The organism is Aquipseudomonas guryensis (assembly GCF_014164785.1).
Taxonomy (GTDB): Bacteria; Pseudomonadota; Gammaproteobacteria; order Pseudomonadales; family Pseudomonadaceae; genus Aquipseudomonas; species Aquipseudomonas guryensis.
In genome coordinates this window covers 1-451,916 of record NZ_JACJFN010000001.1, presented here as the reverse complement: position 1 = coordinate 451,916, position 451,916 = coordinate 1, and the positions used below count along the sequence as shown (strand labels likewise).

The 451,916-nt window shown below is 63.4% G+C and carries 413 protein-coding genes, 3 tRNA genes, 2 other RNA genes, 1 pseudogene and 1 riboswitch (1 of these 420 running past the window's edge); of the genes and pseudogenes, 233 read left to right on the top strand and 186 right to left on the bottom strand.

Annotation, left to right across the window (positions count from 1 at the left end):
• Positions 1–860, bottom strand: the 5' portion of a protein-coding gene (gene lipA / locus H3H45_RS02090) for a lipoyl synthase (RefSeq protein ID WP_182832096.1). It extends 193 nt beyond the left edge of the window; the window shows 860 of its 1,053 coding nt (coding positions 1–860); it begins with the start codon at positions 858–860; the stop codon falls past the left edge of the window.
• A gap of 185 nt (positions 861–1,045) precedes the next feature.
• Positions 1,046–2,362, bottom strand: a complete 1,317-nt coding sequence (locus tag H3H45_RS20255) for a methyl-accepting chemotaxis protein (protein ID WP_182832095.1) — start codon at positions 2,360–2,362, stop codon at positions 1,046–1,048.
• Positions 2,363–2,539: 177 nt separating this feature from the next.
• Between H3H45_RS20255 and H3H45_RS02080 the strand changes: the two genes are divergently transcribed.
• Positions 2,540–3,430: a DNA-3-methyladenine glycosylase family protein gene (locus H3H45_RS02080; RefSeq protein WP_182832094.1), complete on the top strand. Its 891-nt coding sequence runs from the start codon at positions 2,540–2,542 to the stop codon at positions 3,428–3,430.
• A 51-nt stretch (positions 3,431–3,481) separates the two neighbouring features.
• Here H3H45_RS02080 and H3H45_RS02075 read toward each other — a convergent pair whose 3' ends face one another.
• The 5 genes from H3H45_RS02075 to leuS all read right to left on the bottom strand — a co-directional run bounded on the left by H3H45_RS02075 (position 3,482) and on the right by leuS (position 9,514).
• Complete coding sequence (locus H3H45_RS02075) at positions 3,482–4,774, bottom strand: lytic murein transglycosylase (protein ID WP_182832093.1); 1,293 nt, start codon at positions 4,772–4,774, stop codon at positions 3,482–3,484.
• A 45-nt stretch (positions 4,775–4,819) separates the two neighbouring features.
• Positions 4,820–4,975, bottom strand: coding sequence for an alternative ribosome rescue factor ArfA (gene arfA, locus H3H45_RS02070; RefSeq protein WP_160078460.1), 156 nt, complete (start codon positions 4,973–4,975; stop codon positions 4,820–4,822).
• 151 nt (positions 4,976–5,126) lie between these two features.
• A complete protein-coding gene (gene holA, locus H3H45_RS02065) occupies positions 5,127–6,161 on the bottom strand; it encodes a DNA polymerase III subunit delta (RefSeq protein WP_182832092.1) in 1,035 nt (344 codons plus the stop codon).
• A gap of 55 nt (positions 6,162–6,216) precedes the next feature.
• On the bottom strand, positions 6,217–6,828 hold the full coding sequence (locus H3H45_RS02060) for an LPS-assembly lipoprotein LptE (RefSeq protein ID WP_182832091.1): 612 nt from the start codon (positions 6,826–6,828) through the stop codon (positions 6,217–6,219).
• A 73-nt stretch (positions 6,829–6,901) separates the two neighbouring features.
• Positions 6,902–9,514 carry a leucine--tRNA ligase gene (gene leuS, locus H3H45_RS02055; RefSeq protein ID WP_182832090.1) on the bottom strand — a complete coding sequence of 871 codons (2,613 nt, stop codon included), beginning with the start codon at positions 9,512–9,514 and terminating at the stop codon, positions 6,902–6,904.
• Between the two features lie 191 nt (positions 9,515–9,705).
• Here leuS and H3H45_RS02050 point away from each other — a divergent pair, with 191 nt between their 5' ends.
• Both H3H45_RS02050 and H3H45_RS02045 read left to right on the top strand, forming a co-directional pair.
• Positions 9,706–10,161 carry a hypothetical protein gene (locus tag H3H45_RS02050; protein ID WP_182832089.1) on the top strand — a complete coding sequence of 152 codons (456 nt, stop codon included), beginning with the start codon at positions 9,706–9,708 and terminating at the stop codon, positions 10,159–10,161.
• Positions 10,162–10,200: 39 nt separating this feature from the next.
• Complete coding sequence (locus H3H45_RS02045) at positions 10,201–10,962, top strand: YdcF family protein (RefSeq protein ID WP_182832088.1); 762 nt, start codon at positions 10,201–10,203, stop codon at positions 10,960–10,962.
• Between the two features lie 69 nt (positions 10,963–11,031).
• Here the strand turns inward: H3H45_RS02045 and lnt are convergent, their stop codons facing one another.
• The 5 genes from lnt to miaB form a co-directional block, all read right to left on the bottom strand.
• Positions 11,032–12,573, bottom strand: a complete 1,542-nt coding sequence (gene lnt, locus H3H45_RS02040; RefSeq protein WP_182832087.1) for an apolipoprotein N-acyltransferase — start codon at positions 12,571–12,573, stop codon at positions 11,032–11,034.
• Positions 12,574–12,848: 275 nt separating this feature from the next.
• Positions 12,849–13,688 (bottom strand): HlyC/CorC family transporter, encoded by an 840-nt coding sequence (locus H3H45_RS02035; protein ID WP_182832086.1) that lies wholly within the window; start codon positions 13,686–13,688, stop codon positions 12,849–12,851.
• 52 nt (positions 13,689–13,740) lie between these two features.
• Positions 13,741–14,199 (bottom strand): rRNA maturation RNase YbeY, encoded by a 459-nt coding sequence (gene ybeY, locus H3H45_RS02030; RefSeq protein WP_182832085.1) that lies wholly within the window; start codon positions 14,197–14,199, stop codon positions 13,741–13,743.
• Positions 14,192–15,199, bottom strand: a complete 1,008-nt coding sequence (locus H3H45_RS02025) for a PhoH family protein (RefSeq protein ID WP_182832084.1) — start codon at positions 15,197–15,199, stop codon at positions 14,192–14,194. The genes ybeY and H3H45_RS02025 overlap by 8 nt, the downstream gene beginning before the upstream one ends.
• 97 nt (positions 15,200–15,296) lie before the next feature.
• Complete coding sequence (gene miaB / locus H3H45_RS02020) at positions 15,297–16,625, bottom strand: tRNA (N6-isopentenyl adenosine(37)-C2)-methylthiotransferase MiaB (protein WP_182832083.1); 1,329 nt, start codon at positions 16,623–16,625, stop codon at positions 15,297–15,299.
• Positions 16,626–16,756: 131 nt separating this feature from the next.
• On the opposite strand from miaB, the gene H3H45_RS02015 reads away from it, so the two are divergent.
• Positions 16,757–17,080 (top strand): DUF1820 family protein, encoded by a 324-nt coding sequence (locus tag H3H45_RS02015; RefSeq protein ID WP_182832082.1) that lies wholly within the window; start codon positions 16,757–16,759, stop codon positions 17,078–17,080.
• 188 nt (positions 17,081–17,268) lie between these two features.
• Here the strand turns inward: H3H45_RS02015 and H3H45_RS02010 are convergent, their stop codons facing one another.
• The 6 genes from H3H45_RS02010 to H3H45_RS01985 all read right to left on the bottom strand — a co-directional run bounded on the left by H3H45_RS02010 (position 17,269) and on the right by H3H45_RS01985 (position 22,112).
• A complete protein-coding gene (locus H3H45_RS02010; protein ID WP_182832081.1) occupies positions 17,269–17,829 on the bottom strand; it encodes a tetratricopeptide repeat protein in 561 nt (186 codons plus the stop codon).
• 91 nt (positions 17,830–17,920) lie between these two features.
• Entirely contained in the window at positions 17,921–18,565 is a 645-nt protein-coding gene (locus tag H3H45_RS02005) for a hypothetical protein (RefSeq protein WP_182832080.1), read from the bottom strand.
• Entirely contained in the window at positions 18,565–19,848 is a 1,284-nt protein-coding gene (gene hemL, locus H3H45_RS02000) for a glutamate-1-semialdehyde 2,1-aminomutase (RefSeq protein WP_182832079.1), read from the bottom strand. Before hemL ends, H3H45_RS02005 begins: the two co-directional genes overlap by 1 nt.
• Before the next feature lie 17 nt (positions 19,849–19,865).
• Complete coding sequence (thiE, locus tag H3H45_RS01995; RefSeq protein ID WP_182832078.1) at positions 19,866–20,501, bottom strand: thiamine phosphate synthase; 636 nt, start codon at positions 20,499–20,501, stop codon at positions 19,866–19,868.
• Between the two features lie 22 nt (positions 20,502–20,523).
• The gene (locus H3H45_RS01990) at positions 20,524–21,321 is read right to left on the bottom strand and encodes a hydroxymethylpyrimidine/phosphomethylpyrimidine kinase (RefSeq protein WP_182832077.1); all 798 of its coding nucleotides are present in this window, start codon (positions 21,319–21,321) and stop codon (positions 20,524–20,526) included.
• A gap of 29 nt (positions 21,322–21,350) precedes the next feature.
• Positions 21,351–22,112, bottom strand: a complete 762-nt coding sequence (locus H3H45_RS01985; protein WP_182832076.1) for a substrate-binding periplasmic protein — start codon at positions 22,110–22,112, stop codon at positions 21,351–21,353.
• A 179-nt stretch (positions 22,113–22,291) separates the two neighbouring features.
• Between H3H45_RS01985 and H3H45_RS01980 the strand changes: the two genes are divergently transcribed.
• The 4 genes from H3H45_RS01980 to H3H45_RS01965 all read left to right on the top strand — a co-directional run bounded on the left by H3H45_RS01980 (position 22,292) and on the right by H3H45_RS01965 (position 28,294).
• Positions 22,292–24,700, top strand: a complete 2,409-nt coding sequence (locus tag H3H45_RS01980; RefSeq protein WP_182832075.1) for a hybrid sensor histidine kinase/response regulator — start codon at positions 22,292–22,294, stop codon at positions 24,698–24,700.
• Between the two features lie 109 nt (positions 24,701–24,809).
• Positions 24,810–25,445 (top strand): TetR/AcrR family transcriptional regulator, encoded by a 636-nt coding sequence (locus H3H45_RS01975; RefSeq protein WP_182832074.1) that lies wholly within the window; start codon positions 24,810–24,812, stop codon positions 25,443–25,445.
• A gap of 1 nt (position 25,446) precedes the next feature.
• Positions 25,447–27,096 (top strand): acyl-CoA dehydrogenase family protein, encoded by a 1,650-nt coding sequence (locus tag H3H45_RS01970; protein ID WP_182832073.1) that lies wholly within the window; start codon positions 25,447–25,449, stop codon positions 27,094–27,096.
• 257 nt (positions 27,097–27,353) lie between these two features.
• A riboswitch (cobalamin riboswitch) is annotated at positions 27,354–27,558 on the top strand.
• A 55-nt stretch (positions 27,559–27,613) separates the two neighbouring features.
• Positions 27,614–28,294, top strand: a complete 681-nt coding sequence (locus H3H45_RS01965; protein WP_182832072.1) for an energy-coupling factor ABC transporter permease — start codon at positions 27,614–27,616, stop codon at positions 28,292–28,294.
• Positions 28,295–28,408: 114 nt separating this feature from the next.
• On the opposite strand, the gene H3H45_RS01960 is transcribed toward H3H45_RS01965, so the two are convergent.
• The gene (locus tag H3H45_RS01960; RefSeq protein WP_182832071.1) at positions 28,409–29,131 is read right to left on the bottom strand and encodes a hypothetical protein; all 723 of its coding nucleotides are present in this window, start codon (positions 29,129–29,131) and stop codon (positions 28,409–28,411) included.
• A 128-nt stretch (positions 29,132–29,259) separates the two neighbouring features.
• Here H3H45_RS01960 and amn point away from each other — a divergent pair, with 128 nt between their 5' ends.
• Positions 29,260–30,735 carry an AMP nucleosidase gene (amn, locus tag H3H45_RS01955; protein WP_328822223.1) on the top strand — a complete coding sequence of 492 codons (1,476 nt, stop codon included), beginning with the start codon at positions 29,260–29,262 and terminating at the stop codon, positions 30,733–30,735.
• Positions 30,736–30,896: 161 nt separating this feature from the next.
• On the opposite strand, the gene H3H45_RS01950 is transcribed toward amn, so the two are convergent.
• Together H3H45_RS01950 and ahr are read right to left on the bottom strand one after the other, a co-directional pair.
• Entirely contained in the window at positions 30,897–31,340 is a 444-nt protein-coding gene (locus H3H45_RS01950) for a GNAT family N-acetyltransferase (protein ID WP_182832069.1), read from the bottom strand.
• A gap of 56 nt (positions 31,341–31,396) precedes the next feature.
• On the bottom strand, positions 31,397–32,422 hold the full coding sequence (ahr, locus tag H3H45_RS01945) for an NADPH-dependent aldehyde reductase Ahr (protein ID WP_182832068.1): 1,026 nt from the start codon (positions 32,420–32,422) through the stop codon (positions 31,397–31,399).
• Between the two features lie 139 nt (positions 32,423–32,561).
• On the opposite strand from ahr, the gene H3H45_RS01940 reads away from it, so the two are divergent.
• A complete protein-coding gene (locus H3H45_RS01940; protein ID WP_407926667.1) occupies positions 32,562–33,191 on the top strand; it encodes a pseudouridine synthase in 630 nt (209 codons plus the stop codon).
• Positions 33,192–33,275: 84 nt separating this feature from the next.
• Here H3H45_RS01940 and H3H45_RS19985 read toward each other — a convergent pair whose 3' ends face one another.
• The 6 genes from H3H45_RS19985 to H3H45_RS01915 form a co-directional block, all read right to left on the bottom strand.
• Positions 33,276–33,398: a DUF2474 domain-containing protein gene (locus H3H45_RS19985; RefSeq protein WP_220494108.1), complete on the bottom strand. Its 123-nt coding sequence runs from the start codon at positions 33,396–33,398 to the stop codon at positions 33,276–33,278.
• Complete coding sequence (gene cydB, locus H3H45_RS01935; protein ID WP_182832067.1) at positions 33,398–34,402, bottom strand: cytochrome d ubiquinol oxidase subunit II; 1,005 nt, start codon at positions 34,400–34,402, stop codon at positions 33,398–33,400. The genes H3H45_RS19985 and cydB overlap by 1 nt, the downstream gene beginning before the upstream one ends.
• Positions 34,399–35,844 (bottom strand): cytochrome ubiquinol oxidase subunit I, encoded by a 1,446-nt coding sequence (locus H3H45_RS01930; protein ID WP_182832066.1) that lies wholly within the window; start codon positions 35,842–35,844, stop codon positions 34,399–34,401. Before H3H45_RS01930 ends, cydB begins: the two co-directional genes overlap by 4 nt.
• A gap of 309 nt (positions 35,845–36,153) precedes the next feature.
• Positions 36,154–37,314 carry an iron-containing alcohol dehydrogenase gene (locus H3H45_RS01925; protein ID WP_182832065.1) on the bottom strand — a complete coding sequence of 387 codons (1,161 nt, stop codon included), beginning with the start codon at positions 37,312–37,314 and terminating at the stop codon, positions 36,154–36,156.
• A gap of 137 nt (positions 37,315–37,451) precedes the next feature.
• Positions 37,452–38,840 carry an aldehyde dehydrogenase family protein gene (locus tag H3H45_RS01920; RefSeq protein WP_182832064.1) on the bottom strand — a complete coding sequence of 463 codons (1,389 nt, stop codon included), beginning with the start codon at positions 38,838–38,840 and terminating at the stop codon, positions 37,452–37,454.
• 98 nt (positions 38,841–38,938) lie between these two features.
• Complete coding sequence (locus H3H45_RS01915) at positions 38,939–40,306, bottom strand: glutamine synthetase family protein (RefSeq protein ID WP_182832063.1); 1,368 nt, start codon at positions 40,304–40,306, stop codon at positions 38,939–38,941.
• 185 nt (positions 40,307–40,491) lie between these two features.
• Here H3H45_RS01915 and H3H45_RS01910 point away from each other — a divergent pair, with 185 nt between their 5' ends.
• From H3H45_RS01910 to dctP, 3 genes are all read left to right on the top strand, one after another.
• Positions 40,492–41,001 (top strand): TRAP transporter small permease subunit, encoded by a 510-nt coding sequence (locus H3H45_RS01910; RefSeq protein ID WP_182832062.1) that lies wholly within the window; start codon positions 40,492–40,494, stop codon positions 40,999–41,001.
• The gene (locus H3H45_RS01905) at positions 40,998–42,323 is read left to right on the top strand and encodes a TRAP transporter large permease (RefSeq protein ID WP_182832061.1); all 1,326 of its coding nucleotides are present in this window, start codon (positions 40,998–41,000) and stop codon (positions 42,321–42,323) included. The genes H3H45_RS01910 and H3H45_RS01905 overlap by 4 nt, the downstream gene beginning before the upstream one ends.
• Positions 42,324–42,464: 141 nt before the next feature.
• The gene (gene dctP, locus H3H45_RS01900; protein ID WP_182832060.1) at positions 42,465–43,517 is read left to right on the top strand and encodes a TRAP transporter substrate-binding protein DctP; all 1,053 of its coding nucleotides are present in this window, start codon (positions 42,465–42,467) and stop codon (positions 43,515–43,517) included.
• A 79-nt stretch (positions 43,518–43,596) separates the two neighbouring features.
• On the opposite strand, the gene H3H45_RS01895 is transcribed toward dctP, so the two are convergent.
• Positions 43,597–44,721 carry a methyltransferase gene (locus H3H45_RS01895; RefSeq protein ID WP_182832059.1) on the bottom strand — a complete coding sequence of 375 codons (1,125 nt, stop codon included), beginning with the start codon at positions 44,719–44,721 and terminating at the stop codon, positions 43,597–43,599.
• A 72-nt stretch (positions 44,722–44,793) separates the two neighbouring features.
• Between H3H45_RS01895 and H3H45_RS01890 the strand changes: the two genes are divergently transcribed.
• On the top strand, positions 44,794–45,570 hold the full coding sequence (locus H3H45_RS01890) for a ferredoxin--NADP reductase (RefSeq protein WP_182832058.1): 777 nt from the start codon (positions 44,794–44,796) through the stop codon (positions 45,568–45,570).
• A gap of 133 nt (positions 45,571–45,703) precedes the next feature.
• Here H3H45_RS01890 and mscL read toward each other — a convergent pair whose 3' ends face one another.
• The 3 genes from mscL to H3H45_RS01875 form a co-directional block, all read right to left on the bottom strand.
• Positions 45,704–46,114: a large-conductance mechanosensitive channel protein MscL gene (mscL, locus tag H3H45_RS01885; protein WP_182832057.1), complete on the bottom strand. Its 411-nt coding sequence runs from the start codon at positions 46,112–46,114 to the stop codon at positions 45,704–45,706.
• 59 nt (positions 46,115–46,173) lie between these two features.
• On the bottom strand, positions 46,174–46,920 hold the full coding sequence (locus tag H3H45_RS01880) for an EAL domain-containing protein (RefSeq protein WP_182832056.1): 747 nt from the start codon (positions 46,918–46,920) through the stop codon (positions 46,174–46,176).
• 116 nt (positions 46,921–47,036) lie between these two features.
• On the bottom strand, positions 47,037–47,288 hold the full coding sequence (locus H3H45_RS01875; protein ID WP_182832055.1) for a YdcH family protein: 252 nt from the start codon (positions 47,286–47,288) through the stop codon (positions 47,037–47,039).
• Positions 47,289–47,447: 159 nt separating this feature from the next.
• Here H3H45_RS01875 and H3H45_RS01870 point away from each other — a divergent pair, with 159 nt between their 5' ends.
• Positions 47,448–47,726 (top strand): YdcH family protein, encoded by a 279-nt coding sequence (locus H3H45_RS01870; protein WP_182832054.1) that lies wholly within the window; start codon positions 47,448–47,450, stop codon positions 47,724–47,726.
• Positions 47,727–47,744: 18 nt separating this feature from the next.
• Here the strand turns inward: H3H45_RS01870 and H3H45_RS01865 are convergent, their stop codons facing one another.
• Together H3H45_RS01865 and H3H45_RS01860 are read right to left on the bottom strand one after the other, a co-directional pair.
• The gene (locus H3H45_RS01865) at positions 47,745–48,242 is read right to left on the bottom strand and encodes a GNAT family N-acetyltransferase (RefSeq protein WP_182832053.1); all 498 of its coding nucleotides are present in this window, start codon (positions 48,240–48,242) and stop codon (positions 47,745–47,747) included.
• A 1-nt stretch (position 48,243) separates the two neighbouring features.
• Positions 48,244–48,663 carry a GNAT family N-acetyltransferase gene (locus tag H3H45_RS01860; protein ID WP_182832052.1) on the bottom strand — a complete coding sequence of 140 codons (420 nt, stop codon included), beginning with the start codon at positions 48,661–48,663 and terminating at the stop codon, positions 48,244–48,246.
• Between the two features lie 61 nt (positions 48,664–48,724).
• Here H3H45_RS01860 and radA point away from each other — a divergent pair, with 61 nt between their 5' ends.
• Together radA and H3H45_RS01850 are read left to right on the top strand one after the other, a co-directional pair.
• Entirely contained in the window at positions 48,725–50,089 is a 1,365-nt protein-coding gene (radA, locus tag H3H45_RS01855) for a DNA repair protein RadA (RefSeq protein ID WP_182832051.1), read from the top strand.
• Between the two features lie 113 nt (positions 50,090–50,202).
• Positions 50,203–50,361 (top strand): hypothetical protein, encoded by a 159-nt coding sequence (locus H3H45_RS01850; protein ID WP_182832050.1) that lies wholly within the window; start codon positions 50,203–50,205, stop codon positions 50,359–50,361.
• 71 nt (positions 50,362–50,432) lie between these two features.
• On the opposite strand, the gene H3H45_RS01845 is transcribed toward H3H45_RS01850, so the two are convergent.
• Positions 50,433–50,804 carry a PilZ domain-containing protein gene (locus H3H45_RS01845; RefSeq protein ID WP_182832049.1) on the bottom strand — a complete coding sequence of 124 codons (372 nt, stop codon included), beginning with the start codon at positions 50,802–50,804 and terminating at the stop codon, positions 50,433–50,435.
• A gap of 301 nt (positions 50,805–51,105) precedes the next feature.
• Here H3H45_RS01845 and H3H45_RS01840 point away from each other — a divergent pair, with 301 nt between their 5' ends.
• The 3 genes from H3H45_RS01840 (at position 51,106) to yjiA (ending at position 54,538) form a co-directional block, all read left to right on the top strand.
• Positions 51,106–53,172: a carbon starvation CstA family protein gene (locus tag H3H45_RS01840; RefSeq protein WP_182832048.1), complete on the top strand. Its 2,067-nt coding sequence runs from the start codon at positions 51,106–51,108 to the stop codon at positions 53,170–53,172.
• A 54-nt stretch (positions 53,173–53,226) separates the two neighbouring features.
• Positions 53,227–53,430: a YbdD/YjiX family protein gene (locus H3H45_RS01835; RefSeq protein ID WP_160488895.1), complete on the top strand. Its 204-nt coding sequence runs from the start codon at positions 53,227–53,229 to the stop codon at positions 53,428–53,430.
• Positions 53,431–53,566: 136 nt separating this feature from the next.
• Entirely contained in the window at positions 53,567–54,538 is a 972-nt protein-coding gene (gene yjiA / locus H3H45_RS01830; protein ID WP_182832047.1) for a GTPase, read from the top strand.
• On the opposite strand, the gene H3H45_RS01825 is transcribed toward yjiA, so the two are convergent.
• The 3 genes from H3H45_RS01825 to H3H45_RS01815 form a co-directional block, all read right to left on the bottom strand.
• The gene (locus tag H3H45_RS01825) at positions 54,535–55,173 is read right to left on the bottom strand and encodes a 3'-5' exonuclease (RefSeq protein ID WP_182832046.1); all 639 of its coding nucleotides are present in this window, start codon (positions 55,171–55,173) and stop codon (positions 54,535–54,537) included. The two genes, yjiA and H3H45_RS01825, sit on opposite strands and share 4 nt — an antisense overlap.
• A gap of 99 nt (positions 55,174–55,272) precedes the next feature.
• Positions 55,273–56,526, bottom strand: a complete 1,254-nt coding sequence (gene glyA, locus H3H45_RS01820) for a serine hydroxymethyltransferase (RefSeq protein ID WP_182832045.1) — start codon at positions 56,524–56,526, stop codon at positions 55,273–55,275.
• Between the two features lie 113 nt (positions 56,527–56,639).
• Positions 56,640–60,743, bottom strand: a complete 4,104-nt coding sequence (locus H3H45_RS01815) for a sensor domain-containing protein (RefSeq protein ID WP_182833109.1) — start codon at positions 60,741–60,743, stop codon at positions 56,640–56,642.
• A gap of 420 nt (positions 60,744–61,163) precedes the next feature.
• Between H3H45_RS01815 and ettA the strand changes: the two genes are divergently transcribed.
• Together ettA and H3H45_RS01805 are read left to right on the top strand one after the other, a co-directional pair.
• The gene (gene ettA / locus H3H45_RS01810) at positions 61,164–62,831 is read left to right on the top strand and encodes an energy-dependent translational throttle protein EttA (protein WP_182832044.1); all 1,668 of its coding nucleotides are present in this window, start codon (positions 61,164–61,166) and stop codon (positions 62,829–62,831) included.
• 141 nt (positions 62,832–62,972) lie between these two features.
• On the top strand, positions 62,973–63,587 hold the full coding sequence (locus H3H45_RS01805; RefSeq protein WP_182832043.1) for a YiiX family permuted papain-like enzyme: 615 nt from the start codon (positions 62,973–62,975) through the stop codon (positions 63,585–63,587).
• A gap of 69 nt (positions 63,588–63,656) precedes the next feature.
• On the opposite strand, the gene arcC is transcribed toward H3H45_RS01805, so the two are convergent.
• The 5 genes from arcC to H3H45_RS01780 form a co-directional block, all read right to left on the bottom strand.
• A complete protein-coding gene (arcC, locus tag H3H45_RS01800; protein ID WP_182832042.1) occupies positions 63,657–64,583 on the bottom strand; it encodes a carbamate kinase in 927 nt (308 codons plus the stop codon).
• A 173-nt stretch (positions 64,584–64,756) separates the two neighbouring features.
• On the bottom strand, positions 64,757–65,767 hold the full coding sequence (locus H3H45_RS01795; protein ID WP_182832041.1) for an ornithine carbamoyltransferase: 1,011 nt from the start codon (positions 65,765–65,767) through the stop codon (positions 64,757–64,759).
• 94 nt (positions 65,768–65,861) lie between these two features.
• The gene (arcA, locus tag H3H45_RS01790) at positions 65,862–67,112 is read right to left on the bottom strand and encodes an arginine deiminase (protein ID WP_182832040.1); all 1,251 of its coding nucleotides are present in this window, start codon (positions 67,110–67,112) and stop codon (positions 65,862–65,864) included.
• Positions 67,113–67,128: 16 nt separating this feature from the next.
• Positions 67,129–68,556: an arginine-ornithine antiporter gene (gene arcD, locus H3H45_RS01785; protein WP_182832039.1), complete on the bottom strand. Its 1,428-nt coding sequence runs from the start codon at positions 68,554–68,556 to the stop codon at positions 67,129–67,131.
• Positions 68,557–68,763: 207 nt separating this feature from the next.
• Positions 68,764–69,132, bottom strand: coding sequence for a DUF5064 family protein (locus tag H3H45_RS01780; protein WP_182832038.1), 369 nt, complete (start codon positions 69,130–69,132; stop codon positions 68,764–68,766).
• A gap of 265 nt (positions 69,133–69,397) precedes the next feature.
• On the opposite strand from H3H45_RS01780, the gene H3H45_RS01775 reads away from it, so the two are divergent.
• The gene (locus H3H45_RS01775; RefSeq protein WP_182832037.1) at positions 69,398–69,784 is read left to right on the top strand and encodes a DUF3302 domain-containing protein; all 387 of its coding nucleotides are present in this window, start codon (positions 69,398–69,400) and stop codon (positions 69,782–69,784) included.
• A 3-nt stretch (positions 69,785–69,787) separates the two neighbouring features.
• Positions 69,788–70,747: an HlyD family secretion protein gene (locus H3H45_RS01770; RefSeq protein ID WP_182832036.1), complete on the top strand. Its 960-nt coding sequence runs from the start codon at positions 69,788–69,790 to the stop codon at positions 70,745–70,747.
• A 79-nt stretch (positions 70,748–70,826) separates the two neighbouring features.
• Here the strand turns inward: H3H45_RS01770 and H3H45_RS01765 are convergent, their stop codons facing one another.
• Together H3H45_RS01765 and H3H45_RS01760 are read right to left on the bottom strand one after the other, a co-directional pair.
• Positions 70,827–71,138 carry a DUF2388 domain-containing protein gene (locus H3H45_RS01765; RefSeq protein WP_182832035.1) on the bottom strand — a complete coding sequence of 104 codons (312 nt, stop codon included), beginning with the start codon at positions 71,136–71,138 and terminating at the stop codon, positions 70,827–70,829.
• Positions 71,139–71,201: 63 nt separating this feature from the next.
• Entirely contained in the window at positions 71,202–71,873 is a 672-nt protein-coding gene (locus H3H45_RS01760) for a DUF3313 domain-containing protein (RefSeq protein WP_182832034.1), read from the bottom strand.
• Between the two features lie 263 nt (positions 71,874–72,136).
• Here H3H45_RS01760 and H3H45_RS01755 point away from each other — a divergent pair, with 263 nt between their 5' ends.
• The 9 genes from H3H45_RS01755 (at position 72,137) to H3H45_RS01715 (ending at position 80,444) form a co-directional block, all read left to right on the top strand.
• Positions 72,137–72,463 carry a TraR/DksA family transcriptional regulator gene (locus tag H3H45_RS01755; protein ID WP_182832033.1) on the top strand — a complete coding sequence of 109 codons (327 nt, stop codon included), beginning with the start codon at positions 72,137–72,139 and terminating at the stop codon, positions 72,461–72,463.
• A 79-nt stretch (positions 72,464–72,542) separates the two neighbouring features.
• Positions 72,543–74,996, top strand: a complete 2,454-nt coding sequence (locus H3H45_RS01750; RefSeq protein ID WP_182832032.1) for a Lon protease family protein — start codon at positions 72,543–72,545, stop codon at positions 74,994–74,996.
• Between the two features lie 220 nt (positions 74,997–75,216).
• Positions 75,217–75,558, top strand: a complete 342-nt coding sequence (locus H3H45_RS01745; protein WP_182832031.1) for a PA4575 family protein — start codon at positions 75,217–75,219, stop codon at positions 75,556–75,558.
• 192 nt (positions 75,559–75,750) lie between these two features.
• Positions 75,751–76,245 carry a TIGR00645 family protein gene (locus H3H45_RS01740; RefSeq protein WP_182832030.1) on the top strand — a complete coding sequence of 165 codons (495 nt, stop codon included), beginning with the start codon at positions 75,751–75,753 and terminating at the stop codon, positions 76,243–76,245.
• Positions 76,246–76,385: 140 nt separating this feature from the next.
• A complete protein-coding gene (locus tag H3H45_RS01735; protein ID WP_182832029.1) occupies positions 76,386–76,691 on the top strand; it encodes a DUF6482 family protein in 306 nt (101 codons plus the stop codon).
• 4 nt (positions 76,692–76,695) lie between these two features.
• On the top strand, positions 76,696–78,084 hold the full coding sequence (locus H3H45_RS01730) for a 3'-5' exonuclease family protein (protein ID WP_182832028.1): 1,389 nt from the start codon (positions 76,696–76,698) through the stop codon (positions 78,082–78,084).
• Positions 78,081–79,616 carry a cryptochrome/photolyase family protein gene (locus H3H45_RS01725; RefSeq protein WP_182832027.1) on the top strand — a complete coding sequence of 512 codons (1,536 nt, stop codon included), beginning with the start codon at positions 78,081–78,083 and terminating at the stop codon, positions 79,614–79,616. Before H3H45_RS01730 ends, H3H45_RS01725 begins: the two co-directional genes overlap by 4 nt.
• Positions 79,613–79,759 (top strand): DUF2256 domain-containing protein, encoded by a 147-nt coding sequence (locus H3H45_RS01720; protein ID WP_182832026.1) that lies wholly within the window; start codon positions 79,613–79,615, stop codon positions 79,757–79,759. Before H3H45_RS01725 ends, H3H45_RS01720 begins: the two co-directional genes overlap by 4 nt.
• Before the next feature lie 55 nt (positions 79,760–79,814).
• Positions 79,815–80,444, top strand: a complete 630-nt coding sequence (locus tag H3H45_RS01715; RefSeq protein ID WP_182832025.1) for an FKBP-type peptidyl-prolyl cis-trans isomerase — start codon at positions 79,815–79,817, stop codon at positions 80,442–80,444.
• Positions 80,445–80,728: 284 nt separating this feature from the next.
• Here H3H45_RS01715 and H3H45_RS01710 read toward each other — a convergent pair whose 3' ends face one another.
• Together H3H45_RS01710 and H3H45_RS01705 are read right to left on the bottom strand one after the other, a co-directional pair.
• Entirely contained in the window at positions 80,729–80,971 is a 243-nt protein-coding gene (locus H3H45_RS01710; RefSeq protein WP_173209485.1) for a PA4570 family protein, read from the bottom strand.
• Between the two features lie 131 nt (positions 80,972–81,102).
• Positions 81,103–82,071 carry a polyprenyl synthetase family protein gene (locus H3H45_RS01705; protein WP_182832024.1) on the bottom strand — a complete coding sequence of 323 codons (969 nt, stop codon included), beginning with the start codon at positions 82,069–82,071 and terminating at the stop codon, positions 81,103–81,105.
• Positions 82,072–82,376: 305 nt separating this feature from the next.
• On the opposite strand from H3H45_RS01705, the gene rplU reads away from it, so the two are divergent.
• The 5 genes from rplU to H3H45_RS01680 all read left to right on the top strand — a co-directional run bounded on the left by rplU (position 82,377) and on the right by H3H45_RS01680 (position 85,955).
• On the top strand, positions 82,377–82,688 hold the full coding sequence (gene rplU, locus H3H45_RS01700; protein WP_182832023.1) for a 50S ribosomal protein L21: 312 nt from the start codon (positions 82,377–82,379) through the stop codon (positions 82,686–82,688).
• A 23-nt stretch (positions 82,689–82,711) separates the two neighbouring features.
• Complete coding sequence (gene rpmA / locus H3H45_RS01695; RefSeq protein ID WP_160488875.1) at positions 82,712–82,969, top strand: 50S ribosomal protein L27; 258 nt, start codon at positions 82,712–82,714, stop codon at positions 82,967–82,969.
• Between the two features lie 106 nt (positions 82,970–83,075).
• On the top strand, positions 83,076–84,302 hold the full coding sequence (cgtA, locus tag H3H45_RS01690) for an Obg family GTPase CgtA (RefSeq protein WP_182832022.1): 1,227 nt from the start codon (positions 83,076–83,078) through the stop codon (positions 84,300–84,302).
• A 61-nt stretch (positions 84,303–84,363) separates the two neighbouring features.
• Positions 84,364–85,482 carry a glutamate 5-kinase gene (proB, locus tag H3H45_RS01685; RefSeq protein ID WP_182832021.1) on the top strand — a complete coding sequence of 373 codons (1,119 nt, stop codon included), beginning with the start codon at positions 84,364–84,366 and terminating at the stop codon, positions 85,480–85,482.
• 11 nt (positions 85,483–85,493) lie between these two features.
• Positions 85,494–85,955 carry a CreA family protein gene (locus tag H3H45_RS01680; protein ID WP_182832020.1) on the top strand — a complete coding sequence of 154 codons (462 nt, stop codon included), beginning with the start codon at positions 85,494–85,496 and terminating at the stop codon, positions 85,953–85,955.
• A gap of 101 nt (positions 85,956–86,056) precedes the next feature.
• On the opposite strand, the gene rpsT is transcribed toward H3H45_RS01680, so the two are convergent.
• The gene (gene rpsT / locus H3H45_RS01675; protein WP_173209473.1) at positions 86,057–86,329 is read right to left on the bottom strand and encodes a 30S ribosomal protein S20; all 273 of its coding nucleotides are present in this window, start codon (positions 86,327–86,329) and stop codon (positions 86,057–86,059) included.
• 195 nt (positions 86,330–86,524) lie between these two features.
• On the opposite strand from rpsT, the gene murJ reads away from it, so the two are divergent.
• The 6 genes from murJ to ispH all read left to right on the top strand — a co-directional run bounded on the left by murJ (position 86,525) and on the right by ispH (position 93,889).
• Positions 86,525–88,069, top strand: a complete 1,545-nt coding sequence (gene murJ, locus H3H45_RS01670) for a murein biosynthesis integral membrane protein MurJ (RefSeq protein ID WP_182832019.1) — start codon at positions 86,525–86,527, stop codon at positions 88,067–88,069.
• 82 nt (positions 88,070–88,151) lie between these two features.
• Positions 88,152–89,090, top strand: a complete 939-nt coding sequence (gene ribF, locus H3H45_RS01665; protein ID WP_182832018.1) for a bifunctional riboflavin kinase/FAD synthetase — start codon at positions 88,152–88,154, stop codon at positions 89,088–89,090.
• A gap of 14 nt (positions 89,091–89,104) precedes the next feature.
• Positions 89,105–91,936, top strand: a complete 2,832-nt coding sequence (gene ileS / locus H3H45_RS01660; RefSeq protein ID WP_182832017.1) for an isoleucine--tRNA ligase — start codon at positions 89,105–89,107, stop codon at positions 91,934–91,936.
• Entirely contained in the window at positions 91,929–92,438 is a 510-nt protein-coding gene (gene lspA, locus H3H45_RS01655) for a signal peptidase II (protein WP_182832016.1), read from the top strand. Before ileS ends, lspA begins: the two co-directional genes overlap by 8 nt.
• Positions 92,431–92,868 carry an FKBP-type peptidyl-prolyl cis-trans isomerase gene (gene fkpB / locus H3H45_RS01650; protein ID WP_173209464.1) on the top strand — a complete coding sequence of 146 codons (438 nt, stop codon included), beginning with the start codon at positions 92,431–92,433 and terminating at the stop codon, positions 92,866–92,868. Before lspA ends, fkpB begins: the two co-directional genes overlap by 8 nt.
• A 76-nt stretch (positions 92,869–92,944) precedes the next feature.
• The gene (gene ispH, locus H3H45_RS01645; protein ID WP_182832015.1) at positions 92,945–93,889 is read left to right on the top strand and encodes a 4-hydroxy-3-methylbut-2-enyl diphosphate reductase; all 945 of its coding nucleotides are present in this window, start codon (positions 92,945–92,947) and stop codon (positions 93,887–93,889) included.
• A gap of 80 nt (positions 93,890–93,969) precedes the next feature.
• Here ispH and H3H45_RS01640 read toward each other — a convergent pair whose 3' ends face one another.
• The 7 genes from H3H45_RS01640 to H3H45_RS01610 all read right to left on the bottom strand — a co-directional run bounded on the left by H3H45_RS01640 (position 93,970) and on the right by H3H45_RS01610 (position 102,279).
• Positions 93,970–94,440 carry a type IV pilin protein gene (locus H3H45_RS01640; protein ID WP_182832014.1) on the bottom strand — a complete coding sequence of 157 codons (471 nt, stop codon included), beginning with the start codon at positions 94,438–94,440 and terminating at the stop codon, positions 93,970–93,972.
• A 2-nt stretch (positions 94,441–94,442) separates the two neighbouring features.
• Positions 94,443–99,179 carry a pilus assembly protein gene (locus tag H3H45_RS01635; protein ID WP_182832013.1) on the bottom strand — a complete coding sequence of 1,579 codons (4,737 nt, stop codon included), beginning with the start codon at positions 99,177–99,179 and terminating at the stop codon, positions 94,443–94,445.
• Positions 99,180–99,198: 19 nt separating this feature from the next.
• The gene (locus H3H45_RS01630) at positions 99,199–99,666 is read right to left on the bottom strand and encodes a pilus assembly PilX family protein (protein WP_182832012.1); all 468 of its coding nucleotides are present in this window, start codon (positions 99,664–99,666) and stop codon (positions 99,199–99,201) included.
• Entirely contained in the window at positions 99,663–100,682 is a 1,020-nt protein-coding gene (locus tag H3H45_RS01625; RefSeq protein ID WP_182832011.1) for a PilW family protein, read from the bottom strand. The genes H3H45_RS01630 and H3H45_RS01625 overlap by 4 nt, the downstream gene beginning before the upstream one ends.
• A 17-nt stretch (positions 100,683–100,699) precedes the next feature.
• Positions 100,700–101,161 carry a type IV pilus modification protein PilV gene (gene pilV / locus H3H45_RS01620; RefSeq protein WP_182832010.1) on the bottom strand — a complete coding sequence of 154 codons (462 nt, stop codon included), beginning with the start codon at positions 101,159–101,161 and terminating at the stop codon, positions 100,700–100,702.
• Entirely contained in the window at positions 101,152–101,664 is a 513-nt protein-coding gene (locus H3H45_RS01615; protein ID WP_182832009.1) for a GspH/FimT family protein, read from the bottom strand. Before H3H45_RS01615 ends, pilV begins: the two co-directional genes overlap by 10 nt.
• Positions 101,665–101,763: 99 nt before the next feature.
• A complete protein-coding gene (locus H3H45_RS01610) occupies positions 101,764–102,279 on the bottom strand; it encodes a GspH/FimT family pseudopilin (protein WP_182832008.1) in 516 nt (171 codons plus the stop codon).
• A gap of 32 nt (positions 102,280–102,311) precedes the next feature.
• Between H3H45_RS01610 and thiO the strand changes: the two genes are divergently transcribed.
• Positions 102,312–103,445, top strand: a complete 1,134-nt coding sequence (gene thiO, locus H3H45_RS01605; protein ID WP_328822219.1) for a glycine oxidase ThiO — start codon at positions 102,312–102,314, stop codon at positions 103,443–103,445.
• Positions 103,446–103,448: 3 nt separating this feature from the next.
• On the opposite strand, the gene H3H45_RS01600 is transcribed toward thiO, so the two are convergent.
• Genes H3H45_RS01600 through H3H45_RS01590 form a run of 3 tightly spaced genes read right to left on the bottom strand, consistent with a single transcriptional unit; the run spans position 103,449 to position 106,613 of the window.
• A complete protein-coding gene (locus tag H3H45_RS01600) occupies positions 103,449–104,789 on the bottom strand; it encodes a sigma-54-dependent transcriptional regulator (protein WP_182832007.1) in 1,341 nt (446 codons plus the stop codon).
• A 2-nt stretch (positions 104,790–104,791) separates the two neighbouring features.
• Positions 104,792–106,369, bottom strand: a complete 1,578-nt coding sequence (locus H3H45_RS01595; protein ID WP_182833107.1) for a sensor histidine kinase — start codon at positions 106,367–106,369, stop codon at positions 104,792–104,794.
• Between the two features lie 4 nt (positions 106,370–106,373).
• The gene (locus H3H45_RS01590) at positions 106,374–106,613 is read right to left on the bottom strand and encodes a PP0621 family protein (RefSeq protein WP_182832006.1); all 240 of its coding nucleotides are present in this window, start codon (positions 106,611–106,613) and stop codon (positions 106,374–106,376) included.
• Here H3H45_RS01590 and H3H45_RS01585 point away from each other — a divergent pair.
• Together H3H45_RS01585 and H3H45_RS01580 are read left to right on the top strand one after the other, a co-directional pair.
• On the top strand, positions 106,612–106,902 hold the full coding sequence (locus H3H45_RS01585) for a hypothetical protein (RefSeq protein ID WP_182833153.1): 291 nt from the start codon (positions 106,612–106,614) through the stop codon (positions 106,900–106,902). The two genes, H3H45_RS01590 and H3H45_RS01585, sit on opposite strands and share 2 nt — an antisense overlap.
• 188 nt (positions 106,903–107,090) lie before the next feature.
• The gene (locus H3H45_RS01580) at positions 107,091–109,451 is read left to right on the top strand and encodes a DNA polymerase II (protein ID WP_182833106.1); all 2,361 of its coding nucleotides are present in this window, start codon (positions 107,091–107,093) and stop codon (positions 109,449–109,451) included.
• 15 nt (positions 109,452–109,466) lie between these two features.
• On the opposite strand, the gene H3H45_RS01575 is transcribed toward H3H45_RS01580, so the two are convergent.
• Together H3H45_RS01575 and H3H45_RS01570 are read right to left on the bottom strand one after the other, a co-directional pair.
• Entirely contained in the window at positions 109,467–110,192 is a 726-nt protein-coding gene (locus H3H45_RS01575) for a TrmH family RNA methyltransferase (protein ID WP_182832005.1), read from the bottom strand.
• Positions 110,192–111,811 (bottom strand): NAD(P)/FAD-dependent oxidoreductase, encoded by a 1,620-nt coding sequence (locus tag H3H45_RS01570; RefSeq protein WP_182832004.1) that lies wholly within the window; start codon positions 111,809–111,811, stop codon positions 110,192–110,194. The genes H3H45_RS01575 and H3H45_RS01570 overlap by 1 nt, the downstream gene beginning before the upstream one ends.
• 223 nt (positions 111,812–112,034) lie before the next feature.
• Here H3H45_RS01570 and rlmE point away from each other — a divergent pair, with 223 nt between their 5' ends.
• Positions 112,035–112,655 (top strand): 23S rRNA (uridine(2552)-2'-O)-methyltransferase RlmE, encoded by a 621-nt coding sequence (gene rlmE, locus H3H45_RS01565; RefSeq protein ID WP_182832003.1) that lies wholly within the window; start codon positions 112,035–112,037, stop codon positions 112,653–112,655.
• A gap of 93 nt (positions 112,656–112,748) precedes the next feature.
• On the opposite strand, the gene ssrA is transcribed toward rlmE, so the two are convergent.
• Positions 112,749–113,107, bottom strand: a transfer-messenger RNA (tmRNA) gene (gene ssrA, locus H3H45_RS01560).
• 161 nt (positions 113,108–113,268) lie between these two features.
• Here ssrA and H3H45_RS01555 point away from each other — a divergent pair.
• Complete coding sequence (locus tag H3H45_RS01555) at positions 113,269–116,187, top strand: hybrid sensor histidine kinase/response regulator (RefSeq protein ID WP_182832002.1); 2,919 nt, start codon at positions 113,269–113,271, stop codon at positions 116,185–116,187.
• Positions 116,188–116,240: 53 nt separating this feature from the next.
• On the opposite strand, the gene H3H45_RS01550 is transcribed toward H3H45_RS01555, so the two are convergent.
• The 4 genes from H3H45_RS01550 to H3H45_RS01535 form a co-directional block, all read right to left on the bottom strand.
• Complete coding sequence (locus H3H45_RS01550; RefSeq protein ID WP_182832001.1) at positions 116,241–116,486, bottom strand: hypothetical protein; 246 nt, start codon at positions 116,484–116,486, stop codon at positions 116,241–116,243.
• Between the two features lie 122 nt (positions 116,487–116,608).
• On the bottom strand, positions 116,609–119,410 hold the full coding sequence (locus H3H45_RS01545) for an FAD-binding and (Fe-S)-binding domain-containing protein (protein ID WP_182832000.1): 2,802 nt from the start codon (positions 119,408–119,410) through the stop codon (positions 116,609–116,611).
• Between the two features lie 13 nt (positions 119,411–119,423).
• Positions 119,424–120,578: an FMN-dependent L-lactate dehydrogenase LldD gene (gene lldD, locus H3H45_RS01540; protein WP_182831999.1), complete on the bottom strand. Its 1,155-nt coding sequence runs from the start codon at positions 120,576–120,578 to the stop codon at positions 119,424–119,426.
• A gap of 54 nt (positions 120,579–120,632) precedes the next feature.
• Positions 120,633–122,321 (bottom strand): lactate permease LctP family transporter, encoded by a 1,689-nt coding sequence (locus H3H45_RS01535; protein ID WP_182831998.1) that lies wholly within the window; start codon positions 122,319–122,321, stop codon positions 120,633–120,635.
• 259 nt (positions 122,322–122,580) lie between these two features.
• On the opposite strand from H3H45_RS01535, the gene H3H45_RS01530 reads away from it, so the two are divergent.
• Entirely contained in the window at positions 122,581–123,354 is a 774-nt protein-coding gene (locus H3H45_RS01530; protein ID WP_182831997.1) for an FCD domain-containing protein, read from the top strand.
• 69 nt (positions 123,355–123,423) lie between these two features.
• Here H3H45_RS01530 and smpB read toward each other — a convergent pair whose 3' ends face one another.
• A complete protein-coding gene (smpB, locus tag H3H45_RS01525; RefSeq protein ID WP_182831996.1) occupies positions 123,424–123,906 on the bottom strand; it encodes an SsrA-binding protein SmpB in 483 nt (160 codons plus the stop codon).
• A 148-nt stretch (positions 123,907–124,054) separates the two neighbouring features.
• Here smpB and H3H45_RS01520 point away from each other — a divergent pair, with 148 nt between their 5' ends.
• Positions 124,055–124,489, top strand: coding sequence for a type II toxin-antitoxin system RatA family toxin (locus tag H3H45_RS01520; protein WP_182831995.1), 435 nt, complete (start codon positions 124,055–124,057; stop codon positions 124,487–124,489).
• Positions 124,482–124,802, top strand: coding sequence for an RnfH family protein (locus H3H45_RS01515; protein WP_182831994.1), 321 nt, complete (start codon positions 124,482–124,484; stop codon positions 124,800–124,802). The genes H3H45_RS01520 and H3H45_RS01515 overlap by 8 nt, the downstream gene beginning before the upstream one ends.
• A gap of 54 nt (positions 124,803–124,856) precedes the next feature.
• On the opposite strand, the gene H3H45_RS01510 is transcribed toward H3H45_RS01515, so the two are convergent.
• Positions 124,857–125,372 (bottom strand): outer membrane protein assembly factor BamE, encoded by a 516-nt coding sequence (locus H3H45_RS01510; protein WP_182831993.1) that lies wholly within the window; start codon positions 125,370–125,372, stop codon positions 124,857–124,859.
• 97 nt (positions 125,373–125,469) lie between these two features.
• Here H3H45_RS01510 and fur point away from each other — a divergent pair, with 97 nt between their 5' ends.
• Positions 125,470–125,880 (top strand): ferric iron uptake transcriptional regulator, encoded by a 411-nt coding sequence (gene fur / locus H3H45_RS01505; RefSeq protein ID WP_173209422.1) that lies wholly within the window; start codon positions 125,470–125,472, stop codon positions 125,878–125,880.
• A gap of 60 nt (positions 125,881–125,940) precedes the next feature.
• Here the strand turns inward: fur and recN are convergent, their stop codons facing one another.
• Positions 125,941–127,614 carry a DNA repair protein RecN gene (gene recN / locus H3H45_RS01500; protein ID WP_182831992.1) on the bottom strand — a complete coding sequence of 558 codons (1,674 nt, stop codon included), beginning with the start codon at positions 127,612–127,614 and terminating at the stop codon, positions 125,941–125,943.
• Between the two features lie 146 nt (positions 127,615–127,760).
• Here recN and grpE point away from each other — a divergent pair, with 146 nt between their 5' ends.
• From grpE to H3H45_RS01460, 8 genes are all read left to right on the top strand, one after another.
• On the top strand, positions 127,761–128,330 hold the full coding sequence (grpE, locus tag H3H45_RS01495; protein WP_182831991.1) for a nucleotide exchange factor GrpE: 570 nt from the start codon (positions 127,761–127,763) through the stop codon (positions 128,328–128,330).
• Between the two features lie 112 nt (positions 128,331–128,442).
• Positions 128,443–130,359, top strand: a complete 1,917-nt coding sequence (dnaK, locus tag H3H45_RS01490; protein WP_182831990.1) for a molecular chaperone DnaK — start codon at positions 128,443–128,445, stop codon at positions 130,357–130,359.
• A 120-nt stretch (positions 130,360–130,479) separates the two neighbouring features.
• The gene (gene dnaJ / locus H3H45_RS01485) at positions 130,480–131,607 is read left to right on the top strand and encodes a molecular chaperone DnaJ (RefSeq protein ID WP_182831989.1); all 1,128 of its coding nucleotides are present in this window, start codon (positions 130,480–130,482) and stop codon (positions 131,605–131,607) included.
• A 10-nt stretch (positions 131,608–131,617) separates the two neighbouring features.
• Positions 131,618–132,421 carry a 4-hydroxy-tetrahydrodipicolinate reductase gene (gene dapB, locus H3H45_RS01480; protein ID WP_182831988.1) on the top strand — a complete coding sequence of 268 codons (804 nt, stop codon included), beginning with the start codon at positions 131,618–131,620 and terminating at the stop codon, positions 132,419–132,421.
• A 328-nt stretch (positions 132,422–132,749) separates the two neighbouring features.
• Positions 132,750–133,886 (top strand): glutamine-hydrolyzing carbamoyl-phosphate synthase small subunit, encoded by a 1,137-nt coding sequence (gene carA / locus H3H45_RS01475; protein WP_182831987.1) that lies wholly within the window; start codon positions 132,750–132,752, stop codon positions 133,884–133,886.
• A gap of 35 nt (positions 133,887–133,921) precedes the next feature.
• The gene (gene carB, locus H3H45_RS01470) at positions 133,922–137,143 is read left to right on the top strand and encodes a carbamoyl-phosphate synthase large subunit (RefSeq protein WP_182831986.1); all 3,222 of its coding nucleotides are present in this window, start codon (positions 133,922–133,924) and stop codon (positions 137,141–137,143) included.
• Positions 137,140–137,616 carry a transcription elongation factor GreA gene (gene greA / locus H3H45_RS01465; RefSeq protein WP_182831985.1) on the top strand — a complete coding sequence of 159 codons (477 nt, stop codon included), beginning with the start codon at positions 137,140–137,142 and terminating at the stop codon, positions 137,614–137,616. Before carB ends, greA begins: the two co-directional genes overlap by 4 nt.
• Positions 137,594–138,031, top strand: coding sequence for a DUF4149 domain-containing protein (locus tag H3H45_RS01460; protein ID WP_220494106.1), 438 nt, complete (start codon positions 137,594–137,596; stop codon positions 138,029–138,031). The genes greA and H3H45_RS01460 overlap by 23 nt, the downstream gene beginning before the upstream one ends.
• Positions 138,032–138,040: 9 nt before the next feature.
• On the opposite strand, the gene yhbY is transcribed toward H3H45_RS01460, so the two are convergent.
• Positions 138,041–138,352 (bottom strand): ribosome assembly RNA-binding protein YhbY, encoded by a 312-nt coding sequence (gene yhbY, locus H3H45_RS01455; RefSeq protein ID WP_182831984.1) that lies wholly within the window; start codon positions 138,350–138,352, stop codon positions 138,041–138,043.
• Between the two features lie 735 nt (positions 138,353–139,087).
• Here yhbY and ftsH point away from each other — a divergent pair.
• The 15 genes from ftsH (at position 139,088) to H3H45_RS01380 (ending at position 155,008) form a co-directional block, all read left to right on the top strand.
• Complete coding sequence (ftsH, locus tag H3H45_RS01450; protein ID WP_182833104.1) at positions 139,088–141,004, top strand: ATP-dependent zinc metalloprotease FtsH; 1,917 nt, start codon at positions 139,088–139,090, stop codon at positions 141,002–141,004.
• A gap of 8 nt (positions 141,005–141,012) precedes the next feature.
• The gene (gene folP / locus H3H45_RS01445; protein WP_182831983.1) at positions 141,013–141,864 is read left to right on the top strand and encodes a dihydropteroate synthase; all 852 of its coding nucleotides are present in this window, start codon (positions 141,013–141,015) and stop codon (positions 141,862–141,864) included.
• 17 nt (positions 141,865–141,881) lie between these two features.
• Positions 141,882–143,219, top strand: a complete 1,338-nt coding sequence (gene glmM / locus H3H45_RS01440; RefSeq protein WP_182831982.1) for a phosphoglucosamine mutase — start codon at positions 141,882–141,884, stop codon at positions 143,217–143,219.
• 64 nt (positions 143,220–143,283) lie between these two features.
• Positions 143,284–144,039, top strand: coding sequence for a triose-phosphate isomerase (gene tpiA, locus H3H45_RS01435; RefSeq protein ID WP_182831981.1), 756 nt, complete (start codon positions 143,284–143,286; stop codon positions 144,037–144,039).
• Positions 144,040–144,042: 3 nt separating this feature from the next.
• Positions 144,043–144,426: a preprotein translocase subunit SecG gene (secG, locus tag H3H45_RS01430; protein WP_182831980.1), complete on the top strand. Its 384-nt coding sequence runs from the start codon at positions 144,043–144,045 to the stop codon at positions 144,424–144,426.
• A gap of 11 nt (positions 144,427–144,437) precedes the next feature.
• A tRNA-Leu gene (locus H3H45_RS01425) sits at positions 144,438–144,523 on the top strand.
• 95 nt (positions 144,524–144,618) lie between these two features.
• Positions 144,619–144,695: transfer RNA gene (locus H3H45_RS01420), tRNA-Met, on the top strand.
• A gap of 127 nt (positions 144,696–144,822) precedes the next feature.
• Positions 144,823–145,281, top strand: a complete 459-nt coding sequence (gene rimP / locus H3H45_RS01415; RefSeq protein WP_182833103.1) for a ribosome maturation factor RimP — start codon at positions 144,823–144,825, stop codon at positions 145,279–145,281.
• An 83-nt stretch (positions 145,282–145,364) separates the two neighbouring features.
• Positions 145,365–146,846: a transcription termination factor NusA gene (gene nusA, locus H3H45_RS01410; protein ID WP_182831979.1), complete on the top strand. Its 1,482-nt coding sequence runs from the start codon at positions 145,365–145,367 to the stop codon at positions 146,844–146,846.
• Positions 146,847–146,872: 26 nt separating this feature from the next.
• A complete protein-coding gene (gene infB / locus H3H45_RS01405; protein ID WP_182831978.1) occupies positions 146,873–149,377 on the top strand; it encodes a translation initiation factor IF-2 in 2,505 nt (834 codons plus the stop codon).
• A 99-nt stretch (positions 149,378–149,476) separates the two neighbouring features.
• The gene (gene rbfA / locus H3H45_RS01400; protein ID WP_182831977.1) at positions 149,477–149,854 is read left to right on the top strand and encodes a 30S ribosome-binding factor RbfA; all 378 of its coding nucleotides are present in this window, start codon (positions 149,477–149,479) and stop codon (positions 149,852–149,854) included.
• A 1-nt stretch (position 149,855) separates the two neighbouring features.
• Positions 149,856–150,773 (top strand): tRNA pseudouridine(55) synthase TruB, encoded by a 918-nt coding sequence (truB, locus tag H3H45_RS01395; RefSeq protein ID WP_182831976.1) that lies wholly within the window; start codon positions 149,856–149,858, stop codon positions 150,771–150,773.
• Positions 150,774–150,894: 121 nt separating this feature from the next.
• Positions 150,895–151,164: a 30S ribosomal protein S15 gene (gene rpsO, locus H3H45_RS01390; protein WP_182831975.1), complete on the top strand. Its 270-nt coding sequence runs from the start codon at positions 150,895–150,897 to the stop codon at positions 151,162–151,164.
• A 212-nt stretch (positions 151,165–151,376) separates the two neighbouring features.
• Positions 151,377–153,482: a polyribonucleotide nucleotidyltransferase gene (gene pnp / locus H3H45_RS01385; protein ID WP_182831974.1), complete on the top strand. Its 2,106-nt coding sequence runs from the start codon at positions 151,377–151,379 to the stop codon at positions 153,480–153,482.
• A 110-nt stretch (positions 153,483–153,592) separates the two neighbouring features.
• Entirely contained in the window at positions 153,593–155,008 is a 1,416-nt protein-coding gene (locus H3H45_RS01380) for a DUF4013 domain-containing protein (RefSeq protein WP_182831973.1), read from the top strand.
• A 46-nt stretch (positions 155,009–155,054) separates the two neighbouring features.
• Here the strand turns inward: H3H45_RS01380 and H3H45_RS01375 are convergent, their stop codons facing one another.
• The 18 genes from H3H45_RS01375 to dksA form a co-directional block, all read right to left on the bottom strand.
• Positions 155,055–156,509 (bottom strand): rhomboid family intramembrane serine protease, encoded by a 1,455-nt coding sequence (locus H3H45_RS01375; protein ID WP_182831972.1) that lies wholly within the window; start codon positions 156,507–156,509, stop codon positions 155,055–155,057.
• Between the two features lie 24 nt (positions 156,510–156,533).
• Positions 156,534–156,821, bottom strand: a complete 288-nt coding sequence (locus tag H3H45_RS01370) for a DUF2845 domain-containing protein (RefSeq protein ID WP_182831971.1) — start codon at positions 156,819–156,821, stop codon at positions 156,534–156,536.
• A gap of 47 nt (positions 156,822–156,868) precedes the next feature.
• Positions 156,869–157,171 (bottom strand): DUF2845 domain-containing protein, encoded by a 303-nt coding sequence (locus H3H45_RS01365; protein ID WP_182831970.1) that lies wholly within the window; start codon positions 157,169–157,171, stop codon positions 156,869–156,871.
• A 59-nt stretch (positions 157,172–157,230) separates the two neighbouring features.
• Positions 157,231–157,524, bottom strand: coding sequence for a DUF2845 domain-containing protein (locus H3H45_RS01360; protein ID WP_182831969.1), 294 nt, complete (start codon positions 157,522–157,524; stop codon positions 157,231–157,233).
• Positions 157,525–157,528: 4 nt separating this feature from the next.
• Positions 157,529–160,558 (bottom strand): DUF748 domain-containing protein, encoded by a 3,030-nt coding sequence (locus H3H45_RS01355; protein ID WP_182831968.1) that lies wholly within the window; start codon positions 160,556–160,558, stop codon positions 157,529–157,531.
• An 87-nt stretch (positions 160,559–160,645) separates the two neighbouring features.
• A complete protein-coding gene (locus H3H45_RS01350) occupies positions 160,646–161,662 on the bottom strand; it encodes a class I SAM-dependent rRNA methyltransferase (protein ID WP_182831967.1) in 1,017 nt (338 codons plus the stop codon).
• A 72-nt stretch (positions 161,663–161,734) separates the two neighbouring features.
• Positions 161,735–163,672 carry an acetate--CoA ligase gene (gene acs, locus H3H45_RS01345; RefSeq protein WP_182831966.1) on the bottom strand — a complete coding sequence of 646 codons (1,938 nt, stop codon included), beginning with the start codon at positions 163,670–163,672 and terminating at the stop codon, positions 161,735–161,737.
• Positions 163,673–163,870: 198 nt separating this feature from the next.
• On the bottom strand, positions 163,871–165,535 hold the full coding sequence (gene pgi, locus H3H45_RS01340) for a glucose-6-phosphate isomerase (RefSeq protein ID WP_182831965.1): 1,665 nt from the start codon (positions 165,533–165,535) through the stop codon (positions 163,871–163,873).
• 94 nt (positions 165,536–165,629) lie between these two features.
• On the bottom strand, positions 165,630–166,010 hold the full coding sequence (gene panD, locus H3H45_RS01335) for an aspartate 1-decarboxylase (RefSeq protein ID WP_160082471.1): 381 nt from the start codon (positions 166,008–166,010) through the stop codon (positions 165,630–165,632).
• Positions 166,011–166,093: 83 nt separating this feature from the next.
• A complete protein-coding gene (gene panC / locus H3H45_RS01330) occupies positions 166,094–166,942 on the bottom strand; it encodes a pantoate--beta-alanine ligase (RefSeq protein WP_182831964.1) in 849 nt (282 codons plus the stop codon).
• Positions 166,939–167,739: a 3-methyl-2-oxobutanoate hydroxymethyltransferase gene (gene panB, locus H3H45_RS01325; protein ID WP_182831963.1), complete on the bottom strand. Its 801-nt coding sequence runs from the start codon at positions 167,737–167,739 to the stop codon at positions 166,939–166,941. Before panB ends, panC begins: the two co-directional genes overlap by 4 nt.
• 153 nt (positions 167,740–167,892) lie before the next feature.
• On the bottom strand, positions 167,893–168,393 hold the full coding sequence (folK, locus tag H3H45_RS01320; RefSeq protein ID WP_328822214.1) for a 2-amino-4-hydroxy-6-hydroxymethyldihydropteridine diphosphokinase: 501 nt from the start codon (positions 168,391–168,393) through the stop codon (positions 167,893–167,895).
• A 1-nt stretch (position 168,394) separates the two neighbouring features.
• Complete coding sequence (locus tag H3H45_RS01315) at positions 168,395–169,798, bottom strand: polynucleotide adenylyltransferase PcnB (RefSeq protein WP_182831961.1); 1,404 nt, start codon at positions 169,796–169,798, stop codon at positions 168,395–168,397.
• A gap of 722 nt (positions 169,799–170,520) precedes the next feature.
• Positions 170,521–171,936 carry a sigma-54-dependent transcriptional regulator gene (locus tag H3H45_RS01310; RefSeq protein ID WP_182831960.1) on the bottom strand — a complete coding sequence of 472 codons (1,416 nt, stop codon included), beginning with the start codon at positions 171,934–171,936 and terminating at the stop codon, positions 170,521–170,523.
• A 92-nt stretch (positions 171,937–172,028) separates the two neighbouring features.
• A complete protein-coding gene (locus tag H3H45_RS01305; RefSeq protein ID WP_182831959.1) occupies positions 172,029–174,983 on the bottom strand; it encodes a sensor histidine kinase in 2,955 nt (984 codons plus the stop codon).
• Between the two features lie 56 nt (positions 174,984–175,039).
• A complete protein-coding gene (locus tag H3H45_RS01300; RefSeq protein WP_182831958.1) occupies positions 175,040–175,216 on the bottom strand; it encodes a hypothetical protein in 177 nt (58 codons plus the stop codon).
• A 337-nt stretch (positions 175,217–175,553) separates the two neighbouring features.
• Positions 175,554–176,441, bottom strand: coding sequence for a tRNA glutamyl-Q(34) synthetase GluQRS (gene gluQRS / locus H3H45_RS01295; RefSeq protein ID WP_182831957.1), 888 nt, complete (start codon positions 176,439–176,441; stop codon positions 175,554–175,556).
• Between the two features lie 107 nt (positions 176,442–176,548).
• On the bottom strand, positions 176,549–176,992 hold the full coding sequence (dksA, locus tag H3H45_RS01290) for an RNA polymerase-binding protein DksA (RefSeq protein WP_182831956.1): 444 nt from the start codon (positions 176,990–176,992) through the stop codon (positions 176,549–176,551).
• 194 nt (positions 176,993–177,186) lie between these two features.
• Between dksA and H3H45_RS01285 the strand changes: the two genes are divergently transcribed.
• Together H3H45_RS01285 and sfsA are read left to right on the top strand one after the other, a co-directional pair.
• Positions 177,187–178,368 (top strand): pyridoxal phosphate-dependent aminotransferase, encoded by a 1,182-nt coding sequence (locus tag H3H45_RS01285; RefSeq protein WP_182831955.1) that lies wholly within the window; start codon positions 177,187–177,189, stop codon positions 178,366–178,368.
• Complete coding sequence (sfsA, locus tag H3H45_RS01280) at positions 178,358–179,065, top strand: DNA/RNA nuclease SfsA (RefSeq protein WP_182831954.1); 708 nt, start codon at positions 178,358–178,360, stop codon at positions 179,063–179,065. The genes H3H45_RS01285 and sfsA overlap by 11 nt, the downstream gene beginning before the upstream one ends.
• A gap of 54 nt (positions 179,066–179,119) precedes the next feature.
• Here the strand turns inward: sfsA and H3H45_RS01275 are convergent, their stop codons facing one another.
• Together H3H45_RS01275 and H3H45_RS01270 are read right to left on the bottom strand one after the other, a co-directional pair.
• Positions 179,120–179,437 carry a Rieske (2Fe-2S) protein gene (locus H3H45_RS01275; protein ID WP_182831953.1) on the bottom strand — a complete coding sequence of 106 codons (318 nt, stop codon included), beginning with the start codon at positions 179,435–179,437 and terminating at the stop codon, positions 179,120–179,122.
• 172 nt (positions 179,438–179,609) lie between these two features.
• A complete protein-coding gene (locus H3H45_RS01270; protein WP_182831952.1) occupies positions 179,610–181,922 on the bottom strand; it encodes a TonB-dependent hemoglobin/transferrin/lactoferrin family receptor in 2,313 nt (770 codons plus the stop codon).
• Positions 181,923–182,146: 224 nt separating this feature from the next.
• Between H3H45_RS01270 and H3H45_RS01265 the strand changes: the two genes are divergently transcribed.
• The 5 genes from H3H45_RS01265 to H3H45_RS01245 all read left to right on the top strand — a co-directional run bounded on the left by H3H45_RS01265 (position 182,147) and on the right by H3H45_RS01245 (position 186,910).
• Positions 182,147–183,220 (top strand): hemin-degrading factor, encoded by a 1,074-nt coding sequence (locus H3H45_RS01265; RefSeq protein ID WP_182831951.1) that lies wholly within the window; start codon positions 182,147–182,149, stop codon positions 183,218–183,220.
• 11 nt (positions 183,221–183,231) lie between these two features.
• Positions 183,232–184,125 (top strand): heme/hemin ABC transporter substrate-binding protein, encoded by an 894-nt coding sequence (locus H3H45_RS01260; protein ID WP_182831950.1) that lies wholly within the window; start codon positions 183,232–183,234, stop codon positions 184,123–184,125.
• Entirely contained in the window at positions 184,122–185,159 is a 1,038-nt protein-coding gene (locus tag H3H45_RS01255) for a FecCD family ABC transporter permease (RefSeq protein ID WP_407926666.1), read from the top strand. Before H3H45_RS01260 ends, H3H45_RS01255 begins: the two co-directional genes overlap by 4 nt.
• Entirely contained in the window at positions 185,159–185,926 is a 768-nt protein-coding gene (locus tag H3H45_RS01250; RefSeq protein ID WP_182831949.1) for a heme ABC transporter ATP-binding protein, read from the top strand. Before H3H45_RS01255 ends, H3H45_RS01250 begins: the two co-directional genes overlap by 1 nt.
• A 99-nt stretch (positions 185,927–186,025) precedes the next feature.
• A complete protein-coding gene (locus tag H3H45_RS01245; RefSeq protein WP_182833101.1) occupies positions 186,026–186,910 on the top strand; it encodes a ChaN family lipoprotein in 885 nt (294 codons plus the stop codon).
• A 64-nt stretch (positions 186,911–186,974) separates the two neighbouring features.
• Here the strand turns inward: H3H45_RS01245 and algW are convergent, their stop codons facing one another.
• Positions 186,975–188,117, bottom strand: coding sequence for a Do family serine endopeptidase AlgW (gene algW, locus H3H45_RS01240; RefSeq protein ID WP_182831948.1), 1,143 nt, complete (start codon positions 188,115–188,117; stop codon positions 186,975–186,977).
• Positions 188,118–188,229: 112 nt separating this feature from the next.
• Here algW and H3H45_RS01235 point away from each other — a divergent pair, with 112 nt between their 5' ends.
• The 3 genes from H3H45_RS01235 (at position 188,230) to cysN (ending at position 192,148) form a co-directional block, all read left to right on the top strand.
• A complete protein-coding gene (locus H3H45_RS01235; protein ID WP_182831947.1) occupies positions 188,230–188,988 on the top strand; it encodes a Nif3-like dinuclear metal center hexameric protein in 759 nt (252 codons plus the stop codon).
• 331 nt (positions 188,989–189,319) lie between these two features.
• On the top strand, positions 189,320–190,237 hold the full coding sequence (gene cysD, locus H3H45_RS01230; protein ID WP_182831946.1) for a sulfate adenylyltransferase subunit CysD: 918 nt from the start codon (positions 189,320–189,322) through the stop codon (positions 190,235–190,237).
• Positions 190,238–190,249: 12 nt separating this feature from the next.
• On the top strand, positions 190,250–192,148 hold the full coding sequence (gene cysN / locus H3H45_RS01225) for a sulfate adenylyltransferase subunit CysN (RefSeq protein WP_182831945.1): 1,899 nt from the start codon (positions 190,250–190,252) through the stop codon (positions 192,146–192,148).
• A gap of 219 nt (positions 192,149–192,367) precedes the next feature.
• Here cysN and H3H45_RS01220 read toward each other — a convergent pair whose 3' ends face one another.
• On the bottom strand, positions 192,368–192,802 hold the full coding sequence (locus H3H45_RS01220) for a YhcB family protein (RefSeq protein WP_182831944.1): 435 nt from the start codon (positions 192,800–192,802) through the stop codon (positions 192,368–192,370).
• Positions 192,803–192,940: 138 nt separating this feature from the next.
• On the opposite strand from H3H45_RS01220, the gene H3H45_RS01215 reads away from it, so the two are divergent.
• The 3 genes from H3H45_RS01215 to zapE all read left to right on the top strand — a co-directional run bounded on the left by H3H45_RS01215 (position 192,941) and on the right by zapE (position 196,110).
• Positions 192,941–193,564 carry an alpha/beta hydrolase gene (locus tag H3H45_RS01215; RefSeq protein ID WP_182833100.1) on the top strand — a complete coding sequence of 208 codons (624 nt, stop codon included), beginning with the start codon at positions 192,941–192,943 and terminating at the stop codon, positions 193,562–193,564.
• 18 nt (positions 193,565–193,582) lie between these two features.
• Positions 193,583–194,929 carry a tryptophan--tRNA ligase gene (locus H3H45_RS01210; RefSeq protein ID WP_182831943.1) on the top strand — a complete coding sequence of 449 codons (1,347 nt, stop codon included), beginning with the start codon at positions 193,583–193,585 and terminating at the stop codon, positions 194,927–194,929.
• A gap of 86 nt (positions 194,930–195,015) precedes the next feature.
• Complete coding sequence (zapE, locus tag H3H45_RS01205) at positions 195,016–196,110, top strand: cell division protein ZapE (protein ID WP_182831942.1); 1,095 nt, start codon at positions 195,016–195,018, stop codon at positions 196,108–196,110.
• A gap of 111 nt (positions 196,111–196,221) precedes the next feature.
• Here the strand turns inward: zapE and H3H45_RS01200 are convergent, their stop codons facing one another.
• On the bottom strand, positions 196,222–197,217 hold the full coding sequence (locus tag H3H45_RS01200) for a GlxA family transcriptional regulator (protein ID WP_407926665.1): 996 nt from the start codon (positions 197,215–197,217) through the stop codon (positions 196,222–196,224).
• Between the two features lie 141 nt (positions 197,218–197,358).
• On the opposite strand from H3H45_RS01200, the gene H3H45_RS01195 reads away from it, so the two are divergent.
• A complete protein-coding gene (locus tag H3H45_RS01195) occupies positions 197,359–198,495 on the top strand; it encodes an acyl-CoA dehydrogenase family protein (protein WP_182831941.1) in 1,137 nt (378 codons plus the stop codon).
• 57 nt (positions 198,496–198,552) lie between these two features.
• Here the strand turns inward: H3H45_RS01195 and H3H45_RS01190 are convergent, their stop codons facing one another.
• Complete coding sequence (locus H3H45_RS01190; protein WP_182831940.1) at positions 198,553–199,590, bottom strand: NADP(H)-dependent aldo-keto reductase; 1,038 nt, start codon at positions 199,588–199,590, stop codon at positions 198,553–198,555.
• Between the two features lie 277 nt (positions 199,591–199,867).
• On the opposite strand from H3H45_RS01190, the gene rplM reads away from it, so the two are divergent.
• The 7 genes from rplM (at position 199,868) to H3H45_RS01155 (ending at position 204,676) form a co-directional block, all read left to right on the top strand.
• Entirely contained in the window at positions 199,868–200,296 is a 429-nt protein-coding gene (gene rplM / locus H3H45_RS01185; RefSeq protein ID WP_016490991.1) for a 50S ribosomal protein L13, read from the top strand.
• A gap of 14 nt (positions 200,297–200,310) precedes the next feature.
• On the top strand, positions 200,311–200,703 hold the full coding sequence (gene rpsI / locus H3H45_RS01180) for a 30S ribosomal protein S9 (protein WP_173209306.1): 393 nt from the start codon (positions 200,311–200,313) through the stop codon (positions 200,701–200,703).
• Positions 200,704–200,952: 249 nt separating this feature from the next.
• The gene (gene petA, locus H3H45_RS01175; protein ID WP_182831939.1) at positions 200,953–201,546 is read left to right on the top strand and encodes a ubiquinol-cytochrome c reductase iron-sulfur subunit; all 594 of its coding nucleotides are present in this window, start codon (positions 200,953–200,955) and stop codon (positions 201,544–201,546) included.
• Positions 201,546–202,757, top strand: coding sequence for a cytochrome b (locus H3H45_RS01170; RefSeq protein ID WP_182833098.1), 1,212 nt, complete (start codon positions 201,546–201,548; stop codon positions 202,755–202,757). Before petA ends, H3H45_RS01170 begins: the two co-directional genes overlap by 1 nt.
• Positions 202,757–203,536, top strand: a complete 780-nt coding sequence (locus tag H3H45_RS01165) for a cytochrome c1 (RefSeq protein ID WP_182831938.1) — start codon at positions 202,757–202,759, stop codon at positions 203,534–203,536. The genes H3H45_RS01170 and H3H45_RS01165 overlap by 1 nt, the downstream gene beginning before the upstream one ends.
• Before the next feature lie 90 nt (positions 203,537–203,626).
• Positions 203,627–204,244, top strand: coding sequence for a glutathione S-transferase N-terminal domain-containing protein (locus tag H3H45_RS01160; protein ID WP_173209300.1), 618 nt, complete (start codon positions 203,627–203,629; stop codon positions 204,242–204,244).
• Between the two features lie 18 nt (positions 204,245–204,262).
• A complete protein-coding gene (locus tag H3H45_RS01155; protein WP_182833097.1) occupies positions 204,263–204,676 on the top strand; it encodes a ClpXP protease specificity-enhancing factor in 414 nt (137 codons plus the stop codon).
• Between the two features lie 82 nt (positions 204,677–204,758).
• On the opposite strand, the gene H3H45_RS01150 is transcribed toward H3H45_RS01155, so the two are convergent.
• The 4 genes from H3H45_RS01150 to H3H45_RS01135 form a co-directional block, all read right to left on the bottom strand.
• Positions 204,759–205,292 carry a BON domain-containing protein gene (locus H3H45_RS01150; RefSeq protein ID WP_182831937.1) on the bottom strand — a complete coding sequence of 178 codons (534 nt, stop codon included), beginning with the start codon at positions 205,290–205,292 and terminating at the stop codon, positions 204,759–204,761.
• A complete protein-coding gene (locus tag H3H45_RS01145; protein ID WP_160082403.1) occupies positions 205,289–205,882 on the bottom strand; it encodes a phosphoheptose isomerase in 594 nt (197 codons plus the stop codon). Before H3H45_RS01145 ends, H3H45_RS01150 begins: the two co-directional genes overlap by 4 nt.
• 155 nt (positions 205,883–206,037) lie before the next feature.
• Positions 206,038–206,388 (bottom strand): YraN family protein, encoded by a 351-nt coding sequence (locus H3H45_RS01140; protein ID WP_182833096.1) that lies wholly within the window; start codon positions 206,386–206,388, stop codon positions 206,038–206,040.
• Positions 206,384–208,198, bottom strand: coding sequence for a penicillin-binding protein activator (locus H3H45_RS01135; protein ID WP_182831936.1), 1,815 nt, complete (start codon positions 208,196–208,198; stop codon positions 206,384–206,386). The genes H3H45_RS01140 and H3H45_RS01135 overlap by 5 nt, the downstream gene beginning before the upstream one ends.
• Positions 208,199–208,288: 90 nt before the next feature.
• Here H3H45_RS01135 and rsmI point away from each other — a divergent pair, with 90 nt between their 5' ends.
• From rsmI to lpxC, 18 genes are all read left to right on the top strand, one after another.
• Entirely contained in the window at positions 208,289–209,194 is a 906-nt protein-coding gene (rsmI, locus tag H3H45_RS01130; protein WP_182831935.1) for a 16S rRNA (cytidine(1402)-2'-O)-methyltransferase, read from the top strand.
• A 40-nt stretch (positions 209,195–209,234) separates the two neighbouring features.
• Positions 209,235–209,582, top strand: an RNA gene (gene rnpB, locus H3H45_RS01125) — RNase P RNA component class A.
• Positions 209,583–209,893: 311 nt separating this feature from the next.
• The gene (mraZ, locus tag H3H45_RS01120) at positions 209,894–210,349 is read left to right on the top strand and encodes a division/cell wall cluster transcriptional repressor MraZ (protein WP_182831934.1); all 456 of its coding nucleotides are present in this window, start codon (positions 209,894–209,896) and stop codon (positions 210,347–210,349) included.
• A gap of 2 nt (positions 210,350–210,351) precedes the next feature.
• Positions 210,352–211,293, top strand: coding sequence for a 16S rRNA (cytosine(1402)-N(4))-methyltransferase RsmH (gene rsmH, locus H3H45_RS01115; protein WP_182831933.1), 942 nt, complete (start codon positions 210,352–210,354; stop codon positions 211,291–211,293).
• Positions 211,290–211,583, top strand: a complete 294-nt coding sequence (gene ftsL, locus H3H45_RS01110; protein ID WP_182831932.1) for a cell division protein FtsL — start codon at positions 211,290–211,292, stop codon at positions 211,581–211,583. The genes rsmH and ftsL overlap by 4 nt, the downstream gene beginning before the upstream one ends.
• Complete coding sequence (locus H3H45_RS01105) at positions 211,580–213,331, top strand: peptidoglycan D,D-transpeptidase FtsI family protein (protein ID WP_182831931.1); 1,752 nt, start codon at positions 211,580–211,582, stop codon at positions 213,329–213,331. Before ftsL ends, H3H45_RS01105 begins: the two co-directional genes overlap by 4 nt.
• A complete protein-coding gene (locus H3H45_RS01100; protein WP_182831930.1) occupies positions 213,331–214,794 on the top strand; it encodes a UDP-N-acetylmuramoyl-L-alanyl-D-glutamate--2,6-diaminopimelate ligase in 1,464 nt (487 codons plus the stop codon). The genes H3H45_RS01105 and H3H45_RS01100 overlap by 1 nt, the downstream gene beginning before the upstream one ends.
• Complete coding sequence (locus H3H45_RS01095; RefSeq protein ID WP_182831929.1) at positions 214,787–216,154, top strand: UDP-N-acetylmuramoyl-tripeptide--D-alanyl-D-alanine ligase; 1,368 nt, start codon at positions 214,787–214,789, stop codon at positions 216,152–216,154. The genes H3H45_RS01100 and H3H45_RS01095 overlap by 8 nt, the downstream gene beginning before the upstream one ends.
• Positions 216,155–217,237 (top strand): phospho-N-acetylmuramoyl-pentapeptide-transferase, encoded by a 1,083-nt coding sequence (mraY, locus tag H3H45_RS01090; RefSeq protein WP_182831928.1) that lies wholly within the window; start codon positions 216,155–216,157, stop codon positions 217,235–217,237.
• Positions 217,238–217,243: 6 nt separating this feature from the next.
• Positions 217,244–218,590 (top strand): UDP-N-acetylmuramoyl-L-alanine--D-glutamate ligase, encoded by a 1,347-nt coding sequence (gene murD, locus H3H45_RS01085; protein ID WP_182831927.1) that lies wholly within the window; start codon positions 217,244–217,246, stop codon positions 218,588–218,590.
• 14 nt (positions 218,591–218,604) lie between these two features.
• Positions 218,605–219,819 carry a putative lipid II flippase FtsW gene (gene ftsW / locus H3H45_RS01080; RefSeq protein ID WP_182833095.1) on the top strand — a complete coding sequence of 405 codons (1,215 nt, stop codon included), beginning with the start codon at positions 218,605–218,607 and terminating at the stop codon, positions 219,817–219,819.
• Positions 219,809–220,879, top strand: a complete 1,071-nt coding sequence (murG, locus tag H3H45_RS01075; RefSeq protein WP_182831926.1) for an undecaprenyldiphospho-muramoylpentapeptide beta-N-acetylglucosaminyltransferase — start codon at positions 219,809–219,811, stop codon at positions 220,877–220,879. Before ftsW ends, murG begins: the two co-directional genes overlap by 11 nt.
• Complete coding sequence (murC, locus tag H3H45_RS01070; protein ID WP_182831925.1) at positions 220,872–222,320, top strand: UDP-N-acetylmuramate--L-alanine ligase; 1,449 nt, start codon at positions 220,872–220,874, stop codon at positions 222,318–222,320. The genes murG and murC overlap by 8 nt, the downstream gene beginning before the upstream one ends.
• Complete coding sequence (locus H3H45_RS01065; RefSeq protein WP_182831924.1) at positions 222,317–223,258, top strand: D-alanine--D-alanine ligase; 942 nt, start codon at positions 222,317–222,319, stop codon at positions 223,256–223,258. Before murC ends, H3H45_RS01065 begins: the two co-directional genes overlap by 4 nt.
• 3 nt (positions 223,259–223,261) lie before the next feature.
• On the top strand, positions 223,262–224,122 hold the full coding sequence (locus tag H3H45_RS01060; RefSeq protein WP_182831923.1) for a cell division protein FtsQ/DivIB: 861 nt from the start codon (positions 223,262–223,264) through the stop codon (positions 224,120–224,122).
• Positions 224,123–224,142: 20 nt separating this feature from the next.
• Complete coding sequence (gene ftsA / locus H3H45_RS01055) at positions 224,143–225,390, top strand: cell division protein FtsA (RefSeq protein ID WP_182831922.1); 1,248 nt, start codon at positions 224,143–224,145, stop codon at positions 225,388–225,390.
• A gap of 56 nt (positions 225,391–225,446) precedes the next feature.
• The gene (ftsZ, locus tag H3H45_RS01050; protein ID WP_182831921.1) at positions 225,447–226,643 is read left to right on the top strand and encodes a cell division protein FtsZ; all 1,197 of its coding nucleotides are present in this window, start codon (positions 225,447–225,449) and stop codon (positions 226,641–226,643) included.
• 112 nt (positions 226,644–226,755) lie between these two features.
• Positions 226,756–227,667 (top strand): UDP-3-O-acyl-N-acetylglucosamine deacetylase, encoded by a 912-nt coding sequence (gene lpxC, locus H3H45_RS01045; protein WP_173209256.1) that lies wholly within the window; start codon positions 226,756–226,758, stop codon positions 227,665–227,667.
• Positions 227,668–227,731: 64 nt separating this feature from the next.
• On the opposite strand, the gene H3H45_RS01040 is transcribed toward lpxC, so the two are convergent.
• On the bottom strand, positions 227,732–228,187 hold the full coding sequence (locus H3H45_RS01040; protein ID WP_182831920.1) for a DUF721 domain-containing protein: 456 nt from the start codon (positions 228,185–228,187) through the stop codon (positions 227,732–227,734).
• A 238-nt stretch (positions 228,188–228,425) separates the two neighbouring features.
• Here H3H45_RS01040 and secA point away from each other — a divergent pair, with 238 nt between their 5' ends.
• The 4 genes from secA (at position 228,426) to H3H45_RS01020 (ending at position 234,217) form a co-directional block, all read left to right on the top strand.
• The gene (gene secA / locus H3H45_RS01035; RefSeq protein WP_182831919.1) at positions 228,426–231,164 is read left to right on the top strand and encodes a preprotein translocase subunit SecA; all 2,739 of its coding nucleotides are present in this window, start codon (positions 228,426–228,428) and stop codon (positions 231,162–231,164) included.
• Positions 231,165–231,285: 121 nt separating this feature from the next.
• A complete protein-coding gene (gene argJ, locus H3H45_RS01030; RefSeq protein ID WP_182831918.1) occupies positions 231,286–232,503 on the top strand; it encodes a bifunctional glutamate N-acetyltransferase/amino-acid acetyltransferase ArgJ in 1,218 nt (405 codons plus the stop codon).
• A 134-nt stretch (positions 232,504–232,637) separates the two neighbouring features.
• Complete coding sequence (locus H3H45_RS01025) at positions 232,638–233,276, top strand: glutathione S-transferase family protein (RefSeq protein ID WP_182831917.1); 639 nt, start codon at positions 232,638–232,640, stop codon at positions 233,274–233,276.
• Positions 233,273–234,217 (top strand): Nudix family hydrolase, encoded by a 945-nt coding sequence (locus tag H3H45_RS01020; protein WP_182831916.1) that lies wholly within the window; start codon positions 233,273–233,275, stop codon positions 234,215–234,217. The genes H3H45_RS01025 and H3H45_RS01020 overlap by 4 nt, the downstream gene beginning before the upstream one ends.
• Positions 234,218–234,298: 81 nt before the next feature.
• On the opposite strand, the gene H3H45_RS01015 is transcribed toward H3H45_RS01020, so the two are convergent.
• The 4 genes from H3H45_RS01015 to H3H45_RS01000 are packed head-to-tail and all read right to left on the bottom strand — an operon-like array spanning position 234,299 to position 238,838.
• A complete protein-coding gene (locus tag H3H45_RS01015) occupies positions 234,299–234,880 on the bottom strand; it encodes a cob(I)yrinic acid a,c-diamide adenosyltransferase (RefSeq protein WP_182831915.1) in 582 nt (193 codons plus the stop codon).
• Positions 234,881–234,882: 2 nt separating this feature from the next.
• Positions 234,883–236,904, bottom strand: coding sequence for a sensor histidine kinase (locus tag H3H45_RS01010; RefSeq protein WP_182831914.1), 2,022 nt, complete (start codon positions 236,902–236,904; stop codon positions 234,883–234,885).
• Positions 236,905–236,950: 46 nt separating this feature from the next.
• Entirely contained in the window at positions 236,951–237,862 is a 912-nt protein-coding gene (locus H3H45_RS01005) for a putative 2-dehydropantoate 2-reductase (protein ID WP_182831913.1), read from the bottom strand.
• A gap of 10 nt (positions 237,863–237,872) precedes the next feature.
• A complete protein-coding gene (locus H3H45_RS01000; RefSeq protein WP_182831912.1) occupies positions 237,873–238,838 on the bottom strand; it encodes a GGDEF domain-containing response regulator in 966 nt (321 codons plus the stop codon).
• Between the two features lie 151 nt (positions 238,839–238,989).
• Here H3H45_RS01000 and H3H45_RS00995 point away from each other — a divergent pair, with 151 nt between their 5' ends.
• Positions 238,990–239,469: a YajQ family cyclic di-GMP-binding protein gene (locus tag H3H45_RS00995; protein WP_173209236.1), complete on the top strand. Its 480-nt coding sequence runs from the start codon at positions 238,990–238,992 to the stop codon at positions 239,467–239,469.
• A gap of 42 nt (positions 239,470–239,511) precedes the next feature.
• Here the strand turns inward: H3H45_RS00995 and H3H45_RS00990 are convergent, their stop codons facing one another.
• Entirely contained in the window at positions 239,512–241,125 is a 1,614-nt protein-coding gene (locus H3H45_RS00990) for an AmpG family muropeptide MFS transporter (protein WP_182831911.1), read from the bottom strand.
• Positions 241,126–241,163: 38 nt separating this feature from the next.
• Positions 241,164–241,556 carry an MGMT family protein gene (locus H3H45_RS00985; RefSeq protein WP_182831910.1) on the bottom strand — a complete coding sequence of 131 codons (393 nt, stop codon included), beginning with the start codon at positions 241,554–241,556 and terminating at the stop codon, positions 241,164–241,166.
• Between H3H45_RS00985 and H3H45_RS00980 the strand changes: the two genes are divergently transcribed.
• Positions 241,555–242,550, top strand: coding sequence for a DUF481 domain-containing protein (locus tag H3H45_RS00980; protein ID WP_182831909.1), 996 nt, complete (start codon positions 241,555–241,557; stop codon positions 242,548–242,550). The two genes, H3H45_RS00985 and H3H45_RS00980, sit on opposite strands and share 2 nt — an antisense overlap.
• 304 nt (positions 242,551–242,854) lie before the next feature.
• A complete protein-coding gene (locus H3H45_RS00975; protein WP_182831908.1) occupies positions 242,855–243,862 on the top strand; it encodes a DUF481 domain-containing protein in 1,008 nt (335 codons plus the stop codon).
• A 191-nt stretch (positions 243,863–244,053) separates the two neighbouring features.
• On the opposite strand, the gene H3H45_RS00970 is transcribed toward H3H45_RS00975, so the two are convergent.
• Positions 244,054–244,812, bottom strand: a complete 759-nt coding sequence (locus tag H3H45_RS00970; protein ID WP_182831907.1) for an SDR family oxidoreductase — start codon at positions 244,810–244,812, stop codon at positions 244,054–244,056.
• Between the two features lie 108 nt (positions 244,813–244,920).
• Here H3H45_RS00970 and H3H45_RS00965 point away from each other — a divergent pair, with 108 nt between their 5' ends.
• The 8 genes from H3H45_RS00965 to H3H45_RS00930 all read left to right on the top strand — a co-directional run bounded on the left by H3H45_RS00965 (position 244,921) and on the right by H3H45_RS00930 (position 252,023).
• Positions 244,921–245,652, top strand: a complete 732-nt coding sequence (locus H3H45_RS00965; RefSeq protein WP_182831906.1) for a HugZ family pyridoxamine 5'-phosphate oxidase — start codon at positions 244,921–244,923, stop codon at positions 245,650–245,652.
• A gap of 64 nt (positions 245,653–245,716) precedes the next feature.
• Entirely contained in the window at positions 245,717–246,166 is a 450-nt protein-coding gene (locus H3H45_RS00960; RefSeq protein WP_173209221.1) for an FxsA family protein, read from the top strand.
• A 221-nt stretch (positions 246,167–246,387) separates the two neighbouring features.
• Positions 246,388–246,681 carry a co-chaperone GroES gene (locus H3H45_RS00955; protein WP_173209219.1) on the top strand — a complete coding sequence of 98 codons (294 nt, stop codon included), beginning with the start codon at positions 246,388–246,390 and terminating at the stop codon, positions 246,679–246,681.
• A gap of 46 nt (positions 246,682–246,727) precedes the next feature.
• Positions 246,728–248,368, top strand: a complete 1,641-nt coding sequence (gene groL / locus H3H45_RS00950) for a chaperonin GroEL (protein ID WP_182831905.1) — start codon at positions 246,728–246,730, stop codon at positions 248,366–248,368.
• Positions 248,369–248,676: 308 nt separating this feature from the next.
• Positions 248,677–249,360, top strand: a complete 684-nt coding sequence (locus H3H45_RS00945; RefSeq protein WP_173209215.1) for a response regulator transcription factor — start codon at positions 248,677–248,679, stop codon at positions 249,358–249,360.
• Entirely contained in the window at positions 249,350–250,630 is a 1,281-nt protein-coding gene (locus tag H3H45_RS00940; protein ID WP_182831904.1) for a sensor histidine kinase, read from the top strand. The genes H3H45_RS00945 and H3H45_RS00940 overlap by 11 nt, the downstream gene beginning before the upstream one ends.
• Positions 250,631–250,865: 235 nt before the next feature.
• Complete coding sequence (locus H3H45_RS00935) at positions 250,866–251,561, top strand: lipopolysaccharide kinase InaA family protein (RefSeq protein WP_182831903.1); 696 nt, start codon at positions 250,866–250,868, stop codon at positions 251,559–251,561.
• 222 nt (positions 251,562–251,783) lie between these two features.
• Entirely contained in the window at positions 251,784–252,023 is a 240-nt protein-coding gene (locus H3H45_RS00930; protein WP_182831902.1) for a hypothetical protein, read from the top strand.
• Positions 252,024–252,079: 56 nt separating this feature from the next.
• On the opposite strand, the gene H3H45_RS00925 is transcribed toward H3H45_RS00930, so the two are convergent.
• The 7 genes from H3H45_RS00925 to H3H45_RS00895 all read right to left on the bottom strand — a co-directional run bounded on the left by H3H45_RS00925 (position 252,080) and on the right by H3H45_RS00895 (position 263,458).
• Complete coding sequence (locus H3H45_RS00925) at positions 252,080–255,133, bottom strand: multidrug efflux RND transporter permease subunit (RefSeq protein ID WP_182831901.1); 3,054 nt, start codon at positions 255,131–255,133, stop codon at positions 252,080–252,082.
• A 23-nt stretch (positions 255,134–255,156) separates the two neighbouring features.
• Positions 255,157–256,311: an efflux RND transporter periplasmic adaptor subunit gene (locus H3H45_RS00920; protein ID WP_182831900.1), complete on the bottom strand. Its 1,155-nt coding sequence runs from the start codon at positions 256,309–256,311 to the stop codon at positions 255,157–255,159.
• Positions 256,312–256,501: 190 nt separating this feature from the next.
• Entirely contained in the window at positions 256,502–258,127 is a 1,626-nt protein-coding gene (locus tag H3H45_RS00915; RefSeq protein ID WP_182831899.1) for a methyl-accepting chemotaxis protein, read from the bottom strand.
• Between the two features lie 178 nt (positions 258,128–258,305).
• Positions 258,306–259,400, bottom strand: coding sequence for a DUF1513 domain-containing protein (locus H3H45_RS00910; protein ID WP_182831898.1), 1,095 nt, complete (start codon positions 259,398–259,400; stop codon positions 258,306–258,308).
• Between the two features lie 4 nt (positions 259,401–259,404).
• Positions 259,405–260,466, bottom strand: coding sequence for an imelysin family protein (locus H3H45_RS00905; RefSeq protein WP_182831897.1), 1,062 nt, complete (start codon positions 260,464–260,466; stop codon positions 259,405–259,407).
• Between the two features lie 11 nt (positions 260,467–260,477).
• Positions 260,478–261,887 carry a di-heme oxidoreductase family protein gene (locus tag H3H45_RS00900; protein ID WP_182831896.1) on the bottom strand — a complete coding sequence of 470 codons (1,410 nt, stop codon included), beginning with the start codon at positions 261,885–261,887 and terminating at the stop codon, positions 260,478–260,480.
• A 245-nt stretch (positions 261,888–262,132) separates the two neighbouring features.
• Positions 262,133–263,458, bottom strand: a complete 1,326-nt coding sequence (locus H3H45_RS00895; RefSeq protein WP_182831895.1) for an imelysin family protein — start codon at positions 263,456–263,458, stop codon at positions 262,133–262,135.
• Positions 263,459–263,639: 181 nt separating this feature from the next.
• On the opposite strand from H3H45_RS00895, the gene H3H45_RS00890 reads away from it, so the two are divergent.
• Together H3H45_RS00890 and H3H45_RS00885 are read left to right on the top strand one after the other, a co-directional pair.
• Positions 263,640–264,212: a LemA family protein gene (locus tag H3H45_RS00890; protein ID WP_182831894.1), complete on the top strand. Its 573-nt coding sequence runs from the start codon at positions 263,640–263,642 to the stop codon at positions 264,210–264,212.
• A gap of 2 nt (positions 264,213–264,214) precedes the next feature.
• The gene (locus H3H45_RS00885; RefSeq protein WP_182831893.1) at positions 264,215–265,129 is read left to right on the top strand and encodes a GIDE domain-containing protein; all 915 of its coding nucleotides are present in this window, start codon (positions 264,215–264,217) and stop codon (positions 265,127–265,129) included.
• A gap of 26 nt (positions 265,130–265,155) precedes the next feature.
• Here H3H45_RS00885 and H3H45_RS00880 read toward each other — a convergent pair whose 3' ends face one another.
• The 3 genes from H3H45_RS00880 to H3H45_RS00870 form a co-directional block, all read right to left on the bottom strand.
• Positions 265,156–265,662, bottom strand: coding sequence for an RDD family protein (locus H3H45_RS00880; RefSeq protein ID WP_182831892.1), 507 nt, complete (start codon positions 265,660–265,662; stop codon positions 265,156–265,158).
• A 104-nt stretch (positions 265,663–265,766) separates the two neighbouring features.
• A complete protein-coding gene (locus H3H45_RS00875) occupies positions 265,767–265,979 on the bottom strand; it encodes a cold-shock protein (RefSeq protein WP_160082300.1) in 213 nt (70 codons plus the stop codon).
• 290 nt (positions 265,980–266,269) lie between these two features.
• Positions 266,270–266,353 (bottom strand) — tRNA-Leu (locus H3H45_RS00870).
• 109 nt (positions 266,354–266,462) lie between these two features.
• Between H3H45_RS00870 and queA the strand changes: the two genes are divergently transcribed.
• From queA to H3H45_RS00840, 6 genes are all read left to right on the top strand, one after another.
• Complete coding sequence (queA, locus tag H3H45_RS00865) at positions 266,463–267,512, top strand: tRNA preQ1(34) S-adenosylmethionine ribosyltransferase-isomerase QueA (RefSeq protein ID WP_182831891.1); 1,050 nt, start codon at positions 266,463–266,465, stop codon at positions 267,510–267,512.
• Positions 267,513–267,517: 5 nt separating this feature from the next.
• A complete protein-coding gene (gene tgt, locus H3H45_RS00860) occupies positions 267,518–268,636 on the top strand; it encodes a tRNA guanosine(34) transglycosylase Tgt (protein ID WP_182833094.1) in 1,119 nt (372 codons plus the stop codon).
• Positions 268,637–268,804: 168 nt separating this feature from the next.
• Positions 268,805–269,146: a preprotein translocase subunit YajC gene (yajC, locus tag H3H45_RS00855; protein WP_173209185.1), complete on the top strand. Its 342-nt coding sequence runs from the start codon at positions 268,805–268,807 to the stop codon at positions 269,144–269,146.
• Positions 269,147–269,208: 62 nt separating this feature from the next.
• On the top strand, positions 269,209–271,077 hold the full coding sequence (secD, locus tag H3H45_RS00850; protein ID WP_182831890.1) for a protein translocase subunit SecD: 1,869 nt from the start codon (positions 269,209–269,211) through the stop codon (positions 271,075–271,077).
• A gap of 9 nt (positions 271,078–271,086) precedes the next feature.
• The gene (gene secF, locus H3H45_RS00845) at positions 271,087–271,995 is read left to right on the top strand and encodes a protein translocase subunit SecF (RefSeq protein WP_182831889.1); all 909 of its coding nucleotides are present in this window, start codon (positions 271,087–271,089) and stop codon (positions 271,993–271,995) included.
• A 177-nt stretch (positions 271,996–272,172) separates the two neighbouring features.
• Positions 272,173–272,721 carry a glycine zipper 2TM domain-containing protein gene (locus H3H45_RS00840; protein WP_182831888.1) on the top strand — a complete coding sequence of 183 codons (549 nt, stop codon included), beginning with the start codon at positions 272,173–272,175 and terminating at the stop codon, positions 272,719–272,721.
• A 63-nt stretch (positions 272,722–272,784) separates the two neighbouring features.
• Here the strand turns inward: H3H45_RS00840 and suhB are convergent, their stop codons facing one another.
• Entirely contained in the window at positions 272,785–273,600 is an 816-nt protein-coding gene (suhB, locus tag H3H45_RS00835) for a type III secretion system regulator SuhB (RefSeq protein ID WP_182831887.1), read from the bottom strand.
• A 147-nt stretch (positions 273,601–273,747) separates the two neighbouring features.
• On the opposite strand from suhB, the gene trmJ reads away from it, so the two are divergent.
• The 21 genes from trmJ (at position 273,748) to H3H45_RS00730 (ending at position 292,466) form a co-directional block, all read left to right on the top strand.
• Entirely contained in the window at positions 273,748–274,527 is a 780-nt protein-coding gene (gene trmJ / locus H3H45_RS00830; protein WP_182831886.1) for a tRNA (cytosine(32)/uridine(32)-2'-O)-methyltransferase TrmJ, read from the top strand.
• On the top strand, positions 274,520–275,302 hold the full coding sequence (gene cysE, locus H3H45_RS00825; RefSeq protein ID WP_182831885.1) for a serine O-acetyltransferase: 783 nt from the start codon (positions 274,520–274,522) through the stop codon (positions 275,300–275,302). Before trmJ ends, cysE begins: the two co-directional genes overlap by 8 nt.
• Positions 275,303–275,441: 139 nt before the next feature.
• Positions 275,442–275,933: a Fe-S cluster assembly transcriptional regulator IscR gene (iscR, locus tag H3H45_RS00820; RefSeq protein ID WP_173209178.1), complete on the top strand. Its 492-nt coding sequence runs from the start codon at positions 275,442–275,444 to the stop codon at positions 275,931–275,933.
• A 32-nt stretch (positions 275,934–275,965) separates the two neighbouring features.
• On the top strand, positions 275,966–277,180 hold the full coding sequence (locus H3H45_RS00815) for an IscS subfamily cysteine desulfurase (RefSeq protein WP_182831884.1): 1,215 nt from the start codon (positions 275,966–275,968) through the stop codon (positions 277,178–277,180).
• 48 nt (positions 277,181–277,228) lie between these two features.
• On the top strand, positions 277,229–277,615 hold the full coding sequence (gene iscU / locus H3H45_RS00810) for a Fe-S cluster assembly scaffold IscU (protein ID WP_069517686.1): 387 nt from the start codon (positions 277,229–277,231) through the stop codon (positions 277,613–277,615).
• Positions 277,616–277,642: 27 nt separating this feature from the next.
• Positions 277,643–277,966, top strand: coding sequence for an iron-sulfur cluster assembly protein IscA (iscA, locus tag H3H45_RS00805; protein WP_173209176.1), 324 nt, complete (start codon positions 277,643–277,645; stop codon positions 277,964–277,966).
• A gap of 7 nt (positions 277,967–277,973) precedes the next feature.
• On the top strand, positions 277,974–278,495 hold the full coding sequence (hscB, locus tag H3H45_RS00800) for a co-chaperone HscB (protein ID WP_182831883.1): 522 nt from the start codon (positions 277,974–277,976) through the stop codon (positions 278,493–278,495).
• Positions 278,496–278,537: 42 nt separating this feature from the next.
• The gene (gene hscA, locus H3H45_RS00795) at positions 278,538–280,406 is read left to right on the top strand and encodes a Fe-S protein assembly chaperone HscA (RefSeq protein WP_182831882.1); all 1,869 of its coding nucleotides are present in this window, start codon (positions 278,538–278,540) and stop codon (positions 280,404–280,406) included.
• Positions 280,406–280,747: an ISC system 2Fe-2S type ferredoxin gene (gene fdx / locus H3H45_RS00790; protein ID WP_182831881.1), complete on the top strand. Its 342-nt coding sequence runs from the start codon at positions 280,406–280,408 to the stop codon at positions 280,745–280,747. Before hscA ends, fdx begins: the two co-directional genes overlap by 1 nt.
• 14 nt (positions 280,748–280,761) lie before the next feature.
• Positions 280,762–280,962 (top strand): Fe-S cluster assembly protein IscX, encoded by a 201-nt coding sequence (iscX, locus tag H3H45_RS00785; RefSeq protein WP_173209172.1) that lies wholly within the window; start codon positions 280,762–280,764, stop codon positions 280,960–280,962.
• A 114-nt stretch (positions 280,963–281,076) separates the two neighbouring features.
• Complete coding sequence (gene ndk / locus H3H45_RS00780; RefSeq protein WP_182831880.1) at positions 281,077–281,508, top strand: nucleoside-diphosphate kinase; 432 nt, start codon at positions 281,077–281,079, stop codon at positions 281,506–281,508.
• A gap of 24 nt (positions 281,509–281,532) precedes the next feature.
• A complete protein-coding gene (gene rlmN / locus H3H45_RS00775) occupies positions 281,533–282,681 on the top strand; it encodes a 23S rRNA (adenine(2503)-C(2))-methyltransferase RlmN (RefSeq protein WP_182831879.1) in 1,149 nt (382 codons plus the stop codon).
• 11 nt (positions 282,682–282,692) lie between these two features.
• Positions 282,693–283,454 (top strand): type IV pilus biogenesis/stability protein PilW, encoded by a 762-nt coding sequence (gene pilW, locus H3H45_RS00770; RefSeq protein ID WP_182831878.1) that lies wholly within the window; start codon positions 282,693–282,695, stop codon positions 283,452–283,454.
• Complete coding sequence (locus H3H45_RS00765; protein ID WP_182831877.1) at positions 283,454–284,512, top strand: helix-turn-helix domain-containing protein; 1,059 nt, start codon at positions 283,454–283,456, stop codon at positions 284,510–284,512. Before pilW ends, H3H45_RS00765 begins: the two co-directional genes overlap by 1 nt.
• A gap of 2 nt (positions 284,513–284,514) precedes the next feature.
• Complete coding sequence (gene ispG, locus H3H45_RS00760; protein ID WP_182831876.1) at positions 284,515–285,627, top strand: flavodoxin-dependent (E)-4-hydroxy-3-methylbut-2-enyl-diphosphate synthase; 1,113 nt, start codon at positions 284,515–284,517, stop codon at positions 285,625–285,627.
• Positions 285,628–285,645: 18 nt separating this feature from the next.
• Positions 285,646–286,935 (top strand): histidine--tRNA ligase, encoded by a 1,290-nt coding sequence (hisS, locus tag H3H45_RS00755; RefSeq protein ID WP_182831875.1) that lies wholly within the window; start codon positions 285,646–285,648, stop codon positions 286,933–286,935.
• Positions 286,936–286,964: 29 nt separating this feature from the next.
• The gene (locus tag H3H45_RS00750) at positions 286,965–287,606 is read left to right on the top strand and encodes a tetratricopeptide repeat protein (RefSeq protein WP_328822209.1); all 642 of its coding nucleotides are present in this window, start codon (positions 286,965–286,967) and stop codon (positions 287,604–287,606) included.
• Positions 287,599–288,750, top strand: coding sequence for an outer membrane protein assembly factor BamB (gene bamB / locus H3H45_RS00745; RefSeq protein ID WP_182831873.1), 1,152 nt, complete (start codon positions 287,599–287,601; stop codon positions 288,748–288,750). Before H3H45_RS00750 ends, bamB begins: the two co-directional genes overlap by 8 nt.
• Positions 288,751–288,829: 79 nt before the next feature.
• On the top strand, positions 288,830–290,293 hold the full coding sequence (der, locus tag H3H45_RS00740) for a ribosome biogenesis GTPase Der (protein WP_182831872.1): 1,464 nt from the start codon (positions 288,830–288,832) through the stop codon (positions 290,291–290,293).
• A gap of 145 nt (positions 290,294–290,438) precedes the next feature.
• Positions 290,439–291,587: a pyridoxal phosphate-dependent aminotransferase gene (locus tag H3H45_RS00735; RefSeq protein ID WP_182831871.1), complete on the top strand. Its 1,149-nt coding sequence runs from the start codon at positions 290,439–290,441 to the stop codon at positions 291,585–291,587.
• 90 nt (positions 291,588–291,677) lie between these two features.
• A complete protein-coding gene (locus tag H3H45_RS00730; RefSeq protein WP_182831870.1) occupies positions 291,678–292,466 on the top strand; it encodes an amidohydrolase in 789 nt (262 codons plus the stop codon).
• A gap of 169 nt (positions 292,467–292,635) precedes the next feature.
• On the opposite strand, the gene H3H45_RS00725 is transcribed toward H3H45_RS00730, so the two are convergent.
• The 4 genes from H3H45_RS00725 to xseA all read right to left on the bottom strand — a co-directional run bounded on the left by H3H45_RS00725 (position 292,636) and on the right by xseA (position 297,698).
• Positions 292,636–293,391: a substrate-binding periplasmic protein gene (locus tag H3H45_RS00725; RefSeq protein WP_220494104.1), complete on the bottom strand. Its 756-nt coding sequence runs from the start codon at positions 293,389–293,391 to the stop codon at positions 292,636–292,638.
• A 105-nt stretch (positions 293,392–293,496) separates the two neighbouring features.
• Positions 293,497–295,167, bottom strand: a complete 1,671-nt coding sequence (gene leuA / locus H3H45_RS00720) for a 2-isopropylmalate synthase (RefSeq protein WP_182831869.1) — start codon at positions 295,165–295,167, stop codon at positions 293,497–293,499.
• 281 nt (positions 295,168–295,448) lie between these two features.
• On the bottom strand, positions 295,449–296,267 hold the full coding sequence (locus H3H45_RS00715) for a peptidoglycan DD-metalloendopeptidase family protein (protein WP_182831868.1): 819 nt from the start codon (positions 296,265–296,267) through the stop codon (positions 295,449–295,451).
• Positions 296,268–296,318: 51 nt separating this feature from the next.
• The gene (gene xseA / locus H3H45_RS00710) at positions 296,319–297,698 is read right to left on the bottom strand and encodes an exodeoxyribonuclease VII large subunit (protein WP_182831867.1); all 1,380 of its coding nucleotides are present in this window, start codon (positions 297,696–297,698) and stop codon (positions 296,319–296,321) included.
• Between the two features lie 105 nt (positions 297,699–297,803).
• On the opposite strand from xseA, the gene H3H45_RS00705 reads away from it, so the two are divergent.
• From H3H45_RS00705 to tadA, 7 genes are all read left to right on the top strand, one after another.
• Positions 297,804–298,355 carry a sugar ABC transporter ATPase gene (locus H3H45_RS00705; RefSeq protein ID WP_182831866.1) on the top strand — a complete coding sequence of 184 codons (552 nt, stop codon included), beginning with the start codon at positions 297,804–297,806 and terminating at the stop codon, positions 298,353–298,355.
• Between the two features lie 331 nt (positions 298,356–298,686).
• Positions 298,687–300,156, top strand: coding sequence for an IMP dehydrogenase (guaB, locus tag H3H45_RS00700; RefSeq protein WP_182831865.1), 1,470 nt, complete (start codon positions 298,687–298,689; stop codon positions 300,154–300,156).
• A gap of 75 nt (positions 300,157–300,231) precedes the next feature.
• The gene (gene guaA / locus H3H45_RS00695) at positions 300,232–301,812 is read left to right on the top strand and encodes a glutamine-hydrolyzing GMP synthase (RefSeq protein WP_182831864.1); all 1,581 of its coding nucleotides are present in this window, start codon (positions 300,232–300,234) and stop codon (positions 301,810–301,812) included.
• Between the two features lie 161 nt (positions 301,813–301,973).
• Complete coding sequence (locus tag H3H45_RS00690; RefSeq protein WP_182831863.1) at positions 301,974–302,612, top strand: DUF1326 domain-containing protein; 639 nt, start codon at positions 301,974–301,976, stop codon at positions 302,610–302,612.
• A complete protein-coding gene (locus tag H3H45_RS00685; protein WP_328822205.1) occupies positions 302,593–303,345 on the top strand; it encodes a DUF2182 domain-containing protein in 753 nt (250 codons plus the stop codon). Before H3H45_RS00690 ends, H3H45_RS00685 begins: the two co-directional genes overlap by 20 nt.
• Before the next feature lie 126 nt (positions 303,346–303,471).
• The gene (locus tag H3H45_RS00680) at positions 303,472–304,839 is read left to right on the top strand and encodes a multicopper oxidase family protein (RefSeq protein ID WP_182831861.1); all 1,368 of its coding nucleotides are present in this window, start codon (positions 303,472–303,474) and stop codon (positions 304,837–304,839) included.
• A 9-nt stretch (positions 304,840–304,848) separates the two neighbouring features.
• Positions 304,849–305,325 (top strand): tRNA adenosine(34) deaminase TadA, encoded by a 477-nt coding sequence (gene tadA, locus H3H45_RS00675; RefSeq protein WP_182831860.1) that lies wholly within the window; start codon positions 304,849–304,851, stop codon positions 305,323–305,325.
• A 66-nt stretch (positions 305,326–305,391) separates the two neighbouring features.
• Here tadA and mltF read toward each other — a convergent pair whose 3' ends face one another.
• Positions 305,392–306,870, bottom strand: coding sequence for a membrane-bound lytic murein transglycosylase MltF (gene mltF / locus H3H45_RS00670; RefSeq protein ID WP_182831859.1), 1,479 nt, complete (start codon positions 306,868–306,870; stop codon positions 305,392–305,394).
• A 211-nt stretch (positions 306,871–307,081) separates the two neighbouring features.
• Between mltF and purL the strand changes: the two genes are divergently transcribed.
• The 3 genes from purL to H3H45_RS00655 all read left to right on the top strand — a co-directional run bounded on the left by purL (position 307,082) and on the right by H3H45_RS00655 (position 311,851).
• The gene (purL, locus tag H3H45_RS00665) at positions 307,082–310,978 is read left to right on the top strand and encodes a phosphoribosylformylglycinamidine synthase (RefSeq protein WP_182831858.1); all 3,897 of its coding nucleotides are present in this window, start codon (positions 307,082–307,084) and stop codon (positions 310,976–310,978) included.
• A 66-nt stretch (positions 310,979–311,044) separates the two neighbouring features.
• A complete protein-coding gene (locus H3H45_RS00660) occupies positions 311,045–311,344 on the top strand; it encodes a CDGSH iron-sulfur domain-containing protein (protein WP_328822203.1) in 300 nt (99 codons plus the stop codon).
• Between the two features lie 189 nt (positions 311,345–311,533).
• Positions 311,534–311,851, top strand: a complete 318-nt coding sequence (locus tag H3H45_RS00655) for a Nif3-like dinuclear metal center hexameric protein (RefSeq protein WP_182831857.1) — start codon at positions 311,534–311,536, stop codon at positions 311,849–311,851.
• 261 nt (positions 311,852–312,112) lie between these two features.
• Here the strand turns inward: H3H45_RS00655 and H3H45_RS00650 are convergent, their stop codons facing one another.
• The gene (locus tag H3H45_RS00650; protein ID WP_182831856.1) at positions 312,113–312,616 is read right to left on the bottom strand and encodes a L,D-transpeptidase family protein; all 504 of its coding nucleotides are present in this window, start codon (positions 312,614–312,616) and stop codon (positions 312,113–312,115) included.
• Positions 312,617–312,831: 215 nt separating this feature from the next.
• Between H3H45_RS00650 and H3H45_RS00645 the strand changes: the two genes are divergently transcribed.
• Positions 312,832–313,755, top strand: coding sequence for a DUF6929 family protein (locus H3H45_RS00645; RefSeq protein WP_182831855.1), 924 nt, complete (start codon positions 312,832–312,834; stop codon positions 313,753–313,755).
• 6 nt (positions 313,756–313,761) lie between these two features.
• Here the strand turns inward: H3H45_RS00645 and H3H45_RS00640 are convergent, their stop codons facing one another.
• Positions 313,762–313,992 (bottom strand): DUF2789 domain-containing protein, encoded by a 231-nt coding sequence (locus tag H3H45_RS00640; protein ID WP_182831854.1) that lies wholly within the window; start codon positions 313,990–313,992, stop codon positions 313,762–313,764.
• Between the two features lie 68 nt (positions 313,993–314,060).
• The gene (locus H3H45_RS00635; RefSeq protein ID WP_182831853.1) at positions 314,061–314,606 is read right to left on the bottom strand and encodes an NUDIX hydrolase; all 546 of its coding nucleotides are present in this window, start codon (positions 314,604–314,606) and stop codon (positions 314,061–314,063) included.
• A 137-nt stretch (positions 314,607–314,743) separates the two neighbouring features.
• Here H3H45_RS00635 and H3H45_RS00630 point away from each other — a divergent pair, with 137 nt between their 5' ends.
• Genes H3H45_RS00630 through H3H45_RS00610 form a run of 5 tightly spaced genes read left to right on the top strand, consistent with a single transcriptional unit; the run spans position 314,744 to position 318,063 of the window.
• Complete coding sequence (locus H3H45_RS00630; protein ID WP_182831852.1) at positions 314,744–315,352, top strand: CoA pyrophosphatase; 609 nt, start codon at positions 314,744–314,746, stop codon at positions 315,350–315,352.
• 10 nt (positions 315,353–315,362) lie between these two features.
• Positions 315,363–315,887 (top strand): gamma carbonic anhydrase family protein, encoded by a 525-nt coding sequence (locus tag H3H45_RS00625; RefSeq protein ID WP_173209121.1) that lies wholly within the window; start codon positions 315,363–315,365, stop codon positions 315,885–315,887.
• On the top strand, positions 315,887–316,093 hold the full coding sequence (locus H3H45_RS00620) for a DUF1289 domain-containing protein (protein ID WP_173209119.1): 207 nt from the start codon (positions 315,887–315,889) through the stop codon (positions 316,091–316,093). The genes H3H45_RS00625 and H3H45_RS00620 overlap by 1 nt, the downstream gene beginning before the upstream one ends.
• Positions 316,094–316,126: 33 nt before the next feature.
• On the top strand, positions 316,127–317,308 hold the full coding sequence (gene purT, locus H3H45_RS00615; RefSeq protein ID WP_182831851.1) for a formate-dependent phosphoribosylglycinamide formyltransferase: 1,182 nt from the start codon (positions 316,127–316,129) through the stop codon (positions 317,306–317,308).
• A complete protein-coding gene (locus tag H3H45_RS00610) occupies positions 317,308–318,063 on the top strand; it encodes an SGNH/GDSL hydrolase family protein (protein WP_182831850.1) in 756 nt (251 codons plus the stop codon). The genes purT and H3H45_RS00610 overlap by 1 nt, the downstream gene beginning before the upstream one ends.
• On the opposite strand, the pseudogene H3H45_RS00605 reads toward H3H45_RS00610, so the two are convergent.
• Both H3H45_RS00605 and H3H45_RS00600 read right to left on the bottom strand, forming a co-directional pair.
• Positions 318,014–318,724: pseudogene (locus H3H45_RS00605) on the bottom strand (transporter associated domain-containing protein); the annotation flags it as partial. The gene H3H45_RS00610 and the pseudogene H3H45_RS00605 sit on opposite strands and share 50 nt — an antisense overlap.
• A 199-nt stretch (positions 318,725–318,923) precedes the next feature.
• On the bottom strand, positions 318,924–319,724 hold the full coding sequence (locus H3H45_RS00600; RefSeq protein WP_182831848.1) for a cytochrome C assembly family protein: 801 nt from the start codon (positions 319,722–319,724) through the stop codon (positions 318,924–318,926).
• 141 nt (positions 319,725–319,865) lie between these two features.
• Between H3H45_RS00600 and ffh the strand changes: the two genes are divergently transcribed.
• From ffh to H3H45_RS00535, 13 genes are all read left to right on the top strand, one after another.
• Positions 319,866–321,242, top strand: a complete 1,377-nt coding sequence (ffh, locus tag H3H45_RS00595; protein ID WP_182831847.1) for a signal recognition particle protein — start codon at positions 319,866–319,868, stop codon at positions 321,240–321,242.
• A 183-nt stretch (positions 321,243–321,425) separates the two neighbouring features.
• A complete protein-coding gene (gene rpsP, locus H3H45_RS00590) occupies positions 321,426–321,677 on the top strand; it encodes a 30S ribosomal protein S16 (RefSeq protein WP_160082185.1) in 252 nt (83 codons plus the stop codon).
• Positions 321,678–321,682: 5 nt separating this feature from the next.
• Positions 321,683–322,216 carry a ribosome maturation factor RimM gene (rimM, locus tag H3H45_RS00585; RefSeq protein ID WP_182831846.1) on the top strand — a complete coding sequence of 178 codons (534 nt, stop codon included), beginning with the start codon at positions 321,683–321,685 and terminating at the stop codon, positions 322,214–322,216.
• Positions 322,217–322,245: 29 nt separating this feature from the next.
• Positions 322,246–322,989: a tRNA (guanosine(37)-N1)-methyltransferase TrmD gene (gene trmD, locus H3H45_RS00580; protein WP_182831845.1), complete on the top strand. Its 744-nt coding sequence runs from the start codon at positions 322,246–322,248 to the stop codon at positions 322,987–322,989.
• Positions 322,990–323,029: 40 nt separating this feature from the next.
• Positions 323,030–323,380, top strand: coding sequence for a 50S ribosomal protein L19 (gene rplS / locus H3H45_RS00575; RefSeq protein ID WP_160488659.1), 351 nt, complete (start codon positions 323,030–323,032; stop codon positions 323,378–323,380).
• A gap of 170 nt (positions 323,381–323,550) precedes the next feature.
• Positions 323,551–323,991: an acyl-CoA thioesterase gene (locus tag H3H45_RS00570; RefSeq protein WP_182831844.1), complete on the top strand. Its 441-nt coding sequence runs from the start codon at positions 323,551–323,553 to the stop codon at positions 323,989–323,991.
• An 85-nt stretch (positions 323,992–324,076) separates the two neighbouring features.
• Positions 324,077–324,973, top strand: coding sequence for a site-specific tyrosine recombinase XerD (gene xerD / locus H3H45_RS00565; protein ID WP_182831843.1), 897 nt, complete (start codon positions 324,077–324,079; stop codon positions 324,971–324,973).
• Between the two features lie 240 nt (positions 324,974–325,213).
• The gene (locus H3H45_RS00560) at positions 325,214–325,939 is read left to right on the top strand and encodes a DsbC family protein (protein WP_182831842.1); all 726 of its coding nucleotides are present in this window, start codon (positions 325,214–325,216) and stop codon (positions 325,937–325,939) included.
• 112 nt (positions 325,940–326,051) lie between these two features.
• Positions 326,052–327,356, top strand: coding sequence for a homoserine dehydrogenase (locus H3H45_RS00555; protein WP_182831841.1), 1,305 nt, complete (start codon positions 326,052–326,054; stop codon positions 327,354–327,356).
• A 10-nt stretch (positions 327,357–327,366) separates the two neighbouring features.
• The gene (thrC, locus tag H3H45_RS00550) at positions 327,367–328,776 is read left to right on the top strand and encodes a threonine synthase (protein ID WP_182831840.1); all 1,410 of its coding nucleotides are present in this window, start codon (positions 327,367–327,369) and stop codon (positions 328,774–328,776) included.
• 209 nt (positions 328,777–328,985) lie between these two features.
• Positions 328,986–329,702, top strand: coding sequence for a substrate-binding periplasmic protein (locus tag H3H45_RS00545; RefSeq protein WP_182831839.1), 717 nt, complete (start codon positions 328,986–328,988; stop codon positions 329,700–329,702).
• Positions 329,703–329,907: 205 nt separating this feature from the next.
• Complete coding sequence (locus H3H45_RS00540; RefSeq protein WP_182831838.1) at positions 329,908–330,474, top strand: DJ-1/PfpI family protein; 567 nt, start codon at positions 329,908–329,910, stop codon at positions 330,472–330,474.
• Between the two features lie 13 nt (positions 330,475–330,487).
• Positions 330,488–330,790, top strand: coding sequence for a ribbon-helix-helix domain-containing protein (locus H3H45_RS00535; RefSeq protein ID WP_182831837.1), 303 nt, complete (start codon positions 330,488–330,490; stop codon positions 330,788–330,790).
• Between the two features lie 76 nt (positions 330,791–330,866).
• Here H3H45_RS00535 and rhlB read toward each other — a convergent pair whose 3' ends face one another.
• The 5 genes from rhlB to H3H45_RS00510 all read right to left on the bottom strand — a co-directional run bounded on the left by rhlB (position 330,867) and on the right by H3H45_RS00510 (position 337,628).
• Positions 330,867–332,309, bottom strand: a complete 1,443-nt coding sequence (gene rhlB / locus H3H45_RS00530; protein WP_328822194.1) for an ATP-dependent RNA helicase RhlB — start codon at positions 332,307–332,309, stop codon at positions 330,867–330,869.
• Positions 332,310–332,401: 92 nt separating this feature from the next.
• Positions 332,402–333,562 carry a dipeptidase gene (locus H3H45_RS00525; protein ID WP_182831835.1) on the bottom strand — a complete coding sequence of 387 codons (1,161 nt, stop codon included), beginning with the start codon at positions 333,560–333,562 and terminating at the stop codon, positions 332,402–332,404.
• A gap of 348 nt (positions 333,563–333,910) precedes the next feature.
• Entirely contained in the window at positions 333,911–334,849 is a 939-nt protein-coding gene (locus H3H45_RS00520) for a GGDEF domain-containing protein (RefSeq protein WP_182831834.1), read from the bottom strand.
• Between the two features lie 201 nt (positions 334,850–335,050).
• Complete coding sequence (locus H3H45_RS00515) at positions 335,051–336,952, bottom strand: acyl-CoA synthetase (protein ID WP_182831833.1); 1,902 nt, start codon at positions 336,950–336,952, stop codon at positions 335,051–335,053.
• 16 nt (positions 336,953–336,968) lie between these two features.
• Positions 336,969–337,628: an alpha/beta hydrolase gene (locus H3H45_RS00510; RefSeq protein WP_182831832.1), complete on the bottom strand. Its 660-nt coding sequence runs from the start codon at positions 337,626–337,628 to the stop codon at positions 336,969–336,971.
• A 390-nt stretch (positions 337,629–338,018) separates the two neighbouring features.
• Between H3H45_RS00510 and H3H45_RS00505 the strand changes: the two genes are divergently transcribed.
• The 4 genes from H3H45_RS00505 to H3H45_RS00490 all read left to right on the top strand — a co-directional run bounded on the left by H3H45_RS00505 (position 338,019) and on the right by H3H45_RS00490 (position 342,352).
• On the top strand, positions 338,019–339,047 hold the full coding sequence (locus H3H45_RS00505; protein ID WP_182831831.1) for an amino acid ABC transporter substrate-binding protein: 1,029 nt from the start codon (positions 338,019–338,021) through the stop codon (positions 339,045–339,047).
• Between the two features lie 97 nt (positions 339,048–339,144).
• Positions 339,145–340,329: an amino acid ABC transporter permease gene (locus H3H45_RS00500; protein WP_182831830.1), complete on the top strand. Its 1,185-nt coding sequence runs from the start codon at positions 339,145–339,147 to the stop codon at positions 340,327–340,329.
• 9 nt (positions 340,330–340,338) lie between these two features.
• On the top strand, positions 340,339–341,436 hold the full coding sequence (locus tag H3H45_RS00495) for an amino acid ABC transporter permease (protein WP_182831829.1): 1,098 nt from the start codon (positions 340,339–340,341) through the stop codon (positions 341,434–341,436).
• A gap of 154 nt (positions 341,437–341,590) precedes the next feature.
• The gene (locus H3H45_RS00490; protein ID WP_182831828.1) at positions 341,591–342,352 is read left to right on the top strand and encodes an amino acid ABC transporter ATP-binding protein; all 762 of its coding nucleotides are present in this window, start codon (positions 341,591–341,593) and stop codon (positions 342,350–342,352) included.
• 149 nt (positions 342,353–342,501) lie between these two features.
• On the opposite strand, the gene H3H45_RS00485 is transcribed toward H3H45_RS00490, so the two are convergent.
• Positions 342,502–343,467 carry a GlxA family transcriptional regulator gene (locus tag H3H45_RS00485; RefSeq protein ID WP_182831827.1) on the bottom strand — a complete coding sequence of 322 codons (966 nt, stop codon included), beginning with the start codon at positions 343,465–343,467 and terminating at the stop codon, positions 342,502–342,504.
• A 120-nt stretch (positions 343,468–343,587) separates the two neighbouring features.
• Here H3H45_RS00485 and H3H45_RS00480 point away from each other — a divergent pair, with 120 nt between their 5' ends.
• The 3 genes from H3H45_RS00480 to H3H45_RS00470 all read left to right on the top strand — a co-directional run bounded on the left by H3H45_RS00480 (position 343,588) and on the right by H3H45_RS00470 (position 345,406).
• Positions 343,588–344,067: a nuclear transport factor 2 family protein gene (locus tag H3H45_RS00480; protein ID WP_182831826.1), complete on the top strand. Its 480-nt coding sequence runs from the start codon at positions 343,588–343,590 to the stop codon at positions 344,065–344,067.
• A 31-nt stretch (positions 344,068–344,098) separates the two neighbouring features.
• Positions 344,099–344,392 (top strand): GIY-YIG nuclease family protein, encoded by a 294-nt coding sequence (locus H3H45_RS00475; protein ID WP_182831825.1) that lies wholly within the window; start codon positions 344,099–344,101, stop codon positions 344,390–344,392.
• 78 nt (positions 344,393–344,470) lie between these two features.
• Positions 344,471–345,406, top strand: coding sequence for a glutathione S-transferase family protein (locus tag H3H45_RS00470; protein WP_182831824.1), 936 nt, complete (start codon positions 344,471–344,473; stop codon positions 345,404–345,406).
• 165 nt (positions 345,407–345,571) lie between these two features.
• Here the strand turns inward: H3H45_RS00470 and H3H45_RS00465 are convergent, their stop codons facing one another.
• Positions 345,572–346,390 carry a polyphosphate kinase 2 family protein gene (locus tag H3H45_RS00465; protein ID WP_182831823.1) on the bottom strand — a complete coding sequence of 273 codons (819 nt, stop codon included), beginning with the start codon at positions 346,388–346,390 and terminating at the stop codon, positions 345,572–345,574.
• Positions 346,391–346,394: 4 nt separating this feature from the next.
• On the bottom strand, positions 346,395–347,402 hold the full coding sequence (gene yejK, locus H3H45_RS00460; protein ID WP_182831822.1) for a nucleoid-associated protein YejK: 1,008 nt from the start codon (positions 347,400–347,402) through the stop codon (positions 346,395–346,397).
• A gap of 342 nt (positions 347,403–347,744) precedes the next feature.
• Here yejK and H3H45_RS00455 point away from each other — a divergent pair, with 342 nt between their 5' ends.
• Positions 347,745–349,355, top strand: coding sequence for a M28 family metallopeptidase (locus H3H45_RS00455; RefSeq protein ID WP_182831821.1), 1,611 nt, complete (start codon positions 347,745–347,747; stop codon positions 349,353–349,355).
• Between the two features lie 51 nt (positions 349,356–349,406).
• Here H3H45_RS00455 and H3H45_RS00450 read toward each other — a convergent pair whose 3' ends face one another.
• Both H3H45_RS00450 and yjeH read right to left on the bottom strand, forming a co-directional pair.
• A complete protein-coding gene (locus H3H45_RS00450) occupies positions 349,407–350,732 on the bottom strand; it encodes a TAXI family TRAP transporter solute-binding subunit (RefSeq protein ID WP_182831820.1) in 1,326 nt (441 codons plus the stop codon).
• 92 nt (positions 350,733–350,824) lie between these two features.
• Entirely contained in the window at positions 350,825–352,087 is a 1,263-nt protein-coding gene (yjeH, locus tag H3H45_RS00445; protein WP_182831819.1) for an L-methionine/branched-chain amino acid transporter, read from the bottom strand.
• A 121-nt stretch (positions 352,088–352,208) separates the two neighbouring features.
• Between yjeH and H3H45_RS00440 the strand changes: the two genes are divergently transcribed.
• Complete coding sequence (locus H3H45_RS00440) at positions 352,209–352,628, top strand: Lrp/AsnC family transcriptional regulator (protein ID WP_182833091.1); 420 nt, start codon at positions 352,209–352,211, stop codon at positions 352,626–352,628.
• 31 nt (positions 352,629–352,659) lie between these two features.
• Here H3H45_RS00440 and H3H45_RS00435 read toward each other — a convergent pair whose 3' ends face one another.
• The 5 genes from H3H45_RS00435 to H3H45_RS00415 form a co-directional block, all read right to left on the bottom strand.
• Positions 352,660–353,466, bottom strand: coding sequence for a substrate-binding periplasmic protein (locus H3H45_RS00435; protein ID WP_182831818.1), 807 nt, complete (start codon positions 353,464–353,466; stop codon positions 352,660–352,662).
• A 69-nt stretch (positions 353,467–353,535) separates the two neighbouring features.
• Positions 353,536–354,144: an IMPACT family protein gene (locus H3H45_RS00430; RefSeq protein ID WP_182831817.1), complete on the bottom strand. Its 609-nt coding sequence runs from the start codon at positions 354,142–354,144 to the stop codon at positions 353,536–353,538.
• Between the two features lie 3 nt (positions 354,145–354,147).
• Complete coding sequence (gene rlmF / locus H3H45_RS00425; protein ID WP_182831816.1) at positions 354,148–355,119, bottom strand: 23S rRNA (adenine(1618)-N(6))-methyltransferase RlmF; 972 nt, start codon at positions 355,117–355,119, stop codon at positions 354,148–354,150.
• A gap of 167 nt (positions 355,120–355,286) precedes the next feature.
• Positions 355,287–355,511: a TIGR02450 family Trp-rich protein gene (locus H3H45_RS00420; RefSeq protein WP_182831815.1), complete on the bottom strand. Its 225-nt coding sequence runs from the start codon at positions 355,509–355,511 to the stop codon at positions 355,287–355,289.
• Positions 355,508–356,494 (bottom strand): NAD(P)/FAD-dependent oxidoreductase, encoded by a 987-nt coding sequence (locus tag H3H45_RS00415; RefSeq protein WP_182831814.1) that lies wholly within the window; start codon positions 356,492–356,494, stop codon positions 355,508–355,510. The genes H3H45_RS00420 and H3H45_RS00415 overlap by 4 nt, the downstream gene beginning before the upstream one ends.
• 198 nt (positions 356,495–356,692) lie before the next feature.
• Between H3H45_RS00415 and H3H45_RS00410 the strand changes: the two genes are divergently transcribed.
• Positions 356,693–357,598 carry a TIGR01777 family oxidoreductase gene (locus H3H45_RS00410; protein WP_182831813.1) on the top strand — a complete coding sequence of 302 codons (906 nt, stop codon included), beginning with the start codon at positions 356,693–356,695 and terminating at the stop codon, positions 357,596–357,598.
• Entirely contained in the window at positions 357,595–358,617 is a 1,023-nt protein-coding gene (locus tag H3H45_RS00405; RefSeq protein ID WP_182831812.1) for a ferrochelatase, read from the top strand. The genes H3H45_RS00410 and H3H45_RS00405 overlap by 4 nt, the downstream gene beginning before the upstream one ends.
• A 57-nt stretch (positions 358,618–358,674) precedes the next feature.
• Here H3H45_RS00405 and H3H45_RS00400 read toward each other — a convergent pair whose 3' ends face one another.
• Positions 358,675–360,036, bottom strand: a complete 1,362-nt coding sequence (locus H3H45_RS00400) for a heavy metal sensor histidine kinase (protein WP_182831811.1) — start codon at positions 360,034–360,036, stop codon at positions 358,675–358,677.
• Entirely contained in the window at positions 360,033–360,704 is a 672-nt protein-coding gene (locus tag H3H45_RS00395) for a heavy metal response regulator transcription factor (RefSeq protein WP_182831810.1), read from the bottom strand. Before H3H45_RS00395 ends, H3H45_RS00400 begins: the two co-directional genes overlap by 4 nt.
• A gap of 153 nt (positions 360,705–360,857) precedes the next feature.
• Between H3H45_RS00395 and H3H45_RS00390 the strand changes: the two genes are divergently transcribed.
• On the top strand, positions 360,858–361,355 hold the full coding sequence (locus H3H45_RS00390) for a GlcG/HbpS family heme-binding protein (protein WP_407926678.1): 498 nt from the start codon (positions 360,858–360,860) through the stop codon (positions 361,353–361,355).
• A 13-nt stretch (positions 361,356–361,368) separates the two neighbouring features.
• On the top strand, positions 361,369–361,779 hold the full coding sequence (gene uraH, locus H3H45_RS00385) for a hydroxyisourate hydrolase (protein WP_182831808.1): 411 nt from the start codon (positions 361,369–361,371) through the stop codon (positions 361,777–361,779).
• A 139-nt stretch (positions 361,780–361,918) separates the two neighbouring features.
• Here the strand turns inward: uraH and H3H45_RS00380 are convergent, their stop codons facing one another.
• Positions 361,919–363,295, bottom strand: coding sequence for a hypothetical protein (locus H3H45_RS00380; protein ID WP_182831807.1), 1,377 nt, complete (start codon positions 363,293–363,295; stop codon positions 361,919–361,921).
• Positions 363,296–363,548: 253 nt separating this feature from the next.
• On the bottom strand, positions 363,549–364,304 hold the full coding sequence (locus H3H45_RS00375) for a bestrophin-like domain (protein ID WP_182831806.1): 756 nt from the start codon (positions 364,302–364,304) through the stop codon (positions 363,549–363,551).
• Between the two features lie 381 nt (positions 364,305–364,685).
• Between H3H45_RS00375 and H3H45_RS00370 the strand changes: the two genes are divergently transcribed.
• Genes H3H45_RS00370 through H3H45_RS00360 form a run of 3 tightly spaced genes read left to right on the top strand, consistent with a single transcriptional unit; the run spans position 364,686 to position 370,281 of the window.
• A complete protein-coding gene (locus H3H45_RS00370) occupies positions 364,686–368,354 on the top strand; it encodes an autotransporter domain-containing protein (protein ID WP_182831805.1) in 3,669 nt (1,222 codons plus the stop codon).
• A gap of 42 nt (positions 368,355–368,396) precedes the next feature.
• A complete protein-coding gene (locus tag H3H45_RS00365; protein ID WP_182831804.1) occupies positions 368,397–369,410 on the top strand; it encodes a hypothetical protein in 1,014 nt (337 codons plus the stop codon).
• Complete coding sequence (locus H3H45_RS00360) at positions 369,391–370,281, top strand: alpha/beta fold hydrolase (RefSeq protein ID WP_220494102.1); 891 nt, start codon at positions 369,391–369,393, stop codon at positions 370,279–370,281. The genes H3H45_RS00365 and H3H45_RS00360 overlap by 20 nt, the downstream gene beginning before the upstream one ends.
• Before the next feature lie 97 nt (positions 370,282–370,378).
• On the opposite strand, the gene H3H45_RS00355 is transcribed toward H3H45_RS00360, so the two are convergent.
• From H3H45_RS00355 to H3H45_RS00330, 6 genes are all read right to left on the bottom strand, one after another.
• Positions 370,379–371,563, bottom strand: a complete 1,185-nt coding sequence (locus H3H45_RS00355; protein WP_182831803.1) for an acetyl-CoA C-acyltransferase — start codon at positions 371,561–371,563, stop codon at positions 370,379–370,381.
• 34 nt (positions 371,564–371,597) lie between these two features.
• Positions 371,598–372,032 carry an acyl-CoA thioesterase gene (locus H3H45_RS00350; protein ID WP_182831802.1) on the bottom strand — a complete coding sequence of 145 codons (435 nt, stop codon included), beginning with the start codon at positions 372,030–372,032 and terminating at the stop codon, positions 371,598–371,600.
• A 314-nt stretch (positions 372,033–372,346) separates the two neighbouring features.
• Positions 372,347–373,510, bottom strand: a complete 1,164-nt coding sequence (locus tag H3H45_RS00345) for an iron-containing alcohol dehydrogenase (RefSeq protein ID WP_182831801.1) — start codon at positions 373,508–373,510, stop codon at positions 372,347–372,349.
• 18 nt (positions 373,511–373,528) lie between these two features.
• Entirely contained in the window at positions 373,529–374,521 is a 993-nt protein-coding gene (locus H3H45_RS00340) for an alpha/beta hydrolase family esterase (RefSeq protein ID WP_182831800.1), read from the bottom strand.
• 104 nt (positions 374,522–374,625) lie between these two features.
• Positions 374,626–376,416 carry an acyl-CoA dehydrogenase C-terminal domain-containing protein gene (locus tag H3H45_RS00335; RefSeq protein WP_182831799.1) on the bottom strand — a complete coding sequence of 597 codons (1,791 nt, stop codon included), beginning with the start codon at positions 376,414–376,416 and terminating at the stop codon, positions 374,626–374,628.
• A complete protein-coding gene (locus H3H45_RS00330; RefSeq protein WP_182831798.1) occupies positions 376,413–377,651 on the bottom strand; it encodes a 3-hydroxyacyl-CoA dehydrogenase in 1,239 nt (412 codons plus the stop codon). The genes H3H45_RS00335 and H3H45_RS00330 overlap by 4 nt, the downstream gene beginning before the upstream one ends.
• A 107-nt stretch (positions 377,652–377,758) precedes the next feature.
• Between H3H45_RS00330 and H3H45_RS00325 the strand changes: the two genes are divergently transcribed.
• Positions 377,759–378,658, top strand: coding sequence for a LysR family transcriptional regulator (locus H3H45_RS00325; protein ID WP_182831797.1), 900 nt, complete (start codon positions 377,759–377,761; stop codon positions 378,656–378,658).
• Positions 378,659–378,856: 198 nt separating this feature from the next.
• A complete protein-coding gene (locus H3H45_RS00320) occupies positions 378,857–380,479 on the top strand; it encodes a methyl-accepting chemotaxis protein (RefSeq protein ID WP_182831796.1) in 1,623 nt (540 codons plus the stop codon).
• A 152-nt stretch (positions 380,480–380,631) separates the two neighbouring features.
• Here H3H45_RS00320 and H3H45_RS00315 read toward each other — a convergent pair whose 3' ends face one another.
• The 8 genes from H3H45_RS00315 to ada all read right to left on the bottom strand — a co-directional run bounded on the left by H3H45_RS00315 (position 380,632) and on the right by ada (position 386,482).
• A complete protein-coding gene (locus tag H3H45_RS00315; RefSeq protein WP_182831795.1) occupies positions 380,632–381,762 on the bottom strand; it encodes a GGDEF domain-containing protein in 1,131 nt (376 codons plus the stop codon).
• Positions 381,763–381,912: 150 nt separating this feature from the next.
• Positions 381,913–382,356 carry a DMT family transporter gene (locus H3H45_RS00310; protein ID WP_220494101.1) on the bottom strand — a complete coding sequence of 148 codons (444 nt, stop codon included), beginning with the start codon at positions 382,354–382,356 and terminating at the stop codon, positions 381,913–381,915.
• Between the two features lie 239 nt (positions 382,357–382,595).
• Positions 382,596–383,087: a GNAT family N-acetyltransferase gene (locus tag H3H45_RS00305; RefSeq protein ID WP_182831794.1), complete on the bottom strand. Its 492-nt coding sequence runs from the start codon at positions 383,085–383,087 to the stop codon at positions 382,596–382,598.
• Positions 383,084–383,647 (bottom strand): DUF4136 domain-containing protein, encoded by a 564-nt coding sequence (locus H3H45_RS00300; protein ID WP_182831793.1) that lies wholly within the window; start codon positions 383,645–383,647, stop codon positions 383,084–383,086. The genes H3H45_RS00305 and H3H45_RS00300 overlap by 4 nt, the downstream gene beginning before the upstream one ends.
• 63 nt (positions 383,648–383,710) lie before the next feature.
• Positions 383,711–384,304, bottom strand: coding sequence for a DUF4136 domain-containing protein (locus tag H3H45_RS00295; RefSeq protein WP_182831792.1), 594 nt, complete (start codon positions 384,302–384,304; stop codon positions 383,711–383,713).
• A 25-nt stretch (positions 384,305–384,329) separates the two neighbouring features.
• On the bottom strand, positions 384,330–385,079 hold the full coding sequence (locus H3H45_RS00290) for a methyltransferase domain-containing protein (RefSeq protein WP_182831791.1): 750 nt from the start codon (positions 385,077–385,079) through the stop codon (positions 384,330–384,332).
• Complete coding sequence (locus H3H45_RS00285; protein ID WP_182831790.1) at positions 385,076–385,381, bottom strand: nucleotide pyrophosphohydrolase; 306 nt, start codon at positions 385,379–385,381, stop codon at positions 385,076–385,078. Before H3H45_RS00285 ends, H3H45_RS00290 begins: the two co-directional genes overlap by 4 nt.
• Before the next feature lie 63 nt (positions 385,382–385,444).
• Positions 385,445–386,482 (bottom strand): bifunctional DNA-binding transcriptional regulator/O6-methylguanine-DNA methyltransferase Ada, encoded by a 1,038-nt coding sequence (gene ada / locus H3H45_RS00280; RefSeq protein ID WP_182831789.1) that lies wholly within the window; start codon positions 386,480–386,482, stop codon positions 385,445–385,447.
• A gap of 155 nt (positions 386,483–386,637) precedes the next feature.
• Between ada and H3H45_RS00275 the strand changes: the two genes are divergently transcribed.
• Complete coding sequence (locus H3H45_RS00275) at positions 386,638–390,150, top strand: response regulator (protein WP_182831788.1); 3,513 nt, start codon at positions 386,638–386,640, stop codon at positions 390,148–390,150.
• Positions 390,151–390,162: 12 nt separating this feature from the next.
• Positions 390,163–391,347 (top strand): response regulator, encoded by a 1,185-nt coding sequence (locus H3H45_RS00270; RefSeq protein WP_182831787.1) that lies wholly within the window; start codon positions 390,163–390,165, stop codon positions 391,345–391,347.
• A 247-nt stretch (positions 391,348–391,594) separates the two neighbouring features.
• Here the strand turns inward: H3H45_RS00270 and H3H45_RS00265 are convergent, their stop codons facing one another.
• The gene (locus tag H3H45_RS00265; protein WP_182831786.1) at positions 391,595–394,261 is read right to left on the bottom strand and encodes a bifunctional diguanylate cyclase/phosphodiesterase; all 2,667 of its coding nucleotides are present in this window, start codon (positions 394,259–394,261) and stop codon (positions 391,595–391,597) included.
• A gap of 225 nt (positions 394,262–394,486) precedes the next feature.
• On the opposite strand from H3H45_RS00265, the gene H3H45_RS00260 reads away from it, so the two are divergent.
• The 3 genes from H3H45_RS00260 (at position 394,487) to bfr (ending at position 397,395) form a co-directional block, all read left to right on the top strand.
• A complete protein-coding gene (locus H3H45_RS00260; RefSeq protein ID WP_182831785.1) occupies positions 394,487–395,374 on the top strand; it encodes a PA4780 family RIO1-like protein kinase in 888 nt (295 codons plus the stop codon).
• Positions 395,375–395,923: 549 nt separating this feature from the next.
• Complete coding sequence (locus H3H45_RS00255) at positions 395,924–396,808, top strand: EamA family transporter (RefSeq protein ID WP_182831784.1); 885 nt, start codon at positions 395,924–395,926, stop codon at positions 396,806–396,808.
• A gap of 122 nt (positions 396,809–396,930) precedes the next feature.
• Complete coding sequence (gene bfr / locus H3H45_RS00250; protein ID WP_182831783.1) at positions 396,931–397,395, top strand: bacterioferritin; 465 nt, start codon at positions 396,931–396,933, stop codon at positions 397,393–397,395.
• A gap of 91 nt (positions 397,396–397,486) precedes the next feature.
• Here bfr and H3H45_RS00245 read toward each other — a convergent pair whose 3' ends face one another.
• The 4 genes from H3H45_RS00245 to H3H45_RS00230 all read right to left on the bottom strand — a co-directional run bounded on the left by H3H45_RS00245 (position 397,487) and on the right by H3H45_RS00230 (position 403,199).
• Positions 397,487–399,676 carry a TonB-dependent siderophore receptor gene (locus H3H45_RS00245; protein ID WP_182831782.1) on the bottom strand — a complete coding sequence of 730 codons (2,190 nt, stop codon included), beginning with the start codon at positions 399,674–399,676 and terminating at the stop codon, positions 397,487–397,489.
• Positions 399,677–399,886: 210 nt separating this feature from the next.
• Positions 399,887–400,297 (bottom strand): Cu(I)-responsive transcriptional regulator, encoded by a 411-nt coding sequence (gene cueR, locus H3H45_RS00240; RefSeq protein WP_182831781.1) that lies wholly within the window; start codon positions 400,295–400,297, stop codon positions 399,887–399,889.
• A gap of 71 nt (positions 400,298–400,368) precedes the next feature.
• On the bottom strand, positions 400,369–402,756 hold the full coding sequence (locus H3H45_RS00235) for a heavy metal translocating P-type ATPase (protein WP_182831780.1): 2,388 nt from the start codon (positions 402,754–402,756) through the stop codon (positions 400,369–400,371).
• Positions 402,757–402,842: 86 nt separating this feature from the next.
• Positions 402,843–403,199 carry a hypothetical protein gene (locus tag H3H45_RS00230; RefSeq protein ID WP_407926677.1) on the bottom strand — a complete coding sequence of 119 codons (357 nt, stop codon included), beginning with the start codon at positions 403,197–403,199 and terminating at the stop codon, positions 402,843–402,845.
• 127 nt (positions 403,200–403,326) lie between these two features.
• Between H3H45_RS00230 and H3H45_RS00225 the strand changes: the two genes are divergently transcribed.
• A complete protein-coding gene (locus H3H45_RS00225) occupies positions 403,327–403,524 on the top strand; it encodes a heavy-metal-associated domain-containing protein (protein WP_182831778.1) in 198 nt (65 codons plus the stop codon).
• A gap of 177 nt (positions 403,525–403,701) precedes the next feature.
• Here H3H45_RS00225 and H3H45_RS00220 read toward each other — a convergent pair whose 3' ends face one another.
• The gene (locus tag H3H45_RS00220) at positions 403,702–404,367 is read right to left on the bottom strand and encodes a TetR family transcriptional regulator (RefSeq protein WP_182831777.1); all 666 of its coding nucleotides are present in this window, start codon (positions 404,365–404,367) and stop codon (positions 403,702–403,704) included.
• Between the two features lie 153 nt (positions 404,368–404,520).
• On the opposite strand from H3H45_RS00220, the gene H3H45_RS00215 reads away from it, so the two are divergent.
• From H3H45_RS00215 to H3H45_RS00205, 3 genes are all read left to right on the top strand, one after another.
• Positions 404,521–405,675, top strand: coding sequence for an efflux RND transporter periplasmic adaptor subunit (locus H3H45_RS00215; RefSeq protein ID WP_182831776.1), 1,155 nt, complete (start codon positions 404,521–404,523; stop codon positions 405,673–405,675).
• A gap of 12 nt (positions 405,676–405,687) precedes the next feature.
• Positions 405,688–408,822, top strand: a complete 3,135-nt coding sequence (locus tag H3H45_RS00210; protein ID WP_328822188.1) for an efflux RND transporter permease subunit — start codon at positions 405,688–405,690, stop codon at positions 408,820–408,822.
• Between the two features lie 221 nt (positions 408,823–409,043).
• Positions 409,044–410,231, top strand: a complete 1,188-nt coding sequence (locus tag H3H45_RS00205; protein WP_182831775.1) for a Bcr/CflA family multidrug efflux MFS transporter — start codon at positions 409,044–409,046, stop codon at positions 410,229–410,231.
• A 173-nt stretch (positions 410,232–410,404) separates the two neighbouring features.
• Here H3H45_RS00205 and H3H45_RS00200 read toward each other — a convergent pair whose 3' ends face one another.
• From H3H45_RS00200 to H3H45_RS00180, 5 genes are all read right to left on the bottom strand, one after another.
• Positions 410,405–410,596, bottom strand: a complete 192-nt coding sequence (locus H3H45_RS00200) for a hypothetical protein (protein WP_182831774.1) — start codon at positions 410,594–410,596, stop codon at positions 410,405–410,407.
• A 67-nt stretch (positions 410,597–410,663) separates the two neighbouring features.
• On the bottom strand, positions 410,664–414,557 hold the full coding sequence (locus H3H45_RS00195; protein WP_182831773.1) for a bifunctional diguanylate cyclase/phosphodiesterase: 3,894 nt from the start codon (positions 414,555–414,557) through the stop codon (positions 410,664–410,666).
• Positions 414,558–414,780: 223 nt separating this feature from the next.
• Complete coding sequence (locus H3H45_RS00190; protein WP_182831772.1) at positions 414,781–416,268, bottom strand: TAXI family TRAP transporter solute-binding subunit; 1,488 nt, start codon at positions 416,266–416,268, stop codon at positions 414,781–414,783.
• Positions 416,269–416,270: 2 nt separating this feature from the next.
• Complete coding sequence (gene gltS / locus H3H45_RS00185) at positions 416,271–417,464, bottom strand: sodium/glutamate symporter (protein WP_182831771.1); 1,194 nt, start codon at positions 417,462–417,464, stop codon at positions 416,271–416,273.
• Positions 417,465–417,563: 99 nt separating this feature from the next.
• On the bottom strand, positions 417,564–418,577 hold the full coding sequence (locus H3H45_RS00180) for a zinc-binding alcohol dehydrogenase family protein (protein ID WP_182831770.1): 1,014 nt from the start codon (positions 418,575–418,577) through the stop codon (positions 417,564–417,566).
• A 164-nt stretch (positions 418,578–418,741) separates the two neighbouring features.
• Between H3H45_RS00180 and H3H45_RS00175 the strand changes: the two genes are divergently transcribed.
• From H3H45_RS00175 to H3H45_RS00165, 3 genes are all read left to right on the top strand, one after another.
• The gene (locus H3H45_RS00175) at positions 418,742–419,659 is read left to right on the top strand and encodes a LysR family transcriptional regulator (RefSeq protein ID WP_182831769.1); all 918 of its coding nucleotides are present in this window, start codon (positions 418,742–418,744) and stop codon (positions 419,657–419,659) included.
• A gap of 94 nt (positions 419,660–419,753) precedes the next feature.
• A complete protein-coding gene (locus H3H45_RS00170) occupies positions 419,754–420,017 on the top strand; it encodes a PepSY domain-containing protein (protein ID WP_182831768.1) in 264 nt (87 codons plus the stop codon).
• A 1-nt stretch (position 420,018) separates the two neighbouring features.
• Positions 420,019–420,546, top strand: coding sequence for a cytochrome b/b6 domain-containing protein (locus tag H3H45_RS00165; RefSeq protein WP_182831767.1), 528 nt, complete (start codon positions 420,019–420,021; stop codon positions 420,544–420,546).
• A gap of 39 nt (positions 420,547–420,585) precedes the next feature.
• Here H3H45_RS00165 and H3H45_RS00160 read toward each other — a convergent pair whose 3' ends face one another.
• Both H3H45_RS00160 and H3H45_RS00155 read right to left on the bottom strand, forming a co-directional pair.
• On the bottom strand, positions 420,586–421,245 hold the full coding sequence (locus tag H3H45_RS00160; protein WP_182831766.1) for a TetR/AcrR family transcriptional regulator: 660 nt from the start codon (positions 421,243–421,245) through the stop codon (positions 420,586–420,588).
• Positions 421,246–421,587: 342 nt separating this feature from the next.
• Positions 421,588–422,511, bottom strand: coding sequence for a LysR family transcriptional regulator (locus H3H45_RS00155; protein ID WP_173203833.1), 924 nt, complete (start codon positions 422,509–422,511; stop codon positions 421,588–421,590).
• Between the two features lie 114 nt (positions 422,512–422,625).
• Between H3H45_RS00155 and H3H45_RS00150 the strand changes: the two genes are divergently transcribed.
• The 3 genes from H3H45_RS00150 to H3H45_RS00140 all read left to right on the top strand — a co-directional run bounded on the left by H3H45_RS00150 (position 422,626) and on the right by H3H45_RS00140 (position 426,667).
• Entirely contained in the window at positions 422,626–423,972 is a 1,347-nt protein-coding gene (locus H3H45_RS00150; protein WP_182831765.1) for an aspartate aminotransferase family protein, read from the top strand.
• A 111-nt stretch (positions 423,973–424,083) separates the two neighbouring features.
• Positions 424,084–425,580 carry a CoA-acylating methylmalonate-semialdehyde dehydrogenase gene (locus H3H45_RS00145; protein WP_182831764.1) on the top strand — a complete coding sequence of 499 codons (1,497 nt, stop codon included), beginning with the start codon at positions 424,084–424,086 and terminating at the stop codon, positions 425,578–425,580.
• Between the two features lie 316 nt (positions 425,581–425,896).
• A complete protein-coding gene (locus H3H45_RS00140) occupies positions 425,897–426,667 on the top strand; it encodes a gamma-glutamyl-gamma-aminobutyrate hydrolase family protein (protein ID WP_220494100.1) in 771 nt (256 codons plus the stop codon).
• A gap of 112 nt (positions 426,668–426,779) precedes the next feature.
• Here the strand turns inward: H3H45_RS00140 and H3H45_RS00135 are convergent, their stop codons facing one another.
• The 3 genes from H3H45_RS00135 to H3H45_RS19980 all read right to left on the bottom strand — a co-directional run bounded on the left by H3H45_RS00135 (position 426,780) and on the right by H3H45_RS19980 (position 430,056).
• On the bottom strand, positions 426,780–427,637 hold the full coding sequence (locus H3H45_RS00135) for a serine protease family protein (RefSeq protein ID WP_182831762.1): 858 nt from the start codon (positions 427,635–427,637) through the stop codon (positions 426,780–426,782).
• Positions 427,638–428,021: 384 nt separating this feature from the next.
• Positions 428,022–428,552: a DUF2059 domain-containing protein gene (locus H3H45_RS00130; RefSeq protein WP_182831761.1), complete on the bottom strand. Its 531-nt coding sequence runs from the start codon at positions 428,550–428,552 to the stop codon at positions 428,022–428,024.
• Between the two features lie 769 nt (positions 428,553–429,321).
• Positions 429,322–430,056, bottom strand: coding sequence for a DUF6882 domain-containing protein (locus tag H3H45_RS19980; protein WP_220494099.1), 735 nt, complete (start codon positions 430,054–430,056; stop codon positions 429,322–429,324).
• Between the two features lie 211 nt (positions 430,057–430,267).
• Between H3H45_RS19980 and H3H45_RS00120 the strand changes: the two genes are divergently transcribed.
• A complete protein-coding gene (locus tag H3H45_RS00120) occupies positions 430,268–430,483 on the top strand; it encodes a glycine zipper 2TM domain-containing protein (protein WP_182831760.1) in 216 nt (71 codons plus the stop codon).
• Positions 430,484–430,596: 113 nt separating this feature from the next.
• Here the strand turns inward: H3H45_RS00120 and H3H45_RS00115 are convergent, their stop codons facing one another.
• From H3H45_RS00115 to H3H45_RS00105, 3 genes are all read right to left on the bottom strand, one after another.
• Positions 430,597–430,974 carry a DUF3592 domain-containing protein gene (locus H3H45_RS00115; RefSeq protein ID WP_182831759.1) on the bottom strand — a complete coding sequence of 126 codons (378 nt, stop codon included), beginning with the start codon at positions 430,972–430,974 and terminating at the stop codon, positions 430,597–430,599.
• Between the two features lie 378 nt (positions 430,975–431,352).
• Positions 431,353–431,694 (bottom strand): hypothetical protein, encoded by a 342-nt coding sequence (locus tag H3H45_RS00110; RefSeq protein WP_182831758.1) that lies wholly within the window; start codon positions 431,692–431,694, stop codon positions 431,353–431,355.
• Between the two features lie 237 nt (positions 431,695–431,931).
• Positions 431,932–432,798 (bottom strand): OmpA family protein, encoded by an 867-nt coding sequence (locus tag H3H45_RS00105; protein ID WP_182831757.1) that lies wholly within the window; start codon positions 432,796–432,798, stop codon positions 431,932–431,934.
• A gap of 313 nt (positions 432,799–433,111) precedes the next feature.
• On the opposite strand from H3H45_RS00105, the gene H3H45_RS00100 reads away from it, so the two are divergent.
• Positions 433,112–433,852: a hypothetical protein gene (locus H3H45_RS00100; RefSeq protein ID WP_182831756.1), complete on the top strand. Its 741-nt coding sequence runs from the start codon at positions 433,112–433,114 to the stop codon at positions 433,850–433,852.
• 413 nt (positions 433,853–434,265) lie between these two features.
• A complete protein-coding gene (locus tag H3H45_RS00095; protein WP_182831755.1) occupies positions 434,266–435,057 on the top strand; it encodes a gamma-glutamyl-gamma-aminobutyrate hydrolase family protein in 792 nt (263 codons plus the stop codon).
• 55 nt (positions 435,058–435,112) lie between these two features.
• Here H3H45_RS00095 and H3H45_RS00090 read toward each other — a convergent pair whose 3' ends face one another.
• From H3H45_RS00090 to H3H45_RS00055, 8 genes are all read right to left on the bottom strand, one after another.
• Positions 435,113–435,835 carry a substrate-binding periplasmic protein gene (locus tag H3H45_RS00090; protein ID WP_182831754.1) on the bottom strand — a complete coding sequence of 241 codons (723 nt, stop codon included), beginning with the start codon at positions 435,833–435,835 and terminating at the stop codon, positions 435,113–435,115.
• A gap of 266 nt (positions 435,836–436,101) precedes the next feature.
• A complete protein-coding gene (locus H3H45_RS00085) occupies positions 436,102–436,446 on the bottom strand; it encodes a zinc ribbon domain-containing protein YjdM (protein ID WP_182831753.1) in 345 nt (114 codons plus the stop codon).
• 126 nt (positions 436,447–436,572) lie between these two features.
• Positions 436,573–437,055, bottom strand: coding sequence for an LEA type 2 family protein (locus H3H45_RS00080; protein ID WP_182831752.1), 483 nt, complete (start codon positions 437,053–437,055; stop codon positions 436,573–436,575).
• A gap of 332 nt (positions 437,056–437,387) precedes the next feature.
• Complete coding sequence (locus tag H3H45_RS00075) at positions 437,388–438,188, bottom strand: cyclic nucleotide-binding domain-containing protein (protein ID WP_173203866.1); 801 nt, start codon at positions 438,186–438,188, stop codon at positions 437,388–437,390.
• Positions 438,189–438,294: 106 nt separating this feature from the next.
• Positions 438,295–438,567 carry a TfoX/Sxy family protein gene (locus H3H45_RS00070; RefSeq protein WP_182831751.1) on the bottom strand — a complete coding sequence of 91 codons (273 nt, stop codon included), beginning with the start codon at positions 438,565–438,567 and terminating at the stop codon, positions 438,295–438,297.
• A 25-nt stretch (positions 438,568–438,592) separates the two neighbouring features.
• Complete coding sequence (locus tag H3H45_RS00065; protein ID WP_182831750.1) at positions 438,593–439,354, bottom strand: class I SAM-dependent methyltransferase; 762 nt, start codon at positions 439,352–439,354, stop codon at positions 438,593–438,595.
• A gap of 13 nt (positions 439,355–439,367) precedes the next feature.
• Positions 439,368–439,712, bottom strand: a complete 345-nt coding sequence (locus H3H45_RS00060) for a pentapeptide repeat-containing protein (RefSeq protein ID WP_182831749.1) — start codon at positions 439,710–439,712, stop codon at positions 439,368–439,370.
• 65 nt (positions 439,713–439,777) lie between these two features.
• The gene (locus H3H45_RS00055) at positions 439,778–441,340 is read right to left on the bottom strand and encodes a bifunctional aminoglycoside phosphotransferase/ATP-binding protein (protein ID WP_182831748.1); all 1,563 of its coding nucleotides are present in this window, start codon (positions 441,338–441,340) and stop codon (positions 439,778–439,780) included.
• A gap of 116 nt (positions 441,341–441,456) precedes the next feature.
• Between H3H45_RS00055 and mrcB the strand changes: the two genes are divergently transcribed.
• Genes mrcB through H3H45_RS00040 form a run of 3 tightly spaced genes read left to right on the top strand, consistent with a single transcriptional unit; the run spans position 441,457 to position 444,835 of the window.
• Positions 441,457–443,772, top strand: a complete 2,316-nt coding sequence (mrcB, locus tag H3H45_RS00050; RefSeq protein WP_182831747.1) for a penicillin-binding protein 1B — start codon at positions 441,457–441,459, stop codon at positions 443,770–443,772.
• Positions 443,773–443,795: 23 nt separating this feature from the next.
• Positions 443,796–444,506 (top strand): tetratricopeptide repeat protein, encoded by a 711-nt coding sequence (locus H3H45_RS00045; protein ID WP_182831746.1) that lies wholly within the window; start codon positions 443,796–443,798, stop codon positions 444,504–444,506.
• Positions 444,506–444,835, top strand: a complete 330-nt coding sequence (locus tag H3H45_RS00040) for a YqcC family protein (protein ID WP_182831745.1) — start codon at positions 444,506–444,508, stop codon at positions 444,833–444,835. The genes H3H45_RS00045 and H3H45_RS00040 overlap by 1 nt, the downstream gene beginning before the upstream one ends.
• Before the next feature lie 17 nt (positions 444,836–444,852).
• Here H3H45_RS00040 and H3H45_RS00035 read toward each other — a convergent pair whose 3' ends face one another.
• Positions 444,853–445,296, bottom strand: coding sequence for a DUF4124 domain-containing protein (locus H3H45_RS00035; protein ID WP_182831744.1), 444 nt, complete (start codon positions 445,294–445,296; stop codon positions 444,853–444,855).
• 549 nt (positions 445,297–445,845) lie between these two features.
• Here H3H45_RS00035 and H3H45_RS00030 point away from each other — a divergent pair.
• From H3H45_RS00030 to msrQ, 6 genes are all read left to right on the top strand, one after another.
• Positions 445,846–447,576 (top strand): acetolactate synthase 3 large subunit, encoded by a 1,731-nt coding sequence (locus H3H45_RS00030; protein WP_182831743.1) that lies wholly within the window; start codon positions 445,846–445,848, stop codon positions 447,574–447,576.
• Between the two features lie 2 nt (positions 447,577–447,578).
• Positions 447,579–448,070 (top strand): acetolactate synthase small subunit, encoded by a 492-nt coding sequence (gene ilvN / locus H3H45_RS00025; protein ID WP_173203892.1) that lies wholly within the window; start codon positions 447,579–447,581, stop codon positions 448,068–448,070.
• 45 nt (positions 448,071–448,115) lie between these two features.
• Positions 448,116–449,132, top strand: coding sequence for a ketol-acid reductoisomerase (gene ilvC / locus H3H45_RS00020; RefSeq protein ID WP_173203894.1), 1,017 nt, complete (start codon positions 448,116–448,118; stop codon positions 449,130–449,132).
• A 154-nt stretch (positions 449,133–449,286) separates the two neighbouring features.
• Positions 449,287–450,114: a CDP-diacylglycerol--serine O-phosphatidyltransferase gene (gene pssA / locus H3H45_RS00015; protein ID WP_182831742.1), complete on the top strand. Its 828-nt coding sequence runs from the start codon at positions 449,287–449,289 to the stop codon at positions 450,112–450,114.
• A gap of 63 nt (positions 450,115–450,177) precedes the next feature.
• Entirely contained in the window at positions 450,178–451,179 is a 1,002-nt protein-coding gene (msrP, locus tag H3H45_RS00010; RefSeq protein ID WP_182831741.1) for a protein-methionine-sulfoxide reductase catalytic subunit MsrP, read from the top strand.
• Positions 451,179–451,820 (top strand): protein-methionine-sulfoxide reductase heme-binding subunit MsrQ, encoded by a 642-nt coding sequence (gene msrQ / locus H3H45_RS00005; protein ID WP_182831740.1) that lies wholly within the window; start codon positions 451,179–451,181, stop codon positions 451,818–451,820. Before msrP ends, msrQ begins: the two co-directional genes overlap by 1 nt.
• The last annotated feature ends 96 nt before the right edge of the window (positions 451,821–451,916 follow it).

The following is a 451,916-nucleotide window of genomic DNA, read 5'->3' as shown; positions in this document are numbered from 1 at the left end:
GGGCTGACCCAGCGCTGCACCTTCAAGTGGTTGCGGGTGGGCTGCAGGTATTGACCGAGGGTGAGGATGTCGACGCCTATGGCGCGCAGGTCATCCATGGTCTGCAGGATTTCCTCGTCGGTCTCGCCGAGGCCCAGCATCAGGCTGGTCTTGGTGATGACGCTGGGGCGATGGCGCTTGGCGTGCTCCAGTACCTTCAGGGTCTTCTCGTAACCGGCGCGGGGATCTCGTACCTCATAGGTCAGGCGTTTGACCGTCTCGACGTTCTGCGCGAAGACCTCCAGGCCGGAGTCCACCACGCGGGCGATGGCCGCGTGATCGCCATCGAAGTCCGGAGTCAGGGCCTCCACCACCACCTGCGGCGTATTGGCCTTGATCGCCTGCACGCAGGCCGCGTAGTGGGCGGCGCCGCCATCGGCCAGGTCATCGCGGTCTACCGAGGTCAGGACGATGTAGCGCAGGCCCATCAGTTCCACCGACTTGGCGGTGTTCTGCGGTTCTTCCTGGTCCAGCCAGCCATTCGGGTTACCGGTGTCGACCGCACAGAAGCGGCAGGCACGGGTGCAGACCGAGCCCATCAACATGATGGTGGCGGTGCCGTTGGACCAGCATTCACCCATGTTCGGGCAGTGGGATTCCTGGCAGACGGTGCTCAGGCGATGCTCGTTGACGTTGCGTTTGACCGCCTCGAAGCGGCTGCCACTCGGCACCTTGACCCGCAACCAGCTCGGCTTGGGTTCGACGATATGGGGTTCGGCCGAAGCGCGACGCTTCTGGCCATCCTTGATCGCGGTGATTCCCTGGGGGGTGCGAAATTTTTCGCCGCTGGATACGGGCTTGGGCGGGGCTGTGTCGGACATCGAGATCTCGGCTCCGGTAGGAGGCTGCGGTAGCGGGGCTTTTGGCCGTTTTGCAGTCTACCATATGACGCCTTGGGGCGACTGCCAGCGCCTGTCGGCGCCTGTCGGCGCATGGCTGGGTGCCGAGGATATGGGCCCGGCGACAGGTTCACGAGCCGCCAGTGGTTGTTCGCTGGCGTAGGCTGTCAGGTCTTGAGCTGGCTGGCGAACTGTTCCACGGCCTGCACCACCTGCTTGGCGCCGTCCTGAATCTCCACGATCACTGCGCCGGCCTCGCTGGCCAGATTCAGGCCCTGCTCGGCCTGCTGGCTGCTGCTGGCCATGCTGGCCACCGCGCTCTGGGCCAGGCTCTGGTTCTTCTGCACCACTTCGACGATTTCTTCGGTGGCCTGACTGGTGCGCCCAGCCAGCTGGCGCACCTCGTCGGCCACCACGGCGAAGCCACGGCCTTGCTCGCCGGCGCGCGCCGCCTCGATAGCGGCATTGAGTGCCAGCAGATTGGTCTGGTCGGCGATGCCGCGAATGGTCTGCATGATGGTGCTGATCAGTTGCGACTGCTTGTCCAGCGCCTCGATGCCGTCGCTCGCCTCCTGCACCTGACGGGCGATGCGCTGCATCACTTCGACCGTCTGGCGAACCACGGCGGCACCCTTGTTGGCGCTGCCGTCGGTCTGTTGAGAGATGCTGTAGGCGATGTTCGCCGCTTCCGCCACGGCCTGTTCCTGGTTGACCTGATCGGTAATCACGGTGGCGAACTTGACCACCTTGTACAGGCGTTCGTGGTGGTCGCGCACCGGGTTGTAGGAAGCCTCCAGCCAGACTGTGCGGCCATGGCTGTCGACGCGCTTGAATCGTCCGGCGACGAACTCGCCGCGATTCAGGCGGGCCCAGAAGTCGCGGTAAGCCTGCGAGTTGTACTCATCTGCGTCGCAGAACATGCGGTGGTGTTTGCCCAGAATCTGCTCCAGGCGATAGCCCATGCCACCGAGGAAGCGCTCGTTGGCGGTCAACACTTCGCCGGCCAGGTTGAACTCGATCACCGCAGTTGAGCGCAGCAGGGCGCCGATCAGTCCCTCGTGTTCCTTGGACGTACTGATGGTGCGGGTCAGGTCGTTGGCGCAGAGGGTGAAATAGGACAGCTCTACCCGGCTGTTCATTACCGGCTGCCAGATCGCGCGCAGCCAGGCTTCTTCACCATTGCCGCGTAGCAGGCGGAAGGCACCACTGAGGTGCTCGCGTGCGCGCAGGGCCTGCTGCAGTCTCGGGTAGTTGGCTTCGTGGCGGAAGGAGTCGGGAATCAGTGAGTCCAGCTGGCGCCCGAGCAGGGCGTCCCCGTGGTAGAGCATCTCGCTGAGAAAGTTGTCGTTGGCATAGCGGATGCGGCCATCGGGATCTATCTCCAGTACCAGCAGCTCGCTGTAGAACGAGTCCTTGATCTGGCGCATGCTGGCCAGCTCGTTACGCAAGCGGGCCAGCTCCTCTTTCAGTTTGTTATTGAACATCGGCAAAGGCTCCTTAGGGATTGAATGCAGGGCAATCCATGACGGCTTTCAGGTGGCGTTTCTTCGCTCGTCTATGCGCCGTATTGACCACTGTCGCCAGGGCCACAGTCCATCCAGTGTAGTCTTCGTCTACCGACCGCCCAGGCGGAGTTTCAGCACTTGTGTGTAGGGATATCCATGAGCCGTCTTGACTGTTCCCTTGAGCTGCCCACGGATTATCGGGTGGCCGATTTGCTGGCGTTCCACCGCCGCGATGGGCAGGCCCTGGCTGAGCGGGTAAGGGTTGATGGCCTGGATAAGGGCGTGCTCTGGCAGGGGCTGCCGGCATGCCTGAGCATCCGTTTCGACGCGGCCCGCGTCACTGCTCATCTCGTGGTGGACGGCCCGGTAGTGGAGGATGCCGACCCGCTGCGGTCGCTGGTCGTTCACATGCTGGGCCTGACCCAGCCGGTGCGGGATTTCGAGACGGCATACGCTGGGCATCCGCAGCTGGGGCCTTTGCTCGCCCGTCACGCCGGCCTGCGCGTGCCGCAGGCAGCCACGCCGTTCGAGGCGCTGAGTTGGGCCATCAGTGGCCAGCAGATCAGCCTGCCGGTGGCGATTAGTCTACGCCGCAAGCTGATTCAGCTGGCCGGACGAGCACACTCCAGTGGCCTGTTCTGCTATCCGGATGCTCAGGCGGTCGCCGCCCTTCAGGAGTCGCAGCTGCGTGCGGCCGGTTTCTCCCAGGCCAAGGCGCAGACACTGCTCTTGCTCAGTCGCGAAATTGTGGCCGGCCATCTGCCGCTGGATACCTGGCTGGCCGATGCACCGGCCGAGACCATCGCCGAGCGCCTGCTGGCACTGCGTGGTATCGGTCCGTGGACGGTGGATTACGCCTTGCTGCGTGGTTTCGCCCGTCTGGATGGCTCGCTGCATGGCGATGCCGCGGTACGCCGTCAGTTACAGCGCCTGCTGGGGAGTGCGGAAAAGCTCAGTCAGCCCTTCACCCGCGACTGGCTGGCGCCATTATCGCCCTGGCGCGCCCTAGTCGCTGCCCATCTATGGGCCATGCCGAGCACGGACTAGCCTTGCACCCTCTCCCGATTACGGGAGAGGGGGAGAGGGGCTCTTGAGGTATTAGCGCAAGCGTTGCAGCAGCGCCGGGGTCGGGTAGCCGTCAGCGGGCAGGCCCAGGCTCTGCTGGTAAGCGCGAATCGCCTTGCGCGTATTGGCGCCGATGATGCCGTCGGCCGGTCCGGGGTTGTAACCCTGAGTCGCCAGGCCTTCCTGCAGCTCGATACGCTCGCTGCGACTCAATGGGCGGTCACTGCGCGGCCAGTCGGCGAGGATCTGTCCGCCACCGCCGAAGCGCTGGCCGAGCAGGCCCACAGCCAGGGCGTAGGATGAGGAATTGTTGTACTTGAGGATGGCGTTGAAGTTGCGGAATACCAGGAAGGCCGGGCCGCGGTAGCCGGCCGGCAGCAACAGGTAACCGGTTTGCTGCGGGTCGAGGTTGCCGGGCTGGCCTTTGACGCCGTACTCGTACCACTGTGCGTAGGTCTTACGGATTTCGCTATCGGCCAGGGCGTAATCGAAGCCGCTGGGCAGGGCGACTTCCATGCCCCAGGGCTGGCCGAACTGCCAACCGGAGGCCTGCAGGTAGTGCGCGGCCGAGGCCAGGGCATCGGCGCTGGAGTTCCAGATATCACGGCGGCCGTCGCCGTCGAAATCCACGGCGTGGGTCAGGTAGGTGGTCGGGATGAACTGGGTCTGGCCCATGGCTCCGGCCCAGGAACCGCGCATGCTGCCAGGCTGGATATCACCGCTATGCAGGATCTGCAGGGCAGCCAGCAGCTGATCTTCGGCCCATTGCGGGCGGCGACCTTCGTAAGCGAGGGTGGCCAGCGAGCGGATCACCGACTGTTCGCCCATGAACTGGCCGAAACTGCTTTCCATGCCCCAGATCGCCACCAGGGTCTCCCGGTCGACGCCGTAGCGCTGTTCGATGGCGGCCAGGGTCCCCGCGTGTTCGGCGAGCAGGGCCTGGCCCTTGCGCAAGCGAATCGGCGAGGTGGCGCCTTCGATGTATTCCCACACCGGGCGGGTGAATTCGGGTTGGCTGTAGTCGGCGCGGACTACGCTCATGTCCGGGGCGATGCCGTTGAAGGCGCGGTCGAACAGCTCAGCAGGGATGCCGGCACGCAGGGCCTTGATGCGGAACTGCCCGCGCCAGGCGCTGAAGCTGATGGCTGGAGCAGGCGCAACCTGCGCCTTTACCTGGGGCGCTGCGGCGGGTGCTGCGGGTGTGCTGGCAGCGGGGGCGGCTACGGCGGGTTGGGCGTCGCGGGTGGGCGACTCGACGCAGGCGCTGAGCAGCAGCGTGGTGCCGGCGAGCAGGCAGCACAGGCGGCCGGTGGCGAGGTGGGGCATTGCACAAATCTCGGGTCTGAGCGAACGAAGCGCGACCTTAACATTTCATGCCGCCATAAAGCACGAAGCCTCCCAGTTTTGCTGGGAGGCTTCGCGGCGGTAGCTGCCTTTGCCTTTCTTCGCCTGTTCCTGGCGGCAGCGGAACAGGGGTTGGGCGACTAGGGATTTGGCCTTGTTCGGCCGCTTGGCATTCTTCGCCATGGCATGTCCTCGGTTATAGCTCGCGGGGTGCAAGCGCGCGGAGGATGCGCTGTTGTACAGAAATTGTCCAGATGGGTGCGGTAGGGCCTGTCCCCGGATTGCATCCGGGCTACGGATGCGGTGTGTAGTCCGGATGCAATTCGGGAGGGCGTTACTCGCTGAGCGGCAGGCGCTGGCCGGCCATCAGCAGCACAAGGCGGCCGAGGCTGCTCCAGGCATCGCCAGGGGCTTGGCCCTTGACCTGCGCGTCGATGCGCTGGGCGTCGATCAGCAGCTGGTTCCAGCGCGCGGCGGAGTGGCGTTGCAGGGCTTTGCTGACCAGCGGGCGGCGCTTGTCCCAGATCGGCGGGCGGGCAGATGCGAAGGCTTTGTCCTGGGGTACGCCCTGGCTGATCTGCTGGGCCAGGCCGGCCAGCTGGCGCAGTTCGCGGGCCAGCATGACCAGGATGAACAGCGCCTCCTGGCCTTCGCCACGCAGCCCTTCGAGCATGCGCAGGGCGTGCGTGGCGTCGCCGCCGAGCACCGCTTCGATCAGGCCGAACACGTCGTAGCGGGCGCTGTCGGCCACCGCAGCCTGCACGGTGCTGGCGTCGATCTGGTTGCCGTCGGCGAGCAGCTTGAGCTTCTCGATTTCCTGGGCGGCGGCCAGCAGGTTGCCTTCCACGCGGGCGGCGATCAGCTCCAGAGCTTCCTGGCTGGCGCTCATGCCGCTCTGCGCCAGGCGCTGGCGAATCCACTGCGGCAACTGGCTGGCTTCCACCGGCCAGATCTGCAGGAACTGGCTGTTCGGCCCCTCGATCAGCGCCTTGGCCCACTTGGTCTTCTGCGTGCTGCCGTCGAGCTTGGGCAGGCTGATCAGCAGCAGGGTGTCTTCCGGCGGTCGGCCGAGGTATTCGAGGATCGCCGCGGTGCCCTTGTCGCCAGGCTTGCCGTTGGCGATGCGCAGCTCGATCACGCGCTTTTCGGCGAACAGCGACAGGCTGGCGCCGGCTTCATAGAGCAGGCCCCAGTCGAAGTTGGCTTCGGCGTGGAACACCTCGCGCTCGCTGAAACCCTGGGCGCGGGTGGCGGCGCGAATGGCGTCGGCGGCTTCCTGGCACAGCAGCGGTTCGTCACCGCTGATCACGTAGACCGGGGCGAGGCTGCCTTGCAGGTGTTTGCCGAGTTGCGCGGGGTTGAGTTTCATTGCGGGACGAGCTTCGTCAGGAGTGAAAAGGGCCGGTTACCCGGCCCTTGTCTGCTTACTGGCTGATCGGCAGCTGGATCGGCGACTGCAGCGGTGCCGACTCCTGCTCGGCGCGGCGCGCTGCGGCGGCTGCTTCAGCTTCGGCCTGGGCCTTGGCCTCGGCTTCCTGCTGCAGTTGCTCGAGTCGGGCCGGGGTGACCAGCTGCAGGCGCAGGACCATCTGCTGCACCAGCTCGCGGCGCATTTCCTGACGCAGCTGGGCGGATTCCTGGTCGGAACCGATCAGGTTGTTCTCGTCATGCACGAAGGTGCTCTGCACTTCCAACTGGTCGCTGAGCAACAGCAGGTTCTTCTGGCCACGGATCTCGTAGTCGAGGGTGGTGGTCAGCTCGTACTCAGCGCTGCGGGCGTTGCCGGTGTAGCTGGCGGTGCGCTGGGTTTCTTTTTCGTTGGCCAGATTCAGCTTGTAGGGCGCGCCGGTGTGCACCTTGACGCCGCTGTTGTCGAGCACCTGACGGACTTGCTTGACCGTTTCGCCATAGGCGTTGCGTGCCTGCAGGTCGATTTCCTTGAGGGCGAAGTCGGCGCTACCGGTGCCACGCAGCTGGAAGCCGCAGGCGCTGAGCAGAACAGCCAGGCCGATTACCATCAGATTCCGTTTCATCATTCTCTTCTATCCCCTTGGAGAGTCACGGCGCCATGCAGGCATGGCGCCGAGCTTAATCAGTTCGCAACCGTTTTCAATTAGCCACGATGTTGACCAGTTTGCCCGGTACCACGATGACCTTGCGGATCGTTACGCCTTCGGTGAAGCGCAGCACGTTCTCGTTGGCGCGGGCGGCGGCTTCGACTTCCTCGCGGCTGGCGCTGGCCGGCACTTCGATCTGCCCGCGCAGCTTGCCGTTGACCTGGATCACCAGGGTCAGGCTGTCCTGCACCAGGGCCGATTCGTCGACCTGCGGCCACTGGGCGTCGATGATCGCATCGTTGTGGCCCAGGCTGCGCCAGATCTCGTGGCTGATATGCGGCGTGATCGGTGCCAGCAGCAGGGCCACAGTCTGCAGGCCTTCGTGCATCAGGCTGCGATCCAGTGCGGTTTCGCTCGGGGCTTTTTCCAGCACGTTCATCAGGGTCATCACCTGGGCGATGGCGGTGTTGAACTTGTGGTGCAGGCCGATATCGTTGCTGGCCTGCTTGATGGCCAGGTGAATGGCGCGACGCACGGCTTTCTGCTCGTCGCTCAGGGCATGCTTGCCGAGGGCGCTCGGCAGGCCGCCGCTGACATGGCTGTGGGCCAGGCGCCAGACGCGCCGCAGGAAACGGTTGGCCCCTTCGACGCCGGAGTCGGACCATTCCAGGCTCATGTCGGGCGGCGAGGCGAACATCATGAACAGGCGGCAGGTGTCGGCGCCGTAGGCATCGATCATCGACTGCGGGTCGACGCCGTTGTTCTTCGACTTGGACATCTTCTCGGTGCCGCCGATTTCCACCGGCAAACCATCGCTTTTAAGCTTGGCACTGATGACTTTGGCCTTGGCATCACGCTCCAGCTCGACATCGGCCGGGTTGAACCAGTCCTTGCCGCCGTTATCCAGGGTGCGGTAGTAGGTCTCGGCGACCACCATGCCCTGGGTCAGCAGGTTTTTGAACGGCTCATTCGAGCTGACCAGGCCTTCGTCGCGCATCAGCTTGTGGAAGAAGCGCGCGTAGAGCAGGTGCAGGATGGCGTGTTCGATACCGCCGATGTACTGATCGACCGGCAGCCAGTGGTTGGCCGCGGCCGGGTCGACCATGCCGCCGGTGTACTGCGGCGAGGCGTAGCGGGCGTAGTACCAGGACGACTCAACGAAGGTGTCCATGGTGTCGGTTTCGCGCTTGGCTGCAGCGCCGCATTTCGGGCAGGTGCAGCTGTAGAACTCCGGCATGCGCGCCAGCGGGCTGCCGGCGCCGTCCGGCACCACGTCTTCCGGCAGCACGACCGGCAGCTGGTCTGCTGGCACCGGTACGTCGCCACAGGCGTCGCAGTGGATGATCGGGATCGGGCAGCCCCAGTAACGCTGGCGGCTGATGCCCCAGTCGCGCAGGCGGAACTGGGTCTTGCGTGCGCCGTGGGCGCAGGCTTCGAGGTCGGCGACTATGGCGTCGAAGGTCGCGGTGAAGTCCTTGCCATCGTATTTACCGGAGTTGACCGTGACCAGGCCGCTCTTGTCGCCGTACCAGTCCTGCCACTCGGTGGTGCTGTAGGTTTTGCCTTCGGCGGCATACACCTGAATGATCGGCAGGCCGTACTTGTTGGCAAAGGCGAAGTCGCGCTCGTCATGGGACGGCACGCCCATCACCGCGCCTTCGCCGTAACCCCACAGCACGTAGTTGGCGACGAACACCGGCAGCTTGTCGCCAGTCAGCGGGTGGATGACGAACTGGCCGGTGGCCAGGCCCTTCTTCTCCATGGTGGCCATGTCGGCCTCGGCCACGGAGCCGGCCTTGCATTCGGCGATGAACGCGGCGATGGCCGGATTGCTCTCGGCGGCGCGCTGCGACAGTGGATGCTCGGCGGCGACGGCGACGTAGGTGGCGCCCATCAGGGTGTCCGGGCGGGTGGTGTAGACCTTGAGCTGGCCGTCGATGCCGACGCTGGCCTGGTCATAGTCGAACACCACGTCGGCGCCGAAGCTCTTGCCGATCCAGTTGCGCTGCATGGTCTTGACCTGTTCCGGCCAGCCATCCAGTTCGTCCAGGCTACTCAGCAGCTCTTCCGCGTAGGCGGTGATCTTGAAGTAGTACATGGGGATTTCGCGCTTCTCGATCAGCGCGCCGGAACGCCAGCCGCGGCCATCGATGACCTGCTCGTTGGCCAGCACGGTCTGGTCTACCGGGTCCCAGTTGACGGTACCGTTCTTGCGGTAGATCACGCCCTTCTCGAACAGCTTGGTGAACAGCCACTGCTCCCAGCGGTAGTAGTCCGGCTTGCAGGTAGTGACTTCGCGGGTCCAGTCGATGGCCAGGCCCAGTGATTTCAGCTGGGTCTTCATGTAATCGATGTTTTCGTAAGTCCACTTGGCCGGCGCGACCTTGTTCTTCATCGCGGCGTTTTCTGCCGGCATGCCGAAGGCGTCCCAGCCCATCGGCTGCAGCACGTTCTTGCCCTGCATGCGCTGGTAGCGGGCGATCACGTCACCGATGGTGTAATTGCGCACGTGCCCCATGTGCAGCTTGCCGCTGGGGTAGGGGAACATCGACAGGCAATAGAAGGTGTCCTTGCCCGGCTGCTCACTCACGACAAAGGATTTCTGCGCGTCCCAGTGGGACTGCGCGGCGGCTTCGATATCACGGGGCGAATACTGTTCGTGCATGGCTACTTGGCTGGCAAAAAGGGGGCTTACAGGAAACGCGGTAGCATACATGACCCCCCGCGACCTAGGGAAACCCAGATTGTGCGCGGCGGCCAGGCCGTTCCGCCGTTTGTCGCAGCGTACGGCCTGGGCCGGGGGTGGCGCTAAGCTTGCCTTAGGGGCGAGACGCTAGCGCCCGGCAGAGGTGATGGATGGCAGAGTTGCGGCGGGCTGAGGCGGGAGGAGGGCTTTACGAGCGCTTGCTGCAACGGCTTGCGCTGGCTCTGGATGAGGCCGACACCGCGGGTCGCCTGCGTGATGCGCCGCCTTCCGAACTGGAATTACGCGGCCTGACGCCCGCCGAGCTGGAGTTGATCCGCGCCTATCTGGATCGTGACCTCAATTGGCTGCGTGGCTGGCATGCCGCGGCCGAAGAACTGGCCCTGATCGAACAGATGCCGCCGGCGAAAGCCACCAAGGCGGTGCGCCCGCCGGGGGCCAGCAAGACGGTCTTGAAAGCCCAGGCCAAGGTCAAGCCATTGCTCAAGCGCCGCCAGCAGCTGTGCTGCGCGCTGTGCGGCAATGTGGCCGAATGGCAGCGCGGCGAGGGCGTGTTGCCCTGCGTTTCCTGCGGCTCCAAGCTGTTCCGCACGGCAGCGCCGCGCTGACGGCTGTCTGCTAGTCTGCGCGGGCACTCGGAGGTGCCCATGGAACTGCGCTTTCTTCTCAAACAACTGATTCTGCCGCCTGGCGGGCTGCTCCTGCTGATCATGCTGGCGTGGCTGTGCTGGTCGTCGCGGCCGCGTCTGGCGCTGCTGTTGCTCCTGCTCGGGCTCGGTGGCCTGTGGCTGATGAGTTTGCCGGTGGTGGTTGAGCAGGCGGCGCGCGTGCTGGAGCGCGAGCCGGCGTTGGCCGAGGCGCAGTGGGCGAGCCTGGCACAGCGTGGTGAAGTGATCGTCGTGCTCGGCTCCGGGCGCGAGGAAGCCGATCCCGCCTGGGGCAGCGACCAGCCCAGTGTCACGGCCATCGAGCGCTTGCGCTATGCGGCACGCCTGCAGCGCGCCTCCGGCTTGCCGGTGCTGATCAGTGGTGGCCTGCATTATGGTGAGCCGCCCAGCGAAGCCGGGTTGATGGCCGACGTGTTGCAGCGTGATTTCGCTGTGCCGACCCGCTGGCGTGAGGAGCGTAGCCGCAGCACTTGGGAAAATGCGCAGTTCAGCGCCGAATTACTGCGCGAGCAGGGTATTCGTCGGGTCGTGCTGGTGACGCAGGCGGCGCATATGCCGCGTGCACGCTGGTGTTTCGAGCGTGCCGGGCTGGAAGTGGTGGCCGCGCCGCTGGGTTTCCTCGGCGTAGCCAATGCGCGCCCGTTGGGCGGCTGGCTGCCGGAAGGCAAGGCGCTGTGGCAGAGCACGCGCCTGCTCAACGAGGCATTGGGGCAGGTGATTTACCCGTTGCTCTATCGCTGATCAGTAGGGCTTGCCGGTGATATCGCCGGCAAGCCCTAGGGATTTGCTCAGTCTGGTCGCTCGTATTCGTCAGGCGGCTTGCATGCGGGCTTGGCTTGCTGTCTCGCGTCGGCGTGCCCACAGCGCCCAGCCGAGCAGGATCAGGCACAGTCCGGCCAGTGGCCAGCCGCGCCAGATCAGGTAGGGCGTCAGCCCCTGCATGGCCTGTACTTCGCCATACAGCACGGCCTGCTGGAACTGCGGGATCTGCGAGGTGATGCGCCCCTGCGGGTCGATCAGCGCGGTGACGCCGTTGTTGGTGGCGCGGATCATCCAGCGTCCGGCTTCGAGGGCACGCATCTGCGCCATCTGTAGGTGTTGCAGCGGGCCGAGCGAGGTGCCGAACCAGGTGTCGTTGCTGATGGTCAGCAGCAGGTCGCTCTGTGCGGCCAGGCCGGCGGCGAATTCCGGATAGACCACCTCGTAGCAGATGAACGGCGCGATCTGCAGGCCCTTGGCTTGCAGCAGTTGCTGGTCGGCCGGGCCGCGGGCGAAGTCGGACATCGGCAGGTCGAAGAAGGCGATCAGCCCGCGCAGTACTTCCTGCAGCGGCACGTACTCGCCGAACGGCACCAGCTTCTGCTTGAGGTAGGTGCCCTCGCCCTCGCCGACCACGGTGATGCCGTTGTAGTAGCGCTTTTCGCCCAGCTCGTTGGGCTGGCGGATCGGTACGCCAGTGATCAGTGCGGCCTGGCGCTCCTGGGCAACGCGGCCCATGAACTGCAGATAGCCTTCGGCGAACTCCTTGAGCACCGGTACCGCGGTTTCCGGCCAGACGATCAGGTCGGCGGGCTGGCTGTTGAGGGTCAGGTCGCGGTACAGCTCCAGCTGGCTCTGCAGCTGGGCCGGGTCCCACTTGAGGTTCTGTTCGACATTGCCCTGCATGACGGCAACCTTGAGCGGCTCGCCCTTGGCTTGGGTCCAGCTGTGACCGTGCAGGGCCATGGCGGCGAGCCACGGCGCCAGCAGCAGAGCCTGGGCGCTGAGCCACTGCCACTTGTGCGGGCGCAGGCGCGGCAGGTTGAGCGCCAGCGTGGCGGTCAGGGCCAGGCTCAGGGAGATCAGCCACATGCCACCAACCGGCGCCAGAGTTGCCAGCGGGCCATGCAGCTGGCTGTAGCCGGCGTACAGCCAGGGAAAGCCGGTAAGGAACCAGCTGCGGAAGGCTTCCTGGGCCAGCCACAGGGCGGCGAAGGCCAGGGCGTCGGCCAGCGGGGCATCACTGCGACGTAACCAGCGCGCCCACAGCCAGCTGCTCAGGGCGAACAGCAGGCCGAGGCCGCCGACGAAACCGAGGGTCAGCGCGGCGGCCAGGGGCGGCGATGCGGCGCCGTAGTCGTGGATGCTGACGTAGACCCAACTGGTGCCGCTGAGGAACAGGCCGAAACCGTAGCTCCAGCCGCGCAGCAGGGCCTGGCGTGGGCTGAGCTCGCGCAGGCCGAGGTAGAACAGGGCGATGGAGATGATCGCCAGCGGCCACAGGTCGTAGGGGGCCAGCGCCAGGGTGGTGAGGGCGCCGGCAGCCATGGCCAGCAGATTGCCCGGCCAGCCGGGTTGGGTGATCCAGCGCATCATGCGTCCTTGATCGAGAAATCAGGCGGGCAAGGGTACTGGAAGGCGCGGGAGGCAGGAAGCGCTGCGGGTGCGCCCTCTCCCGTTTGCGTGGTGTGGGTGGAGCGGCTGGCGATAGGGGCGGCGTAGCCCGGATGTAGTCAGGGAGGGGCAGATTTCCCCGGATTGCATCCGGGCTACAGGCTGGAGAAGCACTCCCTCTCCCCCAGCCCCTCTCCCACAAGTGGGGGAGGGGAGGAAAAGCAGGCACTTCAGTGGGGCTGGGGGTAATGCGATCAGCGATCCACTGGCGTCAGACGCAGCAGGTGCAGGCGGCGGCTGTCGGCGTTGAGGACGCGGAAACGGTATTCGCCGATCTCGGTGACTTCGTTGCGTTTGGGCAGGTGGCCGAAGGCGTTCATCACCAGGCCGCCGACGGTGTCGAACTCGTCGTCGGGGAACTCGGTGTCGAAGGCTTCGTTGAAGTTGTCGATCGGCGTCAGCGCCTTGATCAGGAAGTCGCCGCTGGGCAGCGGTTTGATGTAGCTGTCTTCCTCGACGTCATGCTCGTCCTCGATCTCGCCGACGATCTGCTCGAGCACGTCCTCGATGGTCACCAGGCCGGCCACGCCACCGTATTCGTCGATGACCACGGCCATATGGTTGTGGTTGGCGCGGAATTCGCGCAGCAGCACGTTGAGGCGCTTGGACTCGGGCACGAAGGTGGCGGGGCGCAGCAGGTCCTTGATGTTGAACGGCTTGCTGCCGTTCTCCAGGATCAGCGGCAGCAGATCCTTGGCCAGCAGGATGCCGATCACGTCGTCGATGCTTTCGCCGATCACCGGGTAGCGCGAGTGGGCGGAATCGACGATGGCTGGGAGGAATTCCTGCGGCGTTTGGGCGGCCTTGATGCTGATCATCTGTGAACGCGGCACCATGATGTCGCGTACCTGCAGGTCGGCGACCTGAATGGCACCCTCGACGATGGCCAGGGCTTCGCTGTCGAGCAGCTTGTTCTGGTGGGCTTCACGCAGCACTTCCAGCAGTTCCTGGCGGTTTCTCGGCTCATGAGCAAAAGCCTGGGTCAGCTTGTTCAGCCAGGACTTTTGCTCGTTGCTCGATCGGTCTTCGCTCATGGTGTGTTTCTCAGGGCCTTCTTCGTTGTGGGCGGTTAGCGGGTGTTGGCAGTTATTCGTCGGCGGCGTACGGGTCCGGGTGGCCCAGTTCAGCCAGCAATTCTCGTTCCAGGGCTTCCATTTCCTCGGCTTCTTCATCGTCGATGTGGTCGTAGCCGAGCAGGTGCAGGCAGCCGTGGATGACCAGGTGCGCCCAGTGCGCCTCGCTGGCTTTGTGCTGTTCGCCGGCTTCGCGCTCGACCACCGGCACGCAGATCACCAGGTCGCCGAGCAGCGGAATATCCAGCAGACCGTCGGGAATGTCGGCGGGGAAGGACAGCACGTTGGTGGCGTAGTCCTTGTGTCGCCAGGTGTGGTTCAGTTCGCGGCCTTCGGCCTCATCGACCAGGCGGATGGTCAGCTCGGAGTCGGCCGTGCGCTGGCGCAGGGCCAGTTCACACCAGCGGCGAAATTGTTCCTCACTCGGCAGCGCCGTGGCGGCCGAGGCGTTCTGCAGGTCGAGTTCAAGCATCGTCGCGTGCGTCCCGGCCTTCCGGCTTGCCCTGCTGGCGGTCTTCGAAGCGCTCATAGGCTTCGACGATGCGCTGCACCAAGGGGTGGCGCACCACGTCCTTGGGCTTGAAGTGGGTGAAGGTGATGCCGGGCACGTCGCGCAGCACTTCGATGACGTGGGCCAGGCCGGACTTGGTGCCGCGGGGCAGGTCGACCTGGGTGATGTCGCCGGTGATCACTGCGGTCGAGCCGAAACCGATACGGGTGAGGAACATCTTCATCTGCTCGAGGGTGGTGTTCTGACTCTCGTCGAGAATGATGAAGCTGTTGTTAAGGGTGCGTCCGCGCATGTAGGCCAGCGGGGCGATCTCGATCACCTGTTTCTCGATCAGCTTGGCCACCTGCTCGAAGCCGAGCATCTCGTAGAGGGCGTCGTACAGCGGGCGCAGGTAGGGGTCGATCTTCTGCGCCAGGTCGCCAGGCAGGAAGCCGAGCTTCTCGCCGGCCTCGACCGCCGGGCGCACCAGGAGGATGCGCCGCACCTGTTCGCGCTCCAGCGCGTCCACCGCGCAGGCCACGGCCAGGTAGGTCTTGCCGGTACCGGCCGGGCCGACGCCGAAGTTGATGTCGTTGTCGAGGATCGACTTCACGTAGCGCTGCTGGTTGGCGCCGCGCGGCTTGATCACGCCCTTCTTGGTGCGCAGGCTAACGCCGCTGGTGTTGCGCGGGTCGCTGTTGAGTTCCTCGATGCCCGATTCCTGCAGGTACAGGTGCACCAGATCCGGCGACAGCTCGGCAGCCTTGGTTTCGCGGTACAGGCGACGCAGCAGGTTTTCTGCGGAGTGGGTGTGCTGGGGCTCACCGACCAGTTCGAACTGGTTGCCGCGGTTGCGGATTTCAATGGCCAGGCGTTGTTCGATCAAGCGCAGATGCTCGTCGAATTGCCCGCAGAGGTTGGCGAAGCGGCGTGCTTCGAAGGGTTCGAGGGTGAAACGATGCGGTTCTATGGGCGCGTTCAATGTGGTTTTTTGGCCGCCAGTCGGCTGGGATGATGATCGAAGAATAACCCCGCACGCCTCAGGGGGAAAGCCTGGGCGCGCGGAGACAGGTTAGCCATTAGTCGAGCAGGCTGCCGCGCAGGGAGTGGGGCAGGGCGTCGTCGATATGCACGTCGACGAACTGGCCGATCAGGCCTGGGTTGGCGCAGCGGAAGTTGACCACGCGGTTGCTCTCGGTGCGGCCCTGGAGCATCCCTGGGTCCTTCTTCGAGTAGTCGCTGACCAGGATGCGCTGTACGGTGCCGACCATCCGTCGGCTGTTCTCGAAGCCTTGCTGGCTCAGGCGGTGCTGGAGCAGGGCCAGGCGTTGCTTCTTGACCTCTTCCGGGGTGTCGTCCGGCAGGTCGGCGGCGGGGGTGCCGGGGCGCGAGCTGTAGACGAAGGAGTAGGAGAAGTCGAAGCCGACCTCCTCGATCAGCTTCATGGTCTGCTCGAAGTCCTTCTCGGTCTCGCCGGGGAAGCCGACGATGAAGTCCGAGCTGATCAGAATGTCCGGCACCGCCGCCTTCAGCTTGCGGATGCGCGACTTGTATTCCAGGGCGGTGTGGTTGCGCTTCATCGCCGCGAGGATGCGGTCGGAGCCAGACTGCACCGGCAGGTGCAGGTGTTTGACCAGCTCCGGGATCTCGGCATGGGCCTGGATCAGGGCGTCGGAGAACTCCAGTGGGTGGCTGGTGGTGTAGCGGATGCGGTCGATGCCGTCGATGGCGGCGACCAGGTAGAGCAGTTCGGCGAAGTCGGCGATGCTGCCGTCGCGGGTCGCGCCGCGGTAGCCGTTGACGTTCTGCCCGAGCAAGGTGACTTCCTTCACGCCGTGTTCGGCGAGGTGGATGATCTCGGCCAGCACGTCATCCAGCGGGCGGCTGACTTCCTCGCCGCGGGTGTAGGGCACCACGCAGAAGGTGCAGTACTTGCTGCAGCCTTCCATGATCGAGACGAAGGCGCTAGGGCCGTCGATGCGCGGCTCGGGCAGGCGGTCGAACTTCTCAATCTCGGGGAAGCTGATGTCGACCTGGGCGGTCTTGGTACTGCGCGCTGCGTCGATCATTTCCGGCAGGCGGTGCAGGGTCTGCGGGCCGAAGACCACGTCGACATAGGGCGCGCGGTCGCGGATGGCGGCGCCTTCCTGGCTGGCCACGCAGCCGCCGACACCGATCACCAGGTTGGGGTTTTCCAGTTTCAGTTCGCGCCAGCGGCCCAGCTGGGAAAATACCCGGTCCTGGGCTTTTTCGCGGATCGAGCAGGTATTGAGGAGTATCACGTCGGCTTCTGCCGGGTTCTCCGTGACTTCCAGGGCCTGATGTTCGCCCAGCAGATCAACCATGCGCGAGCTGTCGTACTCGTTCATCTGGCAACCGTGGGTTTCGATATAGAGCTTCTTGGCCATGGGTCTTCGTCGCGGGTGGTTCGAATGAACCGCGCATTATAGGGTGCGCGCGGCGCGCTTCCTAGGCTTGCCTGTCCGGTGGCTATGCTATGATTCGCGCCCCCTTAATTCCCGGTGTCTTTCTGTCGTCCATGAGCAAGCGTGAACCGATCTACAAGGTGATTTTCCTCAACCAGGGCCAGGTGTACGAGATGTACGCCAAGCAGATCTATCAAAGTGATCTGTGGGGCTTCCTGGAGGTCGAGGAATTCGTCTTCGGTGAGCGCACCCAGGTGGTGGTCGATCCCAGCGAGGAAAAGCTCAAGGCGCAGTTCGACGGTGTGGTGCGCAGCTTCGTGCCGATGCACGCGATCATCCGCATCGATGAGGTCGAGCGCCTGGGTACGCCGAAGATCAGTGAGGCCAAGGGTGGCGGCAATGTCATGCCCTTCCCCATGCCAATGCCGGACAAGTAAGAACCTATCTAGGATCTCTTGATCGTCGGCCATGCTGCGTTGAGATTGGGCTCGGGCTGCTCATTTACAGCGCGTAAACTCCGCGCCCTCGCCCAATCTCGCCTTGCCTGGCTCTAGCTCAAAAGATCCTAAACAGGTTCTACGCGGTAGACGCACACAGCTATGCGGCGGGCCTGCTGGTGGTGTGCTTACTGTGCGGGTGCGGGTGCCAATGCGGGTGCCGGGCTGCTGCCGATGTTCTGCAGTTCCAGCAGGTAGCTGCGGAAGATCTGCCCCAGCACCTGGCTGGCGATCTGCAGTTCTTCGCGGCCCATCTGTGCGGCAACCTGATCCGCGCTGTCCATCGCCTCGTCCGAGCCGTTGATCGCGGCCATCTTCAGCACGATATAGGCCTGCACATTGTTGGCTTGCACGCCTTCACCGCGGAAGAACATGCTGCCCAGGCGTAGCTGGGCCTGGGCGTTGCCTTGCAGTGAGGCCTGTTCGAACCAGTGCAGGGCTTGCGGCAGATCGCGCGGGGTGCGCTGGCCGTCGTAATAGTATTCGCCGAGTTCGTACTGCGCCGCCGCGTCGCCTCGCTGGGCGTTTTCCTGGCAGGTAGTCAGGGCTTGCGGCAGGTCTTCCGGTGCGGTGTTCAGCGAGCAGCGGCCGGTTGCAGGAACCAGCAGGGAATTGCCGCCCGCATGCGCCAGCATGGGGGGGAGGAGCAACAGGCAGCCCAGGAACAGGGTGCGGCCGGTGCATTTCATGAAAATCACAGTGCCTCGCGAAACCGACGGGCTCCTAGCCCGGCCGACAGAACGTGTCGGCTAGCACATTATGGGATAAGCGGTGGCTTTCTTACAAAGTCTTTACCGGTATTTCTGCCCGGGCGTAGCCCTGCAGGCGCAGCAGCAGCCAGGCCAGCAGCGGGTAGGCCAGGCTCAGCAAGCCGTGAAACAGGTCGACGCGGCGTAACGAACCGATAAAGCCTTCGGTGCCGACAACCAGCCCCGCCAGCAAGAACAGCGTGACTACGCCCGAGGCAATTGCAAATAGCAGTGGGCGCCACCAGCGCAGGGCTGCGGAGGAAACAATCAGTGCTAACGCCATCATGTTCAGCGTCAGCTGCCAGCTTTCCCTGAGGTACAGCAAGTTGGTGATCTGGTAAGACAGCAGCAAGATCAGCGGTACTGTAAACCAGGTGTTCATCCCCCAGTTCCGGACCAGGGCAAGGCTGAATGCAGCCAGCCCCAAGATGGGGAGGCTGGTAAAGCTGCTGATTTGGCTCAGAGTGCTGTGTAGCGGTTGCCAATCCGGAGCGAAGCCGTAGCGGATAGCTCCGCATATCGCGGTGATTCCGGGAACGACGAAGCCTAGGCAGATATACAAGCGGGTATGGCGCAGCCCATCTGCAGCCAGACCTTTGCCCAGCAAGCACCAAATAGCGCTGGCCAAGCAGGCCAGCGCCAACAGTCCATCGCTGAGCGCGGTGCTGTATTGCATCACTTGAGCTTGGCGAAGGCGCGCTCGGCGGCGTCCAGGGTCAGCTGCAGCTCGGTCTCGCCATGGGCGATCGAGGTGAAGCCGGCCTCGAAGGCGCTCGGTGCCAGGTACACGCCGCCTTCCAGCATCAGGTGGAAGAACTGCTTGAAGCGCTCGGCATCGCTGGCCATCACGTCGTCGAAGGTGACGATGTCGTCGGCACCGCTGAAATACAGGCCGAACATGCCGCCTGCCTGGGTGGTGACGAACGGGATGCCCGCCGCATCGGCACGCTCCTGCAGGCCGGCCAGCAGGCGGCTGGTGAAGTCGCTCAATTCGGCGTGAAAGCCCGGACGGCTGATCAGCTTGAGGGTAGTCAGGCCGGCGGCCATGGCCAACGGGTTACCGGACAGGGTGCCGGCCTGGTAGACCGGGCCGAGCGGGGCGATGCAGCCCATGATCGCGCGCTTGCCGCCGAAGCAGCCGACCGGCATGCCGCCGCCGACGATCTTGCCGAAGGTCGACAGGTCCGGCGTTACGCCGTAGTGCGCCTGGGCGCCGCCGAGGGCGACGCGGAAGCCGGTCATCACTTCGTCGAAGATCAGTACCACGCCGTGCTGGTCGCACAGCGCGCGCAGCCCCTGGAGGAAGCCTGGTGCCGGCGGCACGCAGTTCATGTTGCCGGCCACCGGCTCGACGATGATGCAGGCCACGGTTGAACCGACTTCGCCGAGCATTTGCTCGACCGCCTTGATGTCGTTGAACGGCAGAGTCAGGGTGTGTTTGGCGAAGTCCGCCGGCACGCCCGCCGAGCTCGGTACACCTTGGGTCAGCAGGCCGGAACCGGCTTTCACCAGCAGGCTGTCGGAATGCCCGTGGTAGCAGCCCTCGAATTTGATGATCGCATCGCGGCCGGTATAGCCACGGGCCAGGCGGATGGCGCTCATGGTCGCCTCGGTACCGGAGCTGACCATGCGCACCATCTCCATGGACGGCACGATGCTGCACACCAAGTCGGCCATCTCGGTTTCCATGGCGGTCGGTGCGCCGTAGGACAGGCCGTGCTGCAGCTGGTTACGCACCGCGTCGAGCACATCCGGGTGGCCGTGGCCGAGGATCATCGGGCCCCAGGAACCGACGTAATCGACATAGCGCTTGTTGTCTTCATCGGTGACGTAGGCGCCTTCGGCATGCTTGAAGAACAGCGGGGTGCCGCCGACGCTCTTGAATGCGCGCACCGGCGAGTTGACGCCGCCAGGGATGTGTTTCTGCGCGTTGGCAAACAGGGTTTCGGAACGGGACATGACAGCTCTCTCTCGAATCAGGATGACGGGAACAGCACGCTGAACGCGCGTGCGCGCCTCTCCACCTCGGCGGCGGAAGGGGCGGAAAACAGGCTGTGGACCACGGCCAGCAGGTCGGCGCCGGCGCTGATCAGCTGACCGGCGTTGTCCAGGTCGATGCCGCCGATGGCTGCCAGTGGCAGGTTGAAGTGCGCGCGGGCCTGGGTCAGTAAGTCAGCAGTAGCGGCCGGCGCGCCGGGCTTGGTATTGGAGTTGAAGAAGCGGCCGAAGGCCAGGTAGCTGGCGCCTTCGCGGTTGGCGGTGGCGGCTAGCTCCAGCTGGGCATGGCAGGTAGCACCGATGATCGCCTTGCGCCCGAGCAGGGCACGGGCTGCGGCCAGTGAGCCGTCGCCCTGGCCCAGGTGCAGGCCGACGCCGAGGCGCGCGGCCAGCTCGGCGTCATCGTTGATGATCAGCTCGGCGCCATAGCGTATGCACAGCTCGCGCAGGGCCTCGGCTTCGCGCAGGCGGCGGGCGCTGTCGGCGGACTTGTCGCGGTATTGCAGCAGTCGCGCGCCACCTTTCAGAGCGGCTTCCACATAGGGCAGCAGCTTGCCATCGGCGAGCAGCTGGCTATCGGTGATGGCATACAGGCCGCGTAGCTTGGGCTTCACGGGCGGCTCTTCATCAGGTTGTTCATAAAGAGAAGTCCAGCGGCAGGCGGCGCGGCACGAACTGGCCGCGGCCCGGCTTCTCGGCGTCACGCAGGGTGCGCCAGGTGTAGTCGAGGGCCGAGCGCACCGCGCTGCTCAGCTCTTCGCCCAGGGCCAGGCGGCCGGCCAGGGTGCTGGCCAGGGTGCAGCCGGAGCCGTGGTAGCTGCCGGGCAGGCGCTGGCAGGTAAAGGTATGGCGGCTGCCGTCACGCGAGTACAGGCGGTTGTGCACTTCACTTTCGTCGCCATGGCCGCCGGTGATCAGCAGGTGCTGGATCTTCGGCAGCAGCTTCTCGGCGCACTCATCGGCCGTGCCCTCGGGCAGTTCGGCGAGGATGCGTGCTTCCGGCAGGTTCGGCGTGGCGATGGCGGCGATTGGCAGCAGGCGTTCGCGCATGGCGTAGCCGACGTCGTCTTTGCCCAGCGAACCGCCACCACCGGCGCGCAGCACCGGATCGCAGACCAGCGGGATGCCGGGCAGCAGTTGCATGATCTCGACTACGGTATCGACCATCTCGACCGAGCCGAGCATGCCCAGCTTGACCGCGGCCACCGGCAGGTCGGCGATCACCGCCCGGGCCTGGGCCAGCACCCATTCGCGGTCGAGCACGCGGAAGTCGGAGACGTTCACCGTGTCCTGCACGGTCAGCGCGGTGACGGCAGGAGCGGCGTGGCAACCCTGGGCGAGCAGGGCTTCGATGTCCGCCTGCAAGCCGGCGCCACCACTCGGGTCGTGGCCGGACAAGCAAAGGACAACGGGGCGGGAAGTATGTCTGTTCATGGCCGGCGAGCTTACCACCAAACCAGGCTTCAGAGCCCGTAGGCCTGACGCAGGCGCTGCAGTTCACCGCTCTGGGTGATCTTCTCCAGACCCTGGTTGAAGCTCTGCAGGATGGCTTCTGCGTTAGCTGTGGCACGCGAAACGGCAAGGTGTAGGGTGGGCTGCAGCAGGGGTGGTTGCAAGGCTTCGAAACGCTGCTGCTGGTCGGGGAAGTGTTCGCGAATCAGTGCTTCGGCGACCTTGATGTCGATGAAGATCAGGTCGACGCGCCCGGCCAGCAACTTGCTCAGGTTCTGCAGGTCATCGCGGGCGTATTCGCGGCGCAGGCCCGGTTCGGCGTCCAGGCGCGGGTGATTGAGATAGCCGCGAACCAGACCAATCTTGAGCCCGGACAGTTGGCTGAAACCGTCTGCCGGGGCAGCGCCCGGCGGTGCGTTGAGGCTGATGGCGCGATGGCTGAGCTTGAGCAGACCCGCGGGGCCACCAGGGAAGGGGGCGGACAGCAGGAGGGCAGGACGCTGCTGCGGGTCGTAGTATTCGGGGAACACGCCGTCTATCCGGCCGGTTTCTGCCAGGCTGAGGGCGCGGGCCCAGGGGTAGAAACGTATCTCCACTGTGCGGCCTTCGGCGGCGAAGGCGGCGCGCACCACTGCCGTGGCATAGCCGCCGTCGGGCAGGGTCGCCCCGGTATAGGGTGGCCACTCCAGGGTGCTCAGGCGAATATCGCTAGTGTCCGCCGCCAGCAGGCGACAAAAACCGAGCAGACAAAGGACGGCTAGCGACTTGATCATCATGCTCTCTTGGCCTTGGGCAGTATGGCAGCCAGGTGTGAGCACCTGGGACTTCAGTACTAGCGCCTTTTCAGGCGAGTCTACAGACTGCTAGAGTGCGGCAAATCAATCAATGAGTGCCTGGATGGCGCCTGCGGGCGGGGTCGCCCGGGCGTGGTCGTGGGCTTTGGCGGGGCGGCATGCGCTGCATATTTATCTGGCTGCTATGCCTGTTGCCGGCTCTGGCCGGCGCTGTCGAGTTCGACGAGACCACCACGCGCCTGCCGCTGGGTGCCACCATGCACGTGTTCGAAGACATGCGCGGCGACTCCAGTATCGTCGATGTGGCTTCGCCGGCCCTGCAGGGCAGCTTCCGCCAGCATCACCAGGCCGTGCTCAATGCCGGCTATTCGCGCTCGGTGTTCTGGCTGCGCCTGGATCTGCAGTACAGCCCGCGCAACCAGTCCGGCAGTGCACACCCCTGGTATCTGGAGCTGGCCTATCCGCCGCTCGATCACCTGGAGCTTTATCTGCCTGACGACGCAGGCGGTTACCGCCTGGCCCAGCGCACCGGCGATGCACTGCCGTTCAGCAGTCGACAGATCAAACAGAACAACTACCTGTTCGAACTCGACCTGCCGCCGGGGCAGAGCCAGCGCATTTACCTGCGCCTGGAAAGTCAGGGCTCGATGCAGGCACCGCTGACCCTGTGGTCGCCCCAGGCCTATCTGGAATACCAGCCCAAGCGCATCTATGTGCTCGGCATCATCTACGGCGTGCTGCTGGTGATGCTGATCTACAACCTGTTCATCTACCTCAGCGTGCGCGACACCAGTTACCTCTACTACATCCTCTACATCGCCTCGTTCGGTCTCTACCAGGTCTCGGTGAATGGGGCCGGCATCGAGTACTTCTGGCCGGACAACCCCTGGTGGGCCAACGCGGCCACGCCATTTTTGATCGGTTCGGCGGCGTTCTTCGGCTGCCAGTTTGCCCGCAGCTTCCTGCACACTGCCGAGCACAGTCCCTGGGTCGATCGGCTGTTGTTGGTGATGATGGCCTGTGGTGCGCTGGTGATGGCCCTGGCGCTGACTGCCAGCTATGGCGTGGCGTTGCGCATGGCGACCTACCTGGCGCTGCTGTTCACCGTGGTGATCTTCAGTGCCGGCATGCTCGCCTGGATGCGCGGCATGCGTGTGGCGCGCTACTTCATCTTTGCCTGGAGCGCCTTCCTGGTTGGCGGCATCACCAACACCCTGATGGTGCTGGGCTACCTGCCCAACCTGTTCCTCACCATGTACGCCAGCCAGATCGGCTCGGCGCTGGAGGTGGGCCTGCTGTCCCTGGCCCTGGCTGACCGCATCAATGCGATGAAGGAGGAGCGCACGCGCATCCTGCAGCAGGCCAGCAGCGAGTTGGAGGCCCTCAACCGCGAGCTGGCCGACAACAATCGGCTGAAAGACGAGTTCCTTGCCACAGTGACCCATGAGCTGCGTACGCCGATGAACGGGGTCATTGGTTCGCTGGAGCTGATGCAGACCCTCAAGCTGGATGTCGAGCTGGAGCAGTACCAGAAGACCGCCGCCGGCTCGGCGCGCGACATGATGCGCATGGTCAACGACATCCTCGCCCTGACCGAACTGCAGGCCGGCAAGCTGTACCCGCGCCGTGAACCGTTCAGCCTGCGCGGCCTGTTCGACGGCCTGCGCGCGCAGTACTCGCCGCGGGCCACGGAGAAAGGCCTGGAGTTCATCGTCGAACTCGATGACAGCCTGCCGGACACCCTGGAGGGCGATGCCGGCAAGCTGGCGCAGAGCATCGGTTACCTGCTCGATAACGCGATCAAGTTCACCCACCAGGGTCATGTAACCCTGCGGGTTAGCGCGGGTGGCCCGCTCACGGCGAACATGCCGCTGCGCATCGAGGTGCTCGACAGTGGCATTGGCTTCAGCGTGCCGGCCGGCGGCAGTCTCTACCAGCGCTTCCGGCAGCTGGACGGCTCGATGACCCGCCAGTACGGCGGTCTGGGCATCGGCCTGGCGATCTGCCGGCAACTGGTCGACCTGTTGGGTGGCACCTTGCGCCATCAGTCGACGCCGGGGCAGGGCAGCAGCTTCGAGCTCGACGTGCAGCTCAACCTGCCGGTGCAGACGCGTGAGCCGGGTGGCATGCGCCGGCGTGTCGGCGGGCTGCCGCGGCGGCGTCCGGAGCAGTGCACCGTGCTGATCGTCGAGGACAACGCGATCAACCAGCTGGTCACCCGCGGCATGCTGCTCAAGCTCGGCTATCGCGTACGCACCGCCGACAATGGCGTCGAGGCCTTGGAAATGCTGCGCAGCGAACCCATCGATGCCGTGTTGCTCGATTGCCAGATGCCGGTGATGGATGGCTTTGCCACCTGCCGCGCGCTGCGTGCGCTGCCGGGCTGCGCCGAGCTGCCGGTGCTGGCAATCACCGCCCACAGCCACAGTGGCGATCGCGAGCGCTGCCTGGCGGCCGGCATGAGCGACTACCTGGCCAAGCCGGTGAAGTTCGTCGAACTGCAGACCCTGTTGCATGACTGGGTGCTGTGCCAGGTGCCGGCCGATTCAGCCACCCAAGAGCACTGAGTGATTTTTGCGCCGGACATTTTCGGCGCATGTTTGGCCAGGATCCCATCTTCTGCAAAATACTGAATCGTGATTCACTGTTTGCAATTGATGAATCTGGATTCAGTTTATGGCCTATCGTGCCTCTGCCCAGCGCCGCGACCGTGACCAGGACATGCGCCAGCGTATTCTGGCCTGCGCCCAGGCGAGGGTCAGTAAAGGTGGTTTCGCCGCGCTGACCATGCAGGCCTTGGCCGATGATGTCGGCATTGCCACCGGCAGCCTCTATCGGCACTTCAGTGGCAAGGGCGAGTTGGCGGCGCAGGTGTTCAGCACGGCCAGCCGTATCGAGGTCGATGCCCTTGGCGTCATCTTGCGCGGCCCTGGCAGCCCCGCCAAGCGTCTGGCCGCCGGCCTCGAACAGTTTGCCGCGCGCGCCTGGCACAGCCGGCGCCTGGCCTTCGCCCTGATTGCCGAGCCGGTCGATCCGGAGGTCGACGAACAGCGTCTGCTGTTTCGCCAAGCCTATGCCGAGCTGTTCGTCGAGCTGCTGGAAGAGGGTGTGCGCAGTGGCGAGTTTCACCTCAGCCAGCTCAACCTGGTGGCCGCCTGCCTGGTCGGCGCCATTGCCGAGGCGCTGGTCGGTCCGCTGTCGCCAACCGCCTGTGCGGCCCGCGCCGCTGGCGCTGCGGCGCTGGACCTGGCCACCGTCAGCCAATCCCTGATCACTTTCTGTCTGCGCGCCGTCGGCGCCCCGGAGTCCTGAGATGTCCCTGCACGAATTCGCCGAAACCCACGAGGTGTTCAACCAGGTGCCGTCGCTGGATGGCGCCAACCTGTATCGCGTCGACCTGCCGTTGCAGGAGTGGACCCGCCGTTTCGGCGGCGGCTGGGCCGAGGACAAGCTGGATGCCTATGGCGCCCTGGCCGGCGGCCCGCTGATGCAGGCCGGTTTCCTGGCCAACGAGAACAAGCCGGTGTTCAAGAGCCATGACCGCTACGGCAACCGGGTCGACCTGGTGGAGTTCCACCCGGCCTACCACGAGCTGATGCGCACGGCGGTCGAGCATGGCATCCCCTCGCTGCCCTGGACCGACCCGCGCGCCGGCGCCCAGGTCGCTCGCGCCGCGCTGAACTACCTGCATAACCAGCCGGAGGCCGGCAACGCCTGCCCGCTGACCATGACCTACGCCGCCGTGCCGGCACTCAAACTGCAGCCGGAGCTGGCCGCGATCTGGCTGCCGAAGATCCTCGCCACCGAGTACGACCCGCGCAATGTCGGCATCGAGCAGAAAGCCGGTGTCACCATTGGCATGGCCATGACCGAGAAGCAAGGCGGCACCGACGTGCGTGCCAACACCACCAAGGCTCATCCGGTCGGAATGGGCGGCCCGGGCCAGGCCTACGAGCTGGTCGGCCACAAGTGGTTCTGCTCGGCGCCGATGTGCGACGCCTTCCTCACCCTGGCCTACACCGACAAGGGCCTGTCTTGCTTCCTGCTGCCGCGCCACCGTCCGGACGGCACGCGCAACCAGTTCTATATCCAGCGCCTGAAGAACAAGCTGGGCAACTGGGCCAACGCCTCCAGCGAAGTGGAGTTCCGTGGCGCCCTGGCCTGGATGGTCGGCGAAGAAGGCCGCGGCGTGCCGACCATCATCGAGATGGTCTCATTGACTCGCTCCGACTGCATGATCGGCTCCAGCAGCCTGATGCGTCAGGCGCTGACCCAGGCCGCGCACCACTGCGCGCACCGCAAGGTCGGCGGACGGGTGCTGGCCGAGCAGCCGCTGATGCAGAACGTGCTGGCCGACCTGGCCCTGGAAAGCGAGGCGGCACTGGCCCTGACCCTGCGCATGGGCAAGGCGCTGGACAACCCGCACGACGAGCAGGAGGACAAGTTCGCCCGCCTGGTCACCGCCATCGGCAAGTACTGGATCTGTAAGCGTGCCCCCGCGATGATCAACGAGGCCCAGGAGTGCATGGGCGGCGCCGGCTACGTCGAGGAAACCATCCTCCCAAGGCTGTACCGCGAGGCACCGGTCAACTCGATCTGGGAAGGCTCGGGCAACGTGCAGTGCCTGGATGTATTGCGCGCCCTGTCCAAGGAAGCCGGCGTGCTCGACGCGCTGTTCGCCGAACTGGGCGATGGCCATGGCGATGCGCGCCTAAAAGCGCATATCCAGCGCTTGCAGGCGGACTTCCGCGACACCGCCGACATCCAGTACCGCGCCCGCCAGCTCACCGAGGACGTGGCCGTGGCCCTGCAGGCCAAACTGCTGCTGGAAGCTGGCAACGCGACTGTCTCCGATGCCTTTATCGCCAGTCGGCTCGGCGATGGCGGGCGCGTCTACGGCACCCTGCCGCGTGGCGTGGATGCCGAGGCGCTGGTGGCGCGTAGCACACCGCACCTGATCTGAGGCCGAACAGCGTCCGTCGTGCGAGCGACAGGGCGCCCCGCGCAGGCGGCTGCCCATAATCTGTGGCCGGCGAGAGGCCACCGGGACTCCATCGAAATAGGTCAGCCCAGCGTGGCCTGGCTCTGTCGGTACAGAGCGGGCAATCGAACCCCAGTGAGCACGCCGGGGCCATGACGCAAGTGTGGTCAGCCGCGTCTGGCACGCGGCTGTCGAGGGGCAGGCGCGGCCGTGGGCACTGTCTTTTCGCGGGCGAGGCGGGTAAGGTGGCCGCCGATGGTTCCGGTCCGCCTCGCGTGGCCGGATGAAAAGGGAACAGGGTGCGGCGCTCGTCGCCAATGCCCTGGCTGCCCCCGCAACTGTAAGCGGCGAACGACGCCCACACGCCACTGGCCATATCGGCTGGGAAGGCGGGCGAAGTAGCAAGCCGTGAGCCAGGAGACCTGCCATCGACGTTGGGCATTCTGCCCCTTTCCCTCAATCCGGATCGTCGCGCGGTGGGCGCGGCAAAGGAACCCTTATGCACATCGAACCTGACGTCGTAGCCGGCGCCAAGATTTTCCTCAGCTATGCAACCGCCGCTGGCGCCTTCGCGCTCACGGTCAAACTCGCCCGCGACAGCCTGCGCGACAACGGCGGCCTACTCGCCCTGGCCCTGCGCAGCCTGCTGACCACCGCCCTGGTGTTCTGCTTCTTCGAGGTTCTGCCGCACCATCCGGTGGGCGTCTCGGAAGTTCACCTGATTCTCGGCTCGACCCTGCTGCTGCTGTTCGGCGCGGGTGCTGCGGCCATCGGCCTGGCCGCCGGCCTGCTGCTGCAGGGGTTGTTCTTTGCCCAGTTCGACCTGCCGCAGTACGGCATGAACGTCACCACCCTGCTGCTGCCGCTGTGGGCCATTCACCTGCTGGCCAAGCGCCTCATCCCGGCGCGCACGGCCTACGTGGATACCTCCTACAAGCAGGCCCTGGCCCTGTCGACCGCCTACCAGGGTGGCATCGTCGCCTGGGTGGCCTTCTGGGCCGTCTACGGTAACGGCTTCTCCAGCGAAAACCTGGCCTCCGTCGGCAGCTTCGGCCTGGCCTACATGAGCGTGATTCTGCTTGAGCCGTTGATCGACCTGGGCGTACTGGCCGCCGCCAAGGCGCTGTCGCGCTACAGCCAGGGCCCGCTGTTCAACGTGCGTCTGCACCAGCCGGCTTGACCCCGCCCCACGCCAGACCGGCAAAACGGTCTGGCGCTTTCACTGGAGTGAGCGCCGTCTGATCATCCTCTCGCCTGAGTGGGGATATGGCGCTTGGCGCGTGAGTCAATGGTCTCAGCGGCGCTGCCAGATCATCTTGCCGGTATTGCTCTCGGTCACCAGGTACGGCTCGCTGAAGTGATAACGCGCTGCAGGCTGATAGTCGCGCGCGCCCTCCAGCTGTACCAGCAACAGGCCGTTGTCGCTGCGCCAGTTGCCGCTGTACTGCAGTTCGCCAGGGCGGTCGTAGCTCCAGTCGCTGCCGCCGGCCACCGTACGCCGCCATTGCCCGATGCTGCCGTCGGCGCGGATGCGCAGGGTGGTGACCAGATTCAGTGAGGCGAACTCGACTCCGCTGCTGTTGGTGATCTGTTCATGCACCCAGGTGCCGATCAGGGCCGGGTCCTGGGCCGGGTTGACGGGCGAGGTTGCCGGCGCGGCAGCCACCCGCTGGAACAACGCCTCGCGCATCAGAGTTGCGCCGTTGTTCGGATCACGGGCGGCCAGGCTGGCGTTGAGCATGTCGTTGGCATAGCTGGCGTTCATGTTGGCCAGCACCTGGCCGCTGGCCGGGTCGCTGATCTGGGCCTGCAGCAACTGGCCGTCGAAGCTGCCACTGAGCTTGAGGCGCAGTTGCCCGCCTTCCACGTATTCCCCCTCCACCTGAGTGCCCTGGCTGCGCAGGATCAGCTCGGTCGGCTGGTTGTCGAGGGTGGTCTGGTAATGGCCATCCAGTTCGGCGGCCAGGCTGGTCCCCGAGAGCAGCACCAGCAGGCAGATGATCGGCAGGTTGGGCAAGGCAGGCTCCTTCTCCGTGGAGGTGACAGTATTAAGCCTAGATCGCCGTATGCGGTCTTGCCGAACGCTGGCGGGCGAGGCTGGCGAAGGCGCAAGATAGGGCGGTGTTCCCAGCCAGGAAGCTGCCCGTGTCTGCCATTTCTTCCAGTGAATTCGTCGTCGCCGCCACCGCCGAGGAGGCCGTCGAGCGCCTCGCCGTCCTGCATCGCCAGGCGGTCAATGCGCTGAGCCAGGCGCTCAAGCAGTACCTCAAGGAGCGCGCCCTGCCCGGCGAGGCCGAGCGTGCGCTGTTCCGCTACCCCGAGCTGCGCCTGACTTACCTGTGCCAGGGCGAAGTGCCGAGCACCGTGCGCGCCTACGCCAAGGTGCAGGTGCCGGGTACCTACCGGGTCACCGTGACCCAGCCGGATGCGTTTCGCGGCTACCTGCTCGATCAGCTGCGGCCGCTGATGGAAGACTTCACCGTCACCGTCGAGGTCGGTTTCAGTCAGCAGAACATTCCCTATCCCTACGTGGTCGAGCAGGGCGACGAGCTGGCCGGCTCCGGGGTGACTGCCGCCGAGCTGGCGCGGGTATTCCCCAGCACCGACCTGTCCGCCGCCACTGACTCGGTGGCCGACGGCCTGTATGGCTGGGGCGACAGCAGCGACCTGCCGCTGGCGCTGTTCGATGCGGCGCGCACCGACTTCTCGCTCAAACGCATCCAGCACTACACCGGCAGCGACTGGCGCCATGTGCAGCCGTGGATTCTGCTGACCAACTACCACCGCTATGTCGACCAGTTCATTCGCCACGGCCTGGAACGCCTGCGTGAAGACCCGCGTTTCGTGCGCATGGTGCTGCCGGGCAACGTGATCATCGAACGCGGCACGTCCGAGGAGGACGCCCAGGCGGTGGCCGATGCGATGGTCTGGCACCGTTACCAGATGCCGGCCTATCACCTGATTGCCAACGACGGCCATGGCATCACCCTGGTCAATATCGGCGTCGGCCCGTCCAACGCGAAGAACATCACCGACCACCTGGCCGTGCTGCGTCCGCATTGCTGGCTGATGATCGGCCACTGCGGCGGCCTGCGCCAATCGCAGACCATCGGCGACTATGTACTGGCTCACGCCTACATGCGCCGCGACGGTATCCTCGACCGGGTGCTGCCACCGCATATCCCCATCCCGGCCCTGGCCGAGGTGCAGCAGGCCTTGCAGGAAGCAGCGGCCGCGGTGACCGGCGAGCGGGGCGAAACCCTGAAGAAGCGCCTGCGCACCGGTACCGTGTTGACCTACGACGACCGCAACTGGGAGCTGCACTGGGCTCACGAGCGGCCGCTGATCAACCTGGCCCGTGCGGTAGCGGTAGACATGGAAAGCGGCACCATCGCCGCCCAGGGTTACCGCCTGCGCGTGCCCTACGGCACCCTACTGTGTGTGTCGGACAAGCCGTTGCACAGCGAGATCAAACTGCCCGGCTCGGCCAGTGGCTTCTACCAGCGCGCGGTCAACCAGCACCTGTCGATCGGCATCGCCGCCCTCGACCTGCTGCGCTGCCAGCTCGACTCGCTGCATTCGCGCAAGCTGCGTAGTTTCGACGAGCCGCCGTTCCGCTGAGAACCTGCCTAGGAGCTCTTGATCGTCGGCCATGCTGCGTTGAAATTGGGCTCGGGCTGCTCATTTACAGCTCGTAAACTCCGCGCCCTCGCTCAATTTCGCCTTGCCTGGCTCTAGCTCAAGAGCTCCTAGACAGGTTCTAGGGCTCATATTTACGGGCCTCAACCGCCCAGGCGCAGATGCAACAGCGGGAAAGGTTTGTTGGCGCCATCCAGTGGCGAACGGCCGATGGGGTGGAAGCCTTGGCTAAGGTAGAAGGCCACGGCCTTGGGGTTCTGCTCGTTGACGTCGACCAGTCGCGCGCCTTCGCGCTCGATGGCGTAGTGCAGCAGGGTCTTGCCGATGCCTTGGCCATGCCTCTGCGGGTCGACGAAGAGCATTTCCAGACGATCCTCGGCGGTGCCGGCAAAGCCCATCAGGCGGCCCTGCAGGTCGCGCAGGCAGGCCAGTTTGACCAGGCGCAGATACTCCTCGCGCAGCATGCGCCGATAGAACTGGATGTCCGCTTCGTCGAGGAAGTGGTGGGTCGCGCGCACCGCCGCCTCCCACACCTCGAGCAGGCGGGGGATATCGGCGGCGAGCGGTTGGTCGATGCGGTATTGCATGGTGAACGAGGCGTGTGGGGTGATGGGCCGATCATGCCGCCGATCGGCCCGGGCTGTCACTTACTGGCGTCGAGTACCACCCGGTAACGCGCCTTGCCGGCGCGCAAGTGGTCGATGGCAGCGTTGACCTGGCTCATCGGGAAGTGCTCGACCTGGGGCAGGATCTGATGGCGGGCGCAGAACTCGAGCATGGTCGCCATGTTTTTGGGCGAACCAACCGGCGAGCCGGACAGGCTCTTCTGCTGCGGAATCAGGCTGAACACATGCACCGGGATGGCGCTCGGCGCGATGCCGACGAAGTGCAGGCGGCCCTTGCCGCGCAGGGTGCCGAGCAGGGCGTTCCAGTCCAGGTCGGCGCTGGCGGTGATCAGCAGAAAGTCCAGGCTGCCGGCCATCGCCTTCAGCGCGGCGCTGTCGGTGGACGCCACCACCTTGTGCGCGCCCAGGCGCTGGGCCTCTTCCTGCTTGCTCAGCGAGGAGGTGAAGGCGGTGACTTCGCAGCCCCAGGCATTCAGAAAGCGCAGGGCCAGGTGGCCGAGGCCGCCAATGCCGACCACGCCAACGCGGTCGGTGGGTTTCACGTCGAACTCCAGCAGCGGCGCGAACACCGTGGAACCGGCGCAGAACAGCGGGCCGACCAGGCTCGGCTCGAGCCCGGCCGGCAGCGGGATGGCCCAGGCCCAGTGTGCGCGCAGGCGGTCGGCGAAACCGCCGTTACTGCCGACTATGGTCGGTTTCACTGTACGGCACAGCTGGTGCGAGCCCTCCATGCACGAGCCGCAGTGCATGCAGCTGCCCTTGTACCAGCCGATGCCGACCCGCTGGCCGAGCTTGAGGCCGCGCACCTGCTCGCCCACGCGCACGATGGTGCCGACCACTTCATGGCCGGGAATGAACGGGTAGCGCGCATTGCCCCACTCGTTGTCGATCATCGACTGATCGGAGTGGCAGATGCCGCAGTATTCCACGGCCACTTCGACCTCTTCGGCACCCAGCGGGCCCGGATCGTACTGGTGACGTTCGAGGGGCGCGCCGGCAGCCATGGCGGCCCAGCCGGTGAAGGTGGTGAGTTCGGTGCTCATGCGGAAATCCTTCGGGCAGATAAATCGACTCGACCAGCTTAGCCGTTGTCGTCGGTGTGCGGGTACACCATCACCCTGGGTGATGATGCGGGCTGCGCCTCGGGTAAACTGACGGCTTTCTCCTGAGCCTGGAATCCGCATGCCGCGTCCTCCTCGTCCCAACGCTGCGCATCGCCCCGCCGGCAAACCGGCTCCACGCCGGGTGGCCAAGGCACCGCCGGCCGAGCCACGGCTGCTGATGCTGAACAAGCCATTCGACGTGCTGACCCAGTTCAACGACGAGCAGGGCCGCGCCACCCTCAAGGACTTCGTCGCCGTGCCTGGTGTCTACCCGGCCGGGCGCCTGGATCGTGACAGCGAGGGCCTGCTGCTGCTGACCAACGACGGCCGCCTGCAGGCGCAGATCGCCGACCCCAAGCACAAGCTGGCCAAGACCTACTGGGTGCAGGTGGAGGGCGAGCCGAATGCGGAGCAGTTGCGTCAGTTGCGTGAGGGCGTGCAGCTGAATGACGGGCCGACCCTGCCGGCCGAGGCGCGCCTGCTGGAGGAGCCGCAGCTGTGGGAGCGCAACCCGCCGGTGCGCTTTCGCAAGAGCGTGCCGACCGCCTGGCTGGAGCTGGTGATCCGCGAGGGGCGCAACCGCCAGGTGCGCCGCATGACCGCCGCCGTGGGCCTGCCGACCCTGCGCCTGGTGCGCGTGCGTATCGGCCCCTGGACTCTGGATGGCTTGCAACCGGGGCAGTGGAAGGATCTGCCGCCGCGGTTGTAACAGGCTCGGGACAGGCATTAGCGTGCACGGCACCCCCGGCGACAGCTGCCAGGCCGTAGCCCGGATGCAATCCAGGAGCGATGCTTAGGTCAGGCCCATGCCCCACTTGATCGCATAGGCCAGCAGGCTGACCGCCGCCACGCCGCCCAGCCACAGGATGGCGAACCAAGCCAGGCGCTGGGCCAGGGGTTTCTTCGGCGCGTCCATCAGTGATATCCCTCGCCGACTTTCACTTTGCCGCGGAACACCCAGTAGCTGTAGGCGGTGTAGATGAGGATGATCGGCACCATGATGGTCACCCCGACCAGGGCGAAGGCCTGGCTGCTGGCCGGCGCCGAGGCGTCCCAGATGCTCAGCGACGGCGGCACGATGTTCGGCCACATGCTGATGGCCAGGCCCGCGTAGGCCAGGGCGATCAGCGCCAGAGTCAGCACGAAGGGCTGCTTGTCCTTCTTCAACTGGATGGCGCGCACGATGCCGAGCACGGTCACTGCTACCAGGGTCGGCACCGGGATGAAGTAGAACAGGTTGGGCAGGGTGAACCAGCGCTGGGCAATCGCCGGCTGGGTCAGCGGCGTCCAGATGCTCACCGCGCTGATGAACAGCAGCAGCAGGCAGGTCAGCGGCAGCATCAGCTTGTACATTTTGCGTTGCAGGCGGCCCTCGGTCTTCATCAGCAGCCAGGCACAGCCGAGCATGGCGTAACCGGCCACCAGACCGGCGCCGCAGAACAGCGGGAAGGGCGCCAGCCAGTCGAAGGCGCCACCGACGAACTGGCGGTCGGCGACCTTGATCCCTTCGACAAAGGCGCCGAGCACCACGCCCTGGGCGAAGGTCGCCACCAGCGAGCCGCCGATAAAGGCCGCATCCCACACGTAGCGCGTGCGCTTGGCTTTGAAGCGGAACTCGAAGGCGACGCCGCGGAAGATCAGGGCGATCAGCATGATGATCAGCGGCAGGTATAGAGCCGTCAGCACCACCGAGTAGGCCAGCGGGAAGGCGGCGAACAGGCCGGCGCCACCCAGCACCAGCCAGGTTTCGTTACCATCCCAGATCGGCGCCACGGTGTTCATCATGGCGTCGCGCTCTTCCTTGTCGCGGATAAACGGGAAGAGGATGCCGATACCGAGGTCGAAACCGTCCATCACCACGTACATGAAGATGCCGAAGGCGATCACCCCGGCCCAGATCAGCGGCAGGTCTATAGTCATGGGCGTGGCTCCTGTTGGTTGTCGGCACTGTCGTCGTCGACGCTTTCATCGGCGGCGGACAGCGGCCGCGACGGCGTGCGCTGGTGGCCGGGGCCGGCTTGTTCTTCCACGGCGTGGCTGTGCAGCAGACCGAGCACCGGGCCTTTGCGCATCATGCGCAGCAGGTAGGTGATGCCGACGCCGAACACCGCGAGGTAGACCACCACGAAGATGCTCAGGGTCAGGCCCATCTGCCCGGCGCTGTGGTTGGACACCGCATCCGAGGTGCGCAGCAGACCGTAGATCACCCAGGGCTGACGGCCGACTTCGGTGGTGACCCAGCCGGCGAGCAGGGCGACCAGCCCCGCCGGCCCCATCAGCAGCATGAAGCGCTGCAGCCCAGGCGACTCGTACAGCCGCCCGCGCAGGCGCAGCCACAGGCCGAGCACGCCGGCGAGGATCATCAGCAGGCCGAGGCCGATCATCACGCGGAAGCTCCAGAACACGATGGGCACGTTGGGCCGATCCTCTGGCGCCCATTCCTTGAGACCCTTGATCTCGCCATCGAGGTCGTGGGTGAGGATCAGGCTGGCCAGGCGCGGGATGCCGATGGCGTACTTGGTGGTCTCCGCCTCCATGTCGGGGATGCCGAACAGCAGCAGCGGCACGCCTTTGTCGGTGTCCCAGTGGCCTTCCATGGCGGCTACCTTGGCTGGCTGGTACTTGAGGGTATTGAGGCCGTGCAGGTCACCGATAAAGGCCTGGATCGGCGCTACCAGCAAGGCCATCCACAGCGCCATGGAGAACATCATGCGGGTGGCCGGGTCGCGCTTGCCCTTGAGCAGGTGCCAGGCCGCAGTGCCGCCGACGATGAAGGCGGTGCTGAGGAACGCCGCCACCGCCATGTGTGCCAGGCGGTAGGGGAAGGACGGGTTGAACACGATGTCCCACCAGCTCTCTGGGTAGAAGATCCCGTCGACGATGCTGTAGCCCTGCGGCGTCTGCATCCAGCTGTTGGAAGAGAGAATCCAGAAAGTCGAGATCAGCGTACCGATCGCCACCATCAGGGTGGCGAAGAAGTGCAGGCCCTTGCCCACCTTGTTCAGGCCAAACAGCATGATGCCGAGGAAGCCCGCCTCGAGGAAGAAGGCGGTGAGCACCTCGTAGGTCAGCAGCGGCCCCATGATGCTGCCGGCCGCCGTGGATAGCTGGCTCCAGTTGGTGCCGAACTGGTAGCTCATCACCACGCCGGAGACCACGCCCATGCCGAAGGCCACGGCGAAGATCTGCAGCCAGAAGCGGAACAGGTCGTAGTAGACCTCGTTCTTGGTCTTCAGCCACAGCCCTTCGAGCACGGCCAGGTAGCTGGCCAGCCCGATACTGATGGCGGGGAAGACGATGTGGAAGGAAATGGTGAAGGCGAACTGGATTCGAGCCAGTTCCAACGCGTCCAGGCCGAACATAGAGGGCCCCTCGATAAATTGATCTGGATCAATCATCCGCCTTTTTCGCTGGGCGCGAACTCGACCGATTGTCGCACTGGGCAATTTGTCGCAGGGCTAGGGGCGGCAGGTGGCTAGGGCAGAAGCTCCCCTCTCCCACTTGTGGGAGACGACTGCATGGATGCAGGAGGTAGGGTGATGCAGGAAGCCAAAACCGAGGGGCCGGTGGAGAGGGTGTTGGCCAGCTCGGCCTCTCCTTGTGCGTAGCCCGGATGTAATCCGGGATCGGAGTCGCCTGCCTCCCGGATTGCATCCGGGCTACGCGTGCTCTTACAGCTGTCCTTTGAGTGCGGCGGTAAACAGCGTGGCACAGTCCGCCTCGCTCAGTGGACGCGGGTTGCCGCCGGCGGAGGGGTCGACCACCGCCATCTGCGCGATCAGCGCGGTTTGCCGGTCATCGACGCCGAGTTCGGCCAGGCTGTGCGGCACGCCGGTGTCGCTGCGCAGGCGCATAACCAGTTCGAGGAAGCTGTCGAAACCGGGATTGGCCAGGCCCAGGTAGGCGGCCAGGCGGGTGATGCGTTCCTCGATGACGCCGCGGTTGAACTTCAGCACGTAGGGCATCAGCACCGCGTTGGTCATGCCGTGGTGGCTGTCGTACAGCGCGCCGATCGGATGGGCCAGGGCATGCATGCCGCCGAGGCCTTTCTGGAAGGCGGTGGCGCCCATGGCCGCGGCGGCGAGCATGTCGGCGCGGGCGTCGAGGTCGTCCGGCGTCTTCACCGCGCGCACCAGGGCGCCGGCCACCAGGCGCATGCCCTCCACCGCGATGCCGTCGGCCAGCGGGTGGAAGCCCGGTGCGCAGTAGGCTTCCAGGCAGTGGGAGAAGGCGTCCATGCCGGTGCCGGCGGTGATGAAGGCCGGCATGCCGACGGACAGCGCCGGGTCGCTGATGACGATCTTCGGCATCATCTGCGGGTGGAAGATGATGCGCTTGGTGTGGGTGCGCTCGTCGGTAAGGATGCCGGCGCGGCCAACTTCCGAGCCGGTGCCGGCGGTGGTCGGTACGGCGATGATCGGTGCGATGCCCTTGGGGTCGGCACGGGTCCACCAGTCGCCGATATCCTCGAAGTCCCACACTGGTCGTGCTTGTCCGCTCATAAAGGCGATCAGCTTGCCCATGTCCAGGCCGCTGCCGCCGCCGAAGGCGACCACGCCATCGTGCTTGCCGGCGTGGTAGGCGGTGAGTCCTGCGGCCAGGTTGCTTTCCACCGGATTCGGCTTGAGCTCGCAGAACAGCGCAGCGCCGAGGCCGGCGGCCTTGAGTGAGTCGAGGGCGGCGAGGGTGATGGGTGCATTACCCAGGCCACGGTCGGTGACCAGCAGCGGGCGCAGCATGCCGATGCTCTGGCACAGCTCGGGCAGCTCCTTGATCCGGCCGGCGCCAAAGCGCACCGAGGTCGGGTAGTTCCAGTTGGCGGTCTTGCTCATGGCGAGCCTCCTTGTTCGGTTTGGGTAGCCCGGATGCAATCCGGGGCAGGGCCATCCCGGATTGCATCCGGGCTACAGGGTTGTCACGTAGCAGCGAGCTCTGTTCCTACAAAAAATGGCCGGTGCTCAGCATGGCGTCAGAGTTGATGGCGTAGATGGAAGGACTTGGGCCGGGTCAGGTGTTCGTAGCCGAGGCTGGACAGCGTGGCGCCGCGGCCGCTGTGCTTGACCCCGGTCCAGGCCAGTGCCGGATCCAGGTAGTCGCAGCGGTTCATGAACACCGTGCCGGTGTCGAGTTGCTGGCCGATATGTTCGGCGGCGTCCAGGTCGCTGCTCCAGATCGCCGCGCTGAGGCCGTAGGGGCTGTCGTTCATCAGGGTGATGGCCTCGGCGTCGCTGCTCACCGGCATGATGCCGACCACCGGGCCGAAGCTTTCCTGGCGCATTACCGCCATGTCGTGATTGACCTGCACCAGCACCTGCGGGGCCAGGTAGGCACTGCCGGGCGCATCGGCGGCAAAGGCTTTGGCATCGATCAGCGCCTTGGCGCCCTTGGCCTTGGCCTCGGCGATCTGCCCACGGACGAATTCGGCGGCCTCGCTGCGCACCAGCGGGCCGAGGGTGGTGGCCTCCTGCAGCGGGTTGCCCAGGACATATTGTTTGGTCAGCTCGACAAAGCCGTCGACGAAGGCTGGGTACAGCGCCTGGTCCACGTAGATGCGCTCGATGCCGCAGCAGCTCTGCCCGGAGTTGAAGAAGCTGCCGTCGACCAGGTTTTCTATCGCATGGGCCAGGTTGGCGTCGCCGCGCACATAGGCTGGGTCCTTGCCGCCCAGCTCCAGGCCGACGCCGATGAAGTGCCCGGCGGCGGCGCTTTCCATCAGCCGGCCGCCTTCCACCGAACCAGTGAAATTGACCTGCTGCACATGCCCGGAGGCGATCAGGGTGGCGGTCTGGCCGTGGTCCAGCACCAGGTTGCGGAACAGCCCGTGCGGCAGGCCGGCGCGCTCGAAGGCCAGGGCGAAGCGTTCGCCGACCAGCAGGGTCTGGCTGGCATGCTTCAGCAGCACAGCGTTGCCGGCCATCAGTGCCGGGATGATGGCGTTCACCGCGGTCAGGTAGGGGTAGTTCCACGGCGCGATGACCAGCACCGTGCCCAGCGGCTCGCGGCGGACATAGCGGCGAAAACCGTCCTTTGGCGGCGGCACCACATCGGCCAGGGCGCGGGCGGCGATGCCGACCATGTAGCGCGCACGCTCCTCGAAGCCGCGCAGCTCGCCGGCGCCGTAGCGCACCGGACGGCCCATCTGCCAGGCCAGTTCGGGGACGATCTGGTCGGCCATCGCCAGCATGGCCTCCACGGCTTTCAGGCAGTAGCCGGCGCGCTGCTCGATGCTCAGTTCGCGCCAGGCGCGCTGGGCTTCACGGGCGCTGCTCAGGGCCTGTTCCAGCTGGCTGGAGCTGGCGTAGGGACGTTCGGCATACAGGCTGCCGTCGACCGGGGAAATCAGGCGAATCGAGTTCATCGGACCTCCTTTCATGGGGCGGGCGGCAAACAGCGGAGGCTTGCCCACCCGGGCTGTCGGTGGAAAACGCTGCGCGGTTTTCCACCCTACGGGTGTCGCTAGTAGCGCTCGAAGCCGCGGTGCAGCTCCCAGTCGGTTACCCGGCGGTCGTACTCGGACTGCTCCCAGCGCGCGGTGTGCAGGTAGTGTTCGACCACCTCGTCGCCGAGGGCTGCGCGCAACATGCTCGAGCGGGCCAGGGCATCGGTGGCGCCACGCAGGGTCTTGGCCACCTCGGGCAGTTCCTCGTGTTCATAGGCGTCGCCGGAGAAGGGCGCTGGCAGTTCCAGCTGCTCGTCGATGCCGGCCAGGCCGGCAGCGATCAGCGCGGCGAAGGCCAGGTAGGGGTTGAGGTCGGCGCCACCGATGCGGCACTCGATGCGGATGCCCTTGCCGCCCTCGCCACACAGGCGAAAGCCGGCGGTGCGATTGTCATTGCTCCACACCGCGCGGGTGGGGGCGAAGGTGCCGGCCTGGAAGCGCTTGTAGGAGTTGATATAGGGGGCGAGGAAGTAGGTGATGTCGCTGGCGTACTTGAGCTGGCCGGCCACCCACTGGCGCATCAGCTTGGACATGCCGAACTCGGCCTTGGCATCGAAGAACAGCGGCTTATTGCCCTTCAGGCTCCACAGCGAGTTGTGCACGTGGCTGCTGGAACCGGCCAGGTTGTAGTTCCACTTGGCCATGAAGGTGATGGCCTTGCCCTGCTGCATGGCGATTTCCTTGCAGGCGTGTTTGATCAGGCTGTGGTTGTCGGCCATGGTCAGCGCATCGGCGTAGCGCACGTTGATTTCTTCCTGACCGGGCCCCCATTCGCCCTTGGAATTCTCCACGGCGATGCCGGACGCCTGCAGGTGCTTGCGGATGGCGCGCAGCACCGGCTCGTCGCGGATGGTCTGCAGGATGCCGTAGTCCTCGATGTGGTAGTTAGCCGTGCGTGGCTCGCGGTAGTGCTGGGCGTGGATGCTCTCGTAGCTCTGGTCGAACAGGTAGAACTCCAGCTCGGAGGCGAACATGCCCTTGTAGCCGCGCTCGGTGAGGCGGGCGATCTGCCGCTTGAGGATGCCGCGCGGGCTGTGCGGCAGGTCCTGGTGGTGATGGTCCTGGACGTCGCACAGTACCAGGGCCGCACCCTCCAGCCAGGGCACCAGGCGCAGGGTGGAGAGGTCGGGCTTGAACACGAAGTCGCCGTAGCCACGTTTCCAGCTGGCGGCGGCGTAGCCGGGCACCGGCTCCATGTCGATGTCGTCGGCCAGCAGATAATCGCAGCCGTGGGTTTCTTCATGGGCGCTGTCGAGGAAGAACTCGACCTGGAAGCGCTTGCCGATCAGGCGGCCCTGCATGTCGACCATGCAGGCAAGGACGGTATCAACGGTGCCGGCTTCGGCGTGCTGGCGCAGCTGGGCCAGGGTGAGAGGGGCAGTCATCGCAGATCTCCGCATGCGTGGCCGCTGCAGCGGCCTGTTGTTTTTGTGCTGTGCGTGAGCGAGTCCCGCGGGGCGGGATGCCTCTGACTCTAGTCGATTTTTTGCGGCTGTCCGGACGGTCAGGTTGGCAAGTGACGAAGCTGGTCTAGGCTGTGCGAGGTAGGGATAACTCGGCAGACAGGCTCATGCACAAGGCAATCCGCGGGTATGTGCGCGTGGTAGAGCGGATCAACCGTTGGGTCGGTCGCTGCGCCATGTATCTGATCTTCGCCATCCTCGGCGTGCTGTTTTATTCCTCGCTGAGCAAGGTGGCGTTCGAGCCGGCGATCTGGACCCTGGAGGTCGCGCAGTTCCTCATGGTCGCCTACTTCCTGCTGGGCGGCGCCTACTCCATGCAGCTCGACGGCCATGTGCGCATGGACCTGCTGTACAGCCGCTGGACCCTGCGCACCCGTGCCTGGGTCGATCTGCTGACCGTGGGCTTTCTGCTGTTCTACCTGGTGTTGCTGCTGTACGGCGGCATCTCATCGACCTGGTACGCCTTCGAGTACGACGAGACCAGCTACTCGGCCTGGTCGCCGCGCATGGCGCCGATCAAGGTGCTGATGTGCATCGGCGTAGCGCTGATGCTGCTGCAGGCGATTGCCATGCTGTTCAGGGATCTGGCGCTGATCCGCGGGGAGCCTATCGAATGAGCGAGTCGCCCATCGCCCTGCTGATGTTCTCTTCGATGATGCTGTTGCTGCTCACCGGCAAGCGGGTGTTCGGCGCCATCGGTTTCGTCGCCGCGGCGGCGGCCCTGCTGCTGTGGGGCGATGGCGGGGTGGAGCTGCCGTTCAGTGCGGCGATGAAGCTGATGAAGTGGTACCCGCTGCTGACCCTGCCGCTGTTCGTGTTCATGGGCTACATGCTCTCCGAGTCAGGCATCGCCGAAGACCTCTATCGCATGTTCCATGTGTGGATGGGACCGCTGCATGGCGGGCTGGCCATCGGCACCATCCTGCTGATGGTGGTGATCTCTGCGATGAACGGCCTCAGTGTGGCCGGCATGGCCATCGGCGCGAGCATCGCTCTGCCCGAGTTGCTGCGGCGCGGCTACGACAAGATCATGGTCACCGGGGTGATCCAGGCCGGCAGCACGCTGGGTATCCTGATTCCGCCCAGCGTGGTGCTGGTGCTGTACGGCATGATCGCGCGCCAGCCGGTCGGCCAGCTGTGGCTGGCCGGGGTGTTTCCCGGCCTGCTGATGGCCAGCCTGTTCATCCTCTACATCGTCATTCGCTGCTGGATCAAACCGAGCATGGGCCCGGCGCTGCCGGCCGAGGAGCGCGCGCAGATCAGCCTGGGCGAGAAGGTGCGCCTGCTGCGTGCCGGACTGATTCCGTTGTTGATCTTCTTCGCCATGACCGGCCTGTTCATGCTCGGCTACACCAGCCTGGTGGAAAGCTCGGCGGTGGGCGCGGTTTCGGCCTTGCTGGCGGCGCTGGTCAAGGGCCGGCTGAACCGCCAGGTAATGGAAGACACCCTGCGCAAGACCCTGGTCATCAGCTGCATGTTCATGTGGATCATCCTCGCCGCCCTGTGTTTCGGCGCGGTGTTCGACGGCCTCGGCGCGGTCAAGGCGATCGAGGACCTGTTCGTCGGCAGCCTAGGCCTGGGGCCCTGGGAAATCCTTATTCTCATGCAGCTGTCGTTCATCATCATGGGCATGTTCCTCGACGACACCGCCATGCTGGTGATCGTCGCGCCGCTGTATATCCCCCTGGTGGGCAGCCTGGGCTTCGACCTGGTGTGGTACGGCGTGCTTTACACCATCACTTGCCAGATGGCCTACATGACCCCGCCATTCGGCTACAACCTGTTTCTCATGCGCGCCATGGCGCCGCCGGAAATCAGCCTGCGTGACATCTATGCCTCGGTGACCCCCTTCGTCCTGGTCATGGTGCTGACCCTGGCGCTGGTGATGATTTTCCCGCAGATCGCCCTGTGGTTGCCGCAGCTGCACTACGGGCGGTGAATGCTTTCTAGCTTTCGGGGCGGCGCCTCCGGTTGTCTCTTCTTTGCGCGCGCTGACCTGGAAAACGGGACGGGCCCTGCCGGCCGGCCCGCAACGATGCGCAGGCTTGGCATCTGAGTCGACAGCCTTGGAGATGACAGCATGACTACGAGACGTAACTTCCTGAAAACCGCCGCCGTCACCGGGGGCGCGGTCGGTACCGCCGCCCTGGGCGCCGCGCATATCTATGCCGCTGAACCGAAGAAGATCACCTGGCGCCTGCAGACCTATGCCGGTGCGGCGCTGGCCGAGCATGTGATCAAACCCTCGATCGAGGCCTTCAACAAAGTCGCCGAGGGGCAGATGGAGATCCAGCTGTACTTCGCCGACCAGCTGGTGCCCACCGGTGAGCTGTTCCGCGCCATGCAGAAGGGCACCATCGATGCGGTACAGAGCGACGATGACTCGATCGCCGCGCCGGTGGATATCGCCGTATTCGGTGGCTACTTCCCCTTCGCCAGCCGCTACAGCCTGGATGTGCCGGTGCTGTTCGAACAGTACGGCCTGCGCAAGATCTGGGAGGAGGCCTATGCCGAGGTCAAGGGCGTGACCTGGCTCGGCGCCGGTGCCTGGGACCCGTGCAACTTCGCCACCGTGGAACCGGTCAAGTCGTTGGCCGACCTCAAGGGCAAGCGCATTTTCACCTTCCCCACCGCCGGCAAGTTCCTCACCCGTTTCGGCATCATTCCGGTGACCTTGCCCTGGGAGGATGTCGAAGTGGCGATCCAGACCGGCGAGCTGGACGGCATCGCCTGGTCCGGCATCACCGAGGACTACACGGTGGGTTGGGCCAACGTCACCAAGTACTTCCTCACCAACAACATCTCCGGCGCCTGGATCGGCTCCTACTTTGCCAACTCCGAACGCTGGGCCGAAGTGCCCGACCCGCTCAAGACCCTGTTCAAGCTGTGCATGGACAGCTCGCACTACTACCGCCAGCACTGGTACTGGGGCGGCGAGGCCAAGCTGCGGGTGGAAGGCGACAAGCTCAAGCTGACCACCATCCCCGCCGAGGAATGGAAGACGGTGGAAGACGAGGCGCACAAGTTCTGGGAAGAAATTGCCAAGACCAGCCCGCGCTGCGCCAAGGTGGTGGAGATATTCAAGCAGTACAACGCGCTGATGGAGAAGGCCGGGCCGCCCTATCGCTACTGAGTGGCGTTTTAGCTCCCCTCTCCCACTTGTGGGAGAGGGGCGGGGGGAGAGGGGCGTAGTTGAGGTCTACGGCAGGTTCTCAGCGCGTCGCCTTGAGAATGACAAACTTCGGCGTAGCCGCCACCTGCTCCACGCCGCGGAACAGGCGCTTGAGCTTGGTGTGGTAGCCCAGGTGGCGGTTGCCGACTATCCACAGCTCGCCGCCGGTCACCAGTGCCGCGCGGGCCTGCTGGAACATGCGCCAGGCGAGGAAGTCGCCGACCACCTGCTGCTGGTGGAAGGGCGGGTTGCACAGCACCAGATCCAGGGATTGCTCCGGCTGCTCGGCCAGGCCATCGTCGGCGCGAATGCTCACCGCGCGCTCACCCAGCGCCACGCGCCAGTTGTCGGCCGCCGACTGCACGGCCATGTACGACTCGTCGACCAGGGTCAGCTGCGCCTCGGGGTTGCCCAGGGCGTAGACGATGCCGAGCACGCCGTTGCCGCAGCCAAGGTCGGCCACGCGCAGTGGCAGCAGGCTCTTGGGCAGGTGCGGGAGAAAGGCGCGGGTGCCGATATCCAGCCCTTCGCGGCAGAACAGGTTGGCCTGGTTGCTCAGTTCCAACCTGGGCTTTTCCAGCAGATAGCGGGTCGGGTAGGGCGAGGTTGGCGTGGGTTTGTCCTGCACGCTGGCGCTTAGCAAGCGCGCCTTTTTCACCGCCAGCGAGGCCTGCACCGGGCCGATATACTGCTCCAGCAGATCGCCGGCGCTGCGCGGCAGGTGCTTGAGCATGGCCCCGGCGATGACCCGCGCGCCGGGAGCGAGCTGGCCGTGCAGGCGGATCAGCTGCTCTTCCAGCAGGGCCAGGGTCTTCGGCACGCGGATCAGTACCATATCGAACTGCCCTGTGGCCACCGCGCTGGCCGGTACGAAGTGCACGGCGTCGGCGGCCAGGTTGTTGCGCGCCAGGTTCTTCTGCAGGGCCAGAAGACCCAGGTGTGAGTCGCCGCTACTGGTGACTTGGCAGTGCGGCGCCAGGCTGGCGGCCAGCGCGCCGAAGCCGTCGTTGAGCAGCAGTACGCGGGTATCGGCGCTCAAACCCTGCTCGTGCAGGTGGTTGAGCAGGTACTCGTCGGCCGCATCGAAGGCCTGCAAGGGCTCGTTGGGCATCTCGGGCTGGCGGAGCAGATCGAGCTGGGCGAAGGGGGTAGCGAGAATAGGCATGGAAACCGTCGGTGTTTGTCCGCCGCGCTTTGCGCGAGACTGGCGGCAGGTGTGCGAATCGAGGCCGCAAGTATGACCGCCAGTGCAGACAAGTTCACCCGCCAGGTGCTCAGCGAGGTACGCGTCTGGTCGCCGACCCTGTTCAGCCTGCGCTGCTCGCGCGACCCCGGCTTGCGCTTTCGCGCCGGGCAGTTCGCTCGTCTGGGAGTGCGCAAGGCCGATGGCACGGTGGTCTGGCGCGCCTATTCGATGGTTTCGGCGCCCCATGACGAGTTTCTCGAATTCTTCTCCATCGTCGTTCCGGGCGGCGAGTTCACCAGCGAGCTGAGCCGGCTCAAGGTCGGCGACGAGCTGCTGGTGGAGCGCCAGGCCGTCGGCTACCTGACCCTCGACCGCTTCCCCGACGGCCGCGACCTGTGGCTGCTCGGCACCGGCACCGGGCTGGCGCCATTCCTCTCGATCCTGCAGGACTTCGAGGCCTGGCAGCGTTTCGAGCGCATCGTCCTGGTCTACAGTGCGCGCACCCAGGGTGAGCTGGCCTACCAGCAGCTGATCACGGAACTGCCACGGCGCGACTACCTGGCCGAGCATGGCCACAAACTGACCTACCTGCCGATCGTCACCCGCGAGCAGCTGCCGGGCGCCCTGCATGGCCGGGTCACCACGCTGATCGAGAATGGTGAGCTGGAGCGCGCCGCCGGCCTGGCGCTGGACCCGCTGCACTCGCGCCTCATGCTCTGCGGCAACCCGCAGATGATCGAAGACACCCGTGCCGTGCTGAAGACCCGTGGCCTGCAACTGAGCCTGAGCCGGCGCCCCGGGCAGGTGGCAGTAGAGAACTACTGGTGAGCCGCGCGAAGCGTCTGCCGGATGCAGAGCGTCCCTGGATGGGCTCCCACGCAGGCGCGTGGGAGCCATCGGTAAGGGTGACTGGTAAATGAAAACGGCGCCGAAGGGCGCCGTTGTGCTGTGCAGGCCGGTATTACTTGTCCTGCTGGGCCTTGAGCAGGTCGCGGATCTCGCTGAGCAGTTCCTGCTCCTTGGTCGGTGCCGGCGGCACTTCCGGCGCTGCGGCTTCCTCGCGCTTGAGGCGGTTGATGGCCTTGACGCCCATGAAGATGGCGAAGGCGACGATGATGAAGTCGAGAATGGTCTGGATGAACTTGCCGTAGCTCAATACCACTGCGGGCAGGTCACCTTCGGCCGCCTTGAGAGTCACGGCCAGGTCGGTGAAGTCGACCCCGCCAATCAGCAGGCCGATCGGCGGCATGATCACGTCGCCGACGAACGAGCTGACAATCTTGCCGAAGGCGGCACCGATGATGATGCCCACGGCCATGTCGACCACGTTGCCTTTCATGGCGAAGGCTTTGAATTCGCTGACGATGCTCATGTGTCACTCCCTGAGGTTTGGTTTGCGCCGAGTTTACTGCACTCGTCCGGCGCTGCCAGCTACTGCGGGTAGTTAACCGCAGGCAGGTTTTCGAAGCCGGGCTTGGCCAGCAGATAACCCTGAAACAGCTCGACGCCCATGTGCTGCAGGGTTTGCAGTTCGGCCTGGGTTTCGATGCCTTCGGCAATCACCCGCACCTTGAGCTTGCGGCACATGTCCAGGGTCGACTCGACGAGGATCTGCCGCACGCTGTCACTATCGATGTTGCGGATCAGCTCCATGTCCAGCTTGATCAGGTCGGGCTGGAAGTCGGCGAGCAGGTTGAGCCCGGCATAGCCGGCGCCAAAGTCGTCGATAGCGGTCATGAAACCTTGTTTGCGATAGGCCTTGAGGATGCCGCTGAGGTGGTCGATATCCAGCACCTGCTCCTGCTCGGTGACCTCGAAGATGATCTTGTCCAGAGGCAGATTGAAGCGCTGTGCGGCTTCCAGGGTGGCGCGGATGCAGGTTTCCGCCTGGTAAACCGCATTGGGCATGAAATTGATCGAGACCATGGCCGGCACCTGCAGGCGTGCGGCCAGCTCTACCGCCTTGATCCGACAGCTCTGATCAAAGGCGTAGAGGTTTTCCGACGTAACCTTGGCCAGCAGGCTGCCGGCTGACTCGCCGTTGACCCCGCGCACCAGGGCCTCATGGGCGAAGACCTGGCGCCGCGCGACGTCGACGATGGGCTGGAAGGCCATGCTGATAGGGAAATCCAGTCCCTTGCCATCACGGCAAGCAGAACAGCCTGGAGAGTTCTTCATGGGTGGTTCTCATGGTGGAGTCCAACCAAGATAAGCAAAAAATCTACCGTCTGTCTTGCTCGGCAAGGCCTTGGCCAGTGTCTGGTGGAACGACACGGCGTTTCTGCATCAGCGGCCTAGACCGCACCATTGGCCTTGCGCAGGCGCTCGGCAATCTGATCCTTGAGGGTGACCCGCTCGTTTTTCAGCGCCTGCAGGGCCAGATCGTCCAGCGCCTGGCGGCCGTCCTCTACTTCATAGATGCGCTTGTCCAGGGCCTCGTAGTTCTGCGTCATCTGAGCAAAATGCGGGTCGCTGGCGTGCAGGGTCTGGAGCTTCTGGCGGTATTCAGGAAATTCGCGGGTCAGCGGATGGTGTTCGAGGGGCATTACGGTTACTCCCGGCTGAGGACTGGTCTGTTCAGACTAGCTCAGTGACCGGGCTGCGGCAGGCCGGTTGGCGAACGGTTGGCCTGGCGTTGATCGGCGTCAATGGTGGCGTGGGCTTGGCCCGTTAGGGTGGACGTACTTTCCCAGAGGAGCTTCCCCATGCATGTCGACCACCATCCGCTGATCCAGGACTTTCCCGAACTGCGCAGCGAACTGCAGCGCCTGCGTCAGGAAGATCAGCACTTTTCCAAGCAAAGCGATGAGTACGAGGCGCTGGACAAGCGGATCTGCCGCATCGAAGACGGTATCGAGCTGCTCGACGATGCCGCGCTGGCACAGCTCAAGCAGAACCGGGTCAGCCTCAAGGATGACCTGGCCCGCCAGCTGAAGATCGCCGCCGGGCAGTGCTGCGGTTGCGGCAGTAGCTGCGGCGCCTGAGGCGGGCCGCATGGCAGGTCAATGTGCCTGCCGGCTGAGCAGATAGGTCACTAGACCTGGCTGCTCGGGGTCTGCCGGCCGCACTACCGCATGCAGCGGCAGCTGGCCCAACACCTTGTGCCAGAACTGCTGGGCCAGAACATCCTGCTCGTAAAAACTGACCACCCAGCTCCCGCAGCCTGCTACCAGTACCTGCTCCGCCAGGGCGCTGCCGATGCCCAAGCGGCGGTATTTCTTGAGGATGAACAGGTCGGCGAACTCCAGGGCCTCGACGCCCGGCAGCTCACTGCGCTCGATCAGCAGGAAGCCGGCGATGAAGCCGTCCACCAGCACCAGGCTGGCGCTCCAGTCCGGCTCTTGCCAGCAGCGCTGCAGGTGTGGCGCATGGATATAGAAGCGCCCATCGACCTCTACGTCCTCCTGTTCCCAGTCCGACGACTCATAGGCATAGAACTGGTAGAGGTTGGCGATCAGCGGTAGCTGATCGACGGTGGTGGGGAGCAATTCGATGTGCATGTCAGTCCAGGCGCTTCTTCATGTGGTACAGGTGGGTGCCGCGCGGGCGGTCTTCCAGCACGCCGAACAGCTGGTAACCCTGCTTCTCGTAGAAAGCCCTGGCCTCCACTGTCTTCAGGTAGGCCACCAGAGCTCCATGGCGACGCCCGTGTTCCTCGGCACGGCGCAGCAGGTCGGTCGCCAGGCCTTGGCCGCGCTGCGTTTCAGTTACCCACAGCGTGTCGATCTCCAGGCCATCCCAGTAGGCGTTGGCCAGTATGCCGGCAATCAGCTGGCCGTCGTCGTCGCGCAGGTTGATCAGTAGCGGCTTGTCGGCTGATTCATCCGGCAGATCCAGGCGCTGGGCTACGAATTCCTGGAATCGCTGCAGCAACTCGGCACTCTGTGCGGTGCTTGGAGACTCGATGATTTCTTGCTGCATGGTGGGCTCCTCGTTGCGGTAAGGGCGTTATTATCGCCATTTTTCCAGCGGGGAGATTTCCATGGCCAAAGCCAAGCGCATGTATGGCTGCACCGAGTGCGGCGCCACCTTTCCCAAGTGGGCCGGACAGTGCGGCGAGTGCGGGGCCTGGAATACCCTCACCGAAACCATGCTCGAAGCCGGCGCCGCTACCCCCAGCGGGCGTGGCGGCTGGGCCGGGCAGCAGGCACAGATCAAGACCCTGGCCGAGGTCAGCGTCGAGGAAGTGCCACGTTTTTCCACGGTTTCCGGCGAGCTCGATCGGGTGCTCGGTGGCGGCCTGGTGGATGGTTCGGTTGTGCTGATCGGCGGCGATCCCGGCATCGGCAAGTCGACCATCCTGCTGCAGACCCTGTGCAACATCGCCCAGCGCCTGCCGGCGCTGTACGTCACCGGCGAGGAATCGCAGCAGCAGGTGGCCATGCGTGCGCGGCGTCTGGAGCTGCCGCAGGACAAGCTCAAGGTGATGACCGAGACCTGCATCGAGTCGATCATCGAGGTGGCGCGGCGCGAGCAGCCCAAGGTGATGGTGATCGACTCGATCCAGACCATCTTCACCGAGCAGCTGCAGTCCGCCCCCGGCGGCGTGGCCCAGGTGCGCGAGAGCGCGGCGCTGCTGGTGCGCTACGCCAAGCAGAGCGGCACGGCGATCTTCCTGGTCGGCCACGTGACTAAGGAAGGCGCACTGGCCGGGCCGCGCGTGCTGGAGCACATGGTCGACACCGTGCTGTATTTCGAGGGCGAGTCGGATGGCCGCCTGCGCCTGCTGCGTGCGGTGAAGAACCGTTTCGGCGCGGTCAACGAACTGGGCGTGTTTGGCATGACCGACAAGGGGCTCAAGGAGGTCACCAACCCCTCGGCGATCTTTCTCACCCGGGCCCAGGAGGAAGTGCCGGGTAGTGTGGTGATGGCCACCTGGGAAGGCACCCGGCCGATGCTGGTGGAAGTGCAGGCGCTGGTCGACACCAGCCATATGGCCAACCCGCGCCGGGTTACCCTCGGTCTGGACCAGAACCGCCTGGCCATGTTGCTGGCCGTGTTGCACCGCCATGGCGGCATCCCGACCTACGACCAGGACGTGTTCCTCAATGTGGTCGGCGGGGTCAAGGTGCTGGAGACCGCCTCCGACCTGGCGTTGATGGCGGCGGTGATTTCCAGTCTGCGCAACAAGCCGCTGCCGCATGACCTGCTGGTGTTCGGCGAGATTGGCCTGAGCGGCGAGATCCGCCCGGTGCCGAGCGGCCAGGAGCGCCTGAAAGAGGCGGCCAAACACGGCTTCAAGCGCGCCATCGTGCCCAAGGGTAATGCGCCCAAGGAAGCGCCGCCGGGCCTGCAGGTGATTGCAGTGACGCGCCTGGAGCAGGCGCTGGATGCACTGTTCGAGTGACCGGCCTGCGGCGCTCTGCCGCTACTGCAAACGGCTGGCGCTTGCCGCAGATCAATTTTTGCGGCGCAGGCCGGGAGGAGCATGAGGCCATGTTCTTAGCAAGGAGATGGCCCATGTTCCTGTTCTTCGATTTTTTTGCCAAAGCCCTCAATAGCGATGCGGCGCGGCCGCGCGATCTTGCCGAAGAGCGGCGTGAAGCGAGCATCGTGTCGCGGCGGGTATTGCAGCAGCGTGCGCACCAGCCGGCGCAGCCGCTCAATCGGCAACACTGAGAGCCAGGCGGCTACGCCAGGCTAGACAAGCAAAGGGCGCCGATTGGCGCCCTTTGTATTCGTGCTTTGGCCTAGTCTTCCTCGCCCAGCGCGGCCAGCTCGCGCTCCAGCAGGCTCTCGTCACCGAGGTTGAGCTCTACCAGACGGCGCAGGTGACTGATCGACTCCAGATCGATATGCCGGCAGACGAAGCCGAGCAGATCATCACGGGTGCGGGTCAGCACCACTTCCAGATGCAGGCGGGTGTCGCTGTCGAGGGTGATGGTGGCGTTGAACGGCTGGTCCGGGTCACCGTTCCAGTCGCGCGGGCGCTTGACCAGCAGGCCCTTGAGCGACAGGTCATGCAGCTCCACCGACCAGCGGCGCTCGCCTTGGGCAAGCTCGGTGGCGGCGTCGAAGGCGATGCGCTGGAAGCGCCGACGCTCGGAGGTCATGTCACTCATTGCAAGATTCCTCTGCGGTTTTGTCCACTATAGCCAAGCGCGCGGCATAACGCTGCCTGTAGATGCGTCAGGCAGTGGCGCCCGTGCATGGTGGCTCAGCTGAGTAGGTAGGCCAGTGCGCTGCCATTGACAGCATGCGGCAAGTGCGGCCGCTGCTCGCGATGCGCTGTGGCGGGTATTCAGCGGCGGTTGCGGCCGTGAAGCAAAGGGCAAAAGCCCCTAGACCAAGGTCGCATAGAGCTTTGCCGTGGACGGACTAAGCTTGTGCGGCAGCTTGTCTGTCCATGAATTGGGAGAGTTTATGAACAATAATAATAGCCTGCTGCGCCACCTGCCCTGGGCAGTGCTGGCAGTGGTGGGCGCCTGTGCCTTGGGTGTCGTGGCCTTGCGCCGCGGCGAAGCCATCAACGCCTTGTGGATAGTGGTGGCCGCGGTGGCCCTCTATCTGGTCGCTTACCGTTACTACAGCCTGTTCATCGCCACCCGGGTGATGCAGCTGGACCCGCGCCGGGCCACGCCGGCGGTGCTCAACAACGACGGTCTGGACTTCGTGCCGACCAACAAGCACGTGCTGTTCGGCCACCACTTCGCCGCCATCGCCGGCGCCGGTCCACTGGTCGGCCCGGTGCTCGCCGCGCAGATGGGCTATCTGCCCGGCACCCTATGGCTGATCGCCGGGGTGGTGCTGGCTGGTGCGGTGCAGGACTTCATGGTCCTGTTTATCTCCACCCGGCGCAACGCCCGTTCGCTGGGCGACATGGTGCGCGAGGAGATGGGCCGGGTGCCCGGCACCATTGCCCTGTTCGGCTGCTTCCTGATCATGATCATCATCCTCGCGGTGCTTTCGCTGATCGTGGTCAAGGCCCTGGCGCACAGTCCCTGGGGCATGTTCACGGTGATCGCGACCATCCCGATCGCCATGTTCATGGGCATCTATATGCGCTACCTGCGCCCCGGCCGGATCGGCGAGATTTCCGTGATCGGCGTGGCGCTGCTGCTCGGCTCGATCTGGCTGGGCGGGGTGATTTCCCAGGATCCGTACTGGGCGGCGGCGTTCACCTTCACCGGTGAGCAGATCACTCTGATGCTGGTGGGCTACGGCTTCGTCGCCGCGGTGCTGCCGGTGTGGCTGATCCTCGCCCCGCGCGACTACCTGTCGACCTTCCTCAAGATCGGCACCATCGTCGCCCTGGCCATTGGCATCCTGATCCTCGCTCCTGACCTGAAAATGCCGGCGCTGACCCAGTTCACCGACGGCACCGGGCCGGTGTGGAAAGGTGCGCTGTTCCCCTTCCTGTTTATCACCATCGCCTGTGGCGCCGTTTCCGGCTTCCATGCCCTGATCAGCTCCGGCACCACGCCCAAGCTGCTGGCCAATGAGTCCCACGCGCGCTACATCGGCTACGGCGGCATGCTGATGGAGTCGATGGTGGCGATCATGGCCATGGTCGCCGCCTCGATCATCGAGCCGGGTGTGTACTTCGCCATGAACAGCCCGCCAGCTATCGTCGGTAGCGATGTCGTCAGCGTGGCTGCTGCGGTCAGCAGCTGGGGCTTCGCCATCACCCCGGACGCGCTGGAAGCCGTGGCCCGTGATATCGGCGAAAGCTCGATCCTCAACCGCGCCGGCGGTGCGCCAACGCTGGCGGTGGGCATCGCGCAGATCCTCCACCAGGTGCTGCCGGGCGAGAACACCATGGCCTTCTGGTACCACTTCGCCATCCTGTTCGAGGCGCTGTTCATCCTCACTGCGGTGGACGCCGGTACCCGTGCAGGGCGCTTCATGCTGCAGGACTTGCTCGGCACCTTCGTGCCGGCACTCAAGCGCACCGAGTCGTGGGGCGCCAACGTGCTGGCCACGGCCGGCTGCGTGGCGTTGTGGGGGTATCTGCTGTACCAGGGCGTGATCGACCCGCTGGGCGGCATCAACACCCTGTGGCCGCTGTTCGGTATCTCCAATCAGATGCTGGCTGGCATCGCCCTGATGCTGTGCAGCGTGGTGCTGATCAAGATGAAGCGCCAGCAGTACGTCTGGGTCACCCTGCTGCCAGCGGTGTGGCTGCTGATCTGCACCACCACGGCGAGCCTGATCAAGCTGTTCGATGCCAACCCGGCAGTCGGCTTCCTCGCGCTGGCCAACAAGTACGAGGCGGCCCTGGCGACTGGGCAGATCCTGGCGCCGGCCAAGGACCTGGCGCAGATGCAGAACGTGATCATGAACGCCTACACCAATGCCACGCTTAGCGTGCTGTTCCTGGTGGTGGTGTTCAGCGTGCTGTTCTACGCGTTGAAGGTTGGCCGCGCGGCCTGGATTCGTCCGGACCGCAGCGACAAGGAAACCGCGTTCCAGGCCATGCCGGACGTCTGAGTGACTAGCGGCGGGCCGGCCTGTCCGGTCCGCTGCCGGCGGGAGGAATGCACGGTGTTCAATGATCTCAGCCGCATGGGCAAGTACCTAGGGCAGGCCGCGCGCATGTTGGTGGGCATGCCCGACTACGACACCTATGTCGAGCATATGCAGACCCAGCATCCGGACCAGCCGGTGATGAGCTACGAGGCGTTCTTCCGCGAACGCCAGGAAGCGCGTTATGGTGGGGGCAAGGGCCGTCCCGTACGCTGCTGTTGATACCTTTCTGCGCACTACCTGCACGCCACGCTAGCCGTGGCGTGTCTCTTTGTGGGGTGGATGATGCTTTGTTCATCCACCATCAATCCGCTTGGTGGATCGATCAAGCGCGATCCACCCTATGCAGGACGACCTGATGACACATGAACCCATCCCCGTCACCGTGCTCAGCGGCTTTCTCGGTGCCGGCAAGACCACCCTGCTCAAACATATGCTGCAGGCCGAACACGGCCTGAAACTGGCGGTGATCGAGAACGAGTACAGCGATACGCCGATCGATGGCCAACTGCTCGGCAGCGCGCCGGTCGAGGTCATGACCCTGGCCAATGGCTGCGTCTGCTGCTCGATCCATGTCGAACTGGAAAAGGCCCTTTACCTGCTGCTGGATAAGCTCGACAGCGGTGAGCTGGCCTTCGACCGTCTGGTGATCGAGTGCACCGGCCTGGCCGACCCGGCACCGGTGGCGCAGACCTTCTTCGCTGACGCCGAGCTGTGCGAGCGCTATGTGCTGGACGGCATCATTACCCTGGTGGATGCCGTCAATGCCGAATGCCATCTGGCCGAGACCATCGCTCAGGCCCAGGTCGGTTTCGCCGACCGCATCCTGCTGAGCAAGACCGACCTGGTCGATGCTGCGCATGTCGAGGCGCTGAGCCTGCGCCTGCAACGGATCAACCGGCGCGCGCCGATCCGCGTGGTCGAGCACGGGCGTATCGATCTGGCTGAGTTGTTGGATATCCGCGGTTTCAACCTGAATGCCGATCTCAGTCCGGCTTTGCGCCTGACGCCGCTGGCGCCGGCCAACGCCCTCGACCGCATTACCACACTGGTATTGAAGACCGAGCAGCCGCTGGATCTCGACAAACTCAGCGTCTTCATGGAGCAACTGCTGGAGACCCATGGCAACTCGCTGCTGCGCTACAAAGGCGTACTCAATGTTGCCGGGGAAGAGCGGCGCATGGTGTTCCAGGGTGTACTGCGCTTGTACGGCTTCGACTTCGACAGCGAGTGGGGCGTGGACGAGAAGCGCGAGAGCGTGTTGGTGCTGATCGGTGACAACCTGCCGGAGGCGCAGATTCGCGCCGGCTTTGCCGAGGTCGCCGGCTAGGTGGGCGGGGCGGTGTCCAGGCCGAGCGCATAAAACACCGCCAGCGCGGCAAAGGCATCCTCCCCTGCGTACTGCACCTGGTTTTCCGACAGGTGCGTGGCGGCCCAGTTGGAGGTGGTGACCGCTTTCGATTTGCGCAGCTGCCTGCCCAAGGCAATGGCCACCGCCGTACGTACACCGACCGCCTGTTTGTAGCCGAGCCGGCGCATGCCGCTGGCCAGGTCGATGGCGGTGCCAAGCTTCAGCCCCAGCTTGCGCTGCAGCGAACCGCGGTCGGACTTGAGGCCGAAGCCGACCTTGACCATGCGTTGCGACTCGATCACCTCGCGCAGGAAATCGAGTGGTGGCTCGGCGTTTAGCTGCACGATGAACGCCTGGTCGCGGGTGGCGAACTGCAGCACATGCGGGCCGGTACGCGGCGCATCGCTGGTGAAGCAGGGCTTGGATTCGGTATCGAAGCCGATGAACGGTTCGTTGCGCAGCTGCGCCAGGGCCAGGGCAAAGTCCTCCGGCGTGCACAGCACATGAATGCGCTGCAGCGGCAAGGCATCGAACGGCGGCAGCTGGCGGATCTCTTCCTTGCTCGGTCGTTCGACATAGCGGCGCTTGGGTTTGGCTGGCTGATCCGTGCTCATTGCATTCTTCCTCATGCGCGGTACGCCGCACCCTACGGTAAAGATCAGGCATAAAAAAGCCCGGCTTCTGCCGGGCTTTTCGTGCCGCTAGGGTCGGGCTTAGTTGCCGTACACCGGCAGCTTGGCGCAGACGGCCTTGACCTTCTCGCGTACCGCGTCGACCACGGACTCGTCGCCCATGTTCTGCAGGATGTCGCAGATCCAGCCGGCCAGTTCCTGGCACTCGGCTTCCTTGAAACCGCGGGTGGTGACGGCCGGGGTACCGATGCGCAGACCGGAAGTGACGAACGGCGAACGCGGATCGTTCGGTACGCTGTTCTTGTTCACGGTAATGAAGGCGCGGCCCAGGGCGGCGTCGGCGTCCTTACCGGTGATGTCCTGCTTGATCAGCGACAGCAGGAACAGGTGGTTCTTGGTGCCGCCGGAAACCACGTCGAAACCGCGTGCGATGAACACTTCGGCCATGGCCTGGGCGTTCTTTACCACCTGCTGCTGGTAGGCCTTGAACTCAGGCTGCAGGGCTTCCTTGAAGCACACGGCCTTGGCCGCGATGACGTGCTCCAGCGGGCCACCCTGGGCACCCGGGAAGACGGCGGAGTTGAGCTTCTTCTCGATTTCCTCGTTCTTGCGCGCGAGGATCAGGCCGCCACGCGGGCCGCGCAGGGTCTTGTGGGTGGTGGTGGTGACGACGTCGGCGAACGGCACCGGGTTCGGGTACACGCCAGCGGCAACCAGGCCAGCTACGTGAGCCATGTCGACGAACAGGTAGGCACCCACTTTGTCGGCGATGGCGCGGAAGCGCGGGAAGTCGAGGATCTGCGAGTAGGCGGAGAAGCCGGCGATGATCATCTTCGGCTTGTGCTCGACGGCCAGGCGCTCGACTTCGTCGTAGTCGATCAGGCCGGCATCGGTGATGCCGTACTGCACGGCGTTGTACAGCTTGCCGGAGGAGGAAACGCTGGCACCGTGGGTCAGGTGACCGCCGTGGGCCAGGCTCATGCCGAGGATGGTGTCGCCGGCTTGCAGCAGGGCCAGGAACACCGCGCTGTTGGCTTGCGAACCGGCGTGCGGCTGGACGTTGGCGTAGTCGGCGCCGAACAGCTCTTTGGCGCGGTCGATGGCCAGCTGCTCGACGATGTCGACGTACTCGCAACCGCCGTAGTAGCGCTTGCCTGGGTAGCCTTCGGCGTACTTGTTGGTCAGTACCGAACCCTGGGCTTCCATCACCGCCGGGCTGGTGTAGTTCTCCGAGGCGATCAGCTCGATGTGATGTTCCTGGCGCTGGGCTTCTTGCTCCATGGCGGCAAACAGGTCGGCGTCGAAACGGGCGAGGGTCAAATCACGGCTGAACATGGCAGTCCTCTACGGAGCAGTGCGGGAAAAAGGCGCGCATTCTAACCCATACGCCGGGTACTGGCATATGAAAGGCAGTCATGTGGCGGACAAGTGGTGCTCACGCATGCTTTCTAGCTGAGCATGAACAGCGCAGCACCGCTGAATTGAGCCTCGAACTGCGTGGCGGGCATCGGCTTGCCGAGCAGGTAGCCCTGCACCTCGTCGCAGCCATGTTCGCGCAGGAAGTCGAGCTGGGGCTGGGTTTCCACGCCTTCGGCGATCACCGCCAGGCCCAGGCTGTGGGCCATGGCGATGATGGCGCGGGCGATCTGACCGTCCTGCTCGCCCTCGGGCAGGCCATCGACGAAGCTGCGGTCGATCTTCAGCACGTCGATGGGGAACTGCTTGAGGTAGTTCAGCGAAGAGTAGCCGGTGCCGAAGTCGTCCACCGCGATGCACAGGCCGAGTTTCTTCAGGCTGGCGAGAATCTGCAGGGTCTCGTCGACGTCGCGCATCAGGATGCTCTCGGTCAGCTCCAGCTCCAGGCAGGCCGAGGGCACGCCGCTGCTTTCGAGCATGCGCGAGATACGCATGGCCAACTGGCCATCGGCGAACTGGCGGGCGGACAGGTTGACCGAGATTTTCGGCACCCGCACCTTGCTGACATGCCAGCTCTTGAGCTGGCGACAGGCTTCCTCTATGACCCAGTCGCCGACCTGTACCACCAGGCCGAGTTCTTCCAGCACCGGAATGAATTCACCGGGCGCCACTAGACCGCGCACTGGATGCTGCCAGCGCAGCAGGGCCTCGGCCCCGGTCAGGCGTTTGCCGTCGCCGCTGAACTGCGGCTGGTAGTAGAGGCGGAACTGATCCTGCTCGAGGGCGTGGCGCAGGTCGCTTTCCAGTTCCAGGCGCTGCAGCGCCGTGGCATTCATGTCTGCCTGGTAGAACTGGAAGTTGTTTTTGCCGCGTTCCTTGGCGTGGTACATGGCGGTGTCGGCGTTCTTCATCAGCTGGCTCAGCTCGTCGCCATCCTGCGGCGCCAGGGCGATGCCGATACTGGCGGTGACGAAGAACTCGCGGCCCTGCAGAACGAACGGCTGGGCCAGACTGGCGAGAATCTGCTCGGCCACGTGGATGGCGCGGTTCAACGCGGCCTCACGGGTTTCACGCGGCAACAACAACAGGGTGAACTCATCGCCGCCCATGCGCGCCACGGTGTCGTCTTCGTCGACGCAGGCGGCCAGGCGCACGGCCACGTCCTTGAGCATGCGGTCGCCGGCGGCGTGGCCGAGGGAGTCGTTGATCGGTTTGAAACGGTCGAGGTCGAGGAACATCAGTACCACCCATTCCGCATGCCGCTCGGCATGTTGTAGGGCGGTGTGCAGGCGGTCCTGGAACAGCGTGCGGTTGGGCAGCAGGGTCAGGGCGTCGTAGTAGGCGAGGCGGTGGATGCGCTGTTCGCTGGCCTTGCGCTCGCTGATGTCGTTGAAGAAGCACACGTAGCTGACCAGATCGCCTTCGTCATCCTGCACCGCGGTGATGCCGACCCAGGCCGGGTACTGCTCACCACCCTTGCGCTTGAGCCACAGCTCGCCTTCCCAGCTGCCGTGCTGGTTGAGCTGGGCGAGGATGTAGTTGAGCTGGCCGGCCTGCTGGCGGTCGGCGGTGAGCATGCTGGGCAACTGGTCGAGCACTTCCCGGGTGGCGAAACCGCTGATGCGCTGGAAGGTCTCGTTGGTGCGCACGATGTAGCCGGCCGGGTCGGTGACCATGATCGCCGCGGTGGAGTGTTCGAAGACCGTGGCGGCCATGCGCAGGTCGCGCTCGGCGCGGCGCTGCTGGCTGATGTCGCGGCCAATGCCGAGCACGCCCTCGAAGCGGTTCTGCTCGTCCCACATCAGCATCACGCGCATTTCCACGCTGATCTTGCGCCCGTCGGCGCGCAGGCAGTCGAAGACGAACGGCTTGCTGCTCAACTGGGCCTGCAGCTGGCTCAGCTGCGCCGCATCCCCCAGTGCCTGCTTGACCTGTTCCAGCAAGGCTTGCAGCTCGGCCAGCTGGCGCGGGTTGGTGACGGTGCTGAGCAGGCCATTCTGCAGGATCCACTCCGGGCTGTAGCCGAAGAAGTTCTGCGCCGAGGGGCTGACATAGCTCAGCTGCAGCTTGCTGTTGGAGGAAATGATCACGTCGCTGATGCTTTCCGCCAGCAGGCGGTAGCGCCGCTCGCTGTCACGCAGGCTGAGCTGGGCATTGATCTCGTGGGTGATGTCCTTGGCCACGCCGATCAGGCGACTGACCCGCCCGTGGGCGTCGCGGCTGAGGGCGTGTTCGCGGATGTCGAACCAGTGCCAGCTGCCATCGCGGTGGCGCCAACGCAGCTGGCAGTTGAGCAGCACGCCGTTGCCGACCACTTTCTGCAGGTTGCGCACGCGCTGGTACAGCTCGACATCGTCGGGGTGGAGGATCTTTTCCCACAGCTTGTCGCCCAGCTTGAGCATTTCTTCCTTGCTGTAGCCCAGATCCGGACCAAGGCGGTTGTTGCTGAACAGCACACGCTGGTTGCTCATGTCGTGCACATAGAGCGTATCCGGCACGGCGCGCAGCACATCCGACCAGAAGCGCTCGCGCTCGACCAGCGACAACTCGACGCGTTTGCGGCTGGTAATGTCGTGGATGCTCAGGGTAACGGCCTTGAACTCGTTGGCCCGACGCGGCAGCTGCAGGGTTAGCCACAGGTAGCGCTCATGGCCATGGGGCGTGCGCATACGCCCCTCGACCATCATGTCCTGCTCGCCATCGATCAGCGCGGTAATCAGTGCATGGCGTGAGCCGCCCGGGCGCAGTGGGCGATTACCGATCAGGTGGTCCCAGGCCTGTTGCGGCGAGTCGACGCCGAGTAGCTGCATGGCCACGCGGTTCAACTCGGTGATGCGGATCTGATTCAGCAGCAGTTGGTTGTGTTCCGGCGCCTGTTGCAGCCAGCCAGTCAGTTGGCTGCTGTGGCGCAGGCCCTGCTTGTCGAGGAAGTCCTTCAGGCTGCTGAGGTCGAACACACAGAGGGCGATACCGCTACCCTCGAAGATGCCCTGGTAACGCCGGCGGGTGTCCTGCAGGACTTCCACGGCTTTCTGCTGCTCGGTCACGTCGCGCAGCACCCAGACGGTGCCTTCCTGGCGCGCTCCGTCGGCCAGCTTGTGGCTGGTCACGGTATACAGCCGGGGGTGGCCGTCCTGGAGGATTTCGATGGGTTGCGCCGGTGGCGTATCGGCTTCCAGCCAGGGGCCGAGGGCCGGTAGCAAGCTGAGCAAATGACGGCTGCTGGCGTCGGCACTGCTCAGGCCGAACATCTGCTCGGCGCGTGGATTGAGGTAGCTGATCTGACCATCGGCCTGGGTCACCAGTACGCGTTCTTCGATGGCGCCCAGGGCGGCGATGGCGTCATTGAGCGAACGTCGCGACAGCGCATGGGATTCGCGCAGGCTGCGCTGCTCGCGCAGCAGGCCGAACAGGGCGAGCAAGGCCAGGCTGGCGCAGAGGATGAACAGCAGCAACTTGCCGGCCTGCACAGGCAGCAGTGCGGCACGCACCTGCTCGGCATCGAACAGTGCGTGCACGAGCCAGTCGCTATGAGCCAAGGGCAGTTGCAGGGTGCTCAGTCGGTGTTCGTCTGCGCTCAGCTGCGTGTTTAGCGATGCTTGTGGGTCGTGCGGCTGGCGCAGCATGACCAGGCCGCTGCGTTGGTCCTGTAGCAGCCAGGGTTGCATATCGCGGGTCTGTGGCAGCCAGTTGTACAGGGCCGCCGGGCGCAGGCGTACCACCCAGCCGCCGGCCGACGGTTTGCTCAGGGCTAGATAGAGCAGGCCCTGTTCGCGCGGGCCGTAGGCGAAGTGGTAGGGCTGGCCGCTGGTGCGGCTCAGCTGTTCGAGCAGCTTGGCGTCTGCGGTCGCCGGTGCGCTGTCGGCCTGCACCTGGCCCTTGCCGTCGAACCAGGCCAGGCTGTGCAGCGCCGGGTAGATGCCGCGCAGGCTGTCGAGCAGTGCGCGCAGGTCGTTACCGGTTAACGGGGCAGGGGCGTTGTGTTGCAGGAAGGTCTGGCCGGCTTCGGCCTTGAGCTTCATCGCCAGGGCCAGGTGTTCGCTCAGCTGGGTGCTGTAGGCGAGGTTGCGTTGCCGCTGGTTATCTTCCAGTTGCTGGAATTCCTGCTGCAATTGCCACAGCAACAGGCCCAGCATCAATGCCACCAGCAGCGCCAGAGCCCCTTTCAGCGAACCACGCGAGGGGCTGGCGAACGGGTCGCGCAGGGAGCGGTGGGAGCGGTGGCGGGGGAGTTTAGGCACGCAACGGAATCCTGCTGATACAACTGCCTGTCTTATGGACTGTAAGCCAGGCAATCACAGCCGGCTAGCATGCCTTGAAGTGCGGCAAAGTGCCATCACTGTCCGTCGTTAGAGCCTGCGTGCGCTTCGTCGCTTCGGCTTGCGCGGCGAAGCGGGGGCGGCCCTATGGTTTGCCCGCCCCGGCGCATTCCGGTAGTTTTGCCGCACGCGCGCGGGCCTAGCGGCTATCATGCACATTCGCTGGAAAGTTTTGCTGCGGTCGATCGGCCGGCGGCGCTGTTTCTCCTCTTCTTATATACAGAACCAAGGTCATCCATGGCTCAATACGTCTACACCATGCATCGGCTCGGCAAGGTCGTGCCGCCGAAGCGGGAAATCCTCAAGAACATCTCCCTGTCGTTCTTCCCAGGCGCCAAGATCGGCGTACTCGGCCTCAACGGCGCCGGTAAGTCGACCCTGCTGCGCATCATGGCCGGCGTCGATACCGAGTTCGACGGCGAAGCCCGCGCCATGCCCGGCATCAACGTCGGCTACCTGCCGCAGGAGCCGCAGCTCGACCCGAGCAAGAGCGTGCGCGAGATCGTCGAGGAGGCCGTAGGCCAGATCAAGCAGGCCCAGGCCCGCCTCGACGAGGTGTACGCCGCCTACGCCGAGCCGGACGCCGACTTCGACGCCCTGGCCGCCGAGCAGGCCAAGCTGGAAGCCATCCTGCAAGCCAGCGACGGCCACAACCTCGATCGCCAGCTGGAAGTCGCCGCCGACGCCCTGCGCCTGCCGGCCTGGGACGCGCGCATCGAGCACCTCTCCGGTGGCGAGAAGCGCCGTGTGGCGCTGTGCCGCCTGCTGCTGTCGGCCCCCGACATGCTGCTGCTGGACGAACCGACCAACCACCTGGACGCCGATTCGGTGGCCTGGCTGGAGCATTTCCTCCACGACTTCCCGGGCACCGTGGTAGCGATCACCCACGATCGCTACTTCCTCGACAACGTCGCCGGCTGGATTCTCGAACTCGACCGCGGCGCCGGCATTCCGTACGAAGGCAACTATTCCGGCTGGCTGGAGGCGAAATCCAACCGCCTGGCCCAGGAGTCCAAGCAGCAGTCGGCCCATGAAAAGGCCATGAAGGAAGAGCTGGAGTGGGTGCGCAAGGGCGCCAAGGCCCGTCAGGCCAAGTCCAAGGCGCGCCTGCAGCGTTTCGAGGAAATGCAGTCGCAGGAATTCCAGAAACGTGCCGAGACCAACGAGATCTACATCCCGGCCGGTCAGCGCCTTGGCGACAAGGTCATCGAGTTCAAGAACGTCAGCAAGGGTTACGGCGATCGCGTGTTGATCGACGACCTCAGCTTCAGCGTGCCCAAGGGCGCCATCGTCGGCGTGATCGGCGGTAACGGTGCTGGTAAGTCGACCCTGTTCCGCATGCTGATGGGCAAGGAGCAGCCGGACTCGGGCAGCATCGAGATCGGTGACACCGTGCAGCTGGCCTGCGTCGACCAGAGCCGCGAAGACCTCGACGGCAGCAAGACCGTGTGGGAAGCCGTGTCCGGCGGCTCCGACATGATCAAGATCGGCAACTACGAGGTGCCGTCGCGCGGCTACGTCGGTCGCTTCAACTTCAAGGGCGGTGACCAGCAGAAGTTCGTCAAGGACCTCTCCGGTGGTGAGCGCGGCCGTCTGCACCTGGCCCTGACCCTGAAAGAGGGCGCCAACGTCCTGCTGCTCGACGAACCGTCCAACGACCTCGACGTGGAAACCCTGCGTTCGCTGGAAGAAGCGTTGCTCGACTTCCCCGGTGCGGCGATCGTGATCTCTCACGATCGCTGGTTCCTAGACCGCGTGGCCACCCACATCCTGGCGTACGAGGACGACTCGCACATCGAGTTCTTCGAAGGCAACTACACCGAGTACGAAGCCGATCGCAAGAAACGCCTGGGCGATGCCGCTGCGCAGCCGCACCGCGTGCGTTACAAGAAGCTGGCGCAGTAACTCGCGCTGCAATGAAAACGGAGCCGCAAGGCTCCGTTTTTGTTTGAGCTGCGGCAAAGCGCCAGGCAGTCGGCAGCATCTGGACTGTGGCGTCGCGATAATCCGTTCTGTCGTGAACGTGCAGGTTCTAAGGAGAAGGACATGCTCAGAAAGCAAGGGATGCGCGCCGCTCTGCTGGCCGCGTTCTGTAGCGTCGGTCAGGCTGCGGCGCTGGAGGTGCGTGAAGGCGACATCATTTTCCACCCATCGCGCTCGACGCAGAGCCTGGCGATTCAGCAGGCCACTCATTCGCGCTACAGCCACATGGGCCTGGTGCTCTACCGCGATGGCCAGCCGCAGGTTTATGAGGCCAGTGCGTGGGTCAAGTACACGCCGCTGGCCGAGTGGATTGCCCGCGGCGAAGGTGGCCACTATGTGCTTAAACGGTTGCGCGAGGCAGATCGCCTGCTCGATGAGTCGGCTTTGCGCCGACTGCGGGCCGAGGCGGCGCCATTTGCCGGGCGCCGCTACGACCTGACGTTCGAGTGGTCAGATCAGCGCCTGTACTGCTCTGAGCTGGTGTGGAAGATCTACCAGCGCGCCCTGGGGCTGGAAATCGGCGGCTTGCAGCAGATCCGCGACTTCGATCTGAATTCGGCGGCGGTGCGCAGCAAGATGCGCGAACGTTACGGTGATCAGGTGCCGCTGGATGAACAGGTGATCTCGCCGGCGGCGATGTTCGATTCGCCCTTGCTGGTGCAGGTCTACGCGCAGTAAGCACGGCGCCCGGCTATGTGCCGAGAGATCACGGCCCCGTCACGGGGGTAACGGCGCCGTGATTAAGCCTCAGCGGTAGCTCAGGCCGGGTTGCGCGGTGCTGATGCGGGTACCGGCCTTACCCTGAACGATGGCTTCGATATCCGGCAGCGAGCCGATTACCGCCACCTTGCCAGTGTCGCGGGCGAACTCGCAGGCCGCCTGGACTTTCGGGCCCATGGAACCCGCGGCAAAGCCGAGGCGTTCCAGTTCATCCGGGTGGGCCTGGGCGATGGCCTTCTGTGTCGGCTTGCCCCAGTCGATATAGGCAGCATCCACGTCGGTGGCGATCACCAGCAGGTCGGCTTGCAGTTCGGTGGCCAGGAATGCCGAGCAGAGATCCTTGTCGATCACCGCTTCCACCCCGACCAGCTTGCCATCCTTGTACATGGTCGGGATGCCGCCACCGCCGGCAGCAATCACGATGGTGCCTTTTTCCAGCAGCCACTTGAGTGGACGGATCTCGAAGATGCGCTTGGGCCTTGGGCTGGCGACCACGCGGCGGAACTTGTCGCCATCCGGGGCAATGGTCCAGCCCTTCTCGGCGGCCAGCTGCTCGGCTTCCGCTTTGGCATAGACCGGGCCGATGGGCTTGGTCATGTGCTGGAAAGCCGGGTCGTTGGGATCGACTTCAACTTGGGTGAGCAGGGTGGCGAAGGGCACTTCGACCGGCAGCAGGTTGCCCAGCTCCTGTTCGATCATGTAACCGATCATGCCTTCGGTTTCCGCGCCGAGCACATCCAGCGGGTAGGGGTTCTTGGCATCGTAGGCATTGCCTTGCAGAGCCAGCAGGCCGACTTGTGGGCCATTGCCGTGGGCCACCACCAGCTCGTTGCCGGTGGCGATCTTGGCAATCTGCTCGCAGGCGATGCGCACGTTCTCGCGTTGGTTCTCGGCGGTCATGGCTTCGCCGCGCCGCAACAGGGCATTGCCGCCCAGGGCGATGACTAGTCGCATGGTGTTCTCCTTGTTCGTAGCCGGGTTGATGCACGATCGGAGCCCTCTCCCATTCATGGGAGAGGGCTGGGGAGAGGGTGATCAGGCGACTCGGTATTGTCGGATAGACCCTCTCCCCCAGCCCCTCTCCCGCAAGCGGGAGAGGGGAGGCAGGCGCGCAGCTTTTTTGGCGGTCAGATATCGGCCAGGGTCGAAACCAGAATCGCCTTGATGGTGTGCATGCGGTTTTCCGCCTGCTCGAAGGCGATGCACCACGGCGACTCGAACACATCCTCGGTCACTTCGATGCCGTTCTTCAGGTGCGGGTACTTCTCGGCGATCTGCTTACCGACCTTGGTGTCGCTGTTGTGGAAGGCAGGCAGGCAGTGCATGAACTTGACCCGTGGGTTACCGGCAGCCTGCATCAGCGCGCTGTTGACCTGGTAGGGCAGCAGCTGCTCGATGCGTTCGGCCCAGGCCTCGACGGGCTCGCCCATGGACACCCAGACATCGGTGTGGACGAAGTCGACGCCCTTGACCGCAGCCTTGGGGTCTTCGGTGAGGGTGATGCGCGCGCCGCTTTCCTCGGCGAACTTCTTGCACGCGGCGACATGCTCGTCAGTCGGCCACAGGGCCTTGGGTGCGGCGATACGCACATCCATGCCGAGCTTGGCGCCGATCAGCAGCAGCGAGTTGCCCATGTTGTTGCGTGCGTCGCCCAGGTAGGCGTAGCTGATCTCGTGCAGTGGCTTGTCGCTGAACTCGCGCATGGTCAGCACGTCGGCGAGCATCTGGGTCGGGTGATATTCGTCGGTCAGACCGTTGAACACGGGCACGCCAGCGTACTTGGCCAGGTCTTCGACGATCTCCTGTTTGAAGCCGCGGTACTCGATGGCGTCGTACATGCGCCCGAGCACGCGGGCGGTGTCCTTCATGCTCTCCTTGTGGCCGATCTGCGAGGAGCCCGGATCGATATAGGTGACATTGGCGCCCTGGTCATAGGCGGCGACTTCGAAGGCGCAGCGGGTGCGGGTCGAGGTTTTCTCGAAGATCAGCGCGATGTTCTTGCGCAGCAGGTGCGGTTGCTCGGTGCCGGTGTACTTGGCGCGCTTGAGGTCGCGGGACAGATCTAGCAGATAGCGCAGCTCGCGAGTGCTGTGGTGCATCAGGCTGAGCAGGTTGCGGTTGTGCATGTTAAAAGCCATGGTTCTTTCTCCTTGTGGGCAGTCAAAGTTGTCCGCGTCAGAACAGCTTGTGGCTGGCGCGGGACAGGCGGCCGTGGTGCGGTCGCCTGGGCTTTCAGTAGTCGATCGGGTCGCGAATGATCGGACAGGTCATGCAGTGACCACCGCCACGGCCGCGGCCGAGTTCGCTGGCGCTGATGGTCACGACTTCAACGCCGGCCTTGCGCAGCAGGGTGTTGGTGTAGGTGTTGCGGTCGTAGCCGACCACCACGCCCGGCTCCAGGCAGACGACGTTGTTGCCATCGTCCCACTGCTCGCGCTCCGCCTCGAAGCTGTCCCCGCCGGTTTCCACCACGCGCAATTTCTTCAGGTTGAGGGATTCGGCGACCACGTTGATGAAGGACTTCTCTTCGCGGCGTACGTCGATACCGCCGGGTTTGCTTTCATCCGGTCGCAGCACGAAGGGCACGATGCCGTAGGCGACTTCCGGGAAGACGGTGACCAGATCGCGGTCGCAAAAGCTGAACACGGTGTCCAGGTGCATGGCGGCGCGTGATTTGCCGAGACCGGCGACTACCACCTTATCGGCCGCACCCTTGTCGAACAGCGCCTTGGCCACTTGGCCGATGGCCTGGTGCGAGCTGCGCTCGCCCATGCCGATCAGTACGGTGCCATTGCCGATCGGCATCACGTCGCCGCCTTCTAGGGTGGCCGCGCCGTGATCCTTGTCCGGATCGCCGTACCAGATTTCATAGTCTTCGTTGATGAAGTCCGGGTGGAACTTGTAGATGGCACTGGTCAGCAGGGTTTCCTGGCGGCGGGCCGGCCAGTACATCGGATTGAGGGTCACGCCGCCGTAGATCCAGCAGGTGGTGTCGCGGGTGAACTGGGTATTGGGCAGCGGTGGAAAGAGGAAGCTCGACTCGCCCTGGTAGGCAGCAAACATCTTTGCCACCTCCGAATTCTTGTACTTCACCAGATCGGAACCGGCCACGCCGCCGATAAGGAATTCGGCGATGCGCCGCGACTCCAGGCTCTCGATGAAATCACGCACCTCGCTCTGCAGGCCGAGCCCGACGCTGTTGGCGGTGATCTTGCGGTCGAGAATCCACTTCAGGGCCTCGGGGTTCTTGATCGTTTCTTCGAGCAGGTTGTGCATCTCCACCACGTCGATGCCGCGCTCGCGCATCTTGGTCATGAAGTCGAAGTGGTCGCGCTTGGCCTGGGATACCCAGATCACGTCATCGAACAGCAGCTCATCGCAGTTGTTCGGAGTCAGACGCAGGTGCGCCAGGCCCGGCGAGCAGACCATCACCTTGTGCAGTTTGCCGGCTTCGGAATGCACGCCGAGTTTCTTCTTGCTCATGTTCGAACTCCTTCTCTTAAAGGCTGAGGAAGCCGTCGTAGAGACCGTAGGCGGCAATGCCCGCGCCGATCAGGACGACAACGAAGATCACTTTCTCGATGTTGGTGAAAACCGGCTGGCCCAGTTCGCGCTTGGCCTTGGCGAACAGGATGGCCCCCGGGGCGTAGAGCAGTGCGGAGAGCAGCAGGTACTGCACGCCCGCGGCGTACACCAGCCACACTGCGTAGATAGTCGAGATCAGGGCGATCAGCAGGTCTTTGTTGCGTTCACCGCCGGCGTTCTCGTAAGTCTCGCCGCGCACCGCCAGCAGTACCGCGTAGGCGCTGGACCAGAAGTACGGCACCAGGATCATCGAGGTGGCCAGGTACAACAGCTTCAGGTAGGTGGCGTCGTTGAACAGGGTGACCACCAGGAACAGCTGGATCAGGCCGTTGGTCAGCCACAGCGCATTGACCGGGACGTGGTTGCCGTTCTCCTTGCGCAGGAACTCCGGCATGGTGTGGTCCTTGGCCGAGGAGAAGATGATCTCGGCACACAGCAGGGTCCACGACAGCAGCGCCCCGGCCAGCGAGACGATCAGGCCGATGCTGATCAGCATGGCGCCCCATGGGCCAACCACATGCTCCAGCACGCCGGCCATCGACGGGTTCTTCAGCCCGGACAGCTGGGCCTGGGCCAGGATGCCCTGGCTCAATACGTTGACCATTATCAGCAGCAACAGCACGCCGATGAAACCGATCACGGTGGCCTTGCCCACGTCCGAGCGTTTCTCGGCGCGGGCGGAGAAAATGCTCGCGCCTTCGATGCCGATGAACACCCAGACGGTGACCAGCATCATGTTGCGCACCTGGTCCATCACACTGCCGAGCTCGGTGTTGCTCTTGCCCCAGAAGTCGCTGGTGAACACGTCCATCTTGAAGGCGATGGCGGCGATCACGATGAACAGCGCCAACGGCACCATCTTGGCGATGGTGGTGACGGTGTTGATGAACGCCGCTTCCTTGATCCCGCGCAGTACCAGGAAGTGCAGCAGCCACAGCAGCACCGAAGCGCAGATGATCGCCGTCAGGGTATTGCCCTCGCCGAATACCGGGAAGAAGTAGCCGAGGGTGGAGAACAGCAGCACCATGTAGCTGACGTTGCCGATCCAGGCGCTGATCCAGTAGCCCCAGGCCGAAGAGAAGCCCATGTAGTCGCCGAAACCGGCTTTGGCGTAGACATACACGCCGCCGTCCAGCTGTGGCTTGCGGTTGGCCAGGGTCTGGAACACGAAGGCCAGGGTCAGCATGCCGACGCCGGTGATCAGCCAGCCGATCAGGGTGGCGCCGGCGCTGGCGCTGGCAGCGATATTCTGCGGCAGCGAGAAGATCCCGCCACCCACCATGGAGCCAACGACCAGGGCTACCAGCGCCCCCAGCTTCAATTTGTTGCTTGCGTCCGTCATGTTGCCTCCTGTGCCGTATGGCAACGTTTCTATTAAGCAGTGCTACGTATGACCAATGAGTGACCGTGCGTTCGGGCTATGGCGTACCGGCTGCCGAGAGCTGGGCGATGAGAAATGCCATCCATCCTCCCGGTGGGCTGAGCTGCTACTCAGGTGGCCTGGATGGCTGCTCTCGGGGCTGGCGAGCGGTATGGAGTCAGTGTTGGCTCACAGACCATCTTTCTCGAGGTGGTCAAAGTCGACCGGCTCGCCTGGCTTCGCCCCGAGCTGCTCGCGGATGTCTTTGAACATGGCGTCGTATTCGGCATGCCCGCGCATGATCGGGCTGGAGTTGGCTGGCAGCCCATGCTTGACCACTGCCTTGCTGATCAGGCTGGCAAAGTTGAAGGCGGTATCGCGGTGCATGTCGAATTCTTCGCAGAACTCGCGCCCCTCGATGGTGCCTGCCACCTTGAAGTGCATCAGCATGCCTTCACTCGGGTCGCGGCGGACCTCATAGAACACGTCGATATCGAACTTCGGCATGTGCGGCATATCGAGTGGCGTAGTGCGGTGAAGATGACCTGGTTTAAACATGTTAGCCCCCATGGCCTTGCGGAACAGTCTGGCTTGGTGATTCGCGGGGGCGCCGTTTGCTGCATGCCATGTATTGGTACGGGCGTCCCTTGCCTTATGGAATGTAGTGCGTAATTCCCAGCAGGCAAGCGCGCAGAAATCTATTAAAGGCTGGCTTGACCTGGGTCATTCTGGCGCTGCGGTGAATGCGGGTATCCCTCGCCTTGCACGGGCTTGGCTGCTAGCCTCAGGCGCATGTATGCGTGTGATAACTGGGGGCAGGGAAATGCTGGACTACGTGGCACTGGGGATTCTGATTTTCGTAGGCATCGTGTTGTTCTATGGGGTGATCGTCATTCATGACATCCCTTACGAGATAGCCGTACACCGCAAGCATCCGCAGCAGGATGCGATTCTGGTGGCGGGCTGGGTCAGCCTGTTCACCCTGCATGTGATCTGGCCGTTTCTGTGGATCTGGGCAACCTTGTACCGGGAGGATCGCGGCTGGGGCTTTTCCACCGGCGAGTCTGCGCAGAGTCCGCGCTTGCAGGCGCTGGAACAGCAGGTCGGCGAGCTGCAGCAGCGCCTCGATGCACTCGCCAGCAGCGCCGTGCCGAGCGCGGTCGACGTTCCCGCAGCACCTGTCGCACCCACGCCGCAGCAGGAGGGTTGAACCATGGATTTCTTACTGATCCTGACCTACACCGCCATCTGCGTAGTTATCTTCAAGGTCTTCAGGATTCCACTGACCAAGTGGACCGTGCCGACGGCGGTGCTCGGTGGCATCGTGCTGATCGGCACGCTGATCTTCCTGATGAACTACAACCATCCTTATTCCGAGGTGTCGCGCAGCTACTTCGTCAGCACGCCTATCGTGCCGGCAGTCAGCGGGATGGTGGTTGAGGTGCCGGTGCAGGGCAACCGCATCATGGAAAAGGGCGAGGTGCTGTTTCGCATCGATCCGATTCCTTTTGAAAACCGAGTGAAGTCGCTCAAGGCGCAACTGGTTTCAGCCAGGGCCGATCTGTATCGTGCCAGTGAGCTGGCCAGGCGTAACTTGGGCAACCGGCGCGATGTCGATGTGGCAACAGCGCGGGTCGATGATCTGCAGGCGCAACTCAATATTGCCCAGTTCGACCTGGACAATACGGTGGTGCGAGCGCCGTCGCGTGGCTACGTGACCCAGGTGATGCTGCGTCCCGGTATCTATGCGGTGAAAATGCCGCTGCGTCCGGCAATGATCTTCGTGCCCCAGGAAGATTACTTCCATGTGGCCTGGATGCGGCAGAACAGCCAGTTGCGCCTGAGTCTCGGGGATAAGGCGGAGATCGCGTTCGATGGCCTGCCGGGCCAGGTGTTCCAGGCGCGGGTGAAAATGGTGCTGCCGGTGATTGCCGAGGGCCAGATGCAGCCCTCGGGCAACCTGATGGGTTTCACCGGCTCACTGCCTGCCGGGCGGGTGCCGGTGGTGCTGGAGGTGACCGATCCGGCCTTCGCGGCCTACCGTGATCAGATGCCGGGTGGTGCTTATGGCCAGGCTGCGCTCTATACCGAGCACTTCCACCATGTGGCGGTGATGCGCAAGATTTTGCTGCGCATGTCATCCTGGATGAATTACCTCTTCCCGTTCCACTAAGTGCAAAGGCCTCATGGCCGGGTATGCCGTTTATGGCCTATCCGGCCATGAGGCCTTTTGCGTTTCCGGGGTTTCGCTTTCAGCGCGCCAGCATGGCTTGCGCCAGTTGCATGTCGCTGGCTTCTCCCGTGGGGTAGTGCGCGCGGGCGTGGCGGAGGGCGATTTCGAGGAAAGCGCCGCGTATTTCGCCTTGGCTGGCGACGAAGCTGGCGGCGTCGTCCTGTGCCTGCAGGATGACCTTGTCATCCTTGAACGAGGAGGAGGTGGCGTCGCTGGTGCCGCCAATCGACTCGATCGTGCTGTCGGTCGTGACCACGAAGCTGGTGGCCATGGCCAGCGGGCTGCAGAGCAGACCCAGGATGGTCAGATAATGTGCGGGGTTAAGGCGCATGGTGGTTCTCCTTGCTGCTGTTTAGGCTCCGCCCATTTTCAGAATGGGCGGAGTCCGTGAGTTTCAGCGCTTGGCGCGCAGCTGTTCGAGAGACAGGCGCATATCGCTGGCCCAGCCATCAATGACCGGTTTCACATCGCTGGCGTTGAGCACCTGTTTGCTGTTTTCCAGGTTGGTGCCTGCGCCCTTGCGTACTACTTCGGCAACCACCTTGCTGCTGCCACCGTCAACGAAGGAGGCTTCGGTGGCGATTTCCACTGCCTGGTCGCGCTGGCCGGCGGCGGTGGTTGCGGCAGCCAATACCAGGGCAATCGGGATCACTTCATAGGGTTGTAGGCCTTCGGTTTGCGCCGATACGGCGGTGATGGCCGGGCGAATGATCAAGGCAGAGCTGGTTGGCGAGTCAGCGATGCTGATGACCTTGCTCAGTTCGCGCCTCAGGGCCTGGTCGTAGTAGCGGGTGACATCGTTCAGGGTGGTTTGCGGGATGCGTGAGTTGGGCTGCGGGCGCGGATGGAACTGGCTTGGCTCGATATAAACCTGGGTATAGCGGCTGATGTCCAGATTCGGATCGACCCAGCGCGCCACCTTGACCCCACTTGGGCTGGTCTGCTCGCTCAGGCGGCTGTAGTCCTGCAGAAAGCCTGAGTACTGGGCGGGCTCTACCAACGTGCTGGCGCAGCCGGAAAGCAGCAGGCTGGCGGTCAGCAGGGATATAGCAAGGCGCTTGGTCATGTAGAGCTCCTGATGGTGGTTTTTCTTAGTGATTGTTGATGGCCTGGCTTGTCCCCTGGTCTGAAAAGCTGGGGACTATATTGTTGCAAGCATAGTGAGCTGGCCGCACAGCGCCAGGCTCCATCTCTAGCCTGACGTATTGAGATGACACTGCAATTGATCGGTATCAATCGCAAGTCGGGGCTTGCCGGCGACAGTTGACGGGTGTCAGTACAAACACGGCAGAAATGGCCACACTGGAAAAAATCACCACGGAGTTCGTCATGAGCACTTTCGACCCGCGCGCCGCCCTGGATCAACTGTTTGTTGAGTACAGCAAGCGGGCCAACTCGATTCGTCGGGATCTCGGCCTGCCGCATCAGGCGGATTTTGCCGAACAGGCCCAGGAGCGGCAGAACGATGAGGTGCTGGAAGCCCTGCTGGCTGAGGCCGAGGCCGGTTTGCGCCAAGTTGGTCTGGCGCGCCAACGCCTCGACGAGGGGCGCTATGGTGACTGCCAGCGCTGCGGCGAACCGATCAACCCGGCGCGCCTGGCTGCGTTACCGACTGCCGAGTGCTGCCTGGCTTGTGCGGAAAAACCGCCCATTTGATGCCTTGCCAGCAGCGTCAGGGCGGCGCCAGAATGAGTCCAACTCTCCGCGGTGTTGCACCGCCCGATAAGGACTTCCGATGCCCGAATCCTTCGCTGCTGGCCTGCACCTGGCGCCTGATGACCTGACCCGCCCCTTCGCTCCCGAACAGTTCAACTTCACCACCACCGACGATCTGGAGTTCTTCCGCGGCGTGCTCGGCCAGGAGCGCGCGGTCGAGGCCCTGCAGTTCGGCGTAGCGATGCCGCGCCCCGGTTACAACGTGTTCGTCATGGGCGAGCCGGGCACCGGGCGCTTTTCTTTCGTTAAGCGCTACCTCAAGGCCGAGGGCAAGCGCCTGGCCACTCCGGTCGACCGGGTCTACGTCAACCACTTCGACGAACCGCGCGAGCCGCGTGCCCTGGAACTGCCGCCGGGCACGGCGGGCACCTTCATCAGCGACATCGGTCAGTTGATCGACAACCTGCTGTCGACCTTCCCGGCGGTGTTTGAAACACCGACTTACCAGCAGAAGAAAAGCGCCATCGACCGGGTGTTCAACCAGCGCTATGACAAGGCTCTGGACGTGATCGAGCGCCTGGCCCTGGAGAAGGAAGTTGCGCTGTACCGTGACAGCAGCAACATCGCTTTCACCCCGATGAAAGATGGCAAGGCCCTCGACGAAGCCGAGTTCGCGCAACTGCCGGAAGCCGAGCGCGAACGCTTCCATACCGATATCGCGGCCCTGGAAGAACGCCTGAATGAGGAGCTGACCGGCCTGCCGCAGTGGAAGCGCGAGTTGAGTAACCAGCTGCGCCAGCTCAACGAGGAAACCATCACCCTGGCCCTGCAGCCGCTGCTGGCACCGCTGTCGGAGCAGTACGCGGAAAACGCCGGGGTCTGCGCCTACCTGCAGGCGATGCAGGTCAACCTGCTGAAGACCGTGGTCGATCAGCTGGTCGATGAGAAGCCCGATGGCCAGCGTCGTGAAATGCTCGAAGAGCAGTATTCCCCAAGCCTGGTGGTCGACCATCACGCCGACGGCGGCGCGCCGGTGGTGTTCGAGTCGCATCCGACTTACGACAACCTGTTCGGCCGCATCGAATACAGCACCGACCAGGGCGCGCTCTACACCAGCTACCGGCAGCTGCGTCCGGGTGCCTTGCACCGCGCCAACGGCGGCTTCCTGATTCTCGAAGCGGAGAAGATGCTCGGCGAGCCGTTCGTCTGGGATGCGCTCAAGCGCGCCCTGCAATCGCGCCAGCTGAAGATGGAGTCGCCACTCGGCGACCTCGGCCGCATCGCCACCGTGACCCTGACGCCGCAGGTGATCCCGCTGCACCTCAAGGTGGTGATCATTGGCTCACGCCAGCTGTATTACACCCTGCAGGACCTCGATCCGGACTTCCAGGAGATGTTCCGCGTGCTGGTCGACTTCGACGAGGACATCCCGCTCGCCGATGACAGCCTGGAGCAGTTCGCCCAGCTGATGAAGACCCGCACCTCGGAAGAGGGTATGGCGCCGCTCACCGCCGCCGCCGTGGCGCGCCTGGCGACCTACAGTGCGCGCCTGGCCGAACACCAGGGGCGCCTGTCGGCGCGCATCGGCGATCTGTTCCAGCTGGTCAGCGAGGCGGACTTCATCCGCAACCTGGCCGGAGATGCAGTGACCGACGCTGGCCATATCGAGCGCGCGCTGAAGGCCAAGGCCACCCGCACCGGGCGAGTCTCGGCACGGATCATCGACGACATGCTGGCCGGCATCATCCTGATCGATACCGCCGGCGCCGCCGTGGGCAAGTGCAACGGCCTGACCGTTCTGGAGGTCGGCGATTCGGCCTTCGGCGTGCCGGCACGCATCTCCGCCACGGTCTATCCGGGTGGTTCGGGCATCGTCGACATCGAGCGTGAGGTCAACCTCGGCCAGCCGATCCACTCCAAAGGGGTGATGATTCTCACCGGCTACCTGGGCAGTCGCTACGCCCAGGAGTTTCCCCTGGAAATCTCGGCGAGTATTGCCCTGGAGCAGTCCTACGGTTATGTCGACGGCGACAGTGCCTCGCTCGGCGAGGTCTGCACGCTGATCTCGGCCCTGTCGCGCACACCGCTCAAGCAGTGCTTCGCCATCACCGGCTCGATCAACCAGTTCGGCGAGGTGCAGGCGGTCGGTGGGGTCAACGAGAAGATCGAAGGCTTCTTCCGCCTGTGCGAGGCCCGCGGCCTGACCGGCGAGCAGGGGGTGATCATCCCGCACTCCAACGTCACCACCCTGATGCTCGACGAGCGCGTGCTGCAGGCGGTGCGCGGCGGCATGTTCCACGTCTATGCCGTGCGCCAGGTCGACGAGGCGCTCAGCCTGCTGGTTGGTGAGGCGGCTGGCAGCCCGGACGAGCAGGGTCGGTTCCCGGAGGGCAGCGTCAATGCCCGGGTGGTCGAGCGCCTGCGCAGCATTGCCGAGATGGGCATGGAGGAAGAGGAGAAGCCGGCGGAAGAGGCCAAGCCTAAGGAAACCAAGACCAGGGCCAAACCAACGGCGAAAAAGCCCAAGGAATGACCTGGCGGGCTGCGCTGGAAACGGTAACAGTTCCCAGCGACCTGCCGACAACTGGTCAGTCACTGACCAGTCTGGCGGCGGCCACGGGGCACGCTGTTCGGGGCTGCTTGCCCCCGCTCCATCCACAGAGTTATCCACAGTGCGCGGGGATAACTTTTACCTTTCCCGCGCGTGGGGCACGGGTGTAGGCTGAAAGCCAGATATTGCGAGGATCGCCGCCATGCCGCGCAGCCTCTGCCTCACCCGTCAGTGCCTGGGCCTGACCACCCGTATCGAGTGTGTGATTCGTCCGCTGGCCGGTGAGCGTGGCCTGTGGACGCTGCTTTGTGCCGCCGGAATGTCGGGCGCTCAACCTTCCGCGATCAAGGCGCAGGGCCCATTCCACGGGCCTTTCGTGGCCGAAGCAGTGCTCGATTCGATTGCCCAGTGCCTGGCTGTGCAAGGTTATGTCGAGTGCACGGAGCCGCCTATCTGGCGCCTGCACCTACAAGCCGAGCTGCGCCGTTTGAATGGCGAGCATTGCCCTCATGTTGGCGATTACCAGTTCCGTCCGGAAAGCTGAGCACCCAGCTGCACGCTTTTTGCGCAATGTACGCTAGGCGGCACATGGGCTGGCCTGCAGCCATTCACCCCAACCTTGCGCACAAGGTTATCCACAGCAACCGGGGATAAACCCTGCAAAGCTTTAGCGCCTTTGTCCGGCAGGGCTGGCTGGGTATACTCGCGGCCGGATTTTCTGACTTGGTGAGAGCTCATGGAACGCTTTATCGAGAACGCGATGTACGCGTCGCGCTGGCTGTTGGCCCCCATCTATTTTGGCCTGTCGCTGGGGCTGCTGGTCTTGGCGCTGAAGTTCTTTCAGGAAGTTTTCCACATCATCCCCAATGTGTTTTCCATGGCTGAGGCCGATCTGATCCTGGTGATCCTGTCACTGATCGACATGGCCCTGGTTGGCGGCCTGCTGGTCATGGTGATGATTTCCGGCTACGAGAACTTCGTCTCCCAGCTGGATATCGATGACGGTAAGGAGAAGCTCAGCTGGCTGGGCAAGATGGACTCCGGCTCGCTGAAAATGAAGGTGGCTGCCTCCATCGTGGCGATTTCCTCGATCCACCTGCTCAAGGTGTTCATGAATGCCGAGAACATCGAGCCGGTCTATTTGAAGTGGTACGTCATCATCCACATGGCCTTCGTGGTGTCGGCCTTCGCCATGGGCTACCTGGACAAGCTGACCAAGCACGACCACTGATCCGCTGCTTGCACGTCAATCACCGCCCGGCCGTTGCATAACGGACGGGCGGTTGCGTTTCTGCCTTGCGTTAGCGTCTTGTTGTACAAGAATTGTATTTGTACATATTTTTGTATAGCTTTGCCGGCGAGGTGAACCCGATGAATCTGCACGACCTGCTAGCCCATGCCCATGCCGGGCATATCGACGAGCTCAATCTGATTTCCCTGGAAGGCGGTATCTATGTGCTGGAAGTGCGCATGGATGGTCAGTCGCTGCCAGTCAAGAACGAACAGGGCAAGACGCTGCACCTGCGTTCGGTCGAGCATGCCCGTGATGTGCTGCAAGACATGCCTCGCCTGCCTTTCCATCTGGTGCATGCGGAGGTGCATGACGAGATGTGCGGCATGCCGCCTGCTGCCAGCGAGCCGCTGCGCGTGCCAATCTCGATGAACAACGCCTGGTGAACATGTGACGGGCGTTAGTCGCGAGCTGTTGCAGCGCCCGTTGGCGGTACTCGCGGTGCAGACCACTGGTCTGCATCCGGGCAAAGACCAGATCTGGGAGCTGGCTCTGTTGCTGGTTGAGCAAGGACAGGTCGTAGCTCGCCACCACTGGTTGCTGGATCCGGGCTTCACCTTGCCCGCCACAGTGGCTCGGCTCAGCGCGGTGGTACCCGCCGAACTGGATGGGCAGCCGCGGTTTGCCGCGCTTGCCAGCGAGCTGGCTGCACGCCTGCAAGGGCGTGTAGTGGTGGGGCATAACCTGCGTTTTGCCCTGGCTTTTTTGCGTCGCGCCTTCGCCCTGACGGCGCTGCGCCCCTCCTTCAGCCAGCTGTGCAGCGAGCAGCTGGCGCGTCGGCTGCTGCCCGAGCTGCCTCGGCATGATCTGGATGCGCTGTGCGAGGCCTTGGGTATCTTCCGCTTCATGCGTCACCGGGCGCTGGCTGATGCTGAGTCGACCTGGCAGGTGCTGCAACAGCTTCAGGAGCGTGTCGACGATGCAGACGTGCGTCAGCAGCTGCGTCGTGCGGCACTACCCGTGCACCTGCAGGCTGCCGATGTGCAGGCTGTGCCGGAACGTCCTGGGGTGTATTACTTCGATGGCGCCGATGCGCTGCTGTATGTGGGCAAGAGCATCAACCTGCGGCGCCGGGTGCAGTCGCACTTCCAAAACGATCACCTCAGCAGGCGCAGCCTGCAGATGGCCCAGCAGGTACGTGCCATCCGCTATCGCGCCACTGCCGGCGAGTTGGGCGCGCTGCTGCTGGAGTCGGCCGAGGTCAAGCGCCTGCAGCCGCTTTACAACCGCCAGCTGCGCCGTCAGCGCGGTGGTTTCACCTGGGCTTTGCGCGACGAGGGGAGTGGTATCAGTCCGCAGCTGCTGGCGCCGGAGCAGCTGGTTGGCGCGGAGCCGCATGCCGGGTTGTTTCGTTCCAGACGCCAGGCGCTGGACTGGCTGCGCCAAGAGGCCCGTGAACAGCAGTTGTGCCTGCGTTTGCTCGGGCTGGAGGCGGGCGCGGGCGCCTGTTTTGCTGCGCAGTTGGGCCAGTGTCGTGGTGCCTGTTGTGGCCGAGAACCGCGCGCAGAGCATGACGCGCGCCTGCTCGCCGGTTGTAATCGCCTGCGGCTGGTCGCCTGGCCCTGGCCGGGCGCCGTGGCGCTGGTCGAGCACGATGCCCGGCATGACTTTCGCCAGTGGCACGTACTCGACCAGTGGCGGCATATCGCTACGCTGGACGATCTGGCCGAGTTGCCCGCTGTCATGCAGCGGCCCCGGCCGGCCTTCAGTCTGGACGCCTATCAGATTCTGCTCGGCCATCTGCGCCGTTATCCCGCTACCGAGGTTGTGGCCTTATGAGTGTGCATCGACTGGCCTTGGTACTGGGCGATCAGCTGTCTTTCGATCTGGCGGCGCTACAGGCCCTGGACCCTGCCAGCGACGTGGTGCTGCTGGCCGAAGTGGCGGAAGAGGCGGCTTATGTGCCGCATCATCCGCAGAAAATCGCGCTGATCTTCAGTGCCATGCGCCATTTCGCCGAAGCACTGCGCGCACGCGGCTGGCGGGTGATTTACACGCGCTTGGACGATGCCGACAACAGCGGTTCGCTGGTTGGTGAGTTGCAGCGCTGGGCCGCCAAGCTGGAAGCCACTGAGGTGCATGTCACCGAATGTGGCGAGTGGCGTCTGGAGCAGGTCCTGCATGACAGCGGCTTGCCCCTGACCTGGCATGCGGATCGGCGTTTCCTCTGCGGGCGTGCGGAGTTCGCGGCTTGGGCCAAGGGCAAGAAGCAGCTGCGCATGGAGTATTTCTACCGGGAGATGCGGCGCAAGAGCGGCTTGCTGCTCAATGGTGACGGCACCCCGGTTGGCGGGGCCTGGAACTTCGATGCGGAAAACCGCAAAGCCTTGCCCAAGTCGGTCAAGGCGCCACTGACGGCGCGCTTCCCCCATGACGTCATCACCCGTGAGGTGCTCGACCTGGTGGCGGCGCGTTTTCCTCATCACTACGGCAGCCTGGCCGGTTTCGACTACCCGGTGACCCATGCCGAGGCCGAGGCGCTGTGGCAGCACTTCCTCGACTTCGCCCTGCCGGCCTTCGGCGACTTTCAGGACGCCATGGCCACGGGCGAACCCTACCTGTTCCATGCGCGCATCAGTGCGGCGCTTAACATCGGCTTGCTTGATCTGCGCCAGCTGTGCGCGGATGTCGAAGCCGCTTACTGGAGCGGGCGGGTCGCCTTGAATGCGGCCGAGGGCTTCATCCGCCAGCTGATCGGCTGGCGTGAATATGTGCGCGGCATCTACTGGCTGCACATGCCGGAATATGCCCAGCGCAATGCCTTCGGCAACACCCGTGCATTGCCGGAGTTCTACTGGACCGGCCAGACCCGAATGAAGTGCATGAGCCAGGCCATCGGCCAGACCCTGGAGTATGCCTATGCCCACCATATCCAGCGGCTGATGGTGACCGGCAACTTTGCCCTGCTCGCCGGCATCGCTCCGCAGCAGGTCTGCGACTGGTACCTGGCGGTCTACATGGATGCCTTCGACTGGGTCGAATTGCCCAATACCCTCGGCATGGTCATGCATGCCGACGGTGGCTATCTGGGTTCCAAACCCTATTGCGCCAGTGGCCAGTACATCAAACGAATGTCCGATTACTGCGGCAGCTGCGCCTACAAGGTGACGGAAAGTACCGGCGAGCAGGCCTGTCCGTTCAATGCGCTGTATTGGCACTTCCTGATGCGCCACCGCGAGCAGTTGGGACGCAACCAGCGCCTGGGCATGGTCTACAAGAACCTCGAGCGCATGCCCGAGGCCAAGCAGCAAGCGTTGTGGCAGCGCGGTGAGGATCTGCTGGCGCGTCTGGATGCCAGGCAGGTGCTGTGAAAAAGTCCGAGTTACCGGCCAAGAGCTGTGTGGTATGCGGTTTGCCCTTCAACTGGCGCAAGAAGTGGGCGCGCTGCTGGGATGAAGTGCGCTACTGCTCCGAGCGTTGCCGACGAAATCGAGCCAGCGCAGGCGGGTCATGAGTGGTGGCCTGTGCTAGTCTGGCCGCCCTTTTTTGTCCGCTAGTGGAGCTCGGCCATGTCCGAAGTCAATCTGTCCAACGATCTGTCCACCGACGAAGGCCGCGTCAGCTACGGCATTGGCCGTCAGCTGGGTGACCAGCTGCGCGACAACCCGCCGCCGGGCGTGAGCCTGAATGCGGTAATCGCCGGCCTGCGTGACGCCTTCAATGGCCAGCCAAGCCAGGTGTCTTCGGAAGAACTGAATGCCAGCTTCCGGGTGATCCGCGAAATCATGCAGGCTGAAGCCGCCGCCAAGGCCGAAGCGGCTGCCGGCGCCGGGCGTGCCTATCTGGTCGAGAACGCCAAGCGTGATGGCGTGACCGTACTGGAATCCGGCCTGCAGTACGAAGTACTGGTCGCCGGCGAGGGCGCCAAGCCGTCCCGCGAAGACCACGTGCGCACCCACTATCATGGCACCTTGATCGACGGCACCGTGTTTGACAGCTCCTACGAGCGCGGTCAGCCGGCCGAGTTTCCGGTGGGTGGCGTGATCGCCGGCTGGGTCGAGGCCCTGCAGCTCATGAACACCGGCAGCAAGTGGCGCCTGCACGTGCCGAGCGAGCTGGCCTATGGTGGCCAGGACGTTGGCAGCATTCCGCCGCACAGCGTGCTGGTGTTTGACGTCGAACTGCTCGAGATCCTGTAAGAACCTATCTCGGATCTCTTGATCGTCGGCCATGCTGCGTTGCAATTGGGCTCGGACCTGCTCATTTACACCTCGTAAACTCCGCGTCCTCGCCCAATTGCGTCTTGCCTGGCTCTAGCTCAAAAGATCCGAAACAGGTTCAGGGTCAATCGTAGGTAAAAACGATGCCCGGCTGGTCGTCCTGACCGGTCGGGCATTAGCAGGGGCGCCGTTGCTCCTGCGGCATGACTAACCTGCGCGGTGGTCAGCCATCTGCCTGGCGCGTCCTTGCGCCAATCTGTTGCTCAATGCAGCTCCTCATGCGGGCGCAGCGCCCTGGCGTAGCAGAATAGGAATAGGCTGCGGACCAGCTCCTTGAGCACCAATGGTTCGTTGGAGTTGAGGCTGCTCAGGTCCAGGTCGCCCTGATCGCGCAGTTCGCCGATGGCTTCCTCTTCCAGTACCGCACAGACCGCCCCAGTCTCCCGATTGAGAATGCGCAGGTAAGGATGCGGGCGATCCAGCCAGGCATCGATCAAATAGGTCATGGCTCATCTCCTTGTCGCGAAACATAGAGTGAGAATAATTCCTATTCAAATAATAGCAAGTCTCAATTGCAGCTTTTGTCGCCCAATAAAAAACCCGTCACAAGGACGGGCTTTTTTACTGCGCTTGCCCGTTAGTGGGTGCGGGCTACGGCGAAGCGGCACAGCTCGATCAGGGCGGCCCGGTATTCGTTGTCTGGTAGCGCGTCGAGGCAGGCAATGGCCTGGTCGGCATGCTCGCGGGCAAGCTTGGCGGTGTAGGCCAGGGCGCCGGAGGCTTCGACGGCGGCGCGGATGCTTTCCAGGTCGTCGAGGCCGCCTTTCTGGATCGCCGTACGCACTAGGCTGGCCTGTTCGGCCGTGCCTTCGCGCATGGTGTAGATCAGCGGCAGGGTTGGCTTGCCTTCGGCCAGGTCGTCACCGACGTTCTTGCCCAAGGTGGCGGCGTCGCCCTGATAGTCGAGCAGGTCATCGACCAGCTGGAAGGCAATGCCTAGGTGGTCGCCGAAGCGGCTCAGGGCTTCGCTCTGTGCCTGGCTGGCGCCGGCCAGGGCGGCGGCGCTGTGGGTCGAGGCCTCGAAGAGCATGGCGGTCTTGCCGCGGATGACTTCCATGTAGGTCTCTTCCGTAGTGCTGGCATCACGGATCTTCGACAGTTGCAGCACTTCGCCTTCAGCGATCACCCGGGTGGCGCGCGAGAGAATCTTCATCACCGGCATGCAGCCGAGCTCGACCATCATTTCGAACGAGCGCGAATAAAGGAAGTCGCCGACCAGCACGCTCGGTGCGTTGCCCCACTGCGCGTTGGCGGTGGCGCGGCCACGGCGCATGCCGGACATGTCGACCACGTCGTCATGCAGCAGGGTGGCGGTGTGCAGGAATTCGATGGTGGCGGCCAGCAGGCGCAGATCGTCGGCCTGATAACCCAGAGCCTTGCCGCTGAGCAGCACCAGCAGCGGGCGCAGGCGCTTGCCGCCGGCGGAGATGATGTAGTCGCCGATCTTTTCCACCAGAGGCACGCGTGATACCAGCTGGCGGCGGATGATCCCGTCGACGGCGGCGAAATCGTCCGCCACCACGCTGTAGAAGGCCTGGGGTTGCATCGTTGACGGGGGCTCCTGGGAATTGTGCCGGTAGTAAGTCACAACAGGGTGACGGGCAAAAGTTATGCCGAACCGGGCGCTATCGGGCTGCGCGGCATGCTAGGGGGCGGGGTAGGGGCTGTCAAGGCAAGTGCTGGCGGGGCTTGCCTCGCCATCGGGCTTTCCGTACAATCGCGGCCCCTAACTTCTTTGGGCACTCCCTGCCTTACGCAATTGCTAGGGTTTGACACTGACCCAAGCAGCCATGCCGGCCAATAACTCTTCCTATAAAGAGTCGGGTGAGCAGGTTTAACGGAGAGATATCCATGTACGCAGTAATTGTTACCGGTGGCAAGCAGTACAAAGTCGCCGAAGGTGAATTCCTCAAGATCGAAAAGCTGGAAGTCGCCACTGGCGAATCCGTGACTTTCGATCGCGTTCTGCTGATCGGCAACGGCGACGACGTCAAAATCGGTGCTCCGGTCGTTGAAGGTGCGAAGGTTGTTGCTGAAGTGACCGCCCAGGGCCGTCATGACAAAGTGACCATCATCAAGTTCCGCCGTCGTAAGCACCACATGAAGCGTCAGGGCCACCGTCAGTGGTTCACCGAAATCAAGATCACTGGCATCCAAGCCTGATCCCAGTCTGGAGTATTTGACTCATGGCACACAAAAAAGCTGGCGGTAGTACTCGTAACGGCCGCGACTCAGAAAGCAAACGCCTTGGCGTGAAGATGTATGGCAGCCAGGCTATCAAGGCCGGCAACATCATCGTGCGTCAGCGCGGCACCCAATTCCACGCTGGCTACGGCGTTGGCATGGGTAAAGATCACACCCTGTTCGCTAAAGTCGACGGCGTGGTCAAGTTCGAAGTTAAAGGCGCCTTCGGTCGTCGTTACGTGAGTGTCGTGGCTGCCTAAGCCCGCGCTTGCTGAAAAAGCCCTGTCTCGCGACGGGGCTTTTTTGTTTCTGTATATCCTGTATCCAGTGTTCCATTAGCCCGTCGCCGAGACGGGAGGCGTACCCATGAAATTCGTCGATGAAGTTTCGATTTTTGTAAAAGCCGGCGACGGCGGTAACGGCATGATGAGCTTTCGTCGTGAGAAGTTCATCGAGAAGGGTGGCCCTAACGGCGGCGATGGCGGTGATGGCGGCTCCATCTTCATGGAGGCCGATCCGAACCTGAATACCCTGGTCGACTACCGTTACACGCGCCGTTTCAATGCGCGCAATGGCGAGAAGGGTGGTAGCACCGAATGTACCGGGGCCAAGGGTGAGGATCTGATCCTGCCGGTGCCGGTCGGCACCACGGTGATCGATGCCAGTACCCAGGAAATCATTGGCGACCTGACCAAGCCGGGTCAGCGCCTGATGGTGGCGCAGGGCGGTTGGCACGGGCTGGGCAATACCCGTTTCAAGTCCAGCACCAACCGCGCGCCGCGCCAGACCACGCCGGGCAAGCCGGGCGAGTCGCGTGACCTCAAGCTGGAGCTGAAAGTGCTGGCCGATGTCGGTCTGCTCGGTCTGCCGAACGCCGGTAAGAGCACCTTCATTCGTTCCGTGTCGGCAGCCAAGCCGAAGGTGGCGGATTATCCCTTCACCACCCTGGTGCCGAACCTGGGGGTGGTCAGTGTCGGGCGCTACAAGAGCTTCGTGGTTGCCGACATTCCGGGGCTGATCGAGGGGGCTTCCGAGGGCGCTGGCCTGGGCATTCGCTTCCTCAAGCACCTGGCGCGTACCCGGCTGCTGCTGCATCTGGTCGACATGGCGCCGCTGGATCAGAGCGATCCGGCCGAGGCGGCCGAGGTCATCATCCGTGAGCTTGAGAAATTCAGCCCGGCCCTGGCCGATCGTGATCGCTGGCTGGTGCTGAACAAGGCCGACCAGTTGCTCGACGACGAGCGCGAAGAGCGCATGCGTGCGGTGATCGATCACCTGGGTTGGGAAGGCCCGGTGTTTGTCATCTCCGCCCTGGAGAGCGAGGGCACCGAGGCGCTGAGTCAGGCGATCATGCGCTATCTCGACGAGCGCGAGCTGCGCAAGGTCGAGGATCCGGCCTATGCCGAAGAGCTGGCTGAGCTGGATCGACGCATCGAGGGCGAGGCGCGTGCCCGTCTGCAGGCGCTGGATGACAAGCGGGCGCTGCGCAAGGCGGGGCTGAAAAGTGTCGATGACATCGGCGATGACGATGTCTGGGATGATGACTTTGAAGATGACGAAGATGGTCCGGAGATCATCTACGTTCGCGATTGAGGTATCGTACAGCGCCGCTTGATAGCGGCGTTGTGCTGACTGGCCAGTAGGATTTGACGACATGCGGGACAAGGTGACTGGCGCCCAGCGCTGGGTAGTGAAGATCGGTAGTGCGCTGCTGACGGCGGACGGGCGTGGTCTGGATCGCGCGGCGATGGCGGTGTGGGTCGAGCAGATGGTGGCGCTGCGCGAGGCGGGCGTCGAGCTGGTGCTGGTGTCCTCCGGGGCTGTCGCTGCGGGCATGAGTCGCCTGGGCTGGACGTCCCGACCGAGTGCCATCCATGAGCTGCAGGCTGCTGCGGCGGTGGGGCAGATGGGTTTGGTGCAGGCCTGGGAATCCAGCTTTGCCGAGCATGGCAAGCACACCGCGCAGGTGCTGCTGACCCATGACGATCTGTCCGATCGCAAGCGTTACCTGAATGCGCGCAGTACCCTGCGTACCCTGGTTGAGCTCGGCACCATTCCGGTGATCAACGAGAACGACACGGTAGTCACCGACGAGATCCGTTTCGGTGACAACGACACCCTGGCGGCGCTGGTGGCCAATCTGGTCGAGGCGGATCTGCTGGTGATCCTCACCGATCGCGATGGCATGTTCGATGCCGACCCGCGGCACAATCCCGATGCCCAGTTGATTTTCGAGGCGCGTGCCGACGATCCGTCGCTGGATGCGGTGGCGGGCGGTACCGGTGGTGCGCTGGGTCGTGGTGGCATGCAGACCAAGCTGCGCGCGGCTCGTCTGGCGGCGCGTTCCGGTGCCTACACGGTGATCGTTGGTGGGCGCATCGAGCGCGTGCTCGATCGGCTCAAGGCGGGCGAGCGTCTTGGCACTCTGCTGGCGCCCGAGCGCGGTTTGCTGGCGGCACGCAAACAGTGGCTGGCCGGGCATCTGCAGACCCGTGGCACCCTGGTGCTGGATGCGGGGGCGGTCAAGGCACTGCTGCAAGATCGCAAGAGTCTGCTGCCGGTCGGGGTGCGCGAAGTGCAGGGTAGTTTCCGCCGTGGCGAGATGGTGGTTTGCGTCGGTCCGGATGGTCGCGAAATTGCCCGTGGCCTGGCCAACTACAGTGCGCTCGAGGCGCAGAAGATTGTCGGGCAGCCGTCGGATGCCATCGAGAAATTGCTGGGCTATATCGATGAGCCCGAGCTGGTGCATCGGGACAACCTGATTCTGGTTTGAGGAGATTGCCAATGCGTACCGTTAAAGGATTGCTAGGGTGCCTGTTGGCGCTGCCGTTGTTGGTGAGTGCGGAAGAGATAGGTGAGGTCTCCACGGTATTCAAGTGGCTGGGGCCGAATGACAAGATCGTGGTCGAGGCGTTTGATGATCCCAAGGTAGAAGGCGTGACCTGCTACCTGTCGCGCGCCAAGACCGGTGGGGTGAAAGGTGGCTTTGGCCTGGCCGAAGATCGTGCCGAGGCTTCCATTGCCTGCCGCCAGGTCGGAGCGATCCGCTTCACGGGCAAGCTCAAGGATGGTGAAGAGGTGTTCAAGGAGCGTACCTCGCTGGTGTTCAAGACCATGCAGGTGGTGCGTTTCTTCGACGAGAAGCGCAATACCTTGGTCTACCTGGTGTACAGCGATCGCATCATCGAAGGCAGTCCGCAGAATGCGGTGACCGCCATTCCGATCCTGCCCTGGGCGGGGCAGTAAGCGGATAAAAAAACCGGAGCTGGGCTCCGGTTTTTTTTGGTCTGGAAAATCGCAGGCAATAAAAAAACCGGCCGAAGCCGGTTTTTTAGGAGCGGTACATCTTAGGCGGCGGTAGCCATTGCCTTGATGTGACCGTTCAGGCGGCTCTTGTGACGAGCTGCTTTGTTCTTGTGGATGATGCCTTTGTCGGCCATACGGTCGATTACAGGCACAGCCAGAACGTAAGCGGTTTGCGCTTTTTCCAGGTCTTTGGCGTCGATAGCCTTAACCACGTTCTTGATGTAGGTACGAACCATGGAGCGCAGGCTGGCGTTATGGCTACGACGCTTCTCAGCCTGTTTGGCGCGTTTTTTGGCAGAAGGTGTATTGGCCACCGTCAAGCTCCTCGAAAAAATCTGGGGGGATAGCAACAAATAAGGCCGCGAATCATGCCGAGGCGGACGGCATCTGTCAAGTGCATTAGCACTCTGCTCTGCTGGCCTGACCAGTGGCTGGCCGTTACACTCGTTGCCTTTATAGGCCAGCGGGCAAACCCTGGCTATGCCCGTTAGCGGAAGTCGAAGTATCCCATGAATCTGCTCAAGTCGCTGGCTGCTGTCAGCTCACTGACCATGCTGTCCCGTGTGCTGGGCTTCGTGCGCGATACCCTGATCGCGCGGATATTCGGTGCCGGGGTGGCGTCCGATGCCTGGGTTGTGGCGTTCAAGCTGCCCAACCTGCTGCGCCGGATATTTGCCGAAGGGGCATTCTCCCAGGCTTTCGTGCCGATTCTGGCGGAGTACAAGACCCAGCAAGGCGATGAGGCTGCGCGAACCTTTGTCGCTTATGTCTCGGGCCTGCTGACCCTGGTGCTGGCACTGGTCACTTTGCTCGGCATATTGGCGGCGCCCTGGATCGTGTGGCTTTCGGCGCCGGGCTTTGCCGATGAGGCTGATCGCTTCGGGCTGACGGTCGATCTGTTGCAGGTGACCTTTCCTTACATCCTGCTGATCTCGTTGTCATCGCTGGCCGGGGCAGTACTCAATACCTGGAACCGCTTCTCGGTGCCGGCCTTCGTGCCGACCCTGCTGAATGTCAGCATGATCCTCTTCATGCTGTTTCTCGCTCCCTATTTCGATCCGCCGATCATGGCGCTGGCCTGGGCGGTGCTGGTGGGCGGCCTGCTGCAACTGCTTTATCAGCTGCCGCACCTGAAGAAGATCGGCATGCTCGTGCTGCCGCGCCTGAGTTTCAGGGATACCGGCGTGTGGCGTGTGCTCAAGCAGATGGGGCCGGCGATCTTCGGCGTGTCGGTCAGCCAGATTTCGCTGATCATCAACACGATCTTCGCCTCCTTCCTGGTTGCCGGCTCGGTGTCCTGGATGTATTACGCCGACCGCCTGATGGAGTTGCCCTCCGGAGTGCTGGGGGTGGCCCTGGGCACCATCCTGCTGCCGGCCCTGTCGAAAACCTACGCCAGTGACAATCGTGAGGATTACTCGCGCTTGCTCGACTGGGGCTTGCGCCTGTGTTTCCTGCTGGTGCTGCCGTGTGCGCTGGCGCTGGCCGTGCTGGCCGAGCCGCTGACCGTTTCGCTGTTTCAGTACGGCAAGTTCACGGCCAGCGATGCCGATATGACCCAGCAGGCGCTGGTCGCCTATTCGGTCGGCCTGCTCGGCATCATTCTGGTGAAGATTCTGGCGCCGGGCTTCTATGCCCAGCAGAACATCAAGACGCCGGTGAGGATTGCCGTCACCAGTCTGGCCGCCACGCAGTTGATGAACGTGCTGTTCGTCTTCGTGATTCCCCTGGCGCATGCCGGCCTGGCGCTGTCGATCAGCCTGGCGGCCTGCCTGAATGCCGCGCTGCTGTTTTGGCAGTTGCGCAAAGGCGGGCTGTATCAGCCGCAGGCCGGTTGGTGGGTGTTCCTGGGCAAGCTGTCGCTGGCGGTGGTGGTGATGGTCGCCGCGCTGCTGCTGGCCATGCATTTCATGCCGCCCTGGGCCGCCGATGGCATGCTCTGGCGTCTGCTGCGTCTTGCGGCGCTGGTGCTGGTTGGGGTGTTGGCCTATTTCGGCGTACTGCTGCTGCTGGGTTTCCGTTTGCGCGACTTTGCCCGGCGAGCGGCGCACTAACAGGCTCGGTGGTGGACATGCTGCCTGTTGTCCGCTGTCGCCTGTGCGTATAATCGACCACTTTGTAAGCAAGAAGCGCGCTATGCAGCTGGTCCGAGGTCTCCACAATCTGCTACCCCTGACCCAGGGATGCGTTGCCACCATCGGCAATTTCGATGGCGTGCACCGTGGCCACCAGGCCATCCTGGCGCGCCTGCGCGAACGTGCCATCGAGCTGGGCGTGCCCAGTTGCGTGGTGATCTTCGAGCCGCAGCCGCGTGAGTACTTCGGCCCGGATACCGCGCCGGCACGCCTGACCCGTTTGCGTGAAAAGCTCGAATTGCTGGCTGCCGAGGGCGTCGACCGGGTCTTGTGCCTGGCCTTCAATCGCCGCTTGCGTGAGTTGTCGGCCGCCGAGTTTGTCCGTCAGGTACTGGTGGAAGGACTGCGCATCAAACATCTGGAAGTAGGTGATGACTTCCGCTTCGGCTGCGACCGTTCCGGTGATTTCGCCTTTCTGGTGCAGGCGGGCGAGCAGCAGGGCTTCACGGTCGAGGCGGCGCTCACCGTTGAACTGGATGGCGACCGGGTCAGCAGCACTCGGGTGCGTCAGGCGCTGCAGGCGGGCGAGCTGGAGCTGGTCGAACGACTGCTGGGGCGCCCCTATGCACTCGCCGGGCGCGTCCTGCATGGGCAGAAGCTGGCGCGTCAGCTGGGTAGTCCGACCGCCAATGTGCAGCTGAAAAGGCGTAAAGCACCCCTCACCGGCGTGTTCCTGGTGCGCGCGCAGTGTCAGGGCAAGAGTTTTCAGGGCGTGGCCAATATTGGCCAGCGGCCTACGGTAGCGGGCGATGGCAGCCCGCACCTGGAAGTGCACCTACTGCAGTTCGCTGGCGATCTCTACGGCCAGCGCCTGACGGTGCAGTTCCATCACAAGCTGCGCGATGAGCAGCGATTTGCCTCCCTAGAGGCGCTGAAGACGGCGATAGACGCGGATGTCGCCGCCGCCCGGGCCTACTGGCTTGGCCAACCGCTTGACTGATCGAAGAGCCTGAGATGACCGACTACAAAGCCACGCTGAACCTCCCGGATACTGCCTTCCCGATGAAAGCCGGCCTGCCCCAGCGCGAGCCGCAAACCCTGGCGCACTGGGACAGCATTGGCCTGTACCAGAAGCTGCGCCAGCTCGGCGAAGGCCGGCCGAAGTTCGTCCTGCATGATGGCCCGCCCTATGCCAACGGCAGCATCCACATCGGTCACGCGGTCAACAAGATCCTCAAGGACATGATCATCCGCTCCAAGACCCTGGCCGGCTTCGATGCCCCCTACGTGCCGGGCTGGGACTGTCATGGCCTGCCGATCGAGCACAAGGTCGAGACCACCTTCGGCAAGAATCAGCCCTCCGACCTGACCCGCGAGCGCTGCCGCACCTATGCCGGCGAGCAGATCGAAGGGCAGAAGGCCGACTTCATCCGCCTGGGCGTGCTTGGCGAATGGGACAACCCCTACAAGACCATGGCGTTTGCCAACGAGGCCGGGGAAATCCGCGCCCTGGCCGAGATGGTCAAGCAAGGCTTCGTGTTCAAGGGCCTCAAGCCGGTGAACTGGTGCTTCGATTGCGGCTCGGCCCTGGCCGAAGCGGAGGTCGAATACCAAGACAAGAAATCCGATGCCATCGACGTGGCCTTTGCCGTCGAAGATACCGCAAAACTGGCTGCCGCCTTCAGCCTGACCGACTTGAGCAAGCCGGCCAGCATCGTCATCTGGACCACCACGCCGTGGACCATCCCGGCCAACCAGGCGCTCAATGTCCACCCCGAATTCACCTACGCCCTGGTCGACACCGGTGAGCGTCTGCTGCTGCTGGCCGAAGAACTGGTCGAAAGCTGCCTGGCCCGTTACGGCCTGCAAGGCGAAGTGATCGCCACCGCGGCCGGTTCCGCGCTTGAAAACATCCGCTTCCGTCATCCGTTCTACGAGCGCTTCGCGCCGGTCTACCTGGCCGAGTACGTCGAACTGGGCGCTGGTACCGGCATCGTCCACTCGGCGCCGGCCTACGGCGAAGACGACTTCCGCTCCTGCAAGCAGTACGGCATGAGCAACGACGACATCCTCAGCCCGGTGCAAAGCAACGGCGTGTATGTCAGCGACCTGCCGTTCTTCGGCGGCCAGTTCATCTGGAAGGCCAACCCGGCCATCGTCGCCAAGCTCGACGAAGTCGGCGCCCTGCTCAAGCACGAAGCCATCCAGCACAGCTACATGCACTGCTGGCGGCACAAGACTCCGCTGATCTACCGCGCCACGGCGCAGTGGTTCGTCGGCATGGACAAGCAGCCGGAGCAGGGCGCCACTCTGCGTGAGCGTGCCCTGTCGGCCATCGAACAGACCGAATTCGTTCCGGCCTGGGGTCAGGCGCGCCTGCACAGCATGATCGCCGGGCGCCCGGACTGGTGCATCTCGCGCCAGCGCAACTGGGGCGTGCCGATCCCGTTCTTCCTGCACAAGGAAAGCGGCGAGCTGCACCCGCGCACCGTCGAGCTGATGGAGCAGGTGGCCGCGCGCGTCGAGGAGCAGGGCATCGAAGCCTGGTTCAAGCTCGACGCCAGCGAGCTGCTCGGCGCCGAGGCGGCGCAGTACGACAAGATCAGCGACACCCTGGACGTCTGGTTCGACTCCGGCACCACCCACTGGCACGTGCTGCGCGGCTCGCACCCGCTGGGCCACAGCAGCGGCCCGCGCGCCGATCTTTACCTGGAAGGCTCCGACCAGCACCGAGGCTGGTTCCACTCGTCCCTGCTGACCGGCTGCGCCATCGACGGCCACGCGCCGTACAAGGCGCTGTTGACCCACGGATTCGTGGTCGACGAGAACGGCCGCAAGATGTCCAAGTCCCTTGGTAACGTGGTCGCCCCGCAGGAAGTCAACGACAGCCTGGGCGCCGACATCATGCGCCTGTGGGTTGCCTCGACCGACTATTCGGGCGAGATGGCTGTGTCCAAGGTCATCCTGCAGCGCAGCGCCGACGCCTACCGGCGTATCCGTAACACCACGCGCTTCCTGCTTTCCAACCTGAATGGCTTCGATCCGGCCAAGGACCTGCTGCCGGTCGAGCAGATGCTCGATCTGGATCGCTGGGCCCTAGACGCTGCGGCGCGCCTGCAGGAAGAGATCATCGAGGCCTACGGCGAGTACCGCTTCTGGAACGTCTACTCCAAGGTGCACAACTTCTGCGTGCAGGAGCTGGGCGGCTTCTACCTCGACATCATCAAGGACCGCCAGTACACCACCCAGGCCGACAGCATCGCCCGGCGTTCCTGCCAGACCGCGCTTTTCCACATTGCCGAGGCGCTGGTGCGTTGGATCGCGCCGATCCTGGCGTTCACCGCTGACGAGATCTGGCAGTTCCTGCCGGGCGAGCGTAATGAGTCAGTGCTGCTGAACACCTGGTACGACGGCCTGAATCGTCTGCCGGAAGGCTTCGAACTGGACCGCGCTTACTGGGATCAGGTCATGGCGGTGAAGGCGGCAGTGAACAAGGAGCTGGAGAACCTGCGCGCGGCCAAGGCCATTGGCGGCAGTCTGCAGGCGGAAGTCACCCTGTTCGGCGACGAGTCGCTGCAATCTGCGCTGGCCAAGCTCGGCGACGAACTGCGTTTCGCCCTGATCACCTCGACCGCCGCCGTCGCACCTTTGGTCGATGCGCCAGCCGATGCGGTGGTCAGCGAAGTGGCCGGCCTGAAGCTGAAGATCGTCAAATCGGCTCATGCCAAGTGTGGCCGTTGCTGGCACTTCCGCGCCGATGTCGGCAGCAATGCCGCTCATCCCGAGCTGTGCGAGCGCTGCGTAGACAACATCGAAGGTGCTGGTGAGGTGCGCAAGCATGCCTGATGTCAGTCGTTTCGGTCGTCTGGCCTGGTTGTGGTTGGCGCTACTGGTGTTCGTGCTGGATCAGGGCAGCAAGCAGATTGTGCTGCAGGTCTTGGAGTACGCTCAGCGGGTGACGGTGATCGACGGTTACTTCGATTGGGTTCACGTCTATAACCGTGGCGCCGCGTTCAGCTTCCTGGCCGGCGAGTCGGGCTGGCAGCGCTGGTTCTTTGCCGCCATCGCCCTGGGCGTCAGCGCCGTGCTGGTGGTCTGGCTCAAGCGCCTGAAGGCCGACGAGACCTGGTTGGCCATCGCCCTGGCGATGGTGCTGGGTGGCGCGCTGGGCAACCTGTACGACCGCGTGGTGCTCGGTCACGTGGTCGACTTTATTCTGGTCCACTGGCAGAACCAATATTATTTCCCCGCCTTCAACCTGGCGGACAGCGCCATTACCGTGGGTGCGGTGATGCTGGCGCTGGATATGTTCAAGAGCAAGAAGTCCGGAGAACCTGCCCATGACTGAGCAACGTATTGGCCCGGACAAGGAAGTCACCCTGCATTTCGCCCTCAAGCTAGCCAACGGCGATGTGGTCGACAGCACGTTCGACAAGAGCCCTGCCACCTTCAAGGTCGGTGACGGCAACCTGCTGCCGGGTTTCGAAGCGGCGCTGTTCGGCTTCAAGGCTGGTGACAAGCGCAGCCTGCAGATCGAGCCGGAAAATGCCTTTGGCCAGCCCAATCCGCAGAACGTGCAGGTCATGCCGCGCTCGCAGTTCGCTGACATGGAATTGTCCGAAGGTTTGCTGGTGATCTTCAACGATGCCGCCAATGCCGAGTTGCCGGGGGTGGTCAAGGCCTTCGACGACAGCCAGGTGACCATCGATTTCAATCATCCGCTGTCGGGCAAGACGCTGAGTTTCGATGTGGAAATCATCGAGGTTCGCTCGGCCTGATCCTTTAGTGGGGGAGAGCGCTCAGTCAGACGGCGTACACTCCCTGATCTGCTTACCGCGCGCCGAGACTCCCAGCATGCAAATCAAACTCGCCAATCCCCGCGGCTTCTGCGCCGGCGTTGATCGCGCCATCGAGATCGTCAACCGTGCCCTGGAAGTGTTCGGCGCACCGATCTATGTGCGGCACGAAGTGGTGCACAACAAGTTTGTGGTCGAAGACCTGCGCGCGCGCGGCGCGGTGTTCGTCGAAGAGCTGGATCAGGTGCCGGATAACGTCATCGTCATTTTCAGCGCCCACGGCGTATCCCAGGCCGTGCGTCAGGAGGCCGAAGCGCGTGGTCTCAAAGTGTTCGACGCGACCTGCCCGCTGGTAACCAAGGTGCATATGGAAGTGGCGCGATACAGTCGTGACGGCCGTGAATGCATCCTCATCGGCCATGAGGGACATCCGGAAGTCGAAGGCACCATGGGCCAGTACGACGAACGCAACGGCGGAACCATCTACCTGGTCGAGGATGAGGCCGATGTCGCCGCGTTGCAGGTACGCAATCCGCAAGCCCTGGCTTTCGTCACCCAGACCACCCTGTCCATGGATGACACCAGCAAGGTGATCGACGCCTTGCGCGCGAAGTACCCGAGCATCGGTGGCCCGCGCAAGGACGATATCTGCTACGCCACGCAGAACCGCCAGGATGCGGTCAAACAGCTGGCCAGCGAGTGTGATGTGGTGCTGGTGGTAGGTAGTCCGAACAGCTCCAACTCCAACCGCCTGCGCGAGCTGGCAGAGCGCCTGGATACCCCGGCTTATCTGATCGATGGTGCCGAGGATCTCCGGCAGGAGTGGTTTGCCGGTGTTCAACGTATTGGCATCACGGCCGGTGCTTCGGCACCTGAGGTGCTGGTGCTGGGAGTGGTGGAGCGCCTGCGCAGCTGGGGTGCTGTCGGTGCGGAAGAGCTGGATGGCAGACCGGAGAATGTGACGTTCTCGATGCCCAAGGAGCTGCGATTAAAGGCTCTGTAGGTCACAAAGGGGAAGGTTTGATATGAATAAAAAAGGCCGAATTCATTACTGAAGTCGGCCTTTTTATCTTCCGCTATGGTTTACAGGCCTGCGCAGCCATTCTGCCAAACGTCCACTGCGGCGGCAGCATCATTGGGCGGGTTTGCTAGATCACCAGTGGCGGCACGAACTCCTGCTGAAGTAAGTGTCAGGGTTCCAAAGCCGTTGAGCCTGCTTGTTGCCGTCGGTGTGGCGACCAAGCAGTAGCTTGCTACCTGATTGTGTGCTGCTGCGCAGTCCGCGTTAGCTAACGCAATAGTGAATTGCTTGTTGGCACCATCTACGGGACTGGCAGAGTAGGCCCCCAGCGCAGCGTTAACATAAGTATTGTTCTGGGCCCTAAAACGCTCCATCACATTGGCCGCGCCAACCAGAGTCGCCTTAGCGTCCTCACAGGTAGCTCGGCGCAGATAACTCTGATAGTTAGGGATCGCAATGGCCGCGAGGATGGCGATGATAATGATCACCACCATCAGCTCTATCAAAGTAAAGCCTGAATACTTTCTATTCATTATCAAAGCTCATCAATCCAGTAGGTAGGGCCGACAGTAATATCGACGTCCAGTTCTTCACATTCGGTACCAATACACAGCGGTGGATTGTCGCTGCCTTCGGGGAACAGGGTAATGCCTTTAGGTGGAATTCCCGCTGTCAGGAGCTCTCTGCTCCTGTCGGCACGATCCGCTGTGCCGGAAACCATCTGGGTAATGGGAGTCGCGTCGAAGAGGTTGACGGCGTAGGCGCGGCCCACACCTTGTACCGCCTTGCATGAGTTGTTGGCTGCGCTGGCGTTGGGTTCGTAAGTGTTGAAGAACACCTTGCCTGCAAAGGTTGTGGACTCTGCCAGAACCTTCTCTCCTTCATTCTCCAGGCGGATATACCAGCCCCCGCTGTTCTTGGCGAACTGTGTTGCGGCCGCCGCCTGTTGAGCGGCAGAGCCTTCCTGAACCAGATTCAGCGTTGCATCGTACATTTCATCTTCGGTTATGACTGTATGAGCAGCATTGCTGTCGATGATTGGGGTTCTGAATGAATAGAAACGGTCATCCGCGCCTGTATCCAAGGGGTGCCCGCGATAGCCCGAGCCGATGCTCACAACGAGTGATTTGCCAGCATTGACAGTCAGCAGGGCAATGTCAGGCTCGTTGTAGAAACGGCGCAGCTTGCCTTTCAATTCAGCCGTTGTTTCGCCACCAGCGTTAGCCGGAATCACATTGGCGAAAACACCGTCGCCCGTTGTACCTGCGCCACTGTCGAGCGGGCTGATCAGGCTGCTGGCGCTGTTGCCGTTGTTGATGAAAAAGCGCCAGATTTGCCCACCCATGTCACCTACGAAGAACTGATCGGCGTAGCCATCGCGGTTGATATCGATTGCTCGCAGGCTGCTGGGCATGCTGTAAAGCATCTTGCTCAGCTGTTGGTGGGCTTGGGCGGAGACGTTGGTCGCTTCATTGCTGCCTGACCAGATCAGGGCGCCTGTCAGGGCGTTAACGATATAGATGGCATTGCCCTGGCTATCTTGAGTACGGGCAGAGCCATCCTTGTTCTGGTTGAGAATACTGATGTCGTCCTGTGTCTCGTCATAACCACCTGCAAACATGAGGACTGGTGTGCTGGTGCCGTTTATGTCGATCTTGGTCACGACCGGCGTTGACCAGGTCTGACCAAGTTTGGCGAACCCCGGAGTGCTGGGGGTGATGAACCAGCGCATTTTGGGATTGTCGATATCTGTTACGTCCAGCGAGTACAGGTTACGTCCACCGCGGCCCATGGTGGCGTAGGCGTAGACAAACTCGCCACTATTGAGTCCTGATGGCAGCAAGGTCGGCACAGGGTTGGATGGATCGCGTCCGCCATAGATGACGCCGTTGCCGTTGACATCATTGACCCAGGTGACGACGGTATTGTCCATGCCGTACTTGCGCGGAGCCAGGGTAGTGGATTCCTCGTTGGCCTTGAGAGCCTTGATGTTTCCCAGCAGGGCTTCCGGCATGAATGCCATCTGCTCAACACCGGTATTGGTGTTGAATGCATGAATAAAGCCTTCGTTGGTGCCAACGAACACGCTTTGCTTCTCGCTGGCACAAGCGGTCAGAGTGCTGTCAGTGAAGCTGCTGCATTCGTAGGTCACCAGGCGCGGAACCGAGTGCAGCGGATCACCGATGGCATTGCGCTGGCTGCCGTCATCGTTGCGGCCCCGAATCCAGTTGATTAGTGAAGTCCGCTCGGTCGTGCTGCTGGCGCCGAGCATCGCCTGGGTGACATTACTGTTGGCGTCATTCAGCAGATAGGCGCCGGCATTCAGTGCCACAGCAGCAGCTGGGGAGTTGCCGGTATAGGTGTAGACCTTACGAGTAGCATAAGCCGGTAGTTTATTGGCCACGCCACCTAGGGCGGTATTGTTACCATCGCTACCCGAGGTCCAGAAGCTGCGAGCAGTGGATTTGAAGAAGCCGGTATTGGCATCGATGGCACCAACGTTATCGGCATCGATGATGATATCGCCGGAGCTGCTGCTCAAACCGTAACGCTTGAGGTTGCCGACCCAGCTATTGGTTTCCGACGGTTTGAACAGAGCGAAGTACACCTCGTTCTTGTTGCTCTGACGGTTGAACTGGTTAACCGTGGCGCCAGGGCTAACGAAGGTGGTGTCGGTACTCAAAACATCCTGGAGAATCTTGCTGAATGCCGCGCTCAGCTCTGAAGCATTCTCGGCAGTGTAAGCTTTGCCCTTGCCATTGTTAGCCATGTCGGTCAGGAAGGTTTGCGGGCCGGTGTTGGGGGCCAGGGCGCCCAAGGCGAAACCAATGGTATGGGTAGTAATGAAGTTGTCATCAGCAATGCTGGACTGATCAGTCGTCGCCATCCAGGTTGCCAGTCTGCGTCCGCATTGTTCGTCAGAGAGGCTCGCGTCGCCCGTGCAGCTGCTACCCGTGAGGGTGCCAATCGAGCTTTGTGCGCCGTTACCGTTGGCCTGACCATCAGTCAGGACAACTAGATGGGTCGATTGGCAGGCGCTGGTGATCGGGCTGCTATAGCCAGCGCGTTCCCCGCGCAAGTAACGGGCCGCTTCATTCATTGTGGGAACTATCGGTGTGCCATCGCTGGCATTCATGGCCTGCACTAGGGCGTTCAGATGATTGCGCACGGTATAGGTGGATGATGCCAAACCACCATTGGCAACCTTGATCCTGAGCTTGATGGCTTCTGCTGGGTTGCTTTCATAGGCCTGAACTTCGAGTGCGGAGTTGCTGCCTTGTACTGACATCACCGTGAGCGCATTGCCTGGTGACCAGCCGCCGCGGTTTACGACACTTTGCAGGCCGGAGCGTAGAGTTGCGTTGCTGCAGGTGACTGGTGTGCTGGCGACCCAGCTGTTAAACGTGCAGCTACTGTCGGTCGTGTCGTTACGGTCCGTAATATCGTCGTCGGTGGCTGTAAAGGGCGCCGAGTTGTCAGCATTCTCAAAGCGCACAGTGGTGGTGACGTTTGCTGTTGGGACAGTGTTAGCTGGCGTAAAAATTACCTGGGTGTCCAGGATTGTTGCGCCATTAACCAGTGGTACGCCTTCAAAGCGAGCTGCGAAGCGACTCTGGTCAACCGGTAGGGTATCTCCACCCAGAACCATATCGTCATCGGACTCTTCGTAGGCGTCATTCTTTGGGTTATTGACTGTTGCCTCGAGAATCGGGTTGATGCATCCGGTCTCACCTCCGGTGTAGGTAACCGTAAGGGTGGGTTGTAACCCAGGAGCTCCGTCAATGCTGTGGGCAGTGCGAGTGCCGACTCCGCTGGTCGGGTTCAGGTAGAAGGCCATTGAGTTGTTGCCACACCACGTGGGCAGGCTCACGACTTCCTGAACCAGTGCCCTGACATCTGGCCCTTGAACCTCTACAGGTGGCGAGCTGGTAGACCAGGCTGGCGCATCCCAGGTGGTCATGGCGGTGGTAGTCAGCCTTGTGTTCAGGTTGGTGGTGCCAGTGAAGATGGCGGCGTCAGCAACCTTTTCGGCTTTCACTTCAAAGCGTACGGCGTCGCTGTTGCTAGAGGCCGGAGTGAAGGAAAGGTAGGCCTCGGTAATGGTCGCTCCCTGGGGAATGCCGACATCCTGGAAGCGCAAGCCACCTTTGCGCGCCTCAATCTGGGTACTGGGATTGTCATAGTTGATCACGATGCGCGGCATTACCGTTGCAGTTCCGCCCTGTGCGGCGAAGGTGTAGTCACGGTTCTGCTGCGCGCGGAAGTGCATTACCAAATCGCCGATCGGATCAGCATCGTTATCCAGCAGGTCGCGAAGCTCACTGGTGATATCGAACTGTGCCGTGCCTCCATTTTGCCAACTGCTGGCAGTTTCTTGGCTGGAGATAAAATTTCGTACGTTGCCGGCAGGACTGAGCAACCCGCTATCGTCGAGGGCGGCCGGTGATTTGGCATTTTCTATATAAAGATTGAGTGTAGGGCGATTGTTATTGTTCTGGCTGTTGGTTGGAGTTAGCTCCAGATAGGCGCTGGTAATGGTTCTATCCGCAGGCTGGCTGATGCCGCGGAAATGAAACAGTGCCGTGCGCCCGGTATTGTTGCTGCGCAAGTTGACTTCGGAGATGGCGGAGTTGTTTGGGCAGTTGGTGCTTGGACGCCCTGCAACTGGACTCAGAGCGCTGGGGTTTAGAGCGCAGGCATAGCCAGTCGAGGTCAGGTAGTAGGCACCATTGTTTTTCAGAGTGTTGGTGTTGGTGGTTCCCACCATAATCGGCGTGGAAATATTCCCCATGACCAGGGAAGTGGCGTTGATGACGGCGTTGCTACTCAGCGAACTCTGCGTGGCATCGTCACCACTGGCGCGAATCACTGGCGTACTGGCTACCAGCTGAACGGATGAGGGCAGGGGGTCATCGATGTTGCTGACCGGATAGACCATCCGGGTGTTGTTGTAGGCGCTACGACTGTTGAGCACCATGATGCCCGCATTGATAGCGCCGGCATTGTTGATGATGGTCGAGAACGAATCCTTGAGGATCTGCATGCGCGACTGCTGCGAGCCCGACGGGTTGCTGTTGCTGTCGGTACGCCAAGCCATAGAGCCTGAGTTGTCGAGCACGAACAGCACGTTCGGGCGCACGCTGTCATCAATAGCTGCACCGCCGAAGAAAATTTCGGTGTCGTCGGCATAACTGACAGCACTATGCAGCACCAGGATGCTGGACACCGTGCAGAGAGCCAGGCGATGAAGTGAGGAGAGGCGCTTATTCATTATTTAGTCCTCGGATGCATCACTGGATGATGCGGTCGCGATAGCCCTGCAGATGGCGGGCATTGGTGTTGTCGTCGGTGATCGCTGCGGCCGTTGTGGCGGAGGCATCAAGCGTCGCGCTGCTGGTGAAGTCGTAGATGAGGATCAGGGGGGTGCCGCTGTTTTCTTCGGCATCCAGGCTGGAGCCTTCTGCGTAGCGTGAGGCGGACTGCATGCGCGCGCGAACGGTTCGGGTCGGGTAGGTTAATGCCAGAACGTCGTCGCCTGCGGGAACTCCGCCGCCTTCGACTTGGCTGCTGAGGTTGGCCAGTGCACTTTCAGCTGCCTGGAAGGCCACGTTGTTTTCCTGGGCGTTGCCGGCCATGCGCTCTTGCAGCGAGGAACTGGTCGAAGCCGTGATGGCCAGGATGGTCAACAGCAGCAGCAGGATCAGGCTGACGGCAAGCACCATACCGCGTTGCTGGGATTGGCTAGGTGGCGTTTTCATGGCCGGTTCCTCACGTCTATTACGGTATTCAGTACACGACGTAGACGCCGATCAGCAATGGCGTCGAGCTGCGTGTCGGTGCCGATGTTGGCAATGGCAAAAGACTGTGTGTTGGCGGCGTCACTGACTTCGTCAGGGCTGGAGATCACCAGACTGATCTGCAGGCGACTAACGTCCTCGCGCTGAGCATCAGTGAGATCTTCGCCATTTACCCAGCTGGTTTGAGTGCCGCTGGTGACGCCATAGAGCACCTGGAAGTTGTCGACATTGGCAATCATTGGCTCGCCGTTTTTGTAGAGGGTCGGAGTGCCATCGTCCTCATTGGGACAGGTGATGCTGTTCTCATGTGCGTATGGATTTGTTTCGTCACAGTCAACGGCATAGGTATTTTCAACTACTTGGAGAAACTGCGAGCCTTCACCTAGGGGGATGCCATATAGGCTTGGCGGCGTGCCACTGTTGGCGCCTTGCAAGCTGGTGAGGGTGTATTGGTTAGGCATCGAGCTTGCGAGGTCCGGATTATCGCTGCGGGCTGAAGCGACTCCGGTAAAGATGGCGACATCCTCGCAGTTGGTCAGGATGAATTCGTAGCGCTCACCTTCCGTGAAGTTGATGTTGTTGCCACTGACAAAGGTGACCTGGGTATTACTGATATTGGTTGCGCGCATCATCATCGGCCTGGCATGACGCATGATCAGGCTATCGCTGGCGGTTGCAGCCCCTTCGATGAGTTCCGTGCCTTGCTCGCCCATCGCATCCAGCGGGAAGGTGCGGCTGGAATTTGGACGACTGGTTAGAGTGGGCGATGCGCAGCCCTGGTAGCCAGTTCTACGCAAATCCTGCTTGAGCATGTCCAAGGCAATGCGGCCGTTTTCTTGTAGTCTGGCAAGAGATGCGTTGGCTCTGTCCGTGCTGTTGGTGCTGATGAATAGTTGCAAAATGCCGAGTAGCAGGAATGAGCTCAGCAGCAGGGTCACCATCAGTTCGATAAGGGTCAGGCCTTGCTGCTTGGTCATTGCTTGTGGACAAGCACTCATAGGTCAGCCCTCAAAACAAAGGAGCATTGGTTGGCAGGGCAGGCAGTGGAGCTGTCTTCTTGCCAGAAGATCGATACGGTGTAGGCGTTGCCAGTCCGCGCCACGGAGCCAGTAAGCCCCGATTGCACCAATTGGGTTTTCCACTCGAACAAATCCTGTAAGGCGACATTGGTTGCTGAGCAACCACTGGATTTGCAGTTGGGGCTTGACGGGGCTGCGGTACTGGCAGCGGTGACATAGCTGTTGGAGGTGGTGGCAACTCTGTTGTTCAAGCGCATGCGTTCGAACATGTCATAGGCGAGCCAGCTAGCTTGGCTGCGCATCGAGGCACTTTGGTTGGATTTCATGCTGGTCATCATCAGGCTAGCCATGCCGAACAGACCGATGGCCAGAATCAGCAAAGCAATGAGTACCTCAATCAAACTGAAGCCGTTCTGTTTTTTCGCAGTCATGGGCATACGACGTCTCCCGGATTACCTTTGCTGATACGGCTTTGCCCGGCGGTGTTGAGTCGAACCTGGCGAGAGCTATCTGCACCACGGGTATCGCAAATACGTAACATGGCTGCCGAGGCCAGTGTGCCGTCAGCCAGGAAGCTGATGGCGCCAGTGACGCCACGAATGGTGTTGCCATTAGTGACTGCCGGCATTACCCGCACCAGTTCTGCCGCCGATGCACTGCCGTTGTTATCACTGTCGCGAAACAAAATAGCTCCACCTTCCCAATTGTTGGTGTTACAGGTGGCTTGATCGGTGCTGCCACAGATACGAGTGACTACTCGATTGGTTGCTGCTTCGCTGCGGGCCAGCTGCATTAGCCCCTGCAATTCATTGACCTGCGTGGAGAGGCGGCCATTCTGCATCAGGCTGTTGAACTGAGGTATGCCAACGCTGGCGATCACTGCAACGATAGCGACCACCACAAGCACTTCTAGCAAGGTGAATCCACAACTTTTACGCATGGCACAGGCTTCCCTTTTTTCATTGCCTAAACCTACATGAGGTGGCTGAGAAGAACAGCTTTGTGGGATGGGCGTGCCGGATGTCGCGACGAGTAGCACTTAACTGCAGCGGGCCTGGGGCGTGGGTGGTTGGACGCGGGGCCGGCCTGTGACGCTCACCACAATTTGCCGGGTAGGGATGGTTTTGTGGCAGAGGGTGAATGTGCCATTGAGCGCCAGCGTGGTGCCGTCGTTGGCAAAGCTGATGCGGGTGCGGCTGCGAAAGCTGGACCAGCGCCAGGAGTAGTCTTCTGGAATGGCCAGCTTCTGTAGTAAGACATCTCCGGCATCCAGTTGGCCGTTAGCGTTTGGGTCGGAGAAAACCAGGATGCCATTTTGCCAGGTCGTGCTGCTTGAACAGCTCAGTTCTCCGTTGCACAGGCTAGTGCTGATCCGCGAGAAAACTGCCTGGCCACGAGCATAATGCAGTGCGCCGAGCATGTTGTTGGTTGTTGCGCGCTCAGCCATTTGCTGACGCAAATGGGCAAGGTGAGGGATGCCAATGCTGGCGAGGCAAATAAAGACTGCTATGCAAATGAGCAGCTCTAGCAGGGTATGTCCATGGCTAGTTTTCATTACAGCGTCCTTGCTGTAAGTGGGGTAAGCGAGTGAGTGTAGTTCAATCGTCTGGATTGCAAGGCCGTGTCGACGTCGACGTATTAATCGTCGGTGGTGGCATTATCGGTGCTCTGAGTGCGCTGTTTTTGGCGCAGTCTGGGCTGCAGGTGAGTCTGCTTGATCGGCGCTCTATAGGACAGGAGTCTTCCTGGGCTGGCGGCGGCATCATTTCCCCCCTTTATCCCTGGCGTTACAGCTCAGCTGTGACGGCACTGGCGGGTTGGTCGCAGGGTTTTTATCCTGACCTGGGTGCCAATCTGGAAAGCGAGACGGGGATTGATCCACAGGTTCATACCACCGGGCTTTACTGGCTGGATCTGGAAGATGAAGCACTGGCTTTGGCCTGGGCAGAGCGTGAGGGGCGAGTGTTGCGGCAACCCGGCATGGCAGAGGTTAACAAGGTGTTGCCGGTGCTGGGTGGTGGTTTCGACAAGGCGTTGTATATGCCTGGGGTAGCTAATGTGCGTAATCCGCGGCTGCTCAAGGCTCTACGCTGCGCTCTGGCGCAACGAGCCAATGTCACGGTGCATGAAGGATCGGAAGTCACCGGTTTTATTCAGCAGCAGGGACGAGTGTGCGGAGTGCGCACAGGTCAGGGGGAGTTGCGCGCTGAGCGTGTTGTTCTCGCTTCCGGCGCCTGGAGTGGTGAGTTGCTAACTACGCTTGGGCTGAGCCTTCCCGTGGTGCCGGTTAAAGGTCAGATGATCCTCTACAAGTGCGCCGAGGGCTTTCTCCCGGCCATGGTGCTTGCCAAGGGCCGCTATGCCATCCCGCGCAAGGATGGCCATATCTTGATTGGCAGCACGCTGGAACATATCGGATTCGACAAGACGCCGACCGAGGTCGCGTTGGCCAGCCTGAAAACCTCTGCCCAGGAGCTTTTGCCGGCACTGGCTGATGCCGAAGTCGTCGGGCACTGGGCCGGGCTGCGTCCCGGGTCGCCTGAAGGGATCCCGTTTATCGGTGAGGTTCCCGAGTTTCCGGGGTTGTGGTTGAACTGCGGGCACTACCGCAATGGTCTGGTGCTTGCGCCAGCTTCCTGCGAGCTGCTGAAAAATCTGATGCTGGGCGAAAGGCCCATTGTCGATCCGGCGCCCTATGCGCCGGCTGGGCGCCTGGGCTGAGGATCAATCAATCCCCAGCTTCTTCAGGCGGTAGCGCATCGAGCGGAAGCTCAGGCCCAGGCGCTGGGCTGCCGCCGTGCGGTTCCAGCGGGTTTCTTCGAGGGCCTGCATGATCAGCTTGCGCTCGATGTCTTCCAGGTAGTCTTCCAGGTTATCGATTTGCGCCAGTGATGCCTCGCCGACTTCGGCCGAGCAGGGCGTGTCGGCCAAACGCAGGTCGCTGGCCTTGATCTGTTCGTCTTCGCATAGCGTGTGCGCGCGCTCCAACATGTTTTCCAGCTCGCGGACGTTGCCGGGGAAGCGGTAGCTTTTCAGCTTGTCCAGGGCGTCATCGGTCAGGCGGGTTGGGGCAATGCCGGTTCCATCGCTGAGGCGGCGCAGCATGGTTTCGGCCAGTAGCGGGATGTCTTCGCGGCGCTCGCGCAGCGGCGGGACGCGCAGCTCGATGACGTTGAGGCGATAGAACAGATCCTGACGGAAGCGTCCGGCGGCCACTTCGGCGGCCAGGTCCTTGTGGGTGGCGCAGAGAATCCGCACGTCGACGACCAGCTCCTGCTGACCGCCTACGGCCCGCACGGCTTTCTCCTGGATGGCGCGGAGCAGTTTGACCTGCATAGTCAGCGGCAGGTCGGCCACTTCGTCGAGGAACAGGGTGCCGCCGTTGGCCGCCTGGAACAGGCCCTGTTTGTCCTCGATAGCGCCGGTGAAGCTGCCTTTCTTGTGACCGAAGAACTCGCTTTCCATCAGCTCGGACGGAATGGCGCCGCAGTTGACCGGAATGAACGGCTGCTCGCCACGCGGGCCCTGTTCGTGGATCAGGCGGGCGACCAGTTCCTTGCCGCTGCCGGACTCGCCGCTGATGTAGACCGGCGCCTGGCTGCGCGCCAGTTTCTGGATCTGATTGCGCAGTGCGCGCATGGGCGGCGAGTCACCAAGTAGGCGCGTATCGACCGGGCCTTCCGCATCATTGGCACTGCGTATACGCAGTGCGGTGGCGACCAGTTCACGCAGGCGGCCGAGGTCGACCGGCTTGGTGAGGAAATCGAAGGCGCCGGCCTTGAGGGCATTGATCGCGGTATCCAGACTGCCATAGGCAGTGATCATCGCCACCGGTACCTGCGGATGGCGCTGCTGGATGTGCTGCACCAATTCCAGTCCGGTGCCGTCGGGCAGGCGCATATCGGTCAGGCACAGGTCGAACGGCTCGCGCGCCAGCCATTCGCGTGCTTCCTTGACGTTGCGGGCGCTGCGGGTGTCGAGCTTCATTCGCCCCAGGGTGATTTCCAGGAGTTCGCGGATATCGGGCTCGTCGTCGACGATCAGGGCTCTTTGCCGGGTGCTCATGGTCAGCTCAGTTTGCGTGAGTGGGCGAAGGTGATGCGGAAGCAGCTGCCGCCACCTTCACGCGGTTTGTAGTCGAGGCGTGCCTGGTTGCTTTCGCACAGCTCGCGGGAAATATACAGGCCCAGACCGGTGCCCTTGTTATCGGTGGTGTAGAAGGGCTCGAAGATATGTTGTAGCTGCTCGGGAGGGATGCCGGGGCCGTCGTCGAGCACTTCGAGGACGGGCAGGTCGCTGTCCGGGTCGCGGAACAGCTTGAGCCAGACCTGGCCGAGTTGGTGTACCTGGGCGCTGTAGCGCATGCCGTTCTGTACCAGGTTGGTCAGGACCTGGGTCAGCTGGTGCGGGTCCATTCGGGTCTGCAGGCCGCTGCCGGACGTCTCCAGATGCAGGGTCTGGTCCAGTGCCGCCGAACTGCGGAATTCGCTGGCGAAACGGTGCAGCCAGTATTTCAGGTCCAGCAGCTGGGGTTCGGCCTGGCGCCTGCGCGACAGCTGCAGAACGTTCTCAATAACCAGATTCATCCGCCGCGAGTGGTCCTGGATGATCTGCGCCAGACGCCGATCCGGGCCTTCGAGGATCTCCGACTCCTGCAGCAGTTGCGCGGCGTGGCTGATGGCGCCGAGCGGGTTGCGGATTTCATGGGCGATGCCGGCAGTCAGGCGGCCCAGCGAGGCCAGCTTGAGTTGCTGGGCCTGCTGGGTGATCTGCGAGATATCTTCAAGAAACACCAGGGTGTGCGTTTCCTCGCCTCGATGCAGGGGAATGAAGCTGGGTTGCAGCAGCGCGCCATCGGGCACGGCCTGCAGGCTCTGCGGACGCAAGGTGGGGTTGTGCAGCCATTGCTGCAGGCGCCGAACCAGCTCCGGACAGTGTGGGTCGAGGACTTTACCTGTTAGCTCGTTGCGCCCGAGCAAGGTCAGCGCGCCCTGATTGGCCAGGACCACGCGGTGTTGTTTATCCAATACCAGAATGCCGGTGCGCATGCGTTGCAGGATCAGGGCGTTGAGGGCTTCCAGGCTGGCGACATCGACCGCTCGTTGTTCGGCGAGTTGCTCGCTTTGCTGCAAACGTCGACTCAAACCCTGCAGGAATATGGCGGCGGCGAAGCACAAGGCGCCTAGTGCGCCCGCCTGTACATACTGGCCAGCTGCGGCCGGGCGGCTGAAACTCAGGTAAAAGGTCAGGTAGATCATGCCGATGGCCGCGACAGCCGCAATCAGCAGGCCGACCCGGCCGCGTAGCAAGATGTTGGCAATGGCCACCGACACGATCAGCAGGTTGCCGATACCGCTGGGCGTGCCTCCCGCCGCGTAGAACAGCGCCACCAGCAGGATGACGTCGGCCAGGGCCAGGCTGAACACCTGCAGCAGGTGGCGTGGCCGCTGTATCAGCACGGCGATCAGGATGTTGATGATCAGGTAGGCCCAGCTGCCATTGCGGAACAGTTCCGCATGGGCCAGGTTGAGCAGGTTCTCGTCCAGGTCACTGGAGATCAACAACACCAGGGCCAGGCCAACAGTTACCCTATAAAGGTGATACAGGCGCAGGACTCGGCGGCCATGGACACCTTCGAGGGTCATGGCATCAGCGTTCACCTGGGTGGGCGTCCTGCTCTAGGTGGGCTTGGCTGCAATACCAGCGCTGCGCGTCCGCCAGTGCGGTATCGCGCGGGACATGCACGCCACAGTGGGCGCAGCGCACCATGGGCGGCGCGCTGGGCTCTGCCGTGTCAGCCTGGGGCTTGGCGCTGGCGGGGCGATTGAAACGCCGCCACAGCCAGACGGCAGCGGCAATCAGGGCAATCCAGAACAACAGACGAAACATGGCGCACTCTTCTTGTTGGCAGGCGGCCAGTGTAGCCAAGGTCAATACCCGGGCGCAGCAGATAAAGCGTGCCTGTGGCGAGCAAGAAAGTGCTGCCTGTTTCGTTTCGCAGGGAAATAGCCGGCAATGGCGTCGCGCGGCAACAGACCCAAGGGGGCAGGACTTTTTCGCCAGCAACAAAAAACCCGCCGAAGCGGGTTTTTCTCAGACCATTCCAACATCCTGTCAGCTGCCTTCTTGGCGATGGTCGATCATCCTTGATCCTGCTGCGCGTCCTGCGCAGCAGTGATGAGGCTAGATTAGTGACTGCCGGAAACTTACAACAGGGCGGATCGCAGCTTGCCCGTGTAAGCCTTTGGCTATTCGTGGCTCGGCAGAGACGTGTTGCTGCTGCATGCCGTAGTGCGACTAAGCACAGCGAATACTCAGCTGTGCCAGTAGAATTGCGCCGTGAAACAGACTTCCGAGGTTGCAGGGGTGGAACTACAGCAGGGCTTTGTCCTGACCCGGCACTGGCGCGATACGCCGGCCGGTACGCAGGTCGAGTTCTGGCTGGCGACCGACACCGGCCCGCGTCTGGTGCGTCTGCCCTATCAGCCCTCGGTGGCCTTCATTCCGGCCGAGCAACGCGCGCGCGCCGAGACGTTGCTGCAAGGCGCGCGCGGTGCGGAGCTGCGTGAGCTGGGCCTGTGCGATTTTTACCATCGACCCGTGCTCGGCCTGTACTGCCAGCAGCACCGCCAGTTGATCAACCTCGACAAACAGTTGCGCAAGGCCGGCGTCGACGTCTACGAGGCCGATGTACGCCCGCCGGAGCGCTACCTGATGGAGCGCTTCATCACTGCGCCGCTGCTGTTCGGCGGTACGCCCGGGGAGAGCGGCATTCTGCTCGAAGCTCAGCTCAAGCCCGTGGCGGATTACCGCCCGCCATTGCGCCTGGCCTCCCTCGATATCGAAACCACCGAGCATGGCGAGCTTTACTCCATCGCCTTGGAAGGCTGCGGCCAGCGCCAGGTGTACATGCTCGGCCCGGCCAATGGCGACGACAGCTGCGTGGACTTCCAGCTCGACTACTGCGACAGCCGTGCGCAGTTGCTGGAGCGGTTGAACGAATGGCTGGCCCGGCATGACCCCGATGCGATCATCGGCTGGAACCTGGTGCAGTTCGACCTGCGCGTGCTGCACGAACATGCCCAGCGCCTCAAGGTCCCGCTGCGCCTGGGGCGTGGCGGCGGCGAGATGGGTTGGCGCGAGCATGGCAGCGGCAAGCACTACTTCGCCGCAGCCTCCGGCCGCTGGATCATCGACGGTATCGAGGCGCTGCGCTCGGCGACCTGGAGCTTTCCCTCGTTCAGCCTGGAATACGTCGCGCAGACCCTGCTCGGCGAGGGCAAGTCGATCGATACGCCCTACCAGCGCATGGACGAGATCAACCGCATGTTCGCCGAGGACAAGCCCGCCCTGGCGCGCTACAACCTCAAGGACTGCGAGCTGGTCACACGAATCTTCGCCAAGACCGAGCTGCTTACCTTCCTTCTCGAGCGCGCGGCGGTCACCGGTCTACCGGTCGATCGCAGCGGTGGCTCGGTGGCGGCCTTCACCCACCTGTACATGCCGCTGATGCACCGCCAGGGCTTTGTCGCCCCCAACCTCGGCGAAAAATTGCCGCAGGCCAGCCCCGGCGGCTTCGTCATGGAGTCGCGTCCTGGCCTGTACGAGTCGGTCCTGGTACTCGACTACAAGAGTCTGTACCCGTCGATCATCCGCACTTTCCTGATCGACCCGGTAGGGCTGGTGGAAGGTCTGCGCCATCCCGACGACAGTCAGTCGGTGCCTGGTTTTCGCGGCGCGCGCTTCTCGCGCAACAAGCATTGCCTGCCGGCCATCGTCGAGCGCGTCTGGCAGGGTCGCGAAGCGGCCAAGCGCGACGGTAACGCGCCGCTGTCGCAGGCGCTGAAGATCATCATGAACGCCTTCTACGGCGTGCTCGGCTCCAGCGGTTGCCGCTTCTTCGATACCCGCCTGGCCTCGTCGATCACCCTGCGCGGCCACGAGATCATGCGCCGCACCCGCGAACTGATCGAAGCCGAAGGCCATGGGGTGATCTATGGCGACACCGACTCCACCTTCGTCTGGCTCGGCCATGAACATGCCGAGGAAGACGCGGCACGTATCGGCCGGGCGCTGGTGCAGCGGGTCAACCAGTGGTGGCGCGAGCACTTGCAGCAGGAATATGGCCTGCACAGCGCGCTGGAGCTGCAGTTCGAGACGCACTACCGGCGCTTCCTGATGCCGACCATTCGCGGTGCGGAAGAGGGTAGCAAGAAGCGCTATGCCGGCCTGGTCAAACGGGCCGACGGCCACGAGGAGATGGTCTACAAGGGCCTGGAAACGGTGCGCACCGACTGGTCGCCGCTGGCCCAGCAGTTCCAGCAGGAACTCTATCGGCGCATCTTCAACCGGCAGCCCTATCAGGACTACGTGCGCGATTACGTGCGGCGCACCCTGGCTGGCGAGCTGGATGATTTGCTGATCTACCGCAAACGCTTGCGCCGCCAGCTCGGCGACTACCAGCGCAACGTGCCGCCGCATGTGCGCGCGGCGCGCCTGGCCGACGATTACAACGAGCGCCAGGGTCGGCCGCGGCAGTACCAGAACGGTGGCTGGATCAGCTACGTGATGACCCTGGCCGGGCCCGAGCCGCTGGAAACCCGCAGTTCCCTGATCGACTACGAACACTACCTGTCACGTCAGCTGCAGCCGGTGGCCGATGCGATCCTGCCGTTCGTGGATGACGACTTCAGTCGCTTGGTCGACCGGCAGCTGGGGTTGTTCTGAGTCGGCGCTGAGCCGTTATCTATTGAGCTCGTACGCACACATATTGACCGTCGTCGCCAGGTTCAGCGACTCGATGGCGCCACAGCCGGCAATGGTGAACGGCTGGGCATTGAGCGCGATCAGCTGCTCGCGGGGCACGCCGCGGGCCTCGTTGCCGAACAGATAGCAGTCGAAGGCTTTGAAGCTGACCGATTGCACTGGCTCGCCCTGCATATCCAGACAGGCGATGCGCGTGAAACGGCTGCGCAGGGATTCCAGCTGTACATCCAGTTCCAGTGGTGCATGGAAGATGGCGCCCATGCTGGAGCGCACGACCTTGGGGTTGTAAGGGTCGACGCTGCCGGGGCTGAGCAGGCAGCGAAAACCGCCGAACCAGGCCAGGGTGCGCAGGATGGTGCCGAGATTGCCCGGGTCCTGGATTTCATGCAGATAGATGGCCCGCTCGTTGGCTGCAGCAACCGGCGGCGTCAGCGCCGTCATCGGCACTACAGCAAGAATGCCCTGCGGGGTCTGGGTGTCAGCGATCTGCGCCATCTGCCGGTCGCTGATCACCTGGGTCTTGAACGGGCTCTGCCAGTGTTCGTAGGCGGCTGTCACATACAGCTGGCTGCGCTGCAGCTGCGGGTTGTGCAGGGCCGCCTTTTGCAGCTCCAGCAGCAGATGCTCGCCTTCCACCAGAAAATGCCCAAGTTCGGCGCGGTACTTTTTCTGCTGCAGCTTCTTGATGTCGTCGAGTTTCATCAGTGGCTCTGCTCGGCCAGGATCGACTTGGCCACCGCCTCGGCGACCTTGATGCCGTCCACGCCTGCCGAGAGGATGCCGCCGGCATAACCGGCGCCTTCACCGGCCGGGTACAGGCCGCGCAGGTTGAGGCTCTGCAAGGATTCGTGGTCGCGGGTGATGCGCACCGGCGAGCTGGTGCGGGTTTCGATGCCGGTGAGCACCGCGTCATCACGGTCAAAGCCGCGAATCTGCTTGCCGAAGACCGGCAGCGCCTCGCGGATGGCCTCGATCGCATAGGCCGGTAGCGAGAGCGCCAGATCGCCCAGGCGCACGCCGGGCTTGTAGGAGGGTTCCACCTCGCCCAGTTCGCTCGACGGCACACCGCGAATGAAGTCGCCGACCAATTGCGCCGGTGCGCAGTAGTCGCTGCCGCCCAGTGTGTATGCCACAGACTCCAGGTGCTCCTGGAACTCCACGCCGGCCAGCGGGCCACCGGGAAAGTCCTGCTCCGGGTTGATGCCGACGACGATGCCGGCATTCGCGTTGCGTTCGTTGCGCGAGTACTGGCTCATACCGTTGGTCACCACGCGCTCCGGCTCGGAGGTGGCCGCCACCACGGTGCCGCCGGGGCACATGCAGAAACTGTAGACGGCGCGGCCATTCTTGGCGTGATGCACCAGCTTGTAGTCGGCGGCGCCGAGCTCCGGGTGACCCGCGTATTTGCCCAGCCGGGCCTGGTCGATCAGGCCTTGCGGGTGTTCGATGCGGAAACCCACGGCAAAGGGCTTGGCCTCGATGAACACGCCCTGGCGGTGCAACATGCGGAAGGTATCGCGCGAGCTGTGCCCCAGTGCCAGCACCACATGGCGGCTGCGCAGGGTTTCACCGCTGGCCAGCACCAAGCCCTCGAGCTGGCCGTCGTCGATCAGCAGGTCAGTCACCTTGCTCTCGAAGCGCACCTCGCCGCCCAAGGCGATGATCTCCTCGCGCATGGCGGCGACTACGCCGGTGAGGCGAAAGGTGCCGATGTGCGGCTTGCTCACGTACATGATCTCGTCCGGCGCGCCGGCGCGGACGAACTCGTGCATCACCTTGCGCGCGTAGAACTTGGGGTCCTTGATCTGGCTGTAAAGCTTGCCGTCGGAGAACAGGCCGGCACCGCCCTCGCCGAACTGCACATTGGATTCCGGGGTCAGGACCTTCTTGCGCCACAGCGCCCAGGTGTCCTTGGTGCGGCTGCGCACATCCTTGCCGCGCTCCAGAACAATCGGCTTGAAGCCCATCTGCGCGAGCAGCAGCGCGGCGAACAGGCCGCAGGGACCAAAACCCACCACCAGCGGCCGTTCACTCAGACCGGCCGGCGCCTGGCCGACAGGGTAGTAGGTGGTGTCCGGAGCAGGGCGTACGTGCTGATCATCGGCGAAACGCGCCAGGATGGCTGCCTCGTCGCGCGCCTCAAGATCGATGATGTAGATGAACAGGATGACGCTGTTCTTCTTGCGCGCATCGTAGCTGCGCTTGAATACGCTGAAGCTCAGCAGGTCGGTGTCGTTGATGTTCAGGCGGTTGACGATGGCCTGGCGCAATTCATCGGCGGAGTGATCGAGGGGCAGAGACAGTTCGTTGATGCGAATCATGACGGTAATCCTGGCCGGTGACTCCGGCAAAGGAAGCAATAAAGGAGGGGGTAGGGGGCGAATTGTAGCCGCCGTCGCCACATCCTGTCAGGACGCCTGTAAGGGCTGCGGCCTGTGGATTTAACCTGTAGGGCACTATCGGCTTATACTTGGCGCCACTTTGCGCTCTCTGTCCATGGCATTGGCGCGCTCCTTTCCTTGATTTTTCGTGCTTGGCTCCCTTATGAAACGCTCCAAAAGCAGCGCCCGCTGGCTGAACGAACACGTCAACGACCCCTACGTCAAACAGGCCCAGAAGGACGGCTTGCGCTCGCGCTCCAGCTACAAGCTGATCGAGCTGAACGAGAAGGACAAGCTGATCCGCCCCGGCATGCTGCTCATGGACCTGGGCTCCGCGCCCGGTGGCTGGTCGCAGGTGGCCGGCAAGTTAGTGGGTGAGAAGGGCCGGGTTATAGCCACCGACATTCTGCCGATGGACCCGCTGGACAATGTCGACTTTATTCAGGGCGACTTCACCGAGGACGCGGTGTTCCAGCAGCTTCTCGCCAAGCTCGATGGCCGACAGCCCGACCTGATCGTTTCCGACATCGCCCCCAACCTCAGTGGCGTCGCTGTTGCCGACCAGGCGTCTTCGATGTATCTGGTTGAACTCACCCTCGATATGGTCCGCAAAGTGCTCAAGCCTGGTGGCAACTATGTGGTCAAGGTCTTTCAGGGTGAGGGCTCCGACGAGTTTCTGCGGGACGTGCGCACCTCATTCGAGAAGGTGGTCGTACGCAAACCAGCAGCCTCGCGGCCGCGCTCGAATGAGGTTTATCTGATGGCCAAGGGCTTCAAGGGATAAGGCGTCCGCTGCTGGCGATGGCGCTGAAGGTCCGGTATTTACTGGGTTTCAGGCACAAAAAAAGACGTCCTCGGACGTCTTTTTTTGTGTTTTTGGTGGAGCCGGGGGGATTTGAACCCCCGTCCGCCAGTTCGCCGCTATCGGTTCTACATGCGTAGCCATCTCTATTGAGTTAACTCCGCGCGGCCCGAGTGGCAGGGCGCTTGGAGCGAGCTGCATAAGTTTTAGCCGTTACACCTGCAGCGAGCTTGGCGGCGATCCTGTTCTATCTGACTGTCCAGAATCTTCGGGTTTACAGGCATCCCCTATGGACAGCTAGCGGCACTTAGGCGGCTAGAGCGTAGTTGTCGTCGTTGGCAACTATAAATTTGCAACAGTGGATTTACGAGTTCTGTTACCAACTCGGCATGCCCCTCAAGTTTTGTTACCGGCGTCGAATCCTAATCGGCCCCAAAACTCTCCTACCTGAGTAGGACGCGCAGTTTACGGTAAAGGTTCCCCAGCGTCGACCTGCGATCTGGCTTTAGAATGCAGGCCGGATTTCTGTAGCGGTCGGCTAGCTCTGGCGCTGCCATGTGCCATCATTCCCCTGTCCTGATTTTGGAGCGTCGGCATGCCGTCCGCACAGCACAAACCTCTGCGCCGCTGGATCTGGCAGGCTTTCCTGCAGAGCGCGTTGATTCCCCTGGTGTTGGTGGAGTCGGTGCTGATTGGCGTGTACCTGTATACCAACGAGTCGATCCGTGATTCCCAGGTGGGCTATCTGCAGAGCAGTGCCCTGCAGGATTTGGCCAGTGCGGTGCAGCGCGAAGGGCAGGTGATCGACAGCCGCCTGCGAGCCATCGAGGCGCAGGTCAGCATTTTCCGTGATGCGGTAGGCGATGCTTTACAGGATCGCCGCTATCAGCCGGATGAGCTGGAGCGGGCGCGCCATGTGCAGGCGCCCAATGGCGTATTCCACAGCCGCACTGATGATGGCCGTGCTGCTTCCTTTTATGCCAACAGCACGCCGCCGGAGCGTCAGGACCGCGACAAGGCGTTACGCCTGTCGCGTGTTGATCCCTTGATGCGTTCGATCAAGCAGGCCGATCCGTTGGTGGCCGCGGTGTATTTCAATGCGTGGGACAGCTACAACCGCATCTACCCGTATTTCGACGTGCTGCAGCAGTACCCCCATGACATGGTCATCCCGGAATACAACTTCTATTACCTGGCCAACGCCGAGCACAACCCGCAGCGCAAGACGGCCTGGACCGATGTCTACCTCGATCCGGCTGGCCAGGGCTGGATGATGTCGGCGGTGGCGCCGGTCTATCGCGGTGATTTTCTCGAAGGTGTGGTGGGCCTGGATGTCACGGTCGGGCAGATGCTTGCCGAGATCGGCAACCTGCAGGTGCCCTGGCAGGGTTATGCCCTGCTGGTTAGTCGCGACAACGGCATCATGGCGCTGCCGGCAGCTGGCGAGAGCGACTTCGCCCTGCGTGAGCTGACCCAGTACTCCTATGCCGAAGCGGTCAAGCGCGAGGTGCTCAAACCGGCTGATTTCAAGCTCGACCGTCAGGCGGGATTGCAGCCGTTGCTGACCGCCATGGCCACGGCTAAACACGGGATAGAGGAGGTGCAGCTGGGTGGCCGTAACCAGCTGATGGCCTGGAGCGAGATCCCACAGACCGGTTGGCGCCTGCTGCTGGTGGTGGATGAGGCGAATATCTTCCGCGAGACCAACCGCCTGGCCGAGCAATACCTGCAGATCGGCTACCTGCTGATCGCCGGCCTGGTGTTCTTCTATTTATTGTTCGGCAGCTGGATGTGGCTGCGTTCGCGGCATCTGAGCAACGAGTTGGCCGAGCCCATTGCCGGGATTGTCGGGATGATGCGCAGTCTGGCGAAGGGTGAGCGCAAACCGGCGGTACCGGAGACCGCGATTCTGGAAATGGCCGAGATGGCCGAGGAAGTGCAGCATGCCGGCCAGCAGTTGCAGGCCAGTGAGGCGCAGCGCCTGCAGGTGCAGCGTACCCTCGAACTGGTGCTGGAAAGCACCACGGAAAGCCTCTGGGAAGTGGAGGCGGCGAGCCTCAGCATCTGTGTCAGCGAGCGCTTCGTCAAACGCTTCGGGCTGCGCGAAAGCTGCCTTCCGTTTGCCGAGTTCAACCAGCGGGTGCATCCGGATGACCTGCAGCGTATTCGTCATCTGCGTCTGAGCCTGGCTGATGCCGTCGAGGATTTTTTCGAAGCGGAATATCGCTATGCCGATGCCATGGGTAACTACGTCTGGCTGCTCAGCCGCGGCAAGGTCATCGAGCGCGACGAACAAGGCAGTGCCGTGCGCGCGGCCGGTACGCATGTGGATATCACCGGCCTCAAGCTGGTGCAGGAGGAGTTGCGCCATGCCAGCCTGGAAGCACAAGCCGCCAGCCAGGCCAAGAGCCGCTTCCTGTCCAGCATGAGCCACGAGCTGCGCACGCCACTCAATGCCATCCATGGTTTCGCTCAGCTGATCGAGCTGGAAGCCCAGGAGCGTCCCGAGGCTCGCCAGGAGCTGGAGTACGCCCGCGAGATCGTCCTGGCTAGCCGCCATCTGACATCCCTGGTCGACGATATTCTCGATCTCTCCAGCATCGAGAGTCGTCGCCAGCATCTGCAGCTCAAACCGGTGGAAGTCAGCGCGCTGCTCACCAGTTGCGCCGAACTGGTCCAGCCGGAAGTGCAGCAGCGCGGCCAGCAGCTGCGGGTGACGCCCGGTATCGTCGGCGAGCTGTATGTGCTGGCGGATATGCGCCGGGTGCGTCAGGTACTGCTCAACCTGCTGTCCAACGCGCTCAAATACAACAGCCCGCAGGGCCTGGTCTGCCTGGGCTATGAGCTGCGTCCGGCGGGTGTGCGCCTGTGGGTCGAGGACAGCGGGCCGGGGCTCAGCGAGCCGCAGCAGGCGCAGCTGTTCCAGCCATTCCAGCGCCTCGGCCGGGAGAGTTCGAATATTCCGGGTACCGGTATTGGCCTGGTGTTGTGCAAGGAACTGGCGGCGCTGATGGATGGCGAGATCGGTTTCAGCAGCGAGCCCGGCGCCGGTAGCCGCTTCTGGATCGACCTGCCGAGCGCGGCCTGCCCGCAAGACTTGCTGAGCCATGCCGGCCAGGCCGGTGCTGGCGAAGTCGCGCTGCCGTTGGCCCGGGTGCTGTGTGTCGAGGACCATCCGGCGTGCCTGCGCGTGCTGCAGGAAGGCTTGCGCGATATGGCTGAGGTGCAGGGCGTTGGCTCGCTGCGGCGTGCGCAACTGCTGTTGGCCGAACAGGTTCCAGCGCTGGTGCTGCTGGATCTCGATCTGCCCGACGGCAATGGCCTGGAGCTGCTGGAGTGGATGCGCAACCAGCCGCGCCTGGTCGATGTGCCGGTGCTGGTGGTCAGCGCGGCAGTCGACGAGGTGCAGAAGGCCGAAGCACGCCGGCAGGGTGCCCAGGCCTGCCTGCTGAAGCCGGTGGATCTGCAGCAGTTGCGGCAGATGGCGCTATCGCTGCTGGGTGAAGTGGTTTAGCCGGCTGTCGCAGAACTCCCGGCATTGCTACTGCGCTGCTGAGTGTCTGCAGGTTACTCGCTGGCCTGCAACAGGCTCAGGGCCTCTTCCAGTACCTTGACCGATTCGGCGTGGTCGCCTGCCTTGTGCAGGGCTTCGCCCTCGGCACGCAGGCGCTGTACTTCGGCTAGCGCTTCGGTATCGGCCGGCGGATCGCTTTGCAGCAGCTTATCGATCTTGGCCATCTCGGCCGGGCAGTGCATGGCCATCAGCGGGGTGCAGAGCAGGGCGGTAGCGAGAAACAGGGCGGTGCGGCGCATGACAGGGCTCCTTCGGTGGGCGGTGTCAGCAGTATAGGAGTCGCACGGCGATCTGCCTGGCTGGCGAATGCCATGGCGCGCCGTGCTCTCTTCTACTCTAGGCCGGGTCGCGCACCTTGAGCTCAGGCTTTGCGCCGGGTCACCCGGTCGACCAGGTAGACCAGACCGTGATAGTCGATGCCGGCGTGATGGCTGAGGCCGATCTCGCAGGTGCGGCTGGTGGAGATGCCTTCGTCGCAAATCTGTACCGCGTCCTTCAGCGAACGCAACGCATGGGCGTTCAGCTCTGGGGTGGTGAAGCCCTTGTCGCCAGCGAAGCCACAGCAGTGGATGCCTTCGGGGATCACCACCTTTTTGGCACAGCGCTTGGCGATATCGATCAGCCCCTGGGCCTCGCCCAGGTGCTGGGTGCTGCAGGTGACATGCACGGCCACCGGCTGTTCCTGCGGGGTGAACTCCAGTCGGTCGATCAGCTGCTCGCGGATGAACTTCACCGGGTCGTGCAGTTGCAGGCGCGGGTCGAGGCCGTCCTGCAGCAGGCGCAGGGTGCACGGGCTGGTGTCGCAGTAGATCGGGTCGAGGCCGCCACGGCTGGCCTTGAGCAGGGCGTCGATCAGCTCCTGTTTCTTGCGCTCGGCCTGCTCGGGGTAGCCCTTGGAGGCGAACGGCTGACCGCAGCACAGGCTGTCCTGCTCGTCAGGGAACACCACCTGGAAGCCGGCTTTCTCCAGCAACTGGCGGGTCTTGTCGAGCAGCGGCATCTGCTCGGCGTCGGCGAATGCCGGGCCCATGGCTCGCGACACGCAGGCTGCCAGGTAGACCACCCGTGGCCGTGCGTCGCTGACTGCCGGATTGATACGAACTGGTTGCGCCGCCTGTGGCATGGCTGGCGTCCATAGCGGCAGGCCGGCGCTTTCATGCAGCGTGCGGGCGACCTTGGCCAGGCGTGGCGCACCGAGCAGCCGGCGCGCGCCATCGGCCAGGCGCAGGCTCAGGCGCGTGCCCTGCAGCACCGTAGCGAAGTGCCCGGCCAGCCAGCTGGCGGTGCCGGGGTGACGGGCGTTGCCGGCGCGTAGTTGGCGCACCAGGTTACCGGTGTTGATGCCCACCGGGCAGCGCTGCGCGCACAGGCCGGTGGCGGCGCAGGTGTCGAGGCCCTGGTGCTGGTAGGCGCGCTCCAGCTCGGTGGTGTCGATGCCGGCACGTTTGCGCGCCTGGATGTCGCGCCAGATGACGATGCGCTGGCGCGGCGTCAGGGTCAGACCGTTGGACGGGCACACCGGCTCGCAGAAGCCGCACTCGATGCACTTGTCGACAATGGCGTCGGCGGCCGGCAGCGGCTTGAGGTGTTTCAGGTGGATCTGCGGATCGTCCGAGAGGATCACGTCCGGGTTGAGGATGCCCTGCGGGTCGAGCAGGCGCTTGAGCGTCCACATCAGCTGGTAGGCCTCGCTGCCCCATTCCAGCTCGACAAAAGGCGCCATGTTGCGTCCGGTGCCGTGCTCGGCCTTCAGCGCGCCGCCGAATTCAACCGCCACCAACTGGGTGACGTCCTGCATGAAGGCTTCATAGCGGGCGACCTGGGCCGGGTCGTCGAAGCCCTGGGTGAAGACGAAGTGCAGGTTGCCCTCCAGGGCATGGCCGAACAGGATCGCTTCGTCGTAATGATGCTTCTCCAGCAGCGCGATCAGGCGGTTGACTCCCTCGGCCAGGCGCTCGACCGGGAAGGTCACGTCCTCGATGATCACCGTGGTGCCGGTTTGGCGCACGGCACCGACGGCGGGGAAGGTGTCCTTGCGGATCTTCCACAGCTGGTTGTATACGGCAGGGTCTTCGCTGAAATCGACCTGCTTCTCCACCGGGAAGTGCGCGATGGACGCCATGATCTGCGCCAGCTGCTCGTGCAGCAGGCTCTGGCTGGCGGCGCGCGACTCGATCAGCAGGGCGCAGGCTGTAGCCGACAGGCTTTTCACCCAGGCCGGCATGCCCGGCATGTTTTCCACCGAGCGCATGCTGCGCCGGTCCAGCAGCTCCACCGCCGACACCGGCTGCAGCTTGAGCAGCGGCACGGCCTGACAGCAGGTCTCCACCGTGGGGAAGACGATCAGCGCGCTGGCCTTGTGCGGATGATCCGGCACGGTGTCGTAGGTCACCGCGCTGATAAAGCCGAGGGTGCCTTCGGAGCCGACCATCAGGTGGTTGAGGATCTCCAGCGGTTCGTCGTAGTCGATCAGGGCGTTCAGCGAGAAGCCGGTGGTGTTCTTCAGCCGGTACTTGTGGCGGATCTTGGTCGCCAGGGCGCTGTTGGCGCGGGTCTGCCGGCCCAGTTCGGCCAGGCGCTCCAGCAGCTCACCGTGGCTGGCGCGGAAGGCGGCCACGCTGGCGGCGTCCTCGCTGTCCACCACCGTGCCGTCGGCCAGCACCAGACGCAGGCCGGCCAGGGTCTGGTAGGTGTTCTGCGCGGTGCCGCAGCACATGCCGCTGGAGTTGTTGGCGACTATGCCGCCGATCTTCGCCGCATTGATCGAGGCCGGGTCGGGGCCGATCTTGCGCAGGAAGGGCGCCAGCGCGGCGTTGGCGTTGGCACCGATAACGCCCGGTTGCAGGCGGATCTGCGCGCCGTTGTCACGCACCTCGCGGCCGTTCCAGTGCTCGCCGAGCACGATCAGCACCGAGTCGGAAATCGCCTGGCCGGACAGGCTGGTACCGGCGGCGCGGAAGGTCACCGGCACGCGTTCGGCTCCGGCCAGTTTGAGCAGCTCGACCACTTCCTGCTCGCTCTCGACGCGGATCACCAGCTTGGGGATCAGCCGGTAGAAGCTGGCGTCGGTGCCGAAGGCCAGGGTCGACAGCGGGTCGTCGAAGCGTCGCTCTTTCGGGATCAGGCGGGCGACGGCGTTGAGAAAGGCGGCGGGCAGGCTCATGGGGGCTCCGGGGTCAGGAGGCGGCGTGGCGCAGTTCGCGCACCAGCGAATCGGCGCTGATCTCGGCGATGGACTTGGCCCCGGTCAGGGTCATGGCCACGCGCATCTCCTTGTCGAACAGCTCCAGCAGGTTGCTCACCCCGGCACCGCCGGCGGCGGCCAGGGCGTAGACGAAGGCGCGGCCGAGCATCACGGTGTCGGCGCCGAGGGCGAGCATGCGCACCACGTCCAGGCCGGTGCGGATACCCGAATCGGCGAGGATCTTGATCTCGCCCTTCACCGCATCGGCAATCGCCGGCAGGGCGCGGGCACTGGACAGCACGCCGTCGAGCTGGCGGCCGCCGTGGTTGGAGACGACGATACCGTCGGCACCGAACTTCACCGCGTCGCGGGCGTCGTCGGGGTCGAGGATGCCCTTGATTACCATCGGGCCGTCCCAGAAGTCGCGGATCCACTCCAGGTCTTTCCAGGAGATCGACGGGTCGAAGTTGGCGCCCAGCCAGCCGATGTAGTCGGCGAGGCCCGTGGGGTTGCCACGGTAGGCGGAGATATTGCCCAGGTCGTGGGGCTTGCCCAGCATGCCGACATCCCAGGCCCAGCTCGGGTGGGTCATGGCCTGCAGCATGCGTCGCAGCGGCGCGTTCGGCCCGCTCATGCCGGAGTGGGCGTCGCGGTAGCGTGCGCCGGGTACCGGCATGTCGACGGTGAACACCAGGGTGTTGACGCCGGACGCCTTGGCTCGCTCCAGGGCGTTGCGCATGAAGCCGCGGTCCTTCAGCACATAGAGTTGGAACCACATGGGCCGGCTGATCGCCGGGGCCACTTCCTCGATCGGGCACACCGAGACTGTCGACAGGGTGAAGGGAATGCCCTTGTCTGCCGCCGCCTTGGCCGCCTGCACTTCGCCGCGGCGGGCGTACATGCCGGTCAGGCCGACCGGGGCCAGGGCCACCGGCATGGCTAAGGGTTCGTTGAACAGGCGGGTTTCCAGGCTCAGTTCGGCCATGTTGCGCAGCACGCGCTGGCGCAGGGCTATATCGGCCAGGTCGGCGACGTTGCGCTTCAGCGTGTGCTCGGCATAGGCGCCGCCGTCGATGTAGTGGAACAGGAATGGCGGCAGCCGGCGCCGGGCGGCTTCGCGGTAGTCGGTGGAGGCGGAGATGATCATGGGGCAGTTTCCCGAAGTGAAGATGCCGGGCCTTGCGGCCCGGCGGGCCACTCATCAGTGTACGAGCATACCGGTCAGCCAGTAGGCCTGAGCCAGGGTGATCAGGCCGACGAAGGCGGCGAAGATCAGGCTGTGCTTGAGGGTGAAGCGGAACAGGTCGGATTCCTTGCCGACCATGCCGGTGGCGGCGCAGGCCACGGCGATGGATTGCGGCGAGATCATCTTGCCGGTCACGCCGCCGCTGGTGTTGGCCGCTACCAGCAAGGTCTGATCGACCCCGATCTGCTGCGCGGTGGTGGCCTGCAGCGAACTGAACAGGGCGTTGGACGAGGTGTCCGAGCCGGTGAGGAATACGCCCAGCCAGCCGAGAAACGGCGAGAAGAACGGGAACAGCGCGCCGGTGCCGGCCAGGACCAGAGCCAGGGTGCTGGACATGCCCGAGTAGTTGGTGACGAAGGCGAAGGCCAGCACCATGCCGATCGACAGGATCGGCCATTTCAGCTCGACCAGGGTTTCCTTGAAGGTGCTCAGGCCGGTTTTCGCGCTGATTTTCAGCACCAGCATGGAAATCAGGGCAGAGAAGAAGATCGCCGTGCCGGTGGCCGAGATCGGGTCGAGTTTGAACACGGCTGGCATGGCGGTGGTAGCGGTGACGATCGGTGCGGTCTTGACCACCAGTTGATCCAGGTGCGGGATGGCGAAGTTGAACACTGTGCTGTACATCGCGCCGCCGGCTGCAAATAGCGCCTTGAACGGCTTCAGCGTCCAGATGGTCACCAGCACGGTGAGGATCAGGAACGGCGACCAGGCCTTGAGGATCTGCGCGAAGCTGTAGGGCGATGGCGTGGTGCTGCGCGGGCCACCGAAACCGCCGACGATGGCCGCGCCACCGGCCGACACGCCGACCACTTCAGCTTCGGCTGCGCGGCTCGGGCTCCAGACTTTGAGGAACAGGGTCAGGCACACCAGGCTGACCAGCGCCGAGGTGATGTCCGGAAGTTCCGGGCCGATGTAGTTGGAGGTGAAGTACTGGGTGATGGCGAAGCTGACGCCGGCTACCAGTGCCGCTGGCCAGGTTTCCTTGATGCCGCGCCAGCCATCCATCATCGCCACCAGCCAGAACGGCACGATGATCGACAGCAGTGGCAGTTGGCGGCCGGCCATGGCGCCGATCTTGAACGCGTCGATGCCGGTAACCTGACCAGCGACGATGATCGGGATGCCCAGGGCGCCGAAGGCCACCGGTGCGGTGTTGGCGATCAGGCACAGACCTGCTGCATACAGCGGGTTAAAGCCAAGGCCGACCAGCAAGGCGGCGGTGATCGCCACCGGCGCGCCGAAACCGGCAGCACCTTCGAGGAAGGCGCCGAAGGAGAAGCCGATCAGCAGCACCTGCAGGCGCTGGTCGTCGGTGATTGACAGCACCGAGCTGCGGATCACCTCGAACTGGCCGCTCTTCACCGTCAGTTTGTAGAGGAACACGGCAGCAACGATGATCCAGGCAATCGGCCACAGGCCGTAGGCGAAGCCATAGCCGGCGGCGGCGAAGGCCATGTCGACCGGCATCTGGAAAGCGAAAATGGCGACGATGATCGACAGCGCCAGGGTAATGCTGCCGGCGACGTGGCCTTTCAGGCGAAACACCGCCAAGGCCAGGAAGAAGAACACGATTGGAATCAGCGCGACCAGCGCGGACAGGCCGAGGCTGCCGAGCGGTGTGTAGAGTTGTTGCCAGGTCTGCATGGGGTGGCTCCCTAATTGTTTTTGGAGGTGCCGGGGTGGTTGGCGGGTCAGCCCGTTTATTGAGCATTTGTAAATTGGTAATACCAATTTACAAATGCGCGTCGCCAGAGTAAAAGTCATGCTTCCTGCCTGTCAAACTTGGCGCCTCAGACTTTGGTCGAAGAGTCATCGGTTGCTGGGCTCGGATGGCCTCGCTAGGCTAGTCGGCAAGCGCCGTAGCAGAGCGGGGCAAGTGGTCAAACCAGTGGGGAGCGGCTTTATGGCAGTGGGTCAGGTGCAGCAGCGCCGTCTGTCGGATGACATCGTCAGTCAGCTGGAGGCGATGATTCTCGAAGGCACCCTGAAGATCGGTGAGCGCCTGCCGGCCGAGCGGGTGCTGGCCGAGCAGTTCGGCGTGTCGCGGCCGTCACTGCGCGAGGCGATTCAGAAGCTGGTGGCCAAGGGCTTGCTGGTCAGTCGTCAGGGCGGCGGCAACTATGTCGCCGAAACGCTGGGCAGCACCTTCAGCGATCCGTTGCTGAAACTGCTGGAGGAGAACCCAGGAGCCCAGCGCGACCTGCTCGAATTCCGTCACACTCTGGAAGGTTCCTGCGCCTTCTATGCGGCGCAGCGCGCCACCGAGCCGGATCGCCAGCGCCTGAGCGAAGCCTTCGCCGCCCTACAGGATTGCTACGAGCGCGGTGGCACGGTGACTCGCGCCGAGGAGGGCGCAGCCGATGCGCGCTTCCACCTGGCGATTGCCGAGGCCAGCCATAACGCGGTGCTGCTGCACACCATTCGCGGCCTGTTCGACCTGCTCAAACGCAACGTGGTGACCAACATCGGCGGTATGTACGCCCAGCGCGAGGAAACCCGCAGCATGCTGATCAGTCAGCACCGGGCGCTGTATGAGGCGATCATGGCCGGACAGGCGGAAGAGGCGCGCAGCCTGTCCAACCGGCATATCGATTATGTGCAGGAGGTGCTGGCGGATGTGCAGCTGGAAGCGCAGCGCCTGGCGCGGGCGCAGCGGCGGGTGGCGGTCAAGCCCTAGGCGTGCTGTCTGGAGGCATGCGTAACGTGACCAGATGGGGGCGGGGCGCGCGGCGCACCCGCGGACGGCTTATTCGTCCTTGCCCTTGGTGCGCATGGCTCGCTGCACTTCGCGGTCGGCGTCGCGTTCTTTCTCGGTATGACGCTTGTCGAAGTCCTTCTTGCCCTTGGCCAGGGCGATCTCGCACTTGATCAGGTGCGCCTTCCAGTAGATCGACAGGGCCACGCAGGTGTAGCCCTTCTGCTGCACCGAGCCGAACAACTTGTCCAGCTCGCGCTTGTTCAGCAGCAGCTTGCGCGTGCGAATAGGGTCGGCGATGACGTGGGTACTAGCGGTCTTCAATGGGGTGATGTGGCAACCCATGAGCCAGGCTTCGTCATCCTTGAGCAGCACGTAACTATCGACCAGCTGCGCCTTGCCGGCGCGCAGGCTCTTCACCTCCCAGCCGGACAGGACCAGGCCGGCCTCGAACTTGTGTTCGACGAAATAGTCATGCAGCGCTTTTTTATTCTGCGCGATGGTCCCCGTAGGGTGTTTCTTTTGCTTAGCCATAGGCGCGGCATTATAGGGAGTCGGCGCGGTGCTGGCGACAGCCTGTGCTTGAGGGGGCAGGGTGAATTCCGCACAATGCGCGCTTTCCGGCGGTTGGCCAGGCATTTTGTCGTGACCCGCCGCGATGCAGTACTCGAAGTGAGAGTCGATGAGCACGCGAATCCAACGCTCGGCGCTGCTGCCTTACCCGGCGCAGGCGCTTTACGATCTGGTCAATGATGTGGCCAGTTATCCGCAGTTCCTGCCCTGGTGCTCGGCCTCCGAAGTGCTGCTGGCCAGCGACAGCGAGATGCGGGCAAGCCTGACGGTGGCCAAGGGTTCGCTGAGTCAGCGCTTCATGACCCGCAACAGTCTGGTGCCGGGCAAGTCGATCGAGATGCAGCTGGAAGAAGGGCCGTTTACCCAGCTGCAGGGCGTGTGGGAGTTCAAGTCGCTGGGCGACAAGGCCTGCAAAATCAGCCTGGACATGACCTTCGATTACGCCGGGCCGCTGGTGCGGGCTACGCTTGGGCCATTGTTCAATCAGGCGGCCAATACCCTGGTCGATGCTTTCTGCCAGCGAGCCAAGCAATTGTATGGATAAGCCGAACATTTTCGTTGAAGTGGTGTATGCCCTGGCGGACAAGCAGAAGCTGCTGCGCCTGAGCGTGCCGGCCGGCACTACGGTGCGTGAGGTGGCCTTGCGTTCGGGGCTGGATGCGCACTTTGCCGATCTGGACCTGGCTACCAGTCCGCTGGGTATCTTCGGCAAGGCCGTGGCCAAGCCGGAAGAGCGCCTGATCGAGGAGGGCGAGCGGGTGGAAATCTATCGTCCCCTGATTGCCGACCCGAAAGAGGTGCGCAAGCAGCGTGCGGCCAAGGCGGCACAGGCCAAGGCGGCCGAGCCGGGCGAATAGTTTTGCGCACATATGAAAAAGCCCGGTCAGACCGGGCTTTTTTGTGCCTGCAGATTACTGCGGCGTGGCTTCCAGCGGTTCCGGGATTGGCACCGGTACCGGTTCGGCGGCATCCACTTCACGCTGGATCTGTTCCAGCAGCGAGCCTGGCTTGGCCGGTTCTTCGTTCTGGGTTTGCGGTGTGGCGGTAGTGGTCGGTGCGCCGTCTTCACCGAGGATCGCCTGATCACGGCTGACGCCTGGCATGAAGTCACCGGCCAGACCGATCAGTTGATCATCGCTGCCGAACACCAGGCTGACACGCTCCTGATAACGCTGACGACCACCCGGCTGGATGCTGTACAGATAATCCCAGCGATTGGCGTGGAAGGTGTCGGTGATCAGCGGGTTGCCCATGATAAACCGCACTTGTCGGCGGGTCATTCCGGGCTTCAACTGGTCTATCATGTCCTGCGTTACGACATTGCCCTGCTGGATGTCGATTTTATAAACCCCGGGAAATGAACAACCGGCGAGTGCGAGCAGACTCACGAGGGTGAGGCTGGACAGCAAGAGCTTGGTGTTTTGCATCGGTGGGTGACTTCCACTATCTTGGCTGGGCAAAGTAAACCCCGATCATACCCGCATAAACGGAAGCTGCGAAGCAGCAACCTAGAGAAAGCTGACCATGGTTGAAAATAGCGAACTGCGCAAAGCCGGCCTCAAAGTAACCCTGCCGCGCGTGAAGATCCTGCAAATGCTCGACTCGGCCACTTCCGGCCAGCGTCACATGAGTGCGGAGGATGTCTACAAGGCCCTGATGGAGGCTGGCGAGGACGTTGGCCTGGCGACCGTGTACCGGGTGCTGACCCAGTTCGAGGCTGCGGGCCTGGTCGAGCGTCACAACTTCGACGGCGGTCATGCCGTGTTCGAGCTGGCCGATGGCGGTCATCACGACCACATGGTCTGCGTCGACAGTGGCGAGGTCATCGAGTTCTTCGATCCGGAGATCGAGAAGCTGCAGAAAGAGATCGTCAAGCAGCATGGCTTCGAGCTGGTCGATCACAACCTGGTGCTGTACGTACGCAAGAAGAAGTAAGTCCGCCAGAGTCGACAAAAAAGGCGCCCCGCGGGGCGCCTTTTTTCATGTGCGCGATATTCAGCTCTGTGCGCTGGCGACCATCTTGCGCGCGTGCTGCAGGGATTCCTCGGTCAGGTCGAGACCGCCGAGCATGCGCGCCACTTCCTCGACCCGCTGGGCGGTATCCAGGGTGGTCACGGCGGTGCGGGTTTCCTCGCTGCCACGCTGCTTGTGCACGAACAGGTGCTGGTGGCCCTGTGCCGCGACCTGCGGCAGGTGGGTGACGGTCAGCACTTGGCCGCGCTCGCCGAGGCGCCGTAGCAGTTGGCCGACCACTTCGGCAGTGGGGCCGCCGATGCCAACGTCGACTTCGTCGAACACCAGGGTCGGCACCCGTGAAGTCTGTGCAGTGATCACCTGGATGGCCAGGCTGATGCGCGACAGTTCACCACCGGAGGCGACCTTGGCTAGCGACTTCAGCGGCTGGCCGGGGTTGGCGCTGACCAGGAATTCGACCTGCTCCAAGCCATAAGGCTGCGGTTCTTCGGCGCTGCTGCCCTGCAACTGAATGCTGAAACGTCCGCCGGGCATGCCCAAGCTCTGCATCTCGATTTGCACGGCATCGGCCAGGTGCTTGGCGGCCTGCTGGCGCAGTTCGCTCAGCTCACTGGCCTTTTCCTGGTAATGGCGGGCGTAGGCCGCCAGTTCTTCGGTCAGGCGTTCGCTGGCCTGGTCGTCGGCATTCAGGCCTTCCAGTTCTTCCAGTAGACGCTGCTGCAGCTCGCCGAGCTCGGTGGGCTGGATGCGGTGCTTGCGTGCCAGGGTGTAGATGGCGTCGAGGCGCTCTTCGAGGATCTGCTGGCGCTGCGGGTCTGCGTCGAAGTGGTCGATGAAGCGATTCAGTTCACCGACCGCTTCCTCGACCTGGATCTGCGCGCTGGCCAGCAGGTTGCTGGCCTCGCCCAGCGCGCCTGGCTGGCTGCTGAACGCGCCGAGGCGGTTGAGACTGGCGGTCAGGGCCGACAGCACGTTGCCGGCATCGCTCTCGCTGCACAGGTCTAGCACCTGACGGCAGGCTCCGAGCAGCTGTTCGGCGTTGCTCAGGGTCTTGTGTTCCTGTTCCAGCTGTTCCAGTTCGTTGTCGCCGAGGGTCAGATTCTCCAGCTCTTCAAGCTGGTAGCTGAGCAGCTGGTGGCGGGCACGCTGCTCGTCGCTGGTCGAGGTCAGGCGCTGCAATTCCTGGCGTGTCTGGCGCCAGCGCTGGGCGGCCAGTTGTACCTGGCGGGCCAGTTCCTGGCTGCCGGCGTACTCGTCGAGCAGGCGACGGTGGGTGTCCGGTTTGAGCAGTGATTGATGTTCGTGCTGGCTGTGGATGTCGATCAGCAGCTCGCCGAGGGCCTTGAGGTCACCCAGTGGGCAGGGTGCGCCATTGATATAGCCACGCGAGCGGCCTTCGCTGGTGATCACCCGGCGGAGGATGCACGGCCCGTCGTTATCCAGGTCGCGCTCGCTGAGCCAGGTGCGGGCTTCTGGAATGTCGTCCAGATCGAAGCTGGCGAGGATGTCCGCCTTGTCCGCACCGGGGCGCACCACGCCGCTGTCTGCACGATCGCCAAGGGCCAGGCCGAGGGCGTCGAGCATGATCGACTTGCCGGCGCCGGTCTCGCCGGTGATCACCGACATGCCGCGGGCCAGTTCCAGATCCAGGTGTTCGACGATGGCGTAGTTGTGTACGGACAGGTGCGCCAGCATGGAGATCACTCCCAAAAAAATGTGCTGGCTATTTATACAGTGTTTTGTTTTGTCCTGACAATAACCCTTGAAAGCTTGTGTTTGGGCCCCATATAGGCGGAAGAAGCGCGGGCCATGACCCGCTGGCGTATTGATAGGAGGACCCAATGGCTGACGAACAGACTCTCGATCCACAGAATCCGCAGGACAATCCGGCGCCCGAGGCGGCGTTCGGCGAGGATCTGGTTGCGCGCGTGCAATCGCTCGAAGAGCAGCTGGCCGCTGCGCAGGATCAGTCCCTGCGCGTGGCTGCCGATCTGCAGAACGTGCGCCGCCGTGCCGAGCAGGATGTCGAGAAGGCGCACAAGTTCGCCCTGGAAAAGTTCGCCAATGACCTACTGCCGGTAGTCGACAGCCTGGAGCGCGGCCTGGAGCTGTCCAACCCCAACGACGAGTCGATCAAGGCCGTGCGTGAAGGCATGGAACTGACGCTCAAGCTGTTCCACGACACCCTCAAGCGTTATCAGTTGGAAGCGGTCGACCCGCACGGTGTGCCGTTCAATCCGGAGCACCACCAGGCGATGGCCATGGAAGAAAGTACCCATGTCGAGCCGAACTCCGTGCTCAAGGTGTTCCAGAAGGGCTATCTGCTCAATGGTCGCCTGCTGCGCCCGGCCATGGTCGTGGTCAGCAAGGCGCCAAGCGCGCTACTGCCGTCGATTGACGAGCACGCTTGAAATCGGCGCTACAGCCCCCATCTATTAGTACAAGCGATTTAGTGCTGGCGCGGCCAATCCAATCTACGGGCCGCGCAACCAAGGTTAAAGACACAGTTTCGGGAGAGTGAATATGGGCAAGATCATCGGTATCGACCTGGGGACTACCAACTCCTGCGTCGCCATTCTGGAAAACGGTAGCGTCAAGGTCATCGAGAACGCCGAAGGCGCGCGTACCACGCCTTCCATCATCGCCTACGCCAACGACGGCGAGATCCTGGTCGGTCAGGCTGCCAAGCGCCAGGCCGTGACCAACCCGCACAATACTCTGTACGCGGTGAAGCGCCTGATCGGTCGTCGCTTCGAAGAAGACGTGGTACAGAAAGACATCAAGATGGTTCCTTACAAGATCGCCAAGGCCGACAACGGTGACGCCTGGGTCGAAGTGAAGGGCCAGAAAATGGCACCGCCGCAGATCTCCGCGGAAGTGCTGAAGAAGATGAAGAAGACCGCCGAAGACTACCTCGGCGAGCCTGTGACCGAGGCGGTGATCACCGTTCCGGCCTACTTCAACGATAGCCAGCGCCAGGCCACAAAAGACGCCGGCCGCATCGCCGGTCTCGAGGTCAAGCGCATCATCAACGAGCCGACCGCGGCTGCGTTGGCCTACGGCATGGACAAGGGCAAGGGCGACCACACCGTGATCGTCTATGACCTGGGTGGCGGTACGTTCGACGTGTCGGTGATCGAGATCGCCGAAGTCGACGGTGAACACCAGTTCGAAGTGCTGGCCACCAACGGTGACACCTTCCTCGGTGGTGAGGACTTTGACATTCGTCTGATCGACTACCTCGTCGACGAGTTCAAGAAAGAGTCCGGCATCGACCTGAAAGGCGATCCGCTGGCCATGCAGCGCCTGAAAGAGTCCGCTGAAAAGGCCAAGATCGAGCTGTCGTCCGCGCAGCAGACCGACGTCAACCTGCCGTACATCACCGCAGACGCCACTGGTCCTAAGCACCTCAACGTGAAGATTTCCCGCGCCAAGCTGGAGGCCCTGGTTGAAGAGCTGGTCACCCGTACCATCGAGCCGTGCCGCATTGCTCTGAAAGACTCCGGTCTGGACGTTAGCAGCATCGACGAAGTGATCCTGGTCGGCGGTCAGACTCGCATGCCGCTGGTGCAGCAGAAGGTCGCTGAGTTCTTCGGCAAGGAAGCGCGCAAGGACGTCAACCCGGACGAAGCCGTAGCCATCGGTGCTGCGATTCAGGGCGCTGTTCTTGCTGGCGACGTCAAAGACGTGCTGCTGCTCGACGTATCGCCGCTGACCCTGGGTATCGAAACCATGGGTGGCGTGATGACTGCGCTGATCGAGAAGAACACCACCATCCCGACCAAGAAGTCGCAGGTGTTCTCGACTGCCGACGACAACCAGGGCGCGGTGACCATCCACGTGCTGCAGGGCGAGCGCAAGCAAGCTGCGCAGAACAAGTCGCTGGGCAAGTTCGACCTGGCCGAGATTCCGCCGGCTCCGCGTGGCGTGCCGCAAATCGAAGTGACCTTCGACATCGACGCCAACGGCATCCTGCACGTCGGCGCCAAAGACAAGGCCACCGGCAAGCAGCAGTCCATCGTGATCAAGGCCAACTCCGGTCTGTCCGAGGAAGAAATCGAGCAGATGGTGCGTGACGCCGAGGCCAACGCCGAGGAAGACCGCAAGTTCGAGGAGCTGGTCACTGCCCGCAACCAGGGCGACGGCCTGGTGCATGCCACCCGCAAGATGATCACCGAGGCCGGCGACAAGGCCACGGCTGACGAGAAAGCGGCCATCGAGAAGGCGCTGGGCGAGCTGGAAGTTGCCGTCAAGGGCGACGACAAGGCAGTCATCGAAGCGAAGATGAATGCGCTGTCTGAAGTCACTGCCCCGCTGGCCCAGAAGATGTACGCCGAGCAGCCGCAGCCGGGCGCTGCCGCTCAGGGTGCAGATCAGGCTCAGGACGCGGCCGACGATGTCGTCGATGCCGAGTTCGAAGAGGTCAAGGACAACAAGTAAGCCACGGCTTGCTTCCGTTCCAGCCCGCCGAAGCCTGGCTTCGGCAGGTGCGATTCGCCGCGCGGGAGCTTGCTCCCGCGTTGGCGTGTCTGGAGCAGACGAATTTAAAGGTGTTGATGTATGGCCAAACGTGACTATTACGAAGTGCTCGGTGTGGAGCGCGGCGCCAGCGAAGCGGAGCTGAAAAAAGCTTACCGGCGCCTGGCGATGAAGCACCACCCGGACCGCAATCCGGATGACAAGGCCGCAGAAGAGAAATTCAAGGAGGCCAACGAGGCCTACGAAGTGCTCTCCGATGCGAGCAAGCGCTCGGCCTATGACCAGTACGGCCATGCCGGCGTCGACCCACAGATGGGTGGCGGTGGCGGCTTCGGTGGTGGCGGGGCGAACTTCTCCGACATCTTCGGCGATGTGTTCAGTGATTTCTTTGGTGGCGGTCGCGGCGGTTCCCGTGGCGGCGCCCAGCGTGGCAGCGACCTGCGCTACACCCTGGAGCTGGACCTGGAAGAGGCGGTGCGCGGCACCACCGTGACTATTCGCGTGCCGACCCTGGTCAACTGCAAACCGTGCGATGGCTCAGGGGCGAAGAAGGGCACCAGTCCGGTGACCTGTACCACCTGCGGCGGCATCGGCCAGGTGCGCATGCAGCAGGGCTTCTTCTCGGTGCAGCAGACCTGCCCGCGTTGCCATGGCACCGGCAAGATGATCACCGATCCCTGTGGTTCGTGCCACGGCCAGGGTCGCGTGGAAGAGAGCAAGACTCTGTCGGTCAAGGTGCCGGCTGGCGTCGATACCGGTGACCGCATCCGCCTGTCCGGTGAAGGCGAAGCCGGCAGCATGGGCGGCCCGGCGGGCGACCTGTACGTGGTGGTCAACGTGCGCGAGCACGCGATCTTTCAGCGCGACGGCAAGCATCTGTATTGCGAGGTGCCGATCAGCTTCGCCGACGCAGCGCTGGGCGGCGAGCTGGAAGTGCCGACCCTGGATGGCCGGGTCAAGCTGAAGATTCCGGAAGGCACCCAGACCGGCAAACTGTTCCGCCTGCGCGGCAAGGGTGTGGCCCCAGTGCGTGGCGGCGGTGCCGGTGACCTGCTGTGCAAGGTGGCGGTGGAAACCCCGGTCAACCTGGGCAAGCGCCAGCGCGAGCTGTTGGAAGAGTTCCGCAAGTCGCTGGAAGGCGACAGCTCCCACTCGCCCAAGGCCAGCGGCTGGTTCGACGGCGTGAAGCGCTTCTTCGGCGATATTTAAGGAATCGGCTATGCGACGTATTGCAGTGATGGGCGCCGCCGGGCGCATGGGCAAGATCCTCATCGAGGCGGTCGACCAGGCGGATGGCGCCCAGCTGACCGCGGCGGTGGATCGTCCGGACAGCAGCCTGATCGGTGCCGATGCCGGCGAGCTGGCGGCGCTGGGCAAGATCGGCGTGGTGCTGGCGGGTGACCTGAATGCGGTGCTCGATCAGTTCGATGTGCTGATCGACTTTACGCATCCGTCGGTGACCCTGAAGAACCTGGAAGTCTGCCGCCAGGCGGGCAAGGCTATGGTCATCGGTACCACCGGCTTCAGCGTGGAAGAGAAGCAGCAGCTGGCGGAGGCGGCCAAGCAGATCCCGATCGTCTTCGCCGCCAACTACAGCGTCGGCGTCAACCTGTGCCTGAAGCTGCTGGATACTGCGGCGCGTGTGTTGGGTGATGATGTGGATATCGAAATCATCGAAGCCCACCACCGGCACAAGGTCGATGCGCCGTCCGGTACCGCGCTGCGCATGGGTGAAGTGGTGGCTAATGCCCTGGGGCGTGATCTGCAGAAGGTCGCGGTCTATGGGCGCGAAGGTCAGACCGGCGCCCGCGAGCGCGAAACCATAGGTTTTGCCACCGTGCGCGCGGGCGATGTGGTCGGCGATCACACTGTGCTGTTCGCGGCTGATGGCGAGCGGGTGGAAATCACCCACAAGGCCTCCAGTCGGATGACCTTCGCCAAGGGTGCGGTGCGCGCGGCGCTTTGGCTGCAAAGCCAACCGGCCGGGCTGTATGACATGCAGGATGTGCTTGGGCTGAGCTGAGAACCCGCCCAAAATCTGCTGCGCGTCGGTCATGCTGCGTTGAAATCGGGCTCAGAATGCTCATTTACAGCTCGTAAACTGCGCTTCTTCGCCCGATTTCGCCTTGCCTGGCCTTAGCTCGCGAGATTTTGAGCAGGTTCTGCGATAGCGTTTCGGTCCATCCTGGCGGTGGACCGAAAAGGCGTTTTCCTGTAAGCTTCCTGCTTTAGTGTGTCCACTAAAAGTAACGCAGAATGAATCAGATAAAGAAGCGGGGTGACGGTCAATACGTCATCCCGCTTTTTTACAACCTGCGTTTGTGCAAGTTTCAGATCTAAGGGAGGTCTTCTTGACTAAGCCAGCCATACTCGCCCTTGCCGACGGCAGCATTTTCCGCGGTGAAGCAATCGGGGCCGACGGCCATACCATCGGTGAAGTGGTGTTCAACACCGCCATGACCGGCTATCAGGAAATCCTGACCGATCCCTCCTATGCCCAGCAAATCGTCACGCTGACCTACCCGCACATCGGCAATACCGGCACCACGCCGGAAGATGCCGAGTCCAACCGCGTGTGGGCTGCCGGCCTGATCATTCGCGATCTGCCGCTGACCTCCAGCAACTGGCGCAACAAGCAGCCGCTGGACGAGTACCTGAAAGAAAACGGTACGGTCGCCATTGCCGGCATCGACACCCGCCGCCTGACCCGCATCCTGCGTGAGAAAGGCTCGCAGAATGGTTGCATCCTGGCTGGCGCCGACGCCACCGAGGAAAAGGCCCTGGAACTGGCGCGCAGCTTTCCCGGCCTGAAAGGCATGGACCTGGCCAAAGTGGTCAGCTGCACTGAGCGCTACGAGTGGCGCTCCAGTGTGTGGGAACTGAAGAGCGACAGTCATCCGGAAATTGCCGCCAGCGAGCTGCCCTACCACGTGGTCGCCTATGACTACGGGGTCAAGGTCAACATCTTGCGCATGCTGGTCGAGCGCGGCTGTCGCCTGACCGTGGTGCCGGCGCAGACCCAGGCCAGCGACGTATTGGCGCTGAACCCGGACGGCGTATTCCTTTCCAACGGCCCTGGCGACCCCGAGCCGTGCGACTACGCCATCCAGGCGATCAAGGAAGTGCTCAACACCGAGATTCCGGTGTTCGGCATCTGCCTCGGCCACCAACTGCTGGCCCTGGCCTCCGGCGCCAAGACCGTGAAAATGGGCACCGGCCACCACGGTGCCAACCACCCGGTGCAGGACCTCGACAGTGGCGTGGTGATGATCACCAGCCAGAACCACGGTTTCGCCGTGGACGAGCCGAGCCTGCCTGCCAACCTGCGCGCCACCCACAAGTCGCTGTTCGACGGCACCCTGCAGGGTATCGAGCGCACCGACAAGGACGCGTTCAGCTTCCAGGGTCACCCCGAGGCGAGCCCCGGCCCGCACGATGTGGCTCCGCTGTTCGACCGCTTCATCGAAGCCATGGCCAAGCGCCGTTAAGCCTGCCGACTGACCCAAGGATTCGAGTAAGAAACATGCCAAAACGTACAGACATCAAAAGCATCCTGATCCTCGGCGCCGGCCCCATCGTCATCGGCCAGGCCTGCGAGTTCGACTATTCCGGTGCCCAGGCCTGCAAAGCCCTGAAGGAAGAGGGCTACCGCGTCATCCTGGTGAACTCCAACCCGGCCACCATCATGACTGACCCGGCCATGGCGGATGCCACCTATATCGAGCCGATCAAGTGGTCCACCGTGGCCAAGATCATCGAGAAGGAGCGTCCGGATGCGCTGCTGCCAACCATGGGTGGCCAGACCGCGCTGAACTGCGCCCTGGACCTGGAAAAGCACGGCATCCTGGAAAAGTTCGGTGTGGAAATGATCGGTGCCAATGCCGACACCATCGACAAGGCCGAAGACCGTTCGCGTTTCGACAAGGCGATGAAAGACATCGGCCTGGCCTGCCCGGTTTCCGGCATCGCGCACAATATGGAAGAGGCCTACGGCGTACTGGAGAAGGTTGGCTTCCCGTGCATCATCCGTCCGTCCTTCACCATGGGCGGCACCGGTGGTGGCATCGCCTACAACCGCGAAGAGTTCGAAGAAATCTGCGCTCGCGGCCTCGATCTGTCGCCGACCAGCGAACTGCTGATCGACGAATCGCTGATCGGCTGGAAGGAATACGAGATGGAGGTGGTCCGCGACAAGAAGGACAACTGCATCATCGTCTGCGCCATCGAGAACTTCGACCCGATGGGCGTGCACACCGGCGACTCGATCACCGTGGCCCCGGCCCAGACCCTGACCGACAAGGAATACCAGATCCTGCGTAACGCCTCCCTGGCGGTGCTGCGTGAGATCGGCGTGGAAACTGGCGGTTCCAACGTGCAGTTCGGCATCTGCCCGAACACCGGGCGCATGGTCGTGATCGAGATGAACCCACGCGTGTCGCGTTCCTCGGCGCTGGCCTCCAAGGCCACCGGCTTCCCGATCGCCAAGATCGCCGCCAAGCTGGCCGTCGGTTACACCCTCGACGAGCTGAGCAACGACATCACCGGCGGCCGCACTCCAGCCTCGTTCGAGCCTGCCATCGACTACGTCGTCACCAAGATCCCGCGTTTCGCCTTCGAGAAGTTCCCCAAGGCCGACGCTCGCCTGACCACCCAGATGAAGTCTGTTGGTGAAGTCATGGCCATCGGCCGCACCTTCCAGGAATCCCTGCAGAAAGCCCTGCGTGGTCTGGAAGTGGGCGTCTCTGGCTTCGACCCGAAACTCGACCTGAACGACCCGGAAGCCGAGAGCACCCTGCGCCGCGAGCTGACCGTGCCGAGTGCCGATCGCATCTGGTACGTCGCCGATGCCTTCCGCGCCGGCAAGAGCGTCGCGGAAATCTTCGAGCTGACCAACATTGACGAATGGTTCCTGGTGCAGATCGAGGACCTGATCAAGGACGAGGAGCGCGTCAAGACCCTCGGCCTGTCCAGCATCGATCGCGACGCCATGTACAAGCTCAAGCGCAAGGGCTTCTCCGATGCGCGCCTGGCCAAGCTGCTTGGCGTCACCGAGAAAAACCTGCGCAGCCACCGCCACAAGCTGAAAGTGCTGCCGGTGTACAAGCGCGTCGACACCTGCGCCGCCGAGTTCGCTACCGACACCGCCTACATGTATTCGACCTACGAGGAAGAGTGCGAGGCCAACCCGTCGAGCCGCGACAAGATCATGATCCTCGGTGGCGGCCCCAATCGTATCGGTCAGGGCATCGAGTTCGACTATTGCTGCGTACATGCGGCGCTGGCCATGCGTGAAGACGGTTACGAGACCATCATGGTCAACTGCAACCCGGAAACCGTGTCCACCGACTACGACACCTCCGACCGCCTGTACTTCGAGCCGGTAACCCTGGAAGACGTGCTGGAAATCGTCCGCGTCGAGCAGCCCAAAGGCGTGATCGTACAGTACGGCGGCCAGACCCCGCTGAAAATCTGCCGCGCCCTGGAAGAGGCCGGCGTACCGATCATCGGTACTTCGCCTGACGCCATCGACCGCGCCGAAGACCGCGAGCGCTTCCAGCAGATGGTTCAGCGTCTCGGTCTGCGTCAGCCGGCCAACGCTACCGCGCGTAGTGAAGACGAGGCTTTGGCTCACTCCAAGGTTATCGGCTACCCGCTGGTGGTGCGTCCGTCCTATGTGCTGGGCGGTCGTGCCATGGAGATCGTCTACCAGGAAGACGAGCTCAAGCGTTACATGCGTGAAGCGGTGAAAGTCTCCAACGACAGCCCGGTGCTGCTCGACCACTTCCTCAACTGCGCCATCGAAGTCGATATCGACGCGGTGTGCGACGGCGAGACCGTGGTGATCGGCGCGATCATGCAGCACATCGAACAGGCGGGCGTGCACTCCGGCGACTCGGCCTGTTCGCTGCCGCCGTACTCGCTGCCGATGCACATCCAGGACGAGATCCGCGAGCAGGTCAAGAAAATGGCCCTGGAGCTCGGTGTAATCGGTCTGATGAACGTGCAGATGGCTGTGCAGGGCGAGGATATCTTCGTCATCGAAGTGAACCCGCGCGCCTCGCGTACCGTGCCGTTCGTCTCCAAGTGCGTCGGTGTTTCGCTGGCCAAGGTGGCTGCCCGCGTCATGGCTGGCAAGTCGCTGGCCGATGCCGGCTACACCAAGGAAATCATCCCGCCGTACTTCAGCGTCAAGGAAGCGGTGTTCCCGTTCGCCAAGTTCCCTGGCGTCGACCCGATCCTCGGCCCAGAGATGAAGTCCACCGGTGAAGTGATGGGCGTTGGCGATACCTTTGGTGAGGCCTTCGCCAAGGCCCAGCTAGGTGCTAGCGAGATTCTGCCGAACTCCGGTTGCGCCTTCATCAGTGTGCGCGAAGACGACAAGCCGTTCGTCGAGCAGGTCGCTCGCGATCTTATCGCCCTCGGTTTCGAAGTGGTCGCCACCGCTGGTACCGCACGCGTGATTGAGGCCGCCGGCCTGCCGGTACGCCGGGTGAACAAGGTGACCGAAGGTCGCCCGCACGTGGTCGACATGATCAAGAACGACGAAGTCACCTTGATCATCAACACCACTGAAGGCCGTCAGTCGATTGCTGACTCCTACTCCATTCGTCGTAACGCTCTGCAGCACAAGATCTACTGCACCACCACTATCGCGGCGGGGCAGGCGATCTGCGAGGCGCTCAAATTCGGTCCCGAGAAGACCGTGCGCCGGCTGCAGGATCTGCATGCAGGAATTAAGGCATGACCAAATACCCCATGACCGTCCAGGGCGCTCGCGCCCTGGAAGAAGAACTGGCGCATCTGACCAAGGTGGTGCGGCCCAAGCTCAGCCAGGATATTGGTACTGCGCGCGAGCTGGGTGACCTCAAGGAAAACGCCGAATACCACGCCGCGCGCGAGCAGCAAGGTATGGTCGAGGCGCGCATCCGCGATATCGAAGGTCGCCTGCAGAATGCGGTGATCATCGATGTCACCACCATCGCCCACACCGGCAAGGTGATCTTCGGTACCACCGTCGAGATCGCAAACTGCGAGACCGACGAGAGCGTCACCTACCAGATCGTTGGCGAGGATGAGGCCGATATCAAGCTGAGCAAGATTTCCGTTGGCTCACCCATCGCTCGTGCCCTGATTGGTAAGGAGGAGGGGGATGTGGTCACGGTGAAGACGCCGAGCGGTGTGGTCGAGTACGAGATTGTCGAAGTCCGCCATATTTAAGCGTCAGCCACCGCGTGCGGGGGCGATCAGCTGGCAGCTGGCCCAGACCTTCTGGGTCGGTGGCCTGTGGCTGTTGCATTTCGTCATGCTGCCGGCGCTGGAGAAGATCGGTCTGGCGCCGCTGCTGATCGAGACGATCGGCGCGACCCTCAACCCCCTGCTGGTCGGTTTCGCTGCGTTCTGTGCGCTGTTGCAGGTGGCGGTGCTAATGCAGGCCGAAGGCGTGCGCAGTCTCTGGCGCGACATGCGCGGGCAGTTGCTGTTGGCGGTGCTGGGGATGGCGCTGGCGTATTTTGCTGTGCGCGAGTGGCAGCCTGATGCAGCGCGCTGGCTGCTGTTCAACTACCTGGTGCTGGCGTTGTGCGGCGTGCTGCTGGTGTTGCAGCCGCTGCCGGGGCAGCGGGCGGGGCGCTGACTGCCGCTATCAGGCCTGATAGCGGTGGATGTTGGACAGATTCTTGTTGGCCTTGGGGTTCTTGCGGTAGACCAGGGCCATCTTGCCGATGATCTGCACCACTTCGCAGCGGCTGACCTTGCTCAGTTCCTCAATCAGCGCGCGGCGATCGTCACGTTCGGTGATGCGGAACTGCACCTTGATCAATTCGTGATCATTCAGTGCGCGCTCCAGCTCGGCCTGCACGCCTTCGGTCAGGCCGTTCTCGGCGACGATCAATACCGGCTTCAAATGGTGGCCGATAGATTTGAAATGTTTCTTCTGCTCGTTGGTAAGCGCCATGCTCTGATCCTGCGACGGGGAAACTGCCGAAAACGGAATGCGTTTGCGCTGCTTGGGCAAAAGCTGGAAGGTGCGCATGGCGCAGTTTCTCCAACCTGTTTTGCCTGGTCAGGCCTCGCATGCCGAGGTTTTGGGCGGCTTCTGAACTGTAAAAACGGTGTAGTTTACCCGAGCGTGCCGAGGTACGCCCAGCTAATCGCTGGCCGTCGCAGATGAACTGCGCTGTGGTCGGCTCTTGGGCTGGTGGGTATGGGTCGAAAAGAGTACTTCGCTGATCCGCACGCCAAAATCCCATAGGTAGACGGTTATCGCTCGGGTGCTGTGCCGCTGGGCGCTTGATTGCGCTGGGCTTCCTGGGGTGGTATTGCGGGTGTCGCCTTATTCAGTGCGGGCTTTGCCGGTCAGGCGGGCTTTATGCGGACAGTCGAGATTGTTGGCGTTTGTGCGCTAGGCCTTGTGAATTCCGAGATGGCCCCAATATGTGTGGAATAGCGCTGTTGGTGCACGGCCGCCTCCGCGAGCAATACCTGCTCGCGTGGGTTTTTCGCTGGGGCTAGACTGGTCGGCAGCTGTGGGCATGGCGCGGGGGTGTTGCGCCACAGTGCTCATAAAGGGTTACAGACGGCACCTGCCAGGGGCAGGGTTGTGTAGTAAGTTAGACGTGTATATCTCAAGCCGTTTTGCGAAGCGCGTTTCAGGACGGGGCTCGCTTCAGAGGGTAGCTAATTGAACGACATGGCAAAGAACCTGATCCTGTGGCTGATCATCGCGGCCGTCCTGGTCACGGTGATGAACAACTTCTCCACGCCCAGCGAGTCCGGCAAGCTGAACTATTCCGAGTTCATCCAGCAGGTGCAGGAAGGCCGGGTCAAGCAGGTTACGGTGGATGGCTACATCATCAGCGGCAAGAACGCCGATGGCACCACCTTCGAGACCGTACGTCCGGCCATCGAAGACCGCGGGTTGATCAAGGATCTGATCGACAACAACGTCGAGATCGTCGGTAAGCAGCCCGAGCGTCAGAGCATCTGGACCCAGTTGCTGGTGGCCAGTTTCCCGATCTTGGTGATCATCGCCGTGTTCATGTTCTTCATGCGCCAGATGCAGGGTGGTGGCGGTGGCAAGGGCGGGCCGATGAGCTTCGGCAAGTCCAAGGCGCGTCTGCTCTCGGAAGATCAGGTCAAGACCACCTTTGCTGATGTCGCGGGTTGCGACGAGGCCAAGGAAGAAGTCGGTGAGCTGGTCGAGTTCCTCCGTGATCCAGGCAAGTTTCAGCGCCTGGGTGGTCGGATCCCGCGTGGCGTGCTGATGGTTGGTTCGCCCGGTACCGGTAAGACTTTGCTGGCCAAGGCGGTTGCTGGTGAGGCCAAGGTGCCGTTCTTCACCATTTCTGGTTCGGACTTCGTCGAGATGTTTGTCGGTGTGGGTGCATCCCGTGTGCGCGACATGTTCGAGCAGGCCAAGAAGCACGCCCCCTGCATCATCTTCATTGATGAGATCGACGCCGTTGGACGTCACCGTGGTGCCGGCATGGGCGGCGGTCACGACGAGCGCGAGCAGACGCTCAACCAGTTGCTGGTGGAGATGGATGGCTTCGAAATGAACGATGGCATCATCGTCATTGCCGCGACTAACCGTCCCGACGTGCTGGATCCGGCGCTGCTGCGCCCAGGTCGCTTCGATCGCCAGGTTGTGGTCGGCTTGCCGGACATTCGTGGTCGCGAGCAGATCCTCAAGGTGCATATGCGCAAAGTGCCGATGGGCGAGGACGTTGTGCCTGCGGTCATCGCGCGCGGCACCCCAGGTTTCTCCGGTGCCGACCTGGCCAACCTGGTTAACGAGGCGTCGTTGTTTGCGGCCCGCGCCGGTAAGCGTCTGGTCGAGATGAAAGAGTTCGAACTGGCCAAAGACAAGATCATGATGGGTGCCGAGCGCAAGACCATGGTCATGTCGGACAAGGAGAAGCTCAATACTGCCTTCCACGAGGCTGGCCATGCCATTGTCGGGCGTCTGGTGCCTGAGCATGATCCGGTCTACAAGGTGTCGATCATTCCGCGCGGTCGCGCCCTGGGTGTGACCATGTTCCTTCCCGAGGAGGACCGTTACAGCCTGAGCAAGCGCGCCCTGACCAGTCAGATCTGCTCGCTGTTCGGTGGTCGTATTGCTGAGGAGATGACCCTGGGCTTCGATGGAGTCACTACCGGGGCTTCCAACGACATCATGCGTGCCACCCAGTTGGCCAAGAACATGGTCACCAAGTGGGGCTTGTCGGAAAAGCTCGGCCCGCTGATGTATGCCGAAGAGGAGGGTGAAGTGTTCCTCGGGCGCAGCATGGGCAGTCAGCACAGTAATGTCTCTGCCGACACCGCCAAACTGATCGATCAGGAGGTGCGCAGCATCATCGATCAGTGTTACGCCACCGCTAAACGTCTGTTGCAGGACAATCGCGACAAGCTCGATGCGATGGCTGAAGCGCTGATGAAGTATGAAACCATCGACGCTGATCAGATCGATGACATCATGAATGGACTCGCTCCACGCGAGCCGAAAGGATGGCAGGGTGGTGGCGATAACAATGGCACGCCTGCTGCGCCTGTTGAAGTTGCCGAGTCCGCAGAAAAGCCTATTGGTGGCCCTGCCGCCGAGCACTAAGGTTACCAATGTCTGTTGTGCCAACCTTTGACCGGCTGCCTTGTGGCAGCCGGTTTCTTGATTTAAGCCGTCCGCAAGTGATGGGCATCCTCAATGTCACCCCTGACTCCTTTTCCGATGGCGGTCGTTTCGCTGCGCGGGATTCGGCGTTGCGTCATGCGGCGGAAATGGTCGCGGCGGGCGCAACACTGATCGATGTCGGTGGCGAGTCGACCCGGCCGGGTGCGCGGCCCGTTTCGCCGCTCGAAGAGATGGAGCGTGTGGCTCCGGTGGTTGAGGCTATTGCTGCCGAGTTGGATGTGGTGATTTCCCTGGATACTTCGACGCCAGCGGTGATGCGTGAGGGCGCGCGCCTGGGTGCAGGGCTGATTAATGATGTGCGCGCGCTGCGCCGCGATGGCGCACTTGAGGCGGCAGCTGACACTGGCTTGCCAGTCTGCCTGATGCATATGCGCGGCGAGCCCGGCACCATGCAGGAAAGCCCGCAATACCAGGATGTACTGGTTGAGGTTCGTGATTTTTTAACTGAGCGCATGGCTGCATGTGCGGCGGTGGGCATTCCTCCTGAGCGCATCGTGCTTGACCCGGGCTTTGGCTTTGCCAAGACGTTGGCGCATAACTTGAGCCTGTTCAAGCATCTGGAAGGCTTGCATGTGCTGGGGCGGCCGCTGCTGATCGGTGTTTCGCGCAAGAGCATGATCGGCCAGGCGCTGGGTCGTGAAGTCGGTGAGCGCCTCTATGGTGGATTGGCGCTGGCAGCTCTGGCCGTCGACAAGGGTGCCTGCATCCTGCGCGTTCACGATGTTGCCGAGACTGTCGATGCCGTGCGCATGATCGCGGCCGTGCAGGCTGCAGAATAAAAGCGAGTGGAGTGTTTATGAGTAGAAAATATTTTGGCACTGACGGTATTCGCGGCCATGTCGGGCAATTTCCCATTACCCCGGAGTTCATGCTCAAGCTTGGCTGGGCGGCCGGTATGGCGTTTCGCAAGCAGGGCAAGTGCCGCATTCTGATTGGCAAGGACACGCGCATATCCGGCTACATGTTCGAGTCTGCCCTGGAGGCCGGGTTGGTGGCGTCGGGTGCCGATGTCATGCTGCTGGGGCCTATGCCCACTCCGGCGATTGCCTACCTGACGCGTACCTTCCAGGCCGAGGCCGGGATCGTCATCAGTGCTTCTCATAATCCGCACTACGACAATGGCATCAAGTTCTTTTCCGGTAAGGGCACCAAGCTGCCGGATGAAGTCGAGTTGATGATCGAGGAACTGCTTGATCAGCCGATGACCGTGGTCGAGTCGGCGCAGCTCGGTAAGGTTTCGCGCATCAATGATGCTGCTGGGCGTTACATCGAGTTCTGCAAGAGCAGTGTGCCCACCAGCACCAGCTTTGCCGGGCTCAAGCTGGTCATCGATTGTGCTCACGGCGCCACCTATAAAGTTGCGCCCAGCGTTTTCCGTGAGTTGGGTGCGCAGGTTTCGACCCTGGCGGTGCAGCCCAACGGTCTCAATATCAATGATGATTGTGGTTCGACCCATGTCGCTGCGTTGCAGGCGGAAGTACTGGCGCAGCAGGCCGACCTGGGCATTGCCTTCGATGGTGATGGCGATCGCGTGCTGATGATCGATCATGACGGCACTGTGGTGGATGGTGATGAACTGCTGTTCATCATTGCGCGTGACCTGCAGGAGCGCGGCAAGCTCGGCGGTGGCGTGGTGGGGACGTTGATGAGCAACCTGGGGCTGGAGCTGGCGTTGGCCGAGCAGGGTATTCCCTTTGCGCGGGCCAAGGTGGGCGATCGCTATGTGATGGCCGAGCTGCAGGAGCGTGACTGGCAGCTGGGCGGGGAAAACTCAGGGCATGTGGTGTGTTTCCAGCACACCACTACCGGCGATGCGATCATTGCTGCTCTGCAGGTGCTGATGGCGCTCAAGCGTAGCGGTCTGACCCTGGCTGAGGCGCGCCAGGCTTTGCGTAAGTGTCCGCAGGTGCTGATCAATGTGCGTTTTGCCGGTGGTCTCGATCCAATCGAGCACCCGGCGGTCAAGGATGCCTGTGCGCGGGTGACCGAGCGTATGGCTGGGCGTGGGCGAGTACTGCTGCGCAAGTCCGGTACCGAACCGTTGGTGCGCGTGATGGTCGAGGGTGAAGATGAGGCGCAGGTGCGCGGCTATGCCGAAGAGTTGGCGAAAGTAGTCACGGAAGTCTGTGCCTGATTGGCTTGCCAGTGCAGATGCTCTTGGGTAACATCTGCGCCCACTTTGATCGACGAGGTCTGGCATGCGTCGCCCCCTGGTAGCTGGTAACTGGAAAATGCACGGTACCCGCGCCAGCGTCGCAGAGCTGATCAAGGGCCTTCGTCAGCTTGCATTGCCGAGTGGTGTGGAGGTTGCGGTTTTTCCGCCCTGCCTTTACATCAATCAGGTGGTTGCAGGTCTGGAAGGTAAGTCCATCGCCGTTGGTGCCCAGAATTGTGCTGTAGAGCCGATGCAGGGTGCTTTGACGGGAGAGATAGCGCCTAGCCAGTTGGCGGATGCAGCTTGTTCGCTGGTGCTGGTTGGGCATTCCGAGCGTCGCCAGATTCTGGGTGAGCGCGACGACATCCTCAGTCGCAAGTTTGCTGCGGCGCAGTCCTGTGGTTTGGTGCCTGTGCTGTGTGTGGGTGAAACGCTGGAGCAGCGTCAGGCTGGCAAGACCCTTGAGGTGGTTGCTGGTCAGCTCGGTAGCGTGATTGAAGAGTTGGGTGTGGGGGCTTTTGCTCGTGCTGTGGTTGCGTATGAGCCGGTCTGGGCCATTGGTACCGGGCTGACTGCAACGCCGCAGCAGGCGCAGGATGTTCACGCGGCCATACGTGCGCAGCTGGCGGCGGAGAATGCCGAGGTGGCGCGCGGAGTTAGGATTTTGTACGGCGGCAGCGTGAAGGCTGCGAATGCTGCCGAACTGTTCGGCATGCCGGATATCGATGGGGGGCTCATTGGTGGAGCCTCTCTGAATGCAGATGAGTTTGGTGCGATCTGTCGCGCTGCAGGAAACTGAAAAATGCTGGAAACAGTCGTAATTGTTGTCCATCTGCTGGTTGCCATTGGTGTGGTTGCGCTGGTGCTGCTGCAGCAGGGTAAAGGTGCCGATGCAGGTGCTTCGTTTGGTGCTGGTGCTTCGGCTACCGTGTTCGGTAGTCAGGGTTCGGCTACCTTTCTGAGTCGCTTTACCGGTATACTCGCTGCGATTTTTTTCATTACCAGCTTGGGTTTAGCGTTCTTTGCTAAAGAAAAGTCTGATATGCTAACGCAAGCAGGCCTGCCAGACCCGGCGGTGCTTGAAGTGCAACAGGAAAAACCGGCTGTCGAAGATGTGCCGGTGCTCGAAGAGCATGCACCAGCTGTTGAAGCGGCTGATGTGCCGAGCGCTCCGGAGCAGAAGTAACACCCGTTTTTGCCGAGGTGGTGGAATTGGTAGACACGCTACCTTGAGGTGGTAGTGGCCATAGGCTGTAGGGGTTCGAGTCCCCTCCTCGGTACCAAATCAACAGGGCCCGCTTTGTGCGGGCTCTGTTGTTTCTGGTGGTTCGGTTGACCCGGAAGGGGTGTCAGCCGTATACTTTCGCCCCAGCTTTGACGCGGGGTGGAGCAGTCTGGTAGCTCGTCGGGCTCATAACCCGAAGGTCGTTGGTTCAAATCCAGCCCCCGCAACCAGTGGTATAGAAGCCCCTTTTCAGGGGCTTTTTGCTAGCTGGACAGTCCGCCGCCAGTTTTTCTGAGTGGCTCGATGATGGGCGTTTCGCCCATTTTTTATTTGTACGACATGCACGGAGGGGTTCAGGTGTCGAGCAAGCTAGAGCAGTTGCAGGCCTTGTTGGCCCCGGTAGTGGAGTCGCTTGGCTACGAGTGCTGGGGTGTCGAGTTCCTGTCTCAGGGTCGGCATTCCTTGCTCCGGGTCTATATCGACCAGGCAGATGGTGTGCTGGTTGAAGATTGTGAAAAGGTCAGTCGGCAGATCAGCGGTGTGCTGGATGTCGAGGATCCGATTGCCAGTGAGTACACCCTTGAGGTGTCGTCACCAGGCATGGATCGACCGTTGTTTACTCTTGAGCAGTTTGCCAAACACGTTGGCGAGCAAGTGAAAATCAAGTTGCGTTCACCATTTGATGGGCGGCGCAATTTCCAGGGCCTTCTCCGCGGTGTGGAGGAGCAGGACGTGGTGGTGCTGGTGGATGACCACGAATACCTGTTGCCGATCGACCTGATCGACAAGGCCAACATTATCCCCCGTTTTGACTGAGGCGCGGATCCCGCGGAGTACGCGGATTGCGCAGTTAGCGCGGATTGCGTGGCTTCAATGGATTGCGAAAGGCGAGGCGTACGATGAGTAAAGAAGTACTGCTGGTTGTAGAGTCGGTATCCAACGAAAAAGGCGTACCGGCCAGTGTAATTTTCGAAGCGCTGGAGCTGGCTCTGGCGACGGCGACCAAAAAGCGTTTTGACGACGAGGTCGAGCTGCGTGTGGAGATCAATCGCCACACCGGTAACTATGAGACTTTCCGCTGCTGGAATGTGGTCGAGGAAGACGACCTGGAAAATCCGGCAGCCGAGCTCACTGTAGAGCAAGCCCAGGAGCAGAAGCCGGGCGCCAAGGTCGGTGACATTGTTGAAGAACCGGTCGAGTCGATCGAGTTCGGTCGCATTGCTGCGCAAACCGCCAAGCAGGTCATCGTGCAGAAAGTGCGCGAGGCCGAGCGTGCTCAGGTGGTTGACGCTTATCGCGAGCGTGTTGGCGAGATCATCTCCGGCACCGTGAAGAAAGTGACCCGCGACAGCGTGATCGTCGACCTGGGTAACAATGCCGAAGCGTTGCTGGCTCGCGAAGACATTATTCCGCGTGAAACCTTTCGTGTCGGTGCCCGTCTGCGTGCCCTGCTCAAGGAAATTCGCACCGAGAACCGTGGCCCGCAGCTGATTCTGTCGCGTACTGCGCCGCAGATGCTGATCGAGCTGTTCCGCATCGAAGTGCCGGAAATCGCCGAAGAGCTGATCGAAGTGATGGCCGCCTCTCGTGATCCGGGTTCGCGCGCCAAGATCGCCGTGCGCTCCAAAGACAAGCGCATCGATCCGCAAGGTGCCTGTATCGGCATGCGCGGTTCGCGTGTGCAGGCCGTTTCCGGTGAGCTGGGTGGCGAGCGCGTGGACATCGTGCTGTGGGACGAAAACGTCGCGCAGTTCGTGATCAACGCCATGGCCCCGGCCGAAGTGGCGGCGATCATCGTCGACGAAGATGCGCATGCCATGGATATCGCCGTTGGCGAAGACAACCTGGCCCAGGCCATCGGTCGTGGTGGCCAGAACGTGCGTCTGGCCAGTCAGCTGACCGGCTGGACGCTCAACGTGATGACCGAGGCGGACATCCAGGCCAAGCAGCAAGCCGAGACCGGCGACATCCTGCAGAACTTCATCGACGAGCTGGAAGTCGACGAGGAGCTGGCCCAGGTGCTGGTCGAAGAAGGCTTCACCAGCCTGGAAGAGATCGCCTACGTACCGATGGAAGAGATGCTCAGCATCGACGGGTTCGACGAGGACATCGTCAACGAGCTGCGTGCTCGTGCCAAAGATCGCCTGCTGACCAAGGCCATCGCCAACGAAGAGAAGCTGGCCGATGCCCAGCCTGCCGAGGACTTGTTGTCCCTGGAAGGCATGGACAAGAACCTGGCGCAAGAACTGGCAGTACGCGGTGTTGTTACCCGCGAAGACCTGGCCGAGCAGTCGATTGACGACTTGCTCGACATCGACGGCATCGACCAAGAGCGTGCCGGCAAGCTGATCATGGCCGCCCGAGCCCATTGGTTCGAGTAAGTTTTACGGCCTGAGGAGAGAAGTGCATGACGCAAGTCACGGTGAAAGAACTGGCCCAAGTGGTCGACACACCGGTAGAGCGCCTGCTGCAGCAGATGCGTGAGGCGGGTCTGCCGCACACCAGTGCCGAGCAAGTTGTGACCGACAATGAGAAGCAAGCCCTGCTTGCCCACCTCAAGAGCAGCCACGGCGAGAAACTGGAAGAGCCGCGCAAGATCACCTTGCAACGCAAAACCACTACCACCCTGAAAGTCGCTGGTAGCAAGACCATCAGCGTGGAAGTGCGTAAGAAGAAAACCTACGTCAAGCGCAGCCCTGACGAGATTGAAGCTGAGAAGCAGCGCGAGCTTGCAGAGCAGCGTGCCGCTGAAGAAGCAGCTCGTCTGAAGGCTGAGCAGGAAGCTGCTCGCCGTGCCGAGGAAGAAACTCGCAAGCAGCCGGCTGCTGCAGGCGCTGTCGCTGACGCAGTGGCTGCTCCGGCAGCGGCTCCGGTGATCGCTCCGGTCGAGGCCGTTGCGGCAATCGACCTGGCCGCGGCTGAGCGCAAGAAAGAAGAACAGCGCCGTCCGGAAAAAGCGCGCAGCGACGATGCCGATCGTCGTGGTGGTGACCGCAAGACCACTCAGCATCGCCCGACCGTCAAGGAAAAGGCACCGGCTCCGCGTGTTGCTCCGCGTACTGTCGACGAAGAGACCGATGGTTTCCGTCGCGGTGGCCGTGGCAAAGGCAAGCTGAAGAAGCGTAATCAACATGGGTTCCAGAGCCCAACGGGGCCGATCGTGCGTGATGTAAACATTGGCGAGACCATCACCGTGGCCGACCTGGCCGCACAGATGGCGGTCAAGGGCGCTGAAATCGTCAAGTTCATGTTCAAGCTGGGCACTCCGGTGACCATCAACCAGGTGCTGGACCAGGAAACTGCCCAGCTGATCGCTGAAGAGTTTGGCCACAAGGTCAAGCTGGTCAGCGACAACGTCCTGGAAGAGCAACTGGCCGAATCGCTGAAGTTCGAAGGTGAGTCGTTCCACCGTGCGCCAGTCGTGACCGTAATGGGTCACGTCGACCACGGTAAGACCTCGCTGCTCGACTACATTCGTCGTGCCAAAGTGGCAGCTGGCGAAGCCGGTGGCATCACCCAGCACATCGGTGCCTACCACGTCGAAACCGACCGTGGCATGGTCACCTTCCTCGATACCCCGGGCCACGCCGCGTTCACTCAGATGCGTGCTCGTGGTGCCAAGGCTACCGACATCGTCATCCTGGTGGTGGCGGCGGACGACGGCGTGATGCCGCAGACCCAGGAAGCCGTACAGCACGCGAAAGCGGCCGGCGTGCCGATCGTGGTTGCGGTGAACAAGATCGACAAGCAGGGCGCCAACCTGGACAACATCAAGAACGGCCTGGCTGCGCTGGATGTGATCCCGGAAGAGTGGGGTGGCGACACGCCGTTCGTGAATGTCTCGGCGAAAATGGGTACCGGTGTCGACGAACTGCTCGAGGCCGTACTGCTGCAGGCCGAAGTTCTGGAGCTCAAAGCTACTCCGTCGGCTCCGGGCCGTGGCGTAGTGGTCGAGTCCCGCCTGGACAAGGGCCGTGGCCCGGTGGCTACCGTGCTGGTGCAAGACGGTACCCTGCGTCAGGGCGACATGGTTCTGGTCGGCGTCAACTATGGCCGCGTGCGTGCCATGCTCGACGAGAACGGCAAGCCGATCAAGGAAGCCGGTCCGTCGATTCCGGTCGAAATTCTCGGCCTGGACGGTACCCCGGATGCTGGTGACGACATGACCGTGGTCGCCGACGAGAAGAAGGCCCGTGAAGTGGCTCTGTTCCGTCAAGGCAAGTTCCGCGAAGTCAAACTGGCTCGCGCCCATGCCGGCAAGCTGGAAAACATCTTCGAGAACATGGGGCAGGAAGAGAAGAAGACGCTCAACATCGTCCTCAAATCCGACGTCCGTGGTTCGCTGGAAGCACTGCAGGGTTCGCTCAGCGGCCTGGGCAACGACGAAGTGCAAGTGCGTGTGGTCGGTGGCGGTGTCGGTGGTATCACCGAGTCCGATGCCAACCTGGCGCTGGCCTCCAACGCGGTGCTGTTCGGCTTCAACGTGCGTGCCGACGCCGGTGCGCGCAAGATCGTCGAGGCCGAAGGCCTGGACATGCGTTACTACAACGTGATCTACGACATCATCGAAGACGTCAAGAAAGCCCTGACCGGCATGCTCGGCAGCGATGTTCGCGAGAACATCCTGGGCGTCGCCGAAGTACGTGACGTGTTCCGCTCGCCGAAGTTCGGTGCAGTGGCCGGCTGTATGGTGATCGAGGGTGTCGTGCACCGTAACCGTCCGATTCGCGTCCTGCGCGAAGACGTGGTGATCTTCGAAGGCGAGCTGGAATCCCTGCGCCGCTTCAAGGACGATATGTCCGAAGTGCGTAACGGCATGGAGTGCGGTATCGCGGTGAAGAGCTACAACGACGTCAAGGTCGGCGACAAGATCGAAGTGTTCGAGAAGGTCCAGGTGGCTCGTACGCTCTAACGCGCGAGCTGCAATACGCAACGCCCGGCCCCGCATAGCGCGGCCGGGCGTTTGCCGCTTTTGTACCCGTAGGTGCTGCCTGCGGGAGAGGTAAGGAAAATGGCCAAGATATACAGCCGTACCCAGCGTATCGGCGACCAGATCCAGCGCGAGCTGGCGCAGATGATTCCGCGTGAGGTTAAAGACCCGCGCCTGGGCTTCGTCACCGTCACCGCCGTGGAAGTCAGTCGTGACGTTGGGCACGCCAAGATCTTCATCACCGTGATGGGCGAGAACGATCCAGAAAAGATTCGCCAGAACGTGCGCGTCCTGAATGACGCCGCTGGTTACCTGCGCATGCTGCTGGGCAAGGCAATGAAGCTGCGCAGCGTGCCGCAGCTTCATTTCCACTATGACGAAAGCATCTCTCGCGGTGTGCACCTTTCCTCGTTGATCGAGCGTGCCGTCGCCGAAGACAGCAAGCACCAGGACGATTGACGTGGCTCAGGTCAAACGTATTCGCCGCAATGTCAGCGGCATCATCCTGCTCGACAAGCCGCACGGTTTCAGCTCCAACGCTGCGCTGCAGAAAGTGCGCTGGCTGCTGAATGCCGAGAAGGCCGGTCACACCGGCAGCCTCGATCCGCTAGCCACCGGCGTCCTGCCATTGTGCTTCGGTGAGGCGACCAAGTTCTCCCAGTACCTGCTGGATGCCGACAAGGGTTACGAAACCCTGGCCCAGCTTGGCGTTACCACCACCACCGGCGATGCCGAGGGGGATGTGCTGGAGCGCCGCGAGGTGACCGTCGGTCGGAGCGATGTGGAAGCACTGCTGCCGCGTTTTCGCGGGGAAATCAGTCAGATACCACCAATGTACTCGGCCCTGAAGAAGGATGGTCAGCCGTTGTACAAGCTGGCGCGAGCCGGTGAAGTAGTGGAGCGCGAGGCGCGTTCTGTTACTATTGCGCGCCTGGAATTACTCAGCCTCGAACAGTCGCAACTGCGCCTGAGCGTGGCCTGCAGCAAAGGCACCTATATTCGTACCCTGGTCGAGGATCTCGGCCAGTTGCTCGGTTGCGGTGCCCATGTTGCCGAATTGCGGCGTACTCAGGCTGGTCCGTTCAGCCTGGCGCAGACGGTAACCCTGGAAGAACTGGAACAGGCCCATGCCGAAGGTGGCAACGAGGCCGTGGACCGCTTCCTGCTACCGTCCGATAGCGGCCTGCAACACTGGCCGCTGCTGCAGTTCAGCGAGCACAGCAGTTACTACTGGCTGCATGGTCAGCCGGTACGCGCCCCGGAAGCGCCGAAGTTCGGCATGGTGCGGGTACAGGATCACAATGGTCGCTTCATCGGTATCGGTGAAGTGAGCGAAGACGGGCGCATTGCGCCGCGTCGGCTAATTCGGTCGGAATGACCGAAACCGTCAGCGGATTCGTTCGCTGGCGTACGAGGATGGCTGTCAACAGGCACGGTCACCCCTCACTTTTAAATACAGGGAGTAGTCCCTGGCCTGTTCACTCTAGGAGCCCATTACCATGGCACTGAGCGTTGAAGAAAAAGCCCAAATCGTAACCGACTACAAGCAAGCTGAAGGCGATACCGGTAGCCCGGAAGTGCAGGTTGCCCTGCTGACCGCCAACATCAACAAGCTGCAAGGCCACTTCAAGGCCAACGGCAAAGACCACCACTCCCGTCGTGGCCTGATCCGTATGGTTAACCAGCGTCGTAAGCTGCTGGACTACCTGAAGGGCAAAGATGCCTCGCGTTACAGCGCCCTGATCGGTCGCCTGGGTCTGCGTCGTTAAGACGTACCCCTGAAGTGAGAAGCTGGAAGTCAAAAGTCGCAGTCGGTCCAACCGACCGGGGCTTGGGGCTTCCAGCTTCTGGCTTTCTGCAGGCGGGTATTTAAAGCCCGTTCACAAACCGGTTCCGCCGAGCCGAGTTGCGAACAGACTTTCAGAGGGGTAATCCCTCGCTCCACAGTTTCCCCAAGGCAACAATAGAGAAGGAAAACACCGTGAACCCGGTAATCAAGAAGTTCCAGTTCGGTCAATCGACCGTTACCCTCGAGACTGGCCGTATCGCCCGTCAGGCCTCCGGCGCCGTGCTGGTCACCGTTGACGACGACGTCACCGTACTGGTCGCCGTAACCGGCGCCAAGACCGCCGACCCGAGCAAAGGCTTCTTCCCGCTGTCCGTGCACTACCAGGAGAAAACCTACGCCGCGGGCAAGATCCCCGGTGGTTTCTTCAAGCGTGAAGCGCGTCCTTCGGAAAAAGAAACCCTGACCTCGCGCCTGATCGACCGTCCGATCCGTCCGCTGTTCCCGGAAGGTTTCCAGAACGAAGTGCAGGTCATCTGCACCGTGGTTTCCACCAGCAAGAAGACCGATCCGGACATCGCAGCGATGATCGGTACCTCGGCTGCCCTGGCCATCTCCGGCATTCCGTTCAACGGCCCGATCGGTGCCGCGCGCGTAGCTTTCCACCCGGAAACTGGCTACCTGTTGAACCCGACCTACGAGCAGCTCAAGGCTTCCAGCCTGGACATGGTCGTGGCCGGTACCAAAGACGCCGTGCTGATGGTTGAGTCGGAAGCCAAAGAGCTGACCGAAGACCAGATGCTGGGCGCCGTACTGTTTGCCCACGACGAATTCCAGGCCGTGATCCAGGCTGTGACCGAGCTGGCCGCCGAAGCCGCCAAGCCGACCTGGGACTGGCAGCCGAAAGCCGAAAACACCGCTCTGCTCAATGCCATTCGTAGCGAGTTCGGCGAAGCGATCTCCCAGGCCTACACCATCATCATCAAGCAGGACCGCTACGCGCGTCTGGGCGAGCTGAAAGATCAGGTGGTGGCCAAGTTCTCCGGTGAAGAAGGCCAGCCTTCTGCCGGTGAAGTCAAAGATGCCTTCGGCGAAATCGAATACCGCACCGTGCGCGAGAACATCGTTAACGGCAAACCGCGTATCGATGGCCGTGACACCCGCACCGTGCGTGGCCTGAACATCGAAGTCGGCGTTCTGGACAAGACCCACGGTTCGGCTCTGTTCACCCGTGGCGAAACCCAGGCTCTGGTGGTTGCCACCCTCGGCACCGCACGTGACGCGCAGCTGCTCGACACCCTGGAAGGCGAGAAGAAAGACCCCTTCATGCTGCACTACAACTTCCCGCCGTACTCGGTCGGTGAGTGTGGTCGCATGGGTGCCACCGGTCGCCGCGAAATCGGTCACGGTCGTCTGGCCCGTCGTTCGGTGCAGGCCATGCTGCCGGCTGCCGACGTGTTCCCGTACACCATCCGCGTGGTTTCGGAAATCACCGAGTCCAACGGTTCGTCCTCAATGGCTTCCGTTTGCGGCGCTTCCCTGGCCCTGATGGACGCCGGTGTTCCGATGAAGGCCCCGGTTGCCGGTATCGCCATGGGTCTGGTCAAGGAAGGCGAGAAGTTTGCTGTTCTGACCGACATCCTCGGCGACGAAGACCACCTGGGCGACATGGACTTCAAGGTTGCCGGTACCGCCAATGGCGTCACCGCACTGCAGATGGACATCAAGATCCAGGGCATCACCGAAGAGATCATGGAAATCGCCCTGGGCCAGGCCCTGGAAGCGCGCCTGAACATCCTCGGCCAGATGAACCAGGTTATTGCCCAGTCCCGTAGCGAACTGTCGGCCAATGCGCCGACCATGATCGCGATGAAGATCGACCAGGACAAAATCCGTGACGTCATCGGCAAAGGTGGCGCGACCATCCGTGCCATCTGCGAAGAGACCAAAGCTTCGATCGACATCGAAGACGACGGTTCGATCAAGATCTTCGGCGAAACCAAGGAAGCTGCCGAGGCCGCGCGTCAACGCGTACTGGGCATCACCGCGGAAGCCGAGATCGGCAAGATCTACGTCGGCAAGGTTGAACGTATCGTCGACTTCGGCGCCTTCGTCAACATCCTGCCGGGCAAGGATGGCCTGGTGCACATCTCCATGCTGAGCGACGCTCGCGTTGAGAAAGTGACCGACATTCTGAAAGAAGGTCAGGAAGTTGAAGTACTGGTACTGGACGTGGACAACCGCGGCCGTATCAAGCTGTCGATCAAGGATGTTGCCGCTGCCAAGGCATCGGGCGTCTAAGTTCGACGCAACTGCAGTAAAGAGGAGGGCCCGCTTGCGGGCCCTCTTTTTTTGCCTGCGATTTGCCAGGACAATGGCGGTTTACGTAGTACCCACAAGGATGTTTGGCGATGGACATAACCTACTGCCGTTACCACCCGGCACAACCCGCTACCTGGCAGTGCGTGCCGTGCGAGCGGGATTTCGGCGACTGCTGCATTCCGCTGAATGCCGATGCGCCGGAGCAGGAGCCGGTGTGTCCGCTGTGCCGCCAGCGGCTTACCTTTCTCGGCGCGGCGAATACCGCCCAGCCTTTCTGGGAACGCATTCCGCAATTTTTTCTCTATGGCTTGCAGCAGGGGCCCTTGCTGTTCGCCGTGGCGCTGGCCCTGGCCAGCATGTTCATGCCGGGCTGGAAGCTGCTCTGGCTGGCGCTGTTCTGTGTGGCCTGCAAATACCTGCAGACGGTGATCGAGACCGCCAGCCAGGGTGATCGCGAGGCACCCGCGTTGCGCACGGCCTTCGATATCGAGGGCTTTGGCCTGTTCTGGCGCTTGCTGGTGATCTTCTTCATTGCCTTCGGCGCGCAGTGGCTGGCAGCCGATTTCGATAGCGAGGCACTGTTCTGGGCGGTCAGTCTGGGCGTGCAGCTAGTGATCCCGGCCTGCATCATCCGCCTGGCGCTGGACAAGACCCTGGGCGCGGCGCTGAACCCGGATGAGATTGGCCAGGTGATCAAGGCCATGGGCTGGCGCTACCTGATCCTCTGGGTGTTCCTGTTCATTCTCTGGCAGTCGCCGGACTGGGTCACCTACATGCTCTCGAACGGCTTGCCGAGAGTGGTGCTGATGCCGATTGCCACCCTGCTGTTCGGTTATTTCAGCGTGGTGATGTGCGCCATGATGGGCTATGCGGTGTTCCAGTATCAGGGCGCGCTGGGCTTTGCCGTGGCCGAGGAGGGCAGCAGTGCAGGTTTCCCTGTCGAGGAGTACCAGCGGCGCCGAGCCCTGGCCGAAGCGGAAATACGCCTCAAGGAAGGGCAGAGCGGTCCGGCCCTGGAAATACTGACCCAGGCTTTGGAGCGCCTGCCCAACGACCTCAAGCTGAACGAGCGCTTCCATCAGTTGCTCTATGGCCTGAATGCCACGGAGCGCTGCCTGCGCCATCTGGCCCATTACCTGCCGTTGGCGGCGCGGCTGAATCCGCCGCTGGCGGCCACGGCGTTGCTCAATGCGCGCCGGTTGCAGGCTGATTACCTGCCGGACGATGCCCAGGTTTGTGAGCGGGTGGCGCAGGCGTTGATCGAACGGCACAAGATCCGTGAGGGCCTTAGCCTGTTGCGCAACCTGCACCAGCGCTTTCCAGAGTACCCGTTCATCGCCCGTGCCTACCTGCTGGCTGCACGTGGGTTTGCGGAAGGGCTGGGGCAACTTGAGCCGGCGCAGAAACTGCTCGGCTTCATCCGCGCGCGTTATCCGCAATCACCGCTGCTGGCTGAGGTCGCCGTGTTAGAAACGACTATCCAGCGTTTGGCCGAGCGCAGCTAAGAACCGTAGCCCGGATGCAATCCGGGGGAGCAATCCCGGATTACGCTCAGCGCGCCAGATGCTGCTGGTACAGGGCCAGTTGCTGGGTCTGCTCGGCCTCCGGAAAGGCCTGGCGCAGGAAGCGGCTCAGTTCGCTGACACCGCTCAGGTCCTGACGCTGGCCGAGCTGGCGAGCCAGCTGCAGGGTCAATACGGGAAACTGCGGGGGCAGTTGCGTGCTGCGGCTCAGGCGGCGCCAGGCGCCCAGTGCGCGCTGCCCCTCGCCAGCGCGGATCAGCGGTGGCAGCAGGTGCAATTGCACGGCCGGGTGCTGCAGCAGGCGTTGCTCCATTTCGCCGCTGTCGTCGGCAATCCGCCGCAGCAGCGCCAGGCTTGTGCCGTCTTCGGGTAGGGCGAATACCTGCTTGAGCACGCTGGTAAGCAGCGCTTTATCCTGACGCCCGCGGGCTACTGCGTAGAGGCGTTCCAGCAGTGCTGGGCGGCCGGGATAGCGCGCCAGTAGATCCGCCCCGCTGCTGGCGGCCTGATCCAGGGCGAACTGGCTGAGCAGTTGGTCGAGGGCGGCCAGTTCGCGCTTGAATGGCGCGTCCGGGTCTTCCTTGTGCAGGTAGGCCTCGTCGACTTTGAGGCGCCCACCCAGGCGCGGCAGCCACACGGCGAGAAAGCCGGCACCCAGGCCGCCGAGGTGGGCGTAGTAGTTGGTGTTGCCCTCGGCCAGCAGCAGGCCGTACAGCTCCTTGCCCATCCACACCGGCAGAATCCACAGCGCCGGCGCCTTGAAGTAGCCGAACAGCGGGCCGAGCCAGTAGAAGAAGTTGATCTTGCGCAGGCCGTAGACGCCCAGGTACATGCCCATCAGCCCGGAGATCGCCCCGGAGGCGCCGACTCCGCTGACCCAGACCGGATCCACCGCCCACCAGAGCAGGTGCGAGGCCACGCCGCTGAGCAGGTACAGGCCCAGATAGACGGCGCGGCCCAGGGCGATTTCCAGGGCGAAGCCGAAGATGAAGAGGAACAGCATGTTGCCCAGCAGGTGGTCGAAGCTGCCATGCAGGAACATCGCCCCGAACAGGCCTTCAACCGTGAACCTGGCTGGGATAAAGCCGAAGCGCATGCTGCTGATCTGGTCGCGCGCCGCTTCGGCCTTCTGCCGCGCCGCTTGCCAGGCGTTGTCCGCACGATACTCCGCGCGCTGGTGCAGGCCGTGCTCGAACTCCAGGTCATGCAGGATCAGCGCCGCCAGGTCCTGACGGCGCATGCCGTCGAGATACTCGCGGCTGTCCTGATCCAGTTCCCGGCGCTGGCTGAAGTCCTCGGTGAAGAGTGCCCGCTCGCGATTGAGCAGGCCGCCGTCGAGGTAGGTGCGCACCGCGGTTTCCTCGCGCACCTGATCGCCACCCTGATAGCCAAAGTAGATCAGGGTGTTGAGCAGGATCAGCAGCAAGGTGATGACGGGCGGACGTTTCCAGTCCAGCGGGTGTTCGGCCGGGATGATCAGCATGACTTACTTCCGTGTACTGAGGCTTTACTGGCCGCGTTTGCTCTCGATGCTCTTCAGGCGTTCCGCCTCGAACGTCAGGAAGTAGTACATGCCGTTGCGCGGGCCGTAGACCCACTCTTCCTGTTTGAACTCCTGCTCGCCCTGAGCATTGAGGGTGTAGCCGATCACGCTCTGGCTGGCCGGTGCGCCACACTTCATGCGCACCTCGCTGCTGCGATCACCTTTGCTGGCAATGCCGTTGTCGCAGCGCATGGAGGCCGAAGCCGAAAAACTGCAGACAGCCAGCAGGGCACCGATAACGAGAGTTTTCATCTAGAGCATCCTTGTTCATGGGAGGGTAAAGCGGAGGAATTGGCGGCTCAGTCGCCGCGTTTGCTGTCGATCTTGATCAGGCGATTGCCTTCCAGACGCAGGAAATAAAGCATGCCGTTGCGTGGGCCATAGATCCACTCTTCGATGGCCACTTCGCTGGCGTAGCCGTAGTAGTCGACCACCTCGCGGTAACCGAGGAAGTCGCGGCTGACTGGCTCGCCACACTTGTCCAGCACTTCGCCAGCCATATCGCCAGTGCTGATCAGTTTGCTGCCGCAGCGCAGGGTGGAGCTGGCCTGTACCGCGCCGGCGAACAGCAGGCCAAGGACGATCAGCAGGGCGTTGCGCATCGAGAATTCCACACCGCAGGGGGTATTGGCCGGCAGCCTACACCGGCTTTTGGCGGCTGTCAGCGGCCGCGACGGGTTTCGATGCGGATCAGGCGATTGCCTTCGAAGGTAAGGATGCTGAGCATGCCGTTGTTCGGCCCGTAGACCCATTCTTCGATCTTGAATTCGCGCCGATCGTAGCTGCCTAGGGTGTAGCCGACCAGGTCGCGGTAGGCAGGCTCACCGCACTTGCGTTCGACCTCAAAGGCGCGGTCGCCCTCACTGACCAGTTGCGTGCCGCAGCGCATGCTGCCGGCCTGAGCCAGGCCGCTGCAGAGTGTCAGCAGGGCCAGGCAGAGCAGTTGGCGTGGCATAGTCTTACTCACTGCCCAGGTGCAGGGCGGTGGCGACCTTGCCGTCGGCCAGGGCCTCGCTGCTGCTGACGTCGAGCAGATAGATGCGCTGATCGGCCAGGCCGCCGCGCTCCACCAGATAGTCCTTGATACTGGCGGCGCGGGCCTGGGCCAGCTGGCGCAGGAGCAGCTCGCTTTGCCCCCAGGATTGCAGCACGGCGTCTTTCAGCTTGGCGCCACGCTCCTCATCAGGCAGCTCGGCCCACTCGGCCGGCGGCTGCTGCTTGAGGCGGGTGCGGTAGATGCCTTCCAGCAGCACGGCCTTGTCGTCCTCATCGACCACCAATTGCTCCGGTTCGGCGGGCACCGCATCGCCGCGGCGCTGCAGCATCTTGTACCAGGTGTTCTGGTATTCACGCTCCAGACGCTCGACTGCCAGCAGAGGGCCATCGCTGCTCTGGGCGCTCATGCCTTCGACTTCCAGGCGCAATACGGGGCGCTCCTTGAGGGCGGCGGCCAGGGTATCCAGGGCCTTCTGTGCGGCACCGTCCAGCTCATCGCTGCCGGCGGCGAACTGCACCTGGCTGAGATCGACCTCGCTGCCGCCGACCAGACCGGCGATGAACTTGAAGGGCGCCTGGGCGGCGCGCAGCACTAGGTTGCGCAGGGTCTGCCAGACGATCGGCATCACGCTGAATTCAGGGCTGTTGAGGTTGCCCTGCACCGGCAGCGCGATCTCGATATTGCCGTTGGTGTCCTTGAGCAGAGCCACGGCCAGGCGGATCGGCAGGTCCACGGCGTCTTTGCTGTCGACCTGCTCGCCCAGTTGCAGGTCCTCCACCAGCACCTTGTTCTCGGCATTCAGCTGGCCTTTCTCGATCTGGTAGTGCAGGTCGAGGTTGAGTCGGCCCTTGCGGATGCGGTAGCCGGCGAACTTGCCGGAGTAAGGGGTGAGGGTGGTCAGTTCGACATTCTTGAAGCTGGTGGCGATATCCAGGCTGTTCATCGGGTCGAACGGCGTCAGCTTGCCCTTGATGGTGACCGGTGCGTACTTGTCGACCTTGCCCTTGATATCCACGCTGGCGGTCTTCGGACTCTGGTTGTCGAGCGTGCCGATCTTGCCGTTGAGCTGCTGGATGGCCGTGGCGAAATTGGGGGTCAGGCTGAAGTCGGCGAAGTTGGCCGAGCCGTCCGCGATGCTGATGCCGCCAATGCGGATCGGCATCGGCTCGCCGGCCGGCTCTGCCTTGGCATTCGGCTCGGCTGGCTGGGCGATGATCAGGTCGTTGACGTTGGTGGTCAGGTCTTCATTGATGATGAAGCGGGTATAGGGCTGCTGCAGGCTGACCTGCTGGATCGCCAGGCCTTCGCCGTGGCGATAGTCGAGGCCGTCCACCACCAGATGCTGCCACTTGAGGAAATCGCGCTCCTTGAGCGTGTCGAGGGTGTGCAGCTGGTTGACCTCGGCGCGTCCGCCAATGCTGAAGGCCAGCGGCTCGACGCTTTTCAGGTCGACGGCCAGGTCGCTGCCGAGCAGGCCGCTGCGCAGCTCCAGGCGCATCAGCGGGGTGATGTAAGCCTGGGCCAGGCGCAGGTCGATATCGCGGGTGGCCACCTGCAGCTTGGCCGTGATCGGGCTCAGCTGCACCTGGCCGTCGGCCTTGAGCTGGCCTTTCTGGTTCAGGCCGCTGTCGAGCTTGAGGGTAAAAGGCGAGGTGCCCAGGCTGTCGAAGTCCTTGAGGTCGAGGTTGAGCGGGCCCAGCTCGACCTTGACCTCATTGCCGGGCGCGCGATCGGCCAGGTGGATCTGGTAGTCGCGCAGCTGCACGTCACGCAGGATCACTTGCCAGGGTTTGCCCGGCTCGGTGGCAGTTGCAGGCGTAGCTTCTGTGGCTGCGCTTGGCGCTGCCGGGGGCATTTCGCCAGTCGCTACGGCAGCGCTTGCGCTGTCCTCTGGGCTAGTCGGCGTGGAGCCTGCACCACCCTCGTTCGGAGCCGGAGCCGGAGCCGGAGCTGGAGCCGAGGCAGGCGCCGGTGTGGGTTTGCTTGGCTGGCTGGCGAGCAGTTTCTGCCAGTCCAGTTGGCCATCCTTCTCGCGTGCGGCCCAGGTTTCCAGCTTCTGGCTGCGAATCTTGCCGACTATGACCTGTTGCTTGGCCAGATCCAGGCTGGTCTCGGCGACGTTCAGGCTGGCCAGGCGCAGCAGGGGTTTGTCCTCTGGGCTCTTGATGGCGAAGTTGCTGAGATCGACCGAAGTGTTGCTCAGCAACACTTCCGTGCCCTTGGCCAGGCTCAGGTGGTAGTCGGTGCTCAGGCTGACCACGCCATCCTCCAGCACCAGTGGCAGAGCGTCGCGCACATAGGGCCATACGCCTTTCAGCTTGCCATCGGTGACCTTCAGCTGGCCGCTGGAGCTGATGGGGGTAAGGCTGATCTGTCCCTGCCAGTCGATACGCCCACCGTACGGTCCGACCGCGACCAGGTTCATCTCGGCATTGTCATCGGGCAGGGTGCTGAGGTTCTTCAGCTCCAGGTTGAGCGAGTCATAGACGAATTCGACCGGCTCGCTGGGGCGCAAGTCGCGGAAGTGCAGACCGTTCTCGATCAGTTCGATGCGCTCGATGCGCAGCGGAAAGGGCTCGCTCGGTTCTGTCGCCGCCGGTTGCTCCGGGCTGGCGGGCAGCTTGAACAGCTGGGTCAGGTTGAGCGTACCGTCCTTGGCGAACAGCACTTCGCTGCGCGCCTTCTCCAGCTCGATATCGGCCAGGTGCAGGGCGCCGCCCCATAGGCTATCCAGCTGCAGATTGGCGTACAGGCGATCGAAGGCGATCTGCTCCTTGTCCGTCTCGCCGATATGCAAGCCCCACAGGCTCAGCTCCAGGCTGAAGGGGTTGAGCTCGATACGTTCCAGGCGCGCCGGCACGTTGGCCAGTTGCGTCAGCTGCTGATTGGCGATGCGCAGGCCGATGCCGGGCAGGATCAGGAAACCGAGCAGGCTGTAGAGGGCGAAGGCGATCAGCAGTGCGCTCGTGGCGCGTTTCAATCCGTTGGGCATGGCGCGACTTCAACTTCCAGGCTGAGATGCCCGGAAGTATGGCATGGCTATTTTAAAGTGGCTCCCTCGGTATGCTGGCCGAGCCACTCAGAATTGCAGGATCAGGGTCTTCAGCGGTGGCTGGCCATCGTGCGAGGGGAAGTCCGCCGCCGGCGCCAGCACCTGCCAGTCGCGCACCGGCCGGCCGAGCTTCTCCGCGCAGCGCAGCACCTGCTCGCGCCAGTCGTCCATGGCCACGCGCGCCAGGTTGTTGCAGCAGATCAGCGTGCCATCGGCCGCGGTGGCGAGGATCGCCGGCTTGAGCAAGCTCTGGTAGTCACGCTGCAGGTCGACGGTGCCGAAAGCGCTCTTGGCCCAGGCCGGCGGGTCGAGCAGCACCAGGTCGAACTGGCGCTGCGCCAAGCGCGGATAGTGCGGCAGCTTGTGCCCGCGCCGCGCACTGATCGGCAAGCCGGCCAGTTGGCGGATGGCCGGAAAGTAATCGGACTGGATGAACTGCATGGGTGGCAGCTGCGGGTTGAGCAGACCGTTCTCGCGGCCGACCGCCAGGTTGCCTTCGGCGAAGTCGAGGTTGACCACTTCGCTGGCCCCTCCCGCCGCGGCGCACAGGCCAACGCCGCAGGTGTAAGCGAACAGGTTGAGCACAGACTTGCCGGCGCTGTGCGCCTTGACCCAGCCGCGGGCGTTGCGTAGGTCGAGGAACAGCAGCGGGTCCTGCCCCGGATGGCGGCCGCGCACCCGGTAGTTGAGGCCCCACTCGTGACCGATCTGATCTTCCAGCGCTGCAGGCTCGGCTTGGTACACCGGGTCGCTACGGTCGATGCGCGAGTTGCCTTGCGAGCGGTCGTTGTAGACCAGTTGCAGATTGTGGCCGAGCTGTTGCTGGACGGTTGCGTGCAGGTCGAGCAGGGCGTCGCGCTCGAGGCTCTGATGGAAGCTCTGCACCAGCAGCTGCGGGCCGTAACGGTCGGCGGTGAGGCCGGGGGCGCCTTCCTGGCTACCGTGGAACAGGCGGTAGCAGTCGGTGCCTTGCTCGTGCAGTTCGCCGAGCAGATCCTGGCGGGCGTCGAGAGCGGCGCGCAGCGCCTGGTTGAGAGAGGGCATGCGCGGTATCTCGGAAAAGGAAAGCGCGCAGTTTACCAGCCCTGCCGTTGTGCCGGCAGGGCTGGGTATTGCTCAGCGATTGAGGCGCTGGTCGATCAGGCTGTCGACCACGCTAGGGTCAGCCAGGGTCGAGGTGTCGCCCATGTTTTCCAGCTCGTTGCAGGCGATCTTGCGCAGGATGCGCCGCATGATCTTGCCCGAGCGGGTCTTCGGCAGGCCCGGCGCCCACTGGATCAGCTCCGGCTTGGCGAAGCTGCCGATCTCCTTGCTGACCAGCGCTAGAAGCTCGGCCTTGAGCGCGTCATTGAGCTCCGCGCCGAGCACCGGGGTGACGAAGGCGTAGATGCCCTGGCCCTTGATGTCGTGCGGATAACCGACCACGGCAGCCTCGGCGATCGCATCGTGCAGGACCAGCGCGCTTTCCACTTCGGCGGTGCCGATGCGGTGGCCGGAGACGTTGATCACGTCGTCGACGCGGCCGGTGATCCAGTAGTAGCCGTCCTCGTCGCGGCGCGCGCCGTCACCGGTGAAGTAGTAGCCGGGGTAGGGCTTGAAGTAGGTGTCGATCATCCGCTGGTGATCGCCGTAGACGCTGCGGATCTGGCTCGGCCAGCTGGCCTTGATCGCCAGTACGCCGGCGCCGGGGCCGTCAATTTCCTTGCCCTGCTGGTCCAGCAGCACCGGCTGCACGCCGAAGAACGGGCGGGTCGCCGAGCCGGGCTTGAGATCGGTGGCGCCGGGCAGCGGGGTGATCAGGATGCTGCCGGTCTCGGTCTGCCACCAGGTGTCGACGATCGGGCAGCGGCGCTCTCCGACCACGTTGTAGTACCACTCCCAGGCTTCCGGGTTGATCGGCTCTCCGACCGAGCCGAGCAGACGCAGGCTGCTGCGCGAGGTCTTCTGCACTGGACCTTCGCCCTCGCGCATCAGCGCGCGCAGGGCGGTCGGTGCGGTGTAGAAGATGTTGACCTGATGCTTGTCGATCACCTGCCAGAAGCGCGAGGCGTCCGGGTAGTTCGGCACACCCTCGAACATCAGGGTGGTGGCGCCGTTGGCCAGCGGGCCGTAGACGATGTAGCTGTGCCCGGTGACCCAGCCGACGTCGGCGGTGCACCAGTAGATATCGCCTTCGTGGTAGTCGAACACGTACTTGTGGGTCATCGCCGCGCCCAGCAGGTAGCCGCCGGTGCTGTGCAGCACGCCCTTGGGTTTGCCGGTACTGCCTGAGGTGTAGAGGATGAACAGCGGGTCTTCGGCGTCCATCGGCTCGGCCGGGCAGTCGCCGGACACTTCGCGCAGGGCCTCGTGGTACCAGAGGTCGCGGCCTTCCACCCAATCCACCTCGCCCTGGGTACGCTCGACCACCACCACGGTGCTGACGGCCGGGCAGCTCTGCAGGGCTTTGTCGACGTTGGCCTTGAGCGCGACGTACTTGCCGCCGCGCACGCCCTCGTCGGCGGTGATCACGGTGCGGCAGTCGGCATCGAGGATGCGGTCGCGCAGGGCATCCGGGGAGAAGCCGCCGAACACCACCGAGTGCACCGCGCCGATGCGCGTGCAGGCGAGCATGGCGTATGCCGCCTCGGGGATCATCGGCATGTAGATGCACACCCGGTCGCCTTTCTTCACTCCGCGCTGCTTGAGCACATTGGCCAGGCGGCAGACATGGCTGTGCAGCTTGTTGTAGGTGATGTGGGCCGATTCGCTGGGGTTATCGCCTTCCCAGATGATGGCGATCTGTTCGCCGCGCTCTGTCAGGTGGCGATCGATGCAGTTGTGCGCCACGTTGAGCTGACCGCCCTTGAACCATTCGGCCTGGCCCTTGGTCAGGTCGCTGCTGTGCACCTGGTCCCAGGGCTTGGACCAGTCGAGGAACTGCCTGGCCTGTTCGCCCCAGAAGGCATCGGGTTGCTCGATGGATTGGCGATACAGCCGTAGGTAGGCGTCATTATCCAGGTGGGCGCGCTGGCGTACGTCATCCTTGACCGGGTGGAGGCTGATTTCGAACATGGCGGGGTCCTTGTTATTGTCTGGCCGCGATGCCAAATAGGGTGAACCAAGCAGTTGCTTGGTTCAAGTGCCGTGCAACGTGCCTTTTGCGCAGTGCTGCCGTAGCCCGGATGCAATCCGGGGAACAGGCGGCTGCGCTGCTGGGTTAGCGCCGAGCTACAGAATGCAAAAGCCCGGCACTAGGCCGGGCTTGTGGGGTCAACCGCGGTGGCGACCGCGGAAGAAATCGATCAGTCCCTGGGTCGAGGCATCCTCGGCCGGTGCAGCGTCCCAGGCGGTCAAGCGCTGGTAGACGCCTTTGCCAAGGTCCTTGCCCAACTCCACGCCCCACTGGTCGAAGGCGTTGATGCCCCAGATCACGCTCTGCACGAACACCTTATGCTCGTACATCGCCACCAGTGCGCCGAGGCGTCGTGGGCTGATGCGTTCCAGCACCAGGGTGTTGCTTGGGCGGTTGCCGGGGATCACCTTGTGCGGCGCCAGGCGTTGCACGTCGTCTTCGCTCAGGCCGTTGGCGCGCAGCTCGGCCTCGGCCTCGTTGCGGCATTTGCCGAGCATCAGCGCCTGGCTCTGCGACAGGCAGTTGGCGTACAGCCACTGGTGGTGATCGGCCACCGGGTTGTAGCTGACCACCGGCACGATGAAGTCGGCCGGAATCAGCTGGGTGCCCTGGTGCAGCAGCTGGTGGTAGGCATGCTGGCCGTTGCAGCCGACGCCGCCCCAGATCACCGGGCCGGTGTCGGTGCTGACCGGGCTGCCATCCTGGCGCACGCGCTTGCCGTTGGACTCCATGTCCAGCTGTTGCAGGTGCTTGGTGATGTTCCGCAGGTAATGGTCGTACGGCAGGATGGCGTGGCTCTGCGCACCCCAGAAGTTGCCATACCAGACGCCGAGCAGGGCCAGTAGCACCGGCATGTTCTTGTCGAAGCTGGTGGTGCGGAAATGCGTGTCCATGCTGTGGGCGCCGGACAGCAGCTCCTTGAAGTTGGACATGCCGATGGCCAGGGCGATTGGCAGGCCGATGGCCGACCACAGCGAGTAGCGCCCGCCGACCCAGTCCCACATCGGGAAAATGTTCTTCTCGCGGATGCCGAAGGCGATCGCCGCTTCCTTGTTGCTGGTGACGGCGATGAAGTGGCGGTAGAGCTTTTCCTCGGTGCCGCCGCGGGCCAGGTACCAGGTACGCGCGGCCTGGGCGTTCTTCAGGGTCTCCAGGGTGCCGAAGGACTTGCTGGAAACGATGAACAGGGTGGTTTCGGCGTTCAGCTTGGCGGTCAGTTCATGGAACTCGCTGCCGTCGATATTGGCCAGGTAGTGGCAGCGTACACCGTGCTGGGTGAATGGCAGCAGCGCCTCGGAGACCAGCTGTGGACCGAGGAATGAGCCGCCGATGCCGATATTGACCACGTCGGTGATGGTCTTGTCGCTGTAGCCACGCCACATGTTGCTGTGGATGCGCCCGACTATGTCAGTCATCTGGTGCAGCACGCGGTGCACCTCGGGCATCACGTTGACCCCATTGACCTTGACGCAGTCGCCGATCGGCCGGCGCAGGGCGGTGTGCAGTGCCGGGCGGCCTTCCGAGGCGTTCAGCTGCTCGCCATTGAACAGGCCCTCGATGGCCTGTTCGAGGCCGGCTTCCCTGGCCAGGTTGACCAGCAGGTCGCGGGTCTGCGGGCTGATCAGGTTCTTCGAGTAGTCGAGGAACAGGCCGCAGGTGCTCATGGAAAAGCGCTCGAAACGCTTGGCATCGCTGGCGAAGGCATCACGCATGCCGAACGATTGCATGTCCTCGCGGTGCTGGCGCAGGGCCTGCCAGGCGGGCAGGGTGGTGACGTCGAGCGGGTGCTGGTGATACGCCATGGGCAGCTGTTTCCTTGTTATGCGGCCGGTGTGCAATCGGGCATTAAAAAGCCCGGAAGGTTCCGGGCTTGCAGTGTAGCGGTACGGCTCGCGATCAGGCGACCTGTACGGGAATTGCGTTGCTGGTGTGGCTCAGCTCGCCATCGGCACCCATATAGAGAACGCGCGGCTGGAAGTTGGCCAGCTCGGCCTCGCTGTAGTGGGCGTAGGCGCAGATGATCAGGCGGTGGCCGACGCCGGCCTTGTGCGCGGCGGCACCGTTGACCGAGATGATCTTCGAACCTTCCTCGCCGCGGATGGCGTAGGTGGTGAAGCGTTCGCCGTTGTCCACGTTGTACAGCTGGATCTGCTCGTATTCGCGGATGCCGGAGAGGTCCAGCCATTCGCCGTCGATGGCGCAGGAGCCTTCGTAGTCGAGCACCGCATGGGTGACGATGGCGCGGTGCAGTTTGGCCTTGAGCATGATGGCGTGCATGGCAATTTCCTCGTCAGTACCTCGGGCGGCGGCAGAGTTTGCCCGAACCCAGAACAGTGTTCAAGGTCACAGATCGCCTGGCCTCAGAGCTCGAAAGCCAGGTTGTCGATCAGCCGTGTAGCGCCCATGAACGCTGCGCCGAGAATCACCAATTGGCTGTCCGTGGCGCTAGCTGGACGCAAGCTGCCGGCTTCACGGATTTCCAGGTAGTCGGGGCGAAAGCCCGCATCGCTGAGGGCGCCCTTGCCTTCGCTCTCGAGTTGGGCGAAGTCGCGCCGGCCAGCGCGGATGGCCTCGGCCAATTGGTTCAGGGTGCGGTACAGGGCCGGCGCGCTGGCGCGCTGCTGTTCGCTCAGGTAGCCGTTACGCGACGACAGCGCCAGGCCATCGGCGGCGCGTACGGTCGGCTCGCCCATGATCTGGATTGGCATGTTGAGGTCGCGCACCAGGGTGCGGATCACTGCCAGTTGCTGGAAGTCCTTTTCGCCGAAGATCGCCAGATCCGGCTGAACCATGTTGAACAGCTTGCTCACCACGGTGGCGACGCCGTCGAAGTGGCCGGGGCGGCTGCCGCCACACAGGCCTTCGGAAACCCCGCGCACGCTGACCAGGGTCTGGCCGTCCATGCCGTTGGGGTACATCTCTTCGACATCCGGGTGGAACAGCAGGTGGCAACCGGCGGCGACCAGTTTTTCCTGGTCGGCGAGCAGGGTGCGCGGGTACTTGGCCAGGTCTTCGTTGGGGCCGAACTGCAGCGGGTTGACGAAGATGCTGGCGACCACGAAGTCGGCGCGCTGGCCGGCCTTCTCCACCAGGGCGATATGGCCTTCGTGCAGGTTGCCCATGGTCGGCACGAAGGCGATGCGCTTGCCTTCGCCACGCGCGCGCGCCACGGCGGCGCGCAGTTCGAGTACGGTCTTGACGGTGTTCATGCGGAGAATCCGTGTTCCTCGGCGGGGAAGCTGACGTCTTTCACGGCCTGGACGTAGGCGGCGAGGGCGGCCTGGATGGTTGGCTGGCCGGCCATGAAGTTCTTCACGAACTTCGGTGCGCGACCGGTCAGCGACAGGCCGAGCATGTCGTGCAGCACCAGGACCTGGCCGTCGGTGGCCGAGCCTGCGCCAATACCGATCACCGGGATCTTCAGTGACTGACTGATCTCGGCAGCCAGCTCGCTGGGCACGCATTCGAGCAGGACCATGGCGGCGCCTGCCTGCTCCAGGGCCATGGCATCGGCCCGCAACTGGCGCGCGGCAGCGTCACCGCGGCCCTGCACCTTGTAACCGCCGAACACGTTGACCGCCTGCGGGGTCAGGCCCAGGTGGGCGCACACCGGCACGCCGCGCTCGGCCAGTTGGCGGATCGGCTCGGCCAGCCAGGCCGCGCCTTCCAGCTTGACCATGTGCGCACCGGCCTGCATCAGCGCGGCGCAGCTGGTGAAGGTCTGTTCCAGTGTGGCATAGGCCATGAACGGCAGATCGCTGAGGATCAGTGCGCCCTGGTTGCCGCGTTTGACCGCGGCGGTGTGGTAGGCCATGTCGGTGACGCTGACTGGCAGGGTGCTGTCATGGCCCTGCAGGACCATGCCGAGGGAGTCGCCGACCAGCAGCACGTCCACGCCGGCCTGGCAGGCTGCCTGGGCGAAGGTGGCATCGTAGGCGGTCAGCATGGCGATCTTCTCGCCTTTCTGCTTGAGGCCCAGCAGGGTGCTTACGGTTGTATCAGGCATCAACGATTCCTCATCAGCAGGCCGGGTGAAACAGGGCGCTTTTGGCGCGGGTTCACGGCCTGATAAGCAGCGGTTCTGCACCGCCTCAGGGCAACGGGACGCCTATAGTCCCGATGGGGGTGCACGAAGTCAATCGTGGGTGTTACCGCCGTGTTACGGCGTTACCTGTGGCGCGGCTAGCCGCTCCAGGCCCGTGTAGGGGCAGGCTGCCAGCAAGTCACGCAGGTGGCGGCCATCGGGCAGCTGCAGGTCGGCGGCGATTTCCGCCAGCGGATAGAGAACAAAGGCGCGGGCGTGCATGTGGTAATGCGGCACGGTCAGGCGCTCTTCGGCGAGGTGGCGTTGGCCGAACAGCAGGATGTCGAGGTCAAGGGTGCGTGGCCCCCAGCGTTCATCCTTGCGTACGCGGCCCTGCTCCAGTTCGATGGCCTGCAGGGCATCGAGCAGTTCCAGCGGCGCGAGACTGGTATCCAGCGCGGCCACTGCATTCACGTAGCGTGGCTGGTCGGACGGGCCCAGTGGGTCGCTGGCATAGAAGGAGGAGACCGCCGCCAACTGGCTGCCCGGCAGGCGGGTGATGGCGGCCAGGGCGGCGCGTAGTTGCTGCAGGGGCTCGGCCAGGTTGCTGCCGAGTCCGAGGTAGACCCGTTCCACCTTATTCGCCGGCAGGCGCGTCGGTGCGTGGACCGCGGCGCTTGTTGCGGCCGCCACGGCGGCGCTTGCGGGCTGGGCCTTCACCGGCGTCATCCTGGCGATTGCTGAGGTCGCGGATCATGCTGCGCCGTTCGCTGTCGGTAGCATCCTGGTAGTCGGTCCACCAGTCGCCCAGGCCACCGGTTTCTTCGCCTGCATCTTCGCGCAGCAGCAGGAAGTCGTAACCGGCACGGAAGCGTGGGTTCTCCAGCAGCAGATCGGCACGTTTGCCGCTGCGCCGTGGCAGGCGCTCCTGCATGTCCCAGATCTCGCGGATCGGCAGGGTGAAACGCTTGGGAATGGCAATGCGCTGGCACTGCTCGGCGATCAGGTCGTGGGCGGCTTCCTGCATGGCCGGGATCGGCGGCATGCCGCGCTCCTGCAGTTGCAGAACGCGCGCCGGCAGGGCCGGCCAGAGCAGAGCAGCGAACAGGAAGGCCGGGGTTACCGGCTTGCCCTGGGCGATACGATCGTCGGTATTGGCCAGGGCCTGGCGGATCAGCGTGCCGGTGTAGTCCGGGTTGCGCTTGAGGGCGGCGGCGCTGGCCGGGAACAGCGGGGCGAACAGGTCGTACTCGACCAGCAGGTCGAAGGTGTGCTCGGCGTAACCGGCGAGAAACAGCTTGAGCACTTCGTCGAACAGGCGTGCTGAAGGAATGTCGCGCAGTTTCGAGGCCAGCTGGCGAATCGGTGCGGCGCTGTGCTTCTCGATATCGAAGTCGAGTTTGGCGGCGAAGCGCACGGCACGCAGCATGCGCACCGGGTCTTCCAGGTAGCGCTGCTCGGGATCGCCGATCAGGCGGATCAGGCGGTTGCGGATGTCGTGTACGCCATGGGCGTAGTCGAGGATGCGCTCGCCGGTGACGTCGAAATACAGCGCATTGATGGTGAAGTCGCGGCGCTGGGCGTCGTCCTCCAGGCTGCCGTAGACGTTGTCACGCAGGATGCGCCCGCTCTCGTTGCGCGAGGACAGGTGGCTGTCTTCCTCGTCATCACCCTGCGGGTGGTTGGCGCGGAAGGTGGCGACTTCGATGATCTCGCGGCCGAAATGCACGTGTGCCAGCTTGAAGCGGCGGCCGATCACCCGTGCGTTGCGAAACTCGGCGCGGACCTGTTCCGGCGTGGCGCTGGTGGCGACGTCGAAGTCCTTGGGCTGCAGGCCGAGCAGCAAGTCGCGCACGCAACCGCCGACCAGGTAGGCCTGGTAGCCGGCATGCTGCAGGCGCTCCACCACGTTCACCGCATTGCGACTGAACTTCGCCCGCTGCAGGGCGTGCTGGCGGCTGCTCAGAACCTCGGGGGTGCTGCGTGGATGGGCTTTGCGCTTGAGGGGCGAGCGGAAGGACTTGAACAGCTTTTTCAGCATGGGGAGCACTGTGTAATGAAGAAAACGGTCGTTTCAGGGCGTCGTAAAGCGTCTGGATGAAAACAAGAGACGTAAGGCGACGGGCTGAAAAATGCATTAGAACGCACGGCTGGCGCGGATTCTAGCATTGGGGAGGGGGATGGTGAATTAAATGGCAAACCGGGGAGGGTAAAGCTACTGGGGGAGCCTAGGCTCCCCCCCAAGTAGGTGCGTGCTTTGTTTTTGTTATTATTGCGGGCCTGTTGTTTTTGTTGGTTGGCCCGTTTTTGGTAGCCCAATTCAGGTACCAGGAGCAAACGGATTACTTTGGATGCTGATATTGCCTTGATCAATCCTTGACCCAACCAGTTCAGGTGCTGCCTCAAGGCAGTTTTATTGTTCTCAGTCTGGCTGTGGGGCGAACCCCAAGGGCAAATCCTCTCCAAAATGATCAGTTAGCTGCGCCTCCGCCTTGTTGTTTTTGTTGTGCTGGAGTCGTTCTGTCTTATTTTTATTGTGTTGTTTCTGGTTTGTTATTGTTGTTATGCCAGAGATAAAGCAGAACCCGTGCCAGTTTTTGCAAATCCTTATTTATCAATGGTTTGCCGATTTCATGTTTGGCTGTGTGCACAAAAAAAGCCGGGTTCTCGTTACCGATGAACCCGGCTTTTGTTACGCGATGTTTGTGTGGGTAACAACCGGTGGAACCTTTGTTCCTCTAGCCGGTCGCCGCAGGTAACGCTTCAGGAGCCGGTCGCGGCCCCCGATTTGCGCCGCGGGATGCCCAGGCGTTGGCGACGTTCCCATAGGCACTTGCGGCTGATGCCGAGCTTGCGTGCCAGTTCAGTCTCGGTCATGTGGTCCTGGTGCTCGAGGACGAAGTGCTGGAAGTAGTCTTCCAGGGACAGGTCTTCGGTCGGCTCGTGGTTGTTGCTGCTGGCAGAGCTGCTGCCCGACTCATTGAAGTAGCCGTCTTCCAGATCATCAAGCTCGATATCGATGCCCAGCAGCTCGGCGGATATCTCTACGCTCTCGCAGAGGATCACCGCGCGCTCGATGGCGTTTTCCAGTTCGCGCACGTTGCCCGGCCAGGAGTAGTGGCGAATAGCCTGTTCGGCGTCGTTGGCAAAACGCAGGTCTTCACGCCCCATGCGGGTGCATTGGCGCAGCAGGAAGGCCTTGGCAATCTCGTTGACATCGGCACCGCGCTCACGCAGCGGCGGCAGCTTGAGGGCGATGACGTGCAGGCGGTAATACAGGTCTTCGCGAAACTGGCCGATCTTGGCCAGGGTCTTCAGGTCGCGGTGGGTAGCGGCGATCAGGCGCACGTCGACCTTCTGCGACTGCACCGAGCCGACCCGACGGATCTCGCCTTCTTGTAGCACGCGCAGCAGGCGCGCTTGCGCCTCCAGCGGCAGCTCGCCGATTTCATCGAGGAACAGGGTGCCGCCGTCAGCCGCTTCGACCAGGCCGGCGCGGCCGGCGCTGGCGCCGGTGAAGGCGCCTTTCTCATGGCCGAACAGTTCCGACTCGATCAGGGTTTCCGGAATCGCCGCGCAGTTGACCGAAATCAGCGGCGCCTTGGCCCGTCGTGACAGGTTGTGCAGGGCGCGGGCGACCAGCTCCTTGCCGGTGCCGGACTCACCCTGGATCAATACGTTGGAGTCGGTTGGCGCGACCTTGCGGATCTTGCCGTAGAGGTCCTGCATGACGGCGCAGGAGCCGATGATGCCGATATCGCCGTCAACATTGGCGGCCGGCTTGCCGGCATTCTTGCTCGGGCTTTCCGCGGGCTTGCTGCGCGCTTCCTGGTGATCACGCAGTATGCGCGCCACGGCCTGGAGCATTTCATCGTGATCGAAGGGCTTGGCGATGTAGTCGACCGCGCCCATCTTCATCGAGTCTACCGCCGAACGCAGGCTGGCGTAGCTGGTCATGATCAGCACCGGGGTGCCTTCGGCCAGCTTGATCAGCTCGGTGCCGGGCGCGCCGGGCAGGCGCAGGTCGCTGACGATCAGGTCGAAGCCGGGGATGCTATAGCGCTCCTGGGCCTCCTGCACCGATCCGGCTTCGCTGACCTGATACTGGTTGCGTTCCAGCAGGCGGCGCAGCGCCGAGCGGATGATGGTTTCGTCTTCGACGATGAGGATGTGAGGCATTGATTCTCTCTCGACGGTCTCGAATCTGTTCAGGGTCTGCAGCCTGTCTTGCTCGGGCTCGCGCTGCCTTGAACAGGCTCATAGTTCACTGCTTAGGTCGCTACGGACGTCGCTTCGATATAGCGCGGCAGCGTCACGCGGAAACGGGTTCCGAGTTGGCGTTCGGGGTTGGCCGGGCTGTCGATGGTGATCTGCCCATAATGCTCTTCCACGATGGAATAGACCAGTGCAAGACCCAGCCCGGTGCCCTTGCCCGGATCCTTGGTGGTGAAGAACGGTTCGAACAGGCGATCCATGATCGCCCTGGGAATGCCGCTGCCTTCGTCCTCGACGATCAGTTGCACGCTCTGCTCGCTGGCCTCGCTGCTGACCCGAATGGCACCGCCGGTCGGCGAGGCATCGCGGGCGTTGGACAACAGGTTGATCAGCACCTGGGCCAGGCGTTGCGGGTCGCCCTTGGCCAGGTGATCGGGGTCGCAGAGGTTGAAGAACTGCACGTCGGTGGCATTGCGGTTGAGCGACAGCAGGCTGATCGCGTCCTGCGCTACCGCCGCCAGGCTGACCGGGTACTCGGCGCGTTGCTGGGCGCCGGCATGGGCGAAGTTCATCAGCGACTGGACGATGCGCGAGATGCGCTTGGTCTGGTCGATGATTTGCGAACTGAGCTCGGCGACCTCCTCGTCGTCCTCGCGCTCCTCGCGCAGGTTCTGCGCCAGGCAGGCGATGCCGGTGACCGGGTTGCCAATCTCGTGGGCCACCCCGGCGGCCAGACGGCCGATGCTGGCCAGACGCTCGGAATGCACCAGTTGGTCCTCCAGTACGCGGGTCTCGGTGACGTCTTCGATCAGCAGCACCAGGCCGCTGTTGCCCGGCGCCAGCGGCTCGTCGATGGCCGCTTTGTGCAGGTTGATCCAGCGTTCTTCGCCGTCCAGGGTCAGTTGCTGTTTATGCAGGTGTTCGTCGTCCTGCTGGATGAAGCTGCTCAGCAGGCTTTGCCAGGGCTCGTCGAGGGCGTCGAGGCGTGAGCCGACCACGCGCAGGGCGGGGATCGCCGTTAGGTCCTCGAGGGCGCGGTTCCACATGAGGATTTCCTGGTCCTTGGCCAGCGAGCAGACGCCCATCGGCAGTTCCTGCAGGGTCTGCCGGTGGAAGCGGCGCAGGGCGTCCAGCTCGGCGGCCAGGCCGGTGAGGCGCGACTGGTAATCTTCCAGGCGGCTCTCGATGAAGTGGATGTCTTCGCTGACATAGCTTTCGCTGCCGCTCTTGTAAGGCAGGAAGGTCTCGACAATGTCCTGGGCCACGCTGGGGCCCATCAGGCCGGAGAGGTTGGCCTCGATGCGGTCGCGCAGGCGGCGCAGGGCATAGGGACGGCGCTCGTCGAAGGGCAGGTGCAGATCGCGCAGGGCCTGTTCGACTTCCTTCTGCGCGGTCTTCGCGCCGAGTGGCTTGGCCAGTTGGGCGGCGAAGTCCTGTGGCGAGGTGGCCAGCAGTTCACGCCGTTGCGGACGGCGCACGTTGTCCACGGTGCAGGCTTCGGCGGCGCTCTTTTCCTCGGGACTGGCCTCGGTGAATAGCGAGATCAGGGTGAATACCAGCACGTTGGCTGCCAGCGAGCCGATGGCCGCCAGGTGCCAGCTGGTGTCGTCGAGGGTATAGATGACATTGAACAGCGGCAGCTGCATGCCCTGCAGGTTGCTCACCAGCGGCAGCAGCATGCTTACCGCCCAGACCAAGGCGCCGGTCAGCAGGCCGGCGATGAAGCCGCGGCGGTTGGCGGTCGGCCAGTACAGCACCGACAGCGCGCCGGGAAGGAACTGCAGGGTGGCGACGAAGGCGACGATGCCCAGGTTGGCCAGGTCCTGCTCGGCGCCGAGCAGCAGGTAGAAACCGTAGGCGGCCATGATGATGGCGATGATCAGCGCGCGCCGCGTCCACTTCAGCCAGCGGTAGATGTTGCCTTCGGCCGGCGGCTGGTAAAGCGGCAGCACCAGGTGATTGAGGGCCATGCCGGACAGCGCCAGGGTGGTGACGATGATCAGTCCGCTGGAAGCCGACAGTCCGCCGATATAGGCGACCAGGGCCAGGGTCGGGCTGTTCACCGCGATCCCCAGGCCAAGGGTGAAGTATTCCGGGTTGGTGGTGGCGCCCAGCTTGAGCCCGGCCCAGAGGATCAGCGGTACCGACAGGCTCATCAGCAGGAGGAACAGCGGCAGGCCCCAGCTGGCGCTGACGATGGCGCGCGGGTTGAGGTTCTCGGTGAAGGTCATGTGGTACATGTGCGGCATGACGATGGCCGAGGCGAAGAACACCAGCAGCAGGGTGCGCCACGGACCTTCCTGCAGCGGCGTGTGCAGGGCGGTGAGCGAGGCCTGGTTCTGCAGCAGCCACAGCTCCAGCTCGCCGGGCCCACCAAACACGCCATATAGGGCGTACAGACCGATGCCGCCGAGGGCCAGTAGCTTGACCACCGACTCGAAGGCGATGGCGAACACCAGCCCCTCATGCTTCTCGCGGGTGGCGATATGGCGGGCGCCGAAGAGGATGGTGAACAGCGTGATCAGTGCGCAGAAGCCCAGAGCGAAGCGGTTCTGCAGTGGTTCGCGGGTGAGGATGCCGATCGAATCGGCCACCGCCTGGATCTGCAACGCCAGCAGCGGTAGTACGCCGATCAGCATGAACAGGGTGGTCAACGCACCGGCCCAGCTGCTGCGAAAACGAAAGGCAAACAGGTCGGCCAGCGACGACAGCTGATAGGTACGGGTGATGCGCAGGATCGGGTAGAGCAGCACCGGGGCCAGCAGGAAGGCGCCGGTGATGCCCAGGTAGCTGGCGAGGAAGCCGAAGCCATACTGGTAGGCCAGCCCCACCGTGCCGTAGAAGGCCCAGGCGCTGGCATATACGCCCAGCGACAGGGTGTAGGTCAGCGGGTGGCGGATGATCCAGCGCGGGATCAGACCCTTCTCGCTGATCCAGGCCACGCCGAACAGCAGCAGCAGGTAGGTGGCGCTGATCAGGATCAGCTGACTCAGGTCAAAGCTCGTCAGCATCTCGTTGGCTCTGCGAATAAGGATAAAAGGCGGTCACCGGATTGCACCGGTGCAGGTCAGAGTTCATCGGCATCCTGCTGGCTCTGCAGGATAAAGGTCACCACGATCAGGATCAGCCACAGCAGGTAGGGCCGATACCAGGCGCCATTGGGGTCGATCCACCAGTCCATGATGGCCGGGGAAAACAGGTAGATCCCCACCACCAGGAGCAGGACCAGTCGGTAGATATACATGCCGGGTCTCGTGTCGAAAGTGCGCCGATGGTAACGGATTAGGTCGACAGGCGGCAGCATTGCGCCTGTTTAGGGTCTGTTCCCGTTTCGTTCGCGAACCGCGTTGCTGCGCAAAATCGCGCCAGGCTAGGCGCGGGACGCAGGCAATGGTCATTCCCTTGCCAAGTCCCGCAACGACGCATGGCGCGATTTTGCGCGCAACCCGCAGGGATGGGCCTGTTTTCGCGCGGGACGTCGTTACTCGACGGCTCATTTGGACGACCAAACCTCGCGTCTCGCGCCTAGCCCCGCGCAAAAACAGGCTCCGTCGCGGCCGTGAACGAAACGGGAACAGACCCTAGCGTAGCTGGGCTTCGGCCAGGGTCGGGCTGCGCGGGATGCGCGTGGCGTCCCAGTTGGCGCTGCCCCAGGCCAGTAGTTCACGGGCGCTGGCGCCGGCCAGCTCGTCTGGCGTTTGCTGGCCGAGGGCGCGCAGGGCGCGTAGCAGCAGGGCCGGGGCCTGGTCGGCGGGCAGCGGCGGTGAGCGGTAGCTCTTGCCCAGCTTGTGGCCATCCGGCTGGATGATCAGCGGCACGTGCAGGTAGCGCGGCTGGCGCAGGCCGAGCAGTTCCTGCAGGTACAGCTGGCGCGGTGTGGAGTCGAGCAGGTCGGCGCCGCGCACGATATCGGTGATGCCTTGCCAGGCGTCATCCAGCACCACGGCCAGTTGATAGGCATACAGGCCGTCGCGGCGGCGGATGACGAAATCGCCGACTTCGCGGCCCAGGTGCTGACGGAACTCGCCCTGCACGCGGTCGCAGAAGTGGTATTCCAGCTCCGGCACGCGCAGGCGGATCGCCGCATCCTCACTGGCATGCCCGGCATTGCGGCACAGACCGGGGTAGATGCCACCATAGGCTTCCAGCTGCTTGCGCGAGCAGGTGCAGGCATAGGCCAGGCCCTGGCTGAACAGGCGCTCGACCAGTGCGGCGTATTCGCCGTGGCGCTCGCTCTGGCGCACCAGTGGGCCGTCCCATTCGAAACCATAGGTTTCCAGGGTGCGCAGGATGGCGTCCTGGGCGCCGGGCTCCTCGCGCGGCGGATCGAGGTCTTCCATGCGCAGCAGCCACTGGCCGCCGACACTGCGGGCGTCCAGGTAGGAGGCGAGGGCGGCAACCAGCGAGCCGAAATGCAGGTAGCCACTGGGCGTCGGGGCGAAGCGCCCGATGTAGGCGGGAGAAGTCATGGCGAACAGGCTATCCGCAGCAGGCGGCAGAGGCCAGTGCAGTTATCGGCAGGCAGGATTATCGGCAGGCAGAAACGAAACGGGGCGCTTGCGCGCCCCGTGCGGGATCAGGAACCGATCTGTTTTTCCTTGATTTCCGCCAGCGTCTTGCAGTCGATGCACAGGGTCGCGGTCGGACGGGCTTCGAGGCGGCGGATACCGATCTCGACGCCGCAGGAATCACACCAGCCGTAATCGTTGTCTTCGATCAGCTGCAGGGTTTCGTCGATCTTCTTGATCAACTTGCGCTCGCGGTCACGGGCGCGCAGTTCCAGGCTGAACTCTTCTTCCTGGCTGGCACGGTCGGCCGGGTCCGGGAAGTTGGCTGCTTCGTCCTGCATGTGGTGCACGGTGCGATCCACTTCCTGCATCAGCTCCAGCTTCCACTTGTTGAGGATGCCGGTGAAGTGAGCGCGCATCGGGTCGCTCATGTATTCCTCGCCCTTTTTCTCTTTATAGGGCTCGAAACCGCGGGCCAGCTGGCTACTGCTTGGTTTTGCTTTGGTGGGCATGGATGGCCGCCTCTCACTCTCTCTGATCCATTGGCGCAGGATCTGTTCCTTTACCGGCAGGGCCGGGCCTGCGGCTGCAAGCGGGCGAACTTACCAGATCAATTCGGGCGATGCTACTCCCGGTTGTCCATGTTGCTACAGCCTGGTCGGGCAGTTAGTTAGAATCCCCCCTTTGTTCAATTAAAGGAAGGCCAATGGCCCAGCCCTTCAGTGCGCGCAGTCGCGCCATCGAACCGTTCCACGTCATGGCCCTGCTGGCGCGCGCCAACGAGTTGCAGGCGGCCGGCCATGATGTGATCCATCTGGAGATCGGCGAGCCGGATTTCACCACCGCCGCGCCCATCGTTGCCGCCGGCCAGGCCGCGCTGGCCAATGGGCATACCCGTTACACCGCGGCGCGTGGCATCCCGCAGTTGCGCGAGGCGATCGCCGGCTTCTATGCCAGTCGCTATGGCCTGAGCGTCGACCCCGAACGCATCCTGATCACCCCCGGTGGTTCCGGCGCTTTGCTGCTGGCCGCCAGCCTGCTGGTCGATCCGGGCAAGCACTGGCTGCTGGCCGACCCCGGCTACCCGTGCAACCGCCACTTCCTGCGCTTGGTCGAAGGCGCTGCACAGCTGGTGCCAGTCGGCCCGGACAGCCGCTACCAGCTCACTCCGCAGCTGGTCGAGCGGCACTGGGATCAGGACAGCGTCGGCGCGCTGGTCGCCTCGCCGGCCAATCCCACCGGCACCCTGTTGCACCAGGATGAGCTGGCCGCTCTTTCGTCCTCTCTGAAAGAGCGTGGCGGCCATCTGGTGGTCGACGAGATCTACCACGGCCTGACCTACGGCTGCGACGCGAGCAGCGTGCTGGCCGTGGATGACGACGCCTTCGTCCTCAACAGCTTCTCCAAGTATTACGGCATGACCGGCTGGCGCCTGGGCTGGCTGGTGGCGCCGATGAACGCGGTGAGCGAGCTGGAGAAGCTGGCGCAGAACCTCTATATCAGCGCGCCCTCAATGGCCCAGTACGCCGCGCTGGCGTGCTTCGAGCCGGCGACGCTAGCGATCTTCGAGGATCGTCGCCATGAGTTCCAGCGCCGCCGCGACTACCTGCTGCCGGCCCTGCGCGAGTTGGGCTTCAAGATTGCGGTAGAGCCGGAAGGGGCCTTCTATCTGTATGCCGACATCTCCGCCTTCGGCGGCGATGCCTACGCCTTCTGCCAGCACTTCATCGAGACCGAGCACGTGGCCTTTACCCCGGGCCTGGATTTTGGTCGCTACCAGGCGGGACATCATGTGCGTTTTGCCTACACACAGAACATCGAGCGCCTACAGCAGGCGGTCGAGCGCATCGCCCGCGGCCTGAAAACCTGGCGCCCCGATGCAGTTTGATCCGCCATTGGAAGAAGGCCGCCTGCTGCGCCGCTACAAGCGTTTCCTCGCCGATATCGAGACCGCCGGCGGTGAGTTGCTGACCATCCACTGCCCCAATACCGGCTCCATGCTCAACTGCATGAGCGAGGGTTGCCGGGTCTGGTTCAGTCGCTCCAGCGACCCCAAGCGCAAGCTGCCGGGCACCTGGGAGCTGGGCGAGACACCGCAGGGGCGCCTCGCCTGCATCAATACCGCGCGGGCCAATGCGCTGGTCGAGGAAGCCCTGCGCGGCGGGGTGATCAGCGAGCTGGCCGGCTTCACCGGGCTCAAGCGCGAGGTGCGTTTTGGCGAGGAAAACAGTCGGGCGGATTTTCGTCTCGATTACGCCAATGGCCCGGCCTGGGTCGAGGTGAAGAGCGTGACCCTGGGTTTCCCCGATACGGCCGTGGCAGCCTTTCCCGATGCTCGTACCGAACGCGGTGCCAAGCACCTGCGCGAGCTGGCGAGCCAGGCGCGCCAGGGTGTGCGCGCGGTGCAGCTGTATTGCGTGAACCTGACAGGGATCGAGGCGGTGCGCGCGGCGGTGGAAATCGACCCGGTCTATGCGGCGGGCCTGCGCGAGGCCAAGGCTGCGGGTGTCGAGGTGCTGGCCTATGGCGCCGAGATCACCCCACAGGCCATGCGCCTGGTGCGGCGCCTGGAGGTGCTTGGGTAGGGCGGGTGAAACCCGCGTTGCTCCGAGTCGCGTGTTGTGACGTTGAGCTCGCTCCTACAGGTTGATCCAGATGCCGTCGCGGTCCTCCCGGCACTCCACCGCCTGCAGCGATTGGCCCGCACAAGGCCCAGTCAGGCATTCGCCACTCTCTATAAGGAACAGCGCGCCGTGGTGGGCGCATTGGATCAGGCTGCCGCTGGCGTCGAGAAAATCGTCCGCACGCCATTCCAGGTTCAGGCCGCGGTGGGGGCAGCGGTTGCGATAGACATAGGCATGGCCGTCGCGGCGTACCGCCAGCAGCTGCAAGTCCTGCACGACAAAGCCCCGGCTCTGGCCTTCGGCCAGCTCATGCGGGGCGCATAGAAGTTTCATGGTGATCTCCACGCCAAGGCGGGGATTATCCCGCATGGGCGTGGCGATGGGGTAGGGCGCGCGTCCTTGCGCGAACAGAGGGGGAGGGCAGAAGCCTTGTTTTTTACTCCCTGGCCCTCTCCCCCGGCCCCTCTCCCACAAGTGGGAGAGGGGGGCTTCAGCGTGTCGTGACTCAGTACTGCCAGGACGCCGAGACGCGGAAGCTACGGCCGGCTTCGCTGTAGTAGTCGTCCGGCTGGGTCAGGGTGCCGGTCGGTACGTTCAGCGCATTCCAGTACTGCTTGTCGAGCAGGTTGAACAGGCCGGCCTGGAACTTCACACCATCCAGTTCGGCCGGCTGCCAGTAGCCGGTCAGGTCGACCACGCCATAGCCGGGCGCCTTGAATTCGCCGTCGTTCTCCACCTGGTTGCGGGCGGCCGCCGCGCGCAGCATCAGGTCGGCGCCGTAGCGTTCCTGTTCGTAGCTCAGGCCGAGCAGGCTGGTGAGCGGTGCCACCGAGCTGATGCGCTGGTTGCTTTCACGGTCCTCGCCGTTGGCCCAGGCCAGCGAGCCCCAGACTTTCCAGTGCGGCACGAACTCCCAGTGGGCGCTGGCTTCGGCGCCATAGATCTGTACCTTGGTGCGGTTTTCGGTGCGGGTCACGCCGTAGGGGTAGTTGGCCGGATCCAGGCCGAGGCTGGCGATGGTCGCGGCGTCCAGGCTGACGTCGTCATCGATGAAGTTCTTGTAGTGGTTGTCGAACAGGCTCAGCGAGCCACCCAACTGGTCGTTGCCCAGCTGCGTACCGATCTCGTAGCCGTTGCTTTCCTCTGGCTTGAGGTCGGCGTTGCCAACGCGCAGGTAGCTGCCTTCGGCGCCATAGTTCATGTACAGCTGGGTCGCATCGGGGGCCTTGAAGCCCTGTGCCCACTGGGCGTACAGCAACACTTCGTCAGCCGCCTGCCAGGTAGTCAGCAGGCTGGCGGAGAGCTTGTGGTCCTTGCTGGTCTCCAGGGTGCCGCTGTTCGCCGGGTTGATGTTGTTGCTGAAGTCGCGGCTCGCCTGCGGGTCCTGCTGGTAGGCGTCGTAGCGCAGGCCAGGGGTGACCTTGACGCGGCCGTCGGCCAGGCTGATTTCATCGCTGGCGTACAGTGCCCACTGGCGGCCCTCGGCCTTGGGCATGTCGGCTTGGTTGGTGTGCAGGAAGTCGCAGGCGGTCGGGCCCATGTACATCGGATGGCTGGGGTCGATGGTGAAGCCGGGGCAGTTGTCGTACCCCTCGGAGACCTGCTCGGTGTTGATCTGGTACAGCTCGCCGCCGAGGGTCAGCTTGTTCGCCAGACCGGCGATCTCAATGGTCTTGCCGATGTCGCCGGAGAGTCCGTACAGCTCCTTCTCAATCTGGTTGTCGCGACCGAAGGCGCCGCTCGGGTACTTGTACGGGTTGCCCGGCAGGCCGAAGAACAGGAAATCGGGAATGCCGGCCCGCGAATCGCTGACGCTGCGGATGCCGGTCTGGTCGTCATGGCGGCGCAGCTTCTGCCAGTAGGCGATGGCATGGGCGCTGTCGAGCAGGCCGTTGCTGTCTTCGGCCAGATACTCGTAGTCGGCGGACAGGCGCTGGCGCTTGTTGTGCTCGACGGTGCTGTTCTCGCCCTCCAGGTAGGTGCTGCCCTGGTTGGTGCGGCTGTCGATGTCGTTCTCCCGCTCGAACACTTCGCCAGTGAAGCCGAAGGTGTGGCCGCCATCGAAGCGCTGCTGCAGCTTGACCAGCAGGCTCTGCTGCTGGGTATCGGCCGGGTTGGTGGCGGTGCGCGCGCTGCCGTAGAGGTTGTCGTCGCCGCTGCTTTCCAGTTCATGGCCCTGGCGCTGGCCGGCCTGCAGCAGCCAGGCGGTGTCCTGCACGCGGCCGGCCACGGCGGCATTCAGGCCCCAGCTGGCATCGACGCTGTCGTAGTCGCTCTTGATCAGGCTGCCGAAGTTCTTGTCGCCCTGCAGCAGGTCGTCCGGGTTGAGGGTGAACAGCTGCACCGCGCCACCGAGAGCGCCGGAGCCGGCCTGGCTGGAGTTGGCGCCGCGCACGATATCCACAGAGGACAGGCCATTGAAGTCGATCGAGTCGAGGCCGCCCTGGGCGCCACCGGTCGGGCCCTGGCTGCGTGCGCCATCGGTCAGCCAGGGCACGCGGATACCGTCGAGGGTGGTCAGCACGCGGTCGCGATCCAGGCCACGGATGTTGATGCTTTCCGTGGTGCGGCTGTAGTTCACCCCGGGCTCGGCGCGCCGGCCGAGGTCATCGAAGCTGCGGATCTGCCGTTCTTCGAGGGTTGCGGCGCTGGTGCTGGTGGTGGTCGGCAGGTTCTCTTGCACGGCCTGGCCGGTGACCTGGGTGGCTGCGAGTTCGGTGCTGCTGTCCTGCTTGCCGGTGGTCTGTGCCAGCGCCAGGGCCGGGCTTAGCAACAGCAGCGCCATCCATGGGCGCAGGGCGAAGGGTGGGGTGGACATGCGATTACTCCCGCTGAGTGGCTCTTGATGGCCAGGTGATTTGGCGGGCTGCACGGTAATGGAAATTCATTATTGAATGCAAACAGTTATCAATAACATTGGAGTTTCATTCTTGTTGGTGTAGTCTGCGCCGACCTGGCGGGGATCACCTTGCCCGACTATTGCGGCTGGGAGGGGTGGTGCTGCCCCGCCGTGAACAGACTGCAGATCGAGAAGGACTCGCCATGAACATTGCCAATCCCACGCCCCACACTTCGCCGGCCTCGCTGTACCAGGCCTGGCAGCGCCTGCGCGCCGAGCAGACTGGGCTGCGTGCCCGCGACGCGGCCGCCAGGCTGGGTGTCAGCGAAGGTGAGCTGACCGCCAGCCGCCTGGGTATCGATGCCGTGCGCCTGCGTCCGGACTGGGCCGCGCTGCTGCCGGCCCTCGGTGAGCTGGGCTACATCATGGCGCTGACCCGCAACGAGCATTGCGTGCACGAGCGCAAGGGCCATTACCGCGATGTGTCGGTGCTGGCCAACGGGCAGATGGGCCTGGTGGTGTCGGCCGACATCGACCTGCGCCTGTTTCTCGCTGGTTGGGCCAGTGTGTTCGCCATCGCCGAAGACACTGCCCGTGGCACCCAGCGCAGCATCCAGGTGTTCGACCGCCAGGGCGTGGCCGTGCACAAGGTGTTCCTCACCGAAAGCAGCGAGCTGAGCACCTGGGCGCCGCTGGTCGAGCGTTTCCGCGCCGAGCAGCAGAGCGCCGGGCTGGATCTGCAGCCGCTGGCCGAGCGCCCTGCGCCGCGCGCTGATGCCGGGGTGGATGTCGCTGCCCTGCGCGCCGACTGGGCCGCGCTGCAGGACACCCACCACTTCTTCGCCATGCTCAAGCGCCATGCGCTGACCCGTACCCAGGCCCTGCGTCTGGCCGGTCGCGAGTGGGCCGAGCCACTGGACTGTGCCGAGCTGCCGAAGCTGATGGAGGGCGCCGCCAGTGGCGAGGTGCCGATCATGGTGTTCGTCGGCAACCCGCACTGCATCCAGATCCACTCCGGGCCGGTGAACAACCTGCGCTGGATGGACAGCTGGTTCAACGTGCTCGACCCGGCGTTCAACCTGCACCTGAAAACCACCGGCGTGAGCGAGCTGTGGCGCGTGCGCAAGCCGAGCAGCGACGGTGTGATCACCAGTTGGGAAGCCTTCGATGCCGATGGCGAGCTGGTGCTGCAGCTGTTCGGCGCACGCAAGCCGGGCATCCCCGAACGTACCGACTGGCGGGCTCTGGCGGAAAGCGCCGCAGCCCTGGGCGAATAAGGGGAAGACCAATGCATTTGGGCAAAATGATGGCCGGCTTGTGTGCCGGCCTGCTGTTCAGCTCGGTGCTGGCGGCCGCCGAAGCTTTGCCGCAACGCTGGGTCAGCGCCGGCGGCTCGCTCAGCGAGTGGGTGGTGGCCCTGGGCGGTGAGGACAAGCTGGTCGGCGTTGATAGCACCAGCCAGTACCCGCAGTCCCTGCGCCAGTTACCAGGGGTTGGCTACCAGCGCCAGCTGGCTGCCGAAGGCGTATTGGCCCTGCGTCCGGACCTGTTGCTCGGCAGCGAGGAAATGGGGCCGCCGCCCGTGTTGGAGCAACTCAAGGCGGCCGGCGTGCAGATCGAACAGCTCTCGGCGCAACCCAGCCTGAGCACCCTGGAGCACAACCTGCAGCGCCTCGGCCAGTTGCTCGGTACGCCGCAGCAGGCCAAGGCCAGCATGGATGCCTACCGCAAGCGCCTGCAGCGTCAGGCCGCCTGGGTCAATCAGGCGCAGCGCGAGCAGCAGGCGCCGCGGGTGCTGATGTTGCTTGGTCATGCCGGCGGCAACATCATGATGGCCGGCAAGGACACCCTGGCCGCCTGGCTGATTACCCAGGCCGGTGGGCATAACCTCGGCGAGCATCAGGGCTACAAGCCGATCTCCAGCGAAGCGCTGCTTGCGCTGGATCCGCAGGTGGTGATCTTCGCCGACCGTAGCCTCGCCGGGGACGCCGCGCGTGCCGCCCTGCTCGAACAGAACCCGGCCCTGGCGCAGACTCAGGCCGGCCGTGAGGGGCGCCTGCTCGATCTCGACCCGACCTTGCTGGTCGGCGGCCTGGGCCCGCGTGTGCCGGATGCGCTGGCGGTACTGGCGGCAGCCTTTTATCCTTCCGCGCACCCCCTGACTGCCGATAACCGCCCATGACCGTCATTGTTCGACCTCGCCCGTTGCTGATCGGCCTGGGCCTGTTGCTGCTGCTGGCGCTGTGGCTGTCCCTGGCGCTGGGCCCGGTCAGCCTGCCGCTGGCCGACACCCTGTACGCGGCGTTGCGCCTGCTAGGTGTGCCGCTGGAGGGCGAGGATTTGCAGCAGGCCGAGCTGATCCTCGGGCAGATCCGTCTGCCGCGCAGCATGCTCGGCCTGGCTGTGGGCGCCGTGCTGGCGCTGTCCGGGGTGGCCATGCAGGGCCTGTTCCGCAACCCGCTGGCCGATCCCGGTCTGGTCGGGGTGTCGGGCGGTGCGGCACTGGGTGCGGCCATCGCGATTGTCGGGGGTAGCTACCTGGGCGGCCTGCCGCCAGCCTTCGCCCCGTATCTGCTGTCGGTCTGCGCCTTTGGCGGCGGGCTGGCGGTGACGGCGGTGGTCTACCGTTTTGGCCGCCGCGACGGGCAGACCCATGTCGCCACCATGCTGCTGGCCGGGGTGGCGATGACCGCCATGGCCGGCGCCGGGGTGGGCCTGTTCACCTACCTGGCCGACGACGCCACTCTGCGCAGCCTGACCTTCTGGAACCTCGGCAGCCTCAACGGCGCCAGCTATTCGCGGTTGTGGCCGCTGCTGCTGGTGACGGTCGGCGTGGCCCTATGGTTGCCGCGGCGGGCGGCGGCGCTGAATGCGCTGCTGCTTGGCGAGTCGGAGGCGCGCCACCTGGGTTTCGATGTCGAGCGGATCAAGCTGGAGCTGGTGCTGTGCACCGCCTTGGGCGTCGGTGCCGCCGTGGCAGCGGCCGGGCTGATCGGCTTTATCGGCCTGGTGGTGCCGCACCTGATGCGTCTGCTGGTCGGCCCCGATCACCGCGTGCTGCTGCCGGCCTCGCTGTTGGCCGGCGCCAGTCTATTGCTACTGGCCGATCTGGTCGCCCGCCTGCTGCTGGCGCCGGCGGAACTGCCGATCGGCATCGTCACCGCGCTGCTCGGCGCGCCGTTCTTTCTCTATTTATTGGTACGGGGGCGCACCTGATGCTGCAGGCCAACAACCTGGCAGTCCAGCGCGGCCCTTGCACCGTGCTGGCGGATATCGACTTGCAGCTGCGCCCCGGCGAAGTGCTCGGCGTGCTCGGCCCCAACGGCGCCGGCAAGAGCACTCTGCTCGGTGCCCTGTGTGGTGAGCTGGCGCCGGCCCAAGGTGAAGTCAGCCTGGATGGCCGGCGCCTGGCCGAGTGGTCCGGGCAGGCAAGGGCGCAGCGCCTGGCAGTGCTGCCGCAAAGCTCGACGCTGAACTTCGCCTTCGCGGTGGAACAGGTGGTCGCCATGGGCCGTCTGCCCCACGCCAGCGGTCGCGTGCGCGATACCGAGATCGTCGCGGCCGCATTGCAGGCGGCGGATGCCGCGCATCTGGCGGGGCGCAGCTACCTGGCGCTGTCCGGCGGTGAACGCCAGCGCGTGCACCTGGCGCGGGTGCTGGCGCAGTTGTGGCCGGGCGCAGCGGGGCAGACCCTGCTGCTCGACGAGCCGACTTCGATGCTCGATCCGTTACACCAGCACACCACCCTGCAGGCGGTGCGCGACTTTGCCGGGCGTGGTGCGGCAGTCATGGTGATTCTGCATGACCTCAACCTGGCGGCGCGCTATTGCGACCGGCTGCTCCTGCTGCAAGGCGGGCGCCCGCATGTGCTGGGCACGCCGGATGAGGTGCTGAACGCCGTTGCCTTGGAGGCGGTATTTGGTCTGCAGGTGCTGATCCAGCGCCATCCCGAGCGTGGCCATCCACTGATCGTGGCGCGCTGAATATTTTTGTAGGAGCCAGCTTGCTGGCGATCGGGTTGCATACCGCTGATCGCCAGCCAGCTGGCTCCTACATGGAAGCAATTTGATGAAGGACGAATGATGCGAATCCTGTTGCTCTGCTGTATGGCCCTGCTGGCCGCCTGCCAGTCCCGTGGCGTGCTGCCACCACCTGCGCCGATTGCCTCCGAGGGGCGTGATCATCCGCAGCTGGGCCAGATCGTCGAGCTGGCCAGTGGTGAGCGACTGACACCCGAACAACTGGTCGAGCGCCTGGCTAGGGCGCCACGCCTGCTGGTCGGCGAACAGCACGACAACCCGGACCACCACGCCCTGCAACTCTGGCTGCTGCGTGAACTGGCCGCGCGGCGTGCTCAAGGCAGCCTGCTGCTGGAAATGCTCACGCCCAGCCAGCAGGCGCGAGTGGATCAGGTGCAGGCGCAGAGCCGCGCCGGTAACGCCCCGCGCGACCTGATCGGCGCACTGGCCTGGCAGCCGGGCTGGGACTGGTCGCTGTATGGGCCATTGGTCAGTGAGGCGCTGCGCCAGCCCTATCCGCTGCTGGCTGCCAACCTCGAGCGCAGCGAGATCATGGCCATCTACCAGCAGCGGCCGACGCTGCCGAGCGGCGCGGCCACCGCGCCGGCGGTGCAGGATGCGCTGTTCGCCGATATCCGCGAGTCGCATTGCGGCCTGCTGCCGGAAAGCCAGCTGCCGGCCATGCTTGCCGTGCAGCAGCAGCGCGACCGGCGCATGGCCGAGCGCCTGCTGGCCGCACCGCAGCCGGCCGTGTTGCTGGCCGGGGCCTTCCATGTGCGCAAGGACCTGGGTGTACCGCTGCACTTGAGCGACCTGGGGGCCGGGCAGGGCAATGCGGTGCTGGTGCTGGCCGAAGTCGGCAAGACAGTGGCGGCGGACAGCGCCGACTACGTCTGGTACACCGCGGCCATGCCAGTTCAGGATCACTGCGCCAAGCTGCGCCGCTAGGTGCACTCTGCGCATGCACAACGAGTGGCCCAAGAAAAAGCCCGGCATCTGCCGGGCTTTTTCTTTATTCGTTGCTTTGCGGGGGCCGCACGCCGATCTCGGCGATCAGCTCCAGGGTTTCGCCACCGCGTAGAACGCCGATGGCCACCTTCTCGCCGGGTTTGGCACGCGCCACCTGGTTCATCGAGCGACGCCCGTCGATGGCCGCTTCGCCGTCGATGGTCAGGATCAGGTCGCCTGGCAGCAGGCCGGCCTTCTGCGCCGGACCGTTGCGGTAGATGCCGGCGACCAGGATGCCCGAGTGGCTGCCGAGACCGAAGGATTCTGCAAGCTCCGGGGTCAGCGGTTGCACCTCGATGCCCAGCCAGCCACGGATCACCTGACCGTTCTCGATGATCGCCTTCATCACCTCGGTGGCCAGCTTCACCGGAATGGCGAAGCCGATGCCCTGGGAGCCGCCGGACTTGGAGAAGATTGCGGTGTTGATGCCGATCAGGTTGCCGTGTGCATCGACCAGCGCGCCGCCGGAGTTGCCAGGGTTGATCGCCGCATCGGTCTGGATGAAGTCCTCGTAGGTGTTCAGGCCCAGTTGGTTGCGCCCGGTGGCGCTGATGATGCCCATGGTCACGGTCTGGCCGACGCCGAAGGGGTTGCCGATGGCCAGGGTGACGTCACCGATGTTGATCTGATCGGAGCGGCCGAGGGTGATCGCCGGCAGGTTCTTGAGGTCGATCTTGAGCACCGCCAGGTCGGTCTCCGGGTCGCTGCCGATCACCCGTGCCAGGGTCTCGCGGCCGTCCTTGAGGGCGACGATGATCTGGTCGGCGCCGGCGGTGACGTGGTTGTTGGTCAGCAGGTAGCCTTCCGGGCTCATGATCACCGCCGAACCCAGGCTCGACTCCATGCGCCGCTGCTTGGGCAGGTTGTCGCCGAAGAAACGCCGAAAGGTCGGGTCGTCGAGCAGTGGGTGGCCGGACTTGCTCACCACCTTGGTGGTGTAAAGGTTGGCCACGGCTGGGGCGGCCAGGCCCACGGCCTCGGCGTAGGACACCGGGCCTTCCTGGGCGATACCGTAGCGCGGCGCCTGGCGCAGGTTGACGTCCTGGCTGGGCAGACCGACCCATTGCGGGTAGCGCTGGATGATCAGCAGCGCCAGCAGCAGGCCGACCAGCAGGGGCCAGCCATAGAAACGCAGGGCCTTGAGCATTGAGGGGGAATCCTGAGGGTTGCGGGGGCCTGGGACGGCCCTTAAGGTGGCGGCATTATAGAGTGGCACCGCCGCAGAAGGCAGTGCCCGCAACAGCTTGTGAGGAATCAGTATGGCTATCGCGCTGCGCACCCTGGTCGAGGAAGCCGACCGCTTCCTGAATGCCGCACGAATCAGTGATTACTGTCCCAACGGCCTGCAGGTCGAGGGCCGGCCGCAGGTGCGGCGTATCGTCAGTGGAGTCACCGCCAGCCAGGCGCTGCTCGATGCCGCGGTGGAAGCCGAGGCGGATGTGGTGCTGGTGCACCACGGTTATTTCTGGAAAGGCGAGGACGCCTGCATCACCGGGATCAAGCGCCGTCGCCTGCAGACCCTGCTGAGCAACGATATCAGCCTGTTGGCTTACCACCTGCCGCTCGACCTGCACGCCGAGGTTGGCAACAACGTACAGCTGGCCCGCCAGCTCGATATCACCGTAGAAGGCCCGCTCGATCCGAACAACCCGAAGATCGTCGGTTTGCTCGGTTCGCTGGCCGAGCCCATGAGCGCGCGCGACTTCGCCCGTCGGGTGCAGGAAGTGCTTGGCCGCGAACCGCTGCTGGTGGAAGGTGAAGGCATGATCCGCAAGATCGGCTGGTGCACCGGTGGCGGCCAGGGCTACATCGACAATGCCATTGCCGCCGGGGTCGATCTGTACCTGACCGGCGAGGCCTCGGAGCAGACTTTCCACAGCGCCCGCGAGAATGACATCGGCTTTATCGCTGCCGGCCACCACGCGACCGAGCGCTACGGAGTGCAGGCGCTGGGCGACTATCTGGCGCGCCGTTTTGCCGTGGAACACCTGTTTATCGACTGCCCGAACCCCATCTAAGAGCCTGTCCACGATCTCCTGTCCGTCGGCCATACTGCGTTAAAAACAGGCTCGGAAAGCGGCTTGCCGCTAACGCGCTTTAGCGCGACCCGAAGGGCGAGTTAAACGAGTCATGCTCATTTACAGCTCGTAAACTGCGCTTCCTCGCCTGTTTTTGCCTTGTCTGGCTCTAGTCCAAAAGATCGTGAACAGGCTCTGAAGCGCTGATTTTCCGGGCATAAAACTAGAATATTTCGTTCTAAGTAGCCGCCTGAATAGAAGATGGTGCTGTGCTAGAGTGCGCCCTCGTCCACGGCCCGCCGGCCGTTCACTCCCAGATCTGTGACTAGCCATGCTCGATAAACTGACGCACCTGAAACAGCTCGAGGCGGAAAGTATCCACATCATTCGTGAAGTGGCCGCCGAATTCGACAACCCGGTGATGCTGTATTCCATCGGTAAAGATTCCGCCGTGATGCTGCACCTGGCGCGCAAGGCGTTCTTCCCGGGCAAGCTGCCGTTCCCGGTGATGCACGTCGATACGCGCTGGAAATTCCAGGAGATGTACCGCTTCCGCGAGAAGATGGTCAACGAGTATGGCCTGGACCTGATCACCCACATCAACCCTGACGGTGTGGCGCAGGACATGAACCCCTTCACCTACGGCAGTGCCAAGCACACCGACGTGATGAAGACCGAAGGCCTCAAGCAGGCGCTGGACAAGTACGGTTTCGACGCCGCCTTCGGTGGCGCGCGCCGCGACGAGGAAAAGTCCCGCGCCAAGGAGCGCGTGTATTCCTTCCGCGACAGCAAGCACCGCTGGGACCCAAAGAACCAGCGTCCCGAGCTGTGGAACGTTTACAACGGCAAGGTCAAGAAGGGCGAGTCGATACGCGTATTCCCGCTGTCCAACTGGACCGAGCTGGACATCTGGCAGTACATATATCTGGAACAGATCCCGATCGTGCCGCTGTACTTCGCTGCCGAGCGCGAAGTGATCGAGAAGAACGGCACGCTGATCATGATCGACGACGAGCGTATCCTCGAGCACCTGTCGGACGAAGAGAAAGCCCGTATTACCAAGAAGATGGTGCGTTTCCGCACCCTCGGTTGCTACCCACTGACTGGTGCGGTGGAGTCCACGGCGACCACGCTGACCGACATCATCCAGGAAATGCTCCTGACCCGTACTTCCGAACGCCAGGGCCGCGTTATCGACCATGATCAGGCCGGGTCGATGGAAGAAAAGAAACGTCAGGGCTACTTCTAAGGATTCCGCACCATGAGCCATCAATCCGATCTGATCAGCCAGGACATCGTTGCATACCTGGCCCAGCACGAACGCAAAGAGCTGCTGCGCTTCCTCACCTGCGGCAACGTCGACGACGGTAAGAGCACCCTGATCGGGCGCCTGCTGCACGACACCAAGATGATCTACGAAGACCATCTGGAAGCCATCACCAAGGATTCCAAGAAAGTCGGCACCACCGGCGATGAAGTGGACCTGGCCCTGCTGGTCGACGGCCTGCAGGCCGAGCGCGAGCAAGGCATCACCATCGACGTGGCGTACCGCTATTTCAGCACCGCCAAGCGTAAGTTCATCATTGCCGACACCCCCGGCCATGAGCAGTACACCCGCAACATGGCGACCGGTGCCTCCACCTGCGACCTGGCGATCATCCTGATCGACGCACGCTACGGAGTGCAGACCCAGACCAAGCGCCACAGCTTCATCGCCAGTCTGCTGGGCATCAAGCACATCGTCGTGGCCATCAACAAGATGGACCTCAAGGGCTTCGATCAAGGCGTGTTCGAGCAAATCAAGGCCGATTACCTGAAGTTCGCCGAAGGTATCGCGCTCAAGCCGACTTCGCTGCACTTCGTGCCGATGTCGGCGCTGAAAGGCGACAACGTGGTCAATAAGAGCGAACAGTCGCCCTGGTACACCGGCCAGTCGCTGATGGAAATCCTCGAGACCGTGGAAGTCGCTGGCGACCGCAACTTCGACGACCTGCGCTTCCCGGTGCAGTACGTCAATCGCCCGAACCTGAACTTCCGTGGTTTTGCCGGCACACTGGCCAGCGGCATCGTGCGCAAGGGCGACGAAGTCATCGCCCTGCCGTCGGGCAAGGGCAGCAAGGTCAAGTCCATCGTCACCTTCGAAGGCGAGCTGGAGCAGGCCGGTCCGGGCCAGGCGATCACCATCACCCTGGAAGACGAAATCGACGTGTCCCGTGGCGACATGCTGGTGCATGCCGACAACCGCCCGCAGGTGGTCGATAGCTTCGACGCCATGCTGGTGTGGATGGCCGAGGAGCCGATGCTGCCGGGCAAGAAGTACGACATCAAACGCGCCACCAGCTACGTGCCGGGCTCGATTGCCGGCATCGCCCACCGCGTCGATGTGAACACTCTGGAAGAAGGGCCGGCGAGCAGCCTGCAGCTCAACGAGATCGGCAAGGTCAAGGTCGCCCTCGACGCGCCGATCGCCCTCGATGGTTATGCACAGAACCGCACCACCGGCTCCTTCATCGTCATCGACCGCCTGACCAACGGCACCGTCGGTGCCGGCATGATCATCGCCGCACCGCAGGCTCATCCAGCTGGCGGTCACCACGGCAAGCTGGCCCACGTCTCCACCGAAGAGCGTGCTACTCGCTTCGGTCAGCAACCGGCCACCGTGCTGTTCAGCGGCCTGTCCGGCGCCGGCAAGAGCACCCTGGCCTACGCCGTGGAACGCAAGCTGTTCGACATGGGCCGCGCGGTTTATGTGCTGGACGGCCAGAACCTGCGCCATGACCTGAACAAGGGCTTGCCGCAGGACCGTGCCGGGCGTACCGAGAACTGGCGTCGCGCCGCCCATGTGGCGCGTCAGTTCAACGAAGCCGGCCTGCTGACCCTGGCCGCGTTCGTCGCCCCGGATGCCGAAGGCCGCGAACAGGCCAAGGCGCTGATCGGCAACGAGCGTCTGCTCACTGTCTACGTGCAGGCTTCGCCTGCCGCGTGCCGTGAGCGTGACCCGCAGGGGCTGTATGCCGCCGGTGGCGACAACATCCCCGGTGAGTCCTTCCCGTACGACATCCCGCTGAATGCCGATCTGGTGATCGACACCCAGAGCCTGTCGGTGGAAGAGAGCGTCAAGCAGGTGCTCGATCTGCTGCGTAGTCGCGGCGCGATCTAAGTCGCCGCAATCAAGAAAGCCCCGCCTGGTGCGGGGCTTTTTTGTGCGCGGTGGTTTTTTTGATTGTTCCCACGCTCCGCGTGGTAACGCAGTTACAGACGCTCCGGGGCTGCGGGGTACGCTGCATTCCCTGATCAGGTTCCACGCAGCAGTGTGGGAACCATCGGGCATAAAAAAGCCCCGCAGCGGCGGGGCTTTTTCTCGGCGGTTAAGCGCAGATCAACGCTTGAGGCCGAAGGTTTCGTCCAGCGTACCCGGGGCATCCGGCGCTTTCGGCGCGTAGTCCTTGGGCATTTCGTTGTTTTTCGGCGGGGTCAGGCGTTCGCGTTTCTCGTTGCCTTCGTCGGTTTGCAGGGCGGCGAGCAGGCGTTGGCGGGTCAGCTCGTCGAGAGCCAGGCGGTTGGCGCCTTCGGACAGGTGTTCCTGCACTTCCTGGTAGCTCTGGGTGAGTTTCTTTACCAGGCTGGCGGTGGTGTTGAAGTGGGTCACCACTTCGCTCTGGTAGGAGTCGAAGCGCTGCTGCATGTCATCCAGCTGGCGCTGGGTGCGACTGGGCGCGGCGTTGGGCAGCAGGCGCGCCACCAGAAAGCCAATGGCGATGCCTGCCAGCAGGGCGATGGCGGGGAGCAACCAGGGCGTGATCGTCTGTTCCACGAGTCCTTCCTCTCTATACGGCTTTGCTTTACGGTAGCGGCTCCAAACCGCGCTGTATACCGCTTGCGAGCCGTGTTGTGCGTTGTGCCTAACCAAGACGTGTCGACCCGATCCGGGGTCACGGAGTTCCCGCAGTTGATCCGCGAAACCCCTCTCTCCCTCGATGGCCCCTGCGGCCCGCTGGAAGCCCTCTATCTCGACGTGCCGGATGCCAAGGGCGTGGCGCTGATCTGCCATCCCAATCCGGTGCAGGGTGGCACCATGCTCAACAAGGTGGTCTCCACCCTGCAGCGCGCGGTGCGCGACATGGGCTACAGCACCCTGCGCTTCAATTACCGCGGCGTCGGTGCCAGCGCCGGCAGCCATGACATGGGCAGTGGCGAAGTGGATGACGCCGAAGCGGCCGCGCACTGGCTGCGTGCCCAGCAGCCGCATTTGCCACTGATCCTCTGTGGCTTCTCATTTGGCGGCTTCGTCGCCGCGGCGACTGCCGGGCGCCTGGAACAGCAGGGCATTGCCGTCGAGCGACTGTTCATGGTCGCCCCGGCGGTGCAGCGCCTGCAGGCGCCGGAGCGTCTGCCGGACGGTGGTGAGCTGGTGGTGATCCAGCCCGAGCAGGACGAAGTGATCGATCCCGAGCTGGTGTACGCCTGGTCCACCGGCCTGCCACGTGCCCACGAGCTGCTGAAAGTGGCAGAATGCGGCCACTTTTTTCACGGCAAGCTGCCCGAACTCAAAGACTTGGTTCAACCTCGTCTCTAATCGAAGCGATCTCCGAACATGACCACCCGAATCCTGACTGGCATCACCACCACCGGCACCCCGCACCTGGGCAACTACGCCGGCGCCATCCGCCCGGCCATCGTCGCCAGCCGCGCTGCCGATGCCGACTCGTTCTACTTCCTCGCCGACTACCACGCGCTGATCAAGTGCGACGAGCCGGCGCGTATCCAGCGCTCGCGCCTGGAGATCGCCGCCACCTGGCTGGCCTGTGGTCTGGACGTGAACAAGGCGACCTTCTATCGCCAGTCCGATATCCCCGAGATTCCCGAGCTGTGCTGGCTGCTCACCTGCGTCGCCGGCAAGGGCCTGCTCAATCGCGCCCACGCCTACAAAGCCTCGGTGGACAAGAACGTCGAGCAGGGTGAAGACCCGGATGCAGGCATCACCATGGGCCTGTTCAGCTACCCGGTGCTGATGGCGGCGGACATCCTGATGTTCAACGCGCACAAGGTGCCGGTCGGTCGTGACCAGATCCAGCACGTGGAGATGGCCCGCGATATCGGCCAGCGCTTCAATCACCTGTTCGGCCAGGGCAAGGAACTGTTCACCCTGCCGGAAGCGGTGATCGAGGAAGAAGTGGCGACCCTGCCCGGCCTTGACGGGCGCAAGATGAGCAAGAGCTACGACAACACCATCCCGCTGTTCGGCTCGGCCAAGCAGCTCAAGGACGCCATCGCCCGTATCGTCACCGACTCCAAGCTACCGGGCGAAGCCAAGGACCCGGACAACTCGCACCTGTTCACCCTGTTCCAGGCCTTCGCCACCCCGGCCCAGCAGGCCGAGTTCCGTGCCGAGCTGCTCGCCGGTCTGGCCTGGGGCGAGGCCAAGCAGCGGCTGTTCCAACTGCTCGATAACGAGCTGGGCGAGGCACGCGAGCGTTACCACGCACTGATCGAGCGCCCGGCGGACCTGGAGGACATTCTTCTCGCCGGTGCGGCCAAGGCGCGCAAGACCGCCACCCCGTTCCTCGGTGAACTGCGCGAGGCGGTGGGCCTGCGCTCCTTCCGCAGTCAGGCGCAGAGCGCCGAAGGCGGCAAGAAGAAGGCCGCGAAAAGTGCACGTTTCGTCAGCTTCCGCGACGAAGACGGCAGCTTCCGTTTCCGCCTGCTGGATGCCGCCGGCGAGCAGCTGCTGCTGTCCAGGTCCTTTGCCGATGGCAAGGCGGCGGGGCAGGCGAGCAAGCGCCTGCAGTCCGGCGAGGCGCTGGATGTGCGCGAGCAGGGCAAGGCTTTCGCGCTGTGGCTGGATGGCGAGCTGATCGGCGAAAGCCCGGCCTTCGCCGATGCCGGTGCGCGCGATGCGGGCATTGCCCGTCTGCGTGAGGCGCTGGCGCCGCAGGAATAAACGCTGGGCCGGGCTACTGGCCGATTGCCAAGCACGGGGTGCGTCGCTAAAGTGACCGCCCCGTTTTTGTTACCGAATTTCCCATCATGACTCCTCTTGCGCGCTACCAGGCCGACCTGCAACGGCCGGACTTCTTCCACGACGCCGCCCAGGAAACTGCCGTGCGTCATCTGCAGCGCCTGTACGACGATCTGGTGGCCGATTCCAAGAACAAGCCGGGACTGTTCGGTGGCCTGTTCGCCAAGAAGCGTCAGGAGCCGGTCAAGGGCCTGTACTTCTGGGGTGGCGTCGGCCGCGGCAAGACCTATCTGGTCGACACCTTCTTCGAGGCGCTGCCGTTCCCGCAGAAGATGCGCACGCACTTCCACCGTTTCATGAAGCGTGTGCATGAGGAAATGAAGACCCTCAAGGGCGAGAAGAACCCGCTGACCATCATCGGCAAGCGCTTCGCCGACGAGGCGCGGGTGATCTGCTTCGACGAATTCTTCGTTTCCGATATCACCGACGCGATGATCCTCGCCACCCTGCTGGACGAGCTGTTCAAGAACGGCGTGACCCTGGTGGCGACCTCCAACATCGTCCCGGACGGCCTGTACAAGGACGGCCTGCAACGCGCGCGCTTCCTGCCGGCGATCGCCCTGGTCAAGCAGTACACCGATGTAGTCAACGTCGACAGTGGTGTGGATTACCGCCTGCGTGCGCTGGAGCAGGCCGAGCTGTTCCACTGGCCGCTGGATGCCGAGGCCGAGGTCAGCCTGGACAAGAGCTTCCGCAGCCTGCTGCCCGAGCACTGCGTGGTGGAAGAGAACAAGGCGCTGATGATCGAGAACCGCGCGATCATGGCGCGCAAGGAAGGCGACGACGTGGCCTGGTTCGAGTTCCGCGAGCTGTGCGACGGCCCGCGCAGCCAGAACGACTACATCGAGCTGGGCAAGATCTACCACGCGGTGATCCTGGCCAACGTCGAGCAGATGGGCGTGGCCAAAGACGACATGGCGCGGCGCTTCATCAACCTGGTGGACGAGTTCTACGACCGCAACGTCAAGCTGATCATCTCCGCCGAAGTGGAGCTGAAGGACCTGTACAGCGGTGGGCGGCTGAACTTCGAGTTTCAGCGCACCCTCAGCCGCCTGCTGGAGATGCAATCCCACGAGTTCCTCTCGCGGGCGCACAAACCATAATTCGGTCGGTGCCGATGTGAAAAAGGGGTTGCCAGTCGGCAACCCCTTTTTCGTTTCAGGGCCTTTCTTTAGCGCCGAGTCGCCGACGCGTAGCAGGTCCTAGGCAGGTTCTCAGGCGCCATCCTTGTGCAGGAACTGCCGGCGATACTGGTTGGGCGACAGCTCGGCGTGCTGGCGGAACAGGCGGGCGAAGAAGCTGGCGTCGTCATAGCCGACTTCGTAGCTGATGGTCTTGATGCTCTTGCGCGTGGAGCTGAGCAGGCTCTTGGCCGTCTCGATGCGCAGGCGCTGCAGGTAGTGCAGTGGCTTGTCGCCCGTTGCGCTTTGGAATCTGCGCATAAAGTTGCGGATGCTCATGCCGTGCTCGCGGGCCACGTCCTCGATGCGGAATTTCTCGGCGAAATGCTCTTCCAGCCACTGCTGCACCTGCAGGATGGCCACGTCCTGGTGCAGCTTCTGCCCGCCGAAGCCGATGCGCCCTGGGCTGTAGCTGCGCTGGGTCTCGTAGAGGATGTCGCGGGCCACGCCCTGGGCGATGGACGCGCCGCAGTAGCGTTCGATCAGGTAGATATACATGTCGCAGGCCGAAGTGACGCCGCCGGCGCAGTAGAGGTTGTCGGCATCCGACAGGTGCTTTTCCTGGTTGAGCAGAACCTTGGGGAAGCGCTCGGCGAACTCGCGGAAGAAGCGCCAGTAGGTGGTCGCCTCCTTGCCGTCGAGCAGGCCGGCCTCGGCCATCCAGAACACCCCGGTGGCTTCGCCGCACAGGGCAGCGCCAGCGGCATGCTGTTCGCGCAGCCAGGCAATGATCTGCGGGTAGCGCTGGCGCAGCGCGTCGAAGTCGCCCCAGAAGGCCGGCAGGATGATCACGTCGGCGGATTCCAGCGCTCCATCCACTTGGATATTGGCCTGGCTGAAGCTTGTCACGTCCTGGCCGTCCGGGCTGACCACGCGGATCTGGAAGTTGGTCGCCTGGTCCAGGCCTTGCTGCTTGCTGTAGCGCAGGCCGGCCATATGGAAGAAGTCGCGCGCCTGCATCAGCGTGGCGGCGAACACACCTTCGGTGGCGAGGATGCAGATGCGGGTCAAGGCGGTTGTCGCAGGCATGGCAATTGTTCTTATTGGTGGTGAAACGGTCATTCAGTGGCTGGATCGTCTTATTTTTTGTCGCATGTGTCCAGTGTCTAGTCCTTCGGGCCTGGCCTAGAGTGGTGCTCACTCAATGACCACTCAGATGCAGGTGTAACAATGATTCCAAGAACCCTGTTCAGTCACGAGCACGAGCAATTTCGCGAGTCCGTGCGCAAATTCTTCGAGCAGGAGGCGGTGCCCTTTCACGCCCAGTGGGAGAAGGATGGCCATATCGACCGCGCCCTGTGGAACAAGGCCGGCGAGGCCGGCATGCTCTGCTCGCACATTCCGGAAGAATACGGCGGCATGAGTGCCGACTTCCTCTACAGCGCCGTGGTGATCGAGGAGCAGTCACGCCTGGGGCTGTCCGGCGTCGGCTTCTCCCTGCATTCGGACATCGTTGCGCCGTACATCCTGCATTACGGTACCGAGGAGCAGAAGCATAAGTACCTGCCCAAGCTGGTCAGCGGTGAGCTGGTCACGGCCATCGCCATGACCGAGCCGGGCACCGGCTCCGACCTGCAAGGGGTGAAGACCACTGCGGTGTTAGATGGCGACGAGTACGTGATCAACGGCTCGAAGACCTTCATCACCAACGGCTTCCTCGCCGATCTGGTGATAGTGGTGGCCAAGACCGACGCCAAGGCCGGTGCGAAGGGCATCAGCCTGTTCCTGGTCGAGGCCAATACCCCAGGCTTCGCCAAGGGCAAGCGTCTGGAGAAGGTCGGCATGAAGGCTCAGGACACCTCCGAGCTGTTCTTCCAGGACGTGCGCGTACCCAAGGAAAACCTGCTGGGCAAGGAGGGCATGGGCTTCGTCTACCTGATGCAGGAGCTGCCGCAGGAGCGCCTGACTGTGGGGCTGCTGGCCATCACCTCGGCCGAGGCTGCGCTTGAGTGGACCAAGGACTACACCCGCGAGCGCAAGGCGTTTGGCCGTCCGGTGGCAGATTTCCAGAACACCCGCTTCAAGCTGGCCGAGATGGCCACCGAGATCCAGATTGGCCGCGTATTCGTCGACCGCTGCCTGGAGCTGCACCTGCAGGGCAAACTGGATGTGCCGACTGCGGCGATGCTCAAGTACTGGAGCACCGATCTGCAGTGCAAGGTGATCGACGAGTGCGTGCAGCTGCACGGTGGTTACGGCTACATGCTGGAGTACCCGATTGCCCGCGCCTGGGCCGACTCGCGGGTGCAGCGCATCTATGCCGGCACCAACGAGATCATGAAGGAAATCATCAGTCGCGCACTCTGAGTCTGCGCTGACAGAAAAAAGCCCGGCTGATGCCGGGCTTTTTCTTGGGTGGCTATGTCAGGGGGCGGGGTTGGGCTGCTCGCGCTGGATCGCTTCGATCCCTGCCAGTACCTCAGGGCTCAGCTTCACATCGACGCTGCGTAGGTTGCACTCCAGCTGCTCCAGGCTGGTGGCGCCGATGATGTTGCTGGTGACGAAGGGCTGTGCGGTGACGAAGGCCAGGGCCATCTGCGCCGGATTGAGCGCGTGCTTGCGCGCCAGGTGCACGTAGCGGGCACAGGCAGCCTGGGCTTGCGGGTTGGTGTAGCGGGTGAAGCGGCTGAACAGGGTGATGCGGCCGTTGGTCGGGCGGGCGCCGTTGTCGTATTTGCCGGACAACATGCCGAACGCCAGTGGTGAATAGGCCAGCAGGCCGCACTGCTCGCGCATCGCCACTTCCGCCATGCCGACTTCGAAGCTGCGATTGAGCAGGTTGTAGGGATTCTGCACCGAGACCATGCGCGGCAGGCCGAGGCGGTCGGCCAGCTGCAGGTACTGCATGGTGCCCCAGGGCGTTTCGTTGGACAGGCCGATATGACGGATCTTTCCGGCCCTGACCTGTTCGCCAAGCAGTTCCAGGGTTTCCTGCAGGGGGGTGAAATCCTGCTCCTGGTGGCGGTAGCCGAGTTGGCCGAAGTAATTGGTGCTGCGTTCCGGCCAGTGCAGCTGGTACAGGTCGATCCAGTCGGTTTGCAGGCGCCGCAGGCTGGCGTCGAGGGCGGCGACGATGTGGGCACGGTTGTGCTTGAGCTGGCCGTCGCGGATGTAGTCGATGCCGTTGCCGGGGCCGGCGATCTTGCTGGCGATGATCCAGTCGCCACGATTGCCACGCGCCTTGAAATAGTTACCGATGATCCGTTCGGTGGCGCCGTAGGTCTCGCCGCGCGGCGGTACCGGGTACATCTCGGCCGTATCGATGAAATTGATTCCGGCGGCGTTGGCGCGATCGATCTGGGCGAAGGCGTCGGCCTCGTTGTTCTGCTCGCCCCAGGTCATGCTGCCCAGGCACAGTGCGCTGACGTTGAGGTCACTGCGGCCCAGTTGACGATATTCCATGCGCTGCTCCTTGGCTGTGGCGAAAGCACTGAGCATAAAGCAGGTTGCTATTTTTGCAGCAATCGGCATAATTCCGCGGCTTTCTCAGCGGGGATGCCTAGCCTGTTTGAGAAAGAAGGTGGGGATGCCTAGCCCGCCGAAACCCCCGCCGTAGCGGACGCGCTGACCCGAGCCCCCGATAGCGTCTGTTTTCCGGCCGTCTTTGACTTGTCAAAGCAAGCACTATTCAGTAAGATCCGCCGTCTTATTTTCAGGGCGGCCCCTGAGGCTATAGCGAATGAAGACTTTTACTGCAAAACCGGAAACTGTTAAGCGCGACTGGTATGTCGTCGACGCTGCTGGTCAGACCCTGGGTCGTCTGGCTACTGAAATTGCAAGCCGTCTGCGTGGCAAGCACAAGCCGGAATACACCCCGCACGTTGATACCGGCGACTACATCGTCGTGATCAATGCCGAGCAGGTGCGTGTGACCGGTGCCAAGACCACCGACAAAATGTACTACTCGCACTCCGGTTTCCCGGGTGGCATCAAGGAAATCAACTTCGAGAAGCTGATTGCCAAAGCCCCCGAGCGCGTGATCGAGACCGCGGTCAAGGGCATGCTGCCGAAAAACCCGCTGGGTCGCGACATGTACCGCAAGCTGAAGGTGTATAAGGGTGCTGTTCACCCGCACACCGCTCAGCAGCCCCAAGAACTGAAGATTTAACGGAATAGTTCATTATGTCGGCGACTCAAAATTACGGCACTGGCCGTCGCAAGACTGCAACTGCACGCGTCTTCCTGCGTGCGGGTACTGGCAAGATCTCCATCAACAACCGCACCCTGGATAACTTCTTCGGTCGCGAAACCGCTCGCATGGTCGTGCGTCAGCCGCTGGAGCTGACCGAGACCACTGAGAAGTTCGACATTTACGTCACCGTTCTCGGTGGTGGTGTCAGCGGTCAAGCTGGTGCAATCCGTCACGGCATCACCCGTGCCCTGATGGATTACGACGAAACTCTGCGTCCTGCCCTGCGCAAGGCCGGCTTCGTTACCCGCGATGCTCGTGAAGTTGAGCGTAAGAAAGTGGGTCTGCGTAAAGCGCGTAAGCGTCCGCAGTACTCCAAGCGTTAATCGCTGCTACGTTCAAAAGCGCCCAGTTTCCTTACGGAGCTGGGCGTTTTTTATGGGCGCCTGTTTACCCTGCGACAACGTGCCGCATTGGTGAATGCCGCGTCGGACAAGGCTTCGGAGCAATTTGTATCCGGTAATTACCTTGTCAGAAAAGGGGCTTTTCTTTACCATTCGGCAAATTTTGTGCGGCTAGATATTTACCTAGTAGAGGCCTGACCACAGGCCACAAAGCTGATGGGAGACGACTGAATGAGCAATGACGGCGTGAATGCAGGCCGGCGTCGCTTCCTGGTAGCGGCCACCTCTGTGGTGGGTGCTGCGGGAGCGGTGGGTGCTGCGACTCCGTTCGTGGGGTCATGGTTCCCCAGTGCCAAGGCCAAGGCCGCTGGTGCACCGGTGAAAGTGAATATCAGCAAGGTCGAAGCCGGCCAGCAGATGGTTGCCGAATGGCGTGGCCAGCCGGTGTTCATCGTGCGCCGTACCGAAGAGATCCTGGCCAACCTGGGCAAGCTCGAAGGTAGCGTGGCTGACCCTGAGTCTGCTGCTTCCGTGCAGCCAGAGTACGTGGACAAGAAGACCCGCTCGATCAAGCCGGAGATTCTGGTTCTGGTCGGACTGTGTACGCACCTGGGTTGCGCGCCTTCCTTCCGTCCGGAAGTGGCCCCGGCTGACCTGGGTGCTGACTGGGTAGGCGGCTATTTCTGCCCTTGCCACGGTTCCCGTTATGATCTCGCTGGTCGTGTCTACAAGGCACAGCCCGCCCCCTTGAACCTGCCGGTGCCGCCGTACACGTACGAGTCGGATGACGTCATCATCGTCGGCGTGGACCAGGAGAAGGCATGATGAGTAAATTCATGGAATGGGTCGATGCACGCTTCCCCGCGACCAAGATGTGGGAAGACCATCTGTCCAAGTACTACGCACCGAAGAACTTCAACTTCTTCTATTTCTTCGGCTCCCTGGCGCTGCTGGTGCTGGTTAATCAGATCCTTACCGGTATCTGGCTGACCATGAGCTTCACGCCTTCTGCCGAAGAAGCCTTTGCTTCCGTCGAATACATCATGCGTGACGTGGAGTTCGGTTGGCTGATTCGCTACCTGCACTCGACCGGCGCTTCGGCGTTCTTCGTGGTGGTCTACCTGCACATGTTCCGCGGTCTGCTCTACGGCTCCTATCAGAAGCCGCGTGAGCTGGTGTGGATCTTTGGCATGCTGATCTACCTGTGCCTGATGGCTGAAGCCTTCATGGGTTACCTGCTGCCGTGGGGCCAGATGTCCTACTGGGGTGCCCAGGTGATCATCTCGCTGTTCGGCGCCATTCCGGTGATCGGTGATGATCTGACCCAGTGGATCCGCGGTGACTACCTGATCTCCGGGATTACCCTGAACCGCTTCTTTGCCTTGCATGTGATCGCCCTGCCGATCGTCCTGCTGGGTCTGGTGGTGCTGCACATCCTGGCACTGCACGAAGTGGGTTCGAACAACCCGGATGGCGTCGACATCAAGAAGAAGAAGGACGAGAACGGTATTCCGCTCGACGGTATCGCGTTCCATCCCTACTACACCGTGAAAGACATTGTCGGCGTAGTAGTCTTCCTGTTTGTCTTCTGTGCTGTGGTGTTCTTCTTCCCGGAAATGGGCGGTTATTTCCTTGAGAAGCCCAACTTCGAGGAGGCCAACGCCCTGAAGACCCCGGCGCACATCGCCCCGGTTTGGTACTTCACCCCGTTCTACGCGATCCTGCGTGCGGTTCCGGACAAGCTGCTCGGCGTCATCGCCATGGGCGCTGCGATTGCCGTGCTGTTCGTCCTGCCGTGGCTGGACCGTAGCCCGGTCAAATCGATGCGCTACAAGGGCTGGCTGAGCAAGATCTGGCTGCTGGTGTTCTGCGTGTCCTTCGTGATCCTGGGCGTGCTGGGCGTGCTGGCGCCGACTCCGGGCCGTACCCTGCTGTCGCAGATCTGCACCGCGCTGTACTTCGCCTACTTCATCCTGATGCCGTTCTACACCCGGATGGAGAAGACTAAACCGGTTCCGGAAAGGGTGACTGGCTGATGAAAAAGCTATTTGCTGCATTTGTTATTGCTGCTCTGCCAGCCATCGCTTTCGGCGCCGGCGCGGAAGTTGAACTGGACAAGGTCGACATCGACCTGACCGACAAGGCTGCCCTGCAGGATGGCGCGCGTACGTTTGCCAACTACTGCATGGGTTGCCATAGCGCCAAGTTCCAGCGTTACGAGCGTGTTGCCGATGATCTCGGCATCCCGCACGAGCTGATGATGGAAAATCTGGTCTTCACTGGCGCCAAGATCGGCGACCACATGAAGATCGGCATGCAGCCGAGTGATGCCAAGACCTGGTTCGGTGCTGCACCGCCTGACCTGACCCTGGTCGCTCGTGTGCGTGGTACAGACTGGCTGTATACCTATCTGCGTACGTTCTACGAAGATCCGACTCGTCCTTATGGGGTGAACAACAAGGTCTTCCCGAACGTCGGCATGCCTAACGTGCTGGTCGGCCTGCAGGGTCGTCAGGTCGTCGGTTGCAAGCAGGTTCAAGTGGTCGAGGATGGCAAGAAACAGTTCGATCCGCTGACCGGTGCTCCGATCACCCATGAAGCCTGTGATCAGCTGACCATCGTGCCGAAGACCGGCAAGCTGAGCGAAGCCGAGTTCGATGAGAAGATCCATAACCTGGTGACTTTCCTGGCTTACTCGGCCAACCCGATCAAGCTCGAAAGCCAGCGTATCGGCACCTACGTGCTGCTCTATCTGGCCTTCTTCTTCGTATTTGCCTATCTGCTCAAGCGCGAATACTGGAAGGACGTGCACTGATCCCTCGCGTTACCGCTGTAGACGCACGCGCCCATAATGGGCGCGTGCGTTTTTCTGTTTCTGCAATCTGGTTTTTTAAGGAGGGGCATCATGGCCGCACCGAATAAGTTGGCCTGCTATTCCGACCCCACCGATCACTACTCCCATCGCGTGCGCCTGGTGCTGGCCGAGAAGGGCGTGAGTGCCGAGATCATCGATGTTGCGCCTGGCCGTTGCCCGCCGAATCTGGCTGAGGTAAACCCCTACGGCAGCGTACCGACCCTGGTTGATCGTGACCTGGCGTTGTACGAGTCGACCGTGGTCATGGAATATCTGGATGAGCGTTACCCGCACCCGCCACTGTTGCCGGTCTATCCGGTTGCCCGGGCCAACAGCCGCCTGCTGATCCATCGCATTCAGCGCGACTGGTGCAAGCTGGTCGACCTGATCCTCGACTCGCGTAGCAAGGAGCCGGCTCGTGTGCAGGCGCGCAAGGAATTGCGCGAGAGCCTGACCGGGGTTTCCCCGCTGTTTGCCGATAAGCCGTTTTTTCTGAGTGAAGAATTGAGTCTGGTAGATTGTTGTTTGCTGCCCATTCTGTGGCGCTTGCCGCTGCTGGGTATCGAGCTGCCGAAACCGGCCAAGCCGTTGCTGGACTACATGGAGCGCCAGTTCGCTCGTGAGGGCTTCAAGGCCAGCCTGTCCGGCGCCGAACGCGACATGCGCTAATACAGGAGGTCGTCCGTGATGAATTCCAGCCGTCCCTACCTGGTGCGAGCTCTCTACGAGTGGATCGTCGACAACGATTGCACGCCGCACCTGCTGGTGAATGCCGAGTTTCCCGGTGTGCGCGTCCCGCCTGGCTTTGCCAGTGATGGGCAGATCGTGCTTAACGTATCGCCCAGCGCTGTGCGCAACCTGCACATGGATAACGAGTCGATCAGCTTCGAAGGGCGTTTCGGCGGTGTGGCGCATTCGCTGTTCGTGCCGGCAGGCGCCATGCTAGCCATCTATGCGCGGGAAAACGGGCAGGGCATGGTCTTCGAGCTCGAGCCGCCGGTCGATGAAGATGAGGGCGAAGAGGGGCCGGATGACGATGGTCCGTCGGGCGATGAGCCACCGCGTCCGAGTGGCCGGCCCAGCCTGAAAGTGGTCAAGTAGCCCCGGCAGCTGTTAGCAGCTGTTCTAGGTACTAACAAAAAGGGCGCCATTGGCGCCCTTTTTGTATCTGCGGCTGATGCCGTCAGTTGGTGTACTGGAACAGTTTGATGACTTTCTGCACCCCGGCTACCCCAGCCACTACGTTGGTAGCGCTGGCGCCTTCGGCGCGAGTTACCAGGCCCATCAGGTAGACGATACCGTTTTCAGTGATCACCTTGACCTTGGTGCTGGGCACTGTGCTGTCGGCCAGCATCAGGGTCTTGATCTTCGAGGTCATCAAGGCGTCGTTGCTGCGTACCAGGGCCGAGGTCGGCTTGAGGATCTGCAGTTCATTGTGCACCTTGGTCACGCCCTGAACGTTGCGCGCGGCCTGCGCGGCCTTCTCCTTGAGTTCTGTGCTTGGAGTCTGCCCAGCCAGCAGGATCACGCCGTTGTAGCTGGTCACCACGACGTGCGAGGTCGGGCTGCTCAGGTTTGGGTGGGCGCGCGATACGGCCGAGCTGACATTGGGTCCGAGGAACTGGTCGTCGATCTTGTTGCCGATGCTGCGGTTGCTGCAGGCGCCCAGCAGCAGGCTGAGGGCGAGGGTGGCAAGGATCAGCGGATTGCGGGTCATTCTTCACTCCCGAACAGTTGGCGGTCGATCAGGTCGCACAGGCAGTGGATGGCCAGCAGGTGTACTTCCTGAATGCGTGCGGTGACCTTGGAAGGCACGCGAATTTCCACATCCTCCGGCAGCAGCAGCGAGGCCATGCCGCCGCCATCGCGGCCGGTCAGGGCTACGACCACCATTTCGCGATCATGTGCGGCCTGGATCGCTTGAATCACGTTGGCCGAGTTGCCGCTGGTGGAAATCGCCAGCAGCACGTCACCCGGCTGACCGAGGGCGCGGATCTGCTTAGAGAAGACTTCGTTGTAGCTGTAGTCGTTGGCGATCGAGGTGATCGTCGAGCTGTCGGTGGTCAGGGCGATAGCCGGCAGGCTCGGGCGCTCGCGTTCGAAGCGGTTGAGCAGTTCGGAGGAGAAGTGCTGGGCGTCGCCAGCGGAGCCGCCGTTGCCGCAGCTGAGAATCTTGCCCTCGTTGAGCAGTGCGTTGACCATCACCTGGCTGCCGTGCTCGATGAACGGAACCAGCACTTCCATGGCCTGCTGCTTGGTGTCTATGCTGGCCTGGAACATCTGACGAATTCGGGATTGCATGTCCATCGGATAAGACCTTCAGTGTGCGGGCTGATTCAGCCTCTACGGTGAGGGAGTGCCACGAGTCGGGCGAATTATAATGACTCGCATCTGGCCTGATGTCCGGCTTTTTACCTGACTTGCCGTGTGCGGGTCGACTAGAAAGAGTTGGTCGGGCTTATTCACGTTTCAAAAGCGTTCTTCAGCCAGTCCAGCCGGGTGGGGCTAAGGGCTACCACGTCGAAGCGGCAAGGATGCTTGGCCCAGCGGCTTTCCTTTTGCAGGAACTGCTGCGCAGTGAGGATCAGGCGTTGCTGCTTGCGCCCGTCGATGCTCTCCAGAGCGCCGCCCCACGCCACATGCCGACGGTAGCGTACTTCGACGAATACTACTGTATCGCCGTCGAGCATGACCAGATCGAGCTCGCCGCCACGACACAGCCAGTTCTGCGCCAGGAGGCGCAGGCCCTGTTGCTGCAGGTGCTCGCACGCCTGGATTTCGGCGGCGCGCCCGGTTTCACCTGTCGGCTTAATTGCTGCTGTCCGGCAGGCGCTGGACCTGGCCGTTGCGGAACTCGGCCCACGGCAACTGGCGCTCGATGCGCTGGGCGGTGCTCAGGCGCAGGTTGCCGGACAGGCCCTCGACCTGGCTGTCCGGCATGGCCTGCAGCTGGCTCAGGCGCGGCGCCAGGCGGTAGGCGTCGACGCCCATGGCGTACAGGCGGCCGAGGCTGCCGGCAGCTTGCGGCCATTGACCATCGACCTGCTGGCGCAGCGGGTCATTGGCATCCAGCAGCCAGGGGGTTTCGCAGAAGCGGATGCCTTCCAGGTCCTGGTACTGGGCCGGGTTGCTGCCGCCAGTGTAGAGGTGCGAGGTGGCGTATACCGGCACATCGCCGGCGTACTGGAAGGCCAGGGTCGGCTTGATCTGCTGGGCCTGCTGCGGGGTGGCGGCGAGGAAGATGAAGTCGACGTCCTGGCGGCGTGCCGGCACCGCGGCGACGGCGCCGCCGAGGGTGTTCTGCAGGCGCTTGGCGCGGGCTTCGCTTTCACGCAGCTGGAACAGGTCGGCGATCTGCTGCGCCAGTTCCACCGGTTGGTCGACGTGCTCGGCGGCGATCAGGGTGCCGCCTGCTTCTTGCCAGCTCTGCTGGAAGGCGCTGAGGACGCGGTTACCCCATTCGCCGCTGGGTACCAGGGCCACGGCGCGGCGCATTCCGTCTGCCCAGGCGCGGCGGGCTACTTCGCGGGCCTCGTCTTCGGCGGCCAGACCGAACTGGAACAGTTGCGCCGGTGCTTCGCTGCCGGCATCGCTGTAGTTCAGGGCTAGGGTGGTGATAGGCAGCTGCGGACGTTCGCTGAGTTGCTTGACCAGTGGCTTCTCCAGTGGGCCGATCACCAGTTGCGCACCGTCGGCCTGGGCCTGGCGGTAGAAGTCATCCAGCGAGGCCAGGCGCGAGCTGTCATAGAGCATGACTTCGGGTGGGTTCTGTCCGGCCTGCTGGGCCTGGTAGTGCGCGGCCATGAAACCGTCACGCAGGGCTCGGGCGACTGATGCCAGCTGGCCTTCCTGGGGCAACAGCAGGGCTACTTTCTGCAAGGGCTGTCCGGCCAGGCTCTTCAGCTTGTCCAGGCCCTGGGGCAGTTGTTGCGCCGCAGGGTGTTGCGGGTGCTGCTGGCGCCAGGCATCGATGGCGGCCAGTTGCTGGTCCGGGGTGCCGGCGTTCTTGGTGGCCAGGGACAGGCTCAACCAGCCATCCAGGTCGCTGTCGCCGGAGGATTGCAGCTGGCTCTGCGGCAGGCTGGCGACCAGGGTCCAGATCGCTTCGTGGTTGGCGCTGGCGCTCGCGCCGTTGAGCAGCGGGGCGATGAACACGCGCTCGCGGGCGGCGGCGAGGGTCTGGCCGTCGGCCTGCAGGGCGCTGGCGCGGACCAGTTGGGTGCGTACCTGCTGCTCGACCGGCAGTTCGCCCAGGCGCTCCAGGCTCGGGTGGGCGAGGGCCTTGAGTGCGCTCTTCGGCTTGTTGCGGGTCATCGCCAGTTCGGCAGCGAGGGTGCTGGCGAAGATCTGCTGGGCCGGCTTCAGGCTGTCCAGGGCAATCTCGTCGAGGATGCGCGTGGCGCGGCCCAGGTCTTTCTGCTGGTAGGCCTGGTCGGCGGCGGACAGGCGCAGCAGGGCGCCTTCTTCCGGGGTGCTGGCCGCACCGGCTTGCTGCAGCAATTGCTCGATGCTGGCTTGCGGGGTGCGCGGCAGCTCGCCCAGATTGGACGACGGCGTGCTGGCACAGGCGGCCAGCAGGCCGGCGAGGCAGAGGGCGGAAAGCGGGCGCAGGCGGGCGATCATCTAAACATTCCTGGTACTTGATCAAATGAGTGCGCGATTGTACCCAAGGCCCGCAGCGGGTGCGATGTCGAAGCGGCGAAACGGGCTACAATGCGCGCTTTCCGCTGTCATCGAGGGCCGCCCGTGAGCGTTTCCGCTGTATCTGTCACCGCCACCGGCACGCTTTACGTGGTTGCCACCCCGATCGGCAACCTGGATGACATCAGTGCCCGTGCCTTGCGCATCCTGCGCGAGGTGGCACTGATTGCGGCCGAGGACACGCGCCACTCCATGCGTCTGCTGCAGCATTTCGGCATCGCCACCCCACTGGCGGCCTGCCATGAACACAACGAGCGTGACGAAGGCGGGCGCTTCCTTACGCGCTTGCTGGCTGGTGAGGATGTCGCGCTGATTTCCGATGCGGGTACGCCGCTGATCTCCGATCCCGGTTTTCATCTGGTGCGCCAGGCGCGCGCGGCGGGGGTGCGGGTGGTGCCGGTGCCGGGGGCCTGCGCGCTGATCGCGGCGTTGTCGGCGGCTGGCCTGCCGTCTGATCGCTTCAGTTTCGAGGGCTTTCTGCCGGCCAAGACCGTCGGGCGCCAGGCGCGCCTGCAGCAGGTGGCCGAGGACTCGCGCACGCTGATCTTCTACGAGGCGCCCCATCGCATTCTCGAGTGCCTGGCCGACATGCGCGAGGTGTTCGGCAGTGATCGGCCGGCCGTGTTGGGGCGTGAATTGACCAAAACTTTCGAGACCCTCAAGGGCTTGCCGCTGGGCGAGTTGCACGACTGGGTGGCGGCCGATAGCAACCAGCAGCGCGGCGAGTGCGTGGTGCTGGTGGCGGGCTGGCAGGCGCCCGAAGGCGACGAGGCGATCAGTGGCGAAGCGCTGCGGGTGCTTGATCTGCTGCTCGGCGAAATGCCACTCAAGCGCGCGGCGGCGCTGGCGGCGGACATCACCGGGGTGCGCAAGAATCTGCTCTATCAGGTAGCCCTTGAGCGGCAAAAGGACGCCTGAGCTTGTTCTATGGGGCTTGGGTCGTTACCCTTGGCGCTGGAGAGTCGATCGGACAGTCGCTGCCTTCGCAAGAAGGGGGAGGAAAGTCCGGGCTCCATAGGGCGGAGTGCCAGGTAATGCCTGGGAGGCGTGAGCCTACGGAAAGTGCCACAGAAAATAACCGCCTAAGCGCGCAAGCGCCGGTAAGGGTGAAAAGGTGCGGTAAGAGCGCACCGCACGGCTGGCAACAGTCCGTGGCTAGGTAAACCCCACTCGGAGCAAGACCAAATAGGGTTCCATTGGCGTGGCCCGCGCTGGAACCGGGTAGGTTGCTAAAGGCGTGCAGTGATGTACGTCGTAGAGGAATGACTGTCCTCGACAGAACCCGGCTTACAGATCGACTCTCCTCCTTTTTCTCCCTCCTGCTTCACCTCAATATCCCGCCTTTGTAATACCGAAAAAATCTTACTCTTAAGAAGTTACTTTAAGTTTGAAGTTCAGCCTCATGAGCTAGCTGAAGTTCGCCTTCAAAAAGCCCTCGTTTTACCCCGCAAAACACCCCGCAAAGTTCGCTAAATCTCCGTCCCATAAGGATTTTTCCTAGTTTCTGCGCCTTGACGCTGAGGGCGCTGCATTCCTATAGTGTGCCGAAGTGGCACAAAGTGGCACGAAGTGGGTCATATGGGCATGGAAAGCTAATTACAGTGGGGAAGCGCAGCCTTGTTTCGCGGAGCTAACGCCATCAGTCTCGACGCCAAAGGGCGACTCGCGATGCCGAGCCGGTATCGTGACGAGCTCGTTTCGCGTTGTGCTGGCCAGCTCATCGTCACCATTGATGCCGTCGACCCCTGCCTGTGCGTGTATCCGCTGCCCGAGTGGGAGCTGATCGAAGCCAAGCTCCGTGAATTGCCCTCCCTGCGTGAAGAAACCCGGCGCCTGCAACGCCTGCTGATCGGCAACGCCGTGGATGTCGAGCTGGACGGCAGTGGCCGTTTCCTCGTGCCGCCGCGTCTGCGCGCCCATGCCGGCCTGGACAAGCACGCGATGCTGGTGGGTGTGCTGAACAAATTCCAACTGTGGAACGAGGACGCCTGGAACGCACTTGCGGATGCCGACCTGGCTGCCATCAAACAACCCGGCGCTCTGCCGGACGACCTGCGCGATCTGATCCTGTGACCATGACCAATAGCTTCCGCCATATCACCGTGCTGCTCGACGAAGCCGTCGACGGCCTCGCCGTGCGTGCGGATGGCTGCTACCTGGATGGCACCTTCGGCAGAGGAGGGCACAGTCGGCTGATCCTCGAAAGGCTCGGGCCAGACGGTCGCCTGCTGGGTTTCGACAAGGACCCGCTGGCGATTGCCACGGGAAATGCGCTGGCGGCCGAAGACGGCCGCTTCGTCGTTGTGCAGCGCAGCTTTGCCGAGCTGGGGGCGGAGGTCGCTGTGCGCGGCCTGGCCGGCAAGGTCGACGGTATCCTGCTCGACCTCGGTGTGTCCTCGCCGCAGCTGGACGATGCCGAGCGCGGCTTCAGCTTCCTCAATGACGGTCCGCTGGACATGCGCATGAACCCGGACGCCGGCGTCAGCGCCGCCGAGTTCATCGCCAGCGCCAGCGCCGAGGAAATCGCTCGGGTGTTCAAGGAATATGGCGAAGAGCGTTTCGCCAAACGCATGGCCCGTGCCGTGGTCGAGCGTCGTGCGCTCAAGCCGTTCGAGCGTACCGCCGACCTGGCTGCCGTGCTCACCGAGGCCAATCCGGCCTGGGAGAAGGGCAAGAACCCGGCGACCCGTGCTTTCCAAGGCCTGCGCATCTATATCAACAACGAGCTGGGCGATCTCGAGCAGGGCCTTGATGCCGCGCTGGAAAGCCTGGCCGTAGGTGGGCGCCTGGTGGTGATCAGCTTCCACTCGCTGGAAGACCGCATCGTCAAGCAGTTCATGCGCCGTCACGCCAAGGGCGAGGCGGACAACCTGCCGCGCGACCTGCCGATCATCCCCAAGGCTTTCGAGCCGCGCCTCAAACTGCTCGGCAAGCCGCAGTTCGCCTCCGAGGCCGAGCTCAAGGCCAACCCGCGTTCGCGCAGCGCGGTCATGCGCGTGGCGGAGAAGCTGCGATGAGCCGCCTGTTCGCCAAACCCATGCCGCCAGGCAGCCTGTTGCTGCTGATGCTGTTTATCGGCGTGCTGCTGTCGGCGCTTGCCGTGTCCTACAGCGCGCACTGGAACCGCCAACTGCTCAACGCCCTGTACGCCGAACTCAGCGTGCGCGACAAGGCGCAGGCCGAGTGGGGCCGACTGATCCTCGAGCAGAGCACCTGGACCGCCCACAACCGCATCGAGACGCTGGCCAGCGAGCAGTTGCATATGCGCATCCCGCAGGCCGCCGAAGTACAGATGGTGGCGCCATGATCGGCCTCGAAGGCGCTCTCTATCCCTGGCGCTTCCGTCTGGTCCTGGCCCTGCTGGCGCTGATGGTGGGTGCCATCGCCTGGCGCATCATCGATCTGCATGTGTTTGATCATGATTTCCTCCAGGCCCATGGCGATGCGCGCAGCGTGCGGCACATCCCGATCCCGGCCCATCGCGGCCTGATCACCGACCGCAATGGCGAGCCGCTGGCGGTCAGTACGCCGGTTACTACCCTGTGGGCCAATGGCAAGGAACTGAGCAAGGCGAGCGAGCGCTGGTCGGAACTGGCCTCCGCCCTCGGTCAGGAGCCGAAAGCCTTTGCCCAGCGTCTGCAGCAGGCCAGCTCGCGCGAGTTCATGTACCTGGTGCGTGGTCTGACCCCTGAGCAGGGTCAGGCCATTCTCGATCTCAAGGTGCCGGGCGTGTATGGCCTGGAAGAGTTCCGTCGTTTCTACCCGGCTGGCGAAGTGACTGCCCACGTGATCGGCTTCACCGACGTCGATGACCGTGGTCGCGAGGGCATGGAGCTGGCTTTCGACGAGTGGCTGGCTGGTGTTCCGGGTAAGCGTCAGGTGCTCAAGGATCGCCGCGGGCGCCTGATCAAGGATGTCCAGGTTGCCCAGAACGCCAAGGCCGGCAAGGCCCTGGCGCTGTCCATCGACCTGCGCCTGCAGTACCTGGCCCACCGTGAGCTGCGCAATGCGCTGGTCGAGAACGGTGCCAAGGCCGGCAGTCTGGTGATCATCGATGTGAAGACCGGCGAAGTGCTGGCCATGGCCAACCAGCCGACCTACAACCCGAACAATCGCCGCAGCCTGGACCCGGCGGCCATGCGCAATCGCGCCATGATCGACGTGTTCGAGCCGGGCTCGACGGTCAAGCCGCTGTCGATGAGCGCGGCCTTGCAGAGCGGGCGCTGGAAGCCGGAAAACATCGTCGAAGTCTGGCCCGGTTCCCTGCAGATTGGCCGCTACACCATCAAGGACGTATCCAAGACCCAGGGCCGCGAGCTCGATCTGACCGGCATCCTGATCAATTCCAGCAACGTCGGCATGAGCAAGATCGCCTTCGACATCGGCGGCGAGTCCATCTACACCATGATGCAACAGCTCGGCCTCGGCCAGGACACCGGCCTGGGCTTCCCCGGCGAGCGCGTCGGCGAGCTGCCCAACCACCGCAAGTGGCCGAAGGCAGAAACCGCCACCCTGTCCTATGGCTACGGCCTGTCGGTGACCGCCGTGCAGCTGGTGCATGCCTATGCCGTGCTGGCCAACAACGGTGTCAGTGTGCCGCTGACCATGACCCGCGCCGACCGCATTCCCGATGGCGTGCAGGTGATGTCGCAGGATGTAGCGAAAACCATGCAAGGCATGCTGCAGCAGGTGGTAGAGGCACCGCGCGGCGTGTTCCGCGCCCAGGTTCCCGGTTATCACGTGTCCGGCAAGAGCGGCACGGCGCGTAAGGCCAGCGTCGGCACCAAGGGCTATACGGCGAATGCCTACCGCTCGATGTTTGCCGGCTTCGCGCCGAGCAGCAACCCGCGCATCGCCATGGTCGTGGTGATCGATGAGCCGAGCAAGGCCGGCTACTTCGGTGGCCTGGTCTCCGCGCCGGTGTTCAGCCGGGTCATGGCCGGCTCCCTGCGCCTGATGAACATTACCCCGGACAACCTGCCGCCGCCGGTCGCGCCAACTCCCGTCGCGCCACAAACCGCCGATGCTGGCAGCAGCAATGGAGGGCGTATCTGATGCCCATGCCGCTCAATCAACTGTTGCCCCAGGCCCAATCGGCCACGCTGATTCGCGAACTGACCCTGGACAGCCGCAAGGTGCGTCCCGGCGACCTGTTTCTCGCCGTGCCCGGTACTGCCCAGGATGGCCGCCTGCATATCGCCGACGCCGTGGCGCGCGGCGCCGCAGCCGTGGCCTACGAAGCCGAAGGCGCACCGAAAATGACCGCGCACAGCGCCGAGCTGCTGCCGATCAAGGGCCTGGTCGGCCAGCTGTCGGCCATCGCCGGGCGCTTCTACGGCGAACCGAGCCGTGCCCTGCGCCTGGTCGGCGTCACCGGCACTAACGGCAAGACCAGCGTCAGCCAGTTGCTGGCCCAGGCGCTGGACCAGCTCGGCGAGCCGTGCGGCATCGTCGGCACCCTCGGTACCGGTTTCTACGAGTCCCTGGAAAGTGGTCGTCACACCACACCGGATCCGGTGGCGGTGCAGGCCATCCTTGCTGACCTCAAGCAGGCCGGTGCCCGCGCCATGGCAATGGAGGTTTCCTCCCACGGCCTGGAACAAGGCCGCGTGGCGGCGCTGGACTTCGACGTGGCGGTGTTCACCAACCTGTCGCGCGATCACCTCGACTATCACGGTTCGATGGAAGCCTACGGCGCGGCCAAGGCCAAGCTGTTCGCCTGGCCGGATCTGCGTTGCCGGGTGATCAACCTGGACGACGCCTTCGGTCGCCAGCTGGCCGGCGAGCAGAATGAGTCGCGCTTGATCAGCTACAGCCTGGATAACCGCGACGCGTACATCTATTGCCGCGAAGCTAGTTTCGATGACCACGGCGTGCGTGCGCGCCTGGTTACCCCGCAAGGCGAGGGCAACCTGCGCAGCCCGCTGCTCGGTCGTTTCAACCTGAGCAATCTGCTGGCGGTGGTCGGTGCGTTGCTCGGCCTGAACTACCCGCTGGATGAAATTCTCGCCCTGCTGCCGCAACTGCAAGGCCCGGTCGGGCGCATGCAGCGCTTCGGTGGCGGCCAGCTGCCGCTGGTGGTGGTGGATTACGCGCATACCCCGGATGCCCTGGAAAAGGTCCTGGAAGCCCTGCGTCCGCATGTCAGCGGTCGTCTGCTGTGCCTGTTCGGCTGTGGCGGTGATCGTGACAGCGGCAAGCGCCCGCTGATGGCTCAGGTAGCCGAGCGTCTGGCCGATGGCGTACTGGTCACCGATGACAACCCGCGCACGGAAGACCCGGCGCAGATCGTCGCCGATATCCGCGCCGGTTTCGCCAAGCCCGAGCAGGTTGAGTTCATTCACGGCCGTGGCCAGGCGATTGCTCAGCTGATCGCCGCTGCCAAGGCTGGTGACGTCGTGGTGCTGGCCGGCAAGGGCCATGAGGATTACCAGGAGATCAACGGCGTGCGTCAGCCGTTCTCCGACCTGATCGAGACCACCAAGGCCCTGCAGGCCTGGGAGGTTGCCCATGCTTAAGCCGTTGCTGCTCAGTGAAGTGGCGCCAGCCCTGCATGCTCGCCTGCTGGGTGCCGATGTGGCGTTCTCCGCGGTTTCTACCGACAGCCGCAAGATCGAAGCTGGCCAGCTGTTCGTCGCCCTGACGGGGCCGAACTTCGATGGCCACGACTACCTGGCCGAGGTGGCCGGCAAAGGCGCCGTGGCCGCACTGGTCGAGCGCGAAGTGGCGGGTGTTGACCTGCCGCAGCTGATCGTCAATGACAGCCGCGTCGGCCTGGGCCGTCTCGGTACGCTGAATCGCAACGCCTTCTCCCAGCCGCTGGCCGCCGTGACCGGTTCCAGTGGCAAGACCACGGTCAAGGAAATGCTCGCCAGCATCCTGCGCGCCGGCCTGCAAGGCCCGGTGCTGGCGACTCGCGGCAACCTGAACAACGACCTCGGCGCGCCGCTGACCCTGCTGGAGCTGGCGCCGGAGCATGTCGGTGCGGTGATCGAGCTGGGCGCCAACCATGTCGGCGAGATCGCCTACACCGTCAGCCTGACCCGTCCGCACGTGGCGATCATCACCAATGCGGGTAACGCCCACGTCGGTGAGTTTGGTGGTCCGGACAAGATCATCGAAGCCAAGGGCGAAATCCTCGAAGGCCTGGCCGCCGATGGCGTGGCCGTGCTCAATCGTGACGACAAGGCTTTTGCCATCTGGCAGGCCCGCGCTGGAGGCCGTGCGGTGCTGAGCTTCGCCCTGCATGACAGCCGTGCCGACTTCCATGCCGCCGAGCTGGCCCGCGATGCCCGCGGCTGTATGGCCTTCACCCTACGCAGCCCGGCGGGCAGCGTGCGGATTCAGCTCAACCTGCTGGGCCCCCACAACGTGGCCAACGCCCTGGCCGCCGCCGCCGCCGCGCATGCCTTGGGAGTGCCGCTGGTCGGGATCCAGGCCGGGCTGGAAAGCCTGCAGCCGGTCAAAGGCCGCGCCGTTGCTCAGCTGGCGACGAACGGTGCGCGAGTGATCGACGACACCTATAACGCCAACCCGATTTCGATGTGCGCCGCCGTTGATATACTCGCCGCCTTCTCTGGTCGCACCGTTCTGGTGCTTGGGGATATGGGCGAGTTGGGCGATTGGGCCGAGCAAGGCCATCGCGATGTCGGCGCTTATGCCGCCGGCAAGGTCAGCGCGCTGTACGCCGTGGGCCCGCTGATGGCCCATGCCGTCAAGGCATTCGGTACGCAAGGGCAGCACTTCGCCGATCAAGCCAGCCTGATCGCGGCACTTGGCCGCGAGTCGGGCGACACCACAATTCTAATTAAAGGTTCGCGCAGCGCGGCGATGGAAAAAGTCGTCGCGGCTCTCTGTGCATCGGGGGAGGCTCACTAAATGCTGCTGCTGCTGGCGGAGTACCTGCAACAGTTCTACACCGGTTTCGGTGTGTTCCAGTACCTGACCCTGCGCGGGATTCTCGGGGTGCTGACCGCCCTGGCCCTGTCGCTGTGGCTCGGTCCGTGGATGATTCGCACCCTGCAGATTCGTCAGATCGGCCAGTCGGTGCGTAACGACGGCCCGCAATCGCACCTGTCGAAGAAAGGCACGCCGACCATGGGTGGCGCGCTGATTCTCACCGCCATCGCCGTCAGCACTCTGCTCTGGGCCGACCTCTCCAACCGCTACGTGTGGACGGTGCTGGCCGTGACCCTGCTGTTTGGTGCCATCGGCTGGGTCGACGACTACCGCAAGGTGATCGAGAAGAACTCGCGTGGCCTGCCGAGCCGCTGGAAGTATTTCTGGCAATCGGTGTTCGGTCTGGGTGCGGCGATCTTCCTTTATGTGACCGCGCAGAGCCCGGTGGAAACCACCCTGATTGTGCCGGTGCTCAAGGACGTCGCCATTCCCCTGGGTGTGGGCTTCGTGGTGCTGACCTACTTCGTCATCGTCGGTACCAGCAACGCGGTCAACCTGACCGACGGTCTCGATGGCCTGGCCATCCTGCCCACCGTGATGGTCGGCGGTGCGCTGGGGATCTTCTGCTACCTGTCGGGCAACGTGAATTTCTCCGATTACCTGCTGATTCCTTACGTTCCGGGCGCTGGCGAGCTGATCGTGTTCTGCGCCGCACTGGTCGGCGCTGGCCTCGGCTTCCTCTGGTTCAACACCTACCCGGCCCAGGTGTTCATGGGTGACGTCGGTGCGCTGGCCCTCGGCGCCGCACTGGGCACCATCGCCGTGATCGTCCGTCAGGAAATCGTGCTGTTCATCATGGGTGGCGTGTTCGTCATGGAAACCCTGTCGGTGATCATCCAGGTTGCCAGCTTCAAGCTGACCGGCAAGCGCGTGTTCCGCATGGCGCCGATCCACCACCACTTTGAATTGAAAGGCTGGCCCGAGCCCCGGGTGATCGTGCGCTTCTGGATCATCACGGTGATCCTCGTGCTGATCGGCCTTGCCACCCTGAAACTGAGGTAATAGACAGTGTCGCTGATCGCTTCCGACCAGTTCCGCATCGTTGTCGGCCTCGGCAAGAGCGGCATGTCCCTGGTGCGCTTCCTCGCGCAGCAGGGCGTGCGCTTCGCCGTGGCCGATACGCGCGCGAACCCGCCGGAGCTGGCGACTCTGCAACGTGACTACCCACATGTGGAAGTGCGCTGCGGCGAGCTGGACGTGGACTTCCTCTGCCGCGCCTCGGAGCTGTATGTTAGCCCGGGCCTGGCCATCGCCACCCCGGCGCTGCAGGCTGCGGCCGCGCGCGGGGTCAAGCTGTCTGGCGACATCGAGCTGTTCGCCCGCCATGCCAAGGCGCCGATCATCGCCATCACCGGCTCCAACGCCAAGAGCACCGTGACCACCCTGGTCGGCGAGATGGCTGCCGCCGCCGGTAAGAAGGTTGCGGTCGGCGGCAACCTCGGCACCCCGGCGCTGGACCTGCTTAACGACGACGTCGAGCTGTATGTACTGGAGCTGTCCAGCTTCCAGCTGGAAACCACCGACCAGCTGAATGCCGAAGTGGCCACCTGCCTGAACATCAGCGAAGACCACATGGATCGCTACGCCGGCATGCCGCAGTACCACCTGGCCAAGCACCGTATCTTCCGTGGCGCGCGTCAGGTGGTGGTGAACCGTGACGACGCCCTGTCGCGTCCGCTGATCGCCGACCAGGTGCCGTGCTGGGAATTCGGCCTGGGCAAGCCGGACTTCAAGCGCTTCGGCCTGATCGAAGAGGGCGGTGAGAAGCACCTGGCCTTCCAGTTCGAGGCCCTGCTGCCGACTTCCGCGCTGAAGATCCGTGGCGCGCACAATCAGTCCAATGCCCTGGCGGCCCTGGCCCTGGGCCATGCCGCTGGCCTGCCGATGGCGCCAATGCTGGCGACCCTGCAGACCTTTGCCGGCCTGGCCCATCGCTGCCAGTGGGTACGCGAGCTGCGTGGGGTGAGCTACTACGACGACTCCAAGGCCACCAACGTCGGCGCTGCCCTGGCTGCCATCGAAGGCCTGGGCGCCGATATCGCCGGCAAGCTGGTGCTGATCGCCGGTGGCGACGGCAAGGGTGCCGACTTCTCCGCACTGAAGGTGCCGGTGGCGCGGTTCTGCCGCGCCGTGGTGCTGCTCGGTCGTGATGCCGAACTGATTGCCGCCGCCCTGGGCGATGCTGTGCCGCTGGTGCGGGTCAACACCCTCGACGAAGCCGTGCTGCGTTGCGCCGAGCTGGCCCAGCCCGGCGATGCCGTGCTGCTGTCGCCGGCCTGCGCCAGCCTGGACATGTTCAAGAACTTCGAAGAACGCGGGCGTCTGTTCGCTCAGGCCGCGGAGGGACTGCAGTGAGCCTTCTCGCGCGCATGCTCGCCGCTCCTTCGCCACTGCGCACTCGTCGCGGCATGGATCTCGATTTTCCGCTGCTGGCCGGCTGCCTGGCGCTGCTAGGCCTGGGCCTGGTGATGATCACCTCGGCCTCCTCGGAAGTTGCTGCGGCGCTCTCCGGCAACCCGCTGTACCACATGGTCCGCCACCTGATTTACCTGGCCATCGGTCTGTGCGCCGGCTTCATGACCCTGCTGATTCCGATGGCCATGTGGCAGCGCTTCAGCGGTAGCCTGCTGCTGATCGCCTTTGTTCTGCTGATCCTGGTGCTGCTGCCGGGCATCGGTCGTGAAGTCAACGGCGCCAAGCGCTGGATCGGCTTCGGCCTGTTCAACCTGCAGCCCTCTGAGTTGGCCAAGCTGTTTACCGTGATGTTTATCGCCGCCTACCTGGTGCGTCGCCAGGAGGAAGTGCGCGAGAAACTCACCGGCTTCCTCAAACCGATGCTGGTGTTGGGGCCCATGGCCGCCTTGCTGCTGGCCGAGCCAGACTTCGGTGCCACCGTGGTACTGGTCGGTGCCGCCATCGCCATGCTGTTCCTCGGCGGCATCAACCTGCTGCGCTTCATTCCCCTGGCCGGCGCGGTACTGGCGCTGGGTGCGGTGGTGATGACCAGTCAGAGCTATCGCCTGCAACGCCTGACCAACTTCGTCGATCCGTGGGCCGACCAGTACGGCGCCGGTTATCAGCTGAGCCAGGCGCTGATCGCCTTCGGCCGTGGCGAATGGTTCGGTGTCGGCCTGGGCAACAGTATCCAGAAGCAGTTCTACCTGCCGGAAGCGCATACCGACTTCGTCTTCGCCGTGCTGGCCGAAGAGCTGGGCATGATCGGCGCGCTGCTCACCGTGGCACTGTTCGTCTTCGTCAGCGTGCGTGCCCTGTACATCGGCCTGTGGGCGGAGAAGGCCAAGCAGTTCTTCGCCGCCTATGTGGCCTACGGCCTGGCCTTCCTGTGGATCGGCCAGGTGCTGATCAATATCGGCGTAAACGTCGGCCTGCTGCCGACCAAAGGCCTGACCCTGCCGTTCCTCAGCTACGGCGGCAGTTCCCTGGTGATCTGCTGCGTCAGCCTGGCGCTGCTCCTGCGCATCGAGTGGGAACGGCGTACCTCGCTGGGCAGCGAAGAGTTCGAGTTCAGCGAGGCCGACTTCTTCGATGGCCAGAGCGCCGAGGAGGTCCGTCATGGGCGCTAATGTGCTGATCATGGCAGGCGGCACCGGCGGCCACGTGTTCCCGGCGCTGGCTTGCGCCCGTGAGTTCCAGGCGCGTGGCTACAGCGTGCACTGGCTGGGCACCCCGCGTGGCATCGAGAACGAGCTGGTGCCGGCGGCGGGTTTACCGCTGCACCTGATCGACGTCAGCGGCCTGCGTGGCAAGAGCAAGCTGGCCCTGCTCAAGGCGCCATTCCAGCTGCTGCGGGCCCTGTGGCAGGCGCGGCGGATCATGCGCGAGCTGCAGCCGGTGTGCGTGCTGGGCATGGGCGGCTATGTCACTGGTCCGGGCGGCCTGGCGGCACGGATGAGCGGTGCGCCGTTGATCATCCAGGAGCAGAACGCCGTGGCCGGCACCGCCAACCGCAGCCTGGTGCCGTTCGCCAGCCGCGTCTGCGAAGGCTTCCCGAATACCTTTGGCAACAGTGCCAAGCGCCGCACCACGGGTAACCCGGTGCGCGAGGAACTGTTCCTGGAAACCCCGCGTGACTCGCTGAGCAAGCGCAAGCCGCGTCTGCTGGTACTGGGCGGCAGCCTGGGCGCCGAGCCGCTGAACAAACTGTTGCCGGCGGCACTGGCCAAGGTGCCCGCCGAGCTGCGTCCGCAGCTTTTCCACCAGGCGGGCAAGCAACATGCCGAGATTACCGCGGAGCGTTATCGCCAAGTCGCGGTCGAAGCCGAGGTCGCGCCCTTCATCAAGGACATGGCTCATGCCTACGCCTGGGCCGATCTGGTGGTGTGCCGTGCTGGCGCGTTGACCATCAGCGAACTGGCCGCCGCTGGTCTGCCGTCGTTCCTGGTGCCACTGCCGCACGCGATCGACGACCACCAGACCCGTAATGCCGAATACCTGGCGAAGGAGGGCGCGGCCTTCCTTCTCCCGCAACATGCGACTGACGCGGACAAGCTCGCCGCGCAGCTGACCGAGGTTCTGATGCACCCTGAAAAACTCCTGGACATGGGTCGCACTGCGCGTCGCCTGGCCAAACCGGATGCCACCCGCACAGTGGTGGAAACCTGCCTGGAGGTGGCCCGTGGCTAAATCCCCTGCCGCTGCACGCTCGGAAATCCGCCGCATGCGCCGTATCCGCCGCATCCACTTCGTCGGCATCGGTGGTGCTGGCATGTGCGGCATCGCCGAAGTACTGCTTAACCTCGGCTACGAAGTCTCCGGTTCCGACCTCAAGGCCTCGGCCGTGACCGAGCGCCTGGAAAGCTTCGGCGCCATCATCTTCATCGGTCACAAGGCGGAGAACGCCGAGCAGGCCGACGTGCTGGTGGTGTCCAGCGCCGTGAATACCAGCAATCCGGAAGTCGCCACCGCCCTGGAACGTCGCATTCCGGTGGTACCGCGCGCCGAGATGCTCGCCGAGCTGATGCGCTACCGCCACGGCATCGCCGTCGCCGGTACCCATGGCAAGACCACCACTACCAGCCTGCTGGCCTCGGTATTCGCCGCCGGCGGCCTGGACCCGACCTTCGTCATCGGTGGCCGCCTGAACGCCGCCGGCACCAATGCTCAGCTCGGTAGCAGCCGCTATCTGATCGCCGAGGCCGACGAGAGCGACGCCAGCTTCCTGCACCTGCAGCCGATGGTTTCGGTGGTCACCAACATCGACGCCGACCACATGAGCACCTACGGCGGCGACTTCAATGTCCTGAAGAAGACCTTCATCGAATTCCTCCACAACCTGCCGTTCTACGGCCTGGCCGTGCTCTGCGTGGACGACCCGGTGGTGCGCGAGCTGCTGCCGCAGGTGGCGCGGCCGACTGTGACCTACGGCTTCGCCGAAGATGCCGACGTGCGCGCGATCAATGTGCGCCAAGAGGGCATGCAGACCCACTTCACCGTGCTGCGCCGTGACCGCGAGCCGCTGGATGTGTCGGTCAACATGCCGGGCAACCATAACGTTCTGAACTCCCTGGCGACCATCGCCATTGCCACCGACGAAGGCATCGACGATGCCGCCATCGTCGCCGGCCTGTCCGGCTTCCAGGGGGTCGGTCGACGCTTCCAGGTCTACGGTGATCTGCCGGTGGATGGTGGCAGCGTGATGCTGGTCGACGACTACGGTCACCACCCGCGTGAAGTCGCCGCGGTGATCAAGGCCGTCCGCGGCGGCTGGCCGGAGCGCCGCCTAGTGATGGTCTATCAGCCGCACCGCTACAGCCGTACCCGCGACCTGTACGACGACTTCGTTCAGGTTCTTGGCGATGCCAAGGTCCTGCTGTTGCTGGAGGTCTATCCGGCCGGCGAAGCGCCGATCCCGGGCGCTGACAGTCGTCATCTGTGTCACAGCATCCGTCAGCGTGGCCAGCTGGACCCGATCTATGTCGAACGCGGCACCGACCTGGCGCCGTTGCTCAAACCGCTGCTGCGTGCCGGCGACATCCTGCTGTGCCAGGGCGCCGGTGATATCGGTGGCGTGGCCCCGCAACTGATCAAGCACCCGCTATTCGCTGTTCAAGGTGAGTCGAAATGAGTCTGCAATCCACCCTCGATCCCCAGGCCTTCGGTCGCGTCGCCGTACTGTTCGGCGGCAAGAGCGCCGAGCGCGAGGTTTCGCTGAAATCCGGCGCGGCCGTGCTGGAAGCGCTGCAGAGCGCCGGCGTGGATGCCTTCGGCATCGACGTCGGTGACGACTTCCTGCAGCGCCTGACGAGTGAGCGTATTGATCGCGCCTTTATCGTGCTGCACGGCCGTGGCGGCGAAGACGGTGCCATGCAGGGCCTGCTGGAGTGCGCCGGGATTCCCTACACCGGCAGTGGCATCCTTGCCTCCGCCCTGGCCATGGACAAGCTGCGCACCAAGCGCGTGTGGCTGAGCCTCGGTCTGCCGACGCCTGCCCATGCCGCCCTTGCCTGCGAAGAGGACTGCCGTGCTGCGGCTGCCGAGCTGGGCTTCCCCCTGTTCGTTAAGCCGGCCCACGAAGGCTCCAGCATCGGCATGGCCAAGGTCGCCGATGTCGACGCGCTGATCGCTGCCTGGAAAGACGCCAGCCAGTACGACTCGCAGGTGCTGGTCGAGCAGATGGTCGATGGTCCCGAGTACACAGTTGCCATGCTGCGTGGCCAGGTGCTGCCGCCGATCGGCCTGGGCACCCCGCACACTTTCTACGACTACGACGCCAAGTACCTGGCCAATGACACCCAGTACCGCATTCCCTGTGGCCTTTCGGCCGAGAAAGAGGCGGAACTGAAGGACCTCACCGCACGTGCCTGCGAGGCCGTGGGCACCCAGGGCTGGGCGCGTGCCGACGTGATGCAGGATGCCGCGGGCAAGTTCTGGCTGCTGGAAGTCAACACCGTGCCGGGCATGACCGATCACAGCCTGGTGCCGATGGCGGCCCGTGCTGCCGGTCTGGATTTCCAACAGCTGGTGCTGGCGATTCTGGCCGACAGCGTCGAGGCGAGGGGCTAAACCATGGTTGCCACTGTCCGTCACCACTCTCAGCCGATAGGAGGCGCCACCCGGCGCCAGCCTATCGCTGCGCGTGGTGCCAGCCGGATGGTGGCCAAGGAGCCGCTGGCGGCGCGCCTGCCGCATCCCGACCTGAGCGGATTGAAGCGTCTGCTCTGGCCGCTGGCGCTTGTGCTGCTGGGCTTTGCTACCTACGAGGGCGCCCAGCGCCTGATCCCCTACGCCGACCGGCCGATCGCGCGGGTCAGCGTGCAGGGCGAGCTGAGCTACATCAGCCAGCAGGCCGTGCAGGAGCGCATCGCGCCGTTCATTTCCAGCAGCTTCTTCACCGTCGACATGACCGGCATGCGGGCCGAGCTGGAACGCATGCCGTGGATCGCCCGTGCCGAAGTACGTCGGGTGTGGCCGGATCAGGTGTCGATTCGCCTGGAAGAGCAACTGCCGGTGGCCCGCTGGGGTAATGAGGCACTGCTTAACAACCAGGGCCAGGCTTTTGCGCCGCGCGAGCTGACCCACTACGAAAACCTGCCGCTGCTGTCCGGGCCGCAACGCGCCCAGCAGCAGGTGATGCAGCAGTACCAGGTACTCAGCCAGATGCTGCGCCCGCTGGGCTTTTCCATTGCGGCCCTGGAGCTGCGTGAGCACGGCAGCTGGTTCATCAGCACCGGTCAGGGCGTGGACATCCTCCTCGGGCGGGATCATCTGGTGGAAAAAATGCGTCGTTTCAGCGCCATCTACGACAAGGTGCTGAAAGAGCAGATCGCGAATATCGCGCGCATCGACCTGCGTTACGCCAACGGCCTGGCCGTGGCCTGGCGTACGCCGGTGGCGCCAACGGCGGCTGAACCCGCCGCCGTGCAGTGAATTGAGGAGAACGTAGAACCATGGCAAGTGTGCAGAGCGGCAAGATGATCGTCGGCCTCGATATCGGCACCTCCAAGGTGGTGGCACTGGTGGGCGAGGTGAACGCGGACGGCCAGCTGGAAATCGTCGGCATCGGCACGCACCCGTCGCGCGGCCTGAAGAAGGGCGTGGTGGTGAACATCGAGTCCACCGTGCAGTCGATCCAGCGCGCCGTGGAAGAAGCCCAGCTTATGGCAGGCTGTCGTATCCACTCGGCCTTTGTCGGCGTGGCCGGCAACCATATCCGCAGCCTCAACAGCCACGGCATCGTTGCCATCCGTGATCGTGAAGTCAGCCTGGCCGACCTCGAGCGCGTGCTCGATGCCGCCCAGGCCGTGGCCATCCCGGCCGACCAGCGCGTGCTGCATACCCTGCCGCAGGATTACGTGATCGATAACCAGGAAGGCGTGCGCGAGCCGCTGGGCATGTCCGGCGTGCGCCTGGAAGCCAAGGTGCATGTGGTGACCTGCGCGGTGAACGCGGCGCAGAACGTCGAGAAGTGCGTGCGTCGCTGTGGCCTGGAAGTCGACGACATCATTCTCGAACAACTGGCCTCCGCTTATGCGGTGCTGACCGACGACGAGAAAGAGCTGGGCGTGTGCCTGGTCGACATCGGCGGCGGCACCACCGATATCGCCATCTTCACAGAAGGTGCGATACGTCACACTGCGGTGATTCCGATCGCTGGCGACCAGGTTACCAATGATATCGCCATGGCATTACGCACCCCGACCCAGTATGCCGAGGAGATCAAGATTCGTTATGCTTGCGCCCTAGCCAAACTGGCTGGCGCCGGGGAAACCATCAAGGTTCCCAGTGTGGGCGACCGGCCGCCGCGGGAACTGTCCCGCCAGGCTCTGGCCGAGGTTGTCGAGCCCCGTTACGACGAGCTTTTCACCCTGATTCAGGCCGAGCTGCGGCGCAGTGGCTACGAGGACATGATCCCGGCCGGGATCGTCCTCACCGGTGGCACCGCCAAGATGGAAGGTGCCGTCGAACTGGCCGAAGAGATCTTTCACATGCCGGTGCGTCTGGGCGTACCACACAGCGTCAAGGGACTGGCCGACGTCGTGCGTAATCCTATCTATTCGACAGGCGTGGGCCTGCTCATGTACGGCCTGCAGAAGCAGGCCGATGGCATCTCCATGTCTGGCAGCAACCTGTTTAGCGATGAACCCAAAGCACCTGTACTGGAACGGCTGAAACGCTGGGTCCAGGGCAATTTTTGAAAGCAACACCCGCGGTTAGCTGTAGGCGATACAACTAGAAAATAAGGAGAGGGGAAATGTTCGAACTCGTAGATAACGTTCCGCAAAGCGCAGTTATCAAAGTGATCGGCGTGGGTGGCGGCGGTGGCAATGCCGTCAATCACATGGTCAAAAACAACATCGAAGGCGTCGAGTTCATCTGCGCCAACACCGATGCCCAGGCCCTGAAAAATGTCGGCGCACGCAGCGTGCTGCAGCTCGGCACAGGTGTAACCAAGGGCCTGGGTGCCGGCACCAATCCGGAGATCGGTCGTCAGGCTGCTCTGGAAGATCGTGAGCGCATCGCCGAAGTGCTGCGTGGCGCCGACATGGTCTTCATCACCACCGGCATGGGTGGCGGTACCGGTACCGGTGCAGCTCCGGTGATTGCCGAAGTGGCGAAAGAGATGGGCATCCTCACCGTCGCGGTGGTGACTCGTCCGTTCCCGTTCGAAGGGCGTAAGCGCATGCAGGTCGCCGACGAGGGTATCCGTGCCCTGGCCGACGTGGTTGATTCGCTGATCACCATCCCCAACGAAAAGCTGCTGACCATCCTCGGCAAGGACGCCAGCCTGCTGTCCGCCTTCGCCAAGGCTGACGACGTGCTGGCCGGTGCCGTGCGCGGTATCTCCGACATCATGCAGCGTCCGGGTCTGATGAACGTCGACTTCGCCGACGTGAAAACCGTGATGGGCGAGATGGGCATGGCGATGATGGGTACTGGCTGCGCCAGCGGTCCGAACCGTGCTCGCGAAGCCACCGAAGCGGCAATTCGCAACCCGCTGCTGGAAGACGTCAACCTGCAGGGCGCGCGTGGCATTCTGGTCAACATTACCGCTGGTCTGGATCTGTCCCTCGGCGAGTACGCCGCAGTCGGCGAGATCATCGAGGCTTTTGCTTCCGAACACGCCACCGTCAAGGTGGGCGCGGTCATCGATCCGGATATGCGCGACGAGCTGCATGTCACCGTGGTCGCTACCGGTCTGGGTGCGCGGATTGAGAAGCCGGTCAAGGTGGTCGACAACACTATCGCTGCCGTTTCCAGCTCTGCGGCTGCTGTGAGCAGTGCTGCGCCGCGTGCTGCCGAGTCGCAAACCGTCAACTACAAGGACTACGAGCGCCCCACCGTTCAGCGTCAAAGCCACGCTGGTGCTGCCTCTGCGGCCAAGCTGAATACCCAGGACGACCTGGACTACCTGGACATCCCGGCTTTCCTGCGTCGTCAAGCTGATTGATGGAGTCTATCGGGAGTATGATGGTGATTAGTGTTCAGCAAAGGCCGGTTCTGCTATCATCGCCGGCCATTGTTGAAAACAGTTCGCAACTCGCGCACAAGTAGCCAAAGCCATGATCAAACAACGCACCCTGAAGAACATCATCCGTGCCACCGGCGTTGGCCTGCATTCGGGGGAGAAGGTTTACCTGACCCTCAAGCCGGCTCCGGTGGATAGCGGTATCGTGTTCCGTCGCACCGACCTCGACCCTGTCGTGGACATCCCCGCCCGCGCGGAAAATGTCGGTGAGACCACCATGTCGACCACTCTGGTCAATGGTGACGTCAAGGTGGATACCGTGGAGCACCTGCTTTCGGCCATGGCTGGCCTGGGCATCGATAACGCCTACGTCGAGCTCTCGGCATCTGAAGTGCCGATCATGGATGGCAGCGCTGGTCCTTTCGTATTCCTGATTCAATCGGCTGGCCTGGAAGAACAGGACGCACCGAAGAAGTTCATCCGCGTACTGCGCGAAGTGACAGTCGAAGAGGGCGACAAGCGCGCCACCTTCCTGCCGTTCGACGGTTTCAAGGTGAGCTTCGAGATCGACTTCGATCACCCGGTGTTCCGTGGTCGCACCCAGACCGCCAGTGTCGATTTCTCCAGCACTTCCTTCGTCAAGGAAGTCAGCCGCGCACGGACCTTCGGTTTCATGCGTGATATCGAGTTCCTGCGTTCGCAGAACCTGGCACTCGGTGGCAGCGTGGACAACGCCATCGTGGTCGACGAGTTTCGCGTGCTCAACGAAGACGGCCTCCGTTACGAGGACGAATTCGTCAAGCACAAGATCCTCGACGCCATCGGCGACCTCTACCTGCTAGGCAACAGCCTGATCGGCGAATTCCGTGGCTTCAAGTCGGGCCACGCGCTGAACAACCAGCTGTTGCGCACCCTGATCGAGCAGAAGGATGCCTGGGAAGTCGTGGTCTTCGACGACGCCAGCACCGCGCCGATCTCCTACATGCGTCCGGTTGCGGCCGGTTAAGCAGCAACACCCTCCCTTCTGTTGTATTCAGGCCACCTTCGGGTGGCCTGTTTTTTTCTGCCGTTTATTCCCGGGGCTTGGCGTGGTTGGCCAGGCGCTCGAGGGCGGCGCGCAGCCTGGGGTCGCTGATGCCTTCGGCGGCGCTGGTAAGGCTTTCCGCGGCGGCGCTGGAAAGCTCGGCCTTGCGCCCGACATAGTCGACCTGGCCGGTCGGTGGACGCACCTTGATCTGGATCTTCAGCAGCCCGGCGAACTCCGGCAGTGCCTGTAGCTGACGCTGCAGGCGGCGCTGCTGGTAGTGCAAGCGGGTGGCCCAGTGCCCGTTGCTGGTGAGCAGCAGCAGGCAGCCGTCGCGCCAGCTGGCGACCCGGCAGTGTTCACGCGCAGCTTCTTCCAGTTGCACATCGACCAGCGCCTGCAGGCGGGCAATCCGCTGGGCCTGGTCGAAAAGTGCCAGCAGCGGTCTGCTGGAATGCAGCAGCGCGGCAGACGCCTTGGCCGGCAAGGGGCGGAAGGTCATGAAAAGCTGATCGGTCGAGTCATGGCGCCATGTTAGCAAACCAGGGGTTGCAGTGGCCGCCGTGCGTCCCCATATAGGATGGATTCGCGGTTGCATCGAGTGCTGTGCTTGCGGGCACGATGCACTTTCATCGCCGACGTTTCCGGGTAGAATGCCCCCTTTCGCACGCAGCCGAGCCGGCTGCAGGGCTGGCGTTTTGCGCCACCCTTCATCCCTATTAGTGGAAGAATCTGCCGATATGTTTGCGCCGCTGTTGAAGAAACTCTTTGGAAGCAAGAACGAGCGTGAAGTCAAACGCATGCTCAAGACAGTGGTCGCGATCAATGCCCTCGAAGAGCAGATGCTTGCGCTCTCCGACGAGCAGCTGAAGGCCAAGACCGAGGAGTTCAAGGCGCGTCTGGCCAAGGGCGAGAGCCTCGACCAGATTCTTCCGGAAGCCTTCGCCGTGGCCCGCGAGGCCGGCAAGCGTGTGATGGGTATGCGTCACTTCGACGTCCAGCTGATCGGCGGCATGACCCTGCACGAAGGCAAGATCGCCGAGATGCGCACCGGTGAGGGTAAGACCCTGGTCGGCACCCTGGCGGTGTACCTCAATGCCCTGGAAGGCAAAGGTGTGCACGTGATCACGGTCAACGACTACCTGGCCCGTCGCGACGCCAACTGGATGCGTCCGCTGTACGAATTCCTCGGCCTGACTGTCGGCATCGTCACCCCGTTCATGCCGCCGGAAGAGAAGCGTGCCGCCTACGCGGCCGACATCACCTACGGCACCAACAACGAATTCGGCTTCGACTACCTGCGCGACAATATGGCCTTCGCCCTGGAGGAGAAGTTCCAGCGCGAGCTGAATTTCGCCGTGATCGACGAAGTGGACTCGATCCTCATCGACGAAGCGCGCACCCCGCTGATCATCTCCGGCCAGGCCGAAGACAGCTCCAAGCTGTACATCGAGGTCAACAAGCTGATCCCGCGCCTCACTCAGCACATCGAGGAAGAAGAAGGCGTGGTCACCCAGGAAGGCCACTACAAGATCGACGAGAAGAGCCGTCAGGTCGAACTCAACGAGGCCGGTCACCAGTACATCGAAGAACTGCTCACCGCAGCCGGCCTGCTGGCTGAGGGCGAGAGCCTGTACTCGGCGCACAACCTCGGTCTGCTGACCCATGTGTATGCCGGCCTGCGTGCGCACAAGCTGTTCCACCGCAACGTCGAGTACATCGTGCAAGACGGCCAGGTGCTACTGATCGACGAGCATACCGGCCGTACCATGCCCGGTCGCCGCCTGTCCGAAGGCCTGCACCAGGCCATCGAAGCCAAGGAAGGCCTGAATATCCAGGCCGAGAGCCAGACCCTGGCCTCGACCACCTTCCAGAACTACTTCCGCCTGTACACCAAGCTGGCCGGCATGACCGGTACTGCCGACACCGAGGCCTTCGAGTTCCGCCAGATCTACGGCCTCGATGTGATCGTGATCCCGACCAACAAGCCGTTGGCGCGCAAGGACTACAACGACCTGGTCTACCTGACCCAGGAAGAGAAGTACGCGGCGATCATCACCGACATCAAGGAAATCCAGGCTCAGGGTCGACCGATCCTGGTCGGTACCGCCTCGATCGAAACCTCCGAATACCTGTCGAGCCTGCTCAACAAGGCTGGCATGGAGCACAAGGTGCTCAACGCCAAGTACCACGAGAAGGAAGCCGAGATCATCGCCCAGGCCGGTCGCCCAGGGGCGGTGACCATCGCCACCAACATGGCCGGTCGCGGTACCGACATCCTCCTCGGCGGCAACTGGGAAGTGGAAGTCGCCAACCTGGAAAACCCGACTGCCGAGCAGATCGCGCAGATCAAGGCCGACTGGCAGAAGCGTCACCAGCAGGTGATCGAGGCCGGTGGCCTGTGCGTGATCGCTTCCGAGCGTCACGAGTCGCGGCGGATCGACAACCAGCTGCGTGGCCGTGCCGGTCGCCAGGGTGACCCGGGCTCCAGCCGCTTCTACCTGTCGCTGGAAGACAGCCTGATGCGCATCTTCGCCTCCGACCGGGTGAAGAACTTCATGAAGGCTCTGGGCATGCAGTCCGGCGAAGCCATCGAGCACAGCATGGTCACCAACGCCATCGAGAAGGCGCAGCGCAAGGTCGAAGGGCGCAACTTCGACATGCGTAAACAATTGCTCGAATACGATGACGTGGCCAACGAGCAGCGCAAGGTGATCTACCACATGCGTAACAGCCTGCTGGCTGCCGACGACATTGGCGCAACCATCGCCGAGTTCCGCGAGGAAGTACTGACCAACACGATCAACGAGCACATTGCGCCGCAGTCGCTGCCGGAGCAGTGGGACATCTTCGGTCTGGAGCAGTCGCTGTACAGCAACTTCGGCCTCAAGCTGCCGATCCAGCAGTGGCTCGACGACGACGCCCAGCTCTACGAAGAGCCGCTGCGTGCGCGCATCCTCGAAGAGGTTCTGGCTGCCTACAACGAGAAGGAAACCCTGGCTGGCGCCGAGGCCCTGCGCACCTTCGAGAAGCAGATGCTGCTGCGCGTGCTCGACGACCTGTGGAAAGACCACCTGGCCACCATGGATCACCTGCGCCACGGCATCCACCTGCGCGGCTATGCGCAGAAGAACCCCAAGCAGGAATACAAGCGCGAGTCCTTCACCCTGTTCCAGGAGCTGCTCGACTCGATCCGCCGCGACACCATCCGCGTGCTGTCGCATGTACAGATCCGTCGCGAAGACCCGATCGAGGAAGAGGCGCGTCTGCGCCGCGAAGCCGAAGCCATGGCCCAGCGCATGCAGTTCCAGCATGCCGACGCCTCGGCCATGCCGCTGGCTGATGAAGGCAGCGAAGCCGAAGGCGACGTGGCGGTAGCGGCTGCGCCGGTACGGGTCGAAGCGAAAACCGGGCGCAACGAGCCTTGCCCGTGCGGTTCCGGGAAAAAGTACAAGCATTGCCACGGCCAGATCAGCTGATCTTCCGGAACCCTGCTATATAAACAACGCCGCGACCGGCTCTGCCGCTCGCGGCGTTTTGTCACTGCTTGCCGGGCATCGCTCGGTGTTTGCCCAGATTGTCTACGAAGGAGCGCCCCACATGGCCGTTGGTCTTGGTCCCCTGCCTACTCTGCACCCGGTTCCCGGTTTTGAACTTGGCATTGCCTCTGCCGGCATCAAGCGCCCGGGGCGCAAGGATGTGGTGGTGATGCGTTGCGCCGAAGGCTCGCGGGTAGCCGGGGTGACCACCACCAACGCCTTCTGCGCCGCACCGGTGATCGTCACTCGTGAGCGCCTGCAGGGCGATGTGCGCTACCTGCTGACCAACACCGGCAACGCCAACGCCGGCACCGGCCCTGACGGCCTGGCCAATGCCCGACGTACCTGTGCCGCGCTGGCGGCGCTGACCGGCGTCGCGCAAGAGGCTGTACTGCCGTTCTCCACCGGGGTGATCGGTGAGCCGCTGCCGGTAGAGAAGATCGAAGGCGCGCTGCAGGCGGCCCTCGATGATCTGCACGAGAACCATTGGGCCGAAGCTGCCACCGGCATCATGACCACCGACACCCTGCCCAAGGGCGCCAGCCGCCAGTTCCAGCATGACGGCGTGACCGTCACCGTGACCGGCATCAGCAAGGGCGCGGGGATGATCCGACCGAACATGGCGACCATGCTCGGCTATATCGCCACCGACGCCAAGGTGGCCCGTGACGTCCTGCAATCGCTGGTGGCCGATGCGGCGAACAAGTCGTTCAACCGCATCACCATCGACGGCGATACCTCGACCAACGACTGCTGCCTGCTGATTGCGACGGGCCAGGCGGCCTTGCCGGAAATCACCGCTTCCAGTGGTGAGCTGTTCGCCAAGCTCAAGCAGGCGGTATTCGAAGTGTTCATGGAAGTGGCCCAGGCCATCGTGCGCGACGGTGAAGGCGCCACCAAGTTCGTCACCGTGCAGGTCAACGGCGGCGGTACGCATCAGGAGTGCCTGGATGTCGCCTATGCCGTGGCCCACTCGCCGCTGATCAAGACCGCGCTGTTCGCCTCCGACCCGAACTGGGGGCGTATCCTCGCCGCCGTCGGCTATGCCGGCGTGCCGCAGCTGGACGTGAGCAAGATCGACGTGTTCCTCGGTGAGGTATGCATCGCCAGCCAGGGTGGTCGCGCGGCGACCTATACCGAGGAGCAGGGCGCGGCAGTAATGGCCCGCGAGGAAATCACCATCCGCATCGAGTTGGGCCGCGGCACTTGCAGTGAAACCATCTGGACCACCGACCTGTCCCACGAGTACGTGAGGATCAACGCGGAATATCGCTCCTGATCGCGATGGTCTGACGGCTGCACCCGGATTCCCGGTATTCATGGCCCCATGAATATCGGGAATTTGCTATCTGCGGGTGTCGCTTTTAAGGTCGAGATGATTTCATCTGCATCAGCCCTATCCCGGAGCTAGTCATGTCCCTGACCTTGGTAATCGGCAACAAGAACTACTCATCCTGGTCGCTGCGTGCCTGGCTGGCGCTTGAGCTGGCGGGCGTCGATTACGACGAACAGCTGGTCCAGCTCTACGGCGCCGACAGCCGCCGTCAGCTGCTGCAGCATTCGCCGACCGGCAAGGTGCCGGTGCTCAAGTGCGAAGACGGGGTGATCTGGGATTCCCTGGCCATCGCCGAATACCTCGCCGAACGTTTTCCTGAGGCCCATCTGTGGCCGCGGGGCTCAGCCGCCAGGGCCTTCGCCCGCTCGGTCTGCGCGGAAATGCACAGCGGTTTCGTGCCGCTGCGCAGTCATCTGCCGATGAACCTGCGGCGCAACCAGCCCCTGGCTGAGCTGCCGGCCGAGGCGGCAGCGGATATCGCGCGGGTCTGTACCCTGTGGCAGGAGTGCCGCCAGCGCTTCGGTCAGGATGGCCCGTACCTGTTCGGCCACGCCAGCATCGCCGATGCCTTCTTCGCCCCGGTGGCGGCGCGCCTGCGCAGCTATCAGGTGGCGCTGCCGGCCGAGGCCGAGGCTTATGTGAATACCATCTATCAGTGGCCGGCCTTCCAGCGCTGGTACCGTGCCGGCCTGCAGGAAACGGAGAGCAATGCATGAAGCGTGTGCATGTGGCAGCTGCGGTAATCCGCGGCGCCGACGCCCGGGTGTTGATCGCCAAGCGCGCAGCGGATCAGCACCAGGGTGGCCTGTGGGAGTTTCCCGGTGGCAAGGTGGAGGAAGGTGAGGCAGTCGAGGCCGCGCTGTCCCGCGAGCTGCAGGAGGAACTGGGCATCCGGGTCGAGACCGCCCGCCCGCTGATCCAGGTGCAGCACGATTACCCGGACAAGCAGGTACTGCTGGATGTCTGGGAGGTCAGCGCATTCACGGGCGAACCGCATGGTGCCGAAGGTCAGCCACTGGCCTGGGTCAGCGCCCGCGAACTGCTCGACTACGAGTTTCCGGCGGCCAATCAGCCGATTGTTGCGGTGGCGCGCCTGCCGGATCGTTACCTCATCACTCCGGAAGACCTGGAGCCTGGTGAGCTGCTGCGCGGCGTGCGTGCGGCGCTGGCTGCCGGTATCCGCCTGATCCAGCTGCGCGCGCCGGCCATGTTCGATGCCCAGTACCGTGACCTGGCGGTGGATATCCAGGGCCTCTGTGCCGGCAAGGCGCAGCTGATGCTCAAGGGCCCGCTGGAGTGGCTGGGCGACTTTCCTGCCGCCGGCTGGCACCTGACTGCCGAACAGTTGCGCAAATACGCCGATCAGGGCCGCCCATTTCCCGGTCAGCGCTGGCTGGCGGCGTCCTGCCACGGCGCCGAGGAGCTGGCATTGGCCACGCGTATGGGCGTGGACTTCATCACCCTGTCGCCGGTGCAGGTGACCCAGAGCCACCCCGAGGCCCAGCCGCTGGGCTGGCAGGCCGCCAGCGAGCTGCTGCGGGGCTTCAACAAGCCCGCTTACCTGCTCGGCGGGGTTGGCTCAGGCGATCTGCCGCGAGCCTGGCAGGCCGGCGCCCAGGGGGTGGCCGGGATCCGTGCATTCTGGCCGCAGGCCTAGGCAGGCGGGCTCGACTTCCCATAGGGAGCGCCATGTACACCGTTAACCCCGCGTGGGTAACTCCCTACGGGTAATCGCAGATCAGGCCTCGGGCTTGGCCGCCGCCTGCCACAGCACTTCATCGATCTGCTGGCGGCGGGCGATCAGGCGGGCGGCGACGAACAGCAGGTCGGACAGGCGATTGACGTAGGCCATGCCGACCTCACGCAGTGGCTCCACCGCATTGAGGTGCTGGCAGCGGCGTTCGGCGTTGCGTGCCAGGCTGCGGCAGACGTGGGCCTGGGCAATCAGTCGCGAACCGCCGGGGAGGATGAAGTTTTCCAGGGCCCCGACTTCCTCGTTCCAGCGGTCGATGGCCGCTTCCAGGCGTTGCACTTCCGCCTCATCGAGGGCCTGGTAGGCCGGCATCGCCAGCTCGCCACCGAGGTCGAACAGGCGGTGTTGGCAGGGCGCCAGGACCTCGATGATTTCGCTCAGTCCCGGCCATTTGGCTTGGTGCTCGGCCAGTTCGGCCAGCAGCAGACCGAGGTGGCTGTTGAGCAGGTCTAGCTCGCCCATGGCCTCCACGCGCGGGTGGTCCTTGCCGACGCGGCGCCCATCGGCCAGGCCGGTTTCGCCCTTGTCGCCGGTCTTCGTGTAAATCTTGCTCAGTCGATAACCCATGGTCAGATGCTCGTACTTTCGCTGCTGGGAGTCAGGGGCAGGCGCAGGGTGAAACAGGTGCCCTGGCCCGGAGTGGAGTGCACTTCCATCTGCCCCTTGTGGTTGTTGGTAATGATGAAATAGGACACGGACAGGCCCAGGCCGGTGCCCTGGCCGACTTCCTTGGTGGTGAAGAAGGGTTCGAAGATGCGCTTGCGCACATGCTCGGGCATGCCGATGCCATTGTCTTCCACCTGGATTTCCGCCCACGGTGCATTCAGTCGGGTGCGCAGGATGATGCGCCCCGGCTCGTCCTCGTCGTCGCGCTGGTGAATCGCCTGGGCGGCGTTCTTCAGCAGGTTGAGCAGCACCTGTTCCAGCTCGTTGGCGGTGGCCGGCACCGGCCCCAGGTTTTCGTCGAATTCGCGCTGGATGAGCAGGGTCTTGAAGTCGAAACTGTCGGCCAGGTCGAAGTCGTTGCCGGCGATTTCCAGGGCCTGGTCGACCAGCGCCGGCAGCAGGCAGGGCGCCATCTGCCGGTTGCTGCGCCTGCTGAAGCTGAGCATGTGGCTGACGATCTTCGCTGCCCGTGAGCCGGCTTGCTGGATGCCGTCGAGCAACTGGGGGATTTCGCGGGCTTCCAGGTAGGCGGTGACATCGTCGAGGGCGATGCCGACCTCCACCGCCTGCTCCTGGTTCTTCGCCAGCTCCGGCGAGAGCCGGCGGCGGATGTTCTGCACGTTATGCAGGATGGCGCCGAGCGGGTTGTTGATCTCGTGGGCCATGCCGGCCGCCAGGCCACCGACCGAGAGCATCTTCTCCGACTGCACCATCATGTCTTCCAAGGACAGACGCTGGGTGATGTCGTCGATGCGGATCACCACGCCCCGGCCGCTGCCGCCCATCAGCGGGTAGAAGGTCAGGGCATAGTGGTGCGGCTCTTCGCCCTTGTTCCAGGTCACCCGCTCGACCTTTTCCACCTTGTGCTGCTCGGCGGTGCGCTTGAGCTGCGGCAGAAAGGGTTTCAGCGAGGGGAAGGCGAGAAACACCGGCTGGTTCAGCGCTTCATCCAGGCGGGTGCCGGAAAGCGCGCTGGCCTCCTGGTTCCACTGGGTGACGTAGAGCTGCTCGTCGAGGGCGATCAGCGCCGAGGGCATAGAGTCGATGATGCTGTTGAGGTACTTCTGGAAGCCGGTGAGCTTCTTTTCAATCTTGCCGCGCACCTGCACTTCCAGCTCCAGCTTGCGGTTGGAGTGGCGGGTTTCCTCGGCCAGGGTCTGTGCCTGGTCGAAAGCCTCCTGGGCATCGTCGCGGGCGCGCTTGAGCTGCTGTTCGCGCGCTTCCATGCGGCTGAGCATGGTATTGAAGGCATCGGCCAGGCTGCCGATCTCGTCCTGGTTGCCGCGCGCCACGCGCAGGGCGTAGTTCTCCTCGCGGGTGACCTGGCGGGTGAGTTCTTCCAGATGACGAATCGGCCGGGTGATCAGCCGCCGGATCTGCCGGGCGATCAGGGTCCAGAGCAGGATGCTGACGACCAGGATCACGCCGCTGGCGGTCAGGGTGCCGGTGTAGAACACCCCAGGCAGCTCGCTGGAGGCCACCAGCAACAGGTAACCGGGCTGTTTGTCCGGTTGTGGCAGCTCGACCACCTGAGTGGCGCGGAACTCGCCCTGGCGCCAGCTTTCCAGCAGTTCGGTGTGCACCGGCAGTTGCAGGGCGTCGCCCAGTTGCAGCTGGGCGATGCGCATGCCGCTGCTGTCGTACAGGGCGGCGGCGCGCAGCGGGCTGTAGCTGTCGAGGTTCTGCAGCAGGGCCTGGGCTGCAGTCGGCGAGGCCAGGGCCTTCTGGCTGACTTCCGGGCTGGCGATCAGCCGGCCGAGGGTATGCAGGGCCTGTGGCGCCACGCTTTCCTGGGAAATCCAGTAGGCGGCGCTGATAAAGGCCAGGTTGGCCACCAGCAGCACAGTGGCCAGCAGCACGAGCAGCGCAGCGAGCACTTTGCGGCCGACTGGCAGGTTGTCGAGGCGCTGGCGCAGACGGGTCAAGGGCGCTGGTTTCCGCAGGAAAAGTAGAGGGCAGGGTAGCGCGGGCTCAGGTGGTGGGCAATCCGCGTGCGGCCAGATGTGCGCTCAGTCGCTGGTGCAGGGCCTGCAACAGGGGCACGGCCAACTGGCGTTGGGCGGCCGCACGGCAGGCATAGCCGAGCAGGTAGGCGATTTCCGTGCGCCGGCCCTGGGCCACGTCCTGATGCATGGAAGAGTAGTTGGCCGCAGTGGCGGCGATCACCCGCTGCACCTCTGCGTGCAGGCCCTCTGCGGCACTGGCCTGGTTGCACTGCTGGAGCAGCGTGCCCAGCTCGGCGCACAGGCTGTCGACTTCCCCCGGGTAGTCCGCAAGACCGCCATTGCGGCAGTCATGCAGCACCGTCAGCGGGTTGATCGCGCAGTTCAGCGCCAGCTTGCGCCACAGCTTGCCGAGGATCTCGGCGCTCCAGGTGTGCTGGATACCGGCTAGCTGCAGCTCACTGAGCCAGGCCGGCGCTTGGTCTTGTCCTTCGCGGCCGAGCCAGGTATGCCCCCGGCCGGCGAACACCACGCTGAAGTCAGCGTCCCGAAAGGCCCCTTCGGTGCTGCTGGCGAGGATGCAGCGCGCCCGTGGCAGGCGCGCGGCGACGGCATCCTGGCTGCCCAGGCCGTTCTGCAACAGGATGATTTCGGCATTGGCACTCAAACGTGGGGCCAGGCTGGCGGCCGCTTCCTCGGCATCGTAGGCCTTGCAGACCAGCAGCAGGCGCTGGACCGGAGCCGGGCTGTCGGCGGTTTCTGCTGGGATGGGGTAGAGATGCGTATGCCCAGCCTCGCTCAGGCGCAGCCCGCCGGCGGCGCGGTAGGCGGCCAGGCGCGTCGGGTCACGCAGGATCAGGCGTACCGGCAGGCCGGCACGCGCCAGGCGCGCAGCCCACAGGCTGCCCAGGCTGCCGGCACCGAGAACGTGCCAGGTCATTGCCGGCGGATCACTGCGGTAGCGGCAGACGCAGGGCGCTGACCCGACCGCTGGCGTAGGAGCTTGGCAGCAGCCTGTCGGCATGCTCGACCAGGGTTTGCGTTTCGATAGGCAGTGACTTGGCATCCAGGCCGACCAGGGCGATGCCGGCCTTGAGGCTGATGAAGCCCTCGCTGGTCTTGAAGGCCTTGAGGTTGAGGCCTTCGTGCAGGCGCTTGAAGCTGCTCGGCGAGCATTCCTGCAAGTCGTCGATCAGGGTGATCAGGGCGAAGTGGTTGTCGTCGATGCGCGCCAGTACATCCAGAGGGCGGACCAGCTGCTGCAGGCGGCGAGCCACGCCGTGCAGCAATTCGTTATAGAAGCCGTTGCCATACTGCTGGCGCAGGCTGCCGGCTTCCTGCAGGCCGATCAGCAGGTAGCACACGGCACCGCCGCGCGATTCCACCTGGCGCAGGCTCTCCTGCAGGCGTTGTTGCAGGTAGCGCGGGTTGCCCAGGCCGGTCAGTGGGTCGACCAGGTTGCGCTGCTCGAGGCTGGCAATGTTCAGGGTGAGCATGCGGTTTTCGTTGAGCAGACGGTGCAGGGTGTTGCACAGGCGGTCGGCGGCGTAGACGCGTGGCACCAGCTGTTCGTTCATTGTCGCCTTGCTGACGAAGTCGTCGACGCCACGGTCGAAGGCCTCCACCAGCACGTTGTCGCCTTCCTTGCCGGTAAGCAGGATGACGTAGGTGTAGTGGTCGGCGGTCTCATCCAGCTGGCGGACCCGGCCGGTCAGCTCAAGGCCGTCCATCTCTGGCATCAGCCAGTCGGCCAGCAGCACGCTGGCCGGGCGCTGCTCGAGCAGCTGCAAGGCTTCGGCGGCACTGGTGGCGAAACGCACATCCAGGTAACCGGCCTGGCTGAGGGCGCGACCGATCATGGCGCTGGAGAACTTGGCGTCGTCCACCACCAGAATGCTGAGATGGGGGTTGGGCATTTATGGGCTCGCTGGCAGGAAACTGGGGCGCTTTCGGTACTTGGCCGAGCGGCGCATGCTGGTGTAGGTATAATGAGCGCGCAAATTTTATCGTCAAGCCAGGCGCGCTCTGTCCGTGATACTGATCGCGCCGTCTATCTGGAGGAATTTCATGCCTTCGTTCGACGTGGTGTCCGAACTGGATAAACACGAACTGACCAACGCCGTGGACAACGCGGTGAAGGAACTGGAGCGGCGCTTCGACCTGCGCGGCAAATGCAGCTTCGAGAGCAAGGACAAGACCGTTACCTTGACCGCCGAAGCCGATTTCATGCTGGAGCAGATGCTGGAGATCCTGCGGCTCAATCTGGTCAAGCGCAAGATCGACAGCCAGTGCATGGAGCTCAAGGATCCCTTCGCCTCCGGCAAGGTGATCAAGCAGGAAGTGACCTTCCGCGAGGGCATCGACAAGGAGCTGGCGAAGAAGATCGTCGCCCATGTCAAGGACGCTAAGCTCAAGGTGCAGGCTGCCATCCAGGGCGAGCAGGTACGCATCACCGGCAAGAAGCGCGATGACCTGCAGGAAGCCATTGCTGTCTTGCGTGCCAAGGAATTCGGCATGCCGCTGCAGTACAACAACTTCCGCGATTGATCGCGCGTGAGAATGGAAAAGGCCGGCAATCGCCGGCCTTTTTCATGGTTGCTCGGAACTGCTCGGCAGCGGCGTTTCGCCATTGCCGTTCGGCTGGCTGCGTTCGCGGCCCCACTGCATGAGAATCAACAGCAGGGTGGGAATGCCGAGCAGGGCCGTGGCGAGGAAGAACTGGGCATAGCCGAGTTTTTCCACCATCAGGCCGGACGAGCCGCCGACCAGGCGCGGCAGCAGCAGCATGATCGAGCTGAGCAGGGCGTACTGGGTGGCAGAGAACTTCAGGTTGGTCAGGCTCGACAGGTAGGCGACGAACGCCGCCGTGGCCAGCCCGGAACTGAAGTTGTCGAGGGTGATGGTCAGCACCAGCATCAGCATGTGCGGGTTCAGCGCCTGCAGCAGGTCGAGGACGTTCTGCCCGGCGAAGCTACTGTCGCTGATCACCCCGAGGCCGGCGAGCAGGGCGAATAGCAGGTTGGTGCCGGCCGAAGCGGCGCCACCGATCAGCAGGATCGGCAGGATGCCGAAGCGCACGATCAGCAGGCCGCCCATTGCCGCGCCGAACAGGGTCATGAACAGGCCGAACAGCTTGCTGACGCTGGCGATCTGGCTCTTGGCGAAGCCCATGTCGATGTAGAAGACGTTGGCCATTACCCCCATCACCGTATCGGACATGCGATAGGTAGCGATCAGGCCCAGCAGCAGCAGGGCCTGCCAGCGGTAGCGCAGGATGAAGTCGTTGATCGGCGTGAGTACTGGCGCCAGGCTGCGTCGGCCCATGGCCGACAGGCACAGGCTGGTGATGATCGTGTAGAGCAGGAAGCGCAGGAAGGCGCGGTCATCGCGCAGCAGTTCCAGCGGGCTGATGGCGCCTTGCAGGCTCAGCAGGATGTCGCTCTTGAACAGCTGGGTGAACATCGCCGGCACCGAGATCAGTAGCAGGATCAGCACCAATACCGAGGCCAGCTGGTGGTAGAGGCCGTAGCGCGCGGCGGAGATCTGCGTCTTCAGCGGCACCGGCGGCTCGCGCATCCACAGGGTGGTGAACAGCCCAGGCAGCATGAGCATGGCGAACAGCAGGTAGGTGCTGGCCCAGGCACCGTGCTGGTAGTTGCCATCCACCGCGCCAAACCAGCCGGCGAAGTACAGCGCGCCGGCGGTGGCGAGCAGGGCGGCAACCCGGTAGCCGGCCATATAGCTGGCGGCCAGCGCGGCCTGGCGGTTGTCGTCGACGATTTCCAGGCGGTAGGCATCCACCGCGATGTCCTGGGTGGCCGAGGCGAAGGCCACCACCACGGCCACGCCGATTAGCCAGGACAGATGCTGCTGTGGGTCGCACAGCGCCATGCCGATCAATCCTGCTGCCACCAGCACCTGCGACAGCACCAGCCAGGAGCGGCGGCGACCCAGCTTGCCCAGCAGCGGCAGGCGCCACTGGTCGAGCATCGGTGCCCAGACCCATTTGAAGGCATAGGCCAGGCCGATCAGGCTGGCGTAGCCGATGGTCTGGTGCGCCACCCCGGCCTCGCGCAGCCACACCGACAGGGTGGAGAACACCAGCATGTACGGCAGGCCGGCGGCAAAGCCCAGCAACAGCAGGGCCAGCGAGGCCGGATGGGCATAGGTGGCGAGGGCGGCGCGCCAGGATTTACGGGGCATGGGCAAGGTCTGGGAGGCAGCTGGACAAAGGGCGCACTCTAACCGTTGAGCTCCATCGGGCGCCAGCCGTGGCGGCGCATATCGACGCGGTTGTTGATGATGGTCAGACCTTCTTCGCGCAGACGCGCGCGCTGCTCGTCGCCACTCGGGCTGCCGGCCGGCAGGCTCAGGCGCCCGCCTGCGCCGAGCACGCGATGCCAGGGCAGGCGGGTGTCGGGCGGCAACTGGCTGAGCGTGCGACCCACCCAGCGCGCGGCCCGGCCGAGACCGGCCAGGGCCGCCAGTTCGCCGTAGCTGGTGACCTTGCCCGCAGGGATCTGTGACAGCAGCAGATAGAGCGCCGCCCGCCGCCCCTCGGCGCTTGCCGTCGGGTCGAGGGCGGGGGCATGCTCTGCGGCGATCCCCCGTTCGGTTACCGGTGTCTTGCTCATGTGGCTGCGCTTCCTGCTTTCGACTGTTCTCGTACTCGCCTGGCCGGTCTGGGCCGACACCGTCTGGCTGAACAATGGTGACCGCCTGAGCGGCGAGATCCTCCTGCTCGACGGCGGCAAGCTGGCCCTGAAAACCAAGTATGCCGGGCGCGTGCTGATCGACTGGAAGGATATCGACACCCTGCGCTCGGACAAACCCCTGATGTTGCGCCGGGTCGGGCTCGACAGCGAAAGCAGTGAAGGTTTGCAGGCGGCCGGGCCGGGTCTGGTGACCGTGGTCGGTAGTCGTCGCGAGACAGTGCCGCTGGCCAGCATCAACCGCCTGGTGCCGCCGCGGCCACTGCTCAAGGATCGCCTGTGGGAAGGCAACCTTGATGCCAAGCTGGATCTGGAGCGCAACGAGGACAGCACCGACGAGTTCAAGATCAAGGCCAATACGCGGGTAGAACACGGTCGCTGGCGCCATGTCCTGAATGGCCAGCTGGAGCACGAGACCAAAAACGACGAGGAGAAGGAAGACAACTGGGAGCTGGAGTACGACCTCGATCGTTTCGTTACCGATCACTGGTTCTGGCGTACCGGTTACGAACAGGATGAGGACAAGTTCGAGGAGATCAATCGCCAGCGCATTCTCGGCACGGGACCCGGTTATCGCTTCTGGGATGACGAGCTGGGGCGTTTCGACCTGGTCGGTCAGGTCAATCGGGTACGTCTGGATTCACCACTTGGTGAGTTGGCGTTCGACACCTGGTCGCTGGAGTGGGACTACAAACGCCAGCTGTGGGGCACGCGGCTGGAGTTTTACAGTACGGCCGAACTGCAGGTGCCACAGATCGACGAAATCGACTACGTGTTCGACAGCGAGGCCGGCCTGCGCTATCGCCTGAATGACTGGGCCCGGCTGTCGCTGCTCTATGAGCTGGATCAGTTGCGGGGACTGGGCAACACCTATTCGGAGCAGCGTTATCTGATTGGGTTGGGTGTCGGCTGGTAAGAACCTATTTTGGATCTCTTGATCGTCGGCCATGCCGCGTTGAAATTGGGCTCGGACTGCTCATTTACACTCCGTAAACTCCGCGTCCTCGCCCAATTGATTCGCTGGCGCTTACCCTTCGGGCCAGCCTGCGGCTGTTACTCCCGCTGGTCGTTGCGCCTTGCCTGGCTCTAGCTAAAAAGATCCTAAACAGGTTCTACGCGCTTTCTGGAACTCACGGAGCAATCGTCGGTCAGTGCTTGCTCTGCCGGCTGGCGTGCGGATAATGCCGGCCTTTTTGCCCAACTGAGCCGATTGCCCGCCAATGACTGTTTCCCGTTCCCTGCTGTGCCTGGCGCTGGCCGCCATTCCCACTCCGCTGATTGCCGATACCGTGTGGCTGAAGAACGGTGACAAGCTCACCGGCACCATCGAACTGGTCGATGGCGGCAAGCTGCTGCTGAAAACCGACTATGCCGGCTCGATCACCCTCGATCTGCACAAGGTCGCCACCCTGGAGAGCGAGCGCGAGCTGCTGGTCAAGCAGGATGACTTCACTGGCGAGCGGGCCAAGTCGCTGAAGCCGGCAGGTGAGGGGCAGGTCGAGCTGGTCAATGGCGAGGCGCCGAAAGTGGTGGCGCTGGCCTCGATTGCTCAGATCCTGCCGCCCAAACCGCTGGTGCAGGACCTGCTCTGGACCGGGCGTGTGGATTTTTCCGCCGACTACAAGAGCGCGGAGAACGATGTGAAGGACTACGACATCGACCTCGCCACCCAGGCACGCCACGGTGCCTGGCGGCACAGCTTCGGTGCCGAATACGATCATGAGATCAAGGACGACGAGAAGAAGACCGATCGGGTCGAGCTGGACTACGACCTCGACCGTTTCCTCACCAAGCAGTTCTTCTGGCAGGGGCAGCTCAAGTACACCCATGACCGCCTGGATGATCTGCAAATCCAGCGCACCGTCGGTACCGGCCCCGGCTACCAGTTCTGGGACGATGCCCTCGGCGCCTTCTCTATGGCCGGTCTGCTCAACCGCAACGACTTCGTCTTTGCCAATGGCGAGAGCGAGCACTTCAACTCGGCGGCCATGGAGTGGGACTACAAGCGCAAGCTGATCGGCAACAACATCGAGCTGTACAGCCAGGGCGAACTGGGCGCGCCCTTTATCGACGAGATCGACTACATCATCGATACCGAGGCCGGTGTGCGCTACAAGCTCAACAGCTGGGCAGCGCTGAGCCTCAAGGCAGAGTGGGACAAGGTTGTCAGCGAGAACGGCGATACCGACGAGCGCCGCTACATGCTCGGCCTGGGCGTCGGCTGGTAATTCACCCACCCATAAAAAAGCCCCGCAAATGCGGGGCTTTTTGCAACTGGCGAAGTCAAGTCTCGATCTCGCGAGCTAGCGTCAGGCTAGGCGGAGGAGGGCCGAGGGCGCGCAGTTTACGAGCTGTAAATGAGCAGCCCGAGGCCCTTCTCCAACGACGCCTGGCCGACGCGCAGCAGATCGAAACCCAATCAGAGGCGCAGGCCGCCGTCGAGTTCCAGAATCCGCCCGGTGTAGTAGTCGTTTTCCAGGATGTAGGCCACCGAGTGAGCGATCTCGGCCGGCTTGCCCATGCGGCGCAGCGGGATGCCGGAAGTCATCTTCTCCAGGGCTTCCGGCTTCATGCTGCCGGTCATCTCTGTTTCGATGAAGCCCGGAGCGACGCCGGCGACACGGATGCCATAACGCGCCAGTTCCTTGGCCCAGACCACGGTATCGGCCGCAACGCCGGCCTTGGCGGCGGAGTAGTTGGCCTGGCCAACGTTACCGGCACGGGAGATCGAGGAGATGTTGATGATCGCGCCCTGATTCTTCAGTTCGATCATCTTCGCCGCGACTTCGCGGGTGCAGAGGAATACGCCGGTCAGGTTGACGTCGATCACCGACTGCCACTGGGCCAGGCTCATCTTGGTCATCTCGCCGTCCTTGACCTTGATGGTCAGGCCGTCGCGCAGGATGCCGGCGTTGTTGACCAGGCCGTTGATCGCACCGAAGTCGTCGGCGATCTGCGCCACGGTGTGGGTGACCTGCTCTTCGTTGGCCACGTTGCACAGGTAAGCGCGGGCGTCACCACCGGCGGCCTTGCAGGCAGCTACTGCTTCGTCGAGCTTTTCCTGGTTGAGGTCGACCAGAGCCAGCTTGGCGCCCTTGGCGGCCAGGTATTCACCCATGGCACGGCCCAGGCCCTGGCAGCCGCCAGTGATGATGATGACTTTGTCTTTGAGTTCCATAACACTACCCCTCTAAAGGTCTACAGGTGGCCTCGCGGGCGCTGCAAAGAGTTCTGCCGAGCGCCTGTCCGTTTTGTTTTCGACGGATTCTTAACGAGGAGTCATAACTTGAGCGTGACAGCCGGCAAGCATGCCCGAGAATTGCTCCTCAAGGAATACCGCGGTGTGCTCTCCACCCACTCCAAGGCCATGCCGGGTTTCCCTTTCGGATCAGTGGTGCCTTACTGCCTGGACGAGCAGGGTTGTCCGCTGCTCCTGATCAGCCGCATCGCCCAACACACCCATAACCTGCAGCAGGACGGCAAATGCTCACTGCTGGTCGGCGAACGCGGCGCCGAGGACGTGCAGGCGGTCGGGCGCCTGACCCTGCTGGCCGAAGCCGAGAAACTGGCAGAACCCGCGCAGATCGCCGCCGCTGCCGCGCGTTACTACCGCTATTTCCCCGAATCGCGCGATTACCACCAGGTCCACGACTTCGATTTCTGGCGCCTGCAGCCAGTGCGCTGGCGCTATATCGGCGGCTTCGGCGCGATTCACTGGCTGGAGCAGGTCAATCTGGCCAACCCCTTCGCCGGCGAGAGCGAGCAGAGCATGCTCGAACACATGAATGCCGACCACGCGGCGGCCATCACCCATTACGTCAAACTGGCCGGCTTACCTGCCCATGAGCCGGCACAACTGGTCGGCATCGACAGCGAAGGCTTCCATCTGCGCATCGGCAAGGGCCTCTACTGGCTAGCCTTCCCAACATCCTGTAACAGTCCCGGCGCGGTGCGCCAGGCCCTGGTACAGCTGGCCCGGGCCGAGGTCTGGCCGACCACCGGGCAGGTGTCAGCTTGAATTAAGCGCCACACCCCATACTTTCATCGGTATCGGAAGCCGTTCTTCCGTCAAGGAACCCCTGATGCGCGTTTTTCTCTTTCTGTTTCTGCTGTTCCCGCTGATCGAACTGGCTGTACTGATCCAGGTCGGCAGTGCCATTGGTGTCATCCCCACTCTGCTGCTGGTGATCGGCACGGCCATTCTCGGCAGCGTGCTGCTGCGTGTGGCCGGCCTGGCCACTGCCTGGCGTGCCCGTGAAAAACTGGCCCGTGGCGAAATGCCCGAGGAGGAAATGTTCGCCGGCCTGCTGATCGCCGTTGGCGGCGGCTTGCTGCTGCTGCCGGGCTTTATCAGCGACGTGTTCGGCCTGCTCTGCCTGATTCCGTTCACCCGCAACCTGCTGATCGGCAACCTGCGCCGCCGTGCCGCGGAGCAGGCCCTGCGTCAGCGTGCCTTCGCCGACGACCTCGCCGCCCGCTCCGGGCAAACCCGTCCCAACGTCATCGAAGGCGAGTACCAGCGCCGCGACTGAGCAGTGCTGCGCGGCTGGGGTGTGCAAAAAAATCCTAGCCCAGCCCTTGAAATGCCCTTGATCGCCCCTATCTAGCTAGCACCGCAAGGTGTCTGCCGTTTTCGGCAGAACAGACTTCCGTGGCCCGCCCAGGCGTGCCGCGCCCGGCTCCGCCGGACTTTGCTAACCCGCCGGTGCAGTCACCGGCCTGCTTACAACAACTTATCGGGAGAGATCGACCCATGAAGCTTCGTCCTCTGCATGACCGCGTCGTTATCCGCCGCAGCGAAGAAGAATCGAAAACCGCCGGTGGCATCGTGCTGCCGGGCTCCGCTGCTGAAAAGCCGAACCAGGGCGTGATCGTCGCCGTTGGTACCGGCAAAGCCCTGGACAACGGTGAAGTACGTGCCCTGGCCGTCAAAGTCGGTGACAAAGTGGTATTCGGCCCTTACTCCGGCAGCAACACCGTCAAAGTCGACGGCGAAGACCTGCTGGTGATGAGCGAGAACGAAATCCTCGCCGTCCTCGAAGCCTGATTCCCGCGCATCCCCGTACAACTCAAGAATTTAAGGAACTACCACCATGGCTGCTAAAGAAGTCAAATTCGGCGATTCCGCTCGCAAGAAAATGCTGGTCGGCGTTAACGTCCTGGCCGACGCGGTAAAAGCGACCCTCGGCCCGAAAGGCCGCAACGTGGTGCTCGAGCGCAGCTTCGGCGCGCCGCTGATCACCAAGGACGGCGTGTCCGTTGCCAAAGAAATCGAGCTGAAAGACCGCTTCGAGAACATGGGCGCCCAGTTGGTCAAGGACGTTGCGTCCAAGGCCAACGACGCCGCCGGTGACGGCACCACCACCGCCACTGTACTGGCTCAGGCCATCGTCAACGAAGGCCTGAAAGCCGTTGCTGCCGGCATGAACCCGATGGACCTCAAGCGCGGCATCGACAAGGCCACCATCGCCATCGTCGCCGAACTGAAGAAGCTGTCCAAGCCGTGCACCGACACCAAGGCGATTGCCCAGGTCGGCACCATCTCCGCCAACTCCGACAACTCCATCGGCGACATCATTGCCGAAGCCATGGAAAAAGTCGGTAAAGAAGGCGTGATCACCGTTGAAGAAGGCTCGGGCCTGGAAAATGAACTGTCCGTCGTAGAAGGCATGCAGTTCGACCGCGGCTACCTGTCGCCGTACTTCATCAACAAGCCGGATACCATGGTCGCCGAACTCGACGGCCCGCTGATCCTGCTGGTCGACAAGAAGATCTCCAACATCCGCGAACTGCTGCCGGTTCTCGAAGCCGTAGCCAAGTCTGGCCGTCCGCTGCTGATCGTGGCTGAAGACGTTGAAGGCGAAGCCCTGGCGACCCTGGTTGTGAACAACATGCGTGGTATCGTCAAGGTCGCAGCCGTCAAGGCTCCGGGCTTCGGCGACCGTCGCAAGGCCATGCTGCAGGACATCGCCATCCTCACCGGCGGTACCGTGATTTCCGAAGAAGTCGGCCTGAGCCTGGAAAGCGCCACCCTGGAGCACCTGGGTAACGCCAAGCGCGTTCAGCTGAGCAAGGAAAACACCACCATCATCGACGGTGCTGGCCAGCAGGTTGATATCGAAGCCCGCGTTGCGCAGATCCGCAAGCAGGTCGAAGACACCACTTCCGACTACGACAAAGAGAAGCTGCAAGAGCGTCTGGCCAAGCTGGCTGGCGGTGTTGCCGTGATCAAGGTCGGTGCCGGCACCGAAGTGGAAATGAAAGAGAAGAAAGCCCGCGTTGAAGACGCCCTGCACGCCACCCGCGCAGCCGTCGAAGAAGGCGTGGTACCTGGCGGTGGTGTGGCCCTGGTGCGCGCCCTGCAGGCCATCAACGAACTGAAAGGCGACAACGACGACCAGAACGTCGGTATCGCTCTGCTGCGTCGTGCTGTTGAAGCACCGCTGCGTCAGATCGTGTCCAACGCCGGCGGCGAGCCGAGCGTAGTGGTCGACAAGGTCAAGCAGGGTTCGGGCAACTACGGCTTCAACGCCGCGACCGACACCTACGGTGACATGATCGAGATGGGTATTCTCGATCCGGCCAAAGTTACTCGTTCCGCCCTGCAGGCCGCCGCTTCCATCGGCAGCCTGATGATCACCACCGAAGCCATGATCGCCGACATCGTCGACGACAAGGCTGCTCCGGCCATGCCGGACATGGGTGGCATGGGTGGCATGGGCGGCATGATGTAAGCCGACCGGCCCTCGCTGGATAAAGAGCCCCGCCTAGTGCGGGGCTTTTTTATGCACGCGACAAGAACCTGTTTACGACCTCTTGGCCGTCGGCCATACGGCGTTAAAAACAGCCTCGGAATGCTCATTTACAGCTCGTAAACTCCGCTTCCTCGGCTGTTTTTGCCTTGTCTGGCTCTAGTCCAAAAGATCGTAAACAGGTTCTTAGCCGGGCATCGTGAAAAAACCGTCAAAGCCGCGGTTAGGGGAGGGTGTTCGCGGTATCTTTGCGCCACTGCGGCGCCATCGCGCCGGTGAGGGAATTCGATATGCGCATCCTCCTGGTCGAGGACAACCGCGACATCCTGGCCAACATGGCCGACTACCTGGGGATCAAGGGTTACACGGTGGACTGCGCCCAGGATGGTCTGTCTGGCCTGCACCTGGCCGCCAGCGAACATTACGACCTGATCGTGCTGGACATCATGCTGCCCGGAATCGACGGTTACACCCTGTGCCAGCGCCTGCGCGAGGAGGCGCGGCGCGATACCCCAGTGATCATGCTGACCGCCCGCGACCAGCTGGACGACCGCCTCAAGGGCTTCAAGGCTGGTGCCGACGACTACCTGGTCAAGCCCTTTGCCCTGTCCGAGCTGGCTGCGCGTATCGAGGCCGTGCTGCGCCGCAGCCTGGGTGGCGGCAAGCGCAGTCTGCAGGTCGGCGAGCTGAGCTATGACCTCGACACCCTGGAAGTCAGTCGCAGCGGCCGTCCGCTCAAGCTCAACCCGGTGGGCCTCAAGCTGCTCGCCCTGCTGATGCAGAAAAGCCCGCATGTGGTACGCCGCGAGGCGCTGGAAGAGGCGTTGTGGGGCGACGATTGCCCGGACAGCGACAGCCTGCGCAGTCATGTGCACCAGTTGCGCCAGGTCATCGACAAACCGTTCGACCAGGCGCTGCTGCACACCGTGCACGGGGTCGGTTATCGCCTGGCGGAGTTGGCTGATGGAGTTTAGGCACAGCCTGTCACGGCGCATCGTCATCGCCTTCATGCTGATGACCTTGCTGGTGGGGGGCACCTTTGCCATCGGCATCGTCGAGACCGTGCACCTGGTCGAGGAGCGCTTGATCTCCGCCGAGCTGGGCGGTGACCTGGGGCGCCTGCTGAAAATGGAGAGCAGCGAGGATTGGCGGCACAAGCCCGAGCCGGACCAGCTGTTTCATTTCAGCAATGGTCCCGGCGACTTTGCCATGCCGGCCGACCTGCAGGCGCTGCCGCCCGGCTTCAGCGAGGTGTATCGCGATGAGCGTTCCTACCATGCCTTCGTTCAGCTGGTGGATGGCCGCCGTTATGTACTGCTGGAAGACCAGAGCGAGTTCGAGGACCGCGAGCAGTTGTTGTTCGCCGTGGTGCTCGGTGGTTTCCTGATCAGCCTGGCGCTGTCCGGGCTGCTCGGCTGGCTGTTGGCGCGCAAGGTGATCGAGCCAGTGGTGCGCCTGTCGACCCAGGTGCGCCACCCGGACCAGCTGCTTGATCGGGCGCCGTCCCTGGCGCCGGACTATGCCAGCGACGAGGTGGGGCAGCTGGCGGCCTCCTTCGATACCACCCTGGGCCTGCTACGCCGCGCGCTGACCCGTGAGCGGCTGTTTACCAGTGACGTCAGCCATGAGCTGCGCACGCCACTGATGGTGCTGGCCAGCTCCTGCGAGCTGCTGCTGGAAAGCGCTTCCCTGGATGCGCGCGCCCGTGGCCAGGTGCAGCGGATCGCCCGCGCCACGGAGGAAATGCGCGATCTGGTGCAGACCTTCCTGCTGCTGGCGCGCTCGCGCAGCGATGAGACCGGCACGACGCCCCTGGCCAGCCTGGCAGAGGTGGCCGATGGCCTGGTGGAGCAATGGCGCCCGGCGATCGAGGCCAAGGGCCTGACGTTCCATTACCAGCGCGGCAGCGGCGCCCTGCTGCATTACAACGCGCCCTTGCTGCGCTCGGTCATGGGCAATCTGTTGCGCAATGCACTGCATTACACCGAGCGTGGCGCTATCGAGTTGCAGCTGGGTGAGCAGGGCTTCGTCGTTGTCGACAGCGGCGTGGGCATTCCGGAAAGCGAGCGCGAGGCGATGTTCCAGCCCTTTGTCCGCGGTGGCCAGGCGCGTGGTGAAGGTCTCGGTCTCGGCCTGTCGCTGGTCCAGCGGATCTGCGAAAGCCAGGGCTGGAGTGTCAGCCTGAGCAGCGTGGAGCCTCAGGGTTGTCGCTTCGAGGTCAGCCTTACCGTCGCTGTCTGCTGAGCGCCTGCTCATATCGTCTCGTACCCTCACCTCATGGGGCATAAGCTGTCGTAGTGGTCAGGCGGGTATGCGCCTTGCAGCCAAATCCCGATCGAGTGTCGACAAGCACATCAGGCTGCTATTGCCGCATCTGTCTGTTACCCGCAGTGACTGCGGTAACTCATGTGTGTCGAGGCGCTCCAGCCTTGGCTGGTTTGGCGACGAGGTTATGATCTGATTTCGGGGGAGGGTGACGATGCTGAGTGCCGTGTTCGGCTTGGACAAGGATGCGAGTCTGTTCGATCAGTGGTGGCAGCAACAGGGGGAGTGGGTCGAGGCCCCCAATCGGCGCCGGGGTGGTGAAAGTGGGGTGCAGCGGTTACGTCACGTGAGCGACGAATTACTGTATGCCAAACGTCAGGTCGATCACCTCTATCGCAGCCTTCTCCACCCCTTTGGCCGCCCGACAGTGCTGCGTGAGCGCAATGCCATGCTGGGCTTGAGCAAGCTGGGTGTGCGAGTACCGCACCTGATCTACTGCGGTGCGCACTATCAGGTGGGCGAGGGCTGGCGTGCCATCCTCATCAGCGAGGCCTTGGAGGGCTTCGCCGATATCGACAGCTGGTATGCGCAGGGCGGGGCGGAATGCTTGAGTGCCGCGCAGCACGAGCAACTGCTGCAACAGATCGGTGCCACGCTGGCGCGTATGCACCTTGGCCGTTGGCAGCATGGCTGCCTGTACGCCAAGCATGTATTCGTGCGGGTGCAGGGCGATGCGCTGGACGTGGCGCTGCTGGACCTGGAGAAAAGCCGCCGGCGGCTGACCTGCAAAAGTGCTGCGCAGCATGATATGCGGCAACTCAGGCGTCATTCGCCGTGGAGTGATGTCCAATGGAAACAGGTATTGCATGGCTACCAGCAAGTTTTTGGTAGCCCTCTCAAGGGTATCTAACGCTTGAGTTAGCCCGTGCTCGGGTTGTGCCACGCGATGAAGCGTGCAGTAGCTACGGGCAGGTATAACGATTTTTTCACAGTCCATTCCCTAGTCTGCATCCCGGCTACCAAGGACTCTTGCGGTAGCGGGCTGACCGCTTGTCTGCCAAAACCACGGGAACGGTTTGATGCTCTAAGGTTTTCACTAAGTGTTAGGCAGCACTTTCAAGGGGTTGCAGCGATGAAATTAGAAATTGCTCGAGGTCTTTTCCTCGTTGGTGCCCTCGGCGTAACCGCCCTGGCCGCCGCCGCATGGCAGGAGCCCGAACCCGTGGTGCTGGATGCCCATCACAGTTCACTGAATTACTGCCCGCCGCCAGCGGTTGCCCGCAACAAGGCGCTGACGCCGCAGGTCAGGCCCGACAGTGACCTGTTGCTGGTGATGTTCGGCCTGTCGCAGAACCTGAACGCCAGCAACTGAGCTGTCACAGAATGAAAAAAGCCCCGCACTGCGGGGCTTTTTCTTGGGGGTGTCACTCAGTGTGACGGCACCGCTGCTGCGGCCGGCCTGGCGTCCGGCTTGGCCAACAGGGTGTAGACGCAGGGCAGGACGAACAGGGTGAACAGGGTGCCGATCGACATGCCGGTGGCGATCACCAGGCCGATGTCGAAGCGGCTGGCCGCTCCGGCGCCGGTGGCGAGGATCAGCGGTACCATGCCGAAGACCATCGCCGCGGTGGTCATCAGCACCGGGCGCAGGCGAATCGAGGCGGCTTCCTCGATCGCTTCGCGCACACCGAGGCCCTTGTCGTGGCGCAGCTGGTTGGCGAACTCGACGATCAGGATGCCGTGCTTGCTGATCAGGCCGATCAGCGTCACCAGGCCCACCTGGGTGTAGATGTTCATGCTGGAGAAACCGAGGAAGATCGGCAGCAGGGCGCCGCAGATCGACAGCGGTACGGTGACCAGGATCACCAGCGGGTCGCGGAAGCTCTCGAACTGCGCGGCCAGCACTAGGAAGATGATCGCCAGGGCCAGGGCGAAGGTGACGAACAGCGCGCTGCCTTCCTGCACATACTGGCGCGAGGCGCCGGCGTAGTCGAAGGCGTAGCCGCGCGGCGCTTCCTCGCGGGCGATCTGCGCGATGGTGTCCACCGCCTCACCGGTGCTGACGATGGGTACACCTTCGATGATCGCCGAGTTGAGCTGCTGGAACTGCTTGAGCTTGGTTGGCCGCGCGCGGTCACTGACCTTGATCAGCGTGCCCAGCGGCACCATCTGCCCGCTTTCGCTCTTCACGTAGTAGCTGCTCAGCCAGCCCGGATTGTCACGGTAGGCGCGCTCGACCTGGGCGATCACCTTGTAGCTGCGACCGTCGATGGTGAAGCGGTTGATCTCGCCTTCGCCGAGCAGGGTGGCAAGGGTCAGCCCCAGGTCCTGCATGGACACGCCCATCTGCGCGGCCTTCTCGCGGTCGATCTCGACCACCACTTCCGGCTTGTCGAAAGCCAGGTCGACGTTGAGGAAGGCGAACTTGCCCGACTCCATGGCCCGCGCCTTGACCCGGTCGGCCACCTGCAGCAGCGACTCGTAGTCGTTCGGCGTATTGATCACGAACTGGAACGGCAGACCCTGGCCGGTGCCCGGCAGCGACGGCAGGTTGAAGCCGAAGATCTGCAGGCCGGGGATGGCATTGAGCTTGGCCTGGACCTCCGGTAGCAGCTCCATCTGCGTGCGCTCGCGCTCGTCCCAGGGGGTCAGCAGGAAGCCGCCGATCCCGGCCTGCACGCCATCGAAGCCGTTGATCTGGAACGACGAGTAGTACTCGGGGAAGCTCTTGAAGATCTCCACGAACTCGTCGGTGTAGGCGTTCAGGTAGTTCAGGTTGGTCGGCTGCGGCGCATTGGCGAAGAGAAACACGATGCCCTGGTCCTCTTCCGGCGCCAGCTCGCTGTGGCTGAACTTGAGCAGCACCGGGATCAGGCCCATGACGATCAGGGCAAACACCAGCACCACCGGGCGGGTGTTGAGGGTACCGTGCAAGGCGCGCTGGTAGCGTTGCTTGAGCCGGTCGAAAATCTGGTCGAGCCGATGTGCCAGGCCCGAGGGGTTTTCCTCGTGGCGCAGCAGCTTGGCGCACATCATCGGCGACAGGGTCAGGGCGACGATGCCGGAGATGATCACCGCACCGGCCAGGGTCAGGGCGAATTCCTTGAACAACGCCCCGGTGAGGCCCTCGAGGAAGCCGATTGGTGCATACACCGCGGCCAGGGTAATGGTCATCGAGACCACCGGCACGGCGATCTCGCGCGCCCCTTCGATGGCCGCGTCGAACGGCGTTTTACCTTCCTCGATATGGCGGTGGATGTTTTCCACCACCACGATGGCGTCGTCCACCACCAGGCCGATGGCCAGGACCATGGCCAGCAGGGTCAGCAGGTTGATCGAGTAGCCCATCAGCTGCATGAAGAACAGCACGCCGATCATCGACAGCGGAATGGTGATCACCGGGATCAGCACCGAGCGGAACGCGCCGAGGAACAGGAACACCACGACGATGACGATCAGCACCGCCTCGATCAGGGTCTTCACCACCTCGTCGATGGAGGCCTGGATAAAGCGGGTGGCGTCGTAGGCGATGGATACCTTCAGGTTCGGCGGCAGCTGCGCTTCCAGCTCCGGGAGGATGGCGCGCACGTGCTTGATCACGTCCAGCGGGTTGGCGCTGGGCGTGCCCTTGATGGCGATGTACACCGAGGGCGTGCCGTCGAACGAGCTGATCGAGTCGTAGTTGGCCGCGCCCATTTCCACCCGGGCCACGTCGCGCACCAGCACGCGGGTGTCACCGACGGTCTTCAGCGGGATGGCGCCGAAGGCTTGCGGGGTCTTCAGGTCGGTGCTGGCATTGATGCTAGTGACCACGTACTGGCCCTTCACTTCGCCGGCGGCGGCGAGGAAGTTGTACTGGCGCACGGCTTCGCTGAACTCGCCGGCGGTGACGCCATAGGCGGCCATCTTCACCGGGTCCAGCCATAGGCGCATGGCGAACACCTGGTTGCCGAGGATTTCCGCTTCGGCCATGCCTGGCAGGGTGGCCAGCTTGGGCTGGATGACCCGGGACAGGTAGTCGGTGATCTGCGGGTTGGACAGCTGCTCGCTGTAGAAGCTGACATACATCAGCGCGGTGGAGTCGGCCGCTTCCTTGGACAGCACCGGGTCTTCGGCATCCTGCGGCAACTGGTTCTTCACCTCGCCGGCCTTGGCCAGCAGCTCGGTGAACAGACGGTCGCTGTCAGCGCCGATGCGCGCATAGATGGAGATCACCGAGAGGTTCTGCTGGCTCGACGAGGTCATGTAGTCGATGCCTTCGGCGCTTGCCAGGCTCTGCTGCAGCGGCTGGGTGATGTAGCCCTGGATGGTCTCGGCATTCGCCCCGGGGTAGGCGGTGGTCACCGTGATCAGGGCGTTTTCCATCTGCGGGTACTGGCGGATCACCAGTTTGCTGAAGGCCTGGAAGCCCAGCAGGATGATCAGCAGGCTGACCACGGTGGCCAGTACCGGGCGACGGATGAACGGATCTGTAAAAGCCATGTTGGTTTCCTTGGCGCCGCGCCTTACTGGGCGGCGCTGGCTGGGGTGGCCGCTTCGACCGCCTGGGCCTGGTCGTCGGCGATGCTCACGTGGGCGCCGTTATCCAGCTTGAGCTGGCCGGCGGTGACCACCTGCTCGCCGGCCTTAAGGCCCTTGAGCACCACCACCTGGGCATCGCGACGCTCGCCGGTTTCGACGAAGCGGCGCTCGACCTGCAGCTGGGCCTGGCCCTTGTCGTCTTTCACTACGGCACCCTTTTCGTCCTTCTTCTCGCCGATTACGTACACCGAGTTGCCGTACAGGGTGTAGGTGATGGCGGTTTCCGGCACCACGATCACCGGCTTTTCGCCTGGCAGGAGGACGTCCAGATTGGCGAACATGCCCGGCAGCAGCTTGCTGTCGGGGTTCGGCAGCATGGCGCGCACCTGCAGGTTGCGCGTGGTTTCTTCGACCTTGGGGTTGATCGCGGCGATTTCGCCCTCGAACACCTCACCCGGATAGGCGGCGACGTTCAGGCGTACGCGCTGACCAATGGCCAGCAGCGGCACGGTTTGTTCCGGCAGGAAGAAGTCGACATACAGCTTGGACAGGTCCTGCAGGGTGGCCACGGTATTGCCGGGACTCAGGTAGTCACCGGTATCGACCTGGCGGATGCCGATGGTGCCGGCGAAGGGGGCGAGGATGCGCTTCTTGTCCAGGCTGGCCTGCAGCTGGGCGACGCTGGCCTCGGCCTTGAGCAGTTCGGCATTCAGGCGATCGAACTCGCTCTTGGAAATGGCCTGCTTGACGGCCAGGTTCTTGCCGCGCTGGAACTCCACCTGGGCCAGGTTGCGCACGGCCAGGGCGGTGGCGAGGATCGCCTGTTCCACCTGGCTGTCCAGTTGCAGCAGGGGCTGGCCGAGGCTGACCTTCTCGCCGGACTGGAACAGCACCTGTTGCACGGTACCTTGGACTTCGGCGGTCAGGTCGACGCCCTGGAACGCCTTGAGTGTGCCGATGGCCGGCAGGCGGCTCTGCCAGGGCTGCTCCTTGGCCAAGGCGGCAGACACGCTGATGGCCGGCTGTGGCGCCGAGAACATCTGCACCTGCTGGTAGATCGAATAACCTTTGTAGGCGGCAAGGGCGAGCACCACGAGGATGACAGCGCCCAGCATGACAAACATGCGGCGGAGCAACATATTCCGGTTCCTTGGCGGGGCAAAAAGAGGCCTGGGAATAGGCGAAGCGGGCACCATAGTCCCACTTGACCATCAAGTCAAAAGACGCCCATTTGCAAGAAGTTACCAGCAAAGATTGTCGCAACAGCGTGTCGCGGTTATTGCCCCGGACTGGCATTTTGCCGGCACGTCCGTGTGCCGTGATGCCCCCTCAAGAGCCCAGGCGACGGGTCACTTCGCCCAGCTCACCAGACAGGTTCTGCAGGTTCTGGCTGGCGCTCTGGGTACGCTCCACGTTCTCTTGGTTGGAGCTGGCGATGGCGGTGATTTCGGTGAGGTTGCGCGAGATGTCCTCGGCCACCGAGGTCTGCTCCTCGGCGGCGGTGGCGATCTGTCGGTTCATGTCGCGGATGGCCTCCACCGCGCCGGTGATGCGCTGCAGCATTTCGCCGGCCTCGGTGACCTGGGTCACGCCTTCCTCGCTGCGGTTCTGCCCGCTTTCGATGGCACGGACGGCATTGATTGCACCAGTCTGCACCGTGTCGATGATCTGGTTGATCTCGGCGGTGGATTCGGCGGTGCGTTGAGCCAGGGTACGCACCTCGTCGGCGACCACGGCGAAACCGCGGCCCTGCTCGCCGGCGCGGGCGGCTTCGATGGCGGCGTTGAGGGCCAGCAGGTTGGTCTGCTCGGCGATACCGCGGATCACTTCCAGCACCTTGCCGATACGCCCGCTGTCGGCTTCCAGACGGCGGATCACTTCGGCGGTGTTGGCAATCTCGCTGCGCATGCCGGTAATAGTCTGGATAGTCGAGGTCATCACCTTGCCACCCTGGCGTGCCGAGTTGTCGGCATCGTCAGCGGCGTGCGCGGCTTCGGCAGCATGCCGCGCCACTTCCTGGGCGGTGGCGGACATCTCGTGCATGGCCGTGGCGACCTGATCGGTACGCTCGAACTGCTCGTTGATGCCTTGGGTCATGCGCGAGGCGATGTTGTTTAGTTCGCCGCTGGCATTGTCCAGGTTGTTGCTGCTCTGCTGCAGGCTCTGGGTGGTGCTGGCAAGGAAGTCGCGCAGGGTGTTGGAGGCGATGGCCAGCATGCCCAGTTCATCGGCGCGGTTGGTTTCTACGCGCTGGCCGAAGTGGCCGTGACTGAGTTCATCGACATGGCTGATCAGGTGGCGGATCGGGATGATCAGGTTGCGATTGACCAGCCACAGGCTGAATAGGGCGATGACCACGCTGGCCGCCAGCAGTAATACGCTGCCGATGAGGATGGTGCGGTCGGCGGCGGCGTTGATCTGCTTGGCCTGCGCCAGGCTCTGCTCGCGTAATTGAGTGACCAGGGTGCTCATCTGCTCGCTGGCGGCGCGATCGATGCCCTTGACCGCGGCATCGCCGGCCTTGGCATCACCATTGGCGGCAACGAAAGCATCGCGGCCCTTGCGGTAGTTGATTCCGAGGGTCTGGTGCTCGCTACGCAGGCGCTCGACCTGGGTTTTCAGTGCCTGATCGGCAGAGGCAACCTGCACCAATTGACCCAGGGTGTCCTGCACCTTGCGTTCCTGGGCCTCGAACTGGCCCCAGTACTTATTCAGGTTGTCGCTGTCCTGGCCGCGCAGCAGGACGTTCTTCCACTCCTGGACCTGGATCTTGAACTCGACGTTGGCCGCGTCGATCAGGCGGGTGGCTTCCAGCGGGCCGTCGAGCAGGCCGCGATAAGCCTGCATGCCGCTGGAGAGGAAGCTGAAGCAGGCCAGGGCGGTGATCAGGATCAGCACCAGGCTGCCGCCGAGCAGAGCGAGGATCTGCGCGCGCAGGGATTTTTGCAGGAACATGGGAGGCGCCTCTTCGGGGTTTGCTACCCCCGATACCCGGATGGGCATCGGAACTGCGGATATCCCTATCCCCGGAGCATGACGTTCCGGTTACAGGCGGCCAGGCAGAAGCCGGCACGTATGCACTATCCGCTTGAGTATAGGTCGGCAGCGGGAAGAAGGCCTTGAGCCATCAATTTCACACCAGGCGCAGGTGGTTGTCCCACAGTCCGGCCGGCAGTTGCAGCGGCTGCGCGACAATCTGGGGGCCGCGACAGTCGTACAGGCGGCAGCGGCCCTGGCCGGAGGTGACGACGAAACCCTCGCTCACCGCACCGACGCCCGCGCAATCCGGCAACGGCGCATCGAGCAGCAAGTCGCTACTGTCCAGGTTCCAGATGAAGAAGCGGTTGCCGCGCGGTGCGGTCAGGGCCAGCAGGCGCAGGTCGTTGTGGATGGCCAGGCTGGCGGTGTACTGGTTCATCGCCGCGCGCTGCGCCTCGCCCAGGGGGAAGGGCTGGAAGGGTTGCCCCGGGCGCTTGATCGCCAGCAGCGGTACGGCGTCCAGTGGGTCGCCTTCGTACTGCTGGCCGGAGACGATGGTGCCGTCGCTGGCCACGGCCAGGTGACGCACGCTATTCATCTGCTGCGGCAGCTGTTCCTTGCTGAGCAACGTGCCGTCGCGCTGCATCAGCACCAGGCTTGGCTCCATGGCCTGCAGGTTCATCATCACCCGGCTGTCGGCCTCGGTACGGATGCCACCGTTGGCCACCACCAGGCTTTCGCCCCCGGGCAACCAGAGCAGCTGGTGCGGGCCGATGCCGTGGGTGGCGTGCTCGCCGATGCGTTGCAGCTGGTTGTGCTGCAGGCGATAGACGCCGAGCACGCCACGGCCCGGCTCGCTGGTGTCGTTTTCGGTGCTGTAGAACAGCTCGCCGGCCTGGTGGAACAGGCCGTGGCCGTAGAAGTGGCGGTCGGTAGCGGCGCTCAGGGTTTGCAGCAGGCGGCCGTCGCGGGTATCGATTAGGTAGCTCTCGCGGCTCGGCCGGCGGCCGACGAACACGGCCAGCGGCAGGCTCGGGTGCGGTACCACATCGTGGCAGCGCTCTTTGACCAGCGTGGCGAAGGCCTTGCTGCCATCCAGGCGGTAGCCGACGGCATAGTGCTGGCCGTCGCTGTCGTCACGGGCCGAGAGCAGCAGCGGTTGCGGGCCATGGCTGACCAGCTGCCAGCCGCCCAGGGCGCTGGCGGCGAGGGCGGCGCCCGCAAGGCCGAGAAAGGCTCTGCGCTGCATGCTGTCAGTCCCCGTCGTGGGCATTGAAGCCCAGCTGGATGCCGAGCGTCTTGGCCAGTTCGCCTTCATGCAGGCGGTGCAGCTGGTCGAGGCTGTCGTAGAAGGCATTCAGCTGCTGACGGCCGTCTTCCTCGCCGAGCAGTTCGCCGAGTGGACGCTGGATCGCCGCCAATAGCTGGCGAGTAGCGCCGTACTGGGCATCCAGGCGCTGGCTCAGCGCTGCCTGGTCGCTGCCGAGCAGGGCCTTGATGCCATCGTTGTTGCTGCCAAGCCAGATGCGCTCGGCGCTGGCCAGGCTGGCAGCGAGGCTGACGATGCTGGCATTGCTGCGCCAGAACTCGGCCTGGTAGGGCTGCGGCTGGCCCTTGCTCTGCCGGCCGAGGGCGGCGCCGAGCTTCTTCTTCATGCCATCGATGGCACTGACCTGTGCGCGCAGCAGTTCGCCCACCGCCTCCGGCGCCTCGGCGTAGCGGCTGTTGGGGAAGTGCTTGAGCTGCGCGGCCATGCCGTCCTCGGCTTGCCACTGGCCGAGAATTTCGCCGCTGAGCTTGGCCTGGTGCTCGCCGATGGCGATCAGCAGCGGGCAGTAGCGGTTCTTCTGGGGAGCCTGATTGAGGTCGATGGCGGCATCGAACAGCACGTACTCATAGGCAGTGAGGCCCTGGACCACCACGCTGGCCTGGTCCAGGTCGGCCTGGACCAGCTGCGGCTTGTTCTTCAGCAGGGTCTCGACCTGGCGCTGCACCAGGTTCTTCTTGTCCGGCCAGAACTGTACCTGCCAGGCACGATTGCCTTCGGCCAGCGGGCCAACCAGCAGCGGCTGTAGGGTCGCCCAGCTACCAATAGTAGTGAGCAGGCTTTGGCGGGCGCCGCTCAGGTCCTGGCTGCCGTTGCAGAGCGCCTGGGCGCTGCTGGCCAGTTGCTGGTTGGCCTGGTGCCAGCTGCTGTAGGCCGGCAGCAACACGCCCTCGGCCAGGGCGCTGCTGGTGGCCTGCTGCGGGTCTTGCGGGCTGCAGGCGGCGAGGGCAAAGCCGAGCAGGGCAACAGCCAGAGGGGTGCGGATCATGCCGGTCTCCTTTAGAGCGAGTTGAGGAAGGCCAGTAGCGCCTGACGCTGCTGGGCATCGAATTCGAGAATCAGATCTTTGGCTTTTTGCGCTTCGCCGCCATGCCAGAGGATGGCCTCCAGAAGGTTGCGGGCGCGGCCGTCGTGGAGGAACTGGGTGTGGCCGTTGACTGCCTGGGTCAGGCCGATACCCCACAGAGGCGCGGTGCGCCACTGACGGCCGTTGGCCTGGAATTCACTGCGACCGTCAGCCAGCCCCTCGCCCATGTCGTGCAGCAGCAGGTCGCTATATGGGCGGATCAACTGGTTGGCCAGCTCCGGTTCGGCTGCCGCGGAGGTGGTGAAGCTTGGCGTGTGGCACTGGTCGCAGCCGGCCTGGGTGAACAGCTGCTTGCCACGGCGCACCTGCAGATCGTCCACGGTGCGGCGTGCCGGTACGGCCAGGTTGCGGGTGTAGAACAGCACGCTGGCCAGGATGCTGTCGCTGACTTCCAGCTCGCCGCCATTGATCGCGGCGCGGCAGTCGGTCTGTGCACTGCTGCAGTTGTCCTGGCGGTTCGCTGCGCTGGTCAGGCCCATGTCGTTGGCGAAGGCGTCGGCGTTCTGCTGGTTGAGACTGGGTTGTCCGGCCTTCCAGCCGAAGCGCCCGAGCACAGTGCGCTGCTGAGCACGATCCCAGACCTGGTTGGGTACGCCGCGGATACCATCGCCGTTGCGGTCATCGGGGTCGGCATTGGCCATGATGGCGGCCTCGGGGATGGCTTCGAGCAGACCGAGGCCGATCATCGGCGGGGCGATGCGGGCGGAGAGCTGGGTCAGCGGGTGGAGCTCGCCATAGGCCAGACGGCTGATCTCCAGCTTGGGCTGGCGCAACTCGACCTGGCTGCCGTCGGCAAAGCGTACCGGCACGCTGCGATAGCTCACCCGCACCTTGGCCTCCGGGGCATGGCCGGGATTGCTCATGTCCTGCAGTTGGCCGCCATAGACGGGCTCAGGGACCACGCCCTGGTGCTGCAGCAGTTCGGCATGGGCAGGTGAGCCATCACTGGGAATCGACAGGCGCACCAGCATCGAGGCTGCCGTGCTGGCGTTGGACTCTGGCGGATGGCCACGACCGTCCTTGATGTGGCAGTTCTGGCAGGCGTTGGTATTGAACAGCGGACCCAGGCCGTCACGCGCGGTGGTGGTCGCGGGAGCGCTGACCCAGGGATTGCGGAAGAAGCTGTTGCCCACGCTGAAGTCCAGGCGCCGCGAGGGGGCGAGGTTGGCGGAGGGCAGGGAGAAGGCATTCTGGTCGGCCTGGCGCACCGTGGTGCTGCCCGCAGATAGCGCCTCGCCGGGTTCGACCGGAGGCAGCGGCTGTTCACAGGCGGCCAGACTGAGCGTCAGCACCAGGACACAGAGGCGGAGCTGGAAAGGCATCGAGCACGAACCTGGGAAGAAAATCAGGCGGACAATCTTAGCAGGCTAATGGAATTCAAATAAGAGGGATTTGCGTTCGCGAACTGAGGCGTGCTGCCGCAGGGACTGGAATGGCAGGCATAGAAAAATTGCCGGGAGCAATTTTCAACGTCGCGTAGCGACGGCCCGAAGGGTGGCCGCTAGGGATGGCGGACATAAAAAACCGATGCGCCTTGTGGGCGCATCGGTTGCCAGTACTGCGGATATCAGAACTGGTGGTCAGCGGTGTCCGGGTTCAGGTCGCTGATGCCCAGCTTGCCGGCAGCCTGTTCGATGGCGCCGGTCTGCTTGACCAGCGCGGCGATGGCGTCACGCACGATCTGCTGGCCGGCAGTGTTGTCGGCGGCTATCAGCTGGTCGAAGTGCTGACCCTGGTTGGCGCTGTCGACCAGAGCCTGCAGTTTGGCTTCGCTGGCTGCCAGATCGGCCTTGAGGGTGCTGTCGGCGGCGGCGTCGAGTTTGGCCACCAGGGACGACAGGCTCGGGCCGCTGAGGGTGGTGCCGTCGACTTTCTTGTACTCGCCCAGGTAAACGTTGCGGATGCCTTTACCGTTGTAGAAATGCGAGTTGTGGGTGTTGTCGCTGAAGCAGTCGTGCTCGTCTTCGGTGGAGTTGGCTTCCAGGGCGACTTTCATGCGCTCGCCGGCCAGTTCGCCGAGGGACAGGCTGCCCATGCCGAACAGCATCTTGCGCAGGCCGTTCTCGGCCGATTCGGCTTCCAGCTTGGCGCGGTAGTTGTCGGCATTGCCGGCTTGCCACTGCACGACCATCGCGTCGAGGTCGCTGACCAGCAAGTCGGTAGCGGCTTTCAGGTAGGCGCGGCGACGCTCGTTGTGCTCACCGGTAGCGCCGGCGCCGACGATGAAGTCGCTGGCCGGACGGGCGCCGGCACCCGGGTTGCTGCCGTTCAGGTCCTGGCCCCAGAGGAGGAACTCGATGGCGTGGTAACCGGTGGCGACGTTGGCCTCGGAACCGCCCAGCTCGTTCAGGCTGGCCAGCAGTTCGGGGGTGATGGTGGTGGCGTCGACCTTGTCTTCGCCGACCTGGATGGTGGTGTTGGCGATGATGTTGGCGCTGGCGCCTGGGTTGCCCAGGGCATGCTGGTAGTCCTTGGCGACGTAGTCGATCAGGCCTTCGTCCAGCGGCCAGGCGTTCAGCTGGCCTTCCCAGTCGTCGACCACGGCGTTACCGAAGCGGAATACTTCGGTCTGCATGTAGGGGGCGCGGGCAGCCAGCCAGGCTTCGCGAGCCGCTTGCAGGGTGGCGTCGCTCGGGTTGGCGAGCAGGGCGTCGATGGCGGTTTGCAGGGCTTTGCCGGTGCTGGCGGCATCGCTGAACACGGCCAGGGCCAGATCCGCGTAATGGCTGACTACGGCCTTGGCGTCGGCATCGGCGACTTTCAGGCTCGCGGCAGTGCTGCTGGCGGCTGCTGGGGCAGCGGCTTGCGGTGCGGCGGCTTTGTCTTCACCGCAGCCGGCGAGGGCAATGGCGAGAGCCAGCAGGCTGGCGGTGGCCAGGGGCATACGAGTCATGGCGGGATCCTTTGCATGTGGAGATGGGAGTGCAATGCAGTTGCACTAGAAAACCGCGCAATAATGCGAAAGATTTGCATTTTATGTAAAGGACTATTTATTCCGCGCAGGTCTGCATTCCGGGGACTGTGCAGGCTGGCCGCTGCCGCTAGAATGCCGACAGTCCACAAGGAGTGTTGCCATGAGTCTGACCCTAGTCGCCGTTCTGGTTGTCCTGTTCCTCGCCGCCGCCTGTGCGGTTGGTCTGTATAACGGCCTGGTGCGCCTCAAGCACGGGGTGAGCAAGGCTTGGTCGAACATCGATGTCCTGCTCAAGCAGCGCCACGACGAGCTGCCCAAGCTGGTGGAGACCTGCAAGCAGTACATGCAGCACGAGCGCACTACCCTGGAGCGGGTGATCGCCGCGCGCAATGCCGTGGCCAGTGCCCGCGAGAAGCACGACGTCGGCGCCCTCGGGCAGGCGGAAAGCGGTCTGCGTGCCGGCCTCGGTCAGCTGTTCGCGCTGGCCGAGAACTATCCGGATCTCAAGGCCAATGACAGCTTCCAGCACCTGCAGCAGCGCATCAGCGGTCTGGAGAACGCCATCGCCGACCGCCGCGAGCTGTACAACGAGGCGGTCAACCTGAACAACGTGCGCATCGAGCAGTTTCCCGACGTGATCATCGCGCGTCTGTTCGCCTTCCAGGCGGCCGAGTTGCTGGAGTTCAGCGAGGCCGAAAAGGCCGACGTCGACCTCAAGTCGCTGTTCAACTGAGCATGGATGTCGGCGGACTGGCCATCAGCCTGGCCTTCAGCGTCGGCGCCTGTGCTGGCGGTGGTTGGTGGTGCCTGAAACGTCTGGCTGAGGCGCGCTTCCTGCTCGATACGCCGACCTCGAAGGTGCGTTCGGCGGCGCAGGGTTATGTCGAGCTGTATGGCGTGCTGCAGGATCAGTCGGATGTAAAGATCGTCGCGCCGCTGACCGGCACGCCTTGCCTGTGGTGGCGCTTCAAGATCGAGGAGTACAGCCAGAACGGCAAGAATCGCTCCTGGCGCGTGGTCGAGAGTGGCAGCAGTGAAGGCTGGCTGCGCTTCGACGACGGCACCGGCGAGTGCCTGATCAACCCGCTGGGTGCCGAGGTGCGCCCGGCCACCAAGCAGGTCTGGCGTGGCAGTCAGCGCCATCCGCGGATGCAGCAGGGGTCTGGCGGGATGCTGGGCTGGTTACTGTCCAGCGGCACCGACTACCGCTACACCGAAGAGCGCCTGCATGCCGGTGAGCCGCTGTATGCCATCGGTGATTTCCGCACTGCCGGTGGCGCCCAGGCATTCGACCTGACGCTGGCGCAGGGCGCGGTGGTGCGCGAGTGGAAGGGCGACTTCGCCGGCCTGCTGCAGCGCTTCGACAGCAACGACGATGGTCGGCTGGATGACGGCGAGTGGACGCGCATGCGCGAGTCGGCGCGGGCCGAAGCGCAGCGCCGGCAGCTCCAGCAGGGTGATCTGCCCACCTACAACCAATTACGCCGTCCGCCCGAGTCGCAGCCTTTCATCCTTTCCAGTCATGGTGAGGATGTGCTGGCGCGCGGCTTTTACTGGCAGGCGGCCGGTGGCGCTGCGCTGTGCCTGATTGGTGCCCTGGCGACCACCTGGTTAGTCAGCAATGTGCTGCTGCCGGGGCTAGCGAGCTAGCGTCCAGCGCAGGCGGCTGGTGCGCCTCAGTGCTTGTCCTGCTTGTGGATGTTTTTCGGCAGCTGCACCACCCGGCTTTCCGAATAGATGTCGTGCCAACTGCGCTGTTGCTTGTCCCATAGCATCCACAGGAAGCCCAGGCCGCCGAGCAGCCAGGAGATGATGGCGACCAGGAAGCGCAGCAAGGCTTGCCACAGGGTGATTGCCGAACCATCAGCATTCTGGATGCGCAGGCCCCACACCTGCATGCCGAGGGTCTGGCCATTGTGAGTCCAGAACTTGGCGAAGAAGGCGAACAGGCTGAACAGCACAACGGTGGCGAGCATCGGGTCGCGATCCAGGCCACCAGCCTGCGATATGGCCAGCAGTTGCTCGTTGCCATAGATCAGGCGCAGCAGACCCTGCTGGTAGAGCAGTGTGACGACCATCATCAGTGCGATGGACAGCAGAAAATCGTAAAACATCGCGGCCAGGCGGCGGGGCAGTCTGGCAGTGGGGAAGTCGCCTTGGGGGCGCAGCATGTGCTTGGGCATGGATGGCTCGGGAGAGAAAGACTGCGCGGATTGTACGGGCAACAAATCGCAGGCACAAAAAAGCCCCTGATGTTGCCATCAGGGGCTCTTCGGAGCAGCGAAACTTAGCCCAGAACCTGGACCTTGTCAGCCTGCATGCCTTTCTGGCCTTGAACGGCTTCGAAAGTAACCTTCTGGCCTTCTTTCAGGCTCTTGAAGCCATTACCTTCGATAGCGCGGAAGTGTACGAACAGATCCGGACCGCTCTCTGGGGTGATGAAGCCAAAGCCCTTCTCGTCGTTGAACCACTTAACGGTGCCGGTTTGACGATTCGACATGTCTTATTTCCTTGAAACTAGAGTTGATGACAGCCTCTTGCTTTGGCGAAGAGGGCTGGGACTGGTTGCAGAGAGTAAGAGAAGTCGAGCGGGTTTAGCGGATCTAGGATCTACTGCACCAGGTCACGATTCATAGCGACCCATGCAAACACAGTGGGCACACTCTAGCTAACTCGGTTGGGTTTGCCAAGCCCTGCGAAACGGTCACTTTCGTGCACTTTTTCGGGGCTCTGCGGCGGGTGTTTCAGGAGGGTTTCAGGCGTCTCGAATGAGTGCTGAAACTGGGTGACTGGTGCCCCGGGGGAGACTCGAACTCCCACTTCTTGCGAAAACGGATTTTGAATCCGCCGCGTCTACCATTCCGCCACCGGGGCACGATGGGCGCGCAGTATAGGGAGGCGTTCGGGGGCGGTCAATCGGCTTGCGTGGCCAGTGTGGGTGGTTTCCGGTAAGCTTTGCGGCCCTGCAAGACGATTTTTCACCATGCGTGTTTCTGACTTCCACTTCGATCTTCCCGATGCGCTGATTGCCTCCCACCCTCTGCCTGAACGCCGGGCCAGCCGTCTGCTGGTGCTGGATGGCGAGACGGGTGCACTGAGCCATCGCCAATTCGTCGACCTGCTCGAGTACCTCAGTCCCGGTGACTTGATGGTGTTCAATAACACCCGGGTGATTCCGGCGCGCTTGTTCGGCCAGAAGGCTTCCGGCGGCAAGCTGGAAGTGCTGGTCGAGCGCGTGCTGGACAGCCATCGGGTATTGGCCCATGTGCGTTCGAGCAAGTCACCCAAGCCGGGTTCGCTAATTCATATAGAGGGTGGCGGTGAGGCCGAGATGGTCGCGCGCCACGATGCCTTGTTCGAGCTGCGTTTTGCCGAGCCGGTGCTGCCGCTGCTGGAACGGGTCGGGCATATGCCGTTGCCGCCTTATATAGAGCGTGCCGACGATGCGGCCGATCGCGAGCGCTACCAGACCGTGTACGCGCAGAAGGCCGGCGCGGTAGCGGCGCCCACTGCCGGCCTGCATTTCGACGAAGAGTTGCTGGCGGCGATTCGCGCCAAGGGCGTGGAAACCGCGTTCGTCACCCTGCATGTCGGCGCCGGGACTTTCCAGCCGGTCCGCGTGGAGCGCATCGAAGATCACCACATGCACAGCGAGTGGCTGGAAGTCGGCCAGGATGTGGTGGATGCCGTGGCAGCCTGCAAGGCGCGTGGCGGTCGGGTGGTTGCAGTGGGCACGACCAGTGTGCGCTCGCTGGAGACGGCGGCGCGTGATGGCGAGCTGAAGGCCTTCAGTGGTGACACCGACATCTTCATCTACCCAGGCCGGCCCATCCATGTGGTTGATGCTCTGGTCACCAACTTCCACTTGCCCGAATCTACCCTGCTGATGCTGGTGTCGGCCTTTGCAGGTTATCCCGAGACCATGGCTGCCTATGCCATGGCCGTGGAGCAGCAATACCGCTTTTTCAGTTACGGCGATGCCATGTTCATCACCCGCAATCCCGCTGCGCGCGGCCCCGAGGAAACCCTATGAGCCACATGTCCTTCGAGCTGCTGGCCACTGACGGGCGCGCCCGTCGTGGTCGCCTGACCTTCCCGCGTGGCGTGGTGGAAACCCCGGCTTTCATGCCAGTAGGCACCTACGGTACGGTCAAGGGCATGCTGCCGCGCGACATTGAGGCGATCGGTGCACAGATCATCCTCGGCAACACCTTCCACCTGTGGCTGCGTCCGGGTACCGAGGTGATCAAGCAGCATGGCGATCTGCACAATTTCATGCAGTGGCAGGGGCCGATCCTCACCGACTCCGGTGGCTTCCAGGTGTTCAGCCTGGGCGCCATGCGCAAGATCAAGGAAGAGGGCGTGACCTTCGCCTCGCCGGTGGACGGGCGCAAGGTGTTCATGGGCCCGGAAGAGTCGATGCAGGTGCAGCGTGACCTGGGTTCGGACATCGTGATGATCTTCGACGAGTGCACGCCTTACCCGGCCGATTTCGACGTGGCCAAGCGTTCCATGGAGCTGTCGCTGCGTTGGGCCAAGCGCTCGAAGAATGCCCACGATGGCAATCCGTCGGCGCTGTTCGGTATCGTCCAGGGTGGCATGCATGAAGAGCTGCGCATGCGTTCGCTGGAAGGGCTTGAGGAGATAGGTTTCGACGGTCTGGCCATCGGTGGTCTGTCGGTCGGTGAGCCGAAAGAAGAGATGATCCGCGTGTTGGATTTCCTGCCGAGGCAGTTGCCGACGGACAAACCCCGTTACCTGATGGGGGTTGGCAAGCCGGAAGACCTGGTAGAGGGTGTGCGCCGCGGCGTAGACATGTTCGACTGCGTGATGCCGACCCGCAATGCACGCAACGGGCACCTGTTTACCGATACCGGCGTGGTGAAGATCCGCAATGCGGTGCATCGCCATGACGAGTCGCCACTGGACCCGACCTGCGATTGCTACACCTGCCAGAATTTCTCTCGTGCTTACCTGTATCACCTGGACAAGTGCGGCGAAATGCTGGGCAGCATGCTCAATACCATCCATAACTTGCGCCATTATCAGCGCCTGATGGCTGGTTTGCGCGAGGCAATTCAACAGGGTACATTGGCCGCCTTTGTCGATGCCTTCTACGCTCGGCGCGGCCTGTCCACGCCGCCGCTGGAGGCCTGAGCGCCGCTTTGTTTGACATGAAAGCGCCCGCCAGATGTTGAAATCGAGCTGAATGCACCCATTAAGGTAGCTGCCTGCGTTTTTTCGTTTGCGGCGCCTTGCCCCAATCTGGCTTGCCTGTGCGGCCGCAAAAACAACAGTTTCAAGACCTCGTTATAGGAGTTTTCCATGAGCTTTCTGATCCCCGCTGCTTACGCTGATGCCGCTGCACCGGCCGCTGCCGCTGGTCCCGCTGGTAGCGGTTTCGAGTGGGTGTTCCTGGTCGGCTTTCTGGTCATCTTCTATCTGATGATCTGGCGTCCGCAGGCCAAACGCGCCAAAGAGCATAAGAACCTGCTCGGCGGCCTGCAGAAGGGCGACGAAGTGGTCACTTCCGGTGGCCTGGCTGGCAAGGTCACCAAGGTTTCCGATGATTTCGTGGTGGTTGAAGTTTCCGACAATGTCGAGCTGAAGTTCCAGAAGCAGGCCATTGCGGCGACCCTGCCGAAGGGCACCCTGAAAGCCATCTAAACGATCCATTCTTCACCAACGACGGGGCGCATCAAGCGCCCCGTGTCATAACGGGCGGCGTCATGCTCAATAAATACCCCTTGTGGAAGTACCTGCTGATCCTGGCTGTGCTGGTGGTCGGCTTCATTTACTCCGCACCCAACCTTTATCCGGATGATCCGGCCATTCAGGTCAGTGGTGCCAGTACGGCCTTGCAGGTCGGTCAGGCCGATCTGGATCGCATCAGCAAGGCGCTGAGCGAGGCGGGTATCGAGGTCAAGGCTGCCACCCTGAACGACAAGGGTAATGCGGGGCTGGTGCGCCTGGTCAACAAGGCGGATCAGCTGCCGGGCAAGGAACTGGTGCATCGTCTGCTCGGTGATGAGTACGTGGTAGCGCTGAACCTGGCACCGACCACGCCGCATTGGCTGCGCAGCATTGGTGCCGGCCCGATGAAGCTGGGTCTGGACCTGTCCGGCGGTGTGCATTTCCTGCTGGAAGTGGACATGGACAAGGCTGTTGGTGCGCGTCTTAAAGTATATGAAGGCGAAGTGAAGAGCCTGCTGCGCAAGGAGCGTCTGCGCTATCGCAGCCTGCCGCAGCAGGAGGGGGCGATCCAGCTTGGCTTCACCGATGCCGAGCAGCTGGAAAAGGCCCAGGATCTGATTCGCAAGGATTTCATCGATTTCGAACAGGTCACCAGTGAGCGCAATGGCTTGCAGGTGCTGAGTCTGGTGCTGAGTCAGGCCAAGCTTGCAGAGATTCGCGAGTATTCGATCAAGCAGAACTTGACCACCGTACGTAACCGGGTCAATGAGCTTGGTGTGGCTGAGCCGCTGGTGCAGCGTCAGGGCGCCAACCGCATCGTGGTCGAGCTGCCGGGCGTGCAGGACACTGCCGAAGCCAAGCGCATCCTTGGCAAGACCGCCAACCTGGAGTTCCGCTTGCAGGCCGAGGTGGATGCGCCGCGCGCTTCCAGTGAGTTCTTCGAGTTCCGTGAGGAAGGTCGTCCAGCCGTAGCGCTGGAGCGTGGCTTGATCATCACCGGTGACCAGGTGACCGACGCCCAGGCCAGCTTCGATGAGAATGGCAGCCCGCAGGTCAATATCCGCCTGGACAACCATGGCGGCGAGCTGATGAATCGCGCCACCCGCAACAATGTCGGGCGCAGCATGGCGGTGATCTTCATCGAGCAGAAGCCGATGACTCGCTACGCCAAGCAGATGGTTGACGGTGTCGAGAAAGAGCAGGCGATCCAGACCTTCAAGGAAGAGCGCAAGATCATCAGCCTGGCGACCATTCAGTCGCCGCTGGGTAGCCAGTTCCGTATCACCGGCCTGGATGGTCAGGGCGAGTCGTCGGAACTGGCCCTGCTGCTGCGTGCCGGTGGCCTGGCCGCGCCGATGTACTTCGCCGAAGAGCGCACCATTGGCCCGAGCCTGGGTGCCGACAACATTGCCAAGGGTATCGATGCGTCCCTGTGGGGCATGCTCTTCGTGTCGCTGTTCATCCTCGCCATCTACCGTTTCTTCGGCATCCTGGCGACGGTGGCCCTGGGTTTCAACATGGTTCTGCTGCTGGCGCTGATGTCGCTGCTCAGTGCCACCCTGACCCTGCCTGGCATTGCCGGTATCGTCCTGACCATGGGTATGGCGGTGGACGCCAACGTGCTGATCTTCTCGCGTATCCGCGAGGAAATCGCCAATGGCATGTCGGTGCAGCGTGCCATTCATGAGGGCTTCGATCGCGCCTATACGGCGATTCTCGACTCCAACCTGACCACTCTGCTGGTCGGCGGCATTCTCTTTGCCATGGGTACTGGGCCGGTCAAGGGCTTCGCTGTGACCATGTCGCTGGGTATCGTCACCTCGATGTTCACCGCGATCATGGTGACGCGTGCGATGGTCAACCTGATCTTCGGTGGTCGTGACTACAAGAAGCTGTGGATCTAAGGGGCTGAGATGAAAACTATCAATTTCATGGGCGTGCGCAACGTTGCGTTCGCCGTCACCGTGCTCCTGACCTTGATTGCGCTGGGTAGCTGGTTCTTCAAGGGGTTGAACTTCGGTCTCGACTTCACCGGTGGTGCGCAGATCGAGCTGAGCTATGAGAAGCCGGCTGATCTCAATCAGGTGCGCGAGCAGCTGGCGGCGGCTGGTTTTGCCGATGCCGTGGTGCAGAGCTTCGGTGCCACCACCGATGTGGTGGTGCGCATGCAAGGTGATGACCCGCAGCTGGGTAGCAAGGTGGTGACAGCGCTGAGTGCTGCCGATGCCGGCAACCCGGTGCAGGTGAAGAAAGTCGAGTTCGTCGGCCCGCAGGTGGGCGAGGAGCTGCGTGATCAGGGCGGCCTGGGCATGCTGCTGGCGCTGGGCGGCATCATGCTGTACCTGGCGTTCCGTTTTCAGTGGAAATTCGCCGTGGGCGCCATCGTCTCGCTGGTGCATGACGTGGTGGTAACGCTGGGTATCCTGTCGTTCTTCCAGATCACCTTCGACCTGACCGTGCTGGCTGCGGTGCTGGCGATCATCGGCTACTCGCTGAACGACACCATTGTGGTGTTTGACCGGGTGCGTGAGAACTTCCGCGTGCTGCGCAAGACCAGTTTGATCGACAACATCAACATCTCCACTACGCAGACCCTGCTGCGTACCATGGCGACCTCGATTTCCACCTTGCTGGCGATCGTGGCGCTGCTGGTTTTCGGAGGTGACAACCTGTTCGGTTTCTCCATCGCTCTATTCGTTGGCGTGTTGGCGGGTACCTACTCGTCGATCTACATCGCCAACGTGGTGCTGATCTGGCTGAATCTGACCACTGAGGATCTGATTCCGCCGGTTGAGGCGGAGGAAGTGGACGAGCGTCCCTGAGTTTGTCTGTACCGACAAAGCCCGGCTCAAGCCGGGCTTTGTGTTTATGGGGTGTGACGAGGCTCCCAGTTGTCGGTTATGCCGATTGCGGGGAGGAACTTGGCAGGCGATGTCGTCTCCAAGGCTAGGAACAATGGCGCAATGCGCGTCGAGTCGGATGAGTCCTGGGAGGGCCAAATGAACAAGTCGATGATCGTGGGCGCAGTGTTGGGGGCGGTGGGTGTCACTGCCGGTGGTGCCGTGGCGACCTACAGTCTGGTCAGCGGTCCTCAATATGCCGAGGTGTTGGCCGTGCAGCCGGTGAATGAAACCATCAAGACCCCGCGCGAAGTGTGCAAGGACGTCACCGTGACCCGGCAGAAGCCGGTCAAGGATCAGCATCAGATCGCCGGTACGGCTATCGGTGCGGTGGTGGGTGGTTTGCTGGGTAACCAGGTGGGCGGCGGTAACGGCAAGAAGCTCGCAACCGTTGCCGGCGCTGTCGGCGGTGGTTATGCCGGCAACAAGGTGCAGGAAAACATGCAGGAAGGCGCCACTTACACCACCACCGAGACCCGCTGCAATACGGTGACCGATACCAGTGAAAAGCTGGTCGGTTATGACGTGAAGTATCAGGTTGATGGCAAGGTTGGCCAGGTGCGCATGGATCGTGATCCGGGTAGCCGCATTCCACTCAATGAGCAGGGGCAGCTGGTGCTGGCCGAGCCGGCACAGGTGATCCAGTAATGCTGTAAGGCATAAAAAAACCGCCCTTCGGGGCGGTTTTTTTTAATAGCTCGATAGCGTGTTTCAGCGCTTCATCGAGGGTGCCAGGTGCGGCTGGATGGCAGTCAGCACGGCCTTGAAGCATTTGGTGTTGCCGGCAACGATCTGGCCTTTTTCGAGGAAGTCGTGGCCGCCGCTGAAGTCGCTGACCAGGCCGCCCGCTTCCTGGATCAGCAGGGCGCCTGCGGCCATGTCCCACTCTGACAGGCCGAACTCCCAGAAGGCGTCGTAACGGCCGGCGGCCACGTAGGCCAGGTCCAGGCTGGCGGCGCCGGCGCGGCGGATGCCGGCGGTCTGGCCAACCAGGCTGCGGAACATGCCGAAGTAGTTGTCGAGGTTTTCCAGCTGGCTGTCGCGGAACGGGAAACCGGTGCCAAGCAGGGCGCCGTCCAGGCTCTTGCGGGTGCTGACGCGCAGGCGACGGCCATTGATGGCGGCGCCACGGCCGCGGCTGGCGGTGAATTCTTCCTGGCGAACCGGGTCGAGTACTACGGCGTGCTCAAGGCGGCCACGGTATTTGCAGGCGATGCTGACGGCGAAGTGCGGCACTCCGCGCAGGAAGTTGGTGGTGCCATCCAGCGGGTCGATGATCCACTGGTAGTCGGCGCCATCGCCAGTGCCCTGAATGATGCCGCTTTCCTCGCCCATGAAGCCGTGCGTCGGGTAAGCCTTCTGCAGGGCCTGGATAATGGTCTGCTCGGCGGCGCGGTCGACTTCGGACACGTAGTCGTGGGCATCTTTCTCGCTGACCGAGATGACGTCCAGGCGCTCGATGGAGCGGAAGATCAGTTCACCGGCGCTGCGGGCTGCGCGCAGCGCGATATTCAGCATGGGCTGCATGGGGAGATTCACCTGGGTCGTTAAAGAAAGCCGGCCATACTAGCAGAAAAGCTGCTTGGATGTAGCCTAGCCTTTGTCGTGCGTGGCGTAAGTCCGCTTGAGTCCTGTAAGATCGATGCCCCTTTCGTGCCCTGGCTGGAGCTGGTCTTGCTGCAGAATATTCGTGTAGTTCTGGTCAATACCAGTCATCCCGGCAATATCGGTGGTGCCGCGCGGGCCATGAAAAACATGGGCCTGTCGCGCCTGGTGCTGGTTGATCCGGTGGAATTCCCCAGCAGCGAGGCGGTGGCGCGGGCCTCCGGCGCAACCGACATCCTCGATGCGGTGCAGGTGGTCGCCACGCTGGAAGAAGCCTTGGTCGGCTGCAGTGTGGTGCTCGGTACCAGTGCCCGCGACCGGCGCATTCCCTGGCCGCTGCTCGATCCGCGCGAGTGCGCGACGACCTGTCTGCAGCACGCGGAGCAGGGTGGCGAGGTTGCTCTGGTGTTCGGTCGCGAGTACGCCGGGCTGACCAACGAAGAGCTGCAGCGCTGCCAGTTCCATGTGCATATTCCGTCCGATCCGGCGTTCAGTTCGCTGAACCTGGCTACCGCAGTGCAGGTGCTGGTTTACGAGGTGCGCATGGCCTGGCTGGCGGCTCAGGGGCAGCCGACCAAGATGAGCAAGCTGGAAACCACGGCGATGCTCAATACGCAGTCGGTCACCACCGATGAGCTGGAGTCGTTCTATGTCCATCTGGAGAACGTGCTGGTTGAAATCGGCTTCCTCGATCCGAGCAATCCGCGCCACCTGATGCCGCGCCTGCGCCGCCTGTATGGGCGTAGTGGCATCAGCAAGCTGGAAATGAATATTCTCCGTGGCATCCTCACGGAAACCCAGAAAGCAGTGCGTGGCGAGCCTCACAAGCGGAGAAAAGACGATGTTTGAGCGTGTGCGCGAAGATATCCAGAGCGTATTTCATCGCGACCCGGCAGCGCGCAATGCGTTTGAGGTGGTCACCTGCTATCCGGGTCTGCACGCGGTCTGGCTGCACCGTCTGGCCCATGGCTTGTGGGTGAACGGCTGGAAATGGCTGGCGCGGCTGGTGTCGAACTTCGGGCGCTGGCTGACCGGTATCGAGATTCATCCGGGGGCGAAGATCGGTCGCCGCTTCTTCATCGATCACGGCATGGGCATCGTCATCGGCGAGACTGCCGAGATCGGCAATGATGTCACGCTCTACCAGGGCGTGACCCTGGGCGGCACCAGCTGGAACAAGGGCAAGCGTCACCCGACCTTGGAAGATGGTGTGGTGGTTGGGGCGGGGGCCAAGGTGCTCGGTCCGTTCACCGTCGGTGCCGGAGCCAAGATCGGTTCCAATGCGGTGGTGACCAAGGCGGTGCCGGCTGGTGCCACGGCTGTCGGTATTCCCGGGCGGATCATTGCCAAGGCGGATGACGAGCAGGAGGCCAAGCGCCAGGCCATGGCCGAGAAGCTCGGTTTCGATGCCTACGGCGTCAGCCAGGACATGCCGGACCCGGTGGCGCGTGCCATTGGTCAGCTGCTCGATCACCTGCAGGCGGTCGATTCGCGCCTCGAAGGCATGTGCGGGGCGCTCAAGGCCCTGGGCAGTGACTACTGCGCCAAAGAGCTGCCGGCCCTGCGTGATGAAGACTTCGAGGGTGTGTGCAAGGAGCAGCAGGGCGACAAGCCTGCTGCCTGATGTCTAGGTTGAAGGTTTTTGCTATGATTCGCGCCCCTCGCCAAGCCTAATTCCTACTATTTTAATAGGTCTTATAGTTGACCTAATTAGTAGGAAAAGGGGATACTTGCGGCACTTCAGCGAAACCGTGGTAACCACCATGCGCTTGACCACCAAAGGCCGTTACGCCGTCACCGCGATGCTCGATCTGGCGCTGCACGCCCAGCATGGGCCGGTGTCCCTGGCCGATATTTCCGAGCGTCAGGGTATTTCCCTGTCCTATCTCGAACAGCTGTTTGCCAAGCTGCGCCGTGGCAACCTGGTCAGCAGTGTGCGTGGGCCGGGTGGCGGTTATCAGTTGTCGCGCGATATGCGGGTCATTCAAGTGGCCCAGGTGATCGATGCAGTCAATGAGTCGGTCGATGCCACGCGCTGCCAAGGCCAGGGTGATTGCCACTCTGGCGATACCTGTCTGACCCACCATCTGTGGTGTGACCTCAGTCAGCAGATTCACGAATTCCTCAGTGGGATCAGCCTGGCTGACCTGGTGACCCGTAGCGAAGTGCAGGAAGTCGCTCTGCGTCAGGATCAGCGCCGTTGCAATGGCAGGACGCCGCGCCTGGATAAGATTGAAGCGTCCGCCGTCGATTGAGCAGGGCGCCAGCCTGTATTAGGAGAAATCTGATGAGATTGCCGATTTACCTCGATTATTCCGCCACCACCCCGGTCGATCCGCGCGTTGCGCAAAAGATGAGCGAGTGCCTGCTGGTGGATGGCAACTTTGGCAACCCGGCCTCGCGCTCCCATGTGTTCGGCTGGAAGGCCGAAGAGGCAGTCGAGAATGGTCGCCGTCAGGTGGCCGAGCTGGTCAATGCCGACCCGCGCGAGATCGTCTGGACCTCCGGTGCTACCGAGTCCAACAACCTGGCGATCAAGGGTGTTGCGCACTTCTACAGCACCAAGGGTAAGCACATCATCACCTCGAAGATCGAGCACAAAGCCGTGCTCGACTCGACGCGCCAGTTGGAGCGCGAAGGCTTTGAGGTTACCTACCTGGAACCCGGTGAAGACGGCCTGATCACTCCGGCGCTGGTCGAGGCCGCGCTGCGCGACGACACCATTCTGGTTTCGATCATGCACGTCAACAACGAGATCGGCACCATCAACGACATCGGCGCCATCGGTGAGCTGACCCGCTCCCGCGGGGTGCTGTTGCATGTCGACGCGGCGCAGTCCACCGGCAAGGTGGAAATCGACCTGGAGAAGCTCAAGGTCGACCTGATGTCCTTCTCGGCGCACAAGACATACGGGCCCAAGGGCATCGGCGCGCTCTACGTGCGCCGCAAGCCGCGCGTCCGTCTGGAGGCGCAGATGCACGGCGGTGGTCATGAGCGTGGCATGCGTTCCGGCACCCTGGCGACTCACCAGATCGTCGGCATGGGCGAAGCCTTCCGGATCGCCAAGGTCGAAATGGCCCAGGAAAACGAACGCATTCGTGCCCTGCGTGACCGCTTCTACAAGCAGGTCGAGGGCATGGAAGAGCTGTACATCAACGGCAGCATGAGCCAGCGCGTCCCGCACAATCTCAACCTCAGTTTCAACTATGTCGAAGGTGAGTCGCTGGTCATGGCGCTCAAGGATCTGGCGGTTTCCTCCGGTTCCGCCTGCACCTCTGCTTCGCTGGAGCCGTCCTACGTCCTGCGCGCCCTCGGCCGCAACGACGAGCTGGCGCACAGCTCGATCCGCTTCACCTTCGGTCGCTTTACCACCGAGGAAGAAGTCGATTACGCCGCGTCGAAGATTCGCGATGCCGTCACCAAGCTGCGCGAGCTTTCGCCGCTGTGGGATATGTTCAAAGAAGGTGTCGATCTGTCCAAGGTCGAATGGCAGGCCCATTGATTGTTTAGTCGCCCCAAGAGCGGCACCTGATGAAAGAGGAATTGCACCATGGCTTACAGTGAAAAGGTCATCGACCATTACGAGAATCCGCGCAACGTCGGCAAGATGGATGCCGAGGATCCGAACGTCGGCACCGGCATGGTCGGCGCCCCGGCGTGCGGCGACGTCATGCGCCTGCAGATCAAGGTCAACGAGCAGGGCGTGATCGAAGACGCCAAGTTCAAGACCTACGGCTGCGGTTCGGCGATCGCTTCCAGCTCCCTCGCTACCGAGTGGATGAAGGGCAAAACCCTGGATGAAGCGGAAACCATTAAGAACACCCAGCTGGCCGAAGAACTGGCGTTGCCGCCGGTGAAGATCCACTGCTCGGTACTCGCCGAGGACGCCATCAAGGCGGCCGTGCGCGACTACAAGCAGAAGAAAGGCCTGGTCTGAGTTCGTTGTCGCGTAAGGAGTTGCTCTATGGCTATCAGCATGACCGAAGCCGCCGCACGTCACGTGCAGCGCTCCCTTGAGGGGCGTGGCAAGGGTGCGGGCATTCGTCTGGGTGTGCGCACCACGGGCTGCTCGGGCCTGGCCTATGTGCTGGAGTTCGTCGACGAGCTGGCAGCCGAGGATCAGGTGTTCGAAAGCTTCGGGGTGAAAGTCATCATCGACCCGAAGAGCCTGACCTATATCGATGGCACCGAGCTGGACTTCGTCCGCGAGGGGCTCAACGAGGGCTTCAAGTTCAACAACCCCAACGTGCGCGGCGAATGCGGCTGCGGCGAGAGCTTCAACGTCTGAGGCTAGCGTGGGTAGACCCTGTCACTTTGCTCTGTTCGATCTGCAGCCCGCCTTCCGTCTGGACCTGGCGCAGCTTTCCGCGCGTTACCGCGAGCTGGCCAAGACCATGCATCCGGATCGTTTTGCCGATGCCCCCGAGCGCGATCAGCGTCTGGCGCTGGAGCATTCGGCTAGCCTTAATGAGGCTTACCAGACCCTGAAGAATGCGCCGCGCCGCGCCCTCTATCTGCTGGCTCTGCGCGGTCGCGAGCTGCCGATGGAAGTGACCGTGCAGGACCCCGAGTTCCTGCTTCAGCAGATGCGCTTGCGCGAAGAGCTGGAAGATCTGCAGGACAGTGCCGATGTGGCTGGTGTGGCGGCGTTCAAGCGCCGCCTGAAACAGGCTCAGGATGAGCTTGATGCAGGTTTTGCTGCTTGTTGGGATGACGTGCAGCGTCGCGAGGAGGCTGAGCGCCTGGTGCGACGTATGCAGTTTCTCGACAAGTTGTCCCACGAAGTGCGCCAGCTGGAAGAGCGCCTCGACGATTAACCGCCGTGCAGCTGCGGCTGCCCGCCTGACTTCCTGAGCATCATGGCCCTACTGCAGATCGCCGAACCCGGCCAGAGTCCCCAACCCCACCAGCGTCGCTTGGCCGTGGGTATCGATCTAGGTACTACCAATTCCCTGGTCGCTGCCGTGCGCAGCGGCTTGTCCGCGCCACTGGCGGATGCCGAGGGGCAGGTCATCCTGCCGTCGGCGGTGCGCTATCACGCCGATCGTGTCGAAGTGGGGCAGGCCGCCAAGTTGGCCGCACCGCTCGATCCGCTGAATACCGTGTTGTCGGTCAAGCGCCTGATGGGGCGTGGTCTGGAGGACGTCAAACAGCTCGGTGAGCAGTTACCCTATCGCTTCGTTGTTGGTGAATCGCATATGCCATTCGTCGACACGGTGCAGGGCGCCAAGAGCCCGGTCGAAGTGTCGGCCGAGATTCTCAAGGTACTGCGCCTGCGTGCTGAAGAGGCGCTGGGTGGCGAACTAGTGGGTGCGGTGATCACCGTACCGGCCTACTTTGACGATGCCCAACGCCAGGCGACCAAGGATGCGGCGCGCCTCGCCGGCCTCAATGTGCTGCGTCTGCTCAACGAGCCGACCGCGGCGGCGGTGGCCTATGGCCTCGACCAGCAGGCCGAGGGCGTGGTCGCCATCTATGACCTGGGCGGCGGTACCTTCGATATTTCCATTCTGCGCCTGAGTCGTGGCGTGTTCGAGGTCATGGCTACCGGTGGTGACAGCGCCCTGGGCGGCGATGACTTCGACCATGCCATCGCCGGCTGGATGATGCAGCAGGCTGGCCTGTCCATGGATATCGACCCGGGTACCCAGCGCAGCCTGCTGCAGGCTGCTTGCGCGGCCAAGGAGGCACTGACCACTGCTGATGCGGTCGAGCTGATGCATGGCGACTGGCGCGGCGAGCTGAGTCGTGCGCAGTTCGATGCGTTGATCGAGCCCATGCTGGCGCGCAGCCTCAAGGCCTGTCGCCGCGCGGTGCGCGATGCCGGCATCGAGATCGACGAAGTCGAGGCGGTGGTCATGGTCGGCGGCTCCACCCGTGTGCCGCGTGTGCGTGCCTCGGTCGGCGAGCTGTTCGGTCGTCAACCGTTGACCGATATCGACCCGGATCAGGTGGTGGCCATCGGTGCCGCGATCCAGGCCGATACCCTGGCTGGCAACCAGCGTGGCAACGGCGAAGAGCTGCTGCTGCTCGACGTGATTCCGCTGTCCCTGGGGCTGGAAACCATGGGCGGCTTGATGGAGAAGGTCATTCCGCGCAACACCACGATTCCGGTGGCGCGCGCGCAGGACTTCACCACTTATAAAGATGGTCAGACAGCCATGATGATCCATGTGCTGCAGGGTGAGCGCGAGCTGATCAGCGATTGCCGCTCCCTGGCGCGCTTCGAGCTGCGAGGCATTCCCCCGCTGGTGGCCGGCTCGGCAAAGATTCGCGTGACCTTCCAGGTGGATGCAGACGGCCTGCTCAGCGTCGCGGCCCGCGAGCTGGGTTCTGGTGTCGAAGCGAGTATCCAGGTCAAGCCGTCCTATGGCCTGACCGATGGTGAGATCGCCCGCATGCTGCAGGAGTCCTTCCAGAATGCTGGGGATGACAAGGTTGCCCGGGTGCTGCGCGAGCAGCAGGTCGATGCTCAGCGCCTGATCGAAGCGGTGCGGGCGGCACTGGAGGCCGATGGTGAGCGCTTGCTGGATGCCGAAGAGCGTCTGGTTATCGAGATGCAGGTGCAGGAATTGGCCGAATTGATGACAGGTAGCGACGGTTACGCCATCGAGCAGCAGACCAAGCGCCTGTCGCAGGTGACCGACGCCTTTGCTGCCCGGCGCCTGGACTCGACTGTGAAGGCTGCTCTGGCCGGACGCAATCTGAATGAAATTGAGGATAACTGATGCCGCAGGTCATTTTTCTGCCCCACGAGAAGTTCTGCCCGGACGGCATGGTGGTCGAGGCTGAGCCTGGCACCTCCATTCTCGAGGTGGCCCATGCGCACCACATAGAGATGGAAAGCGCCTGTGGCGGTGTCTGTGCCTGCACGACCTGCCACTGCATCGTGCGCGAGGGCTTCGACTCGCTGGAGGAGGCCGACGAGCTGGAGGAAGACTTCCTTGATCGGGCCTGGGGCCTGGAGCCGCAATCGCGCCTGGCCTGTCAGGCGATCGTCGGGACGGAAGATCTGACAGTGGAAATCCCCAAATACTCGCTCAACCATGCCGCTGAAGCGCCGCACTGATCGAAGGAGCTGTCATGAGTCTGAAATGGGCTGATGTGCTGGATATCGCCATAGAACTGGCTGAAAGCAAGCCGGATGTCGATCCGCGCTACGTCAACTTCGTCGACCTGCACCGCTGGGTGCTGGCTCTGCCGGATTTCAGCGACGATCCGCAGCGCGGCGGCGAGAAGGTGCTGGAAGCGATCCAGGCTGCCTGGATCGAAGAAGCCGAGTAACTGAAATCCAGTAACTGACGGCGCCGCTCGGTGCCGGCCTACGCATTTTTTCCTAACCCGCGTATAATTCGCGGGTTTACTTGTTCGCTTTAATCCTTGTTTCCGGAGTTTCACATGGCTGTTCAACGCACTTTCTCCATCATCAAGCCCGATGCCGTTGCCAAAAACGTAGTGGGCGAGATCACCACCCGTTTCGAAAAAGCCGGCCTGCGCGTCGTTGCTTCGAAAATGGTTCAACTGTCCGAGCGCGAAGCTGCTGGCTTCTACGCCGAGCACAGCGAGCGCGGTTTCTTCAAGGATCTGGTGGCTTTCATGACCTCCGGTCCGGTCATCGTTCAGGTTCTGGAAGGCGAAGACGCTGTCCTGAAAAACCGTGAGCTGATGGGCGCTACCAACCCGAAAGAAGCTGCTGCTGGCACTATCCGTGCTGACTTCGCCGTTTCCATCGACGAAAACGCCGTACACGGTTCCGATTCCGAGGCTTCCGCCGCTCGCGAAATCGCATACTTCTTCGCCGCCACCGAGGTGTGCGCTCGCATTCGCTAAGCGCGAACAGGCGAGGGTGATTCCATGACTGCAACTGCCGGTAAAATCAATCTGCTGGGTCTGACCCAGACTGAAATGGAAAGCTTCTTCGAGTCCATCGGAGACAAGCGCTTCCGTGCCGGCCAGGTGATGAAATGGATTCACCACTTTGGCGTCGATGATTTCGACGCCATGAGCAATCTGGGCAAGGCCTTGCGCGAAAAGCTCAAGGCCTGTGCCGAAATTCGTGGTCCCGAGGTTGTCAGCCAGGACATTTCCAGCGACGGCACCCGTAAGTGGGTGGTGCGCGTGGCGTCCGGCAGCTGCGTCGAGACCGTGTACATCCCGCAAGGCGGCCGTGGCACCCTGTGTGTGTCATCTCAGGCCGGCTGTGCGCTGGATTGCAGCTTCTGTTCCACCGGCAAGCAGGGCTTCAACAGCGACCTGACCGCCGCTGAAATCATCGGCCAGGTATGGATTGCCAATAAATCCTTCGGCACCGTGCCGGCCAAGATCGACCGTGCAGTCACCAACGTGGTGATGATGGGCATGGGCGAGCCCCTGCTGAACTTCGACAATGTCGTTGCCTCCATGCGCATCATGATGGACGACCTTGGCTATGGCATCTCCAAGCGCAAGGTGACCCTGTCCACCTCCGGCGTGGTGCCGATGATCGACAAGCTGGGCGAGGTCATCGACGTGTCGCTGGCTCTGTCGCTGCATGCGCCGAACGACGCGCTGCGTAGCGAACTGGTGCCGATCAACAAGAAATACCCGCTGGATGTGCTGCTGCCTGCCTGCCGTCGTTACATCGAGGGTCTGGGCGAGAAGCGCTTCCTGACCATCGAGTACACCCTGCTCAAGGATGTCAACGACCAGCCTGAGCACGCTGAGCAGATGATCGCACTTCTCAAGGATTTTCCTTGCAAGATCAATCTGATTCCGTTTAATCCATTCCCCTTCTCTGGTTACGAACGGCCGAGCAATAACGCCATTCGTCGCTTCCAGGACCTGTTGTACAAGGCTGGGCACAATGTCACCGTGCGCACCACGCGTGGCGATGACATCGATGCCGCCTGTGGCCAGCTGGTTGGCCAGGTACAGGACCGCACGCGGCGTAGCGAGCGTTATATCGCCGTGCGTCAGCTGGGTAACGAGGCCGAAGAACCTCGCAATAGCGAAAATAGAACCTGAAGGGGATGTTCATGACCTTGCGCGCTGCGCTTTTCCTGTCTCTTGCCGGCCTGTTGGCGGGTTGCATCACTGATGGCGGGACCAAGGACCCGCTGAGTACGGAAGAAGGGCGTGATCAGGCGCGTGATGCCTACATCCAGTTGGGGCTCGGTTATCTGGTCCAGGGCGCTACAGAGAAGGCCAAGGCACCTCTGAAATCGGCTTTGGAACTCGATCCGTCCAGCGCCGAGGCGCATGCCACTCTGGCGGTGGTGTTCCAGCGCGAGATGGAAAACAAGCTGGCCGAACAGCATTACCGCAAGGCGCTGTCCCTGAGCTCCGGCGAAGCCCGCGTCCTCAACAACTATGGCGGCTTCCTCTTCGAGCAGAAGCGCTATCAGGAGGCCTTCGATGTCTATCTCAAAGCCTCCGAAGACACCCTGTATTCCGAGCGCTCACGGGTATTCGAAAACCTAGGCATGACTGCGCTGCAGCTTGGCCGTCGTGATGAGGCGAAGGCCTTTTTCGAGCGCGCCCTGCGCCTCAATAGCCGGCGTACCCTGGCACTGCTGCAGATGGCGCAGCTGTCCCTCGAGGACAAACAGTACGTGCCCGCACGTGGTTTTTATGAACGCTTCAGTCAGCAGTCCGAGCAGACGCCGGCCAGCCTGTTGCTGGGTATCCGCCTGGCCAAGGTGTTCGAGGATCGTGACCAGGTTGCGAGCCTCGGCCTGCAGCTGAAGAGACTTTATCCGGGTACTCCGGAATACCAGCAATACCTGTCGGAGCAGTGATGAAAACGTCGCATCCCGAAGCAGTAGCGGCGAGTCGTGTGAATCCGGGCGAAACCCTGCGCAAGGCTCGCGAGAGCAAGAACTGGGTATTGGCCGACGTGGCTGCGCAACTGCATTTGACCGCTCAAGCCCTGCAGCAGCTGGAGTCTGGCGCATTCGAGAAACTGCCGGGGCACACCTTTGCCCGTGGTTATGTGCGCGCCTATGCCAAGTTGCTGGGCATGGACCAGAATCGCCTGGTCAGTGAGTTCGACCAGTTTACCGGTAGTGACGCCAGCGGTAGCCGCGTGCACAGCCTGGGACGCATCGAAGAGCCTGTGCGGCTTTCGCAAAGCATCCTGAAGATGGTCAGTCTGTGCCTGTTGCTGGCGCTGGGTGCGGGGGCGTTTTTCTGGTGGCAGGCCGGTGCGGGCAATGTACCGACCTTGCCGGCCGATCTCGGACTGGAACATGTCGAGGTCGAAGGTGCGGACGGCACCACGGAGATTCATCCCCTGGACGAGCCGGAAGACCAGGCCGTTGCCGACGCGCAAGGCGCTGTCGAACCCGTGGCGCCGGTGTTGACTGCAGAGCTTGCGGCGCAGCCTGAAGTGCCTGTCGCCAGCGAGGCGGTCACGCCGCCAGCGGTAGCTGCACCGGTTGAGGCTGGTAATCAGGCTCCGCTCGTGCCACAACCAGACGTTCAACCGCCGGTCGTACCTGCCGCTCCTGCCCCTGCTGCTTCGCCCATACAGCCTGCTCCTGTCACCCCGCCGGCTCCTGAGCCTGCTGCGCCGGTGGTCAGCGAACCGGTCGTGGCGCTTGTGCCGGCTGCCGGTGAGTCCAAGGTGCATCTGCAGTTCACGGCGGACTGCTGGACGCAGCTGACCGATGCCACTGGCAAGGTTCTAATCAGCGCTCTGAAGCGTCGTGGTGAAAGTATCGAGCTGGTCGGCAAGGCCCCGCTGGAGCTGCGTCTTGGTTTTGCCCGCGGCGCCCAGGTGCGCCTGGATGGTCAGCCGGTCGACGTTGCCGCTTTCACCCATGGTGAAACCGCCCGTCTCAAGCTGGGGCAATAAGCATGCATTGCGAATCTCCGATCAAGCGTCGCCTGTCCCGTAAAATCTGGGTCGGCTCGGTTCCGGTGGGCGGCGATGCGCCGATTGCCGTGCAGAGCATGACCAACACCGATACCTGCGACGTGGCCGCCACCGTCGGACAGATCCGCCGCCTGGAAGAGGCCGGCGCCGATATCGTGCGGGTGTCCGTGCCGGATATGCAGGCCGCCGAAGCCTTCGGCAAGATCAAGCAGCAGGTCCGTGTACCGCTGGTGGCCGACATCCACTTCGATTACCAGATCGCCCTGCGAGTGGCTGAGCTGGGCGTCGACTGCCTGCGCATCAACCCGGGCAATATCGGTCGCGAAGACCGCGTGCGTGCAGTGGTTGAAGCAGCCCGCGACAAAGGCATCCCGATCCGCATCGGGGTCAATGCCGGTTCACTGGAAAAAGACCTGCAGAAGAAATACGGCGAACCGACCCCGGCCGCGCTGGTCGAGTCGGCGCTGCGTCATGTCGAGCACTTGGATCGCCTGAACTTTCCTGACTTCAAGGTCAGCGTGAAGGCTTCCGACGTATTCATGGCTGTGGAGGCCTATCGCCTGCTGGCCAAGCAGATCGAGCAGCCGCTGCACTTGGGCATCACCGAAGCCGGTGGTCTGCGCTCGGGTACGGTGAAGTCCGCAGTCGGCTTGGGCATGCTGCTGATGGACGGCATCGGCGACACCATTCGCATCTCCCTGGCCGCCGATCCGGTGGAAGAGATCAAGGTCGGCTACGACATCCTCAAGTCCCTGCGCCTGCGCTCGCGTGGCATCAACTTCATCGCCTGCCCGAGCTGCTCGCGGCAGAACTTCGATGTGGTGAAGACCATGAACGAGCTCGAAACCCGCGTCGAAGACCTGCTGGTACCGCTCGATGTGGCGGTGATCGGCTGCGTGGTCAACGGCCCCGGTGAGGCCAAGGAAGCGCATATCGGCCTGACCGGTGGCTCGCCGAACAACCTGATCTATATCGACGGCAAGCCGGCGCACAAACTGACCAATGAAAACCTGGTAGACCAGCTGGAAAAGCTGATCCGCCAGAAAGCGGCTGAGAAGGTCGAAGCCGAAGCGGCCGTTATCGCCCGCGGCTGATCGCACTAAGGAATATTTGTGAGCAAGACCCTACAAGCCATCCGCGGCATGAACGACATCCTGCCGGAGCAGACGCCGACTTGGCGTTATCTGGAGAACACCCTGGCCACCCTGTTGGATGGCTACGGTTACAAGGAAATCCGCCTGCCGGTGCTCGAATTCACCGAGCTGTTCGCCCGCGGCATCGGCGAAGGCACCGATGTGGTCGACAAGGAGATGTACACCTTCCTCGACCGCAACGAAGAGTCTCTGACCCTGCGTCCGGAAGGCACCGCCGGCTGCGTGCGGGCTGTGCTGGAGCATGGTCTGACCGGTGGCGGCCAGGTGCAGAAGCTCTGGTACGCCGGTCCAATGTACCGCTATGAGAAGCCGCAGAAAGGTCGCTACCGCCAGTTTCACCAGGTCGGCGTGGAAGTCTTCAACCTGCCAGGGCCGGATATCGATGCCGAGCTGATCGTGCTCACCGCGCGCCTGTGGCAGAAGCTCGGGCTGGCCGACTCGGTGACTCTGCAGCTCAACAGCCTGGGTTCGAGCGAAGCTCGTGCGGTCTATCGCGATGCCCTGGTGGCCTACCTGCAGGAGCGCTTCGAGCAGCTCGACGAAGATAGCCAGCGTCGTCTGACCACCAACCCGTTGCGCATTCTCGACAGCAAGAATGCCCAGACCCAGGCCTTGCTGGTTGGCGCGCCGACCCTGCACGACTACCTCGACGAGGAATCGCGCGTGCACTTCGAGGGGCTCAAGGCCCGTTTGGATGCGGTCGGTATTGGCTACGAAATCAATCCGAAGCTGGTGCGTGGCCTGGATTACTACGGGCGTACCGTGTTCGAGTGGGTTACCGACAAGCTCGGCTCGCAAGGCACAGTGTGTGCCGGCGGCCGTTACGACGGGCTGATTAGCCAGTTCGGCGGCAAGCCGACACCGGGCGTCGGCTTTGCCATGGGCGTCGAGCGCCTGGTGCTGCTGTTGGAAACCCTGGAGTTGGTGCCCGCAGAACTGCACAGCCCGGCCGACCTTTACCTGTGCGCGTTTGGCGAGCCGGCCGAGTTGGCTGCCCTGACCTTGGCCGAGCGTCTGCGTGATGCTATGCCGGGCTTGCGCCTGGTGGTCAACGCCGGTGCCGGCAGTTTCAAGAGCCAGTTCAAGAAGGCCGACAAGAGCGGCGCACGCTTTGCCCTGATTCTGGGTGAGGACGAACTGGCCACCCGCGTGGTAGGTTGCAAACCTTTGCGCGACGACAGCGAACAACAAACCATTGCCTGGGATGCGCTTGCGCAGCACCTTGCCACCTGCCTGGCGCAGGCTTGAAGCACATCGAGAATTAAGGAGTTACCGGGGTGAGCATGACCGAAGACGAACAGATTGCGCAGATCAAGGACTGGTGGCAGCGCAATGGCAAACCCCTGCTGACGGGTGGCGTACTGGCGCTGGCCTTGGTATTCGGCTGGAAAGGTTGGCAGGAATACCAGAGCACCCAGGCGCAAACGGCTTCGCTGATCTATCAGCAACTGCTGGAAACCAGCCTGACTGCCGAGGGCAAGCCGGATGTCGCCAAGGTTGCCGAACTGGCGGGCAAGCTGAAGAGCGAGCATGCCGGTAGCCACTATGCCCAGTACGCGGCTCTGTTTGTGGCCAAGGTGGCGGTGGAAAATGGCAAGCTGGACGATGCAGCGGCAGAACTGAAGGCGCTGACCGAAAAGCCGGTCGACGCGACCGTGGCCGAGCTGGCTCGCCAGCGCCTGGCACGCGTGCTGGCCGCCCAGGGCAAGGTCGAAGATGGCCTCAAGCTGCTGGATGGCGAAGCGGACAAAGCTTGGCTGGCCAGCCGTGAAGAACTCAAGGGCGATCTGCTGGTGCAGCTCGGCCGTACCGACGATGCCCATGCGGCCTATCAGAAAGCCAAGCAAGCACTGGCCGACGATGCTGCCGTAGGTGGCCTGCAAATGAAGCTCGACGACCTGGCAAAAGGGGATGCGTGACGTGATGCGCTGGAAGAATGCCGCCGTGCTGGCCCTGGCCGTTCTGGCCGTGGGTTGCAGCAGCAACAGCAAGAAGGAACTGCCGCCTGCCGAACTCCCTGAGTTCCAGGAAGAAGTCGAGCTGCAGAGCCAGTGGAGCCGCTCCATCGGTGACGGTCAGGGCGAGCTGTATAACCTGCTGACCCCAGCCGTGGACGGCGAGCGCCTGTTCGCCGCCGATGCCGAAGGCGTGGTGATGGCGCTCGATCGCCTGAGTGGCGACGTGTTCTGGAAAGTCGACCTGGAACTGCCGGTATCCGGTGGCGTGGGCGTCGGCTATGGCCTGGTGCTGGTCGGCACCCTCAAGGGTGAAGTCGTCGCCCTCGACTCCAGCTCCGGTGAAGAGCGCTGGCGCGCCCGCGTGACCAGCGAAGTGCTGTCCGCTCCGGCCACCAACGGTGACGTAGTGGTGGTGCAGACCCAGGACGATCGCCTGATCGGTCTGGATGCGAGCACCGGCGAGCAACGCTGGATCTTCGAGAACAGCCCGGCCGTACTGACCCTGCGCGGTACCAGCAGTCCGGTAGTGACCAACCGTCTGGCCATCGCCGGCCTGTCCACCGGCAAGGTGATTGCCCTGGATATCCAGCGTGGCATCCCGGTGTGGGAACAGCGCGTGGCCGTGCCGCAAGGCCGTTCCGAGCTGGAGCGGGTAGTCGACATCGACGGCAGCCTGCTGCTGTCCGGTGGCACCCTGTACGTGGTGACCTACCAGGGCAAAGTGGCTGCCATCGACATCGACAGTGGCCGCCAGCTGTGGCAGCGCGAAGCCTCTAGCTACGTGGGCCTGGCCCAGGGCTTCGGCAACGTTTACGTCAGCCAGGCCGGTGGCAGTGTCGAGAGCATCGACGAGCGCTCCACTTCGGCGCTGTGGAGCAACGATGCCCTGGCCCGTCGCCAGCTGTCGGCTCCCGAAGTGTTTTCCAGCTACGTCGCAGTCGGCGACCTGGAAGGCTACCTGCACCTGCTGAGTCAGGTGGATGGCCACTTCGTCGGTCGCAAGAAGATCGACGGCGACGGCCTGCGTGCCCGTCCGCTGGTGGTGGGTGACTGGATTTACGCCTACGGCAACAGCGGAAAACTGGTCGCGCTGACCATCCGCTAAGCTGTTTTGCAATGTCCGGCCGCTGCCGTTCTACGGCAGCGGCCTTTGTGTTTTCTGGATTTAGTTGTGGAGGAGCCCAATGGTTCCGGTAATCGCCCTGGTGGGCCGTCCCAATGTGGGCAAGTCGACCCTGTTCAACCGCCTGACCCGCAGCCGCGATGCCATCGTCGGTGACCTGTCGGGGCTGACCCGTGATCGCCAGTACGGCGAGGCCAAGTGGGAAGGTCGTAGCTACATCCTGGTCGACACCGGCGGCATTTCCGGCGACGAAGAGGGCATCGACGAGAAGATGGCCGAGCAGTCGCTGCTGGCCATCGAGGAAGCCGATGTCGTGCTGTTCCTGGTCGACGCCCGTGCCGGCATGACCGCTGGCGACCAGATGATTGGCGAGCACCTGCGCAAGCGCAACAAGCGTAGCTACCTGGTGGTGAACAAGATCGACAACATCGATCCGGACATCGCCCGTGCCGAATTCAGCCCGATGGGCCTGGGCGAAGCCCTGCCGATTGCTGGCGCCCATGGCCGTGGCATCACCCAGATGCTCGAAGCAGCACTCGGTGAGTTCCCGCAAGACGCGGAAGAGGACGCCATCGACGAAGAGGTCGCCGAAGGCGAGGAAGCCAAGCGCATCCCCGGTCCGAGCGAGAAGGATGGCATCAAGATCGCCATCATCGGCCGACCCAACGTCGGCAAGTCGACCCTGGTCAACCGCATGCTCGGTGAGGAGCGCGTGGTGGTCTATGACCAGCCGGGCACCACCCGCGACAGCATCTACATCCCGTTCGAGCGCAATGACGAGAAGTACACGCTGATCGACACCGCCGGCGTACGCAAGCGCGGCAAGATCCACGAGGAAGTGGAAAAGTTCTCGGTGGTGAAGACCCTGCAGGCGATCAAGGACGCCAACGTCGTGATCTTCGTCATGGATGCCCGTGAAGGCGTGGTCGACCATGACCTCAATCTGCTCGGCTTCGCCATCGAATCCGGCCGCGCGCTGGTCATCGCGCTGAACAAGTGGGACGGCATGGAGCCTGGCGAGCGCGACTACGTGAAGACCGAGCTGGAGCGCCGGCTGTTCTTCGTCGACTATGCCGACATCCACTTCATCTCCGCCCTGCACGGCACGGGCGTGGGCAACCTGTACAAGTCGGTGCAGGCCTCGTTCAAGTCGGCGATCACCCGCTGGCCGACCAACCGCCTGACCCAGATCCTCGAGGACGCGGTGCGCGAGCACCAGCCGCCGATGGTCAGTGGCCGTCGCATCAAGCTGCGCTATGCCCACCTCGGTGGCGCCAACCCGCCACTGATCGTGATCCACGGCAACCAGGTCGATGCGGTGCCGAAGTCCTACTCGCGCTACCTGGAGAATACCTTCCGCCGCGTGCTCAAGCTGGTCGGTACGCCGATTCGCATCGAATACAAGGGCGGCGAGAACCCCTACGAGGGCAAGAAGAACACCCTCACCGACCGTCAGGTGAACAAGAAGCGTCGTCTGATGAGCCACCATAAGAAGGCTGAGAAAAAACGTCGCGACAAGAAGTAAGCGTCGCGTCAGCCGGTTGGCTAGCGTGGTTTGAAAGGGCGCAGAAGCATAAGCTTCTGCGCCCTTTTCATGTCCGTGACTGCTGCATCCGCCAGCGCCCATCGGCTATCCTCGCGGCTTGCGCCCGTCTGCAGGAATAGGCCTGATGCTCACCAGCAAGTTGCCGCATGTCGGCACCACCATCTTCACCCGCATGTCCCAGCTCGCCGCGGAAACCGGCGCGCTCAACCTGTCCCAGGGCTTCCCCGACTTCGACGGGCCGCAGGCCCTGCGTGATGCCGTCGGCCGGCATATCGCCGCCGGCCACAACCAATACGCGGCGATGACCGGCCTGCCGGCCTTGCGCGAGCAGGTGGCGGCGAAGATTGCCCGCTGCTACGGACGTAGCGTCAGTGCCGATGCGGAGTTGACCATCACCCCGGGCGCCACCCAGGCGATCTTCTGTGCGATCCAGGCGCTGATCCATCCCGGTGACGAGGTGATCGTCTTTGATCCCAGTTACGACAGCTATGAGCCCTCGGTGGAGCTGGCCGGTGGGCGCTGCGTGCATGTGCCGCTGGCTCTTGCGGACTTCGCCATCGACTGGCAGCGTCTGCAGGATGCACTGAGTCCGCGCACGCGGCTGATCATCCTCAACAGCCCGCACAACCCCAGCGGCGCGCTGATTTCCGGCGCCGAGCTGGATCGCCTGGCGGCGCTGATCCGCGAGCGCGATATCTACCTGATCAGCGACGAGGTCTACGAGCACCTGGTATTCGACGGCGTGGCGCACGCCAGCGTGCTGGCCCACGAGGAGCTGTACCGGCGTGCTTTCGTGGTCAGTTCGTTCGGCAAGACCTATCACGTCACCGGCTGGAAGACCGGCTACGTGGTGGCGCCGCCGGCGCTGACCGCGGAGCTGCGCAAGGTGCACCAGTACGTCAGTTTCTGTGGAGTAACTCCACTGCAGTGGGCGCTGGCCGACTTCATGAGCGAGTATCCCGAGCATGTCGAGGAGCTGCCAGCGTTCTACCAGAGCAAGCGTGACCTGTTCTGCGATCTGCTGGCTAACTCGCGTTTCCGCTTCCGTCGCACTACCGGCACCTATTTTCAGCTGGTCGACTATTCGGCGATCCGCCCCGACCTGGATGACGTGGCCATGGCCGAATGGCTGACCCGCGAGCACGGGGTGGCGGCCATTCCGGTGTCGGTGTTCTACCAGCAACCGCCGGCCGAGCTGCGCCTGGTGCGCTTCTGCTTCGCCAAGCGCGAAGACACCCTGCGTCAGGCCGCCGAGAAGCTCTGTGCGGTTTAACCGGTAGGAGCCAGCTTGCTGGCGATGCTTTTGATCTGTGGGGATCGCCAGCGAGCTGGCTCCTACAAAAAATCACTTTGAGGCGTTGCGATGAGCCATAAACCCGATCTCGAACTGGCGCTGATCCAGACCGAGCTGACCTGGCAGGACCCGGCAGCCAACCGCGCGCACTTTGCCGAGCTGCTGGCCGAGGCGCGTGCTGCCGATCTGGTGATCCTGCCGGAAATGTTCAGCACCGGTTTCTCCATGCATTCCTCGGCCCTGGCCGAGCCGGAGGACGGGCCGACTACCGCCTGGCTGCTGGAGCAGGCCGAACGCATCGGCTCGGTGATCTGCGGCAGCCTGATCATCCAGGCCGCCGATGGCAGCTACCGCAATCGCCTGCTGTGGGCGCGCCCGGACGGCACGCTGGCGCATTACGACAAGCGTCACCTGTTCCGTATGGCTGGCGAGCACAAGCACTACGCCGCCGGCGAACAGCAGGTGCTGCTGGAACTGAATGGCTGGCGGGTGCGTCCGCTGATCTGCTACGACCTGCGCTTCCCGGTGTGGAGCCGCGATGCTGGCGGCACCGACCTGCTGCTGTACACCGCCAACTGGCCGGCGATGCGGCGCCAGCACTGGAACCGCCTGCTACCGGCGCGAGCGATCGAGAACCTGTGCTACGTGGCGGCGGTCAACCGCATCGGCAGCGATGGCAATGGCCACCCGTACAGCGGCGACAGCCAGGTGCTGGACTTCCAGGGCGAGGCGCTGCTGGCGCCGGGCGAGGTGGGTGGAGTGTTCCGTGTGCGCCTCAGTGCCGCAAACCTGTCGACCTATCGCGAACGTTTTCCCGCGCATCTGGATGCCGATGCTTTCAGCCTGGGCGAATCCTGACAGGTTCTCGGAACCTGCATGCGATCTTCTCCAGCCGCGACCAATGAGGGGTGCACAGGATGGGACATAGCGCCCCTTCTGCAGGGGCGTCGTGCGCAGCGAAATGCCCTATGTGGCCTTGGGGATGTATGGCGCACACTACGGGAGATTGTGAGCGGAACCGTGGGCATTATTGCTGCAGGTAGTGATCGTAGATTTCCTGGTAGCGCCCCGTGGCCTTGAGGTGTTCCAGGCCGGCATTGAAGTCGTCGCGGATCTGCGGGTCGCGGAATACCGGGCGGTAGTCGTCGGGCTCGACTTCGGTGAACTCGTGCATCTGCACCGACTTGGCCTTGAACAGGGTGGTGCGCTCCAGCAGCAGCTCGAAGTAGCGGAAGATGCTGCGATCACTTAGCACCACGTCGTAGCGCGCCTTGTTCAGGCCAAGCACCTGCAACTCCTGATTATTCTGTTCGAAGTACAGGCCGGCCTGCTCGCTGGCGGCCAGCCACTCCGGGTAGCGCTTGGCCGCACCCGGAAAGGCCACCACGCTCAGCCCCTTTAGGTCTTCCGGTCTCTTGATGCTGAGCTTGCGGCCTTTGAGGGTGACCAATACGTTCTGGTAGATGACCGCCGGATTGCCGTAGTGGGCGCCGATTTCACTGAGATCCTGGCCCAAGTCGGTCATCGCCGCATCCACTTCCCCCTGGCGAAAGGTCAGCGGCACACGGGCCAGCGGGTAGTAGCGCGGTTTGAGCTGATGGCCCTTGAAGGCCAGGGCTTCACCGATGATTTCCAGCTCGATGCCGCTGTCGCTTTCGGGGAAGCAGAAGGGCGGAATCTTCTCGCCGAAGGCCATTACTACGTCGGCGGCATTGCTCAGGCTGGTGCCGGCCAGCAGCAGGCCGAGCAGCAGGCAGCGGGGTAGCAATCCAGATTTGCGCATCAGCGGTCTCCACCAGCAGACAACAATCTGCAGTCTAGTTAGAACGGTAGACGCGCACAGAAAAAAGGAGAGCCTGAGCTCTCCTTTAACTAACACCTTTATGACTCAGGCAGCTTGCACTTCGGCCTGGCTCATGGCGCGGTTGAGCGCGCTGAACAGGGCGCGGAAGGTCGCCGTGGTCAGGTTCTCGTCGATGCCGATGCCGTGCAGCGGACGTCCGCCGTTGACCCGCACCTCGATATACGCCGCGGCCTGGGCATTGGTGCCTGAGCTGATGGCATGCTCGTGGTAATCCATGATCTCCACATTGAGCGGCAGGGCGGCGACCAGCGCCTCCAGCGGGCCCTTGCCGGTGCCGTGCTTGCGGCGCAGCTCGCCGCCTACGGTCACGTCGATGTCGACGTTGCAGATGCCGTTCTCTTCCTGCAGGCGATGGCTCTTCAGCATATAGGGGCTGTTGGCCTTGAGGTACTCGGCTTCGAGCAGGCCGTAGATCTGCGCGGCGGTCATTTCCAGGCCGAGGCGATCGGTTTCCTTCTGCACCACCTGGCTGAACTCGATCTGCATGCGCCGCGGCAGGCTGATGCCGTATTCCTGCTCGAGGAGGAAGGTGATACCACCCTTGCCGGACTGGCTGTTGACGCGAATCACCGCCTCGTAATCGCGGCCGATGTCGGCCGGGTCGATCGGCAGGTACGGGACTTCCCAGATACCTTCCGGGTCCTGCTGGGCGAAGCCCTTGCGGATCGCATCCTGGTGCGAGCCGGAAAACGCGGTGTGCACCAGATCGCCGACGTAGGGGTGACGCGGGTGCACCGGCAATTGGTTGCACTCCTCGACCACCTTGCGCACGGCGTCGATGTCGGAGAAGTCCAGTTGCGGGTCGACGCCCTGGGTGTAGAGGTTGAGCGCCACGGTGACCAGGCAGACGTTGCCGGTACGCTCGCCATTGCCGAACAGGCAGCCTTCCACGCGGTCGGCGCCGGCCATCAGGCCCAGCTCGGTGGCGGCCACGCCGGTGCCGCGGTCGTTGTGGGTGTGCAGGCTGAGCAGCACGCTATCGCGACGATCAACATGGCGGCCGAACCACTCGATCTGGTCGGCGTAGTTGTTCGGCGTGGCGCCTTCGATGGTGGCCGGCAGGTTGAGGATCAGCTTGTTCGCCGGGGTCGGCTGGAACACGCCGATCACCGCGTTGCACACCTCGACGGCGAAATCGATCTCGGTGGAGCTGAACACTTCCGGCGAGTACTCGAAGCCCCACTGGGTTTCCGGTTGGGCGGCGGCCAGGCGCTTGACGATCTTCGCCGCTTCCACGGCGATCTCGACCACGCCAGCCTTGTCCTGGTTGAAGACGATGCGGCGGAAGCTCGGCGCGGTGGCGTTGTAGTAGTGGACGATGGCCTTCTTCGCGCCCTTGAGCGACTCGAAGGTGCGGGTGATCAGGTCTTCACGGGCCTGGGTCAGCACCTGGATGGTCACGTCGTCGGGAATGTGGCCGCCTTCGATCAGCTCGCGTACGAAGTCGAAGTCGGTCTGCGAGGCGGACGGGAAGCCCACTTCGATTTCCTTGATGCCGACCTTCAGCAGGGTCTTGAAGAAGCGCATCTTCTTCTCTGCATCCATCGGCTCGATCAGCGACTGGTTGCCGTCGCGCAGATCGGTGGACAGCCAGATCGGCGCCTTATCGATGATCTGATCCGGCCAGGTGCGGTCCGGAATATTGATCGGGGTGAAGGGGCGATACTTCTTCGACGGGTCTTTGAGCATGGTCATGGGGCTAATCCTTGGTCGGCGGCAGGCCGGGGAAACGAGGTGTTGGCGAACGCAGGGAGTTAGCCGCGCAGTCGTGGACTGACCAGGCGCAGGCAGGCGTGTTGGCGCAACAGAATGAGGGTGTGGGAGTTGTTCATGGCTCAACCCTACCGGCAGAGGTTAAAGCTGGCAAGGCTTGCCGAAAAAACGCTGATTAAATGCTGATAAATGCGAATAGGGAAAAAATATTGCTCAATTTTGCTTGCTGCTTGGGTTTGGTTGCGTGGCTACTTTGGGCTTTATCAGGGCGTGAACGCGCCGATAAAAATGGCTGGGTCGACCCGCGCATCGTTCAGGCTGACGTTCCAGTGCAGGTGCGGGCCGGTGGCGCGGCCGGTGCTGCCGACCTTGCCGAGCAGGCCGCCGCGCGGCAGCTCTTGGCCGAGTTGTACGTCCACCGCTGACAAGTGGCAGAACATGCTGATCAGACCCTGGCCGTGGTCAATGAACACGGTCTTGCCGTTGAAGAAGTAGTCGCCGATCAGAATTACCTTGCCGGCCGCCGGCGCCTTGATCGGCGTGCCGGTTTTGGCCGCAAAGTCCAGGCCGGAGTGTGGGTTGCGTTCCTCGCCATTGAAAAAACGGCGCAGGCCGAAGGGGCTGGAGAGCGGGCCGGCGACTGGCTTATCGAACAGCAGGTTGCTCGGCTGGCGTGGGCTGAACTGCTGGTAGGCGGCGGTCTGCTCGGCCAGTTCGCGCTCGATGCGCTTGAGGTTGGCCGGGTTGGGGTTGACCTGCTCGGGGTTCTTCAGGGTGATGCGCTGCTCGCGGTAGTGCTTGCTGCCGATCTGGAACTCCACCGCCTGACCGTCGACCAGGGCTTGCGCCGTGCCGGGCTGGCTGGTCAGTGGCAGGCCGATGATGGCGATCCACTGCTGGCCGTCTTCCTTGACCGTCAGCACTGACTTGCCCTGGAAGCGCACCTGCGGCGCGCTGGCCTTGCTGCCCAGTTGCAGCACGGCGACACCGCCCGGCACCGGCTTGTGCAGCAGGCGGCTGATGAAGCCTTCGGCGTGGACGGGCAGGGCGAGGCAGAGCAGCAGGAGGGCAAGCAGGCGCATGAATGGCAGTCCGGCGTAGGGTGGATGGCGCGTTACCTATCCACCGTGGAGTTAATCGAGCAGCGACAGGGTCACCGGCGTCAGGTGATTGTCTTCCACCCGCACCACCAGCTCGCCTTCACCGAGCCTGGCCTTGAGGCGCTGGCCGGGTTGGGTCTGCGCAGCGTTACGGATGGCCTGGCCGCGTTCGTCGAGAAGGATGCTGTAGCCGCGGCCGAGGGTGGCCAGCGGGCTGACGATATGCAGGTTCTGCATCAGGCCTTCGAGTTTCTGCCGACGCTCGCGCAGTTGGCCGAGGGCGGCGCGCGGCAGACGTGCGGCCAGGCTGTCCAGGCGCTGGCGCAGCAGGGCCAGGCTGCGCCCCGGGTGCTGGGCGGCCAGGCGGGTATCCAGGCGCGCCAGGCGTTCGCGGCGGTTGTGCAGTTGCTGGGTAAAGGCGCGGCGCAGGCGCATGTCCAGGTCGTCGAGGCGCTGTGCCTGCTGGCGCAGGCGTTCGCCAGGGTGGCGCAGGCGCCGGGCCATGCCGTCCAGGCGCAGGCGATCGTGGGCCAGGCGACCCTGCATGCGCAGCAGCAGGCGGCGCTTGAGGTTGTCCAGGCGGTGGCGCAGGTCGCTGCTGTCCGGCGCCAGCAGTTCGGCGGCGGCGGAGGGCGTTGGCGCGCGTACGTCGGCAACGAAGTCGCTGATCGACACATCGGTCTCGTGGCCGACGGCGCTGACGATAGGCGTTTGGCAGGCGGCCACGGCGCGGGCCACGGCCTCCTCGTTGAAGCACCAGAGGTCTTCCAGCGAGCCGCCGCCACGGGCCAGGATCAGCGCGTCGAAACCCTGGGTGTCGGCCAGCTGCAGGGCGCGGACGATCTGCGCGGTGGCTTCGCGGCCCTGCACGGCGGTGGGGATCAGGGTCAGCGCCACCTGCGGCGCGCGACGGCGGAACACGCTGATGATGTCGCGGATCACCGCGCCGGTCGGCGAGCTGACGATGCCGATGCGCTGCGGATGGGCGGGCAGGGCGACTTTGCTCTCGGCGCTGAACAGGCCTTCGCCGGCGAGCTTTTCCTTCAGCGCCTCGAAGGCCAGGCGCAGGGCGCCGTCACCGGCCGGCTCGACGCTGTCGAGGATCAGCTGATAGTCGCCGCGCCCCTCGAACAGCGAGACCTTGCCGCGCACCTTGACCGCCAGGCCATCGCGCAGGTCCTGGCGCACGCGGCTGGCGTTCTGCCGGAACAGTGCGCAGCGCACCTGCGCCTGGCTATCTTTAAGGGTGAAATAGAGATGCCCGGACGCCGGCTTGGCCAGGTTGGAGATTTCGCCTTCGACCCAGACCTGCGCGAACACGTCCTCCAGCAATAGCCGCGCGCGGTTGTTGAGCTGGCTGACGCTGAGCACATCACGGTCGAGGCCGAGGCGTTGGAACGGGTCGTTGATCATGGCGGCATGATAAAGGCTTTGCCGGGCCGGCCATAGGTCGACGGCGTTGACCGCCGCGCAGCAGTCGCTAAGCTGCGCGCCTTTGAGTGAGAGGCGGAGCCTGCCATGAGCGAGAACCAGGCGATTATCGTGCCGCGCATTTCCAGCTTTCCCGGCCATGAGGGTCGGGCGCGGGTGATCCTGCGCTGGCTGGCGCAGCTGAATGTCATCGAGGAGCAGCCGAGCACCTGCGGGCGCAGCTTCAATCGCATGGCCTATGCCATCGCCCCTGGCGCGCGCCGGGTGGTCGAGCAGCCGCAGCTGTTGCCTTTCGGCCAGCCGATCAACGGCCTGGAGGTGGTGAGCAAGCGCTGCATCTATACCCCGACCGAGGATTTCGCCGAGGAAGCGGGCTGTCCCGAGTGTCGTCAGGAGATAGGCGAGGCGCTGTTCGACAGCCTGGAAGAGTGGATGCCCGGACAGACCGACAACTTCCGTTGCCCACAATGCGGCCACGAAGACGACATCAACGGCTTCCTGTTCCTGCAGCCCTGCGCCTTCTCCAATCTGGGCTTCATCTTCAACAACTGGAGCGCGGCGAGCTTCAAGCAGGGCTTTCTAGACGAGTTTGCCGAGCGTCTCGGTTATCCGGTTGCGCTGGTGCGGGTTGTGCTTTGAGCGTCGGGCGATGAGTGTGCACGGCTAAGAACCTGTTTACGATCTTCTGAATTAGAGCCAGACAAGGCGCTACGTAGTAACAGCCTTCGGCTGGTCAAAACGCCGAGGAAGCGCAGTTTACGAGCTGTAAATGAGCATGACTCGTTGCACTCGCCCTTCGGGTCGCGCTGAAGCGCGTTAGCCGTAAACGGCTTCCGAGGCCGTTTTTAACGCGGTATGGCCGCGAGTCAGGAGATCGTAAGCAGGTTCTAAGTCATTCTTTGCATTGAGTGAGTGGTGCCTGCTGGGTATAATGGCGCGCTTCCAATTTTCCCTCCCGGGAGCCCCCGCCATGCTGCGTATCAGTCAAGAAGCCCTGACCTTCGACGACGTTCTTCTTATTCCAGGTTATTCCGAAGTTCTGCCCAAGGATGTGAGTCTCAAGACTCGCCTGACCCGTGGCATCGAGCTGAATATCCCGCTGTTGTCAGCAGCCATGGACACCGTCACCGAAGCGCGCCTGGCCATCGCCATGGCTCAGGAAGGCGGCATCGGCATCATCCACAAGAACATGACCGTCGAGCAGCAGGCTGCCGAAGTGCGCAAGGTCAAGAAGTTCGAGGCTGGCGTGGTCAAGGACCCGATCACCATCGAGGCCGACGCCACCGTGCGCGACCTGTTCGACCTGACTCGCCAGCACAACATCTCCGGCGTGCCGGTACTGAGCAACGGCGACCTGGTCGGCATCGTCACTTCCCGCGATGTGCGTTTCGAAAATCGTCTGGATGCCCTGGTGCGCGACGTGATGACGCCGAAAGAGCGTCTGGTCACGGTCAAGGAAGGCGCTACCAAGGAAGTCGTGCGCGACCTGCTGCACAAACACCGTATCGAGAAAGTCCTGATCGTCGATGACGCCTTCAACCTGAAGGGCATGATGACCGTCAAGGACATCGAAAAAGCCAAGGCCTACCCGCTGGCCAGCAAGGACGACCAGGCCCGCCTGCGCGTCGGTGCTGCTGTCGGCACCGGCGCCGACACCGCCGACCGTGTAGCGGCGCTGGTTGCCGCTGGCGTTGACGTGATCATCGTCGACACCGCCCACGGCCACTCCAAGGGCGTGATCGACCGCGTGCGCTGGGTCAAGCAGACCTTCCCGGAAGTCCAGGTGATCGGCGGCAACATCGCCACCGGTGACGCCGCCAAGGCGCTGGTCGAAGCCGGTGCCGATGGCGTCAAGGTCGGTATCGGCCCAGGCTCAATCTGCACCACGCGCATCGTCGCCGGTGTCGGCGTACCGCAGATTTCCGCCGTGGCTAACGTCGCCGCCGCATTGGCTGGCACCGGAGTGCCGTTGATCGCCGATGGTGGCATCCGTTTCTCCGGTGACCTGTCCAAGGCCATCGTCGCTGGCGCCTCCGCCGTGATGATCGGCTCGATGCTGGCCGGTACCGAAGAAGCCCCGGGCGAAGTCGAACTGTTCCAGGGCCGCTCCTACAAGGCCTACCGCGGCATGGGCTCGCTGGGCGCGATGGCGCAGGCGCAAGGCTCGTCCGACCGTTACTTCCAGGACTCCTCGGCCGGTGCCGAGAAGCTGGTGCCGGAAGGCATCGAAGGCCGCGTGCCGTACAAAGGCGCGATGAGCGCCATCGTCCACCAGTTGATGGGCGGCCTGCGTGCCTCCATGGGCTACACCGGCTGCGCGACCGTCGAGGAAATGCGCACCAAGCCGGAGTTTGTGCGCATCACCGGCGCCGGCATGGCCGAGTCGCACGTGCACGACGTACAGATCACCAAGGAAGCCCCGAACTACCGCGTGGGTTAATCCACTGCAATGAATCGACATGGGGCTGACTGATCAGCCCCTTGTCATTTGTGAATTCCGCTACGAGAGACGGCCATGGCTCACCCTGACATTCACGCCCACCGCATCCTGATTCTGGACTTCGGTTCCCAGTACACCCAGCTGATCGCCCGCCGCGTGCGCGAGATCGGTGTGTATTGCGAAATCCACCCGTTCGACATGGAGAACGAGGCGATCCGCGCTTTCGCCCCGCGCGGTGTGATCCTCGCCGGTGGCCCGGAGTCGGTGCACGAAGCCGGCAGCCCGCGCGCGCCGCAAGCGGTGTTCGACCTCAATGTGCCGATCTTCGGCATCTGCTACGGCATGCAGACCATGTCCGAGCAGCTCGGCGGCAAGGTCCAGGGTTCCGACCTGCGTGAGTTCGGCTACGCCCGCGTTGACGTGGTCGGCAAGAGCCGCCTGCTCGACGGCATCGAAGACCATGTCGACACCGATGGCGTGTTCGGTCTCGATGTATGGATGAGCCACGGCGACAAGGTCACCGAAATCCCGGCCGGCTTCCACATTCTCGCCAGCACCCCGAGCTGCCCGATCGCCGCCATGGCCGACGACGTACGCGGCTACTACGGCGTGCAGTTCCACCCGGAAGTGACCCACACCAAGCAGGGCGGGCGCATTCTTTCGCGCTTCATCCTCGACATCTGCGGCTGTGCGGCGCTGTGGACCCCGGCCAATATCGTCGAAGACGCCATCGCCACCGTACGTGCCCAGGTCGGTTCGGCCAAGGTGCTACTGGGCCTGTCCGGCGGCGTCGATTCCTCGGTGGTCGCGGCGCTGCTGCACAAGGCCATCGGCGATCAGCTGACCTGCGTGTTCGTCGACAATGGCCTGCTGCGCCTGCACGAAGGTGACCAGGTGATGGCCATGTTCGCCGAGAACATGGGCGTCAAGGTAATCCGCGCCAACGCCGAAGAGCTGTTCCTCGGTCGTCTGGCTGGCGTCAGCGACCCGGAGCAGAAGCGCAAGATCATCGGTGCCAGCTTCATCGAAGTATTCGATCAGGAAGCCACCAAGCTGCAGGACGTGAAGTTCCTCGCCCAGGGCACCATCTACCCGGACGTGATCGAGTCGGCTGGCGCCAAGACCGGCAAGGCCCACGTGATCAAGAGCCACCACAACGTTGGCGGCCTGCCGGAAGACATGCAGTTCAAGCTGGTCGAGCCGCTGCGTGAACTGTTCAAGGACGAAGTGCGCAAGATCGGCCTGGAGCTGGGCCTGCCCTACGACATGGTCTATCGCCACCCGTTCCCGGGCCCGGGCCTGGGCGTGCGCATCCTCGGCGAAGTGAAGAAGGAATACGCCGACCTGCTGCGTCGCGCCGACCACATCTTCCTCGAAGAGCTGCGCAACTTCGACTGGTACCACAAGACCAGCCAGGCCTTCGTGGTGTTCCAGCCGGTGAAATCGGTCGGTGTGGTCGGTGACGGCCGTCGCTACGCCTGGGTCGTCGCCCTGCGCGCCGTGGAAACCATCGACTTCATGACCGCCCGCTGGGCTCACTTGCCTTACGAGCTGCTGGAGAAGGTCTCCAACCGCATCATCAACGAGATCGAAGGCATCTCCCGCGTCACCTATGACGTGTCGAGCAAGCCGCCAGCGACCATCGAGTGGGAGTGATCCCGTAGGGCCAGAAAGGGCAGCGTGAGCTGCCCTTTTTGCTGCCTGGGATTATTCGCCGTGAAGCTCAGACTAGGGAGCTAGATACCGATTCCGTCTAACGTGGGAGGCTGCGCGCCATAAGCTAAAAGGAGAGTACCTTCGACGGTGAGGTAATGAGCATGGCCACCCATATCGATTGGCGTCTGCGCGGTCCCGGCGTGGATCTGTGCAACTGCGACTTTGGCTGTCCCTGCCAGTTCAATGCGCCGCCCACACACGGCAAGTGCGAGGCGGCGGTCGGCTTTCACATAGTCGAGGGGCATTTCGGCGACACCTCGCTGGCTGACCTGCATGTGGCCTGCACCTTCGCCTGGCCGGGACCGATCCACGAAGGGCAGGGGCAATGCCAGGCCTTCATCGACGAGCGGGCCAGCGAGCTGCAGCGCCAGGCGCTGCTGACCATCTTGAGCGGCCAGGAGCAGGAGCCCACGGCGTTCTTCGCCATCTTTGCCAGCACGGTGACGACCATGCACGCACCGCAGTTCGTACCGGTCGAGGTGCGTACCGATCGTGCCGCGCTGACCGCCAGCATCCGTGTGCCGGGCGCCATTGATGGGCGGGTCGAGCCGATCCGCAATCCCATGGATGGCTCGCCGCACCGGGCCAAGGTGGTGTTGCCGGAAGGTTTCGAGTTCGCTGAGGCCGATTGCGCCAGCGCCAGCTTCAACACGGCGGGCGCTATAGCTCTGGACTATGCCGGTACCAACGCCATGCTCTACGACCTGCACATGGGCCCCAGTGGCATCATTCGCGCCTAGCCGGGTCGACTGGGGCGCCTGGGTCGCGGCCGGCGGCGTGCTGTCGTTCGCTGCACTGGCCTGGAACTGGACGGCGCGCGAGGCGGAGCGCATGGCGGCCATGGGCGAGATGCGCATGCCGCCAACCGACTGGCTATCCCTGCAGGGGCTTTTTGCATTCGGTATGTGGCTGGCGATGATGCAGGCCATGATGCTGCCGGCGGCCCTGCCGATGATCCTGCTCTATCGCCGCTGCCTGCTGCGGGATCCTCTGCGTGTGGCGAAATTGTGGCTGTTTTGCGCGGCCTACGTGCTGATGTGGACGGGCTTTGCCCTGCTCATGAGTGGGCTGCAGGCGCTCGGCGAATACCTTGGCGTGCTCAACCCGATGAGCCTGCGCCTACCGCCGGCGCTGGGTGCCGCGGCCCTGCTGTTGGCCGGGCTGTACCAACTGAGCCAGGCCAAGGCCGCCTGCCTGAGCCACTGCCAGAGCCCGCTGGGTTTTCTGCAGCATCATGCCCGTCCAGGCCTGGCTGGCGCCTGGTTCACCGGCCTGCATCACGGTCTGTACTGCCTGGGTTGTTGCTGGGCGCTGATGTTGCTCCTGCTGGTAGTGGGGGCCATGAGCCTGTGGGGCATGGCGTTGCTCAGCCTGCTGGTGCTGGCAGAGAAGCTGCTGCCGCTGGGCATCGGCTGGCGGCGCTTTAGCGGGGGGCTACTGCTCAGCGGCGGGCTGCTGCTCTGGTTCGCCTAGGGGCTGCGACATCGCAGCGTTCGACTTTGTCGTGGGTGGGCGAATAAAATGAGGCTGCTTCCCATTTGCTCCGCGCGCGGCTGTTTTGCCTGGCCGACGCGGCGTGCCGTTCCTCCTAGGTGATCGATGAAATTGACTCGCAGACAGGTGCTCGCCGGCCTGGTTGGCCTCGGTGTGGCCGGCTTCGGCGCCGGTGGCGTGCGCTACTGGCTGGGGCGCCCGGAAAATGCCGCGAGTCATGACTATGAGCTGATCGCCGCACCGCTCGACCTGGAGCTGGTGCCGGGGCATAAGACCCCGGCCTGGGCCTACGGCGGCCAGGCGCCGGGCCTGGAGTTGCGCTGCCGCCAGGGTGAGCGTCTGCGCGTGCGTTTCATCAACAAGCTGGAGGTATCCACCACCATCCACTGGCACGGCATCCGCCTGCCACTGGAAATGGATGGCGTGCCCTATGTCTCGCAGTTGCCGGTATTGCCGGGTGAGTACTTCGACTACGACTTCATCACCCCGGATGCCGGCAGCTACTGGTACCACCCGCACACCGCCAGCAGCGAGCAGCTCGGTCGCGGCCTGGTTGGCCCGCTGATCGTCGAGGAGCGTGAGCCGAGCGGCTTCGTTCATGAGCGCACGCTGTGCCTGAAAAGCTGGCATGTGGACGAGCAGGGCGCTTTCACCGATTTCAGCGTGCCGCGCGAAGCGGCGCGCGAAGGCACCCGCGGGCGCCTGTCGAGCATCAATGGCGTGTCGCTGCCGACCCTGGAGCTGCCGGCCGGGCAGGTAGTGCGTCTGCGTCTGATCAATGTCGACAGCACCATCACCTATCGCCTCAACCTGCCGGGTGCCGAGTCGCGCATCTACGCGCTGGATGGCAACCCGGTGGCGCCGCGCCCGCTGGGCAAGGACTACTGGCTGGGTCCTGGCATGCGTCTGGATCTGGCGCTCAGGGTGCCGGCCGCTGGCACTGAGCTGTCGCTGCGCAACGGCCCGTTGCGTCTGGCGACCCTGAAAAGCGTGGCCAGTGCCCAGGCGGCCGGCGACTGGCCGCCGGCGCTGCCGGCCAATCCGGTCGCCGAGCCGGACTTGAGTCAGGCCGAAACCCTGCGTTTCAACTTCGAATGGGCGGCCCTGCTGGCCAGCCCGAATCAGGCAGGCCCTGCGCGCTACTGGCAGATCAACGGCCAGGCCTGGGATATCGATGACAAGGCCTGTGCCGACCGGCCCATCGCCACCCTGAAGAAAGATGGCCACTACATCTTCGTACTGCGCAACATGGCCCAGTACCAGCACCCGATTCACCTGCATGGCATGACCTTCAAGGTGCTCGACTCCGATCGCCGCGATATCGTTCCGTATTTCACCGACACCTACCTGCTGGGCAAGAACGAGACGGCGCGCATCGCTTTCGTCGCCGATAATCCGGGGGTGTGGATGTTCCATTGCCATGTCATCGACCATATGGAAACCGGCCTGATGGCCGCGATTGCTGTGGTTTAAGGAAAGCTGATGCGCCAGATCAAGATCATCGACCGCAGCCAGGACGAGCGCTTTATGCGCGAGGCCCTGGCCCTGGCCAGCGAAGGCGCAGCGCTCGGCGAAGTGCCAGTGGGCGCGGTGCTGGTGCAGGATGGCGAGGTCATCGGCCGTGGCTTCAACTGCCCGATCTCCACCCATGATCCCAGCGCCCATGCCGAGATGGTGGCGATCCGCGCCGCGGCCCTTGGTCTGCGCAACTACCGCCTGCCGGGCAGCACCCTGTACGTCACCCTGGAGCCGTGCAGCATGTGCGCCGGGCTGATCGTCCATTCGCGCATTGCCCGCATCGTCTACGGCGCTACCGAGCCCAAGGCCGGCGTGGCGGTCAGTCGTGGGCAGTTCTTCAATCAGGATTTTCTCAACCACCGGGTGCTGGTCGAGGGCGGCTTGCTGGCGGAGGAGTGTGGGGCTGTGCTCAGCGCCTTCTTCAAGGCCCGCCGCGCGTAGCCCGGATGCAATCCGGGAAATCACCTCGCAGGGCAACCCCGGATTGCATCCGGGCTACGCGTAGCATCAGAGCTGCGTGGAGTCTTCCGGCGGAATGGTCTTGTTCACGCCCGGTACGTGGAAGCCGCTTTCGGCCATCTGCGTGCCTTCAAGTTGCGGCTGGGTCACCCAGTTGAGGATGTCGTAGTAGCGGCGAATGTTGCGCACGAAGTGCACGGTTTCGCCGCCGCGCGCATAGCCGTAGCGGGTCTTGCTGTACCACTGCTTCTGCGCCAGGCGCGGCAGCATCTTCTGCACATCCAGCCACTTGTTTGGGTTCAGCCCTTCGGCCTTGGCCAGCTTGCGCGCATCCCCCAGGTGGGCGATGCCGATGTTGTAGGCGGCCAGGGCGAACCAGGTGCGATCCGGCTCTTCCAGGTCTTCGGCCAGGCCACTGTGGATCAGCGCCAGGTACTTGCCGCCACCCATGATGCTTTGTCGGGGGTCCAGCCGATTGGCCACACCCATGGCCTGGGCTGTGCCTTGGGTCAGCATCATCAAGCCGCGCACGCCGGTCTTCGAGGTGGCGTCGGGCTGCCACAGCGACTCCTGATAGCCGACGGCAGCCAGCAGGCGCCAGTCGATCTTGTGCTTCTCCGCAGCCTGTTTGAAGTGCTGCTCGTAGCGCGGCAGGCGCTGCTGCAGGTGCTTGGCGAAGGTGTAGGCGCCGACGTAGCCGAGTACATCGACATGCCCGTAGTAGCGCTGCTTGAGGCGCTGCAGGCTACCGTTTTCCTCGACCAGGGCGAGGAAGTGGTTGACCTCCACCAGCAGGCTGTCGTCCGTGCCGTTGGCCACCGCCCAGCCCAGGTTGCGCGCGTCTCCCAGGTCGAAGGCCACGCGCACGTTGGGGAAGTACACCTGGTTCATCGCCAGCTCGTTGGAGTCGACCAGGGTCAGGTCGATTTGTCCTTCGTCGACCATGCGCAGCAGGTCGACCACTTCGACGGCCGAGGATTCTTCATATTTCAGTTCGGGCAGCGTGGCTTGCAGTTGCGCCAGCTGTTCGGCATGGCTGCTGCCTTGCAGCACCAGAATGCGCTTGCCGACCAGGTCCTCGGGGCGCGAGGGGCGTGGCTGACCATTGCGGTAGATGACTTGCGGGGTGACTTGCAGGTAGGCCTGGGAGAACTGCGCCTGGCTCTTGCGTCCCTCGCTGTCGACCAGACCAGCGGCTGCCAGCACCGGGCCATCGGTCTGGTTGAGACGGCTGAACAGGTCGTCGAGATTGTCGGCGGTTTCGATCTGCAGCTTCACACCGAGGTTTTCGGCGAAGCGCTTGACCAGTTCGTACTCGAAACCGGTCTCGCCATTGCGGTCCTGGAAATAGGTGGCCGGGCTGTTGCGGGTGACCACCCGTAGTGCTCCCTCCTCCTGTACACGCTCGAGGGTGCTGGGCTGTTTGGCGACTTCGCCATCGCCATCACAGCCCGCGAGCAGCAGGGGGATTGCAATCGCCAGCAGCCAGGCGGCCGTACGGATGCGCAACGCAATTTGGACAAGCATCGGCGCAGTATACGCAAAGCCTGGGGGGCGCCATATATCGACAGTCGGCAGTGGCTCTGCTAGGCGCTGCGCGGTCTGCGCCGATTTGTCGGTGATTTTGCCGTCCGGCGGCAGGCTGTAACCTGGCTGCATGCGCACGGGTGCCGTCGGCTGGCGCTTTAGGCTAGAATGCACGGCCTCAAAGCACACCCCTTCCCAGAGGCTGTTCACGATGTTGATCCTGCGCGGCGCGCCCGCTCTTTCCGCTTTCCGTCACGGCAAATTGCTCGAGCAACTGACCGCCCAGGTCCCCGCTGTGACCGGTCTGTACGCCGAGTTCGCGCATTTTGCCGACGTTACCGGTGTGCTCACCGCCGACGAAGAGCAAGTCCTGGCCCGTCTGCTGCAATACGGCCCGAGTGTGCCGGTGCAGGAGCCGAGCGGCCGCCTGTTCCTCACCATTCCGCGTTTCGGCACCATTTCGCCCTGGTCGAGCAAGGCCAGCGACATCGCCCGTAACTGTGGTCTGGCGAAGATCCAGCGCCTGGAGCGCGGTATCGCCTATTACGTCGCCGGTGAACTGTCTGCCGCCGATATTCAGGCTGCGGCCAGCGTGCTGCATGACCGCATGACCCAGCTGGTGCTGGGTGCCATGGAAGAGGCCTCCGGCCTGTTCAGCCATGCCCAGCCCAAGCCGCTGACCGCGGTGGACGTGCTCGGTGGTGGCCGTGCGGCCCTGGAGCAAGCCAACGTCCAGCTCGGCCTGGCCCTGGCCGAAGACGAAATCGACTACCTGGTGAAGAGTTTCACCGAGCTGGGGCGCAACCCGCACGACATCGAACTGATGATGTTCGCCCAGGCCAACTCCGAGCACTGCCGCCACAAGATTTTCAACGCCAGCTGGGACATCGACGGCCAGAGCCAGGAAAAATCCCTGTTCGGCATGATCAAGAACACCTATGAGCTGCACCGCGAAGGCGTGCTGTCGGCTTACAAGGACAACGCCTCGGTCATCGTCGGCCACCCGGCCGGACGCTTCTTCCCCAATCCTGAGACCCGCGAGTACGCCGCGACCCAGGAGCCGGTGCATATCCTGATGAAGGTGGAGACGCACAACCACCCGACCGCCATCGCCCCATTCCCCGGCGCCTCCACTGGCTCCGGCGGCGAGATCCGCGACGAAGGCGCTACCGGCCGTGGTGCCAAACCGAAGGCCGGTTTGACCGGTTTCACCGTGTCCAACCTGCAGATCCCCGGTTTCCAGCAGCCCTGGGAAATGCCATACGGCAAGCCCGATCGCATCGTTACCGCGCTGGACATCATGATCGAAGGCCCGCTAGGCGGCGCCGCGTTCAACAACGAATTCGGTCGTCCGGCGCTGACCGGCTACTTCCGTACTTTCGAACAGGCGGTGAACAGCCCGCGCGGCGAAGAGGTGCGCGGCTACCACAAGCCGATCATGCTCGCCGGCGGCATGGGCAACATCCGTGAAGATCATGTGCAGAAAGGTGAGATCTCGGTCGGCGCCAAGCTGATCGTGCTCGGTGGCCCAGCCATGCTCATCGGTCTGGGTGGCGGCGCCGCCTCCTCCATGGCCACCGGCGCCAGCTCCGCCGATCTGGACTTCGCCTCGGTGCAGCGCGACAACCCGGAAATGGAGCGTCGTTGCCAGGAAGTCATCGACCGTTGCTGGCAGCTGGGCGAGCACAACCCGATCAAGTTCATCCACGACGTCGGCGCTGGCGGCATCTCCAACGCCCTGCCGGAACTGATCAACGACGGCGGCCGTGGCGGTCGCTTCGAACTGCGCGCGGTACCCAACGACGAGCCGGGCATGGCCCCGCACGAAATCTGGTGCAACGAGTCGCAGGAGCGCTATGTCATGTCGGTGGATGCCGCCGACTTCGAGCGCTTCAAGGCCATCTGCGAGCGCGAGCGCTGCCCATTCGCCGTAGTCGGCGAGGCCACCGCCGAGCCGCACCTGACCGTCAACGACAGCCACTTCGGCAACAAGCCGGTGGACATGCCGCTCGAAGTGCTGCTCGGCAAGCCGCCGCGCATGCACCGCAGCGTCACCCGTGAAGCCGAACAGGGCGATGATTTCAGCGCTGCCAGCGTCGATATCGACGAAGCCGTCACTCGCGTGCTGCATCACCCGGCCGTGGCCAGTAAGAGCTTCCTGATCACCATCGGCGACCGCACCATCACCGGCCTGGTTGCCCGCGACCAGATGGTTGGCCCGTGGCAGGTACCGGTGGCCGACTGCGCCGTGACCGCCACCAGCTTCGATGTCTACACCGGTGAGGCCATGGCCATGGGCGAGCGCACCCCGCTGGCCCTGCTCGACGCTCCGGCCTCGGGGCGCATGGCGGTTGGCGAGACCATCACCAACCTGGCCGCGTCGCGCATCGAGAAGCTGTCCGATATCAAACTGTCTGCCAACTGGATGGCTGCTGCCGGCCACCCGGGCGAAGACGCGCGCCTGTACGACACCGTGAAAGCGGTCGGCATGGAGCTGTGCCCGGCACTCGGTATCACCATCCCGGTGGGCAAGGATTCGATGTCGATGAAGACCCGCTGGCAGGAAGAGGGCCAGGAGAAATCCGTGACCTCGCCGCTGTCGCTGGTGGTCACCGGCTTCGCCCCGGTCGCCGACATTCGCCAGACCCTGACCCCGCAGCTGCGTCTGGACAAGGGCGAGACCGACCTGATCCTGATCGACCTGGGTCGCGGACAGAACCGCATGGGTGGCTCTATCCTCGCCCAAACCTACGGCAAGCTCGGCCAGAGCGTGCCGGATGTCGATGATGCCGAAGACCTCAAAGCCTTCTTCGCCGTGATCCAGGGCCTTAATGCTGACGGTCACCTGCTGGCCTACCACGACCGTTCCGACGGCGGTCTGCTGACCACTGCGCTGGAGATGGCCTTTGCCGGCCATTGCGGTCTTAGCCTGTTCCTCGATGCCCTGGCCGACGACAGCTCCGAGCTGGCCGCCGTGCTGTTCAACGAAGAACTCGGCGCGGTGATCCAGGTGCATCAGGATGCCTCCCCGGAAGTGCTGGCGCAGTTCAGCGCCGCCGGCCTGGGGGATTGCGTGGCGGTGATCGGCCAGCCGATCAACGGCAGCGACGTGGCCATCAGCTTCAATGGCGAGCCGGTGTTCGGCGGCCAGCGTCGCCTGTTGCAGCGCCAGTGGGCCGAGACCAGCTACCAGATCCAGCGCATGCGCGATAACGCCAGCTGCGCCGAGCAGGAATTCGACAATATCCTCGACGAGGACAATCCAGGCCTGTCGACCAAGCTCAGCTTCGACGTCAATCAGGACATCGCTGCGCCTTACATCAAGAAGGGCGTGCGTCCGCAAATCGCCGTGCTGCGCGAGCAGGGCGTCAACGGCCAGGTGGAAATGGCGGCAGCCTTCGACCGCGCCGGCTTCGCCGCGGTCGACGTGCACATGAGCGACATCCTCAGTGGTCGCGTCAGCCTGGAACAGTTCAAAGGCCTGGTGGCCTGCGGCGGCTTCTCCTACGGCGACGTACTGGGTGCCGGTGAGGGCTGGGCCAAGTCGGTGCTGTTCAACAGCCGTGCCCGCGATGCCTTCCAGGGCTTCTTCGAGCGCAAGGACAGCTTCGCTCTCGGCGTGTGCAACGGCTGCCAGATGATGAGCAACCTGCACGAGCTGATCCCGGGCACCGAGTTCTGGCCGCACTTCGTGCGCAACCGTTCCGAGCAGTTCGAGGCGCGCGTGGCCATGGTTCAGGTGCAGGAGTCGGCGTCGATCTTCCTGCGTGGCATGGCTGGTTCGCGCATGCCGATCGCCATCGCCCACGGTGAAGGGCATGCCGAGTTCGAGAGCGAGGAAGCCCTGCTCGAGGCGGATCTGTCCGGCACCGTGGCGCTGCGCTTCGTCGACAACTACGGCAAGGTCAGCGAAGCCTACCCGGCCAACCCCAACGGCTCGCCGCGCGGGATCACCGGGCTGTGCAGCCGTGACGGCCGCGTGACCATCATGATGCCGCACCCGGAGCGGGTGTTCCGCGCCGTGCAGAACTCCTGGAAGCCAGACGATTGGCAGGAAGATGCTGGCTGGCTGCGCATGTTCCGCAACGCCCGCGTCTGGGTGGACTAACAGCGGGCCGCTTGCGGCCCTTCTGATGACCCTCTCCCATTCTTTGTTCATGAAGCGTGGGAGAGGGTGGCCGAAGGGCGGGAGAGGGCAGTAGTGTCAGACTCCGAACACCCCACCCTCATTCTCCCCGAAGTCCGCCAGGTCAAACCCGGCGAGACTCATTTGCTTTGCCGCTGCGGGCGTTCGTCCGCGCTTCCCGACTGCTCTTCTTTTTGCCCGGAGGCCCTGCGCCTCGAGCCTGTGCGCGAGCAACGCCTGCTGCTGTGCCGCTGTGGTCGATCACAGCGCTTGCCTTATTGCGACGGCAGTCATAATCCGCCGGTTGATGGCTTGCGGGCGCGCTGGCGACGTTTTAGCTCAGGGTGATTAAGCATTGCTTGCTTATAGCTAATTGCTCTAATCAGGAAATGGACTATCCCCTTTCCCAGTACTCCAATGCAGAGTTGCAAACTGTGCCACGCAAGCGAGATAAGGCAAAATGCCATTATCACTATGGCAGGGTGGGTTTCAGTGCTGTGAAGCTCCCGTATTCGTCGATGTGCCTTGGAGAAGCCGATGTACAAGCTGTGTTTCTATGTGCCGGAAAGCCATCTGGATCCGGTCAAGCTAGCGGTTTTTGCCGCGGGCGGCGGGCGTATCGGCAAGTACGACAGCTGCTGCTGGCAGACCCTGGGGCAGGGGCAGTACCGTCCGCTGGAAGGCAGCGAGCCTTTCCTCGGTGTGCAGGGTCAGGTGCAGCAGGTGGCCGAGTGGAAAGTCGAACTGGTGGTGGCTGATGAGCTGCTGCATGACGCGGTCAAGGCGATGAAAAAAGCCCATCCCTACGAAACTCCGGCTTTCGAGGTGTGGCGGCTTTCCGACCTGCAGTTTTAATACGCAGCGATATAAACAAAGCCCCTACTTGCATTGGCAGGTAGGGGCTTTGTGGTCTTTACCTGGCGGAAATGCTGATTCGCGAGACATCTGCCGCGACGTTCGGGCGCATATCGATGGTGCCGCAGGTGGTGCTGGAACTCGCCCCAGGCCTGGGGCGATCAGCTTCTCGATCGCAGCTTGTGCGAGGTCGACAGACTGACGTCGAGTTCCATTGCCAGGCCGAGGCCTCTGGGAGTCTTGCCGGCGCGCAACAGCGCCTCAGGGGCGGATTTCGATCAGCGTGCCGTCCTGCACCAGGCGCCACACCTCGCGCATATCGACATTACGCATGGCGATGCAGCCTTCGGTCCAGTCGAGTGTGTGGAAATACCACTCGGGATATTCGTCATCCAGCGGCGTGCCATGGATCATGATCATGCCGCCTGCAGGTACGCCTTTCTTGCGCGCGTTGGCACTGTCGCGGGCGTTGGGGTAGGAGATGTGCATGGACAGATTGAACTTCTCACTGGTCTTGCGCCAGTCGATCCAGTAGAAGCCTTCCGGCGTGCGGCTGTCACCTTCGCGCAGCTTGGGGCCCTTGGGCTCTTTGCCCAGCGATACGCGATAGGACTTGAGCACTTCACCACGCCCCATCAGGTGCAGTTTGCGCTCGGACTTGACCACCAGCACCTTGTCGATCGACTTGCCTTGCAGGGTCGGGGCTGTGGAGGCGTTGGCCAAGCCGATGAGGGTGAAACAGAGGGTGGCGAGCAACCAGCGCATTGCGATATTCCAAAGTGTTTCCGAGGCCTGAGCGAACAGGTTGTTATAGGGCGAGAGTCTGCCTATGCCGGCGCCGATGTTCAATCATCCGGGGATTGTCGGTAGTGCCATTGGGCCAGCAGCCAGCGGTTCCGTGTGTTGCCGGGTGAATAAGGTCGACAGGCACGCTGCGCGCCTGTTCTGATTGCGGCTCATGACTACAGAAGGATGGGTTCATGGCTGAGCTTCAGTTTCTTCGGCACCTGAGCCTGGCGCCAGGCCAGCACCCGGTGGGTCGCCTGCACTTGAGCGCAGCCAGTGCGTTGGTGCGTTGTGCGGGCCAGCTGTATGTGGTGGCGGATGATGAGCTGCATCTGGGTGTCTTCGCCGAGGGTGATGCGGCGCCGGGGCAGCTGCTGCGCCTGTTCGCCGGTGAGCTGGCCGAGGGGAAGGCCGAGCGCAAGGCGCAGAAGCCGGATCTGGAAACCCTGGCGCTGCTGCCAGCCATGCCCGGCTATCCGCACGGCGCATTGCTGGCCCTGGGTTCGGGCTCCAAGCCTAATCGCCAGCAGGCCGTGTTGCTGATGCTGGATGCGCGGGGCGCGGTGCAGGGTGCGCCACGCCGGATCGACCTGGGCGCGCTGTACCAGCCTCTACACGCACAGTTCGCCGACCTGAATATCGAAGGCGCTTTCCTCTTGGGCGAGCATTTCATCCTCTTGCAGCGCGGTAACCAGGGGCAGGCGGCGAATGCAGCCGTACGCTTTGCCTGGTCGGCGCTGCAGGCCTGGCTGCTGGGCGAGCGCGGTGAGGTACCGATGCCGGAAACCGTGGAGTCCCTGGCGCTGGGGGAGCTGCAGGGCGTGGCTTTGGGCTTTACCGATGGTGCGGCGCTGGCCGACGGGCGCTGGCTGTTCAGTGCGGTGGCGGAGAATACGACGGACAGCTATCGCGATGGCGCCTGCCTGGGTGCCATCATCGGCCTCGTCGAAGCCGATGGCCAGATACGCCGGCTGGCCACTCTGGATGCGCAGTGGAAAGTCGAGGGGCTCGCCGTGCAGCAGCGTGGCGAGCGAGTGTTGCTGAGCCTGGTCACCGATGCCGATGACCCGCAGATTGCCGCCAGCCTGCTGGAGTTGGAGCTGGATTTACCAGGCTGATTCGGCCTACTTGGACAGCAGCAAGGCCAGCTCGTCGACCCTTTCTGCCCAGTCCGAATCGTTGCTCAGGGCCTCGCGAATAAACGCCGCCTGGGATTCGTTCCAGAACGGCGCCTGTGCCAGGCCCAGGCCTTCGGGCAGATGATGGTCGCGGATAAATGACTCGATACCGGCCTTGCCGGCCGGCAGGCCGAGTTGCTTGAACAGGGTGCTCAGGCTGTGGTCGCTGGTGTCCATCTGTGCTCCTTTCGGGCGCGGGGCCGTTGCTGGATAACAAGCAAGGACTATAGCTGCCGACGCGCTACTCAGCTGCGTGGGCGCAGTGCGGCGATGCCCTCATTGCGGATCGGATAAACCTGCTCGCGGCGATCGGCGAAGTAGCATTTCAGGGTGCGACCGACGGTCGGGAAGGCCAGCTCCTGCCAGGGGATTTCATGCTCGTGGAACAGTTGCACTTCCAGGCTTTCCTCGCCAGCGGCGAAGTCCAGATCAACCAGTTCGGCCCGGAAGAACACGTACAGTTGGCTGATGTGCGGCAGGTCGAACAAGGTGTACAGATTCAGCTCGCGCACCCGTGCGCAGGCTTCCTCGCTGGTCTCGCGGGCCGCGGCCTGTTCCAGGGTCTCGCCGTTTTCCATGAAGCCGGCCGGCAGGGTCCAGAAACCACGGCGCGGTTCGATGGCGCGACGGCACAGCAGCACCTGCTCGCCCCATACTGGCAGGCAGCCGGCGACGATGCGCGGGTTCTGGTAGTGGATGGTTTGGCACTGCGGGCAGACGAAGCGCAGGCGGTTGTCGCCGAGCGGAATGCGCTGTTCCACCGGGTTGCCACAGTGACTGCAAAAATTCATGCCGGCTCCTTTCTTCAGTGACCCCATCTTCGCGCTACAGGAGGGCTACCGGCAAGTTGTCCCGTCGGGGCAGGGCTTGGGCGGCCCCCGGCTTTCATGCCATCATGCCGGTTAGAAAAAAAGACCGAGAATGAGCCATGCTCGACGAGCTGCTCCACCGTGTGCGCAGCCATACGCCACGCATTCTGGAGACCGACAAGCGCCTGCCCGAAGCCGCCGTGCTGTTGCCGCTGACCCGTAGCGACGAGCCGGAATTGGTGCTGACCCTGCGTGCCAGCGGCCTCTCCACCCACGGCGGCGAAGTTGCCTTCCCCGGTGGTCGCCGCGACCCGGAAGACCGCGACCTAATTCACACCGCCCTGCGCGAAGCCGAGGAAGAAGTCGGCCTGCCGCCGGGCCTGGTGGAGATGGTCGGCCCGCTCAGCCCGCTGGTCTCGCGCTTCGGCATCAAGGTCACGCCCTATGTCGGGGTGGTGCCGGACTTCGTCGAGTACCGCGCCAATGATGACGAGATCGCCGCGGTCTTTGCCGTGCCGCTGCGCTTCTTCTGCGACGACCCGCGCGAGGTCACCCATCGCATCGATTACGAAGGGCGCAGCTGGTATGTGCCCTGCTATCACTACGACAACTACAAGATCTGGGGGCTGACGGCGGTGATGATCGTCGAGCTGGTCAATCTGGTGTTCGATGCCGGCATCGACTTGAACCAGCCGCCGAAGTCCTCGGTCAAGATCATCCGTTTGTAAGGAGCCAACCATGAAGTACCGCCTGGGCGATGCCCGCGTCGACGCCCACCCCGACAGCTGGATCGCCCCCACGGCGGCAGTGATCGGCAAGGTGCGCTTGGAGCAGGGTGCCAGCGTCTGGTTCGGCGCGGTGCTGCGCGGCGACAACGAGCTGATCCATATCGGCGAGAACAGCAACGTGCAGGACGGCACTGTGATGCACACCGATATGGGCTTTCCGCTGACCCTGGGCAAGGGCGTCACCGTTGGCCACAATGTGATGATGCACGGCTGCACGGTTGGCGATTACAGCCTGATCGGCATCAATTCGGTAATCCTCAACGGCGCCAAAATCGGCAAGCACTGCATCATCGGCGCCAACAGCCTGATCGCCGAGGGTAAGGAGATTCCCGACGGCAGCCTGGTCATGGGTAGCCCGGGCAAGGTGGTGCGCGAGCTGACCGAACAGCAGAAGAAGATGCTTGAGGGTAGCGCCGCTCATTACGTGCACAACGCCCAGCGCTATGCCCGCGACCTGGTCGAGGATCAGGACTGATGGAACTCGAGCGTCCGGTCAAATCGCCCTGCGTGAGCATCTGCGCGCTGGATGAGCAGGACATCTGTACCGGCTGCCAGCGCACGGCAGACGAGATCACCCGCTGGGGGCGCATGGACAATGCCGAGCGCCGCCTGGTGCTGGCGCGTTGCGTCGAGCGCACTCGCGCCGCCGGGCAGTTTATCCAGCAGCCCGCCACCCACTGAATTCCCCTTTGCCTGTCTGACGAGGACTCCCGCATGCCCCGTATCGGTACCCCCCTGTCGCCGACCGCGACCCGTGTTCTGCTGTGTGGCTCTGGCGAGCTGGGCAAGGAAGTGGTGATTGAGTTGCAGCGCCTGGGCTGCGAGGTGATTGCCGTCGACCGCTATGCCAATGCCCCGGCCATGCAGGTGGCCCATCGCAGCCACGTCATCAGCATGCTCGACGGCGCTGCCCTGCGTGCGGTGATCGAGTTGGAGCAGCCGCATTACATCGTGCCGGAGATCGAGGCGATCGCCACCGATACCTTGGTCGAGCTGGAGGCCGAAGGCTTTACCGTGATTCCCAGTGCGCGCGCGGCCAAGCTGACCATGAACCGCGAAGGCATCCGTCGCCTGGCCGCCGAAGAGCTGGGCCTGCCAACATCGCCGTATTTCTTCGCCGACTCGCTGGAAGAGTGTCGCGCCGCGACCGAGAAGCTGGGCTTCCCCTGCCTGATCAAACCGATCATGAGTTCTTCCGGCAAGGGTCAGTCGGTGCTGAAGAGCGCCACCGACCTGCAGGCCGCCTGGGATTACGCCCAGGCTGGCGGGCGCGCTGGCAAGGGTAGAGTCATCGTGGAGGGTTTTATCGACTTCGACTACGAAATCGCCTTGCTCACCGTGCGCCACAGTGGCGGCACCACCTTCTGTGCGCCGGTGGGTCATCGCCAGGTCAAGGGTGATTACCAGGAATCCTGGCAGCCGCAGCCGATGAGCGCCAAGGCGCGGGCCGAGGCCGAGCGCATTGCCCTGGCGGTCACCGAATCGCTGGGCGGGCGTGGCCTGTTCGGCGTGGAGCTGTTCGTCAAGGGCGATCAGGTGTGGTTCTGCGAGATTTCCCCGCGGCCGCACGACACCGGGCTGGTCACCCTGATCTCCCAGGATCTGTCCGAATTCGCCCTGCATGCGCGGGCCATTCTCGGCCTGCCAATCCCGGCGATTCGCCAGCTGGGGCCGTCGGCGTCGGCGGTGATCCTGGTCGAAGGCGAGTCGCAGCAGGTCAGCTTCGCCAACCTCGGCGCGGCCCTGGCCGAGGCGGATACCGCCCTGCGCCTGTTCGGCAAGCCGGAAGTCAGCGGCCAGCGGCGCATGGGCGTGGCCCTGGCCCGCGATGAAAGCATCGACGCGGCCCGCGCCAAGGCCACTCGCGCGGCCCAGGCGGTACGCGTCGAACTGTGATGCGCCTGCGTGCGCTGGGCTGGTGGGGGCTGACTCTGGCCCTGCTGCCGGTGGTATTGCCACAGGCACTGTGGACGCGGCGTACGGCCTTGCGCCTGCTGCCCGCCGCGGGTGCCCAGAGTGGTCTGGTCGGCGCTGCTGACGCGCCACCGCTGCGCTTGCTGCTGCTTGGCGAGTCCACGGTGGCCGGTGTCGGGGTCGAGTTGCAGGAGGCGGCCCTGGCCGGGCAGCTGGCCCAGGCGCTGAGCGTGCGCCTGCAACGTCCGGTGGCCTGGCGGGCTTGCGGGGAGAATGGCATCACCGCCGCGCAGGCCTGTCAGCGGCTGTTGCCCCAGGTCTTGGCCGAGCCGGCGGATCTGGCTGTGCTGGTGTTCGGGGTGAATGACACCACGCACCTGAGTTCACTGCAGACCTGGGACGATTCCCTGCGCCAGCTGAGTCGCAGCCTGGCGGCGGGTGGTTGCCGTGTGGTGTTTACCGGTGTGCCGCCGATCGAGCATTTCAGTGCCTTGCCCTGGCTGCTGCGCAAGCTGCTGGGCTGGCGCGCGTCCCTGATGGATCGCCATCTGCGCCGGGTCTGCCTGGAAGAAGGGGTGGAGTATCAGGGTCTGGTGCTGGAGTTCGCCGCCGATTACCTGGCGCTCGATGGCTACCATCCCTCGGCGCTGGGCTATCGGGTGTGGGGTGAGGGATTGGCGCTCGGGCTTAGTGCCGCGCCCGGCCCGGCTGGGTCTGCCACAGCCGCACGCGTTTGACCCGGTTCTCGCTGGATTCGAGGATTTCCAGGCGGTAAGGGCCGATGCGCAGGCACACCGGGCAATCCGGGATGGTCTCCAGAGCTTCGGTGATCAGCCCGTTGAGGGTCTTCGGTCCTTCGCTGGGCAGGCGCCAGCCGAGACTCTTGTTGATTTCGCGGATATTCGCCGTGCCATCAATGATCTGGGTGCCGTCGGCCTGGGGCTGGATATCCGGATTGTGTTCGCCATCTTCATGGCTGAAGTCGCCGACTATCTCGTCGAGCAGATCCTCCAGAGTGACGATGCCCAGCACGTCGCCGTACTCGTCCACCACCAGGCCCAGGCGACGCTTTTCCTTCTGGAAGTTCACCAGTTGGGTTGCCAGTGGCGTGCCTTCGGGGATGAAGTAGGGTGGCTTGCAGCTTTCCAGCAGGGTCTGCTGGCTCAGCCGGTTCTGCGTCAGCAGGCTGGCCAGGCGACGCATATGCACGATGCCTTCGACCTGATTTATATCGCCACGGAACACCGGCAGACGCGTATGGCTGATGCCGCGCAGTTGCTCGACGATCTGTTCGAGCGAGTCATCCAGGTCGATGCCGATGACTTCGCTGCGCGGAATCATGATGTCATCGACCGTGACCTTCTCCAGCTCCAGCAGTTCGAGCAGGGCGTACTGACGCTGCTGGCGGGCTTCCTGGGCACTGAGGCTGCGCGGTTTGCGCCGCCGCTCACGGGTTGGTGCACCACGGGTGCGGGCGGCGCGACTGGTCAGACCGAGGTAGTGAGCCAGGTTGCCGCCGTACAGCAGCAGGGTGGCAGCGCCCAGCAGAGCCAAGGCACCAAGCGACCACATCCAGGGAGTGAGGGTCATGGGCGGCTCAGATATGCAGAATGAATTCGCGGACCAGCTTGCTGCCGAAGTACGCCAGCATCAGCAGGCAGAAGCCTGCCAGGGTCCAGCGGATGGCCTTGTGGCCGCGCCAACCCAGCTGGTGACGGCCCCACAGCAGCACGGCGAAGACCACCCAGGCGAAGCAGGAGAGGATGGTTTTGTGTGCCAAGTGCTGGGCGAACAGATTGTCGACGAACAGCCAGCCGGACAGCAGCGACAGCGAGAGCAGGCCCCAGCCAGCCCAGAGGAAGCCGAACAGCAGGCTTTCCATGGTTTGCAGTGGCGGGAAGTTCTTGATCAGCCCGGACGGATGCTTGTGCTTGAGCTGGTGATCCTGCAGCAGCAGAAGCAGGGCTTGAAACACCGCCATGGTCAGCAGGCCATAGGCTAGGATCGACAGAAGGATGTGGGCGAGAATGCCGGGACCTTCATTGATCGGGCTCAGCGTGCCAGTGGGCAGAAACTGCGCCAGCAGCACGGTCAGACAGCCCACGGGCAGCAGAACCAGCAGCAGGTTTTCCACCGGGATGCGCAGGCAGGCCAGCAGGGTCAGGAGGATCACCGCGTAGGCGATCAGGCTGGCGGCGCTGAAGAAGTCCAGGGTCAGCCCGGCGCTGGCATTTAACTGCAGGAACAGGCTGCTGCCATGACAGAGCAGGGCAACCAGTACCAGCAGTGCGAGCAGGGGCCGGTTCGGCGTTTCGCGCTTGGCCAGGCGCAGGCCTTGATAAACAGTGGCGCCGGCATACAGCGCGGCAGCAGCGAGGCTGGGCAGCAGAGGGTGCATAAGTCCTTGTAACGCAGGGCCCGAAAGGTCGTGAGTTTGGCATATAAGAAGCATTTCACGAAAGACCGCTGGCGGTGTCGGTGACTCGGGCACTTGGTTATACTCCGCGACCTGCCGCAAGACCCGCTGAAAGGAAAGCGCATGTTCGAAAACCTAACTGACCGCCTGTCACAGACGCTGCGTCATGTCACCGGCAAGGCCAAACTGAGCGAAGACAACATCAAGGACACCCTGCGTGAAGTGCGCATGGCCCTGCTCGAGGCCGATGTTGCGCTGCCGGTGGTCAAGGACTTCGTCAACAAGGTCAAGGATCGCGCGGTCGGCACCGAGGTGTCGAAGAGCCTGACGCCCGGTCAGGCATTCGTGAAGATCGTGCGCGCCGAGCTGGAAGAGCTGATGGGTGCGGCCAACGAGGATCTCAGCCTCGCCGTCACCCCTCCCGCCGTGGTGCTGATGGCCGGCCTGCAGGGTGCTGGCAAGACCACCACCGCCGGCAAGCTGGCGCGCTTCCTCAAGGAGCGCAAGAAGAAGACGGTGATGCTGGTCTCGGCTGACGTCTATCGCCCGGCGGCGATCAAGCAGCTGGAAACCCTGGCCAGCGACATCGGTGTGACCTTCTTCCCGTCCGACAGCAGCCAGCAGCCGGTGGCCATTGCCCAGGCGGCGATTGCCGAGGCCAAGCTCAAGTTCATCGACGTGGTCATCGTCGACACCGCCGGCCGTCTGGCCATCGATGCCGAGATGATGGCCGAGATCCAGGCCGTGCATGCGGCGACCAAGCCGGCCGAGACCCTGTTCGTGGTCGACGCCATGACCGGCCAGGATGCCGCCAACACGGCCAAGGCCTTCGGCGATGCGCTGCCGCTGACCGGCGTGGTGCTGACCAAGGTCGACGGCGATGCCCGTGGTGGTGCCGCGCTGTCCGTGCGCCACATCACCGGCAAGCCGATCAAGTTCATCGGTATGGGCGAGAAGAGCGACGCGCTCGAGCCCTTCCATCCGGATCGTATCGCCTCGCGCATCCTCGGCATGGGTGACGTGCTCAGCCTGATCGAGCAGGCCGAGCAGACCATCGACCGCGAGAAGGCCGAGAAGCTCACCAAGAAGCTGAAGAAGGGCAAAGGCTTCGACCTCGAAGACTTCCGCGATCAGCTGCAGCAGATGAAGAACATGGGCGGCTTGGGTGGTCTGATGGACAAGCTACCGTCCATCGGCGGGGTCAATCTGTCGCAAATGAGCGGCGCCCAGGGTGCAGCCGAGAAGCAGTTCAAGCAGATGGACGCGATCATCTGCTCGATGACCCCAGCCGAGCGCCGTGACCCGGACATCATCAGTGGCTCGCGCAAGCGCCGCATTGCCCTTGGTTCCGGCACCCAGGTGCAGGATGTCGGGCGGCTGATCAAGCAGCACAAGCAGATGCAGAAGATGATGAAGAAGTTCACTGCCAAGGGCGGCATGGCCAAGATGATGCGGGGTCTGGGCGGAATGATGCCCGGCGGCGGCATGCCCAAGCTCTGAGCAGCCTGCCCGCGAATGCCGTATAGGGCCGCCCTGCCTGGCTTGCAGGGCGACGCCGACCGGCGGAACCAAAAAGAGATTTGCAAACGGTCGCATAATCCTTAGAATATGCGGCCTTTCGGGCCTAGGCCCTCAAAGTGTGCCTTTTGTTTTGCAAGCACCGACTACAGGAACGATGTTCACATGGTAACCATCCGTCTTGCCCGTGGCGGCTCCAAGAAGCGCCCCTTCTACCACCTGACCGTGACCAACAGCCGCAATGCGCGCGATGGTCGTTTCGTTGAGCGCGTGGGTTTCTTCAACCCGATCGCCACCGGTGGTGAAGTGAAGCTTTCTGTTAATCAGGAGCGCGTCACTTACTGGCTGAGCCAAGGCGCCCAGCCGTCTGAGCGTGTTGCTCAGCTGCTCAAGGACGCTGCCAAGGCCGCTGCCTGAGTACTATGACCACGACGCCGACCGCTGAGGACCTGATCGTCCTCGGCAAGATCACTTCGGTGCACGGTGTGCGTGGCGAGGTGAAGATTTATTCCTTCACCGATCCGATCGACAACCTGCTTGATTACCCGCATTGGACGCTCAAGCGCGATGCAGAGGTCAAGCAGGTTGAGATGCTAAGTGGACGCTTGCAAGGCAAGGTCCTGGTGGCAAAGCTCAAGGGCCTCGATGACCGCGAAGTGGCACGTACCTTCGCGGGTTTCGACATTTGTGTGCCCCGTGCGTTGCTGCCGGATCTGGCTGAAGACGAGTTCTACTGGTACCAGCTCGAAGGTCTCAAGGTTATCGATCAGCTCGGGCAACTGCTCGGCAAAATCGACCACCTGCTGGAGACCGGTGCCAACGATGTGATGGTGGTCAAGCCCTGCGCTGACAGCCTGGATGACCGTGAACGCCTGCTGCCGTATACCGCGCAGTGTGTGCTCAAGGTCGATCTGGCCGCTGGCGAAATGCAGGTCGACTGGGATGCTGATTTCTGAGCTGACAGGCTCTTGTGCGAGCGAGTGCCATGCGCGTTGAAGTCATCAGCATCTTCCCGGAGATGTTTGCCGCCATCAGTCAGTACGGCATTACCAGTCGTGCGGTGAAGCAGGGTCTGTTGCAGTTGAACTGCCACTACCTGCGCGATTTCACCGATGACCGGCATCAGACTGTGGATGATCGCCCCTTCGGTGGCGGCCCCGGCATGGTGATGAAGATCAAGCCTCTGGAAGGCGCCCTGGCTGCGGCCAAGGCATCGGCCGGAGCGCAGGCGAAGGTGATCTACCTGTCGCCGCAAGGCCGCCAGCTTAATCAGCCGGCAGTGCGTGAGCTGGCTGGCGAGGAGGCGTTGATCCTGATTGCCGGCCGCTACGAAGGTATCGACGAGCGTTTCATCGAAGAACATGTCGATGAAGAATGGTCGATCGGTGACTACGTTCTCTCCGGCGGTGAGCTGCCGGCGATGGTTCTGATCGATGCAGTGACCCGCTTGTTGCCCGGTGCATTGGGCCATGCAGATTCGGCCGAGGAGGATTCGTTTAGCGACGGCCTGCTCGACTGTCCGCACTACACCCGCCCGGAGGTGTATGCGGGTAAATGTGTTCCCGACGTGTTGCTTAGTGGCAACCACGAACACATCCGGCGCTGGCGTTTACAGCAGTCCCTTGGTCGGACCTGGGAACGCCGTGCTGATCTTCTGGATAGCCGCTCGCTTTCTGGAGAAGAAAAAAAGCTGCTGGAGGAATACATCCGCCAGCGGGACGATAGTTAACGTATCGATGACAAACCGTGGTTTGTCTTAGGAGCACAGCATGACCAACAAAATCATTCAGCAGCTCGAAGCTGAGCAGATGACCAAAGAAATCCCGGCCTTTGCCCCGGGCGACACTATTGTCGTTCAGGTAAAAGTAAAGGAAGGCGACCGTTCCCGTCTGCAGGCTTTCGAAGGCGTGGTTATCGCCAAGCGCAACCGTGGTCTGAACAGTGCTTTCACTGTGCGCAAGATCTCCAACGGTGTTGGCGTAGAACGTACCTTCCAGACCTACAGCCCGCTGGTTGACAGCCTGGCCGTCAAGCGTCGCGGTGACGTGCGCAAAGCCAAGCTGTACTACCTCCGCGACCTGTCCGGCAAGGCCGCACGCATCAAGGAAAAACTGTCCTGATCGGACGGTTTCCTTGCAGGAAAAAGCAGCCCTCGGGCTGCTTTTTTCGTTTCTGGGGCCTGCGACCGGCAGGTTCTGCAGTCGATATCTGTCCAGCGGGCAGCGTGATAAGAAGCACAACACCGCGCAGCACAGCGGCAGCCACATCTTTTTCAGAGAGCAGTAGTGGCATGACCCCGAGAGAGCAAGAGATCCAGCGCCGCACCGAGTTGTCGGAAAGCCGCGTGACCAAGGCGGTATTCCCGCCGACCACCAACCACCACAACACCCTGTTCGGTGGTACCGCCCTGGCCTGGATGGACGAGGTCTCCTTCATCGCGGCTACGCGCTTCTGCCGCCTGCCCCTGGTGACCGTGTCCAGTGATCGCATCGACTTCAAACATGCGATACCGGCCGGCTCAATCGTCGAGCTGGTCGGTCGGGTGATCAAGGTCGGCAATACCAGCCTCAAGGTCGAGGTGAACATCTATGTCGAGAGCATGTACCACGACGGGCGCGAGAAAGCAGTCAGTGGTGTGTTCAGCTTTGTTGCCGTGGGCGAAGACAATAAACCGATCCCGGTGCTGCCGGGGTTTGTCGCTGATGCTGCAGCGGAAACCGTAAACGGCTAAGGCCGAGGCTGGATCACTCGCTCTGCTAGCTGGCCGTCATGGCGCTAGCTGTGGAAGACTAGCGGTTCTGTTTCTGGTGTTGCCTATGCCCGTTCTCGATCACCCTCTGCTGGATCGCTTTCTCGATGCCTTGTGGCTGGAGAAAGGCCTGTCGGTACATACCCGTGATGCCTACCGCAGTGACCTCGGTCTGTTCCATGCCTGGCTGGAGGAGCGTGGTCTGGAGTTGCCGGGGGCGGGGCGTGAGATCATCCTCGATCATCTCGCCTGGCGCTTGGCTGAGGGCTACAAGGCGCGCTCCACGGCGCGCTTTCTTTCCGGGGTGCGCGGCTTCTACCGCTACCTGCTGCGCGAGGGCCTGATCAGCGAGGACCCGACCCTGCAGATTGATCTGCCGCAGCTCGGCCGGCCGCTGCCCAAATCGTTGTCCGAGGCGGATGTCGAAGCGCTGCTGGCGGCGCCGGAGCTGGACGATCCGCTTGGCCTGCGCGACCGCGCCATGCTCGAAGTCCTGTATGCCTGTGGCCTGCGGGTAAGCGAGCTGATTTCCCTGACCCTGGAGCAGGTCAATCTGCGTCAGGGTGTGCTGCGTGTGTTCGGCAAGGGCAGCAAGGAGCGCTTGGTGCCCATGGGTGAAGAGGCGATCGCCTGGATCGAGCGCTATGTGCGCGAGGCGCGGCCCTTGCTGCTGGCTGGCAAACCGAGCGATGTGCTGTTTCCCAGCCTGCGCGGCGAGCAGATGACCCGGCAGACCTTCTGGCACCGGATCAAGCACCAGGCTCGGGTGGCCGGGATCGCCAAGTCGCTGTCGCCGCATACCCTGCGCCATGCCTTCGCCACCCACTTGCTCAATCATGGTGCCGACCTGCGCGTGGTGCAGATGCTGCTGGGGCACAGCGACCTGTCGACCACGCAGATCTACACCCATATCGCCAAGGCGCGGCTGCAGGAACTGCACGCTCGGCATCATCCGCGTGGGTGAGCCGGGAAAGACGAAGCACTGCGTCGTTCCGGCGAACGACCGGCCACGGATGGTCGGGCCGGGGCTCGGCGGACTACGACGTTTCGACAGGGATGTCATCGAGGTGGCTGAATGCCTCGCCGCTTCAATTTCTGCGTGTTGACTCCGCAGTCCATCCGTTCCATATGCCCGCCCAGCGTCTGTGATCGGCGCTGCAGGGCTTCTGTGGTAGGCTGGCCGCACTGTTGACAGGAGTAACCCATGCCCGTTTTCCGCCTTATTGCCGGCACCGCGCTCGGCCTTGTTGCTGCCATTGCCCAAGCGGCCGATCCGGATCAGGCCATCCGTGCCACGCTTTACAAGTTAGACCCCAAGTTGCCGATTGAGGCTATTGCCGAGAGTCCAATGACCGGTCTGTTTCAGGTGCAGCTAAAGGGTGGTCGCCTGCTCTATGCCAGTGCCGATGGACAGTTCCTCCTGCAGGGCAATCTCTATCAGTTCAAGGATGATAGTGCAGTCAATCTGACCGAGAAGGTGCAAAGCCAAGGCATCGCCAAGCTGATCAACGAAGTTCCGTTGAGCGAAATGGTGGTATTTGCACCGAAGCAGCCGAAGACCCATATCACCGTGTTTACCGATCCCGATTGCGGTTACTGCCAGAAGCTGCACAGCGAGGTGCCGGAGCTCAATCGCCTCGGCGTCGAGGTGCGTTATGTCGCCTTCCCACGCCAGGGCGAGGGTTCCCATGGCTACAACGGTCTGGTCAGCGTGTGGTGCGCCAAGGATCGCCAGGCTGCGATGGACAAGGCCAAGGCCCGCCAGGAGCTGCCACCCGGGAAGTGCGTAAATCCCGTCATGAAGCACTACGAACTGGGTAAGGCCATTGGTGTGAATGGTACGCCTGCCATCGTTCTGGCGAACGGTCAGCTGATTCCGGGATACAAACCGGCACCCGATCTGGCAAAAATTGCCCTGGAGGCCAAGTAATCCGGGGTCGCTGGTAGATTGACTAATAGGGAACCGCTTCGTAATGTGCGGCTCTTTTATGCGGCCGGGGCTTGCTCCGGCCGTTTTACGCAGTGCAGATGGGGAAATCAGAGTGAAACCGGTCAAAGTAGGCATCTGTGGGCTGGGTACCGTCGGTGGCGGCACCTTCAATGTGCTTAAACGCAATGCCGAGGAGATTGCCCGCCGTGCCGGGCGCGGAATCGAAGTCGCGCAGATTGCTGCACGTCGCCCCAACCCGAAATGCGATACCGGCAGCACCCCCATCACTGCTGATATTTTCGATGTGGCGAACAACCCCGAGATCGACGTGGTCATCGAGCTGATCGGTGGCTACACCCTGGCCCACGAGCTGGTGCTCAAGGCCATCGAGAACGGCAAGCACGTGGTCACCGCGAACAAGGCGCTGATCGCCGTGCACGGCAACGAAATCTTCGCCAAGGCGCGCGAGAAGGGCGTTATCGTCGCTTTCGAAGCGGCCGTGGCTGGCGGCATCCCGGTGATCAAGGCGATCCGCGAAGGCCTGGCCGGCAACCGCATTAACTGGCTGGCGGGCATCATCAACGGCACCGGCAACTTCATCCTTACCGAGATGCGCGAGAAAGGCCGTGCCTTCTCTGACGTGTTGAAAGAGGCTCAGGCCCTCGGCTATGCCGAAGCCGATCCGACCTTCGACGTCGAAGGCATCGACGCCGCGCACAAGCTGACCATCCTCGCCTCCATCGCCTTTGGTATCCCGCTGCAGTTCGACAAGGCCTACACCGAAGGCATCAGCCAGCTGACCAGCGCCGACGTCAACTACGCCGAAGCCCTGGGCTACCGCATCAAGCACCTCGGTGTGGCTCGTCGCACCGAGGCCGGTTTCGAGCTGCGCGTGCACCCGACGCTGATCCCGGCTGACCGTCTGATCGCCAACGTCAATGGCGTGATGAACGCGGTGATGGTCAATGGCGATGCCGCCGGTTCGACCCTGTTCTACGGTGCCGGCGCCGGCATGGAACCGACCGCATCTTCCGTAGTGGCCGACCTGGTCGACGTGGTGCGTGCGCTGACCACCGACCCGGAAAACCGTGTGCCGCACCTGGCCTTTCAGCCGGATTCGCTGTCCGACCACCCGATCCTGCCGATCGAGCAGTGCGAGAGCGCCTACTACCTGCGCATCCAGGCCAAGGATCATCCGGGCGTGTTGGCCCAGGTGGCGAGTATCCTCTCGGCGCGCGGCATCAACATCGAATCGATCATGCAGAAAGAAGCCGAAGAGCACGACGGCCTGGTACCGATGATTCTGGTCACCCACCGGGTGGTCGAGTCGCGCGTCAACGACGCCATCGCCGCGCTGGAAGCGCTGAGCGACGTGGTCGGTCGCGTGGTGCGTATCCGCGTCGAACAACTGGGCTGAGGGAAAGAACATGCGTTATATCAGTACCCGCGGCCAGGCCCCGGTTCTCAACTTCGAAGACGTGCTGCTGGCTGGCCTGGCCAGTGACGGCGGCCTCTACGTACCGGAAAACCTGCCGCGCTTCACCCAGGAAGAAATCGCCTCCTGGGCCGGCCTGCCCTATCACGAGCTGGCCTTCCGCGTGATGCGTCCGTTCGTCACCGGCAGCATCCCGGATGCCGACTTCAAGAAGATCCTCGAAGAAACCTATGGGGTGTTTGCCCACAACGCCGTGGCGCCGCTGCGCCAACTGAACGGCAACGAGTGGGTGCTGGAGCTGTTCCACGGCCCGACCCTGGCTTTCAAGGATTTCGCCCTGCAGCTGCTCGGCCGCCTGCTCGACTACGTGCTGGCCAAGCGCAACGAGCGTGTAGTGATCATGGGTGCCACCAGTGGTGATACCGGCTCGGCGGCCATCGAAGGCTGTAAGGCCTGCGACAACGTCGACATCTTCATCATGCACCCGCACAACCGCGTGTCCGAGGTGCAGCGCCGGCAGATGACCACCATCTTCGGCGATAACATCCACAACATCGCCATCGAAGGCAACTTCGACGACTGCCAGGAGATGGTTAAGGCCAGCTTCGCCGACCAGGGTTTCCTCAAGGGTACCCGTCTGGTGGCAGTCAACTCGATCAACTGGGCGCGGATCATGGCCCAGATCGTCTACTACTTCCACGCCGCCCTGCAGCTCGGTGGCCCGGCGCGTTCGGTGGCGTTCTCGGTACCGACTGGCAACTTCGGTGACATCTTCGCCGGCTACCTGGCACGCAACATGGGCCTGCCAATCAGCCAGTTGATCGTCGCCACCAACCGCAACGACATCCTGCACCGCTTCATGAGTGGCAATCAGTATGTGAAGGGCGATCTGCACCCGACCCTGTCGCCGTCCATGGACATCATGGTGTCGTCGAACTTCGAGCGTCTGCTGTTCGACCTGCATGGTCGCAATGGTGCTGCTATCGCCGGGCTGATGGATACCTTCAAGCAGGGTGGCGGTTTCAGCGTCGAGGAAGATCGCTGGACCGAGGCGCGCAAGCTGTTCGACTCGCTGGCAGTGAATGACGAAGAGACCTGCGAGACCATCGCCGAGGTCTACAAGGAGTGCGGCGAGCTGCTCGACCCGCACACCGCGATCGGCGTGCGCGCGGCCCGTGAATGCCGCCGCAGTATGGCCATTCCCATGGTTACCCTGGGCACCGCCCACCCGGTCAAGTTCCCTGAAGCAGTGGAGAAGGCCGGTATCGGCCAGGCTCCTGCCCTGCCGCCGCATCTGGCTGACCTGTTCCAGCGCGACGAGCGTTGCACCGTGCTGGCCAACGACCTGAAGACCGTGCAGCAGTTCGTCGCTGCCCACGGCAATCGCGGCAAGCCGCTGTAAGCCAGGTTTGTGAGCGCTGAAAGCCGGTTACCCGCAAGGGGCCGGCTTTTTTTATGGGGCTATGCTTAGGGTCTGTTACCGCTTCGTGCACGGCGGCAACAGACCCTGGTGCGGGAGGATGCTGCTGATGCATGTGAGTTCGATGTTGCAGGGTGGTCGCCAGCGTGAACGTGCTGAGGTGGTTAATGCGGCGGGCTAGAAAGCAGGCGTTGATCTATCTGTTGGGCTGGCTGGGGTTTGCCGCTCCGGCAGCGGCCGCCACGTTTGAAGTCGGCTTTTATGATTACCCGCCGATGATGATCGAGCGTGATAACAGTGGCATTTACCAAGACATATTTGACGAGCTGAGTCTGCTGCTTGGCGATAAATTCAATGTGCGCTATTACCCCTATCCGCGCATTGGACTGTTGTTCAATGGCGGCCAACTGGATATCGAGCCCGGTGTTTATGCCGGCTGGGTGAAGGGGCAGGAGGTGCCGGGCGAGTTTTCCGTACCGTTCGGCAAGATCGTCGATGTCATGGTTTTTGCTCCAGGCAAGGCGTTTGCCGTGAACACGCCGGATGACCTGCGCGGCAAGGCCCTGGGTCTGGTGCGTGGTTATGCCTACCCTGACTTGCGTGCGTTGATTGAGGCTGGGCAAATTGATCGGCGCAATGCCTTGAACGAGCTGCAGCTATTGGAAATGCTGGCGAGCGCGCGCTTTGACCAGATCGTGATCAACAAGGCGGTGGCGCAATACAACATCCGGCAAGTCCCGGCCTACCGCACGCTTGAAGTGGGCGATGCCATCAGCGTGTTTGATGTGAGCATGCGCGTGCATCCGCGTAACAAGGTCTGGCTGGAAAGGTTGGATGAAGCCATCGTCAAACTGAAGCGCGATGGTGTGATCGAGCGGATCTATGCGAAGTATGGCGTGCGTCTTTGACCTGAAAGCTGACCTGCTACCTGTGCGGTGCACTGCTGCCAACTGCTCATTGTGGTCACGGCAAGCGTGACAAGCCACTGCATGGCGGTCGCTGCAAAACCCGCAGCATGCAGCCTTTTCTGTCTGTAGTAGCCCGTTGTTACCCGCTGTCGGTGGCTCTGGACCAGACTGTAAGAGTCAACTCACCTGGACCAGAGGCCCTGCCATGACTGCCAAGAACATCCTTATGTTGGTCGGCGACTATGTCGAAGACTACGAAACCATGGTGCCGTTCCAGGCCCTGCAGATGGTCGGCCATACCGTGCATGCGGTGTGCCCTGGCAAGCAGGCCGGCGACAGCGTGCGTACCGCCATCCATGACTTCGAGGGCGACCAGACCTACAGCGAGAAGCCGGGGCATAACTTTGCCCTCAACTTCAGCTTCGATCAGGTGCGTGCCGAGGCTTACCATGCTCTGGTAATTCCCGGTGGTCGCGCCCCCGAGTACCTGCGCCTGAATCCGCAGGTGATTGCCCTGGTGCAGGCTTTCAACGCCGCCAACAAGCCGATTGCCGCCGTCTGTCATGGCGCCCAGCTGCTGGCTGCCGCCGATGTGCTCAAGGGACGCGGTTGCAGCGCTTACCCGGCATGCGCGCCTGAAGTGCGCCTGGCCGGCGGCGAGTATGTGGAGGTGCCGATGGACGGCGTGCATGTCGATGGCAACCTGGTCACCGCGCCCGCCTGGCCAGCCCATCCGGCCTGGCTGGCGGCGTTTCTGAAGGTATTGGGCTAAGAGGAGCTGCGCGATGTGCGAACTCTATGTGAAGGCTGACCCGATCCTCTACGAGTCGCGCTCGCGCTCCCTGCGTATCCGTGGGGTGGTGACAACCCTGCGCCTGGAAAACCAGTTCTGGGAGCTGCTGCGCGAAATCGCCGAGGTCGACGGCATGACCACCAATCAGTTGATCAGCAAGCTGTATGACGAGGTTATGGACTACCGCGGTGAGGTGGTCAATTTCGCCTCGTTCCTGCGCGTTAGCTGCACCCGCTATCTGGCGTCGCGGCCGCAGCGCAGTGCCGACGTGCTGAGCCTGGTGCAGTCCCGTTAGACGGCACGCCGAGCCTGAAGGCGAACTTCAGCCCACAAAAAAGCCCGTGTTCAGCGGGCTTTTTCTAACAGCGCGATCAGTGCTTGCGTGGCACCGGCTTGAGCAGCTCGTCCGGCGGCATCTCGCAGTTGATCTTGCGCCCGATCAGCGCCTCGATCGGTGGCAGGGCGTAGGCATCGTCCTCGCCGGCGAAGCTGATCGACTTGCCGCTGGTGCCGGCACGGCCCGTACGGCCGATGCGGTGCACGTAGTCGTCGGGAGTTTCCGGCAGGGTGAAGTTGATCACGTGGCTGATGCCTTCGACGTGGATGCCGCGGCCGGCCACATCGGTGGCGACCAGGACGCGGATCTTGCCCTCGCGGAAGCCTTCGAGCACCTTGATCCGCTTGACCTGCGGCACGTCGCCGGACATCTGCGCGGCACTGATGCCGTCGCGGGTGAGTTTTTCCTCGATGCGCCGCACTTCGTCCTTGCGGTTGGCGAAGACCATCACGCGGGTCCAGTCGTTCTGCGCGATCAGGTTGTACAGCAGCTTGTACTTGTCGCTGCCGGCCACCGCGTAGACATGCTGCTCGACGGTGTCGCTGGCGACCTGCTCCGGCTCGATCTCGACGATGGCCGGGTCGACCGTCCACTGGCGTGCCAGGTTCATCACGTCTTCGGTGAAGGTGGCGGAGAACAGCAGGGTCTGCCGTTCGCCCTTCATCGGGGTTTGGCGGATGATCTGGCGTACCTGCGGGATGAAGCCCATGTCGAGCATGCGGTCGGCTTCATCGAGAACCATCACCTCGACCATGTCCAGGTGCACTTCGCCGCGCTGGTTGAAGTCCAGCAGGCGGCCCGGGGTTGCCACCAGGATGTCGCAGAAGCGCGATTCCAGCTGCTTTAGCTGCTTGTCGAAGTCCATGCCGCCAACGAACTGCATGACGTTGAGGCCGGTGTACTTGGTCAGGTCGGCGGCGTCCTTGGCGATCTGCACCACCAGTTCGCGGGTCGGCGCGATGATCAGTGCGCGCGGCTCGCCCATGTAGCGTTCTTTCGGCGGCGGCGTCTGCAGCAGCTGGGTAATAGTCGAGATCAGGAACGCGGCGGTCTTGCCAGTGCCGGTCTGGGCACGGCCGATGGCGTCCTTGCCCTTGAGGGTGTGTCCGAGCACCTGGGCCTGGATCGGCGTGCAGTAGGGGAAGCCGAGGTCGTGGATCGCGTGCATCAGCTCGGGAGAGAGCCGGAAGTCGTGGAAGCGGGTTTTGCCTTCCTGCGGATCGACCGCGAAGTCTTCCAGCTTCCAGGTATCCACTGGCTTGGCCGGGCGCTCGCGGCGCGGTTTGTCGTTACGCGCTTTCTTCGGCGCTGGCGCGCTGGCTGCAGGTTCGCTGCCGGCGCCTGCTTGTTGTTTGGGCTGCTGCTGGCGATGTTCGCCAGGGGCGGCGACGGATGGGGCGGGTGAGCTGGGAGAGGTGCTGCGCACGGGCTGCTCGGCTTCGCCCTTGCTGAAAATTTTCTTGAGTGCTTTGAGCACGGCCATCTCGTATTGGTTAAGGAATGAACGGCCGCCAGTGTAATGCAAGAAGTCCCCGTGGCGAAGTGCCGCGGGGAGCTTGGCGCACCGGGTTATTCCGGCAGTGTGCTGAGCAGCAGACGCTGCACGTTGCCGCCCATGATCTTGGCGATGTCGGCCTGGCTGAAGCCGGCGCGTTGCAGGCCTTCGGTAATCTGCGCCAGGCCGGTGGTATCGAAAGGCGTGTGCACCGTGCCGTTGAAGTCGGAGCCCAGGGCCACATGCTCGACGCCGATCTTGTCGGCACTGTAGCGAATGGCACGGACGATGGCGCCGACCGAGGTTTCACAGACGGCGGCATCCCAATAGCCGATACCGATCAGCCCGCCGTTGGCGGCGATGCGTTGCAGGTGTTCGTCGCTCAGGTTGCGTGGGCCGGGGCAGGTGCCTGCAACGCCGGTGTGGGACACCAGTACTGGGCGGGTGGCGATTTTCAGGACGTCGTCGATCAGCGCCTTGGAGGCATGGGCGAGGTCGACCAGCATGCGTTTTTCTTCCAGGCGGGCGATGACCTGGCGGCCGAGTGGAGTCAGGCCGCCTTTCTCCAGGCCATGGGCCGAGCCGCCTACTTCGTTGTCGAAGAAGTGGGTCAGGCCGGCGATGCGAAAGCCGGCGTCGTACAGACGGTCGATATTTTCCAGCTTGCCTTCGATGGGCTGCAGGCCCTCGGTGGCGAGGATTGCGGCCAGGTGCTGCGGATCCTGCTGCCAGGTCTTGAGGAAGGCTTGCAGGTCGCCGCGGCTGCGGATCAATACCAGGCGCCCCTGGCTGTCGGTGGCCGCCTGCTGCAGTTTCTGCCCCTGGTACAGCGCCCGTTGCAGCAGGCTGTTCCAGGTCGCCCGCGGCCAGCGCTGGGCCATGGCCAGCAGGGTGATGTTGTCGCTATCGCTACCGTTGCTCTGGTAGTTGAGGCCGCGCGGGGTCTTGGTCACGGTGGAGAACACCTGCAGGCCGACACGTCCTTCGAGCAGGCGCGGCAGGTCGGAGTGACCATAAGTGTGGCGTTCGAGCAGATCGCGCTGCCAAAGCAGGGCGTCATCGTGTAGGTCGGCGACGAACAGGGTCTGGTGCAGTTTGCTGGCCGACTCGCTGGCCGGGTAGGGTGCCGGTGAGGCGACGCTGTTCATCTTGCGGTCGAGCAGGCTGGGCAGGCCGAAGAACACGCCAGCACCAATCACGGCAACAGCGAGCAAGGCGAGAGGGAGTTTGCGCATAGTAGGGAGCCATCCGGGCGTTATTGTTATGCGCCGAACTCTAACAGAGCTTGCCGGGGCTGTTGGCGGGTTGAGGGCGTGAGTGGTGCAATCGCGCTGCCAGGGGGGTAGCGCTCGCTCATCAATCTGCCTGTGACCGTTTGGAGGCGGCCTCGGTGGATAAGCAGAGTGTTATCCACCCTACAAGGCTGGCTCTGACAAGTACGGAGAAAAATGTGATGGATAGCGAGCGAACCGCTGTGAGGCAAGGAGCCCGAGCGCAGAAACCGCAGTGAACTGGAGTTCATGAGGATTTCGAGCACCGCGTGACGCCGCATCGCAGCGGTGCAGCCGCTATCGGTACATTTTTTAGCCGCAGAGGCAGTTGCGGCCCTGCTGCTTGGCCTGATATAGCGCGCTGTCAGCCCGCGCGATCAGGCTTTCCAGGCTGTCCTGCGGCTTCATCGGCGCCATGCCGATGGATACGGTGACGCCCGGCAGAATGCCAACCGGCGAATAGAACGAGGAGACCTGCTCAAGGCTCTGACGCAGGCGCTCGCCGATGCTGCGGGCTTCCTCCACGTCGATTTCCGGCAGCAGGATGACGAACTCTTCGCCGCCGTAACGCGCCATGCTGTCCTTCGGCCGCAGTTGGTTGCGCAGGGTGTGGGCCACCAGGCACAGGGCGTAATCGCCGGCGAGATGGCCGTGCTGGTCGTTGTAGGCCTTGAAGTGGTCGACATCCAGCATGAGCATGCACAGTGCCTGGCCATTGAAGGCGCAACGGGTGCTTTCGCGGGTATACACATGCTCCAGCCAGCGCCGGTTGAAACAGCCGGTGAGGGTATCGAGGTTGGCGTTCTGTTCGCTGTCGAGAATGATCCGGTTGCCCTGGCGCACTCGATCGCAGAGCAGTTCCAGCAGGTTCTGCATCAGTTGCGGCGACTGGTTGAACAGGTTGACCAGGGATTCGCGGTGCAGGCGTAGCACCAGGGACGCGGTGGTGGCGACGACGTAGGCGGAGGGGTGGTCGTTGTCGATGAAGCTGATTTCGCCGGCACACTCACCGGGCTGCAGGGTGCTCACCGGTTGATTGTCGAGCGAACCGAGGAAGACCTTGAGTTCGCCTTCGAGCAGCAGATAGAGGTACTGGTTGCGGTTGAACGGCGAAAGCAGCACTTCGCCGGCCTCCAATTCGCAGGCGCGAAACTCCCTGAGCAACTGGTCGAGGCTGCTGGAGGCGACATTCTGGAACAGTCGCACATGTTGCAGTTGCAGCGGGTCGGGCTGCCAGCGGGCGTTTTTCATGGCCGGGCTGTCAGTGATCCAACGCTGTGATAAGGCGGCTGGGCATCGCAAACGCTTCCTATCGTTAACACGAACACCAGCCTCGACCTTATGACTGAGTCGGTCGAGAAACAATCCCGCTGGTCAGCATTGGCGACCAGCGGTTACGTGGCGAAATGAACGATAGAACGGCCGCCCACACTTGTGCAGCGGCCGCCTGGGTCAGGCGTCGTGGTGCAGACGATGACGCACGGCAAAACCTGCCAATCGCTCTGCAATGGCCTGCTGCAATGAGTCATCGCACTGCGGACTATGGATGTGGGCGACCTGGCCGAGCTGGTCGTCGCTCAGTACTTCGACGCGAATATTGCCGCCCAGGTCGGCCAGTACGCTCTCATAGACCCGACGAATGGCATCGAAGCGCAAGGCCGGCTTGAAGGTCTTGCCGACCGGGGTAACCGGGATGGCGTCGATGATCCACACGTCCTTGGGTACTGCCGCACGTTCCGGAATATGCGCGGCGGCGTGGCTGAGCAGCTCCGCTTCGCTGACGCTCTGTCCGGGCTTGAGCTGCACATAGACCACCGGCAGTTCACCGGCTTTCTCGTCCGGCTTGCCGACCGCCGCTGCCAGGGCCACCGCCGGGTGCTTGTGCAGGGCTTCCTCGATCATCTGCGGATCGATGTTGTGGCCGCCACGGATGATCAGGTCCTTGCTGCGCCCGGTCAGCCAGACGTAGCCGTCGGCGTCCAGGCGGCCGAGGTCGCCGGTGTTGAACCAGTCACCGTCGACCCAGATGCCGGCATTCTTGCTCGCCTGCAGGTAGCCCTTGAACACGGTGGCGCCGCGGATGCACAGGTTGCCGATCTCGTTCTGCGCGGCGTCGCGCAGGTAGTTGCCCTGCTCGTCGAGGACCTTGATCGCCACCTCGCAGTAGGGCATGCGCAGGCCGATGGAGCCAGCGCGGCGCTCGCCGCCGATGGGGTTGGCGCAGCTGCCGCAGGTGCCTTCGGTGAGACCGTAGCCTTCGAGCAGGGTTAGACCGGTCTTGGCCTCGAACTGGCGGATCAGCTCCATCGGCATGGGTGCCGCACCGCACAGCGCATAACGCAGGCTGGACAGGTCATGGCCCTCGCTAGGCACTTGCAACAGACCGGCATAGATGGTTGGTACGCCGCTGAAGAAGCTGACCTTGTAGCGCTCGATAATGCCCCAGAAATCGGCCATCAGCGCCGTGTTGCGGTAGCCCTGCGGGGTGGCCAGCAATACTTCGGCACCACTGTAGAAGGCGGTCAGGCCGGTGACGATCACGCCGTTGACGTGGAACAGTGGCAGGCCGCAGAGGGCCACATCGCCGGGACCGAAGCGGGTGACGAAAGCCATGCTGCAGGCCATCGCCACTTCGTTGCGATGGCTGTGCGGGGCCAGCTTGGGCGTGCCGGTGGTGCCACCGGTGTGGAAGTAGCTGGCGATGTCGTCGGGCTGGAACTGCCGGCTGCTTTCCAGGTGGTCGGCTGGGCAGGCGGCGATCAGCTCATCGAAGTCCAGCACGCCCTGCGGCAGGCCGCCGCGTTGCGCTTTCAGCGCGCTGCGCTGCGGCTCGGGCAGCAGGTTGGCCATGTCCACGCAGATCACCGCCTTGAGATTGGGCAGCTGGCCGCGCAGGGCCTCGACCTTGGCCCACAGGTCGGTGCCGGGGAAGGGCGCCAGGGTCACCAGCAGCTCGGAGTCGGAGGCGTGAATCAGCTCGGCGATATGTTCGGCGTCGAGCAGTGGGTTGATCGCGTTGACGATGCCGGCCGCCTCGCCGCCCCATATGGTGAAGTGGGTCTGCGGCAGGTTGGGCAGCAGGAACGACACCGCCTTGCCCGGACGCAGGCCGAGGCGGTGAAAGGCGTTGGCGGTCTGGGTGATCTTTCCCAGCAGCTCGCTGTAGTTCAGTCGATAGGCTTGCTCGTCGGCCGTGCCCTGAAGGATGAAACTCAGGGCTGGGGCCTGCGGATGGCGCGCCGCGCTGCGCTGGATCAGCTCGTAGGTGCTGGCCGGCAGGTCGCGGGCGGCCAGCGGGGTCTGCTCGATCAGTTCGATGTCGGCCAGCGAGCGGATGACAGGGGCTGCGGTCATTGTTGTTCTCTCTATATCAGCGGTTCAGGTGCGCGATCAGCCAGGCGCCGATATCGCGGATTTCCTCATGGATGACTTCGTGGCCCATCGGGTAGGCCTTCCACTCCACCGGCACGCCCAGCGCACTCAGCTGCTCGAAGGCGGCGCGGCCCATGGACGGGATCACCACATCGTCAACGCTGCCATGCAAACACAGCGCCGGCAGTTGCAATTTTGTATCTGCCAACTGCAGGTCGTCGCCGAAGGTGGGGGCGTAGGTGGAGAGGGCCAGTACGCCACCCAGCGGCCCCTGCCAGCGCAGGTAGGCAGTATGGAAAACCACGGCGCCGCCCTGGGAGAAACCGGCGAGGAAGATCCGCTGCGGGTCGATGCCGCTGTCGCGCTGTTGCTCGATCAGATCGATCAGGCTCTGCGCCGAGGTTTCCAGCTGCTCCTTGTTGATCGCCCGGGCCGGGCTCATGGCCAGGATGTCGTACCAGCTGGGCATCAGGTAGCCACCATTGATGGTGACCGCGCGGGTTGGCGCCTGCGGCATGACGAAGCGCGTGCTGTGCAGCGTCTGCTGCAGCATCTCGGCTACCGGCAGGAAGTCGTAACGGTCGGCGCCCAGGCCGTGTAACCAGATGACGCACGCGTCGGCGGTGTGTGTGGGTTCCAGGATCAGTGGTTCGCTCATGGCGGCTCCAGTGCTGTGCAATCGCCTCATTGTGGTGCGTGGCGATTTTGCGCGTATTGATGGATTAATTAAGAAGATGTCGCACAGAGAAAAGTTTTGCTCTTGACCCGTTTTTATCGCGTCTCATTTGCCACGTTGGTATGCACCTTGCTCTGTGTAATCGATCTGGTAAGGCGGCAGCCTGTCGTCGAGCCAGGTATTTGCAGTGTCTCAAGTCCGTATGACCTACGGCACTGGGTGAGGAATTCGCCGGTATCGCTATCGGCATCTAGACTCACTCCAGGTTCGCACCCCGGTTGATCCTGCCATGGTGGCGGGATCGAACGTGCCTCACAAGGGTACGGCGGCAGGACCGAGACTCCGATCCAATAAGAACATTTGGAGGTTTGAATGAAGATGGTGAAATCCACCCTGGCGGTATTGACCACGGCTGCAGTACTTGGCGTGAGCGGTTTCGCGCAAGCCGGTGCCACCCTGGATGCGGTGCAGAAGAAAGGCTTCGTGCAATGCGGTATCAGCGATGGTTTGCCAGGTTTCTCCTATGCCGACGCCAAGGGTAATTACCTGGGTATCGACGTGGACGTCTGCCGCGCCGTAGCAGCTGCCGTGTTTGGCGATGCCTCCAAAGTGAAATTCAGCCCGCTGACCGCCAAGGAGCGCTTCACCGCGCTGCAATCCGGTGAAGTGGACATCCTTTCGCGCAACACCACCTGGACCAGTTCGCGTGATGCGGCCATGGGTCTGAACTTTACCGGCGTGACCTACTACGACGGCCAGGGTTTCCTGGTGAACAAGAAGGTCGGCGTTTCCAGCGCCAAGGAACTGGACGGGGCCACCGTGTGCATCCAGGCCGGTACCACCACCGAGCTGAACCTGGCTGACTACTTCCGTGCCAATGGCCTGAAGTACACCCCGATCACTTACGACACCTCCGACGAAAGCGCCAAGTCGCTGGAGTCCGGTCGTTGCGACGTACTGACCTCCGACCAGTCCCAGCTGTATGCCCAGCGCATCAAGCTGGCCGCGCCGGACGACTACGTGGTACTGCCGGAAGTGATCTCCAAGGAGCCGCTCGGCCCATCCGTACGTCAGGGTGACGAGGAGTGGTTCGACATCGTGCGCTGGAGCCTTTACGCACAGCTGAACGCCGAGGAACTGGGCGTGACTTCGGCCAACGTCGAAGAAATGGCCAAGTCCACCAAGAACCCCGACATCGCCCGTCTGCTGGGCGCCGAGGGTGATTTCGGCAAGGATCTGAAACTGCCGAAGGACTGGGCTGTGCAGATCGTCAAGCAGGTTGGTAACTACGGTGAAATCTTCGATCGCAACGTCGGTGCCGGCAGCGAGCTGAAGATCGAGCGTGGTCTCAATGCCCTGTGGAACAAAGGTGGCATGCAGTACGCACCGCCGGTGCGCTGACCCCCTTGGCCATCGCCCCGCTGCGGGGCGATGGTGTTCCTGATTTCATGAACTCCGCGCCGCGGTCTATGGGTGCGGAGTTTCAATGAGGGCCGTTATGCAAAATATCGCCAACAATTCGCGCCCGCGCGGTTCGGTCTGGACCGACCCCCAGGTGCGCGCTTGGGCTTTCCAGATTATTGCCGTGATCGCCGTCGTGGCGCTCGGCTGGTACCTGTTCCACAACACCCAGAGCAACCTGGCCCAGCGCGGAATCATCTCCGGCTTCGGCTTTCTCGATAACAGCGCCGGCTTCGGCATCTCCCAGCACCTGATCGACTACAGCGAAAGCGACACCTACGGGCGCGTATTCGTCATCGGTCTGCTCAACACCTTGCTGGTCTCGGTAGTCGGCATCTTCTTCGCCACCTTGCTCGGTTTCATCCTCGGCGTGGCACGGCTGTCGCCGAACTGGCTGATCAGCAAGCTGGCGACTATCTACATCGAGACCTTCCGCAACATCCCGCCGCTGCTGCAGATCTTCTTCTGGTACTTCGCCGTGCTGCTGCCGCTGCCGGGGCCGAAGCAGAGCTTGAACATCGGTGACACCTTCTTCCTCAGCAACCGCGGCCTGAATATGCCGTCGCCGAATGCGGCGGAAGGTTACTGGCCGTTCATCATCGCGTTGGTGCTGGCGGTGGTTGCGGTGATTGTGCTGGCACGTTGGGCGCGTCAGCGTTTTGAGGCCACCGGCCAGCCGTTCCACACGGTGTACGTGTCGCTGGCGATTCTGCTGCTGGTGCCGGGGCTGAGTGTCCTGGTGTTCGGTGATCCCTTCCACTGGACGGTGCCGCAACTCACGGGCTTCAACTTCCGTGGCGGCTGGGTGGTGATCCCCGAGCTAATGGCGCTGACCCTGGCGCTGACCATCTACACCGCGGCCTTCATCGCCGAGAACGTGCGCTCCGGGATTCAGGCCGTCAGCCACGGGCAGACCGAAGCGGCGCGCTCGCTGGGCCTGCAGCCGACCGTGACCCTGCGCAAGGTGATCATTCCCCAGGCGCTGCGGGTGATCATTCCGCCGCTGACCAGCCAGTACCTCAACCTGGCGAAGAACTCCTCGCTGGCGGCCGGTATCGGCTACCCGGACATGGTCTCGCTGTTCGCCGGCACGGTGCTCAACCAGACCGGCCAGGCCATCGAAGCGATTGCCATCACCATGAGTGTCTATCTGGCCATCAGCATCAGCATTTCCATGCTGATGAACTGGTACAACAAGCGCATCGCGCTGGTCGAGCGGTAAGGAGCAGCCATGCAGACCCATACGTTCAAACCCGATCTGCCGCCACCCGCAATGAGCGTGGGCGTGCTCGGCTGGTTGCGCAGCAACCTGTTCTCCAACTGGTTCAACAGCCTGTTGACCCTGCTGGCCATCTACCTGGTCTGGCTGATCATCCCGCCGCTGCTGCAGTGGGCATTCATCGAGGCCGACTGGACCGGCACCAGCCGTACCGACTGCACCAGCGAGGGCGCCTGCTGGGTGTTCATCAAGGAGCGCTTCAGCCAGTTCATGTACGGCTTCTACCCGGAAGAACTGCGCTGGCGGGTCGACCTGACCCTGTGGCTGGCGGTGATCGGCGCCGCGCCGCTGTTCGTGCCGATGATGCCGCGCAAGGCCATCTACGGCCTGATCTTCCTGGTGGTCTACCCGCTGCTGGCCTTCTGGCTGTTGCACGGCGGCTTCTTCGGCCTCAGCGAAGTGGAAACCAGCCAGTGGGGCGGCCTGATGCTGACCCTGGTGATCGCTGCAGTGGGCATCAGCGGCGCGTTGCCGCTGGGCATCCTGCTGGCCCTCGGGCGGCGTTCGGATATGCCGGCGATCCGCGTGATCTGCGTGACCTTCATCGAGTTCTGGCGCGGGGTTCCGCTGATCACCGTACTGTTCATGTCCTCGGTGATGTTGCCGCTGTTCCTGCCGGAAGGCATGCACTTCGACAAGCTGATGCGCGCGCTGATCGGCGTGATCCTGTTCCAGTCCGCCTATATCGCCGAAGTGGTGCGCGGTGGCCTGCAGGCCATTCCCAAGGGCCAGTACGAGGCCGCTGCGGCCATGGGCCTGGGCTACTGGCGGATGATGGGCCTGGTGATCTTGCCGCAAGCCCTGAAGCTGGTGATCCCCGGCATCGTCAACACCTTCATTGCGCTGTTCAAGGACACCAGCCTGGTGATCATCATCGGCCTGTTCGACCTGCTCAACAGTATCAAGCAAGCCACCACCGACCCGGCCTGGCTGGGTATGGCCACCGAAGGCTATGTCTTCGCCGCCCTGGTGTTCTGGATTTTCTGTTTCGGCATGTCCCGCTACTCCATGCATCTGGAGAGGAAGCTGGACACCGGCCACAAACGTTAGGAGCTGTTCAGTATTTGCTGCGCGTCGGCCAGGCTGCGTTGAAAACACTCTCGGAATGCTCATGTACAAACGTACATTCCGCTTCCTCAACTGTTTTCGCCTTGCCTGGCTCTAGCTCGCTAAATCCTGAATCAGCTCCCCGGAGGAGTGAATTATGAGTGAAGCAATCAAGCAAACCAGCGCCGAGCCGATGATCCTGCTGCAGGGCGTGAACAAGTGGTACGGCCAGTTCCACGTGCTCAAGGACATCAACCTCAGCGTGCAGCCGGGCGAGCGTATCGTCCTCTGCGGCCCGTCGGGTTCCGGCAAGTCGACCACCATTCGTTGCATCAACCGCCTGGAAGAACACCAGCAGGGGCGCATCGTGGTCGATGGCACCGAGCTGACCCACGACCTCAAGCAGATCGAGGCGGTGCGTCGTGAAGTGGGCATGGTGTTCCAGCACTTCAACCTGTTCCCGCACCTGACTGTGCTGCAGAACTGCACCCTGGCGCCAATGTGGGTGCGCAAGATGCCCCGTCGCCAGGCCGAGGAAATTGCCATGCACTTTCTTGAGCGTGTGCGCATTCCCGAGCAGGCCAACAAGTTCCCCGGCCAGCTCTCTGGCGGCCAGCAGCAGCGCGTGGCGATTGCCCGCGCGCTGTGCATGAAGCCGAAGATCATGCTGTTCGACGAGCCGACCTCGGCCCTCGATCCGGAAATGGTCAAGGAAGTGCTGGATACCATGGTCAGCCTGGCCGAAGACGGTATGACCATGCTCTGCGTGACCCACGAGATGGGCTTCGCCCGCACCGTGGCGAACCGGGTGATCTTCATGGACAAAGGCGAGATCGTCGAACAGGGCGAGCCGAACAGCTTCTTCACCAACCCGCAGAACGAGCGGACCAAGCTGTTCCTTAGCCAGATCCTGCACTGAGGTTCACGGCAAGACGAAAAAGGGAGCCTACGGGCTCCCTTTTTTTTGCCTGAAACGCAGCCTCTATCCGTCGCCGCAGGAGCCAGCTTGCTGGCGATCCCCGCGTTCATGGTGCGGGCTGATCGACAGCATGCTGGTTCCTACAGGGGTTAGTGCGTGCTGGCTGGGTGATGCGTCAGGCGCTTGCGAAAGGCGCCGGGCGTCTCGCCGCAGAGCTGCTTGAACAGCTTGGCGAAAGTGGCGCGATCGGCATAGCCGACCTGGGCAGCGACCTGCTCCAGCGAGCGCGCCGGATTGCGCAGGGCGCTCTGCGCCGCGCTGATGCGCAGGCGCTGCAGGTAGTCGTTGGGCGTCAGCCCGGTGGCGGCCTTGAAACGGCGCAGCAGGGTGCGGGTCGAGCAGTTGGCCTGTTGCGCCAGGCACTGCAGGTCGATGGCCTGGGCGTGGTGTTGCTGCAGCCAGCGCAGCAGCGGAGTAATCAGCCCGTCGTCTTGCAGCGGCTCCGGCAGCAGCGGGGCAAAGCGCGACTGCCGCCCACGGCCGCGCTCGAACACCAGTGCGCCGGCCACCCGCTCGGCCAGCCAGTCGCCGCCATGCCAGGCGATCAGGTGCAGACACAGGTCCAGCCCGGCCTGTGCGCCGCCGGAGCAGAAGCGGTTACCATCCTCGGTGAACAGTTCATCGACCTGCAGGTTGACCCGCGGGAAGCGCTGGCGAAAAGCGCCGGCCAGGGACCAGTGGGTGGTGGCGCGGCGGCCGTCGAGCACCCCGGCGGCCGCCAGCAGGCAGGCGCTGCTGCACAGGCTGGCCAGCTGCTGGCTGGCCGGGCGCGCGGGCAGCCAGGCGAGCAGCTCGGGGTTGCCCGTCAGGGTGCGCTCGATGGCGCTGCCGGTGGCGGGGATCAGCAGCAGGTCGGCGTCATCGGCCCGGCGCAGATCGCCCTCCACGCGCAGCCGGGCGAAGCCGATCTCGACCGGCTGGCCGTCCGCGCTGAGCCGGCTCACCTCGAACAGGCGCTCCCCGGCCAGCCGGTTGGCCAGGTGAAAGGCGTCGTCGGCCATGCTCAGGCTGGACAGCACGGTTTGCGGGCAGACATACAGGGCGATGCGGATCATGGGGGCCGGGTCGATCTGGGAAGGATTGGCTATTATGGACACAAAGTTGGCGATGCCGCCAATCGCCGTTTGGCGGATCAGCGGCAATACTCTGTGCAGTCCCCCTCACGGAGCAGCCCCATGGCCCACCCCAATGCCGAACTGATCAGCCGTTTCTACCAGGCCTTCCAGCAGCTGGACGCCGAGACCATGGCCGCCTGCTACGCCGCGGATGTGCAGTTCAGCGACCCGGCGTTTCAAGACCTGCGCGGCCGCGATGCCGGCGACATGTGGCGCATGCTGGCGGCGCGGGCGCAGCACTTCTCCCTGACCTTCGACAGCGTGCAGGCCGATGACCAGCAGGGCAGTGCGCGCTGGGTGGCGACCTACCTGTTCAGCAAGACCGGCAATACCGTGGTCAACCATATCCAGGCCCACTTCCGTTTCGAAGGCGGCAAGATCGTCGAGCACCGCGACAGCTTCGACCTGTGGCGCTGGGCCCGTCAGGCGCTCGGCATCCAGGGCCTGCTGCTGGGCTGGACGCCGCTGGTGCAGGGCGCGATCCGCAAGCAGGCCATGGCCGGGCTGCGCGCCTGGCAGGCGGCCCATGGAGTGACGTAAGCTCGGCGCCTCGTTGTCCGTTTGCCGAGCCATGACCGATCTTTCCGCATCCCCCAGCAAAGCCTGGTTCGTCTACCTGGTGCGCGCCGTCAATGGCGCCCTGTACTGCGGCATCAGCGACGACCCGCAGCGGCGCTTCACCCAGCACTGCAGCGGCAAGGGCGCGCGCTTCTTTCATTCCAGTCCGGCGCAGGCGCTGGTTTATGTGGAAGCCTGTGCGGACAAGGGCGCAGCCCTGCGCCGCGAACGGGCGATCAAGGGTCTGGCCAAGGTCGCCAAGGAGCGCCTGGTGCTGGGGGCTACTATGGAAAAAACTGATAGCTGACTATCAGTCTCAGCGGGTAGGCCGCCGGCCGCCCCGGGGTTAAGCTGCTGCTTCATTGCCACCGACGCGGAGCCCGTCATGCACGAGTTGATCCTGCACCATTACCCGACCTCGCCATTCGCCGAAAAGAGCCGCCTGTTGCTGGGCTTCAAGCAGTTGTCCTGGCGCTCGGTGATGATTCCCGCGGTGATGCCCAAACCCGATCTGCTGGCCCTGACCGGCGGCTACCGCAAGACCCCGGTGCTGCAGGTCGGCGCCGACATCTATTGCGACACCGCGCTGATCGCCCGCCGCCTGGAGGCCGAAAAAGCCACCCCGGCGCTGTTCCCGGAAGGCCGCGAGTTCGTCGCCGCCAGCTTCGCCCAGTGGGTCGATTCGGTGGTGTTCCAGCATGCGGTGAGCCTGGTGTTCCAGCCGGAGTCCATCGCCCTGCGTTTCGCCAAGCTGCCGCCGGAAGCCGTGAAGGCCTTTATCGCCGACCGTGCCGGGCTGTTCAGTGGCGGCAGCGCCAGCCGTCTGCCGGCGGAAGTCGCCCGGCACAACTGGCCGGGCATCATGGCCCGTGTCGAGCAGCAGCTGGCACGCGAGGAGGGCGACTTCCTGTTCGGCGAGCCGTCGATTGCCGACTTCTCCCTGGCCCACTGCCTGTGGTTCCTCAAGGCCACCCCGGTAACTGCGCCATTGGTCGACGCCTACCCGAATGTCAGCGCCTGGCTCGGCCGCGTGCTGGGTTTTGGCCACGGTGCGTCCAGCGCCCTGAGCGCCGAAGAGGCCATCGAGATCGCCCGTGCGGCGACACCGGCAGCCCTGCCGGATGAGGCCTTTATCGAACCCAATGGCCTGCAGGCCGGGCAGCAGGTGAAGATCGCCGCCACCGATTACGGGGTCGACCCGGTCGAGGGCGAGCTGCTGTTTGCCGGCGTCGAGGAGCTGATCCTGCGCCGCGAAGACGAGCGTGCCGGCGTGGTGCATGTGCACTTCCCGCGGTTGGGCTTTCGTATCGAAGCGGTCTGATAGGGCGCTCGTCCTTTGATGGGCGCACTGACCCTGTAGGAGCCAGCTTGCTGGCGATGCGCAGACAGTGGCCCGCTAATCGCCAGCAAGCTGGCTCCTACAAAAGCGTGTGCGCAGTGGTGGATGAGAAGCGTCATCCACCCTACGGAGCCTTTGCCACCATGCCTAGTCGGCGGCGTCCAGGTCGCTGGCGCTGAACGGCGGCGGGCTGTCCGGCCAGGCCAGTTGCAGGCGTTCCAGTTCGCGGGCCAACAGGCTGGCTACCAGCCAGTCGCGCAGCCAGCGGTGGTCGGAGGGCAGCACATACCAGGGCGCCTCCGGCGTATGGCTGGCCGCCAGCAGGTCACTCCAGCGCTGCTGGCGCAGGGCGTATTCGCGGTAGGCCTGCAGATCGCTGTTGTGCAGCTTCCAGCGTTTTTCCGGACGCTCTAGGCGGCTGAGCAGGCGACGTTTCTGTTCCTCGCGGGATATCTGCAGGTAGCACTTCAGCGGGTGCAGCTGCTGCGCCGGCCATTCGTGCTCGAACCCCAGCAGTTCCTGCAGGCGTTGCGGTACGTCAGCCTCGCTGCACAGGCCATCCAGCGGGTCACAGATCAGCGCTTCGTAATGGCTGCGGTTGAATACGCCGAGCAGTCCCGGCTGTGGCAGGCGCTGGCGGTAGCGCTGCAGAAAATGCTGGGGCCGCTCGGTTTCATCCGGCTGGTGAAAGCCATGCAGGCTGATGCCTTGCGGGTCGAAGGCGCTGATCACCTTGCGGATCACCCCGTCCTTGCCCGAGCAGTCAGGGCCTTGCAGCACCAGCAGCAAGGCGTGCTGTCGATTGGCCCAGAGCCTGCGCTGCTGCTCGTTGAGCCAGGGCTTGAGGCCAGCCATGGCCTGTTGGGCGGCGTCCTTGCTCAGGCCGAAGTCGCGCGCCGGGTCGCCCGCCAGCGGTGCCTGCACATTGCACAGACAGGCGTCGAGGATGGCATCCGCCAGGCGCATGGGCTCAGCCCTTGCGGCGCTTGAGCTGGTCCTTCAGCTGGGTCGGCAGCTGGCGGATGATCAGCATGTCGCGCGCCTCGTCGTATTCGATGGCCGAGCCCAGCAGGTGCGACTCGAAGCTGATCGACAGGCCCTCGGCACGCCCGGTGAAGCGGCGGAACTGGCTGAGTGTGCGCTTGTCCGCCGGAAATTCCGGGGCCATGCCGTAGTCCTTGTTGCGGATGTGATCAAAGAAGGCGCGCGGGCGGTCTTCATCGATCAGTCCGGACAGTTCGTCGAGGGTGATCGGCTCGCCGATCTTGGCCTGGCTGGTGGCGTAGTCGACCAGGGTATCGGTCTTGGCGCGGGCCTGTTCTTCCGGCAGATCCTCGCTCTCGACGAAATCGCTGAAGGCCTTGAGCAGGGTGCGCGTCTCGCTTGGCGCATCGACGCCTTCCTGGCAGCCGATGAAGTCGCGGAAGTAGTCCGAGACCTTTTTGCCATTCTTGCCCTTGATGAACGAGATGTACTGCTTGGACTGCTTGTTGTTCTGCCACTCGCTGATATTGATGCGCGCCGCCAGGTGCAGCTGGCCGAGGTCGAGATGCTTGGCCGGGGCCACGTCCAGTGCCTCGGTCACGGTCACGCCTTCGCTGTGATGCAGCAGGGCGATCGCCAGGTAGTCGGTCATGCCCTGCTGGTAGTGGGCCAGCAGCACGTGGCCGCCGGTGGCCAGGTTGGATTCCTCCATCAGCTTCTGCAGCTGCTCCACCGCCTGGCGACTGAAGGCGGTGAAGTCCTTCTCGCCATCCAGGTACTGCTTGAGCCAACCGCTGAACGGGTAGGCCCCGGACTCCTCGTGGAACAGCCCCCAGGCCTTGCCTTGCTTGGCGTTGTAGCTCTCGTTGAGATCGGCCAGGAGGTTCTCCATGGCCTGCGAGCTGCTCAGCTCGCTGTCGCGGGCGTGCAGCACGGCGGGGGTGCCGTCGGGCTTCTTGTCGATCAGGTGGACGATGCAGTGGCGGATCGGCATGGCTTCTGTCTTCAGGTGGTTCGCTGGGGGCGGTGGTGCAGCGCCACGCAGAGGGCGCTGTGAGAGGGGCAAAGTCTACCTGACAACGCCGCCAGCTCCATCTGCAACGCTGCACAGGCGTGCATGAGATCTGCTGAATGGTGGCTATTTGCTGGCATTTGTCGGTCATCTTCAGTGATTTATCACAATCTTCAAGAAAAAAACCGTCACAAGCCGCGCATGCTCGGCGATCAGGGTCTAGCGTCTGTAGCGTCCACACGACGCAGTAAAGGGACGTTGCGTGGCGGTGCCACAAGCACTGCCGCACCCATAAAGCTCCAAATATGGATTGGAGAAATACACATGCAGAACACGATCATGAATCGCCGTCTGATGTTCGGCTCGCTGTTGGCCACCCTGGCCATGCCTGCCCTCGCCGCTCAAGACAAACAGGCCCCGCAGTTGTTCGAGGAGTTATGGAGCCCGACGCGCATGGGCCCCCAGGAGTGTCGTGGCGCTGCGTTGCAAACGTCGCCATTGCTGCTGCCTCGTTGCATGCAGGCAGACCGAACCAGCGTCCACCTACAGATGCTCAACGACATCGCCCTGGCCAACGGTGGCAATCGCGCCGCTGGGCTGCCGGGCTATCAGCGCTCGCTGGATTACATCCAGTCGACGCTGGAAAGTGCCGGCTACACGGTCACTCGGCAGATGTTCCCGTTCAGCGCGTTCTACCCCCAGGGGCCAGGTCTGCTGGAGACCGTGGCGCCTACGCCAGGGCAGTTCGAGTGGGAGGTGGATTTCACCTACCTGTCGCAGACCGATGCCGGTGATGTGACGGCGGCAGCGGCGGCGGTGGATATCGCCCTGGGTGCCGGCAACCTCTCCAGCAGTGGCTGTGAGGCCGAGGATTTCGTCGGCTTCCCGGCGGGTGCCATCGCCTTGCTGCAGCGCGGTAGCTGCAATTTCCAGATCAAGGCGGAGAACGCCGCAGCTGCCGGGGCCACGGGGGTGATCATCTTCAACCAGGGTGACACCGAGGAGCGCAAGGGCCTGATCAATGCGACCCTGGGCGACGCCTATGCCGGTGGCATTCCCGTGCTGTTCGCCACCTATGACCTGGGGGTGAGCCTGGCGCAGACCGCTGACGTGCAAGTGCGCATGCTCACCGATGTGGTACGCGAGCGCACCCAGACCTACAACCTGATCGCCGAAAGTCGCCGTGGTAATCCGGACAACGTGGTGATGGCCGGTGCCCACCTGGATTCGGTGTTCGAGGGCGCGGGTATCAACGACAACGGCTCGGGCAGTGCCGCCTTGCTGGAACTGGCGGTGCAGATGCGCAAGGCCAAGCCGCAGAACAAGCTGCGTTTCGCCTGGTGGGGCGCCGAGGAGTCGGGGCTGGTGGGCTCGACCTACTATGTCGAGCAGTTGCCGGCCGAGCAGAAGACGAAGATCAAGGCCTACCTGAACTTCGACATGATCGCATCGCCCAACTTCGGCTACTTCATTTATGACGGCGACGGTTCGTCCTTCGGCCTGCAAGGCCCGCCCGGCTCGGCAGCAGTGGAACGCCTGTTCGAGAAGTACTACCGGCTGCGCGGTCTGCCGTTCGAGGGTGACGAAATCACCTTCCGTTCCGACTACGCCCAGTTCTTCACCGATGGCATCGCCTTCGGCGGGCTGTTCACCGGTGCCGAGGAGCTGAAGACCGAGGAGCAGGCCGCGCGTTACGGCGGCACCGCCGGAGTCGCCCTGGACCCCTGCTACCACGCCGCTTGCGATGACACGAACAACATCGACCTGCGTGCCCTGGAGGTCAATGGTGATGCCATGGCCTTTGTCACCAGTTGGCTGGCGCTCTCCACCAAGGTTGTCGACGACGAGATCGCGGCCGCTGCGGCGGGCCAGGGGCTGAAGCGTAGCGTTCAGGCGTACGACATCACCCATTGGGGCAAGCACTGGATCAAGTGATCCGCCTCGTTTAAGCAACCCCGCCTGGGCATGCCCAGGCGGGGTTTGTTTTTATTCGGCGGGGAGGCTGCGGCGCTGCACGGCCTGCAGGCGCTCGATCATGTAGCGCAGGTGCATGTGCAGCTCGTACAGCTCGCTGGAATAGGACAGTGGCACCTCGACCCGTGCCAGATCGTCTTCCAGTTTTTCCAGGCGCGCAATTTCCTCGGCGATATCACTTGGCAGGTCACCCTTGTACAGCAACTGGTCGATTTCGCGCAGGTGCTTGTACCAGCGGTAGATACGCGCGCGGATACGCCACTGGTAGATCGGCCCGATGGCCTTGAACAGCGGGAACAGCAGCACCAGCAAGGGGATGGCGAGGATGATGTAGCGGTCGGCCAGCGAAGCGATGCGAAACGGCAGGTAGCGCTGCAGGATCGGCAGGCCCTTGTCGTAGTAGTAATCGGCCTCGGCCAGGGTGTTCAGCGACAGTGGCGGCTTGGCCGGGTAGCTGCCGGCCGGGTCGAGCAGGCTGCCGTTTTTCAGCACGGTCTTGGCCGCTTCGAGGATCAGCGGGGTCAGCGAGGGATGGAATTCCTCGCCGGCCACCAGGGTGGCCACCGGACCGAGGGTGACGATGTCGCGGTCCGGGGTGTTCTGCGCCATGTCGAGCATGCCTTCGCCGACTTCCAGCTGGCTCAGGTAGGGCAGGCGCGCCAGATAGGCCTCGGTACGCCGCAGGCTGACCAGGCGCAGCTTGGGCTCGGCGGCCAGGCGTTGGATCAGCGGGTTCTCGGCCGGGCCGACGAAGAAGGCGGCGTCCAACTGGCCGGCGATCAGCGCATCGGCGGCGCGGCTGCCGCCCAGTTGCTGCCAGCGTTTGGGGTATTGCGCCGGTTCGATGCGATTGGCTTTGAACAGGGCGGCGGTTACCGCCTGGGTGCCGCTGTCGGCGGAACCGATGGCCAGGCGCAGCTTGGTCAGATCGGCCAGGCGCTGGAACTGCACCTTGCGCCCGGTGAACAGCCACAGTGGCTCGCGGTACATCACGCCGAGTCCGGTGAGCTTGGCCCGCGCCTCGTCAGGGAGGTTCAATTCCTGGCCGCTCTGCACCAGGGCCAACTCCACTTCACCTTGGCCGAGCTTGGCCAGGTTGTCCTCGGAGCCCTGGCTTTCCACCAGTTCCAGAGTAAAACCCTGCTGCTCCAGTTCGGCTTGCAGGCGCTCGGCGAAGGCGTGGTAACCACCGCCCACCGCGCCGGTGGCCATCCGCGCATGCATGGGCGGTGGCGGGGCGACGAAGTAGAACAATGCGCCGATCAGACCGGCCAGCACCGGCACGATCCACAGGTTGGCCAACAGCATGATTTTCAGGTCGCGGAGAATGCGGCGCATGGTCTGTCCTTGTCATTACCTCGGCTGAGGATAGCCGGGATGCGCGCCGCGCTCACCCCTTGGCATGTGCTTCTGGGCCGCTGTTCAGCTGTTCAACTGCGCAGCGGCAAGGCTGCGCGCTTCTCGCGCCAGTAACCGAACAGCGCCAGCCCGCCCAGCAGGCCGAGCGCGTACAGCGCCTCAACGCCCAATGCCAGCAGTACCAGGGCGCAGAGCAGGCTGCTGAAGCCCGCCAGCCAGCGCCACACGCCGCGCAGCAGTACCCAGCCGGCGGCCATGCTGAGCAGGTAGACCAGGATGAAGTTGCCGTTGGCGTAGCGGATCAGGTCGTCCACCGACAGTTGCAGCACGCCGGCCAGAGCCGCGCACAGGGCGCAGATCAGCACCACCAGCAGCAAGGCCGGGCCGGGCACGCCGTGGCGGTTGAGGCGAGCCAGCGGCTGCGGCAGCTTGCCTTCGTCGGCCAGACTCCAGATCAGCCGGGCGAAGCCCTGCACATAGACGTTCATCGAGGCGAAGCAGGCCAGGTAACCGACCAGCGCCACCAGCACGCGGGCCTGGTCGCCCAGCAACTGATCCATCAGGCGTGGCAGCGAGGCGGCGTCGCTGTGCACGTCGCCATACACGCCGAAGCTCAGCACCGCCACCGAGAACGCCCAGTACACCAGACCGGCCAGCAGCACGCCGAGCAGCAGCGCCAGGGGGAAGTCGCGCTGCGGGTTTTTGAATTCCTCGCCCAGGTGGGTGAAGGCCTCGATGCCGACGAAGCACCAGAACATTACCCCCAGCGCCGCCGGGATCAGCTGCCAGGAGCCGTCGATATCCGGCAGCAGCGGCTGGCTGGCCAGCGGCAACTCGCCGACCCACCAGACCAGCGCCACGGTCCCGATGATGGCCAGGGCGATCAACCCCTGAATGAAGCCCGAGGCCCTGGCCGGGCGCTGGCCGAGCAGGAGCATGGCGCCGAGGGTGGCGAGCTGAATCAGCAGGGCTTCGCCGCGGCCGATCGGCAGCAAGGCCTGCCAGAAACCGGTGGCGATATTCAGCGCCGCTGGCAGACCGACCGGCAGTACGGCGAGAAACAGAAAGGCGATCAACCGCTCCATGCGCGCACCGAAGGCCCGGCCGATCAGGTGCGGCGCACCGCCGGCATGGGGAAAGCGCTTGCCCAGCTGGGCGAAAGTGAAGGCCACCGGCAGCACCAGGACGATCAGGATCAGCCAGGCCCACAGCGAGGCCTGACCGGCGGCGGTGGCGGCCAACGCTGGCACCACGAAGATGCCCGTGCCGAGCAGCGAAGTGCTGAGCAGCCCGATGCCCTGCAGCAGGCTCAGTTCCTTGTTCAAGCGGCTCATGTTGTATGCTCGCGACTGTTTTCCGATCCCGCCATGGTAAGCAGGCGGCGCCGTGCAGGTTGCCGCCGATCACCGGCAAAGTGGCGGAATGCACCGTCAAACTGCCTGCTTGAGAATTGCCTTGGACAAGTTCGATCATCAGATTCTCGCCCTGCTGCGCGAAGACGCCCGCACCTCCGTCAGCCAGATCGCCCGCGAGGTCAACCTGTCGCGTTCGGCGGTGGGCGAGCGGATTCGCCAACTGGAGCAGGGCGGGGTGATCCGCGGCTACCACGCGTGTGTGGTGGAGCCTGAGGGCGCTGCGGTGAAGGCCTTCCTCGAACTCTTCTATACCAACGGCCGTTGCCAGGACTACGTCGAGCGCATGCGCGTCCATCCGGAGATCCGCCAGTGCTGTGGCATCAGCGGCGAGACCGACATGCTGGTGCAGGTCGAGGCGGCGAGCATGGCGCGGCTCTCCGAAATTCGCGGCGAGATAGAAAACTATCCTGGCATGCAGCGGGTGAAAACGCACATGGTGGTGCAGGAGTGGGCGATGTAGGGCTGCCTGCCGGACACAGCAGCGGTGCGGCCTATTCGAACAGCGGCAGCTTGGAGTCGGGCGCGGCTTGCGGGATTTCATACTTGCCCGCCTGCAGGTCGCGGAAGTAGGCATCGTAGCGACCGCTGTCGCGGTAACTCTGCAGGCGGCGGTTGAAGCGTTCCAGCAGGGCCTGGCTGCCTGCCAGTTGCTTGGGCAGCATCAGGTAGCTGAGGTTGTTCAGCAGCGGCTGGGGATGATGGGTCACGCGGGCGACATCGGCCGCGCTGAAGTGTTTGCGCAGCGAGGCGTAGCCGACGTTGAGTTCCTGCGGGTAGAGGGCCACGCGCTCCTTGAGCAGTTTCTCGAAATTCTGCCGGTCGCTGGAGACCCGCTCCATCTTCACCGTGCCCTTGCTCAGGAAGCTGTCGAACGCCTCTCCATAGCTGTACTCCAGGCCGCCGCCCAGACGCATGCCGTCCAGGTCGCTGAAGCTATGCCAGTCGAAGGGCTGGCTTCTCAGGTGGAAGAATACGAACTGTTCGTTGAGCAGCGGGGCACTGAACAGGAAGTCGGCCTCGCGTTCGCTCTTGTGCATCCACACGGCGCTGGCGTCGAAACGGCCGGCAGCGGCGGCGGCATAGGCACGCGGCCAGGGCAGGAACTGGAAGTTGACCCGGTAGCCTTCGTCGGCGAACAGGTCGCTGATCAGGTGGGCAATGACCCCGCCATGCTTGAGTTCGGCGGACAGGTAGGGTGGCCAGTCACCGACGCTGATGCGCAGTTCCTCTGGGGGTTGCGCCTGGGCCAGCGGGCTGCACAGCAGAACCAGTACGGCTAATAGTTGCTTGCAGTTCATCGGTGCCTCATACGACGGGTTGCGCCGGTTCTTGTCCAGAATAGCTGCAACAGTGCGTGGGTTGGCGTTCTATGTGCGCAGCCCATGAGCCGGATCAAGTATTTCCAGACGGATGCGTCCGCGGCCCAGTTCGATCAGTTGTTCGCTGACCTGCTGCAGGTTGGCCAGCGGCAGGCTCAGTTGGCAATCGGCGCCCTCGGCATCGAAGCTTTCCCGCTCGATACTGGCTTGCCATTTGCCCAGGCGAGCCTTGACCCGCTCCAGCTCGGCGAAGGGGATATGGCAGCGCGCCTGGATACGCGCCACCAGGGCAATCCGTTGGCCGCCCTGCAGGCATTTCGCCGCGCTGCCGCCATAGGCGCGGGCCAGGCCGCCGGTGCCGAGCTGGATGCCGCCGTACCAGCGGATCACCAGCACCACCATCTGGTCGCAATCCTGCCCTTCGATGGCCGCGAGGATCGGCCGGCCCGCCGTGCCGCTGGGTTCGCCATCGTCGCTGAAACGGTACTGCTGGCCACACTTGAAGGCCCAGCAGTTATGCGAGGCATTCAGGTCACTGTGCTGCTGGATAAAGGCCAGCGCCTCATCGGCTCTGGCGATTGGCGCAGCCAGGGCAAGGAAGCGGCTCTTGCGGATTTCCTCGCGGTACTCGCAGACGCCCTGCAGGCTGAACGGCATGCCTTAGCCCGCCGTGCGCAGCCAGGCCGCACGTTGCTCGGGGCTGTGGAAGGTCCAGGCGACGAAGCGGCTCTGCTTGTTGCCCTGGGCCATGTCTAGGCAGCGCACCTCCACAGCCCCGACCTTCTTCAGCAGGTTCTCGGCATAGGGCACATTGCTGGCCTTGGACACCAGGCTGCTGAACCACAGCACCTGGCCGGCGAAGGCGGCGCTTTCGGCGATCATGCGCTTGAGGAAGCTGGCCTCGCCGCCGGTACACCAGAGCTCGGCGCTCTGCCCGCCGAAGTTGAGTTCCGGCAGCTTGCGCTTGGGGTCGAGTTTGCCGAGGTTCTTCCACTTGCGCCGACTGCCGCTGGCGGCTTCCTCGGCGTTGGCGTGGAAGGGCGGGTTGCACAGGGTCAGGGCGAAGCGCTCGCCGTCCTGCAGCAGGCTCTTGAAGATCTGCCCGCGCTGCAGTTGCTGGCGCAGGGCAATGGCGCCGTCCAGGCCATTGGCCTGGATGATGGCGCGGGCCGAGGCCAGGGCCGTGTCGTCGATGTCCGAACCGAGGAAGTGCCAGCCATAGTCGCTATGGCCGAGCAACGGGTAGATGCAGCTGGCGCCGGTGCCGATGTCCAGCGCGCGGATCGCCGCGCCGCGCGGAATCTCACCCTGGTTGTCGCTGGCCAGCAGGTCGGCCAGGCCGTGTACGTAGTCAGCGCGGCCAGGGATCGGCGGGCACAGGTAGCCCGGCGGAATGTCCCAGTGCTGCAGGCCGTACAGCTGGCGCAGCAGCGCGCGGTTGAAGACCCGCACCGCCTCGGGGTTGGCGAAGTCGATGCTCTGCTTGCCGTAGGGGTTGAGGATGACAAACTCGGCCAGCTCCGGGCTGGCCTCTATCAGCCGGGGGAAGTCGTAGCGGCCCTGGTGGCGGTTGCGTGGGTGCAGCAGCGCCGGGCTGCTGGGCGTGACGGCTGGCGTGGTGTTCTCGGGCATGACGGATAATTCGGCGAGCGGGGGTGGGCATTGTCCCACAAGATCGCGGAGCCTGAGCCCCATACCCGTCGTGGGCCGGCTAGTGTAGGAGCCAGCTTGCTGGCGATCTTGCCAAACCATGACGCATTGATCGCCAGCAAGCTGGCCCCTACAACAAGCGACAAAGGCTACTTCCAGCCCATCTGCCAGCGCGCGCCATCCTGCAGCGCCTGCCAGTCCAGGCGCTCGCTGCGCTGGGTGAGTACGGCCTGCAGTTCGACCTGCAACACCGTGCCTTCCTCGTCGCAGATCAGCTCGCTGACCAGGAAGTGCTTCTCGCGGTTCTGCGGTTGGCGCGCGGTCCATTTCGACAGCAGCAGTTTGCGCGGATTGAGGCGTAGTTTGCCGCTCACTGGCGATGCTCCAACAGGCGGCGGGCCGCTTCCTGGCCACTCAGCCAGGCACCTTCCACTCGCCCGGACAGGCACCAGTCGCCACAGGCGTACAGGCCAAGATCGGCATCGGCCAGGGCTCCCCACTCATGGCCGCTGGCCGGTCGCGCGTAGAGCCAGCGATGGGCCAGGCTGAAGCTCGGGGCGGGCAGCGGGCAGCCGATCATCTCGGCGAAGGCGCCATGCAGTTGCTCGATCACCGCTTCCTTGTCCAGGTCCAAGTGCTGCTTGCTCCAGCTGCTGCTGGCGTGCAGCACCCAGCTGTCGAGCTGGCCGTCGCGGCCGGGCTTGCTGCGGTTGCGTGCCACCCAGTCAAGCGCACTGCCCTGGGCGAAGCAGCCTTCGACGCGAGTCTCCAGTGGTGTGGCGAAAGCCAGGGCGACTGCCCAGGTGGGTTCCATGATCACGCTGGCAGCGGCGCTTGCCAGTTTCGGCGCGGCGCTGAGCAGGCCGGTGGCCTGCGGGGCCGGCGTAGCGACGATCACGCTGCTGAACGGGCCGTGGCTCTGGCCCTCGGCATCGAGCAGGGTCCAGTGCTGCTCACCATGGAACACCTCGGTGATACGGCAGGAAAAGTGCACCGGCAGGGCGCCGAGCAAGGCGCGGGTGATGGCGCTCATGCGTGGCGTGCCGACCCAGCGCACCTGTTCATCGGGGGAGGGCAGCAGGCCTTTTTCGTTGTAGTGGTAGAGCTCGGGGGCCCACTCGGCGACCCAGCCGCGGGCCTGCCATTGCTGTACCACTTCGACGAAGCGGCGATCGCGGGCGGTAAAGTATTGCGCGCCGAGGTCGAGCGAGCCGGCATCGCTGCGCTTGCTGGCCATGCGCCCGCCGCTGCCGCGGCTCTTGTCGAATAGTTGAACTTCCAGTCCGGCGGCATGCAGCGCCTGAGCGGCGGAGAGTCCCGCCAGGCCGGTACCGATGATGGCGATGGGTGCGTTCATGGTCTACCTCGTGTCCTTTGTGACAGGCTACGCTCTAGACTAATGCTGTACAAATATAATTGCTTGTACAGCTTTTATCGGTTCCAATCGTAAGCCTGTTGAAACTGCGACGTTGCAACGCGGCGGACAAGGCACGCGTTAGCGTCATAATTCAGACTAGGGTGAGACTGGTGGTTAACGCCATGCGAGGACGATGCCATGCACATCTTGCTGACCGGCGGTACAGGTTTGATCGGTCGTGCGCTCTGTCGCCTGTGGTTGGGCCAGGGCCATCAGCTGACCGTATGGAGCCGCACGCCTGACCGGGTGCCCGACTTGTGCGGGGCGCCGGTGCGAGGCATCGGTCGCCTTGAGGACTACGGTGACGGCCCGCTGGATGCGGTGATCAACCTGGCTGGCGCGCCAATCGCCGACCGGCCCTGGACGCACAAGCGCAAGGCGCTGCTGTGGGCCAGTCGGGTGACTTTGACCGAGCAACTGCTGGCCTGGCTGCAAGGGCGCGCGCAGCGGCCGCAGGTACTGCTGTCCGGCTCTGCAGTGGGCTGGTACGGCGATGGTGGTGAGCGCGAACTGGACGAAGACAGCGCGCCGGTAGTGGAGGATTTCGCCGCGCAATTGTGCGGCGCCTGGGAAGAAACTGCCCTGCGCGCCGAGGAGCTGGGCATCCGCGTGGTGCTGCTTCGTACCGGTCTGGTGCTGGCGGTCGATGGTGGTTTTCTCAAGCGCCTGTTGCTGCCGTTCCAGCTGGGCCTGGGCGGGCCAATCGGCAACGGGCGGCAGTGGATGCCGTGGATTCACCTGCAGGATCAAATCGGCCTGATCGATTTTCTCTTGCAGCACCCCGACGCCCGCGGTCCCTATAATGCCTGCGCGCCGCAGCCAGTGCGGAACAAGGCCTTCGCCCAGGCGCTCGGTCGCGCCCTGCATCGCCCGGCGCTGTTGCCGCTGCCGGGGTTGTTATTGAAAGTCGGCCTGGGCGAACTGTCCGGGCTGTTGCTCGGCGGGCAGAAGGCCTTGCCGCAACGGGCATTGGCCGCCGGCTACGCATTCCGTTTTACCGCTATCGATACGGCCCTGGCCGCTCTCTTTAAGGACGCTGCATGACAGATCATGCCCTGCTGTTGGTCAACCTGGGTTCGCCTGCCTCCACTTCGGTGGCCGATGTGCGGCGCTACCTCAACCAGTTCCTCATGGACCCCTATGTCATCGATCTGCCCTGGCCATTGCGTCGTCTGATCGTGTCGCTGATCCTGCTCAAGCGCCCGGCGCAGTCGGCGCATGCCTATGCCTCGATCTGGTGGCCGGAAGGCTCGCCGCTGGTGGTGCTCAGCCAGCGCCTGCAACGGGCGATCACCCCGCTGTGGCAGCACGGCCCGGTGGAGCTGGCCATGCGCTACGGCCCGCTGTCGATCGAAAAGGCTCTGTTGCGTCTGGCTGGGCAGGGCATCAAGCAGGTGACCCTGGCGCCGCTGTATCCGCAGTTCGCCGACAGCACCACCACCACGGTGATCGAGGAGGCCAAACGGGTGGTGCGTGAGCACAAATTGGCGTTGAAATTTGCCACCCTGACGCCGTTCTATGACCAGCCGGAATACCTCGATGCCCTAGTCGCCAGCGCCCAGCCGCATCTGCAGCAGGGCTTTGATCACCTGCTGCTGAGCTTCCATGGCCTGCCGGAGCGCCACCTGCACAAGCTCGACCCGAGCGGCCATTGCCTGAAAGGTGCCGACTGTTGCAAGAATGCCTCGCCACAGGTGCTCGCCAACTGTTACCGCGCCCAGTGCCTGCGCAGCGCCGAACTGTTCGCCGAGCGCGTCGGGCTCAAGCCAGGGCAGTGGTCGGTGTCCTTCCAGTCGCGCCTGGGCCGTGCCAAGTGGATCGAACCCTATACCGAGGCGCGCCTCGACGAACTGGCCAAGGCCGGGGTGAAAAAACTGCTGGTGATGTGTCCGGCCTTCGTCGCTGACTGCATCGAAACCCTGGAGGAGATCGGCGACCGCGGCCGTGAACAGTTCCAGGAAGCCGGCGGCGAGGAATTGGTGCTGGTGCCCTGCCTGAACGAGCATCCGCAGTGGGTGAGCGCGTTGAAGACGCTCTGCGAGCGAGCGCCGTTGGCGCTGTAAATGAAACGGGGCTGCGGCCCCGTTTTTGTTGGTGACGCAGTTGCCCGGCCGCCGCCCTCAGGCCGGGAAGTGCAGGCGGAAGGTGGTGCCTTCCGCGTCACTGCTGACGCTGACCTGGCCACCGTGCGCCTGCATGATCGAGCGCACGATCGCCAGGCCCAGGCCGCCGGAGTCGCCCGGTTCATGGCGTGAGGGATCGCAGCGGTAGAAGCGCTCGAACAGATGCGACAGGTGCTGCTCGGGGATGGGGTCGCCGAGGTTGTGCACGCTGAGGGTCACGCCCGTGGCCGTGCTGGCGCTGCCGAGGGTCACGTGGCTGTCCGGCGTGGCGTGGCGCAGGGCATTGGCCAGCAGGTTGGCCAGGGCACGACGCAGCAGCTGCGGCTCGGCATGCAGTTGCCCGCTGGCCTGGTTGAGCAGGGTGATGCCGCGTTCCTGGGCCATGCCCTCGAAGTAGTCGCACAGCTGCTCGCCGAGCGCCTGCAGGTCGACCGCCTCGCGCTGGATCGCGGCCTTTGGCTGTTCGGTGCGGGCGAGGAACAGCATGCTGTCGATCATTCGCGCCAGGCGTTCGTATTCCTCTTGATTGGACACCAGCAGATTCTGGTAGTCCTCGATCGAGCGGGAGCGGCGCAGTGTCTGCTGGGTCTGGCCCATCAGGTTGCTCAGCGGCGTGCGCATCTCGTGGGCCAGGTCTTCGGAGAAGCGCGAGAGCTGGGCAAAGCCCTGCTCCAGGCGGTCGAGCATCTGGTTCAGGGCCTGGCTCAGGGCACTCAGCTCGCCAACCTCGGCGAAGCCTTCCAGGCGCAGGTGCAGGTGTTGGGTATCGATGCTGGCGGCCTGTCGGGCCAGCTGGCGCACCGGGCGCAGCCCACGCTGACTGACCAGGGCGCCGAGGACAAAGGCCAGCAGCGCGCCCACGCCCAGCGCCAGCCAGATCTTCAGGCGATAGGCAGCGAGCATCTGCTCGTGCTCGCTGGCCAGCTTGCCGGCGATCAGCCGCAGCGAGCCGCCGGCGCGCGGTACATCGAGCCAGGCCAGGCGCAGGGTCGGATTGTCCGGCGCATCGGCCAGGCGTGGTTCGGCGGCTGCCGCCAGGCCCGGCAAGGGCAAGGCGAGCGGATTAACCTCGATCAGCCGCTGGCCCTGCGCATCGACTATCCACAGCAGGTTGTCGCGGTTGCCCAGCATGTTCTCGTACAGCTGCGGGCGCTGGCGCAGCGCCTCGATGCTGGCGGCGTCATCGAGCAGGGCCTGCATGCGCTGCAGGCGGCCGAGCAGGGCCTGGTCGTCGCGCCAGGCGATTTCCCGCTGCAGCGACTGGTACAGGTAGAAGCCCAGGGCGCCGAGCAGCAGCACGCCGACCAGGGCGAACATCAGCGCCAGGCGCAGGCTCAGGGTGCGCGGCCAGGGCCTCATGGCTGCAGGTCCAGCAGGTAGCCGATGCCGCGTACGCTGTGAATCAGCTTGAGCGGGTAGGGATCATCCACCTTGGCACGCAGGCGGCGGATGGCTACGTCGACCACGTTGGTGTCGCTGTCGAAGTTCATCTGCCACACGTGCGAGGCGATCAGCGAGCGCGACAGTACTTCGCCCTGGCGACTCAGCAGCAGGTGCAGCAAGGCGAACTCCTTGTTGGTCAGGTTGAGCCGCTCGCCACCGCGGGTGACCTTGCGCTTGAGCAGGTCGAGCTGCAGGTCGGCCACTGCGAAGTGCTCGGTTTCCCGCGGCGGCCCTCTGCGCAGCAGGCTGCGCACGCGCGCCAGCAACTCGGCGTAGGAAAAGGGCTTGACCAGGTAGTCGTCGGCGCCCAACTCCAGGCCGCGCACACGGTCCTCGACGGCATCGCGGGCGGTGAGGAACAGCACCGGAGTCTGTAACTGGCGGCGGATGATCTGCAGCAGCTGCCAGCCATCCAGGCCCGGCAGCATCACGTCGAGGATGATCAGGTCGAACACCTCCTCCTGCACCAGATGCTGGCCGTCCAGGCCATTGGCGGCGACCTCCACCGCATAGCCGGATTCGCCCAGACCCTTGCGCAGGTAATCCGCTGTCTTCGCTTCGTCTTCAACCACCAGGATACGCATGTTGACCTCCACTGCAGACGCATAGCCTAGGTCGATCCGCGGTTCTCTCCCATTACAAATTGGTAATCCGCCGGCAATCGGTCTGTGCGCAAGGGTTGGGCAAGATGCCCGGCATTGGCTCAGCCGAGCCTTATCCGGGAGAACTGCATGTTTATCCGAACTACCACAGCACTGTCGCTGCTCGCTTTGGCCATGGCGACGGGCCCGGCCTGGGCCGATGCTCCGGCGGTGGCGCAGCGCGCCGATGTCAGCCTGGCCCTGGCTAACCAGTTGCTTGATGCCACCTTGGCCGCCTGCCATGCCGAAGGCCGCACTGCCGTGGCTGCCGTGGTCGACCGTGGCGGCAACCTGGTTGCCGTGCAGCGTGATGACAACGTCGGCCCACACAACACCCTGGCCGCACAGCGCAAGGCCTTTACCGCGCTGTCGACCAAGACCGCCACTGGCCTGCTGGCCGAGCGTGCGCGCAGCACCCCCGACGCGGAGAACCTCAACACCCTCGATGAACTGCTGCTGCTCGGCGGCGGCGTGCCGCTGAAGGTGGCCGACCAGGTGATCGGCGCCATCGGCGTGGCCGGTGCCGGCGGCGCGAAATTTGACGAAGGCTGCGCGCTGCAGGCCATCGCCCAGGTTCTACCCACCAAACCCTGAACTGGAGATCACCATGAATAAGCTGAAAAACCTGCTGCTCGGTACCGCCTTGAGCGGCTTGTCCTCCCTGGCTCTGGCAGCCGGCAATCCGCTGAGCGTGCACGTGCTCAACCTGCAGGACGGCCTGCCGTCGCCCGGCGTCAAGGTCAGCCTGGAGCAGCTCAAGGGCCAGAGCTGGAACCAACTGAGCGAGGGCACGACCAACGAGCAGGGTCGCATCACCGCGCTCTATCCAGAGGGTAAGAAGCTGGAAAGTGGTACCTACCGCGTTACCTTCGAAACCGGCGAGTGGTTCAAGCAGCACGCCACCGCCAGCTTCTTCCCCGAAGTGCCGGTGATCTTCGAGGTCGACGGCACCGTGCCGCACTACCACATCCCGCTGCTGCTCAGCCCTTACGGCTTCTCGACCTACCGCGGCAACTGAGCCCGGTACAAACGAAAACGCAGGCCTAAGCCTGCGTTTTCGCGTTTGCGGCGAGAGGGCTTACAGCACCTCGAACAACCCTGCCGCACCCATGCCGCCGCCAACGCAATTGTGCATGGCGACCTAGTAACTGCAGGCGTCAATACACCAGCAGGTAAGGCTCTTCCTTGCTCAACCCCTGATAGCGCAGGCCTTGCTGCGCTTCCCAGGCGAAAGGCTTGTCACGATAGGGATCGCGCAGTGGGCTGCTCCAGGTATGGATCATCGCCTGTTGCGGATCGAGCTTCAGATCCCGCATCTCGACCAGTAGAAGAGCGGCGCGGCGCAGTCCTTCAAGGTCACTAACGCGCAGGTAGTACTCGGTTAGATCGTTGTCCCCGCCTTGCATCCGCAACAGATGGCCTGCCAGGTTTCGCAACTCGGCAACACCGATACCTTGCGGCACGAAGCTGTGCTCCAGGTTCCGCGAGCGCTCTTGGGCGCCGGCCAGCTCGGAGTAGGGCAGCTCAAACAGGCTTTGCTGAGACTGCAACAGTTGAGCCTGGTCGTTCAGTGAACGCTGCGGCAGCAATAGCGGAGCCCCCAATCGGTATGCCAGGTTCTGCAGGCTGTTGTCTGACTCGATAGCGGCCACCCAGTCCAGTTCGCCGTGTTTCATCTGTTGCAGCAAACCTTTCATGAATGCCATCTCGCCAGCCAGTACGCGCTCCCAGTTGCGCTCTTCAGCGCTCAGCGGCAGCGACCATACCTCTGGCTGCCAGCCAGACGGCTGCCCGCGAAACATCTGTACCGACCACAGCAGATGCTGGCGAACGGCAGAAACCGCGATCAGGCGACTGATCAGGGTGTCGGCCTCGGCCAGAGCCATGCGCCAGAAGCGTAAGTCACTCTCGAGTAGTTGCCGTGCCTGTTCTGAGGCCCCCTGGCGGTGTAACTGCCAGGCGTGTACCAGCAATAGCTGCTGTCCCTGCAGAACGGGGCGGTAGCTGGGAAGAGACGAGCGCATGTCAAAGGGCAGGGGCTCGTACATGGCCGGCAGCACGATCAGGGCCTGGTAACGTTGCAACAATGGTTGCGCGCTCTTCAGCCATTCATCCAGGCGTGCCTCACTGGCCAGCAAGCGCGCCGCACACTGGCCGTTGTTGCTGCGACAGGCCTCTACCAGCGACTCGACAAACAGCGGCTGCTCATCGTCGCGAGCCAGGCGACGTGAGTACTCCGGCTCCTGCAGGGACTCATTCCAGGGCTGGTCGAGTGCCCAGCGCAGCCAGTCGATGCGCTTGCGGCCCAGGTCGATGGGCGACTGATCGTCAGCGGCCTCGAAGCCCAGCATGTAGAGGTAGGCGTTTTGCTGATCCGGCACGGCGCGGCGCGTTGTGTGTACATCGGTAAAGTGCTGAGCGGCAGCGGAGACGGGGTCGTCGCGCCAGTTGAGCAGCAGCAAAGCGGCATAGCTGAGCAGCGTGAGGGCTATGCCGCCGAGGAGGCAGAAGGTTAAAGCGCGTAATAATCGCATCGAGGTCATCCATGACCGGTTGAATGGCGATCATAGTCCACCACCTGTACCGGTGACTCCAAGATCAACGCGCAATGCGTAAGCAATGAGGCCCGGTTGGCATGGGTGATTTTTTGCATCGTGGGCAACAAAACGAGAACCCCTCGGTAACCACGCATGATCGTCCACCGTGCGCCTACCTTGCGGGTAACTAGTCGTGTTCGGCCTGCACTGATGCACGAGCCTCCCGCTTCATTTGATGCCAGTCGCTCCGCTACATCTGCATCTCTGCCAGCGCCCTGCGCAAGGGGGCGTCGGATATCTGTATCGGGCCATGAAAAGGGATGTCCATGTCGAGTACCAGATAAACCGAGGCGGCAATCAGCAGGGCCGAGATGGTGAACATGCCGATCACCATCGGATTATGTGGAGCCCGGTAGCCGAAACTGGCGAAGATCAGGGTCATCCAGGCCACCAGCATGGCGATCAGGGGCAGCGGAATCGTCCCCTCAGATTGCTCGACGATCTTCCATCGCTGCTCAACCAGTGAGTGGTACTGCTGACGCAGGTCCATCAGCATGGCTTCGTCATACCGACTGTCAGGGCTCACTGCCGCCAGGGCCACGCCGATCTCGTCCAGGTACTGGGCCGCCGGGCTGCTGCGATGCTGCAAGGCTTCATCGCCGCGGTAGGGGTTGCTGATCGCATGCTCCATATAGGCGGTCAGGTGTTTGCGGGTGTCCTGCGCCGTGTCGCCGTAGTTCCTCAGCGTGCGGTCGAAGATGATCAGGCTGGTCGCGAATGCGTGCATGTTGCTATCTATGGCCTCGAAGGTGTTCTTCGCCGAATTGATCATCAGGCCGAACACCAGTGAGGTCATGACTACGAAGATGTTGGCGACCAGGCGAACCACCGTATTGGTTTCTTCATCGCGGTGCCGGGCCGACAGTCTGGGCGACCAGTGCAGCATCAGCAGGGATGCCGACAGTAAGCAGGCAAAGGTGCCCACTGCTATCCAGGTGGATTCCATATGAGCCGTTCTCCAGATGCGTTTGGCTAGGTGGTTTTAGCATGCCGGATCAGGTGGCGTGCCACACCTCGTTCGAGTCTATTTGTGACGGTGCAAAAGCGCTGTCAGCGCTCTGGATGATGGGCTTTGATGGAATTATGATGCCGCTCACAGACAAAACCGTCTTGTCGTTACTGATGCGACCCCAACAGATGGTTGTGGTCATGGCCGCGTAGCATTTTCCACCTGGCACTCAAGGCGCGGGGCGCGCCTCCTGAGCAAGCTGCGGGGCGGATTGATAGCGGGTTCTTCGTTTCTCAAGGTTCAACACTCGGTTGTGGTTAGCGCGAGTGCGCGTTTCGGTAGTTGCGGCTTAAAAATAAAATTTAAAAAGGGGCGTGTATGAAACCGTTAGTCGGCGCTGTGGGAACTAATAAAGTCATTGCGATGAAAAAACTGCCGCTTGCCATTGCGCTGGCATTGGCAAGCATCAATGCGTATGCCACGGCCATTAGTGGTGGGGAAACTATCTCGGCTGACGATGCCTCGGGGCTGGATCTGGGGACGGGCGGGACCGTGAGCGTCACGATTGACAGCGCAGCAGAGGGGGATGGCCTGACGCTGGGTGCGGGTCCTTCCATGGTCGGCACTCCTGCGGTCACTGCAAGCAATCTTCCATATGCTTTGACCCTCAATGTCCAACACTCCGGTACTGGCAATGGGGTTGTGTTTGCCGGCGATGTAATCAGTAATGCCACGACGCCTTTCGATAACATCACCATTAATGCACTGAATGATGATGTGACCTTTCAAGGCAACGTGCTTGGCGCGCCTTTCGCATTTGCCCCGATTGACATCAATCTCGGTGATGGCGGCTCGGCCACGCTGTCGATGACCGTGGACACGGTGAATGCAGAAAGCCTGCTTATCGATGCCACCATCGACGCTGTCAATGCCGGTGATACCGTCACCTTGAATATCGCCAACACTGACGGTGGGATGAACGGTGTCGGTTTTGGCCGGGCGATCGGTGCTGCCGGTGCACTGGATGCCATCAACATCGGCGATGCTACCAATGTGACCTTCAACAGCACGGTCAATGTCGGTGGCGGCAATATCAATTTCGACGGCTCGGGCGCTGCCGCTTTTGCCGGTGATGTCACGGGCAATATCGCATTTGCCGCAGGTAGTACGTCGCAGGCGTTTTTTGGCTCTAATGCGGGTCTGACGGGGGACGTTTCCTCGGCGGTAGCCGGTGAAGGTGCGCTGTTCTTCGATCCTGCCTTTTCCAATACCACCCTCGTCAGTGGTGATGTCGGTTCGGTTGCAAATGAGGTGGGATCACTCAATGTCGCAACCAGCTTTAGCAATGGCGTGGTTTCCACATTCGGGGGCCGCGTCGATGCGCAAACCATCAATATTGTGGGTGGCGCGGGTACGGTTCGCTTCTCGGATATCGTAGATGCCACAACCATCAATGTCGGTGGTGCAGGCACGACCAATTTCCAGGGCAATGTTACCGGTGACATCGAGTTTTCGACGGGCAATTCGGCGAAAGTGACCGTGGCCGGCGATAGTTTCATCGATGGCGATGTCACCACCGCCACGTCCGGTACAGGGACATTGAGTTTCGCCGCACCCAGCGGCGACCTGACCCTGATTACCGGCAACATCGGCTCGGGCGCGGCGTTGTCGGCCGTCAACATTGGCACTGCCAGCGGTTTCACCAGCACGCTGGGTGGGGCGGTAAGAGCCAACAGCATCACGATCAACGGCAATGGCACCGCCGCATTCAGCAACCAAGTCACCGGCAACCTTCGCTTCGGCGGCGATGCCGTGGCGGAAGTGGATGCCAACAGACGAATCGTCGGTTCGGTGAGCACCGCCTCAGATGGGCAGGGCTCGCTGGAATTCGGCCAGACGACCGCTGATGTCGTCTTGGTCAGTGGCTCGGTCGGCTCGGCCAGTGCGGCGCTGAAGTCTGTGGATGTCGATATTGCCAGCGCTGTCGAGGCCACGTTCGGCGGGGGTGTGCATGCCAAGACCCTTACCGTGGACGGTAATTCCGGTGGTACGGCCGTGTTTGCCGGGGATGTGACGGCGCCTTCTTTCAATCTGCTGAATGATCCGACGATCAAGCTCTCGGGGAGCAATACCTTCGTAGGCGATATCAGCACGGCGCTGGATAACACCGGGGCGCTGGAAATATACGGCGGTAGCGCCGCGGTGGATGGTCAGTTGGGCGATGCTTCAGGCAATGCCCTGAAGTCGATCACCATTGGTTCCGGCACGACTGCGGATCAGGTGTCGTTCTCGGACGACATGGCGGCCTACAACATCCTGGTAAATGACGGCGCCACTTTCAAAACCACGCGGGCACTGACCGCCAAGGCGCAGACGGGCTTTGTCAATAAAGGCGTGTTGCAGTTGAGCGATACGCTGACCTTGACCGGCGGCGGTGTGGCGGAGTTGGGCGGCAGCAGTACGGCATCGTTTCAACTGCTCAGCCCCACTTACAGCAATGGCACTGTTATCAACGCATCTGCGATGTCGTCCGTGGATGCCAGCAACAAGATTACCGTGGTGCCGAATGCAAACTTCACCAATGGCAGCCTGACCTTGGTGGATACCAATGCGGGTGTGGGTACTGCGGCCAGTGAGGCGAAGTACAGTGTGGCGGATACGATGTCCACGGATTATTCGGTGCTGGTGGATGACGATCTTGATGTTGTCCTGAATGCCGCCCCCAGATCGGGCGGTGCAGACAATACAGCCTTGGTCTCTGTGTTTGGCGGGCAGTTGAATAAGAACGCCTCCATTCTGGCTGCGCTCAGTCAGGGGGTCAGTAGCTTTACCAGTGACACGACTGCCAATAACAGTGCAGCCACGAAAGTCACCTCGGCCCGTACCGAAGGCTCCTCTGGCGGGTCCTCCAACCAATCGGTTCAGCAATCATCGCCTCAAGGAACCACATTCGCAAAACTCAGTGGCGAAGCCGCGGGCGTAGTAGCCGATGAGGTGGACGAGATTGGTGACACCACCACCAAGGACGAGTGGAAGGCAATTCAGGACAAGGCGATGGAGCAGTCAGACGAAGAGCAGCGAAGCGATCAATATCTCAAGGATTCCCAGGAACTGTTTGAAAAGGGTATTCAGCGCAGGGAAGAGAAGCAGAACGGCGACGAGCGTCCCTCCGGTGGTAACGGTGGTGATGGGCTTGCCAACGATTCGGGCTTGACACTGTGGAGCTCGGCCTCTTTCGCCGATGCCGAAAAACAGACTGGAAATGAGGGCGACCATACGGCTAACACCGAGAGCTTCATGCTGGGCCTGAGTAAAAGTCTTGAGCCGACCCACGGTCTGATGAATCTGGGCGTTGCGTTCGGCTACAACAACTCCCATACGGATTTCGATACAGACTCGTCCGATGACAGCGATACCGATACTTATATGGCGGCGGTAACCGGCTCTCACAATGTCGGTGACAAGGTGTATCAGATTGTCGATTGGACAGTGGGCGCCGGTCGGGCCAATACGGAGTCCAAGCGCCTGGCCAGTAACGGCTTGACTGCCAATTCGGAGTTTGACTCCGACCTTTTGTTCGGTGAGGTGTCCTACTCCGTGCCTATGGCCTTTTACGGCTGGTATTTGCTGCCCAAGACCGCCCTGGCCTGGACCAATATCGATAGCGATGGATACACGGAGTCGGGGGCCGGGTCTGACAATCTAAAAATGGGCGACTCCAGAGTCGATATTTTCACCGCCAAGCTGGGCAGCACATTTTCCCGCCCGATTCAACTGCAGAGCGGCGTCGTGACGCCTTACTTCAGCGTGCGCGGGGATTACGATCTCAAGAATGATGCGCCCAAGGTCAGCGGTGGACTGGCAAGCAGTTCGACCGTCATTGCCGGTAAGGGGGACAGCTCGGAGCGCTTTGGAATGAATCTGGGTCTGGGGCTTGCCTATACCTCGTTGGATCGTAATCACACATTCGCAGTCGACTATAAAACTTACAGGAAAGAGGACTACAAGGACGACACCGCTGCTTTGACTTATGCCTACAAGTTTTAATTGATGAAGGTGCTGGGCAGGTATAGGCAGTGTGGTCGTTTGTTGAAAGTCATCCTGCTGTTTTTTATTGTGCCCCTGCTGTCTTCGTGCAGTAGGGTCACTTTAATTAATGTTCAGGATGATGTTCCGGCTTTCAGTCGGCCGGATTTGGTTTACTTTCAACCTGGCGACATTGTTCTGACGATTTCCAATGATCCCGCTTCCTGGCTTCTCTCGTTAATGGCCAATCCGGAACCGGGGCGCCTGAAGCAGGCTTATACCCATGGGGAAATGGTTTTTATAAATAAAGAGGGTGCCAAGACGCTTGGAGGGTTTAGTGGGCGGGTTATGTCGCAGCCACTAGCGGATCGCTTGCCATTGTTTCAGCACTTGGTTGTGTTGCGTCCCAAGATGTCGCGAAAAGTACGGGGTCGGCTGGCAGCTACAATGGCGGAGTTGACGCATAGTGCGCAGTATCGTAATGCCCGGTTTGATTATTCATTCCGTGATGTTCCAGGTAGGGCGGATAGATTCTACTGCTTAGGGCTGATCAATGAGGTTTATCGGCAGGCGGGTGTGCCAATTCCATTTCCTCATAAGCAGCTATACAAAAATAATCTCATACGGCATGCCGAGGCTTTGGTCGGTTATCAGTTGTCTGATGGGCCTGTTGTTCAGGATATCATCTCCAATGAGGACTACGACGTTGTTCTGGATTGGTCCAATGCGCGATACGGGCAGGCGGATGCCTGGTTCAATGAGCATATTTCCCGACTTACCATAGAACTTTATGACGAAGGGTGGGAGTTAAAACCCTCTGATGAGTTGGCGGTATCAGTGGTTCTGTGGCTTGCGGATGATGAATCGTTCGATGCTGTCAAGAAAGTTGTGCGCAATTTCGAGCGTTTCAGTACTGAGGTGGCCATTGATTGGCGCAAGGCCAACATGGCTGGCCAGTTTGACGGGTACGACGACTCCGCCAAGATCAAGGCCCTGAAAGTGATAGCGAGCAAGTATCGGGATGACTTCTTTGTCAAAGCTGATTTTGCAGTGCTGGATGAATCCGTCGCGCGTTAGTTGGGGAGATGTTCTGGGCTTAAAGTGCCTGCACTATCTCCCAGCTGTTTGCCTGGTGTTCCTGCAGTTTGGCTGTACTTCCGTGCCGACTTTCGAGCAGCGGGTTCATACGGCTGATCGACTCGCGGCGGCTCATGGCTGGCGCTCATTTCAGGTGCCGGCTAATGAGTTCCAGCTGGTCGCCTATGCGAGCCCTGCGCTCGCGTCTGCAGATCATTTGACGATCTATATCGAGGGTGACGGCTTGGCCTGGCAACGCCGCGACAAAGTCTCGGATGACCCTACGCCAGTCGAGCCGGTGGCGCTGGGGATGGCGCTTAACCAGGGGCAGGGGCCTGCGGTCTATCTGGCGCGGCCTTGCCAGTACAGCCAGTCGGACAACGCTGCCTGCCGCCCCTCGACCTGGACCCGTGGCCGTTTTTCAGTGCAGGTGGTCGAGGCCATGAATCAGGCTGTGGAGCGTCTCAAGGCGCGTTATCGTGCAAGGACTCTGACCCTTGTGGGGTATTCGGGCGGAGGCGCTATCGCGCTGCTCATCGCGGCGCGCAGGGACGATGTGGCGAAAGTGGTGACCGTGGCGGGCACGCTGGATCACCGGGCCTGGACGGATCTGCATCACTTCACGCCCTTGCATGACTCCCTGAACCCCGTCGATGCCTGGCAGCAACTGGAGCGCATCCCCCAGCTGCACCTGGTGGGCGGGGCCGATGCGAATATGTCGCTGCCTATTGCGCAGTCTTATATCCGTCGTTTCCCTGCCGGGCGTGTACCGCTGCTGAAGGTGGTTCCGGGCTTCGACCACAGTTGTTGCTGGGTGAGGGATTGGCCAAGCATTTATGCCGCAGATGCGCTGGGGGCTGGAGCCGACTAGCAGGGTTTCCCCGTGGCTACTTGAAGAACCTGCCAGCCAAGGAACAATGAAAACGGAGGCCGTAGCCTCCGTTTTCACTCCATCACTTGCGCAACGCTTACAGCACCTCGAACAGCCCCGCAGCGCCCATGCCGCCGCCGACGCACATGGTGATCACCACGTACTTCACGCCACGGCGCTTACCTTCCAACAGGGCGTGGCCGACCATGCGTGCGCCGCTCATGCCGTAGGGGTGGCCGATGGAGATGGCGCCGCCGTTGACGTTGAGCTTGGCCGGGTCGATGCCGAGCTTCTGCGCGCTGTACAGCACCTGGCAGGCGAAGGCTTCGTTGAGTTCCCACAGGCCGATGTCGTCGACGGTGAGGCCGTGCTGCTTGAGCAGCTTGGGCACGGCGAATACCGGGCCGATGCCCATCTCTTCCGGGGCCAGACCGGCCACGGCGATGCCACGGTACAGGCCCAGCGGCTGGATGCCGCGCTGGGCGGCCAGGGCGCCGCTCATCAGCACGCTGGCGCTGGCGCCGTCGGACAGCTGGCTGGCGTTGCCGGCGGTGATGCAGCCACCTTCGATCACTGGCTTGAGCTTGGTCAGGTCTTCCAGCACGGTTTGCGGGCGGTTGCCTTCGTCCAGGCTGAGGGTGACTTCCTCGAAGCTGACCGCGCCGGTTTCTTTATCCACCAGCTTCTTGCGTGCAGTGACCGGGATGATCTCGTTGGCGAACAGGCCGGCAGCCTGGGCGGCGGCGGTGCGCTGCTGCGACTGCAGGGAGTAGGCATCCTGGGCTTCGCGGCTGATGCCGTAGCGCTTGGCCACCAGCTCGGCGGTTTGCAGCATCGGCATGTAGGCGTGCTCGGCCATCTTCACCACGGCCGGGTCGTAGTCGGCGGCGGTCCACTTCATGTGGGTGTTCTGCACCAGGCTGATCTGCTCCTGGCCGGCGCCGACGGTGACGGCCATGCCGTCGACCATGATCTGTTTGGCGGCGATGGAGATGGCCATCAGGCCCGAGGCGCACTGGCGGTCGATGGTCTGCCCGCTGACGGTGAGCGGCAGGCCGGCGGCCAGCAGCGACAGGCGGCCAAGGTTGGTCGAGGCGGTGCCGCCCTGCATGGCGGTGCCCATCACCAGGTCCTCGATCTCGCCCGGTTCGATGCCGGAGCGCTCGACGGCGGCGCGGATGGCGACGGCGGCCATGCTCGGCGACTTGAGGTCGTTGAAGGCGCCGCGGAAGGCCTTGGCGATCGGCGTGCGGGCGGTGGAGACGATGACGACGTCTTGCATGCTGGAATGCTCCTCTGGTTTCAGTCGCGTGGTTTCAGTCGCGTAGCAGGCGCGCGAGAGCCGCGCGCAGGGTTTCGGGAATAGCAACCGGACGGTTGCTGGTGCGGTCGACGAAGACATGGACGAAACGCCCGGCGGCGCAGGCCTCGTCTTCGCCGGCCTTGAAGATGGCCAGCTCGTACTGCACCGAGCTGTTGCCCAGCTTGCCGACCCGCAGGCCGACCTCGATGCGTTCGGGGAAGGCGATGGAGGCGAAGTAGTCGCACGACGAGCTGACCACGAAGCCGACCACGTCGCCGTCGTGGATATCCAGGCCGCCGACCTCGATCAGATAGGTGTTCACCGCGCTGTCGAAGAAGCTGTAGTAGACGACGTTGTTGACGTGGCCATAGAGGTCGTTGTCGTGCCAGCGCGTGGTGATCGGCTGGAAGTGCGCGTAGTCGCTGCGCAGGTGTTCGGGCTGGCTCATGGGTTGTTCTCGTCGTGCTTGCGTACCACCCTAAGGCCTGGACGGTACGCGGGATAGTTTGATTCGCCGGGTGTATTGCGGCTTATCGATTGGCGATGGCCAGCGCAGCCCGGATGCAATCCGGGGGTGGAGTTGCCTGCTTCCCGGATTGCATCCGGGCTACGGTGGGTTTTGTTCTTGGCGATTGCGTGGGCCTTTCCCTCTCCCCCGGCCCCTCTCCCGTGAACGGGAGAGGGGAGGCAAGCCGTGCACAGCTTGAGCACTGCACAGGACTGCTCCCTCTCCCATTTATGGGAGAGGGCCGCTCTATCCACTCAATACGCCGCCTGATAGATAGCCAGCGCATCCGCCTCGCTGACCTCGCGTGGGTTATTCACCAGCAGGCGCTGTTGCAGCATGGCGTCGTTGGCCATGCGCGGCAGCATGTCCTGGGGCACGCCGGCATCGCGCAGGCGGCTGGGCAGGCCGCAGCGCTGGTTGAGCGCGGCCAGTTCGTTGATGAACTCGGCGCAGCGCTGTTCGGCACTGCCGCCCTTGAAGCGCTCACCCAGCAGCAGCGGCGCCAGCTCGGCGTACAGCGCCATGGCTTGCGGCGCGTTGAAGCGCAGCACATGCGGCAGCACCAGGGCGTTGGAGAGGCCATGGGGAATATGGAAATGCCCGCCCAACGGATAGGCCAGCGCATGCACCGCCGCTACTGGGGCGTTGGCGAAGGCCTGGCCGGCGAGCAGGGCGCCGAGCAGCATGGCCTGGCGCGCTTCGCGGTTGCTGCCGTTGTGCACTGCCTCATGCAGATTGGCGGCCAGCAGGCGCAGGGCCTCGCGGGCCAGCAGGTCGGACAGTGGGTTCTTCTTCAGCTTGCTGGTGTAGGCCTCGATGGCGTGCACCATGGCGTCGATGCCGGTGGCGGCAGTCACGGCCGGCGGCAGGCCGAGGGTCAGGTCGGCGTCGAGCAGCGCCAGGTCCGGCAGCAGCAGCGGCGAGACCACGCCCATCTTGCTGGTTTCTCCGGTGGTGATAATGGCGATCTGCGTCACTTCCGAGCCGGTGCCGGCGGTGGTCGGCACCTGGATCAGTGGCAGGCGCTGGCCACGGGCATTGCCCACGCCGTAGATGTCTTTCAGCGTCTGTGTGCAGCTCGGGTGGGCGAGCAGGGCGACCAGCTTGGCCACGTCCATCGAGCTGCCGCCGCCGAAGCCGATCACCAGTTGCGCCTCCAGGCTGCGCGCGCGCTCTACGGCATTCAGCACAATGGCTTCGGGCGGGTCGGCGATCACCTGGTCGAACACCTCGACCTTCAGACCGGCACTGGCGAAGCCGGGCAGCACTGCATCGAGCAGGCCGAAACGGGTGATGCCGGGGTCGGTGACGATCAGCACCCGGCTGGCGCCGCGCTCGCGGCACAGCTCGGCCAGGCGTGCGGCAGAGCCGGATTCACAGAGGATCTGCGCGGTGGTGGCGAAACTGAAGGGTTGCATGGCATTACCTCCGAAGTGTCAGGGTTGCGCCAGCGTCGAGCGCTGGCGGGCGAAGAAGTCCCAGATGGCCTGCGGGCCGTCGAAGCCGGACAGGGTCGGGCCGAGCAGGCGTGGGGCGCGGAAGGCGGCCTGGGGAATCAGGTGGCCGCCGCCGATCAGCGAATACAGGGCCACTTCGGCGCGGCCCTCGGCCTGCCACTGGTCGAGCTTCACCCGCTGCGCGCGGTTGCCCTGGTGCGCCCAGGCGCTGCTGCTGTGCACGGCGTCCTGCGGGTAGCCGGCGAGCTTGGCGAAATACTGCGCGGACGCATAAGCCGACAGCACCGTGCCGCGGTTGCCGAAGCCGAACAGGGTGACGATGCCGCCGTTGTACGGGTTGATCGGGTCGCGGGTGCCGTTCATGAACAGCACCGGCACGGCCTGGCCGGACGGCGTGCAGGCCAGGTTGTCATCGGTCGGCAGGTTGGCGGCGATGGCGGCCACGCCAGCCAGCAGCTGCGGTTGTTCCAAGGCGATGCGCAGGCCCAGGTGGCCGCCGTTGGAGTAGCCGGCGAGGAAGGCGTGGTGTGGGTTGGCGCCATGCTGGCTGGCGAAGCGCTGGATCAGCGCGGCGATCAGGCCTTTGTCGTCGATGTTCTGCGTGCGCGCCGGGTAGTCGGCAGTCCGCCGGCAGTCGTTCCAGTTGTTCTCGAAGCCTTGCGGGTAGACGACGATAAAGCCGTGCTGGTCGGCCAGGCGCTCGAATTCATAGCCAGTGAAGGTGCGCATGTCGGCGATGGTCTGCAGCGAGCCATGCAGGACGAACAGCAGCGGTACGTTGGCTGGCAGCTTGGCGGGAATGTAGAAGGCGTAGTCGCGCTGCAGGCCGCCGAGTTCGATGCGCTCGTGTTGCAGGGTGGCGCTCAGGGCCGGTACGGCGGGCTTGGGCGCATAGAGGAAATAGGCGTACAGACCACCAAGAAGCACGGTGATCAGCAGGAGTACGGAGAGGGCTATTTTTGTTGTTTTCACCAGATGCTCTCGGTTGAACCGGGCGTAAACCCTGTAGGAGCCAGCTTGCTGGCGATCGAGCACTCTTCGCGGCGCTGATCGCCAGCAAGCTGGCTCCTACAGAATCAAAAGGCGAAGCTTTGCTCCGGCATCGCCATCAGGCACTCGGCACCGCCCAGCAGGGCCTCGCGGTGGCTGCTGGCGCGTGGCAGCACGCGGCGCAGGAAGAACGTCGCGCTGTGCAGCTTGGCCTGGTAGAACGCGGCCTCGCCGCTGCCGGCGTCCAGGGCATCCTGCGCGGTAGCGGCGGCCTGCAGCCAGAAACCGGCCAGCAACACATAGGCCGAGTACTGCAGGAAGTCCACCGATACCGCGCCGATTTCCTGGGCGTCGCGCTGGCTGAGAGCGATCACCTCGGTGGTCAGCTCGCGCCATTCGCCCAGGCGTGCCTGCACCGTGCGGGCCATCGCGCTCAGCGCCGGGCGCTGGGCCTGGGCATCGCACAGGGCGCTGAATTCACCGATCAGTGCGCTGAGTTCGGCACCACCATCGCCCAGCAGCTTGCGGCGGATCAGGTCGAGGGCCTGGATGCCGTTGGTGCCTTCATACAGCTGGGTGATGCGGCTGTCGCGCATCAGCTGTTCCATGCCCCACTCGCGGATGAAACCGTGGCCGCCGTAGACCTGCACCGCGTGGCTGGCGACTTCCTGGCCCATGTCGGTGAAGAAGGCTTTGACGATCGGGATCAGCAGCGCGGCGCGTTTGCCGGCGGCCTTGCGTGCGGCGGGTTCCTCGGCACCATGCTCCAGGTCGAGCTGGCGCGCGGTGTAGGCGGCGAGCATGCGGCAGCCTTCGACCAGGCTCTTCTGGGTCAGCAGCATGCGCCGCACGTCCGGGTGCACGATGATCGGGTCGGCGGCTTTCTCCGGTTGCTGGGCGCCAGTCAGGCCGCGCGACTGCAGGCGCTCGCGGGCATAGCGCAGGGCGCCCTGGAAGGCCGCCTCACCGATGCCCAGACCCTGCAGACCGACCTGGAAGCGCGCGTCGTTCATCATGGTGAACATGCAGGCCAGGCCCTGGTTGGCTTCGCCGATCAGCCAGCCGGTGGCGCCGTCGAAGTTCATCACGCAGGTGGAGGCGCCCTTGATGCCCATCTTGTGCTCGATGGCGCCGCAGCTCAGGGCGTTCTTCTCGCTCAGAGATCCATCGGTGTTGGCGACGAACTTGGGGACCAGCAGCAGGCTGATGCCCTTCACCCCGGCCGGTGCATCCGGCAGGCGCGCCAGCACCAGGTGGACGATGTTCTCGGAGAAGTCCTGCTCTCCGCCGCTGATAAAGATCTTGCTGCCGCTGACCTTGTAGCTGCCATCGGCCTGGGGTTCGGCCTTGGTGCGCAGCAGGGCCAGGTCGGTGCCGGCCTGGGGTTCGGTCAGGCACATGGTGCCGGTCCACTGGCCGCTGACCATCTTGGCCAGATAGTCGCGCTTGAGCGCTTCACTGCCGTGCTTGTGCAGGGCCAGCACGGCACCTTCGGTGAGGCCGGAGTAGACGCGGAAGGACAGCGAGGTGGCCATCAGCATCTCGTGGAAGGCGAAGGCCACCAGTTGCGGGAAACCCTGGCCGCCGAACTCGGTCGGCCCGGTCATGCTCGCCCAGCCGTTGTCGACGAATTGCTGGTAGGCGGCGCGAAAGCCCTTGGGCGTGCTGACGTTGCCGTCGACCAGCTGGCAGCCTTCCTCGTCGCTGTTGCGGTTGAGCGGGGCGATCTCGTTGCCGGTGAAGGCGGCGGCTTCTTCCAGCACGCCGTCGATCAGCTCGCGGTCCAGGCCGTTGCCCAGGCGTTCGCAGTGGCCGGCGACATCGAACAGTTCATGGAGGACGAAGCGCATGTCGCGCAGGGGGGCCTGGTAGCTCATACCTGGCCCTCCTTCACATCGGCGAAGCGCTTGCCGCCCTCCACCAGACGGTCGATCAGCTTGGCCGGCTGCCAGTGCGCGCCGAAGCGCTCGGTGAGCTGCAACAGGCGCTCGCGGATGGCGGCCAGGCCCTGGGCGTCGGCCCAGGCCATCGGGCCCTGCTTGTCGGCCGGGAAGCCGTAGCCGTTGAGGTAGACCAGGTCGATGTCGTGGCTGTTGGCGGCGATCTTCTCCTCGAGGATCTTCGCGCCTTCGTTGACCAGGGCCAGCAGGCAGCGCACCAGGATTTCCTCCTGGCCAATGCTGCGGCGCTGGTAGCCGAGGCGTTCGGCCTCGCGCTGCACCAGGGCATCCACTTCCGGGTCGTGTTCGGCCTGGCGGCTACCCGGCGCATAGAGGTAGTAGCCCTTGCCGGCCTTCTGGCCGAAGCGGCCGAGTTCGCACAGGCGGTTGTCGACCTGCACCTGGGCCACATCCTGGCCCTTGCCGGCCAGTTCGCGGGCGCGCCATTCCAGGTCGATGCCGACCACGTCGTACATGCGGAACGGCCCCATGGCGAAGCCGAAGCCCTGCAGGGCGCTGTCCACCTGATGCGGGTAGGCACCTTCGAGCAGCATGCTGCGCGCCTCGAACACATAGGTGTGCAGCATGCGGTTGCCGATGAAGCCGTCGCAGTTGCCGGCCACCACGCTGATCTTGCCGATGCGCTGGCCGAGGGCCACGGCGGCGTCGAGTACGGCCGGCGCGGTCTTGGCGCCACGGACGATTTCCAGCAGCTTCATGATGTGCGCCGGGCTGAAGAAGTGCAGGCCGAGCACGTCCTGCGGGCGGGCGGTGACGGCGGCGATGGCGTCGATGTCCAGCGCCGAGGTATTGCTGGCGAGGATCGCGCCCGATTTCAAAACGGCGTCTAGGCTGCGGAAAATTTCCTGCTTGAGTTCGAGGTTCTCATAGACCGCCTCGATCACCAGATCGACTTCGGCCAGGTCGGCATAGCTGCCCACCTGCTGGATACGCGCGCGGCGCAGGCTGGCTTCGCCGGTGCTGATGCGGCCCTTGGCAACGTTCTGCGCCCAGGTGTCCTCGGCCATCTGCAAGCCGGCTTCGACCATCTGCGGGTTGTTATCCAGCCACAGCACCGGGATGCCGGCGTTGGCCAGGCTGATGACTATGCCGCGGCCCATGGTGCCGGCGCCGATCACGGCGGCCTGCTGGAGGGTGTAGTTGTTGCTCATCGAAGGCTCCCACAGAAGAAGTCAGTCACACAAAACGGAACTGACGCACCTTAAGTACCGGGCTACTATTTGGGAAATTTTGTCTTGTGATAAGTTGAATTCAGCAAGTGAATATATTGACCTTCGACCTCAACCTGCTGCGCGTGCTCGATGCGCTGCTGCGTGAACGCAACGTGTCGCGCGCCGCCGAGCGCCTGTCGCTCAGCCAGCCGGCGGTGAGCAATGCGCTCAATCGCCTGCGCGACCTGCTCGACGACCCGCTGCTGGTGCGCGTTGGCCGGGCCATGCAGCCGACGCCGCGGGCCCTGACGCTGGAAGGGCCGATCCGTGATGCCCTGCAGCGCATCGAGCAGAGTCTCGGCGAGGGCGCGCCCTTCGACCCGGCCAGCAGCCGTCAGCGCTTTCGCATCGCGGTCACCGACTATGTCGAGCTGATCCTTATGCCGCGCCTGCTCAAGCTGTTGGCCGAGCGTGCGCCGGGGCTGCGCATCGATATCCAGCACCTGTCGCCCAGCCTGCCGGGCGAGGCGCTGGAGAAGGGCGAGCTGGATCTGGTGCTGGGCCGCTTCGAGCAGGTGCCGGTGCGCTTTCAGCGCCAGCAGTGGGTCAGCGAGACCCTGCAGCTGGTGGCCCATCGCGAGCACCCGCAGCTGGCGGCGGGTCTCGATCTCGATGGTTTCCTCAAACTGCGCCACCTGTGGGTGCATGGCGGACAGACCCGCGGCATGGTCGAGCAGTGGCTGGGTGAGCGCGGGCTGAGCCGCGAGATCGTCTACACCACGCCCAACTATCTGCAGGCCGCGCACATCGTTGCCAGCAGCGAACTGGTGGCCGTGCTGCCGGTGCGCCTGGCGCGCTACTTCGCCCAACTGCTGCCGTTGCAGTTGCACGAGTTGCCCTTTGACCTCGGGCCCTTCCACCTGGATATCGTCAGCCTTGGCCTGCGCCAGCGCGATGCGGCGTTGCAGTGGCTGATCGAGCGCATCCTGGAGCTGGGGCGGGACTAGCAGGCCGTGCACGCATCGGCTGGGTCTACGGATTTTTGCCTAGTCCGCTGCGCGGCGGATCTAAGGTTTTCCCTGATGGAGGCCGCTGCGCCGTGGCCGATAGCCTGACTACAGCGGCGCGCTGAAGCCGCTCCCAGGGCACCGCAGAGTGCCTGGGCCACCGTCCGTGGGGCGGCTTTTCAATCCGGGAGAACCATCATGCTGAATCAACTGAGCGTGCGCAGCCGTCTGCTGGCACTGGCCCTGCTGCCCCTGGCCGTGCTGCTGGGGGTGATGCTGCTCGCGCTGAGCAACGCCGGGCGGATCAACCAGAGCTTCGAAGAGCTGTTCATCGACCGCATGCAGCCGATCAGCCAACTCAAGGAAGTCTCAGACGCCTACGCGGTGAGCATGGTCGACGCCCTGCACAAGCACCGCGCCGGCCTGCTCGACGAGAACGCCCTGCGCCAGACCTTCGGCGCCGCGCGCCAGCGTATCGACCAGGCCTGGGGTGCCTATACCGCGACCCGTCTCACTGCCGAGGAAGAGAGTCGGGTGGCCCGTACCCGGCCGCTGATGGCGGCGGCCGACCGTCTGGCCCAGGAGATGCTCGACGAGGCCAATGAGACCCTGCGCAACGAGGACACGGCCAGTTTCAATCAGCGCCTGTATGCCACCTTCGATCCGCTCAGCACCGAGCTGGATGGACTGGTGCGTCTGCAACTCAGCGAAGGCGACAAGCTGCATGATGCGGCCAGCGCCGAGTATCAGGGCATGCAGAACAGCTTCATCGCCATCGGTGTGGTGGCGCTGGTCGTCGTACTGGTGTTCGGCCTGCTGGTCAGCCGCTCGATCATCAACCCTCTGCAGGCCTTGTGCGAGCTGATCGGCCGGGTGCAGAGCAGTTCCGACCTGACCTTGCGCGCCGACAGCGCCGGCGAGGACGAGCTGGCGCGCACGGCCTGCGCGTTCAACGCCATGCTCGAACACTTCCAGCAGTTGATTCGTCACCTCGGCGACTCGTCCATTCAGCTGGCCGCCGCCTCCGAGGAAATGAGCGCGATCAGTGCCCAGGTCAGCGACGCCGCTTCCGGCCAGGGCGAGCAGACCACCATGGTCGCCACCGCCGTACACCAGATGAGCGCGGCGATTCAGGAGGTGGCGCAGAACGCCCTGGGCATGTCGCACATGGCCGGTGACGCGCGTCGCGAAGCGCACCAGGGCACGGCGCTGGTGCAGGCCAACCTGCAGTCGATCGAGCGCCTGTCGCAGTCGGTGCAGGAGGGCGCCGCAGTGATCAACCGCCTGCACAGCCAGAGCGACGAGATCGGCAGCGTGCTGGGGGTGATCCGCAGCATCGCCGAACAGACCAACCTGCTGGCGCTCAACGCCGCCATCGAGGCGGCGCGGGCCGGTGAGGCGGGCCGTGGTTTCGCCGTGGTGGCCGACGAGGTGCGCAGCCTGGCGAGCAATACGCAGAAGGCTACCGAGTCGATTCGCAGCATGATCGATGCCCTGCAGGACGGCGCGCGTCAGGCAGTGGCGGCCATGCAGCAGTCCCGTGAGCAGGCCGAAGCCAGCGTCAGCCATGCCCGCGAGTCCGGCGAGGTGCTGGCGCATATCGCCAATGCGATCGACGGCATCGCCGATGGCAACGTGCAGATTTCCACTGCCACCGAGGAGCAGACCGCCGTGGCCAACGAGATCAGCCAGAACATCACCCAGCTCAACGACAGCATCCAGGAAGTGGTCAGCGGCGCCCAGCAGAGCGCCATCGCCAGCCGCGACCTGGCCCAGTTGGCCAGCGGCCAGCAACAGCAGGTGGAGCGCTTCCGCGCCTGAGCAACAAGAGATTTAGCGGGTGCCATAGCGCTATGGCGAGCCGGTGCGGGGTGTACTCGCGGTCACCTGCTCACGGCAGCGGGTGAGTAGGCCTTGCCGGGGGCTGTACGCTGCTAGCGCCTAGCCGTGGCAGCGCAAGGCTTGCGTTCGCCTTAGTCCAGGCTGGCCAGTACCAGGCGATCACGGCCTTCGGCCTTGGCCAGGTACAGCGCATCGTCGACGCGTTTGAAGAAGGTTTCGGCATTGCCGTCGCGTCGCGCGTCAAAGCTGCCGACGCCGAGGCTGGCGGTCATCGGCAGGATTTGCCCCTGGATTTCCAGGCCCCGGCTGGTCAGGTCGCGGCGGAATTCCTCGGCCAGCTCGCGGGCCTGCTCCAGCGGGGTGTTCATCATCAATACGCCGAACTCCTCGCCGCCCAGGCGCAGCAGGGCATCGCTGTCGCGGCGGAACACGTTGCGCATGCGTTCGGCGAAGGCATACAGGCACTGATCGCCAGTGCTGTGACCATATTCATCGTTGATGCGCTTGAAGAAGTCGATATCCAGCAACACCAGTGACAGTTGCCCACCCTGGCGCTGCACGTTGGCCACCAGGGCCGGGAACAGGCTGTTGAACTGCAGGCGATTGCCCAGCTGGGTCAGGCTGTCGGTACGGCTGAGTCGGTCGTAGCGCTCGCGCTGGTCGATCAGCTGCTGCTCCATGGTCAGGGTATTGCGGTATTCGCGGTGGCTGCGGTTGAGTGCCAGCAGCAGGTAGCTGAGGTAGAACGCCAGTGTGATCAACAGCGCTTGCTGTTCTTCCCGTTGCGTTAGCAGTACCCCCAGCCCCGGCAGATAGAGGAAGAGGATGGCCACCACGCAGCGCACTTTGCGCATGGCGAAGTTGAAGGCCATGGCCGTGCTAAAAGCGATGGTGCTGAGTGTGGCAATCAGGCGCGAGGGCTCGAACCGGGTATCGACCAGCACCCAGGCATGGACAAGACCCCAGCCCAGAGCAGTCAGGTAAATCAGGTACCAGTGGCGGTCAATCCACAGTTGCAGGCAGCCACCGCTGGTTTGTGCTGGCGGCCGATGCAGTAGACGCAGTGCCAGCATCAGGGCGAAAAAAGCTGAGGCGAGCAGGCCACTGCCAAGCATGCTTGCGGGAACGCTACAGAACAGCCAGGTCAGCAGCCAGGCCAGCAGGTAATAGATACCACCAAGCCGGGTGCGTACACGGGTGTCCTGTACTTCACGCCAGAGGGCGAAATTCTGCGGTTGGCTGGGCAGTTCAGAGTCGGTCATGTGCTGTGATCACAAATACGGCCTGCGCAAGCATAGCCACAGGTCGTTGCTCATTGCTACCAGATTGCCAGTACGAGCTTGCCTAACCCGCTTAGTGGTTTGCCTGGGCTCAAGGTGGGGCCCGTGGAGCTGGGGACTGGGGGATAACGCTCAGCCGCGACGGATTAGCCAGATACCCGCGATGATCAGTGCCAGGCCGGCGGCCTTGCCCAGGGTGATCGGTGCTTCGCGAAAGCCGGCCCAGCCGTTGTGATCAAGCAGCAGGGCCATGCCCAACTGCCCCGCCAAGACCAGTGCCATGAACAGCAGGGCGCCGATACGCGGCCCGGCAAAGGCGGCTGTGGCGATAAAGAAAGCGCCGAGCAAACCACCGCTCCAGTGCCACCAGCTCAAGCCCTTGAAGGCATTGAGGCCGGCGATGTCACGCTGGGCCAGGACGATGATCAGCAGCGCGAGGGTCCCCACCAGGAATGACACCAGGGCGGCGGCCATAAAGCTGGATAGATGCTTGGCCAACTGACCATTGATACCGGCCTGCAGTGGCAGGAAGGCCCCAGCAATAAGGGGCAGGACGAGTAGCCACCAGTTAGGCATGGCGATCTCCGAGCAGCAAAGGGCTGGGCATTATGCGCTTAGCTGTCATGTTGGTCAGCTTTTGCGGTTTATTGGTTGGCCAGCGGAGCGCGTTCAGGCCGTCAGGGTTTTGCCACCTTCGCGAGCCAGGCCAGTGGAGTGCGGACCCTAACCCCTAGGGTGGATGACGCTTTTTTCATCCTCCATGGAGCCACTCGGTGGATCGATGGAGCGCGATCCACCCTACGAAAAGCCATAGTTCAGGGTGACAGGGTTTTGCAGAACTGCACCAGCGCGACCCGCTCCCCCTGCTTGTTCTGCCGCTCGACCAGGCCACTGAGGGCATAGCCCAGGCGCGCATACAGCAGCAGCCCGGCGGCATTCTGGTTGAAGCACGAGGCATGTAGCTCGCGGGCCTGGAAGTCGCGGGCGGCGAGGCGTTCCATCACGCCGACAAGGTACTGCGCCACGCCCTGGCCGCGCGCCCAGGGGGCGATCATCAGGTTGCCGAGGGCACAGAACTCGCCGCGCTGGCTCTGGTAGAAGTTGGCGAAGCCGGCCGGGCGGCCGTCAAGCAGGGCCAGGGTGTTGCCCTGGCGGCTGGTGAAGGCCTCGCTCAGCTGGGCGAGGGTCAGCGGCCAACTGGCGCGGGGGAAGGCGAAGTACAGTTCCTCGGCGTTGTGCACGAAGCCGAGCACCGCACTGAGGTCGTCAGCGTGGGCCGGGCGATGGCTGAGCAGGCAGTCATTCATTGCGGCGGGTACTGGCTGAGGACCTGGCCGACGGTTTCGCGGATGGCCGCTTCGCGCTCTGCCGGGGTGGGCGGCGAGCGGCGCATGACCTGTTCGGCGCTGCCACGCCAGACCAGCTTGCCGTCCTTACCATCGAAGAGGTCGACCTGCAGGGTCGCCACCTTGTAGTCGACCGTGCGGGTTTCGGTCTGGATCGGTCCGCCCCAGTAACCGCCCCAGGCGCCACCCCAGTAACCGGTGGAATAGTGCGTGCTGACCTGGTCCTGGCGCGGTTCGACGATCAGCCAGACCTGCACTTTGAGGTCGGCCACGCTGCCCGCTGGCGCCGGACGCAGGCCGCGTTGGTCGAGTTGCTGGCTGACGGCCTCGCGGATGCGCTGCTCGGTAAGGTCGCTCTTGACCCGGGGATCGTCCGGACGGTACTGCAGCGCCGGCTCTTGCCAGCTCCAGCTGCGGTAACCGGCGAAATCGCGACTGGCATCGTAATCACGCTCCACCTGCACGGTCTGGCAGGCCGCCAGCAACAGCAGGATGGGTATCAGCAACAGGCGCGGCAGCATGGGCAAACCTCCGGGATAGAGCCTCTATCGAAGCGCACGCCGCGCGCTTCGGCAAGCCCTGTTTCAGTTCGGTGGATAACTGCCCAGGGCGTCGGCGATGGCGCGGCGCAGGGCATCGGCGCGGTCGCTCTGGCTGCCCTGGCTGGGCGCTTCGGCATTACCGCTCCAGACCGGCTGGCCGCTCTGCCCGTCGAACAGGTCGATGCGCACCACCGCCACTTCCACCTCGTAGTTGCGCACCATGGGCACGCTGCCGTACATGCCGTAGTGGTCGCCATAGGGGCCGTGGCCGTAATAGCTGCCGTAGTCTTCGCGCACCTGGTATTGGCGGCGCTCCAGCTGCAAGGACGCGCTGACCAGCAGATCGCCAGCGCCACTGCTCGGGCGCAGGCCGCGCTGGTCGAGGCCATTGCTCAGCGCCTCGGCGAGCAGCGTACCATCGGCCCAGGCACTGCCGCTCGGCAGCTGGCCATCGAGCCAGCTCCAGTTGCGGTAACGACCATAGTCACGCGGGGAGGCCGGGTAGGCGCTGCGGTCGAAATGGTTGGCCGCTTCTGCAGGTGCCGGCGGCAGCGGGCGTGAGTCGGCCACATAGGGGTTGGGGCTCTGGCAGGCCGTCAACAGGGCGAATGCAATGGGGTAGATAAGGGCTTTCATGCGTGTCTCCTGGAGCCCGTTTTAGCTACAGCGGCCGGCAGATCCAGTGCAGATAACGCCCCAGGCCGGCGAAGGTCGGGTGGCGGCGATGCTCCAGCTCCATGGCCAGCAGATCGGCCAGTTCCGCCTTGGCCTGGAAGGCGCTGGGCATGTAGTCATGGAACACGCGCACACCGCTCTGGCTTTCGACCGTCCAGTGCTCGGCGAGTTGCGCCGCCAGCTCGCGAGGGTCGAGCGGGCGCTGCGGTGTCAGGCTCTGCTTCTCGCCGGCGAATTGCGCCTTGCGCAGCTTGCGGAAATGTCCCTTGAGCAGGTTGCGGTAGATCAGCGCGTCCTTGTTGTAGAAGGCCAGCGACAGCCAGCCGCCGGGCGCGGTGAGCTGGTGCAGCACCGGCAGAATGGCGTGCGGTTCGGCCAGCCATTCCAGCACAGCATGGCAGAGCACCAGGTCAAAGGGCTGGTTGAACTGGCCGAGCAGCTCCTGCCAGGGCGCCTGGATAAAGGTTGCCTCTACTCCAGCTTCGGCAAAGCGCTGGCGTGCGCCGTCGAGCATCGGCGCGGCCGGTTCGGCGAGGGTCACTGTATGGCCGCGCTGGGCCAGCCATAGCGACATGTGACCGAGCCCGGCGCCGATATCCAGCACGCGCAGCGGGCGCTCCGGCAGGGCTTCCTTGAGGTCGGCCTGGAGCACGGCCAGGCGGATCGCGCCCTTGGCGCCACCATAGATCTTCTCGGCGAAGCGCGTGGCCAGCTCATCGAAGTGACGATCAGTCATGGCTGGAAGCGCCTTTCGTTGTCGGCCAGTTTGGCTCGCACCACCTGTTCCATGTCGATGCCCAGCTCGCTGCACAGCAGCAGGAGATACAGAACGATATCGCCGACTTCCTGGCCAGCATGCGCCAGCTGTTCGGCCGGCAATTGGCGCGACTGCTTTTCGCTGAGCCACTGGAAGATTTCCACCAGTTCGGCCATTTCCACGCTGGCGGCCATGGCCAGGTTCTTCGGACTGTGGAAGGGGCGCCAGGCATTGCGATCACGGATCGCGTGCAGGCGTTGGGTGAGTTCGGCGAGGTTCATGGTGCGGCTCCGTTCAGGCCGCATAGCTTCGGCCTGAAGCGCCCATACCGCAAGCGCGGCAGCTCAGGGTTCCAAGGGTGCGCCTTCCTGCTGCAACAGGGTTGCCTTGCGCTGCACGCCCCAGCGATAACCGGTGAGGCTGCCACTGGCACCGATCACCCGGTGGCAGGGCACCAACAGGCCCAGCGGGTTGCTGGCGCAGGCGCGGGCCACGGCGCGGGCGTGGCTGCCGAGCTGCTCGGCCAGTTCACCGTAGCGCCGCGTCTGCCCCGGTGGAATGTCGCACAGGGCCTGCCACACCTGCTGTTGGAAGGCGGTGCCGCGCAGGTCCAGCGGCAGGCGGGCGGCGTGCTTCGGTTCGATGATCTGGCCGATCACCTCTTGCAGCCAGCCGTGCAAACCTTGCTGGTCGCGCTGCAGTTCGGCGGCGGCGAAGCGCTCGCCCAGCTCGCGGCACAGACTGGCTTCGTCGTCGCCGAACAGCAGGGCGCAGGCGCCTTTGTCACTGGCGGCAAGCAGCAGCAGGCCGAGCGGGCAGGCGGCGATGGCGTAGCGCAGGGTTTCCCCGGCGCCCTTGTGCCGCCGCTGTGCCGGGCTGAGGGCGCCGGCCTGGGCATAGAGGGCGCGGGTGCCGGGATAGCCGGCGTCCAGTGCGGCCTGCAGCACCGTATCGGCCTGGGCCAGGTTGGCGTCCAGACGCTGACGCCGGTAGGCGCCAAGCCAGGCTCTGGGCGTGAGGCCGGTGCGGGCCTTGAAGGCGCGGCTCAGGTGTGAGGCGGAGAGGCCGATGCGTGCAGCCAGTTGCTCGAGAGTGGGCGCCGGCTCGCTGTGTTGCAGCAATTGGCAGGCCGCGATTACCAACGCGTCGAGCTGTTCGGCCGGACTCTTACCCTGTGGCGAACAGCGCTTGCAGGGGCGAAATCCGGCCGCTTCGGCGGCGCCGGGGGCGGCATGGAAGCTGACGTTGGCGCGCTTCGGCCGGCGCGCCGGGCAGCTGGGCCGGCAGTAGATGCCGGTGCTGTGCACGGCGAAGACGAACTGGCCATCGCGCCCGGCATCCCGAGCGCAGACGGCTTGCCAGCAAAGGTCGGCATCGAGCATGGCATGGTCCTCAATAAGCATGGGCTGATTGTCGGCCTGTCGATGCAGGCTGCCAATGCACATCTGACTTTCAAACTGACTCCGTCGCGGCCGTGAACGAAACGGGAACAGCCCCTAAGCTGAAGGCGAGTCGATTATGCGCAAGGAAGTTGCCCATGCTGCGTCTGTGGTTGCTGCTGTTGTGTCTGCTGCCCCTGACGGCGCCGGCAGCTTTGTCCTTGAGCGAAGAGCAGCAGGCCTGGCTGCGCGAGCACCCGAGTATCCGCGTCGGCATCGAGCGGGCGGGCTGGGCGCCCTTCGATGTGCTGGACAAGCAAGGTCGGCATAGCGGCCTCAGTGGCGATTATCTGCAACTGCTCGGCCAGCGCCTGGGCGTGCGTTTCGAGCCGGTGCTGCTGGATGACTGGGAGGCAGCGCTCAAGGCGCTGCGCAGCGGCCAGGTGGATGTCTTGCCGTCGGTGGCCAAGACCGCCGAGCGCTCGGCCTTCATGGCCTTCAGCGAACCCTACCTGACCAGCAGCAGCCTGATTTTTACCCGTCGCGACCAGAAGGTGCAGCGCATTGGCGACCTGGCCGGGCTGCTGGTCGCCATCGAGCGTGGCTATGCCCTGCAACAGGCGCTGCGCGAGCGCGTGGCCGATGTGCGCCTGCTCGAAGTCAAGGACAGCGCAGCGGCCCTGCGTGCGGTGTCGTCCGGCAGCGCCGATGCCTATGTCGGTGACATGATCGTCGCCAGCTACCTGATCCGCGAACTCAACTTGACCAACCTGGAGCTGCGCGGCGAGACCGGGCTATCCACCAGCGAATTCCGTTTCGCCGTGCGCCAGGACTGGCCGCAGCTGGTCGACCTGCTCAATCAGGCGCTGGAACAGGTCAGTCACGAGGAGCGCGAGGCGATCAAGGAACGCTGGTTGCCGCCGCTCAGCGTGTTCAACTGGCGGCGCCTGCTGCAGGTCGGTTGGCCCTATCTGCTCGGCCTGCTGGGCCTGATCACCTTCGTGCTGCTGTGGAACCGTCGCCTGTCGGTGCAGATCATCGAGCGCCAGCGCGCCGAGGCCGAGGCCCAGCGCCAGCGCAGCACCCTGCTGGCGCTGATCAACGCGATTCCCGATCCGATCTGGTTCAAGGATGCCGAGGGCCGCTACCTGGGCATCAACCAGGCCTGCGCCGAACTGTTCGGCCGCAGCCGTGAGGAGGTGCAAGGCAAGCGTGACGAAGACCTGCTGCACCCCGACTGGGCTGCGATTCGTACCGAGCATGACCTCACCGCGCTGAACTGGACCGGCCCCTATGAGAGCGAAGGCTGGGCGCTGTACCCGGATGGCCGGCGCGTGGTGTTCGATACCCTGCGCAGCACTTTTTATGACGACCGCGGCCTGCTGCTCGGTCTGGTTGGCGTCAGCCGCGACATCACCGTGCGCAAGCAGACCGAGGCCGAACTGGCCAAGGCCAAGGAGCTGGCCGAGGAGGCGGCGCGGCTGAAGTCGGACTTCCTGGCCAACATGAGCCATGAGATCCGCACGCCGATGAACGCCATCATCGGCATGTCGCACCTGGCCCTGAAGACCGACCTCAACCCGCGCCAGCGCGATTACCTGGGCAAGATCCAGCAGGCCGGCCAGCACCTGCTGGGGATCATCAACGACATCCTCGACTTCTCCAAGATCGAGGCTGGCAAGCTGAGCATCGAGCACATCGACTTCGACCTGCAGCAGGTGCTGGAGAACCTCGCCAGCCTGATCGGCGACAAGGTGGCCAGCAAGGGCCTGGAGTTGGTGTTCAACCTTGATCCCGAGCTGCCCAAGCAACTGATCGGCGACCCGCTGCGCCTGGGACAGATCCTGATCAACTACAGCAATAACGCGGTGAAATTCACCGAGCAGGGCGAAGTCGAGGTGATCTTGCGCGCCGAACAGCGCACGGCCGAGCAGGTGCAGTTGTACCTCGGTGTGCGTGATACCGGCATCGGCCTGACCCATGAGCAAATGGGTAGGCTGTTCGAATCGTTCCAGCAGGCCGACACCTCGACCACGCGTAAGTACGGTGGCACCGGGCTCGGCCTGGCCATCTGCAAGAGCCTGGCTGAAGCCATGGGCGGCACGGTCGGGGTGGAGAGCGAGCCGGGGCGTGGCAGTCTGTTCTGGTGCCGGATTCCGCTGGGCATCGCCGGGCAGCAAGGTCAACGCCTGCTGCCCCAGGCCGATCTGCGCGGGCGTCGGGTGCTGGTGGTGGACGACAACGACAGCGCCCGTCAGGTGCTGCATGACCTGCTGGAGGGCATGAGTTTTCGCGTCGAAGCGGTCGACTCCGGTAAGGCGGCGCTGCAGCGGGTGCAGCTAGGCGCACAGCAGGGACAGCCGTTCGAGCTGGTGCTGCTGGACTGGCAGATGCCCGCCATGGACGGTATCGAGACGGCCCGGCGTTTGCTCGACCTGGGGCTGCAGCCGGCGCCACACCTATTGATGGTTACCGCCCATGGCCGTGAGGAAGTATTGCAGGGCGCGTACAAAGTCGGGGTCGAGGATGTGCTGCTCAAACCGCTGAATCCCTCGCAGCTATTCGATGCGGTGATCCGCAGTCTGGGTGGCGAGGGTGCCAGCGCAGACTACGGGCGTTTGCTGGTGGGTGAGCAGGTGCCCAACTTTGCCGGCCAGCGCGTGCTGCTGGTGGAGGACAACGAGCTGAATCGCGAAGTCGCCTGTGGCCTGTTGCAGGAGAGTGGCCTACAGATCGATCAGGCCGAGCATGGCGGCATCGCCCTCGAGCTGCTGCACGCCAGCGCCGACGGCCACTACGCCCTGGTGCTGATGGACATGCAGATGCCGGTGCTGGATGGCATTGCCTGTACCGAGGCGATCCGCCGCGAGCCGCGCTTCGCCACGCTGCCGATCGTGGCCATGACCGCCAACGCCATGCCCGCCGACCGCGAACGCTGCCTGGCCGCCGGGATGAATGATCACCTGGGTAAACCCATCGATCCCGGCGAGCTGTGGCAGACCCTCGGGCGGTGGCTCTCGGCCAGCGCGGCACAACCTGTACAGGTGCTTGCCGGCGGGACGCAGGATGAACCGCTGCCAGCCTGGGACTTGCCGGGAGTGGATGTGGCCAGCGGCCTGCGCCGGGTCTTGGGCAAGCCGCAGCTGTACCAGCGCCTGCTCGGCAAGTTCGCCGCCAGCCAGCAGGACTTCCCCGCCCAGCTGCGTACCGCGCTGGCCGCTGGCGAGAGCGAGGCGGCCGAGCGCCTGGCGCATAGCCTCAAGGGCCTGGCCGGCAACCTCGGTGCCACGGATCTGGCGGCCCAGGCCGCAGCCCTGGAAAGCGCGGTCAAGGATGCCCGGCATGCCGAGCTGGAAAGCCTGCTGGTCGAGCTGGAACAGGGGTTGCAGGCGTTAGTGGCAGCCATTCAAGCCCTGTGTCCGCCACCGGTTGCGGAAAGCGCCGAGCAGGTCGACGAGACGCAACTGCTGCCACTCTGCCGGCAATTGCAGCGACTGTTCGCTGACGATGACCCGCGCGCCGGAAAAGTCTTCGAGGAACAGGCCGAACTGCTGCGCAGCGCCTTTAATAGTGAGTATGTGGCGTTGGCTGCCGCGGTACGTGGCTATGACTTCGAACAGGCGCTGAGCCTGCTGCAACAGGCAGCAGGCCGGCGGCAACTGATGCTTTGAGTGGGGTGGTGAATGAACGACATGCTCGACCGGTCCGATCAGCCGCTGGTGCTGGTGGTGGATGACACCCCGGAGAACCTCGAACTGATGAGCGAGTTGCTGCTCGGCAGCTACCGGGTCAAGGTCGCCAGCAATGGCGCCAAGGCCCTGCGCATTGCTGCTGGTGAGCCGCAGCCTGACCTGATCCTGCTCGACATCATGATGCCGGAGATGGATGGCTACGAAGTCTGCCAACGGCTCAAGGCCGATCCGGCTACCGCCGAAATCCCGGTGGTGTTCCTCACCGCCAAGACCGAGCAGGCCGACGAGCAGCACGGCTTCGACCTGGGCGCGGTGGATTACATCACCAAGCCGATCAGCCCGCCGATCGTCCTCGCCCGTGTGCAGGCGCAGTTGCAGCTCAAGGCCAGCGCCGACTTTCTGCGCGACAAGAGTGAGTACCTGGAGCTGGAAGTACGCCGGCGCACCCGCGACATGCAGCGTCTGCAGGAAGTGACCATCGAGGCCATGGCCAACCTGGCGGCGATGCGCGATAACCCCTGTGGCAAGCACCTGGCACGGGTCGAACCGTACATGACCACCCTGGCCACGGCCCTGGCCCGCCAGCAGCCGCTACTGGCCGTGGAGCTGAGTGCCGAGCGGATTGTCCAGTTGGGCAAGGCGGCGTTGCTGCATGGCATCGGCAAGCTGGTGCTGCCGGACCGTATCCTGCTCAGCCCGGTGCCGTTGCAGGGCGCCGATCTGCAGCTGTTGCACCGGCATGCCGAGGCTGGGCGCGATGCCTTGCTGGCGGCCGAGTCGAAGCTGGGCGGCGTCACCGACTTCCTTCGCGATGCCCGCGATATTGTCTACAGCCAGCACGAACACTGGGATGGCAGCGGCTACCCGCAGGGGTTGCGCGGTGAGCAGATTCCCCTGGCAGCACGGCTGATGGCGCTGATCGGCTGTTATGAGGAGTTGACCAGTCATCATCTCTATCGGCGCTCGGTCAGTCATGCCGAGGCGCTGCAGCAGATCAGCGCGGCCAGCGGCACGCGCTTCGATCCTTCGGTGGTGCTGGCCTTTATCGAAGCGGCCGATGCTTTCGCCGAGATTGCCCTGCGCCTGGCCGACGATGCGGCGTCCATCCACTGCGAGTTGCAGCGGTTGGACGACTCGCTGGGGGAGACCATCGAACTGACTCTGCCGGCAAGCTGAGGATTGGCTCGGAAGCTCCCTTCTCCCACTTGTGGGAGAGGGGCCGGGGGAGAGGGTAGGGCCAGAGCGCAGAGGCAAAATCCCCTCTCCCCAGCACTCGGCTTTGGCTTCCTGCGTCGCTCTACCTCCTGCATCCATGCAGTCGTCTCCCGTGAACGGGAGAGGGGGCTAAAGCGCTCCGTGCTGGCGTCTAGCACAACCATGCCGTCGTCTCCCAAGCGTGGGGGAGGGAAGCAAAGCACTTAAGCTAGTTGCTCGCACTCTTATCGTGCGGCTGCCCATAGGCCGCACGCCACTGTTCCACCCCGGCAGCCGGCATCGGCCGGCCGAAGTAGTAGCCCTGGGCAATATCGCAGCCGAGACGGTTGAGGGCAGCGGCGGTGGCCTCGTCTTCCACGCCTTCGGCCACCACCTGCATGGAGAAGTTGTGCGCCAGGGCCAGGGTCGACTGCACGATCATGGCGTCGGAGGCGTTGTGGGTCATGGCCGAAACGAAGGTGCGGTCGATCTTCAGCAGCTGGGTGGGCAGGCGCTTGAGGTAGGCCAGCGACGAGTAGCCGGTACCGAAATCATCGATCGACAGGGTTACGCCCAGCTCGCGGATGGCCAGCAGGCTGCGCAGGGCGCGCTCCGGGTCGGCCATCAGGGCGCCTTCGGTGACTTCCAGTTCCAGCCATTCGGCGGCGACCTGATGGCTGGCGAGCAGCTCGCGCAGTTCTTCGGTGAAGCCGGGATTGAGCAGGTTGTGCGGGCTGATGTTGACTGCCAGGCAGGTGCCCAGACCCTGTTCCTGCCAGCGCCGCAGCTGGCCGAGGGCTTCATCCAGCACCCAGTGGGTCAGCGGGTGAATCAACTCGGTGCTTTCCGCCAGGGGAATGAAATCGCCTGGCGAGATCATGCCCTTTTCCGGGTGTGGCCAGCGTAGCAGGGCCTCGAAACCGACTACCTGGCGGTCACTCAGGCGAACCTTCGGTTGATAGTGCAAGGCCAGACAGTTTTCGCGGATCGCCCGACTGAGCTGGGTGTGCAGGGCCAGGCGCTCGGGGGTGTGGTTGTCACTGTCGCTGTGATAGACGACGAACTCGCGGCGTTCGCGCTTGGCCTGGTACATGGCGATATCGGCGCAGCGCAGCAGGTCGTGGCTGCTCCGCGCATGCTCGGGGAACAGCGCCACGCCGATGCTGGCGCTGAGCTCCAGGTGGATGCCATCCACCTGCAGGGGGCGGGCGATGATCTGGGCGATACCGCTGCACAGGCCGGTGAGTGCTATCGGGTCGGCCAGGTGGTTGGACACTACCGCCATCTCGTCGCCACCCAGGCGCGCGATTTCGGCGTTCTGTTCGTGCAGCCAGTGCTGCAGGCGTTGCCCCAGTTCGGTCAGCACCTGATCGCCATGCTGATGACCGAGGGTGTCGTTGACCTCCTTGAAGCGGTTCATGTCCAGCAACAGCACGGCAAAGGGCTGGGCATCGTTAGCATTCACGCGCTGCTCGATATGACGGTTGAGCCAGTAGCGGTTGGGCAGGCGGGTGAGGCTGTCGTGGCTGGCGAGAAACTCCTGTTCGACCAGGTAGCGCTTGCGTTCGGTGATGTCATGCAGCACGCCGAGCAGCAGGTCGCGGTCGCGCCAGCGGAACAGTGAGACACGCACTTCGCAATCGAACGGCTCGCCGTTGTCCAGGCGCTGGAATTGCCACTCGAGTTGCTGCTCCTGCCCTTCCAGCACGCTGCCGAAGATCAGCCCGGCGGTCAGCGGCGAGGGGCGGCCATCGGGTTGCCGCGCGGGGGACAGGCTCGAGGGGAGTTGCCCGCGCAGGCCATCGACCTCGCTCAGGCCGAACATGCGCGCGGCTACCGGATTGGCTGTGAGGATCTTGCCATCACGGTCGATCAGCAGCAGGCCATCGCTGACATCGGTGAACAGCCGCCGGTAGAAGTCCTCGTCCTGGCTGAGCTGGCGGATCAGGCGTTGCAACAGCGTGGCGGCCAGGGCGAGCAGTAGCAGGCTGGCGGCTAGCAGCGTCAGGGTCAGGCCGCTGCGGCGCAGCCAGGGGCCGTAAAAACTGGCGCGGGTTTCGCCGATGATGGCGGCCAGAGGGAAGCGTGGCGAAGGGGTGATCACATACAGCGATGGCTCGCCGGCAATGCTGGTGGTTTCGACGAAGCTGGAAATTTGCTGCGGGTTAGGTTTGAGCAGCGGCGAGTCGGCTGGCAGCGAACGACCGATGTACTGCTCCGGATAAGGCGTGCGGTAGAGCACCACGCCCTGGGCGGAAAGCAGGCCGCCATTCATGCCCGGTTGCAGCCCCAGGTGTTCGATGAGATTGGCGAACCTGTCCGTCGCCAGCAATGCCCCCAACTGTAGCGGTGCTGCGCCATTGGCTTGCACCGCGATAGTCAGCGGCAGCAGGAAACCCGACTGGCCATTGATGCGCAACGGATTGTGCAACGCGCCGTTGAGCGGCGTGCTGTGCAGCTGCTGCAGGGCTTCGTGCAGAGGCAGGCCATGCACAGGCTGGCCGTTGACATCGATGATGAACAGCGCACCTTCGACGCGGGCATACAGATAGCTGGAGACCGGGTCATAGCGCATGGCGTCGCGCAGCACGGCATAGATGGGCTCGGCGTCGGTACGGCGCACGCCCTGCTGCGCCAGGACTTGGCCGGCGACGCGAATGCTCTCGTAGCTTTGCAGCAGCAGAGTGCTGGTGTAGCCCTCCAGCGCCCGTGACAGTGACGTCATGCTGTGGCGATGCTGGTCCTGGCTGCTCTGGTAGTCACGCAGAATGCTCCAGCCGCTGAAACCTATGCTCAGCAGCAGTGTCAGGGCGACGCTAGTGGCAAAGGTGCGGCTGATCCGCCGCTGCTGCAGACCGTGTTGGCGGCGGATGATCCTGTCGAGGCTGAGGGGCATGAGGCGCGCCGGCAATGGTGCAATCGTTTAAGCGTAGTCGATGGCTTATTGCTATCGCCAGGTTGCCCGGCCCCTGGCGTGCGCGGCCTGGCAGCGGGCCGGAACGGCTTGCGGCGCAACCGGGAACGAAAGCAGAACAGACCCTAATCTGGGCGAGACCGCCGGATTGCCGTATAACGGCAGCATTTCCTCCAGCCTTTTTCGACAGGACCCTTAGCCCGCGCAATGAAGACCCCGAAACGCCTGGAACCCGTGCTTGAAGATGGTTTGATCGACGAGGTGATCCGTCCGCTGATGAGCGGCAAGGAAGCCGCTGTGTATGTCGTGCGCTGCGGCACCGAATTGCGCTGCGCCAAGGTCTACAAGGAAGCCAACAAGCGCGGCTTCCGCCAGGCCGCCGAATACCAGGAGGGCCGCAAGACCCGCAACAGCCGCGACGCCCGGGCCATGGCCAAGGGCAGCAAGCACGGCCGCAAGGAGCAGGAAGAGGCCTGGCAGAACGCCGAAGTGGCCGCCCTGTTCCGCCTTGCTGCCGCCGGTGTACGGGTGCCCACGCCCTACGACTACATGGACGGCGTGTTGCTCATGGAGCTGGTCGGCGACGGCAGTGGTGATGTAGCTCCGCGCCTGAACGATGTCGACCTGTTGCCTGACGATGCCCGCGAGTTCCACGCGTTCATGATCGGCGAAATCGTCAAGATGCTCTGTGCCGGCCTGGTGCATGGCGACCTTTCCGAATTCAACGTGCTGCTCGGCCCGGAAGGCCCGGTGATCATCGACCTGCCGCAGGCAGTGGACGCGGCGGCGAACAACCATGCCTTCAGCATGCTCGAACGCGATGTGCGCAATATGGCCGAGTATTTCGGCCAGTTCGCCCCCGAGCTGCTCTACACCAAGTACGCCAAGGAGATGTGGGCGTTGTTCGAGGCCGGCAAATTGACCCCGGAAAGCCCGCTTACCGGCGAGTTCGACGAGCCGGAAGAAGAGGCCGATGTCGAGGCTGTGATGCGCGAGATCAAGGCCGCCCTGGCCGAACAGGCGCGCCTGGAAGCCCTGCGCAACGCCGAAGACGCCCCGCGCGACGAGCCACCGCCGCCGCCCTGGGCCAGCTGATTGCTGTACCTGAAACGCCCGCTCAATAGCGGGCGTTTTTTTTGCGGTTGGTGGCTAAGACCGGGTGCCCATGCACGGCTGTGTGGGCTCTTGTAGGAGCGGCTTCAGCCGCGATCAATGGGCAGCTCTGTGTAGGCCCTGACCGCGAATAAATTCCCTCCCACGCAGAGCAAGAACCAGTCGTAGCCCGGATGCAACTTCACCGGTGTGCAGCCCGTACAGGTCGCGTTGCCCCCTCTCCCGTTTACGGGAGAGGGCTGGGGAGAGGGTTCTTCGGCCAACACCCTCTACCCCGGCCCCTCTCCCACAAGTGGGAGAGGGGAGTATCGGGTGCCAGCTGGCTGATCACCTGGTTGCTGGAAAGTACGGATCGTTCCCACGCTCTGTGTGGGAACGCCGCCAGAGGCGCACTGCATCTGCGGGAAGCGGGTTGGCTTGCCACGCGAGTGTTTGGTAGCCATCGGCAATGCCCGCTGTTACTCGGCAACTGTATCGCTGCGCGGCTTACGGTAACTGCTAGTGTGCGGGGAGTTTGTTCGGAGCTCCGCCATGTCTCTGCCGCATATCCTCCTGGCCCTGCTGGTTACCCTGATCTGGGGCGTCAACTTCGTGGTGATCAAGGTCGGTCTGCAGGACTTTCCGCCGCTGCTGTTCTGCGCCCTGCGCTTCGCCCTGGCGGCGTTGCCGTTGTTGTTACTGCGTGGCCCGCTGCCGGCGCCCTGGTGGCGCATCGTGCAGATCGGCCTGTTGCTCGGGGTGCTCAAGTTCGGCCTGCTGTTCGTCGGCATGTACCTGGGCATGCCGGCCGGGCTGTCGTCGCTGGTGCTGCAGAGCCAGGTGTTCTTCACCGTGCTGATCGCCGCCGTGCTGCTGGGCGAGCGACCCACGGCGCGGGTGCTGTGCGGCTTGCTGTTGGCGGTGGTGGGTCTGCTGTTGATCGGTTGGCAGCGGCCATTGGGCAACAGCCTGCTGGCTTTCGCCCTGGTGGTCGCCGCCGCGCTGGCCTGGGCCTGCGCCAATATCGCCACCAAACGCTCCGGCGCCAGCGACATGCTGCGTTTGATCTGCTGGGTCAGTCTGGTGCCGGTACTGCCGCTGCTGGGCCTGTCCTATCTGTTCGAGGGGGCGCAGGCGATCACCACGGCGTTGACCCAGGCCAGCTGGAGCGGTGTCGGCGCGTTGCTGTATATCGCTTTCCTCGCTACCACCATCGGCTTCGCCATCTGGAGTTTCCTGCTGCGTCATTACCCGGCCAGCCTGGTTGCACCCTTCGCTCTGGCGGTGCCGGTATCGGGGCTACTGGCCGGCTGGTTGCTGCTCGGCGAGTCGCTGACCACCCTGGGCTGGCTGGCCTGTTTGCTGGTGTTTGGCGGTCTGACCATTACGGTCTTGCCACGGTCTTTTCCGGGCTTCGCAAAAAGCCCTGCAGCCTAGCTGCCATGCGGCTTCGGCGAAATACGAATCGCTCCGCCAGCTGAGGCATTTACAGGCTTGACCATTGCTCGAACAGGGTCGAAGCTTCTCTTCTGATCCACTGTTTCGTGAAGGACATACCCATGCAAGGCCAGGCTGAAGTCGTCGAATATCTCAAGGATCTGCTGCGTGGCGAGCTTGCCGCCCGCGACCAGTATTTCCTGCATTCGCGCATGTATCAGGACTGGGGCTTCACCAAGCTCTATGAACGCCTCAACCACGAGATGGAGGAGGAGACCGAGCACGCCGATGCCCTGCTGCAGCGCATCCTGTTTCTCGAAGCCACTCCTGACATGACGCCCAAGGCGATCCAGCCGGGTGCCACCGTGCCGGACATGCTGCGTGCCGATCTCAAGCTGGAATACGAGGTGCGCGAAGCCCTGAGCAAGGGCATGGCCCTGTGCGAGAAACACAAGGACTACATCAGCCGCGACATGCTCGGCCTGCAGCTGAAAGACACCGAGGAAGACCACGCCTACTGGCTGGAACAGCAGCTCGGCCTGATCGACCGCGTCGGCCTGCAGAACTACCTGCAATCGCAGGCCTGAGTTTCTGCAGTCATGAAAAAAGGGAGCCGAGGCTCCCTTTTTTCATGGACGTGTCCCGGACCGGTTGCCCGGCCGGGAAGCGGCTAGGCGCTTACAGCGTCCACTTCACGCTGAACATGGCGTTGCGTGGCGCGCCGTAGTTCAGGTTGCCGAAGTCGATGCCACTGTAATAGTGCTTGTCGAACAGGTTGTTGATGTTGACGCGGGTGTCGATGTTCTCGTTGACCTTGTAGCCCACCATCAGGCCGACCAGCGAGTAGTCTTCCTGCTCGTAACCTTCCGGGCTCTCGGTCGAACTCTGGCTGATCACGTCGCCACCGACGCGCCACTGGTGCAGCTCGCCCGGCAGGTTGTAGACGGTTGCCAGCTTATACAGATGACGCGGGATGGTCGGGTCGAAGTACTCGCCTTCGTTGGCCTCGTTGGCATCCTGCTGGTACTTGGCCTCGACATAGGTGTACGACGCGCTGGCGTTCCAGTTCTCGGTCAGCGCACCGCTGACTTCGAAGTCGAGACCCTGGCTGCGCACCTTGCCGGATGCACGTTGGCAGTAAGGCGAAGTCGGGTTGCTCGGGCACGGGGTCGGGCCGCTGGTGTCTTCGACAGCGCGGTTCAGCTGGTCGACCTGGAACAGCGCTACGCTGGCATTCACCGCACCATCCAGGTACTCGCCCTTCAGGCCGATCTCGTAGTTCTCGCCTTCGATGGGCTTGAGCACGCTGCCGCTGGCGTCGAGGGCCTGCTGCGGTTTGAAGATGTCGGTGTAGCTGGTGTAGACCGAGTAGGTCTCGTTCAGGTCGTAGATCACCCCGGCGTAGCGGGTCAGGTTGCGGGTGACCTTGTAGCTGGAGGTCTCGGTTTCGAACTCGTGCCAGTCGAGACGGGCACCGACGATTACTTTCAGCGGATCGGCGACGTTGAAGCGGCTGGTCACGTAAGTGCCGGTCTGCGTTTCGTCGGTCTTCAGACCCCACAGGCGCATGTTGTAGCTCGGCTTGTCGGTGTTGCTCGGGTCCCAGTCATCCGGGTCGAAGCCAACGGCCGCGCCGCTGCCGTCCGAGTACAGAACATCGCCCCAGCCGCCATGGCCGTCGAAGGCTTCTTCGCGGTAGCTGGTGCCGACGACCAGCTCATGCTCGCGGCCGAGCAGCTGGAACGGGCCGGAGGCGACGGCGTCGTAGCTGCTGTGGTCGTCGGTGTAGACGTACTGGCCGCCACCCTGGTCGATGGTGTCGCAGGCGGTGTAGTAGCAGCTGTTGTACATGCCCAGCATGTGGATGCGACCCCACATCTTGTTCATCGCCAGCTTCAGCTTCCAGTCGTTATCGAAGCGGTGCTCGATGTCGCTGAACAGCTGGGTGGTCTTGGTATCCCAGTAGGACCAGTCGGCACCGTAGTAAGTGTCGCGGTCGAAGCCGAGATCCTCGCCACCCGGCTTGCTCGGCAGGCCGACCCAGTTGTCGTTCTTGTTGTCGTTCTGGTACGAGGCACCGACCGTCAGGGTGGTGGCGTCGGTCACGTCCATCTCGGTGATGGCATAGAGCAGGCCGCGCTCGCCGCTGACGTAGTCCTGGAAGCTATCGTTGGTTTGGTAGGCGGTCACGGCACGGCCGCGAATGGTGCCTTCACTGTTCAGCGGGCCGGAAACGTCGACTTCGGTGCGGTAGGTATCCCAGGAACCGGCGTTGCCGCTGATGCTGGCTTGCGGAGTGGCGGTCGGACGCTTGCGCACCAGGTTGATGGCGGCGGCCGGGTTGCCGGCACCCTGCATCAGGCCGGTGGCGCCGCGGACGATCTCGACGCGGTCGTACATGGCCAGGTCGGCAGCGGAGATCACGTCCTGGGTGTAGGTAGAGATGCTGGTCGGCAGGCCGTCGTACATGATGTTGTCGACTTCAAAGCCACGCGCCTTGTAGCTCTGGCGGGCCGGGCCGTACTGGTTGACGGTCAGGCCGGGGGTGTACTTGACCACGTCATTGAGGTCTTCCATGCCCTGGTCTTCGATGCGCTGACGGGTGATCACGCTCACCGACTGCGGCGTCTCGCGGATCGACAGCGGCAGCTTGGTGCCAGTGGTCATGGCGCCGGTGGTATAGGACTGGGTGCCTTCGGTAGTGGCCTGGCCCTTGAGGCCTTGCGCGTCGACCTGAGTGGCCTGCAGCTGCACGGTGCCATCATTCGGCTCCGCGGCGGTCTGGGTGTCGTCGGCGTAGGCGGTGTGGGCGAAGCACAGGCCGACCGCGATGGCGGCGGCCAGCGGCGACAGATGATGGCGATGCATGTGGTGTGTCCCCTAGACGAGTTCTGGCAGATATTTCGTTCTGCCCCGCGGTGTGCGCGGGTGCGCCGCTCCTCTTGCTCGTCCATGAGGGCAATCGGTTGATTGGGTGCGGGTGCGGCGGCGCGAGTGTAAGGGGATGTAAACTTATCGTAAATAAGAATTTATATCGCTAGAGATATATTTGCATATGATTTGGATGATCATTGGCGTTTAGCTGTTGTGCCCATTACAGCAGCCCGACTCCAGATCCCGCAGGATCGGGCAGTCTGGTCGGTGGTCGCCCTGGCAGTGCTCGGCCAGCTCGCCGAGGGTGTCGCGCAGGGCGGTCAGTTCAGCGATCTTGCGGTTCAGCTCATCGATATGGCGCAGCGCCAGGGCCTTCACGTCGGCGCTGGCGCGGCCACGGTCCTGCCAGAGAGTCAGCAGCTTGCCGACTTCCTCCAGGGAGAAGCCGAGGTCGCGCGAACGCTTGATGAAGGCCAGCACATGCAGGTCCTGCGCGCCGTACAGGCGGTAGCCGCTGTCACTGCGCCCGGCCGGGCGCAGCAGACCGATGGACTCGTAGTAGCGGATCATCTTGGCGCTGAGACCGCTGTGTTTTGCTGCTTGGCCGATGTTCATCACGCATGCCTCATCGAGTTCTGTAGCCCGGATGCAATCCGGGGGTTAGTCATTTCCGGATTGCATCCGGGCTACCTGTCGCTTGGCTTCCAGGTATTCAGCAGCAGGGCGTTGCTCACTACGCTGACGCTGGACAGGGCCATGGCCGCGCCGGCGACCATCGGGTTGAGCAGGCCGAAGGCGGCCAGCGGAATGCCCACCAGGTTGTAGACGAAGGCCCAGAACAGGTTCTGCTGGATCTTGCGCCAGGTGCGCCGGCTGATGTCCAGCGCGGCCGGTACCAGACGCGGGTCGCCGCGCATCAGGGTGATGCCGGCTGCGTGCATGGCCACGTCGGTGCCGCCGCCCATGGCGATGCCGACATCGGCGGCGGCCAGGGCCGGGGCGTCGTTGATGCCATCTCCGACCATGGCCACCACCGCACCCTCGCGTTTCAGGTCGACGATATGTGCGGCCTTGTCTGCCGGCAGCACCTGGGCATGCACCTGTTCGATGCCCAGGGCACGGCCCACGGCATTGGCGCTGCCGGCGTTGTCGCCGCTGATCAGGTGACTGTGGATACCGCGCTCGCGCAGGGCGGCGATGGCTTCGGCGGCGCCGGGCTTGAGGCTGTCACCGAAGGCCAGCAGGCCCAGCACCCGCGGTTGCGGTGCGCGCTCCAGCAGCCAGGACAGGGTGCGACCTTCGGCCTCCCAGTCGACGGCGGTGGCCTGCAGCGGGCTGTGCAGGCCCAGTTCGTCGAGCAGGCGCTGGTTGCCGAGCAGCAACTGGCGGCCCTCGACCTGGCCCTGGATGCCGCGCCCGCTGAGGGCCTGGCTGTCGCTCAGTGCAGGCAGCGCGATGCCTTGTTCGCGCGCCGCTTGCAGCACGGCATGCGCCAGCGGGTGTTCGCTGCCTTGTTGCAGGCCGCCAGCCAGGCGCAGCAGTTCGGCTTCATCGATGCTGCTGGGAGCCAGGTGGACGATGCTTGGCTGGCCGGAGGTGAGGGTGCCGGTCTTGTCGAAGGCCACCACGCTGACCTTGTGCGCCAGCTCCAGAGCTTCGGCGTCCTTGATCAGAATGCCGTGGCGCGCCGCCACGCCGGTGCCGGCCATGATCGCTGCCGGTGTGGCCAGGCCGAGGGCGCAGGGGCAGGCGATCACCAGCACTGCCACGGCATTGATCAGTGCCTGCTCCACCCCGGCACCGACCAGCAGCCAGCCGAGCAGAGTCAGCGCAGCAATCAGCAGCACCGTCGGGACGAACACCGCGCTGACCCGATCCACCAGTTTCTGGATCGGTGCCTTGCCGGCCTGGGCGTCCTCCACCAGGCGGATGATCTGCGCCAGTACGGTTTCGCTGCCCAGGGCGGTGGTGCGCACGATCAGCCGGCCCTCGCCATTGATCGCGCCACCGGTAATGCGGTCGCCCACCTGCTTGGCGACCGGCAGGCTTTCCCCGCTGATCAGTGCCTCGTCGGCCTGGCTCTGGCCGTCGCTGACGATGCCATCCACCGGGAAGCGCTCACCGGGGCGCACCACCACAAGGTCATCCAGGCGCAGGGCGTTCAATGCGACGTCTTCTTCGATACCGTCGCGCAGGCGGGTGGCACGTTCCGGGCGCAGGGCTTCGAGCGCGCGGATGGCTGCACTGGTCTGGCGTTTGGCGCGGCTTTCCAGGTACTTGCCGAGCAGCACCAGGGCGATGACCACTGCCGACGCTTCGAAATACAGATGCGGCATCGCCTGCGATCCGGCTGTGGCCCACAGGTACAGGCTCAGGCCGTAGCCGGCGCTGGTGCCGAGGGCGACCAGCAGGTCCATATTGCCGCTACCGGCGCGCACGGCCTTCCAGGCGGCGACATAGAAGCGCGCGCCGAGGATGAATTGCACCGGGGTGGCCAGGGCGAACTGCACCCAGGCCGGCAGCATCCAGTGCAGACCGAACCATTCGGCCAGCATCGGCACCACCAGCGGGGTGGCGAGCAGCAGGGCCAGCAGCACGGCCAGGCGTTCGCGGCGCAGGGCAATCTGCGGGTCGCGCGGCGGTGCACTGTCGAGCAGGCGAGCCGAATAACCGGCGGCTTCGACGGCAGCGATCAGTGCGCTGCTGGACGAACCCGCTAGCCATTCGATGCGGGCGCGCTCGCTGGCCAGGTTGACGCTGACGGCTTGGACCCCGGGCACTTTGCCCAGCGCGCGCTCGATACGCCCGGCACAGCTGGCGCAGGTCATGCCGCCGAGCTGCAGCTCTACCGATTCCAGGGGTACGCCATAGCCGGCCTGGTGCACGGCTTCGATCAGGCTCGGCAGGCTGTCGGCCGGCGCGTCGAGCTGGGCGCGCTCAGTGGCCAGGTTGACGCTGACGGTCTGCGCGCCAACCACCTTGGCCAGCGCGCGCTCGATGCGGCCGGCACAGCTGGCACAGGTCATGCCGCTCAGGGGCAGGTCGAAACGGGTGAGAGGGGCAGGGCTGTTCATGGGGGTCTCCTTGAGGCGAGTGCCCCAAGGATCAACCTTAACCTAATGGTAAGGTCAAGTGCCGAATCGCTACCGAGTGAAGACCGCTAGGGCTGCACCTGCAGCAGCGTCAGGCTGCCAAGATCCAGGGCGATGCGGTATTGCTGCACGGCGCCGGCCTCGATCTGCACGCGGGTGCTGCGGATCTGCTCGAAGCTCGGCTCGCAGCCCAGGCCGCCCATATAACCCAGGCGGATGGCGACTGTTCCTGGTGGCAGGTTGAAGGAGGCTGACTGACCCTGATAGATGCGCGCGGCCAGTTTGTCCTGCAGGTAGATGCCGATATCGCAGGTGGTTGCCACTTCCAGGCGATCACGCGACACGATCAGCACGCCGTAGTAGGCGGGTGGCGGCGACAGCTCCGCGGCACTCAGTGGGGCGCCGCAGAGCAGGGCGGCAAACAGGACGAATAGTGGGCGCATCGGTTTCTCCTCGTTACCTGTTCTGTATCGGCGCACTCTCGCCGGGCTTGACCTTGCCACGGTGGCAAGCTGGATGCTGGACTCACAGTCAATCGAAGAGGGAAATCCCATGCAAATTCTGAAAGTTTCCGGCATGTCCTGTGGCCACTGCGTGCGCGCCATCACCCAGGCGGTGCACTCCCTGGATGACGCTGCCGAGGTGCAGATCGACCTGGCCGCCGCTGAAGTCCGGGTGGCCAGCCGACTGACTCCGGAGCAGCTGCTGCAGGCGGTGCGCGACGAAGGCTATGGCGCCGAACTGGCCTGAGTGCAGGGCCGGTTGTTCTGTAATGCTCTTCACTTAAGAAAACGCCGCGATTTCGCACCGGAATCGCGGCGTTTTTCTGCTGCAGGCAAATTGTAGGAGCGAGCTATGCTCGCGAACTGGGCATTTCACAGAGATTCTAAAGTCTAGGCGCTTTACCTGCCCCGGATTGCATCCGGGCTACAACGCTGGCTGCAGGGCATGGGTCCCATCGGCTACCGCAGGCGGATTCCACTCGCGCACCAGCCCACGCAGCAGGGCGTCGATCAGGCCGGCGGTGTCCTGCAGCGGGTCGAACAGGCTCTGGTCCCGCGTCCAGTCGGTAAACAGGCCGATAAGCAGGGCGTGCAGCGCGCGTGCGGCCAGTCCTGGGCTCACTCCCGGTTGCAGGCGTGGCTTGCACGCGGGGCGCGCCAGCAGCTCTTCGACCAGGTGGATGAACTGGTTGATAAAGGCATTGTGGCGCTCCTCCGCCTCGCGCAGTTCGGCCGTGAATTCGCAGCGATGCAGGAGGATGGTGAAAATGCGCCGCTTCTGCTCGTCGCGGGCCAGGTTCTCGATGGCGCCAATGCACAGATCGCGCAGTGAAAGCAGCGGGTCAACGCCATCACAACCGGACAGGCGTTCAGTCAGTTGCTCGGGAGGCAGGCGAACCTGGCTGAGCATCTCGTGGAACAGATGCGCCTTGTTCTGAAAGTGCCAGTACACCGCGCCGCGGGTCACGCCCGCCGCCTGGGCGATCTGTTCCAGGGTGCTGTGCGCCACGCCTTTTTCCAGGAACAACAGTTCGGCAGCAGCCAGGATGGCGCTACGGGTCTGTTCGGCTTGTTCTTTGGTTCTGCGCATGGCGAGACGAGTGAATCGGTCTAGGCTCTTGTTTGGGGAACAGAGTGTAATGATTTTGCTGCCGATGTCGTGTTTACAAACGTGAATGTATGTAACTAGCATGGCAGCTTTTCTGGGCTTTGCCTGCGACCGCGCCGTCACGGAGATGACTTCATGCTTTTTCGCCACCTTCCATCCGCGCTCAAGGCAACTGCCCTTGGCTTGCTGATCCATTCCACTGCCCATGCCGAGCAAGCCGCCGGCACGATGCCGCCGCCGGACGTGGTGGTGGAAGAAGCCAAGGTCGAGTCGCTGCCGCTGCAGTTCGAGTATCCGGCGCGTACCGCCGGTTTCCGAGAGGTGCAGGTGCGCGCCCAGGTCAGCGGCATCCTCCAGGAGCGCCTGTACACGGAAGGCAGTGCGGTGAAGCAGGGCCAGGTACTGTTCCGCATCGATGCACGTTCCTACCAGGCCGCACTGGCCCGCGCCAAAGGCGCGCTGGCCCAGGAACAGGCGCGCTACCGGCAGACCGAGCGTGACCTCAAACGCATCCGCGAGCTGCAGAAGAAGGGCTTCGCCAGCGAGAGCGAGCTGGACAACGCCATCTCCAATTTCGAACAGAGCAAGGCCAATATCGAAGCGGCCAAGGCCGAGGTGCAGGCCAAGCAGATCGACCTCGACTACACCACGGTGGAGGCGCCGATTTCCGGGATCACCAGTAAGGAAACCGTTTCCGAGGGCAGCCTGATGGTCGCTGGCGATCCGAATGCCAGCCTGCTGACCCAGATCACCCAGCTCGATCCCATGTACGTCAACTTCGCCGCGCCCGACCGCGAGGTCTCCAGCGTGCGTCAGGGCCTGCAGGACGGCAGTCTGGTGCGCGATGGCGGACAGAAGATGAGCGTGCAGATCATCTTCGGCGACGGCACCCTCTATCCGGTGCAGGGTCAGGTGGACTTCACCGACAGCCTGATCGACCGCGCCACCGGCACCGTCAGCGCCCGCGCCGTGGTGCCCAACCCGGACCAGGCCTTGCTGCCGGGCCAGTTCGTGCGGGTGCAGGTCAAGGGCATCAGCAAGCCGAATGCGGTCACCGTGCCCGAGCGCGCCATTTCCCAGGGACCGAACGGCACCTTCGTCTATGTGGTGGACGCGCAGAACGTGGCGCGTGTGCGCCCGGTAACCACTGCGCACACTGCCAAAGGGCGCTGGGTGGTGGACAGCGGCATCGCCGCCGGTGACCAGGTAATTGTCGAGGGGCTGCCCAAGGTCAGGCCCAACGAGCCGGTGAAGGTGGTCGCAGCCGCTGCCTCCAAAACCCCGCAGTAAGGAGTCCGGCCTGTGATTTCGAAATTCTTCATCGACCGTCCGGTGTTCGCCGCGGTCATCTCCATTGTCATCCTGCTTGGTGGTCTGGCCGCCATGCGCGCCCTGCCGATTGCTCAGTACCCACAGATCCTGCCGCCGCAAGTATCGGTGACCGCCAGCTACCCGGGCGCCAGCGCCCAGGTCATCGCCGAAACCGTGGCCGCGCCGCTGGAGCAGCAGATCAACGGCGTCGAGGGCATGATCTACCAGCTGTCCAACTCGGCCAGCAGCGGCAGCATGAGCCTGTCGGTGTACTTCGAGGTGGGCCGCGATCCGGATCAGGCGACCATCGACGTCAACAACCGGGTACAGGCCGCGCTGGCCAAGTTGCCGGAAGAAGTGCGCCGCCAGGGCGTCAAGGTGGAGAAGAAGTCGTCTGACATTCTCCAGGTAATCACCCTGTATTCGCCGGACAACTCCCGCGATCCGGTGATGATCTCCAACTACGCGCTGATCAACGTGATCGACGAGCTCAAGCGCCTGCCCGGTGTTGGTGCGGTCAGCCAGTTCGGTTCCAAGGACTACTCCATGCGCATCTGGCTGCGCCCGGACAAGCTGGCGCAGTACAACCTGACGCCAACCGACGTGGTCAACGCCATCCGCGAGCAGAACTCGCAGTTCGCCGCTGGCAGCTTCGGCCAGCAGCCGCTGCAGACCGCCCAGGACTTCACCTACACGGTGACCACCCAGGGCCGCTTCAAGGACCCGAAAGAGTTCGAGAGCGTGATCCTGCGCTCCGATGAAACCGGTGCCAGCCTGACCCTGGGCGATGTCGCGCGGATCGAGCTGGGCGCCCAGGACTACTCGCTGATCACCTCGCTCAACGGCCAGCAGAACGCCGCCTTCGGTGTCTACCTGCAGCCGGGCGCCAACGCCCTGGATACCGCCGAGGCGGTGCAGGCGACCATGAAGCGCCTGTCCGCGCGCTTCCCGGAAGGCATCACCTACAAGATCCCCTACGACACCACCAAGTTCGTGCAGATTTCCATCGAGGAGGTGGTCAAGACCTTCTTCGAGGCCCTGCTGCTGGTGGTGTTGGTGGTGTTCATCTTCCTGCAGAACTGGCGCGCCACGCTGATCCCGGTGCTGGCCATCCCGGTTTCGCTGATCGGCACCTTTGCCGGCATGTACGCGCTGGGTTTCTCGATCAACCTGCTGACCCTATTCGGCCTGGTGCTGGCCATCGGCATCGTGGTGGACGACGCCATCGTGGTGATCGAAAACGTCGAGCGTGTTATGAAGAGCGAGAAGCTCGGCCCGCGCGAAGCCTCGATCAAGGCCATGGAAGAGGTCACCGGGCCGATCATCGCCATCGTCCTGGTGCTCTGCGCGGTGTTCGTGCCGGTGGGCTTCCTCGGCGGCCTGGCGGGGGAGATGTATAAACAGTTTGCGATCACCATTGCCGTATCGGTGGTGATTTCCGGCATCGTCGCCCTGACCCTGTCGCCGGCCCTCTGCGCCCTGCTGCTCAAACCGGGGCACAGCGAGCCGGCGGCGCCGTTCCGCGTGTTCAACCGCTTCTTCGACAAACTCACCGACGGCTACAGCGCCGGTGTGGCGTTCTTCCTCAAGCGTTCGGTGGTGGGGCTGCTGCTGTTCGGCGGGATGATCGCGCTGACCATTGGCCTGTTCAGTCGGGTGCCGGGCTCGCTGGTGCCGGACGAAGACCAGGGCTATGTGATCAACGCCTACTTCCTGCCGCCGGCGGCTTCGGTCAACCGCACCGATGCGCTGACCAGCGATTTCACCCAGCAGATGATGAAGCACCCGGCAGTCGAGGACGTGGTGACTTTCGCCGGTTTCGACGTGCTGACCTTCGGCAACCGCACCAACGCTGGGGTGTCCTTCGTACCACTGAAGGACTGGTCCGAGCGCACCACGCCGGAGTTGGATGCGCGCAACCTGACCCGCGAGTTCATGGGCATGGGCATGACCGAGAAGGACGGCGTGGTGATGTCCTTCAACCCGCCGCCGATCACCGGCATGAGTACTACCGGTGGTTTCGAGGGCTATATCCAGGATCGTTCCGGTGGCAGCGTCGAAGCCCTGGCGGGCAAGGTCCAGGCCTTCCTCGCCGCGGCGGCCAAGCGTCCCGAACTGGGCGGGGTGCAGAGCACCTTCAATGCCAGCGTGCCGCAGTACTACATCGACCTCGACCGCACCAAGGCACGTGCCCTGGGGGTGACCATCAGCGATGTGTTCACCGCCATGCAGTCGACTTTCGGCAGTTACTACGTCAACGACTTCACCCTGTATGGCCGTACCTGGCAGGTCAGCCTGCAGTCGGAGTCGGAGTTCCGCCGCAAACCTGAGGATTTATCGCAGGTCTACGTGCGCTCCAGCACCACCAGCGACCTGGTGCCGCTGACCAGTCTGATCAAGGTACGCCGTATTCTCGGCCCCGATACCTACGCGCGCTTCAACGTCTACCCCTCGGCCAAGGTGCTCGGTGGCCCGGCACCGGGCTACAGCTCCGGGCAGGCGCTGACGGCCATGCAGGAAGTGGCCGACGAGGTGCTCGGCAGCGACTACAGCCTCGGCTGGGTTGGCTCGGCCTACCAGGAACTGGCGACCCAGGGCTCGGGCAGCATTGCCTTCGTCTTCGGCCTGATCATGGTGTTCCTGATCCTCGCCGCCCAGTACGAACGCTGGACCCTGCCGCTGGCGGTGGTCACCGCGGTGCCGTTCGCGGTGTTCGGCGCGATCCTCGCGGTATGGCTGCGCGGCATCCAGAACGATGTGTACTTCCAGGTCGGCCTGATCACCCTGATCGGCCTGGCGGCGAAGAACGCCATTCTCATCGTCGAGTTCGCCGTGCTACTGCGCGCCGAGGGCAAGAGCATCTTCGAGTCGGCCTATGAGGCGGCCAAGCTGCGCTTCCGCCCGATCGTGATGACCTCGCTGGCCTTCATCCTCGGTTGCGTGCCGCTGGCCATCAGCACCGGCGCCGGCTCGGCCAGTCGCCACTCGATCGGCACCGGGGTGATCGGCGGCATGCTGGCGGCGACGCTGCTGGCGACCTTCGTCATCCCGATGTTCTACCTGCTGGTGGAGTCGCTGGCAGAGAAAATGGGCAAGAAGAAGACCAAGGTGGTCGACTCGCACTAAGCGTCTGATGACGATCTTTTAGCGGTGCGTAAGGCAGGTGCGGTGCGTTCTGCCTCCGTGGGAGATGGGAGGCAATCGACCCGTAGCCCGGATGCAATCCGGGAACTGGGCATGTCCCAATTTCCCCGGATTACATCCGGGCTACTTGCTGCAGTTATGAATACCGGGCGCCGTGCTGGCGCCCGGCGTTTTTCCGGGGTGCGCCCCGCTGTGGATAAACCATGAATCTACGCATCCTGCTGATCCTCGGTGCCCTGAGTGCCTTCGGGCCGATGGCTATCGACTTCTACCTGCCGAGCTTTCCGACGCTGGCCAGGGAGTTCGCCACCGATGTCGAGCATGTGCAGCTGTCGCTGGCGTCCTACTTTGTCGGCATCGCCTTTGGCCAACTGATCTATGGGCCGCTGGCCGATCGCTATGGCCGGCGCCGGCCGCTGCTGGTCGGGGTGCTGCTGTTCACCCTGGCTTCGCTGGGCTGTGCCCTGGCGCCCAGCCTGGATTGGCTGATCGCCGCACGTTTCGTGCAGGCCCTGGGTGGCTGCGCCGGCATGGCGATTTCCCGCGCGGTGGTGCGTGATCTCTGCGATCCGCTGGAGTCGGCCAAGACCTTTTCCAAGCTGATGCTGGTGATGGGCGTGGCGCCGATCCTCGCGCCCATGGGCGGCGGGGTGCTGCTGGAGCTGTTCGGCTGGCAGTCGATCTTCCATGGCTTGATGCTATTCGGCGCGCTGAGCCTGGTCGGCATCTTGCTGTGGCTACCGGAGACCCTGCGCGTCGATGGAGCGCACCCACCCTTGAGCGGCGCCCTGAGGCGTTACGTCAAACTGCTGGGTGACCGCCAGTTGATTGGCCACGGCCTGACCGGGGGCGTGGCCATGGCCGGAATGTTTGCCTACATCGCCGGATCGCCGTTCGTGTTCATCGACCTGTACGGAGTCTCGCCGCAGAACTATGGCTGGTTGTTCGGTTTCAACGCGGCGGGTTTCATCCTCACCGCCCAGTTCAATGGCTGGCTGCTGCGTCATCATGGTCCCGGCTACTGGCTGCAACGCACGATCTGGGTCTACCTGCTGGCAGCGGTAGCGCTGCTGGCTGTGGCACTGGCTCAGCCCAAGGCACTGTGGCCGCTGATGATCCCGTTGTTCATCTGCATCGCCAGTCTGTCATGCATCCTGCCCAATGCTTCGGCCTGCGCCATGGCCGGGCAGGGTAGCCAGGCGGGCAGTGCTTCGGCCTTGATGGGTTCGCTGCAGTTCATTGTCGCGGCAGCAGCAGCGGGTATGGTTGGCGTGCTGCACGATGGCACCGCGCGGCCCATGGCGTTGATCATCTGTGTGTGCGGGGCGCTGACGGTCGTTCTGGCCATCTCCACGGCGCGCCATGCGCGGCGCCAGTCACTGGAGTTCTAGAAACCAGCGCGAGACCGGAATAGCTTTTAAAAGCCTGTTTGCGATCTGTTCTACACCGCCACGATGGATTGAGAGTAAGTGCGGTGTGCTTCTGCCCCCTCTCCCGTTCACGGGAGAGGGTTGGGGAGAGGGACGCTTTCAGGAGCCGAGACAGACTCCAGGGCGCGGCGCCATCAACTGGCGGTTTGCATCTGGGCAGCGGGTGCACGCCACGGCAGCGCATGTGGTGCCTGCAGTCGAGCTTGCAGGGTGGCAACGAAGGCGCGGGCTTCGGCTTCGCTTCGAAAACTGACGCCGTGCTGATCCATGCACACTTGCCAGCGGGTGCCTTGCGGGGTCGAGACCTGGCGGATAAGGACGTTCATCACATGCCTCCACAGGGGTTGGGAAGCTGCAGTCTAGTCTTCCGCTGGCGATCTTTTATGACTTGGGTCAACCGACCGACTGATGGTCGCCGCGTAGCCAGTTGACCAGCTGAATGGCACTCAGCGGGCGGCTGAACAGATAGCCCTGACACTGCTCGCAGCCAAGCTGACGCAAGGCCTGCAACTGGGCCGGGGTTTCCACGCCTTCGGCCAGCACGCGCAGTTTGAGGTTGCGCGCCAGGCCGATGATGGTGGCGACTATTTCCAGATTGGCCTGGTCTTCGGGTACGCCCTGCATGAAACTCTGGTCGATCTTCAGCTTGTCCAGCGGGAAGCGCCGCAGGTAGGCCAGCGACGAATAGCCGGTGCCGAAGTCGTCGACCGCCAGCTTCAGGCCGAGGCCCTTGAGGGCCATCAGGGTGGCGCGCGCCTGCTCGACGTTATCCATCAGCGCGCCTTCGGTAATCTCCAGTTCCAGGCATTCGGCGGGCAGGCCGCTGTCGTGCAGAGCATCGCGCACCTGCTGCAGTAGGTCGGCCTGGCGGAACTGGCGGGGCGACAGGTTGACCGCCAAGGTCTTCAGGTCCAGCCCTTGCTGGCGCCAGAACTGCATCTGCCGGCAGGCTTCGCGCAGCACCCAGTTACCGATCGGTACGATCAGTCCGGTGTCCTCGGCCAGCGGGATGAAGCGCGCCGGCGAGATCATGCCCTGCTCGCTGTTCCAGCGTAGCAGGGCTTCCACGCCTATCGGCCGGCCGCTGTCGCTGTCCAGTAGCGGTTGGTAGTGCAGGGAGAATTCGTTGCGCTTCAGCGCCTGGCGCAGTTGCGCTTCCAGGGCCAGGCGGCTGTGCGCCTGGTGGGTCAGGCCCTCGGTGTAGAAACGGTAGGTGTTGCGGCCTTCCTGCTTGGCCTGGTGCAGGGCGGCTTCGGCGTTGCGCAGCAGCTCGTCGCTGGACAGGCCGTCGTCCGGGTACAGGCTGATGCCGATGCTGGCGCCCAGGTAGGCTTCGCGGCCGTTGCTCATCTGCAGCGGGCGCTCGAGCAGGTCGAGCAGGGTGCGGGCGATGCTGGCCGCTTCCTCGGGACGCTGCAGGTTTTCCAGAACGATAAGGAACTCGTCACTGCTCAGCCGCGCCAGGGTGTCTTCGTTGCGCAGGCGTTGCTGCAGGCGGCGCGCCACGGCGATCAGCAGCTCGTCACCGACCTTGTGGCCGAGGCCTTCGTTGATGGTCTTGAAATGGTCGAGATCGAAGAACAGCACCGCTACTCGCTCGTGATGCCGATGTGCGTGTTCCAGGGCATGGTCGAGGCGCTCGTTGGCAAACAGGCGGTTGGGCAGGTCGGTGAGAGGGTCGAAGTGCACCAGGTGAGCCAGGCGCTCTTGACTGTCGCGGTACTGGCTGAGATCGGTGAAGGTCAACACGTACTGCGGCTGCAGCGGGTCGCAACCGCGTACCCGGCTGACCGTGAGCCAGAAGGGGAAGCGCGAGCCATCCTGCCGGCGGCTGTTCAGCTCACCCTGCCAGTGCCCGCTTTCCTCGACCTTGCGCCACAGGGTGCGGTAGCGCGTGCGTTCGATGCTGTTGCCCGGTAGCAGCGGTAAACGGCGGCCGATGGCCTGCTGCGGGCTGAGCCCGGTGATGCCGGTGAAGGCCGGGTTGCTGGTGAGGATACGCCGCTTGGCATCGACGATGACCACCGCTTCCTGGGTGCTTTCGAAGACCGTGGCGGCCTGTTGCAGAGCCAGCTCCTGCTGCTTGCGTACGCCGATGTCCTCGACCACCGAGATGAAGTAGTGCGGGCTGCCATTGGTGTGGCGCACCAGGGTGGCGCTGAGGTTGGCCCAAAGCAGGCTGCCATCGCGGCGCCGATAGCGTTTCTCCAGGCTGTAACGAGCGATGTCACCGGCGAGCAGGCGGCCGACCTGTTCCATGTCGCTGTCCAGATCGTCCGGGTGGGTGATGTCCTGGAAGGTCAGGTCGAGCAGGTCGTCGCGGCTGTAGCCGAGCATCTGACACAGACGCTGGTTGACCCGGAGCCAGTGACCGTCGGTAGACAGGTGAGCAATGCCGACGGCAGCCTGCTCGAAGGTGGCGCGAAAGCGCAGTTCGCTTTGCAGGCGCTCGGCATCACGCTGATGCTGGCGCACGGCGAGGCCGGCCAGGCGGGTGAACTCGGTGACCAGGGCAATATCGTCGGCAGCCGGGTGGGCCACGCGCCGGTAATAGATACCGAATACGCCGAGCACCTCGCCCTGGTCATTCTTGAACGGCAGCGACCAGCAGGCACGCACGCCGGCCTGGGCGGTCTGTTCGCGGAAGGTCGTCCAGTTTGGATGCTGGCTGAGGTCCTCGACTATGGTCAGCTCGCCGCTGGCGGCGGCATGACTGCAACTGCCCAGGCCGAGCTGCACCGGCATGCCATCCACCTCGGCCGAATAGCTGGCGGGCAGACTGGGTGCTGCCGCTACCTGCAGCTGCTCCTTGTTGACCAGCAGCACCGAGACCAGCATTTCCGGGTTGATGTGCTCCAGGCGGCGCACCATGTCAGTGAAGGTGTCCTGCAGCGGGCGCTGGGCGAGCATGCGGTCCAGTACGGCATTGCGCGCTTCCTGCAGGGCCTGGCTCTGGCGTTGCTGATGAATATCACTGAGGCTACCGTGCAGGCCCAGGCCATGCTGTTCGCCGGCGGCCAGGCGCAGGGAGATCCAGCGCGTATGGCCATCATTTTCGAGCAGACGCACCTCACCCAACCAGCTGTTGCTCTGGCGTCCGAGAATGGTCGAAATCTGCTGGCCTAGCGCTTCGCGGTGATCGCCGGCAATGAAGTCCAGCAGAGGGCGGCCCAGGCTTTCGCTGATGCTGTAGCCAGTGATGGTCTGCCAGGAAGGGTTGAGGAAGCTCAGGCGTCCGCGGCTATCGGTGAGGAAGATCGCCTCATGCAGCTGTTCGACCAGCTCACGGTAACGCGCCTCGCTGGCCTCCAGCTCATCATGCACCTGTTTCTGCTGGCCGAGGTCGATGTCGACGCAGTACAGCTCCAGCTGGTTGCGCGCATTGCGCAGTAACAGGTGGCTCGAATACACGTGCACCGGGCTGCCATCGCGGTGCTGCAGGGTCAGTTCGCAGGCCGGGATGGCCGGGCCGCCGATCATCCACATGTTGATATCGCTGACCACCTGGGCGCGCATGGGCGAGGGGATGATTAGTTCCTCCAGGCGCCGGCCCATGGCGTCGGTCACCTCGTAGCCGTAGAGCTGGGTGCTGGCCTGGTTCCAGAAGATCACCCGGCGTTCGCGGTCGTAGCCCTGTACGGCAATACGCGGGGTCTGCTCGAACAGCTGGCGGAAGCGCTGCTCGCTTTCGCGCAGGGCCTGTTCGTCGCGCTTCTGCGTGCTGATGTTCTGCAATGTGCCCTGGCCGTTGCCATGGGCATCGCGCACGCCGCGCAGCATCAGCCAGATCGGCGCTTCGTTATTCGGACGGTTGATACGGGCGTTGACCAGCAGCGGCGAGGAGCCGTCGAACAGGCTGAGCAGGGCGCGTTGCACGGCATTACGGTCGGCCGGGTAGAGCCAGCCGAGAAACTCTTCCAGGCTGCTGTTGCTGTGCTCAGGGTCGCGCTCCAGCAGGTGCAGGGCTTCGCTGGACCAGTGGAAACTACCATCGAAGGTCCAGTTGCCGAGCCCGGCATCGCGCTGGGTCTGCTGCAGTTGCTCGGCATTACGCCGCAGGCTGACTTCCAGGGCCTGCTGGGTACGCTGGTCGTGGCGGGCGATGATCAGGATCAGCAGACTGCTGGCCGCGACAAAGGCCAGGCCCTTGTAAGTCTGCAGGCTATTGAGAGTATCCGGTTCGAGATTCAGGGTCAGCAGCAGTTGGTCGCTGAGCAGAATCCAGGCGGCGCTGAACAGGATATAGATACCGGCCAAGCGCAACGGCCGGGAAACCGTGGGTTGCATCCTGAACCCCCAGTAATTGGCGGGACAACTGACGCACCGTGTCACTGCCAGTGGCAACGGGCTTAAGACAGAGTCTAGCCGCTCCTTTCAGGCTTGCTGGCCGATCATGGCTTCGTCACGGGGGCTCGCAGCTGCTAAGAACGCCGTTTGCCGGCGTTGCTGGCACCCTGCCATTGCTGGGCAATGGCAGGGTGACCAGCGGTCGAGGGCGTCGTGCCAGCGGTCAGCCTGCCGGTGGTTTGAGGGCCTGCAGGGCCTTTTCGGCGCCTTCGTGCAATGGCACCCCGAGGCCGCGCTGGGCATTTTCCGGCGACAGCTGGGTGCCCTGGATGCTGCCGTATTGCAGCCAGGGGCTGTCCAGGCTGAAGAGCTGGCGTACCAGTTGCTCGACTTCGCGGCTGGTCAGTTGGCCGCTGGTCAGCAACAGGCTGCTGACCGCCAGGGTCGGCAGAGCGCTGCCCTGCTGCGGGTAGGTGCCTGCCGGCAGGGTGAAGGCGAAACTGCCAGGGCGTTCCTGCTGCAGACGGCTGATGGCGCTGGCCTGCAGAGGCAGCAGGCGCAGCGCGAAGGACTCGCTGGCGGCGCGGATATTGTCGGCCGGCGCGCCGATGATCTGTACCAGGGCATCCAGTTCACCGTCGCGCAGGGCGCTCAGGCCCTGTTGCAGGTCAAGGGCGGCGACGGCGCCGAGATCCTCGGTTTGCAGGCCGTGGGCGGCCAGCACCGCCAGGGCCGTCAGGCGCGAAGCCGAGCCAGGCAGGCCGAGGTTGACCCGCTTGCCGCGCAGGTCGGCGATGTTCTGTAACGGACCATCAGCGCGTACCAGCACATGTACCGGCTCGGGGTACAGACTGGCCATGGCGCGCAGGTTGAGGTTCGGGCCATCGGCCTCGAAGGGGCCGACCCCGCCTACGGCAAAGTGCGCGGCATCGCTTTGTGACAAGGCCAGAACGACCTCGCCCTTGCGCAACAGGCGCAGGTTATCCAGGCCACCTTCGGTATTCAGCACATGCAGGTTCACTCCGCGCTTGCTCAGCAGTTCGCGCAGGGCTTGGGCAAAGCGTGCGTACTGCCCGGATTGCGGGCCGCTGGCAATCGGATAGCCACTCTGCAGACGGGTCAGGCGGCCCTGGATGTTGGCCAGGGAGCGCTCCAGTTCGTCGCTGATGATTTTGCGCTGCTCGGTTCCCGTGCCGCCGGGCGACAGGTTGAGCGCGGTGCTGATGGCCGTGACCAGGGTTTCACGCGGGGTGGCGCCGCCTTCGCCAGGCTGGGCGGAGCGCGGGGTACTGAAGCCCTGCGGCACTACGGCCTGCCAGGTACTGCCCTGTTTGCGGTAGATCAGGCTGCCATGGGCCTTGAGCAAATCACCAGCCTGGTTGCCGCCGCTCTCGATACCAGAGAGCCCGCGCGGGCCGGCACCCAGAGCGCTGATCAGGCTGGCCACGCCGGGCGAGTCCCAGGTGCCGAAGTCCTGCGCCTGTTCGACCTTGAGGGTGGCGTCGTAGTAGATCACCAGGCGCTCTTCGCCGGGCGGGGCGTGGGCATCGCTGGCCGAGCCGCGGCGTTGTAGCTTGGCCAGGCTCAGGGTGGTCGGGCTGAAGGCCTGTTGCAGGCGCTGCTGCAGGTCGGCTTCCAGCGTGGCTTGGTCCGGGCCGCGTGAACAGGCGGCGAGCAGCAGCAGGCAGACGAGCAGGGCAATATGGCGCATGGTCAGCCTCCAATCCAGGGCAGGGAGAGGAACCCGGTGAGTACCAGGGCATTGACCAGATCGATAAGGAAGGCGCCGACCAGCGGCACCACCAGAAAGGCCTGGGGCGCCGGTCCGTACTTCTGCACGATGGCCTGCATATTGGCGATGGCGGTAGCGGTGGCACCCAAGGCAAAGCCACAGAAGGCGGCGGACATGACGGCGCTTTCGTAATCACGGCCGACCGCACGGAACACCAGCAGGCCCCCGTAAAGCACCACCACGACCAGCTGGCCGAGCAGAATCAGCAGCAGAGGCCCGGCCAGACTGGCCACGCTGGCCAGGTTCAGGGCCATCATGGTCATCGCCAGGAACAACGCCAGGGTCAGGCTGGAGAGCATGTCGATGGCCGCATCATTGAGGCGCAGGCCGACCAGGTGGCCGCCGTTGCGGATCAGCACGCCGAGCAGCAGGCACCAGAGAAAGCTGGGCAGGGTCACCGGGGCATCGCTGACCAGTTCGGCCAGCCACTGCCCGACCAGCACGGCCACCAGCACGGCGCTCAGCACCGGCACCAGGCTTGTGGTCGTCACCGACGATGCATCGCTGTCGGCGTTGAGCGTCGGGCTGGCGGCCTGGCCATCGGCACCGGCCAGTTGATGGCGCTTGATCAGCCACTGCGCCAATGGGCCGCCGCAAATGCCGCCGAGCACCAGGCCGAGGGTCGCGCCGGTCATCGCCAACTCCATCACCGACTGGATATTGCTCACTTCGGCGAAGCGCTCGGCATAGGCTGCACCGGTGCCGTGACCGCCGACCAGGGTGATGCTGCCGCCAATCAGCCCCATCAGCGGATGCATGTCCAGGCTCCAGGCGATCAGCAGCCCGGTGAGGTTCTGCAGCACGAGGAAGGGCATCAGCACCAGGACGAACAACAGCAGGCGCTTGCCTCCCTGGCGGAGCATGCTGAGGTTGGCCGACAGGCCGACGGCCGCGAAGAAGGCCAACAGCAGCACCGGTTTGAGGGTGACGTCGAAGGTGATTTGCACGCCCGTGCCCGTCTGCGAGAGCAGCATGACCAAAGCAAACAATAGGCCGCCGGTGATTGGGTCGGGGATGTTGTAGCGTGACAGGAAGGGGATCAGGCGGTTGATCTGCCGGCCAAGCAGAAGGGCCAGAATGGCCACCAGCAGGGTTTCCAGGGGTTGTAGCGTCATAGGCACTTCCTTAATGCGAACGGACCCGCTCGTGCCCAGCTGATTGAGCGCGGGCTCGGCTGAAGATTAGCCGAGCCACAAGCCACTTGCCTGCCTGGCTCAGAACCCTTCGAGGACGATCTTGCCGCGCGCCGTGCCGCTCTCCAGCAAGGCGTGGGCGCGGCGCAAGTTGGCCGCGTTGATGCTGCCGAAATGTTCGCCCAGGGTGGTTTTCAGCACGCCGTCGTCGATCAGTTGGCTGACCCGGTTGAGCAGGCGATGCTGCTCGATCATGTCGGCGGTCTGGAACAGCGAGCGGGTGTACATGAACTCCCAGTGCAGCGACAGGCTCTTGCGCTTGAGCTGGACCACGTCGAGCTGCGCCGGGTCGTCGATCAGCGCCAGGCGGCCCTGTGGCGCCAGGGCCTCGATGATCTGCCCGTAGTGCTGGTCGGTGTGGGTCAGGCTGGCAACATGGCTGACCTGGCCGATGCCGATGCGCTGGAGTTCCTCGCTCAGCGGCAGGCTGTGATCGATCACGTGGTGCGCACCGAGCGACTGCACCCAGTCGCGGGTTTCTGCGCGCGAGGCGGTGCCGATCACGGTCAGGCCGGTGAGCTGGCGGGCCAGCTGTACCAGGATCGAACCTACGCCACCGGCGGCGCCGACGATCAGCAGGCTCTGCTGCTGGTTGCCCTGGCCTTCCTTGATCTGCAGGCGCTCGAACAGCAGTTCCCAGGCGGTTATGGCGGTTAGCGGCAGGGCGGCGGCATGGGCAAAGTCCAGCGAGCCAGGCATGCGCCCGACGATGCGCTCATCCACCACATGCAGCTCGCTGTTGGCGCCGGGGCGGTCGATGGCACCGGCGTAAAACACCCGGTCACCCGGGCGGAACTGTTTGACCTGCGCACCAACGGCCTTGACCACGCCGGCCACATCCCAACCCAGCACCTTGGCCTGGCCGGCCTCTGGCTGGACGTTGCGGCGAATCTTGGTGTCCACCGGGTTGACCGAAATGGCTTTGACCTCCACCAGCAGGTCGTGGTCGCCCGGTTGCGGCTCGGCCAGCTGCACATCCTGCAGGGCTTCGGGGTGGTCGATGGGCAGGCTCTGGTAGTAGGCAATGGCTTTCACGGGAGGGCTCCACAGGGATGCGCTAACAAGACGAATGCTCCAGCTTAGTCGCCCTGGGGCGGGCTGGTAGCAGGTGATGGCGGCATGCTCGGCTATTTCACTGGCAAGAAAAAGCGCTGGCCAATAGAGTCTCTTTCAATATTATTTTGAAAATGGAGCGCGCCATGCTGCGTCTCGACGACCTCGCCCTGTTTGCCCGCACCGCCGAACTGGGCAGCCTGTCCGCCGCCGCCCGTGAGCTGGACTGCTCGCCAGCGGTGGCCAGCGCCGCGCTCAAACGCCTGGAGCAGCAGCTGCAGGTGCGCCTGTTCGTGCGCTCCACCCGCAGCCTGCGCCTGACCGGCGAGGGCGAGCAGTTTCTCGAACACGCCCGCAGCGCCCTGCACAGCCTGGAGCTGGGGCGCCAGCAACTGGCCGGTGGCAAGGCCGCGATCAGCGGCGTGCTGCAGCTGTCGGCCCCCTCGGATTTCGGCCGCAACGTGCTGCTGCCCTGGCTCGACCAGCTCCAGCAGGAACATCCGCAACTCAGCCTGCGTCTGTTGCTCAGCGATCGGGTCGCCGACCTGTTCCGCCAGCCGGTGGACATCGCCCTGCGCTATGGCGCCCCGGAAGACTCCAGCCTGGTGGCGCTGCCGATTGCCGCGCACAACCGCCGCGTGCTGTGTGCCGCACCGGCCTACCTGGCGCGGCATGGCGCACCGCGTCAGCTGGAAGAGCTGCGTCAGCACAACTGCCTGCAGTACATGCTCGGCGGCCGCGTACACGAGCGCTGGAGCTTTAGTGATGGCCGGCGCAGCCAGGCCGTGACGGTCAGCGGCAACCGCATCAGCGATGATGCCGACGTGGTGCGGCGCTGGGCTGTGGCCGGGCAGGGCCTGGTGTACAAGTCCTGGCTGGATGTGGCTGCCGATGTGCAGGCCGGACGCCTGCAGGTGCTTTTACCGCACTGGCAGGGCGAGCCGACGCCGCTCAACCTGATCTGTGCCCACCGCGACCAATTGAGCAAGCCGGTGCAGCTGCTGCGCGAGCACCTGCGCCAGGGCTGTGCGCACCTGTTACAGCAGGCGCCCTGGTTGGGGTAGTGAGCCTTGGGATGATTTTTTGCGCAGCTTAAGAATGCTTTAAGCATGACCAGGCAAATTGAGCACGCATTCCACCCATCCCGAGGAAATTCCCATGCGTAAATTGCTCCTGCTGTCCCTGGCCATCGCCAGCCCCCTGGCCTTTGCCGGCCCGCAATGCACCACGGCCGAGCAGAGCCAGTGGCAGGACCAGACCAAGTTCCAGGAAAACCTCAAGGCCGAAGGCTACGAGATTAAGAAGTTCAAGGTCACCGCCGGCAACTGCTACGAAATCTACGGCTGGAACAAGGACAAGCAGAAGGTCGAAATCTACTTCGATCCGGTCAGCGGCAAGGCCGTGAAGAGCGAGATCGACTGATATGTCAGCCCCCACCCTGCGCCTGTGGGACCCGCTCATTCGCCTGTTTCACTGGTCCATGGCTGCCGCCTTCATCGCCAATTACTTCTTCACCGAAGAGGGCGATGACTGGCACCGCTGGTTCGGCTACTACGCCGTGGGCTGGCTGGTCATTCGCGGGGTGTGGGGCTTTATCGGTACGCCGGCGGCGCGCTGGGCGGATTTCTGGCCGACCCGCGCGCGCCTGGCCGAACACCTGCGCGCGCTGCTCGGCGGCCGCCCCTATCACCGCCTCGGCCATTCACCGCTAGGTGCTGTGGTGATGATCCTGATGATGCTCTTGATGCTCGGCCTGGGCCTGAGCGGCTTCCTCATGGAGGAAGTCGATTACTTCTGGGGCGAGGACTGGATCGAGGAACTGCACGAACTGTTCGCCAATGGCCTGCTGGCCTTGGTCGGCCTGCACCTGCTGGCGGCGCTGGTGGAGAGCGTGCGTTTGCGCGAGAACCTGCCGCTGTCGATGATCACCGGCAAGCGACGCCGGCGCTGAGTCTGGGGCCGCGTGCCGGGCCCCGACTCAGCGCGTGGCTCAGCCGGCCTTGAGGGTAAGCCCGCAGCCCTTGAGGATGATGCGTTCGAGGTTGTCGGCCGCCTCGTCGAAGTCGGCTTTCTTCAAGCTGTTCTTGCCGGTCAGGCGGCAGATCTGGCTGGCGAAGTCGGCGTAGTGCTGGGTGCTGCCCCACAGCAGGAAGATCAGGTGGACCGGGTCGATCGGGTCCATCTTGCCGGCATCGATCCAGGCCTGGAACACCGCCGCGCGGCCGCGGAACCAGTCGCGGTAGTCCTGGTTGAAGTGGCCACTCAGGCACTCGCCACCGCTGATCACTTCCATGGCGAAAATGCGCGAGGCCAGCGGCTGGGTGCGGGAGAACTCGATCTTGGCGCGGATATAGCGGCTCAGCGCCTGTGCCGGGTCGTCGTCGACGCTGAGGTTGCTGAAGGTGGCATCCCACTGGTCGAGGATATTGTTGAGCACCGCGACGTACAGGCCTAGTTTGTTATTGAAGTAGTAGTGCAGGTTGGCCTTGGGCAGCCCCACCGCCAGAGCGATGGTATTCATGCTGGTACCTTTGTAGCCGTGGCGAGCGAATTGCTCTTCGGCTGCGGCGATGATCGCCTTCTCGTTCTTCTGGCGAATGCGGCCAGCAGGTTTGGCGGAACTCGGAACGGGGGAGGTATCAGCGGGCATGGAGGGATTCCGTACAAATCAACGGGTTGGTGACGAACAGATACCCCAGCGCGGGTCACGAAACAACCCTTGGGCGTCAAAATCGTGTGCCTTTGGGCAGAAGATTGCCGATTGTCGGCCAATTAACTGATTTTGCGCCAAAAAACCGTCTTAAGAGACAGGTTGAGAACCCGCCGGTCGCGTTCTGCGCTGCGCTGAAAGCCTTGTGGGACTAGCGTTCCAGGTTTTTGGCGGACGCTGCTCGGGGCGCTCGCTTTGCTCCCCTCTCCGACCTCTCATAAACAAAGAATGGGAGAGGGGAGAAAAGCACCTGCCTCCGCCACTTTCCCTACCACAATCCCCTCAGCTCCCCGTCTCCGCCAACGCCTCGAGAAAACTCTCCAGCACCAACTGCGGACGCCGGCCCTTGCGCGTTACTGAGGCCAGGGTCAGCTCATAGAAACGCGAGTCCGGCTTGAGCACGCGCAGGCGGCCTTGTTGCACCCACTGCTGGGCGTAGTGGTCGGCCAGGTAGCCGATATAGCGCCCGGTGAGAATCAGGAAGGCCATGCCCTCGCGATCCGAGGCGCTCGCCGTGCAATTGAGCACCTGGTACTGCGCCTGGATCTCCGGCGGCAGGCGGAAGGTCGGGGCAATCGCCTCCTGGGCATTCAGGCGGGTATCGGAGAGCTGCGCATCATCCACATAGAACAGTGGGTGGCCCACCGCGCAGTACAGCTGCGAGCGCTCGCCATACAGCGGCTGGTACTCCAGGCCGGACAGCGGATGGCTCTGCGGCACCACGCCGACATGCAGGCTGCCATCCAGCACACCCTGCTCGACTTCCGAGGGCGGGGTCATGCGGATCTGGATGCGCACGTCCGGGCCGCGCTCCTTGAGGCGCGACAGGGCGTTGGTGATGCGCATGTGCGGCACCGTCACCAGGTTGTCGGTGAGGCCGATATGCAGCTCGCCACGCAGCTCGCGGTGCAGGCCGTTGACCCCGTTGCGGAAGCTCTCCAGCGCGCCGAACAGCTGCAAGGCGGACTGGTACACCTCGCGCCCTTCCTCGGTCAGGGCAAACCCCGCACGCCCGCGCTGGCACAGGCGCAGGCCCAGGCGCTGCTCCAGATCGCTCATCTGCTGGCTGATCGCCGAACGGCCGATGCCCAGCACGCTTTCCGCGGCGGAGAAGCCGCCACACTCGACCACGCTGCGGAACAGGCGCAGCAGGCGGATTTCAAAATCGCTGACCTGGGCCAGCGGATCGGGGCGGCGCACACTCATTGTTTAGCTCTGACTTAACTAAGGATAAGAAGAGTTGGGTTTTAGTGACTTTATGCCCGTGGCACCTTTCGCTGCAACAAGCACACAACAAAACCTCCTTGCGAGAGCTCTACGATGAACATGCCGCAGACCACCACCCCGTCCCTGGCCAGCCAGCTCAAGCTGGACGCGCACTGGATGCCGTTTTCCGCCAACCGCAACTTCAAGCGCGACCCGCGCCTGATCGTCGGTGCCGACGGCAACTACTTCATCGACGACAAGGGCCGCCGCGTGTTCGACAGCCTGTCCGGCCTGTGGACCTGTGGCGCCGGGCACAACCGCAAGGAAATCCAGGAGGCCGTGGCCAGGCAGTTGAGCACCCTCGACTACGCCCCGGGCTTCCAGTACGGCCACCCGCTGTCCTATCTGCTGGCCGAGAAAATCACCGAGCTGACCCCGGCCGGCCTCGATCACGTGTTCTACACCGACTCCGGCTCCGAGTGCGCCGACACCGCGGTGAAGATGGCCCGGGCCTACTGGCGCCTGAAAGGCCAGCCGAGCAAGACCAAGTTCATCGGCCGTGCCCGTGGCTACCACGGCGTCAACATCGCCGGCACCAGCCTTGGCGGCATCGGCGGCAACCGCAAGATGTTCGGCCAGATGATGGACGCCGACCACCTGCCGCACACCCTGCAGTCGCACCTGGCCTTCACCAAGGGCATGGCCGCGACCGGCGGCGTGGAGCTGGCCAACGAGCTGCTCAAGCTGATCGAACTGCACGACGCTTCCAACATCGCCGCGGTGATCGTCGAACCGATGTCCGGTTCCGCCGGCGTCATCGTGCCGCCCACCGGCTACCTGCAGCGCCTGCGCGAGATCTGCACCCAGCACAACATCCTGCTGATCTTCGACGAAGTGATCACCGCCTACGGCCGCATGGGCAAATGGACCGGCGCCGAGTACTTCGGCGTGGTGCCGGACATCATGAACACCGCCAAGCAGGTCACCAACGGTGCCATCCCGCTGGGCGCAGTGATCGCCTCCAGCGAGATCTACAACACCTTCATGCAGCAGGCTATCCCTGAGCACATGGTCGAGTTCGGCCACGGCTACACCTACTCCGGCCACCCGGTAGCCTGCGCAGCTGGCCTGGCGACCCTGGAGCTGCTGCAGCGCGACCACCTGATCGAGCAGTCGGCCGCCCTGGCGCCGGTGTTCGAAGAGAAGCTGCACAGCCTCAAGGGCAGCAAGAACGTCATCGACATCCGCAACTGCGGCCTGGCTGGCGCGATCCAGCTCGCCCCGCGTGACGGCGACGGCGTGATCCGCCCGTTCGAAGCCGGCATCAAGCTGTGGAACGCCGGTTTCTACGTACGCTTCGGCGGCGACACCCTGCAGTTCGGGCCGACCTTCAACACCAAGCCCGAGCAGCTCGACACCCTGTTCAACGCTGTTGGCGATGTACTGAACGGCCTGGATTGATAGCGCTTTTCCTCCCCTCTCCCACAAGTGGGAGAGGGGATTAGTACTCAGTAGGGTGGAAGTCCGCGTAGCGACTTCCACCACCCAGAATTCACATTGAGAGATAACCCCATGAGCACCGTCGCCCACCTGATCAATGGCGAAATCACCCTGCGCAGCGGCCGTACCGCCCAGGTCTTCAACCCGTCCATCGGCGAGCCCGTGCGCCAGGTCGAGCTGGCCGATCGCGCCACCATCCAGGCCGCCATCGATTCCGCCAAGGCCGCCTTCCCGGCCTGGCGCAACACCCCGCCGGCCAAGCGCGCCCAGGTCATGTTCCGCTTCAAGGTGCTGCTGGAAGAGAACAAAGACAAGATCGCCGCGATGATCAGTGAAGAACACGGCAAGACCCTCGAAGACGCCGTCGGCGAACTGCAGCGCGGCATCGAGAACGTCGAATACGCCTGTGGCGCCCCTGAACTGCTGAAAGGCGAGTTCAACCGCAACGCCGGGCCGAACATCGACAGCTGGTCCGACCACCAGCCGCTGGGCGTGGTCGCCGGCATCACCCCGTTCAACTTCCCGGCCATGGTGCCGCTGTGGATGTACCCGCTGGCCATCGTTTGCGGCAACTGCTTCATCCTCAAGCCGTCCGAGCGTGACCCCAGCTCCACCCTGTTCATCGCCCAGCTGCTCTGCGAAGCCGGCCTGCCCAATGGCGTGCTCAGCGTCATCAACGGCGACAAGGAAGCGGTGGACGCGCTGATCGAAGCGCCGGAAGTCAAAGCCATCAGCTTCGTCGGCTCCACGCCGATCGCCGAATACATCTACACCGAGGCCAACCGCCGCGGTAAGCGCGTCCAGGCTCTGGGCGGCGCGAAGAACCACGCCGTGGTCCTGCCGGACGCCGACATCGACAACACCGTCAACGCCCTGATGGGCGCGGCGTACGGCTCCTGCGGTGAGCGCTGCATGGCCATCTCCGTGGTGGTCGCCGTGGGTGACCAGGTCGCCGATACCCTGGTGGCCAAGCTGACCCCGAAAATCCGTGAACTGAAGATCGGTGCCGGCACCTCCTGCGGCCTCGACATGGGCCCGCTGGTGACCGGCGCGGCGCGTGACAAGGTCAAGGGCTACGTCGACGCCGGTGTCGCCCAGGGCGCCACCCTTGTGGTCGATGGCCGCGGCCTGGTGGTACCGGGCAACGAAGCCGGCTTCTTCCTCGGCGGCAGCCTGTTCGACCACGTCACCACCGAGATGAGCATCTACCAGGAAGAAATCTTCGGCCCGGTGCTGTGCATCGTCCGCGTCGGCAGCCTGGAAGAGGCGATGAAGCTGATCAACGACCACGAATACGGCAACGGCACCTGCATCTTCACCCGCGACGGTGAAGCGGCACGCCTGTTCTGCGACGAGATCGAAGTCGGCATGGTCGGCGTCAACGTACCGCTGCCCGTGCCGGTGGCCTACCACAGCTTCGGCGGCTGGAAGCGCTCGCTGTTCGGCGACCTGCATGCCTACGGCCCGGACGGCGTGCGCTTCTACACCAAGCGCAAGACCATCACCCAGCGCTGGCCGCAGCGCGCGAGCCACGAGGCCGCGCAGTTCGCCTTCCCGAGCAACGGTTAAGCCACACCCAGGGCTGGTCGCAAGACCGGCCCTTTTTGCTGCGCATATCCACCCGTAGGAGCCAGCTTGCTGGCGATGCTTTTCCGGTCAAAAGCATCGCCAGCAAGCTGGCTCCTACAGAGGCAGCAGCGCAACAGCGTTACGCAACAAACCCTGCCGCGCGGGCGCGGCATTGGTGCAGTGACCCGGATCAACCGGGAAGCGGCACCCCTTGGGTGAGCGGGTTCACGGTTTGCGTGACCCGGCAACCCGCTGTCCCAAGGGCAGCCCACTTCAAACTCAAAATGAAGAGGACACCCTTGCAATGAACAAACCCATGATTGGCCTTCCCCTGTGCCGCTGGCAGCTGACGAGTCGTGATATCGGCTGGTTCCATCTGGTGGGGGAGAAGTACATTCACGCGGTCACCGGCTTCGGCGCCTTCCCGCTGATGATTCCGGCCTTCGGCGACGATCTGGACATGGAGACCGTGCTCGACAGCGTCTCCGGCATCATGTTCGGCGGCTCGCTGTCCAACGTGCACCCCAGCTGCTACGGCGACGACCACCCCGGTCTGGGCCTGGCCGACCAACCCCGCGACGCCACCGTGCTACGCCTGATGCGCGCCTGCATCGAGCGCGGCATTCCCTTCCTCGGTATCTGCCGTGGCGTGCAGGAACTCAACGTGCTGTACGGCGGCACCCTGCATCGTGAAGTGCATGAGGTGGAAGGTCGCCTGGATCACCGCGAAGTGAAGGACGTACCGGACGACGTGGCCTACGGCCCGATCCACAAGGTCGCCCTGACCGAGGGTGGCGTGCTGCACAAGCTACTCGGCGAGCGCCAGATCGAGGTCAATTCGCTGCATGGGCAGGGGATTGATCGGCTCGGTGAGGGCCTACAGGTTGAGGCCGTCTGTGAGGACGGGCAGATCGAGGCGGTCAGTGTGATTGGTGCCAAGGCGTTTGCTGTCGGGGTGCAGTGGCATCCGGAGTATCGCTATTGGGAGAAGGCCGATTACAACGCGCTGATTGGGGCGTTTCATGAGGCTGCGCGGGAGTATCAAGCGAAGAAGCTCGAGCGTCGAAGCGAGGCAGCGTTAGCCTGATCAGCTCTCTGAGCTTAGCGATGATTTAAATAAAGAACCCGTCACATGACGGGTTCTTTATAGAGTTGATGAGTGTCGCTACGCTCAATCAATATTATGTGTTGTGAATTTATTAAAGTGTGCCGTCGGTAGCGTTCGATGCATTGATTCTCGCCATTTTTAGGCTTCCGCTCCAGTGCATTAACAAATTACAGCAGGTGCCTAATGCTGTGGTTTTTTCTGCCTGTTCAATTTCGAAATCTGGATATATGAGTCCTGTGTAGACTCCAACTATGCTCAGTTGATTGTTTCTTTCTAGGAAAACTGGCCCCCCTGACATTCCAGGGGCTCCAGTGCCGTCAATTAAAATTCTTTGAATTCCTTGAAAGCTTGAGCTTGCTACGTATCGGGTTAATGCTATTGGTGTTGGCTGAGCAGCCCCTTGGGTGCTGAATCCATAGGGATATCCGAGAATTATTAGCTTTTCACATTCAGTTAATGGATTTAGCTGGAATGGAATATTATTGCTGTTAATGACTTGAAGTAATGATGGCGAAATCGAGTCCGGCAACTCTATTCTTATTGCATCGTGCCAATAAGGCACAAAGATATTTATGTTATTTAGGTCTGGGTTTGGTAGGTGTTGATAGTCCTGTTCCCACAAAGGCTGTTCTTGGTGCTCGTTTTTCTCATAGAGAGGGAGTGTTAGTGTTTTTATACCACCAATTCTTTCAAAGCCAGGCGTGTTTGTGTCTGAGTCTTGAAGTTCAATTTGGAGGTGTTTTCTTATGGGTGGGTACCTAAATTTTAAGTCGTATTTATTGTAGCCTGTTACCACATGCCAGCAAGTGTATAAAAAGTTTTTGCCATTATCTTTTACGATAAAGCCACTTGCGGTTGAATTGAGTATTGGTTTTTTGTCTTTGTCCAAGCATCGTATGAGGACGGCTTTAAATTTAAGCATGAAGCGTTGAGTTTCAAGGGGGCGCATCCGTCACTCCGTTACCAGCCCGTAGGAAAAAGTGGATAGATTGATTTTCGTAGCTGCGGATAGCCTTGTAGCCATGCTTTTCGCCTACCCGGCGAGTCACTTTCTCTTTGCTTGTGCAAAGAGAAAGTAACCAAAGAGAAAGCACACCCGACATCCGGCCCCGCCTGCGGCGGGGTTCCTTCGTTCCATCGTTGCTCCAGGGGCCCGCCGCGAAGGGCCATCCCTGGCCCATCGCGGCTCTCGCGGCATCCATGCCGCTCAACCCCTTACGCAACGATTCCACTCAGCCTCCTGACGGGACCCGGTCCCGGCCCGACCTTGTGGTGCTAGGTCGGGAGTGTGGTGTTGGCGTTTGAATTCGTCTGTGGTGTTGTCAATGCCTGGTCAGGACTTCGCCGCGGGCTGTTGCTTCTTGGCTTCCGCAATGCGTTTTGCCGCATCCAGCATTATTTGTTGCAGCTCGGGCATGATTGCCCCCATGTGCTGTTGCATCAGCACGTTGCTGTTCTGCATTACGGTCGGCATCTTGGCGATCACGGCTTTTCCGGCATCGGTGCGGTAGAAGTCCAGCATTCCCTGGACTTCCTCTTCGCTGAAGGTGCGTTGGTACAGATCGATGAACTTCGGCTCCAGATCTTCCCAGCGCATGCTGCGCTTCATCAATGCCACCGTTTTTTCACGGGTGTCATCGATGATTTCTTGCATCTGCGGGTTGACTGACTGGCCCTGCAGCAACTGGTCCAGGGTGGTTTTGACATTGCCGTCGATTTGATCGACTGACAACTCGACCAGGCTCTTTGATTGGGAGATGTCCATCAGCTCCTTGATCGAGTCAACAGAGGCTGGCTCCGCAGCTTGTGCCCCCTGAGCCACCCACCACACCATGCTGATGGCCAGTAGTTTCTTTACGTTCATTCCTTTGCACCTTTCGCAGTAAGAGGCTTATGACACAGGTACTCCAACGCCTCGGTTGTGGAGTACCTGAACTCTGAGGTCCCTTGCTTGATGGTTCCCACGCTCCGCGTGGGAACCCATCCGGGGACGCTCCGCGTCCCGCAGACGCGGAGCGTCTGTGGCTGCATGCCCACGCGGAGCGTGGGAACGATCGAGTAGGGCGGGTGAAACCCGCGTGGGCCGGCGGCGCGGGTTGCACCCGCCCTACGGCGAGGCATACCGACAACGCCGAGCGGCCTGAAACGCGAAACCGTCATGCGCGCAAACTCCCCGTCAGGAGGCCGAGCGTAGGTGTTGCGTAGGGGGACGAGCCGCATGGATGCGGCGAGAGGCTTAAAGGGCCAGGGATGGCCCTTGTAAGCCGGCCCCCGGAGCGGCACCGGAGGGAGGGGAGTTTCGCGTAGCGAAACCCGGATGTCGGGCGCGCTTTCTCTTTGGTTACTTTCTCTTTGCGCGCGCAAAGAGAAAGTGACTCGCCGTGCGAGGCGAAACCTGTAGCCCAAAGCCGAGGAAAGCGTACCGGGTAAAACACGGAGCGGGCGCCAGCTCCCAGCTCCGAGCATCCCCCCACGAAACCTGACGGCACCGGGGGAAAGTCCTGTTGGCAATACAGCGCGGCTTCAATGGCCATAAGCGCATCCATGCAAATCGATGCCCCGACCTTACTGCGAAATACTGGCTCAAGGCCATAGCTGACAAACCAGTCAGCAAGCGCAGTCACGCCAAAGCCCTAACTAACCCAGCGCGCCTCCCGCACCACCATATACAGAAACCCCCGCTCACTCGGTGCCCGATAGGAACCAATGGCCCCTAGCTGCTGGGCCATCACCGCCGTCATCTCCCAGCCATCGACCGGGTCCGCCGACCAGGTGGCACAAGCCAGTTTCAGAAAATCCAACGACTCCCCCAACTCGCGAACCACCCGCGAGCGTGCCTTGACCGGATCCAGAAACGACTCGTTCGCCCAGGCCCACATCCAGGTATCGGAATGACTGGAGAACGTGCCGACGAAATCCACCGCACACTCCACCGCTGGCTTGCCGTCATTGGAGAAAATCAGCTGGCCGGTTTCCTGATACCAGTCCCAGCGCTTGTGCTCGCCAATCCGGTAGGTGGCCATGAAACTGTCCTGCTGCGCCTGCAGGTAGTCGAAGCTCTCGGCGATCAGCGCGTGCAGCGCTTCCTCATCCTCATGCCAGTTGCGCTCGCGGCTCTGGCAGTAACACTGCGCACACACCACGCAGATGTCGGCAAACGCCTCGGCGCGATCATTCCATTCGCCTTCCTGTTCCAGCACGGCGTCGCACTGGTCGCACCAGGCATCGGGGTAGAGGTCGTCAGGCTGCTCCGGGTCGTATGCCACATTGAAGCCCTGGCCCTCGCCGCTCTGCAGGTGCTGGCATATGAACGTGGCCGCGCTGGAGCCATGCACGCCGCATTCAACGTTGCGCTCTTCATCACTCATGGGTGGTCCTCGAATACCGTGCTAGGCAGCATCTTCGATCGCCCAGCCAGTCACGTCCAGCCGCGCTAACAGGCCCGTTCCCACAATAAGCCGCCCCTGTGCTCGCCGCCGCACAGACACCCGCCGCCCAGCAGCGAACACTCAGCATTCCTCCCGTGCGCCGCGGTTCAGCGCCGTCGAGGTCCCTGAGTTTTGCACTGGAGTACCGAACATGAGCATCTTCAAACTGTTTGCCACCGGCATCCTGATCGCCACCCTGGGCTTGAGCGGCTGCTCGGGCATGTCCCGTCAGGATAAGGGCACCGCGGTCGGCGCGGCCGTCGGCGGCGTGGCCGGTAACGTGCTGTGTGGCGGCGTGCTGTGTACTGGCGCCGGCGCGGTAGTGGGTGGCGTGATTGGCCACGAAGTGACCAAGGATAAAAAATAACCAGCGGCTAGCGGCGTGCGCTACGGGCTGAGCCGCTTGGCGGCTGCCTGTAACCGCCAAGCCCGTGGCTCGGCGCAGCCGCGCGAGCCATCCGGCACTGGGCCGGGCAGGGCTCAGTGCAACATCAGCACACTGCTTTCTGGCTCTTTGGGGTTGTAGTGCACCTTGACCTGTTGCCCCACCGGGTAGTTCGCCAGCTCGCGGCGGGCGTGTTTCTCGTTGCTGTAGGCATGGCTGCGGATGCGCAGGCGTTTGCCGCTGTAGGGCTGGCCATCGACCTGATAGGAGTAGCTCAGCCGAACCTCGTACTTGGGCCGGTGGGAAGCGGGATCGCCCTTGGGCGAGACCCTCTCCGATACCTGGATGATCCGCGAGCTGGTGATCTGCCCCTGGGTTGTCGGCCACTCGCGTGAGTCGCCCATTTCCAGAGCCTGCTTGACCCCTAAGAACATCACCACGGCAAAGATGGCGACATGCAGCAGCTTCTTCATTGCGCCCACCCGGCTGGCTGAAGGCGGGCCGAGGGGATATCGGTGCGGTTGAGGCGGGGCAAGGCGGCTTCCATCCGATGGTTAACACCGGCATCTGCCGGCCGGGCAGCACGCTACTGCAGGCCTGTGCCACTGTCCATCCGGCGCCGGTTGGGTAGCTTCATGCAAAGGCGTGGCGCCCACCAGGGAGGGGGTTGGGCAAGCCACCCCTCTCCCTAACCCTCTCCCACAAGTGGGAGAGGGGACTGCCCGTGTTGCTAACAAGTCATGATCCCGTTGTATGTGCTCTGCATTGGCCGCAAAGAAAAACGCCGCTTTCCAGGAGGAAGGCGGCGTTTGCCTTAAGTGAACAGCAGTACTGCAGTGCGCGGCTCGTACTTACCAGCGGTGGCCGTGATGGCGGTGATGATGACGGTGATGACGTTTGTGGTGGCGATGGCCATCGACGTAATACACCGGCGCCGGGCTGTAGTAGACCGGGCGCGCTTCGTAATACACCGGTTGCGGTGGGTAGTAGGCCACGGGCGGCGGCGCGTAGTAGACCGGGGCCTCTTGGTAAACCCGCACGGGTCGTGCGCTGGCGCCAATGATGCCACCGATTATTGCACCCACAGCTACCCCCGCGGCGACATCGCCGCGATCCGCCGCGATGGCAGGTTGCTGGCTGAACAGCGCCAGGCTGGCAACCAGCCCGGCAACGAGGGGTATACGCGAAAGCATGTACGAGCACTCCTGTAGAACCAGCCCATGCCGGTTAAACAGTTCGACCGCAGGCGCTGCGAAAAAGTGTCCGTTACCCGGAAAAATTTTTCGTGCCAGTGGCGCCAACCTGAGTTGCTCAGGCGGCGTGCCAACGCCCCGCCGCAGGGCATCTCAGGCGCACAGTTGGGCAGTTGCCTCGGCGTGCGCAGGTGCCGGGGGATGGCCAGCTAGCGCGCGGCGGGCGAGAGGCCCGAGCTACTGCTTAACCAGCTCGACGCGGCGGTTCTTCGCCCGGCCTTCTGCGCTGCGGTTGTCCGCCACCGGGCGTTCCTGGCCGAAGCCGGCGGCTTGCAGGCGTTCGGCCGGGATGCCGGCCGCGACGATGGCGGCCATCACGCTTTGCGCGCGGCGTTCCGACAGGGCCTTGTTGTCTGCCGGCTGGCCGACGTTGTCGGTGTGGCCTTCGATGGCGATCTTCAGCTCGGGCGCGCTGCTGAGCATGCTGACGATCTCACGCACGCTGGCCTGGCCGTCGGCTTTGAGGTCGGCCTTGCCGGTGTCGAAGTTGATATAGAGGGCGATGAAGCCGTTGCGGTTGAGTTCGTCGAGCAGCTGGTTGGCGCTGACCACCTGTTGCATGGCCTCCACTTCGACCAGGCGCAGGCTGTAGCTCTGCGTCGGCGCGCTGTAGATGCCCGGCTCCACGCGCACCCAGACCTCTTTGCCGACGCTGGTCACCTTGAGCGTGGTTTCGCCGCCGTCGCCATCGCTGGGCAGGCGCTCGTAGAGCACTTCGCCACCGATCGACTTGATCGCGTTCTGGTAGTTGCGGATCAGCTGCAGCGGGCTCGGCTGGCTTTCCGCGCTGTCGTGGAAGTAGAGGATCTGCGTGGCCTGGCCTTCGATCGCCTGGCGTTGGGGCACGCCATCCTGGGTGCCGGTGGCGAACTCGACGGCGTTGTAGTTCTGCTGGTACTCGGTGATATGCGAGGCCGGGTAGCGGCTCAGCAGCGGATGGTCCTTGGCGCCGCCGAGGTCTTCGCCGGCCTGGGCCGGGAGCGCCAGGGCGAGTAACAGGCCGCCCAGGGGCAGGCGGTGGAGCAGGGTGGCGAACAGGGTCATGGCGGGGCTCCTGCCGGGTGGGCAATGGCGCGGCGAACTTCCTCGTGCTGAAAAACTCTAGCAGGCCGTTGAAAAATGTAGGCGAGGCAGCCAGCGCAAGGCAAAACAGGCGAAAAAGCGCAGTTTACGAGCTGTAAATGAGCATTTTTAGCCTGTTTTTAACGCTGCGATGGCAACACAGGTAGTTTTTCAACGGTTTGCTAGTCCATGGCCCCGGCGCGTACCGCGCACAGCCGGGCGGCCGGCTTTGCGCTTTACTGCATGCGGGGACTATGGGCGCGGGGGCGAGGCGATGGGGGCAGCACGGTTGGGCATGGCAAGGCTGGCTGCCTGGGCGCGGGCGCCCGGTTATGGTGGCGGGCTGCTGCTGATTGCTCTGCTTGGCCTGGGGCTGACGGGGTGCCAGGGGCGCCTGGCGCATGAGTCGATCGTCAGCAAGAGCAGCGCGCCGCAAGCCGGCGAGTTGCTGCAGACCGATGTCGATCGCATGGCGACCCTGGCCATGCGCGACAACCTCAACAGCCTGTACCAGCTGATGAGCAAGCTGTACCAGCGTAATCCGCAGGAGTGGCAGAAGACCGGGCTGGCGGACCGGGCGGCGGCCGAGCGGGTGATCCACCAGGCCATCGAGCAGAACCGCCCGCTGCCACAACTCGGCGGGCGCCGTGATGTGGCAGCGCTGGATTACGCCCTCAGCCCGGATTTCACCGGTGATCGGGTCGGCACCTTCATCTTCGCCCTGGGCAGCATGCTGGTTACCGCCCACGGCGGGCGTACCGAGTTCTATATCACCGATACCTTCAATGCCGAGTTCATCTACAACGCTGCGCGCAATATCGAAAAGGCCGCCTGGATGCTCGGCCAGCGCCGCGACAGTCGCGGGCGTCCGCTGCTGTTGTCGAACGAGGGCGGCAACCTCAGCTTTGCCGTGGAGTTCGGCAAGATGGTGGCGCGCCTCGACCTGCTGACCCACATGCTGGAGGAGCGCTACCGGCGCCTGGGGGTCAACTATGCGCAGAGCCTGCTGTTCATGAACTTCCTGCCGGTGCAGTGAGGGGCGTGCCTCTGCGGTTTTCGCTGTCGGCGCTGCTCGTAAAATATATTGGACTATGTGGGCGAGAAAAATATTCTTTCCAGTGTGCCGCGCCTTGCCGGTAGCGGTTTATAGCGCTGTTTTGCAAAGCATTCCGGGCGAAAAATGCTCGACCATGTTTGACATATTTTACGGCTTTGGCAGACTGGCTAGCAGGTTCCGACTGCCGACAGGCCGGCTCGGGCAGACGACCAGCGCCTTTCAGGCTTGTAACGAGGGGTGTTCCAGAGCGTGCCAGCGCGGCTCTGGAAGGGGTGTTGCCCAAGCCGCCGTCCTGTGTGTGACAGTCACCGAACCTGCAAAAACAGGCAGCGCCAGGCCTTGGCCGCGCGCCTGCACAGCAATGACAGGCCCGGCCTGTCCCAAGGTGATGTATGTCTAACAACAACACAGTTAACACTGCTAAAACCCCACGCAAACCCGTGGTCCTGATGTCCATGGGCAGCCAGGAGCGCAAGGGTCACGACTACCAGGTGATGACCCACAAATACATCGTGCCCCTCGTCGAGATCTCCGGCTGCGTTCCGCTGCTGGCGCCGACCTGTTGCGGCACCGATGATCTCGAGCAATACCTGGATATGGTCGATGGCGTGTACCTGACCGGTGCCGGCAGTAACATCGACCCGAGCCTCTACGGCCAGGAAAACCTCACCCCCGGCAAATCCCAGGACCGTGACCGCGATCTGTTCGACCTGCCGCTGATTCGCGCGGCCATCGCCCGTGGCCTGCCGATCTTCGGCATTTGCCGCGGCATGCAGGAAATCAACGTGGCCCTGGGCGGCGACATGCACCAGAAGGTCTATGCCGAGCCGGGCTTTGACGATCACCGCGAAGACACCGACGAGCCGGTGGAGGTGCAGTACGCACAAGTCCACGCTGTGCGTCTGGTGCCGGACAGCTGGCTGGCCAAGCTGATGGGCAGCGAGGAGATTCGCGTCAACTCGCTGCATGGCCAGGGCATCAAGACCCTGGGCAAGGGCCTGGAAGCCCTGGCCTACGCCGAAGACGGTCTGGTCGAGGCGTTCCATGCGCCGGCCCTGCCGCAGTTCACCTTCGCCGTGCAGTGGCACCCGGAATGGCGCGCGGCGTCCAACCCGGATTCGGTGAAGATCTTCCAGGCGTTTGGTGATGCCTGTCGTCAGCGGGTCGCGCAAGGCGCCCGTTAAGCGGTAGTCAGGCGGTGCTGGCGCTTCGGGCCGGCACCGCCAGCCGCCTTCCTCGTTACTCCCAGCGCTTGTAGATGCTCGCCAGCTTGCCCGCGTTCTTGAGGCGCTGCAGGGCTGCGCCGAACTGCTCGGCACGCGCTTTATCGCCCTTGGCAAAGGCCACATAACGCGGCATCTCGACCAGCGGTCGCGGCAGGATGCGCACCTGTTCCTGGGCGCGTTGTTCGCGCACGAAATACAGCAGCTGCGTGCGATCGCCAACGATGATGTCGATGCGCCCGGCCAGCAGCATGGAAACCAGTTGGCGCGGGTTCTGCGCGCTGGTGTCGCGGGCCAGGTCGGCGTGGTCGAAGTCGGCGGCGTAGGAATAGCCCCTGACCTGGCCGATCACATACGGCTGCAGGTCTTCCAGCTCTTGCCAGTTCTGGATCGCCAGGGCGTGACGGGTCATGAAGACCGTGGAGCCGGTGCGGATCGGGCCGGCCAGCTCATACTGCGCCATGCGCTCCGGGGTACCGGCAAACTGGAAGGCCATCGCCACTTCGCCGCGATCGAGCATGCGTTTGACCCGCTCCCAGGGATACAGGCGCAGGCTGTAGGCGAGACCGGCTTCATCCATGACCGCCCGTACCAGCTCCACATCCAGGCCCTGCGGGATATCGCTGTCGAGATTGACGAAGCTGTAGGGGGCGAATTGCTCGTCACCCACCACTCGCCATTCCTCCGCCCAGGCCGTCGGGCCGAGCAGTAGAAGCAGACAAAGCAACAGGCTGCGCATGGAAACCTCCGCTTGCAGGCTGATGACCCGGCGCCAGGTTGGGCGCCGGGTGTCTATCAGTCATGCTAGACAATCGTGAGGCGTGGCGTTGGTTGTGGCTGAAATGGCCGGGAGTGGTTTCTGGATGGGCGGCGGCGCGAACTAGGATGGTAGGTGCCGCTCGCTTTTGCCCCCTCTCCTGTTCACGGGAGACGACTGCATGGATGCAGGAGGTAGAGCGGCGCAGGAAGCCAAAGCCGAGGGTTGGGGAGAGGGGCTGTTGCCCCTCAGACCTTCTTGACGAATTCCGACTTGAGTTTCATTGCGCCGATGCCGTCGATTTTGCAGTCGATGTCGTGGTCGCCGTCGCACAGGCGGATGCCCTTGACCTTGGTACCGACCTTGACCACCAGCGAGGAGCCTTTGACCTTGAGGTCTTTGATCACGCTGACGGTGTCGCCGTCCTGCAGCACGTTGCCTACGGCATCCTTGATCACCTTGGCGGCTTCGCCGGCACTGTCCGCGCTGCCGCTGGCGGACCACTCATGGGCGCACTCCGGGCAGACCAGCATGGCGCCGTCTTCGTAGGTGTATTCGGAGTTGCATTTGGGGCAGGGCGGCAGAGTGCTCACGGCGGGTCCTCGGGGGTCGTAAAACTAAAGCCGCATATTATATAGGGTTTTGTCGGTTTTATTCAGCGCGACGCTGCCGGGGGCTGCTTGTCTGTGCCTGTCCGGCCTGGCTGGCGGGGTTTCTGCTCAGGGTGGCGGGGCCGTTTGCGGCCAGTTCAGGGTGCCGCTATCGCTGAAGCGCGCACTGCCGAACAGGCCGCCCGCCAGCTTGCCGTGCAGGGTGTAAGGCAAGCCTTGGCCCTGCTGGTAGCCCGCGGCGGCCCAGGCTTGGCGGATGGCGGCAAGCGCGGAAATGCTCACCGGGACACGAATCAGGGTCTCACCGAAGCGTGGCACCTGACCGCTCTGGTCGCTCACACCGCTGGCCAGCGCATGCCCGTTGACCTCCAGTCGCAGCGCTACACCGTTGAAGTCGAGTGGCTGGTCGTTGGGGTTCTTTACGCGCAGGAGCAGGCTGAAGCGCATCTCCAGGCCTTGGCCGGGAAGCGGCTCCAGGCCTGCCAGCTCGATATGCAGTGTGTCGCGCGGCGCCAGTGCACTGCAGCCACTCAGCGCGATGCCGAGTACGGCGCAGAGCAGGAGAAACAGCCTGGCAGGTCTCTGGGACATCATGGCCTCTGCGGATCGCGGGCGACGCTGTGCGCTGCAGTATAGGGCTGCCCGGAACCTGCTGCTGTGCAGGGCGAGGCTTTCCCGCAGGCAAAAAAAGACCCGGCAAAGTGCCGGGTCAATAACCGTGATTAGCCTGATGAGGAGATAATCTGAAGAGCCCGACTGTTGGCCTTCCAGCTTATCGACTGATCTCGCGACCAGTTGAGTTAATAATAACAATTCTCATTTTTGCGTCAATGGCTAAATGCGAATTATTTTCGACTGGTTGGCAAAATCTCAGAAAAACAAACCCCGGCACGGGGCCGGGGTCGTTTTGAGTGATGTGGCTATCAGGCCAGCTGGTGCTGGGTGCGCAGCTGGGTGACTTCCTTGTTCAGCAGATCGATGCGTCGAGCCATGCTCTCGATCAGGCTGTGGGCGATGCGCGGGTTGCTCTGCATCAGGCTGAGGAACTGGTCCTTGGGAATGACCATGACGGTGCAGGGCTCGCTGGCGATTACCGTGGCACTGCGCTTCTCGCGGGTGAACACGGCCATGGCGCCGAAAATCTCGTCTTTCTGCACATCGCCGACTTTCTGCCCATCGACATGGGCTTCGGCGTGACCTTCGATGATCACGAACACATGGTCGGCATCGTCACCCTGGTGGATCAGCTCTTCGCCAGCGGCAAAGTGCTGGAAGCCGGTGGCCGGGCGAATTTCCGGCTGTTTGAGGCGTGCCAGGGCGTCGGACAGCAGGGCGGTGTGGCCGATCAGGTACTGGATGAACAGTTCCTGGCGCTGCTCGCTACCGTAGATGTGCTTGAACACGTCGGCACGGGAGTAGGGCACCAGGGTCAGTTGTTCTTCGCTGCTGTAGCGGCAGCTGGGCAGGTCGATGCCTTGGCGCAGGCCGACCAGGTCGCCTTCCTGCAGATAGAACAGTGGGCGGTCATCGACCTGGGCGTGCAGCAGGCCGTTCTCGATGATGTACAGCTGGTTGCCGGGCAGAATCTTGGCCAGGTCGTCGACCTGTTCCAGGCGCAAGGGCGAGCCGTTGGGCTGCAGGCCGTCGAGCAACTGCGCAGGAATGCTCTGCAAGCGTTGGATCAGTTGATCGGCGTAAGCCGGTTGCTCCCCGAGTAGGTACATGACTCAAATTCCTTGAACTGGCTGGGCTGACGATAAGGCACGCACGCCCCTGCAACAATAGGTGGCGCCGCGCTTCAGGTAAATCACGGCGCTCGGAGGTTGTGAGCTAGCTCTTGTTGCTCATGCCCAGTGAGTCGACCTGGCCGTTGAGTTCAGCCTTGTGTGCCGGTGGCAGCTCGTTCCAGTGTACGTCCAGCAGTGCGCCCTCGATTGCGTAAAGCAGTACCTTGGAAGCGCGAAAGCCACGGGCGCGCACGGCCCGGTAGGCGTCCACGGCGCCGAGCCGGCGCAGGTCGCTGGCGCTGTGGATGCCGACCGCATGCAGCCATTGCGCCGAGGTTTTACCGAGGTTTTTCAGGTGCTGAAGTTCATCGTTCATTGCGCCTCCATGCATTGCTGCGCAGCTACTGATGAGTGGGATTGGGTAGGCCTGCAAGAAAGTGTAGCGGCCAACTGACAAAACGCTCTTGATGTGGGTCACCCCAGGCTTCAAGCAGCGCGGGTTCCAGGGCCAGCAGCGGATCACGGCCACTGGCCTGCTGCAGGCGTTGCACGGCAGACCAGGTGCCGAGATAGCCGAGCAACTGGGGCAGATCCCAGTGCAGCTGAATGGCGAAAGGTGGTGGCTGCAGGCGCGGAAAGGGCGCCTGGATGTCCCGGTAACCCGCATCGACGCTGGCGCGGCCAGCGGGCCAGTAAGGGCCTAGGGTATTGCTGTAGAAGTCGTCGAGCAGGGCGTCCAGCTCGCTGTCGATGCGTAGCAGGCTGTAGCACCAGGCGCAGAACAGGCCGTTGGGTTTGAGCAGGCGGCGCACTTCGGCAAAGAACGCCGGCGTGGCAAACCAGTGCAGGGCCTGGGCGACGATGATCAGGTCGAGACTGCCATCCGCCAGGGGCAGGGCCTCGGCATCGGCAGCGAAGCAGTCGATCCCTTGCAGATCCTTGGCTGCGTGCAGTTGCTCGGGGCTGCCGTCGCAGGCCAGTACCTGGCTGAAATGCTGCAACAGCGGGCGGCTGGCCTGGCCATTGCCACAGCCAATGTCGAGGGCGCGTTCACTGCTGGGGCTGTTGCTGGCCAGCCATCTGAACAGGGCGTCCGGGTATTGCGGGCGAAAGTTGACGTAGGCATCGGCGCGTGCGCCGAACAGGCGGGTAATTTCACTCATGGGCAAGCGTTGCTCAGCGGGTGCGATAGCGCAGGCGGGTACCGAAGTTGAGGGACATGAGGATTTCGTCGGCACTCAGGTCGGCCGGGAAATAGGCCCCGGAGATCTGTGCGTGGGCGATGCTGGCGCCCTCCATGCAGGCGTGGCGCAGATCCAGGCCGCGCAGGTCGGTGCCGCGAAAGTAGGCGTCGGTGAAGTCGATCCCGCTGGCATCCAGCAGGCGCAGGTCGAGGCCGCGAAAGTCGCCGCCCTTGAGGTCGACTGGGCCGTCCTTGGGCTTTTGCGCATTGAAGTCGCGAACTTTCTCGTTATGCAGCAGGCGATACAGCGGATTGTCGAGTTGACGTGGTTGGCTCATGGGCGACTCCGGACAGGGCTCGAGGCAAGTATAGAAGCTGCCGCGTGCTCTGCCCGGAGCGCGCGTCAGAGACCCGGCAGGCGCTGGCGGATGCTCTCGATCAGGCTGTCCAGGCTGGCGTTGTCATGGGTATCGACGCGCTTGCTGTGGGCCTGCTCGTCATCGTTGAGGGCTTCGCGACTGGCCTGCTGGGCCTCGATCACCGCCAGGGTGGCATCCGATGGGTCGGTGCCGGCGGCCTGACGCTGTTGCAGCCAGCCGGCGATCACCTCATGCGGAGCCTGGCAGTCGAGGATCAGGAAGGGATCGCCATTCTGCTCGGCCACCTGCCAGGCCGCAGCGCGCTGTGCCTGCTTCAGGTAGGCGCCATCGAGCACCACCGGGAAACCGGCGTGCAGGGCGCTTTCCGCCAGTTGGTGCAGGCGCTGGTAAGTGGCGACGCCGGCCTCGGCGCTGTAGATGCCGGCATGCAGCTGACCCTTGGCGGCCTCCGGCTGGTTGCCGAACAGACGCTTGCGCTCGACATCGGAGCGAATGCGGATGGCGCCCAGCTCATCGACCAGGCGCAGGGCCACGTGGCTCTTGCCGACAGCGGAAACGCCGCAAGTGATGGCCAGGAAGGGCGAGGGGATGGCGCTGTAGCTTTCCGCCAGGTTGGCGTAGTTGCGGTACTGGCGCAGGGTCGCGGCTTTCTGCTCGTCCTCGGTCTGGAAGGCCAGGCTGAACAGCGCGACCTTGGCCCGTACCAGGGCGCGGTAGGCCTTGTAGAAGTTGAGCAGTTCCAGGGCGGCATAGTCGCCGGTGTGTTCCAGCCAGGCACTGACGAAACGCCGGGCCAGGTGCTTGAGGCCACGGTCTTCGAGGTCCATGGCGAGGAAGGCGGCATCCGAGGCGATGTCGATAAGGCGGAACGGCTCGTTGAACTCGATGCAGTCGAACAGTACGACCTGACCATCCAGCAGGGTGGCGTTGCCCAGGTGGATGTCGCCGTGGCATTCGCGGATCGAGCCATTGGCCGCGCGTTGTGCCAGTAGCGGTTCGAGACGGGCAAAGCTGGCTTCGGTCCAGGCTTCCAGCGCATCGACCTGGCGCAGATCGGCTGCCTCGCTGAGCATCGGGCGGATCTGTTCAAAGTTCTGCCGCATCGGCGCCATGATCGCGGTCGGCGAGCACAGCGGGTGGCTGCTCGGCACAGCCGGGGTCTGACCATGGAAATCGGCGATCTGCTTGGCCAGGGCCTCGATATGTTCAGGTGTCAGCTCGCCACGGGCCTGCACGGCGCTGAGCAGCTGGCTCTGCGGGAACTGGCGCATTTTCAGCGCGTATTCGATGGCCGGACCTTCGCCGCCGAGCTGTGGGGCGTTTTCGCTGCCACTGATCGGCAGCACTTCTAGGTACAGGCCCTGGGTCAGACGCTGGTTGAGGCGCAGCTCTTCCGCGCAGAAATGCTGGCGGGCGTCCAGGCTGGTGAAGTCGAGGAAGCCGAAGTTGACCGGCTTCTTGATCTTGTAGGCGAAGGGGCCGGTGAGCAGCACCCAGGAGATGTGCGTCTCGATGACCTGAAACCCTTCCACCGGATGGGGGAAAAGGGCCGGGTTCTGCAGGGCGGCAATCAGTGCTTGGCTCACGGTCAATCCTTGCTTTTCTGGTATTTCGGAGGCGGCATTATGGACGCTGTGAGGCGCTCTGCAAACCGCCGGGGAGCGCCTGTTGGGCCTCGGCAAAGTGCGTATAATGCCGCGCCATGACTCGTTCCCGTACTCCGCGCAAAAGCGCCAAACGCCGCTCCGGCGCCTCTCGTCCCTGGCTTGGCTGGGCCCTCAAACTCGCATTGGTCGGGCTGGTGGTGCTGGCCGGCTTCGCCGTGTACCTGGATGCCGTGGTGCAGGAGAAGTTTTCCGGCAAGCGCTGGACGGTGCCAGCCAAGGTCTATGCGCGACCGCTGGAGCTGTTCGTCGGGCAAAAACTGGCCAAGCAGGACTTCCTTACCGAGCTGGATGCCCTTGGCTATCGCCGCGAAAGCGCCGCCGACGGTCCGGGCGCGGCGGTGGTCAATGGCAATCAGGTTGACCTGCATACCCGCGGCTTCCAGTTCTATGACGGCAACGAGTCGGCGCAGCGCCTGCGTGTGCGCTTCTCCGGCGACTACGTCGCCGGGCTCAGCCAGGGCAACGGCAGCAAGCTCGACGTGGCGCGCATGGAGCCGCTGCTGATCGGCGGCCTGTACCCCGCGCACCATGAAGACCGCATTCTGATCAAGCTGGAGCAGGCGCCGCCTTACCTGGTGGAAACCCTGGTGGCGGTGGAGGATCGTGAGTTCTTCAACCACTTCGGCGTGTCACCCAAGGGCATCGCCCGTGCGGTGTGGATCAACGCCACGGCCGGTCAGCTGCGCCAGGGCGGCAGTACCCTGACCCAGCAGCTGGTGAAGAACTTCTATCTGACCAGTGAGCGCAGCCTCAGCCGCAAGCTTACTGAGGCCATGATGGCCGTGCTGCTGGAGCTGCACTACGACAAGAAGGAAATTCTCGAGGCGTACCTCAATGAGGTATTCCTCGGCCAGGACGGCCAGCGCGCCGTGCATGGCTTCGGTCTGGCCAGCCAGTATTTCTTCAGCCAGCCGCTGGGCGAGCTGAAGCTGCATCAGGTGGCGCTGCTGGTCGGTATGGTCAAGGGACCGACTGTCTACAACCCCCGGCGCAATCCTGAACTGGCCCTGAAACGGCGCAACCTGGTGCTCGATCTGCTTGAACAGCAAGGCGTGGTGAGCGCCGAGCAGGTGGCGCTAGCCAAGCAGCAGCCGCTGGGTGTGACCAAGCGCGGCAGCCTGGCCGATAGCTCCTTCCCGGCCTTCCTCGACCTGGTCAAGCGCCAGCTGCGCGAGGATTACCGCGACGAAGACTTGACCGAGGAAGGTCTGCGCATCTTCACCAGCTTCGATCCGATCCTCCAGCTCAAGTCCGAGGCGGCCCTGAGTGAAACGCTCAAGCGCCTGGGTGGGCGCAAAGGTGTGGATGAGGTCGAGGCCGCCATGGTGGTGACCAATCCGGAGAATGGCGAGATTCAGGCCATGCTCGGCAGCCGCCAGCCACGGTTTGCCGGCTTCAACCGCGCGCTGGACGCGGTGCGGCCGATCGGTTCGCTGATCAAGCCTGCGGTTTACCTGACAGCATTGGAGCGCCCGAGTCAGTACACCCTGACCAGCTGGCTGGCCGATGAACCGTTTTCGGTGAAGGGCCAGGACGGCCAGGTCTGGCGCCCGCAAAATTATGACCGCAAGGCCCACGGCACCATTTATCTGTACCAGGGCCTAGCCAACTCCTACAACCTGTCGACGGCCAAGCTCGGTCTGGAACTGGGCGTGCCGGAGGTACTCAAAACTCTTGAGCGCCTGGGCGTCGATCGAGAGTGGCCGGCGTATCCATCGATGCTGCTGGGCGCAGGTGCGCTGAGTCCGATGGAAGTGGCGACCATGTACCAGACCCTGGCCAATGGTGGCTTCAATACACAGTTGCGTGGCATTCGTAGTGTGCTGACCGCTGAAGGGGAGCCGCTCAAGCGCTACCCCTTCCAGATTCAGCAGCGCTTCGATGCAGGCGCCATCTACCTCACGCAGAACGCCATGCAGCGGGTGATGCGCGAGGGCACCGGGCGTTCGGTGTACAGCCAGTTGCCGTCATCGCTGACCCTGGCCGGCAAGACCGGCACCAGTAATGACTCGCGCGACAGCTGGTTTGCCGGTTTCAGTCAGGATCTGCTGGCCGTGGTCTGGCTGGGGCGCGACGATAACGGCAAGACGCCGCTGACCGGTGCGACCGGTGCATTGCAGGTCTGGACCAGCCTGATGGCCAAGGCCGACCCGCTGCCGCTGGACATGCCGCAGCCGGACAATGTGGTGCAGGCATGGGTGAATGCCGGCACCGGGCAGGGCTCGGCAGCCGGTTGTCCGAATGCAGTACAGATGCCGTATATTCGCGGCAGTGAGCCGCCGGCAGGTGCCGCCTGTGGGGTGGCGCCGGATGAAGCGGTGATGGATTGGGTGCGTGGCTGGCTCGAGTGAGACAGCCGATAGAGAGGAAATACATGAGCAAGTGGTGGTTGTCTCTGGTGGTAACGTCGGTCGTGCTGAGTGGTTGCAGCACAGTGCCGCGTGGTTCGATTCCGGTCGTGGATGCCAGTGGCTCGCTGCGTGCGGATGAGCAGGGTGAGGGTGCTGGCGGTTATACGCCGGCGGCTCCAGCTCAGGCGCAGAGCCTGCCGCAGGATTCCGGTGTGGTGGTGATGGTGCCCGGTGGAGTGTCTTCCGCGCCGCTGCAGACTTACCCGGATGGCAGCAGTTCCATGCCCTCCAGCATCAGCTCGGCACCGCTCAGTACAGGGCCGATCTCTTCGGCCGGTAGCTATACACCGAGTGCGCCGAGCATGCCCAGTGGGATTCCCACGGGCGGCGGTTTGAGTGCCGATGAGCAACTCGATGGCCCGGTGCTGGCGCTGCTGAGCACCGCTCAGCAGCAGCAAGGCAGCGGTGACCTCAATGGCGCCGCCTCCAGCCTGGAGCGCGCCCAGCGTATCGCACCGCGCGAGCCGCAGGTGCTCTATCGTCTGGCCGAGGTGCGCCTGGCCCAGGGTGATGCCGCCCAGGCCGAGCAGTTCGCGCGACGTGGTCTGACCCTGGCCAGTGGGCGTCCGGCACTGCAGGCAGGCCTATGGGATCTGATTGCCCAGGCACGCGAGCGTCAGGGTGATGCGGCCGGCGCAGCGCAGGCGCGCGCACAGGCCAAGGTCAGCATGTGATGGGTGAGCGTTTGCCCGCAGTGGCTGAGCAGTTGCTGCTGATTGAACGGGAGTTGCGTGTATTGGGCTGGTGGGCAGATACACCGCCATCGGCGGAAGCGCTGGCCAGTCGCGAGCCTTTCTGCGTCGACACGCTGTCGTTCGAAGCCTGGCTGCAGTGGATATTCCTGCCGCGCATGAAAAGCCTGCTTGAGGCCTCTGCGCCGTTGCCCAATGTATCGGGCATCAGGCCGATGGCTGAAGAGGCCTATCGTGGGCGCGAGCGACAGGCATTGGCGCTGCTGACCGCGCTGGGCAACTTCGATCGGCTGATTGGTGGCGCGAGCTAACTCGCGCCACTCATCGTTTACTGGCAGTTCTCCGCGATGGCCTTCTCGGCTTCGCTGATGCGTTGCTGGCGCTCTTCTTCGGTGATGCGCCGCACTTCGTCCTTGCCTTCTTCCTGTACGCGGATGCGCGGATTGTTCTGTAGCTGGGACAGGTTGGTGCGCACCGTCTCGCAGTACTGCTTGCGCTCAGCTTCCTGCTTGGCCACATCTTCCTTGACCTTGTTGTCGATCGCCTTCTGCTCGTCTGTGTCGGCTACCGCTGCGGCAGGCTTCGTAGCTGCGGGGGCGGGTGTCTTCGGCGTGGCCACGTTGGTGTTGATACTGGTCGCCTGCTGTCCTTCCGGCGGCTGTGAGCCAAAGTGGGTGTTGCCTTGCGCGTCGACCCATTTGTAGACCTGGCCGGCCATGGCGGTAGTGCTCAGGGCGAGCAGCAAACTGCCCGTGAGAATCAAGCGACGCATGTTGTTTCCTTTTATTAGCTGCAGAACCTAAGCGTTACTATAACCAAAACCCGGCAAACGTCATCCTGCGGCATGTCACAGCTCTCAGAACCTGGTTACGATCTTTTGAGCTAGAGCCAGGCAAGGCGAAATTGGGCGAGGACGCGGAGTTTACAGCGTGTAAATGAGCAGTCCGAGCCCGATTTCAACGCAGCATGGCCGACGATCAAGAGATCCTAAACAGGTTCTCAGACGAGGATTCCGTGCTCGACAGCTTGACTTAGTGTGCGCTAATCAGAACAATCCCACGTTCCGTTGTAGTGGGGTCCGCCGCAAGCGTCCCCCAGCTCAGCGAAAAAAGGCGCTACCCGTGCCGACCCCCGTTACACCCGCAACGCGTTACCTCGCGCTGGGAAGGAAAGGCTCCGCAAGATTGAGCCATTCCGTTACTCGTCAAGCAGACCTCGTAGTATCCGCGACCACAGTCGCCGCCTGTTTGCTGACCGGTAAGACCTACTTCAAGGACCACTCGTTGACGGGTGGTAATCTGGCGTTCTAGAGGTGAACAACGTGGAGCTTTTATCCGGCGCTGAAATGGTCGTCCGCTCGCTGCGTGACGAAGGCGTTAAGTATATCTATGGGTACCCGGGCGGTGCCCTCCTGCACATCTACGATGCCCTGTTCAAAGAGCCGGAAGTGACCCATATCCTGGTTCGTCACGAGCAGGCTGCAACCCATATGGCTGACGGCTATGCCCGCGCCACCGGCAAGGCCGGCGTGGTGCTGGTAACCTCTGGTCCGGGTGCGACCAATGCCATCACCGGCATCGCCACCGCTTATATGGACTCGATCCCGATGGTCGTCATCTCCGGTCAGGTGCCTAGCACCGTGGTCGGTACCGATGCCTTCCAGGAAACCGACATGGTCGGTATTTCCCGCCCGATCGTGAAGCACAGCTTCATCATCAAGCATCCTTCGGAAATCCCCGAAGTGATCAAGAAAGCCTTCTATCTCGCCCAGTCCGGCCGCCCAGGCCCGGTGGTCGTGGATATTCCGAAGGACATGGGCGATCCGTCGCAGAAGTTCGAATACAGCTACCCGAAGAAGGTCAAGCTGCGCTCCTACAGCCCGGCTACCCGTGGTCATTCCGGGCAGATCCGCAAGGCCGCCGAGATGATTCTGGCTGCCAAGCGTCCGGTACTGTATTCCGGTGGCGGCGTGATCATGGGCGGCGCGTCCGAGCAACTGACCGAACTGGCCAAGATGCTCAACATCCCGGTGACCAACACCCTGATGGGCCTTGGCGCCTTCCCGGGTAACGATCGCCAGTTCGTCGGCATGCTCGGCATGCACGGCAGCTACACCGCCAACCTGGCCATGCACCACGCCGATGTGATCCTGGCTGTCGGCGCGCGTTTCGATGACCGCGTGATCAATGGTGAAACGGGCGCCAAGTTCTGCCCGAACGCCAAGATCATTCATATCGATATCGACCCGGCTTCGATCTCCAAGACCATCAAGGCCGACATCCCGATCGTCGGCCCGGTGGACAGCGTGCTGACAGAGATGGTCGCCATCCTCAAGGAAATCGGCGAGACCCCGAACAAGGACGTCGTTGCCAGCTGGTGGAAGCAGATCGACGAGTGGCGCGGTAGCGGCCGCCTGTTCCCTTACAACGAGGGTGACGGCAGCATCATCAAGCCGCAGAGCGTGATCGAGACCCTCAGCGAAGTGACCAAGGGCGATGCCTTCATCACCTCCGACGTGGGCCAGCACCAGATGTTCGCGGCGCAGTACTACCGCTTCAACAAGCCGAACCGCTGGATCAACTCCGGTGGCCTGGGCACCATGGGCTTCGGTTTCCCCGCGGCGATGGGCGTCAAGCTGAACTTCCCGGAGGCCGACGTGGCCTGCGTCACCGGTGAAGGCAGCATCCAGATGAACATCCAGGAACTGTCGACCTGCCTGCAGTACGACCTGCCGGTGAAGATCATCAACCTGAACAACGGTGCCCTCGGCATGGTTCGCCAGTGGCAGGACATGCAGTACAGCAGCCGTTACTCGCACTCTTACATGGAATCGCTGCCTGACTTCGTCAAGCTGGCTGAGGCCTATGGTCACGTGGGCATGCGCATCACCGACCTGAAAGACCTCAAGCCGAAGATGGAAGAAGCCTTCGCCATGAAGAACCGCCTGGTATTCCTCGACATCGCCGTGGATACCAGCGAGCACGTGTACCCGATGCAGATTCGCGGCGGTGCCATGCGTGACATGTGGCTGAGCAAGACGGAGCGGACCTGAACATGCGCCATATCATCTCCCTGTTGCTGGAAAACGAACCCGGCGCCCTGTCGCGCGTGGTCGGCCTGTTCTCCCAGCGCAACTACAACATCGAAAGCCTGACCGTGGCGCCGACCGAAGACCCGACTCTGTCGCGTCTGACGCTGACCACCGTAGGGCATGACGATGTGATCGAGCAGATCACCAAGAACCTCAACAAGCTGATCGAAGTGGTCAAGCTGGTGAACCTGTCGGAAAGCGCGCATATCGAACGCGAGCTGATGCTGGTCAAGGTCAAGGCCACCGGCGCCCAGCGCGCCGAGGTCAAGCGCACCACTGACATCTTCCGCGGACAGATCGTCGACGTGACCAGCAGCGTCTACACCATTCAGCTGGCCGGCACGAGCGACAAGCTGGACAGCTTCATCCAGGCCGTCGGCACCGCGTCGATCCTGGAAACCGTACGCAGCGGCGTCACCGGGATTGCCCGTGGCGACAAAGTACTCAGCATCTAACTCTTTAGCGAACGGCCCACGAGGCCAGAAAATAGGGGAATTCCCATGAAAGTGTTTTACGACAAAGACTGTGACCTCTCGATCATCCAGGGCATGAAAGTCGCCATCATCGGCTACGGCTCCCAGGGCCATGCCCAGGCATGCAACCTGAAAGACTCTGGCGTTGACGTGACCGTCGGCCTGCGTCCAGGTTCGGCCACCCGTGCCAAGGCTGAAGCTCACGGTCTGAAAGTGGCTGACGTGCCTGCTGCCGTCGCTGCCGCTGACCTGGTCATGATCCTGACCCCGGACGAGTTCCAGTCCCAGCTGTACAAGAATGAAGTCGAGCCGAACATCAAGAAAGGCGCGACCCTGGCCTTCTCCCACGGCTTCGCCATTCACTACAACCAGGTTGTGCCGCGTGCCGACCTCGACGTGATCATGATCGCGCCGAAGGCCCCGGGCCACACCGTGCGTTCCGAGTTCGTCAAAGGCGGTGGTATCCCTGACCTGATCGCTATCTACCAGGACGCTTCCGGCAAAGCCAAGAACGTTGCCCTGTCTTACGCCGCTGGCGTCGGTGGCGGCCGTACCGGCATCATCGAAACCACCTTCAAAGACGAGACCGAAACCGACCTGTTCGGTGAGCAAGCCGTTCTCTGCGGCGGTTGCGTCGAGCTGGTCAAAGCCGGTTTCGATACCCTGGTTGAAGCCGGTTACGCGCCGGAGATGGCCTACTTCGAGTGCCTGCACGAGCTGAAGCTGATCGTCGACCTGATGTTCGAAGGCGGCATCGCCAACATGAACTACTCGATCTCCAACAACGCCGAGTACGGTGAGTACGTCACCGGTCCGGAAGTCATCAACGCCGAATCCCGTCAGGCCATGCGCAACGCTCTGAAGCGCATCCAGAACGGCGAATACGCGAAGATGTTCATCCAGGAAGGCGCGTCGAACTACGCTTCGATGACCGCTTACCGCCGCAACAATGCTGCTCACGGCATCGAAGTGGTTGGCGAGAAGCTGCGCGCAATGATGCCGTGGATCGCTGCCAACAAGATCGTCGACAAGGCCAAGAACTAAGGTCTTCTGACGTTCTAAAAGACGCGGCTACGGCCGCGTTTTTTTATGCTCGTTGCGGGCTTCTGGTATAAAGCCCATTCGTTTGCAGGGCGCCGGCGAACCTAGCTCGCCGGCTCCGGTCGAAGTTTAACCACACCGTTGCAAGGTATTGTTCATGAACGAACGTCCCGAGGAATCTGGCTCTGCCCCCCAGGGGGAAAGCATTCTGCCTATCGATGAGCATGTGGAGGAGGGGCACGATGCCGAAGGGCGCAAGGTGCGTCATCGCGGTATCTACCTGTTACCTAACCTGTTCACCACCGGCAACTTGTTTGCGGGCTTCTTCGCCATCATCAGTGCCATGAATGGCAAGTACGAGTACGCGGCGGTCGCTATCTTCATCGCCATGGTGCTCGATGGCCTGGATGGCCGAGTTGCACGACTGACCAACACCCAGAGCGCATTTGGCGCTGAGTACGACTCACTGTCGGACATGGTCGCCTTTGGCTTGGCGCCGGCGTTGCTGGCCTATCAGTGGGCCTTGTCTGAGTTGGGCAATGTCGGGCTTACGGTCGCCTTCATCTATACGGCTTGCGCCGCGTTGCGTCTGGCCCGCTTCAATACCCAGATCGGCAAGGTCGACAAGAAGTGGTTTGTCGGTCTCGCCAGTCCGGCCGCTGCCGGGGTTGTTGCCGGGATGGTCTGGGCGCTGAAGGACTTTGGTGTCGATGGCGTGGACATGCCTGTTCCGGTGGTCATGCTCTATGCCTTGCTGGTGGCCATGGCCGGCGTGCTGATGGTCAGCAATATCAAGTTCTACAGCTTCAAGGATCTTGATTTCAAAGGGCGTGTGCCTTTCGTGGCGATGCTGGTCGTGGTGCTGGTGTTTGCCGTGGTCTTCAGTGACCCGCCGCGTATTCTGCTATTGATCTTCCTTGCCTATGCGGCTTCCGGTCCTGTGCAATATTTGTTGCAACTGCGCCGTGATAAGGTCGCCGAGTGATGTAATTTCCTGCCGGCTCCGCGGTCTATTTGCGCATCAGTCGTCCTTAGCTGCGGAGCCACCATGCTGATCAAAGTCCCCCTCGCGTCCGCTGCGCGCGAATCCGAAATTACGTCCGAATCTGTCTATCTCTCGCGTCGCACATTCATGGCAGCGGCCGGCGGCCTTGCAGCTATGAGTGCATTGCCGCTGCAGGCGGAGACTTCGCGCTATGCCGATGTCGAGGCTGCGAGCAGTCCCGCCTGGTTTACCGAGAAGCTTCCAGACGTGAAGTGGGGGGCGGTCGCGGCTGGCGATGAAGCCCTGACGCCATTCAAGGATGCCACGCACTACAACAACTTCTATGAGTTCGGCACCAACAAGGGTGACCCGGCACGATACGCCGACAAACTTGAAGTAGAGCCATGGACGGTAATGATTGATGGTGAAGTGGCCAAGCCAGGGCCGATTTCTCTGGAGTCTTTGGTGCAGCCTCATCGTTTGGAAGAGCGCATCTACCGGTTGCGCTGTGTCGAGGGCTGGTCGATGGTTATTCCCTGGTTGGGTTTCCCCCTGGCGGATTTGCTCAAGCGTGCAGAGCCGACCAGCAAAGCCAGGTACGTGCGCTTCGAAACCAGGGTTGCGCCCGAGCAGATGTCCGGCGTGCGTTCGGGCTTTTCCTTGATCGACTGGCCGTACCGCGAGGGGTTGCGCCTGGATGAGGCGATGCATCCGCTGTCTATCATGGCTGTTGGACTCTATGGGCGCGTATCGCCTAACCAGAATGGGGCGCCGTTACGTCTGGTGGTGCCATGGAAGTACGGCTTCAAGAGCATCAAGTCGATCGTGCGCATCAGTCTGGTTGCCGAGCAGCCGGCCACCACGTGGGAGAGTTTGGCGCCGGATGAGTATGGCTTCTATGCCAACGTCAATCCGCAGGTCGATCATCCGCGCTGGAGTCAGGCAACCGAGCGGCGCCTGCCCAATAGTCTGTTCAGTCCCAATGTGGTACCGACCAGGCTGTTCAATGGCTATGACGAAGTCGCTTCTCTTTATAGTGATCTGGATCTGCGGAAGTACTACTGATGCGTTATCGAGTCTGGCGAGTCGTCGTCTTCCTCTTGGCGTTGCTTCCCCCTTTGCTGTGGCTATATATGGGGCTGACTCAGCAGTTGGGGCCAGATCCCGGCAAGGTTCTGGTGGATAACCTGGGGCAAGGAGCGTTGGTCCTGCTATTGCTAACGTTAAGCATGACGCCTTTGCGGCGCCTGAGTGCCTGGGGTGGGTGGATTGCTGTGCGCCGCCAGCTCGGTCTGTGGTGCTTTACCTATGCCCTGTTGCACGTTGCGGGATATCTGACGTTCATCCTGGGACTGCGCTTTGATCGACTGCTGGATGATCTGAGTGAGCGGCCTTACATCATCGTCGGCGCCATGGCTTTTATCGGGCTGTGGCTCCTGGCACTGACTTCGAATCACTACAGTGTGCGCAGGCTGGGTGCGCGTTGGCGGAAGTTGCACAAGCTGGTCTATGCAATCCTCGTTCTGGGTCTGCTGCATATGCTCTGGGTTGCGCGTTCCGATATCGGCGAGTGGGTGCTTTATGCAGTGTTTGGCGCGACTTTGCTGATGTTGCGCATTCCGGCCGTGGCAGCCTGGCTCTCGGCTCGTCCGGGGACGTTAAAAAGTTTCAGAAAGGCATTGACGGCGAAATCTGCGGGCCTATAATGCGCACCTCTTCCGGCGCAGCCTGATCTGAAAACTCCTTGCTAAACAAAGAGTTAGATGAAAATAAAGGTTGCGGCGGTGGCGGATTCGAGTAGA

Excerpts from the sequence above, each read along its gene's own strand:
- H3H45_RS20255 (WP_182832095.1), bottom strand. The coding sequence starts at position 2,362 with ATGTTCAATAACAAACTGAAAGAGGAGCTGGCCCGCTTGCGTAACGAG.
- H3H45_RS02080 (WP_182832094.1), top strand. The coding sequence starts at position 2,540 with ATGAGCCGTCTTGACTGTTCCCTTGAGCTGCCCACGGATTATCGGGTG.
- H3H45_RS02075 (WP_182832093.1), bottom strand. The coding sequence starts at position 4,774 with ATGCCCCACCTCGCCACCGGCCGCCTGTGCTGCCTGCTCGCCGGCACC.
- arfA (WP_160078460.1), bottom strand. The coding sequence starts at position 4,975 with ATGGCGAAGAATGCCAAGCGGCCGAACAAGGCCAAATCCCTAGTCGCC.
- holA (WP_182832092.1), bottom strand. The coding sequence starts at position 6,161 with ATGAAACTCAACCCCGCGCAACTCGGCAAACACCTGCAAGGCAGCCTC.
- H3H45_RS02060 (WP_182832091.1), bottom strand. The coding sequence starts at position 6,828 with ATGATGAAACGGAATCTGATGGTAATCGGCCTGGCTGTTCTGCTCAGC.
- leuS (WP_182832090.1), bottom strand. The coding sequence starts at position 9,514 with ATGCACGAACAGTATTCGCCCCGTGATATCGAAGCCGCCGCGCAGTCC.
- H3H45_RS02050 (WP_182832089.1), top strand. The coding sequence starts at position 9,706 with ATGGCAGAGTTGCGGCGGGCTGAGGCGGGAGGAGGGCTTTACGAGCGC.
- H3H45_RS02045 (WP_182832088.1), top strand. The coding sequence starts at position 10,201 with ATGGAACTGCGCTTTCTTCTCAAACAACTGATTCTGCCGCCTGGCGGG.
- lnt (WP_182832087.1), bottom strand. The coding sequence starts at position 12,573 with ATGCGCTGGATCACCCAACCCGGCTGGCCGGGCAATCTGCTGGCCATG.
- H3H45_RS02035 (WP_182832086.1), bottom strand. The coding sequence starts at position 13,688 with ATGAGCGAAGACCGATCGAGCAACGAGCAAAAGTCCTGGCTGAACAAG.
- ybeY (WP_182832085.1), bottom strand. The coding sequence starts at position 14,199 with ATGCTTGAACTCGACCTGCAGAACGCCTCGGCCGCCACGGCGCTGCCG.
- miaB (WP_182832083.1), bottom strand. The coding sequence starts at position 16,625 with ATGGCCAAGAAGCTCTATATCGAAACCCACGGTTGCCAGATGAACGAG.
- H3H45_RS02015 (WP_182832082.1), top strand. The coding sequence starts at position 16,757 with ATGAGCAAGCGTGAACCGATCTACAAGGTGATTTTCCTCAACCAGGGC.
- H3H45_RS02010 (WP_182832081.1), bottom strand. The coding sequence starts at position 17,829 with ATGAAATGCACCGGCCGCACCCTGTTCCTGGGCTGCCTGTTGCTCCTC.
- H3H45_RS02005 (WP_182832080.1), bottom strand. The coding sequence starts at position 18,565 with ATGCAATACAGCACCGCGCTCAGCGATGGACTGTTGGCGCTGGCCTGC.
- hemL (WP_182832079.1), bottom strand. The coding sequence starts at position 19,848 with ATGTCCCGTTCCGAAACCCTGTTTGCCAACGCGCAGAAACACATCCCT.
- H3H45_RS01990 (WP_182832077.1), bottom strand. The coding sequence starts at position 21,321 with ATGAACAGACATACTTCCCGCCCCGTTGTCCTTTGCTTGTCCGGCCAC.
- H3H45_RS01985 (WP_182832076.1), bottom strand. The coding sequence starts at position 22,112 with ATGATCAAGTCGCTAGCCGTCCTTTGTCTGCTCGGTTTTTGTCGCCTG.
- H3H45_RS01980 (WP_182832075.1), top strand. The coding sequence starts at position 22,292 with ATGCGCTGCATATTTATCTGGCTGCTATGCCTGTTGCCGGCTCTGGCC.
- H3H45_RS01975 (WP_182832074.1), top strand. The coding sequence starts at position 24,810 with ATGGCCTATCGTGCCTCTGCCCAGCGCCGCGACCGTGACCAGGACATG.
- H3H45_RS01970 (WP_182832073.1), top strand. The coding sequence starts at position 25,447 with ATGTCCCTGCACGAATTCGCCGAAACCCACGAGGTGTTCAACCAGGTG.
- H3H45_RS01965 (WP_182832072.1), top strand. The coding sequence starts at position 27,614 with ATGCACATCGAACCTGACGTCGTAGCCGGCGCCAAGATTTTCCTCAGC.
- H3H45_RS01950 (WP_182832069.1), bottom strand. The coding sequence starts at position 31,340 with ATGCAATACCGCATCGACCAACCGCTCGCCGCCGATATCCCCCGCCTG.
- ahr (WP_182832068.1), bottom strand. The coding sequence starts at position 32,422 with ATGAGCACCGAACTCACCACCTTCACCGGCTGGGCCGCCATGGCTGCC.
- H3H45_RS01940 (WP_407926667.1), top strand. The coding sequence starts at position 32,562 with ATGCCGCGTCCTCCTCGTCCCAACGCTGCGCATCGCCCCGCCGGCAAA.
- H3H45_RS19985 (WP_220494108.1), bottom strand. The coding sequence starts at position 33,398 with ATGGACGCGCCGAAGAAACCCCTGGCCCAGCGCCTGGCTTGGTTCGCC.
- cydB (WP_182832067.1), bottom strand. The coding sequence starts at position 34,402 with ATGACTATAGACCTGCCGCTGATCTGGGCCGGGGTGATCGCCTTCGGC.
- H3H45_RS01930 (WP_182832066.1), bottom strand. The coding sequence starts at position 35,844 with ATGTTCGGCCTGGACGCGTTGGAACTGGCTCGAATCCAGTTCGCCTTC.
- H3H45_RS01925 (WP_182832065.1), bottom strand. The coding sequence starts at position 37,314 with ATGAGCAAGACCGCCAACTGGAACTACCCGACCTCGGTGCGCTTTGGC.
- H3H45_RS01920 (WP_182832064.1), bottom strand. The coding sequence starts at position 38,840 with ATGAACTCGATTCGCCTGATTTCCCCGGTCGACGGCAGCCTGTATGCC.
- H3H45_RS01915 (WP_182832063.1), bottom strand. The coding sequence starts at position 40,306 with ATGACTGCCCCTCTCACCCTGGCCCAGCTGCGCCAGCACGCCGAAGCC.
- H3H45_RS01910 (WP_182832062.1), top strand. The coding sequence starts at position 40,492 with ATGCACAAGGCAATCCGCGGGTATGTGCGCGTGGTAGAGCGGATCAAC.
- H3H45_RS01905 (WP_182832061.1), top strand. The coding sequence starts at position 40,998 with ATGAGCGAGTCGCCCATCGCCCTGCTGATGTTCTCTTCGATGATGCTG.
- dctP (WP_182832060.1), top strand. The coding sequence starts at position 42,465 with ATGACTACGAGACGTAACTTCCTGAAAACCGCCGCCGTCACCGGGGGC.
- H3H45_RS01895 (WP_182832059.1), bottom strand. The coding sequence starts at position 44,721 with ATGCCTATTCTCGCTACCCCCTTCGCCCAGCTCGATCTGCTCCGCCAG.
- H3H45_RS01890 (WP_182832058.1), top strand. The coding sequence starts at position 44,794 with ATGACCGCCAGTGCAGACAAGTTCACCCGCCAGGTGCTCAGCGAGGTA.
- mscL (WP_182832057.1), bottom strand. The coding sequence starts at position 46,114 with ATGAGCATCGTCAGCGAATTCAAAGCCTTCGCCATGAAAGGCAACGTG.
- H3H45_RS01880 (WP_182832056.1), bottom strand. The coding sequence starts at position 46,920 with ATGAAGAACTCTCCAGGCTGTTCTGCTTGCCGTGATGGCAAGGGACTG.
- H3H45_RS01875 (WP_182832055.1), bottom strand. The coding sequence starts at position 47,288 with ATGCCCCTCGAACACCATCCGCTGACCCGCGAATTTCCTGAATACCGC.
- H3H45_RS01870 (WP_182832054.1), top strand. The coding sequence starts at position 47,448 with ATGCATGTCGACCACCATCCGCTGATCCAGGACTTTCCCGAACTGCGC.
- H3H45_RS01865 (WP_182832053.1), bottom strand. The coding sequence starts at position 48,242 with ATGCACATCGAATTGCTCCCCACCACCGTCGATCAGCTACCGCTGATC.
- H3H45_RS01860 (WP_182832052.1), bottom strand. The coding sequence starts at position 48,663 with ATGCAGCAAGAAATCATCGAGTCTCCAAGCACCGCACAGAGTGCCGAG.
- radA (WP_182832051.1), top strand. The coding sequence starts at position 48,725 with ATGGCCAAAGCCAAGCGCATGTATGGCTGCACCGAGTGCGGCGCCACC.
- H3H45_RS01850 (WP_182832050.1), top strand. The coding sequence starts at position 50,203 with ATGTTCCTGTTCTTCGATTTTTTTGCCAAAGCCCTCAATAGCGATGCG.
- H3H45_RS01845 (WP_182832049.1), bottom strand. The coding sequence starts at position 50,804 with ATGAGTGACATGACCTCCGAGCGTCGGCGCTTCCAGCGCATCGCCTTC.
- H3H45_RS01840 (WP_182832048.1), top strand. The coding sequence starts at position 51,106 with ATGAACAATAATAATAGCCTGCTGCGCCACCTGCCCTGGGCAGTGCTG.
- yjiA (WP_182832047.1), top strand. The coding sequence starts at position 53,567 with ATGACACATGAACCCATCCCCGTCACCGTGCTCAGCGGCTTTCTCGGT.
- H3H45_RS01825 (WP_182832046.1), bottom strand. The coding sequence starts at position 55,173 with ATGAGCACGGATCAGCCAGCCAAACCCAAGCGCCGCTATGTCGAACGA.
- glyA (WP_182832045.1), bottom strand. The coding sequence starts at position 56,526 with ATGTTCAGCCGTGATTTGACCCTCGCCCGTTTCGACGCCGACCTGTTT.
- H3H45_RS01815 (WP_182833109.1), bottom strand. The coding sequence starts at position 60,743 with ATGCTGGGCCTGTTGCTGTGGCAATTGCAGCAGGAATTCCAGCAACTG.
- ettA (WP_182832044.1), top strand. The coding sequence starts at position 61,164 with ATGGCTCAATACGTCTACACCATGCATCGGCTCGGCAAGGTCGTGCCG.
- H3H45_RS01805 (WP_182832043.1), top strand. The coding sequence starts at position 62,973 with ATGCTCAGAAAGCAAGGGATGCGCGCCGCTCTGCTGGCCGCGTTCTGT.
- arcC (WP_182832042.1), bottom strand. The coding sequence starts at position 64,583 with ATGCGACTAGTCATCGCCCTGGGCGGCAATGCCCTGTTGCGGCGCGGC.
- H3H45_RS01795 (WP_182832041.1), bottom strand. The coding sequence starts at position 65,767 with ATGGCTTTTAACATGCACAACCGCAACCTGCTCAGCCTGATGCACCAC.
- arcA (WP_182832040.1), bottom strand. The coding sequence starts at position 67,112 with ATGAGCAAGAAGAAACTCGGCGTGCATTCCGAAGCCGGCAAACTGCAC.
- arcD (WP_182832039.1), bottom strand. The coding sequence starts at position 68,556 with ATGACGGACGCAAGCAACAAATTGAAGCTGGGGGCGCTGGTAGCCCTG.
- H3H45_RS01780 (WP_182832038.1), bottom strand. The coding sequence starts at position 69,132 with ATGTTTAAACCAGGTCATCTTCACCGCACTACGCCACTCGATATGCCG.
- H3H45_RS01775 (WP_182832037.1), top strand. The coding sequence starts at position 69,398 with ATGCTGGACTACGTGGCACTGGGGATTCTGATTTTCGTAGGCATCGTG.
- H3H45_RS01770 (WP_182832036.1), top strand. The coding sequence starts at position 69,788 with ATGGATTTCTTACTGATCCTGACCTACACCGCCATCTGCGTAGTTATC.
- H3H45_RS01765 (WP_182832035.1), bottom strand. The coding sequence starts at position 71,138 with ATGCGCCTTAACCCCGCACATTATCTGACCATCCTGGGTCTGCTCTGC.
- H3H45_RS01760 (WP_182832034.1), bottom strand. The coding sequence starts at position 71,873 with ATGACCAAGCGCCTTGCTATATCCCTGCTGACCGCCAGCCTGCTGCTT.
- H3H45_RS01755 (WP_182832033.1), top strand. The coding sequence starts at position 72,137 with ATGAGCACTTTCGACCCGCGCGCCGCCCTGGATCAACTGTTTGTTGAG.
- H3H45_RS01750 (WP_182832032.1), top strand. The coding sequence starts at position 72,543 with ATGCCCGAATCCTTCGCTGCTGGCCTGCACCTGGCGCCTGATGACCTG.
- H3H45_RS01745 (WP_182832031.1), top strand. The coding sequence starts at position 75,217 with ATGCCGCGCAGCCTCTGCCTCACCCGTCAGTGCCTGGGCCTGACCACC.
- H3H45_RS01740 (WP_182832030.1), top strand. The coding sequence starts at position 75,751 with ATGGAACGCTTTATCGAGAACGCGATGTACGCGTCGCGCTGGCTGTTG.
- H3H45_RS01735 (WP_182832029.1), top strand. The coding sequence starts at position 76,386 with ATGAATCTGCACGACCTGCTAGCCCATGCCCATGCCGGGCATATCGAC.
- H3H45_RS01725 (WP_182832027.1), top strand. The coding sequence starts at position 78,081 with ATGAGTGTGCATCGACTGGCCTTGGTACTGGGCGATCAGCTGTCTTTC.
- H3H45_RS01715 (WP_182832025.1), top strand. The coding sequence starts at position 79,815 with ATGTCCGAAGTCAATCTGTCCAACGATCTGTCCACCGACGAAGGCCGC.
- H3H45_RS01710 (WP_173209485.1), bottom strand. The coding sequence starts at position 80,971 with ATGACCTATTTGATCGATGCCTGGCTGGATCGCCCGCATCCTTACCTG.
- H3H45_RS01705 (WP_182832024.1), bottom strand. The coding sequence starts at position 82,071 with ATGCAACCCCAGGCCTTCTACAGCGTGGTGGCGGACGATTTCGCCGCC.
- rplU (WP_182832023.1), top strand. The coding sequence starts at position 82,377 with ATGTACGCAGTAATTGTTACCGGTGGCAAGCAGTACAAAGTCGCCGAA.
- rpmA (WP_160488875.1), top strand. The coding sequence starts at position 82,712 with ATGGCACACAAAAAAGCTGGCGGTAGTACTCGTAACGGCCGCGACTCA.
- cgtA (WP_182832022.1), top strand. The coding sequence starts at position 83,076 with ATGAAATTCGTCGATGAAGTTTCGATTTTTGTAAAAGCCGGCGACGGC.
- proB (WP_182832021.1), top strand. The coding sequence starts at position 84,364 with ATGCGGGACAAGGTGACTGGCGCCCAGCGCTGGGTAGTGAAGATCGGT.
- H3H45_RS01680 (WP_182832020.1), top strand. The coding sequence starts at position 85,494 with ATGCGTACCGTTAAAGGATTGCTAGGGTGCCTGTTGGCGCTGCCGTTG.
- murJ (WP_182832019.1), top strand. The coding sequence starts at position 86,525 with ATGAATCTGCTCAAGTCGCTGGCTGCTGTCAGCTCACTGACCATGCTG.
- ribF (WP_182832018.1), top strand. The coding sequence starts at position 88,152 with ATGCAGCTGGTCCGAGGTCTCCACAATCTGCTACCCCTGACCCAGGGA.
- ileS (WP_182832017.1), top strand. The coding sequence starts at position 89,105 with ATGACCGACTACAAAGCCACGCTGAACCTCCCGGATACTGCCTTCCCG.
- lspA (WP_182832016.1), top strand. The coding sequence starts at position 91,929 with ATGCCTGATGTCAGTCGTTTCGGTCGTCTGGCCTGGTTGTGGTTGGCG.
- fkpB (WP_173209464.1), top strand. The coding sequence starts at position 92,431 with ATGACTGAGCAACGTATTGGCCCGGACAAGGAAGTCACCCTGCATTTC.
- ispH (WP_182832015.1), top strand. The coding sequence starts at position 92,945 with ATGCAAATCAAACTCGCCAATCCCCGCGGCTTCTGCGCCGGCGTTGAT.
- H3H45_RS01640 (WP_182832014.1), bottom strand. The coding sequence starts at position 94,440 with ATGAATAGAAAGTATTCAGGCTTTACTTTGATAGAGCTGATGGTGGTG.
- H3H45_RS01635 (WP_182832013.1), bottom strand. The coding sequence starts at position 99,179 with ATGAATAAGCGCCTCTCCTCACTTCATCGCCTGGCTCTCTGCACGGTG.
- H3H45_RS01630 (WP_182832012.1), bottom strand. The coding sequence starts at position 99,666 with ATGAAAACGCCACCTAGCCAATCCCAGCAACGCGGTATGGTGCTTGCC.
- H3H45_RS01625 (WP_182832011.1), bottom strand. The coding sequence starts at position 100,682 with ATGACCAAGCAGCAAGGCCTGACCCTTATCGAACTGATGGTGACCCTG.
- pilV (WP_182832010.1), bottom strand. The coding sequence starts at position 101,161 with ATGCCCATGACTGCGAAAAAACAGAACGGCTTCAGTTTGATTGAGGTA.
- H3H45_RS01615 (WP_182832009.1), bottom strand. The coding sequence starts at position 101,664 with ATGCGTAAAAGTTGTGGATTCACCTTGCTAGAAGTGCTTGTGGTGGTC.
- H3H45_RS01610 (WP_182832008.1), bottom strand. The coding sequence starts at position 102,279 with ATGAAAACTAGCCATGGACATACCCTGCTAGAGCTGCTCATTTGCATA.
- H3H45_RS01600 (WP_182832007.1), bottom strand. The coding sequence starts at position 104,789 with ATGAGCACCCGGCAAAGAGCCCTGATCGTCGACGACGAGCCCGATATC.
- H3H45_RS01595 (WP_182833107.1), bottom strand. The coding sequence starts at position 106,369 with ATGACCCTCGAAGGTGTCCATGGCCGCCGAGTCCTGCGCCTGTATCAC.
- H3H45_RS01585 (WP_182833153.1), top strand. The coding sequence starts at position 106,612 with ATGGCGCACTCTTCTTGTTGGCAGGCGGCCAGTGTAGCCAAGGTCAAT.
- H3H45_RS01590 (WP_182832006.1), bottom strand. The coding sequence starts at position 106,613 with ATGTTTCGTCTGTTGTTCTGGATTGCCCTGATTGCCGCTGCCGTCTGG.
- H3H45_RS01575 (WP_182832005.1), bottom strand. The coding sequence starts at position 110,192 with ATGAAACTCGACGACATCAAGAAGCTGCAGCAGAAAAAGTACCGCGCC.
- H3H45_RS01570 (WP_182832004.1), bottom strand. The coding sequence starts at position 111,811 with ATGATTCGCATCAACGAACTGTCTCTGCCCCTCGATCACTCCGCCGAT.
- rlmE (WP_182832003.1), top strand. The coding sequence starts at position 112,035 with ATGAAACGCTCCAAAAGCAGCGCCCGCTGGCTGAACGAACACGTCAAC.
- H3H45_RS01555 (WP_182832002.1), top strand. The coding sequence starts at position 113,269 with ATGCCGTCCGCACAGCACAAACCTCTGCGCCGCTGGATCTGGCAGGCT.
- H3H45_RS01550 (WP_182832001.1), bottom strand. The coding sequence starts at position 116,486 with ATGCGCCGCACCGCCCTGTTTCTCGCTACCGCCCTGCTCTGCACCCCG.
- H3H45_RS01545 (WP_182832000.1), bottom strand. The coding sequence starts at position 119,410 with ATGAGCCTGCCCGCCGCCTTTCTCAACGCCGTCGCCCGCCTGATCCCG.
- lldD (WP_182831999.1), bottom strand. The coding sequence starts at position 120,578 with ATGATCATCTCCGCCTCCACCGACTACCGCGAAGCCGCCCGGCGCCGG.
- H3H45_RS01535 (WP_182831998.1), bottom strand. The coding sequence starts at position 122,321 with ATGCAGACCTGGCAACAACTCTACACACCGCTCGGCAGCCTCGGCCTG.
- H3H45_RS01530 (WP_182831997.1), top strand. The coding sequence starts at position 122,581 with ATGGCAGTGGGTCAGGTGCAGCAGCGCCGTCTGTCGGATGACATCGTC.
- smpB (WP_182831996.1), bottom strand. The coding sequence starts at position 123,906 with ATGGCTAAGCAAAAGAAACACCCTACGGGGACCATCGCGCAGAATAAA.
- H3H45_RS01520 (WP_182831995.1), top strand. The coding sequence starts at position 124,055 with ATGAGCACGCGAATCCAACGCTCGGCGCTGCTGCCTTACCCGGCGCAG.
- H3H45_RS01515 (WP_182831994.1), top strand. The coding sequence starts at position 124,482 with ATGGATAAGCCGAACATTTTCGTTGAAGTGGTGTATGCCCTGGCGGAC.
- H3H45_RS01510 (WP_182831993.1), bottom strand. The coding sequence starts at position 125,372 with ATGCAAAACACCAAGCTCTTGCTGTCCAGCCTCACCCTCGTGAGTCTG.
- fur (WP_173209422.1), top strand. The coding sequence starts at position 125,470 with ATGGTTGAAAATAGCGAACTGCGCAAAGCCGGCCTCAAAGTAACCCTG.
- recN (WP_182831992.1), bottom strand. The coding sequence starts at position 127,614 with ATGCTGGCGCACCTGTCCGTACACAACTACGCCATCGTCGAACACCTG.
- grpE (WP_182831991.1), top strand. The coding sequence starts at position 127,761 with ATGGCTGACGAACAGACTCTCGATCCACAGAATCCGCAGGACAATCCG.
- dnaK (WP_182831990.1), top strand. The coding sequence starts at position 128,443 with ATGGGCAAGATCATCGGTATCGACCTGGGGACTACCAACTCCTGCGTC.
- dnaJ (WP_182831989.1), top strand. The coding sequence starts at position 130,480 with ATGGCCAAACGTGACTATTACGAAGTGCTCGGTGTGGAGCGCGGCGCC.
- dapB (WP_182831988.1), top strand. The coding sequence starts at position 131,618 with ATGCGACGTATTGCAGTGATGGGCGCCGCCGGGCGCATGGGCAAGATC.
- carB (WP_182831986.1), top strand. The coding sequence starts at position 133,922 with ATGCCAAAACGTACAGACATCAAAAGCATCCTGATCCTCGGCGCCGGC.
- greA (WP_182831985.1), top strand. The coding sequence starts at position 137,140 with ATGACCAAATACCCCATGACCGTCCAGGGCGCTCGCGCCCTGGAAGAA.
- yhbY (WP_182831984.1), bottom strand. The coding sequence starts at position 138,352 with ATGGCGCTTACCAACGAGCAGAAGAAACATTTCAAATCTATCGGCCAC.
- ftsH (WP_182833104.1), top strand. The coding sequence starts at position 139,088 with ATGGCAAAGAACCTGATCCTGTGGCTGATCATCGCGGCCGTCCTGGTC.
- folP (WP_182831983.1), top strand. The coding sequence starts at position 141,013 with ATGTCTGTTGTGCCAACCTTTGACCGGCTGCCTTGTGGCAGCCGGTTT.
- glmM (WP_182831982.1), top strand. The coding sequence starts at position 141,882 with ATGAGTAGAAAATATTTTGGCACTGACGGTATTCGCGGCCATGTCGGG.
- tpiA (WP_182831981.1), top strand. The coding sequence starts at position 143,284 with ATGCGTCGCCCCCTGGTAGCTGGTAACTGGAAAATGCACGGTACCCGC.
- secG (WP_182831980.1), top strand. The coding sequence starts at position 144,043 with ATGCTGGAAACAGTCGTAATTGTTGTCCATCTGCTGGTTGCCATTGGT.
- nusA (WP_182831979.1), top strand. The coding sequence starts at position 145,365 with ATGAGTAAAGAAGTACTGCTGGTTGTAGAGTCGGTATCCAACGAAAAA.
- infB (WP_182831978.1), top strand. The coding sequence starts at position 146,873 with ATGACGCAAGTCACGGTGAAAGAACTGGCCCAAGTGGTCGACACACCG.
- rbfA (WP_182831977.1), top strand. The coding sequence starts at position 149,477 with ATGGCCAAGATATACAGCCGTACCCAGCGTATCGGCGACCAGATCCAG.
- rpsO (WP_182831975.1), top strand. The coding sequence starts at position 150,895 with ATGGCACTGAGCGTTGAAGAAAAAGCCCAAATCGTAACCGACTACAAG.
- H3H45_RS01380 (WP_182831973.1), top strand. The coding sequence starts at position 153,593 with ATGGACATAACCTACTGCCGTTACCACCCGGCACAACCCGCTACCTGG.
- H3H45_RS01375 (WP_182831972.1), bottom strand. The coding sequence starts at position 156,509 with ATGCTGATCATCCCGGCCGAACACCCGCTGGACTGGAAACGTCCGCCC.
- H3H45_RS01370 (WP_182831971.1), bottom strand. The coding sequence starts at position 156,821 with ATGAAAACTCTCGTTATCGGTGCCCTGCTGGCTGTCTGCAGTTTTTCG.
- H3H45_RS01365 (WP_182831970.1), bottom strand. The coding sequence starts at position 157,171 with ATGCGCAACGCCCTGCTGATCGTCCTTGGCCTGCTGTTCGCCGGCGCG.
- H3H45_RS01360 (WP_182831969.1), bottom strand. The coding sequence starts at position 157,524 with ATGCCACGCCAACTGCTCTGCCTGGCCCTGCTGACACTCTGCAGCGGC.
- H3H45_RS01355 (WP_182831968.1), bottom strand. The coding sequence starts at position 160,558 with ATGCCCAACGGATTGAAACGCGCCACGAGCGCACTGCTGATCGCCTTC.
- H3H45_RS01350 (WP_182831967.1), bottom strand. The coding sequence starts at position 161,662 with ATGCCCTCTCTCAACCAGGCGCTGCGCGCCGCTCTCGACGCCCGCCAG.
- acs (WP_182831966.1), bottom strand. The coding sequence starts at position 163,672 with ATGTTCGAAATCAGCCTCCACCCGGTCAAGGATGACGTACGCCAGCGC.
- pgi (WP_182831965.1), bottom strand. The coding sequence starts at position 165,535 with ATGGCGTATCACCAGCACCCGCTCGACGTCACCACCCTGCCCGCCTGG.
- panD (WP_160082471.1), bottom strand. The coding sequence starts at position 166,010 with ATGCACGCCATCATGCTCAAGGCCAAACTGCACCGCGCCATCGTCACC.
- panC (WP_182831964.1), bottom strand. The coding sequence starts at position 166,942 with ATGAACACCGTCAAGACCGTACTCGAACTGCGCGCCGCCGTGGCGCGC.
- panB (WP_182831963.1), bottom strand. The coding sequence starts at position 167,739 with ATGCCTGATACAACCGTAAGCACCCTGCTGGGCCTCAAGCAGAAAGGC.
- H3H45_RS01315 (WP_182831961.1), bottom strand. The coding sequence starts at position 169,798 with ATGCTGAAAAAGCTGTTCAAGTCCTTCCGCTCGCCCCTCAAGCGCAAA.
- H3H45_RS01310 (WP_182831960.1), bottom strand. The coding sequence starts at position 171,936 with ATGCCTCACATCCTCATCGTCGAAGACGAAACCATCATCCGCTCGGCG.
- H3H45_RS01305 (WP_182831959.1), bottom strand. The coding sequence starts at position 174,983 with ATGCTGACGAGCTTTGACCTGAGTCAGCTGATCCTGATCAGCGCCACC.
- H3H45_RS01300 (WP_182831958.1), bottom strand. The coding sequence starts at position 175,216 with ATGTATATCTACCGACTGGTCCTGCTCCTGGTGGTGGGGATCTACCTG.
- gluQRS (WP_182831957.1), bottom strand. The coding sequence starts at position 176,441 with ATGACTTCTCCCGCCTACATCGGGCGCTTCGCCCCGACGCCCAGTGGC.
- dksA (WP_182831956.1), bottom strand. The coding sequence starts at position 176,992 with ATGCCCACCAAAGCAAAACCAAGCAGTAGCCAGCTGGCCCGCGGTTTC.
- H3H45_RS01285 (WP_182831955.1), top strand. The coding sequence starts at position 177,187 with ATGGCCCAGCCCTTCAGTGCGCGCAGTCGCGCCATCGAACCGTTCCAC.
- sfsA (WP_182831954.1), top strand. The coding sequence starts at position 178,358 with ATGCAGTTTGATCCGCCATTGGAAGAAGGCCGCCTGCTGCGCCGCTAC.
- H3H45_RS01275 (WP_182831953.1), bottom strand. The coding sequence starts at position 179,437 with ATGAAACTTCTATGCGCCCCGCATGAGCTGGCCGAAGGCCAGAGCCGG.
- H3H45_RS01270 (WP_182831952.1), bottom strand. The coding sequence starts at position 181,922 with ATGTCCACCCCACCCTTCGCCCTGCGCCCATGGATGGCGCTGCTGTTG.
- H3H45_RS01265 (WP_182831951.1), top strand. The coding sequence starts at position 182,147 with ATGAACATTGCCAATCCCACGCCCCACACTTCGCCGGCCTCGCTGTAC.
- H3H45_RS01260 (WP_182831950.1), top strand. The coding sequence starts at position 183,232 with ATGCATTTGGGCAAAATGATGGCCGGCTTGTGTGCCGGCCTGCTGTTC.
- H3H45_RS01255 (WP_407926666.1), top strand. The coding sequence starts at position 184,122 with ATGACCGTCATTGTTCGACCTCGCCCGTTGCTGATCGGCCTGGGCCTG.
- H3H45_RS01250 (WP_182831949.1), top strand. The coding sequence starts at position 185,159 with ATGCTGCAGGCCAACAACCTGGCAGTCCAGCGCGGCCCTTGCACCGTG.
- H3H45_RS01245 (WP_182833101.1), top strand. The coding sequence starts at position 186,026 with ATGCGAATCCTGTTGCTCTGCTGTATGGCCCTGCTGGCCGCCTGCCAG.
- algW (WP_182831948.1), bottom strand. The coding sequence starts at position 188,117 with ATGCTCAAGGCCCTGCGTTTCTATGGCTGGCCCCTGCTGGTCGGCCTG.
- H3H45_RS01235 (WP_182831947.1), top strand. The coding sequence starts at position 188,230 with ATGGCTATCGCGCTGCGCACCCTGGTCGAGGAAGCCGACCGCTTCCTG.
- cysD (WP_182831946.1), top strand. The coding sequence starts at position 189,320 with ATGCTCGATAAACTGACGCACCTGAAACAGCTCGAGGCGGAAAGTATC.
- cysN (WP_182831945.1), top strand. The coding sequence starts at position 190,250 with ATGAGCCATCAATCCGATCTGATCAGCCAGGACATCGTTGCATACCTG.
- H3H45_RS01210 (WP_182831943.1), top strand. The coding sequence starts at position 193,583 with ATGACCACCCGAATCCTGACTGGCATCACCACCACCGGCACCCCGCAC.
- zapE (WP_182831942.1), top strand. The coding sequence starts at position 195,016 with ATGACTCCTCTTGCGCGCTACCAGGCCGACCTGCAACGGCCGGACTTC.
- H3H45_RS01200 (WP_407926665.1), bottom strand. The coding sequence starts at position 197,217 with ATGCCTGCGACAACCGCCTTGACCCGCATCTGCATCCTCGCCACCGAA.
- H3H45_RS01195 (WP_182831941.1), top strand. The coding sequence starts at position 197,359 with ATGATTCCAAGAACCCTGTTCAGTCACGAGCACGAGCAATTTCGCGAG.
- H3H45_RS01190 (WP_182831940.1), bottom strand. The coding sequence starts at position 199,590 with ATGGAATATCGTCAACTGGGCCGCAGTGACCTCAACGTCAGCGCACTG.
- rplM (WP_016490991.1), top strand. The coding sequence starts at position 199,868 with ATGAAGACTTTTACTGCAAAACCGGAAACTGTTAAGCGCGACTGGTAT.
- rpsI (WP_173209306.1), top strand. The coding sequence starts at position 200,311 with ATGTCGGCGACTCAAAATTACGGCACTGGCCGTCGCAAGACTGCAACT.
- petA (WP_182831939.1), top strand. The coding sequence starts at position 200,953 with ATGAGCAATGACGGCGTGAATGCAGGCCGGCGTCGCTTCCTGGTAGCG.
- H3H45_RS01170 (WP_182833098.1), top strand. The coding sequence starts at position 201,546 with ATGAGTAAATTCATGGAATGGGTCGATGCACGCTTCCCCGCGACCAAG.
- H3H45_RS01165 (WP_182831938.1), top strand. The coding sequence starts at position 202,757 with ATGAAAAAGCTATTTGCTGCATTTGTTATTGCTGCTCTGCCAGCCATC.
- H3H45_RS01160 (WP_173209300.1), top strand. The coding sequence starts at position 203,627 with ATGGCCGCACCGAATAAGTTGGCCTGCTATTCCGACCCCACCGATCAC.
- H3H45_RS01155 (WP_182833097.1), top strand. The coding sequence starts at position 204,263 with ATGAATTCCAGCCGTCCCTACCTGGTGCGAGCTCTCTACGAGTGGATC.
- H3H45_RS01150 (WP_182831937.1), bottom strand. The coding sequence starts at position 205,292 with ATGACCCGCAATCCGCTGATCCTTGCCACCCTCGCCCTCAGCCTGCTG.
- H3H45_RS01145 (WP_160082403.1), bottom strand. The coding sequence starts at position 205,882 with ATGGACATGCAATCCCGAATTCGTCAGATGTTCCAGGCCAGCATAGAC.
- H3H45_RS01135 (WP_182831936.1), bottom strand. The coding sequence starts at position 208,198 with ATGATCGCCCGCCTGCGCCCGCTTTCCGCCCTCTGCCTCGCCGGCCTG.
- rsmI (WP_182831935.1), top strand. The coding sequence starts at position 208,289 with ATGCGCGCTTTCCGCTGTCATCGAGGGCCGCCCGTGAGCGTTTCCGCT.
- rsmH (WP_182831933.1), top strand. The coding sequence starts at position 210,352 with ATGACCAATAGCTTCCGCCATATCACCGTGCTGCTCGACGAAGCCGTC.
- ftsL (WP_182831932.1), top strand. The coding sequence starts at position 211,290 with ATGAGCCGCCTGTTCGCCAAACCCATGCCGCCAGGCAGCCTGTTGCTG.
- H3H45_RS01105 (WP_182831931.1), top strand. The coding sequence starts at position 211,580 with ATGATCGGCCTCGAAGGCGCTCTCTATCCCTGGCGCTTCCGTCTGGTC.
- H3H45_RS01100 (WP_182831930.1), top strand. The coding sequence starts at position 213,331 with ATGCCCATGCCGCTCAATCAACTGTTGCCCCAGGCCCAATCGGCCACG.
- H3H45_RS01095 (WP_182831929.1), top strand. The coding sequence starts at position 214,787 with ATGCTTAAGCCGTTGCTGCTCAGTGAAGTGGCGCCAGCCCTGCATGCT.
- mraY (WP_182831928.1), top strand. The coding sequence starts at position 216,155 with ATGCTGCTGCTGCTGGCGGAGTACCTGCAACAGTTCTACACCGGTTTC.
- ftsW (WP_182833095.1), top strand. The coding sequence starts at position 218,605 with ATGCTCGCCGCTCCTTCGCCACTGCGCACTCGTCGCGGCATGGATCTC.
- murG (WP_182831926.1), top strand. The coding sequence starts at position 219,809 with ATGGGCGCTAATGTGCTGATCATGGCAGGCGGCACCGGCGGCCACGTG.
- H3H45_RS01065 (WP_182831924.1), top strand. The coding sequence starts at position 222,317 with ATGAGTCTGCAATCCACCCTCGATCCCCAGGCCTTCGGTCGCGTCGCC.
- H3H45_RS01060 (WP_182831923.1), top strand. The coding sequence starts at position 223,262 with ATGGTTGCCACTGTCCGTCACCACTCTCAGCCGATAGGAGGCGCCACC.
- ftsA (WP_182831922.1), top strand. The coding sequence starts at position 224,143 with ATGGCAAGTGTGCAGAGCGGCAAGATGATCGTCGGCCTCGATATCGGC.
- ftsZ (WP_182831921.1), top strand. The coding sequence starts at position 225,447 with ATGTTCGAACTCGTAGATAACGTTCCGCAAAGCGCAGTTATCAAAGTG.
- lpxC (WP_173209256.1), top strand. The coding sequence starts at position 226,756 with ATGATCAAACAACGCACCCTGAAGAACATCATCCGTGCCACCGGCGTT.
- H3H45_RS01040 (WP_182831920.1), bottom strand. The coding sequence starts at position 228,187 with ATGACCTTCCGCCCCTTGCCGGCCAAGGCGTCTGCCGCGCTGCTGCAT.
- secA (WP_182831919.1), top strand. The coding sequence starts at position 228,426 with ATGTTTGCGCCGCTGTTGAAGAAACTCTTTGGAAGCAAGAACGAGCGT.
- argJ (WP_182831918.1), top strand. The coding sequence starts at position 231,286 with ATGGCCGTTGGTCTTGGTCCCCTGCCTACTCTGCACCCGGTTCCCGGT.
- H3H45_RS01025 (WP_182831917.1), top strand. The coding sequence starts at position 232,638 with ATGTCCCTGACCTTGGTAATCGGCAACAAGAACTACTCATCCTGGTCG.
- H3H45_RS01020 (WP_182831916.1), top strand. The coding sequence starts at position 233,273 with ATGAAGCGTGTGCATGTGGCAGCTGCGGTAATCCGCGGCGCCGACGCC.
- H3H45_RS01015 (WP_182831915.1), bottom strand. The coding sequence starts at position 234,880 with ATGGGTTATCGACTGAGCAAGATTTACACGAAGACCGGCGACAAGGGC.
- H3H45_RS01005 (WP_182831913.1), bottom strand. The coding sequence starts at position 237,862 with ATGACCTGGCACGTTCTCGGTGCCGGCAGCCTGGGCAGCCTGTGGGCT.
- H3H45_RS01000 (WP_182831912.1), bottom strand. The coding sequence starts at position 238,838 with ATGCCCAACCCCCATCTCAGCATTCTGGTGGTGGACGACGCCAAGTTC.
- H3H45_RS00995 (WP_173209236.1), top strand. The coding sequence starts at position 238,990 with ATGCCTTCGTTCGACGTGGTGTCCGAACTGGATAAACACGAACTGACC.
- H3H45_RS00990 (WP_182831911.1), bottom strand. The coding sequence starts at position 241,125 with ATGCCCCGTAAATCCTGGCGCGCCGCCCTCGCCACCTATGCCCATCCG.
- H3H45_RS00980 (WP_182831909.1), top strand. The coding sequence starts at position 241,555 with ATGTGGCTGCGCTTCCTGCTTTCGACTGTTCTCGTACTCGCCTGGCCG.
- H3H45_RS00985 (WP_182831910.1), bottom strand. The coding sequence starts at position 241,556 with ATGAGCAAGACACCGGTAACCGAACGGGGGATCGCCGCAGAGCATGCC.
- H3H45_RS00975 (WP_182831908.1), top strand. The coding sequence starts at position 242,855 with ATGACTGTTTCCCGTTCCCTGCTGTGCCTGGCGCTGGCCGCCATTCCC.
- H3H45_RS00970 (WP_182831907.1), bottom strand. The coding sequence starts at position 244,812 with ATGGAACTCAAAGACAAAGTCATCATCATCACTGGCGGCTGCCAGGGC.
- H3H45_RS00960 (WP_173209221.1), top strand. The coding sequence starts at position 245,717 with ATGCGCGTTTTTCTCTTTCTGTTTCTGCTGTTCCCGCTGATCGAACTG.
- H3H45_RS00955 (WP_173209219.1), top strand. The coding sequence starts at position 246,388 with ATGAAGCTTCGTCCTCTGCATGACCGCGTCGTTATCCGCCGCAGCGAA.
- groL (WP_182831905.1), top strand. The coding sequence starts at position 246,728 with ATGGCTGCTAAAGAAGTCAAATTCGGCGATTCCGCTCGCAAGAAAATG.
- H3H45_RS00945 (WP_173209215.1), top strand. The coding sequence starts at position 248,677 with ATGCGCATCCTCCTGGTCGAGGACAACCGCGACATCCTGGCCAACATG.
- H3H45_RS00940 (WP_182831904.1), top strand. The coding sequence starts at position 249,350 with ATGGAGTTTAGGCACAGCCTGTCACGGCGCATCGTCATCGCCTTCATG.
- H3H45_RS00935 (WP_182831903.1), top strand. The coding sequence starts at position 250,866 with ATGCTGAGTGCCGTGTTCGGCTTGGACAAGGATGCGAGTCTGTTCGAT.
- H3H45_RS00930 (WP_182831902.1), top strand. The coding sequence starts at position 251,784 with ATGAAATTAGAAATTGCTCGAGGTCTTTTCCTCGTTGGTGCCCTCGGC.
- H3H45_RS00925 (WP_182831901.1), bottom strand. The coding sequence starts at position 255,133 with ATGGCTTTTACAGATCCGTTCATCCGTCGCCCGGTACTGGCCACCGTG.
- H3H45_RS00920 (WP_182831900.1), bottom strand. The coding sequence starts at position 256,311 with ATGTTGCTCCGCCGCATGTTTGTCATGCTGGGCGCTGTCATCCTCGTG.
- H3H45_RS00915 (WP_182831899.1), bottom strand. The coding sequence starts at position 258,127 with ATGTTCCTGCAAAAATCCCTGCGCGCGCAGATCCTCGCTCTGCTCGGC.
- H3H45_RS00910 (WP_182831898.1), bottom strand. The coding sequence starts at position 259,400 with ATGCAGCGCAGAGCCTTTCTCGGCCTTGCGGGCGCCGCCCTCGCCGCC.
- H3H45_RS00905 (WP_182831897.1), bottom strand. The coding sequence starts at position 260,466 with ATGATCCGCACCCCTCTGGCTGTTGCCCTGCTCGGCTTTGCCCTCGCC.
- H3H45_RS00900 (WP_182831896.1), bottom strand. The coding sequence starts at position 261,887 with ATGCCTTTCCAGCTCCGCCTCTGTGTCCTGGTGCTGACGCTCAGTCTG.
- H3H45_RS00895 (WP_182831895.1), bottom strand. The coding sequence starts at position 263,458 with ATGACTCGTATGCCCCTGGCCACCGCCAGCCTGCTGGCTCTCGCCATT.
- H3H45_RS00890 (WP_182831894.1), top strand. The coding sequence starts at position 263,640 with ATGAGTCTGACCCTAGTCGCCGTTCTGGTTGTCCTGTTCCTCGCCGCC.
- H3H45_RS00885 (WP_182831893.1), top strand. The coding sequence starts at position 264,215 with ATGGATGTCGGCGGACTGGCCATCAGCCTGGCCTTCAGCGTCGGCGCC.
- H3H45_RS00880 (WP_182831892.1), bottom strand. The coding sequence starts at position 265,662 with ATGCCCAAGCACATGCTGCGCCCCCAAGGCGACTTCCCCACTGCCAGA.
- H3H45_RS00875 (WP_160082300.1), bottom strand. The coding sequence starts at position 265,979 with ATGTCGAATCGTCAAACCGGCACCGTTAAGTGGTTCAACGACGAGAAG.
- queA (WP_182831891.1), top strand. The coding sequence starts at position 266,463 with ATGCGTGTTTCTGACTTCCACTTCGATCTTCCCGATGCGCTGATTGCC.
- tgt (WP_182833094.1), top strand. The coding sequence starts at position 267,518 with ATGTCCTTCGAGCTGCTGGCCACTGACGGGCGCGCCCGTCGTGGTCGC.
- yajC (WP_173209185.1), top strand. The coding sequence starts at position 268,805 with ATGAGCTTTCTGATCCCCGCTGCTTACGCTGATGCCGCTGCACCGGCC.
- secD (WP_182831890.1), top strand. The coding sequence starts at position 269,209 with ATGCTCAATAAATACCCCTTGTGGAAGTACCTGCTGATCCTGGCTGTG.
- secF (WP_182831889.1), top strand. The coding sequence starts at position 271,087 with ATGAAAACTATCAATTTCATGGGCGTGCGCAACGTTGCGTTCGCCGTC.
- H3H45_RS00840 (WP_182831888.1), top strand. The coding sequence starts at position 272,173 with ATGAACAAGTCGATGATCGTGGGCGCAGTGTTGGGGGCGGTGGGTGTC.
- suhB (WP_182831887.1), bottom strand. The coding sequence starts at position 273,600 with ATGCAGCCCATGCTGAATATCGCGCTGCGCGCAGCCCGCAGCGCCGGT.
- cysE (WP_182831885.1), top strand. The coding sequence starts at position 274,520 with ATGTTTGAGCGTGTGCGCGAAGATATCCAGAGCGTATTTCATCGCGAC.
- iscR (WP_173209178.1), top strand. The coding sequence starts at position 275,442 with ATGCGCTTGACCACCAAAGGCCGTTACGCCGTCACCGCGATGCTCGAT.
- H3H45_RS00815 (WP_182831884.1), top strand. The coding sequence starts at position 275,966 with ATGAGATTGCCGATTTACCTCGATTATTCCGCCACCACCCCGGTCGAT.
- iscU (WP_069517686.1), top strand. The coding sequence starts at position 277,229 with ATGGCTTACAGTGAAAAGGTCATCGACCATTACGAGAATCCGCGCAAC.
- iscA (WP_173209176.1), top strand. The coding sequence starts at position 277,643 with ATGGCTATCAGCATGACCGAAGCCGCCGCACGTCACGTGCAGCGCTCC.
- hscA (WP_182831882.1), top strand. The coding sequence starts at position 278,538 with ATGGCCCTACTGCAGATCGCCGAACCCGGCCAGAGTCCCCAACCCCAC.
- fdx (WP_182831881.1), top strand. The coding sequence starts at position 280,406 with ATGCCGCAGGTCATTTTTCTGCCCCACGAGAAGTTCTGCCCGGACGGC.
- iscX (WP_173209172.1), top strand. The coding sequence starts at position 280,762 with ATGAGTCTGAAATGGGCTGATGTGCTGGATATCGCCATAGAACTGGCT.
- ndk (WP_182831880.1), top strand. The coding sequence starts at position 281,077 with ATGGCTGTTCAACGCACTTTCTCCATCATCAAGCCCGATGCCGTTGCC.
- rlmN (WP_182831879.1), top strand. The coding sequence starts at position 281,533 with ATGACTGCAACTGCCGGTAAAATCAATCTGCTGGGTCTGACCCAGACT.
- pilW (WP_182831878.1), top strand. The coding sequence starts at position 282,693 with ATGACCTTGCGCGCTGCGCTTTTCCTGTCTCTTGCCGGCCTGTTGGCG.
- H3H45_RS00765 (WP_182831877.1), top strand. The coding sequence starts at position 283,454 with ATGAAAACGTCGCATCCCGAAGCAGTAGCGGCGAGTCGTGTGAATCCG.
- ispG (WP_182831876.1), top strand. The coding sequence starts at position 284,515 with ATGCATTGCGAATCTCCGATCAAGCGTCGCCTGTCCCGTAAAATCTGG.
- bamB (WP_182831873.1), top strand. The coding sequence starts at position 287,599 with ATGCGTGACGTGATGCGCTGGAAGAATGCCGCCGTGCTGGCCCTGGCC.
- der (WP_182831872.1), top strand. The coding sequence starts at position 288,830 with ATGGTTCCGGTAATCGCCCTGGTGGGCCGTCCCAATGTGGGCAAGTCG.
- H3H45_RS00735 (WP_182831871.1), top strand. The coding sequence starts at position 290,439 with ATGCTCACCAGCAAGTTGCCGCATGTCGGCACCACCATCTTCACCCGC.
- H3H45_RS00730 (WP_182831870.1), top strand. The coding sequence starts at position 291,678 with ATGAGCCATAAACCCGATCTCGAACTGGCGCTGATCCAGACCGAGCTG.
- H3H45_RS00725 (WP_220494104.1), bottom strand. The coding sequence starts at position 293,391 with ATGCGCAAATCTGGATTGCTACCCCGCTGCCTGCTGCTCGGCCTGCTG.
- leuA (WP_182831869.1), bottom strand. The coding sequence starts at position 295,167 with ATGACCATGCTCAAAGACCCGTCGAAGAAGTATCGCCCCTTCACCCCG.
- H3H45_RS00715 (WP_182831868.1), bottom strand. The coding sequence starts at position 296,267 with ATGCGCCTGCTTGCCCTCCTGCTGCTCTGCCTCGCCCTGCCCGTCCAC.
- xseA (WP_182831867.1), bottom strand. The coding sequence starts at position 297,698 with ATGATCAACGACCCGTTCCAACGCCTCGGCCTCGACCGTGATGTGCTC.
- H3H45_RS00705 (WP_182831866.1), top strand. The coding sequence starts at position 297,804 with ATGAGCGAGAACCAGGCGATTATCGTGCCGCGCATTTCCAGCTTTCCC.
- guaB (WP_182831865.1), top strand. The coding sequence starts at position 298,687 with ATGCTGCGTATCAGTCAAGAAGCCCTGACCTTCGACGACGTTCTTCTT.
- guaA (WP_182831864.1), top strand. The coding sequence starts at position 300,232 with ATGGCTCACCCTGACATTCACGCCCACCGCATCCTGATTCTGGACTTC.
- H3H45_RS00690 (WP_182831863.1), top strand. The coding sequence starts at position 301,974 with ATGGCCACCCATATCGATTGGCGTCTGCGCGGTCCCGGCGTGGATCTG.
- H3H45_RS00680 (WP_182831861.1), top strand. The coding sequence starts at position 303,472 with ATGAAATTGACTCGCAGACAGGTGCTCGCCGGCCTGGTTGGCCTCGGT.
- tadA (WP_182831860.1), top strand. The coding sequence starts at position 304,849 with ATGCGCCAGATCAAGATCATCGACCGCAGCCAGGACGAGCGCTTTATG.
- mltF (WP_182831859.1), bottom strand. The coding sequence starts at position 306,870 with ATGCTTGTCCAAATTGCGTTGCGCATCCGTACGGCCGCCTGGCTGCTG.
- purL (WP_182831858.1), top strand. The coding sequence starts at position 307,082 with ATGTTGATCCTGCGCGGCGCGCCCGCTCTTTCCGCTTTCCGTCACGGC.
- H3H45_RS00655 (WP_182831857.1), top strand. The coding sequence starts at position 311,534 with ATGTACAAGCTGTGTTTCTATGTGCCGGAAAGCCATCTGGATCCGGTC.
- H3H45_RS00650 (WP_182831856.1), bottom strand. The coding sequence starts at position 312,616 with ATGCGCTGGTTGCTCGCCACCCTCTGTTTCACCCTCATCGGCTTGGCC.
- H3H45_RS00645 (WP_182831855.1), top strand. The coding sequence starts at position 312,832 with ATGGCTGAGCTTCAGTTTCTTCGGCACCTGAGCCTGGCGCCAGGCCAG.
- H3H45_RS00640 (WP_182831854.1), bottom strand. The coding sequence starts at position 313,992 with ATGGACACCAGCGACCACAGCCTGAGCACCCTGTTCAAGCAACTCGGC.
- H3H45_RS00635 (WP_182831853.1), bottom strand. The coding sequence starts at position 314,606 with ATGAATTTTTGCAGTCACTGTGGCAACCCGGTGGAACAGCGCATTCCG.
- H3H45_RS00630 (WP_182831852.1), top strand. The coding sequence starts at position 314,744 with ATGCTCGACGAGCTGCTCCACCGTGTGCGCAGCCATACGCCACGCATT.
- H3H45_RS00625 (WP_173209121.1), top strand. The coding sequence starts at position 315,363 with ATGAAGTACCGCCTGGGCGATGCCCGCGTCGACGCCCACCCCGACAGC.
- H3H45_RS00620 (WP_173209119.1), top strand. The coding sequence starts at position 315,887 with ATGGAACTCGAGCGTCCGGTCAAATCGCCCTGCGTGAGCATCTGCGCG.
- purT (WP_182831851.1), top strand. The coding sequence starts at position 316,127 with ATGCCCCGTATCGGTACCCCCCTGTCGCCGACCGCGACCCGTGTTCTG.
- H3H45_RS00610 (WP_182831850.1), top strand. The coding sequence starts at position 317,308 with ATGCGCCTGCGTGCGCTGGGCTGGTGGGGGCTGACTCTGGCCCTGCTG.
- H3H45_RS00600 (WP_182831848.1), bottom strand. The coding sequence starts at position 319,724 with ATGCACCCTCTGCTGCCCAGCCTCGCTGCTGCCGCGCTGTATGCCGGC.
- ffh (WP_182831847.1), top strand. The coding sequence starts at position 319,866 with ATGTTCGAAAACCTAACTGACCGCCTGTCACAGACGCTGCGTCATGTC.
- rpsP (WP_160082185.1), top strand. The coding sequence starts at position 321,426 with ATGGTAACCATCCGTCTTGCCCGTGGCGGCTCCAAGAAGCGCCCCTTC.
- rimM (WP_182831846.1), top strand. The coding sequence starts at position 321,683 with ATGACCACGACGCCGACCGCTGAGGACCTGATCGTCCTCGGCAAGATC.
- trmD (WP_182831845.1), top strand. The coding sequence starts at position 322,246 with ATGCGCGTTGAAGTCATCAGCATCTTCCCGGAGATGTTTGCCGCCATC.
- rplS (WP_160488659.1), top strand. The coding sequence starts at position 323,030 with ATGACCAACAAAATCATTCAGCAGCTCGAAGCTGAGCAGATGACCAAA.
- H3H45_RS00570 (WP_182831844.1), top strand. The coding sequence starts at position 323,551 with ATGACCCCGAGAGAGCAAGAGATCCAGCGCCGCACCGAGTTGTCGGAA.
- xerD (WP_182831843.1), top strand. The coding sequence starts at position 324,077 with ATGCCCGTTCTCGATCACCCTCTGCTGGATCGCTTTCTCGATGCCTTG.
- H3H45_RS00560 (WP_182831842.1), top strand. The coding sequence starts at position 325,214 with ATGCCCGTTTTCCGCCTTATTGCCGGCACCGCGCTCGGCCTTGTTGCT.
- thrC (WP_182831840.1), top strand. The coding sequence starts at position 327,367 with ATGCGTTATATCAGTACCCGCGGCCAGGCCCCGGTTCTCAACTTCGAA.
- H3H45_RS00540 (WP_182831838.1), top strand. The coding sequence starts at position 329,908 with ATGACTGCCAAGAACATCCTTATGTTGGTCGGCGACTATGTCGAAGAC.
- H3H45_RS00535 (WP_182831837.1), top strand. The coding sequence starts at position 330,488 with ATGTGCGAACTCTATGTGAAGGCTGACCCGATCCTCTACGAGTCGCGC.
- H3H45_RS00525 (WP_182831835.1), bottom strand. The coding sequence starts at position 333,562 with ATGCGCAAACTCCCTCTCGCCTTGCTCGCTGTTGCCGTGATTGGTGCT.
- H3H45_RS00520 (WP_182831834.1), bottom strand. The coding sequence starts at position 334,849 with ATGAAAAACGCCCGCTGGCAGCCCGACCCGCTGCAACTGCAACATGTG.
- H3H45_RS00515 (WP_182831833.1), bottom strand. The coding sequence starts at position 336,952 with ATGACCGCAGCCCCTGTCATCCGCTCGCTGGCCGACATCGAACTGATC.
- H3H45_RS00510 (WP_182831832.1), bottom strand. The coding sequence starts at position 337,628 with ATGAGCGAACCACTGATCCTGGAACCCACACACACCGCCGACGCGTGC.
- H3H45_RS00505 (WP_182831831.1), top strand. The coding sequence starts at position 338,019 with ATGAAGATGGTGAAATCCACCCTGGCGGTATTGACCACGGCTGCAGTA.
- H3H45_RS00500 (WP_182831830.1), top strand. The coding sequence starts at position 339,145 with ATGCAAAATATCGCCAACAATTCGCGCCCGCGCGGTTCGGTCTGGACC.
- H3H45_RS00495 (WP_182831829.1), top strand. The coding sequence starts at position 340,339 with ATGCAGACCCATACGTTCAAACCCGATCTGCCGCCACCCGCAATGAGC.
- H3H45_RS00490 (WP_182831828.1), top strand. The coding sequence starts at position 341,591 with ATGAGTGAAGCAATCAAGCAAACCAGCGCCGAGCCGATGATCCTGCTG.
- H3H45_RS00485 (WP_182831827.1), bottom strand. The coding sequence starts at position 343,467 with ATGATCCGCATCGCCCTGTATGTCTGCCCGCAAACCGTGCTGTCCAGC.
- H3H45_RS00480 (WP_182831826.1), top strand. The coding sequence starts at position 343,588 with ATGGCCCACCCCAATGCCGAACTGATCAGCCGTTTCTACCAGGCCTTC.
- H3H45_RS00475 (WP_182831825.1), top strand. The coding sequence starts at position 344,099 with ATGACCGATCTTTCCGCATCCCCCAGCAAAGCCTGGTTCGTCTACCTG.
- H3H45_RS00470 (WP_182831824.1), top strand. The coding sequence starts at position 344,471 with ATGCACGAGTTGATCCTGCACCATTACCCGACCTCGCCATTCGCCGAA.
- H3H45_RS00465 (WP_182831823.1), bottom strand. The coding sequence starts at position 346,390 with ATGCGCCTGGCGGATGCCATCCTCGACGCCTGTCTGTGCAATGTGCAG.
- yejK (WP_182831822.1), bottom strand. The coding sequence starts at position 347,402 with ATGCCGATCCGCCACTGCATCGTCCACCTGATCGACAAGAAGCCCGAC.
- H3H45_RS00455 (WP_182831821.1), top strand. The coding sequence starts at position 347,745 with ATGCAGAACACGATCATGAATCGCCGTCTGATGTTCGGCTCGCTGTTG.
- H3H45_RS00450 (WP_182831820.1), bottom strand. The coding sequence starts at position 350,732 with ATGCGCCGCATTCTCCGCGACCTGAAAATCATGCTGTTGGCCAACCTG.
- yjeH (WP_182831819.1), bottom strand. The coding sequence starts at position 352,087 with ATGAGCCGCTTGAACAAGGAACTGAGCCTGCTGCAGGGCATCGGGCTG.
- H3H45_RS00435 (WP_182831818.1), bottom strand. The coding sequence starts at position 353,466 with ATGAACTGCAAGCAACTATTAGCCGTACTGGTTCTGCTGTGCAGCCCG.
- H3H45_RS00430 (WP_182831817.1), bottom strand. The coding sequence starts at position 354,144 with ATGCCGTTCAGCCTGCAGGGCGTCTGCGAGTACCGCGAGGAAATCCGC.
- rlmF (WP_182831816.1), bottom strand. The coding sequence starts at position 355,119 with ATGCCCGAGAACACCACGCCAGCCGTCACGCCCAGCAGCCCGGCGCTG.
- H3H45_RS00415 (WP_182831814.1), bottom strand. The coding sequence starts at position 356,494 with ATGAACGCACCCATCGCCATCATCGGTACCGGCCTGGCGGGACTCTCC.
- H3H45_RS00410 (WP_182831813.1), top strand. The coding sequence starts at position 356,693 with ATGCACATCTTGCTGACCGGCGGTACAGGTTTGATCGGTCGTGCGCTC.
- H3H45_RS00405 (WP_182831812.1), top strand. The coding sequence starts at position 357,595 with ATGACAGATCATGCCCTGCTGTTGGTCAACCTGGGTTCGCCTGCCTCC.
- H3H45_RS00400 (WP_182831811.1), bottom strand. The coding sequence starts at position 360,036 with ATGAGGCCCTGGCCGCGCACCCTGAGCCTGCGCCTGGCGCTGATGTTC.
- H3H45_RS00395 (WP_182831810.1), bottom strand. The coding sequence starts at position 360,704 with ATGCGTATCCTGGTGGTTGAAGACGAAGCGAAGACAGCGGATTACCTG.
- uraH (WP_182831808.1), top strand. The coding sequence starts at position 361,369 with ATGAATAAGCTGAAAAACCTGCTGCTCGGTACCGCCTTGAGCGGCTTG.
- H3H45_RS00380 (WP_182831807.1), bottom strand. The coding sequence starts at position 363,295 with ATGCGATTATTACGCGCTTTAACCTTCTGCCTCCTCGGCGGCATAGCC.
- H3H45_RS00375 (WP_182831806.1), bottom strand. The coding sequence starts at position 364,304 with ATGGAATCCACCTGGATAGCAGTGGGCACCTTTGCCTGCTTACTGTCG.
- H3H45_RS00370 (WP_182831805.1), top strand. The coding sequence starts at position 364,686 with ATGAAACCGTTAGTCGGCGCTGTGGGAACTAATAAAGTCATTGCGATG.
- H3H45_RS00360 (WP_220494102.1), top strand. The coding sequence starts at position 369,391 with ATGAATCCGTCGCGCGTTAGTTGGGGAGATGTTCTGGGCTTAAAGTGC.
- H3H45_RS00355 (WP_182831803.1), bottom strand. The coding sequence starts at position 371,563 with ATGCAAGACGTCGTCATCGTCTCCACCGCCCGCACGCCGATCGCCAAG.
- H3H45_RS00350 (WP_182831802.1), bottom strand. The coding sequence starts at position 372,032 with ATGAGCCAGCCCGAACACCTGCGCAGCGACTACGCGCACTTCCAGCCG.
- H3H45_RS00345 (WP_182831801.1), bottom strand. The coding sequence starts at position 373,510 with ATGCAACCCTTCAGTTTCGCCACCACCGCGCAGATCCTCTGTGAATCC.
- H3H45_RS00335 (WP_182831799.1), bottom strand. The coding sequence starts at position 376,416 with ATGAGCTACCAGGCCCCCCTGCGCGACATGCGCTTCGTCCTCCATGAA.
- H3H45_RS00330 (WP_182831798.1), bottom strand. The coding sequence starts at position 377,651 with ATGAGCAACAACTACACCCTCCAGCAGGCCGCCGTGATCGGCGCCGGC.
- H3H45_RS00320 (WP_182831796.1), top strand. The coding sequence starts at position 378,857 with ATGCTGAATCAACTGAGCGTGCGCAGCCGTCTGCTGGCACTGGCCCTG.
- H3H45_RS00315 (WP_182831795.1), bottom strand. The coding sequence starts at position 381,762 with ATGACCGACTCTGAACTGCCCAGCCAACCGCAGAATTTCGCCCTCTGG.
- H3H45_RS00310 (WP_220494101.1), bottom strand. The coding sequence starts at position 382,356 with ATGCCTAACTGGTGGCTACTCGTCCTGCCCCTTATTGCTGGGGCCTTC.
- H3H45_RS00305 (WP_182831794.1), bottom strand. The coding sequence starts at position 383,087 with ATGAATGACTGCCTGCTCAGCCATCGCCCGGCCCACGCTGACGACCTC.
- H3H45_RS00300 (WP_182831793.1), bottom strand. The coding sequence starts at position 383,647 with ATGCTGCCGCGCCTGTTGCTGATACCCATCCTGCTGTTGCTGGCGGCC.
- H3H45_RS00295 (WP_182831792.1), bottom strand. The coding sequence starts at position 384,304 with ATGAAAGCCCTTATCTACCCCATTGCATTCGCCCTGTTGACGGCCTGC.
- H3H45_RS00290 (WP_182831791.1), bottom strand. The coding sequence starts at position 385,079 with ATGACTGATCGTCACTTCGATGAGCTGGCCACGCGCTTCGCCGAGAAG.
- H3H45_RS00285 (WP_182831790.1), bottom strand. The coding sequence starts at position 385,381 with ATGAACCTCGCCGAACTCACCCAACGCCTGCACGCGATCCGTGATCGC.
- ada (WP_182831789.1), bottom strand. The coding sequence starts at position 386,482 with ATGCTCGATGCCGACCTTTGCTGGCAAGCCGTCTGCGCTCGGGATGCC.
- H3H45_RS00275 (WP_182831788.1), top strand. The coding sequence starts at position 386,638 with ATGCTGCGTCTGTGGTTGCTGCTGTTGTGTCTGCTGCCCCTGACGGCG.
- H3H45_RS00270 (WP_182831787.1), top strand. The coding sequence starts at position 390,163 with ATGAACGACATGCTCGACCGGTCCGATCAGCCGCTGGTGCTGGTGGTG.
- H3H45_RS00265 (WP_182831786.1), bottom strand. The coding sequence starts at position 394,261 with ATGCCCCTCAGCCTCGACAGGATCATCCGCCGCCAACACGGTCTGCAG.
- H3H45_RS00260 (WP_182831785.1), top strand. The coding sequence starts at position 394,487 with ATGAAGACCCCGAAACGCCTGGAACCCGTGCTTGAAGATGGTTTGATC.
- H3H45_RS00255 (WP_182831784.1), top strand. The coding sequence starts at position 395,924 with ATGTCTCTGCCGCATATCCTCCTGGCCCTGCTGGTTACCCTGATCTGG.
- bfr (WP_182831783.1), top strand. The coding sequence starts at position 396,931 with ATGCAAGGCCAGGCTGAAGTCGTCGAATATCTCAAGGATCTGCTGCGT.
- H3H45_RS00245 (WP_182831782.1), bottom strand. The coding sequence starts at position 399,676 with ATGCATCGCCATCATCTGTCGCCGCTGGCCGCCGCCATCGCGGTCGGC.
- cueR (WP_182831781.1), bottom strand. The coding sequence starts at position 400,297 with ATGAACATCGGCCAAGCAGCAAAACACAGCGGTCTCAGCGCCAAGATG.
- H3H45_RS00235 (WP_182831780.1), bottom strand. The coding sequence starts at position 402,756 with ATGAACAGCCCTGCCCCTCTCACCCGTTTCGACCTGCCCCTGAGCGGC.
- H3H45_RS00225 (WP_182831778.1), top strand. The coding sequence starts at position 403,327 with ATGCAAATTCTGAAAGTTTCCGGCATGTCCTGTGGCCACTGCGTGCGC.
- H3H45_RS00220 (WP_182831777.1), bottom strand. The coding sequence starts at position 404,367 with ATGCGCAGAACCAAAGAACAAGCCGAACAGACCCGTAGCGCCATCCTG.
- H3H45_RS00215 (WP_182831776.1), top strand. The coding sequence starts at position 404,521 with ATGCTTTTTCGCCACCTTCCATCCGCGCTCAAGGCAACTGCCCTTGGC.
- H3H45_RS00205 (WP_182831775.1), top strand. The coding sequence starts at position 409,044 with ATGAATCTACGCATCCTGCTGATCCTCGGTGCCCTGAGTGCCTTCGGG.
- H3H45_RS00200 (WP_182831774.1), bottom strand. The coding sequence starts at position 410,596 with ATGAACGTCCTTATCCGCCAGGTCTCGACCCCGCAAGGCACCCGCTGG.
- H3H45_RS00195 (WP_182831773.1), bottom strand. The coding sequence starts at position 414,557 with ATGCAACCCACGGTTTCCCGGCCGTTGCGCTTGGCCGGTATCTATATC.
- H3H45_RS00190 (WP_182831772.1), bottom strand. The coding sequence starts at position 416,268 with ATGCGCCATATTGCCCTGCTCGTCTGCCTGCTGCTGCTCGCCGCCTGT.
- gltS (WP_182831771.1), bottom strand. The coding sequence starts at position 417,464 with ATGACGCTACAACCCCTGGAAACCCTGCTGGTGGCCATTCTGGCCCTT.
- H3H45_RS00175 (WP_182831769.1), top strand. The coding sequence starts at position 418,742 with ATGCTGCGTCTCGACGACCTCGCCCTGTTTGCCCGCACCGCCGAACTG.
- H3H45_RS00170 (WP_182831768.1), top strand. The coding sequence starts at position 419,754 with ATGCGTAAATTGCTCCTGCTGTCCCTGGCCATCGCCAGCCCCCTGGCC.
- H3H45_RS00165 (WP_182831767.1), top strand. The coding sequence starts at position 420,019 with ATGTCAGCCCCCACCCTGCGCCTGTGGGACCCGCTCATTCGCCTGTTT.
- H3H45_RS00160 (WP_182831766.1), bottom strand. The coding sequence starts at position 421,245 with ATGCCCGCTGATACCTCCCCCGTTCCGAGTTCCGCCAAACCTGCTGGC.
- H3H45_RS00155 (WP_173203833.1), bottom strand. The coding sequence starts at position 422,511 with ATGAGTGTGCGCCGCCCCGATCCGCTGGCCCAGGTCAGCGATTTTGAA.
- H3H45_RS00150 (WP_182831765.1), top strand. The coding sequence starts at position 422,626 with ATGAACATGCCGCAGACCACCACCCCGTCCCTGGCCAGCCAGCTCAAG.
- H3H45_RS00145 (WP_182831764.1), top strand. The coding sequence starts at position 424,084 with ATGAGCACCGTCGCCCACCTGATCAATGGCGAAATCACCCTGCGCAGC.
- H3H45_RS00140 (WP_220494100.1), top strand. The coding sequence starts at position 425,897 with ATGATTGGCCTTCCCCTGTGCCGCTGGCAGCTGACGAGTCGTGATATC.
- H3H45_RS00135 (WP_182831762.1), bottom strand. The coding sequence starts at position 427,637 with ATGCGCCCCCTTGAAACTCAACGCTTCATGCTTAAATTTAAAGCCGTC.
- H3H45_RS00130 (WP_182831761.1), bottom strand. The coding sequence starts at position 428,552 with ATGAACGTAAAGAAACTACTGGCCATCAGCATGGTGTGGTGGGTGGCT.
- H3H45_RS19980 (WP_220494099.1), bottom strand. The coding sequence starts at position 430,056 with ATGAGTGATGAAGAGCGCAACGTTGAATGCGGCGTGCATGGCTCCAGC.
- H3H45_RS00120 (WP_182831760.1), top strand. The coding sequence starts at position 430,268 with ATGAGCATCTTCAAACTGTTTGCCACCGGCATCCTGATCGCCACCCTG.
- H3H45_RS00115 (WP_182831759.1), bottom strand. The coding sequence starts at position 430,974 with ATGAAGAAGCTGCTGCATGTCGCCATCTTTGCCGTGGTGATGTTCTTA.
- H3H45_RS00110 (WP_182831758.1), bottom strand. The coding sequence starts at position 431,694 with ATGCTTTCGCGTATACCCCTCGTTGCCGGGCTGGTTGCCAGCCTGGCG.
- H3H45_RS00105 (WP_182831757.1), bottom strand. The coding sequence starts at position 432,798 with ATGACCCTGTTCGCCACCCTGCTCCACCGCCTGCCCCTGGGCGGCCTG.
- H3H45_RS00100 (WP_182831756.1), top strand. The coding sequence starts at position 433,112 with ATGGCAAGGCTGGCTGCCTGGGCGCGGGCGCCCGGTTATGGTGGCGGG.
- H3H45_RS00095 (WP_182831755.1), top strand. The coding sequence starts at position 434,266 with ATGTCTAACAACAACACAGTTAACACTGCTAAAACCCCACGCAAACCC.
- H3H45_RS00090 (WP_182831754.1), bottom strand. The coding sequence starts at position 435,835 with ATGCGCAGCCTGTTGCTTTGTCTGCTTCTACTGCTCGGCCCGACGGCC.
- H3H45_RS00080 (WP_182831752.1), bottom strand. The coding sequence starts at position 437,055 with ATGTCCCAGAGACCTGCCAGGCTGTTTCTCCTGCTCTGCGCCGTACTC.
- H3H45_RS00075 (WP_173203866.1), bottom strand. The coding sequence starts at position 438,188 with ATGTACCTACTCGGGGAGCAACCGGCTTACGCCGATCAACTGATCCAA.
- H3H45_RS00070 (WP_182831751.1), bottom strand. The coding sequence starts at position 438,567 with ATGAACGATGAACTTCAGCACCTGAAAAACCTCGGTAAAACCTCGGCG.
- H3H45_RS00065 (WP_182831750.1), bottom strand. The coding sequence starts at position 439,354 with ATGAGTGAAATTACCCGCCTGTTCGGCGCACGCGCCGATGCCTACGTC.
- H3H45_RS00060 (WP_182831749.1), bottom strand. The coding sequence starts at position 439,712 with ATGAGCCAACCACGTCAACTCGACAATCCGCTGTATCGCCTGCTGCAT.
- mrcB (WP_182831747.1), top strand. The coding sequence starts at position 441,457 with ATGACTCGTTCCCGTACTCCGCGCAAAAGCGCCAAACGCCGCTCCGGC.
- H3H45_RS00045 (WP_182831746.1), top strand. The coding sequence starts at position 443,796 with ATGAGCAAGTGGTGGTTGTCTCTGGTGGTAACGTCGGTCGTGCTGAGT.
- H3H45_RS00040 (WP_182831745.1), top strand. The coding sequence starts at position 444,506 with ATGGGTGAGCGTTTGCCCGCAGTGGCTGAGCAGTTGCTGCTGATTGAA.
- H3H45_RS00035 (WP_182831744.1), bottom strand. The coding sequence starts at position 445,296 with ATGCGTCGCTTGATTCTCACGGGCAGTTTGCTGCTCGCCCTGAGCACT.
- ilvN (WP_173203892.1), top strand. The coding sequence starts at position 447,579 with ATGCGCCATATCATCTCCCTGTTGCTGGAAAACGAACCCGGCGCCCTG.
- ilvC (WP_173203894.1), top strand. The coding sequence starts at position 448,116 with ATGAAAGTGTTTTACGACAAAGACTGTGACCTCTCGATCATCCAGGGC.
- pssA (WP_182831742.1), top strand. The coding sequence starts at position 449,287 with ATGAACGAACGTCCCGAGGAATCTGGCTCTGCCCCCCAGGGGGAAAGC.
- msrP (WP_182831741.1), top strand. The coding sequence starts at position 450,178 with ATGCTGATCAAAGTCCCCCTCGCGTCCGCTGCGCGCGAATCCGAAATT.
- msrQ (WP_182831740.1), top strand. The coding sequence starts at position 451,179 with ATGCGTTATCGAGTCTGGCGAGTCGTCGTCTTCCTCTTGGCGTTGCTT.